The organism is Enterobacter sp. DNB-S2, from assembly GCF_019443845.1.
Taxonomy (GTDB): Bacteria; Pseudomonadota; Gammaproteobacteria; order Enterobacterales; family Enterobacteriaceae; genus Enterobacter; species Enterobacter asburiae_B.
In genome coordinates this window covers 511,649-973,021 of sequence record NZ_CP050520.1, presented here as the reverse complement: position 1 = coordinate 973,021, position 461,373 = coordinate 511,649, and the positions used below count along the sequence as shown (strand labels likewise).

The following is a 461,373-nucleotide window of genomic DNA, read 5'->3' as shown; positions in this document are numbered from 1 at the left end:
GTGGCTGGCGGTGCTGGCGGATACCGGGGCAACGGTGCTGGTGACGGCGAACGCGCTCCGGCTGCTGCGTCGCCGGTAAAAAAAGCCCGGTGGCGCTAACGCTTACCGGGCCTCCATGTCCTGTTAACTCATCGGTCGGGTAAGGCGAAGCCGCCACCCGACTTTTTTATAAGAAATAGCTCATCGCCAGGCCTAAAAACAGCACCAGACCGACGTAGTTGTTGTTCATAAACGCTTTAAAACAGGCGTCACGCTCACGCTTCGCAATCAGCTTTTGCTGGTACGCAAACAGCAGTCCCGCCACCAGCACGGACCAGTAAAACTCCCAGTTCAGCCCGTTCAGGCGACCGATCGCGACCATCAGCGCCAGTACCGCGACCTGCAGGATACCGATAATCAGCTTGTCCTGACGACCAAAGAGGATGGCGGTGGATTTGATGCCAATTTTCAGGTCATCGTCGCGGTCTACCATCGCGTATTGCGTGTCATACGCCACCGCCCAGAGAATGTTCGCCAGGAACATCAGCCAGCAGCTGAGCGGTAAGGACTCACTAACCGCCGCAAACGCCATCGGAATCGACCAGCCAAACGCCGCGCCCAGCACCACCTGAGGCAGGTGGGTATAGCGCTTCATAAAGGGATATACCCAGGCCAACGCCAGCGCCGCAACGGAAAGCAGAATGGTCATGGTGTTGAGGGTTAACACCAGCAGGAAAGAGAGCAGCACCAGAACAATGAACAGCACGCGGGCTTCTTTCCCGGTGACCTGCCCGCTGGGTAACGGACGTCCGGCAGTACGCTTAACATGACCGTCGAATTTACGATCGGCATAGTCATTCACCACGCAGCCCGCCGCGCGCATCAGCCAGACGCCGGCAACGAACACGGCCAGGATCCACAGCGGCGGCACGCCCGGCGTGGCGAGCCACAGCGCCCACAGGGTCGGCCACAGCAGCAGTAACGCGCCAATGGGTTTATCGGTACGCATTAAGCGGTGATACGCCAACAGCTTATTCTGCGTCAGGCTCCACTCCATTTTTTCTTCCTCTTAGTACAACGGTGATGCCGGTAAAAAAAGCTCCGTCAGAATTAACGGTTTACCGCTCAGGCGAAGGCGGGAACGACGCCCCCAGAGTTCGGCATCACGACCAATCTCAATAAAATCCCGGGTAAGCTCAGACGAGGTGAAAAGGTAGCGCCCCAGCGGCGTTTTCCCCAGACGTTGCAGCGCGAGCTCTGGCCCGGAAAGGGTGGACTCGGGGACCACCGTCCGCCCGGCAAGCCACGGCTCACCATCAGCGCAGAGTAAAATTTCGCGCAGCCAGTAGCGTGGCTCTTGCGGCAGCAGCGGCAGCTCGCTGGCGATCTCATCGCCCGAGACAAACCCTTCCTGAATCAGGGTCACCGTGACCGTTTTACCCTGTTGCTCAAAACGTTTCGTCATTGAATCTTCCAGCAACAGCCAGTCCAGTTGCTGCGGATCAAGCGCAGGTATTTGGTCGAAATAGCGCAGCGCACGCAGTTGCGTTAGCGCAGGGTGTGACATGCCAGACTCTCCGATACATAACGTAATGGCATTGTATCGCAGAAACACGGATTGAGGGGGGCCAAACGTTATTTAACGATCACGATCGCAACATGGGCGCAACAGTCTGGCGGATACGAAAAAAAGTGCGCCCACTCAGGCGCACCAAACTACTAACAAATCAGCACTGTGGGGAAACGGTTACCCCTTGCCTTTTACACTGCTGATAAAGGTGGAACGGGCAGTGGTTGAACCTAAACGTTCGGCTTCATCAAGCAGTTTCAGCGCTTTATCGACATCGCCGCGCTTCACCGCCTGCTTAATGGCGTTGTTGAAGTACTCTTCGGTGTCGTTCAGTACCGGCTCGGCTTTCTTCACCGGGGCAGGCGCTGCGGTCGCTACCGGTGCGGCTGCCGTGGCAGCTGGCGCGGTATAGGCAGGAGCAGCTGTGTTACCTACAGTGACAGGGCCGGAACCGGAAGAGCCAAACAGCGGGCCGACCAGCACGCTTGAACCGCTGTTCGTTTTCACCTTCAGCTTTAACGTTCCGTCGGTGACGTGACGAGCAATCGGGTCTGGAATATCAGGAATCGCGTTACCGGTACCTTTTGCGTAGGCTTTAGCCGGATCGAGCAACGTGGTGGTCTTCTGAAGATCTTGCTCAGTGGTAAAGACCAGGACGTAGAGTTTTTGCTGGCCCAGCGCTGGCGTAAGGCGCATGACGCCTTCCAGACGGTCGGCGCTCATCACGCCGGGCTCCTGATACGTAAAGTATTCACTTGGGAAAAAGGCAGATGGCGTCATGTTCTGATCGAGAATTAACACGTTTGGTGCAAATACACTCGTCTGCTTATTAACTTCACTGGTCAAGGTAATGGCCAGTTCACCAATATTGGCGGGTACGCTATACGCAGCGACAGGGCCGGTAATACCCGGAACATTAAGTGACTGACCAGCCGTTGAGAGCTGGGTGGTCTGGGTTTTAGACTGATCGACAGGGGTCCAGACAAGCTGTTGCAATGCCGCTGTCGGAATGGCTGGCGCGGATGTTGTGTTTTGCGGAACGAAATTGACGTTAGCGAGCGTTACAGCAGGCGCGCTTGCCAGCAGCCCTGCGGTTAAACAAAGGGCAAGGAGAGTTTTGTTCATTTTCATTGTTATCACCTCAAAATGCACAGGTCAGCGGTAGCCAGGCAATAGCGCGCCGTCCCAAGGATTGAGGGGCTTGCGCCCCTCAGTTTGGTCATTACGTCAGGTTAAGACGGGATTACCACCAGATTTCCATCTGGGCGCCGAAGGACCACTCATCGTTGTCGCCGCGGCTGAAGCTTTTCGCAGTGGTATCGCTATAGGCCATGCCTGGGGTGTAACCCGCAACGGAGTTTTTACCTGAAGGCGCATAACCCCATTTCTCATCCCACTTGGCATAGGTGGCGAAGACGCGGATTGCTGGACGTGACCAGATGCTGTCGCCAGCCTGCCACTGTTGTGCCAGGGTGATTTTATACTGGTTGTTGGTTTCGCCAGTTTCCTGAGATTTGACGTTGTCGTAGCCCACTTCAAGCAGAGTGCTCATGATAGGCGTCCATTTGTACATAGGACGAACGCCTACGGTCCACCATTTCGTACCGTTGTTGTTATCCCAGTTGATATCCTGGTACATACCGACGTACATCAGATCCCAGCTATCGCCCAGCGAGATAGCACCGTGGTCAAGTACGCGCCACAGGTGCCCGTTGTTGTTGATGCCGTAGTTGATATCGTCAGTGGTGCCAATGTTCGAACCTTGCGACAGACCTTTACCCTGAGAGGTCATAGAGTCAGTTGCATATTGCAGAACGAATTTGTTGTAGCCTTTCAGCATGCTCTGCGTGTGTTCAGCGGTGAACATCCAGCCATCTTTAGATGCGCCGTCGATCAGGTGATAATCATCACGTGGGTTTGCACGGCCGTAATCAGCCCCCAGCTCCAGGGTACCGCCCGGGTTAATTTCCATCTGGGCTAAACGCACGTCAAAGACATCGTTTGCCGTGCGAGTGGTGTAGTCATAAACGCTGTTGCTGGCGAAGGATGAAGAACCGCCGGCTTCAGAAGAACGGGTTGCAGCCAGAGAGAGCTTACCAAAACCTACGTCGATGTTTTCAAGACCTGCACCAGGACCTGAAATATCCCAGTAGTAGAAGTCGATCATGTGGACGTCATGACGCTGATAGAAGCGCTTACCGGCCCAGATAGTCGAACCTGGCAGCCACTCAATCAGGTTTTTACCCTGCACGTTGGCTTCACGGAACGCCGGGTCAGTGGCCTCCCAGTCGTTCTGTTGCGCCACGGAATACGCGACGTTGGTGTCGAAGTAGAAGCTCTTATCGCCTTCTTTCCACACTTCCTGGCCCAGTTTCAGTTCCGCATAGGTTTCACATTCGTTACCGAGACGGTATTTACTTTGAGCACCGGTTGCCTGGAAGCACTGTTGTTCGCCGCCACTACCCGTCCAGCCGATACCGGAACGAGCATAACCATGGAAATCCACGGCCATTGCCTGAGCAGACATTACGCCCGCTGCGACGGCAACTGCCAGAGGAAGTTTGCGCAGAGTAATCATCATTCTATCTCCTGAGATCATTGCTTTTCTTTGAACACTTCACCTGTCGGTTTCGTGTCTTCTTTTGGGATTGCTTAAACGCCTGGCTCTTTGTGCAACCGACGACATGCAGTGCCATCCTCACGGAACAGATGGCAACGCTCTGGCGGCAAGCCGATAGCGAATGTGGCACCCTCTTCTACCAACACCACGTCGTTCTGGCGGTAGACCAGGTTCTGACGGATGGCGGGGATCTGGATATGAATCTGTGTTTCGTGACCAAGCTGTTCGACGACCTGAACGTCACCTTCCAGGGTCACATCAGCGATGTGGCTCGGCAGCAGGTGCTCAGGACGAATACCGAGGGACATGTTTGCCCCGACCTGTACGTTGGCGCTGTCGACCGGCAGCCAGACCTGCTGGCGGTTTGGCAGCTCCACCTGTACCTGTTCAATGGCTGTCGCGGTCACTTTGACGGGCAGGAAGTTCATCTTTGGCGAGCCAATGAAGCCCGCAACAAAGCGGTCTGCCGGGTAGTGGTACAGCTCCAGCGGTTTACCCACCTGCGCCACGCGGCCGGCATCCAGCACCACGATTTTGTCGGCGAGGGTCATCGCTTCCACCTGATCGTGGGTGACGTAAATCATCGTGCGGCCAAGACGCTTGTGCAGACGGGAGATTTCAATACGCATCTGGACGCGCAGGGCGGCATCCAGGTTAGAAAGAGGTTCATCGAGCAGGAACACGCGCGGTTCGGCCACCAGCGTACGGCCAATCGCCACACGCTGACGCTGACCACCGGAAAGCGCTTTTGGTTTACGCTCCAGCAGGTGGGCCAGCTGTAACACTTCCGCCACCTGCGTCACGCGCTGGTTAATGACCTCTTTCTTCGCGCCGGCCAGCTTCAGGCCAAAGGACATATTTTCGGCAACGGAAAGGTGTGGATAGAGTGCATAAGACTGGAACACCATACCGACGCCACGTTCGGCAGGCGGGATGTCGTTCATTCGGGTATCACCAATCAGCAGGTCGCCGCTGGTAATCGTTTCAAGACCGGCAATCATACGCAGCAGAGTAGATTTACCACAGCCTGATGGGCCAACAAACACCACGAATTCGCCTTCGTTGATGTCCAGATTGATGTCTTTCGACACCACAACGTCACCCCAGGCTTTCGTTACATTACGCAGCTGTACGCTCGCCATGCCCTTCTCCCTTCGTTACAACCTGTCACCGACAGAAACATTCAAGATAAGTTCACTATGGGGTATCCATTACTTTCCCGAATCCTCCACCCCCCGCCTTTTTTATGGGGGAGGAGGCGGGAGGATGAGGGAGCAGGCTCTGCGACCGCCATGGGCGGGCTGAGGCAAAATTCGTGAAGCCGCCTGCAAAATTCGGTGGGTTTTTATGTGCGCCAGCACTCATAACTTAAATTTATGCAACGGAGATCACACAAACGGGGGGTGGGGCGTAGGGGTTGGGAGGATGGAAAGAGGATGTCAAATAAGGAGACTGAGACACGTTGAACCACTGAAGTCATACCATGAGACATCACCAAAAAGGATGGCAGCTATGAATATCAAGACTGGCGCACGCGTTTTCGCATTGTCCGCCCTCGCAGCAATGATGATTTCCGCACCGGCGCTCGCCAAAATTGAAGAAGGCAAACTGGTTATCTGGATTAACGGCGACAAGGGCTATAACGGCCTGGCCGAAGTGGGCAAAAAATTCGAAAAAGATACCGGCATCAAAGTTACCGTAGAACACCCTGACAAGCTGGAAGAGAAGTTCCCGCAGGTTGCAGCAACCGGCGACGGCCCGGACATCATCTTCTGGGCGCATGACCGTTTCGGGGGTTACGCGCAGTCTGGCCTGCTGGCAGAAGTGACGCCAGATAAAGCCTTCCAGGACAAACTGTTCCCGTTCACCTGGGATGCCGTTCGCTATAACGGCAAGCTGATCGCTTACCCTATCGCGGTTGAAGCCCTGTCTCTGATTTACAACAAAGACCTGGTACCAAACCCACCGAAAACCTGGGAAGAGATCCCGAAACTGGATAAAGAGCTGAAGGCGAAAGGTAAATCCGCGCTGATGTTCAACCTGCAAGAGCCGTACTTCACCTGGCCGCTGATTGCTGCCGACGGCGGTTACGCGTTCAAGTTTGAAAACGGCAAATATGACGTGAAAGACGTGGGCGTGGACAACGCGGGCGCGAAAGCGGGTCTGACCTTCCTGGTGGATCTGATCAAGAACAAACACATGAACGCGGATACTGACTACTCCATCGCGGAAGCGGCGTTCAACAAAGGCGAAACCGCGATGACCATCAACGGTCCGTGGGCCTGGACCAACATCGACAAGAGCAAAGTCAACTACGGCGTGACGCTGTTGCCAACCTTCAAAGGCAAGCCGTCTAAACCGTTCGTTGGCGTGCTGAGCGCGGGCATCAACGCCGCCAGCCCGAACAAAGAGCTGGCGAAAGAGTTCCTGGAAAACTACCTGCTGACCGATCAGGGTCTGGATGAAGTGAACAAGGACAAACCGCTGGGCGCCGTCGCGCTGAAATCCTTCCAGGATCAGCTGGCGAAAGATCCACGTATCGCGGCCACCATGGATAACGCCCAGAAAGGCGAAATCATGCCGAACATCCCACAGATGGCTGCGTTCTGGTACGCCACGCGTACCGCGGTCATCAACGCTGCAAGCGGTCGTCAGACTGTCGATGCCGCGCTGAAAGATGCTCAGGGTCGTATTACTAAGTAATGACGTAGTCCCCTCTCCCTTCGGGAGAGGGTTAGGGTAAGGGTTGGCGCTATCCGCACGCCCTCACCCCGGCCCTCTCCCCCAGGAGAGGGAGAAAAGATCAAACGTTGTAGAGGAAAAACCCCATGGATGTCATTAAAAAGAAACGCTGGTGGCAAAGCGACGCGCTGAAGTGGTCAGCGATCGGTCTGCTGTGTCTGCTGGTGGGTTACCTTGTTGTTTTAATGTACGTACAAGGGGAATATCTGTTTGCCATCATGACGCTGATTTTAAGCTCTGCTGGCCTGTATATTTTCGCTAATCGTAAAGCCTATGCCTGGCGCTATGTTTACCCGGGCGTGGCCGGGATGGGGCTGTTTGTCCTGTTCCCGCTGATTTGTACCATCGCCATTGCGTTTACCAACTACAGCAGCACCAACCAGCTTGCGCAGGAACGCGCGCAGCAGGTCCTGCTGGATCGCTCATATCAGGCAGGCAAGACCTTTAACTTCGGCCTGTATCCTGCCGGTAACGAGTGGAAGTTAGCGCTTACTGACGAAGCAAGCAGCAAATACTATGTCTCCGACGCGTTCAAATTTGGCGGCGAGCAGAAGCTGGCCTTAAAAGAGGCACAGGCCCTGCCGGAAGGTGAACGTGCCAACCTGCGCGTTATTACCCAGAATCGTCAGGCGCTGACACAGCTCACCGCCGTGCTGCCAGACGAAAGCAAGGTGACCATGAGCTCGCTGCGCCAGTTCTCCGGCACGCAGCCGCTGTATACCCTGGCGGACGACGGCACGCTGACCAACAACCAGAGCGGCGTGAAATATCGTCCGAATAACGACATTGGTTTCTATCAGTCCATTACTGCCGACGGCAAATGGGGTGATGACAAGCTCAGCCCGGGCTATACCGTCACCATCGGCTGGGACAACTTTACCCGCGTGTTTACCGATGAAGGCATTCAGAAACCGTTCTTCGCCATCTTCGTCTGGACGGTGGTCTTCTCGGTGCTGACGGTGATCCTGACCGTGGCTGTGGGCATGGTGCTGGCCTGTCTGGTCCAGTGGGAATCCCTGAAAGGCAAAGCGATTTACCGCGTGCTGCTGATCCTGCCGTATGCCGTACCGTCGTTTATCTCGATTCTGATTTTCAAAGGGCTTTTTAACCAGAGCTTCGGTGAAATCAACATGATGCTGAGCGCCCTGTTCGGCATCAAACCGGCCTGGTTCAGCGACCCGACCACCGCTCGCTCGATGATTATCATCGTGAACACCTGGCTCGGTTATCCGTACATGATGATCCTGTGCATGGGCCTGCTGAAGGCTATCCCGGACGATCTGTACGAAGCCTCGGCGATGGACGGCGCGGGCCCATTCCAGAACTTCTTTAAAATTACGCTGCCGCTGCTCATTAAGCCGCTGACGCCGCTGATGATTGCCAGCTTCGCCTTTAACTTTAACAACTTCGTGCTGATTCAGCTGTTGACCAACGGCGGCCCGGACCGCCTTGGCACCACGACGCCAGCAGGCTATACCGACCTGCTCGTGAGCTACACCTACCGTATCGCCTTCGAAGGCGGCGGCGGCCAGGACTTCGGTCTGGCGGCAGCGATTGCCACCCTGATCTTCCTGCTGGTAGGCGCTCTGGCGATTGTGAACCTGAAAGCCACACGTATGAAATTTGATTAAGGAGGGCATCAATCATGGCAATGGTACAACCCAAATCTCAGAAGTTGCGCCTCCTGGCGACGCACTTAGGCCTGCTGATTTTCATCGCGGCGATCATGTTCCCGCTGCTGATGGTTATCGCCATCTCCCTGCGTTCGGGTAACTTCGCGACGGGGAGCCTGATCCCGGACGAAATCTCCTGGGAGCACTGGAGGCTCGCGCTGGGCTTCAGCGTGGAACACGCGGATGGCCGCGTCACGCCGCCGCCGTTCCCGGTCCTGCTGTGGCTGTGGAACTCGGTGAAAATCGCAGGTATTACCGCCATTGGTATCGTGGCGCTTTCCACCACCTGTGCTTATGCCTTCGCCCGCATGCGTTTCCCGGGCAAAGCGACGCTGCTGAAAGGGATGCTGATTTTCCAGATGTTCCCGGCCGTACTGTCGCTGGTGGCGTTGTATGCCCTGTTTGACCGTCTGGGCCAGTACGTACCGTTTATCGGCCTGAACACCCACGGCGGCGTGATCTTCGCCTATCTTGGCGGTATCGCACTGCATGTGTGGACCATCAAAGGCTATTTCGAAACTATCGACGGCTCGCTGGAAGAAGCGGCCGCGCTGGATGGCGCAACCCCGTGGCAGGCGTTCCGCCTGGTGCTGCTGCCGCTGTCGGTGCCGATTCTGGCGGTAGTGTTTATCCTGTCGTTTATCGCTGCGATCACCGAAGTACCGGTTGCCTCACTGTTACTGCGTGATGTGAACAGCTACACCCTGGCCGTAGGTATGCAGCAATACCTCAACCCGCAAAACTACCTGTGGGGCGACTTTGCCGCGGCGGCCGTACTTTCCGCCATCCCGATTACCGTGGTGTTCCTGCTGGCGCAGCGCTGGCTGGTCAACGGCCTGACGGCGGGCGGTGTGAAAGGTTAAGTTTCATTTTGTTATGCCACTGCAACCCTCAACTTTAGACGTATTGTATTGACCCAACTTGTGACTGTTGTTAGGCGCTCTTCGGAGCGCCATTTTTTTATTCGCGTTTCAGCCGCTTCGAGTTGCACAGCCAGAGGGTGATCACCAGCAGCAGGATCGCCGCCGAGTAGATCAGCACGTCGAGCGGGGACTTATGATCGACGATGATCAGCCGCACTATCGCAGTGATCCCAATGTAGACAAAATAACGCAGCGGAAAGTGAAAGCCGGACTGAAAGTACTTCACAATCAGGGCGATAAATTCAAAGTAGAGAAAGTAGACCACCAGGCCTTCCACCAGCGCATATTTGCTGGTTTGTTCAGGGGCGAACAGTACATCCGCAAGATGCACCGTCTCTTTACCCAAAAAGACGACCAGTATCAGGCCAAGGCTCAACAGACCGAGGTTCAGCACGGTCTGGAGGATAGTTGAGATAAACTCAACGCGCGGGCGAGTCAGGGATGTCATACAGCACCTCATTCTCCAGGGCGAGGTTCCTGTATAACGCAAAAATGTGACGGGGATCTATATTTTTTGTTTATGTTTTGTCCGCATGAGCATTCTTGCCGGGCGGCACTGCGTTTGCCCGGCCTACAAAAACACTAACTTAGGCCGGTAAGCGCAGCGCCACCGGGCAAAGAAGCATCAGCGGAAGTTAATGTTCTTATCGCTCGTCATGTCATACAGCTGGAACTTACGTCCAAGCTGCTGACCCCCGTCACGCGTCAGCGGCGTCCAGCCCACTGCCGCACGGCTGCGGGTTGGGCCTGACGAGAACAGATCCAGCGGAATCGACACGTAGACCCCTTTGGTGAAGTCCCCTTCCCCGTACTCGTCCGGCGAAACGTTGGTGATAGTGGCGTAGCCACCCACCACGACGCCGCTGTCGAAGTGTTTAGAGATGTCCAGCGTACCGCCCTTATCGCCCGCCAGGTACTGGCCGACGCTGGCTTTCACCAGCACGTCAGGGGCGAACGACGGCGTCCAGTAGGCGGTCAGATGGCCCGTTTTGACGCTGTAGTCGGTGAATTTCATCATGTCCTGCGCGCTGCGCCAGTCACGCTGTTTGACGTAGTTGGCATCCACCCCGAACGCCCAGTTACTGTCGACAGGACGATAAAGCACTTCCGCCCCCGCGCCGCCGTACATGGTTTCCAGATACCCGCCGTACACCTGGCCGTAGAAGCCGTTGCCGAAGTACTGGAAGTAGTTGGCCTGCAGGTTATTCACGTAGGCATCGTTTTGTACGTACTCACGCACGCGGGTACGCACGCGCGGCAGCGCCGAGTCTTTTGGCGGGTTGGTGTAGTTGAACTTGTCGTAGTTATTGGCGATGTTGCCGAACAGGCTGCCGGTGGTCAGCAGGTGGTCGGTGAGCCACAGATCCGCCGTCGCCATGACCCCCAGCTGATACATGTAGAAGTTTTCAGGCCCGCCCACGGACTGGTTCAGCACCGGATCGATATGGAAATCGAAGCGCGATTTGTCGATATACCAGCCCTGCTCGGTGGTTTCCGGCACGATAGGCTCTACGCGTTTTTGCACCAGCTCGGTTTCATGCCCGAGCGGCTCGCCTTCCAGATGGCGCTTGAGGCTGGCAACGTCCGTTTCGGTTGTGACCTGCGGCAGGTTGAGACGGTTCTCCGTCACGCGGATCGTGCGGATCCCTTCCGGCAGATCGTTCATAACGATCCGGTTAGCGCGTTCGATCCCTTCGCGCGAGTCGCGGTATTTCACCTGCTCGCCGGTCACGTACAGCGTATCGCCTTTCACCTGAATTTTCGGATCCGCCAGGCCGGCATTGTATTTCAGCAGCGTCAGCTGGTTTGCCACCACGGAGTGCTGCAGAATCGCATCCTGCGGCTCCGGCTGGTATGCAGGGCGCGCGTTATCATTGTAGTGCGGCCGCATGTCGTTAAAGTTGGTGCGCAGCGTGAAGCCAAACATCACCGTATTGCCGCGCTCGTAGCTGAGGTTAACGTCGGCCCAGTCGGTGACGCGATAAATGGCGCCGACGTTAAACTTGCTCTTCTGCTCAATCTTTCCGGCGAAGTCCTGCGAGTAGTCATTCCCCTCATATTCCAGCTTCAGGCGTAATGGCTGCCAGGGCGTTTGATACTCCACGCCGCCAAACAGCGATGCCGGACCGTGGAACATCTGGTCTCCGTTGATGGAGCCCGCTTTCTTATAGCTGTTATCGCGGTAGCAGTATTTATCGCTGTAGGAGCAAAACGGGTTTTTCACGTTTCCGCTGGTGCCGAGATAGCCCCATCCCAGACCGAGCGAGAAGTCGAACGGCCCCCAGGCTTTACTGGCCACGATGTATTCCGCATCAAACAGACCGGTACCACCGATATCTTTGGCGCCCACGGACACCTGCGGCATCCAGTAGCTCTCTTCCCACAGGCGCAGCTTGACGTCGAAGGCTTTATCTTTGTAAGTCTGATCGCCGGAGAACGCCTCTACGCTGCTGTACTGTTTCGTACGCACGTCGGTATAGCGCAGCGTGGTTTCAAGCCACGGGAACAGCTGCACCGAGGCGGAGTAGTAGCGATACTGGTCGTTATCACGGTAGTTAAGGCTAATTTCCCCTTCGCGCGCCATACGCGCGGTGGGCGTTTGCAGTAAACCGACGCCGCCGAAGTCTGACTGAGACGGGCCAATGGGTGCCGGATACGTTTCTGCATGGCAGGCGGCACTCACGCAGAGCGCCAGCATGCTGTAAAGATAGGTTCTTTTCATTATTCCGGTATCCGCTGAATCAGGGAGTGAAGGATATCGGCGTTAAGCCCGTCATACGCCTTCGTCCAGAAATGGTCGGCAAAACCGACAAAAATGATGCTGCCCGGCATAGGTTCGATATGCCGTTTATTCCAGTAAGCGACGGGGGCTTTTTGTGTGTGCCCGTCAGGGTAAACCACCCAGGCGTAGCTGTTATCGGCACCGCTCAGCAGGCTCTGCTCGTCGAGGTAGCTCGCCACGTCACGACCGGGCGTGAAGGGCTTTTTACCCGGGCTGCTGATAAGCCCCATTACGGTCACCGTCGTCGGCTTCTCCGGCAGCCAGAGCGTATACTCCCCTTCAAGCGTGGGATTGCCCTTTTCCGTGACGCGCACTTCGTCGGGATCAAGGTTCACGTTCTGACGGCCCGTCACCTTCAGCGCCTGCAGCTGCTGGCGAACGCTGTTAATCGCCGCCGCGTCGTCGCCATCTTCCTGCTCCGCTAATCCCGTCAGCCTGGCAAGAAGCGCCTTGTGCTGTTGTTCCGCTTCAGCCGTCTTCTGCCGCTCAGCGATCACTGCCCCCGGCCACCAGCTGTTGGCGAGCCTTGGCTGTCCGACGAGATCGAGCAGATGCTCAGCGTGGGTTAAGGTTTTGGGTTTTTCACTGTCCGGCGTGTAGACCTTCACCGTCCCTGCGGACCATGCCAGCGGCGCGGCAAGGCTGGCGATAAGCGCAACGTGGATGAGCGTTTTCATGATTTCGCCGCCTTGATCAGGGTGGTTTTCACCGGGAAGAATCCGGCACCGAGATACTGCAGGGACTGGCGGATCTGCCCTTCCTCGTCGATCCAGAAGCGGTTGTGCCAGGTGGCCTGGTCGGTAGTGACTTCTTCATCCAGCACGCGAACCTGCGTTTCGTCACTGCCGACTTTCACGCTGTCCGTGCCGTCCCAGCGGAAGGTCGAGCGTGCCGTGGCGTAACGCACCTGCTTATGTTCGGTCCAGCCCATCGTGCGCGTCCAGCTTGCGCCTTCGGCGATCTGGTTCGGCTTGATCAGCGGATCGGCAGCGATGTTATTCACCTCCAGCAGGTTGTCGCCGCCCAACAGGGTTTTCACGATACGACCATGCTGCGTCACGATGGTGGCCTGATCCTGCGTCACCCATTTCTGCTGCCCGTTTTCATCGAAAGCGAGCACCACAAACAGCTGCGGGCCATCGTTAAGCTGCATGTACTGACTGGCATAGGGCATGTTTTGAAGTTCGTCATCGGTCAAATGCACGCCCGGTGTGCCGAACATGCTTTCCCACAGTGAGTTTCCCAGCCCTTTGGTGGTGGCCGAGCACGCCTGCAGCAGCAGGCAAATCAGAATGATTGCAGGTCGCTTCACGACTCTTCTCCGAAGGGGCGAAATAACCACACCGAAGTGTGGTTATGATTAAAACACCCGCTATTACTGGGTGCTGGTTGTCGTGGTGGTCGTGGTTCCGGTATTGGAGCCATCACCGCCACCGGTTGCCGCCAGCGCGACACCCACGGCTGAACTTACGGTGCTGGCGCTGGCTGCGGTAGAACTTCCCGCAGACGCAGACGTCGCAGCCGAACCTGCCGCTTCCCCGACCTGAACCGGAGCTGCATAGACAGATGTCGCCGCAAGCGCAGATATGGCAAAAATGCCATACAGTACTTTCTTCATAACAATTTCCCTTCAATGAATGAATGGAGATTTGCCCGAAAAGAATTTCAGGCGGAATCGAGTATACACAACTACTGCCGTGGGTTTGCCGTAAGGGGAAATAGGGATGGAGTTTTCGGACTAATGGTTAAAATGGAAATGAAAGACAAATAACATAAATATATAACTGCTATAAATCAATAACTTATAATATGAGCATATTAATGAACCACTACGTATTTTCTTAAAATAAACCGCAGCAATTAACGGGTTAAGCGTCTTTTTCGGATTAAACTCAGATTCAGAATTTGAGTTAACTAACAGACATCAGGAATTATCCGATAAAAAAATGCCGGCATTAAGCCGGCACGTTTTCATGACGTTTTAATTACGCACGCCAGGCTTTATAACGGTTGATCAAACCATTTGTCGAGCTGTCATGGCTGGCAATCGCTTTATCGTCACCCAGCTCTGGCAGAATACGGTTTGCCAGCTGTTTGCCCAGCTCAACGCCCCACTGGTCAAAGGTGAAGATGTTCAGGATGGCGCCCTGCGTGAAGATCTTGTGTTCGTACAGGGCAATCAGCGCGCCCAGGCTGAACGGCGTAATTTCGCGCAGCAGGATGGAGTTGGTTGGGCGGTTGCCTTCGAACACTTTGAACGGCACCACGTGATCCAGGGTTGCCGGATCTTTACCCTGGTCACGGTATTCTTGTTCAACCACTTCGCGGGATTTACCGAACGCCAGCGCTTCGGTCTGCGCAAAGAAGTTCGACAGCAGCTTCGGATGGTGGTCGGACAGCGGGTTATGGGTGATAGCCGGGGCGATGAAATCGCACGGTACCATTTTGGTGCCCTGGTGGATCAGCTGGTAGAAAGCATGCTGGCCGTTGGTGCCCGGCTCGCCCCAGATGATTGGGCCAGTCTGGTAATCCACCGCGTTGCCGTTACGGTCAACGTACTTACCGTTGGATTCCATGTTGCCCTGCTGGAAGTAAGCAGCAAAGCGGTGCATGTACTGGTCGTATGGCAGGATCGCTTCGGTTTCAGCGCCGAAGAAGTTGTTGTACCAGATACCGATCAGCGCCAGCAGCACCGGCAGGTTTTTCTCTGGTGCGGTGGTGGAGAAGTGTTTGTCCATCGCGTGCGCGCCGGAGAGCAGCTCGACGAAGTTGTCGAAGCCCACGGACAGGATGATGGACAGACCGATCGCAGACCACAGGGAGTAGCGGCCGCCGACCCAGTCCCAGAACTCGAACATGTTCGCGGTATCAATGCCGAACTCGCTGACCGCTTTGCCGTTGGTAGACAGCGCCGCGAAGTGTTTCGCCACGTGCTTGTTGTCGCCCGCGGTTTTCAGGAACCAGTCGCGCGCGCTGTGGGCGTTGGTCATGGTTTCCTGAGTGGTGAAGGTTTTGGACGCAACCAGGAACAGGGTGGTTTCCGGGTTCACGTTCTTCAGCACTTCGGCGATGTGGGTACCATCGACGTTAGACACAAAGTGCATATTGAGGTGGTTTTTATACGGGCGCAGCGCTTCGGTCACCATGAACGGACCGAGGTCAGAACCGCCGATACCGATGTTCACCACGTCGGTGATCGCTTTGCCGGTGTAGCCTTTCCAGCTACCGGAGATGATCGCTTCGGAGAAGGTTTTCATCTTTTCCAGCACCGCGTTCACTTCAGGCATGACGTCTTTGCCGTCAACGATGATTGGCGTATTGCTACGGTTACGCAGGGCCACGTGAAGCACGGCACGGTCTTCGGTACGGTTGATCTTCTCGCCGGAGAACATGGATTTGATGGCGTCGGCAAGCTCGGTTTCTTTCGCCAGATCCTGCAGTTTTGCCAGCGTCTCTTCGGTAATGCGGTTTTTGGAGAAATCCACCAGCATCAGGTCGTCGAAGGTCGCGGAGAACTTAGAGAAACGATCGGCATCCTTCGCGAACAGATCCGCGATGGTGACGTCTTTCATTTCATCAAAATGTTTCTGGAGTGCCTGCCAGGCAGCGGTCTGCGTTGGGTTGATGTTTTTCATTAGCAATACTCTTCTGATTTGAGAATTGTGACTGCGGTCGATTGTAGCGCCTGCAAATAAAAATTGTGATGGTTTTTATGCCATTGCCCTGGCCTGCATCAAACACAGGTGAAAAGACCCGAAAAGTATAGCTGCTGAAGCGCACTCCCGGGGCGGCGAAATGTCGGTCAAAAAGCCCTAAAACGGAGCATAAAATCTGGCGCTGTTATAAGTCCTGTTTCTCAGGGGTACCCCCCCATAAAAAATCCGCATAATCCCAGCATTGACAGGACCTCCCCCGCATTTTATTTATAGGGCCGTATTTTGCGCCTGCACCTGTTTTCATTTCATTCTTGTGCCATGGTCGCTTATTCATTCCCTGACACGAGGTTGTTATGACGAGTTTTGTGGTCGCCAAATTTGGCGGCACCAGTGTGGCCGATTACGATGCCATGAACCGCAGCGCCGATGTGGTGCTGGCCGATCCGAATACCCGCCTGGTGGTGCTGTCTGCCTCCGCCGGCGTGACGAACCTGCTGGTTTCTCTGTCTGAAGGACTGGAAGCGACAGAACGTTTCGTGAAGCTGGATGCACTGCGCAAAATTCAGTTCGACATCCTTGAACGTCTGCAGAACCCGAACGTCATCCGCGAGGAAGTGGAACGTCTGCTGGAAAATATCACCACTCTGGCAGAAGCGGCGTCTCTGGCTACCTCCACCGCCCTGACCGACGAACTGGTCAGCCACGGCGAGCTGATGTCCACCCTGCTGTTTGTTGAAATCATGCGCGAGCGTAACGTTCAGGCGCAGTGGTTTGACGTGCGTAAAGTGATGCGTACCAGCGATCGCTTTGGCCGCGCCGAGCCGGACGTTGAGGCGCTGGCGGAGCTGACCAATCAGCAGCTGGCACCACGCCTGGCGGACGGTATTGTGATCACCCAGGGCTTTATCGGCAGTGAAGCGAAAGGTCGCACCACCACGCTTGGCCGCGGCGGCAGCGACTACACCGCCGCGCTGCTGGGCGAAGCCCTGCATGCAACGCGCGTGGATATCTGGACGGACGTTCCGGGCATTTACACCACCGACCCGCGCGTCGTTTCTGCGGCTAAACGTATTGATGTGATCGCCTTTGAAGAAGCGGCGGAAATGGCCACCTTCGGCGCGAAAGTGCTGCACCCGGCAACGCTGCTGCCGGCCGTACGCAGCGATATTCCGGTCTTCGTCGGCTCCAGCAAAGATCCGAAAGCGGGCGGGACGCTGGTCTGCAAGAAAACGGAAAACCCACCGCTGTTCCGCGCCCTGGCCCTGCGCCGTCGCCAGACGCTGGTGACGCTCCACAGCCACAATATGCTGCATTCACGCGGTTTCCTGGCGGAAGTGTTTGGCATTCTGGCGCGCCATAATATCTCGGTGGATCTGATCACCACCTCTGAAGTGAGCATTGCGCTAACGCTGGACACCACCGGCTCGACCTCCACCGGCGACACGCTGCTGACGCAGTCGCTGCTGATTGAGCTGTCTGAGCTGTGCCGCGTGGAAGTAGAAGAAGACCTGGCGCTGGTTGCCATCATCGGCAACAAGCTGTCGCGCGCCTGCGGCGTGGGTAAAGAGGTATTCGGCGTGCTCGACCCGTTCAGCATCCGCATGATCTGCTACGGCGCATCCAGCTACAACCTCTGCTTCCTGGTGCCTGCCGATCAGGCCGAGCAGGTCGTGCAGAAACTTCATCAGAATTTGTTTGAATAAAATTCGTTAGCAGGATAAACAATACCTATAAGCCGGGCACAGACCCGGCTTTTTCATAACTAAACAACACGACAATACTGCAAGGAATCCACTATGTTATCCGCCGTTACGCGGCTGTTCCCGTTATGGGCGCTGCTGCTCTCCGTACTCGCGTATTACACCCCCGCCACGTTCACGGGCATTGGTCCGTGGGTCGCCACGCTGCTGATGCTGATCATGTTCGGTATGGGCGTGCATCTGAAAGTCGACGACTTTAAACGCGTGCTGTCTCGCCCTGCGCCCGTCGCGGCAGGGATCTTCCTGCACTACCTGGTGATGCCGCTTGCGGCGTGGCTGCTGGCGATGGCCTTTAAGATGCCGCCCAATCTCTCCGCCGGGATGGTGCTGGTAGGCAGCGTGGCCAGCGGCACGGCGTCCAACGTCATGATCTACCTGGCGAAAGGCGACGTGGCGCTCTCCGTCACGATCTCGTCCGTTTCGACGCTGGTTGGCGTCGTTGCCACGCCGCTGTTAACTCGCCTGTACGTGGACGCGCATATTCAGGTGGACGTGACGGGCATGCTGCTCAGTATTCTGCAGATTGTGGTGATCCCGATTGCGCTGGGGCTGGTCATTCACCATCTTTTCCCGCGCGTTGTGAAGGCCGTTGAGCCCTACCTGCCCGCGTTTTCGATGGTCTGCATTCTGGCGATCATCAGCGCCGTGGTGGCGGGTTCCGCATCGCACATTGCCTCCGTGGGCTTTATCGTGATTATCGCCGTGGTGCTGCATAACACTATTGGCCTGCTGGGCGGCTACTGGGGCGGGAAGCTGTTCGGTTTTGACGAATCGACCTGCCGCACGCTGGCAATCGAGGTAGGCATGCAGAACTCAGGCCTGGCGGCGGCGCTCGGTAAAATTTACTTCTCCCCGCTGGCGGCCCTGCCCGGCGCGCTGTTCTCCGTCTGGCATAACCTCTCCGGCTCGCTGCTGGCGGGCTACTGGTCCGGCAAACCGATTGATGAACAAACGAAAAAAGATGCGGTGAAGCAGGGTTAATTTGCGCGGCTTGCTTTACACTGAAGCCTCTCTATCAGGAGGCTTCAGCAATGGCTACACCACGTTTGACCCAGAAAGACATGACGGAAGCCGAGCAGCGCGAACTGAAAACGCTTCTCGACCGCGCCCGAATCGCACATGGCCGCACGCTGACGAACGCCGAAACCAATCAGGTGAAAAAAGAGTACATCGATAAGCTGATGGCGCAGCGTGACGCCGCGGCGAAAAAAGCCCGCAAGCTGAAAAAAGAGCAGGCTTATAAACCCGATGCAGAGGCGACCTTTTCCTGGTCCGCCACAACGTCTACCCGTGGAAGGCGCTAATCAGCGCCCTTTCTTTTTGCGCCCCGGCTGGGTAAAGCGTTTTCCATTACCCGGCTTGCCTCGCCCCTTATCTTCCGCCTGAGGCGCCTTCACCACCGGGCGCTTAATCGCCTGGGTTTTCGGTTTGGCTTTGGCCTTCGGCTTCGCTTCGGACGAGGAATTCTCGATAAGCTTGAAGAGTTCAATCAGCTCGTCATCCGTTAAATCGCGCCATTCGCCCAGCGGGATGCCGGACAGGCTGACGTTCATGATGCGCGTGCGTTCCAGCTTCGTCACTTCATAACCGAAGTGCTCGCACATACGGCGGATCTGGCGGTTTAAGCCCTGCACCAGCGTAATGCGGAACGCGAACGGCGCTTCTTTCTTCACCTTACACTTTTTCGTGACGGTACCGAGGATCGGCACGCCCGCGCCCATGCCACGAATAAATTCGTCCGTAACCGGCTTATTTACCGTCACAATGTACTCTTTCTCGTGATCGTTACCGGCACGCAGAATTTTGTTGACCAGATCGCCGTGGTTGGTGAGGAAAATCAGCCCCTGAGAGTCTTTATCCAGACGGCCAATCGGGAAGATACGGCTGCTGTGGTTCACGAAATCAACGATGTTGTCCCGCTCACCGTCTTCCGTGGTGCTGACAATACCAACCGGTTTGTTCAACGCGATAAACACCAGGTCTTCAGCATCACGCGGTTCGATGACCTGACCATTCACTTTAACCACATCGCCAGGGACCACCTGGTCGCCGATGGTGGCGCGTTTGCCGTTAAGAAACACGTTACCCTGTTCAATGTAACGGTCAGCCTCGCGACGTGAGCAGATCCCGCTCTCGCTAATGTATTTGTTTAATCGGGTTGATTGAGTTGGCAGCATAGTTTCTCCTGTGAAGGGCGAAATATACCTTAGGTATGGGCTGGAAAAAAAGATTAGCCGACGGTTACTGAGACGGGTTTTTTATTTTGCGAGACGCTTTCAGGATTTAGCGTCAGGCCATTTATCCTTGAGCTAACTCCTTTTAGCTTTACTCTCCAGAGACAATTATTTGTAGTTTATAAATCACATGGAGTAATATGAAGGAGATCGTTCAGACAGAATCCTTCCAACGCTGGGAGCAAAACTTAAAAGATCGGCGAGCGAAAACCATTATCGCTTCCCGCCTCTTTCGGTTGGCAAATGGTTTAGCGGGCGACATTAAACCCGTGGGCGAAGGTATAAGTGAGCTGAGGATCCACTATGGTCCGGGCTACAGAATCTATTTTAAAGACCAGGGCAATTGCATCATCGTGCTGTTGTGTGGTGGTGACAAAAGCAGCCAGGCCAGAGACATACTTATGGCAAAAATGCTGAGCAATCCCAATGGCAGGAGTGAATGAGCATGCATAAATTAACACCCTACGATCCAGCCAATGCGCTGGTGGATGACGAGGAAATCGCCGTGTTTATGGCTGATGCCTTAGAAACGGGCGATTCAGCGTATATTGCTAAAGCTCTGGGCGTCATCGCGCGAGCGAAAGGAATGTCGACCATTTCACAGCAAACTGGCCTATCACGAGAGCAACTGTATCGATCGTTCAGTGATAAAGGAAACCCAACGCTTAAAACCACTCTGGCGGTCATGAAAGCATTGGGTCTTGGGCTAACAATCAAACACGCTGGAGATTAATACTCACCCCGCTCGTCGTCTTCATCCGGCTGTTCCATCACGCTGTACGCCACCGCGCAGAACAACGAGTTGAGACGCTTCATATCCCCCAGCAGCCCCAGATGCAGGGAGCTGGTCTCGATACTCTGCACGTTCTGCTGGTGCAGACGCTCAACGTGGGCGTGCGAATAGCGGCGGTTCAGAATGCGGAAACGATGCTTGTTGCGGCGCAGGCGGCGCGCGCTCGGCACGTCGCTGGAGAAGAAGACCAGCATCGCCAGCTTGAGGTTGCTGACCAGCTGTTCGTGCAGCGCTTCCAGCTCCTTCAGGCCTTCACCTGAAAACGCACGACGCGCGGCAAGGGATTTGTCGGCGATCTCGCTGCCCATACGCTCAACGATATCCGAGGCCTGCTCAAGGTTAAGCGACATCTCGATGATTTCCGCCCAGCGGCGGGACTCCTCTTCCGCCAGCTCGTCCTGCGGCATACGCGCCAGGTAAAGCTTGATAGCGGTATAGAGCACGTTGATATCGTCCGCCAGTCTGCGCAGTTCTTTCTCTTCACGCGGCTCGCCGTGCATCACCTTTTGCAGGCCTTCGAGCATGGTTTCCATTGCGTCGCCCATGCGCAGCGTCTCGCGCGCGGCATTCGCCAGCGCCAGCGCCGGGGTATCCAGAGCGGACGTATCCAGGTGCTTCGGCTTCAGGCGCGCATCCAGCTCCGGTTCGTCCTGAATGAGACGCTCGCAGAAGCGGGCCATCGGCCCGGCAAAAGGCACCATCGCCAGGCAGCGCACCAGGTTGTAGAACACGTGGAAGTAGATCACCAGCTCCGCCTTCGGCAGCGGGAGATTGTCCATCAGGTTCGCCAGCGGGTGGATAAAGGGCAGGATAATCAGGCTGCCCACCAGCTTAAACAGCAGGCTGCCCAGCGCCACGCGGCGGGCGGCGGCATTGGCCGCGCTGTTGTTAAGCATCGCCAGCAGGCCGGAGCCGAGGTTGGCCCCGATCACCAGACACAGCGCTACCGGGAAAGAGATCGCCCCTGCGGCGGTAAGCGTGGCCGTCAGCAGGACCGCCGCCAGGCTGGAGTAGCTGACGATAGCAAACACCGCGCCAATGAGCGCGTCCAGCATGATGTCCCCGGTCAGGGAGGCGAAGATGACCTGAACGCCATTGGCCTCGGTGATTGGCGTGACCGCCTGCACAATCAGCTCCAGCGCCAGCAGGATCAGCCCGAGGCCAATTCCTACGCGCCCGAGCTGCCCGGCGCGCGTCTGTTTGCGGCCGAGGAAGAAGATGACGCCGAGAAAAATCAGCAGCGGCGACAGCCAGGAGAGATCGAAGGTCAGGATACGCGCCATCAGCGCGGTACCTACATCCGCACCCAGCACAATCACCAGCGCCGGGGCCAGCGCCACCAGATCCTGCGCCACAAAGGAGGTCACAAGCAGTGTCGTGGCGTTACTGCTCTGCACCAGTGCCGTTACGCCAATGCCCGCGCAGAAGGCGAGCGGCTTCTTCTCAACGCTGCTGCTGAGAACGGTACGTAAGCGCGCGCCAAATACGCGCATCACGCCGGTACGGACGATATGGGTGCCCCATACGAGCAGGGCGACTGCCGAGAGCAGGTGTAACAGGGTCAGCACGGAAGGTTTTCCTCCTTATCGTTATTCGTTTTCCATAGGTTCAGTATAAGGGTTTAAACGTAAGAAAGAGACAGGGCGCCCAATGAGCGCCCTGTTTGTTGTAAGGAAAAGTGATTTTAGTCGGCGTCGTAGCCGAGATTAGGCGCCAGCCAGCGCTCCACTTCAGACACGCTCATGCCTTTGCGCAGGGCGTAATCTTCAATCTGATCCCGCTGCAGCTGCGCCACGGCAAAGTACTTGCTGTCCGGATGGCTGAAGTACCAGCCGGAAACGGACGCGCCTGGCCACATGGCGAACGACTCGGTGAGCTTCATGCCGGTATGGGCTTCCACGTCCAGCAGCTTCCAGATGGTGCCTTTTTCGGTGTGCTCCGGACAGGCCGGATAGCCCGGCGCCGGGCGAATGCCCTGGTAATTTTCGCGGATCAGATCCTCATTGCTGAGGTTTTCATTCGCCGCGTAGCCCCAGTGCACCTTACGCACGCGCTCGTGGAGGTACTCGGCGAAGGCTTCCGCCAGGCGGTCGGCAATCGCTTTCACCATGATTTTATTGTAATCATCGTGCTGCGCTTCGAACGCGTCCGCCAGCGCGTCTTCCTCCAGACCGCCGGTTACCGCAAAGGCGCCGATATAGTCGGCTTTACCACTCAGCTTCGGCGCGACAAAATCGGCCAGGCAGTAGTTGGCAAAGCCCACTTTCTCGGTTTGCTGGCGCAGATGACGGCTGACCGCCAGCACGTGGGTGCGGGTTTCATCGCGATAGATTTCGATGTCGTCGCCCACGCGGTTCGCCGGGAACAGGCCCACCACGCCGCGCGGGTTGAGGCTTTTCTCTGCGCTCAGCGTGTCGAGCATATCGTTGGCATCTTTAAACAGGCGCTTCGCCTCCTCGCCAACCACCTCGTCTTCCAGGATGCGCGGATATTTGCCCGCCAGCGACCAGGTCATAAAGAACGGCGTCCAGTCGATGTAGTTGCGCAGCGTCTCGATGCTGGCCGTCACGTCCTGCACGCCCAGACGGTGTGCGACCGGCGGCGTGTAGCTGGACCAGTCGAAGGCCAGATCGTTGTCGCGCGCCGCCTGAAGCGAAACAGGCGGGGTGCGCGGCTTCTTACGGCCGTGCTGGATGCGAACGGTTTCGTACTCTTTGCGGGTGCGCGCCACAAAATCGTCGCGCTGGGTGTCGGAGAGCAGCGCGGAGACCACGCCCACGGTGCGCGAGGCGTTCTGCACGTAGACCGTCGGGCCGCTGTAGTTCTGCTCGATTTTCACCGCCGTATGCGCTTTTGAGGTGGTCGCCCCGCCAATCAATAGCGGAATGGTGAAGCCCTGTCGCTCCATCTCTTTTGCCACGTTGACCATTTCGTCCAGCGACGGCGTAATCAGCCCGGAGAGGCCAATCAGGTCGGCGTTCACTTCGCGCGCGGTCTTGAGGATTTTGTCCGCCGGGACCATCACGCCGAGGTCGATAATCTCGTAGTTATTACACTGCAGCACTACGCCAACGATGTTCTTGCCGATGTCGTGCACGTCGCCCTTCACGGTGGCGATAACCATCTTGCCGTTGCTGGAGCCTTTCTCTTTGCTGGCTTCGATGTAGGGCTCCAGATAGGCCACTGCCTGCTTCATCACGCGGGCGGATTTCACCACCTGCGGCAGGAACATTTTGCCCTCACCGAACAGATCGCCGACCACGTTCATGCCGTCCATCAGGGGACCTTCGATCACCTCAATCGGGCGGGCTGCCTGCTGGCGCGCCTCTTCGGTATCGAGCTCGATAAATTCGGTGATGCCTTTGACCAGCGAGTATTCCAGGCGCTTTTTCACGTCCCACGAACGCCACTCGGCCTGCTGAACGTTTGCCGCCTCATCCGATTTGCTGCCGCGGTATTTCTCCGCCAGGTCCAGCATGCGCTCGGTGGCGGCGTCGCGGCGGTTAAGGATCACGTCCTCGACGGCGTCGCGCAGCTCGGCGGGAAGGTCGTCGTAAATCGCCAGCTGGCCGGCGTTAACGATCCCCATGTCCATGCCGTTGCGGATGGCGTAGTAGAGGAACACGGCGTGGATCGCTTCGCGCACCGGGTCGTTGCCGCGGAACGAGAACGACACGTTCGACACGCCGCCGGAGATCAGCGCATGCGGCAGCTCGCGCTTGATGTCTTCACATGCGCCGATAAAGTCCTGGGCGTAGTTGTTGTGCTCTTCAATCCCGGTAGCGACGGCGAAGATATTTGGGTCAAAGATAATGTCTTCCGGCGGGAAGCCCACCTCTTCGGTCAAAATCTTGTACGCGCGGCGGCATATCTCAATTTTGCGCTCGCGGGTATCGGCCTGGCCCACTTCGTCAAAGGCCATCACCACCACGGCGGCACCGTAGCGGCGGACCATCTTCGCGTGGTGGATAAAGATATCGACACCCTCTTTCATCGAGATGGAGTTAACGATGCCTTTACCCTGGATGCACTTCAGCCCTTTTTCGATGACTTCCCACTTGGAGGAGTCGATCATGATCGGCACGCGGGCAATGTCCGGCTCACCGGCAATCAGGTTGAGGAAACGCACCATCGCCGCTTCGGCGTCGAGCATCCCCTCATCCATGTTGATATCGATAATCTGCGCGCCGCTTTCTACCTGCTGGCGGGCAACGTCCAGCGCTTCGCTGTACTTCTCTTCTTTAATCAGGCGTTTGAACTTTGCGGAACCGGTGACGTTAGTACGCTCACCCACGTTCACAAACAGGCTGTCGTCGCCGATGGTCAACGGCTCCAGGCCGGACAGACGACAGGCAACCGGAAGCTCGGGCAGCTTGCGCGGCGGCAGACCGGCTACGGCGTTGCTCATAGCCGCGATGTGCTCCGGCGTGGTGCCGCAGCAGCCGCCGACGATGTTCAGGAAGCCAGACTCGGCCCACTCGCGGATTTGCGCCGCCATGGTGTCGGCATCGAGATCGTATTCACCAAACGCGTTTGGCAGACCGGCGTTCGGGTGGGCGGTGACATAGCATTCCGCGATACGGGAAAGCTCCTGCACGTACTGGCGCAGTTCATCCGGCCCCAGCGCGCAGTTCAGGCCAAAGGAGAGCGCTTCGGCGTGGCGCAGGGAGTTATAAAACGCTTCGGTTGTCTGGCCGGACAGGGTGCGGCCGGAGGCGTCGGTGATGGTGCCGGAAATCATGATCGGCAGGTCAACGCCCAGCGCCTCAAACTCCTCTTTCACCGCGTAAATCGCGGCTTTGGCGTTGAGGGTGTCGAATACGGTTTCAATCAGAATCAGATCGGAACCGCCTTCCACCAGCGCTTTGGTCGATTCACGGTAGGCCGCGACCAGCTGATCGAAGGTGATATTACGAAACGCCGGGTCGTTGACGTCCGGTGAAATCGACGCGGTGCGGTTCGTCGGGCCAAGCACCCCGGCAACGTAGCGAGGCTTATCCGGCGTGCGGGCCGTCCACTCGTCGGCGCAGGCGCGCGCCAGCTTCGCGGCTTCCAGGTTGATTTCCGCCGACAGGGATTCCATCTGGTAATCCGCCATGGCGATGGTTGTCGAGTTGAATGTGTTGGTTTCAACGATATCCGCACCCGCTTCGAAGTAGGCGTTGTGGATATCCTTAATGACGGACGGCTTGCTGAGCACCAGCAGGTCGTTGTTCCCTTTCAGGTCGCAGGGCCAGTCGGCAAAGCGTTCGCCGCGGAAATCATCTTCACTCAGACGATACCCCTGGATCATGGTGCCCATGCCGCCGTCCAGCACCAGAATTCGTTCATTTAACTGCGCACGCAGTTGCTCTACTTTGCTGCTCACACTTGCTCCCGACAACGCTCAACAAGGCCAAAAGGCTGCGTTCCATACTGGCACAATCTCGCAGGGTGGAAAAGCCGCACAGCGGTAACATGAGACATGTTCACCATCACTCCTCCGATCAGTCAGGATAACGGTTGCAAATTCACCAAATAAAACGAAAATGATTTCCACGATACAGAAAAAGGAGATCGTCATGGTCGCGACCGTTCCCGCTAAACGCGGCAGAAAACCTGCTGCCACCACCGCCGCCGCACAACAGGGCGGACAGGTTCAATCGCTCACGCGCGGTTTGAAGCTGCTGGAGTGGATAGCCGAGTCGCACAGCAGCGTGGCCCTGACGGAGCTGGCCCAGCAGGCTGGCCTGCCGAACTCCACGACGCACCGCCTGCTGACCACCATGCAGCAGCTGGGCTTTGTCCGCCAGGTCGGCGAGCTGGGGCACTGGGCGGTGGGCGCGCATGCGTTTATCGTCGGCAGCAGCTTCCTGCAGAGCCGCAACCTGCTGGCGATTGTGCACCCGATTCTGCGCAAGCTGATGGAGGAGTCCGGCGAGACCGTAAACCTGGCGGTGCTGGACCAGAGCGATCATCAGGCGATTATCATCGACCAGGTGCAGTGCACGCAGCTGATGCGCATGTCCGCACCGATTGGCGGCAAGCTGCCGATGCATGCCTCCGGGGCGGGGAAAGCGTTTCTTTCGCAGCTGAGCGAAGAGCAGGTGACGGGACTGCTGCACCGTAAAGGGCTGCACGCCTATACCCACGCCACGCTGGTGTCGCCCGTGCATCTGAAAGAAGATCTGGCCCTGACCCGCAAGCGCGGCTATTCGTTTGATGATGAAGAACATGCTCTGGGCCTGCGCTGCCTTGCGGCCTGTATTTTTGACGAGCACCGCGAGCCGTTTGCCGCCATCTCCATCTCCGGGCCGATTTCGCGGATGACCGATGACCGCGTGACCGAGCTGGGCGCGCTGGTGATTAAGGCGGCGAAAGAGGTGACGCTGGCGTACGGTGGGATTCGTTGAGATTGAGTGCGGCCTGATGCCCTCACCCCGGCCCTCTCCCACAGGGAGAGGGAGAAAATCTGATGCCCTCACCCTGCTAGAGAGGGTGCAAACCTAATGCAAAACCTCTGCTTGCGGCGGTAAGCGTACACATCTTCGACATGCCCTTTTTTGATCCGCGTTTGCAGCCCGCGCCAGTAGCTGGCGCGGAACAGATCCTCATGCATCTCTTCAAATAACGGCCCGATGCGCGGGTCGGCACACAGCCAGTGGCGAAACTCCTCCGGAAACACATCGCCCGGTGAGACGCTGTACCACGGCTCACCGGAAAGCTCATCTTCCGGGTAGCGGGGCTGTGGTATATCGCGGAAATTCACTTCGGTCATGTAGCAAATTTCGTCGTAATCGTAGAACACCACGCGCCCGTGACGGGTGACGCCGAAGTTTTTAAACAGCATGTCGCCCGGGAAAATATTGGCGGCGGCAAGCTGGCGAATCGCGTTGCCGTATTCTTCAATGGCATCCCGCAGCGCCTGACCTTCGGACTGCTCCAGCCAGATATTCAGCGGCACCATACGGCGTTCGATGTAGAGATGGCTAATCACGATTTTATCACCCAGATCGGTGATTTTCGCGGGCGCTTCCTGCATTAACAGCGCCATGAGCGCCGGGTCGATCTGCTGTTTATCCAGCACAAAGTTTTCGAACTCCTGGGTATCCGCCATGCGCCCGACGCGGTCGTGCTCTTTAACCAGCTGATAGCAGGCGCGAACGTGCGCGGCGGTCATCTCTTTCTGCGGTGCGAATCTGTCTTTAATCACCTTAAAGACCCGGTCGAAACCCGGCAGCGTAAAGACCAGCATCACCATACCGCGAATGCCGGGCGCTTCGATAAACTGCTCATCGGCCGCGGTGACATAGCGCAGGTACTCCCGGTAGCTTTCCGTTTTGGCGTGCTTCTGGCAGCCAATCGCCATATACAGCTCGGCGGTGGTTTTGCCCGGCAGGATTTCGCGCAGCCACTCCACCAGCGCGGCAGGCAGCGGGGCGTACACCATGAAATAGGAGCGAGCGAAGCCAAACACGATGCTGGCCTCGGCGCTGGTAGTCAGGCAGGTATCGACAAACAGTTCCCCGTCGTCGGTACGGTGAATGGGCAGCAGAAACGGCACAATGGCGGTCGGCGTAACCAGTTTGCCCACCAGCCAGGCGGCTTTATTGCGGTAGAAAAGCTCGTTGGCAACCTGCAAATGGCTGTGGCTGAGCACCTCCGCGCCGAAGGTTTCGTTGAGATGGGCGTGGACATAGCCGATATCCCGGGTTTTATTCTCCCAGGGCAGGCGCAGCGGCAGATCCGTTAGCACGCGGTGCAGGAGCTTTTCCCATCCGCGATCGGGAAAGAAATCTTTCGCCAGCGGACGGGGAATGGTTCGAAAGCGTCGCTCGGGCTGGGAGCTGAAGATAAATAACCGCTCAGGAGATAGTGAGCGGTGGTCAAATAACCGACAATAGACGGAGTTGAAAAAGCTCTCCGCAATCTCGAAGCGCGGGTAATCGGGTAACAAATGGGTGTAGTGCTCTTTCACGCGCAGTAAAAATTCCGCGTCCGGGCTTTTACCGTCGGTAATACAGCGCAGCTGCTCCACCACCAGACCCACGTGGTGGTCATAGAGATGGATACGCTGCTTCATGGCCTGCTGAACCGCATGCCAGTCTGCATGTTCGAAGCGCTGCTGCGCGCCGGATGTCACTTCAAGAAAACGACCATACTGGGCATCGAAGCCCTGCAAAATAGTTTGGGCAATCAGCAATTCCAGGCCACGCGACATATATTCCCCCTCACCCCAGCCCTCTCCCCGAGAGGGGAGAGGGGGAAAAGATTAGAACTGTGCTTCTTCCGTTGAACCCGTTAAGGCGGTGACGGAGGAGGTGCCGCCCTGAATTATCGTGGTCACATTGTCAAAGTAGCCGGTCCCCACCTCCTGCTGGTGAGACACGAAGGTGTAACCGTCTTTGCCCGCCGCAAACTCCGGCTGCTGCACCTTCTCAACGTAGTGCTTCATGCCCTCACCCTGCGCATAGGCGTGCGCCAGGTCGAACATGTTGAACCACATGCTGTGGATACCGGCCAGGGTAATGAACTGGTATTTGTAGCCCATGTCGGACAGCTGCTGCTGGAAGCTGGCGATGGTTTTGTCATCCAGCTTTTTCTGCCAGTTGAAGGACGGCGAGCAATTATAGGCCAGCAGTTTGCCCGGATACTTCGCGTGGATGGCGTCAGCAAAGCGTTTTGCCAGCGCCAGATCCGGCGTGGAGGTTTCACACCAGACCAGGTCTGCATAAGGCGCGTACGCCAGGCCGCGGCTGATCGCCTGTTCAATGCCGGCATGGGTGCGGTAGAAGCCTTCGCTGGTACGCTCGCCGGTGATGAACTCGCTGTCGTACGGGTCACAGTCAGAGGTGATCAGGTCCGCCGCATCGGCATCAGTACGGGCAATCACCAGCGTCGGCACGCCGAGCACGTCAGCAGCCAGACGCGCGGCAACCAGCTTCTGTACGGCTTCCTGTGTAGGAACCAGCACCTTACCGCCCATGTGTCCGCATTTTTTCACTGACGCCAGCTGGTCTTCGAAGTGAACGGCCGCTGCACCGGCCTCAATCATCGATTTCATCAGCTCGAAGGCGTTCAGCACACCGCCGAAGCCCGCTTCCGCATCCGCGACGATCGGCAGGAAGTAGTCAATAAAGCGCGGATCGCCAGGTTCGATACCGGCAGCCCACTGGATCTGATCCGCACGGCGGAAGGTATTGTTGATCCGATCCACCACCGACGGCACGGAGTTAGCCGGATAGAGCGACTGATCCGGGTACATGCTGGACGCCAGGTTAGCGTCCGCCGCAACCTGCCAGCCGGAGAGATAGATAGCTTCAATACCGGCCTTCGCCTGCTGCAGCGCCTGACCGCCGGTCAGCGCGCCGAGGCTGTTGATGTAGCCCTTTTTAGAGCCACCGTGCAGCAGCTTCCACATTTTCGCCGCACCGTTCTGTGCCAGCGTGCATTCCGGATTGACCGAGCCGCGTAATTTCACCACTTCCTCCGCGCTGTAAGGACGGCGGATGCCTTCCCAGCGAGGCTGTGTCCACTCTTTCTTCAACTCTTCGATTTGTTGGGTACGGGTTTTCATGTGCAGATGCTCCATATTGTTATGTGGTGAGTTACGCCAGGAAGCGGTAGCCCGGCAGGGTCAGGAAGTCGATTAAGTCATCTGATGTGGTGATTTGCTCCATCAGGCGCGCGGCGTCGTCAAAACGTCCGCTGCTGAAGCGGTGCTCGCCCAGCTCGTCCTGGATCACCCGCATCTCTTCGGCCAGCATCTGGCGGAACAGGGTCTTGGTCACCGGTTTACCGTTGCTGAGCGTTTTTTGATGGTGGATCCACTGCCAGATGGAGGTACGTGAAATCTCCGCCGTCGCGGCATCTTCCATCAGGCCGTAGATAGGTACGCAGCCGTTGCCGGAGATCCACGCTTCGATGTACTGGACCGCGACGCGGATATTGGCACGCATGCCCTCTTCCGTACGCTCGCCCGCACACGGAGCCAGCAGCTGTTCTTCAGCCGTTGGGGCATCGTCTTCACGCGTGACAAACAGCTGGTTTTTGTTGTCGCCGAGAACGCGGTTAAAGACCTCCATCGCCGTATCGGCAAGGCCAGGATGGGCAATCCACGTGCCGTCGTGACCGTTACGGGCTTCAAGCTCTTTGTCGGCTTTAACCTTGTTGAGCACCTGATTGTTGCGCTCTGCGTCTTTGCTCGGGATAAATGCCGCCATGCCGCCCATCGCAAAGGCACCGCGCTTGTGGCAGGTTTTGATCAGCAGGCGCGAGTAAGCGCTCAGGAACGGTTTATCCATGGTCACGACCTGGCGATCCGGCAACACGCGGTCGGGATAGTTTTTCAGGGTTTTGATGTAGCTGAAAATATAGTCCCAGCGCCCGCAGTTCAGGCCGACAATGTGGTCGCGCAGGGCGTGCAGAATTTCATTCATCTGGAACACGGCAGGCAGCGTTTCAATCAGCAGCGTGGCTTTGATGGTGCCGCGCGGCAGGTTGAAACGATCTTCCGCATAGCTGAAGACCTCGCTCCACCAGGCCGCTTCTTGCCAGGCCTGCGTTTTTGGCAGATAGAAATAAGGGCCGCTGCCTTTTGCCAGCAGGTTCTTGTAGTTGTGGAAGAAATAGAGTGCGAAATCAAACAGGCTGCCCGGAATGGCTTCCCCACGCCAGGTGACATGTTTTTCAGGCAGGTGCAGGCCGCGTACGCGACAGATCAGCACCGCCGGGTTCGGTTTGAGCTGGTAAATTTTGCCGGCTTCGTTGGTATAGCTGATGGTACCGTTCACGGCGTCGCGCAGGTTGATCTGCCCCTCGATGACCTTACGCCAGTCCGGCGCCAGAGAGTCTTCAAAATCGGCCATGAAGACTTTAACGTTGGCGTTCATGGCGTTGATCACCATTTTACGCTCTACCGGGCCGGTGATCTCAACGCGACGATCCTGTAAATCTTCAGGGATGCCGCGGATTTTCCATTCGCCGCGACGAATGGAAGCGGTTTCCGAAATGAAGCCAGGCAACTTGCCATCGTCAATTTCCTGCTGCTGATGAATGCGTGCCGCCAGCAGCTTATTACGCTGCGGCGTAAAGCGGGTCACCAGTTCAGTGAGAAATTCTACCGCTTCCGCCGTCAAAACTTGCTGTTCTTGATCACCATACGGCTGGGTAAAGGCCAGTTCATCGACCGTCGTTGCCTGTTGAGTCATTACTCTGCTCCTCATCAAAGATCCAAAATCACGCCCCCGATGCGAACGAAAGATCGTTGGGTAGTTTTCGCTCAGCAGAATTAAGACTATCTATATTTTTTCTAAAATCAAAAACAATTTCCATTTTAATTTAATATTGAATTTAATTGTCTGATTTTATTGAAATTAAAGTTTAACTGGAGGGTGGGCGACATTTCGGAAATAAAAAAGGCACCCGAAGGTGCCTGATTTGAATAGCTGAAACGCTTTAGGATCGTTTAGTGCAGAAGATTACTCCAGCGTCGGATTCATGTGACGCAGATCGTATGGCGTTATCTGGTAGACGTAATAGTTGAGCCAGTTAGTGAAAAGCAAATTTCCGTGGCTGCGCCAGGTTGCTCTCGGTTTGTTTTGCGGATCGTCTTTCGGGAAATAGTTGTACGGTACATCCGGATTAAGACCCGCTTCGACATCACGGAAATACTCTGATGCGAGGGTATGCGGATCGTACTCAGGATGTCCGGTCACAAAAGCAATGCGTTTATCCTTGCTGGCAAACAGATAAGCATCTCCATCTTCCGTTTCGGCCAGGATCTCCAGATCGGTGTAATCACGAATCAGCTGGGCCGGGAAATCGGCGTAGCGAGAATGCGGGGCCAGGAAAGAGTCATCGAAACCGCGCGTCAGCAACGCATGTGGATGAAGAATGTGGTGTTCGTATACGCCAGAGAGCTTTTCAGTGCGGGTTTGCTTGGGGATGCCATAAAGAATATTCAGTGCGGCTTGTACCGCCCAACAGACAAACAATGTGGAGGTAACGTGATCTTTTGCCCACTCCAGAACCTGTTTGATCTGCGGCCAGTAGGCGACATCGTTAAATTCAACCAGACCGAGCGGCGCGCCGGTCACGATCAGTCCGTCAAAGTTTTCCCCCTGAATGTCATCGAAGTTACAGTAGAAGTTGTTCAGATGCTCAGATGGCGTGTTACGTGATTCACGGGCATCGATTCGCAGCAGCTGGATATCCACCTGCAGCGGAGAGTTCGACAGAAGACGCAGGAACTGGTTTTCTGTTTCGATCTTTTTTGGCATCAGATTGAGAATAAGCACCTTCAGCGGGCGAATTTCCTGACCTGTCGCACGCGAAGCCGTCATGACGAAGACGTTTTCTTCACGCAAGAAATTGACGGCTGGTAGCTCGTCCTGCACCCGAATCGGCATAACTTAATATCCTCACAGCATACGTATAAACGTTTAGACATCCAGATAGCTAACGATACCCAGAAACGGGCATAATGTCGAGTCTGCAAGAAGAAGGTGAGAAAGTTTCAAGAAGGGGGAGAGGGAAAAACAAAAGCAAAAAACCCCGCACCTTACGGTACGGGGTTCTTCTAATTGATGCCTGGCAGTTCCCTACTCTCACATGGGGAGACCCCACACTACCATCGGCGCTACGGCGTTTCACTTCTGAGTTCGGCATGGGGTCAGGTGGGACCACCGCGCTAAAGCCGCCAGGCAAATTCTGTTAATCTGTATCAGAGCTGAAAATCGTGTCTGTCTCATCCGCCGAAACAGCTTCGGCGTTGTAAGGTTAAGCCTCACGGTTCATTAGTATCGGTTAGCTCAACGCATCGCTGCGCTTACACACCCGACCTATCAACGTCGTAGTCTTCAACGTTCCTTCAGGACTCTCAGGGAGTCAGGGAGAACTCATCTCGGGGCAAGTTTCGTGCTTAGATGCTTTCAGCACTTATCTTTTCCGCATTTAGCTACCGGGCAGTGCCATTGGCATGACAACCCGAACACCAGTGATGCGTCCACTCCGGTCCTCTCGTACTAGGAGCAGCCCCCCTCAATTCTCCAGCGCCCACGGCAGATAGGGACCGAACTGTCTCACGACGTTCTAAACCCAGCTCGCGTACCACTTTAAATGGCGAACAGCCATACCCTTGGGACCTACTTCAGCCCCAGGATGTGATGAGCCGACATCGAGGTGCCAAACACCGCCGTCGATATGAACTCTTGGCGGTATCAGCCTGTTATCCCCGGAGTACCTTTTATCCGTTGAGCGATGGCCCTTCCATTCAGAACCACCGGATCACTATGACCTGCTTTCGCACCTGCTCGAGCCGTCACTCTCGCAGTCAAGCTAGCTTATGCCATTGCACTAACCTCCTGATGTCCGACCAGGATTAGCTAACCTTCGTGCTCCTCCGTTACTCTTTGGGAGGAGACCGCCCCAGTCAAACTACCCACCAGACACTGTCCGCAACCCGGATCACGGGTCTACGTTAGAACACCAGCCATTAAAGGGTGGTATTTCAAGGATGGCTCCACGCAGACTGGCGTCCACGCTTCAAAGCCTCCCACCTATCCTACACATCAAGGACCAGTGTTCAGTGTCAAGCTATAGTAAAGGTTCACGGGGTCTTTCCGTCTTGCCGCGGGTACACTGCATCTTCACAGCGAGTTCAATTTCACTGAGTCTCGGGTGGAGACAGCCTGGCCATCATTACGCCATTCGTGCAGGTCGGAACTTACCCGACAAGGAATTTCGCTACCTTAGGACCGTTATAGTTACGGCCGCCGTTTACCGGGGCTTCGATCAAGAGCTTCGCGTTGCCGCTAACCCCATCAATTAACCTTCCGGCACCGGGCAGGCGTCACACCGTATACGTCCACTTTCGTGTTTGCACAGTGCTGTGTTTTTAATAAACAGTTGCAGCCAGCTGGTATCTTCGACTGATTTCAGCTCCACCCGCAGGGGCTTCACCTACATATCAGCGTGCCTTCTCCCGAAGTTACGGCACCATTTTGCCTAGTTCCTTCACCCGAGTTCTCTCAAGCGCCTTGGTATTCTCTACCTGACCACCTGTGTCGGTTTGGGGTACGATTTGATGTTACCTGATGCTTAGAGGCTTTTCCTGGAAGCAGGGCATTTGTTACTTCAGCACCGTAGTGCCTCGTCATCACACCTCAGCGTTAAAAGGTACCGGATTTACCTGGAACCTCCGCCTACATGCTTAAACCGGGACAACCGTCGCCCGGCTAACATAGCCTTCTCCGTCCCCCTTCGCAGTAACACCAAGTACAGGAATATTAACCTGTTTCCCATCGACTACGCCTTTCGGCCTCGCCTTAGGGGTCGACTCACCCTGCCCCGATTAACGTTGGACAGGAACCCTTGGTCTTCCGGCGAGCGGGCTTTTCACCCGCTTTATCGTTACTTATGTCAGCATTCGCACTTCTGATACCTCCAGCATGCCTCACAGCACACCTTCAACGGCTTACAGAACGCTCCCCTACCCAACAACGCCTAAGCGTCGCTGCCGCAGCTTCGGTGCATGGTTTAGCCCCGTTACATCTTCCGCGCAGGCCGACTCGACCAGTGAGCTATTACGCTTTCTTTAAATGATGGCTGCTTCTAAGCCAACATCCTGGCTGTCTGTGCCTTCCCACATCGTTTCCCACTTAACCATGACTTTGGGACCTTAGCTGGCGGTCTGGGTTGTTTCCCTCTTCACGACGGACGTTAGCACCCGCCGTGTGTCTCCCGTGATAACATTCTTCGGTATTCGTAGTTTGCATCGGGTTGGTAAGCCGGGATGGCCCCTAGCCGAAACAGTGCTCTACCCCGAAGATGAGTTCACGAGGCGCTACCTAAATAGCTTTCGGGGAGAACCAGCTATCTCCCGGTTTGATTGGCCTTTCACCCCCAGCCACAAGTCATCCGCTAATTTTTCAACATTAGTCGGTTCGGTCCTCCAGTTAGTGTTACCCAACCTTCAACCTGCCCATGGCTAGATCACCGGGTTTCGGGTCTATACCCTGCAACTTAACGCCCAGTTAAGACTCGGTTTCCCTTCGGCTCCCCTATACGGTTAACCTTGCTACAGAATATAAGTCGCTGACCCATTATACAAAAGGTACGCAGTCACACCACAAGGGTGCTCCCACTGCTTGTACGTACACGGTTTCAGGTTCTTTTTCACTCCCCTCGCCGGGGTTCTTTTCGCCTTTCCCTCACGGTACTGGTTCACTATCGGTCAGTCAGGAGTATTTAGCCTTGGAGGATGGTCCCCCATATTCAGACAGGATACCACGTGTCCCGCCCTACTCTTCGAGTTCACAGCCTGTGTGCTTTCGTGTACGGGACTGTCACCCTGTACCGTGCGACTTTCCAGACGCTTCCACTAACACACAAGCTGATTCAGACTCTGGGCTGCTCCCCGTTCGCTCGCCGCTACTGGGGAATCTCGGTTGATTTCTTTTCCTCGGGGTACTTAGATGTTTCAGTTCCCCCGGTTCGCCTCGTTAACCTATGTATTCAGTTAACGATAGTGTGACGAATCACACTGGGTTTCCCCATTCGGACATCGCCGGGTCAAAGGTTCATATCACCTCGCCGGCGCTTTTCGCAGATTAGCACGTCCTTCATCGCCTCTGACTGCCAGGGCATCCACCGTGTACGCTTAGTCGCTTAACCTCACAACCCGAAGATGTTTCACTTCTGATTGCGAAAATTTGAGAGACTCGAACACACCATTAAAGATGTGTCGTTTCAATTTTCAGCTTGATCCAGATTTTTAAAGAGCAAAACTTCTTAATGCACTCAAAAGTACATTCAGAAGTTCATCATTCATCAGACAATCTGTGTGAGCACTACAAAGGCAGGTTCTTTAAGGTAAGGAGGTGATCCAACCGCAGGTTCCCCTACGGTTACCTTGTTACGACTTCACCCCAGTCATGAATCACAAAGTGGTAAGCGCCCTCCCGAAGGTTAAGCTACCTACTTCTTTTGCAACCCACTCCCATGGTGTGACGGGCGGTGTGTACAAGGCCCGGGAACGTATTCACCGTAGCATTCTGATCTACGATTACTAGCGATTCCGACTTCATGGAGTCGAGTTGCAGACTCCAATCCGGACTACGACGCACTTTATGAGGTCCGCTTGCTCTCGCGAGGTCGCTTCTCTTTGTATGCGCCATTGTAGCACGTGTGTAGCCCTACTCGTAAGGGCCATGATGACTTGACGTCATCCCCACCTTCCTCCAGTTTATCACTGGCAGTCTCCTTTGAGTTCCCGGCCGAACCGCTGGCAACAAAGGATAAGGGTTGCGCTCGTTGCGGGACTTAACCCAACATTTCACAACACGAGCTGACGACAGCCATGCAGCACCTGTCTCAGAGTTCCCGAAGGCACCAATCCATCTCTGGAAAGTTCTCTGGATGTCAAGAGTAGGTAAGGTTCTTCGCGTTGCATCGAATTAAACCACATGCTCCACCGCTTGTGCGGGCCCCCGTCAATTCATTTGAGTTTTAACCTTGCGGCCGTACTCCCCAGGCGGTCGACTTAACGCGTTAGCTCCGGAAGCCACGCCTCAAGGGCACAACCTCCAAGTCGACATCGTTTACGGCGTGGACTACCAGGGTATCTAATCCTGTTTGCTCCCCACGCTTTCGCACCTGAGCGTCAGTCTTTGTCCAGGGGCCGCCTTCGCCACCGGTATTCCTCCAGATCTCTACGCATTTCACCGCTACACCTGGAATTCTACCCCCCTCTACAAGACTCTAGCCTGCCAGTTTCGAATGCAGTTCCCAGGTTGAGCCCGGGGATTTCACATCCGACTTGACAGACCGCCTGCGTGCGCTTTACGCCCAGTAATTCCGATTAACGCTTGCACCCTCCGTATTACCGCGGCTGCTGGCACGGAGTTAGCCGGTGCTTCTTCTGCGGGTAACGTCAATCGACAAGGTTATTAACCTTATCGCCTTCCTCCCCGCTGAAAGTACTTTACAACCCGAAGGCCTTCTTCATACACGCGGCATGGCTGCATCAGGCTTGCGCCCATTGTGCAATATTCCCACTGCTGCCTCCCGTAGGAGTCTGGACCGTGTCTCAGTTCCAGTGTGGCTGGTCATCCTCTCAGACCAGCTAGGGATCGTCGCCTAGGTGAGCCATTACCCCACCTACTAGCTAATCCCATCTGGGCACATCTGATGGCAAGAGGCCCGAAGGTCCCCCTCTTTGGTCTTGCGACGTTATGCGGTATTAGCTACCGTTTCCAGTAGTTATCCCCCTCCATCAGGCAGTTTCCCAGACATTACTCACCCGTCCGCCGCTCGCCGGCAAAGTAGCAAGCTACTTTCCGCTGCCGCTCGACTTGCATGTGTTAGGCCTGCCGCCAGCGTTCAATCTGAGCCATGATCAAACTCTTCAATTTAAGTTTGATGCTCGTGAATTAAACTTCGTAATGAATTACGTATGTTCACTCAGAGACTTGGTATTCATTTTTCGTCTTGCGACGTTAAGAATCCATGTCACTTTGAGTGCCCACACAGATTGTCTGATAAATTGTTAAAGAGCAGTTGCAACGCGGCTTTCGCTCACCGTTGCGAGGTGGCGTATATTACGCTTTCCTCTTTCAGAGTCAACCCGTTATTTCAGAATTTTTCTCTTCAACCGACCGCGTTGTCTGTGAAGTGATTCACATCCGCCGTGTCGATGGAGGCGCATTATAGGGAGTTCTCAGCAGGCCGCAACCGCTAAATGACAGAAAAATGACTGACTGCTGCATTCCACAGCAAAACCCCGCCTTATACCTTTTTACACACAGACTTATCCACAATGATACGAAAAAGTGAAAATGTGCGAGCGTTGCGCAAACGTTTTCGTTAAAATGCTCGCGCTTAATAAGGATGCCCCGTCAGGTGTGTTAGATGAGTTTTTCGCAGGAAAATTCATCTAACGCTCTCTGTAATCGTGAAATCCAGGGGATTTACCATGCAACAACGTCGTCCAGTCCGCCGCGCTCTGCTCAGTGTTTCTGATAAAGCCGGTATCGTCGAATTCGCTCAGGCACTTTCCGCACGCGGTGTGGAGCTGCTTTCTACAGGCGGTACCGCTCGCCTGTTAGCAGATAAAGGTCTGCCGGTAACCGAAGTGTCCGATTACACCGGTTTCCCGGAAATGATGGATGGACGCGTCAAAACTCTGCACCCGAAAGTGCACGGCGGAATTCTTGGCCGTCGTGGTCAGGACGACGCTATTATGGAACAGCATGACATCGCCCCAATCGACATGGTTGTCGTTAACCTCTACCCGTTTGCCCAAACCGTAGCCCGCGAAGGCTGTTCTCTGGAAGATGCCGTAGAGAATATTGATATCGGCGGCCCAACCATGGTGCGCTCCGCGGCCAAGAACCATAAAGATGTGGCCATTGTCGTAAAGAGCAGCGATTACGAAACCATTATTAATGAGATGGATGCCAACGAAGGGTCACTGACTCTGGAAACGCGTTTCGACCTCGCCATCAAAGCCTTCGAGCACACCGCGGCGTACGACAGCATGATCGCCAACTACTTCGGTAGCCTGGTGCCTGCTTACCACGGTGAAAGCAAAGATCCTTCTGGCCGCTTCCCGCGCACCCTGAATCTGAATTTCATTAAGAAGCAGGATATGCGTTACGGTGAGAACAGCCACCAGCAGGCTGCCTTCTATATAGAAGAAGAGGTAAAAGAAGCCTCTGTTGCGACCGCTCAGCAGGTTCAGGGCAAAGCGCTCTCCTATAACAACATTGCCGACACCGATGCCGCGCTGGAATGCGTGAAAGAGTTCAGCGAGCCGGCCTGCGTTATCGTTAAGCACGCGAACCCATGCGGCGTTGCCGTGAGCACCTCTATTCTGGACGCCTACGATCGCGCCTACAAAACCGACCCGACCTCCGCGTTCGGCGGCATTATCGCCTTCAACCGCGAGCTTGATGCTGAAACCGCACAGGCCATCATCTCCCGCCAGTTCGTTGAAGTGATCATCGCGCCATCCGCATCCGAAGAGGCGCTGAAAATCACCGCGGCAAAACAGAACGTGCGCGTGCTGGTTTGCGGCCAGTGGGCAGAACGCGTGCCGGGCCTGGACTTCAAGCGCGTGAACGGCGGCCTGCTGGTTCAGGACCGCGATTTGGGTATGGTGACAGAAGCCGACCTGCGCGTGGTAACCAAACGCCAGCCTACCGAACAGGAACTGCGTGACGCGCTGTTCTGCTGGAAGGTCGCGAAGTTCGTCAAATCCAACGCCATCGTCTATGCCAAAGAGAACATGACTATCGGGATAGGCGCAGGCCAGATGAGCCGCGTTTACTCCGCGAAAATCGCGGGCATTAAAGCAGGCGATGAAGGTCTGGAAGTAAAAGGCTCCGCCATGGCTTCAGACGCCTTCTTCCCGTTCCGTGACGGTATCGACGCGGCTGCTGCAGTGGGCATCACCTGTGTGATCCAGCCTGGCGGCTCAATCCGCGACGACGAAGTGATTGCCGCTGCCGACGAACACGGCATTGCAATGATCTTCACCGACATGCGCCACTTCCGCCATTAATTCCCGGAGCAGAAAATGAAAGTATTAGTGATTGGTAACGGCGGACGCGAGCACGCTCTGGCGTGGAAAGCGGCGCAGTCTCCGCTGGTGAAAACAGTCTTCGTAGCACCGGGCAACGCCGGTACCGCGCTGGAACCCGCGCTGCAGAACGTGGCTATTGGCGTGACCGATATCCCGGCGCTGCTGAGCTTTGCCCAGAGCGAGAAAATCGATCTGACGATTGTGGGCCCGGAAGCACCGCTGGTGATTGGCGTCGTCGATGCGTTCCGCGCGGCGGGTCTGACAATCTTCGGGCCAACGGAAGGCGCCGCGCAGCTGGAAGGCTCCAAAGCCTTCACCAAAGATTTCCTCGCGCGACACAACATCCCGACGGCGGAATATCAGAACTTCACCGAAGTGGAGCCAGCCCTGGCCTACCTGCGTGAAAAAGGCGCGCCGATTGTCATCAAGGCCGACGGTCTGGCCGCCGGTAAAGGCGTGATCGTGGCGATGACGCTCGAAGAAGCGGAAGCCGCGGTTCAGGATATGCTGGCGGGTAACGCCTTTGGCGACGCGGGCCACCGCATCGTGATCGAAGAGTTCCTCGACGGTGAAGAGGCCAGCTTTATCGTGATGGTCGACGGCGAGCACGTGCTGCCGATGGCCACCAGCCAGGATCACAAACGCGTGGGCAATGGCGATTCCGGCCCGAATACTGGCGGAATGGGCGCTTACTCCCCTGCTCCGGTAGTGACTGATGAAGTACACCAGCGCACCATGGATCGCGTCATCTGGCCAACCGTGAAAGGGATGGCGGCGGAAGGCAACACCTACACCGGTTTCCTCTATGCAGGTCTGATGATCGACAAACAGGGTAACCCTAAGGTCATCGAATTCAACTGCCGCTTTGGCGATCCGGAAACGCAGCCCATCATGCTGCGCATGAAATCCGATCTGGTGGAACTGTGTCTGGCAGCCTGCGAAGGCAAGCTCGACGAGAAAACCTCAGAGTGGGACGAGCGTGCGTCTCTGGGCGTGGTGATTGCGGCGGGTGGTTATCCGGGCAACTACAACACCGGGGATGAAATCCACGGCCTGCCGCTGGAAGAGATTGAAGGTGCGAAGGTGTTCCATGCGGGTACGAAGCTGGCTGACGACGATCGCGTCCTCACCAACGGCGGACGCGTGCTGTGTGCAACCGCGCTGGGCCATACCGTGGCAGAAGCGCAGAAACGCGCCTATGCGCTGATGGCGGATATTCACTGGAACGGCAGCTTTAGCCGTCAGGATATCGGTTATCGTGCGATTGCGCGCGAGCAGGGCGAGTAATTTCACACCCTAACCCTCTCCCTCAAGGGAGAGGGGATTTAAATCAAAAACTCTTCTCTGTCGGCTGCCAGGTGCAGAAGTCTTCGTTCGCCACCAGCAACAGCTGAGAGCCTTCCGGCGCTTCCAGCCACGCCACACTCACCTCCATTGATGAATGACGCTGACGGCGCTGAATGTGTTCTGTTGCCCAGGATTCGAGCTCAGGCTTGACCGTCTGTCCTTCGCAGGTTGTCACCGTCCCATCGGCATGCCAGCGCCCCTGGCGCAGCACAACGCGTCCCAGACGAAGCGCATCGCTGGTCTGGCGGATTTGTTCGGCACGATAACGGTAGAGGGCGATTTGATCGCTGGAAAGCTGCTGTTTTTGGCCGCTGACTTCGCGCTGCATAAAGCTCAGCTCACCATGGTCGTCAAAACGCACTTTCACGTGTTCGGGGGTCTTGCTGTAGACGTTCAGTTCAATCAGCGACAGGTCATCTCCCTGCCAGCGATATTCCGCAGTTGACGTATTGCCGTTATGCCACGGGCTGAAGGCAGAAAGCAGATGCACTTCGCCGCCGGAATCTTTGCGCCAGATCCTGACCGCGCCCTGGTTGTCCGCGTAGCCGCTGGCGGTAAACGGCGGCAGGGAGGTGTCGTGGCTGCAGGCTGACAGCAGCAGCATGCCTGCCAGCGCGAGCGTTCCACGCCAGAAAGACAAAAGGGGCGTTGCCGCCCCTTCGCTAAAACTGTTCACTGCCACGCGTCTTACTTAACAGCGTCTTTCAGTGCTTTACCAGAAACAAATGCCGGCACGTTAGCTGCGGCGATTTTGATTTCTTTACCGGTCTGCGGGTTGCGGCCAGTACGCTCAGCGCGGTGGTTCACTTTGAAGGTACCGAAACCAACCAGTTGCACAGCATCGCCTTCTTTCAGAGACTCAGTAATAGCAGCCAGGGTAGATTCCAGAGCAGCTTTAGCCTGCACTTTAGACAGATCAGCCTTGTCCGCAATTACATCAATCAGTTGAGTCTTGTTCATAAGTTATCCTTTCAATGTGTTTATCGCTTGCTAAGCATCGAGTGCGACGAAAATGCCAAAAAAGCACTCTCCTGCATACACGCACCGATAGCCACTTTTTTTCGCCCCCCAAATGTAGACCAGACAAGGGGCGAAAGGGAAGAGTCGAGGAGCGACAAAACGGGCGTTATCTCAAGATTTATTGTCTCATTGGTTAAAAATTATACCAATATTGCTCTCAGCAGCCTCTCGTAAGTCCGCTCGCAGCCCTTTTATCAGCTCAATATCGCGTTCTTCACACTCTGCCAGCAGGCGGAAAATTTCCCACTGAATGTCCCATTCTTGCTCAACCGCCGGGTTCGCACGCAGCTCTTCGTCGGTCATCTCGCGGCCTTCCTGGGTCATTTCCAGCATCGCGACGGTCGTAATAGATGCCTTACTGACTTCAACTGCGTGCTCCAGCGTTTCACCGCTCAGACGGGAGTGAAGCAGTTCGCTTAACGCCACGCAGGCATCAATCGCCGGGTAGACACCGTACAGGTCAAAATCATCCGCAACCGGAATCGCCTCTTCCAGCTTTTCCAGCTGGGAGTCGAAGTTCACCTTCGCGTCTTTCACCGTCAGCGTTTCCCAGATCAGATCCAGAATGCGGCGGTAGATATGGCCATCACCAAAGCCCGTCTCCTTACAGAACGCGGCATAGTTGGGATACATGCGCTCGCACAGGCAAGCCATAAACGTCACGTGCTGCCAGCTTTCAAGTTTCTCAAGGCGCAGGTGAATCGGGTTTTGTAGCATGATGATCTCTCGAATCGAAAATTAGGCGCAGTTTACCTGAATCATCGCTGAATTTCCTGCCAACGAACAAAAGCCGGACGCGAAGATGCCACGGCGTCTGCCCAGCGCGTCGGCTCCGGCAAGCGGTAGCCCTTCATGCAGCGCTGCACCCACGCCAGGGCGCTGTCCATGCTCACCCGGTGCCCCGTGGCGATAAAGAGCGGATTACAGCGTGCCTTGCTGCGCCAGACCCACGCTAGCTGCTCACCTTTATGGATAAGCGGCGCCAGCGCGCCCGGCTCGGCTGAAAGAGGTTCAAACGCGCCGCACAGGCGTTTCTTGGCAACGCCAATGGTCGGCACATCCACCAGCAGACCAAAGTGGCTGGCAACGCCTAAACGGCGCGGGTGTGAGATACCGTGTCCATCGACAAACAGCAGGTCAGGTTTTTGCGAGAGTTGCTCCCACGCTGCCAGCAGCGCGGGATATTCGCGGAAGGAGAGAAAGCCCGGAATGTACGGCATGGTGGTCGCGATACGCGCAACCTTGAACTCCACCAGTTCAAGCGAAGGGTATTTCAGTACCACCATCGCCGCTCGCGTCACTTCCCCGCCCTGCTCGAATCCGACGTCTGCTCCGCCAATGTACTGCGGAGGATCCTTATCCAGACGATCCTCGCGGATCACCGATGAGGCCAGTTCGATTTGTTGAGCGCGTAGCGACGCGAGATCCATAACCACTCCTTACTTGTGATACTGGGCAGAAAGCCGATGCACCGCCTCCACAAATACGCCTGCGTGTTCTGGCGGCACATCCTGATGAATGCCGTGGCCGAGGTTAAAGACGTGGCCTTCACCCTGGCCGAAACCAGACAGTATAGTCGACACTTCTTCTTCAATGCGCGCTGGCGGCGCATAGAGCATGGACGGGTCCATATTGCCCTGCAGCGCCACTTTGTCGCCCACGCGACGACGCGCATCGGCGATATCGGTGGTCCAGTCGAGGCCCAGCGCGTCGCAGCCGGTTGCCGCCATCGCTTCCAGCCACTGGCCGCCACCTTTGGTGAACAGCGTCACCGGCACGCGGCGGCCTTCGTTTTCACGCAGCAGGCCGTCGACGATTTTGTGCATGTAGTACAGGGAGAACTGCTGATAATCGCGCCCGGTCAGCACGCCGCCCCAGGTATCGAAAATCATCACCGACTGCGCACCCGCCTTAATCTGCGCGTTCAGGTAGAGGGTGACGCTCTTCGCCAGCTTGTCGAGCAGCGCATGCAGGGCCAGCGGCTCGGCGTACATCATCTTTTTAATCATGGTGAAGGCTTTGCTGCTGCCCCCTTCGACCATATAGGTCGCCAGCGTCCACGGGCTGCCGGAGAAGCCAATCAGCGGCACTTCACCTTTCAGCTCGCGGCGAATGGTGCGCACGGCGTTCATCACGTAGCCCAGCTCGCCTTCCGGATCGGGGATCGGCAGCTTATCCACGTCGGCTTTGCTTTTGATTGGGGAGGTGAAACGCGGACCTTCACCGGTTTCGAAGTACAGGCCAAGGCCCATTGCATCCGGAATGGTCAGAATATCCGAGAAGAGGATCGCAGCATCCAGCGGGAAGCGGCGCAGCGGCTGGAGCGTCACTTCGCAGGCCAGCTCGGCATTTTTGCACAGCGACATAAAATCGCCCGCCTGCGCGCGCGTGGCTTTGTACTCCGGGAGATAGCGTCCCGCCTGGCGCATCATCCACACCGGGGTGACATCAACGGGCTGGCGCAGCAGCGCACGCAGATAACGATCGTTCTTCAGTTCGGTCATTTTTGCAGTTCCTTAAGCGTCATGGCCTCAGTGTAACACTACTCATACTCGGCCCGACACATCGCCACGGTATCTTCTATCAGCCGACGCGCCACGGTGCCCGGCGGAGGTAACAGCGGTAGATCGTCGTAGCGATACCAGTTTGCTTCCAGCAGCTCTTTCTGATCGATAACGATCTCGCCGCTATGATATTCGGCCATAAATGCCGTCATCAGCGACTGCGGGAACGGCCACGGCTGCGAGGTAACGTAGCGCAGGTTCTTCACTTTGATCCCACTCTCCTCCATCACCTCGCGCGCTACCGCCTGCTCCAGCGTTTCGCCCACCTCGACGAAGCCGGCCAGCACGGTGTGAATGCCGTTGCGATGGCGGGTATGCTGCGCCAGCAGGATGGAATCCTCCCGGCGGATAGCGACGATAATGCACGGCGCTATCTGCGGATAGTAGCGTTCGCGGCAGTGGCTGCAGAGCATCGCCCACTCGGTTTTGCTCGGACGCATGGTATGACCGCAGTAGCCGCAGTATTTATGCGAGCGGTAAAACTCAGAAAGCTGCACGCCGCGCCCCGCCAGCTGGAACAGCCCCACGTCCAGATCCAGCACCTGGCGCACCGATCCCATATCCTGGCGGCGGGGCTGTTGGATCAACCACACCGGCTCACCCTGCCACTCGCCGATCTTCAGCGCTGGCTGGCCAACGAGATCGAACGCCTCAGCTGCACCGTAGGGGATTTCCCCGGCAGGAAGCCATAATTTTTGTTCGTGACTGACGATCCACCAACCAAGATCTGATTTTTCAATAATACGATCCATATCTATTGCACTACCTTCGCTTCACTGACATGTTGTTAGCATTGTGGTTACATTCTGGATAAGCAGATTCAATCCTACATTTTGCGGAGTCGACCATGTTAAACCAGCTGGAAAGCCTGACTGAGCGCGTTAGAGGAAATAACAAACTGGTGGATCGCTGGCTACATGTACGCAAGCATCTACTCGTGGCTTATTACAATCTGGTCGGTATTAAGCCTGGCAAAGAATCGTTTATGCGACTGAATGAAAAAGCGCTGGATGATTTTTGTCAGGGCCTGGTCGACTATCTGTCCGACGGCCATTTCAATATTTATGAACGCATTATCCGCGAAATGGAAGGGACAACGCCGTATTTAGCGGCCAGCAAGCTCTATCCCCTTCTGGAAGCCAACACCCAGCAGATCATGGATTACTATGATTCCGCGCTCGAGAACGCTATCGATCACGATAACTATCTTGAGTTTCAGCAGGCGCTATCCGACCTCGGTGAAGCGCTGGAAGAGCGATTCACGCTGGAAGATAAGCTGATAGCCCTCGTGCTGGACAATGATTTGAACATCAGTAACGAAGAGAACGTCGCGCGCCCTGCTTGAGTTCTTCATCGTTAACGAGTAATTTACAACCATTCGCCCCTCTCACGAGGGGGATTTTTCTTGTCGGAGTGCCCAGCGCCTGAAAGCGCGGGCTGAGACCGTTAATTCGGGATCCGCGGAACCTGATCAGGCTAATACCTGCGAAGGGAACAAGAGTCACACTGCTGTTGTATCGCCTGAGGGCGATCCTCTCTTGCTTCATCCGTCGTCTGACAAGCCATGTCCTTCACTTTTGGAATGAGCTATGTCTACTGCAAAACTGACCCGCCGCGAACAGCGCGCACAGGCCCAACACTTCATCGACACGCTGGAAGGCACCGCTTTCCCGAACTCGAAACGCATCTATATTTCCGGCTCGCAGGCCGATATCCGCGTCCCAATGCGCGAAATTCAGCTTAGCCCGACGCTTATCGGCGGCAGCAAAGATAACCCGCAGTATGAAGACAACGAAGCCGTGCCGGTATATGACACCTCCGGTCCTTACGGCGATCCTGATGTTGCCATCAACGTCCAGCAGGGTCTGGCAAAGCTGCGCCAGCCGTGGATTGATGCGCGCAACGACTGTGAAGAACTGAGCGTACTCAGCTCTGCCTACACCAAAGAGCGCCTGGCCGACGACGGTCTGGACGAGCTGCGCTTTACCGGCCTGCTGACGCCAAAACGCGCTAAGGCGGGCAAATGCGTGACCCAGCTGCACTACGCGCGCCGGGGCATCGTCACGCCGGAGATGGAGTTCATCGCCATCCGCGAAAACATGGGTCGCGAGCGCATCCGTAGCGAAGTGCTGCGCTATCAGCATCCGGGTGAAGGCTTTGGCGCTCGCCTGCCGGAGAACATCACGCCGGAATTTGTGCGTGACGAAGTGGCCGCAGGCCGCGCGATTATCCCTGCCAATATCAACCACCCGGAATCCGAGCCGATGATTATTGGCCGCAACTTCCTGGTGAAGGTCAACGCTAACATCGGTAACTCGGCCGTCACCTCCTCCATCGAAGAAGAGGTGGAGAAGCTGGTCTGGTCCACGCGCTGGGGCGCGGACACGGTAATGGACCTCTCCACTGGACGCTATATTCACGAAACCCGCGAATGGATCCTGCGTAACAGCCCGGTACCGATTGGCACCGTCCCGATTTATCAGGCGCTGGAAAAGGTCAATGGCATTGCCGAAGACCTCACCTGGGAAGCGTTCCGCGACACGCTGCTGGAGCAGGCCGAACAGGGCGTGGACTACTTCACCATTCACGCGGGCGTGCTGCTGCGCTACGTGCCGATGACCGCAAAGCGTCTGACAGGCATCGTCTCGCGCGGCGGTTCCATCATGGCGAAGTGGTGCCTGTCCCATCATCAGGAAAACTTCCTCTACGAACACTTCCGCGAAATTTGCGAAATCTGCGCTGCCTACGATGTCTCTCTGTCGCTGGGCGACGGCCTGCGTCCGGGCTCTATTCGCGACGCGAACGACGAAGCGCAGTTTGCCGAGCTGCACACGCTGGGCGAGCTGACCAAAATCGCCTGGGAGTATGACGTGCAGGTGATGATTGAAGGCCCGGGACACGTGCCGATGCAGATGATCCGCCGCAACATGACCGAGGAGCTGGAGCACTGCCACGAAGCACCGTTCTATACCCTGGGGCCGTTGACCACAGATATTGCGCCGGGCTATGACCACTTCACGTCGGGCATTGGGGCGGCGATGATCGGCTGGTTCGGCTGCGCGATGCTCTGCTACGTGACGCCAAAAGAGCACCTCGGCCTGCCAAACAAAGAGGACGTGAAGCAGGGGCTGATTACCTACAAAATCGCCGCCCACGCCGCGGATCTGGCCAAAGGCCATCCGGGCGCGCAAATCCGCGATAACGCCATGTCGAAGGCACGCTTTGAATTCCGCTGGGAAGACCAGTTCAACCTGGCGCTGGACCCGTTCACCGCCCGCGCCTATCACGACGAGACCCTGCCGCAGGAGTCAGGCAAAGTCGCGCACTTCTGCTCTATGTGCGGGCCAAAATTCTGCTCGATGAAAATCAGCCAGGAGGTGCGCGACTACGCCGCCGCGCAAACTATTGAAGTGGGTATGGCGGACATGTCTGAAACCTTCCGCGCCAGAGGCGGCGAAATCTACCTCAAAAAAGAGGAGGCGTAATGTATAAGCCCGATTTCCCGCCCGTCCCCTACCGTTTAGGGCTCTATCCGGTGGTGGACAGCGTGGCGTGGATAGAGCGCCTGCTGGAGACAGGCGTTCGAACGATCCAGCTGCGCATCAAGGATAAACGCGATGACGAGGTGGAAGCCGATGTGGCTGCCGCCATCGCGCTTGGCCGTCGGCATAACGCCCGTCTGTTTATCAACGATTACTGGCGGCTGGCCGTTAAGCACCAGGCGTACGGCGTGCACCTGGGTCAGGAGGACCTGGAAACAACGGATCTGAGCGCTATCCGCGAAGCCGGGTTGCGTCTTGGCGTTTCAACGCACGATGACATGGAGATCGACGTGGCGCTGGCGGCCCGTCCCTCTTACATCGCGCTGGGTCACGTCTTCCCGACGCAAACCAAGCAGATGCCCTCCGCACCGCAGGGTCTGACGCAGCTGGCGAGTCACGTTAAACGCCTTGCCGATTACCCTACCGTCGCCATTGGCGGAATCAGCCTTGAACGCGCCCCGGCGGTGCTGGAGACCGGCGTCGGCAGTATCGCCGTCGTCAGCGCCATCACCCAGGCCGCAGACTGGCGGTTCGCCACCGAACAGCTGTTACAGCTGGCAGGAGCGGGTGATGAACGATCGTGATTTTATGCGCTACAGCCGTCAGATCCTGCTGGAAGATATCGCCATCGACGGACAGCAAAAGCTGCTCGCCAGCCGGGTGCTGATTGTCGGTCTGGGCGGGCTAGGCGCGCCCGCCGCGCTTTATCTGGCTGGTGCAGGTATCGGCACGCTGGTGCTGGCCGACGACGACGAGGTTCACCTCAGCAACCTGCAGCGACAAATCCTCTTTACCACCGAGGATATCAACCAGCCAAAAGCGCAAATTACCCGGCAGCGCCTGAACCAGCTCAACCCGGATATCGCGCTGATTGCCCTGCAGGATCGGCTCAGCGGTGAAAACCTGCGCCGTGAGGTCGCCCTTGCCGACGTGGTGCTGGACTGTACCGACAACATGGCGACGCGCCAGGCGATTAACGCCGCCTGCGTGGCAAATAATACGCCGCTTATCACCGCCAGCGCGGTGGGGTTCGGCGGGCAGATGATGGTCCTGACCCCGCCGTGGTCGCAGGGCTGCTATCGCTGCCTGTGGCCGGATGATGCAGAGCCGGCGCGCAACTGCCGTACGGCGGGCATTCTGGGTCCGGTGGTCGGCGTAATGGGCACAATGCAGGCGCTGGAGGCCATCAAGCTGCTCAGCGGCATGGAGACGGAACGCAATACGCTGCGGCTGTTTGATGCCCGCTCCAGCGGCTGGCGCCATCTGGCGTTACACCGCGCCAGCCGCTGCCCGGTATGCGGAGGCCGCGATGCGCATTCTGTTTAACGATGAGCCGATGAAATGCGACGACGGGCTCACCGTTGCGGTACTGCTCGACAAGCTGCGCCAGCTCAAGCCGGGAACGGCGCTGGCGCTCAATCAACAGATCCTGCCGCGCGAGCAGTGGGAACATCAGCAGGTCAATGACGGTGACCAGATCCTGCTGTTTCAGGTTATCGCAGGGGGCTGAGATGTTACGTATTGCCGATAAAGTCTTTGATTCACATCTGTTTACCGGAACCGGAAAATTCGCCTCGCCGCAGCTGATGGTGGATGCCATTCGCGAAAGCGGCAGCCAGCTGGTGACGCTGGCGCTCAAGCGCGTGGATCTGCGCCATCACAGCGATGCCATTCTGGCGCCTTTACTGGAGGCAGGCGTCACGCTGCTGCCCAACACCTCCGGTGCCAAAACGGCCGAAGAGGCGATTTTTGCCGCGCAGCTGGCCCGCGAGGCGCTCGGCACCCGCTGGCTGAAGCTGGAAATTCATCCTGACGCCCGCTGGCTGCTGCCCGACCCCATCGAAACGCTGAAAGCGGCTGAAAAGCTGGTGCAGCAAGGGTTTATCGTCCTGCCTTACTGCGGCGCCGACCCTGTTCTGTGCAAACGGCTGGAAGAGGTCGGGTGCGCCGCCGTCATGCCGCTGGGTGCCCCCATTGGCTCCAATCAGGGGCTTGAAACCCGCGCAATGCTGGAAATCATTATTGAGCAAGCTACCGTGCCGGTGGTGGTTGATGCGGGCATTGGCGTGCCCAGCCATGCCGCGCAGGCGCTGGAGATGGGCGCCGACGCGGTGCTGGTCAACACGGCCATCGCGGTTGCCGACGATCCGGTCATGATGGCGCGTGCGTTCCGCATGGCCGTAGAGGCTGGCCTGCTGGCAAGGGAATCCGGCCCCGGCTCGCGCAGTTTCCAGGCACAGGCCACCAGCCCGCTGACCGGTTTTCTGGAGGCGATCTCATGAGCACGTTTACCGAGCGCTGGCGGCAGCTTAGCTGGGACGACATTGCCCTGCGCATTAACAGCAAAACGGCGGCTGACGTGGAGCGCGCGCTGCATGCCCGCCATCTGACCCGCGAGGATCTGATGGCCCTGCTCTCCCCGGCGGCCAGCGCGTACCTCGAACCGATGGCCCAGCGAGCACAGCGGCTCACCCGCCAGCGTTTTGGCAACACGGTGAGCTTCTACGTGCCGCTCTACCTCTCAAACCTGTGCGCCAATGACTGCACCTACTGCGGTTTTTCCATGAGCAACCGCATCAAGCGTAAAACGCTCGATGAAGGTGAGATCGCCCGCGAGTGCGCGTCCATTCGTGAAATGGGCTTTGAACATCTTCTGCTGGTCACGGGCGAGCATCAGGGAAAAGTGGGAATGGACTATTTCCGTCAGCACCTTCCCGCCATTCGTCGTCAGTTTGCGTCGCTGCAGATGGAAGTGCAGCCCCTGGCGCAGAAGGAGTATGCGGAGCTCAAAACCCTTGGGCTGGACGGGGTCATGGTCTACCAGGAAACCTATCACGAGGCGACGTACGCCCGGCATCACCTGAAGGGCAAGAAACAGGATTTCTTTTTCCGCCTGGAAACGCCGGACAGGCTGGGTCGCGCGGGGATCGACAAAATCGGTCTGGGGGCGCTGATCGGGCTCTCTGACAGCTGGCGGGTGGATTGTTACATGGTGGCGGAACATTTGCTGTGGCTTCAGCAGCACTACTGGCAGAGCCGTTATTCCATCTCCTTCCCGCGCCTGAGACCTTGCGCGGGCGGGATTGAACCGGCTTCGCTGATGGATGAACGCCAGCTGGTGCAGACCATCTGTGCGTTTCGCCTGCTCGCCCCGGAAGTGGAATTATCGCTCTCAACGCGTGAATCCCCGGCGTTTCGCGATCGCGTTATCCCGCTTGCGATTAACAACGTCAGCGCGTTTTCCAAAACGCAGCCAGGCGGCTACGCCGACGATCGTCCGGAGCTCGAGCAGTTTGTGCCGCATGACGGACGACGTCCGGAAGCGGTCGCCGCAGCCCTGACGGCGCAGGGTCTTCAGCCTGTCTGGAAAGACTGGGACAGCTGGCTGGGAAGAGCCTCGCAATGACGATGAAACGCGCTGCAACACCATAAAAAATTGTCGAGGCGCGACGAAAAGGCAAAACCGGGTGGTTGTCAGCGATCGTCCGGTTTTTTATTGTCACACGGTCAGCAACGGATGCTGACCAGGGCGAAAAGCTTCTTCCTCGTTTCGCCCTGCCTCTGGTTCATTGCGCACACGGCCGCCAGCAGGTTGAATAAGTAATTTCTTAATGGTTCTTAAGATAAATCATCCCGCCAGAAATCGTGTGCCGTATAATTCACCGCTAACCGCAGGACAGCGACTATGCTGAGAGGATATCGGCAGACGAAAAGTATTCACCATCAGGAACGATGTACAGCTCATGGCACTTCACAGCAAAAAGCTCTCTTTTACCCGGCCAATCATGCTCAGCTTCGCGGGGATCCTATGCAGTTTTGCGGTGATCGCGATCGCGGTGACGCTTTCGCAACGAAAGGATTTTCTTGAGGATTATCATAAGATAAACAGCAATTTCACGCACAACCTGGCGGTGAACTACACCGAATCTATCCTGCGTGAAAACGACTATATCCTGGGCCGTTCCGCGATGTACTTTGCCCGCGACGACAGGCTAAACGAGACGCTCAACGTCAACCCGACGCAGGGGCTGCAGATGATGATGCATTTGCAAAACCTGATGCCGACCGTGTCCTCCATCTCGCTGGCGGACACGCAGGGGCATTATCTCCGCGCGCCGGAAGTGCTCCCCACGCAGAAGAGTAAAACCTTCGATCCCCGGACGCGGCCGTGGTTTATCGCTCAGGCCGAAGCCAGTATCTTCAGCCACTATACTCGCCCGTACATGGACTACTTCACCGGCCATCCGACGGTCACACTTTATAAGCCCTTGATTTCACCCGAAGGCAGACTGAAGGGAACGATCGCGTTTCATCTCGATTTGACGTCAATGGGCTTCACCCTGCGTCAGATGGTGGCGCCCGTCCAGGGAGAATTCTTCGTCGTTGAACGCGACGGCGCCGTTGTGCTTCACCCGGATACAGGCGCGCTCTTCAAACAATACGTGAGCGAAGCGCTGATGGACAAAATGACCAGCGGCGAAGGCCACCTTTACGATAAGAAAAGCAACGCCTGGTACTACTACTACTCGTTTACCAATCCGGACTGGTTTGTCATCTACCGGGTCTCTGGCGAGACGCTCACCGATATCACCCGCCACGAAACGACGATTGTTGGCTGGGGGTTTGCGCTGGCGGCAATCATCATCATCCTCTTCGGCTTATACCTCCGTCACGCCTCGCGTACCGTGCTGATGCACATTATCAATGCCATCAAAACCGGCGACGTCAGCGAAGCGCCGCGCCTGGAAGCGATGCTGAGCCACACTATCCAGTCCAATAAAGAGCGTGAGATGGCCTATGTGCGCCAGGCCACTCACGATGCGCTGACGGGCTGTAAAAACCGCCGCGCGTTCGATAGCGATATCGCGGAGCTGCTGAATGCCCAGCAGCCTTTCGCGCTGGCGCTGGTAGACATCGATAACTTCAAGTCGATTAACGACACGCTGGGCCACCTGACCGGTGATATCGTTCTGCGCAACGTGGCCCGCGAAGGGATCCAGATTATGCAGCCACATCACGTCTCGATTTACCGCTATGGTGGAGAAGAGTTCGCGGTAATCTTCCAGGCTGAGCAGATGACGTCTGCGCTCTCATTGCTGGAAGCCTGGCGTACCGCAGTTGAAAAACGCGTCTGGCGAGAAGAAAACCTGCGGGTTACGTTCAGCGGCGGTCTTGGGGAGTGGCATTTTGAACCGCTGGAGCAATTTGTCGGAAGCGTTGATAGCGCCCTCTACAGCGCCAAACAGCAGGGCAAAAACCGCATCAATCGAACGTCCATCAGCTAATCCTTCCTCTTTCACCCTGCCCGTTTCCACGGGCCGGGTACCCGACAATGTAAAATTGTAACCGGTTTCAGAAAATCGCCGGTTTCTTTGTGATGCCTGACACACAATCGCGGTAAACCGGTTGTTGAAGCGCTCTGCACGGGATAATTATCAATAAACACATGTAGATCGAGGCTGATTATGAAGAACATCGTTTTATGCTGTGCAGCGGGAATGTCAACCAGCATGCTGGTTCAACGTATGAAAGACGCCGCGCAGAAAAAAGGGGTTGAAGTCACCATTAAAGCCGTTCCGGTTGCGGAGTTTAAAGACAACATCGCGACGGCCGACATCGTATTGCTGGGGCCACAGGTTAAATACGAGCAGGCCAAGCTACAGGCGCAGGCCGAGCCGCTGGGTAAAAAGGTCGCGGTGATCGACATGATGGATTACGGCATGATGAAAGGCGATGCCGTCCTGGAAAAAGCGCTCAAACTTCTGGAGTCATAATGGAAGACTTAGAAACCACGATTATGGAACTGCTGGTCAACGCAGGCGCGGCGCGCAGTGCGGCCCTGACGGCGCTACAGATGGCGCGTAAAGGTGAGTTTGACGAAGCAGAAAAAGCGATGGAAGAGTCGCGCGAATATGTGAAGCATGCGCACACGATCCAGACGCAGCTTATCGGTTTTGACGAAGGGACCGGGAAGCTTCCGGTTAACCTGATCACCGTCCACTCTCAGGATCACCTGATGAACGCGATGGTCATTCAGGATCTGGCGGGCGATATGATTGAGCTTTATCGTCGGATCCCGTTGGTGAACTGATAACCTACAGATGTAAAAAAACCCGCCGAGGCGGGTTTTTTATTGTCGGGTGGCACTGAGCTTACCCGACCTACGAGGCACATGCCCGGTAATGCTCATCACCGGGCATCAACGATTACTCGTTGTCGGAACCGCCCAGACCTGCGTTCAGCAGTTCTGCCAGGCTCGCGGATGCATCTTCAGCAGTTACCTGCGGTGCAGCTGGCAGTTCGCCCGCAGCACGACGACGCATACGATCCTGGTGGTACGCATAACCGGTACCCGCCGGGATCAGACGACCCACGATGACGTTCTCTTTCAGACCGCGCAGTTCATCACGTTTACCTGCAACAGCGGCTTCGGTCAGGACACGAGTCGTTTCCTGGAACGATGCTGCAGAGATGAAGGACTCGGTTGCCAGAGACGCTTTGGTGATACCCAGCAGATCGCGCGAGAAGGTCGCACCGATTTTGCCGTTCGCTTCCAGTTCGCGGTTAGCGATCTTGACGCGTGAGTATTCAACCTGCTCGCCTTCCAGGAACTCGGAGCTGCCTGCGTTTTCGATGGTTGCTTTACGCAGCATCTGACGAACGATAACTTCGATGTGCTTATCGTTAATCTTAACGCCCTGCAGACGGTAAACGTCCTGTACTTCGTTGGTGATGTAACGCGTTACCGCGTGGACGCCACGAAGACGCAGAATGTCGTGCGGAGCTTCTGGACCATCGGAAACCACGTCACCACGTTCTACACGTTCACCTTCGAACACGTTGAGCTGACGCCACTTAGGAATCATCTCTTCGTACGGTTCGCTGCCATCTACTGGAGTGATAACCAGACGGCGTTTCCCTTTGGTCTCTTTACCGAAGGAGATGATACCGCTGATTTCAGCCAGGATTGCAGGCTCTTTCGGACGACGTGCTTCAAACAGGTCCGCAACGCGTGGCAGACCACCGGTGATGTCCTTGGTACCGCTGGATTCCTGTGGAATACGTGCCAGAGCATCACCCGCACCGATCTGAATGCCATCTTCCAGCTGAACGATCGCTTTACCCGGCAGGAAGTACTGCGCAGGCATGTCGGTACCCGGGATCAGAACGTCGTTACCCTGAGCATCAACGATTTTCAGTGCAGGACGCAGATCTTTACCACCGGTAGTACGTTCAGCAGAATCCAGAACCACCAGAGAAGACAGACCGGTCAGCTCGTCGGTCTGACGAGTAATGGTCTGGCCGTCGATCATGTCAGTGAAGCGGATGAAACCACTTACTTCGGTGATAACCGGCATGGTGTGTGGATCCCAGTTTGCAACGGTTTCACCGCCGGCAACCTGCTCGCCATCACCTTTCGCCATAACCGCACCGTAAGGCACTTTATAGCTCTCTTTGGTACGACCGAATTCGTCGATCAGCTTCAGCTCGGTGTTACGAGAGGTCACAACCAGCTTGCCTGCGGAGTTAACAACAGACTTCGCGTTGCTGAGCTTGATGCTACCTTTGTTTTTCACCTGGATGCTGGATTCAGCAGCCGCACGAGATGCCGCACCACCGATGTGGAACGTACGCATCGTCAGCTGTGTACCCGGCTCACCGATCGACTGTGCCGCGATAACGCCGATTGCTTCACCTTTGTTGATGATGTGGCCACGCGCCAGGTCACGACCGTAGCAGTGCGCACATACACCAAAGTCGGTGTCACAGGATACAACGGAACGTACTTTCACGGAGTCAACAGAGTTCGCTTCCAGCAGGTCACACCAGTGCTCGTGCAGCAGCGTGTTGCGTGGAACCAGAATGTCTGCAGTACCCGGCTTCAGAATGTCTTCCGCGGTTACACGACCCAGAACGCGATCGCGCAGTGGCTCTTTAACATCACCACCCTCGATAACCGGGGTCATGGTGATACCTTCGAGGGTGCCACAATCGTCTTCGGTCACAACCAGATCCTGCGCAACGTCAACCAGACGACGCGTCAGATAACCGGAGTTCGCAGTTTTCAGTGCGGTATCCGCCAGACCCTTACGAGCACCGTGGGTGGAGATGAAGTACTGGAGTACGTTCAGACCTTCACGGAAGTTCGCGGTGATTGGCGTTTCGATGATGGAGCCATCTGGCTTCGCCATCAGACCACGCATACCAGCCAGCTGACGAATCTGTGCTGCGGAACCACGCGCACCGGAGTCGGCCATCATGTAGATGCTGTTGAAGGAAACCTGCTGCTCTTCTACGCCGTCACGGTTAATCACGGTTTCGGTCTGCAGGTTATCCATCATCGCTTTGGATACACGATCGTTCGCCGCTGCCCAGATATCGATAACTTTGTTATAGCGTTCGCCCGCGGTAACCAGACCAGACTGGAACTGCTCCTGGATCTCAGCAACTTCGGCTTCCGCTTCAGAGATGATCTCGTGTTTCTTCTCTGGGATGACCATGTCATCAATACCAACAGATGCACCTGAACGCGCTGCATAAGCAAAGCCGGTATACATTGTCTGGTCAGCGAAGATAACGGTCGGCTTCAGACCCAGAATGCGGTAACAGGTGTTCAGCATTTTGGAGATCGCTTTCTTGCCCAGCGCCTGGTTGACGATGGAGAAAGGCAGACCTTTCGGTACGATCATCCACAGAATGGCACGGCCAACGGTCGTGTCTTTCAGGCTGGTTTTCGCAACGAATTCGCCGTTTTCATCTTTTTCGTATTCGGTGATACGCACTTTAACGCGCGCATGCAGAGAGGCCAGGCCAGCGCGATAAATACGCTCAGCTTCTTTCGGGCCAGTCAGCACCATGCCTTCGCCTTTGGCGTTAACACAGTCACGGGTCATGTAGTACAGACCCAATACAACGTCCTGAGAAGGAACGATGATAGGTTCACCGTTCGCTGGGGACAGGATGTTGTTGGTAGACATCATCAGCGCACGCGCTTCGAGCTGGGCTTCCAGCGTCAGCGGTACGTGAACAGCCATCTGGTCACCATCGAAGTCGGCGTTATATGCCGCACAAACCAGCGGGTGCAGCTGGATAGCTTTACCTTCGATCAGGACTGGCTCAAATGCCTGGATACCCAAACGGTGCAGAGTTGGTGCACGGTTCAGCAGTACCGGGTGTTCGCGGATAACTTCGTCCAGGATATCCCAAACGACAGCTTCTTCACGCTCAACCATTTTCTTAGCGGCTTTGATGGTGGTGGCCAGGCCACGCAGTTCCAGCTTGCCGTAGATGAACGGTTTGAACAGCTCCAGTGCCATTTTCTTCGGCAGACCGCACTGATGCAGACGCAGGTATGGACCTACGGTGATTACAGAACGACCGGAGTAGTCAACACGCTTACCGAGCAGGTTCTGACGGAAACGACCCTGTTTACCTTTGATCATGTCGGCCAAAGATTTCAGAGGACGTTTGTTAGAACCGGTGATCGCACGACCGCGACGGCCGTTATCCAGCAGGGCGTCAACCGCTTCCTGCAGCATACGTTTTTCGTTGCGTACGATGATATCCGGCGCAGCCAGATCCAGCAGACGTTTCAGACGGTTGTTACGGTTGATAACGCGACGATACAGATCGTTCAGATCGGACGTTGCGAAACGACCACCATCCAGCGGAACCAGTGGACGCAGATCTGGCGGCAGAACCGGCAGAACGGTCAGGATCATCCACTCTGGTTTGTTACCAGACTGAACGAACGCTTCCAGCAGTTTGATACGCTTGGTCAGCTTTTTACGTTTGGTTTCGGAGTTGGTTTCGTTCAGCTCTTCACGCAGCTGCTCGCACTCTTGCTCCAGATCCATGCTCTTCAGCAGGGCCTGAATAGCTTCCGCACCCATCTTCGCATCGAATTCGTCACCGAACTCTTCCAGCGCGTCCAGATACTGCTCTTCAGTCAGGATCTGATGACGTTCCAGGTTCGTCATCCCGCCTTCGATAACCACATAAGATTCGAAGTACAGAACGCGTTCGATATCGCGCAGCGGCATATCCAGCAGCAGACCGATACGGGACGGCAGAGATTTCAGGAACCAGATGTGAGCGGTCGGAGACGCCAGCTCGATGTGGCCCATGCGCTCACGACGCACTTTGGTCTGGGTCACTTCAACGCCGCACTTCTCACAGATCACACCACGGTGTTTCAGGCGCTTGTACTTACCGCACAGGCACTCGTAATCTTTTACTGGCCCGAAAATACGCGCACAGAAAAGGCCGTCACGCTCAGGTTTGAACGTACGGTAGTTGATGGTTTCCGGCTTTTTAACTTCACCGAAAGACCATGAACGGATCATGTCTGGCGAAGCCAGAGCAATTTTGATCGCATCAAACTCTTCGGTTTTAGTCTGCGCTTTCAGAAACTTTAATAAATCTTTCACGGATTTGCTCCCGTCGGAGTTAGCACAATCTGGTGCCGGGGGTTAACCCGGCACCAGTGACCTGTTTGAGCGAGAATTACTCGTCTTCCAGTTCGATGTTGATACCCAGCGAACGAATCTCTTTCAACAGTACGTTGAAGGATTCTGGCATGCCCGGCTCCATCTGATGGTTGCCGTCCACGATGTTTTTATACATCTTGGTACGACCGTTCACGTCATCAGACTTAACGGTGAGCATTTCCTGCAGGGTGTATGCCGCGCCGTATGCTTCCAGCGCCCACACTTCCATCTCCCCGAAGCGCTGACCACCGAACTGCGCCTTACCACCCAGCGGCTGCTGAGTAACCAGGCTGTAAGAACCGGTAGAACGAGCGTGCATCTTGTCGTCGACCAGGTGGTTCAGTTTCAGCATGTACATGTAACCTACGGTTACCGGACGCTCGAACTGTTCACCGGTACGGCCGTCAAACAGCGTAATCTGACCAGACGTTGGCAGACCACCCAGTTGCAGCAGCTCTTTAATTTCAGCTTCTTTCGCACCATCGAAGACCGGCGTTGCGATTGGCATACCTTTTTTCAGGTTCTCAGCCAGACGCAGCACTTCTTCATCGCTGAAGGTATTCAGGTCGACTTTCTGACGCACGTCGGTACCCAGATCGTAGGCACGCTGGATGAATTCGCGCAGTTTCGCGACATCTTCCTGCTGCTTCAGCATGGCGTTAATCTTGTCGCCAATACCTTTCGCAGCCATACCCAGGTGAGTTTCCAGGATCTGACCGATGTTCATACGAGACGGTACGCCCAGCGGGTTCAGTACGATATCTACCGGCGTACCGTTAGCATCGTGCGGCATATCTTCGATCGGGTTGATCTTAGAGATAACACCCTTGTTACCGTGACGACCTGCCATCTTATCACCAGGCTGGATCTGACGTTTAACGGCCAGATACACCTTAACAATCTTCAGCACGCCTGGTGCCAGATCGTCGCCCTGAGTGATTTTGCGGCGTTTCGCTTCGAGTTTTTTCTCGAACTCGTGTTTCAGTTCGTCATACTGCTCAGCCAGCTGTTCCAGCTGATTTTGTTTCTCTTCGTCGGTCAGGCCCAGTTCCAGCCAGCGATCGCGTGGCAGTTTGTCGAGCTTCTCAGCTTCAACGCCACCGGCAACCAGCACAGCATAGATACGGCTGAACAGACCCGCTTCGAGGATCTGCAGTTCTTCAGACAGGTCTTTCTTAGCCTGTTTGAGCTGCATCTCTTCGATTTCCAGCGCACGCTTATCTTTCTCAACGCCATCACGGGTGAAGACCTGAACGTCGATAACCGTACCGGAAACACCGTTTGGTACGCGCAGAGAAGAGTCTTTAACGTCAGACGCTTTCTCACCGAAGATTGCACGCAGCAGTTTCTCTTCTGGCGTCAGCTGGGTTTCACCTTTCGGTGTAACCTTACCAACCAGAATGTCGCCGCCGGTCACTTCCGCACCGATGTAAACGATACCGGATTCATCCAGTTTGGAGAGCGCAGCTTCACCCACGTTAGGGATGTCAGCGGTGATCTCTTCTGGCCCCAGCTTGGTGTCACGAGACACACATGCCAGTTCCTGAATGTGGATGGTGGTGAAACGATCTTCCTGAACCACACGCTCGGAGACGAGGATGGAGTCTTCGAAGTTGTAACCGTTCCACGGCATGAACGCTACGCGCATGTTCTGACCGAGCGCCAGTTCACCGAGGTCGGTGGACGGACCGTCTGCCAGCACGTCGCCGCGCTCAACTGGCTCACCCAGAGATACGCAAGGCATCTGGTTGATACAGGTGTTCTGGTTAGAACGGGTGTATTTGGTCAGGTTATAAATGTCGATACCAGCTTCGCCCGGATACATCTCGTCTTCGTTAACTTTGATAACGATACGGGATGCATCGACGTACTGAACAGTACCGCCACGTTTAGCAACTGCAGTAACACCGGAGTCAACGGCAACAGCACGTTCCATACCGGTACCAACCAGCGGCTTATCAGCGCGCAGAGTTGGAACGGCCTGACGTTGCATGTTCGCACCCATCAATGCACGGTTGGCGTCATCGTGTTCCAGGAACGGGATCAGGGACGCACCGACGGATACCACCTGCTGGGTGGATACGTCCATGTAGTCAACCTGGTCGCGGCTGAACAAGCTGGATTCGCCTTTGCTACGGCAGGTAACCAGATCTTCTACAAAGTGGCCTTCGTCATCCAGGTTGGAGTTCGCCTGAGCGATAACGTAGTTGCCTTCTTCGATAGCAGACAGGTAGTGAATTTCGTCGGTTACAACACCGTCTGTCACTTTACGGTACGGGGTCTCGAGGAAACCGTATTCGTTAGTCTGTGCGTACACGGACAGGGAGTTGATCAGACCGATGTTTGGACCTTCAGGCGTTTCGATTGGACATACGCGACCGTAGTGCGTCGGGTGTACGTCTCGAACTTCAAAGCCTGCGCGTTCACGGGTCAGACCGCCTGGGCCGAGTGCAGAGATACGACGTTTGTGCGTAATCTCAGACAGCGGGTTGTTCTGGTCCATGAACTGAGACAGCTGGCTTGAACCGAAGAACTCTTTCACTGCTGCAGAAATCGGTTTGGCGTTGATCATATCCTGAGGCATCAGGGTATCCAGATCGCCCAGAGACAGACGCTCTTTCACCGCACGCTCTACACGTACCAGGCCAACGCGGAATTGGTTTTCCGCCATTTCGCCTACGGAACGGATACGACGGTTGCCGAGGTGGTCGATATCGTCCACTTCGCCTTTACCGTTACGGATATCGATGAGCTTCTTCATCACTTCGATGATGTCGTCTTTGCTCAGGATACCGGAACCTTCGATTTCGTCGCGCAGCAGAGAACGGTTGAACTTCATACGACCAACCGCGGACAGATCGTAGCGGTCTTCGGAGAAGAACAGGTTCTCGAACAGGCTTTCCGCCGCTTCGCGAGTTGGTGGCTCACCAGGACGCATCATGCGGTAGATTTCTACCAGCGCGCTCAGACGATCGGTGGTTGGGTCGACGCGAATAGTCTCAGAGATATACGCGCCATGGTCCAGATCGTTGGTGAACAGCGTTTCGATACGTTTGTGGCCAGACTGGCTCAGCTTAGCCAGCAGATCCAGGCTCAGCTCCATGTTCGCTGGGCAGATCAGCTCACCCGTTGACTCGTCAACGTAATCTTTCGCGGCTACTTTTCCTGCAATGTACTCAACCGGAACTTCGATGAGTTTGATATCATCTTTTTCCAGCTGGCGGATGTGGCGCGCGGTGATACGGCGACCTTTTTCCACATACACTTTGCCGTCGGCTTCGATGTCGAACGACGCGGTCTCGCCACGCAGACGTTCCGGCACCAGCTCCATCTGCAGCTTGTTGTCGCGGATTTCAAAGATCACTTTCTCAAAGAACAGGTCCAGGATCTGTTCAGTGGTGTATTGCAGCGCACGCAGAATGATGGTTGCAGGCAGCTTACGACGACGGTCGATACGGACAAACAGGTTGTCTTTCGGATCGAACTCGAAGTCCAGCCATGAACCACGGTAAGGAATGATGCGTGCGTTATACAGTACTTTACCGGAAGAGTGTGTTTTACCTTTATCGCTGTCGAAGAAGACGCCCGGGCTACGGTGCAGCTGGGAAACGATAACACGCTCAGTACCGTTGATAACGAAAGTACCGTTGTCTGTCATGAGTGGAATTTCACCCATGTAGACTTCTTGTTCTTTAATGTCTTTTACGGTGCCTTCCGGCGCTTCGCGCTCGTAGATCACCAGACGCAGTTTTACGCGCAGCGGTGCGGAATAGGTCACGCCACGGATCTGACATTCCTGAACGTCAAACACCGGTTCGCCAAGGCGGTAGCTGACGTACTGCAGCTCGGAGTTACCGCTGTAGCTCTGAATCGGGAACACGGAGCGGAAGGCTGCTTCCAGACCGTACTGCCCTTCAGGATCTTGCTCGATAAACTTCTGGAACGAGTCAAGCTGGATAGAAAGGAGATATGGAATGTCCAGAACTTGTGGACGTTTACCAAAATCCTTACGAATACGTTTTTTCTCGGTATAGGAGTAAACCATAGGGTTCCTCAGCTCGCTGACAAGTCGACCCATCTGTCCGACGAAGGGACAGTTTGTGCAACACCATTTTGTGGACCGGAAAATTGAATACTTTCCGCAATACCTGTTGCTATCACGCTTAAATCATTTCGTCGCGATTTACACAGAGCGAGCACCCTGTCGCAATATATTAAGTCGTCGATAGAAACATGCATTGTCAGGACAATCAGCAGTCAAACAGTGTGAAATGCTACTGATGCCTTACAGCGCAAAAAGGCTGGTGACTAAAAAGTCACCAGCCATCAGCCTAATTACTCAGGCTGCAACCAGAAAAGTTGGCTTATTTAACTTCAACTTCAGCGCCAGCTTCTTCCAGAGATTTTTTCAGTGCTTCTGCGTCGTCTTTGCTCACGCCTTCTTTCAGCGCAGCTGGAGCAGATTCTACCAGGTCTTTAGCTTCTTTCAGACCCAGGCCAGTTGCGCCACGTACTGCTTTGATAACAGCAACTTTGTTAGCGCCAGCAGCTTTCAGAATTACGTCGAATTCAGTTTTTTCTTCAGCAGCTTCAGCCGGGCCCGCAGCTACAGCTACAGCAGCAGCAGCAGAAACACCGAATTTTTCTTCCATTGCAGAAATCAGTTCTACAACGTCCATTACGGACATAGCTGCAACTGCTTCAATGATTTGATCTTTAGTGATAGACATTTAAATTGTTCCTGAAAATCAGAATAAGTTTATACGTAAGCAAATGCTTTATAAAGATAACTGCGATTAAGCAGCTTCTTTCGCATCGCGAACAGCAGCCAGAGTGCGAACCAGTTTGCCAGCCGAAGCTTCTTTCATGGTTGCCATCAGGCGTGCAATTGCTTCTTCGTAGGTCGGCAGGGTTGCCAGGCGATCGATTTGCGATGCCGGGATCAACTCACCTTCAAAGGCTGCAGCTTTGACCTCAAATTTTGCATTCGCTTTCGCGAACTCTTTGAACAGACGAGCAGCAGCGCCCGGGTGTTCCATAGAGTATGCAATCAGGGTCGGACCAACAAACGTGTCTTTCAGGCACTCGAACTGAGTACCTTCAACTACGCGACGCAGCAGGGTGTTACGAACAACACGCATGTATACGCCAGCTTCACGACCTGCTTTACGCAGTTCAGTCATTTTGTCTACAGTAACGCCACGGGAATCCGCAACTACTGCAGACAGCGCGCCTTTGGCTACTTCGCTGACTTCAGCAACAATCGCTTGTTTGTCTTGAAGATTTAAAGCCATTAGCTTTGCTCCTGGATGTTTGCCGGAACTCATGTTCCGGAACTCACTTCACTCTCCCAAACGGAAAGAGCGTCTTAATACGGTGAGCAGAAACAAGCCAGAGTATCCAAAAATAATCTTAGCGTTCTGTCACCGTCTACGCAGGGGATTAAGTCTCTTGCGAAACACCTGCGGTCTTCGACGGAGGCCTGGATTAGGCCAGGCTCCAACGAACAAATCTTTTAGCCGCTAACTTTCGTTAGCAAACGTGGGGGTAAGATTGTAGACAAAATCACCGCCCACGTAAAGGCATTAGTTTGCAGCAGCGCTCAGGCCAGCCTGGTCAACTGCAACACCTGCACCCATGGTGGTGGAGATGCTAACTTTCTTGATGTACACGCCTTTCGCCTGAGTTGGTTTTGCTTTTTTCAGCGCAACCAGCAGAGCTTCCAGGTTTTCTTTCAGTTTGTCAGCGTCAAAGTCCACTTTACCGATGGTGGTGTGGATGATGCCGTTTTTGTCGTTACGATAACGAACCTGACCTGCTTTAGCGTTCTTAACCGCTTCAGCAACGTTAGGAGTTACAGTACCAACTTTCGGGTTTGGCATCAGGCCGCGTGGACCCAGAACCTGGCCCAGCTGGCCAACAACGCGCATTGCATCTGGAGAAGCAATAACAACGTCAAAGTTCATTTCGCCTTTCTTGATCTGATCAGCCAGATCTTCCATACCTACCAGTTCAGCGCCGGCAGCTTTAGCAGCTTCAGCGTTTGCACCCTGAGCAAATACAGCTACGCGAACGGAACGGCCAGTACCGTGTGGCAGTACAGTTGCGCCACGAACGTTCTGATCGGATTTACGCGCGTCGATGCCGAGGTTAACGGCAACGTCAACGCTTTCAACGAACTTAGCAGTTGCCAGTTCTTTCAGCAGAGCGATAGCTTCGTTGATGTCGTACTGTTTGGTCGCATCAACTTTGTCACGGATCACGGACATGCGCTTGGTCAGTTTAGCCATTTCTTAGTCCTCCACTACCAGGCCCATGGAACGTGCAGTACCTTCGATTGAGCGAGTCATCGCTTCAATGTCGGCACCAGTCATGTCGGCAGCTTTGGTCTGCGCGATTTCCTGCAGCTGAGCGCGGGAAATTTTACCCACTTTGTCTTTGTTCGGTTTACCGGAACCAGACTTGATACCAGCCGCTTTCTTCAGCAGAACAGCTGCTGGAGGGGTTTTGGTAACGAAAGTGAAAGAACGGTCAGCGTAAACAGTGATTACGACTGGGATTGGCAGACCTTTTTCCAGGGATTCGGTTTTGGCGTTGAACGCTTTACAGAATTCCATGATGTTCACACCCTGCTGACCCAGAGCTGGACCAACTGGTGGACTTGGGTTCGCCATACCAGCTGCAACCTGCAGCTTGACGTAGGCTTGTACTTTCTTAGCCATTGTAAAATCCTCTGATTGGGTGATAGCGCCTCAGGGAGGCTCCCCGTGAATAAAATTCGTTTTACGGGCCGGGCCCATAAAAACAAAAGGCGCGAAATTGTATTCCAATCTCGCGCCCTGTGCAACGATTAAATCGCCGCTTTTTTGATCGCTGCTTAGGCTTTTTCGACCTGCGCAAAGTCCAGTTCTACCGGGGTCGCACGACCGAAGATAGAAACAGAAACTTTCAGGCGGGACTTCTCGTAGTCCACTTCTTCAACCACACCGTTAAAGTCAGCAAACGGACCGTCGCTAACACGAACCATTTCACCCGGTTCAAACAGCGTTTTCGGACGCGGCTTATCACCCACCTGCTGCAGGCGGTTCATAATCGCATCAACTTCTTTGTCGCTGATTGGCGCCGGACGGTCAGACGTGCCGCCGATAAAGCCCATCACGCGCGGTACGCTGCGCACCAGGTGCCAGCTCGCGTCGTTCATCACCATCTGAACCAGCACGTAACCCGGGAAGAATTTACGCTCGCTTTTGCGACGTTGGCCGCCACGGATCTCAACCACTTCTTCGGTCGGAACCATAACTTCGCCAAATAACTCTTCCATGTTGTGTAATTTGATATGCTCACGCAGCGACGTTGCTACGCGGCCTTCAAAACCGGAAAACGCCTGAACGACGTACCAACGCTTTTTAGGGGCTTCAGACATCTTAGAACCTCAGGCCAGTAATAAAGGAAACCAGGCGAACCAGAATACCATCCAGTCCCCACAGGATCAGTGACATTACCGCAGTCACTGCAGCCACGATCAGCGTGGTGTGCAATGTTTCCTGGCGAGTCGGCCAAATGACCTTGCGGACTTCGGTACGTGCTTCGCGAGCGAAAGCAACGGTTGCTTTACCCTTAGTCGTCAACAGCGCGACACCGCCCGCTGCAGCAATCAGAATCACCACTGCCAGCGCGCGGAGCGGCAGCATCATGTCACGATAAAGATAGTTGCCAACGATTGCCACAATCAGCAGCACGGCAACAGCGACCCACTTCATCGCTTCCAGGCCGCGCCCGCTCCCTTGAGCTTCGGTATTCGCACTCATAAACCAACCTGTCAGAAGAATTCTACAAATAATTTCACCCCGCGATTGCGAGGCGAGCCAAATCGAAACGCTAATCCCTTTATGGATTATACGCTCTCTGCAGAGCCTGTCTCAGCAATGATTATGACAAAAATAATCACTGATGAGCCAGGTTCTGATGTGAAAGCGTGCAAAAAGGGCATCAAATGATGCCCTTTTCATGCGCATTGCGTCAAATGTTATCAGCGATTAGCCGAGAACTTTAGCAACCACGCCCGCGCCAACGGTACGGCCACCTTCACGGATTGCGAAACGCAGACCGTCGTCCATCGCGATTGGGTGGATCAGAGTCACAACCATCTTGATGTTGTCGCCTGGCATTACCATCTCAACGCCTTCTGGCAGTTCGATGGTACCGGTCACGTCAGTTGTACGGAAGTAGAACTGTGGACGGTAGCCTTTGAAGAACGGAGTATGACGGCCGCCTTCGTCTTTGGACAGGATGTACACTTCAGATTCGAACTTGGTGTGTGGCTTGATTGAGCCTGGCTTCGCCAGAACCTGACCACGTTCGATTTCTTCACGTTTGATACCACGCAGCAGAACACCAACGTTCTCACCAGCACGGCCTTCGTCCAGCAGTTTACGGAACATTTCAACGCCAGTACAGGTAGACTTCGCAGTCTCTTTGATACCAACGATTTCAACTTCTTCACCAACTTTGATGATACCGCGCTCTACACGACCGGTAACAACGGTACCACGACCGGAGATGGAGAATACGTCTTCGATTGGCAGCAGGAATGGCTTGTCAATCGCACGCTCTGGTTCTGGGATGTAAGAATCCAGGAAGCCAGCCAGTTCGATGATTTTCGCTTCCCACTCTGCGTCGCCTTCCAGCGCTTTCAGAGCAGAACCACGAACGATTGGGGTATCGTCGCCCGGGAAATCGTACTGAGACAGCAGTTCACGAACTTCCATCTCTACCAGTTCCAGCAGCTCTTCGTCATCAACCATGTCGCATTTGTTCAGGAACACGATGATGAAAGGAACGCCTACCTGACGACCCAGCAGGATGTGCTCACGAGTCTGAGGCATTGGGCCATCAGTCGCAGCAACAACCAGGATCGCGCCGTCCATCTGCGCAGCACCGGTGATCATGTTTTTAACATAGTCGGCGTGGCCTGGGCAGTCTACGTGTGCGTAGTGGCGAGTCGGGGTGTCGTACTCAACGTGAGAGGTGTTGATGGTGATACCACGAGCTTTTTCTTCTGGTGCGTTATCGATCTGGTCGAATGCACGAGCAGAACCACCGTAGGTTTTTGCCAGAACGGTAGTGATTGCAGCGGTCAGCGTTGTTTTACCATGGTCAACGTGGCCGATAGTACCGACGTTAACGTGCGGTTTTGTACGTTCAAACTTTTCTTTAGACATCGATTGTCCCTCTAAGACACGGATAAATCGGTGATATCACCACATCAACCAGGCGAAATGCCTGAATTGTTGAATACAGTAAAATTGAAACAGAGAGAAACGGGAAGGAGAAGTGAAGTGGTGCTGATACCCAGAGTCGAACTGGGGACCTCACCCTTACCAAGGGTGCGCTCTACCAACTGAGCCATATCAGCACGTATTGGAGCGGGCAGCGGGAATCGAACCCGCATCATCAGCTTGGAAGGCTGAGGTAATAGCCATTATACGATGCCCGCATCCTGAAACTCGGCTACCCAGTTCTTTCTGTAACAAAAAAAGAGATTTCTCTCTTTTTCAGTTTGAGCTGGCTAATTTTTCCAACCAGCTCCGGCGGCATTTACGCTGCCAGAAAGTGGTGGTGGGGGAAGGATTCGAACCTTCGAAGTCTGTGACGGCAGATTTACAGTCTGCTCCCTTTGGCCGCTCGGGAACCCCACCGGACTTGATGGTGCCGACTACCGGAATCGAACTGGTGACCTACTGATTACAAGTCAGTTGCTCTACCTACTGAGCTAAGTCGGCATCAAGTAGCGCGCATTCTATGGATACCTGCGCGGTCATGCAACTAAAAATTTGCATAAAACGTTCTTTCGCTCACATTTTATGCGAACAGCGTATCGGACGCTGTAAAAGTAGTCATTTGAGGTTAAATATTCAACATATCATCGTGATTTGCACCGTATTCACCGTAGCGTGACGGCTTCCGCGTTACGCAGCGCTTTCCATCTTTTTTCTTATTATTCCCGTCATCTGGTGTTAACCTCCTGCCCATTGTCCAAAATTAACTGTGTGATGAGCCATGATCCGGCAGTGTGATGCTGGCTCACTGAAGCATGCTTATGAGCAAAAAAGAGCAAACGTTAATGACGCCTTATCTTCACTTTAACCGCAGCCAGTGGGCTGCCCTGCGTGATTCCGTCCCTATGACGCTGACGGAAGGTGAAATCGCACGGTTAAAAGGGATAAACGAAGATCTGTCCCTGGAAGAGGTGGCAGAAATTTATCTCCCCCTCTCTCGCTTGCTTAACTTCTATATCAGCTCGAACCTGCGTCGTCAGGCCGTGCTGGAGCAGTTTCTCGGGACGAACGGTCAACGCATTCCTTATATCATTAGTATTGCAGGCAGCGTGGCCGTGGGTAAAAGTACCACCGCGCGCGTCCTGCAGGCGCTGTTAAGCCGCTGGCCGGAACACCGCAGCGTGGAGCTGATCACCACCGACGGCTTCCTGCACCCGAACGAGGTGTTAAAAGAACGTGGGCTAATGAAGAAGAAGGGCTTCCCGCTCTCTTATGATATGCACCGTCTGGTGAAATTTGTCTCTGACCTGAAATCCGGCGTGCCGCACGTGACTGCGCCAGTCTATTCGCACCTGATCTACGATCGCATCCCAGGCGGGGATAAAACCGTGGTCCAGCCGGACATCCTGATTCTGGAAGGTCTGAACGTGCTGCAAAGCGGGATGGACTATCCTCACGACCCGCATCACGTATTCGTCTCGGACTTCGTCGATTTCTCTATTTATGTCGATGCGCCGGAAGACCTGCTGCAAAACTGGTACATCAACCGCTTCCTGAAGTTCCGCGAAGGGGCGTTCACTGATCCGGATTCCTATTTCCACCACTATGCCCAGCTTTCTGAAGAGGAAGCGATCAATGTGGCTACGGGGCTGTGGAATGAAATCAACTACGTGAACCTCAAAGAGAATATCCTGCCGACGCGCGAGCGAGCGAGCCTGATCCTCACCAAGAGCGAGAAGCACGCCGTCGACCAGATTCGCCTGCGGAAATAATCAAGCAGACATAAAAAAAACCGGCTTAGCGCCGGTTTTTTTTATTATGCCTGTGGCTTCTCGCCATTTTCATCCTGATCGACCGCGAAGCAGGCAACCAGCTGGCCGCCATAATCCTTCAGCTGCGGCTGGAGTTGGGTGCACGGGCCAAAGCGGCGACTGCAGCGGGCGTTGAATGCACATCCCGGAGGCGGATTCAGCGGGCTTGGCAGTTCACCCGTCAGCTTAATACGCTCACGACGATCGTCCGGGTTCAGACGCGGCGTCGCAGACAGCAGCGCCTGGGTATACGGGTGACGAGGGTTATTAAAGATCTGGTCTTTAGTCCCCTTCTCCACGCAGCGCCCCAGGTACATCACCATCACTTCATCGGCAATATGCTCAACCACCGACAGGTCGTGGGAGATGAACACGTAAGAGAGCCCCAGCTCCTGCTGGAGATCCATCATCAGGTTCAGCACCTGCGCACGCACGGATACGTCGAGCGCGGAGACCGGCTCATCGGCAATCACCACGTCCGGATCGAGCATCAGCCCGCGGGCGATCGCAATACGCTGACGCTGGCCGCCGGAGAACATGTGCGGATAGCGATCGTAATGCTCGGTTTTGAGGCCGACCTTCGCCATCATCGCCAGCGCTTTTTCACGGCGCTGCTCTTTGCTCAGATTACTGTTGATGAGCAGCGGCTCTTCCAGAATCTGCCCGACTTTTTTACGCGGGTTTAAAGAACCGTACGGGTTCTGGAACACAATCTGGATTTTCTGGCGACGCAGCTTCTGCGCCTGCGGATCGTGCTTGAGCAGATCCTGCCCCTGATAATAGAGCTCCCCGCCGGTCGGCACTTCAATCATCGTCAGCAGACGGCCCAGCGTGGATTTGCCGCAGCCTGACTCCCCCACCACCGCCAGCGTTTTACCGCGTTCGAGGTTAAAGGAGACGCCGTCCAGCGCTTTCACCAGGCGTTCAGGGGCAAACAGCCCCTTCTTCACCGGGTAGTATTTTTTCAGATCGATGGCCTGCAACAGCGGTTGTTGCGTGGTGGCCTGTTGCGTACTCATAGTGTTGGCCTCCCGGCATCATCGAGTGGGTAGTGGCATTTCGACTGACGGCCGTCAGCAAGCTGGTTCAGCTCAGGCTCTTCTGCCCGGCATTTGTCCGTTGCATACGGACAACGCGGATTGAGCAGACAGCCCTGCGGACGGTCATATTTACCCGGTACCACACCCGGCAGCGATGCCAGACGCGCTTTGTCCTGAGCAAACTCCGGCAGCGCGCGTAAAAGCGCCTGGGTATACGGATGACGCGGCGCGCGGAAAATATCGTGTGAATTTCCGGTTTCGACCACCTGGCCGGCGTACATCACGATGATTTTGTGCGCGGCTTCGGCCACCAGCGCCAGATCGTGCGTAATCAGCACCAGCGCCATATTCTCTTTCTGCTGCAGCTCCAGCAGCAGTTCGATGATTTGCGCCTGAATGGTCACATCCAGCGCCGTCGTCGGTTCATCCGCAATCAGCAGTTTTGGTCGACAGGCAATCGCCATCGCGATCATCACGCGCTGGCTCATCCCACCGGAGAGCTGGTGCGGGTAAACGTCCAGACGTGATGCCGGGTCAGGAATCCCCACCTGGTTCAGCAGGTCGATCGCGCGCTGACGACGGGTTTTCTTATTCCCGCCCTGATGCACCTTAATCGCTTCCATAATCTGGAAACCAACGGTGTAGCAAGGGTTCAGGCTGGTCATTGGATCCTGGAAAATCATCGCCACTTCGGCGCCCACCAGCTGGCGGCGCTGTTTTTCAGAAATACGCTTCAGATCCTGACCGTTGAACTGCAGGTTTTCCGCCATCACGCGGCCCGGGTAATCAATCAGCCCCATGATCGCCAGTGAGCTCACCGACTTACCGGAACCGGACTCCCCGACAATGCCAACCACTTCGCCCTGATTTACGCTGTAGCTGATGCGGTCCACGGCGCGAAACGGGGTGCCTTCGTCGCCGAAGTGCACCGATAATTTATCTACATTTAATAACGCCATCTCGTGCCTCTTACTGCTTCAGTTTGGGATCAAGCGCATCACGCAGGCCATCACCCATCAGGTTAAATGCCAGCACCGTCAGCAGGATTGCCAGACCCGGGAAGGTGACAACCCACCAGGCGCTTTGTGCGAACTGCAACACGTCGGAGAGCATGGTGCCCCACTCCGGTGTTGGCGGCTGCGCACCCATGCCCAGGAAGCCAAGAGCGGCCATATCAAGAATGGCGTTAGAGAAACCGAGCGACGCCTGAACAATCAGCGGCGCCAGGCAGTTAGGGAAGATATTCACGAACATCTGGCGCATCGCACCGGCACCCGCCACGCGAGAGGCGGTGACGTAATCGCGGTTCACTTCCACCAGCACCGCCGCACGGGTTAAACGCACGTAGTGAGGGAGCGCCACGAAGGTCAACGCCAGCGCGGCATTGCCTATCGACGGGCCGAAGATTGCCACCAGCACCAGCGCCAGCAGCAGGCTTGGCAGCGCCAGCATGATGTCGACGATACGCATGATGATGTTATCAACGATGCCGCCGAAGTAACCGGCAACCAGGCCGAGGACGACGCCCATGATCAGCGACAGCACAACAACGAGACAGCCGACCAGCAGCGACAGGCGCGCGCCGTACATCAGACGCGACAGCACGTCGCGGCCCACGTCATCGGTACCCAGCAGGTGCGCCAGGCTGCCGCCGTCCTGCCACGCAGGCGGGGCGAGCAGCGCATCGCGGAACTGGTCCGCCGGGTTATACGGTGCGAGGAAGTTCGCAAACACCGCGATCAGGATCATGATTACGACATACACCAGCCCTACCACCGCGCCTTTATTGCGCTTGAAGTAGTGCCAGAATTCCTGCAGCGGCGTCATAGGAACCGGTGCAGCGACCACTTTATTTTGAGTGACTTGTGACATGATGGTCCCTTACTTCTTATGACGAATACGCGGGTTCACCACGCCGTACAGCAAATCGACCAGCAGGTTGACGAGGATAATCATCGTCGCGACCAGCAGTACACCGCCCTGCACAACCGGATAGTCACGGCGTTGCAGCGCGTCAATCAGCCAGCGTCCAAGACCCGGCCAGGAGAAGATGGTTTCGGTCAGGATCGCCCCCGCCAGCAACGTCCCCACCTGGAGACCGATAACGGTCACCACCGGCAGCATGGCATTACGCAGCGCGTGAACGATGATGACGCGCATACGCGTCAGGCCCTTGGCGCGCGCGGTGCGGATATAATCCTCACCCAGCACTTCCAGCATCGATGAACGGGTCATACGCACGATCACCGCCAGAGGAATGGTGCCCAGCACCATGGCAGGCAGGATCATGTGCGCCACGGCATCAATGAAGTTGCCCTCTTCGCCCCAGATAGCCGTATCAATCAGCATAAAGCCGGTGAGCGGGTTGCTATCATCCAGGAAGACCATATCGCTGACGCGCCCGGAGACCGGTGTCAGGTTAAGCTGCACCGATACCAGCATGATCAGCATCATGCCCCACCAGAAGATAGGCATGGAGTAGCCGGTCAGCGCCAGGCCCACGGCGGTGTGGTCAAAAATAGAGCCACGCTTGACGGCAGCCAGTACCCCAACAGGAATACCCACCGCAGTGGCGAAAATCATAGCGCAGACGCCAAGCTCCAGCGTCGCTTTAAAACGCGGCACGAACTCGTCCCACACCGGAAGACGGCTTTTCAGCGAAATCCCTAAATCACCGTGCAACACGCCCCAGATATAGTGGAGGTACTGCTGCCACATCGGCTTATCGAGACCGAGTTCCGCCAGCAGCTGTGCATGGCGCTCAGGGGAAATACCACGCTCGCCCGCCATAATCATTACCGGGTCGCCGGGGATCATATGGACGAAGGCAAAAGTGAGAAGGGTGATACCGATAAACGTGGGGATAACAAGTCCCAGACGTCGGAGGATGAACTGCAACATAACCCGGATTCTCTCTGATGACGCACGACCAGTGGCGTGACGTCTGTATTGCTCACAAATGTAAATTCCCTCTCCTGGCGGGAGAGGGTTAGGGTGAAGGGCGTGCATGCATCCCCTCACCCCTGCCCTCTCCCAGAGGGAGAGGGAGAACACCCTACTTATTATTCAACAGATACGTTTTCGAAGTGGTGTTTGCCCAGTGGATCAACCACGTAGCCCTTCACTTCTTTACGCACTGGCTCGTACACGGTGGAGTGAGCAACAATCAGCGCCGGAGCCTGATCGTGCATAACAACCTGAGCCTGCTTGTACAGTTCAATACGTTTGTTGTGATCGTCGGTCGCACGCGCCGGCTGGATCAGGTCTTCAAACGGCTTGTAGCACCAGCGAGAATAGTTAGAACCGTCTTTCGCCGCCGCGCAGCTGAACAGGGTGGCGAAGAAGTTGTCCGGATCTCCGTTATCACCGGTCCAGCCCATCATTACCGCCTGGTGCTCACCCGCTTTGGCGCGCTTCAGGTACTCGCCCCACTCGTAGGTCACAATCTTGGCCTGAACGCCAACTTTAGCCCAGTCAGCCTGAACCATTTCCGCCATACGGCGTGCGTTCGGGTTGTACGGACGCTGTACCGGCATCGCCCACAGCTCAACGGTAAAGCCTTTATCCTGGCCCGCTTCTTTCAGCAGCGCTTTCGCTTTCTCAGGATCGTAGGTGTAGTCTTTAACGTCGTCGTTATAACCCCACATAGTTGGTGGGATCAGGTTTTTGGCAGCAACGCCAGCGCCCTGGTAAACCGCCTTGATAATCGCTTCTTTGTTCACCGCGTAGGTCAGCGCCTGACGCACTTTCACGTCATCAAACGGTTTCTTCTCGGTGTTAAAGGAGAGATAGCCCACGTTCAGGCCAGCCTGCTCCAGCAGGTTGATGTTCTTGTCCTGCTTCATGCGGGCGATATCAGCCGGGTTCGGGTACGGCATTACCTGGCATTCGTTTTTCTGCAGTTTTGCATAACGCACTGACGCATCAGGCGTGATGGAGAAGACCAGACGGTCGATCTGCGGCTTGGTGCCCCAATAGCCTTCGAACGCTTTATACAGAATGCGGGAGTCTTTCTGGTACTGCAGCAGCTGGAATGGACCGGTACCGATTGGGTTCAGGTCGACTTTTTCCGGCGTACCGGCTTTCAGCATGTTGTCCGCGTACTCTTTGGACAGAATTGAAGCGAAGTCCATGGCCAGGTCAGCCAGGAATGGCGCTTCCGGACGCGTCAGCACGAACTGAACCGTTTTATCGTCCACTTTTTTCACTTCAGCAATCAGGTCAGGCAGACCCATCCCTTCGAAGTATTCATAGCTGCCGCCAGACACTTTGTGGTACGGGTTCTGAGCGTTTTTCTGACGGTCGAAGGAGAACACAACGTCGTCGGCGTTAAAGTCGCGCGTTGGTTTGAATTCTTTGCTGTCCTGCCACTTCACGCCCTGGCGCAGGTGGAAGGTATAGGTTTTACCGTCTTCGCTGACGTCCCACTTCTCGGCCAGACCCGGAATCACTTCCGTGGTACCGGTTTTGAATTCAACCAGACGGTTATAGATCGGTACAGAGCTTGCGTCGTAAGTCGTACCAGAGGTAAAGAGCTGTGGGTTAAAGCCTTCCGGCGAGCCTTCAGAACAGTAAACCAGGGTTTTTGCCTGTACGCTTGCTGCCACGGTCATAGCCACCAGGCTCAGACCAAGCTTCAGCATCCCTGACTTCTTCAAGGAAATACTCATTATTCTGCTCCAATGTGATGTTTTGCTTTGTTGTGTTACGCCGCCAGACCTTTATTTATTTTTTACCCGGTCCGGTCGGTGATGCCCGAAGGCTTTAAAGGGATGGAGAATCCTTTCAGAAGAGCGTTTGAGTTGCAGCGCAGATCGTCCCTGAAATGCCCCTCATGCCCTACAATCTGTCAACAGAATGTGAAAACGTCAATACAGGTGACGGGGATTTACGCTGAGTGTGAGAAACCGCAAACAAAGATTAAAAAAACTATGCATGCCAGTTTTCAGCAGGGAAATTTATGCTACTCGCTATCTTGCAGCACAAGTCTCTTCATATTTCGCAACAATCAGTGATTAACTTTTATTCAGAATGGGTAAATTTTCTTGCAGAATGGTGATTATCTGAGCACTAAATACCGCGAACGTTAAAACGCACAGCGAAAAATGCTGAGGTTATCCATAAGCAACGCGAAAAAAGATCAATCTATATATAAAAAAATACAATGGATTATGTCACAAAATCGTTAACAGGCAGGGAGAAGCAGGCCTAAGGGGCGTTTTGGATACTCTGACGGGATAAGATCATAATGCAAAAAGGGCTAACCTTGCGGTTAACCCTTTTCAGAATGTGGTCGGCGAGAGAGGATTCGAACCTCCGACCCACTGGTCCCAAACCAGTTGCGCTACCAAGCTGCGCTACTCGCCGAATGCGGAGCGCATCTTACTGCTGAGGTGCGCCCCCCTCAATCCCTTATTTTCAAAAAGCCATTCAACTGGCGATATTCTCGCCAGGGCAGCTACTGCGCGGCTTTTACGCTGTTATCAGGGAGTTTACACCAGTTGTTGTTTTCGTTAATCCCACCATTCGGTGAGGTATAGCCGAGACAACCCATAATGGTGTCGTACAGCTCAACGTGACGGCGCGGCACCTTCATCTCCGCCTCTTTTTTCAGCTGAGCAAACATCTTCGCCTTCTCCGGATTTTCAAGATACTTATCCGACATCCACATGATCATCGGCACGCGGAACTGCTCCGGCGGTGCCAGCTTGCGCGGCGTACCGTGCAGGTGCTCTTTCTCGTTGATGGATTCACCGTGGTCTGCCGCGTAAATCACAATCGCTTTTTTATCGCGCAGCTGGTCGATCACCCGGCTCAGGAAGGTATCCACGTACAGCACCGAGTTGTCGTAGGCGTTGATCAGCTCCTGCTTGCTGCAGTCTTTATTAATGCCCACGCACTCTGGCTGCCACTTCGCAAAATCACGGGTGTAGCGCTGGTAGTAGCTGTAATGGGACCCTTTGGTATGCAGAATAACCAGATGCTTGCCCTGCGGATGGTTCTTGAGGGACTGCGACATCTCTTCCAGCAGCAGCATGTCGTCGACGTTTTTACCGCGGTTACGCGGCTCGGCGCCAATCTGCTCGCGGTACGCGATGTTATCTGCAAGGGTGTTGGTGTAGAACCACATCTCACTTTGCATCGCAAACAGGTCAGAGCTAAACCCAAGCTGCTTCAGCACGGCAAACACGTTCTGCTCTTTCAGCGTGCGTTGCGGGTTATCGCTTGCACCGCCTTCACGCACAAACATACAGCGCAGCGAGAGCTTGGTTGCGGTATCGCAGGAGTAGCCACGGTAAGCCACCAGGTTTTTCTCCTGCGCCAGCTTTGGCGTGGTGTCCCGGTTATAGCCGAGAATACCCATATGATCCCAGCGCGTCGTTTCGCCGATGACGAAGACGACGTACGTATCATCAATCCCGTCGGCTGGCGGCTGGTAGGTGAATTTTTTCGTTGGATTGATCAGCGATTTCACATCACTGGATTCGTCCGCCTGCGCCCAGGCATACAAACCTAACGCTGACAGCCAGTTAGACGGCAAATAGGAGTTTGCCACCACGCCGCCATAGCTTGGCATATCCACGCCCGTCGCTTTTTCGACGCGTTTTTGCTGCGTTTCCATCAGGCGGATTGGCGCCCATACCAGCAGTCCGGCCAGCAGGACAACGACGATATTGCGGATCCGCTGTCCACGCGTGCGCAGCTGGCGTAACAGCGTATAGCGGCACGTATTGTTCCAGATAAAGAACAGCGGTATCAGACAGGTTAAAACTGTCCAGACGATAAAGCCTTTCCCTACCACCTCTTTCGAGAGATCGATATCCGTGGTCATCACCGAGGCAACGATACCGTACCCAATGACCACGTTCATAAAGGTCATGTAATAGCTTGCGGCGGCGGAAATAATCACCACCAGCGAGGCCAAAATTTGCCAGGTACGTCGGCCAAAAAGGGACAGCAGGCGTAAGAGGAAGAAGGTAGCGAGGACGGAGCCGAACACTTCAATGGCGGCAAAAATACCATTACTCACGGTAAGGTGTTCAAAATAACCTTCCACTCTTCTGAACAGTACCGCGCCATTCAGAAATAATCCGATATAGACAGCCAGCATCAGACACAATCTTTGCTGGGTAAGAGACCTAATGTATTTCATGCAAACAACCCTGGGGGAAGGGGTATAAAAACCCGACGAATCTCAAAGAGAAAGCGGACAGAGTACGTAAATGCGTAAGGAAGCGTTATTAGAAACGTCTACAAGCGCGATAAGTAGACCACAGCGGGAGAGAAAAGTGGCAGCAGAGAGTGTGATCGGTATAAATTTTTACAAAATATCGAGACGGGAAGCGTCTCGCATAAAGAAAAAAGAGGCCACAGAGGCCTCTTTCATACTGCTTACGCGTGCGCTTCTTTGAATACTTCACGCTGCGGCTGGCGAATCGTGGTCGAGAGCGCCAGCGAGATAATCAGCAGGGCAAATATGACGCAGAAGGTCACGTAGAACCCGCCGAACAGAGAGGCTATCAGCGAGCCGCAGATGCTGCCGATCCCGAAGCCAAGATAGATAACGCCGTAGTTTTTCGCCAGATTGTTCAGGCCAAAGAACTCGCTTACCAGTGACGGGAAGACGGTAATCGTGCCGCCGAAGTTAAAGGCCACGCAGGCAATCGCCGCAAAGAAGGTGGCTTCATTCAGCGGAGCGAACAGCAGCGCCGCCATGCCGACCAGCGAAACCACCTGCCCAATCGTAATCACACGGATGCGGGCAATTTTGTCAGACAGAATACCGAGCACCAGACGACCGGAGAGGTTGGCAATGGAGATGACCGTCACCGCATTCGCCGCCGTAGCCGCATCCAGCTTCACCATCCCCTGCGCGATATCCTTCGCCACACCGATGACATAAAGTCCGCTCATGCAGGCCGTCAGGAACATCACCGCCAGCATCCAGTACTGCGGTTTACGCATGGACTGCGCGAGGGTGAAGTCGTTCTCCACCACGCCGTTAACGGATTTGACCTCCTGCTGCGGCGCATCGGTCATCAGCGTGGCGCCGAACAGAATCATCACCAGCACGATTGCGCCCCAGATCATAAAGGTGTTTTCGAGGCCAACGGACGCCAGCAGATGGGAGTCGATAAATTTGAATCCGAGGCTGCCCAGGCCATAGGAGCCGATGGCGAATGCGGAGATGAGGCCTTTACGCTCCGGGAACCACTTCACGCAGTTCGACAGGGTCAGCAGGTAACCTGCGCCATCGGCCAGACCCACCAGCACGCCGGCGCTCAGCCACAGCATCATCAGGTTGCTGGAATGCGCCGTCAGGAAAAAGCCCAAACCCAGCAGAATGCCGGACGCCATGGTCACACGCTTCACGCCAAAACGCTCCTGCAGCTTGCCCGCGACGGAAGACGAAATCGCCAGCCCCAGGCTCAGCAGACCAAAGGAGAACGCAACCTGGCTGACCGGCGCGCCGAGTTTGTCGGAAAGCGCGCTGTTAAACAGGCTCCAGGTATAGACCGACCCCAGCGCAAACTGGGTGACGATGGTGCCAAAGAGCGTGAGCCAGCGCGTGCGGTTATAAGTTGATGTGTTCATGGCAGTTGTCCTGCAGGAGAAATTAAGGAAGTTCGCTGAGGACAACGATAAACAAAACCTTAATACGGCTGGGGTAAAACGGCATGAAATGCAGGCGGAACGGAATGAAATGCCTGGAATCGGGAATGAATGGCCTGGCCCGGGAATAAAGCGACAGCGTGTTAGTATCCGCTATCGCTGTAACGCCCGTGGTTGTTGTATTTGAGATGTTATCGTAACGTTTAAAAAAGTAACAACTCTAGAAATTTGCGCTAACGCCGAGGGTGTATAAAAACTCCTCACCGGTGGTGGCGTGCTCCCCCTGAGCCAGCGACGCATAGGCCGCCACGTGCGTATTAAAAGGAATATCCGTTCCCACGGTGACGTCCATCCAGCTACCGTTTTGGGCAGGGGCTGGCGTTTGCGGCATGCCAAACTGCGATTTCCACTGGTTTTCACCAAACTGCTGGTTATAGCTAATCTGCGCCCACGGACGAAGATCGCCGTACTGGGTATTCACGCGCCACCCCAGCGTGCTGACGCTGGCATGCCAGAGCGGGTCGGTGATTGCCTGCGTCGACGCGCTATCACCAAACTCGTTGATCATCATGGGAGCCGTGCCGTCGTATCGCCACGCCACCACCGGGCCGGTGGTGATACGCGCTGAAACCGGAAAATTCCAGCCCACGCTCATCGTCCCCTCCGGCGTGCTGCCAGACGGTATATTCAGGGCAAGACCCGGCGCGTTTTGCGAAGACTGAATACGCTCAGCCAGAATATCCTCATAACGCGGTTGGTGATCCGCGTCCCATGTATAGCGTTCCGCCGTATTATTTTGGGCGTCTGAAACGATATATTCCTGTTGCCAGGCAGACGCTGTATTACAAAAAAACAGGCAGGCTGAAATCCCCACCAGGCCAGAAGCAGCATGGCGACCACTGATTTTTTTTATCATCATCAACGCGACCCCAGAGAGAGCCGAATTCGGCGATATTTGTCGTTATTCAGGAAGAGCTTATAACCCTTGTATTAACTATTGTCTTTATAGTAAACACGTCAAGCCAGTCAGAATGAAAATTTTGCGAAATCAGTATCAATAAGGGAGATGACGGATGGAACGTTGCGGTTGGGTGAACCAGGATCAGCTTTATATCGACTATCACGATCGGGAATGGGGCGTGCCGGAAACGGATGGCAAAAAACTCTTTGAGATGATCTGTCTGGAGGGCCAGCAGGCGGGGTTGTCATGGATTACGGTACTGAAGAAACGTGAAAACTACCGCAACGCCTTCCACCAGTTCGATCCTGTCGCCGTCGCCGCGATGACCGATGAAGACGTGGAACGCCTGGTGCAGGACGCCGGTATCATCCGTCATCGCGGTAAGATCCAGGCCATCATCGGTAACGCACGCGCTTACCTGGCAATGGAGCAAAACGGCGAATCATTTTCAGATTTTGTCTGGACGTTTGTGAACAACGATCCGCAGGTCACCCAAGCCGCCACGCTCGCGGAAATCCCGGCCTCTACCCCGGCCTCGGATGCGCTCTCGAAGGCCCTGAAAAAACGCGGCTTTAAGTTTGTCGGTTCCACCATCTGCTACGCCTTTATGCAGGCCTGTGGCCTGGTCAACGACCACGTTACCGGCTGCTTCTGTCATCCGGGAGGCCATCATGATCCGCAAATGGCAAAGTGAGAATACCGCGCCGCTTTTGAGCCTGTGGCTTGAAAGCACCACGGAAGCGCATCCGTTTATCGAGCCGGGTTACTGGAAAGAGAACGAGGCCATGGTGCGGGACGTTTACCTGCCGTCGGCGGAAACCTGGGTCTGGGAACAGGATGGCGAGCCATACGGATTTATCAGCGTGATGCAGTCTCAGTTTGTCGGCGCGCTGTTTGTCGCACCGTCATGCATCGGGAAAGGCATCGGGCGCGCGCTGCTGAACCATGTTCAACAGCGCTTCCCGCATTTAACCCTGGAGGTATATCAGAAAAATGTGCGGGCGGTGAATTTCTACCATGCTCAGGGCTTTCGCATTGAGGACAGCGCCTGGCAGGATGATACCCAGCACCCGACGTGGATCATGAGCTGGCAGGCGGATCAAACGCCGTTAAGGTAAGCTCGGGTCCCTGATATTTTTCTACCCAGGCCAGCGCCGTGTTCCCTGCGCAGCCATTCCCCAGCTTCGAGCTGGGGAGATCTTTGGTCAGCACGTTAACCGCCCCGTTTTTACAGATCCCTCCCTCGGCGGGCTCAAGGTCGGGCCATGCGCCCTGATGAATGCAGATCACGCCCGGTTTAATTCCGTCGCTCACCACCGCCCCTGCCAGCACCTGCCCGCGCGAGTTCCAGACGCGCACCACGTCGCCGTCCGCAATCCCCCGGGCTTTCGCATCGAGGGTATTCAGCGTGATCGGCTCTCGCCCGGCGACCGCATACTGCTCGCGCAGAGACGTATAGTTAAGCTGGCTGTGCAGACGGTGCGCGGGATGCGCAGATAACACCTGCAGCTGTTCCGGCTGGGCGTTGCCGTGCCACTCGTCCGGCTCGAGCCACATAGGGTGTGGCGGGCAGTCGGCATAGCCAAAGCTGGCGATGCGCTCGCTGTGGATCACGATCTTTCCGCTCTCGGTTTTCAGCGGGTGGTTCTCGGGGTCGCGGCGGAAATCGGCAAAACGGACAAACTTCGCGTTCTGTTCGCTCTCCGGCATCTCGACGATCTGGTTCGCTTCCCAGAATTCGGCAAATGGCGGAAGCGTCACGCCCTGCGCTGCGCCGCGCTGGCCGGCAATCTGGTAGAAGGTTTCCAGCCATTGCAGATCGCTTTTCCCCTCGGTAAAACGCTCGCGACCGCCCGCTTCCCACAGCTCGCTCAGTTCAGCAAACACGTCAAAATCATCACGCGCTTCGTCTCGCGGGGCCACTACGCGCTTCATCGGGACCATATGCTGGTTGCTGTAGTCGCCGGTCATGGTGAGATCGTTACGCTCAAACGAGGTGGTCGCTGGCAGCACAATATCTGCATGCTTAGCCGAGCCGGTCCAGAAGCACTCGGAAATCACCACCAGCTCCGGCTTCTGCCAGGCGCGGATCAGGCGGTTGGTATCCTGATGGTGCGTGAAGTTCGACCCGCCCGCCCACCAGACAAATTTAATGTCCGGGAAGTGGCGGTCCAGACCGTTGTGCTGATAGAAACCGCCCGGGTTTTCCAGGGCTTCAACAATACGCGCCACCGGGATTTTATCCACGGCATCGACGCCGCCCTGCACCGAGCCTTGCAGAGACGCCAGCACCGCCGCTTTACGCGTCGGGTTACCGCCGTTTGCAAAGTGATAGGAGAGACCAAAACCCCCGCCCGGCGTGCCGATCTGCCCAAGCATTGCGGCAAGCGTTACCAGCATCCAGTGTTTTTGCTCGCCAAACTGCTGACGCTGCATTCCCCAGCCGGACATTAACATCGTGGTATTTTTATGGAACAACGCCGCCAGTTCGCGGATTTTCTCCGCAGGTACGCCGCAAATATCTGCCGCCCACGCTGCCGTTTTCGCCACCCCATCGGATTGGCCCGTCAGGTAGTCGGCGAATTTATCGAAGCCGGTGGTACAGCGCGTCAGGAATTCAACATCGTGCCAGCCGTTTTCTACCAGCGTATGGGCGATCCCCAGCATCATCGCCACGTCGGTGCCCATATGGGGGGCAATCCACTCGGCGCTGTCGCCGAAGAAATCCATAGTTTCAGAGCGCATTGGGTCAATGCAGATGATGCGCTTGCCGCTTTTGCGCAGCGCGTCGAAATACCCAATCCCCTGCTCATCGCTGGCATTCCAGGCAATTTTCAGCGTATTGAGCGGGTTGGCGCTCCAGAGCACTACCACGTCGGTATGCGCCAGCACCAGCGGCCAGCTGGTCTGCTGCTGGTACACTTCGTTCCCCCCTACGACGTACGGCATGATCGCCTGCGCCGCGCCGGTGGAGTAATCCCCGAGATGGCCGGTATAGCCTCCCGCCAGGCTCATGTAGCGCTGCAGCAGCGTCGAGGCCTTGTGCAGCACGCCGTTCGAACGCCAGCCGTAAGATCCGGCAAAAATGGACGACGGACCGTAAGTGTCGCGAATGCGCTTATGCTGGGCGTGGATCAGCGCCAGCGCGTCATCCCAGCTCACGCGAACAAACTCATCCTGACCGCGGATCCCCTGCGGTTTATCCGGCGAGGCCAGAAAACCTTTACGCACCATCGGCCAGCGCACGCGCGTGTTGCTGTGCACCTGATCGCGAACGACGGTCTGTAACGAGTTGGGATGTTGGGTTGGCAGTGCCCCCCGGGACGACAGAACATTTTCGCCATCGGTTTCGACCAGCATCGGCCCCCAGTGGGCGGCGGTCAGAATGGTTTTCGTTGAGGTGCTCAAGCGTGCGCTCCTGGTTGCGTGCAGGTTTACGGCCTTCTTTCTGAGGCAGTTTATGGTTTGTCACAAATTTCAGAGTTATACCCGGAATTTTCTCCGTATCTGGACGTCATAATCAACTGCCACGCTCGCCGTGGCAAAGAATAAAAAGGATTAAGGAAAGAAGATGAAAAAACGCGTACTCGTTATTGCCGCTCTGGTGAGCGGTGCACTGGCTGTTTCTGGCTGCACAACTAACCCTTACACCGGTGAGCGTGAAGCGGGTAAATCCGGCATTGGCGCGGGTATCGGCTCGCTGGTCGGCGCAGGCGTGGGGGCGCTCTCCTCCTCCAAGAAAGACCGCGGTAAAGGCGCGCTGATTGGCGCAGCGGCGGGCGCGGCACTGGGCGGCGGCGTTGGCTATTACATGGACGTGCAGGAAGCGAAGCTGCGCGACAAAATGAAGGGAACCGGCGTGAGCGTGACGCGCAGCGGCGATAACATCATCCTGAATATGCCGAACAACGTGACCTTCGACAGCAGCAGCGCAACGCTGAAACCCGCGGGCGCGAACACGCTCACCGGCGTGGCGATGGTGCTGAAAGAGTACAACAAGACCGCCGTGAACGTGATGGGCTACACCGACAGCACCGGCAGCCAGGATCTGAACATGCGTCTGTCCCAGCAGCGCGCCGATGCCGTAGCCAGCTCGCTGATTACCCAGGGCGTTGAAGCCAACCGCATCCGCACCAGCGGCATGGGCCCTGCCAACCCTATCGCCAGCAACAGCACGGCGGAAGGCAAAGCGCAGAACCGCCGCGTTGAGATTACGTTGAGCCCAATTCAGTAGGCAAAAGCAAAACGGCAACGCTCGTTGCCGTTTTTAGTGGTTGCACCCTCTCCCGTGGGAGAGGGTTGGGGTGAGGGCACCAGACCGCACCCTCCGGTAAGCGCAGCGCCACCGGGCAAATTACTTGATTCGTCTGATTTTCCCGTTAAGGTATTCTCACTAAATTCAGGGAAATCAGCGATGAGCAAACCAGCCCGGGCCACCATTAGCGACGTGGCGAAAGCCGCCAAAACCGGTAAAACCAGTATTTCACGCTACCTTAACGGCGAGAAACACCTGCTGTCCGACGCATTGCTGGCGCGTATTGAACAGGCCATTGCCGATCTCGACTACCGTCCCAGCCTCATGGCGCGCGGGCTCAAACGCGGCCGCACCCGCCTTATCGGGCTTATCATCGCCGATATCACCAACCCCTATTCCGTTAACGTCCTCAGCGGTATTGAAGCCGCCTGTCGCGAGAAGGGGTTCACGCCGCTGGTCTGTAATACCAACAACGAAGTCGACCAGGAGCTGCATTACCTCGATCTGCTGCGCAGCTATCAGGTCGAAGGGATTGTGGTGAACGCTGTCGGCATGCGGGAAGAGGGTTTAAATCGCCTGCAGCAATCCTCCCTGCCCATGGTCCTCATCGACCGTAAAATTCCGGAATTTGCCTGCGATGTGGTCGGGCTGGATAACACCCAGGCCGCCACGACCGCCACCGAACATCTGATCGAACAGGGCTTCGAGGCCATTCTGTTTCTGAGTGAACCGTTAGGGATGGTCAATACCCGTCGCGAGCGCCTGAGCGCATTTCGCGCCACGCTGGAGCGATATCCCGGCGTGATCGCCGAAAATGCCGAAACGCCGCTTCACGAAGCCGACCAGCTCGACAACACCCTGCGCCAGTTCCACACGCGCCATCGCGGGATGCGCAAAGCCGTTATCTCCGCAAACGGGGCGCTGACGCTTCAGGTCGCCCGCTCGCTCAAGCGCATTGGCCTGCACTGGGGCAGCGATATCGGTCTGCTGGGGTTTGATGAACTGGAGTGGGCGGAACTGGCGGGCGTCGGCATTACGACACTCAAACAGCCCACCTGGCAGATTGGCTATGCTGCTGTTGAACAAGTGGTTCGCCGCATTGAAGGCACCAGCGATGCCGTTCGCGAGCAGGTCTTCTCCGGCGAGCTGATCGTTCGCGGCTCCACGGCGCGTTAATTTTCCCTTGTGATACCGATCATAAATTCGACATCCTGACCTTTTCTTTGGAACCGGTTCCATCTAGCGTAATAGTATTGTTATGTTGCGATGGAGTCCGAAGATGGGCAGGAAAATTATGGTGGTCACCGCCGCGTACGGTGCGGAACAGGTGCGACAGGCAGGCGGTCAGCGGGCGATGCTTCCCGTTATTGCAGGCGCAGGGGCAGACGGCGTGGAGATCCGCCGGGAACTGTTCAGCAGCGAAGAGCTGCTGACGCTGCCTGCGCTGGGAGAATCCATTGAGCTGCTCGGCCTGCTGGCGTGCTACTCCGCCCCCGCCGCCCTGTTTATGCCCGACGGCACCCTCAACCCGGATCTGACCCGCTATCTCTCTGAGGCCAGCACCCTGAACGCCCTGTGGCTGAAGGTTTCCCTGGGCCATTTCCGCGACGCGCAGCCTCTCGACGCCCTGCGTAGCCTGCTGAACGCAAGCGGCATGGCGCTGGTCGTGGAGAACGATCAGACCGACTGTGGACAGCTCGCGCCGATGCAGCGCTTCCAGGCCGCCTGTCGGGAAATGGCATTGCCCGTCACGCTGACCTTCGACATGGGCAACTGGCTGTGGGTCGGTGATTCCCCCGAAGAGGCCGCGCGTCACCTTGCCCCTGCGGTGAGCTATATCCACGTGAAAGCCGCCGTGCCGCATAAAGATAACTTCCGCGCCGTGGCACCGGACCACGCTGATGCGCGCTGGCTGGATCTGCTCGGCCAGCTGCCTGCCGATGCCCCGCGCGGTATCGAGTTCCCGCTGGAAGGGACGGATTTAACCGCCGTTACCCGCCATTACGTCAACCTGCTGCGCGAGGAGTAAACCATGCACAAGACGCTGGATGTCATCACCATCGGCGAGGCCATGGCGATGTTTGTCGCCACTGAAACGGGCGAACTGAGCGCGGTGGAGCACTTTATCAAGCGCGTGGCGGGCGCAGAGCTGAACGTCGCGACCGGCCTGGCGCGTCTCGGCCTGAACGTGGGCTGGGTCAGCCGCGTGGGGGACGACAGCTTTGGCCATTTCGTTCTCGACTCGCTGAAAAAAGAGGGGATTGATGCCGCGGGCGTCACCCTTGATGCACGCTTCCCTACCGGCTTTCAGCTTAAATCCAAGGCCGAAAATGGAACCGATCCCATCGTGGAGTATTTCCGTAAGGGATCGGCCGCAAGCCACCTCTCAGTGGCGGATTACCACGCCGACTATTTCGCCTCCGCGCGCCACCTGCACCTGAGCGGCGTGGCGGCAGCGCTGTCCGCCAGCTCGTATGAACTGCTGGATCACGCGGCAGCCACTCTGAAAGCCCAGGGAAAAACGATCTCTTTCGATCCGAACCTGCGCCCGGTGCTGTGGAAAAGCGAAGAGGAAATGGTCGAGAAGCTCAACCGTCTGGCGTTCAGAGCGGACTGGGTTCTGCCGGGCCTGAAAGAAGGGATGATCCTGACCGGCGAAAGCACGCCGGAAGGCATTGCCGATTTCTACCTGAATAAAGGGGTAAAAGCGGTGGTGCTGAAGACAGGCGCCGATGGCGCATGGTTTAAGACGGCCAACGGCGAACAGGGCGCGGTCGCGGCGGTCAAGGTTGAGAACGTGGTCGACACCGTCGGCGCGGGCGACGGTTTTGCCGTGGGCGTGATTAGCGCCCTGCTGGAAGGCAAAACGCTGCTGCAGGCCGTGGCGCGAGGCAATAAGATTGGCTCGCTGGCCATTCAGGTGCAGGGCGACAGCGAAGGATTACCCACGCGAGCAGAGCTTAACGAATAAACATCCCCCTCACCCTAACCCTCTCCCCAGAGGGGCGAGGGAATGACTTGCTCCCTCTCCCCTCTGGGGAGAGGGCCGGGGTGAGGGGCATAAATCGCACTCAGCAAAACAAGCCACCGTGTACCCTACAGACAACGGCGGTAACAACCTCAACAACAGAGGCAAGCCTATGAACAGTTCGACCAATGCAGTAAAACGCTGGTGGTACATCATGCCAATCGTGTTTATCACGTACAGCCTGGCGTATCTTGACCGTGCCAACTTCAGCTTCGCGTCCGCGGCGGGGATCACAGAGGACCTTGGCATCACCAAAGGTATCTCCTCCCTGCTGGGAGCCCTTTTCTTCCTGGGCTACTTCTTCTTCCAGATCCCCGGCGCGATTTATGCGGAACGCCGCAGCGTGCGTAAGCTGATCTTCGTCTGCCTGATCCTGTGGGGCGCCTGCGCGTCACTGACCGGCGTGGTGAACAATATTCCTGCCCTGGCCGCCATTCGCTTTATCCTCGGCGTCGTTGAGGCGGCGGTCATGCCGGCGATGCTGATCTACATCAGCAACTGGTTTACCAAATCCGAACGCTCGCGCGCGAATACCTTCCTGATCCTCGGTAACCCGGTCACGGTACTGTGGATGTCGGTGGTGTCTGGCTACCTGATCCAGTCCTTCGGCTGGCGCGAAATGTTTATCATCGAAGGGGTCCCGGCAGTGATCTGGGCATTCTGCTGGTGGGTACTGGTAAAAGATAAACCTGCCCAGGCGAAATGGCTTTCCGAAGACGAAAAAGCGGCGCTGCAGGCGCAGCTGGATAAAGAACAGCAAGGTCTGAAGGCGGTACGTAACTACGGTGAAGCCTTCCGCTCGCGCAACGTGATCCTGCTCTGCGCACAGTACTTTACCTGGAGCATTGGCGTGTACGGCTTTGTGCTGTGGCTGCCGTCGATTATCCGCAGCGGCGGCGAAAACCTCGGCATGGTAGAAGTGGGCTGGCTCTCTTCCGTACCGTATCTGGCCGCGACCATCGCCATGATCGTCGTCTCCTGGGCGTCGGACAAGCTGCAGAACCGAAAATTGTTTGTCTGGCCGCTGCTGCTGATCGCTGCTTTTGCCTTTATCGGCTCGTGGGCCGTGGGTGCAAATCACTTCTGGGCCTCTTATACCCTGCTGGTGGTCGCCGGTGCCGCCATGTATGCCCCGTATGGTCCGTTCTTTGCCATCATCCCGGAAATGCTGCCGCGTAACGTCGCGGGTGGCGCGATGGCGCTGATTAACAGTATGGGTGCGCTGGGGTCGTTCTGCGGCTCCTGGTTCGTCGGCTACCTGAACGGTGCCACCGGCAGCCCGTCCGCATCGTACATCTTTATGGGGGTGGCGCTTTTCGCCTCCGTGTGGCTTACTCTGATTGTTAAGCCTGCTAATAATCAACAACACCCTGTCGGCGCACGCCACGCCTGAATCCTTAAAAATCAACGGAGATTAGCATGAAGCCGTCCGTCATTTTGTACAAAGCACTGCCGGAAGATCTGCAGAAACGCCTTGAAGAACACTTCACCGTCACGCAGGTGAAGAACCTGAGCCCGGAAACCGTGGCGCAGCACGCCGAAGCGTTCGCCAGCGCCGAAGGCCTGCTGGGTTCAAGCGAGAAAGTGGATGTCGCCCTGCTGGAGAAAATGCCGAAGCTTCGTGCTACCTCTACCGTTTCCGTGGGTTACGACAATTTCGATGTGGATGCCCTGAACGCCCGCAAGATCCTGCTGATGCACACCCCCCATGCCCTGACGGAAACCGTGGCCGATACGCTGATGGCGCTGGTACTCACCACGGCCCGTCGCGTGGTGGAAGTGGCCGAGCGCGTGAAAGCGGGCGAATGGACAAAAAGCATTGGACCGGACTGGTTCGGCGTGGACGTTAACGGCAAAACGCTGGGCATTGTTGGCATGGGGCGCATTGGGCTGGCACTGGCGCAGCGCGCGCATTTTGGTTTTAACATGCCGATTCTGTATAACGCGCGTCGCCATCACGGTGAAGCCGAAGAACGCTTCAACGCCCGTTACTGCGAGCTGGATACTCTGCTGCAGGAAGCCGATTTTGTTTGTCTGGTTCTGCCGCTGACGGACGAAACGCGTCATCTGATTGGCAAATCCGCATTTGAAAAAATGAAGAAATCCGCCATTTTCATCAACGCGGGTCGTGGCCCGGTGGTAGATGAGAAGGCGCTGATTGAAGCCCTGCAGAACGGTGAGATCCATGCCGCAGGTCTGGACGTGTTTGAACAGGAGCCGCTGCCGGTGGACTCCCCGCTGCTGACAATGCCAAACGTCGTCGCCCTGCCCCACATCGGCTCAGCCACCCATGAGACGCGCTACAACATGGCGGCCACTGCGGTCGATAACCTTATCGCCGCCCTAAGCGGAAAGGTGGAGATAAACTGCGTGAACCCGCAGGTGCAACAATAGAAATGAAAAAACCCGCCAGAAGGCGGGTTTTTGAATTTTGTGCTACTGGGTTGGAAGCTTACAGGCTTACAACGTTACCAGCTGCTGGGCCTTTAGCGCCGCTTTCGATGGTGAAGGAAACTTTCTGACCTTCATCCAGAGATTTGTAGCCATCGTTCTGGATAGCAGAGAAGTGTACGAACACGTCTTTAGAGCCATCGTCAGGAGTGATGAAGCCGAAACCTTTATCAGCGTTGAACCATTTTACCAGACCAGTCATTTTAGCAGACATAGAAATTACCTTATTAACAAATATATTGAGCCTTCCGGCTTGATGGATTGCGTTACAGATTTTTAAGCGATGAAGGAAGGGTCACAACGAAGGGTATCTATGGATAACAATCTGGACTGCTTTACTAAACTGCTTTAGGTCTGTGTAACAAACCGACGGGGATAGTTATACCGATGTGGTAGAAGAATGACAAGCGTTATTTTCGATAAGCATAAAAAAACCCCGCCAGGCGCGGGGTTTTTTCGGTTTATTCTGTGGCCGTGACTGCGGCACTCCAGGCCTGGCTAAAGGCCTGATGCTGGGAAGCCAGCGGCCCAATCAGCGTATTGTACTGGCTTGCCTGCTGCGAGGTCGGGAACTGAATGCCGTTGGCAACAAAGCTCACCTGAGTATCCTGCTGGGCAATAAAGTCGCCCACCTGAACCAGCTGCTGCGTGAAGATTTGCGCGGCCGGAATCAGCGGTTGCAGCGCTTCAGACGGTTTCGTCACCACTTTCTCATACACTTTGTCGAAGACAGGTTTGAGATCGTCACCCTGCTTCAGCGCAGAACGTGACGCGTCAGCCTGCATTTTCGCATTCTGCAACTGCTGGCTCAGTACGCCAAGCGCACCGTTGGACTGGCGAAGCGGTTCACGCTGCGTCATATAATCCTGCGGAACGCGAATGGCGTTCACGCTATCCACTACCGGACGGATACCGGAATCCATCGCCTGGCTCACCTGCTGTGAATAACCATAAAGAATGGCGTAATCGGACACGAAGGGGCCAAACTGTTTTTTCTGATCCGCAGTCAGCGTCGGCAACCGCTCGCCGCTGCGCATCACTGTATTCTGCAGAAAATCGATAAACGCTTTGCGCTGATCGCCTTCTTTATCAAAACACCCACTCAGGCTAACAACCATCAACAACGCCGCAATAGGCGCAAACCAGCGAGAGCAGGACTTTCCTGTCGCCATTTTATTACTCCTTTCACCCAAAAAAGCGCACACCGGCACACGCGTGCCCGACGCTGACAAGGATAGTCCAGGTCAGCCTTGCAAGATACTCTTTTCATGCAAAACGGCTATTGCCGATTTATTTCTTACCATTTACAAAAAAATACCTGCCGAAGCCGACATATGACTAATCAGGTAATTAGCATAACTATCCATATCGCTGAATCGGGTAAAGCGATAGTTACCGCACGATTAATCACACCCGTGACGATCCTGAGTTCGTATTAGGGACTATTCTTAACTGGCTCTCTGATGTTCTTGATCACGATGTGAGATTTAAGAGGAGTCCTCAATGGAATATAAAGATCCTGAGTTTGAACTGCTGAGCAGTCTGGAACAGATCATTTTTAAAGACGTACCGCAGGCGATTACCCTGCAACAAAAATCCAATCCCTTTACAGAATATGAGCAATTGCGCAAAGGGACAGGACTGAAAACAGAAGAATTCGCCAGAGCGATGGGTGTCAGCGTGGCTATGGTGCAGGAGTGGGAGTCAAAACGTGAGAAACCCACCCCAACCGAGTTAAGGCTGATGCGCCTGATTCAGGCCAACCCTGCACTCAGCAAACAGATAGCGTAGTGAAGATTGAATGCCCCCGCCTTTGCGGGGGCTTGTGTTTTAAAGGCTCTCGCAACGCCAGCCCGCCTCTTCCCACACCCATTCATGCGTTAACGTTAAGCCTCTTAGAAAAGCCTCATCGTGTGATACCACCAGCAAAGCCCCAGGGAAACCGGCCAGCGCCGCTTCAATGGCCTGGACCGAGGCCAAATCCAGATGGTTGGTCGGTTCATCCAGCAGCAGAAGCTGCGTAGCCTCCGCGCGCCACAGCACGCAGGCCAGGGCGGCCTTAAGACGCTCGCCGCCGCTGAGCTCCGCCAGCGGGAGCGTAACTTTGTCAGCACCCAGTTGAAGCTGCGCCAGACGGGTTCGCAATACCCCCTCTTCCAGAGGCGTATGACTCAGGTTGAGATGCGTCATGACCGACTGCGAAAGATCGAGCCGGGAGAGATGCTGGTCGAGATAAGCGCAGCTGACGGAAACCTTACAGGTACCCGAACGGGGGGCAATCTCGCCGAGGAGGATTTTTAACAGCGTCGATTTTCCGCAGCCGTTCGGTCCCTTTAACGCCACGCGCATCGGTCCGTCCATCCGCCAGTTGAGCGGAGGAATAGGCACATGCGGCAGCACCAGATCCTCCAGCACCAGCACCTGCTTCCCCTCCGGGATCTGACTCCCCGGCAGGGTGAACATTACCGGGTTATCTTCTTCAACGCGTTCACGCGCCTTTTTTACCGCGGCGTTGAGGGCTTCATTTTGCTCGCTGTGCTGTTTTTTCCAGGAGCCGATCCGCTCTTTTGCCGCGCCTTTATATTTGACCCGCTCGAACGACGCGATATTCAGGGTATCAACGGTGCGCAATGTCTTTGCCGAACGCCGCTGGCTGTCATCATGCTCTTTTTGCATGCGTGCCCGAGTGCGTTTGCGCTCGATTGCAGCATGTTCCAGCGCCGCGCGGGCCGCCTGCTGTTCGGCATCGCGCTGGGTTTGATAATCCGCATAATTCCCGCCGTAGCTGCGCAGACCCGAGGCGCTCAGTTCAAGGATACGCGGCACCTGAGCCAGCAGCTCGCGGTCATGGGAAGCCACCAGCACGCCGCCCTGAAAACGGCTGAGCTGGTCGTAGAACCACGCCCGGCCCTGTCGGTCCAGATGGTTAGTGGGCTCGTCCAGCAGCATGAAATCGGCTTCAGCCGTAAACGCCCCGCACAGCAGGGCGCGAATGCGCTCGCCGCCGCTGAGCTCACCGGCGGGTTTATCCGGGTCAAACGGCGGGAGATTCGCATTGATAAACGCTTCGCTCAGACGCTCGGCGACATCCCAGCGGCCGTCGAGCATGTCCAGATCGTCAGGCTGGTAATCGCCGCTGTCGATGCGCTTACGCGCCGCAAAAATAACGTCATACCCGAGCAGTTCAGCAAGCGTCGTCTGCGGCGAAATGACGTGCTGCTGCGCCACCCAGGCATGCGAGCCAAAGCGTTCAATATGACCGGAAGCCGGTTCGTCCAGCCCCGCCAGCAGACGCAGCAGACGCGTTTTCCCGCTGCCGTTGCGGCCAACCAGCGCGCACAGGGCGGGTTCCAGCGTGAGATTCAGCGGACCAAAAAGGGTATCGCCCGTCGGAAACTGACAGGTGACCTGATGCAAAATAAAAGAAGGGGACTGCGCAAAATGAGCCATAAGCACTCCTGAATGAAATCAAAACATCCCCTGCCGACGCGGTGGCGTTTAGCAAGGATCGAAATTCATCAGTCGTGTTTGTTCATTTTTGGGGGGCGCTCCAGCGCGAGAAAGTTAACGCGTTAAGGATAGCGGTAATGTGTTGAAGGTTTCAAGGTTAAATTTTGATCGACTTATACTCCCTCCCCCTTTGGGCTGAGGGATCCCCACCAAATATTGCCTGCACAGACGGCCCCCTCTCCCTTGAGGGAGAGGGCTGGGGTGAGGGGGAACATACGGCTGTGGGGGGTTGTTCCTTGCTACTCTGTAACGACATGGCCTGTGAACGTGCCAGGGCGGCTCAATCGCCACCGCCATGGCGTCGCTGTAAAACCTCTACCCGCAGTATGCTTCTCATTACGGTAATTTTGCGAGCCTCTTTCCAGAAATGGTAATACCCTCAGCGACATAGCTCAAAACTGTTGCCGCCTGTTTTGATGAGCAGTAAGTTCTCTTCGCACCTGCAAAATCAGGTGCCGGGATTGGAACCCTGAATCACTTCACTGGCGACACAGGCTATGTGTCGTACGGCCTGTTGCATCTCAATGGCGGGCCGGACAGGGGCGCTGCAAAGCGCGCTGGTGTCAGTGAGGCCAGTCGTTCCAACCTTGTTCGGTTCCGCCACCAGCGAGTCTGGAACCTCCCGTGGCGGAAGATATACCACTCACTGAGGTTATTTTATGTCATTGATTAACTCTTTAATCACCCTGCCCTTCAACCATGCCACCGACTTCACCGAACTGGCGGATAACTGCGAACGTTTTACCGACGCACTGGTAGATTGCGAAGAACCCGCCCCAAAAATGGCGCTTTACGGCAGACTTTATGCCTGTCTGAATCTTCTGCAACCCACGCTTCTGGAACCTGTTCCGGACGCTTTAAAAGCCAGCCTGACCGTGAAGGAACTCCCGTCACGCGTTCCGGCTTTCGAACCCGAATGCGATCAGCTGGGGCGCTACTGTCAGGAGCTTACGCAGATGCTGATGAACGGCTCACTGCCGCGACAATCTGAAATCGTGATGGAAGATTTGCTGTGCGAGCTGGTCAGCTACTTTGCCGATACGCTGAAGGCACCGCGCTGGCTGCAGACAGACGAAGGCACAATCGCGATCGGCTAAACCTGCCGGATGGCGCTGCGCTTATCCGGCCTACAAAAGACCCATAAAAAAACCCGCCGAAGCGGGTTTTTAGCATGTGTAACAGCGGCACATCACTGCAGCAGCGAAATATCCGCTACGCGCAGGAACAGCTCGCGCAGTTTCTCGAGCATAGAGAGACGGTTAATACGCAGTTCTTTATCTTCTACGTTCACCATCACTTTCTCGAAGAAGGCGTCTATCACGTCACGCAGCTCAGCCAGCTCCACCAGCGCTTCCTGGTAGCGACCTTCCGCGAAGTAAGGCTCGACCTTGTCGCGCAGCACCACAACCTGCATCGCCAGAGCGATCTCTTCCGGCTCTTTCAGGGTCGCGGCGTTCACGCGCTCGTTCAGCGTCTCGTCGGATTTCGCCAGAATGTTGGATACGCGCTTGTTGGCCGCGGCCAGGGCAGATGCCGCTTCCAGCGTACGGAAGTGGGAAACCGCCTTCATACGCGCATCGAAATCAGCCGGACGGGTTGGACGACGCGCCAGCACCGCCTGAATGGTGTCAACGGTGTAGCCTTCGTCCTGATACCACGCGCGGAAACGACCGAGCATAAAGTCGATCACATCATCCACAACGTTCGCGTTGGTCAGCTTGTCGCCGTACAGACGCACCGCTTCTTCGGTCAGGGTCTGCAGATCGAGGTTCAGGTTCTTCTCAACGATGATACGCAGCACGCCCAGCGCAGCACGACGCAGCGCAAACGGGTCTTTGTCGCCTTTCGGATGCTGACCGATACCAAAGATACCCGCCAGGGTGTCCATCTTATCGGCAATTGCGACGGCACATGCAACCGGGTTGGACGGCAGTTCGTCACCCGCAAAGCGCGGCTGATACTGCTCGTTCAGGGCGACGGCCACGTCTTCCGCTTCGCCATCGTGACGCGCGTAGTGCATGCCCATCACGCCCTGGGTGTCGGTAAATTCGAACACCATGTTAGTCATCAGGTCGCACTTGGACAGCAGGCCTGCACGCGTCGCGTGGTTGACGTCTGCACCGATTTCACGGGCAATCCAGCCGGACAGTTCCGCAATACGGTCGGTCTTGTCGCGCAGCGTACCCAGCTGCTGCTGGAACAGCACGGTCTGCAGGCGCGGGAGATGATCTTCCAGACGCTTTTTACGGTCGGTATTGAAGAAGAACTCCGCATCTGCCAGACGTGGACGCACCACCTTCTCGTTACCGGAGATAATCTGGATCGGATCTTTCGATTCGATGTTCGCCACGAAGATGAAGTTTGGCAGCAGCTTGCCGTCGTTGGCATAGACCGGGAAGTACTTCTGGTCACCCTTCATGGTGTATACCAGCGCTTCAGCCGGAACGGCCAGGAATTTCTCTTCGAACTTCGCCGTCAGCACAACTGGCCATTCAACCAGAGAGGTGACTTCTTCCAGCAGGCTGTCGCTCAGGTCTGCGTTACCGCCAATCTTGCGCGCCGCGTCTTCCGCGTCCGCTTTGATTTTGGCTTTACGCTGCTCGTAGTCGGCAATGACCTTACCGCGCTCCAGCAGGATCTGCGGATACTGGTCGGCATTGTCGATGGTGAACTCTGGCTCGCCCATAAAGCGATGGCCGCGGATCACGCGATTGGACGCCACGCCCAGAATGGTCGCCGGGATAACGGTATCGCCCAGCAGCAGGGTCACGGTGTGCACCGGACGCACGAAGTGCACGTCAGACGCGCCCCAGCGCATCAGCTTAGGAATCGGCAGCTTCGCCAGAGACGTGGCAATCATGTCCGGCAGCAGCGCTTCAGCACTTTCGCCTTTCACGTGCGCACGATACAGCAGCCACTCGCCTTTATCCGTGGTCAGACGCTCGGCCTGATCAACGGTGATGCCGCAACCGCGCGCCCAGCCTTCAGCCGCTTTGCTCGGCTTGCCTTCCGCGTCAAACGCCTGGGCAATCGCCGGGCCACGTTTTTCGACTTCGCGATCCGGCTGAGACGCCGCCAGATTTGCCACTTTCAGCGCCAGACGGCGCGGTGCAGCAAACCACTCAATTTTACCGTGTGCCAGGCCAGCGTTATCCAGCTCGGCGGTCACGTTCGCAGCGAAAGATTCAGCCAGGCTGCGCAGGGCTTTTGGTGGCAGCTCTTCGGTGCCGATTTCCACCAGGAAAGTTTTCTCAGACATGGCCGCCTCTTATTTGTTTCGGTTGCACATCGGGAAGCCAAGGGCTTCACGGGACGCATAGTAAGCTTCTGCAACGGCTTTGGTCAGGGTACGAATACGCAGAATGTAGCGCTGACGTTCAGTCACGGAGATGGCTTTGCGGGCGTCCAGCAGGTTGAAGCTGTGGGCGGCCTTCAGAATACGCTCGTAGGCAGGCAGCGGCAGCGGTGTTTCCAGCGCCAGCAGCTGCTGCGCTTCTTTCTCATACTGCTCGAAGCAGGTGAACAGGAAGTCCACGTCCGCGTATTCGAAGTTATAGGTGGATTGCTCCACTTCGTTCTGATGGAACACGTCGCCGTAGGTGGTTTTACCCAGCGGCCCGTCGCTCCAGACCAGGTCGTAAACGCTGTCTACGCCCTGAATGTACATCGCCAGACGTTCCAGACCGTAGGTGATTTCACCGGTGATCGGCTTACATTCCAGACCGCCAACCTGCTGGAAGTAAGTGAACTGGGTCACTTCCATGCCGTTCAGCCACACTTCCCAACCCAGACCCCAGGCACCCAGCGTTGGGTTTTCCCAGTTATCTTCCACGAAACGAATGTCGTGAATGGTTGGATCCATACCCAGCTCTTTCAGCGACCCGAGGTACAGTTCCTGAATGTTGTCTGGTGATGGCTTAATCACCACCTGGAACTGATAGTAATGCTGCAGACGGTTCGGGTTCTCACCGTAACGACCATCGGTCGGACGACGGGAAGGCTGCACATACGCGGTCGCCATTGGCTCTGGCCCCAACGCGCGCAGGCTGGTCATCGGGTGTGAAGTGCCGGCGCCGACTTCCATGTCCAAAGGTTGAACAATGGTACAGCCCTGACGAGCCCAGTAATCCTGTAAGGTCAGGATCAGGCCCTGGAAGGTCTTGGTATCAAACTTTTGCATAGTATTTCGTGCTGGATACGTGTGGTTTTAAATGGAAGGGACCAGTATACCCGCTGGCTGCAAGATATACAGTACGAAACGGGGTTGTTTAGGGAAAATTGGGGAAATAAGCCTTCCGGCCAGAACGCTGACGGCGTCTGGCTGTTGATTATACGAGCAGGCTAGCGCATGGAGAGGTGTAAAAACTGACCGTCCGCATCAAACGAGCAGACAAAGCCCTCTTTGCGCGACGTATGTCCCCGCAGCTCATAGCTTCCCTGAAAACGCTCAAACCCGGTGACATCAATTTTCTGTACGTCCGAGTTATAGCGGCGAGCGGCCCGATCTTTACAGAGCGCTTCCATATTCAGTGAACGTTCCGGGCTCATTTTACCCTGCTGCGCTTTCTGCACAGGTGCTTCTTGCGGCGCGCTGCATCCCGCCAGGCTCAACAGCAGAAAGAGTGACGCCACACGCTTCATCATCATTTTTATTACCGCCCTGGTCAGTGGCTGTTATTTTTAGTATCAAAGCTTTTATAGATTACGGTCCGGCATTCTGCGAATCTCGCGGCCTCCCTACAAGCCTGCTGAATAAAACTCAGACTTTTCCAAGCGAAGACTTTTGGACAATGGCAGTCACACTCAATTTACAGGGAATACGAGGAACTGATGCAGTCAAAAATTAACTGGATTGATAACCTGCGAGGAATAGCGTGTCTGATGGTGGTCATGATCCACACGACGACCTGGTACGTCACGAATGCCCACAGCATCAGCCCCGTTAACTGGGATATCGCCAATATTCTCAACTCTGCGTCACGCGTCAGCGTGCCGCTGTTCTTTATGATTTCCGGCTTTCTCTTTTTTGGCGAGCGTAGCGCGCAGCCGCGGCACTTCATCCGCATCGCGGCCTGCCTGGGGTTCTACAGCGCCGTTGCCCTGCTCTATATCACGCTGTTCACCTCCATTAACGCCGGGCTATCGCTGAAATACGTGCTGCAAAAACCGGTGTTCTATCACCTGTGGTTCTTCTTCGCCATTATCGTTATCTATCTGGTCTCCCCGCTCATCCAGGTAAAAAACGTCAGCGGTAAAATGCTGCTGGCCCTGATGGTGGTTATCGGCATTGTCGCCAACCCGAATACGCTCTCACAGAAAATCGACGGATTTGAGTGGCTGCCGGTCAATCTCTATATCAACGGCGATACTTTTTACTACGTGCTTTACGGCATGCTGGGGCGCGCCATCGGGATGATGGACACGCAAAAACGCGGGCTGAACTGGCTCTGCGGGGCGCTGTTTATCGCTGGCGTGGCAGTGATTTCACGCGGGACGCTGCACGAATTGCAGTGGCGCGGCAATTTTGCCGATACCTGGTATCTCTATTGCGGGCCGATGGTCTTTATCTGTGCCGTTTCGCTGCTCACGCTTGCCAAAAATACCCTGAACACGCGCGCCCTTCCCGTGCTGAGTATTATCTCGCGGCACTCTCTCGGGATTTACGGTTTTCACGCGCTGGTGATCCACGCGCTGCGCACGAGAGGCGTTGAGCTAAAAAGCTGGCCGGTGCTGGATATGGTCTGGATTTTTGCCGCCACGCTGGCGATCAGCCTGCTGCTGTCGATGCTGCTGCAAAAAATAGACGTTCGCCGCTTCGTCAGCTAATGCTTCGCTGCCGGGCGCGATGGTACTGGCGCGGGGAGGAAAACCCTGCCGCCAGTGAAGCCTGCTCAACGCCGCGCCCCTGTATCAGCCACTGCTCCGCCACCGCCAGACGCAGCTGTTCCAGATAATCGCGAACGCTAATCCCTAAATGTGACTGAAAAAGCCGGGTGAGATGACGCGGGCTGACGTGCGCCAGTGCGGCAATGTCAGGCAAGCTCCACGTTTTTTGCGGGTCGGCGGTGAGCGCATCCTGCGCCCGATGAATCGCCGGGTGAAGATGATTGCGATAGCGTAGCCACGGAGAGAGCTGGGGATCGTCACCGGAACGGCGGAACCAGACCACCATTTCACGCGCTACGGTCAGCGCCTTTTCGGGGCCGCACAGGCGGTTAATCATGTGCAGCGCCAGATCGATGCCTGACGTGATCCCCGCGCTGGTCCAGATATTCTCATCCTGCACAAAGATGCGGTTTTCTTTAATCGTCGCCGTGGGGGCCGCGGTGCGTAAACGGCTAATAACGTCATGATGGGTCGTGCACTGTCGGTTGTTCAACAGGCCCGATTTCGCCGCCAGTAAGGCCCCTGAACAGACGCACATCACGGTGATTTCCTGGCGTTGGATCTGCGGCTGCAGGCGCATCAGCCAGTGCTGGATCTGCTGCGCCTGTGGCGTTGAGAACTGACTGCGGGAGTCGCTCACACCCGGCAGCACCAGCAGACTACCTGCCGGCAGACGCTCCGGCAGCGGCTGAATGCCGCTCATCGTCAGGCCAATCGACGTCTGAACGTCAGGCTGCGGGCCAATGTAATGCAGGCGAAACGCGTCGCCTGCCAGCACAAAGGTTTCTGCCGGGCCGGTCATGTCTAATGACAGCACCCCGGGCAACATCACGAACCAGACGTCGATGCGCATTACAGTGACTCCAGCGTCTCCGCTACCGTTTTAATCTCGGCAAAACGCCCGGAAAGTACCGTCTCGGTACGATGGCGAATTTCCGCTGCGCTAAGGGTTATCCCCTTGTACGTCATGGGAAACGTCAGCGTTGCCTCACTAACAAAGGTCACAGCATAACCCAGATCGGATGCCACCCGGGCGGTGGTTTCACAACATTGTTCAGTGCGAATGCCGCAGATAATCAGCTGGTTGATATCACGCTCGCGCAGCCAGCGGTCAAGCCCGGTATCCGTGAAGGCATTATGGACGTGTTTCTGGAAAACCACATCCGGCTGATGACGTAAAAAGGCCATCGGTTTGACATAGCCGCTTTCGAGGGTGAAAGGACCGTCTTCATCCACGTGAAAAATATCAACGACCGGAATATTGTGCGCCTGACAGCCTTCAATCAGCCCCAGCATCGCCTGCTGAAAGGCAGGAATTTCGTCCTCCTGCCAGTAATTGCGGTGATGGAATGACTGCTGAGTATCGATGTTGATTAATGCAATGCGTGACATGATGGTTCTCCTCGCCAGTGGGTGTGACACCATACTGGCAAGGAAATGAAGGCACGCACAGACCAAAAAAGGACATCCTCGTGCCTCTCCCGGACAAGCGTATTTACGACATCAGCGGCAGCAGCTGTTGGTAGATTTTGCGGAACACGTCGCGCCTCTCCGCGTACCGCGCATGGCGCGCCGCGTCAGGCAAATGCGCCTGTTCAAGCGTAAGCTGCGGCAACAGTTGCGAAAGCGGTTGTTCCGGATGAATGGCTATCTGCGCCAGACGCGCGGCACCGAGCGCGGGCCCGACGTCCCCCCCGGTGCGGAAATCCAGCTGCAACCCGCTGATATCAGACAGCATCTGTCGCCAGTAAGGGCTTCGCGCACCGCCGCCAATCAGGGTGACGCTCGTCGGTTTCAGGCCGCAGTCGTGCACCACGTCCATCCCGTCGGCCAGCGCATAGCCCACGCCTTCCAGAACCGCACGCGCCAGTTCTGCCGGGCCATGTTGATGGGTTAAGCCAAAGAACACCCCTTTCGCTTCCGGGTTGTTGTGCGGCGTACGCTCGCCGGAAAGATACGGTAAAAACCAGACGGTACCCGCAGCGTCATCCGCCTGCTGGGCTGTGGAAATGAGCGCCGGAACGTCGGCCATGCCGGTGAGTTTTGCCGCCCAGTCCAGGCAGGATGCCGCGCTGAGCATCACCGACATCAAATGCCATTTCCCGGGAAGGGCATGACAGAAACTGTGCACAGCGCTTTCAGGATTACTGCGATACCCGTCGCTGACGGCAAAATAGACGCCGGACGTTCCCAGCGACAGCATTGCCTGGCCCGCCTCAACCATGCCGACACCGACAGCGCCCGCCGCGTTATCGCCGCCCCCGGCCACCACCGGTACGGCAGGCATATTCCAGCGCTCAGCAACGGCTGGCAGCAGCGCGCCTGTCGCCTCACAGCCTTCGTACAGCGCGGGCATATGTTCCCGGGTCAGATGGCAGGCATCCAGCATCGCCTCGCTCCAGTCGCGCTTCGCCACGTCGAGCCACATGGTGCCCGCGGCATCGGACATGTCGCTGGCGAAATCGCCCGTCATGCGAAAACGCAGATAGTCTTTCGGCAGCAGGACTTTCGCCACCTGAAGGAAAATCTCCGGTTCGTGGCGCTGCACCCACAGCAATTTGGGCGCAGTAAAGCCGGGCATCATCAGGTTGCCGGTAATCTCGCGGGAGGCAGGCACGCGCGCCTCAAGAAGCGCGCACTCTTCCGCACAGCGGCCATCGTTCCAGAGGATCGCTGGACGCAGCACGCGATGCTGGCTGTCGAGCAGCGTAGCGCCGTGCATTTGTCCGGCAATTCCCAGCGCTTTCACGTCACGAAGGCTGTGCTGCTCACCTAAGGCTTTGATTGCGCGGTCCGTCGCCTGCCACCACTGTTCCGGATCCTGTTCCGACCACAGCGGATGCGGACGTGAAACCTGCAGCGTTTCCGTCTGCGTTGCTAACACGTCGCCCTGCTCGCTCAACAGGATGGCTTTCACACCCGATGTGCCAAGATCGATCCCGATATACATTACGGTGACTCCTTTAACAGAAATGCCCGGTGGCGCTAACGCTTACCGGGCCTACGTGCATCTTCAGCTCAATTACTTATCAAACAGATAGTGGTTTACGAGATTTTCCAGCAGTTCCTGATGCCCGCTCTGGTGCTGCGGCGCCAGCTGATGTTGTTCAGCGTACTTCGCGATTTCCGCAAGTGATAACTGCCCTTTCAAAATTTGCTGGCCCAGCTCACTGTTCCAGCCGCTGTAACGCTTCGCTACGCGTTTATCCAGCTCGCCGTCTTCAATCATTCGAGCCGCCACTTTCAGCGCCAGCGCCATGGTGTCCATCGCGCCAATGTGGCCGTAGAACAGATCGTATTTGTCAGTGCTCTGACGACGCACCTTGGCGTCAAAGTTCAGGCCGCCGGTGGTGAAACCGCCCGCTTTGATGATTTCATACATCACCAGCGCATTCTCTTCCACGCTGTTCGGGAACTGGTCGGTGTCCCAGCCCAGCTGTGCATCGCCGCGGTTCGCATCGACAGAGCCGAAAATGCCCAGCGCAATCGCAGACGCGATCTCGTGATGGAAAGAGTGGCCCGCCAGCGTGGCGTGGTTGGCCTCAATGTTCACTTTAATCTCTTTTTCCAGACCGAACTGCTTCAGGAAGCCATACACCGTCGCCACGTCGTAGTCGTACTGGTGCTTGGTTGGTTCCTGCGGCTTCGGCTCGATCAGCAGCGTGCCGCGGAAGCCGATTTTGTGCTTATGGTCGACAACCATCTGCATAAAGCGGCCAATTTGTTCGCGCTCCTGGCGCAGGTCGGTGTTGAGCAGGGTTTCATAGCCTTCACGGCCCCCCCACAGAACATAGTTCTCGCCACCCAGTTGATGCGTAGCGTTCATTGCCGTCACCACCTGCGTGGCTGCCCAGCTAAACACTTCCGGATCCGGATTGGTTGCCGCGCCCGCGCCGTAGCGTGGGTTGGTGAAGCAGTTTGCCGTGCCCCAGAGCAGCTTCACGCCACTTTGCTGCTGTTTCGCCGCCAGTACATCCACCATCTGCGCAAAATTATTCAGATACTCTTTCAGCGACGCGCCTTCTGGCGACACGTCCACGTCATGGAAGCAGTAGTACGGCACGTTTAGCTTGTGGAAGAACTCAAACGCCACATCGGCTTTGCGCTTTGCCAGCTCAATGGCCTCACCCGGCTGCTGCCACGGGCGGTCAAAGGAACCCACGCCGAACATATCGGCGCCATTCCAGCAGAAGGTATGCCAGTAACAGGCGGCAAAGCGCAGATGATCTTCCATGCGCTTACCCAGCACCAGCTCATCCGGGTTGTAGTGACGAAATGCTAAAGGATTGGTCGTTTTTGGGCCTTCGTAACGAACACGATCGAGTTGGTCGAAATAAGCTTGCATATTGAGCTCCATAATCAGGGTATGCGGCGAGTCGTTGATACAGGAGTAATAGTGAATAGACATTTTGGGTTGCTCAATTACGTTATTTCACACTGCTATTGAGAGAATGCACAACTGTGCGCTGGCTCGCAAAATAATGCGCAGAAAAACTATTTTTCGGCGCGTATTCCAGAATCAAATGTAATTAAGACGTTACGTATTTTAAAATCCGATCGCGGTCATAAATTCAGAAATAAACCAAATATCATAATGAGAAGATAAAAATCTGTAATTGCCAGCCCGCCTTTCCGCGTTAAAAATTTGCTGCGTCTCAGTAGTGAATGTTTCTTTTATCTCAGCAACACATACCCCTACAAAAAGGCCTAATAATTATGAAGATAAAGAACCTGACTCTAACGCTCTGCACTACGCTTCTCCTTGCAAGCTTTGCAGGACATGCCAAAGAGGTCAAAATTGGCATGGCGATTGACGACCTGCGCCTGGAGCGCTGGCAAAAAGATCGCGATATTTTTGTGAAGAAAGCAGAATCCCTCGGCGCCAGCGTGTTTGTTCAGTCGGCTAACGGCAACGAAGAAACACAAATGTCGCAGATCGAGAATATGATCAACCGTGGCGTCGATGTTCTGGTCATTATCCCCTATAACGGCCAGGTATTAAGTAACGTGGTGAAAGAAGCCAAACAGGAAGGCATAAAAGTCCTGGCCTATGACCGCATGATTAATAATGCGGATATTGATTATTATATTTCGTTCGACAATGAAAAAGTTGGGGAATTACAGGCGCAAAGCCTGATCGACAAAGTGCCTCAGGGCAATTATTTCCTGATGGGCGGCTCTCCGGTAGATAACAACGCCAAACTGTTCCGCGAAGGGCAAATGAAAGTCCTTAAGCCGTATATCGACAACGGGAAAATTAAAGTGGTTGGCGATCAGTGGGCCGACGGCTGGCTGCCAGAAAACGCGCTGAAAATTATGGAAAACGCGCTGACGGCCAACAACAACAAAATTGATGCGGTTGTGGCCTCCAACGATGCCACTGCAGGCGGGGCTATCCAGGCCCTGAGCGCACAGGGGCTGGCCGGAAAAGTCGCCATTTCAGGACAGGATGCCGATCTCGCTGGCGTAAAACGCATTATCGCAGGCACCCAAACCATGACGGTCTACAAACCGATTACCCAGCTGGCCAATACGGCGGCGGAAATCGCCGTGGAGCTGGGCAATGGCAAACAACCTAAAGCAGACGCAACGCTGAATAACGGCCTGAAAGACGTTCCGGCTCGCCTGCTCACGCCGATTGAAGTCAATAAAGAGAACATTGACGCCACCGTGGTTAAAGACGGTTTCCACAAGAAGAGCGAACTGTAATCCGGCGCGGCCCCTGCTCTGCGGGGGCGCATCACGTTGTACTGTTCTTCCCTCGGGTTATGTGGAGCGGTTATGCCCTATTTACTTGAAATGAAAAGCATCACCAAGCGCTTCGGCACGGTGAAAGCCGTCGACAACGTTAGCCTCCGGTTGAACCCCGGCGAAGTGGTTTCACTGTGCGGCGAGAACGGCTCGGGCAAGTCGACGCTGATGAAAGTGCTGTGCGGGATCTACCCACACGGCAGCTACGAAGGCGAAATCGTCTTTGCCGGTGAAGTGATTCAGGCGACACACATCCGCGATACCGAACGCAAAGGCATCGCCATCATCCACCAGGAGCTGGCGCTGGTGAAGCATCTCACCGTGCTGGAGAACATCTTTCTCGGTGCCGAAATTTCCCACCGCGGCGTGCTGGATTACGACACCATGACGCTCCGCTGCGAAAAGCTGCTGGCGCAGGTGAGCCTCAACATTTCACCGGATACCCGCGTGGGGGATCTGGGCCTGGGTCAACAGCAGCTGGTCGAAATAGCGAAGGCGCTAAATAAACAGGTCAGGCTGCTGATCCTTGATGAGCCAACGGCCTCGCTCACCGAACAGGAAACCGCGGTTCTGCTCAACATCATCCACGATCTGCAAAACCACGGCATCGCCTGTATCTATATTTCGCACAAGCTGAACGAGGTCAAAGCCATTTCGGACACCATCTGCGTGATCCGCGACGGGCAGCACATCGGCACGCGTGAAGCCGCCGGCATGAGTGAAGATGACATCATCACCATGATGGTGGGCCGCGAGCTGACGGCGCTCTACCCGAATGAGCCTCACGCTAAGGGCGATGAAGTGCTGCGCGTGGAAAACTTGACCGCGTGGCACCCCGTTAACCGCCACATCAAGCGCGTCAATAACGTCTCGTTTTCTCTTCACAGCGGTGAAATTCTTGGGATTGCCGGCCTCGTCGGTGCCGGGCGCACCGAAGCCGTACAGTGCCTGTTTGGCGTGTGGCCGGGGCGCTGGGAGGGCACGGTTTATATCGACGGCCAGCCGGTGAAAATCGACAACTGCCAGCAGGCGATTGCCCACGGCATTGCCATGGTGCCGGAAGATCGTAAGAAAGACGGCATCGTACCGGTGATGGGGGTGGGTAAAAACATTACGCTTGCGGCACTCGATCGCTTCTCCGGCGCGCTGAGCAGCCTGGACGACGCCGCCGAGCAGCAGTGCATCCTCCAGTCGCTTGCCCGGCTGAAGGTCAAAACCTCCTCGCCGGAACTGGCGATTGGCCGTCTGAGCGGGGGAAACCAGCAGAAGGCAATTCTGGCGCGCTGCCTGCTTCTCAATCCACGCATATTAATCCTTGATGAGCCAACGCGCGGGATTGATATCGGTGCCAAATATGAAATCTACAAACTGATTAATCAGCTTGTACAGCAAGGGATTGCCGTCATTGTCATTTCGTCTGAGTTACCCGAAGTGCTCGGCCTGAGCGACCGTGTGCTGGTCATGCACGAGGGAAAACTGAAAGCCAACCTGATTAACCAGAACCTGACGCAGGAGCAGGTGATGGAAGCCGCTTTAAGGAGCGAACGTCATGTCGAAAAGCAATCCGTCTGATATCAAAGTCGCTGTTCCGACGCCCGGTGCGTTCGCGGGCTTAAAAGCGCTTAACCTGCAGGTTTTCGTGATGATCGCGGCCATTATCGTCATCATGCTCTTCTTTACCTGGATGACCGATGGCTCGTACTTAAGCGCACGTAACGTCTCTAACCTGCTCCGCCAGACCGCCATCACCGGCATTCTGGCCGTGGGCATGGTGTTCGTGATTATCTCCGCGGAGATCGATCTGTCGGTCGGGTCGATGATGGGCCTACTCGGCGGCGTGGCGGCGATTTTTGACGTCTGGCTCGGCTGGCCACTGCCGCTGACCGTGGCGGTCACGCTGGTGCTGGGTCTGGTACTGGGAGCCTGGAACGGCTGGTGGGTTGCCTACCGTAAGGTGCCATCGTTCATTGTCACCCTGGCGGGGATGCTGGCCTTTCGCGGGATCTTAATCGGCATCACTAACGGCACCACCGTCTCCCCGACCAGTGCAGCCATGTCGCAGATTGGCCAGAGTTACCTCTCGGATACCGTGGGCTTTACCCTCGGTGTGGTGGGGTTGCTGGGGTTTGTCGCGTGGCAGTGGCGTGGACGCATGCGCCGTCAGGCGCTGGGGCTGGCTTCTCCAGCGTCAACGTCGGTAGTGGGGCGTCAGGCGCTCACGGCGGTCATTGTGCTGGGCGCCATCTGGCTTTTAAACGACTATCGCGGCGTTCCGACCCCCGTCCTGCTGCTGGCGCTTTTACTGCTGGCCGGTATGTTTATGGCGACGCGCACCGCGTTTGGCCGCCGTATTTATGCCATAGGCGGCAACCTTGAAGCTGCCCGCCTCTCAGGTATCAATGTCGAACGTACCAAGCTGGCGGTTTTCGCCATTAACGGCCTGATGGTCGCTATCGCCGGGCTGATCCTCAGCTCGCGTCTGGGCGCCGGCTCGCCCTCCGCCGGTAACATCGCCGAGCTGGATGCTATCGCCGCCTGCGTCATTGGCGGCACCAGCCTCGCAGGGGGTATCGGGAGCGTGGCGGGCGCGGTCATGGGGGCATTTATCATGGCGTCGTTGGATAACGGGATGAGTATGATGGACGTCCCGACGTTTTGGCAGTATATCGTCAAGGGGGCCATTCTTTTACTGGCAGTCTGGATGGATTCGGCCACCAAGCGACGGGCCTGATAACCGTATTGTGACTTAATTGGGAAGTGAGCCATGTTTGAAAAGCGTCACCGCATTACGTTGTTATTCAATGCCAATAAGGCCTACGACCGTCAGGTGGTGGAAGGCGTTGGTGAATATTTGCAGGCGTCGCAATCCGAATGGGATATTTTTATTGAAGAAGATTTTCGCACCCGTCTGGAGAACATTAAAGACTGGCTGGGCGATGGCGTCATCGCCGATTATGACGATCCCGTCATCGAACAGCTGCTGACCGACGTCGACGTCCCGATAGTGGGCGTCGGCGGCTCCTACCATTCGCCCGAACACTATCCGCCGGTCCACTACATTGCCACCGATAACCATGCCCTGGTCGAGGCCGCCTTTCTTCATTTAAAAGAGAAAGGCGTCCATCGCTTCGCGTTTTATGGGTTACCAGCCACCAGCGGCAAGCGCTGGGCCGTCGAACGCGAGCACGCGTTTTGCCAGCTGGTCGCGCAGGAGAAATACCGTGGCGTGGTCTATCAGGGGCTGGAGACCGCGCCGGAAAACTGGCAGCACGCGCAAAACCGCCTGGCGGACTGGCTGCAAACGCTGCCGCCCCAAACCGGTATTATCGCCGTGACGGACGCTCGCGCGCGGCACGTGCTGCAGGTCTGCGAACATTTACACATTCCGGTGCCCGAAAAGCTGTGCGTGATTGGCATTGATAACGAAGAACTGACCCGCTATCTGTCTCGCGTGGCGCTCTCCTCCGTTGCTCAGGGCACGCGTCAGATGGGCTATCAGGCGGCGAAGCTGCTGCATCGTCTGCTCGATAAAGAATCTCTGCCGCTTCAGCGTTTGCTCGTGCCTCCTGTCCGCGTCGTGGAACGTCGCTCAACCGATTATCGCTCCTTAAGCGACCCGGCCGTCATTCAGGCCATGCACTACATTCGCAACCACGCCTGCAAAGGGATAAAGGTCGATCAGGTGCTGGATTCGGTGGGCATTTCGCGTTCGAATCTGGAGAAGCGTTTTAAAGAAGAGGTGGGCGAAACCATTCATGCCGTCATCCATGCTGAAAAGCTGGAGAAAGCACGCAGCCTGCTCATTTCCACGTCGCTGTCGATCAACGAAATCTCGCAGATGTGCGGTTACCCGTCTCTGCAATACTTCTATTCGGTGTTCCGCAAAGAGTATGACACCACGCCGAAGGAGTATCGGGATCGCCACAGCGAGGTGTTGATATAGAAAAGAAAACGCCTTCCAGTGGAAGGCGTTTTTTCGAGATTACATATGGGCGGCGATTAAGCGCTGGTTATCCTGGTACATTGCGAACAGATAGTTGTTATAGCTCTGTCCCTTTGTCGAATAACCTTTCAGCTTGTGGATCATCGTACTGGCCGTCACTTCCTGGTCCGCTTTACGCAGCTGAGCGCGTGATTTACGGAACGATGAGTAGGCCGGATGCGTGTTCAGATTCACCACATAGGCGCTGACGGAATCTTTCACAGATTCAAACTGCGAATAGCCTTTCACCTTGCCAGGGGCATTATTACAACGACCTTTCACACATTTCATGCCGAAAAGGTTGTTGTTGCTACGCGCAAGCTTAGAAGTCCCCCAGCCGCTTTCGGCAGCAGCCATGGTCGCAACCATGCTGCCCGGGATGATATCTACACGCTCAAGGAGAGCATTCCACGGCACACGACGGGTGTTACCGTTCCAGCTCAGCTTGTAGCGCTTCGTGATATCTTTCAGACGCGCGCGCTCTGACGGCGACCAGCGGCTATCGTACTGCTTGGAAATCAGCCAGTTACGATCCGCAGTAATCGCGGCATTTTGACTCGTGATGTAAGGCATTACCGTCCGGAGAAACGCTTTTTTCCTTGGTGTTCCGGAAGGGTATTTTCGCAAATCAGGAAGTGAACTACTCTTTGCACTATTGCGAGAATACTCTTGTTTACTGCTAACCTTACTACTTGTCGTCTTTATTACGTGGGCTTTCTTACTCGTTGTATCCGTGTGCGTCTTCGCAAGCACCTCACCCGAAAATGCCGTGGTGAGTAACATGAGTATCGCAGCCCCATATCGTCGAATGGGAGTCGATATCATTAGGTCTCCTGGTCGGATGTAATCATCCCAACACCTTATTTTTTTCACAAATTTGAGAGCGGAATCTCAAATCATATCAAAAATAGACTTCAAGAGCACGTATAGAAATAGTCCAATTCCGAAACTATGTCACCTGAAACTTGCTCATAAAAACATCATTCCACAAAAACTGTGTGCGCTATCGCAGATAACTACCTAATTTTGCGCGAGATCACTCATCCTCACGCTTCCTCCCGGCAGAAAGCGGCAGGGGATGAGTTTTTGCCCCTCGCCTGATGGCACACTGGTCAAAAATGCCGCGACAGGAAAAAGGAATGAAACGTACCGCATTAGCCTTTCTGATGTTACCCGCACTGGCGCATGCCGACTGGTCATCGCCGGGGTTTAGCGCATTTAGCGCCGAAGGCACCGGGGTCTTCACCAGCCAGGCAAAGCTTGCGAAGGGTACGCGTCCTCTGACGCTGAGTTTTGACAAGACGTGCTGGCAGCCTGCGGACGCGATAAAACTCAATGAGATGCTGTCGCTCAAGCCCTGTGACGGCACGCCGCCGCAGTGGCGTCTTTTCCGCGACGGTGACTACCAGATGCGGATTGATACCCGCTCCGGCACGCCCACCCTGCTGCTGACGATTCAGAGTGCCGCAGAACAGCCGGTTGCAAACGTCATCCGCCAGTGTCCGAAGTGGGACGGTAAACCGCTGTCGCTGGACGTCAGCAGTACCTTCCCGGAAGGCTCCGTGGTGCGCGACTACTACAGTAAACAGACGGCGACGGTGCAGAATGGAAAAATAACCCTGCAGCCAGCCGCCAGCAGTAACGGCCTGCTGCTGCTTGAGCGCGCCGAAACCGACAAGCCTGCGCCGTTTAGCTGGCAAAACGCCACCGTCTATTTTGTGCTAACCGACCGTTATGTGAATGGTGACCCTGGCAACGACAACAGCTACGGTCGTCATAAAGACGGTATGCAGGAGATTGGCACCTTCCACGGCGGGGATCTCAGAGGACTTGCCGGCAAGCTCGATTATTTAAAGCGGCTGGGAGTGAATGCGCTCTGGATAAGCTCCCCGCTTGAGCAGATCCACGGCTGGGTAGGCGGTGGCACAAAAGGGGATTTCCCGCATTACGCCTATCACGGCTACTACACCCAGGACTGGACGAAGCTCGACGCCAACATGGGAACCGAAGATGATTTACGCCATCTTGTCGACGAAGCGCACAAGCGCGGGATCCGCGTTCTGTTTGATATCGTCATGAACCACGTTGGCTATGCCACGCTGGCAGACATGCAGGAATTTCAGTTTGGTGCCCTGTACCTTCAGGGTGATGAGCTGAAAAAGACGCTGGGAGAACGCTGGACGGACTGGAAGCCGGGCGCGGGCCAAAGCTGGCACAGCTTTAACGACTACATCAACTTCAGCGACAAAGCCGCATGGGAGAAATGGTGGGGCAAAAAATGGATCCGCACGGACATCGGCGATTACGACAACCCCGGCTTCGACGATTTGACCATGTCGCTGGCATTTCTGCCGGATCTGAAAACGGAATCCACGACGCCTTCCGGATTGCCAAACTTTTACCAACACAAGCCCGACACCCACACGAAGGCCATCCCCGGATATACCCCGCGAGATTATCTGACCCACTGGCTCAGCCAGTGGGTACGTGACTACGGCATCGACGGTTTCCGGGTGGATACGGCGAAACACGTTGAGCTTGCGGCCTGGCAACAGCTTAAAGACCAGGCAAGCCAGGCGCTGGCCGCCTGGAAAGGGGCGAACCCGGACAAAAAGCTCGACAACGCACCGTTCTGGATGACCGGGGAATCCTGGGGCCACGGGGTGATGCAAAGCGATTATTACCGCCACGGTTTTGATGCGATGATCAACTTTGACTATCAGGAGCAGGCGGCAAAAGCGGTGGATTGCCTGGCCGATATGGATCTCACCTGGCAGCAGATGGCGGAAAAGCTGCAAAGCTTCAACGTGCTGAGCTATCTCTCATCACACGATACGCGTCTGTTCCGCGAAGGAGGCCAGCGCGCGGCGGAGCTGCTTCTGCTGGCTCCGGGCAGCGTACAAATCTATTACGGTGATGAATCCGAGCGTCCGTTCGGTCCGACGGGTTCTGATCCATTACAGGGCACCCGGTCAGATATGAACTGGCAGGACGTCACGGGCAAGCAGGCCCTAACCGTCGCCCACTGGCAAACGCTGGGCCAGTTCCGCGCCCGCCACCCGGCGATTGGTGAAGGCAAACAAACCACGCTGTCGCTGAACGAGGGGTATGGATTCGTGCGCGAGCATAATGGCGATAAGGTGATGGTGGTATGGGCAGGTAATCAATAACGGCACACTCCAGTTCCCTCTCCCTGTGGGAGAGGGTTAGGGTGAGGGGAAACCCACCAGAACTATTCACTACACAAATACACTTCCGCCCTATAAAACAACAAATCCGACCACATCACCCGATTTGCACCAGCACGGTGCTAGCGTTATGGTTACCCACTTTCAAAATAAGCTCGACAGATCACCTGCTATGACGTTTTCACTTTTCGGCGACAAATTTACCCGCCATTCAGGCATTACTCGCCTGATGGAGGATCTCAACGACGGGCTGCGCACACCGGGCGCAATCATGCTCGGCGGCGGAAACCCGGCTCAAATCCCGGAGATGAATACCTATTTCCAGACGCTGCTCGCTCAGATGCTGGAAAGCGGCAAAGCAACCGATGCGCTTTGCAATTACGACGGCCCGCAGGGTAAAACCGAACTGCTGGCACTCCTCGCCGAAATGCTGCGTGACGAGCTGGGTTGGGATATCGAACCACAGAATATTGCACTGACAAACGGCAGTCAGAGCGCGTTTTTCTACTTGTTTAACCTGTTCGCAGGGCGTCGCGCCGACGGCACTACCAAAAAAGTGCTGTTCCCGCTGGCACCGGAGTATATCGGCTACGCTGATTCCGGCCTGGAAGAGGATCTGTTCGTCTCTGCGCGCCCGAACATCGAGCTGCTGCCGGAAGGCCAGTTCAAATATCACGTCGATTTTGAACACCTGCATATTGGTGAAGAGACGGGCATGATCTGCGTATCGCGCCCGACTAACCCAACGGGCAACGTGATCACCGACGACGAACTGATGAAGCTGGATGCGCTGGCGAATCAGCACGGCATTCCGCTGGTGATCGATAACGCCTACGGCGTGCCGTTCCCGGGCATTATCTTCAGCGAAGCACGACCGCTGTGGAACCCGAACATTGTCCTATGCATGAGCCTCTCTAAGCTGGGTCTGCCGGGCAGCCGCTGCGGCATCATCATCGCCAACGAGAAAATCATCACCGCCATTACCAATATGAACGGCATTATCAGCCTTTCACCGGGCGGCATTGGCCCGGCGATGATGTGTGAAATGATTAAGCGCAACGACCTGCTGCGTCTGTCGAATGACGTGATCAAGCCATTCTATTACCAGCGCGTTCAGGAGACGATTGCGATACTTCGCCGCTATTTGCCGGAAGAACGCTGCCTGATCCACAAACCAGAAGGAGCAATTTTCCTGTGGCTGTGGTTTAAGGATTTGCCTGTCACCACCGAACTGCTCTACCAGCGCCTGAAAAAGCGCGGCGTTCTGATGGTACCGGGCGATTATTTCTTCCCGGGACTGGATAAGCCGTGGCCGCATACGCACCAGTGCATGCGCATGAACTACGTACCCGATCCGGAAAAAATCGAAGCGGGTGTTAAAATTCTCGCCGAAGAAATTGAAAAAGCCTGGCGCGAAGGCAATTGTTAAATATTAAGGCTCTTCGGATGAAGAGCCTTATTTTTATCGTGATCTATATATTTTATAAAGGATATATCCTTCAGCTTTATTGCCCTATTATTTAAAGGGATTATTTAGGATAATTCCTGTTGTTTTAATGGCACTATAGTAATTCAAAAATAATTAAGTAGACATTAAATAATAACTTAATTAACTCATTGTTATATAAGATTTAAAACAAACAACGCTGGTAAAAAAATATCCTCGAAGCGAGTCTGTGTGCATTTTTAAAATACTGCATATACTCACTAATACGCCGCTCGGCGTTCTATTGCGTGGAGTATTTTTATGCTACCTAATAATGCTAGTCGCATCAGCGTAATTGCTGCTGCGGTACTGCTCGCGTTCTCTCTTTCTGCCTGCAGTGGAAGCGGTGGCGGATCTCACTCAACAGCCAAAAATAACCCTGCAACCGGAAGTAATACCGGCTCGGGTGATGGAAGTGGCACAACGGCTAACAATGGTGGTTCAGGCAGTAACGGATCTGGCTCAGGTTCAGGGACAGGCTCGGGCTCAGGAACGGGAACCGGAGGTAACGGCAGCGGAGGAACCGGAACGGGCAGTGGCGGCACAACCACTGCAGGCGTGAATACTGTGCTGGGTGATGCCGGTAAAACGGTGACCAGCGTCGGCTCTACGGTGGACAGTCTGGGAAGCCAGATCCCGACAAATAATCCTGTCACATCAACCGTTTCAACCACCGTCAGCGGTGTTGGCAGCGCCGTCTCTACCGTGGGAACAGGCGTCACCTCCGGCATTGGCGATCCGGGCAACGCGAACGGTGTCGGTACGACGGTTCAGGGCGTGACCACGTCGGTCACCTCATTGGGCAATACCGTCTCTACGGTAGGCACGGGCTTGGCAAGTTCGACATCGGGAACACCGGTTAGCGGCGTAACAGGCCTGACGGGCAGCGTGGTAAACAGTACCGGGCAGTTAGTCAGTAACACCGGCACAGGTTTAACCAACACGGTCAGTAGCCCTGCGGTAGCTCAGGTAACAACCGATACGACGACTGTGGTGAACAAGACGCTGGGCGGAGTACAAGGCGTGACGCAAAGCGTGGGCACCACAACAGGTCTGGGTACTCCGGTCAACGGCCTGCTGACGCAGGTAGGAAACACCGTGAGCGGCGTAGGCACCAACGTTAGCAGCAGTAATAGCGGGCTTAGCGGCGTAGGTCAGGTCGTTCAAAACGTCGGCCAGACGGTGACGGATACCGGTACGCTAGTGAAACCCGCCACCTCGACGACCGGAGGAGGATCAGGCTCCCTCACAGCTAATGCAACTGTGGCGGCCACGAACAACAGCCTGGGTGCGACGGTCAATACAACCCTCAATACCCTGACGTCGGGCGTTACCGCCAGCACAACAACACGTTAACCACCGGTCTACTGACGCCAAAACAGTAAAACGGTTATTGCCTTTCTGCGCCCCTGCTTCAGGGGCGCTTCGTACAGCGACACTCCCCCTAACCGGGAATGATGAACAGGGATAGCGCGATGAAAAACCATTTCCTTTTTTCGCTGACGGGGCTGGTTGTGTTGAGCATGGCCCGCGCCGATACACTGCCCTCTATTATTAACCCTGATAACCCGGCGCAAGTTTCTCGTAACGTTGCCCCAGAACAGACTGAGACCGTCCCACAGCCGAAAGTCAAAATAGAAAAACCGCAGTCAACGCTGACGCCTGAAACGCCCATTACCATTCATCACATTCAGTTTATTGGCGGCACGCGTTATCCCTTGCAGGAATTACTTAAACCCTTCAGGCCTTACGCCGGAAAAACCGTGCCGCTAAAAACGCTTACGGGGCTGGTAAATGATATTACGGCGCGCTACAAGGCCGACGGTTTTCCGCTCTCCTATGCCTGGCTGCCCGATAATAATTTCCAGCAGGGAAATATTAAAATTGTCCTGGTCGAAGGGTACGTGGCGCACAGCGACATAACCAGTAACAACCCCAATATCGCCGCGCGCCTTAAACGCTTGTCAGAAAAAATCATGGCGGAAAAACCGCTGTCTCAGGATACGTTCGATCGATATAGCCAGCTGATGACCCGCACCCCGAACGTTCCGGTCACGGCCAACGCGCAGCTGCCAACCAATATCTATGGCGCGGCGGCGATGCAGATAACCGGTAATGAGGAGCGGAGCTGGAATATCGCCTCCACGATCGACACCCGTAAAGGGCAAGATGTAATGATGCTGAACGGAACGCTCAGCAACCTGACAAGCTATGGCGATCAGCTTGGCGTGGCTACGCTTATACCGTTAGATAGCAACACGCGAAAAAACTATGTGGGTCTGAACTGGCAGCAGTTTTTAAACGATGAAGGGCTGACGATGCAGATCAAAGGCAGCTATTACCGTGAAAATCCGCGGGATTTTTCCCCCCTGCTCACTTTGCCCAATAATATTCAGGTCGATTCGAAGCAAAAAACCACGCAATACAACGGCGGCGTGACGTTTGGCTATCCATTGCTGCTGACGCAAAAATCACAAATTAATCTGACCAGCGGTTTTGATTATACCGACCGCCAGGATGACTATGCCCTGCAGGCCAGACTGCAGGGCAAAACCTACAGTCTGGACTCCGTCAACCAACACGCACGTTATCCGGCGCTGGAAGTGGGTATCAATGGTGCACATCAATTCACAACCGCCAGCATCAGCGGCAGACTCAACGTACGACAGGGTATTGATGCGATGGGTGCCGATATCGTCTCAGCGCCTAAACCCGATATTAATTTTACGCTCACAAAAAGCTATTTAGACGCAGCCTGGCTGTTTGCCGACAAATGGCGGCTATCAACATCATGGGAGGGAGACTGGTCAAATAACACGTTGCCAGAGCCCGAACGCGTTAGCTTCGGTGCCCAGCGCTTTGGCCGTGGATATCAGGACAGTGAAGCAAGCGGTGATTACGGCTATGGCGGGCAGGTAGAACTGCGCTATATCAAGATGCGAAAAGAGAGTACCTGGCTTGCCACCATCCAGCCCTATATCCTGGCCGATACCGCGCAAACCTGGTTTAACACGTCCGGTTTGCCTCATCAGCGGCTCGGGTCAGTGGCTGCCGGGGTGATGATAGGCGATACGCGCCACTATAGCGTCACGGTTGAGGCGGCACGACCCGTCGGGGATGTTCCGACAGACAGTCGCAACAGAGACTGGCGCTACAGTCTGACGTTTACGTGGAATTTCAATAAAATGCAGTAAGCTTTTCAGCCCGAATCCTGGCAGGGTCAACGCAGCGTAACGCGTGGGTTGGACAGGCCTCCACGCAGGCCGGTCCGCCTTCGCGATGCAGGCATAAATCACATTTCAGCGCCTGCACCTTATTTCCCTCCAGGCGCACCTGCATCGCCCCAAACGGACATGCCACCACACAGCTTTTGCACCCAATGCAGCGCGTCTGCTCAACGAGCCAGGCTCCCGCCGTACGGCTGATGGCATGGGTTGGACAGACGTTAGCACACGGCGCGTCCTCGCACTGATGGCAACCCACTGCCGTAGTGTATGAACTTCCCTTAACCACCCGAAGGCGGGGCGAAAAGGCATTAGCGGAGACGGCGTCCTGATGCGACACCGCGCAGGCCACTTCGCAGGTGCGGCACCCAATGCATTTTTCCGCATCCGCCATGATAAATCGGTTCATGTGTTACGCCTCGCGTGCATTAAAAGCCGGTTCTTTTGAGATAGCCGCTGGCGCTACCGTCGAAGTCAGAACGAATGTAAGCCGGATAAAACATAACGACTCCTGATATCCGTGCTTAATTCACGCCTGTCGCCAAATACGGGCGAGAGTGCCCGGTTTGATTTTCTTTAAGCATGATACACATGATGCACACCTTTATTGATGGCGCAGATCGCATTAGCGTATCAGGAATATTAATGAGGAAGCCAGGACGGGAAGGGAAAACGGGAGATCGGTACTCTCAAATATGCCCGGCGGCGCTTCGCTTGCACGGGCCTACGTAAAACTGCGGTGGCAGTCCATGTAGGCCGGGTAGGCGAAGCCGCCACCCGGCTTTAGCGCATCAGAAACGCCAGGTCAGGCCGGTCATCAGTGCGAAGCTGTCGTCGCGGTCGATCATCGGGCTGTTCTTCACGTCGTCAGGCAATACGGTGTAGACCGCGCTGGCGTTAAGATACAGCTTCTGGGTTAACTGATATTTGGCCGCCAGGCCAACGTATGGCGTCCAGCTATCACCGGCGGTGTATTCATCCAGACCTGAGCGGCGAGACTCGCTGCCGGATACGCCATAGTAGTAGTCGTTATAGCTTTCGTCGCTATAGAAAATACCGACAGAGGGCGTCAGGGTCAGGCGTTCCATCCTGATTGGACGGAAGTATGAAACCTCGCCGATCATACCGCCGCTTTCATCCGTGGCATCGCCCGAGACCGCCACTTTCAGCGAACCCCAGCTTTCGTGGCGGTAGTACGCGCCGCCGAGGAAGGCAGAAGCTTTACGCTCATCAAGCTTTTTCATCTGATGGTCGTCGTTGTCATCAGGATCGAAATGCAGCGGCATCCACGATGCGGTCAGGCTGAGTTCATTTTTTGCGTCTTTCCACAGGATCCATCCGCCCGTGGTCTGGCGAACATAAAAGCTCTCGCCTTCGTAGCTAATTAACGGTACTGCGGTAGTATTTTCGTTATAGCCTTTGTAAGGAGACTCATTAAATACAGCCCCCGCTCCTAGTGAAAAGTCACCGGCCATTGCTGAGGATGTTGCAAATAACGTGGCAGCGATGAGTAAATTGTATTTAATAGTCATTACATGTAATCCATTAAAATGCCAAACAAGCGAGGCGCATAATAATGGTTACAAATTTGCCAATGCAACGCTGTGGTTTATATAATATTATATACAAAATCATATAGATGGGTGTGCATGATGAATAAATTACAGCTAAAGCCGCGCGAGTTAAAAATTATATCCGTCATCGCAGCCACCCACAGCATTGGTGATGCCGCCGCCCTGCTGGGCATGGCGCAGGCCAACGTCAGTAAATATCTGTCTGATTTTGAAACGCGGGTTGGGCTCAAGGTTTTTGAGCGCACCACGCGCCAGCTGGCCCTGACCCAGTTTGGGGAAGCGTTACTCCCGTACATTGATGCCACGCTGGATAAGAACAGTCAACTCGTTAATTTTATTGCTGATTATAAGCATGAAAAGCGCGGAAAGGTCACGATCTATGCCCCTACAGGTATCGTAACCTATCTCGCGCGCCACGTGATCCATCAGATAGAAGATATCGGTGACATCCGCATCTCCCTGAAAACCTATAACCTGGATCGGAATGAATTTTCAGAAGGCGTTTCTTTTCCGGATGACTGCGACATTTTAATTACCTATGCGCCGCCGAAAGACGAAAGTCTGGTTGCCAGCGTGTTAACAAAATATTCTGTTACGGCATTCGCTACCCTGGAATATTTAAATAAACACCCCTTAACGGGACCTGAAGGTTTAATTAATCATTCCTGTATTCTCATTGATTCCATGCTGATCGATGATGCAAACATCTGGCGTTTCCGCGTGCACGGCAGTGATAGCGTGCATGACTACCGGGTGACCGGTAATTATATTTGCGACAATACGCAGACGGCCCTGGAGCTGGCAAGAAATAATCTTGGGATTGTTTTTGCGCCAAAAGAGAGTCTGAAAAAAGAATTAACGAAAGGGATGCTGGTCCCCTGCTTCCCGCATCAGGAAGAGTGGTGGCTCGATCTGACGGCCATTTTCCGCAAACGCGAATACCAGCCCTGGCGCGTGCAATACGTTCTGGATGGCGTTCTGAACTGCCTGCGCCAGCAAATTGCTCAGGCCGCCCATGGACGGCCTGAGCTGGGCGATTAGAACAGCCCCAGCGGTTTATCGGAGTAGCTGACCAGCAAACATTTCGTCTGCTGATAATGTTCCAGCATCATCTTGTGGGTTTCACGCCCGATGCCCGATTGCTTATAACCGCCAAATGCCGCGTGCGCAGGATAGGCGTGGTAGCAGTTGGTCCAGACGCGCCCGGCCTGAATGCCTCTGCCCATTTTATAGGCCAGATTACCGTTGCGGCTCCAGACGCCGGCTCCCAGGCCATACGGCGTGTCGTTGGCAATCTCCAGCGCCTCCTCCATCGTTTTGAAGGTGGTCACGGCCAGCACCGGTCCGAAAATTTCCTCCTGGAAGACGCGCATGTTGTTCTGACCGAACAGGATCGTTGGCTCAAGGTAATACCCTTCCTGCAGATCCCCGCCGAGCACCTTACGGCGACCGCCGGTCAGAATATCCGCCCCCTCTTTCTTGCCGATATCGATGTAGTTGAGGATGGTTTCCAGCTGTCCGTGCGAGACCTGCGCCCCCATCTGCGTGACGTTATCGAGCGGGTTACCGCTGCGGATAGACTCGACGCGGCGAATGGCCCGCTCCATAAAGCGCTCATAGATGGACTCCTGCACCAGCGCGCGGCTTGGGCAGGTGCAGACTTCGCCCTGGTTAAACGCAAACAGCGCAAACCCTTCCAGGGCTTTATCGAAGAAGGCATCCTCTTCCTCCATCACGTCCGCGAAGAAGATGTTCGGGGATTTCCCGCCCAGCTCCAGGGTCACCGGAATGATGTTCTGCGTGGCGTACTGCATAATCTGCTGGCCCACTTCCGTCGACCCGGTAAACGCCACTTTAGCGATCCGTTTCGAGGTAGCCAGATATTCCCCTATCTCACCGCCCGCGCCGTTGACCACGTTAATCACGCCCGGCGGCAGAAGATCGCCAACGATTTCCATCAGCAGCAGCACCGAGAGCGGGGTCAGACGCGCCGGTTTAAGCACAATGCAGTTGCCGGCCGCCAGCGCGGGCGCCATTTTCCAGCTCGCCATCAGCAGCGGGAAGTTCCACGGAATGATTTGCCCGACGACGCCCAGCGGTTCGTGGAAGTGATACGCCACGGTGTCGCTGTCTACCTCGCTTATTCCGCCCTCCTGAGCGCGAATGCAGGAGGCAAAATAGCGGAAGTGGTCGATGGCCAGCGGCACGTCTGCAGCCATCGTTTCCCGGATCGGCTTGCCGTTATCCCAGGTTTCCGCCGTCGCCAGCAGCTCCAGATTCTGCTCCATCCGGTCGGCGATTTTGAACAAAATAGCCGCGCGGTCCTGAACGGAGGTGTGGCCCCATTTATCTTTCGCTTTGTGCGCCGCATCCAGCGCCAGATCGATATCGCGCCTGCCGGAGCTGGCTATTTCGCACAGCGGCTGGCCGGTTACGGGGGGCAGGTTGGAATAGTATTCGCCGTCGACGGGAGCTACCCAGTCGCCGCCAATAAAGTTGTCATAACGAGGCTTCAGCTTGAGGGGAAAACCATACTCGCCGGGCTGGATACGCGATGAGGGAGGATTGTTTGTCATGACCGTCTCCTTGCTGTTGGTGTACATCAAGGGTAGTTCCGGCTGGCGATTTTCTCGCCAACCGGTAACGGCTTTACGACGGGGGTCACGGAGTTTCAGGAAATAATAACGAATCGCGCAATAAATGATCGTTACCGCGACGGCGGGTGAAGCCGATGCGGTTGAAATACTCCAGGATCTGAATCGCCAGCTTGCGGCCCACGTTCAGCCGGTCGCGGAAATCGGCTGCGCAGGTAGAGCCCCGCTCCAGATCCAGCTCGCGGATCAGGTTCGCAAAGGCCACAATACGATCGTTACGGTAATAACGATCTTTCACGATCGCGACTATCAGCCCCTGCTGCGCCGCATGGCGCAATACCTGACGCATCACCTGCTCGTCGGTATTCGTTTCGCGGGCCAGATCGCGAACCCACCACGGCTCATCGCCAAACAGCGAGGCCACTTTTTGCCATACCGCTTCTTGCTCTGCGGTGAATCCGGCCTTGTGATCCGGCAGATGGAGCCAGCCGTGGTGGCTTTTGATCGCCCCGCTTTCGCGCATGTTTTCAATCAGCAGCAGCACCAGCGCATCGTCTTCCATCGGCAGCGCCATGCGCCGCAGACGCTCACGGCCCGGGCCAGGCTCATCCTGATGCTGTTCATGGTATGTTGCGAGCGTGTTCAGTATCTTACGCTGCCAGTTCGCAGCAACCGGGGCGTTTAGCAGACTGTTTCCAGCCTGAATAAAGCCCGGCTGCTGGGCCAGCAGGCGTAACCCTTCCTCGCTCAGCTGGCGTGCCCATGCAAAATCACGCAGGCTCACCGCACCGCGCTCAAGATGCACCCGCAGCGCGGCGTTATCATCGCTGGCCTGCGCCAGCGCTGCCAGCCACTGCAGATATTCAGGCTTACGCTTGCCGCGTCGCGGCGGATTCAGCGCGACCACCCGTGCCCCGGCCAGCGTTTCCCGCGCGGAAATATCACGCAGAACCAGACGATCGTTGTCTGCAAGCCAGAGCGGTGAATCGAATACCACTTCGGCAAGGTCGTTTTCCAGCAGCGACACGCGCCCGGTGATATGGCTGGCCGCGTGGTGAATATGCAGCGGCTGCCATTGGGTCAGGGGCACGTTTGTCTGCAGGGAGACAATGACGCGTTCAGACGGCTCAGGAGGGGCATCGGCCAGCAGCCAGTCGCCGCGGTTAAGCTGCTCTTTTTCCGCATCCCCGGCAATGTTCAGCGCGATCCGCTGCCCGGCATGAGCACGCTCCGCGGGCTGGTTTTGCGCATGCAGGCCGCGCACGCGCATCGGTTTGTTAACGCCCGTTAGCCAGAGCGTATCACCTACGTTCACTTCACCGCTCAGCGCCGTACCGGTCACCACCAGCCCCGCGCCTTTGACGGTAAACGCCCGGTCAATTGCCAGACGGAAGCGGTGATGGCTGGCGTGGTCACGCGACGAAAGCTGCTGTAAGTGGTGGCGAAGTTCATCGATACCGCGCCCTTCTGTCGCCACGGTGACAAAAAGCGGTGCATCGGCAAAACCATACTCCTGCAAGGTCGCCTGTACCGCTTCGCGCACTTCGCTGACGCGAGCGTCATCCACGCGATCGGCTTTGGTCAGCGCCACGGTCAGCTGCGGGTTACCGGTCAGCTGCAGAATCGCCAGATGCTCACGAGTTTGCGCCATGACGCCATCATCGCAGGCCACCACCAGCAGGGCATGATCGATACCCCCCACGCCCGCCAGCATGTTGGACAGAAACTTTTCATGCCCCGGAACATCAATAAAACCCAGCACGCGACCATCAGGCTGGGGCCAGTAGGCATAGCCCAGATCGATGGTCATGCCGCGCTTTTTCTCTTCCGGCAGGCGGTCGGCGTTTATGCCGGTAATCGCCTGCAGCAACGTGGTTTTTCCGTGGTCGACATGACCGGCGGTGGCAATAATCATTTCAACAACATCTCCAGAAATCGCTCTTCATCTTCAAGGCAGCGCAGATCCAGCCACATTCGGCCATCGTAAATCCGCCCGATAACCGGCGCGGGAAGGCCACGCCAGCGCGACGACAGGGCTTCAAGGTGGCTGCCGCGCCCGTCACGCGGGGTGAACGTGAGCGCTTCACTCGGCAGCCTGTCCACCGGCAGCGAACCGCTGCCAATCTGCGACTGGCAGGGTTCAATGCGAACGTCAAAATCGGGGTAGTGCGGGGCAATGCGCGGCAGCAGTAATTCGGCCTGGGCGCGAATCGAAGCGGCATCGCGGGTTAACAGACGCAGCGTGGGCAGGCGGTCGGCCAGTTTCTCCGGATAGAGATAGAGCCGCAGCGTCGCCTCCAGCGCGGCAAGCGTCATTTTATCGGCTCGCAGGGCGCGCTTGAGCGGATGCTGCTGCAGCTTCGCAATCAGCTCGCGCTTGCCGACGATAATCCCGGCCTGCGGCCCGCCCAGCAGCTTGTCGCCGGAAAAGCTGACCAGGCTAACGCCTGCGGCAATCATCTCTTGCGGCATCGGCTCTCTCGGCAGCCCGTAAAGGCTCAGATCCACCAGCGAGCCGCTGCCGAGATCGGCAATCACCGGTATATTCAGTTCGCGACCAATCGCCGCCAGCTCTGCCTCTTCAACCGTTTTGGTGAAGCCTTCAATATGATAATTGCTGGTGTGAACCTTCATCAGCAGGGCGGTATTTTCATTCACCGCCGCGCGATAATCTTTCGCATGGGTACGGTTAGTGGTACCCACCTCATGCAGCGTACAGCCCGCCTGGCGCATCACGTCCGGAATACGAAAAGCCCCGCCAATCTCCACCAGCTCGCCGCGGGAAACCACCACCTCTTTGCCGCTGGCAGTCGCCGCCAGCATCAGCAGCACCGCTGCGGCGTTGTTATTCACAATGCAGGCATCTTCCGCGCCGGTCAGCTGGCACAGCAGGTCCGCCAGCGCCCGGTCACGATGCCCGCGTCCGGCGCCGTCCAGATCGTACTCCAGCGTCACGGGCGCCCGCATGGCCTGCACAACCGCCGCAACCGCCTCTTCCGCCTGCTGCGCGCGGCCCAGGTTGGTATGCAGCACGGTACCGGTCAGGTTAATCACCGGGCGTAATGCGCTTTGCGCTTTCTCATCCAGCCGGTGCTCAACTTCCTGCTCCCACGCCGCGCACCAGTCGGGCAAGGCGTTTTCTGCCTGAATAGCGCATCGGGCTTCGTCCTGAAGCAGGCGTAACATCTCCACCGTCGCGGTATGGCCAAAACGCTCAACGGCAGCATGAATGCGGGGCTCGCGAAGGAGACGGTCGGTAGCGGGGATCTGGCTGTACAGCGAATGATGAGTAGTCATGAAAGCGCCTGGCGAGTAAATATCTCCCCCCCTCCCGACGGGAGAGGGAGTTAACATGTGGAGGGATTGTACCGCCTCCGACGCCGAAGTGTTATAACCCGCGTCAAGCCTTTGGCGGTTCTGTCCGGGCAAAGCTCTCGCGGCTAAAAAGCGTGTCTGCCAGTTTCACCAGCAGCGGACGGTCGACGCACCAGCCAGGGGAAACCCGGCGGAAGTTGAGATAGCCGATGGCGCAGGCGATAGCGATAGTTGCCAGGTTCAGGCTGTCGGTTTGAATCTTTCCCTCCCGGATAAGCTGTTCGCACCTGTCCAGGCTGCGGCTGATTTTTTCCCGCTGGCGTAACAGTTCCGTTTCCGACTGCTGGGCGGCGGGCCTGGCCTGCTCACGCACGGAGGTTAACGCCGCATCCATAATGCCATCGGCCAGGGCTTCAATTTGCTTCACCGCCAGCGCCGCTTTTGGGTCAGCCGGCAGCATTGCCGGAGCAACGCCCAGCAGCTCGATATACTCCGCAATAATCGGGGAATCGAACCAGTATTCGCCCTCGTCCGTCACCAGCGCCGGGACTTTCCCCAGCGGGTTGTACTGCGCGACGCCGTTTTCAGCGTTGTAGGGCTGTTCATTGATGAATTCAAATTCAATCCCTTTCTCCAGCAGGAGAATCGAGATTTTTCGCACGAAGGGACTGGTGTAGCTACCGATGAGTTTCATTGCCTGATCCTTGATGCCGGAAAAAAGTCAGTATGGATCAAGCGATGAAAAAAGGGCAGGTATGCGTGTCGCATTCCTGCCCTGGAAGGATTAGTGATCGAGATAGAGGTAGTGCATCCAGCTGGTCATACGCAGCAATACTTTACGCATCACCGAGACGTGGGCGAAATGGTCCGAGTAGACCGCCACCTGGGCATAGATACCGTCTGGCAGCGCATCGACTTCCGCATTCGGATCCAGCTCAATCGTACCCAACACGCCGTCCGTTCCCGGCACCACCGTCAGCGACTGCAGCGCGCCCTGCGCCTGATAGGAGCCTCCCGGCACCACCGGCAGAATACTGGTGAGTTTACCGGTAAACACCTGGCCCGGCAGCGCGTTAAACACCACCTCCGCTTCATCGCCCGGCTTCAGGCGCAGCAGCGAGTTCTGACGGAACTGGGCCACGATCTGACGCTTCTGTTCAGGAATAAAGACCATCACCGGACGCAGCGGCAGCGCGGCGGCGTACGTCCCCGGACGGATCAGCACCTGGGTGATGTAGCCATCGCTTGGCGCACGGACCACGGTCTGATCCAGGTTGTATTTCGCTTCAGCAAGCTGCGCGCGTAAGGAGGCAATCTGCGACTGCTCGCCGTTCACCATGCTGTCCAGCTGGCTTTGAATCTGCGTCTGTTCGGCAACGGAGCCTTTCACCATCGCATCCTGTGCGAGATAATTTTGCCGCGCGTTGTCGATATCGCTTTCAGAAAACGGATTCACCTTTGCCTGGCTGCCTTTCAGGTAGCGCTGATAATCTTTAAACAGACGATCGCGTTCAGCCGACACGCGGGTGGTATTGGCGACCGCTTCCGAAAGCTGCGCTTTCAGATTGTCGATATTGTGCGTTGCGGTCACCAGGTCGGCCTGGAGTCTGTCGACGCGCGCCTGGTAGCGGCCCGGATCCAGTTTAAATAACACTTCGCCTTTTTTAATAAGCTGGTTATTTTTATCGGTCACTTCACTGACCACCCCGGTAACCTGCGGCGTAATTGGAATAGAAATAACCGCCTTTTGCGCCGTAAAGGTGTACGGATGGTTATAGTTCATTAACAGAATAAGCCCGGCAACAATAAACACCCCGCCTAATGTCGCGGTGGCAAGCGTCCACTGATTTACCGGAATACGGAATATTTTAAAAATCACCCAGGCAAATGCCACATAGGTCAAAATAATTAACAGATCCATGATTAGCGCTCCAGCGTGTTTTTATCAGCGGCGGGCTGTACCGCGGCCAGCTTTTGTTCTAATTCGGCCACGCGTTTGGCCAGCGCATCCATGCCCGGAACCTCATCAGGCTTGGTGATGTGGTTTTGCATCCCCCAGCCGCGATCTTCACGGTACAGCGTGGCCCATATCCACAGGAACGGCCAGATGGCATGGAGCGTAAACAGGCTAATCCAGCCTGCCGTGTGAATCGCATCGGCATGCGGATGGTTTCGCTTTTTGGCCATATTATAAGGAATGTCATGGATGGCGATGATTCCATAAAAGAGAACCAGAAATACAAAAATCAATACGCCCAGCGCAAAATAGTTGAGAAACATATTCTCCTCACTTAAACAACGTCAACTCATTTAATTAATAAAACAGTACGCAACCTAATTAATTTATTTTGAAATACAGAAGGTATACTGGTTATTTCAGAGCCGGGGAGTATCGTTTTTTATAATATCTCCGTGCAAGTTTATAAGCGTGTCAAAATATATCCTGAATAATAATATACTTAACCTTACAATATGAGCGTAATCCACGTTTTAACTTTTCGCCATACCACACTTCAAAAGTGGTTTTTTAGCTTAACGTGTCGCGCTATGCCATCCTGACGCCGAATCGCTAAGCAGAGTTTGCCGCCGATCACAGCCGGAGAAATCTGCATAAAAATATTTTGTGAAATCAGTCACAATCCAGAAACAAACCCACAAAACCAAATCGTGACAACCATCACATAAAAGGGTGGTTTTTGCCGCATTTCTCGCCGTCGTATTTTTTTTGCCCATCTTTTTTGTGACTAAGATCACCTCATTGACATCCACACCCCCTACCTTTACGTGATGTGCGTCACACAAATTTTCGCTGTCTGGACAGTTGAACGATTCAGTGCCAGATTTCACAGCATCAGAACAGGGCCCGGCTACCTCTGCCGCCTCATTAACAATAAACCTCGGGCCGCAAGCCTAAGCGTAAACAGAAGAAGGGGTGTTTTATGTCATCCGATTTCAAGATCAAAGTTCAAAGCTTTGGTCGTTTCCTCAGCAACATGGTGATGCCAAATATCGGCGCGTTTATCGCGTGGGGTATCATCACTGCATTGTTCATTCCGACAGGGTGGTTGCCTAACGAAACGCTGGCGAAACTTGTTGGCCCAATGATTACCTATCTCCTGCCGCTGCTCATCGGTTTCACCGGTGGTCGTCTGGTGGGCGGTGACCGTGGTGGCGTAGTGGGTGCCATCACGACCATGGGTGTTATCGTCGGTGCGGATATGCCGATGTTCCTCGGTGCAATGATTGCCGGTCCTCTGGGCGGCTGGGCGATTAAGAAATTCGACGTCTGGGTTGATGGTAAGATCAAATCCGGCTTCGAAATGCTGGTGAACAACTTCTCTGCGGGCATCATCGGGATGATCCTCGCGATTCTGGCGTTCCTCGGCATTGGCCCTGCGGTTGAAGTGCTGTCCAAAATTCTGGCGGCAGGCGTTAACTTTATGGTGGCGCACGACATGCTGCCGCTGGCGTCTATCTTTGTTGAACCGGCGAAAATCCTGTTCCTGAACAACGCCATCAACCACGGTATCTTCTCGCCGCTGGGTATTCAGCAGTCTCACGATCTCGGCAAGTCTATCTTCTTCCTGATTGAAGCCAACCCAGGTCCGGGTATGGGCGTACTGCTGGCGTACATGTTCTTTGGTCGCGGCAGCGCTAAGCAGTCTGCTGGCGGCGCGGCAATCATTCACTTCCTGGGCGGTATCCACGAAATTTACTTCCCGTACGTGCTGATGAACCCACGTCTGATCCTGGCCGTTATCCTTGGCGGTATGACCGGCGTGTTCACCCTGAGCGTGCTGGGCGGCGGTCTGGTGTCTCCAGCTTCTCCGGGTTCTATCCTGGCGGTGCTGGCGATGACGCCAAAAGGGGCGTACTTCGCGAACATCGCGGCCATCTGTGCGGCCATGGCAGTCTCCTTCGTGGTCTCTTCTATCCTGCTGAAAACCAGCAAAGTGAAAGAAGACGACGATATTGAAGCGGCGACCCGTCGTATGCACGACATGAAAGCCGAATCCAAAGGCGCAACCCCGCTGGCGGCTGGCGATGTGTCTAACGACCTGAGCCACGTGCGTAAAATCATCGTTGCCTGTGACGCCGGTATGGGTTCCAGCGCAATGGGTGCAGGCGTGCTGCGTAAGAAAGTGCAGGATGCGGGCCTGACCAACATCTCCGTCACCAACAGCGCCATTAACAGCCTGCCGCCGGACGTTGACCTGGTCATCACGCACCGCGACCTGACCGAACGCGCCATGCGTCAGGTGCCGCAGGCACAGCACATCTCGCTGACCAACTTCCTCGACAGCGGCCTGTACACCAGCCTGACCGAACGTCTGGTTGCGGCGCAGCGTCACGAAGACAACGAAGTGAAAGTGCGCTCAAGCCTGCAGGACAGCTTTGACGAAAGCAACGCCCACCTGTTCAAACTGGGTGCGGAAAACATCTTCCTCGGTCGCACAGCAGCAACCAAAGAAGAAGCGATTCGCTTTGCCGGCGAGCAGCTGGTGAAAGGCGGCTACGTTCAGCCTGAATATGTCGACGCAATGCTGGAACGCGAAAAACTGACGCCAACCTACCTGGGCGAATCCATCGCGGTGCCGCACGGTACGGTTGAAGCGAAAGATCGCGTCCTGAAAACCGGCGTCGTATTTTGTCAGTATCCGCAGGGCGTGCGCTTCGGTGAAGAAGAAGACGACATCGCCCGTCTGGTGATCGGTATCGCCGCTCGCAACAACGAGCACATTCAGGTGATTACCAGCCTGACCAACGCGCTGGATGATGAATCTGTCATTGCGCGTCTGGCGAGCACCACCAGCGTGGAAGAAGTCCTGGCACTTCTTAACAAATAAGTTCTCTTCCCTCTCCCCTCTGGGGAGAGGGCTAGGGTGAGGGGAAAAAGTTCCTCACCCCAGCCCTCTCGGGTAAAAACATTGATGAAGGTTAACACTATGAAAGCATTACATTTTGGCGCAGGTAATATCGGTCGTGGTTTTATCGGTAAACTGCTGGCAGACGCGGGCATTACGCTGACATTCGCCGATGTGAATCAGGTGGTCCTGGATGCCCTGAATGCGCGTCATAGCTATCAGGTCCATGTAGTCGGTGAAAACGAGCAGGTTGAGACGGTATCCGGCGTCAACGCGGTCAGCAGCATCGGGGAAGACGTTATCGACCTGATCGCCAGCGTCGATCTGGTCACCACGGCCGTGGGTCCGGTCGTCCTTGAGCGCATCGCCCCTGCGGTTGCGAAAGGCCTGGCAAAACGTAAAGCGCAGGGCATCGACGCTCCGCTGAACATCATCGCCTGTGAAAACATGGTGCGCGGCACCACGCAGCTGAAAGGCCACGTGCTTAACGCTGTAGCAGACGAAGACAAAGCCTGGGTTGAAGCGCACGTTGGGTTTGTGGATTCCGCCGTGGATCGCATCGTTCCGCCGTCTGAATCCGCCACCAACGACCCGCTGGAAGTGACCGTGGAAACCTTCAGCGAGTGGATCGTTGATAAAACCCAGTTTAAAGGCGCCCTGCCGACCATTCCGGGAATGGAATTAACCGATAACCTGATGGCATTTGTCGAACGCAAACTCTTCACGCTGAACACCGGGCATGCTATAACCGCGTACCTCGGAAAATTGGCCGGTCATCAGACCATTCGTGACGCGATCCTCGATGAGAAGATCCGCGCGGTGGTGAAAGGGGCAATGGAAGAGAGCGGCGCGGTGCTGATCAAACGCTACGGTTTTGATGCTGATAAACACGCAGCATACATCCAGAAAATCCTCGGTCGCTTTGAAAATCCGTATCTGAAAGATGACGTTGAGCGCGTGGGCCGTCAGCCTCTGCGCAAACTGAGCGCGGGCGACCGTCTGATTAAGCCGCTGCTGGGCACGCTGGAATACGGCCTGCCGCACGCCAACCTGGTGAAAGGGATTGCCGCCGCGATGCACTACCGCAGCGAGCAGGACCCACAGGCGCAGGAACTGGCTCAGCTTATTGATGACAAAGGCGCGCAGGCTGCGCTGGCGCAGATTTCCGGTCTGGACGCCAACAGCGACGTGGTTGTGGAGGCGGTTAACGCATACAACGCAACCAAATGATGCACAGTGCGGCGCAGGTTAACCTGCGCCCAGATAATAGATTGTCAGATATGCAGGCAATAATGGAACAAACCCAGGCCTTTGAAAATCGTGTGCTTGAGCGTCTGAATGCTGGCAAAACCGTACGAAGCTTCCTGATCGCCGCCGTCGAGCTGTTAACCGAGGCGGTGAATATCCTGGTGCTTCAGGTGTTTCGCAAAGACGACTACGCGGTAAAGTATGCTGTAGAACCGTTACTGGACGGAGACGGACCGCTGGGCGATTTATCCGTGCGTCTGAAGCTGATTTATGGTCTTGGCGTGCTCAACCGACAAGAGTATGAAGATGCGGAGCTGTTAATGGCGCTGCGCGAAGAGCTCAATCATGACGGTAACGAGTACACCTTTACCGATGATGAGATCCTGGGGCCCTTCGGCGAGCTGCACTGCGTCAGCGCGCTCCCCCCTGCTCCGCATTTTGATAACAGCGACCCTGAGCTATACGCGATGCAAAAGCTGCGTTATCAACAGGTTGTCCGCTCCACGATGGTGCTCTCCCTGACTGAGCTGATTTCCCGAATCAGCTTAAAAAAAGCGTTTCAGAAGTAAGCCTGCTCACATTGGTGTATCCTTCCCTGTAAATTCCCCGTTTTCAGAGTTATTTGTCATGAAAGAAGTCGAAAAGAACGAAATTAAACGCCTGAGCGACCGTCTGGATCTGATCCGCCACCAGATGGCTGGCCTGTCACTGGTCGATTCCGCCGAGAAGTACGCCGAGCTGGAAAAAGAAGCCGCCACGCTGGAAACCGAAATCGAGCGCCTGCGCGAAGTGAAGGGCCAGAAGCTGAGCAAAGAAGCGCAGAAGCTGATGGACATGCCGCACCGCCGCGCGATCACCAAAAAAGAACAGGCCGACATGGGCAAGCTGAAAAAAAGCGTCCGTGGTCTGGTGGTGGTACACCCTATGACCGAGCTTGGCCGCGAAATGGGCCTGAAAGAGATGACGGGTTTTTGTAAGACCGCGTTCTGATACTTCCCTCTCTCCCTGTGGGAGAGGGCCGGGGTGAGGGCATCAGGCCCCACCCTGCTTCAAATTGGCCCAACCAATCCCCCTTTTCTTTCTTCCCCGGTTCACAATTCCATTATTTCCGCTCACAAACTCATTGCCTGACCATAACATTTGGTTAACCATTCATTGTCATTAACCCTACAACACAACATTGGCAGGACCACTTTTACACAACCTGTGACGCAGAGTTGAGCGGAGACTCACCCGCAGCGCAGGCTGTCTGGTCCCCAGGAGACCTGCATGAGCCTCTGGCAACAAAACTACGACCCGGCCGGAAATATCTGGCTGTCGAGCCTGATCGCATCGCTTCCGATCCTGTTCTTCTTCTTTGCGCTGATTAAGCTCAAGCTGAAGGGCTACCTCGCCGCGACGTATACCGTTGCCATCGCTCTGATGGTGGCGCTGTTCTTCTATAAAATGCCGGTCGATCGCGCGCTGGCCTCCGTCGTCTACGGTTTCTTCTACGGCCTGTGGCCAATTGCGTGGATCATCATCGCGGCGGTGTTTGTCTATAAAATCTCGGTGAAAACCGGGCAGTTCGACATAATCCGCTCGTCGATTCTTTCCATCACGCCGGACCAGCGCCTGCAGATGCTGATTGTCGGCTTCTCCTTCGGGGCATTTCTTGAAGGCGCGGCAGGCTTTGGCGCACCGGTGGCGATCACCGCCGCGCTGCTGGTCGGGCTGGGCTTTAACCCGCTCTATGCCGCGGGCCTGTGCCTGATTGTGAACACCGCGCCGGTTGCATTTGGCGCGATGGGTATTCCGATTCTGGTGGCCGGACAGGTCACCGGGCTGGACAGCTTCGAGATCGGCCAGATGGTTGGCCGCCAGCTGCCCTTCCTGACCATTATCGTCCTGTTCTGGATCATGGCGATTATGGACGGCTGGCGCGGCGTGAAGGAGACCTGGCCTGCGGTGATGGTGGCGGGCGGTTCGTTCGCTATCGCTCAATACCTCAGCTCGAACTTCCTCGGCCCGGAGCTGCCGGACATCATCTCTTCGCTGGTGTCGCTGGTCTGTCTGACGCTGTTCCTGAAGCGCTGGCAGCCGGTGCGTATTTTCCGCTTCGCCGACATGGGCGCCTCGCAGGTTGATCAAACCCTGGCCCGTACGGGCTATACGGCAGGACAGGTGATCCGCGCCTGGTCGCCGTTCCTGTTCCTGACCGCAACGGTGACCCTGTGGAGCATCCCGCCTTTTAAAGCCCTGTTCGCCCCGGGCGGCGCGCTGTACGACATGGTGATTAACATCTCCGTACCGTTCCTCGACAAGATGGTCGCCCGTATGCCGCCGGTGGTGCACGCCGCTACGCCGTATGCCGCGGTCTATAAATTCGACTGGTTCTCCGCCACCGGTACCGCCATCCTGTTTGCCGCGATCCTTTCCGTAGTGTGGCTGCGCATGAAGCCTGCGGCCGCGGTGCAGACCTTTGCCGCGACCATTAAAGAGCTGATGCTGCCGATTTACTCCATCGGCATGGTGCTGGCGTTCGCGTTTATCTCGAACTACTCCGGCCTGTCATCGACGCTGGCGCTGGCGCTGGCCCATACCAGCCACGCCTTCACCTTCTTCTCGCCGTTCCTCGGCTGGCTGGGGGTATTCCTGACCGGTTCCGATACCTCGTCTAACGCCCTGTTTGCCGCGCTGCAGGCAACGGCGGCCCAGCAGATTGGCGTGTCGGACGTCCTGCTGGTGGCCGCGAACACCACCGGCGGCGTGACCGGGAAAATGATCTCTCCACAATCCATCGCCATTGCCTGTGCGGCGGTGGGACTGGTCGGTAAAGAGTCGGATCTGTTCCGCTTTACCGTGAAACACAGCCTGATATTCACCTGTATGGTCGGGGTGATCACCACCCTGCAGGCCTATGTCTTAACCTGGATGATCCCATGATAGTGATGCCCAGGCGCCTGTCCGACGAGATTGCCTCTCGCGTGCGGGCGCTGATTGAAGAACAACAGCTTGAAGCGGGCATGAAGTTGCCCGCCGAACGCCAGCTTGCCGCCCAGCTTGGCGTGTCGCGCAATTCACTGCGCGAGGCGCTGGCGACGCTGGTCAGCGAAGGGGTGCTGGTGAGCCGTCGCGGCGGCGGCACCTTTGTGCGCTGGCAGCATGACGACTGGTCCGAGCAAAACATCGTGCAGCCCCTGAAAACGCTGATGGAGAACGACCCGGACTACAGCTTCGACATCCTTGAAGCGCGTCACGCCATCGAAACCAGTACCGCCTGGCACGCGGCCATGCGGGCAACCGACGCCGACAAAGAGAAACTCATCGCCTGCTTTGAGGCCACGCAAAGCAGCGACCCGGACATCGCCTCCCAGGCGGACGTCCGTTTTCACCTGGCGATTGCCGAGGCGTCGCACAACGTGGTGCTGCTTCAGACCATGCGCGGGTTCTTCGACCTGCTGCAATCCTCCGTGAAGCAGAGCCGCCAGCGCATGTATCTGGTTCCGCCGGTGTTTGCCCAGCTGACCGAACAACACGAGGCGGTGCTCAACGCCATTCTGGCCGGTGATGCCGAGGCCGCACGCAAAGCGATGATGGCGCATCTCGGTTTCGTGCACACCACCATTAAACGATTCGATGAAGACCAGGCCCGACAGGCGCGTATTACCCGTCTGCCTGGCGACAGTGATATTTCCAGGGAGAACAAAGCATGATTATTTCAGCAGCCAGTGACTATCGCGCCGCGGCGCAGCGCATTTTGCCCCCGTTCCTGTTCCACTATATCGACGGTGGGGCGTATGCCGAATACACCCTGCGCCGCAACGTGGAAGATCTGTCGGAGGTGGCTCTGCGCCAGCGCGTGCTGAAGAATATGTCTGACCTGAGCCTTGAGACGAAGCTGTTCAACGAAACGCTCTCCATGCCCGTGGCGCTCGCGCCTGTAGGCTTATGCGGCATGTATGCCCGCCGTGGCGAAGTGCAGGCCGCCGCTGCGGCGGATGCCAAAGGCATTCCGTTTACGCTTTCCACCGTGTCCGTCTGCCCGATTGAAGAGGTAGCACCGACCATCAAGCGCCCAATGTGGTTCCAGCTGTACGTCCTGCGCGATCGCGGGTTTATGCGCAACGCGCTCGAGCGAGCCAAAGCGGCGGGCTGCTCCACGCTGGTCTTTACCGTCGATATGCCAACGCCCGGCGCGCGCTATCGTGATGCCCACTCCGGCATGAGCGGCCCGAATGCTGCGCTCCGTCGTTACTGGCAGGCCGTGACCCACCCACAGTGGGCGTGGGATGTCGGCCTGAACGGTCGTCCGCACGATCTCGGGAATATCTCGGCATACCTCGGTAAACCGACCGGGCTGGAAGATTACATCGGCTGGCTGGCGAACAACTTCGATCCGTCGATCTCGTGGAAAGACCTGGAGTGGATCCGCGAGTTCTGGGACGGCCCGATGGTGATCAAAGGGATCCTCGATCCGGAAGATGCCCGCGACGCGGTACGCTTTGGCGCAGACGGGATTGTGGTATCTAACCACGGCGGACGCCAGCTTGACGGTGTGCTCTCTTCCGCACGCGCCCTGCCGGCCATCGCCGATGCGGTGAAAGGCGATATTGCGATCCTGGCCGACAGCGGCATCCGCAACGGGCTGGACGTGGTGCGAATGATTGCGTTGGGCGCCGACAGCGTGCTGCTGGGGCGCGCGTATCTGTATGCGCTGGCGACGGCGGGCCAGGCAGGGGTGGAGAATCTGCTCAACCTGATCGAAAAAGAGATGAAGGTGGCTATGACGCTGACAGGAGCGAAAACGATCGGTGAAATCAGCAGAGATTCTCTGGTGCGGGAGTTAAATAAATTACCGGCGGCGCTGGCGCCACTTGCTCAGGGAAACGCGGCCTGACCTTCTCCGGTTAATCCCCCTTTCTCACGCGCCCGATTTTCCCCTCGGGCGCTTTTTTACGCCAAAAATAACATCCAGATAACATATTGGATAAGAAAATTTGACATCCCCCTGCCGTCCGCAATTGTATAGACAAGCAAATACAAGAACACAAAAACAACATCAGATTGGAGTGGAGCGTATGGCGTATTCAGGTAAGGTGGATATTCAGCAGGTGATTGATGAGAGTTCCTTTTCAGGGTTTCACTGGCTGCTCATTGTGCTGGGCTTTCTGGTTCTGGCGATCGATGGTTTTGATACGGCGGCGATGGGTTACATCGCGCCTACGCTGTCGGCAGAATGGGGGATACACAAACAGGATCTGGGGCCGGTGCTGAGCGCGGCGCTGCTGGGGCTATCGCTGGGCGCGCTGATTGCTGGTCCGGTATCGGACCGGATGGGTCGCAAGCGCGTGCTGGTCTTTTCGTGCCTGTTCTTCGGCCTTGCGAGCCTGGGGACGGCCTGGGCGCAAAGTCTGAATACGCTCACGCTGTGGCGCTTTCTGACGGGCCTGGGCCTCGGTGCCGCAATGCCTAACGCCATCACGCTGATCTCGGAGTTTGCCCCCCAGCGCTGTCGCGCCATGGCGATTAATACCATGTACTGCGGCTTCCCTCTGGGTGCGGCGGGCGGCGGCGCGATCTCTTCCTGGCTTATCCCCCATCACGGCTGGCGAAGCGTGCTGCTGACCGGGGCGATTGCGCCGCTGATTTTAACGCTGCTGCTGGGGCTGTTTTTACCGGAGTCCGTGAAGTTTCTGGTGCAGCGCGGGAAAGACGTCATGCAGGTCCGCCGCATCGCCAGCCGGTTCGCCCGCAGCACGCTGGATAGCGTCACGGGCTTTTTCCTGGCGGAGGAGAAAGTCGCCTCTAAAAAAGGGAGCGTGTCGCAGCTGTTTTCTATGCCCTGGCTGCCCGGCACCCTGATGCTGTGGGTAACCTATTTTATGGGGCTGGTGATTTACTACGTCCTGCTTAGCTGGATGCCAACGCTGATGCAGGGGATGGGCTATGCTCTGGCGGAATCCGCCTGGCTCACCTCGCTGTTCACCTTCGGCGGCACCGCAGGCATTCTGCTCGCGGGCTGGATGATGGACCGCTGGGAAGCGCATAAAGTGGTCGCGTGTGGTTTCGTGCTGACAATGGGCCTTATTCTTTTACTGGGAATTGAGCATAACCATATCGCTCTGTTTGGCGGGCTGATTTTCCTGATGGGGATCGCGATGAACGGCGCGCAATCGGGCATGCAAACCCTGGCCGCCACCTTTTATCCTACCGAGTGCCGCGCGACGGGCATCGCCTGGATGCAGGGGATCGGCCGCTTTGGCGGCGTGGCGGGAACCATGACCAGCGCCCAGCTTCTCGCTATGCAGTGGCAGGCAGACAGTATTTTAATGATCCTCAGCGTGCCCGCTCTGGTGGCCGCTGCGGCAACCGTCTACAAAATGCTGTACAGCCGCTCGCAGGAACCCGGCGTCGCGTAGTTCCTCTCTTTTCTGCTATTCTGCCCCCGCAATTAAGGGGGCAGCATGCTTAACATCGTTTTATTCGAACCAGAAATTCCGCCAAATACCGGCAATATTATCCGCCTGTGTGCCAACACTGGTTTTCGTCTGCATATCATTGAGCCGATGGGCTTTACGTGGGACGACAAACGTCTGCGTCGCGCAGGGCTGGATTATCATGAATTTACCGCCGTCGTTCGCCATCACGATTACGCCGCGTTTCTGGAAGCCGAAAAGCCGCAGCGCATGTTCGCCCTGACCACCAAAGGCACGCCAGCGCATAGCGCCGTGAGCTATCAGGCAGGTGACTATCTGATGTTTGGCCCGGAAACCCGCGGCCTGCCGGCCACGATCCTGGATGCCCTGCCCGCCGAGCAGAAAATCCGTATTCCGATGATGCCGGACAGCCGCAGCATGAACCTGTCGAACGCGGTGTCGGTGGTGGTGTATGAAGCATGGCGCCAGCTGGGGTATCCGGGCGCCATATTAAGGTAGGCCCGGTAAGCGCAGCGCCACCGGGCAAAATCTCAGATGCCGTCACCATACTCGAACGTATGGTGAATGCCGTTGAAGTGCTGATCCATGTCCATGGAAGGCTTATCGCTGTCTGGTTTACCGACGATGCGCGCCGGTACGCCAGCGGCGGTGGTATGCGGCGGCACGGGCTGGAGCACCACGGAGCCTGCGCCGATCTTCGCGCCGCGCCCGACTTCAATATTGCCGAGGATTTTGGCACCCGCGCCAATCATCACCCCTTCACGGATTTTCGGATGGCGATCGCCGCTGGTTTTACCGGTACCGCCCAGGGTAACCGACTGCAGGATCGAGACGTCATCTTCAATGACCGCCGTTTCCCCGACGACAATCCCGGTGGCGTGGTCGAGCATGATCCCGCGGCCAATTTTCGCAGCCGGGTGAATATCGACCTGGAACGTCACGGAAACCTGGTTTTGCAGGAAGATCGCCAGCGCGCGGCGGCCTTCATTCCACAGCCAGTGGCCGATGCGGTAAGCCTGCAGGGCGTGGAAGCCTTTCAGGTACAGCAGCGGCGTAGAATATTTATCGACCGCGGGGTCACGCGTGCGCACGGCCTGGATATCGCAGGCGGCAGAGGCGATCATTTCCGGGTCTGCGGCGTACGCCTCTTCCACCACTTCACGAATGGCGATAGCTGGCATGATCGAGGAAGCCAGCTTGTTGGCGAGCATATAGCTCAGCGCGCTGCCGAGATTTTCGTGCTTGAGTAGCGTCGCGTGGTAGAAACTGGCCAGCATAGGCTCGCAGTCGGCCAGCGCCCGGGCTTCGGCTTTAATATTGTTCCAGACGATATCCAGTTCTTCACACGGCATTGCTTACTCCAGACGATAGTTAATGACCAGCCAGTTCTGCGCTGGCTGGGTCATTCAGGTGACAACGGTTCCGACTAGTTACTGCTGCGCTCGTCCTTGCGCGCACGACCTAATAAGGTCAATGCTGCCTCGCGCGCATTTTTTCCGCAATACAATACCTGATAAATTTCCTCGGTTATTGGCATTTCGACACCGAAACGGTGCGCCAACTCGCGGACTTCTTTGGTATTGCGGTAGCCTTCAACCACCTGACCAATCTTCTCCTGCGCGCCTTTAACATCGCTGCCCTGTCCGAGCATCATGCCAAAGCGGCGGTTACGAGACTGGTTGTCGGTACAGGTCAGCACCAGGTCGCCCAGGCCAGCCATTCCCATAAAGGTGGCCGGATCGGCACCCAGCGCTTCGCCCAGGCGGGACATTTCGGTCAGTCCTCGGGTGATCAGCGCCGTACGCGCATTGGCACCAAAACCAATGCCGTCTGACATCCCGGCACCAATCGCAATCACGTTCTTCACCGCACCGCCCAGCTGCACGCCGATAAAATCGGGGTTGCTGTAGACGCGGAAGCTCTTGCCGCAGTGCAGCAGCTGTTGAAGATCGTCGGAGAAGGCCTGATCGGTGGAGGCCAGCGAAATCGCCGTCGGCAGGCCAGCGGCCAGCTCTTTGGCAAAGGTCGGGCCGGAGATGACCGCCAGCGGGATCTCATCACCCAGCGCTTCACGGGCAACGTCCTGCAGCAGGCGTCCGGTTTCGGCTTCCAGTCCTTTTGTCGCCCAGACAATGCGCGCATCCGGGCGCATCAGCGGCTTAATCTGACGGAGCACGTCGCCAAATACATGGCTCGGGACCACAATCAGAATGTTGCGGCTTGCCGCCAGCGCGGTCGCAAGGTCGCTTTCAAGGTGCAGGGAGTCAGGGAACGGAACGTCCGGAAGAAACGCCACGTTACAACGGTCGCGTTGCAGCGTTGCGATATGTTTTGGATCGTGGCCCCAGAGAACCACTTCGTGACCATTTCTTGCCAGCGTGATGGCAAGAGCGGTGCCGTATGAGCCGGCACCGATCACAGTCATTGACGCATTAACAGTGCTCATCAGGCATCCTGATGTTGTTCAGCACCTTCGCCAGCTTGCTGCTGCAGATAGTTCATGAACAGCGCATCAAAGTTAACTGGCGCAAGGTTCAGTTGCGGGAATGTACCGCGAGAAACCAGGCTGGTGATGCATTCACGCGCATACGGGAACAGAATGTTCGGGCAGTACGCACCCAGGCAATGCGCCATCTGGTTGCCTTCGATACCGCCGATAGAGAAGATGCCGCCCTGCTGAACTTCACACAGGAATGCAGTTTCTTCACCCAGAGATGCGGTAACGGTCACACGCAGCACGACTTCATACACGTCATCTGCCAGTTGGGTAGATGCGGTATCCAGATCAAGTTTAACCTCTGGCTGCCAATCTTTCTGGAAAACATGTGGCGCATTTGGCGCTTCGAAAGAGACGTCCTTGGTGTAGATACGCTGGATCTGGAAAGTCATCTCGGTGTTATTTTGTTCTGACATGGAAATACCCTTTTTAATTGTCCTAAAGTCTCTTAGCTCAGCAGCGGATCGAGTCCACCACGGGCGTCGAGCGCATACAAGTCATCACAGCCGCCAATGTGCTGCGCATCAATAAAAATCTGCGGAACCGTCGTGCGACCACTACGTTTGATCATCTCTTCGCGTTTAATCGCGTCACCGTCGATCGGCAGTTCCTGGAACGTGACGCCTTTGCTGTTCAGCAGCGCTTTCGCACGATGACAGAACGGGCACGTCGCTTTGGTATAGATCTCAATATTGGCCATGACTGAACTCCTTATTTACCGCGTACCAAAGGAAGATTTTCCCCGCTCCAGCCGGAAATACCTTCTTTCAGCACCGTTACGTTTTCGAAGCCTGCTTTATGAAGCGCGCTGGCAGATTCCTGTGCCTGCATGCCGGTCGCATCGACAACGATAATCGGCTGGGCTTTGTGTTTCTCAAGCTCACCAACGTTGTTCGCTTTGATTTCAGCTGGCAGCAGGTTGATTGCGCCCGCAATGTGACCTTTGCGGAAATCGTCACGCTGACGCAGATCGACCACGACGGCATCTTCTTTGTTGATCAGACGCGTCGCTTCACCACGGGTGATAACCTTAATTTTAGACGTCAGGCTCTTAAATGTGGTGAACAGCACAGCAGCCAGCAGGCCAATCCACGCGATGCTCAGAACCGGATGGCGGCTAACGAATTGCATAATTTCTTGCATGGAGGGTAACTACTCCCGACTAATTGATAAAAAAAACCAGGACAGGAGTATACCTGTGCGTTCTGGCAAATACAGCCAGCGACCATAACCTAATCCATTTTCTGCGGCATGCCACCTAAAAAAATGCCTCAAAATGGTCTGGTGAACATCTTGCCCCTGCGCTTTCTTTGATCTTCTGCGGCTATTTGATCGATTCAGCTGTAGTAAAATTACGCAAATTTTGACTCTTGAGCATGAGGTTGTCGCAATGTCGGTTTCTAAAAAACCTATGGTACTGGTGATTCTGGATGGCTATGGCTACCGTGAAGATAGCCAGGATAACGCTATTTTCAACGCCAAAACTCCGGTCATGGATGCCCTGTGGGCGAAACGTCCGCATACGCTGATTGACGCGTCTGGCCTGGAAGTGGGTCTGCCGGACCGCCAGATGGGCAACTCCGAAGTCGGTCACGTAAACCTGGGCGCCGGGCGTATTGTGTATCAGGATCTGACGCGTCTGGACGTTGAAATTAAAGAACGCACCTTCTTCTCCAACCCAACGCTGTCTGGCGCGGTCGATAAAGCCGTTGCCGCTGGCAAGGCCGTACACATCATGGGCCTGCTCTCTGCTGGCGGCGTTCACAGCCACGAAGATCACATCATGGCGATGGTTGAACTGGCCGCCGAGCGCGGTGCGGAAAAAATCTATCTGCACGCCTTCCTGGACGGTCGCGATACGCCACCACGTAGCGCAAAAGGCTCTCTGCAAGCCTTCGAAGAGAAATTCGCCGCGCTGGGCAAAGGCCGCGTAGCGTCCATCATTGGCCGTTACTACGCTATGGACCGCGACAACCGCTGGGATCGCGTTGAACAGGCCTATGACCTGATGACCCTGGCAAAAGGCGAGTTCCAGTTCGCGACCGCCGTTGAAGCGCTGGAAGCGGCCTATGCGCGTGATGAAAACGACGAATTCGTGAAAGCGTCCGTGATTCGTGCTCAAGGCCAGGCCGACGCCGCCATGGAAGATGGCGACGCGCTGATCTTCATGAACTTCCGCGCTGACCGCGCGCGTGAAATCACCCGTGCGTTCGTCAACAGCGACTTCGACGGTTTTGCCCGTAAGAAAGTGGTAAACCTCGATTTCATCCAGCTGACCGAATACGCCGCAGACATCAAAGCGCCTTGCGCGTATCCGCCAGCATCTCTGGCAAATACCTTTGGCGAGTGGATGGCGAAGAACGACAAAACGCAGCTGCGTATTTCCGAAACTGAAAAATACGCGCACGTGACCTTCTTCTTTAACGGCGGCGTTGAAGAGCCGTTCAAAGGCGAAGACCGCATTCTGATCAACTCTCCGAAAGTCGCTACCTACGATCTGCAGCCAGAAATGAGCTCTGCCGAATTGACGGAAAAACTGGTTGCGGCCATCAAGAGCGGTAAGTACGACACCATCATCTGTAACTACCCGAACGGCGACATGGTTGGGCATACCGGGGTGATGGAAGCGGCAGTGAAAGCGGTTGAAGCGCTGGACCACTGCGTTGAGCAGGTAGCGAAAGCGGTTGAATCCGTTGGCGGCCAGCTGCTGATCACAGCTGACCACGGTAACGCTGAACAGATGCGCGACCCGGCGACCGGCCAGGCGCACACGGCCCATACCAACCTGCCTGTTCCGCTGATTTATGTGGGTGATAAATCACTGAAAGCAGTGGAAGGCGGCAAGCTTTCTGACATCGCGCCAACCATGCTGTCGCTGATGGGTATGCCGATCCCTGAAGAGATGACTGGTAAGCCGCTGTTCATCGTGGAATAATCGCTCCCCATGAGGGGAAAGGCGATTTTTTCAATCACATGGGTCGTGAAGCCGCTTAGGTTATCAGTCAGACCTCTGTTTTACGCCAGCGCACTCAGCGCTGGCGTATTGCTGTGCGCCGCATCCGCCCACGCGGATGACCGCGACCAGCTGAAATCCATTCAGGCCGATATCGCCGCCAAAGAGCGTGCGGTACGCCAGCAGCAGCAGCAACGCTCCGCCCTGCTCGCCCAACTCAAGCAGCAGGAAGAGGCGATCTCCGCCGCCACGCGTAAACTCCGTGAAACACAAAACACCCTCGCCCAGTTGAATAAACAGATCGACGAGATGAACGCGTCGATTGCCAAACTCGAGCGCCAGCGTGACGCGCAGGAGCGCAATCTTGCCGCACAGCTTGATGCCGCATTCCGCCAGGGTGAACATACCGGACTCCAGCTGATCCTCAGCGGCGAAGAGAGCCAGCGCGGCCAGCGCCTGCAGGCCTACTTTGGCTATCTCAACCAGGCGCGTCAGGAGACGATCGCGCAGCTGAAGCAGACGCGCGAAGAGGTCTCCACGCAAAAAGCCGAGCTGGAAGAGAAGCAGAGCCAGCAGCAGACGCTGCTTTACGATCAGCAGGCCCAGCAGGCGAAGCTTGAGCAGGCGCGCAACGAGCGTAAGAAAACCCTTTCCGGCCTTGAATCCTCCATTCAGGAAGGTCAGAGCCAGCTCAGCGAATTGCGCGCCAACGAATCAAAACTGCGTAACAGCATCGCCCGTGCGGAAGCGGCGGCGAAAGCGCGCGCCGAAAAAGAGGCTCGCGAGGCGCAGGCCGTTCGCGATAAGCAGCAGGAAGCGTCCCGCAAAGGCACTACCTACAAGCCAAGCGAGAGCGAACGTTCCCTGATGTCGCGTACCGGCGGTTTGGGCTCTCCTCGCGGTCAGGCTTTCTGGCCCGTTCGCGGTTCAATTCTGCATCGCTATGGCGAACAGCTGCAGGGTGAGCTACGTTGGAAAGGGATAGTTATCGGTGCGTCTGAAGGTAGCGAAGTAAAAGCCATTGCCGATGGCCGCGTGATTCTGGCCGACTGGCTGCAGGGTTACGGACTGGTGGTGGTGGTCGAACACGGTAAAGGTGACATGAGCCTTTACGGCTACAACCAGAGCGCGCTGGTCAGCGTCGGCACGCAGGTGCGCGCAGGCCAACCCATCGCCCTCGTGGGCAGCAGTGGCGGTCAGGGCCGCCCGTCACTCTATTTCGAAATTCGTCGCCAGGGTCAGGCGGTCAATCCACAGCCGTGGTTGGGAAGATAAGTTTTGCTTCAATTTCGTCGAATGGTTTTCTCCGTCGTCAGCGTGCTGGCGCTGGCTGCACCAGTATACGCAGGTAAACTCGCTATCGTGATTGATGACTTCGGTTATCGTCCACACTATGAAAATCAGGTGCTGGCGATGCCGTCGGCCATCTCTGTCGCCGTCCTTCCAAATGCGCCCCACGCGCGTGAGATGGCGACCAAAGCCCATAACAGCGGTCATCAGGTGCTGATCCACCTGCCGATGGCCCCGCTCAGCAAGCAGCCGCTGGAAAAAGACACCCTGCGCCCGGACATGAGCAGCGAGGAGATTGAGCGCATCATCCGTGACGCCTACAACAAAGTGCCGTATGCCGTAGGGCTGAACAACCATATGGGCAGCGCGATGACATCAAGCCTGTACGGGATGCTCAAAGTGATGCAGGCGCTGGAGCGTTACAATCTCTACTTCCTCGACAGCATGACCATCGGCAACAGCCAGGCGATGCGTGCCGCTCAGGGAACCGGCGTAAAGGTGATTAAGCGCAAGGTGTTCCTGGATGATACCCAGAACGAAGCCGATATCCGCATGCAGTTTAATCGCGCGGTACAGCTGGCCCGCCGCAATGGCTCAGCCATCGCCATCGGTCACCCGCACCCGTCTACCGTTCGCGTCCTGCAGCAGATGCTGCCGACCTTGCCTGCCGATATCACGCTGGTGCGTCCGAGCGATCTGCTGAACGAGCCGCAGGTAGATACCTCTACACCAAATTCTGCGCAGCCCGTCCCGACAGCGCCGCGTAATCCGTTCCGCGGCGTGAAGCGCTGTGTACCGAAGCAACCGCTTGAACCGGTCTATGCGACCCGCTTCTTCTCCGTCATCGGAGACAGCATCAGTAACAGTACCCTGGTGAAATACGTCCAGCAGCAGTGGCAGGGATGGGGTAAGAAAGCCTGACGCTTATTTCGCAATCTGAGAGTCCGTCTGCTCGTTAGCAACGGACTCTTTTTTTTCCTGATGCTGATACCAGGATTTGAAATACTTCAAAAAGCTATAGGCTGTGGCATACAGTCCCGTCGCCACCCCCACTTTGCCCTTACGCCAGGCGCCGCTAAACAGATACCATTTGAAAAAAGCCCCGATGGCGCTGATTACGCCGCGCCCTATAGAGGGCCGTATTTTTTGATGTTGAACCAGGCGGGTTGTATAACAATTTAATTTGTTAAAAAGCTCATGCAGCGTAGGAAACGTATCATGTTTTACATAGCCCGGAATACGTTCACAACGGAGAAAACCTTCGACCTGATCGTCTACCGGTCGGTTATTAAACCGGGACTGTTTACGATTAAAAAGACGCACAGGATAATCAGGGGATGAAACTGGATAAATCGTCCGGACTTCTTCACCCAGAACAAACCAGTGGCGACATATTCGCCATGCCATTCCGGGGTCTGGCTCATCGCCTGCTTTTAACGTTAAAACGGCATTAACCGTTTCCTGGTCAAGAATTTCGTCGCTGTCGATGCACAGGACCCAGTCATTGCTGGCTAAGGATATGGCATGGTTCATCTGCTCGCCATGCCAGCTAAATTTTTTATAGACAGGTAGCAGTCCAAAACTTTCACAAATATATCGTGTTTTGTCCGTACTGCCAGAATCGACCACGACAATTTCATCCGCTATTTTCAAAAGAGGCGGGATAACATCGTGCAATAATCTTTCAGAATTAAACGTTAATAAGCAGACCGTTATTTTAAACATTTTCCCACTCTCAATAGCAGCCTAAATTAATATTATTAATACTATATAAATGAGTAGAGACGATTAAAGTCCTGAATCACACTTTTCAAATAAGCACGCTTGAAATTTTGTCTAATTCTCAAGAGCAATAAAATAGAAAAATCTATTTTATTTCAACAGATTCTTTATAATGCAGTCAGATGAAGGGTAGCACACGGATTCAGACATGCCGCACAAAAGTAAAATTCTCCTCCTGGATACGGGTAAAGAATGGGGGGGAGGCACCAACAGTATGCTTGAGCTCCTGAAGCGAATCAATCGCGATAAATTCGATATTACCTGTTGTTTTTACAGTGATTATAGTCGTGCTGAAGGTGAGACAATTGGCCAGGTGCTCAACGGCATCGGCATCCCGCTCATCGTGATCCCTCAACGTCCGCAGCCGGTCTGGGCCAAATTGTTGAAGGAAGCGGGACGTAGCCTGCTGTTTTTCTCACGCAGCGCCCGCAAGGCATTGACGCGTCACGTGGATATCATGTGGCGCATCAGGCCTAACGTCAGCAAAATCGAAACACTTTTCACGCAGGGCGGTTTCGATACGCTCTATATGAATAACCAGCCGGGCTCAAACGAGGAAGGCTATCTGGCGGCGGCGAACCTGCAGGCGCGGTTGATCCAGCACTGCCGCATTGAGCCCGTTTTGACCCCGCCGCTGGTAAAGCTGGTTAATGCCCATGCCACAAAAATCATCGCCGTCTCGCACGGCGTTGAACGCGTGTTGCTTCAGCATGGCGTCCGGCCCGAACTGTGTACGACGGTCAATAATGCCATCGACATCCACCAGCCTTTACCTGACCGACGCGCAATGCGCCAGCGCCTGAATATTGATGACGACACGTTTGTGTTCGGCAGTATCGGGTCGTTAATCCCTCGCAAAGCCAACCACCACACGCTGGAGGCGCTGGCACAGTTCAGCCAGAAGCATCCCGAGGCGAAATGGAAAATGGTGCTGGTCGGCGAAGGTGCCGAACGCCGCGCTTTAGCGGAACAGGCCCGAACGCTGGGAATTGAAAACCACGTCATCTTCACCGGTTTTCAGAATACCCCATTTAATTACCTCGCTACGTTTGACGCCTTTATTCTGGCCTCAAAAAGCGAAGGGCTGCCGCGCGTGGTGCTGGAAGCGATGCTTCTCAATATCCCCGTTATTGGCTCTCAGGTGACCGGCACGGCGGAATTGATTGATCATGATTCGACAGGGCTGCTCTTCCCCTGGAGCGATGTTTCACAGCTTGCACAGCACCTGGACAATATCTGGGCAGATGCTGACCTGCGGGCTCGGCTGGCTGCGGCTGCATACCAGAACGTCTGTCATACCTATGCCATCGAAAACTATGTCAGCGGTGTCGAAGCCGTGCTTGGCGCGCACTAACCAAACGAGATAACTATGTTTAAATTTCTTAATGCTCGCTATCGTCATATCACCGGGCGACACAACATTCCTTACAGCTCTCTGCCCGTGACGGGCGCGCTTGCTGCGGTGGATTCTATTGTGATTCCGTGTACCGGTGCAGATTTCGTCGAAGAAGCATTACTCTCTGCCACCTTCGCGGAACGTTATGCCACCGGGGTAAGCGAAATCGTCATCGTCAGCGACCAGCCTGAATCCGCCTTTGGGGTACTGCCGCCTAAAACCCGCGTAGTGACGCTAAATCTTCCCGTTCGTGAGGAAAGCTACCGCTATAAGCAGATCTACCTCAGCCGTCTGGTGAAGCTTAACGCCCCGCTGCAGGCTCGCGGTGAAGGGGTATTGATGATCGATTCCGATCTCAACCTGCTCAAGATGCCCGAGATCAACATGGCCGATATGCACATTTACTCCAGCTTCCGTCAGGGCAAAATGATTGCAAAGCTGGACGGTGCGCCAGAGGAAAAAGTGCCGGCGTATTACAAGGAGACGGTGCGCCCGTATCTGGTCGATCACGTTAACGGCGCGTTTCTTGCGGCAACCAAAAAAACCTGGCGCCGTATCTGTCCGCTATGGCTGACGCTGTTCCAGGATACCTGGGAGCTGATGGACGACACGCAGCCGCCGACCGATCAGCTGCCGCTCGCCGCGCTGCTGGACATGCTGGATTTAAAAACGGTTAACCTGGGTGACTGGATGAACTGGCCGGTCTCGAAGAAAATCGGCGGTCAGGAAGCCGTTGTACCGAAAGAGGTGATTGGCGCGCACGGCGGCTTCCCTCTCTCTGAATGGCAGAAGTACCTTGAATCGCCGGATAACAAACTGCTGTTCAAAGGTCAGGACTACACCCGCAAGGTGCGTTACCTGACGGACGAAGAGAAAAAGAAGCAATAAAATAAGGGGCCTGAGGCCCCTTTTTGATTACTTATCCCAGCTCAGGATCACTTTTCCTGACTGGCCGGAACGCATCGCGTCGAAGCCCTGCTGGAACTCATCGATGGAGAAACGGTGAGTAATAATCGGGGACAGATCCAGACCGGACTGGATCAGCGCCGCCATCTTGTACCAGGTCTCGAACATCTCGCGGCCATAGATGCCCTTGATGAACAGCCCCTTGAAGATGACTTTGTTCCAGTCGATAGACATGTCTGACGGCGGAATACCCAGCATCGCGATACGGCCACCGTGGTTCATGGTATCGAGCATGGTGCGGAACGCCGGTGGCGCACCGGACATCTCCAGACCCACGTCAAAGCCTTCGGTCATGCCCAGCTCTTCCATCACGTCGGTCAGGCTCTCTTTCGAGACATCCACCGCACGGGTGACGCCCATTTTGCGGGCCAGCGACAGACGGTATTCGTTCACGTCGGTGATCACAACGTTGCGCGCGCCCACGTGCTTCGCCACCGCAGCGGCCATAATGCCGATTGGGCCCGCGCCGGAGACCAGCACGTCTTCACCGACCAGGTCGAAAGAGAGCGCCGTGTGCACCGCGTTGCCGAACGGGTCGAAGATGGAGGCCAGGTCGTCAGAGATATTGTCCGGGATTTTGAACGCGTTAAACGCCGGGATCACCAGGTATTCCGCGAAGCAGCCCGGGCGGTTTACGCCCACGCCAATGGTATTACGGCACAGGTGCGTACGCCCGCCGCGACAGTTATGGCAGTGGCCGCAGGTAATATGGCCTTCACCGGAGACGCGATCGCCAATTTGGAAGCCTTTCACTTCCTGGCCGATACCCACCACTTCACCGACATATTCGTGACCGACAACCATCGGTACCGGAATGGTTTTCTGCGACCACTGGTCCCAGTTGTAGATGTGAACGTCAGTACCGCAGATGGCGGTTTTACGAATTTTGATCAGCAGATCGTTATGACCGACTTCCGGCTCCGGCACGTCGGTCATCCAAATCCCTTCTTCCGCTTTCAGTTTGGATAACGCTTTCATCACACGTCCTCAGGCAATTACGCCCAGCTGTTTGCCGATGCGGGTAAAGGCTTCCACCGCACGTTCAATTTGTTCAGGCGTATGCGCCGCAGACATCTGGGTGCGGATACGCGCCTGACCTTTTGGCACCACCGGGAAGAAGAACCCGGTGACGTAAATCCCTTCTTTCTGCAGTTCGCGGGCAAATTGCTGCGCGACGACCGCATCGCCCAGCATCACCGGAATGATCGCGTGGTCAGCACCGGCCAGGGTAAACCCTGCGGCGCTCATTTTTTCACGGAACAGACGGGCGTTGGACCACAGGCGGTCGCGCAGCTCAGCGCCGGACTCCACCATCTCCAGCACCTTGATGGAGGCGGCAACAATGGCCGGCGCCAGGGAGTTGGAGAACAGGTACGGGCGAGAGCGCTGGCGCAGCCACTCGACCACCTCTTTACGCGCGGCGGTATAGCCGCCGGACGCGCCGCCGAGCGCTTTGCCCAGCGTACCGGTGATGATATCCACGCGGCCCATCACGTCACAGTATTCGTGGGAACCGCGGCCGTTTTCGCCGACAAAGCCGACCGCGTGAGAGTCATCAACCATCACCAGCGCGTCGTATTTATCCGCCAGGTCGCACACGCCCTTCAGGTTGGCGATCACGCCGTCCATGGAGAACACGCCGTCGGTGGCGATCAGCACGTGGCGAGCCCCCGCTTCACGCGCCTCTTTCAGGCGCGCTTCCAGCTCGACCATGTCGTTGTTGCCGTAGCGGAAACGCTTCGCTTTGCACAGGCGTACGCCGTCGATGATGGAGGCGTGGTTCAGGGCGTCGGAGATAATCGCATCTTCTGCGCCAAGCAGGGTCTCAAACAGACCGCCGTTGGCGTCGAAGCAGGAGGAGTACAGAATCGCGTCTTCCATTCCGAGGAAGCTCGCCAGCTTTTGCTCAAGCTGCTTGTGGCTGTCCTGCGTACCGCAGATAAAGCGTACGGAGGCCATGCCGAAACCGTGGGTGTCCATGCCGTTTTTTGCAGCGGCAATCAGCTCAGGGTGATTCGCAAGACCTAAGTAGTTGTTCGCACAAAAGTTGATCACATGGCTGCCGTCGGCAACGGTGATGTCCGCCTGCTGGGCAGACGTGATAATACGCTCTTCCTTGAACAACCCTTCCGCACGTGCGGTGTCGAGGTCGCTGTTTAACTGTTTGTAAAAATCACCACGCATTGCAATTCTCCAGACTCGGCAAATTTCGGGACATATTACCCAAACCTATAGTTCATGACGAGATGACACGTCATCTCTTGTCGTTTTTGCAGCATAAATCACGCGTACCCCTGCGCTGTGAAGGTGAATGGCTGAAGGGCAGCCATACTAATGATATGATAGAGACATTAGCGTCCGGGATTGTCCCCGGGCTCCACACTTCAAAGGTTACAGTTATGATCATCGTTACCGGCGGCGCGGGCTTTATCGGCAGCAATATTGTTAAGGCTCTCAATGACAAAGGCATCACCGACATCCTGGTGGTTGACAACCTGAAAGACGGCACCAAGTTCGTCAACCTGGTGGATCTGAACATCGCTGACTACATGGATAAAGAAGACTTCCTTATCCAGATTATGGCAGGCGAAGAGTTCGGCGAGATCGAAGCTATCTTCCACGAAGGTGCGTGTTCTTCCACCACCGAGTGGGACGGCAAGTACATGATGGACAATAACTATCAGTACTCCAAAGAGATCCTGCACTACTGCCTGGAGCGTGAAATTCCGTTCCTGTATGCCTCCTCCGCGGCAACCTACGGCGGCCGCACCTCGGACTTTATCGAATCCCGCGAGTATGAACAGCCGCTGAACGTCTACGGTTACTCCAAATTCCTGTTCGACGAGTACGTGCGTCAGGTGCTGCCAGAAGCGAACTCGCAGATCGTCGGCTTCCGTTACTTCAACGTCTACGGACCGCGCGAAGGTCACAAAGGCAGCATGGCGAGCGTGGCGTTCCACCTGAACACCCAGCTGAATAACGGTGAAAGCCCGAAACTGTTCGAAGGCAGCGACGGCTTTAAGCGCGACTTCGTTTACGTGGGCGACGTTGCCGCAGTGAACCTGTGGTTCTGGGAAAACGGCGTATCCGGCATCTTCAACCTGGGTACCGGCCGCGCGGAGTCCTTCCAGGCCGTGGCTGACGCAACGCTGGCGTATCACAAAAAAGGCAGCATCGAGTACATTCCGTTCCCTGACAAGCTGAAAGGCCGTTATCAGGCGTTCACCCAGGCCGATCTGACCAACCTGCGCGCCGCAGGCTACGACAAGCCGTTCAAGACCGTTGCCGAAGGCGTAACGGAATATATGGCCTGGCTGAACCGCGACGCATAAGTATGAAGATTCTGGTGATCGGCCCGTCATGGGTGGGCGACATGATGATGTCGCAAAGTCTCTATCGCACGCTCAAGGCGCGTTATCCCCAGGCGATAATCGACGTGATGGCACCCGCGTGGTGCCGTCCGCTGTTGTCGCGTATGCCGGAAGTGAACGAGGCGATCCCGATGCCGCTTGGCCACGGGGCGCTGGAAATTGGCGAACGCCGCAAGCTCGGCCATAGCCTGCGCGATAAGCGCTACGATCGGGCGTATGTCCTGCCAAACTCCTTTAAATCCGCCCTTGTGCCTTTCTTTGCGGGCATCCCACATCGCACCGGCTGGCGCGGCGAAATGCGCTACGGCCTGCTGAACGATGCGCGGGTGCTGGATAAAGAGGCCTGGCCGCTGATGGTGGAGCGCTATGTGGCGCTGGCCTACGACAAAGGCGTGATGCGCAGTGCGAAAGACCTGCCGCAGCCGCTGCTCTGGCCACAGCTTCAGGTTAACGACGGTGAAAAATCCCAGACCTGTAACGCGTTTGGTCTATCGTCTGAACGCCCGATGATTGGCTTCTGCCCCGGCGCCGAGTTCGGCCCGGCAAAACGCTGGCCGCACTATCACTATGCGGAGCTGGCGAAACAGCTGATTGACGAAGGCTACCAGATTGTCCTGTTCGGTTCGGCAAAGGACCACGAGGCAGGCAACGAAATTCTCGCGACGCTCAGTAATGAACAGCAGGCCTGGTGCCGCAACCTGGCGGGAGAAACGCAGCTTGAACAGGCGGTTATCCTGATTGCCGCCTGTGCGGCCGTGGTCAGCAACGATTCGGGCCTGATGCACGTCGCCGCCGCGCTCAACCGCCCGCTGGTGGCGCTGTATGGCCCAAGTAGCCCGGACTTCACGCCCCCGCTTTCTCATAAAGCGCGCGTCATCCGCCTGATCACCGGCTATCACAAAGTACGCAAGGGCGATGCCGCAGAAGGCTACCATCAGAGCCTGATCGACATTACGCCAGAGCGCGTTCTCGAAGAGCTTAACGAACTGCTGTTGAGCGAAGAAGGATAACGAATGCGGGTACTGATCGTTAAAACTTCTTCGATGGGCGATGTTCTGCATACGCTCCCGTCACTGACGGACGCCATGCGGGCCATTCCCGACATTCGTTTTGACTGGGTGGTGGAAGAAGGCTTCGCGCAGATCCCCACCTGGCATGAAGCGGTTGACCGCGTGATCCCGGTGGCGATCCGCCGCTGGCGCAAAGCGTGGTTCTCCGCGCCGATTAAAGCCGAACGCAAAGCCTTCCGTGAGGCGGTGCGGGCACAGCATTACGACGCCATCATCGACGCCCAGGGGCTGGTGAAAAGCGCCGCGCTGGTGACGCGTCTGGCACACGGCGTAAAGCACGGCATGGGCTGGCATACCGCCCGCGAACCGCTGGCGAGCCTGTTCTATAACCGTCGGCGCCACATCGTAAAGCAACAGCATGCCGTAGAACGTACCCGCGAGCTGTTTGCAAAAAGTCTGGGCTATGCGAAACCGGAAACCCAGGGCGACTACGCCATTGCGCAGCACTTTTTGCGCAATACAGATCCCTGTGCGCAGCCTTATCTTGTCTTCCTGCATGCCACAACGCGCGACGATAAACACTGGCCGGAAACGCACTGGCGAAGCCTGATTGAACTAATGCAACCTACCGGCATCCATATTAAACTGCCCTGGGGCGCTGAACATGAGCGGCAGCGTGCAGAGCGTCTGGCAGCAGGTTTTTCACACGTCGAGGTATTGCCGAAACTCACGCTGGCGCAGGTTGCCGCGCAGCTGGCGGGAGCGAATGCTGTTGTTTCCGTTGATACAGGTTTAAGCCATTTAACCGCGGCGCTGGATCGTCCGAATATTACGATTTTTGGTCCGACCGATCCCGGATTGATCGGGGGTTACGGTAAAAACCAGCATCAGATGGTCAGCCCGACCCAGCAAACGAAGGATATCAGCGCAGATGCTATTTTTTCATTTTTACAGGGCAGCCGTTGGCTTTCCAACAGGGATATCTAACGCATGAGTTACGTATTTCTGCTGATTTTACTCTTTCCGGTGAAGCTTATCCGGAAGCTGTTCCGCAAAGAGACAGGTAAAAACCTGGTCATTCAGACAGCAAAAATCGGCGATTTTGTTAATGCAACGCCCCTTCTGGCATACCTGCAAAAAAGCGACGTGCTCATCAGTCGTAGCGTAGGTGCGCTGGCGAAGCATGATGAGACGATCGATGAGATTTTTTTTATCGAGCAGCATAAGCGTAACCTGTGGCGAAAGCTGGTCTTTGCCTGCCGGATCATGAACCGCTATGACAATGTCTATCTCCTGCAACCCAACAGCGTGAACCTCTTTTTCGCCTCCGTGTGTAACGCTAAAAACAAACAGTTTTTAAGCACTTACACGCGCAGATGGTATCACGGTATTTTCTATGCAACGGCAGACGGTACTGTTGAACACGGTAAGAAGGCTCTTTCAGTCACGAACTATCTCAAACTGGCCGATCGCACCTTAACCTGGCAAGACTCGCCAAAGCACGCCACAAAGCCACTTTTCAAACCTGCGACCTATCCGGCAATCCTCGATAAACCCGGCGTGATCCGCATTGGCATCAGCGTAGCCGCCGGGAATAAAGCGAAAACCGTTCCGCCGGTCATCTGGAAGCAAATTGCCGATCGTCTCGCCGACCTGCCCTGCGAATTTTATGTGTTTGGCGCCCCGAATGAACAATCGTGGATGGATGATATCACCCGCGCTTACGGTGAACTGCCCAACTTTATTAATCTGATTGGCAAAATCTCGCTTGAAGAGCTGCCGTGGGCCATTTCTAAAATGGATTGCTATATCGCGTCTGACTCGGGGAATGTCTACATTGCCGATGCGGTAGGCGTGCCGGTAATCTTACTGTTCGGGCCTTGTTGCCACTATGAACAGCGTCCGCTGGGCAACGTATTGCTGATTGGTAATGATGACAACATTTGCTCATATGTTTTTGAAACACGATATTACTTCTCACAGAGCCGGGAAGAACTCTTCGCTGTAACAGACGAAGCGCTACGTGAACTCAAACACTTCATTTGCGAGTTACCCACAATTAATACAGACGCATACTCCTTTGATGCTCAGGGAAACTAATTATTATGGCTTTTCTAAGCATCATTATTGCCGCGCATAACGCCAAAGATACGCTTCACACTACGCTAGAAAGCCTGCAAAACGCGATTGAGGGGGCGGGGGATGATGTAGAGATCATTATCTTTAACGACAGTTCAAACGACTCAACGCAGGATATTATTGAAGCGTGGCTGCCAATGCTTCCGAATGCGCAATCCCGATACGTCGAGTACCGTAACGTAGGCCATGTTCGAAACAGTGCCCTCTCGCTGGCCACAGGTGAATACATTACCATGCTGGATAGCGATGACCGGATGAAACCGGGCAGCATCAGGGACGCGGTGGCGTTTCTCAAATCAGAGCGCCCTGATATGCTCCTGACGCGCCTGCTGGAAATTCGCGACACCAAAAAAATGACAGCCGACTGGCAGGGGTTCTCTCCTGTTGCTTTGTCACAACATGAGGCAATAAAGCGGTTCCTGCAGCACAAAGATTTTCAGGCACATCTCATCGGGCAATTCATTCATCGGGAATTGTATGTGAATAACCCGATTCCTTCGATGGTCTGCTATGAAGATTTTGCCGTGTTTCCCGGCATGCTGATGCAATCGAGTAAAATAGTCTATCAGCGTCAGGGACATTATTATTACATCAAACGTAACGACAGTTTGTCGAGCCGTCTCGACGCCAGTAAAATCGCTACGCTGGTTGATTGCACATTACAAATGGAAGAAACATTCCCTCGTTCTTTTAAGCATCTTGTTAATTGTCACTGGTTTGATATCTACAGAAACCACCGGCAGCATCTGACTGACCTGCAACTCAAACTGGTTAAACAGCGGGTCAATGCACTTTATTCTCTCTCTTTCTTCTTTACCAGAGATGTACGTTTCAGCTACAAAAAAAGGGTCATTGAGGCATTATGGAAAAAGTAAAACTGCGGCTTTATCAGCTGACGCTGATTTTGAGCCTTATTTCGCTTGCGCTGGCGCTGCTGAGTTCAGGTAAGCAGCGAGAGTTTTTCTATATTGCGATTTATGCCAGCATTATCGGCTTAGCGTGCGAATATAAAAAAATCACAGTGCGTCCTTTTTCTATCGCATTGCCGATTTTATTGATTGGCCTGCTTAATCTTGGCTGGTATCTGGTGTATGAATATCATAGCGAAGGTCTGAACGTTTATAGCGATTATCTCGGTGCAAGTAAAAAATTAATTCTGGCAAGTATTCTCATTTTTTATCTTGACCGGTTTAAGTCTTATATTGATAAAGCATCCTTCCAGAAATATTTTTTATACGCCTCTGGTGCAGGGTTTATACTCGCCACTGGCTATGGCTTATGGCAGGCTTCACAGGGTATGGGGCGTATCGAGATGGCCATAAACCGTGCGACCGTGTCGGCCTATGTTTATTCTGTATTGTCACTGGCGTTTGTATACAGTCTTTATCTAGAGAAAAATATCAAACTGTATGTAGCCGCAGGACTCATCATCTTAATATCTTATTTCGTCATTCTTCTAACGGGCACCCGTGCCGCAATGGGGTTATATCTACTCCTGGCGATTGTACTCACGCTTTATCACTTCAGAAGAATCCACCTTAAATCTACGCTGATTTTCTTATGTATTGTGGCGGGTATTGTTATCGTTAGCTACAAGCCATTAATCTTACCTAAGATACAACAAACACAAGCTGAAGTTGAAAGTTATCAGAAAGGCTATGATGCAACCTCACTCGGCGCACGTTTTTCTATGTGGAGTGTTGGCATTCAAAACGGGCTGGCCCATCCTTTAGGGCAGTCAGTTGAAGACCGAGAAATATGGACACAGCAATATGTGAAAAATGGGCACCCACACCTCGCGGCTGCACTAGAGTTTATCAGGGTGCATCTGCACAATGAGTTTATTGAAAAATATTCTCTGCAGGGGATCCCAGGGCTGGCGATATTAGTGTTTTTCTATATATCGATGATCGTTTACGCCCTTAAAAACAGAAATGGCCTGCTGCTGACGACCATGCTTCTTTTATTACTCTATGGCCTGACTGACGTCATACTGTTGAGTTCTGAGGCTTTAATCTTCTTTGTCACCGTGTTTGCGCTGAGTACCCCTTTTTCGCAAACCAGGCAACGCTAATGATAATGCCCGCCTGGCGGGCATTATTTTTTCTTGTATTGATAAAACTCCGCCAGCGTCATCCCTACCGTCTTATCGGATAACCAGCTAAAGAGCGTTTCTAAATCCTGATACAACCCTTCAATCGCCGCCTCATCTTTAAACGTTGGGCTTCCGCCAGGCATAAATTCCGACGAATGAAGCATAAACTCCACGTACTCACTTCCCTGCGACAGGCATTGCTGTGCGACCTGAATCATTTGCGCCGCATTCCCACCAGACGGTCTTAGCCAGCTCACAGAGGGAGAGCGATATTTACCGCGAAGCCTGTCGTAACCCTGTTTGATCGTGTTCAACCACGCCGGGTGTTTATACTGAATGCTCATCGGCACTTCGAGTAATGGGCTATTGCCTGCCCGGGAAATATTGTCTAAATCCATGAAATAGGCGTGGTCGGGGAAATGCTGATAATCCGTTCCGCCATTACCCTGCGGGGCGCCTTTCGCATTGCGCCAGTTCACGCGTGGCGTCACGGAGCAATCCACCTGGTAGCCCAGTTCAACGAGCAATTTTGCGTAGCGACTGTCAAATGCCCAACGTCCGGCACGGTGGCTTAACATTTTGGTCTGGAAGGTCTCTTCCAGCAGGCGGGTCATGAACAGCACTTTTTCGCGCATCACCTCATCCGAAAATTCAACCAGATAAGGCTGCCATCGCCAGTCATCGCCCGTGAGATCGTGCTCCGGCGGGCTATTCCATGCGTGAAGGTGCATTCCCACCTCCCCCTGACCGCGGGCGATTGCGTCCCTGGCGAATTCGATGAAAACGGGTTCGATCGCCATCTCGTAATTGGTCAGCCACACGGGCTTAAAGCCGAAACGCTCACAAAGCGCCTGGAAACGCGCCAGATAACGCGCATTTTCCGTTTTAATGACGCGGTGATTTTGCCAGAGATTATCGCCCTCAGTATCAATTGTGATGATAAACGCTGGTTTGTTCATAATGAGTCCGCAAGACAGGAAAGTTAGCGCTATGTTACGCACTCTCCAAAGCATGAGTAAACCCTTCCAGGGAAATTACTGAGATTATGGAGAAAGAGTGCAAGTCGCTATCAGGTCTATTAGAATTGCCATCAGTACAACGCCGATAAGATGATGATGAATAACTTACCTGACACACCTGATTTGCGCATTTTACTTATCAAACTCCGCCATCATGGCGACATGTTGCTGACCACTCCCGTCATTGATTCGCTACGTCAAAAATGGCCGCAGGCGCAGATTGATGTCCTGCTGTATGAAGAAACGCGCGATATGCTCGCCGCGCATCCGGCGATCGGTACAATTTATGGAATCGATCGTAAATGGAAACAGCTTGGCACGCTCAAGCATCTTCAAAAAGAGTGGCAGTTGCTGAGTGCGTTAAGAAATCAGCATTATCATCTGGTGATTAACCTTGCCGATCAATGGCGTAGCGCTATCGTCACCCGCTTCACCGGTGCACCCGTTCGCCTCGGATTCGCGTTTAACAAACGCAACAGTGCATTCTGGCGTTTTTGTCACACCGATCTGGTCTCTGTCGACGGTCACAAATCCCTGCATACGGTCGAACAGAATCTTTCCATTCTGGCGCCATTACAGGTCTCGCCGCAGCCTGCTGTCACCATGGCTTACACCGCAGAAGACTGGCATCATGCCCGCCAAAAGCTGACGCAGACGGCTGTGGGTGACAGCTATATCGTGATCCAGCCGACGTCCCGCTGGTTCTTTAAATGCTGGAGCGAAGACAAAATGGCGCAAACCATTACTGCACTGCAGCAGGATGGTCATACGGTTGTGCTCACCGCGGGGCCGGATAAAAAAGAGCTGGCGATGATCGATCGCATTCTCGCCGCCTCGCCAAAGACGGGGGTCGTCTCGCTGGCGGGCCAGCTAACGTTGCGCCAGCTGGCCTCACTTATCGATCATGCGCGTCTTTTTATCGGCGTTGACTCCGTTCCAATGCATATGGCCGCCGCGCTGCAAACGCCCTGCGTGGCGCTATTTGGCCCTTCTAAACTCACGTTTTGGTCTCCATGGCAAGTCAACGGTGAAGTCATCTGGGCCGGCGATTACGGCCCTCTACCCGATCCGGATGCCATTGATACCAAAACGAAAGAACGCTATCTCGACGCCATTCCCGTTGATGCTGTCGTCTCCGCCGCAAGGAGATATCTGTCATGAAAAACCATCGTCTGGCCATTGTTCGCCAAAAATATCGCCCTGATGGCGGAGCGGAACGCTTCGTTTCGCGCGCTCTCACCGCGCTGAGCAATCAGAACCTTGAGCTCAACGTCATCACGCGTGAGTGGCAGGGAGAGAAGCAAGACGACTGGCATATCCATATTTGCAACCCTCAAAAATGGGGCCGCATCAGTCGAGAGCGCGGATTTGCACAGGCCGCGCGCGCGCTGTGGCAGCAACAGCAGTTTGATATTGTTCAAAGCCATGAGCGCATCCCGGGTTGTGATATCTATCGCGCGGGTGATGGGGTGCATCGTCGCTGGCTGCTGCAGCGCGCGCGCATTTTACCTGCCTGGCGTGCGCAAATGCTGATGTATGACCGCTATCACCGCTACGTGATGCGTGCGGAACGGGAAATGTATCAGGCGCCCGAGCTGAAAGCCGTAATCTGTAATGCGGAGATGATCAAACGCGAAATCGTTGAAGACTTTGATATTGACGCAAATAAAATTCATGTGATTTATAATTCTATTGATTCCAGCCGCTTCGTTCCGGCCCAGGAGGCACAGCGTGCGATGCTGCGCCAGCAATTTGGTTTGCCAGCCGATGCCGTTGTGCTCTGTTTTGTTGGCTCAGGGTTTGAACGAAAAGGATTAGCCAGCGCCATACGCGCTATCGCTGGAACATCAGCCTGGCTGATTGTGGTTGGGCAAGATAAAGCAGAGCGTCGTTATCGCGACCTCGCCCGTTCGTTAGGCTGCGAGGGGCAAATCCGTTTCCTGGGGGTGCAAAAAGAAACTCTGCCTTTTTATCAGCTATCCGATGGTTTACTGTTGCCAACGCTGTATGATCCCTTTCCTAACGTCATTCTTGAAGCGATGGCCTGCGGCTTGCCCGTCATTACTTCAGAGAGTTGCGGTGGTGCAGAGTTTATTCAACAAGGCCAGAACGGATTTTATTGTGACGCACTTGATATCAGTACACTGAAGGAAGCGGTAGCCGCCATTCCTTCACTGGAAAAAAATAACAATATGGGACGAGCGGCACGTGAACGTGTAAAAGACGCCACTCCCGAAAAACTATCAAGTCAGCTTATTACGCTTTATCAAAAATTACTGGATTAAAAATGCGCATCCTAATGATTATTGATGGTTTACCCGGTGGAGGAGCTGAAAAAACGGTTCTTACGCTCTCCCGTGGATTAATAGAAATGGGACATCAGGTCTCTCTATTCTCTCTGCGGAAAGTGTGCGACTACGCCATCCCGGACGGCATCGATTATCAGGTTGTTCAGGACACATGTAAAAAACCGTGGCGAAAGCTGACGGAAATCCCACGCCGCGCCCAACTACTGGATCAGGCGATTGAGCAAGCTGAGCGCAGCGGCAAATTTGATGTGGTGTTCTCTCACCTGCACAAAACAGACCGCATTGTGTCGCACTGCCGCGCGCTGGAACGTGACAAAGTCTGGTTCTGCGTGCACGGCATGTTCTCGTTTTCCTATCTTCGCCATCGCAGCGGACTTTCGCGCTGGTTTAAACATCTTAAAATTCGTCATACCTACGAAAACCGCAACGTTGTCGCCGTCTCAGGCGCCGTGTTGACAGATCTTTCCGAGACGCTGGCGCTCAATCTTCGACGCAAAGCGGTTATCCATAATCCTTTCGATATTCCTGAAATTCAGCGTCTGGCGGATGCGCCCTTCGAGATGCAGGGAAAGGATTACATTATTCATGTTGGCCGCTTCCATGAACACAAACGCCACGACCGACTCTTACGTGCGTTCGCCCTGAGTAAAATTGACACCACGCTGGTCATGATGGGCAATGGGTCTGACGCTCAAATTCAAAAACTCAAGCAGCTTGCTGCCGAGCTGGGTATTGAAAACAAAACGGTTTTCCGCCCGTTCGAGTCCAATCCCTATCCCTGGATTAAAGGGGCACGCCTTTTAGTGTTAAGTTCTGACTGCGAAGGTTTTGGTAATGTGCTGGTCGAAGCCATTATCTGCCAGACGCCACCGGTCAGTACAAATTGCCCCGGAGGCCCTGCCGAAATCCTCACCGGCGCTTTAGCGCGCGGGCTGGCAGAGTTAAATGACGAGTCACTGGCAAAAACGCTGGCGGATATTTATACCGCCCCACCGGTCGTTGGCGATACAACCATCGCGTCGTTCGGTATCAATGCCATTTGCCAGCAATATATTGCTCTGGTCGACAATCAAAAATAATCAGGTTTCTTATGCAAAATTCAGCCCCATTGTTAAGCGTGGTGGTTGCCGTTTATAACGGTGAAGCTTTCCTGGATCAGTTCTTTACCTGCCTTGTCAATCAACGCATCGACAGCATGGAAGTCATCATTGTCAATGACGGCTCTACTGACCGCTCGATGGAGATCGTCGAAAACTGGCGAGAAAAACTGCCGCAGCTGCAGGTCATAGAACAGCAAAACCAGGGCGTATCCATCGCGCGTAACACCGGTCTGGCCGTTGCGACGGGTCAATATCTCTCTTTCCCGGATATTGATGATGTCTTTAAACCCGGCATGTACCAACACCTGCTGGATATGGCCGTCACGCAGGATCTGGATGTCGCCACCTGTAACGGGAACTACGTCTGGGAGAATAACAAGAAACCCTCGCGCCCGATCTTCCCTGAAGACAAACTGGCTTCGACAGGGGTCATGGCTGGCCCTGCGTGGTTAAAAATGGCGCTAGACTCTCGTAAATTCCTTCACGTCACCTGGCTGAACATCTATCGCCACGACTTTATCCGTAAACACAATTTCCATTTCGAACCCGGCCTGCGCCATCAGGATATCCCGTGGACCACCGAAGTGCTGCTCGCGGCAGAGCGGGTTCAGTACACCAGTGAACGTTATTACGACTACTACATTCACTCTGCATCGGTGTCCCATAGGCCGGACAATGACGACACGCTGATTCGCTCCGCGCGTCACTACATGAAAATCCTGCAGATGCTCGACGCCATCAATCAGCGCTACCCGGATAAAGTGAAAGGGATCCCTGCCTGCCACTGGCAAATTGCCAAAGAGGGCCTGGGCATTATTCACACCTTCGACAACATGAAGGATGAGAAGAAGAAATCAATGATTATTAAAGAGTTCTTCGAAACAGGCATCTGGAAACTCATCTGGAAAAGTGCAAAAAGTCCGCGTCTGCGCTGGCGGCTGGGTCGACGTTATTTCCGTTTGAAACGGTATCTGGCATAAGAGATAGCTTTACCTGGCCTAAATGCTTAGAATTTGCCCGCCGAAACTAAAAAAACGGATAATCGCTTGGAATTGTTGTATACCGCTCTGCTCTACATCATTCAGCCACTGGTGTGGCTGAGACTGTTGCTTCGTAGCCGGAAAGCGCCTGCGTATCGTAAACGCTGGGCTGAACGCTATGGCTTCTGCCGCAATAAAGTCGTACCGGACGGTATTTTGCTGCATTCCGTTTCTGTCGGTGAAACGCTGGCGGCGATCCCGCTGGTTCGCGCCCTGCGTCACCGCTACCCTTCGCTGCCAATCACCGTCACGACGATGACGCCGACCGGCTCGGAGCGCGCGTTATCCGCTTTCGGTAAAGACGTGCAGCACGTTTATCTGCCTTACGATCTGCCCTGCGCCATGAATCGTTTCCTGAATACCGTTCGCCCGAAGCTGGTGATCGTGATGGAAACCGAACTGTGGCCGAATATGATTTCCGCCCTGCATGCCCGTAAAATCCCGCTGGTCATTGCCAACGCCCGCCTTTCAGAGCGCTCGGCGAAAGGTTACGGCAAGCTGGGTAAGTTTATGCGCCGCCTGCTGAGCAAAATTACGCTGATTGCCGCGCAGAACGAAGAGGATGCGGCACGCTTTATCGCGCTGGGCCTGAAACGCAACCAGCTTGCGGTAACGGGCAGCCTGAAATTTGATATTTCCGTTACCCCTGAACTCGCCGCCCGTGCGATCACGCTGCGTCGCCAGTGGGCCCCGCGTCGTCAGGTCTGGATTGCCACCAGTACTCATGATGGCGAAGAAGAGATCATTCTGCAGGCTCACCGCAAGCTGCTGGAAAAATTCCCTGATTTACTGCTGATCCTCGTGCCGCGACATCCGGAGCGTTTTAAAGATGCCCGTGAAATGGTGCAGAAAGGCGGCTTCAGCTTCACGCTGCGCAGCAGCGGTGAAATCCCTTCCGGCAGCACCCAGGTGGTGATTGGCGATACGATGGGCGAGCTGATGCTGCTGTACGGAATCGCTGACCTCGCGTTTGTCGGTGGCAGCCTGGTCGAACGCGGCGGTCATAACCCGCTGGAGCCGGCAGCCCACGCTATTCCGGTGCTGATGGGGCCGCACACGTTTAACTTCAAAGATATCTGCGCGAAACTACAGCAGGCCGATGGTTTAATTACCGTGACCGATGCGGATTCGGTGGTCAAAGAGGTATCGACCCTTCTGACTGACGAAGATTATCGCCTGTGGTACGGGCGTCATGCCGTCGAAGTGCTGCACCAGAACCAGGGCGCGCTGACCCGACTGCTGCAGCTTCTGCAACCTTATCTGCCCCAGCGGAGCCACTGATGTCAACGCGCCTGTCGGTCGTCATGATCGCCAAAAACGCCGCCGACCTGCTTCCGGATTGCCTGGCGTCGGTTGCCTGGGCTGACGAGATAGTCATTCTCGACTCCGGAAGTACAGACAACACGGTGGACGTTGCCCGGGCAGCGGGCGCAAAAGTCTTTGTCGACGCTGACTGGCAGGGCTATGGCATCCAGCGCCAGCGCGCGCAGGGGTATGCCACAGGTGATTATGTCCTGATGCTCGACACCGACGAACGCATCACGCCTGAGCTTCAGCAGGCCATTCAGGCGGTGATTTCCTCGCCCCAGCCTGGCGCCGTATACAGCATTGCCCGCCGCAACTACTTCCTTGGCCGTTTTATGCGCCACAGCGGCTGGTATCCTGACCGCGTGATGCGCCTCTACGAGCGCGAGCGGTATCAATACAACGACAATCTGGTGCATGAATCCCTGAGCTGCGATAGCGCCCAGGTCATTCCCCTGACGGGCGATTTGCTGCACCTGACCTGTCGTGATTTCGCGAGCTTCCAGCGTAAACAGCTCAACTATGCCACCGCATGGGCTCAGGAGCGTCACCAGCGCGGCAAGAAGGCCTCGCTGACGGGTATCTTCACCCACACGCTGGGCGCGTTCCTGAAAACGCTGCTGCTGCGTGGTGGCGTCCTGGACGGCAAGCAGGGCTGGTTACTCGCGGTTGTGAATGCCCAGTATACTTTCAACAAATACACCGAGCTGTGGGCGCTCTGCCGCGGCTACTCAGAGAAAACGTGAGCCATGAGCACAAAAGCGATTTATCCGGGTACCTTCGATCCGATCACCAACGGTCATCTTGATATCATCACCCGTGCGGCATGCATGTTTGACAAGGTGATCCTGGCCATTGCCGCCAGCCCCAGCAAAAAGCCAATGTTTGACCTCAACGAGCGCGTACAGCTCGCCACCGATGCCATTTCGCATCTGCCGAATGTTGAGGTGGTCGGGTTTAGCGACCTGATGGCAAACTTCGCCCGCGCTCAGCAGGCCAATATTCTGATCCGTGGTTTACGCGCGGTGGCAGACTTCGAGTATGAGATGCAGCTGGCGCACATGAACCGCCACCTGATGCCGGAGCTGGAGAGCGTATTCCTGATGCCCTCCAAAGAGTGGTCGTTTATCTCTTCCACGCTGGTAAAAGAGGTGGCGCGTCATCACGGCGATGTCACCCATTTCCTGCCGACTAACGTCCACCAGGCACTGATGGAAAAGCTAAAGTAACCTTATTTCTGGCACTGACGGCAGTAAAACGTGGCGCGCTGTGCGTGCTTCGTGGCAATCACCGGCGTGCCGCAGACTCTGCACGGTTCGCCTTTACGGCCATACACCTGCAGCTCCTGGGCAAAATAGCCCGGCTTGCCGTCACTTTGCAGGAAGTCCTTCAACGTTGTCCCGCCCTGCTCAATCGAGCGAAGTAATACGGCTTTAATCACCCGGACCAGCAGCTCGCACTCCTGCGCCGACAGCGAAGAGGCCAGCCGATCGGGATGGATCCCGGCCGCAAACAGCGATTCGCTGGCGTAGATATTCCCCACGCCGACCACCAGCTTGTTATCCATCAGCCAGGGCTTAATCGGGCTTTTCTTCTTCGCACACTTCGCCTTGAGGTATTCCGCGTTAAACGCGTCTGAGAGCGGCTCCGGGCCCAGATGCGCCAGCACGTTATGCCCTTCCAGCTCCTTCGTCCACAGCCACGCGCCAAAGCGCCGTGGGTCGGTGTAACGGAGCACTTTGCCGTTGCTCATCACCAGATCGACGTGGTCGTGCTTTTCCGCAGGCAGTTCTTCGGTAAGAATGCGCAGGCTCCCGGACATTCCCAGGTGGATAATAATCCAGCCGTCGGGCAGTTCCAGCAGCAGGTATTTCGCGCGACGCTGTACGCTAAGCACGGGTTTATCGCTCAGGGCATGGATCTCATCGGACACCGGCCAGCGCAGACGTCCATTGCGGACCACCGCGTGAAGAATCGTCGCGCCGACCAGATGGGGCTCAATGCCGCGACGGCTGGTTTCTACCTCAGGTAATTCAGGCATGGTTCCTCCGTTGAGATGCAGAATGCAAAAAACCCCGCAGTTGCGGGGTTTTTCGATACAAGGAGACTAAAATTATTTGATTTTAGCTTCTTTGTACAGTACGTGCTGGCGTACAACTGGATCGAACTTTTTCAGTTCCAGTTTTTCCGGCTTAGTACGTTTGTTCTTCGTGGTGGTGTAGAAGTGACCTGTACCAGCAGAAGAAACCAGCTTGATTTTCTCGCGAATACCTTTAGCCATGATTTATTTCCTCTTTAAGTACTTAGTACTTTTCGCCACGGGCACGCAGTTCGGACAGAACTGTATCGATGCCTTTCTTATCGATTACACGCATACCTTTAGCAGATACGCGCAGGGTGACAAAACGCTTCTCGCTCTCAACCCAGAAACGGTGAGAGTGCAGGTTCGGCAGGAAACGGCGTTTAGTCGCGTTCAGTGCGTGGGAACGGTTGTTACCGGTCACCGGACGCTTGCCAGTAACTTGGCAGACTCGGGACATGTCTATTCTCCAAAAATCAAATTAGCTCGAGCTTCGTATGGGGTATCGGCGCCTCGTCAGGCTTTACAGCCCGGTCATCGCATAGTTCTAAGTGAACTCTCGATTGCCAGGCCCAAATGCCAAACCCGAGATTCTCAAAGGTGGCGTAGTATACGCTGACTCGGCGGTGTGCTCAAGTCCCGAACAGACAAAGATCCCGATGGATCGCGAGAAATAGCCTAAATCCAGCCATGTTCTGCGAAAGAAATGTACTCACCGCGGCCAATTATCAAATGGTCCAGCACACGAATGTCCATGAATTGACAGCATTTGATAATGCGTTCGGTGATTTCTTTGTCCGCTCTGCTCGGTTCTGCACAGCCAGAGGGGTGATTATGCGCGAGGATCACGCCCGCTGCATTCACTTTTATCGCTTCCCGCACAATTTCACGCGGATGCACCTCAACGTGACTCAACGTGCCCGCAAAGAGACAGCTATGTTTCAGCACCCGATTTCTGTTATCGACAAAGATCACCATAAAGATCTCGCGTTCGATATCGGTTAACTGGCTTTGCAGGAATTCGCGCGTCATTTCAGGCGTCAGGATCGGATCTTCCTTCTCCATGCGGACATTGTAAAAACGGCGGGCAAGTTCAGCAATGCCCCTCAGCTGGGCATATTTCGCCACGCCAATTCCCTCAACGTGCTTAAACTGCGCCATATCGGCGGTCAATAAACCGTACAGCGAACCGAAATGTGCGATCAGCTCTTTTGCCAGCGTAAATACCGTTTTTCCGGGCGTTCCGGTACGTAAAAAGAGCGCCAGCAGTTCATCGTCTTTTAACAGGCTAACGCCATAGCGCAGCAGTTTTTCGCGCGGCAGCAGCTCCTCATCCTCTTCTTCCATGCTCTTTCTCCCCTTTTTAACCCCATGCTGCCACAGGCCAATCCGTCGCTCGACGGCCACATTGCGTTCTTGCGTAGCGCCTCGCAAAGTGGACGAAGTACAAAATCACTCCGCTTTGGGGATTGTGATAAAATGCCCGCTCTCTGGTGAAACCCAACAGGAAAGAATCATGATGAGCCTGGCCGGTAAAAAAATCGTTCTTGGCGTGAGCGGCGGCATTGCTGCTTATAAAGCGCCGGAGCTGGTGCGTCGTCTGCGCGAGCGCGGAGCTGACGTGCGGGTCGCGATAACCGAAGGCGGTAAAGCCTTTATCACTCCCCTGAGCCTGCAGGCCGTTTCAGGATACCCGGTATCTGACAGCCTGCTCGATCCGGCCGCCGAAGCCGCGATGGGCCATATTGAGCTGGGTAAATGGGCAGACCTGGTTATCCTCGCCCCCGCCACGGCTGATTTAATCGCTCGGGTAGCGGCCGGTATGGCAAACGATCTGGTCTCCACTATTTGTCTGGCCACGCCTGCGCCTGTTGCCGTCGTTCCTGCCATGAACCAGCAGATGTACCGTAACGCGGCCACCCAGCATAATCTTGAGACGCTGGCCTCACGCGGCCTGCTTATCTGGGGTCCGGACAGCGGCAGCCAGGCCTGCGGCGACGTTGGCCCGGGTCGCATGCTTGATCCGCTGACGATTGTTGATATGGCCGCAGCCCATTTTTCGCCTGTCAACGATCTGCAACATCTCAACATCATGATTACCGCGGGCCCCACGCGCGAGCCGCTGGATCCGGTGCGCTACATCACCAACCACAGCTCCGGCAAAATGGGCTTTGCGATTGCCGCCGCCGCCGCAAGGCGTGGCGCGAACGTCACGCTGGTGAGCGGCCCGGTATCGCTGCCTACCCCTGCGTTTGTGAAGCGAATTGACGTCACCACCGCGCTGGAGATGGAAGCCGCCGTGCAGGCACATGCGCAAAGCCAGCAGATTTTTATCGGCTGTGCGGCCGTCGCAGACTATCGTGCCGAGACTATCGCCGAGGCTAAAATTAAAAAGCAAGGCGATGAATTAACACTAAAAATGGTGAAAAACCCGGACATTGTTGCCGGCGTCGCCGCACTAAAAAGCCATCGTCCATACGTTGTTGGGTTTGCCGCAGAAACGAATAATGTGGAAGAATATGCCCGGCAAAAACGTACCCGCAAAAACCTCGATTTGATTTGCGCGAACGACGTATCGCTGGCCACACAAGGATTTAACAGCGACAGCAACGCACTGCACCTTTTCTGGCAGGATGGAGATAAAGTCTTACCGCTTGAGCGCAAGGAACTCCTGGGCCAACAATTACTGGACGAGATCGTTACCCGTTATGATGAAAAAAATCGACGTTAAGATTCTGGACCCGCGTGTTGGCGAGCAATTCCCGCTGCCAACCTATGCCACCTCCGGCTCTGCCGGTCTTGACCTGCGCGCCTGTCTCGATGACGCCGTAGAACTGGCTCCGGGTGCCACTACCCTGGTTCCAACTGGCCTGGCGATTCACATTGCTGACCCGTCTCTGGCAGCAGTGATCCTGCCGCGTTCTGGTCTGGGCCATAAGCACGGCGTTGTGCTGGGTAACCTGGTCGGCCTGATCGACTCCGACTACCAGGGTCAGCTGATGGTCTCCGTCTGGAACCGCGGTCAGGACAGCTTCACCATTGAACCTGGCGAGCGTATCGCCCAGATGGTCTTTGTACCGGTGGTGCAGGCAGAATTTAACCTGGTGGCAGACTTTGACGCCACCGACCGTGGCGAAGGCGGCTTCGGCCATTCCGGGCGCAAATAACGGCCCGAAAGACACGTATCTCACAGCGTCATAATGCAATAACAAACCGCAAACGCCCGTTTGCGGTCGCTGTGTGGATGCCAGCCTGGCAAGTGCTTATTTTCAGGGGTATTTTGTAACATGGCAGAAAAACAAACCGCGAAAAGGAATCGTCGCGAAGAAATACTTCAATCTCTGGCTCTGATGCTTGAATCCAGCGATGGCAGTCAACGCATCACCACCGCTAAACTGGCCGCCTCTGTAGGCGTGTCTGAGGCGGCGCTGTACCGTCATTTCCCGAGCAAGACCCGGATGTTCGACAGTCTGATCGAGTTTATTGAAGACAGCCTGATCACGCGCATCAACCTGATTCTGAAAGACGAAAAAGACACGACCGCGCGTCTGCGTCTGATTGTGCTGTTAATCCTGGGCTTCGGTGAACGCAATCCGGGCTTAACCCGTATCCTCACCGGCCACGCGCTGATGTTTGAACAGGACAGACTGCAGGGCCGCATTAACCAGCTTTTCGAGCGTATTGAAGCGCAGCTGCGCCAGGTACTGCGCGAAAAGAAAATGCGTGAAGGCGAAGGTTACACCATTGATGAAACGCTGCTGGCGAGCCAGATTCTGGCGTTTTGTGAAGGGATGCTCTCCCGCTTTGTGCGCAGCGAGTTCAAATACCGTCCAACGGACGATTTTGACGCCCGCTGGCCGTTAGTGGCTGCTCAGTTGCAGTAATCCGTAAGCCCGGTAAGCGTAGCGCCACCGGGCAATTTAATTACACCCCGAACTCTTCCCGGTACGCACGTACCGCCGCCAGATGGTCCGCCATCTCGGGCTTCTCTTCCAGATACGCAATCAGGTCTTTCAGGGTAATAATCGACGTCACTTTGCAGCTGTAATCGCGTTCGACTTCCTGAATAGCGGAAATTTCACCGCGACCACGCTCCTGACGATCCAGAGAAATCAGCACGCCAGCAAGCGTCGCGCCGTTGGCCTGAATAATCTCCATCGATTCACGGATCGCCGTACCCGCGGTAATCACGTCATCGACCAGCATGACGCGGCCCTGCAGCGCGCTGCCGACCAGATTCCCGCCTTCACCATGGGTTTTGGCCTCTTTGCGGTTAAAGCAGTACGGCACGTCGCGGTCATGGTGTTCCGCCAGCGCCACCGCGGTGGTGGTCGCAATCGGAATGCCTTTATAGGCCGGGCCAAACAGCAGGTCAAAATCAATCCCGGAATCCACCAGCGCTTCGGCATAGAAACGGCCTAACAGTGCCAGATCGCGCCCGGTATTAAACAGCCCGGCGTTGAAGAAATAGGGACTTTTACGCCCGGATTTCAGCGTAAATTCGCCAAACTTAAGTACCTGCTTGTTAAGCGCAAACTCAATAAACTGGCGCTGATACGATTTCATGGATTTGCTCCTTTGGTTTTTCTGTCTTACAGGCAAAAAAAAGGCGACTCATTGGTCGCCTTTAAAATCAATTTTCTAACGCCGCTTTCTGCGTCGTTACAATGGATTCGATTCCCCCTCGGGCCAACGCCAGCAGGGAGAGAAGCTCTTCGTGGGTGAACGGCTCGCCTTCCGCCGTGCCCTGCACCTCAATGATGCGACCATCTTCGGTCATCACCACGTTCATGTCGGTTTCGGCTGCGGAATCTTCAACGTATTCCAGATCGCAAAGCGCTTCGCCGTTAACGATACCGACAGAAACCGCCGCAACCATGCCTTTCATTGGGTTGGTTTTCAGCTTACCGGCCGCAACCAGCTTGTTCAGGGCATCGGCCAGCGCCACGCAGGCGCCGGTAATGGACGCGGTACGCGTACCGCCATCAGCCTGAATCACGTCGCAATCGAGAGTGATGGTGAATTCGCCAAGGATTTTCAGGTCAACGGCGGCGCGCAGCGCACGCGCGATCAGACGCTGAATCTCCATGGTACGACCGCCCTGCTTACCCTTTGCCGCTTCACGGGCATTACGGGTATGGGTCGCACGCGGCAGCATGCCGTATTCTGCGGTGATCCACCCCTGGCCCTGACCTTTCAGGAAGCGCGGAACACCTTCTTCGATGGAGGCGGTGCACAGCACTTTAGTGTCACCAAACTCAACCAGCACGGAGCCTTCAGCGTGTTTTGTATAGTTACGGGTCAGGGTGACGGGACGCACCTGGTTGGCGCTACGACCTGATGGACGCATGATGGATTCTCCGGCTTGAAACGAATGTGGCTGCGCATTATACGGATAAAGGACGCTTATTCCTATCCTGAGAAGCCCCCGAAAGCTATAATCCCCCCATCTCTCCTTTAAAAACGGGAATGTCTATGATCCGCAGTATGACCGCCTACGCCCGGCGTGAAATCAAGGGTAGCTGGGGTAGCGCCACATGGGAAATGCGCTCGGTAAACCAGCGTTACCTGGAAACGTATTTCCGTATGCCGGAGCAGTTCCGCAGCCTTGAGCCTGTCGTACGTGAACGTATCCGTACGCGTCTGACGCGCGGAAAAGTTGAATGTAACCTTCGCTTTGAGCCTGATGCGAGCGCACAGGGCGAGCTCATCCTCAACGAAAAACTGGCAAAACAGCTCGTGAATGCGGCGAACTGGGTCAAAATGCAGAGCGATGAAGGCGAAATCAACCCGGTTGATATTCTGCGCTGGCCTGGCGTCATGGCCGCCGGTGAGCAGGATCTGAACGCCATTGCCGCTGAAATCCTGGCAGCTCTCGACGGCACGCTGGACGACTTTATCGTTGCCCGCGAAACCGAAGGCCAGGCGCTGAAAGCGATGATTGAGCAGCGTCTTGAAGGCGTGAGCACCGAAGTTGCCAAAGTCCGCACCCATATGCCAGAAGTGCTGCAATGGCAGCGCGAGCGCCTTGTCGCCAAACTGGAAGAAGCGGAAGTTCAGCTGGAAAACACCCGCCTGGAACAAGAGCTGGTGCTGATGGCGCAGCGTATCGATGTCGCTGAAGAGCTGGACCGTCTGGAAGCGCACGTTAAAGAAACCTACAACATTCTGAAGAAAAAAGAAGCTGTGGGCCGCCGTCTGGACTTTATGATGCAGGAGTTCAACCGCGAGTCGAACACCCTGGCGTCTAAGTCGATCAATGCAGAAGTGACGAATTCAGCGATTGAGCTGAAAGTGCTGATTGAACAGATGCGCGAGCAGATCCAGAACATCGAGTAATGCCTTTCGGGTGGTGTCGAATGCACCACCCATTACTATTTCTAATCCATCTCAACGCCCATTTTGTCGCTTTACCGCCTTTCATCAAGCTTTCTCTATAGAACTTGATAAAAATTTTTAGGGCAAACTGGCTCGCCTTAGAAAATCTCAATCGTGATCTTGCGCACAAATCGCTAACCTCCCCCGCGTTCACACCGGAGGGTATATGCTGCTTCACATCCTTTATCTCATTGGCATCACCGCAGAAGCCATGACCGGCGCACTTGCCGCCGGACGTCGCCGTATGGATACCTTCGGCGTGATCATTATTGCTACGGCGACCGCGCTGGGCGGCGGTTCCGTGCGCGATATCCTGCTTGGCCATTACCCGCTCGGCTGGATTAAACACCCTGAGTATGTGATTATTGTTGCGACGGCCGCCGTGTTAACCACCATCGTGGCGCCCGTTATGCCCCATCTTCGCCGCCTGTTCCTGGTGCTTGATGCGCTGGGGCTGATCGTCTTTTCGATCATCGGTGCGCAAATCGCGCTCGATATGGGGGAAGGACCGGTTATCGCCACCATTGCCGCCGTGATCACGGGCGTATTCGGCGGTGTGCTGCGCGATATGTTCTGCAAACGCATCCCCCTGGTCTTTCAAAAAGAGCTGTATGCCGGCATCTCCTTTGCGGCAGCGGTGCTCTATATCGCCCTGCAGCATTACGTTTCAAATCATGATGTGGTGGTCATCTCGACGCTGCTGTTTGGCTTTACGGCCCGCATGCTGGCGCTGCGTCTGAAGCTCGGGCTGCCCGTTTTTCATTACAAACACAGCGCCCACTAGCTTCAGAACCCGTTGATGTGCTGTTCAGCGAGCCATTTCGCCAGCACATCAATCTGAGGCGCGTGAATCCAGTTAACGATTTGTCGCGCTTTCTCCTCTCCCGTTCCCGGCAGGGTCTGCCAGTCCTTTGCGTTGCGCCCGCTCATCTTCTGCCACGATATGTCTCCCATCGCCTTCAGCGAAGCCTGGGTCAATGGCACACCCATTGCCATGAGCCAGCGGATAAACGGCTTCTCGCGCACCAGATTAAATCGGTGCCAGAGCGCCAGCCCGCGTGCTGAGGAAAACCCCGGTGTAGCCTGCAGCTGCGCCTGCGTTAATAACAGCCATGAAAAGAGATGTTCAAAGCGATGTGCCTGCCAGAGGGTCCGCCAGCCTGACTCACCTAATCCTTCAATATCAAGTACCTGCTTTGAACTGAGCCAGGTTAGCCGGGCAAAGAACTGCTCCATACACTCCGGCGAAGCATAGAAACAGCTAAGAGCATGATAGCGTGAGGCCGGAGGCTCTGGTTTATGTCTGTCCGTTCCGCGCCAGAGCACCTTATCAAACCGGGGGATACCCTGCCCGGCCAGGCTAATCTGTATCTGATCCCCCGGAGCAATATCCAGACTCTGCCAGCGCCCAACCGAGCCCAGACTCACCCGCTGCACCTGTTTATCATCCAGTTGTACGGGTTCCAGCGCTGCTACAACAGAAATTTTGCCCGTGCGCCCCACGGAAAAATGAATATCGCTCACCTCAGCAACCTGGGCTGCGGGAGGATATTTCCACGCGACAACCCAGCGGCCTTCTCCCGGTAACCACTCTTCGCCCGCAGGTTCATCTTCCGAACGCACCACAATGCCATCCGTGGCAAAGGGTAATGCGGTCACGTGCCAGTCCGCGCGCTGTTTCTCGACGGCATCGACAGATTCGGCGGGTAGCGTATACCGTGCCGACAGCGTAAAACCGGCCTGAGACAGTTCAGCTAAAGATGTACGCATATCTTTCGGTCCGTCCGGCCAGGCCCAGATGAATACGCCGATCTTGCTCAATAGCGAGTTATCCTTTTGCCGCATCATCGCCCCCGCCACCTTTGCGCGAGCGTTCATTCCGCCCAACTGGCTCTGAATGTGGTTGTCGCGTAGCCAGTAAAGCTCGCCCTGCAAGACGCTATTCGCCAGCGCGCCGGTGAGATTTTGCGGAACAGACGGGATTAAACGTACCTTCCCGGTCCAGTCTTCCCCTTTGAGGCCATCACCGCGACTGATGGCCTGGGTTAACTTTCCGTTGCGATAGACCAGCGTCACCGCCACACCGTCAACTTTGGGCTGCAGCCACAGATGTTGTCGGACACGCATCCACTGTCTCAACTCCTCTTTGCTGGTCACCTTATGCACACCCGTGTGGGCAACGGGATGTTTTACGCTTCCCGTCAGCGCCGGGAATTTCTCTTCTGAAGGCTCACTGCCAAAACAGCGCTGCCACTGCGTTAACCGCCCATGAAGCTGGTCGTAAACCTCGTCGCTGATCTCACTCACGCCCTGCTTCCAGTAGGCCTCATCCCAGCGTTTGATTTGCGCGCTTAACGACGCCATCTCTTTTTCTGCTTTTGCCTGCGACCACACCGGACACACCGCCGCGCCATAGCCACACCACAACAGCATTAACCCGCTTATCCATCGCCACATCGCTACCCCTCCTTTTCATTGCAGGAGGTATACCCGGATGCCTGAAACAACGCTAACAGCAACGTTTCACAATGCGAGACGCTATCCGGTGTTTCTTTTGGTTGCTGAAAACCACAGATAAAACCTGAAAACGGCACGCAAAATTCAATAATCCAGGGGAAAAAGTGTGACAAAGGCTACGTCACACGGCGGTGACGTGTATAATAAGCCCGTATGTAGGACTTCTTCGTTAACACATACAAAAGACTCTCATGGCTCAAGGCACGCTTTATATTGTTTCTGCCCCTAGTGGCGCGGGTAAATCCAGCCTTATTCAGGCACTGTTAAAAACCCAACCGTTGTACGACACACAGGTTTCTGTTTCTCACACCACGCGAGCGCCGCGTCCGGGTGAAGTGCACGGTGAACACTATTTCTTTGTGGATCACGACGAATTCAGAGCGATGATCGGCAGAGACGCGTTTCTTGAACACGCTGAAGTATTTGGTAATTACTACGGTACCTCGCGTGAAACCATTGAGCAGGTTCTGGCCACGGGCGTGAATGTGTTCCTGGATATCGACTGGCAGGGCGCACAGCAAATTCGTAAGAAAATGCCTGATTCGCGCAGTATCTTTATTTTACCGCCATCGAAAGATGAGCTGGATCGCCGCCTGCGTGGCCGCGGTCAGGACAGCGAAGAAGTGATCGCAAAGCGTATGGAACAGGCTGTTGCAGAAATGAGCCATTACGCGGAATATGATTACCTTATTGTGAATGATGATTTTGATGCCGCACTGAGCGATCTCAAAACCATTCTTCGTGCAGAACGTCTGCGTATGAGCCGCCAGAAGCAGCGACATGACGCATTAATCACCAAACTGTTGGCAGACTGAACCCACTTTCAGTATCATGCCCAGTCATTTCTTCACCTGTGGAGCATTTTAAGTATGGCACGCGTAACTGTTCAGGACGCTGTAGAGAAAATTGGTAACCGTTTTGACCTGGTGCTGGTCGCCGCGCGTCGCGCTCGTCAGATGCAGGTAGGCGGTAAAGATCCGCTGGTACCGGAAGAAAACGATAAAACCACCGTTATTGCACTTCGCGAAATCGAAGAAGGTCTGATCAACAACCAGATCCTCGACGTGCGTGAGCGCCAGGAGCAGCAAGAGCAGGAAGCCGCAGAACTGCAGGCCGTAACCGCTATTGCTGAAGGTCGTCGTTAATTAAACCTGCGGGTCGCCCTTGTATCTGTTTGAAAGCCTGAATCAACTGATTCAAACCTACCTGCCTGAAGACCAGATTAAGCGTCTTCAGCAGGCGTATCTCGTTGCACGTGACGCTCACGAGGGCCAGACACGTTCAAGCGGTGAACCCTATATCACGCACCCTGTAGCGGTGGCCTGTATTCTGGCCGAGATGAAACTCGACTACGAAACGCTGATGGCCGCTCTGCTGCATGACGTGATCGAAGATACCCCTGCCACTTATCAGGACATGGAACAGCTGTTTGGCAAAAGCGTTGCCGAACTGGTGGAAGGGGTCTCTAAGCTTGATAAGCTGAATTTCCGCGACAAGAAAGAGGCGCAAGCCGAAAACTTCCGCAAGATGATTATGGCGATGGTGCAGGATATCCGCGTCATTCTCATCAAACTCGCTGACCGTACCCACAACATGCGCACGCTGGGCTCACTTCGCCCGGATAAACGTCGCCGCATTGCCCGTGAAACCCTCGAAATCTACAGTCCGCTGGCGCACCGTTTAGGTATTCACCACATTAAAACCGAGCTGGAAGAGTTGGGTTTTGAAGCGTTGTACCCGAACCGCTATCGCGTGATTAAAGAGGTGGTGAAAGCCGCACGCGGTAACCGTAAAGAGATGATTCAAAAAATCCTCTCGGAAATTGAAGGGCGCTTACAGGAAGCGGGAATTCCGTGCCGCGTCAGCGGTCGCGAAAAACATTTGTACTCCATCTACTGCAAAATGGTGCTCAAAGAGCAGCGTTTTCACTCGATCATGGATATCTACGCCTTCCGCGTAATTGTCCACGACTCGGACACCTGCTATCGCGTGCTGGGGCAGATGCACAGCCTCTACAAACCGCGTCCGGGCCGCATGAAAGATTACATCGCCATTCCAAAAGCGAACGGCTATCAATCTTTGCACACCTCGATGATCGGGCCACATGGCGTACCTGTTGAGGTGCAAATTCGCACCGAAGACATGGACCAGATGGCAGAGATGGGTGTTGCCGCACACTGGGCGTATAAAGAGCACGGTGGCGAAAGCAGCACGACCGCACAAATCCGCGCCCAGCGCTGGATGCAAAGCCTGCTGGAGCTTCAGCAGAGTGCGGGTAGCTCGTTTGAATTTATCGAGAGCGTTAAATCCGATCTCTTCCCGGATGAGATTTACGTTTTCACCCCAGAAGGTCGCATTGTCGAACTGCCTGCGGGCGCAACGCCGGTCGACTTCGCCTACGCCGTGCACACCGATATCGGGCATGCCTGCGTCGGCGCGCGCGTCGACAGACAGCCTTATCCGCTGTCTCAGCCGCTCTCCAGCGGCCAGACGGTAGAAATTATTACCGCGCCGGGCGCACGTCCGAACGCGGCCTGGCTGAACTTTGTCGTGAGCTCCAAGGCACGCGCCAAAATTCGCCAGCTGCTGAAAAACCTCAAGCGCGATGATTCCGTCAGCCTGGGGCGTCGCCTGCTCAACCACGCGTTGGGCGGTAGCCGTAAGCTGGCTGAAATTCCGCAGGAGAACGTACAGCGTGAGCTGGAGCGCATGAAGCTTGCGTCGCTTGACGACCTGCTGGCAGAGATTGGCCTCGGCAACGCCATGAGCGTGGTGGTGGCGAAGAATCTGCAGCAAGGCGACACGACAGCGGTGCCTGCAACCACGCAAAGCCACGGACACCTGCCGATTAAAGGCGCAGACGGGGTGCTGATCACCTTCGCAAAATGCTGTCGTCCAATTCCTGGCGACCCGATTATTGCGCATGTCAGCCCGGGTAAAGGGCTGGTTATCCACCACGAGTCCTGTCGTAACATTCGCGGCTACCAGAAAGAAGCCGAGAAGTTTATGGCGGTCGAGTGGGATAAAGAGACCGCGCAGGAATTTATCACCGAAATTAAGGTGGATATGTTCAACCATCAGGGTGCCCTGGCGAACCTGACGGCAGCGATCAACACGGCTTCATCCAACATTCAGAGCCTGAATACGGAAGAAAAAGATGGCCGCGTGTACAGCGCCTTTATTCGTCTGACCGCCCGCGACCGCGTGCATCTGGCGAATATTATGCGCAAAATCCGCGTCATGCCGGACGTGATTAAAGTCACCCGAAACCGAAACTAGGTTTATGAATTCACAACGTTATGCACGTATCTGCGAAATGCTCGCCAGGCGTCAGCCTGACCTGACGGTCTGCATGGAGCAGGTGCATAAACCTCATAACGTCTCTGCTATCGTCCGTACCGCAGATGCCGTCGGTGTGCATGAAGTGCACGCCGTCTGGCCGGACGGCCGTATGCGCAATACGGTCTCGGCGGCGGCAGGCAGCAACAGCTGGGTGTCTGTCAAAAATCATCACACCATTGGCGAAGCCGTATCGCACCTGAAAGGGCGCGGGATGCAGATCCTCGCCACTAACCTGTCCGCTAAAGCCGTAGATTTCCGCGAGATCGACTACACCCGCCCGACCTGCATTTTGATGGGTCAGGAGAAAACCGGGATCTCCCGGGAAGCGCTGGATCTGGCGGATCGTGACATCATCATTCCGATGATCGGCATGGTGCAGTCTTTGAACGTCTCCGTGGCGTCCGCGCTCATTCTGTATGAAGCGCAGCGCCAGCGCCAGAACGCCGGGATGTACGAGCGCAGCAACAGCATGCTGCCGGAAGATGAGCAGCAGCGCCTGCTGTTTGAAGGTGGTTATCCGGTGCTGGCTCGCGTTGCGAAGCAGAAAAAATTGCCTTACCCCCACGTCAACGCGCAGGGCGAAATTGTAGCCGATGCCGAGTGGTGGGCCACCATGCAGTACGCCGGGTAAGCGATGAAAGGCCGCCTGCTGGATGCTATCCCGCTTAACAGCCTGACGGGCGTGGGCGCGGCGCAAAGTAATAAGCTGGCAAAAATTGGCCTGCACACCGTTCAGGATCTCCTGCTTCACCTCCCCCTGCGTTACGAAGACCGTACCCAGCTCTACAAGATTGGCGATCTTCTTCCCGCCATTTACGCCACCGTTGAAGGCGAAGTCCTGAACTGCAACATCACCTTCGGCGGACGCCGGATGATGACCTGCCAGATCAGCGACGGTACCGGCATTCTCACCATGCGTTTTTTCAACTTCAGCGCGGCGATGAAAAACAGCCTGGCGACGGGCCGCAGGGTGCTGGCCTATGGCGAAGCCAAACGCGGGAAATACGGCGCAGAGATGATCCACCCGGAGTACCGCGTGCAGGGCGATCTCAGCACGCCGGAAATGCAGGAGACGCTTACCCCGGTTTACCCGACAACCGAAGGCATCAAGCAGGCGACGCTGCGCAAGCTCACCGATCAGGCACTGGAGCTGCTGGATACCTGCGCCATTACCGAGCTGCTGCCGCCCGAGCTGGCGCAGGGCATGATGAGCCTGCCCGAGGCGCTGCGCACCCTGCACCGCCCGCCGCCAACGCTGCAGCTCAGCGATTTAGAAAGCGGCAAACACCCCGCACAACAGCGTCTTATCCTTGAGGAATTACTGGCCCATAACCTGAGCATGCTGGCGCTTCGCGCGGGCGCGCAGCGTTTCCACGCTCAGCCGTTAAGCCAGAATGATGCGCTCAAAGATAAGCTGCTGGCCTCTCTGCCGTTTAAGCCCACCGGCGCGCAGGCGCGCGTCACCGCCGAGATTGAACGCGATATGGCGCTCGACGTGCCGATGATGCGCCTGGTTCAGGGCGACGTGGGCTCCGGTAAAACGCTGGTTGCCGCCCTGGCGGCCCTGCGCGCGATTGCTAATGGTAAACAGGTGGCGCTGATGGCGCCGACCGAGCTGCTGGCTGAACAGCACGCCAACAATTTCCGCGCCTGGTTTGCGCCGCTCGGAATTGAAGTGGGCTGGCTTGCCGGGAAGCAAAAAGGCAAAGCGCGCCTTGCGCAACAGGAGGCTATTGCCAGCGGGCAGGTGCAGATGATTGTCGGCACGCACGCCATCTTCCAGGAGCAGGTGCAGTTTAACGGTCTTGCGCTGGTGATAATCGACGAGCAGCACCGCTTCGGCGTGCATCAGCGTCTGGCGCTCTGGGAAAAAGGCCTGCAGCAGGGCTTCCACCCGCACCAGCTGATCATGACCGCCACGCCGATCCCGCGCACCCTGGCGATGACCGCGTACGCCGATCTGGATACCTCCACCATCGACGAACTGCCGCCGGGCCGTACGCCGGTCACCACGGTCGCCATTCCCGACACGCGCCGCAGCGATATCATTGACCGCGTGCGCAACGCCTGCACCCAGGAAGGGCGTCAGGCCTACTGGGTCTGTACGCTGATTGAAGAGTCTGAACTGCTGGAAGCACAGGCTGCCGAAGCAACGTGGGAAGAGCTTAAGCTGGCGCTGCCCGAGCTGAACGTGGGTCTGGTTCACGGACGCATGAAGCCCACCGAAAAACAGGCGGTGATGCAGTCGTTCAAACAGGGTGATTTGCATCTGCTGATTGCCACCACGGTGATCGAAGTCGGCGTGGACGTCCCCAATTCCAGCCTGATGATCATCGAAAACCCGGAGCGTCTCGGCCTTGCCCAGCTCCACCAGCTGCGCGGGCGCGTCGGCCGCGGCGCGGTTGCGTCCCACTGCGTACTGCTCTACAAAGCCCCGCTTTCCAAAACCGCCCAGATGCGGTTGCAGGTGCTGCGCGACAGCAACGACGGTTTTGTGATTGCGCAAAAAGACCTGGAGATCCGCGGCCCGGGCGAACTGCTGGGCACGCGTCAGACGGGTAACGCGGAGTTCAAAGTAGCGGACTTGCTGCGCGATCAGGCCATGATCCCCGAGGTTCAGCGCCTCGCCCGCCATATTCATGAACGCTACCCCGAACAGGCGGCAGCGTTAATTGAGCGCTGGATGCCGGAAACCGAGCGGTATTCCAACGCCTGATCTCAGGCAAACATCGGCAGCATCAGGTACAGCTTGATCACTAGCGCGTTCACGATATCAATAAAGAACGCCCCAACCATCGGGACCACCAGAAACGCCATGTGCGATGGCCCGAACCGTTCGGTGATCGCCTGCATGTTGGCGATAGCCGTTGGAGTGGCCCCCAAACCAAACCCGCAGTGACCCGCCGCCAGCACCGCCGCATCGTAGTTTTTGCCCATCATACGCCAGGTCACGAACATGGCGTACAGCGCCATAAACAGCGCCTGTACCGCCAGAATCGCCACCATCGGCAGCGCCAGCGAGGCCAGCTCCCACAGCTTGAGGCTCATCAGCGCCATCGCCAGGAACAGCGACAGGCAGACGTTGCCCAGCACCGATACCGCCCGTTCAAACACGCGGTAGACGCCCATCAGCGCCAGACCGTTGCTCAGGATCACCCCGATAAACAGCACGCAGACAAACGTCGGCAGTTCAAACGCGGAACCCGCCAGCCATTGCGCAACCACTTTGCCCGCGGTCAGGCAGATGGCGATCGTCGCGATAGTTTCAATCAGCACCAGCGAGGTGATGCTGCGGCCAACGTCCGGCTTTTCGAAGGCGGTCGGCACCAGCTCATCGTCCGGCCTGCCGTTCGGCGTGGTGGAGTGCTTAACCAGATACCGCGCCACCGGGCCGCCAATCAGGCCACCCAGCACCAGGCCAAAGGTCGCACAGGCCATCGCCACTTCCGTCGCGTTTTCAAACCCATAGCGCTCGATGAACAGCTTGCTCCACGCGGCCCCGGTTCCGTGACCGCCCGAAAGTGTAATCGACCCCGCCAGCAGACCCATCAGCGGATCCAGCCCCAGCAGCGTTGCCATGCCGATGCCAATGGCGTTTTGCATCAGCAGCAGCCCCACCACCACAATCAGGAATACGCCGAGCACCTTACCGCCCGAGCGCAGGCTCGCCAGGTTGGCATTCAGGCCGATAGTGGCAAAGAAGGCCAGCATCAGCGGATCTTTCAGGGACATATCAAAATCGATTTCCCAGCCCATGCTTTTTTTCAGTAACAGCAGGGCCAGCGCCACCAGCAGGCCACCGGCGACAGGTTCAGGAATGGTGTATTTCTTCAGAAGGGAAACGCTATGTACCAGCTTGCGACCAAGCAGAAGAACCAGCGTTGCGGCAACAAGGGTCGACAACGTATCGAGATGAATCATAAAAGGCTCCTGTTATGCGCGTGTTCCATACACACGCGGCGTTATCCTGGGCCGGTTTGCGCTCTTCATGAGCCCCCGGCGCAAAAAGTGTAATTTTTTTTCCCCACGCGTTGTAAAAACCTGCTCACAGCGGCAGATTTTCTTCCCTTTTTTTGCTGGCAATCGTTTGCTTTTACCAGGTGGTCAGATAAAATGCCCGCTTTTCCACCGTGGGATTGCCGCCGATGTCCGTTAACACCATAGAGTCGCCTGATGCGCAACCGATTGCGCAGAAGCAAAATAGCGAACTGATTTACCGCCTTGAGGATCGCCCGCCGCTGCCGCAAACGCTTTTCGCCGCCTGCCAGCATCTTCTGGCGATGTTTGTTGCGGTGATCACCCCGGCGCTGCTGATTTGCCAGGCGCTCGGCTTACCGGCGCAGGACACGCAGCACATTATCAGCATGTCTCTCTTCGCCTCCGGCGTGGCCTCGATTATTCAAATTAAAGCGTGGGGGCCGGTAGGGTCGGGATTATTGTCGATTCAGGGCACCAGCTTTAACTTCGTGGCACCGCTGATCATGGGCGGTACGGCGCTGAAAACCGGCGGTGCGGATGTCCCAACCATGATGGCGGCGCTGTTCGGCACCCTGATGCTGGCCAGCTGTACGGAGATGGTCATCTCCCGCGTTCTGCATCTGGCTCGCCGCGTCATCACCCCGCTGGTTTCCGGCGTGGTGGTGATGATTATCGGGCTGTCGCTGATTCAGGTGGGCCTGACCTCCATCGGCGGCGGCTATGCCGCAATGAGCGACCACACCTTCGGCGCGCCGAAAAACCTGCTGCTGGCGGGGGTCGTGCTGGCGATCATTATTCTGCTTAACCGTCAGCGTAATCCTTACCTGCGCGTCGCCTCGCTGGTGATCGCCATGGCGGCGGGCTACCTGCTGGCGTGGGCGCTGGGCATGCTGCCGGAGAACACCGCGCCGACCAACAGCGCGCTGATCGTCGTTCCTACGCCGCTGTACTACGGACTGGGCATTGACTGGGGCCTGCTCCTGCCGCTGATGCTGGTCTTTATGATCACCTCTCTGGAGACCATCGGCGATATCACCGCTACCTCCGACGTCTCCGAGCAGCCGGTGTCCGGCCCGCTGTACATGAAGCGCCTGAAAGGCGGCGTGCTGGCGAACGGCCTGAACTCGTTTGTCTCTGCGGTATTCAACACCTTCCCGAACTCCTGCTTCGGTCAGAACAACGGCGTGATCCAGCTGACCGGTGTGGCCAGCCGCTACGTCGGTTTTGTGGTGGCGCTGATGCTGATCGTCCTCGGCCTGTTCCCGGCGGTAAGCGGCTTTGTGCAGCATATTCCTGAGCCGGTGCTGGGCGGCGCAACCCTGGTCATGTTCGGGACCATCGCGGCCTCCGGCGTGCGTATCGTCTCCCGCGAGCCGCTGAACCGCCGCGCGATCATGATTATCGCCCTGTCGCTGGCCGTCGGTCTGGGTGTTTCCCAGCAGCCGCTGATCCTGCAGTTTGCGCCTGACTGGGTGAAAAACCTGCTCTCTTCCGGCATTGCCGCGGGCGGTATCACCGCTATCGTTCTGAACCTCGTTTTCCCGCCTGAGAAAAATTGATTTCTCCCACGGCAGGCAGTCAATGCCTGCCGTGACATCTAATTACACCATTCCCGCCTTGAGGATTGCGCATAAATCGTGCATAACTCCCTTATGTGCGTTTTGCGGGATGGAAGACCATGAAATTTATTGGAAAGCTCCTCATCTATCTTCTGGTAGCCCTGCTCATTGTGCTGCTGGCGTTCTACATTCTGCTCCAGACCCGCTGGGGCGCGTCTCAGGTCAGCAGCTGGGTGACGGTGAATACCGACTACGAACTCAGTTTCGACAAGATGAATCACCGCTTTTCGTCGCCTTCCCACATCATTCTGGAAAACGTCACCTTCGGTCGGGACGGTAAACCCGCCACGCTGGTAGCCAAAAAAGTTGATATCGGCCTGAGCAGCCGCCAGATAACCGATCCGCTGCATATGGACACCATCACCCTGTTCGACGGCACGCTGAATCTCTCGCCTCAGACGGCACCGCTGCCGTTCCAGGCGGATCGCCTGCAGCTGAATAATATGGCGTTTAACAGCCCGAATACCGAATGGGACCTGAGCGCGCAGAAGGTTACTGGCGGCGTCAGCCCGTGGCAGCCGGAAGCGGGCAACGTGCTGGGGAACAATGCTCAGATCCAGATGAGCGCAGGCTCGTTGACCCTGAACGGCGTACCGGCGACCAACGTGCTAATCGAGGGCCAGCTCAACGGCAAGGAAGTGGTGCTGAAAACGATTGGTGCCGACATGGCCCGTGGCTCGCTTACCGGCTCCGCCCTGCGCAACGCCGACGGGAGCTGGATTATCGACACGATGCGCCTGAATGAGATCCGCCTGCAGAGCGATAAAACGCTGATGGCGTTCTTCGTGCCGCTGGCCTCCATCCCTTCTCTGCAGATTGGTCGTCTGGACGTAACCGACGCCCGGCTTCAGGGCCCGGACTGGGCGGTGACCGATCTCGATTTAAGCCTGCGCAACCTGACTCTTAGCAAAGGCGACTGGCAGAGCCAGGAAGGCCGGCTGTCCATGAACGCCAGCGAGTTTATCTACGGCTCGCTGCATCTTTTCGACCCGATCCTGAATGCGGAGTTTTCCCCGCAGGGCATGGCGCTGCGTCAGTTCACCTCCCGCTGGGAAGGCGGCATGGTGCGCACGTCTGGTAACTGGCTGCGCGACGGTAAAGCGCTGGTGCTGGACGATGTTGCCATCGCCGGGCTGGAGTACACCCTGCCGCAGAACTGGAAAACGCTGTGGATGGAGCCTCTGCCGGAATGGCTGAACAGCGTCACGCTGCAAAAATTCGGCCTGAGCCGCAACCTAGTGATCGACATCGATCCCGCCTTCCCGTGGCAGATCACCTCTCTGGACGGCTACGGCGCAAACCTGCAGCTGGTGAAAGATCGCCAATGGGGTATCTGGGGCGGCAGCGCAACCCTGAACGGCGCGGCGGCGACCTTTAACCGCGTGGACGTGCGCCGTCCGTCGCTGGCGCTGAATGCGAACGCCGCCACGGTGAACATTACCGACCTGAGCGCCTTTACCGAGAAAGGCATTCTGGAAGCCACGGCGACGGTTTCTCAGCTGCCGCAGCGGCAGACCACGGTGAGCCTGAACGGGCGCGGCGTGCCGCTCAACGTGCTGCAGCAGTGGGGCTGGCCTGCGCTGCCGATTACGGGCGACGGCAATATTCAGCTCACCGCCAGCGGCAGCGTGCAGGCCAGCGCACCGTTGAAGCCAACGGTGAACGGCAAGCTGAACGCGGTAAATATGGATAAACAGCAGGTGCAGCAGACGATGACGGGCGGTGTGGTATCGACCGCACCCTCACCCCAGCCCTCTCCCTGAAAGGGAGAGGGAGCAAACCCTTCCCTCGCCCCTTTGGGGAGAGGGTTAGGGTGAGGGGAATTAAATGTGAACCACCACCTCATTCCCCTCCGCTTTCACCACCACACCCCATTCGCTGCCCGCGTGTGAACCACCTTTTACGCCGCTCACCTTCTGTACGTTGCGCAAGCACACGGACCAGTTTTTCGCGTCTCCCGCGCCGGTAAAGGTCACGATATCGCCCCGACGTGACGCCTTCAGCGTAAACGCCACGGCCCCGTCCGCCGCAGGCACTTCGCTCACCGCCGTTGCGCCATCGTCCAGGTTAAACAGCTGGAAGGCCGTCCCCTCATTCCACGCGTAGTCCGGCTTCTGGTTATTGTTGCCCAGCGCCAGGAGGGTGTTGTCGCGCACGTAGACCGGCAGGCTCATGAAATCGTGCTGCTGCTTATGCCAGCGGCTGCCCTGAATTTCGTCGTTATGCCACAGATGCGTCCAGCGTCCTTCCGGCAGGTAGAACTGCACGTCGCCCGCCTCGGAGAACACCGGCGCGACCATCACCGCATCCCCCAGCATGTACTGGCGGTCGAGGTAATCGCATGCCGGATCGTCCGGGAACTCCAGCATCATCGCCCGCAGCATCGGCGTGCCGAACTCGCGGGCCAGCGCCGCCTGACGATACAGGTACGGCATCAGCTGACACTTCTGCTGGGTGAAGTGGCGCACCACGTCGCAGGACTCGTCATCGTACGCCCACGGCACGCGATAGGATTTGCTGCCGTGCAGGCGGCTGTGGCTGGAGAACAGCCCGAACGCGCACCAGCGTTTGTAGACATGCGCCGGAGCGGTGTTTTCGAACCCGCCGATATCGTGGCTCCAGAACCCGAAGCCGGACAGGCCAATCGACAGCCCGCCGCGCAGGCTTTCGGCCATCGACTCGTAGTTAGCGTAGCAGTCGCCGCCCCAGTGCACCGGAAACTGCTGCGCCCCGACGGACGCCGAGCGGGCAAACAGCACCGCCTCTTCCTCCCCCACCGTCTCCTTCAGCACGTTCCACACCAGCTCGTTATAGATGTAGGCGTAGTGGTTATGCATCTTCTGCGGATCGGACCCGTCGAACCACTGCACGTCCGTCGGGATACGCTCGCCGAAGTCGGTCTTGAAGCAGTCGACGCCGATTTCCACCAGGCCTTTCAGCCTGTCGGCATACCACCGGCACGCGTCCGGGTTGGTGAAGTCATAAATCGCCAGCCCCGGCTGCCATTTGTCCCACTGCCACAGGGAGCCGTCCGGGCGCCTGAGCAGGTAGCCCTTCTCTTTCAGCTCCCGGAAAATCGGGGATTTCTGGCCGATGTACGGGTTAATCCACACGCAGACCTTCAGCCCTTTCTCCTTCAGGCGGCGGATCATGCCTTCCGGATCCGGGAAGGTCACAGGGTCCCACTCGAAGTCGCACCACTGGAAGGCCTTCATCCAGAAGCAGTCGAAGTGGAAGACGTGCAGCGGCAGGTCGCGCTCGGCCATGCCGTCGATAAAGCTGTTTACCGTCGCTTCGTCGTAGTTGGTAGTGAACGAGGTGGTGAGCCACAGGCCGAACGACCACGCAGGCGGCAGCGCCGGACGCCCGGTAAACTGCGTATAGCGGTTCAGCACCTCTTTCGGCGTCGGGCCGTCGATCACGAAGTACTCGAGATATTCCCCTTCCACGCTGAACTGCACTTTGGAGACCTTCTCGGAGCCGACTTCAAACGAGACGTTCTCGGGATGATTCACCAGCACGCCGTAGCCGCGGTTGGTCAGGTAGAACGGGATATTTTTGTAGGACTGCTCGGTGCTGGTGCCGCCGTCGCGGTTCCAGGTTTCGACCGTCTGGCCGTTGCGCACCAGCGCGGTAAAGCGCTCTCCCAGACCGTAGACCGTTTCCCCCACGCCCAGATCCAGACGTTCGAACACGTAATTGCGGTCGGTATTGCTGTCCTGCACGTAGCCGTTGTTTTTCAGCTGGCTGCCGGTAATGCGCTGGCCGTTGCGCAGGAAATCCAGCGCCCAGAACTCGCCTTTGGTGACGCGCGCGCTGACGCTGCCGCTTTTCAGCTCGGCAAAGTCGGCGTTGTTTTCAATCTCTACCTTCACGTCTTTAAGAACGTTCAGCGGATAGTGCGGGCCGTTATTCAGCGCGCCCTGAAAATGCTCAATGCGCACCCCGACAATCCCTTCCTGCGGGGCAAACAGGCGCACCGTGAACATCAACGTGTCGAGCTGCCAGGTGCGTTCGCGCACGTCGCGCGGCGCCACATACACCACCAGGTCGTTGCCCTGCTGCTCCACGTCGAACACCTGAACCGGATACGTCACGTTCAGGCCCGGTTGAATAAGCCAGTTTCCATCACTGATTTTCATGCTCTCGTCCTCTTAGTTCTGCAATTCTTTGCTGACCGGCAGGGTTTCAAACTCCTGCTGATTGCGGCGCGCGCCCTGCGCCAGCTCACCCATGATTTTGGTCAGGAAGGGGGTTTTCAGCGTGTAGTAGCGCTTGGCGATAATGGCGCTCAGCACGTAGCAGACCGCCGGAGCCAGGGTAAACAGGCCGATAATGATGCTGATGGTCGCGCTGTTCTGGGTTTTGGCTGCCGCGTCGTAGCCGCCGCCTGCCAGCATCCAGCCGATCATCGCCCCACCCAGCGCCAGACCGAGCTTCAGCACGAACAGCGTGCCCGCGAAGCTGATGCCGGTCAGGCGTTTGCCGTTGGTCCATTCGCCGTAGTCGACGGTATCGGACATCATCACCCACTGAATCGGCGTAACCAGCTGGTGCAGCACGCCGATGACGAAGATAAAGGCGAACATCAGCACGGTGGCGTGCATCGGCACGAAGAACATCGCCACGCTGACCACCGCCAGCGCGGCGTTGGTCCACCAGAAGATGCTGACCTTGCACTTCCAGTCGGTGAGCGGTTTCGCCAGAGCGGAGCCAATCAGGTTGCCGACGCAGTAAGTGGTGAGGAAGGCGACGAACACCTCCGGCGAGCCCATGATCCAGGTGCAGTAGTACATCATCGCGCCGCCGCGCACGCAGACGGCGAGGATGTTGAGGATGGTGAGCACGCCGACGATGCGCCACTGATCGTTGTGCCAGATGTCGCGCAGGTCTTCCCGCATGGAGGTGGTGCTCGGCGGCACCTGGATGCGCTCTTTGGTGGTGAAGAAGCAAAACGCCAGCATCAGGAACGCGACCACCGACAGTACGGCGATCCCGCCCTGGAAGCCGAGCGCCTTATCGTCGCCGCCAATCAGGTTCACCAGCGGCATCATCAGCACCGTGGAGAGCATGCCGCCCGCCGTCGCCAGCACGAAGCGCCAGGACTGAAGGGAGATACGCTGCGTCGGGTCGTTGGTGATCACACCGCCCAGCGCGCAGTAGGGAATGTTGACCACGGTATAGAGCAGGGTCAGCAGGGTGTAGGTAACGGCGGCGTAAACCATTTTGCCGTTGAGGCTGAGGTCAGGCGTGGTGTAGGCCAGCACGCAGACGATGCCGAACGGGATCGCGCCGAACAAAATCCACGGACGGAATTTGCCCCAGCGGCTGCGGGTGCGGTCGGCAATCAGCCCCATGCACGGGTCGGAGATCGCATCCAGCGCGCGCGCCAGCAGGAACATGGTGCCGACAAACCCGGCGGGAATGCCGAAAATATCGGTGTAGAAAAACATCATGTACAACATGACGTTATCAAAAATGATGTGGCTGGCGGCGTCTCCCATGCCGTAGCCAATCTTCTCTTTTACTGACAATACTTCGCTCATTTTTTTATCCTTCACGCTGTAGGGGGCGCTGAGACCGGTTACAGAGTTTTAAACCATTGTTTCAGGAGCGGGTATTGCGTTTTCTGGTTAGCAGATTACGTTTCTTGTTTTTTGTGATCGCGGTAAATGTTGGAAGCACGAGGGGCTAACATGAGGATTTTCTTAGGAATTAACTGAAACAGGGGTGTACAGGTCAAAAGAGAGGTGAAAAAAGTGTGTCTGGGTATGTGGTAAATGCCTGAAAGTAGCTATAATGCGCCCCGCCTCCATGTAGCAATGCAGGCGCGGAAGATCGTCATCTCCGGTGAGGTGGCTGGACTTCAAATCCAGTTGGGGACGCCAGCGTTCCCGGGCAGGTTCGACTCCTGTGATCTTCCGCCAAAAATGCTACAATCTTTCATAGCTTAAACATAGTAACAAATTATCTATATTTTTGCCTTGAAGCGCTACGTCTTACGTTTTCTATTTCTCGGTCAAATTTAGTTCTTATTGATGGCATAAATCTTTCACGAAGCGTTAAACCATAAGACTCTGCCTCTTTTAATTCCTCCTTCTCTAAATAAGAAATAAATTCTGTAGCTTTTTGTATGCGTTTTTCGACACGCTCAATTCTTTTTGATTTAATCGTGTTATAGCTTTCCCAAATAGTATATTCGTCCAACGCTAGTCTCGTAAGTTCATTACATACATATGAGTCATACAAAGCAGTATCGGTGGATACTAAATCTAGGTAAGTGAATGCAGAAGATAAATTATGGAATATATGACTACCGTAATTTGTCACACGAACCGAATCAATTGTGTCTGTATATTCATCCAATCTGTTATTGGATTCTATAAGCCCGTAACGAAGCAATACATCTAGTGATTCTTTTTGATCATCTTCCATATGAAATTTGTTTGAAAGCTCAGTAATTAATTGTGGTAAAGCATAAAAAGAAGAACCATGCGTTTCATTATGGTTTGTCAATATTGATAAAAATCTTAGCATTGTAAAATGGGAAGATTTCTGCTTCGAACGAAGTTGGAAAACATTTGGCACATAGCTTTCCGACTCTTCATAAAAAAATCTATTCGGAATCATTACGGGTTTTAAAACTTGATGTATTTGCCATGTCCAATCAGTACGTGAAGTTATTTCATCTATATTTGTATATCTTGACTGCAATAATCCTCTAAATAGCTCAAGAGCAAGCCTTATATTACCGTGTGCACATGCAGTTAAAAAACCAGCCAAATGAGAGCGATTAGAACTGAATTCTGAACGCAAATTTCGCAATAATACTTGGATCGTTAAAACAATTTCAGGAGTAATTTCGCTTGGAAGGAAGTTATATGTTTTTGTAGGGCTATTTAAGAGTTTAAGAACATAATCGAGCCGTTTCAAAAAAACATTGTGAGGTGAAGGAGAACCTAAATGAAAACCTGAATTTTGAAAAGCATCGAGCACACCTTTTATTGTTGAAGCATAAAAACGCTCTTCTCTCATAGAAATCACGACTAAGCATCCGAGCATTTTAGCTATTTGTTGGGCATGTGTAAAACTATATTCTTGCAACGCTCTGTATTGATCTGTATTATCTATTACAACTATAACACCTTTCTTTTGCGCCTTAAGATAATTAAATAACCTTCGAACTACATATGGCTTATCATTTTTCCACGTATCAACCAATTCATTTAGGAATCTATTATAGTCAATTGAATTGGTAGGTAGTCCATATAAAGACTGTCTCTGTGCTATTTCATATTTATCTTTGAATAAATCGAGTAAAACGTCCCTATTTGAACTCAAAATATTGTCAATATCCATTTTGATGACTAGTTCGTTCCAAATAGTTTCTTCGATTGCATGCTTGTCTTCGGGAACAGTCAGAAGATCAATTAAAACTACTACTGCATTCTCCTTTACAATTTTCGGAGGTTTGACATAGAGTAATCGTCGTAAAAATGTTGATTTACCTATTCCCTTTCCTCCAAACAATACCACTACATCTGCTCGAGACTCTCTTTTTATACTTTCTTCTAATCTGACTCCGAAAATACCGCCATCATCACTTATCGTTGTATCTTTTACTCCGAAATTCTCTAAATATGGTGTTACTGAATCTACTAATATTGCAGAAGCTGATTTAAAAGCTGAATCGTAACTTGAATCTGATACATATACTTCATTCATTAATTCAACATCTGATGCATTTATTTGCCCGAAAAACCTTTCTGCGATCGGCCTCAGATATTGAACATATTTGTTTGCTTCAATAGTTCTTGTGTAGACTGGAATATCATGTCCAGCGCGATATGTCTCTCTGTTTTCATTTGGAGTTCTTGAAATTAAGGCATTTAGAGAGCCATCATATGAAATACACTTATAAGATAATGAATTATAGAATTTTATAAAGTCAGTATCAATCGACTCTAATGAGGGAATCACGAAAGCTCTTAAACTTTTCCAATCTGTACTAGTCTCGAATACTCTAAAAAAAATCCATTCATGACCATTAGTGACACAAGCAAAGTTTGAACCTATTTCCAAACAATAGTTACGAACTTGGATCATTGCATCTTTAGTATTTTGGCTGGTTAATAGTGTCCGAACCGAAACAAAACGTATCTGGTTATCAGATGTTAATCCGGCTTTCTTAGGAAGGTCAAATGAAACACCTTCCCTCTTTGCTTCAATTACCAATGCTATCTTACCCGCGGTATTGTAAAGCATGTAATCTGCATAGCCAGGGTGAATTGACACTTCTCTTTTAACTGAAGACTTAGGCCAGTCAAGCACCTCATGGATAATCGTATCAATCACATTTGCTCGTGTATCTGCTTCATTCAAGGCTCGCCCGTTATGTTTTTGTGACAACGCTCTCAAAATTAGATGCTGATTCAAGATTACCTCCAGAAAAGAGAAACCGCGCTTAATAAGATAGCAGAGGAACTTTATACATTGTAATAAAACATTTATAGATTTGCTTTTTAATAATTTCAGATATATTTGGTTATGCTTTCTAAATTAAAAGAGTTTAACCTAGTGGCTCTATACCCTTCTCTCTTAAAGCCTCTCTCGCCAGCCCCTTGAACCAGCTGGCGAGACTCACTCCTTCCTCAGCAGCCACAGCATCCAACTGCTCCTTCAATGCCGGATCAATACGCATCTTAAACTGCGGAGACTGCCCGCCGCCTTTTGGTTTTTTTTCGCGCGATATGATTGACATGAGGCCACCTATCCATCTACTCTGATACCTATAGGAGGCCACCTAACCTCCTGTATTTGCAACGCTCCGATGTGCGGGAACACAGCCGGAGCGTCTAACCTCACCAACTATCAAGGAGTTGATTATGGCTGATTCGCATTCTACCCCAGACACAGACCAATCCGGAACCGAGCGTTCGTTAATTGTGGGATACCGCCCGAATGTTTTCGACAAATCCACGCCGAAAATCATCCTTTCAGGCAAGTGGCTGCGCGCGGCGGGTTTTGATACCGGACAGCAGGTCACGATAAAAGTCATGAAAGGATGCATCGTTTTGGTGGCGTATAACGAGCAGGAGCAGCGGTTGCAGGATGATTATAAACGGACGAAGGCAAAGCTTATTGAGATAGAGGACGCGCTTGCGGCGATTCAAACTCAGCGTCCTGGAAAGCGCCTCGCAAAATCAAATACAAACCACCTGGCTTAGCCGCTATTTCTGGCATACTACGAGCTTACAGGCATCAACCTTATGACACGGAGGCAGCATGACATATGAGGAATTAATAAATTCACCAGTCGGTGAGTTTGTCATGTTTGCCAGCAAGGATGAAAAAGTTCGCATTGAATGCCGCTTCGAAAGCGATACTTTGTGGCCTCACAGGCCACAATCTGTGAGTTATACGGCAAAGTCAAAGCCACGATCAGTGGGCATATCAAGAGTATTTTTGATGAGAGTGAGCTGGTCGAAAATTCAGTTGTTCGGTTTTACCGAACAACTGCCAGCGATGGAGTAGGTATTTTTACGAGACTGGCAAACCAAACTCGATCAGTTCCTGCAATTTAACGACCGGGACGTTTTGGAAGGAGCAGGCAAAATCAGCAAGAAAGCGGCCGATGAAAAGGCGTGCTCAGAATACCTGGAGTTTGAAAAAAAGCAGCGCCTGCTGAAAGAAGCCGAAGGTGAGAAAGATATCATCGGCTTATTAAAATGGGATAAGCAGGCTAAGCGCTAATCCCGGTATTCCTGCTCAGCTTCATATGCAGCAACGGAAACGGATTCCCCTGCCCGTCCAGTTCCGAGCGCCCGACCTGCTCAAACCCCATATGGCGATAAAATCCCACGCCCTGCGGGTTCTGCTCATTCACGTCCACCTCGTTCGCGCCGAACTCTGTGATGGCGTGTTGCAGCAGCAATTTCCCGACGCCCTTCCCGCGGCTCGCGTCGTCAACAAACAGCATTTCAATGCGGTTTTCATCCACGCCTAAAAAGCCGTGAATAACGCCTGCGTCATCGCGAGCGATCACGACCTTGAGGTTTGGCAGATAGGCGTTAAGCAATAGCGGGCGCAGCGCCGTAATATCGCTTTCCTGTAAAAAGTGATGGGTGGCGCGGACGGAGGATTCCCAGATCGCAACCAGACGTTCGAAGTGTGTGGGAAGTGCGGTTTCAATTTTCATGGGGGGATCATTATAGAGCGCAGAGATTAAATCAAGTATCCAGAAGCATGGAGGCAATAAAACGAAGACCTTAAATGAAGTTATAAACTCTCGTACATCTGAAAGTAGAGAGCGTATCAAGGAAATGGCCCGAAAGTTGGTTCAGGAAACCAGGCAAATGATAGATCATGGCAAGCAAGAATCATCACCTGGGAATGAGAACAGGGAAACGAGTCAATCCTTCATGACAGTTGTTCGGTTTAACCGAACAACTGAGGAACGGTAAATATTGTTGCGCCCTGCTCCCCCTCACCCTAGCCCTCTCCCTCAAGGGAGAGGGAACCGATTGTGCGGTTTGTCATCCCACACCGTTCGAGCTAAACCCTCACCTCCATCACCGCATACACCCCGTCCTTCGGCACCACCACGGTGACGTTTTCCACCGGCACGCCCGCCGCGAGGTGGATATCCTGCAGCTGCTGTAACGACCTCGGGTGAATATCCTCCCAACCGATACCCCGCAGCACAAAGTCAATTTGCGGGCTGCTGGTCAGCATGTTCGACACAATCACCGCGCCGCCGGGCTTGACCAGCCGCAGCGCGCGCTGGAGAAAAATCACCGCATCGGTATCGTTGAAGTATTCGAAAATCCCCAGCGCATCGACCAGTTCGGCCTGATGCTCGCCGAGCTCCAGCAGCAGGTCTTCGTTACGCACCAGCGTATGGAGCAGGTTGCGCCTGAGCAGCGTCAGCTGTTCGCCCACCACAATCCCTTCCTGCGCCGCCATGGTTTCGGCCCAGCTGAGCGCAACCGGGTCTTTGTCCACCAGCGTGAGATACACCCGCTGGCCGTCGAGCTTTGCTTCGCGCAGCACCTCCAGCACCGGGATGGCGGCACCGCTTGCGAGGCTAACCCAGTTATTTTCACTTTCGTTGTGAATGTACTTATCCACCAGCGCGGCCAGCACCCGGGCGCGGGAGCGCACGCCAACCGCATCGTTAGCGTGGATAAACCACTGGCGGCTGTCGCTGTCCATTTTCGTGCCGTCGGGCAGGCGGTCTTCCAGCGGGTTTTGCACCACAAACAGCGCCAGCGCGGAGGGCACCAGCCGGGTGCGCCACGCGGTGAGCGCGGGGCGGTTGCGGAAGGCCTGTTCGGAATAGCGGTTCTGCGGGACGAGCACGGCCTGCCCCCCTTCGTCGTATTCCACCCTCGGGGGCCGGAGCGCTGGCTCGGCTTTCAGGGCGCGGTCAAGGGAGGCGATCTCACGGGCAGCGTCGTCTTTCATCGGCCACTGGTCGCTGACGTCGGGAAATGACGCGCTGAAAATCGTCATATTTTCCGGTGCATCGCCGCGAAAAGGCTGCCAGTTCATGTCGTCTTCCCTCCGTTAGGCTTTTAACGGAAGTCTATCCAGGCGAGCCAGTAATACCCTACGAAGAAAGCACGAAATAGGTGCATCAGTTCTGCGACGTGCGCCATACCCCCGGCGTGCAGCCGTACTCGGTCTGAAAATGACGAATAAAATGGGCGCAGTCGCTAAACCGCATCCGCCGCGCAATATCCGTCACGCTTTGCTGAGAGTTTTTCAGCAGCCAGCAGGCATAGCGCAGCCTGGCGCTGCGAATAAATTCCCGCGCCGTTTTGCCAAACTCGGCGTGAAACAGGCGGTTAAGCTGGCGTTCGCTCAGCTTAACGTCCTGCGCGAGCCTGGCGGCGTTCAGCGGGTGAGTCAGATACTGTTCGACGATCGTCACCGCCCTGCGCAGCCGTGAATCAGGGATCATGGCGATATTCGCGGGCCGCGGCGTGGCGGCGTCATGCGGAGGAAGGGACAGCCGCCGGGAGGTGGTGGCCGCAATGTCGTCTCCCCCGTGGGCGCGGATCAGCGCCGTTACCAGGGTGAGCGTTGAGATCCCGCCCGGGCAGGTCAGCACATCGCCTTCGTCGATAAAATCGAGGCCTTGCTCAGCATAAACCTGCGGAAACCGTTGCGTGAAAACGTCATGGTGATGAGGATGAATCGAGGCGCGGCGCTCGTTCAGTAAGCCTTCCTCCGCCAGAATAAAGCTGCCGGTACCAATACCAATCAGGGGAACGTTGTTGTGATAAGCCTCCGTGAGAAACGCTCTGTCGCCACGGTGTCCCTGGTGAAGATGCTCCAGACCTCCGCCGATCGCCGCAATATAGTCGAAGTCGCCGGGCGGCGCATGGGCGGCCTCGGGCCGCACGCTGAGCCCTGAGCTGCTGACTACCGGTAAGTCGGGATAGGTGCTTATCAGGCTGAGTTTAAAGCGTATTTTCTGGCTACGCTTCTGGACGCTGGATGCAATACGTAACGCCTCTATTAATCCTGAATATGCGAAAAGCGAGAAATTGGGCCACAGGAGTAAACCCATATGCAGGGATTTATTCCGTGCAGGCGTCATTCTGACGCTATCATCAATTATATTTTTCATTAACTTGCCGAAGAATAATTACATTATCGCAACATTATTGTCGCTGTTATATTTTCCTAAGATAGGTCCTGGCTGTTAAATCAAGCATAAATGATGCCCGCAAAAACTTAAAAACATTTCTCCCTGTCGCTATCCGTTTTTTGACGTGTGGCACACATAGGTCGGCAGCGTCCCCAGAATAAATAAATAATTCTCATTCTGCTGTTTCTTAATACGCATATAAATATTCTTATTCGGATAGATAAAAAATAAGGGCTCGTACTTCTCCAGCCAGCTGTCGCTGATGTTGTCGTCCGGAAATTTCATATTGCGTATGGACGTCAGATTATAGACGCTGTCTTTGCGCTCAATCTGAAAGAAAACTTTGCGATTCAGGGTCTTCGTAGGATCGCTTTTCAACCGGCCATTCATACTGAGTATTCCGCTGTTGCCCTCCACGGTGTAATTCAGCCACAGCGAGAGCGTTTCATCACGGTGATGCTGAATAAAGTTCGCCTGGCAGGAAAAGGGCTGGATGTAATGGCGATGCCAGAGGTAATACGCTGCCACGACAGCCCCCATCAACAGGCACAGGCAGAGCGCAACAAGCGTTTGACGGTAGCGAACCATACTAGCGATCCTCTATAAAATAATCGGACATACAGCGGTTGGGTTCCGTCATTGGCCTGTCACAGCGAATGACCGATGCGCGAGGCAGCAGGATGTAGCCGCTGACGTAAACCCAGGGATAGTTAGCGCACTGGTCCTTAAACGGGGCGGCATAGGCCAGGGCTTTATCCCGATCGCGCTGCGTTTCAATATCGCGAGAAAAATAGAGCTGACATTCGCCCATCTTCATCGCGAAGCGGTACCCGTCGACGAAATAGCTGTCATGCAGCAGGTTATGGCTGATAACGCTCACGCCAGCCAGCATCAGCAATAGCACCAGCGCGCCCGGCAGCCAGAAGCGCCGTGTCGGGGCCGTCGGGCCGACAGTCTCTTCGCAGACATCCGGAGCAGCACGTTCTTCCTCTTCAGCCTGCGGCTGCGTCTCTTTAACGGTGATTTGCGTATCGCTTGCGAGCGTCAGTCCAATGCGCGGGATAGTGACAATCGGATCGGTTTCAAACCCCACTTTCTTCAGCCCCTTACGCAGAATAGAAATATTCTGGTAGTAGGTATTAGGCGAAACCAGCATCCCCCGGCGCTGCCAGACAATATCCATGCACTCCTGTTGAGTTACAATACTTCCGACTCTTTCTATTAATAACAACAAACAGCGCCCCGCCGGAGAATTTAATACCACCACCCGGTCAGGATTGTTGAGATCGCGTAATGTGCTGGCCGCTGGATGAAACTCTACCAGGCCATTAATAATGTAATGCTTATGCATAGAATGGGCTAAATACCTCCGGTCAACGCCTGTTGCGCCAGTAGATTCCCTTCACGGTTAACCTGCGTATCCCTCGCCTGTGTAAGGATTAATGTGACGGATAAATGCGCAACTGTATATCCTGGCGCCTGGCGAAAAATCTTATTTTTCCTTTCTCTTTATCTGACCGGTCTGAAGTTTTCTTAACCGCGATTTTAAGCCGTCTTGACACTGACAAAACTCGACAAAGGCGCCCGTTGAACGCTTTAGCCATCATTGTCTGAATTATTCAGCGCGCTTAATTTGTTTTTTTAATAAAAAGCAGAGAGAACGCGCTCTGCCAGCGGGTTTCGAAATTACGACCAATTCGAAAGCTGTCGTCTTAATTAACAATTTCGGTGCGAAACTGTTAGCCACCGTCAGTAACAACCCGCGTCGCATGACGTCCCCAGACTATTTCCTTACAAAACATTTATTAAAGCCAACTTTTCAATAAAAACTACCGGTATGATTATTTACAGGCAGATAAGCAAAAGCCGGTTCAGCGAGGAGAAATTGACGCTACACCTAAACCGTACTTAAAACAAATTAAGATTAATTCAGGTTACCTCTTTTACGCCCTGAGTATAGTGGGCTCACACCGTGCAATGCTTAATTGCTTCGAAAATACAGGCATCGTTCTGCCAGACAGACGAGTCTCATTACAATTATAAATCGAGGGAATGACATGGCGAATAAGCTCAACAACACACGTCATTTAAATATCGCGCTATTGGGTGGAGATCACTTTGCGCGCCAGGGGATCGCCGCGTTATTAAAAAATATTGTCCCGGCTATGCAGATTACAGCATCGATCGATAATTACGCGGAGATCGAAACGATACTCGCAGCCGCACCGGTAGACGTGATTTTTTTATCCGGCATGGAGAAATATCACGCGGGATATGACTGCCTGAAATATATCAGGAAGATGAAAGTACTTTATCCCGACGTACTTATTTGCATGTATTCCGCACCGGCAAATTCCTGGCTGTGGATACGCGGTGAAATAGACGCCTATCTCTCGCTGCAGGACCCGCTTTATCACTGGCGAGCCAGCGTATTAAAAATGGTCGATAGCCGTTATCGCCCACTAAAAAAACCCACGGCGTTATCGCTGACGCCGGGTGAATGGAGGGTATTGAAGGAACTGCGAAAGGGTCTGGATATGCGTTACATCGCCGAAACAGAGCAGCTTTCTTACCGTCGTGTCAGCGCGTTAAAAAGCTCAGCGATAAGAAAACTCGGGCTCAGGAACAAGACAGATTTGCTGGTCTTTTTAACCAGTTAGACCTGCTGCTTTCAGAGCAAATCTCGACATAACACCATAATGGAATCAGGACAATGAAAGCTCAATTCAATAATAAAACGCTGCTCGCTATCGCTATTGCGGCCTTACTGCCAGCGGGCACGGCCCTGGCTGCCGGCACCAGCGGCGGCACGGTGAACTTTAGCGGCAAAGTGGTGACCTCCGCCTGCGCCATCAGCGCAGGAAGCGCCAACATTGACGTGGATATGGGTGAAGTGCGTACCGCAACGCTGAAGACGGCAGGCAGCGTTGCCAGCACGGCAAAAGCGTTTGCCATCACCCTGGAAGATTGCGAAATCGCCGATACCTCAGCCTCTACGGATGAGAACCCGATTGCCGCCACAACCGTGGCCGTCACCTTCACCGGCACGCCGGACACTTCCGATGTTAATAGCTTGTCCGTCGGGGCAAACGGCAGCGCCAACTCTGCGCAAAACGTGGCTATTCGCCTTTATGACGAGCAGGGCAACGTGGTGAACCTGGGTGAACCTGCTGCGGCCATCCCTCTGCGTAAGGGTGCCAACACCCTGAACTTCAGCGCGAAATATTACTCGCCGAAGGGCGGCGCCACCGCGGGTGATGCCAGCGCCGTCGCAACCTACACCGTGACCTATTCGTAATCCTCAGGCCCGGTCTGCGAGCCGGGCCTGTCTTAGCTTTCAGGAGAAACACTATGCGCGTAAACACATGGATTTGCCTGGCGGGTGCGTTATGTTCCTCCGCCGTCTATGCCGGCGGCGTGGGGCTGGGCGCAACGCGAATGGTCTACTCCAGCGCCACCAGCCAGGCCATGATGCAGGTGAGAAACACCCATCCCGACGCTACGTTCCTCATCCAGTCGTGGATGGAGAATGAGAAAGGCGAACGCACCAACGACTTCGCGATCACGCCGCCGCTGTACGTCATGAAGCCGGCCAGCGAAAGCGCGGTGAAAATCATGTTTAACGGCAAAGCCCTGCCAGCAGATCGGGAGACGCTCTACTGGATGACGGTCAAAGCCATCCCCCAGCAGGCGAAAAGCGGCGCCGGCAATACGCTGCAGTTTGCGTCGGCTAACCGCATCAAGGTCTTTTATCGCCCGGAGGGACTCAGCGAGAGCCCGGGAGAGGCGTGGAAAAAACTGGCCGGTGCCTATCGCGCCGGAAAAGTCACTCTCAGCAACCCCACGCCGTACTACCTCACCACCATCAACGTGAAAATTGACGGTATGCCGGTGCAGCCGGTGATGGTGCCCCCGAAAGGCAGCGTGACGCTGGCCGAAACCTTCAGCCATGCGGGCAGCATGAGCTATCAGACCATTAACGATTACGGGGCATGGACCCCCGCCGCGCGCGCGTCGTTATCCCAATAATAAAAACAGTAAGGCGTGACCACGTGAAAATAAAAATCCTGTGCGCCACGGTGATCTCCCTGGTGATTCGGCAAGCCGTGGCTGCTGAAAGCGAGCTGCAATTTAACCCCGCGTTCCTCAACGGCGAGAGCGCAAACAGCGCCGATCTCGCCTGGGTCAACGCCGGGAGCGCGTTGCCGCCGGGTGATTACAACCTCAACGTGTATATCAATACGAATTATGCGTTCACGGGTAACGTCACGTTCCGCCTTGCTGAAGACAGCACGGGTGAAGCGCTGCCCTGCCTCACGCCTGAACAATTCGCCGCGCTGGGCATCGATAGCCATCAGGCGAAGGGCGGCGACCTGCCGCTGGCGCAGCGCTGCATCTTCTTAACGAAGGCGTTTGCGGATACGCAGTTTGATCTGGACCAGAAGACGCTCACCCTGAGCTTCACCGTACCGCAAAGTGCGATGCGCAATTTGCCGCGCGGGTACGTCAGCCCGGAAAGCTGGGAGGCGGGCATTCCTGCCGCGTGGCTGAATTACGTGGTCAATGGCTCGAACAATGAGTATCGCGGCGAGACGCGCACGCGGGAACAGCAGCTGTTTGCAAGCCTCAATAGCGGCGTCAACCTGGGCGCGTGGCGGCTGCGTGATTTCACCACGTGGACCAAAGACAGCAATGAGCTCACCCACGTGCAGACCTGGCTGCAGCGCGATATTCACGCCCTGCGCGCGCAGGTGTATGCCGGGGAAACGTACACCTCGGCGCAGGTGTTCGACTCCGTGGGCCTGCGCGGTATCGCCCTGAAAACCGATGACAACATGCTGCCCGCCAGCCTCAGCGGCTATGCACCTGAAGTTCGCGGCATCGCGCGCAGCAACGCCACGGTCACGGTTCGTCAGAACGGCAACATCATCTATCAAACCTCCGTCCCGCCGGGGGCGTTTGTGCTGAAAGATCTCTACCCGACCTCCTCGGGAGGCGATCTGGCGGTCACCATTCAGGAGAACGACGGCAGCAAAACGCAATACACGCTCCCCTTTGCCAGCGTGCCGAACCTGGTGCGTAACGGACAGGTGAAATATGCCCTCGGCGCCGGGAAATACCGTCCGACGGGCAATCAGGACGCGCCCTCTTTCGCGCAGGGCGAGCTGTTCTACGGCTGGCGATACGGCCTGACGTTTTACGGCGGGGCGCAGTTTGCCGATCGCTATAACGGCCTGGCCCTCGGGTTTGGGCAAAACCTCGGCCGCTTTGGCGCCTACTCCATCGACCTGACCCACGCCCGCAGCCAGCTGGCGGACGATCGGCACTATACCGGTGATTCGGTGCGCCTGCGCTACAGCAAGCTGCTGAACGACATTGGCACGCGGGTGAATTTCTTCTCGCTGCGCTACTCCACGAAAGGGTTTTATACCCTCAGCGACACCACGTACAAAGGCATGTCGGGCGGATCGCCAAAGCAGACGGTGGAAGACGATGGCACCGTCACCACCCAATACGACACCGTGTACAACCTGCGCATGTCGCGTAAGGCAAAAAACCAGCTGCTGCTGTCGCAGCCGATGGGACAATACGGCTCGCTGTCGCTGTCGTGGGATCAGCAGACCTACTGGAACACGTCAAATACCACGCAAAGCCTGCAGTTTGCGTGGAACGCCACGTTTCGCAACGTGTCGCTTGGCGTCAGCGTCCAGCGAAGCTCGAGCCTGTATGACGACAAGAAAGATAACATCCTGTCGATGTCGATTTCGGTCCCGCTGGGCAACCCGACGCTGTCGACCCGCGCGCGCTTTACCACGACCCATGCGGATTCCACCGGCACAACCACCAGCACGGGCGTGAGCGGCTACCTGCCGGGTGAGGAGAATCTGTTCTATAGCGTCAACCAGCGCTACAGCTCCCGACAGCACTACGGCGGCGATGCCACCCTGCAGTACGAAGGCGCGTGGGGAGACTACAACCTGGGCTACAGCTACGCCAGCGACTCCCGCAACCTCAGCTACGGCATCAGCGGCGGCGCGGTAGTGCATGAAGATGGCCTGACGCTGAGCCAGCCGCTCGGAAATACCAACATTCTGGTGAAAGCGCCGGGGGCCAGCAATGTCGCCGTGCTTAACCATAAGGGCATCAAAACGGACGGCCGTGGCTACGCGGTGATCCCGTACGCCACGCCGTACCGCGTTAACCAGGTCGCGCTGGACGTGACGACCGCCGGCAACGACGTGGAGCTGGAAAACGCCATCGCCAACAAAACGCCTACCGATGGCGCCCTGGTTCGCGCCACCTTCACCACGCACCAGGGGGCAAAAGCGATGTTTATCGTACGTCACGGCAACGACGTGCTCCCCTTCGGCACGCTGGTCTCGCTCGATGATGACAAAACCAGCGGCATCGTTGGCGATGGAGGCAGCCTGTATCTCTCCGGTTTGTCAGAGAAGGGCACGCTGAACGCCGTGTGGGGCCGCGGCAGCCGCCAGCGCTGCGCCATTACCTACGCCTTAAACAAGCAGAACTATAACGCCCGCACCGGTCTTTATTCTCAGGAGGTGGTATGTCAGTAACGCTTCGGATCGGCTGCCTTGCGCTGCTGCTGGTTTTCACGCTCCCCGTTCGCGGCTACGACGTGCTGGTCTCCGTCACCGGCAATTTGATCGGCAACACCTGCGTGGTGGCGCAGGACTCCGGGGAGCAAAACGTGCCGCTGGGCACTATTGGTATTAAACAGTTCAGCCGTGCCGGGGCCGTCAGCAATATCAAAACGCCCTTCACGCTCAGGCTTGAAGCGTGCGGGCCAACCTTTGCTGGCGTAAAAATCCGCTTCAGCGGTACGCCGGATGATGCCAACCCGCAGCTGCTGAAAATTGCCGACGGTGGCGCTACCGGCGTGGCGGTGCAGATCCTCGATAAAGAGAGCGTACTCATTCCCCTGAATACAAAGACCACCGCATACGGAACGGCGGGGGATGACAGCGTACAGATGACCTTCTACGCGCAGCTGGTTGCCACCGCTACGCCGGTGAGCGCCGGTGATGTGTCAGCCCTCGCCACCTGGACAACGGAGTATCTATGATGCGTTTAGCGTTTCTTCTCAGCGGATTACTTTTCTGCGCCAGCGTGCAGGCTCTGGACTGGAAATCGGACATTACGCTCTCCCCTCAGCCGATGACCTACAGCGGGCCAGCGGACTCCGTGGTGCCGGGCAGCATTATCGGATCGACCTGGAGCGCCACCGCCAGCGTGCAGCAGGTGTTCTGGTGCGGGCTTATTTTTACCTGCAACAAAGGCACGCTGCAGCCCAGCAGCAGCGCCATCTCAAGCGGTGCGACGGTCACCGTCGACGGCGCGAATTACACCATTTTTGAGACCGGCGTACCGGGCGTGGGGTATATCATCGGGCTGAAGGATTTTAAGAGTACGCAATATATTCCCCTGCAAACCGGTATCACGCAAAGCTACCCGGCAGAGGGCACCAGTGGGTTTGCCCAGGATCTGGGATGGTCAGCAAAGGTCACCTTTATTAAAACCGGTGCCGCCCTGAAATCCGGCGTCTATAACATCCCGACCATCAACGCCGCGGTGCTCACCGCCTATAACAACGAAACGAAAACGGCGCAGGTCATCATCAGCCCGACCACCATCACGGTGACCGCCAGCGGGTGTACGGTCGGCAGCAAAAACGCCAGCGTGGCGCTGGGCACCATTGATATTCGCACCCTGCCCACGGTGGGAAGCACGTCACCGTCGGGGACGTTTACCGTCGGCCTGACCTGTGACGCGAACGTGGCGGTTCACGCGGTGATGACCGATCAGACCACGCCGTCGAACACCTCGTCGGTGGTGACCCTGACCGGAGACTCCACGGCGTCCGGCGTTGGGGTGCAGTTTTTCTACAACGGCAGCGGGCCGCTGACGATGGGGCCGGACAGCTCGGCCGCGGGTGCGACCGGCCAGTTCTTCATCCAGAGCACCACGGCGGCGCAGACGCTCACGTTACCGTTCCAGGCGCAGTACATCCGAACCGGCGAACTGGTCCCCGGCTCGGCCAACGCGCTGGCCAGCATTACGTTTTCCTACCAGTAGGGGCTACTGCTTCACCCACACCAGCTGATCGGTTCGGAAGCCCAGACCGCGCGCGGTGTTCAGGTAATCCTGCTTCACCGCATCCGGAATGGTTGGCGTGCGTGACAGGATCCACAGGTAGTCGCGGTTCGGGCCGCTGACCAGCGCGTACTGGTACTTATCGTCCAGCCTGATCACGTTATAGCCGCCGTAGAACGGGCCGAAGAAGGACACCTTCAGCGCGGCGGTGGTTGGCTCGCCGGTAAAGTACGCTTTGCCTTCGCTCTCGTTCCACTTGTTCTTCACCGGATCGTAGCCCCGGTTGAGCACGCTGATGCCGCCGTCGCTGCGCTTGCCGTAGGTGGCGGTTACCTGCTCCAGCCCGCGTTCAAAGCGGTTTTCCAGACGGGCGACCTCGTACCATTTGCCAAGATAGCGGCTGGCGTCAAAACCGGAAATCGGCTGCACGCCCTTCGGCGGCGTGGGGGATTTACAGGCGACCAGCGTCAGCGCAATGGCAACACCGGTCACTACAGGCCATAGCTTCATGAGAATTCCTTTCATTTGCACGGTTGGACGTTAAGTGTAGTGCACCGTTTCGGCGCTTCATCCCGTTCGGGAAAATTCGTAGTATATTGAGAGTATTCCTCCACTCTGGACACGGACATGGCTTACTCCATCGGCGAATTCGCCAGACTCAGCGGCATCACCGCCACCACCCTGCGGGCGTGGCAGCGTCGCTATGGTTTACTCAAGCCACAGCGCACGGAAGGCGGCCACCGCCAGTACAGCGACGAGGACGTCCAGCAGGCGCTAAAAATTCTCGACTGGGTCAAAAAAGGCGTCCCGATCGGCCAGGTCAAACCGCTGCTGGAACGCCCGATGCCGGGTCGGACCAACAACTGGCAAACCCTGCAGCAGAACATGCTGCAACGTCTGCAGGACGGCAAGGTCGAGTCCCTGCGCCAGATGATTTACGACGCCGGACGCGAATACCCAAGGCCGGAGCTGGTCGCGAACGTGCTGCGCCCGCTGCGCAGCCAGGTCTCGGCCAACGTCGCCGCCGCCATGACCCTGCGCGCGATCCTCGACGGCATCATCATCGCCTACACCTCGTTTTGCCTCGAAGGCGATAAAAAAGCGCCGGGCGATAACATTCTGCTCAGCGGCTGGCACCTGAACGACCCGTGCGAGATCTGGCTCGAAGCCTTAACGCGCACCGGGCAGGGCCACCGAATCGACATCCTGCCGGTTCCGCCTGACGCGCTGGCACCGGAAATTTTCCCGGAGCGCAAATGGCTTCTGGTCACCAGCGGCAAACTCACCGCCGGGCGGAAAAAACAGGTGGAGCAGTGGCAGCAGCAGGTATCGCTTGAAGTGATTATCCTCTGATAATTTTCTCCTGCGGGAATCTTCACGAAAAGTTGAATATTTTCCCGCGCCGCAGATGCTAACGTTTTCCTGTGACGAATAACTCAACAGGAAAACACCATGAAAAAAACTGCCCCTCTGCTGATTCTGGCCTCGATGGCCTTTGCCCCTGCTGCCTTTAGCGCCCCTGCCGGCACGCTGAGCGTTCACATTCTCGACCAGCAAACCGGGATGCCGCCATCAGACGTGACCGTTACGCTGGAGAAACAGCAGCAGGACAAATGGACCCCGATTGCTAGCGGTAAAACCGACCACGACGGCCGCATCAAATCGCTCTATCCGCAGGATCAGGACATGCAGCCTGGCGTGTATAAAGTGACCTTCAAAACCGCAGAGTACTTCCACGGCAAAAAGCTGGACTCCTTCTTCCCGGAGATCCCGGTGCTGTTTACCGTGACCCGCACCAACGAGAAGCTGCACATTCCGCTTCTGCTGAGCCAGTACGGTTACTCGACCTACAAGGGCAGTTAATACGCGTTGATTTTAAAGGAATAAAAAAAATAGTTCCGCTAATACTTGGACAAATTAGTCATGTTGTGTAAGTTTTAATTATATGAACGGGAGGACTACAACATGACAACGAAACCTGTGCTCGGTATTAGCGGATGTTTGACCGGATCCGCCGTTCGCTTTGACGGCGGACACAAGCGTATGGGCTTCGTCATGGATGAGTTGGCCCAGTGGGTGAATTTCAGGCCCGTCTGCCCGGAAATGGCTATCGGTCTCCCGACCCCTCGCCCGGCCATACGCCTGACGCTGACGGACAGCGGCGAAACGCAGCTCCGTTTCAGCAAGCCGCCTCATGATGACCTCACGCAGAAAATGGCCGACTTTACGGCGGACTATCTGCCAAAAATCGGCGATCTGTCGGGATTTATCGTCTGTGCAAAATCCCCAAGCTGCGGCCTGGAACGCGTGCGGCTGTACGATGAAAACGGCAACCGGGGCCGCAAGGAGGGCGTCGGGCTGTTCACCGCCGCCCTTCTTGAAACCTACCCGTGGCTGCCCGTCGAGGAAGACGGTCGGCTGCACGACCCGGTGCTGCGGGAAAACTTTATCGAGCGGGTATTTGCCCTGCACGAGCTAAACACGCTGCGCGCTAAAGGTCTGACGCGCCGTGGGCTGCTGGATTTTCACAGCCGCTATAAGCTTCAGCTACTGGCGCACCATCAGGCAGGCTACCGCGAAATAGGCCCGTTCGTTGCCTCGCTGCACGAGTGGGAAGACCTGGACGCCTTCTTCGTGGCGTACCGGGAAAAGCTGATGACCATCCTGAAAAAACCCGCCTCGCGGAAGAATCACACCAACGTGCTGATGCATATTCAGGGATATTTCCGTAACCAGCTGAACACCCGCCAGCGCGGCGAGCTGCGCGACGTGATCCTGCACTATCGCAACGGACAGTTGCCTATTCTCGCCCCGATCACGCTGCTGAAGCACTACCTGGCCGAATACCCCGACCGGTATCTGATGACGCAAAACTACTTTGATCCCTATCCTGATGATTTGGGTCTGCGTCTGGCAGTCAAGTGATCATAAAAATGCGAAGGCCCCATTGACCCGTAGAGGCCCAAAGCAGTACCCCGTTTAGACGACATCCTCACTGTCGTCTCTTTTTTGCATTTCATCTCAAAGACTGTGATTATATACAGGTTTATTCTGCAAAAGGGGCCTGCCAGTGATCAACACCCTGCACATTCAAAACTACCGATCCATCCGCGACATGTCGCTGGAGCTGGAGCAGCTCAACATCGTCTTCGGGCCGAACGGCACCGGGAAATCCAATATTTACAAGGCGATACACCTGATGCACAGCGCCGCTCAGGGACAGTTTTCCCAGGCGCTGGCAAACGAGGGCGGCATTCTGAAGGTGTTCTGGGCAGGCAAAACCCGCAGCGACCAGCTGCGGCGGATGAATCTGGCGGTGGAAACAGAGACCTACGAATATGAGCTGCAGGTCGGGTTTGTGGAGAAGCTGCCCTATCCCTCGCAGTTTCAGCTCGACCCGGTGATCAAAGAGGAGTCCATCTGGCTGAGCGGTCAGCACCGTCGGCCTTCGTCACAGCTGATGAAGCGTAAGAACCAGGCAGTATTTCTGAACAACGTGCATCACGAGAAAGTGACCCACAGCGGCACGCTGTACGAGAACGAATCGGTGTTCGGGCAGCTCGGCGAACCGCATCTTTACCCGGAAGTGTCGCAGATGCGCGAGTCCCTGCGTAACTGGCGCTTTTATCATGAGTTTTCTGTATCAATCGGCTCGGCGATGCGCGCCCCGCAGGTCGGCTTCCGCTCCCCGGTGCTGGCCAGCGACGGTGCCAACCTGGCGGCCGCGTTTCAGACTATCGTCGAGATCGGCGACGAGCTGCTGCTGATGCGCATCCTTGACCAGGCCTTCCCCGGCTGCGTGTTTTACAGCGACAACACCGGCGGACGTTTTCGCATGATGATGCAGCGCGAAGGTCTTAGCAGGCCGCTGGAACCGGCGGAGTTCTCCGACGGTACCCTGCGCTTTCTGTGCCTGACGGTGGCGCTGTTAAGCCCGCGCCCACCGGCGTTTATCGCGTTGAACGAACCGGAAAACAGCCTGCACCCGCAGATGCTGCCCGCGCTGGCGAGCTTAATCGCCGAGGCCAGCCGCTACTCGCAGATCTGGCTCACCAGCCACTCGCCGGAGCTGGCGAAGTTGATTGAGAAACAGCGATCGTTTTCGCTGTATCAGCTGTCAATGGTGGAGGGGGAGACGAAGGTGGAGAGGCTGGGGTAGGTCGCATTCTCTTTCTTTTAAGTAAATATGAAAAATCCTGCCAACAGATGGGCAGGATTATCGAAAATTATTCAGTATCAGAACGCGAAGATTTACGGGCTTTACGCTCATCTATTTTCGCGAAGATCCAAGACCCCAGCCCTCCAGCAGTCCCCGTAATAACGCTTACAACTATAATATCTATAATAACTTCTCGCGTTAAATTCACCTTACCATCGAAAATCAAGTCTATAACAACACTAGCTATCGAGAAAAAAATAAAACAACAAACGACAAGATAAACCACACTTAAAAATAAAATCTTCAAACTTATTTTTTGTTGTTTTTTAATTGCCAGCATTATTAGCATCCTTTTCTTTTAGTTTATCTTTAATTTTATTACCAATAAATTCGCCACCAACAGAACCAATAATGTCACTAACAAATCCGGTGCTTGGGCCGAAAACTGGATTCAATGCAGGCGGTGCAATAACACTAACCACACCACCAACTGCCCAGCTAAACCCAGAACCCGTCAGGGCATTTTTATCAAGACCATCTGTGAAAAATGTCCCTCCAGCTACGATACCTGCGTTTTGCCAGACATTACGACCCGGAGCCAGCGCCCCTGTAATACCCGCAGACATACTACTCCAGTAATCCCAGCTTTTGTTTTCGTGGCCTGGTCTGCTTAAGTCGTACCATTGATAACTGCCATTAGCAATTTCACCGATTACAGCACCACCAACAACTTTTACTATGGATGCCGCAGGCCCTAAATAGGCGGCTCCCGCTATCATTACACCATCCTTAGATCCATTAACTATCACCTTCGTGATATTGGTGCTGTCCGGCATATCACCTTTCGCGATCCTATTCAGCCCGGCCTGTGTTTCTTCCGGCGTCAGGTTGTTTTCCACAGCATACTGTTTCCATACAGCGTTAACCGCAATAGTATTTTCCATGCCCGTGCCAAAGTTCAGCGCGTTATTCTCAGCACTATTCTTCCCGGCACTGGCCCCGGCCGCCGCACCAGCCGTATTTCCCCCAGCAATCCCGCCGGCTATGCCCGCTGAAACAGATGCCAGCGTACTCACGGTCTGCTTCTGCTCTTCCGTCAGCTTCGACGGGTCTGTGTCCGGATAGAACTGTCTGGCGATTGCTGTCGCAATCAGTTCGCCGGATGCGGCCCCCACAGCGCCCGCTGCGGCACTGTTTCCCTGAAGGGCTGCAGTTACGCCGCCGAGGATGGCATGGGCAATCGCTTTTGCCGCCGTGTTGTCATCAATGCCTGCATGATGGCCGATGATGTTCGCCAGCTCCGGTGCCGACGCGCCCGCCAGCGCCCCTCCGATATTGCCGCCCGCCAGTCCCTGCAGCGCTGCCGTGGCCGCCTGGATGCCGCGCTGCATATCGCTGCCGGTTCCGTACGTCACCATCACGTTTTTGTATGCCTGGGTATCTCGCAGTTTCGCCAGATAATCCTGGCGCTGTTTCTCTGTCGCGTTTGCGGGGAGTGTTGCGCCGGTTTCTTTCTGGGCCGCCTTCAGCCCGTTCAGGTCACCCTGCGTCCTGGCAATATCCGCCACCTGGCTACCAATGTCGCTGATCATCCCAACCGCGTTCAGGCGGTTCTGCTCTTTCTCCTTGTCGAAGATCGGGCTGATGCTGTCGTTGGCATGTTCGGTGTCGCGGCTCAGTTCGGCCACGTCCTGCTTCTGGTTTGCCTTGTCGCGGATGGTGAGGGAGCCCTCTGCCACGGCGGCCTGCGTGGTGCCTTCCTTATGACCTTTGTTACCCGCAGCGGAGATCATGCCGCCCGGCAGGTTGCCCTGGAATTTATCCCCGAAGCTGCCGCCGCCGCTCAGGCTGATACCGGAGTGCGAGGTTTTAAAGTCCGCTTCGTTGTGGATATCGCTGAAGCCCAGCGTTCCGGTATCGAGGCTGTTTTTGTCCGGCGTGGCGGTGGACGCGATAACCGCGCCATCAAGCTGGGTGTGATGCCCCACGGTGATGTCGAAGCCCCCGTCCCCGGCATACAGCCCGGTCTGTTCGGCCACCGAATCAAAGCGGCTCTTCATCTTGTCCTGGCTGGCGTTGATATAGCCTGAACCGGACATGGTGCCGAAGGTGAAGCTGCCCCCGGCCGCAACGCTGGTCTGCTTGCTGTCGTAGTCGCTGTTGTTCTGCTGGCTGCGCATCAGCAGGTCGTGACCAACGTCTGCCACGATTTTATTGCCGTTAACCTGGGCGCCATCAAGCACGGTGTCGTGCCCGCTTTTTAGGGTGACGTTTTTGCCGCTGTCGATTGTGGTTTCGGTCCAGTCGGTACCGTTACCTTTATCCTTGCCGTGCGCGGCGTTAACGTTGGCAAACACGCTGATACCCGCGCCGTTGCCTCCGGCACCGATGCTCACCCCAATACCGCCACCGCTGCTGCTGTTCTTGCCGCTGGTTTTTTGGGTATTCGCCGCACCGGACAACAGAATATCGTTCTGTGCATCCAGCGTGGTATCGCCCCCGGCTTTCAGCTGGCTGCCCGCAATCACGATGTCGCCGCTGTTTGCACCTTTGTTTTTGCCGTTCGCGGTGATGGAGAGATTGTTGCCTGCGTTCAGCGTGCTGCCTGCCACCGCATCACTCTCAGCATGCTGCTGTGATTTCGACTTCTGGGTCGTCAGCGAGAGGCTCACACCCATTGCGTTCGGGTCGCCGGTGGTTGCCGCCATATCCGCAGCCTGCCCGGCCTGCACGCCGGACAGCACCGTTTTGGTGGCCTGAAGGGCTTTCAGACGGCCATCACTTTGCTCTTTGGTCTCCTGCGCCGCGCTCACGGCATTGTTAATAGCGCTACCGACGGTGCCGGAGAGCGCCACGGTGAGCCCGCTTTTCTTCTGCTCGAAGGTTTCATCCCGGGTGCGCCTGTCGTGCCCCGGCTCGATGATGACGCTGTCGCCGCTGAGGCTTAAATCCTTCCCGGCGATAAGATCCGCACCGCCGACGTGGGCCTGGTTTCCGGCAGAAATCGCGACGTTACCCCCCGTCGAGCCCACCGTACTGAAGCTCTGGCTCTGGGTGGTGCCCTTCTCACGGAGATCGTGCGTGCTTTTACTGCTGCCGATGGTGAAGCCAATCCCGCCCGAGCCCATCAGGCCGGATTTTTTCTCTTCCTTAAAGCGCCAGGAGGTGTCGCTGTTCGTGGCCGCCACGATATCGACATTGTTGCCCGCCTTAAGCTGCACGTCGCCATCGCCCGCCACGGCGGAGCCGAACACCCGCAGGTTATTGCCCGCCACCACCTGCACGTTATCGCCGCTCAGCAAGGAGCCGGATTCACGCGTCGCGCTGTCCTCCTCGATGGTGTGGGTGGTTTTCTTGCTGAGGAAACCTTTTTTGGTTTTGGTCTGCTCTTTGTAGTGATAATCGCTTTCGGTTGCGGTATTGAGGCTGACGTCGCGGCCTGCCGCCACGCCGATATCGCCCTTCGCCGTCACCTGCGCGGCTTCGGTGGTGACATCGCGTCCGGCGAGGATTTGAGTATTCGCCCCGCTGGCGATCTCGGTTCCCTGCTGACGCACCGATTCGTTAATAACGGTTTTCTTGCCTGACCTATAGCTGTCGCCCTGCGTGGTCTCTGCCGCAGCCAGATTCACGTCGCGACCCGCCTGCAGCCCGACGTTTTTCTCCGCCGCCAGCGCGGCGGCCCGGGCGTTGATATCCTGCCCGGCCTTCAGGACCAGGTTATCGCCTGCGGAAATCGTGGTGCGGTCGAGCCCGGTGCTGTGGGACTCGCTTTTCCCTTTCCGGCTGCTTTCGCTTGTCTGTGCCGCGTTCAGGTTCAGATCGTTGCCCGCGCTCAGCCCCGCGCTGCCGCCCGCCTTCAGGTCGCTGGCGGTCACGTCAAGGTTGTGCCCGGCATTCACCAGCAGGTTGCCGCCCGCACTGACGTTACTTCCCTGATACGTGACGGAGGAACGGCTGGTTTTCTCCCGGCTGGAGCTGAATGCGTCGTTGATCTGATTCGCGTTGACGGCAATATCGCCCCACGCGTTCAGCAGCATATCGCCGCCGGAGGCCAGGTTCGCCCCGGTGACGGTGATGTTTTTCCCTGCCTCAAGCGACAGGCCATCCTGCGCGGTAATCGACGCCGTGTTGCCCGGCAGGGTGTCCTTCAGGCCGATGTTGCCGTACTTCCCTCCGGCGTTGATATCAATCTGCTCAACCTGCGTCAGGTTGTTGATACTGCCGTCCAGGCTCTCCAGCGCGACCGTTTTGCCGCTGATGGTGGAGCTGATGTTATTGATATCGCCGATGGCGCTCAGGTTCAGGTCGCCGCCCGCTTTCATCAGGCCGTTGCTGAGGTTGCTGATGCTGTTCTGGCTGTCGAGCGTCAGGCTGTTTTTCGCCAGCAGCGAGCTGCCGCCGTTGGTGATGCTGCCGCCCTTCAGGGTGACGTTGTTGCCCGCGATCACGCTGCCGTTGTTGACGGTGACGTCCTTCGGCGACAGGTAGAGTTTCGGCACCATCACCGTTTCGCCGTTGACGGTGGCTTTCTCCCACCACAGAAGGCTGTGGTCGAGCGCGGCAATCTGATCGGCGGTCAGCGAGACGCCAAACTGCAGGCCCAGCGACTGCTGCGCCGCCGCGGCGTTGTCCATCAGGTAGCGCATCTGATCCAGATCGGAGCCGATGCCGTTCAGGTAGCGGTTACCGGTCTGGTTGAGTACCACGTTGGAAACATAGCGGGTATCGAACGCCGCATCGCCGAGGAAGCGGTAGTCGTAGTCCGGGTTCAGGTTGAGGCGGCCAAGCATATAGGACGAGCCGAGGAACTGCTTCTCGTCGGTAAACGCCAGCCGCGTCTCCTGCGGCGCCGTGGACGACGGTTTGATCCCGAGCATCGCGTTCAGGTCGGCAAACAGGGCGGGATCAAGCTGTCCGAGACCGTTCAGTTTCGGGTTGATGCCGATCAGGTACGGGCTTTTCGGGTTGTCGGAGAAGACAAAATAGCCGTTGTTGCCCGACGGCAGCGGGTAAGCGCTGGTATCGACGCGCTGGCCCTGATAATGCCCGACGGCGCCGCCCTGCGCGGTTCGGAGATCGGCGGTGGTGACCCCGGCGTTCGCCAGCGTGCCCAGCTGGCCGAGGTTCGCGTTGCCTTTCTGCGTGGTGGCAATGTTGCTGAGAGGCGTGCCGGACGCGCCGCCGTTTTCCAGCGCGCCGCCGCCGTTAAGCTGCTGCAGCGCCCCCTGGAGCCGATCGTTCCACTGCGGTGAGTTCACCGCCACGGTGCCGGTATTGCTCAGCCCCTGTTTTTGCACACCGCTGCCGACAGTCTGGTTGCTGAGGGTGTTCAGCGACGGGGTGGAGATAACGTTGCTGACGCCGCCCGCGTTAGCGGTGGTACTGGTGTTACTGATGTTGCTGGTGAAGTTTGCGGTGACGTTACCGCCCGCCTGGATGACGGCGCGGAATGTTTCACCATTTTCACTTTCTGTGACATGCCCATCTAATACATAGGTTACGTCATTGTCGTAGTAAGTATTGCGATGGGTTGGAGAGTAGGAGCCAGGAGAACCCCCGCCATATGAGGGGCTTACATATTTATATACAGCATATTCTGTATAAGTTCCGCTCTGATAGCTCTGATTATTCAGCGTGTTTCCTGCAAGCGTAATATTGCTATTCGCCAGGATTGTACTCGCCTGATTGTTCAACTCTGCGGCAGTGATAGTTAGATTACGCCCGGAAGAAATACGAGCGCTTCCACCCTCAGCATTTACAACCTGCGCTATCTGATTTAGTGCATATTTACGTGTTTCATAGCCTGTAATTGGTTTGTAATAGTAATGGGTATCCTCATACAAGAAACAGGGAACTCCCCCACATGTACCTGAACCGTCATGGGTATAAGTGCTGTATTTATCCCGAACAAGCGTATCGATTCCGAGAACCGACACAGGTATGTCAACAGTTGCCTGCCCAACCCAACCATACGCTGGCGACGCACTTGTTGTTGTGGTTGACGTTAATCCATCACGCTGATTTAACAGGCTGGCAGTCTTAACCGTAATATCCCCATTCTGCGTCTCAATATTCCCCGACGTGTTCACCACCTGGCTGTTCGCATTCCCCGCCGCATCCCGCTGCATCCACAGGTTGTTCCCCGCCATGATGTCGCCGCGCCGGTTAGTGATGCTGTCAGCAAACAGCGCCAGATTATTCGCCGCGTACAGCAGCGCGGTGTTGACGATGGCGCCCGGCGCGCTCAGGGTCAGCGAGCCGCGCGTGCCGGTGAAGCCGTCGACGGTAATGTTGCTCCGGCTGGCGACGGTGATGTCGCCCCCGCCCTGCACCGTGCCCGCGGCGTTCAGCGCCACGCTGCTGCCGGAGAGCGTGCTGGTGCCGCCGCCGGTGGTGATTTGTCCGTTGTTGCTGAGCTGCCCGCCCGCGCTGAGGTTAACCGCCTGCCCCTGCAGCACGCTGCGGTTATCGATGTCGCCGCCGCTGCTGATGGTCAGGGTCCGGCCTGCCGCCACGGCGGTCCGGCTGGTAAACGCGTTCGTCAGCTGCAGCGTTAAGTCCCCCAGGGAGACCAGCTGGCCGGTCAGGTCCAGCCCCCGGCTCTGCAGCCACAGGTTGCCGCCGCTCAGCAGCCTGCCGCCCGCGCTCTGGGTCACCTGGTCCGCGCCAATATTCAGCTGCGCGTTGCCGAGCAGCGTGCCGCTGTTGTTCAGCTGGCCGTAGTTAACCGTCAGCTGTCCCGCCTGGGTGGTGCCCTGGCTGGTAAAGGTGGTGCCGGTCAGCGTGGCCCGGTCGGCCACCCACGTGCCGCCGTTAGTGGCGTTTGCCGCATTGAGTATCAGGTCGGTGGCCTGCAGCCAGCCGGTGCCGGTGAACTGCGGCGTGCCGAGCGTCAGGCGCGCGCCGGAGAGCAGCCTGCCGTCGTTACGCGCCTGCGAGGAGGCGGTCACGCGCGTCTCGCCGCCGCCCTGAATCAGGCCGTAGTTAAACAGCGCGGGCGTGGTCAGCGTCAGGCCATCGCGGCTGACGATTTCGCCCCCGCTGCTGTTGGTCAGCGTGCCGCTGAGGGCCAGCGTCGCGCCGTTATCGCCCTGCAGACGTCCGCCGTTGGTGAGCGCCCCGGTGGTGATGCCGAGCGTGCTCCCCTGCATTTTGCCGTCGCTGGTGACGGAGGCCGCCGTGACGTTCAGCGCCCCGCCGGAGAGCAGGGTCCCGGTCGACTGCTGGCTGACCGCGCCGGTCTGGCTGAGGGTCAGGCCATTCACCCCGCTGATGGCGCCGCTGTTGCTGAGCGTGCCGCCGGTCAGCGTCAGGTTTTTCGCCGCCCACTGCCCCTGGTTCACCAGCGTCGCGGCCTGCAGCGTTGCCGCACCCAGCGCGGTAATCTTACTGCCCGTGGTTCCGGTGAGCGTGTCGGCCAGCGTCATCTGCAGCCCGTCGGCACTCTGCACCGTGCCGCTGTTGCTGAGCGACTGCGCGTTAAGCAGAATGTTCTGCGCCTGCCAGCTGCCGGCGTTGGTCACCGCCCCGGAGGCAATGGTCAGCGCGCCCTGAGTGAGCAGCCTGCCGCCTGCGCCGTTAATCAGCGCCTGCTGCGGCGCGGCCATCGCCATGCGCGCCATCAGCCGCTGCTGCCCCTGAACGGTCAGGCTCTGCAGGCCGGTCAGGGTGCCCTGGTTGTTAATGCTGTCCTGGCGCAGCGCGAGGGTGTTCCCCTGCACGGTGCCGCTGTTTTTAAGGGTGCTGCCGCCGAGCGTCACGTCCCCTTCGCTGAGGAGCTGCCCGCGGTTATCCAGCGTCTGTGCGGTGATATCCGCCCGCCCCTGGCTCATCAGCGAGCCGGACGAGGTCAGCGTGCCGCCGGTCGCGGCCGTCAGCGCCCCCTGGCTGAGCAGGGACCCGCCGTGCGTCCAGTCGCCGGTGGCGCGGATGTCCGCGCCGTTCCCCTGCAGCGTGCCCTGCGTAACCAGCTGGCCTGCGTCCAGCGTCAGCATGCCGCCGGAGAGGGTGCGCGAGGCCGCGCCCGTGGTCAGCGCGGTGCCGGTGAGCGCCAGGCCGTTCGTTCCCTGCATCAGCCCGTCGTTGTTCATCTCGCGGGCGGTGAGGGAGAGCGTGCCGCCGGTGATGCGCCCCGGGTTCGCCAGGGTGTCCGCGGTGAAGGTGGTTGCGCCGCCGCTCTGCAGCAGCCCGGTATTGGTTAACGCCCCACCGAGCGTGCCGCTGAGCCCCGTCAGCCCGTTCACCGTGCCGCTGCTGGTCAGGGTGGTGCCGGTCATGTCCAGCGTCGCGCCCTGCAGCGTGCCGGCGTTCGTCAGCTGCCCGCCCGTCAGCGTGAAGCCGCCGCCGGAGAGCCATTTGCCGTTCAGCGCGTTGATAAAGCGGTCAGCGGCGGCGTTAACCGCGCTGCTGCCCTGCATCAGGCCGCTGTTGCGCAGCTCCGTCGCGCCTGCGGTCAGCGTTCTGCCCGCCACCGTGCCGCTGCTGGTCAGCGTCGTCGCGTGAAGCGCGGCATCGCCGGTGGCCACGATGTTCCCGGCATTGCTCAGGGCGTTGCCCAGCCCCAAATCCAGGTCCTGCGCCTGAATATCGCCCTGGTTCGTCAGGTCGCTGCCCCGGAGGGTGAGCCCGCCGTTCACCAGCAGCAGACCGGCGTTATCGAGCGTGTCCAGGGACAGATTCAGGCCGCTTCCGCTCACCAGCTGCCCGGTGGCGCCGTTGCTCAGCGCGCGGGTGGTCAGCGCCAGCGTGTCGTTGCCCTGCAGCATGCCGGTGTTGGTCAGCTGCGCGGCGTTCACCGTCAGCGCTTTCCCCGCCAGCCGGCCGTCGTTAAACAGCTGCGCCGCCGTCAGCGTGAACAGGTTCTGGCTGAGCAGGGCGCCCGTGTTGTCCAGCCTGCCGGTTGCGGCAAGCGTCAGGGCGTCCAGCGCCTGAACGCTGCCCTGGTTATTCAGGCCTGCGGCGTCCAGCGTCGCGCTGCGCCCCTGCAGGCTGCCCGCGTTGCTGAGCGTGTGTCCGCTCAGGGTGAGGGTCTCACCGCCCGTCACCTGCCCCTGAGTCTGGTTCGCGAAGGTGTTGCCGGACCAGGCCAGCGTGCTGCTGCCCTGAAGCAGGCCGCTGTTCTGCAGGTCGCCCCGCAGGGTCAGCACTTTCGCCAGCAGCTGGCCCCGGTTATCGGTATTGCCGGCCTGAACGTCCAGCGCCTGCTGGCTGAGCACCTTACCGCTGTTGGTCAGCGCGCCGGTCACCGTCGCCGTCACGCCCGCTTCCCCCAGCGCGTTACCGGTGTTCATCCACTCGCCGGTGGCCAGGTTCAGGGTGTTGCCCTGCATGAGCCCGGCGTTGTTAAGGGTGGTGTGGTGCAGGCCGAGCGCGCCACCGGAGAGCAGCATGCCCGCCTGCAGGTTGCTGAGCTGTGCCCCGGTCGCCGTCAGGGAACGGGTTCCCTGCAGCGTGCCGCCGTTGGTCACCGACGCGCTGTTAAGCTGCGCGTCGGCACCGGCCATCAGCCCGCTGTTGGTCAGGCTGGCGGCGGTCAGCGTCAGGCCGTCCCGGGCAATCACCCGGCCGCCCGCCTCGTTGCTGACCTGACGGGTCAGGTTCAGCAGCAGCGCGGTGGCGCTGAGCTCGCCGCTGCTGGCAAGGGTGTCGCCGCTGAGCGTCAGCGTTCCGCCGCTGCGCAGCGCGCCGCGGTTAGTGAGGTCTGCCACGCCGAGCGTCAGGGCCGCGTCCCCCTCGACGGTACCCTGGTTCTCCAGGCTGTCCGCGGTGATGTGCAGGTCGCCGGCGGCAATACTGCCCGCGTTAACCAGAGTAGTGCCGTTCAGGGTGAGCCGGTCGTCCGCCAGCAGGCGTCCGCTGCTGGTCAGGCTGAGGTAGTCGCTGCTCAGGCTGACGCCGTTGATTTCACCCAGGTTGGTCAGCGTGTCGCCTTTAATGCGCAGCGTGCCGTCGGTGGTGATAAGCCCGCCGTTGGTCAGCACCGGAACGTTCAGCGTTAAATCCTGCGCGCTGTAGACCGACCCGCCCGCGAGGTTCGCGAGTGACCCGGTCTTCAGGCCGAGCAGGGTGGTCCCCTGCAGCAGCCCGCCGTTCTCCACCGAGGCTGCGTCCAGGGAGAGGATACCGGCAACCAGAGAGCCGCTGCTGGTGATGCGCCCGGGGGCCGTCAGGGTCATGCGGTCCGCTTTTGCGGCGCCGGACTGGAGGATGTTCTGTCCGCTGAGAGTAATGGCGCCGGCGGTGAGCTCCCCGCCGCTGGTCAGGTCGCCGGTCGCGTTAAAGCTCAGCGCGTCACCGGTGGATTTCCCGGCATGCGCAATCGTGCCCGCCGTCACCGACAGGGCGCCTTTCGCCGCCTGGGTGCCGTTCAGCGCGGCGTTCTGCGCCTGCAGGGTGAGCCCCTGCCCGCTCTGCAGGTGCGCGTCCCGGCCGGTGGTCAGGTCGCCGGCGCTGACGGTGACCGCCCCGCCGCGTCCGTCTGCCCGCTCAGGCTGGCGCTGCGGGTCGCGGTAATCTGTATATTGCCCTGGCTGGTCGTGCGGGACGCCTGACCGCTGGTCAGGGTGCCGGCCTGCGCCGTCAGCGCCGTCGCGCCGGACAGGGTGCCGTTCTGCTCAAGCACGCCTGCGGTCACGTTCATCGCGCCGTCAGCCAGCAGGCTGCCGTCGTTACGCAGGGTCTGCTGCGCCGTGACGTCCGCATTTCCCTTCGCGCTCAGCGTGCCCCGCTGCGCCAGGGTTCCGGCGCTTAACGCCAGGCTGCCGGCGCTCTGCAGGGTGCCGCTGTTGGTCACCGTCTGTCCCTTCAGGGTGACGTCGCTGCCCTGCGCCGTGCCGCCGTTCGTCAGGTCTCCGGCGTTCACGTCCAGACGGCCTTTCGCCGCCAGCAGGCCGCTGCTGGACACCCTGTCGCCGGAGAGCGCAATGTCGCGCCCCGCATTCACCTGCCCCTGGTTACTGACGGTGCTGCCCGTCAGGCGGATATCGGCCGCGGCATCGGCCCGGCTCTGGCCGTCCAGCACCAGCTGCCCGCCGCTCAGCGCCAGGCTCTCTCCTGCCGAGACCGCACTGCCCGTGGATGACAGCGTGCCGCCGCTGCTGAGCGTCGCGCGGGTATCGCTTCCGCTGCGGGTATTCGTCAGGGTGATATCCTTCCCGGCCGCCACGCTGAGCGCGCCCCTGCCGGTGACGCTGCCGCCGCGCTGCGTCAGGCTGCCGCCGGTGGACAGCGTGGTGTCGCCCTGGCCCGTCAGCGTGGCATCCGAAAGTGCCATCCCCTGCCCGCCCGCGACGGTCAGCGCCCCGCCCTGTGCCGACACGCCGCCACCGTTGACGGTAAGGGTGTCCTGACTGTTCAGCGTCGCCGCGCCGCGGGAGATAAGGGAGGTATTGCTGAGCGTCATCGCCTGCCCGCTGCTGACCGCCAGCGCGCCCGCGCTGTTTGTCCCGCCGCCCGTCATCTGCACTTTCCCCGCCGCGGAAAGGCGCATGTCGCCCTGGCTGGCGAGCGTGCTGTTACTGAGCTCCATATCCTGCGAGCTGGCCACGTTCAGTGCGCCCCTGCCTGATGGCTGCCGCTGAGGGCCACCCCGCGCCCTTCGCGCTAATCGAGCCGCTGGCGAGGCTGTTCCTGACCGTCAGTCTGCCGCCCGCATCCAGCTGAATGTCGCCCTGGCGCGCGGTGAGGTTGCCGAGGTTCACCCCGACGCCCGCCTCGCTGGAGACCAGGCGGATACGGCTGGCATACATCCCGCCGAGCGCGCCGGTATCCACCGCCACCACGGGCGCGGCGCCCTCGCCGGCAACCGGCCTGACGCTGCCGTCGGCGCCCACGCGGTTCGCCCCTGCGGTCACCGTCAGGTCGTTCGCGTGGATCGCGGCGTTCACCTCCGTTGCGCGCGCAATAATCGACAGCGCGTCGCTCTTGCTGGCGTCCAGCCCCTGGCCTTCAACCGTGATGGCCCCTTTCGTCACCTCCAGCGCCAGCAGGTTACCGCTGGCGTCGAACTGCGGTTTCCCCGTGGTCAGGGTGACGTTCGGGGTGTTGATAAATCCGCACCCGTTACAGGTAATGCCGTACGGGTTGGCCACCATGACGTTTGCTGCTTTACCGGCGACTTCCGTGTAGCCCTGCAGCTGCGAGCGGCTGGCGCCGGTGACTTCGTTGATGATGCCTGTCGCTTCCCGCCCGGCCTGCAGGTTGGGGTTGTTCTGGATAAGCCCGCCCAGCTGGGTCCGGGTTAAGCGGTCCGTGCCGTTGTTGAGGATAAGCCCCTCGCTGCCGACGTTATACTCGCCGAACTGGTTATGCGAGATACCCGCCCCGTTCGGGGTGGCGATGTTGACGACCGGCACCCCGTTCCCGGCCCGATCGACCGTGGTCTGCCCGGCCGGCGTGAGCGCCGCCGCGACGGCGGGTGCCACCGGCTGCCAGACCATCAGGCCGCAGACAATCCAGCTGATCAGACGCTGCGAGAAACGAACGGGTGGGTGACGGGTATCCATAGTCGTAGAGTCTCTTAAAGCATGAAGGCAATGCGCCAGTTAACGCTCACATGATCCGGGCCGAGCCAGTCGGGGTAGCGCAGCGGCGTACCGACCGAAATCTGGCTGCTGTACCCGCGCCCAGCGCTGCTCAGCCCCACCGAACCGCCCCACAGCGTGCCGGAGGCAAAGCGGTCCTGACGGTCTTTTTCCAGCCAGCCGCCGTCAACGGCGACCGTTGCGCTTACCGCGCCAATCACCGGGAGGGTGAAGAGGGAATACCCCAGCTCGTTACGCCAGTAGCCGCCGTTATCCCCGGACAGGTACTGTTCTTTAAAACCGCGCACGGAGCTTTCGCCGCCGAGCGTCAGGCGCTCGGCGCCGTACAGCCGGTCGGGCGACCACTGGCCGTAGGCGCTGGTCAGCCACCACGCGTTACGGGCGACAGGACGCTGGAAGCTGGCGTTCAGGCTCCATTTGCGGAATTCCGCCCGCGGCATATCCCGGATTTATTTTCGTCGGTTTCGGCATTGAACCACGGCATGCCGTGGCTCCAGGTCGGGTTAAAGGTCGCCACGCCGCCCAGCATTTTTTGCGTGTGGGTAATCCCCAGGACCAGGCTCGAGAGGTTGCGCGTGCTGCTCTTAAGCGGCGCGTCGTTCAGCCAGTTGCGGCTGGAGCGCTGAACCACGCCCGCCGCAATGCCGGTTTTAACATCCCCGTTGCGGAAAACCACCCAGGACGCGTTAAGGCGGTGGGTTTTCGTATCGCCCGTGGAGAGCCAGTTGAACCCCTGGTTACTGATGGTGGTCCGGTAGTTACTCCAGGCGTAGCTGTAGTCCAGCAGGCCGTAGCCAGACGGCACGCTGACGCCCGCCTGGAAATTCTGCGCATCGTACGCGCTGGCAAAATCGCTGCTGCGCCCGCCGCTGACAAACCATCTATCCGCCAGCCCCAGCATATTATTGGCGGTGAGCACGCCGTTAAGCTGGTTTTCACCGGTGCTCTTCTGCCCGCTATTATCCAGGCTCACGGATGCACTTAACGGAAATTCCGGCTTGCCCGTGAGATTAACGATGGAATATCCGGCCTGCGTTCCCGGCAGAATTTCAATCTGCACCGGCTCGGCGCGCAAACGGTTAATTTGCTCCATCCCCTGTTCGATATCGCGTAAATTAAGGATGCCGCCTGTCCGTCCCGGAAACGCCATTTTCAGCATGCGCGGCGTTTCGCCTTCCAGACGGATCGCTTCCAGCCGTCCTTCCAGCACCACAATATTCAGCTGGCCGCCGGAGAGATCCTGCTCGGTGAGAAAGGCGCGGCTGGTGATATATCCCGGCTGATATACCAGTCAGAAATACGGGCGAGAAGCTCCGTTATTTTCGCCATATCCAGACACCGGCCCTGCCACGGCGCGACAAGGGCCTGCTGCGTTTTCGGGGAAATGAGGGTCGTGCCGGAAAGGGTAATGGTATCAATGGTGAAGCAGGGCCCGGTGCCGGCTGCAGGCAGAGGCCTGTCAGGCGCCGGGCGAGGAATACTCCGCTCCAGCTCTTCACGCTGTTGCTGGTTCTGTAATAAAAGCTGCTGCTGTTGCTGCTGAATAGTATCGCGATCGGCTGGCGACAAGGGCGCAGCGTTAATGCTTGCTGAAAAAAGCGCACCCGATAAGATAAAAATAATATAATTTGCTAATGAAATTATTCTTCTTTCTATTTTATTGCTATTCATCCATGCCACAAAATTTATTCGCAATTAATATTTTCGAAATATAAGAGCATTCTTAATGCGAGTATATCTAATTTGCGTTAAGGCGAAGCAAATAAAATATTTTTTCAGAAAAATGAGAGGTGGATTAAGAAAAAATAAGAAGTGATTTAACTACCCCTTAAATCTTGAGTTAGCCGTAATACACTAGCTGTGAAGACGGAATGTTTTCCTCCATTCCGCAGGGCTCACCCCAAAACGCGCCTTAAACTGCTGTCGCCAGGTGACGGCGGAATTAAATCCCACCAGTTCGGCCACGCGCTCAATCGGCATATTTCCGGCTTCAAGCAGGAGCTGGCTGCGCCGCAGGCGTTCGGCGGTAAGCCAGTCGGCGACGCTCATCCCCGTGGCTTGAATAAAATGACGGGTCAGGGTGCGGCGGCTCATCGAAACCACCTCCGCCAGTGAGTCCAGGCTATGCGGTTCGGTGATGTGCCGCTGCAGGTAGTCGATCAGGCAGTTAATGCGTCCGTCGCGGGTATCTTTGGGTACCGGCTGGGCGATGAACTGCGCCTGACCGCCCTCGCGGTGGGGCGGAACAATCATCCGACGGGCAATCTGGTTGGCGACCACGCTGCCAAAGCGCTGACGAATGATATACAGGCAGCAGTCCAGCGCCGCCGCGGTTCCGGCGGAGGTGATGATATTGCCGTCATCCACGTAGAGCGCATTGATATCCAGCTGAACGTGCGGGAAAAGGGACTGGAACTGATGCTCGAACTCCCAGTGGGTGGCCGCACGTTTGCCGTCGAGGAGCCCCGCCCAGGCCAGCACAAACGACCCCAGACACAGCCCGACGATTTCCGCGCCGTTGTCTCTCGCCCGCACCAGGCTGTCGAGCAGCGTCTGGGGCGGGCGTTCAAGAACGTGCTGCCAGTAGGGAACGACGACAATATCGGCCTGACCAATGGCGGTAAAATCCTGCGTGGCGTTGAGGGCAAATCCGTCTTTTGAGGTGAGAAACCCCGGCGTTTCGGCGCAGATCGTCACGTTAAAGCGCTTTTCGCCGGAGACCGAATCGCCAAACAGAATGCAGGGAACGGAGTAGTGGAACGGGCTGAACCCGTCTACCGCGACAATCGCGACGTTGATTAGCGACATCAGTTCCTCCTTTCCCTTTAACGCACTCAGAATATAACGGTTTCGCCATCCTGGGGAATGCTCACTGCGTCACTCACCTGATTGGCTTCAACGTACTCACGCAGCGCGCTGCGGGTCAACAGGCAGTGGTTAATCGCCTCCATATGGATCGCCACAATGCTGGCCTGCGGCAGCAGGAAATGAACGTTGAGCACGTCCTCCTGCCCCATAATAATGGGCCCAAAACCAATAACGTGGGCATAGCCCGCGTTCAGCACCACCACGTCCGGCTGGTGCTTTTGCAGATCGGCCGCCACCTCGTCACGCCAGACGGTATCCCCGGCAAGATAGAGCGTCTTCTCATCGGGATGACGCAGCACCACGCCGCAGGCCTCACCCAGACGCTCCGCCAGCTCCGGCACGGCGTAAGCGCGATCGGTGCCGTGCTGCCCGCCGTGGGTTTTCGTAATCTGAATATCGCCGAAGAAGGTCGCGTCGGTCATGACCGTCAGGTTGCTGAATCCCTGGCTGCGCAGCAGCGCGGCGTCACGATCGTTTTGCACGTAGACAGGTTTATCTTTGGCGATCAGCTCCGCTGCAGTGCGATCCCAGTGATCGTCATGGGTATGGGTGACGATCACCGCGTCGGCGTCCAGCAGCGTGTTGACGTCAACGGGGAGTTCGACCGTCGGGTTACGGCGTTCGGCATACGCCGTGCCGGGAAAGCCCGGATAAGCCCCCTTCGGGGCCAGCATCGGGTCGATTAAAAGACGTTTTCCGGCGTAGGAAATCAGCTGGGTGGCGTTGCGAATGTGGGTAATGTTCATGGGCTATCCTCCGGTAGGTGTGATAAGGAGGATAGCCAGCCGTCGCAATTGCCGCAGTGGGTTAAAGGGCGATTACCGATGGAATCGGGCCAATTTAAGCAACCCGTTTTCCGTCAGATCGTTTACCAGCCCGGCACCGCCCCGCCGTTAAAGATCGTCTCCGCCGCTTTCGCTACCTCAGGCGACTGATACGACTGGATAAATTCCTTCACGTTCTCCGCGTCTTTGTTGTCTTCGCGCGTCACTACGATGTTCACGTACGGCGAGTTTTTGTCTTCAATAAAGACGCTGTCATGCACCGGCGACAGCCCGGTTTGCTGAATATAGGTGGTGCTGATAATGGCGACATCCACTTTCGGATCGTCCAGCACGCGCGGCAGCTGCGCCCCTTCCAGCTCCATAATTTTCAGCTGTTTAGGGTTGGCGGTAATATCCAGCGCCGTCGGCAGCAGCCCGGTGCCCGGCTTCAGGGTAATGAGCTTCTCCTTTTGCAGCAGCAACAGCGCGCGGCCAAGATTGGTCGGGTCGTTTGGAATGGCAATCGTCGCCCCATCCTTCAGGTCAGAGACGGATTTAATTTTGCGGGAATAGCCGGCCATCGGAAAAACAAAGGTGTTCGCCACGGCCACCAGCTTGTAGCCATGCGCCTTGTTATCCTCAGCGAGGAACGGGCGATGCTGGAAGACGTTGGCATCCAGTTCTCCCTGGTTGGTGGCATCGTTGGGCAACAGCGAGCCGCTGAAGCCGACCAGCTCCACGTCCAGGCCATATTTCTCTTTTGCCACCTTTTTGGCGATTTCCGCCACGTCCTGTTCAGCGCCGTTGATGACGCCCACTTTAATGTGTTTGGCATCGCTGCCACTTTGATCGCACCCTGCCAGCAGCAGGCCAGCAAGTACCAGAGCACCCAATCGACGTTTCACAAGACAGTTCCTTTTGCTAAATGTTGTAGTGACTATATCGACAACGAGGCGGTGAAATAAAAACCGAAAAAGAATCAATAAGAAGGATAAGTTATATGCGGGTTTTGCCGGGTGGCGCTGCGCTTACCCGGCCTACAGATCCGGGGCTTAAAGCGCTTTCGCCAGATAATGCCGCTGCATGCCCGGATAAGGATAATCCTGCAAAGACATCTGCAGCCGGTAGCCCTGTTTTTCATAGAACGGGCGCGCCTGGAAGCTGGCGGTATCGACCAGCGCGTGCTTGCAGCCTTTGCGTCTGGCTTCCTCTTCGGCCGTTTTGATGAGCTGGCTGCCCACGCCGGATCCGCGCACGGTCTCACTGACCCAGAGATAGTCGATATTCAGCCAGTCGCCTTTACGCACCCCAATTAGCCCGCCGAGCATGACGCCTTTATCGTCTCGTACGTAAACGCCAATGTCGCCGCTAAAGGTCGCCATATCCAAAAATTGCCCGTTATAGGCTCTTAACCCCACAAATAACTCTTCTTTTTCAGCGGGCGTTACATTATTTGTTATGCTCAGGTGCATTTTTCTCTCCTTATTTTCTATGCAATCTGAATATCTCACAGCTTAACCTCCACAAAAACTCCTCATTCCCTCCATTTTTTAAATACGGAAACATTCCCTCAATATCTAAATAAAAAATGCCTTTCCAATACGCACCCAAAACGTATACTGAGAACGATCATTCTCACTTTTACACGGTAGCCGACGATGAGTACGAAACTGGAAGAACGACAAAAACAACGTCAGGACGAAATCATCACCGCCGCGCGTCGCTGCTTTCGCGCCAGCGGATTTCACGCCGCCAGCATGTCGCAGATAGCCAGCGAAGCGAAGCTCAGCGTCGGGCAAATTTACCGTTATTTCAGCAACAAAGACGCGATTATCGAAGAGATGATCCGCCGCATCATCGACTCGCGCATTGAGGAGATGCAGGGTAAAACCCTGGTGGAAGGGATGCCGCAGGCGCTCGCCTGGCGACAGACCCTCAACGAAGATGACGATGCGCTGATGCTGGAAATGTCCGCTGAGGCCACGCGTAATCCGCAGGTGGCGACGATGCTGATCGAAGCCGAATCGCGCATGTTCGCCAACGCCTGTGCGCACCTGAAAAAGCAGTTTCCCCACCTGAGCGACGAGCATATTCGCTGCTGCGTGGAGATTACCGCCGTGATGATTGAGGGGACGATTTATCGTCGATTAACCCCCTTAAAAGTCCCGTCAGAACAATTAGAACCCCTTTATCAGGATATTTTAAATATGCTTTTCTCTGCGAAGTAATCGCATATGAATAATTAGCGGGAATAAGTAATTCCCCTTTTTTACATTTCTGGCTCAGCCGGAGATGCGGTATCGCTGTGCCTTTAAATAGCCCTCCTCCCTGTTAAGCCATTAACGGGGCAGGCGTCGTTCACCCTGGAAAAAGATTATGAAAAACATAACAACCTCCATCGCGGCATTATTTCTCCTGACCGGGTGCGATAATGCGCAAACATCTGCTCCCCAGCGTCCTCTTCCGGATGTGGGGATTGTCACCCTCTTGAGCCAGCCGGTGTCCGTCGTCAGCGAGCTGACCGGCCGCACCGCCGCCGCCATGAGCGCCGAAGTGCGCCCGCAGGTGGGCGGCATTATCCAGAAGCGGCTGTTCACCGAAGGCGATACCGTGAAAGCCGGGCAGGCGCTGTATCAAATTGACCCTTCCAGCTACCGCGCGGCGTTTGATGAAGCCGCCGCGGCGCTGAAGCAGGCTCAGGCGCTGGTAGCGGCCGACTGCCAGAAGGCCCAGCGCTATGCGCAGCTGGTGAAAGACGACGGCGTGTCGCGCCAGGACGCAGAGGACGCGAAGTCCACCTGCGCGCAGGACAAGGCCAGCGTCGAGTCAAAGAAGGCCGCGCAGGAGAGCGCGCGCATTAACCTCAACTGGACCACCGTTACCGCGCCGATTGCCGGACGCATCGGCATCTCCTCCGTCACGCCCGGCGCGCTGGTGACCGCCCAGCAGGATACCGCGCTCGCCACCGTTCGCGGGCTGGACAGTATGTACGTCGACTTAACCCGTTCCAGCGCCGATCTGCTGCGTTTACGCAGGCAAACCCTTGCCACAAATAGCGATACGCTAAGCGTGTCCTTAATCCTCGAAGACGGCAGCACCTACGGTGAGAAAGGCCGCCTGGCGTTAACCGAAGTGGCGGTGGATGAATCAACCGGCTCGGTCACGCTGCGCGCCGTCTTCCCGAATTCGCAGCACCAGCTCCTGCCGGGGATGTTCGTTCGCGCCAGGGTAGATGAAGGCATCATGAACGACGCGATCCTGGCACCGCAACAGGGCATCACCCGCGACGCCAAAGGCACCGCCACCGCGCTGGTGGTGAATGCCAGCAATAAGGTCGAGCAGCGTCAGCTGGAGACGGGCGACACCTACGGCGACAAATGGCTGGTGCTGAGCGGCCTGAAGGCGGGCGACAGGCTGATTGTGGAAGGTACCGACAAAGTGACTCCCGGGCAGGAAGTGAAGGCCGAAGAGATGAAAGCTGCGGGAGGAAAAGCCTGATGTTTTCCCGCTTCTTCGTGCGTCGCCCGGTCTTTGCCTGGGTTATCGCCATTCTTATCATGCTCGCCGGGATGCTGGCGATCCGCACGCTGCCGGTGGCGCAATACCCGGACGTCGCCCCGCCGTCGATCAAAATCTCCACCACCTACACCGGTGCCTCCGCGCAGACGCTGGAAAACAGCGTGACGCAGGTGATCGAGCAGCAGCTGACCGGGCTGGATAACCTGCTCTACTTCACCTCCACCAGCAGCTCGGACGGGTCGGTGAGCATTACCGTCACCTTCGAGCAGGGAACCGACCCGGACACCGCCCAGGTGCAGGTGCAGAACAAGGTTCAGCAGGCAGAATCGCGCCTGCCGACCGAGGTGCAGCAGTCCGGCATTACCGTCGAGAAATCGCAGAGCAACTTCCTGCTGATCATGGGCGTGTACGACAAAACCGACACCGCCAGCAGCTCGGATATCGCCGACTGGCTGGTGAGCAATATGCAGGACCCGCTGGCGCGCGTGGAGGGCGTCGGCAGCCTGCAGGTGTTTGGGGCGGAATACGCCATGCGCATCTGGCTTGACCCGGCGAAGCTGGCGTCCTACTCGCTGATGCCGTCCGACGTGCAGAGCGCGATTGAAGCGCAGAACGTACAGGTCTCCGCCGGTAAAATCGGCGCGCTGCCCTCGTCGAACGCCCAGCAGCTGACCGCCACCGTCCGCGCCCAGTCGCGTCTGCAGACGGTCGATCAGTTTAAAAACATCATTGTGAAGAGCCAGTCCAGCGGCGCGGTGGTGCGCATCAGCGACGTTGCCCGCGTGGAGATGGGCAGCGAAGACTATACCGCCACCGCGAAGCTCAACGGCCACCCGGCGGCGGGTATGGCGGTGATGCTCTCACCGGGTGCGAACGCGCTCAACACGGCGACGGCGGTAAAAGACAAAATTGCCGAGTTCAAAAAGTCGATGCCGGAAGGCTACGACGTGGCCTACCCGAAAGACAGTACCGAGTTCATCAAGATCTCCGTTGAGGACGTGATTCAGACCCTGTTCGAAGCCATTATCCTCGTGGTGGTGGTGATGTACCTGTTCCTGCAAAACATCCGCGCGACGCTGATCCCGGCGCTGGCGGTACCCGTCGTTCTGCTGGGCACGTTTGGCGTGCTGGCGCTGTTCGGCTACTCCATCAATACCCTGACGCTGTTTGCGATGGTGCTGGCGATTGGGCTCCTGGTGGATGACGCGATCGTGGTGGTGGAAAACGTCGAGCGTATTATGCGCGACGAAGGCCTGCCCGCGCGGGAAGCTACTGAGAAATCGATGGGCGAAATCTCCGGCGCGCTGGTTGCCATTGCGCTGGTGCTCTCTGCGGTATTCCTGCCGATGGCCTTCTTCGGCGGCTCCACCGGGGTGATTTACCGTCAGTTCTCGGTCACCATTATTTCGGCGATGTTCCTCTCCGTGGTGGTGGCGTTGACCCTGACGCCGGCGCTCTGCGGCTCGATCCTGAGCCACACGGCGCCGCACAAAAAGGGCTTCTTCGGCGCGTTTAACCGCTTCTACAGCAGGACCGAGCGCGGCTATCAGAACAAGGTGCTGCGCGCCCTGCGCCGTTCCGGCGGCATGCTGGTTATCTATGCCCTGCTCTGCGGCGCGATGGGCTTCGCCATGCTTAAGCTGCCGGGCAGCTTCCTGCCAACGGAAGATCAGGGCGAAATCATGGTGCAGTACACCCTGCCAGCGGGCGCAACGACGGTACGTACCGCCGAAGTCAGCCGCCAGGTGCGCGAGTGGTTCCTCACGAAAGAAAAAGCCAATACCAACGTGATCTTCACCATTGAGGGCTTCAGCTTCAGCGGCAGCGGCCAGAACGCCGGGATGGCGTTTGTCTCCCTGAAAAACTGGTCCGAACGTAAAGGCGATGAGAATACCGCTCAGGCCATCGCCCTGCGCGCCACGCAGGAGCTAAGCGCCATCCGCGATGCGACCATCTTTGCCATGACGCCGCCTGCGGTGGACGGCCTGGGCCAGAGCAACGGCTTTACCTTTGAGCTGATGGCCAGCGGCGGCACCGACCGCGACGCGCTGCTGAAGCTGCGTAACCAGCTGATTGGCGAAGCCAACCAGGACAGCTCGCTGCACGCCGTGCGCGCCAACGATCTGCCGCAGATGCCGCAGCTTCAGGTGGATATCGATAACAACAAGGCCGTGTCGCTGGGGCTGTCCCTGAGCGACGTTACCAACACCCTCTCCAGCGCCTGGGGCGGGACCTACGTGAACGATTTTATCGACCGCGGCCGCGTGAAAAAGGTCTACATCCAGGGCGACAGCGACACCCGCGCCGTACCGTCGGATCTCAACAAATGGTTTGTGCGCGGCAGTGACAGCACCATGACGCCGTTCTCAGCCTTCGCCACCACCCGCTGGGAGTACGGCCCGGAAAGCCTGGTGCGCTACAACGGCTCGGCGGCGTATGAGATACAGGGCGAAAACGCCAGCGGCGCCAGCTCCGGCACGGCGATGGGCAAAATGGAGCAGCTGGCAAACAGCCTGCCGTCCGGCAGCACCTGGGCGTGGAGCGGTTTGTCGTTGCAGGAAAAACTGGCGAGCGGTCAGGCGATGAGCCTGTATGCCCTCTCCATCCTCGTCGTGTTCCTGTGCCTGGCGGCGCTGTATGAGAGCTGGTCAGTGCCGATTTCGGTCATCCTGGTGATCCCGCTTGGCGTGCTGGGCGCGGCCATGGCCGCCTCCCTGCGCGGCCTGAACAACGACGTCTATTTCCAGGTGGCGCTGCTCACCACCATCGGCCTGTCGTCGAAGAACGCGATCCTGATTGTCGAATTTGCCGAAGCCAAAGTCGCTGAAGGGTACTCTCTGACGCGCGCCGCACTGCGGGCCGCCCAGACGCGCCTGCGCCCGATCATCATGACCTCGCTGGCTTTTATCGCAGGGGTTACGCCGCTGGCCGTGGCAACCGGTGCAGGCGCCAACAGCCGCGTGGCAATTGGTACCGGCATTATCGGCGGAACGCTGGCCGCGACGCTGCTGGCGATCTTCTTCGTCCCCTTATTCTTTGTACTGGTGAAACGACTGTTCTCCGGTAAACACGCGAACCGGAGGTCATAATGTTTCGTGTATCTGTTTTAGCGCTAGCCCTGCTGAGCGCGGGCTGTGTGTCGTTAGATCCAACGTATCAACGCCCGGACGCGCCCGTCCCGGCAACCTTGCCCGGCGCGCACGGCGAAGCCACCTCCGTGGTGAGCCAGTGGCAGCAGGTAATGAACGATGCGCGGCTGAAAAGCGTGGTGACGATGGCGCTGAACAGCAACCGCGACGTGCAAAAAGCGATTGCGGATATCGACGCCGCCCGCGCCCAGTACGGTGAAACGCGCTCGTCCCTGTTCCCGACGGTGGACGCAGAGCTGAGCCACACCCGCAGCCGCACGCTGGCAAGCGGCGTCGCGACAAGCGATGAAGCCAACGGCGCGGTCTCCAGCTTCGAGCTGGATCTGTTTGGCCGCAACCAGAGCCTCTCCCGCGCCGCGCGTGAAACCTGGCTTGCCAGCGAGTTCACCGCGCAGAACACGCGCCTGACTATGGTCAGCGAGCTGACCACGGCCTGGGTGACGCTGGCGGCGGATAACAGCAACCTGGCGCTGGCGAAATCCACGATGGAGAGCGCGGCAAATTCGCTGAAGATTGTGAAGCGCCAGCAGGACGTTGGCGTGGCGGCCGCCACGGACGTCAGCTCGGCAATGGCGGTGTATCAGCAGGCGCGCGCCAGCGTCGCGAGCTATCGGACTTTGGTGATGCAGGACAAAAATGCCCTCAATCTGCTGGCGGGCGATACGGTGCCGGACAACCTGCTGCCCGGCACGCTGGAGAGCCTGAGCGACAACGCCATCACGCTGATCCCGGCGGGCGTCAGCTCCAGCGCTCTGCTGCGCCGCCCGGACATTCAGGAGGCGGAACATAACCTGCTGAGCGCCAACGCCAACATCGGCGCGGCGCGGGCCAACTTCTTCCCGACCATTTCACTGACCGCCAGCGCGGGCATCGGCAGCGATTCGCTCTCCTCCCTGTTCAGCCATGGGATGAAGGTCTGGTCGTTCGCGCCGTCCATCACCCTGCCGCTGTTTAGCGGCGGGAACAACCTGGCGCAGCTGCGCTACGCGGAAGCGGAGAAGAAAGGGCTGATCGCCACCTATGAGAAAGCCATCCAGAGCGCGTTTAAGGACGTGGCCGACGCGCTGGCGCGACGAGAAACCCTGAGCGAACAGCTCGACGCCCAGCGCGAATACGTCGCGGCGGAGCAAAAAACGCTGGATGTGGCAACGCGAAGCTATAGGGCGGGCGCGGGGGATTATCTGACGGTACTGACCGCGCAGCGGTCGCTGTGGTCGGCGCAGGAATCGCTGATCGCGCTGCAGCAAACCGACCTGGAAAACCGCATCACGCTGTGGCAGTCGCTGGGGGGCGGTATTCAGTAGCGCTTGCCGGGAAGTTCATGACAGGCGGTGAAGAGAAAATTCATACTTTCGGCTGGCGTCGCTACACTGAATGTAACGATATATTTCATGGGAAGCATGTGACTTCTAAAGGGGGTTGTTGATGAAAGCTGCGCACCTGGTCTGCCTGCTGGTTTGTCTGCTCTTCGCCGCGTTTGTCCATGCTCAGGAAAAGGATGACCCCGCGAAAGAGGCGCAAATAAAGCAGCAGGTCCTTAAAGATATTAAGAAAACCTGTACGCCACAGAAAAAGCAGAGCGATAAAGCCTGGCAGGAGATGATTTTGTCGTCCGAGGCCAATCAGCTGCTGATTAAAAATGCCATCACCGCCGTGAAGCGCGACAACCTGGATGCCTACTGGGGGGCGATTGGTCAGGTGGATTGTATGGAAGATTATTGAATTCCCGCCGGGTGGCGCTGCGCTTACCCGGCCTGGAAAACATGTTTAACGCTTCCGCATATCCGGAATGATGAGATCCCCGCGCAGAACATAGGACCCGAGCATCTGCGTTTTCTCCGTCAGCCAGCTCACAATACGCGCCGCCATCGCGTCCATGGAATATTCAATTGCTGGGATCACCGGAATGCCCGGCAGGTGCAGCGATCCGGCAAGGCTGAAGACCATAATGTCGTCCGGCACCGATTTATTAAACGCCTGCAGCTGCGGGATCACCCGCTGGGCTTCCTGCTCGTCCGCCACCAGCAGCGCGTTGAAATTCAGGGTGCTGGCGTTGTTAAGCAGCTCCTGCAGCGCAACGGATGAAGAAGTCGCGTCCATAAAGACCAGGTTGCGATTAAAAGGCAGGAAATTTTTCTCCAGCGCGTGCTTGTAGCCGAGCAGCACCTGGTCGGCAAAACCGCTGCCGTGGGGGTGGATCAGCGCAATCTGGCGACGCCCCTGGCTGGTGAGGTAGTTACAGGCGGTTTCGGCGGCAAAGGCGTGATCGAACTGGATGCTGTTGGAATTATCAGATTCCATGCAGTCCACCAGAATGACGTTGTCCATCTCCACGTCCAGCGGGAAACGGGCGCCAATCACCAGGATATCATCGCAGAGTCCGCAGGAGAGTTCTTCAAGGGCGTGCATCACTTCCGCTTTGCTGTGCGCGAAGCGCAGCAGGAGGTGTTTTTGATGCTGGCTGAGCTGTTTTTCCAGCGCGTAGAGATATCCGGTGGTCTGGTTAATATTTTCCTGCGCGCAAATGACTCCAATGCAGCCCGTCGACTGGCTCAGCAGCGACTGGGCAATCACGTTGGGACGATAGTTCAGCTCATCCACGGCCTTCAGAACGGCCTGACGGCTGGCTTCCTTTACGCCACGCGACCCACTCAACACTCGCGATACCGTGGCTTTAGACACCCCGGCAAGACGTGATACATCATTGATTGTCGACATCTCTTTCCCCTGGCAGGCTTACCTCGCGCCTGCAAATTCCATCACCGCTTCGGCTCACATTATAGCCAGGACGGAGTATATCCGTTTCCGTTTTCCATGGAAACCGATTTTCCGTTTCCACTCAAAATGATGTCAAAACAGCCAAATTATGTGACCCACATCCGGTTAATTAGCCTCATAAGTAAGGGATCTTGATGGGTATCACACTTCTGTCTTTTATGAATGGAAACCGGTTTCCGTATAATGTCCAATCAACCTCGCAATAACTTTTTACATTTAGAGGATGGTTGTCGATGTTCAAGATTATGCTGTGCTGCTCTGCCGGGATGTCCACCAGCCTGTTGGTCAGCAAAATGGTCGATGTCGCGAAAGAACGTGGTTTGCCGGTGAAGATTGATGCGTACGGTGTTTCCGAATTTGATACGCAGTTTCCGCAATACCAGGTTGTCCTTCTCGGACCGCAAGTGAAATACATGTTAAAGACACTCTCAGACAAGGCGGCTACGAAAGGCATTCCGGTGCAGCCCATCGATATGATGGACTACGGCATGCAGCGTGGCGATAAAGTACTGGACTATGCTCTGTCGCTCATCGAAGCGGCACACTAAAAGGTGTTCACATGAGTTCGTTATATCAATCCATGGTCGCGGTGATTGAGCAGTCAATTACCCCGCTGGCCGCAAAGCTGGGCCAGCAAAAGTATGTGATTGCCATCCGCGACGGCTTTACCGCCGCGCTGCCGTTTATGATCATCGGCTCGTTTATGCTGGTGTTCATCTTCCCGCCTTTCTCGGCGGATACCACCAACAGCTTTGCCCGCGGCTGGCTGGATTTCTCCCAGACCTATCGCGAACAGCTGATGCTGCCGTTTAACCTCAGCATGGGCGTGATGACCTTCTTCATCTCGGTGGGAATTGGGGCGAGCCTGGGGCGTCAGTTCAACCTCGACCCGGTGATGTCCGGCCTGCTGGCCTTTATGGCCTTCCTGCTGGTCGCCGCGCCGTATGCCGACGGCAAAATTTCGACCCAGTATCTCTCCGGCCAGGGCATCTTCACCGCCCTGATCACCGCCATTTACGCCACCCGCGTTTACGCGTGGCTGAAGCAGAACAACGTGACCATTCGCCTGCCGAAGGAAGTACCAACCGGCGTGGCGCGCTCGTTTGAGATCCTGATCCCGGTGATGGTGGTGATCGGCACGTTGCACCCGCTGAACCTGTTCATTGAAGCACAAACCGGAATGATCATACCGCAGGCGATCATGCACCTGCTGGAGCCGCTGGTGTCCGCGTCTGACTCCCTGCCCGCCATTCTGCTCTCCGTGCTGCTGTGTCAGATCTTCTGGTTCGCCGGTATTCACGGCTCGCTGATCGTCACCGGCATCATGAACCCGTTCTGGATGGCGAACCTCTCGGCAAACCAGGCGGCGCTGGCGGCCGGCGCGGCGCTGCCGCACGTTTACCTCCAGGGCTTCTGGGATCACTACCTGCTGATTGGCGGCGTAGGCTCCACGCTGCCGCTGGCGTTCCTGCTGCTGCGCAGCCGCGTTACCCACCTGCGCACCATCGGCAAAATGGGCGTGGTGCCAAGCTTCTTCAACATCAACGAACCGATTCTGTTCGGCGCGCCGATCATCATGAACCCGATGCTGTTTATCCCGTTCGTGTTCGTTCCGCTGGTCAACGCCTGCCTGGCGTACGCGGCAACCAAACTCGGCTGGCTGGCGCAGGTCGTCTCGTTAACCCCGTGGACCACCCCTGCACCGATTGGCGCCTCGTGGGCGGCAAACTGGGCGCTGAGCCCGGTGGTGATGTGCCTGGTCTGTATGGTGATGTCCGCGCTGAAGTACCTGCCGTTCCTGCGCGCCTATGAGCGTACGCTCATCAAAAACGAAGAGCAGAAGGCCCAGGCAACCGTCGGCGCCGCCGAGACCGCCAGCAATTAAGTCAAAGAGGAAGAGTTATGAAATACGCATTTCCCGATAATTTCTGGTGGGGCAGCGCAAGCTCCGCTCTCCAGACGGAAGGGGCAAGAGAGGGGGAAACCACGTGGGATTACTGGTTTGCCCGCGAGCCAAACCGTTTTCACAACGGCGTGGGGCCGCAGCAGACCTCCACGTTTTATCAGCACTGGAAAACGGATATTCAGCTGTTAAAGCAGCTGAACCACAACAGCTTTCGCACCTCGATTAGCTGGGCGCGCCTGATCCCCGACGGTATCGGTGAAGTGAACCCGGAAGCGGTCGATTTTTACAATCAGGTCATTGATGAGCTGAATGAACAGGGCATCACGCCGTTTATGACCCTGTTCCATTTCGACATGCCGATGGCGATGCAGGAGATCGGCGGCTGGGAAAACCGCGACGTGGTGGACGCCTACGCCCGCTATGCGCAGATTTGCTTTGAGCTGTTCGGCGATCGCGTGCTGCACTGGTTTACCTTCAACGAGCCGATCGTGCCGGTGGAAGGCGGTTATCTCTACGATTTCCACTACCCGAACGTGGTGGATTTTCGTCGGGCAGCCACCGTGGCGTATCACACCGTGCTGGCCCATGCGAAGGCGGTTCAGGCCTACCGCGCCGGGCATTACGCGGGGGAGATTGGCATCGTGCTGAACCTGACGCCGTCGTACCCGCGTTCGCAGAACCCGGCAGACGTGAAGGCGGCGCACATCGCGGATCTGATGTTTAACCGCAGCTTCCTTGACCCGGTCCTGCGCGGCGAATACCCGGCAGATCTCGTAGCGCTGCTGAAATCCTGCGATCAATTACCCGCCTGTAAACCGGAAGACGGCTTCCTGATTGCGGAAGGGAAAATCGACCTGCTCGGCGTGAACTACTATCAGCCGCGTCGCGTGAAGTGTCGCGACAGCGCGGTGAACCCGCAGGCGCCGTTTATGCCGGAGTGGTTCTTCGATAATTACGAGATGCCGGGCCGCAAGATGAACCCGTACCGCGGCTGGGAAATCTACGAGCCGGGTATTTACGATATTCTGGTCAACCTGCGCGACAATTACGGCAACCCACGCTGCTTTATTTCTGAAAACGGCATGGGCGTCGAAAACGAGCAGCGTTTTATTGAAAATGGCCAGATTAACGATCAATACCGCATCGAGTTTATTTCCGAACATTTAGCCTGGCTGCATAAGGGTATTAGCGAAGGGTGCAATTGTCTCGGCTACCATATGTGGACGTTTATTGATAACTGGTCGTGGTGCAACGCGTATAAAAATCGCTACGGATTTATCCAGCTCGATTTAGAGACGCAGAAACGCACCATTAAGAAAAGCGGAGAGTGGTTTGCCGCTACCGCGTTAAATAATAGTTTTGAAAAAGAGTAATGATGATGATCGCATTAGAAGAAGCCGTAATGGAAATTATCGTCAATGCCGGACAGTCCCGCAGCCTGTGCTTTGAAGCGCTGCACGCGGCGCGTCAGGGCAACATTGACGAAGCCAAAAGCCTGCTGCGCGAAGCCGACGGCTACGCGCGCCAGGCGCACAAGATGCAGACCAAACTGATCGAGCAGGATGCGGGCGAAGGCCGCCAGCCGATGACGTTAATTATGGTGCACGCGCAGGATCATTTAATGAACTCCTTATTAGCGCGTGAACTGTCCGAAGAAATTATTCATTTATATCAGAGATAGTCTATGGCGAAATAATTATTGTAATACCTCTGTACCCTAAATAGAGATCCACTTGTTCTGATGATAGCGACATACTCTGTCAGATCGGAGCGGGATGGTTATTGTCTGAATAAAATTAAACTATATTGAGATAACCATGAATACGATTAAAAAACTTCCATTAACCATGGCGGTTATCGCCGCGCTTTGCCCAATTTCCGTGCTCGCACAGGAATTCACCCAGGAGCAAATCGACGCCATTGTGGCGAAAGCGGTGGATAAAGCCCTGGCCGAACGTCAGGCTAAAATGGATGCGGCGGTCGCGAAAAAAGCGGACGTGGTGACCGAGCCGCAAAGCGCGGCGCAATCTCCGGATATGGCGATCCCGTTCGGAATTAAATTTACCGGCTACGCCCGCTACGGCGCGCACTTCCAGGCCGCCGATCAGAAATACGTCGCGGTGGACGGCTCGTACAACGGCGCGTCCGCCATTGGTCGTCTGGGCAACGAAGGCAACGGCGGGGAATTCCAGCTCTCCAAGGCCTTCAAGGGTGAAAACGGCGCCATCTGGGACGTTAACGTGATGATCGATCACTGGGGCGACGAAGTTAACCTGAAAAAAGCCTACGCGGGGGTGACCAACATTATGGCCTCCAACCCGAACGCCTATTTCTGGGCAGGCCGTGACTTCCACCAGCGTCCGCAGCAGGGCATCAACGATTACTTCTGGATGAACCACGACGGCCAGGGCGCCGGGGTGAAGAACTTCGACATCGGCGGCGTGCAGTTCGACGTGGCCGCCGTGGCGGCGGTGGAATCCTGTAGCCCGGAAGTGATGGAAGATGAAGCCAACCCGTCGCGCATCACCTGTACCGGCGGTTCCGGCACGGGCGACAAAGGCAACTATGCCGCGACCTCAAAAATCCACGGCATGAAGCTTGGCCCGATCGACATGGAGCTGTACGCCAACTACGGCTTTGACTCCAAGGCGGTGGAGAGCGACGAGCGTCTGAACGCGTGGCAGGGCGGCGTGGTGTTGAGCCACACCAACGACAGCGGCGTGAACAAGGTGATCGCCCGCTACTCCGATAACGCGGACAACAGCGTGTTCAACAAAACCGAGGATCTGACCACGGTCTACGCCAGCTTCGAAGGGCTGTACAAATTCACCCAGGCCACGCAGGTGGAGTACATCCTCGCCTTCCACGACTACGACAACAGCCGCGATAAGACCGACAACCGCAAGAACTACAACGCCATCGTGCGACCGATGCACTGGTGGAACGACGTTCACTCCACCTGGCTGGAAGCGGGCTGGCAGCACGTGGATTACGACAACGGCGGCGACAACAAGGGCTGGAAGCTGACCCTGTCCCAGAACATGTCTATCGCCATGGGGCCGGAGTTCCGCCCGATGCTGCGCTTCTACGTGACCGGCGGCAAGGTGGATAACGAACGCACCGCGCGCGTGAACAACACCAAAGACGAAACGCTCGACGACTTCAACGTCGGCGCGATGTGGGAGGCGTGGTTCTAGGCAAGATAGAAGCAAAACGGCAACGCAAGTTGCCGTTTTTAGTGTTTGCTCCCTCTCCCCGTGGGTGTACGGTCCGGGGTGAGGGCATCAGGCCGCACGCAACCATGCTATGCTGTTGACCGAATTAACGACAACATCGCAGGGGAGAAAATGGGTTCCACACGTAAAGGGATGCTAAACGTCCTGATCGCCGCCGTTTTATGGGGCAGTTCCGGCGTTTGCGCGCAGTACATCATGGAGAAAAGCCACATTTCTTCGCCTTACCTGACCATGGTTCGCCTGCTGTTTACCGGCGTGATCCTGCTGACGCTTTCTTTCGTGCACGGCGATAAGATTTTCTCGGTCATCAAACATCGCAAAGACGCCCTCAGCCTGCTGATTTTCTCGCTGGTCGGCGCGCTCACCGTGCAGCTCACCTTCCTGCTGACGATTGAAAAATCCAACGCTGCGACCGCTACCGTGCTGCAGTTTCTCTCGCCGACCATTATCGTGGCCTGGTTCGCCCTGGCGCGGAAAAAGCGTCCCGGCGTGTTTGTGCTGTCGGCCATCATGACGTCGCTTGTCGGCACCTTCCTGCTGGTCACTCACGGCGACCCGACCTCGCTCTCCATCTCGCCTGCCGCGCTGTTCTTCGGCATCGCCTCGGCGTTTGCCGCCGCGTTTTACACCACCTATCCGTCAACGCTGATCGCCCGCTACGGCACGCTGCCGATTGTCGGCTGGAGCATGCTGATCGCCGGGCTAATGCTGACGCCGTTCTACGCCGGGCGCGGGACCACCTTTGTGATTGACGGCAGCCTGCTGCTGGCGTTTTTCTACCTGGTGGTGATTGGCACGGCGCTGACGTTCAGCCTGTATCTGAAAGGCGCGCAGATGATTGGCGGGCCGAAGGCGAGCATTCTGAGCTGCGCCGAGCCGCTGAGCAGCGCGCTGCTGTCGGTGATTTTGCTGGGCGTGGCGTTCACCCTGCCGGACTGGCTGGGGACGCTATTGATCGTGTCGTCGGTAGTGTTGATTTCAATGGATTCGAGAAGACGGGTTCAGACATCGGCGTAGCCTGATGTCCCCTCACCCTAACCCTCTCCCACGGGAGAGGGAGAAAAACACTACTTCGCCTTCACCTTCCCCGCCACCAGCAGCGCGGTCAGCAGCATCAGCGTGCCGGAGATCACCAGCGGTGACGTCAGCCCCAAATGGTCGAGCGCCACGCCGCCAATGGCCGCGCCGCAGGTGTTCGCCAGCTGGATCACCGCCACCTGAATCGACCCGGCTTTTTCCGCCTGATCGGCAAGCGAGCGGGTGATCCACGTCGACCAGCCCACCGGCACCAGGGCAAAGGCCAACCCCCAGATAATCGCGATGGCAGACGCCACCCACTTATCGCTGCCCCACAGCACCAGCACCGCCGCGCTCGCTGCCAGCACCAGCGGCGCACCCGCCAGCGCCACCTTCAGGGAGCGTTTCAGGAACTGGGACGACAGCGAGGTGCCGACAAAGCTGGCAATACCAAAGCTCAGCAGCACCAGCGTCAGGCCGTCCACGTCAAAGCCCGCCATGGTCATAAACACCGGGCGGATGTAGGTGAAGAAGGCAAACTGCCCGGCAAAGGACATAAAGATGGCGGTCATCCCCGCCAGCACGCCGGGGCGCTTCAGCAGCGCGAACATGTTCTGTTTGTGGTGCGCCGCTTCGCCCGGCAGGGACGGCAGTGCTTTCCACACCCAAATGATGCAGAGCAGGCCCATCACCGCCGCCGCGTTAAAGACGTTACGCCAGCCGATAATCCCGCCGAGGAAGCTGCCGAGCGGCGCGGCAATCACCAGCGCGATAGAGACCGCACCGAAGATAACGGAAAGCGCTTTTGGCACCGTCCGCGCGGGCACCAGTCGCATCGTGAGCGAGGCCGACATCGCCCAGAAACCGCCTAATCCCAGCCCCAGGCAGGCGCGCCCCAGCAGCAGCAGGGTGAAGCTTTCCGCGAAGGAGACCAGCAGGCAGGAGAGCGTCAGCAGCACGCTGAACAGAATGACCACCTTGCGGCGGTCGATGGTGCCAATCACCTGGGTGATAAACAGGCTGGCGAACATCGCCACGAAGGCGGTAACGGTGACGGACTGCCCCGCCACGCCCTCAGAAATGCCCAAATCCTGCGCCATCGGCGTCAGCAGGCTCACCGGCAGAAACTCAACGGTAATCAGGCAGGCGACGCAGAACGCCACGGCGAAAACGGCCGACCAGTTGGGGCGAGAAACCTCTTTGGTCTGCGGTCTGGTCGTGGGCTGGATATGTTCTGTCATGGCGTCACCTGAAGATAAAAACGTGCGGAAAAGTCGCGCAGTTTATCATCAAAAGTGTGACGGATTTAACGATTTGACAACTTTTGTCGTTTTTACAGGGGATCAGTGCAGGTAAAACACGCCCTCTTCCGGCAGGAAGAGCTGGTTATAGCGAAGCTGGAAAGCGTTTAGCTCCTGCGGATCGGGCTCCATCTCGCGCATGAAGCCAAGCGCCAGACGAATTTGCGCATCGGTAATGGGTGCGGCAAGGCGGGCTTTACGCAGCATGCGGTGCCAGGCGTGCAGGTTCTCCTCGCTGCCGTCGACGATGCAAACCTGCCAGATCAGCAGCACCTGCGCAGCGTTTTGCAGATGCGCCTCGTCGGGTCGCTCAAGGTAGCGGATAAACTCATTGCCGGGCGTTTTACCGAACTGGTCGATCATCGACTCGACCGGCATCGGGGTGATCCCCAGACGCTCGCTCAAACGTTTGATGGCGCGGCGGGAATCTGAGGTCAGGACGCGAAATCCCACCACAAACACCACGGCAAGCGTTGCCAGCATTATCCAGACCATGCGTTCTCCTATGAATTGCCGCTCATCATAGCGGGAAACGCAGGGCGTCGACAGCGACAGGCATAAAAAAGCCCGGCATCACACACCGGGCAAAGAAGTCACCTGCACACTCAGGCTGCTTTCAATTTCTGCTTCTGCGCACGATTCTCACGGCGAATTTTACGTTCTTCCAGCACCGCTACCATCGCCATCAGGACGATACAGCCGATGGCTGCCGCATCCAGCGCCGCGAAGGTGCCCGCCCAGCCGGTGAGGCCGAAAATTGGCGTGCCGTCGGCGATCATCCCCAGACCCAGCTTGGCGAAGCTGTCGCCGATCAGGTAGGCGAAGGTGCCTTTAATCCCATCGGCGGCGCCGATCGCTTTTTTCGGTACGAAGCCGACTGCCGCCACGCCGATCAGCAGCTGTGGACCAAACACCAGGAAGCCGAGCGCGAACAGGGACGCCAGGTAAACGTACTGGTTGCTGGCATGCTGGTAGACGCCGAGCGTGGCGATAATCAGCGCCAGCGCGACGCAGGCCACCAGCGCACGACGGCCGTTGGCGAGATCCGAGAGCCAGCCCCACAGCAGCGTGCCGACCAGGGCGCCCACTTCGAACAGGGTGAAGCCCTGAATCGCCACTTCTTTAGAGAGCTTCAGCTCCTGGAAGGCATACACGGTCGACCACTGGTCAATACCAATACGCACCACGTAGAGGAAGATGTTTGAGAAGCACAGCAGCCAGATCACTTTGTTTTTCAGCACGTACTCAACAAAGATCTGCCATTTGGACATCTCGTTTTCTTCGGTCTCTTTGTCCTCTTCGCTGATCTCCTCGCCGAACAGCTCTTCGGCTTTGCCGAGGCCGTAAGATTCCGGGGAGTCGCTGCCGTAGCGCAGGCCGATAAAGCCGACAATCAGGGCAATAATCGACGGGAAGATAAACATGCCGATCACGTGGCCGTCGAACAGGTAGTTTGCGCCAAACAGCGCTACGCCAGCCGCCCCCGCCCCGCCGAGGTTGTGGGAGATGTTCCACATGCCGAGGTACGAACCACGCTTGCGGCGCGGGGTCCATTTGGTGATGGTGGAATAGCTGCACGACCCGCCGGTACTCTGGAAGAAGCCACTCAGGGCGTAGAAGGCGATCATCATGAACAGGCTGACGGAGCCCGCACCCATGCTGGCGCTGAAGCCGAGCATACAGATGGCGGAGAGGATCAGCATAAACGGCAGGAACTGCTTGGTGTTTTTGCCGTCCGCATAGTAGGAAACGACGGTTTTACCCACGCCGTAGGTGATGGAGAAGCCCAGGCCAATCATCCCCAGCTGCGTCATGCTCAGCCCGTAGGTTGAGATCATGTCGTTCTGCGCGATGTTAAAGTTTTTGCGGATCAGGTACATGGTCAGGTAGCCGATGAAGACCACCAGATAGGACTGCATGAACGGTTTGAACCACATCTTGCGCCGCACGTCGAGCGGCAAATCCAGGGTCGGCTTGCGCACCTGGTTGAGGAAGGCCAGCATGGTTTGCTCCTGAGCTGATTTTTACCTGCGAATGGCAGGCATTGTAAAAATCAGCCGGGAGAGATACCTGAGACAGCGTCCAGGTAAAACCGAGAAAATTTCCTGGTTTTGCGCCATTCGGGGTGAAAAGGTGAGACGCATCACGCTTCGCTCACCTCGCGCGGCGCCTGCGCATGCAGGAAGGGCAGCAGCAGCAGCGCGGAAATCCCCGCCGCGATGGCGATCACCGCAAAGAATCCGCTCCAGTGCCAGACGTCGATCACCCGCGCCAGCGGCCAGCCGGAGAGCGATGCGCCGAGGTAGGCAAACAGCCCGACAAAACCCGTCGCCGCGCCTGCCGCCTCTTTGTGGGAACACTCTGCCGCCGCCATGCCGATCAGCATCTGCGGGCCAAACACGAAGAAGCCGGTGGTGAAGAAGCACGCCGCCTGCATCACGTAGCTGGCGAACGGCATCAGCCACAGCGAGCCGACGGAGAGCAAAATCCCGGCGGCGAAAATCAGGTTCATCGGACCACGGTTGCCGTTGAACAGCTTGTCCGAACCCCAGCCCGCCACCAGCGCGCCGATAAACCCGCCCAGTTCGAACATCGTCACCGCCGAGTTGGCGGTCACCAGATCCACGCCGAGCGTCTCGGACATGTACAGGTTGCCCCAGTCGTTGATCGCCGCGCGCACCACGTAGACCAGCACGTAGCAGAGCGACAGCAGCCAGATGTACGGGTTTTTCAGTACGTATTTGGTGAGGATCTCCCTGCGGGTCAGCCCCGCACCCTCCTGCTGCTGGGCAATCTCCATTTCGTCGTGCCGCCAGTCGCCCACCGCAGGCAGGCCGACGGTTTGCGGCCGGTCGCGCAGGCGCCAGCAGAGAAACAGCCCGGCAATTATCGCCAGGCCACCGGCAATCATCATCCCCGCGCGCCAGCCGTAGTGCAGCGCCGCCGCCCCCACCACCATCGGAATCAGCGCCCCGCCGACGTTATGCGCGGTGTTCCAGATTGCCCACCAGCCGCCGCGCTCGTTGCGCGAATACCAGGCGGTGAGCAGGCGGGCGCAGACCGGCGCGCCCCAGCCCTGGAAAAAGGCGTTCAGCGCCCACAGCAGGGCAAAGGCCCAAAGCGACGTCGAGAAGCCAAACAGGATATTCACCACCCCGGTGGCGATCAGCCCAACGCCCATGAAATAGCGCGCGTTGGAGCGGTCGCTGACGATGCCGGAGAAGAACTTCGACAGGCCATAGGTGATGTAAAACAGCGTCGCCAGCAGGCCGATATCGGTGCGCGTCATCACGCCGCTGGCGAGGATTTCCGGCGCGGCGGCGTTGAAGCTTTTGCGGGTGAAGTAGAACAGCGCGTAGCCGAGCCAGATGGTCATCAGGATATGGCGACGCCAGTAGCGGTAGCGGGCGTCGATTTCCGCTTTATCGCCAATCGGCGCGGCGCTGGCAGGGGTTTTAAACATGGTAACTCCGTAGCGGCAGGCTGACGCTGACGCGCGTCCCGTGGGTGCAGGAGAGGTTCAGCGTGCCGCCCAGCGCCTTCACGCGCTCGCGCATGCCCGCCAGGCCAAAGCCCTGCTGGCCGGAACCCGGCGGCAGGCCGCAGCCGTCGTCTTCAATTATCAGCTTCAGGCTGTCGTCCTGCTGCCAGCCCTGGATCGTGACCGCGCTGGCGCTGGCGTGCTTGACGATGTTGTTCAACCCTTCCTGACAGACGCGGAACAGCGTCACGCGCTGGCCTTCGCTGAGCGTAAATTCGTTAATGCGCCAGTCGAGATGGCTGACTATTCCGCGGCTTTCCAGCTCCATCTCGCGCATCAGGGAACGCACCGCCTGCTCCAGCGACAGGTCGTCAAGCTGGCGCGGGCGCAGCCGTCCTAACAGGCGACGAACGGAATCATAGACGCCCAGCGAAAGCTGTTCGATATGCGCCCCGCCCTGCTTCACGCCTGCGTTTTCTGCCGCCAGGCGCTGGACAATGCCCGCCTGGGTGCGGATGGCGGTGATGGTCTGGCCGATATCGTCGTGCAGCTCGCGGGCGACCTCCTGCCGCACGCTCTCTTCGGTTTCCAGCAGACGCTCCGCCAGACGGCGGTTGCGCGCCAGCTCGGTTTGCAGGGACTGGTTCAGCTCGCGCAGGCGCTGAATGCCCGCGCCGAGCAGCAGCCCGGTCAGGCTTTGGGCCAGCAGGGAAAGCAGTAAATCCACAGGGTGATCGTGCCAAGTCTGGCTGGCGATCAGCGCGATGGCGTTCATCAGCGTGGCGATCAGCGCCCCCTGCCAGCCGTAGTGCCAGGCCAGGGCGATAATCGGCAGCGCCAGACAAAACGGCGTGAAGCGAGAAAGCTCGGCGGGCAGGCCAAGCTGGAGCCACAGGCTCACCACAAACAGCAGCAGATACCAGATGAGGTGCCGGGCGCGCCAGTTCACCGGCTGGGAAACCAGCGCCGGGCCGAGAGGCTGCCAGACGGTGCTGGTGAGGTAGTGCCAGATCACCAGACAGGTTGGCGCGAGCGTCAGGCCGCCGGTGAGGGTCAGCAGCAGGGCGTTGAGCATCTCCTTCTCGCCGATCCACGGAAGCGACTGCAGCAGCGCGGCGGCCATCAGCGCCGCCCCCTGCCGCAGCAGCGTGCGCCAGTCGCGCTGGTGGCGGTAGCGGGAAATGAGGGCAACCGGGAGAAGCGTGAGCAGGCTTCCGGTCATCAATAAGGGCAGGTGCGCGAGGGCAACCTCCTGCGCCAGCCAGACCAGCATCAGCCATTCAGCACCGAGCAAAACGGGCCAGTAGGCGCGCGGACACTGGAGCATTAACCCCAGACGCAGGCCGAAGGGAAACAGCAGCACCGCCAGCTCCGGGCGTTCCACCAGGTGCAGGCTGATGCTCCACAGGCAAAACCAGGCGGCGGAGAAGATAAAAAAGCTGGCGACAACGGCGATCAGCCGTGAAAAAGCGGAACTCATTGCCAGCTGTCAAACATGCGGCGCGCCAGCTCGACGTCGTTGCTGACGTTGAGTTTTTCCATCAGGTTGGCGCGGTGGACGTGCACGGTTTTCGGGGACAGATCCAGCTCGGCGGCAATCTCTTTTACCGACATCCCCTGCGCGAGCTTCTCAGCCACCTGGCGCTCGCGCCGGGTGAGCGGATCCTGACGTCCGGCCGCCAGCTTGATGGCGATATCCGGCGTTAAATAGCAGCCGCCGGTGGAGACGGTGCGCACGGCGGCGATCAGTTCGTCGGGGCTACAGCGCTTGGAGAGAAAGCCGCGCGCGCCCGCGTTGAGGGCCTGCTCGACCAGCGCCGGGCTGTCGTGGACCGACAGCATGATCGTCGCCATCCCTTTCGGCAGCTGGCTTAGCAGCTCCAGCCCGGAGAGATCCGGCATCGAGATGTCGCAGATACAGACCTGCACCCCGCGCCCCGGCAGGCCCGCCAGCGCCTCGCGACCGGAGCCAAACTCGGCCACGACCTGAAAATCCGGTTCGAGGTTTAAAAGCTGGGCAAAGCCGGAGCGGACGATAAGGTGGTCGTCGATGAGAGCGATGGTGGTCATGTGTGTTCCTGCGGTCTGAAAACGCCGGATGGCGCTGCGCTTATCCGGCCTGCAAGCGCGACGCCTGCAGGCCGACCAGGGCCCTTACCTTAAGCGATTTATTCGAAAAACACCGCAATTTTGTTAAACATGGTGGGATCGGACTGGTTGCGCGCCACTCTGGTGACGTCTTCCAGCTTGTCGATCTGCGCCATCATCTGCTCCAGACGCTGGTCGTCGTTGACCAGCAGCCAGATGCGGCTGTGCTCGCTGCCCTGAATCGGCAGACAGAGAATGCCTTCCACGTTAAACGCCCGGCGGGCAAAGAGCCCGCAGACGTGGGTCATGACGCCAGGGTGGTTGCGGACGGTGAGTTCCAGAATGACGTTATCATGTTGTTTCTGCATGGCTTATTCTCCCACCATCTCAGTATTTGCCGCTCCCGGCGGCACCATCGGATACACTTTTTGTTCAGGGTCGATACGCACGTGGATCAGCGCCGGGCCGGGGCGAGAAATCGCGTCCTGCAGCGCCGCGTGGGCATCCTCTTCGGCGTTCAGATCGCAGGTGTGCAGGCCAAAACCGGCGGCAATCTGCATAAAGTTAATCATCCCCGGGTAGGTCGCGGCAAACACGCCCTGCTTGTAGAACAGGCTCTGCTGCTGGTGCACCAGCCCCAGCGCCTCGTTGTTCATCAGGATGATTTTCACGTCTAACTGGTTTTCGGCCGCGGTCGCCATTTCCTGAATGTTCATCATCAGGCTGCCGTCGCCGGAGAAGCAGATAACCTTGCGGTCCGGGTTGGCGAGCGCCGCACCCACGGCTGCGGGCAGACCAAAGCCCATGGTTCCCAGACCGCCGGAGGTCAGCCACTGGCGCGGACGGTTCAGCGGGTAGGCCTGGGCGGTCCACATCTGATGCTGGCCGACGTCGGTGGTGATAATTGCGCTGTCGTCCACGCAGGCGGCCACGGCGTTGATCAGTCCGTAGTGGCTCAGCGGGTCGCCTTCGGTTGGGATGGCGCCCGGGAACTCGCGCTGCAGATCGGCCACCAGCTGGCGCCAGTCGGCGCGGTCGGCTGCGTCCGTCTGCGGGATCAGCTGCGCCAGCACCTCGGCCACGTCACCCTGAATCGCCACGTGCGGCTGCTTGATTTTACCCAGCTCGGCGCGGTCGATATCCACGTGAATGATTTTGGCGTTCGGGCAGAACTGCTCGGTTTTGCCGATCGCCCGGTCATCAAAACGCGCGCCCATAACAATCAGCAAATCAGCCTCTTGCAGGATGTAGTTGGTGCTGCGCGCGCCGTGCATGCCCAGCATGCCGAGAGAGAGCGGGTGCGCTTTAGGCAGCATGCCCAGCGCCATCAGAGTCATGGTGGTCGGCAGGTTGGCTTTCTCTGCAAACTGGCGGATTTCATCCGCAGCGTTAATCGCTCCGCCGCCCAGATAGAGCACCGGGCGTTTGGCGGCGTTAATCATGGCGGCGGCATCGCGCACGCTCTCAGCGCTGAATTCCGGCGCGGGGGCACGCTCGCCCGGCTCCGGCAGGACGTCGATTTCGATCTCAGCGGTCTGGACATCCTTAGGAATGTCTATCCACACCGGGCCCGGGCGGCCAGACTGCGCAATGTGGAACGCATCGCTGATAACCTGAGGAAGCTCGCTGATATCGCGAACTAAATAGTTATGTTTGGTGATGGGGATAGAGATGCCGTAGGTGTCCACTTCCTGGAACGCATCGGTGCCGATCATTGAGGACGGTACCTGGCCGGTAATGCAGATCAGCGGAATGGAGTCGAGGCGCGCGTCGGCGATGGCGGTCACCAGGTTGGTTGCGCCCGGGCCGCTGCAGGCCATACAGACCGCCGGTTTGCCCTGCGTACGCGCCATGCCCTGAGCAATAAAGCCAGCCCCCTGCTCGTGGCGCGCCAGCACGTGGCGGATCTGCGTGCTTTGGCTTAACGCATCGTACAGCGGCAGTACCGTGCCGCCAGGGATACCCGCAACCGTGGTGATGCCCTGCCGTTCCAGCAGATGAACGATCAGCTGCGCGCCAGTAAAACGCGTCGTGGTGGATGTTGTGCCCGAACTTGCCATGCTCCAGTCCTTTTCTTCTGGGCCGACGTTCCGGGGAGGGTCCTAAACGAAAAACCCCGCCCGGTTTGCGCCGGCGGGGTTTTGGATTCGTGTGTTGATCCAGTCCCTACGGCGCATTGCCGACGACCACCACCACACGCACGACGACCACTGCGGCTGGTTGCGCAGTTTTTAGTAGGGTCGAAGTGAAGATGGATGAAGTCATTGGGGACCTGTGTTTGGAATCATTGATGGAATTTATACAAACACAGGTTTTCGGGCGTGACAATGGAAATATTTTCATCTGCGCAAAAATGCGCCAGGGATCACGTTTCGTTTGTTGAGGGATGAAAACAAAAAACCCCGCCGGAGCGAGGTTTTTATCAGGGTTTTGCGGTTGGTCGCCGCAGAACACACTGTGTTACGTCAACGCAAAAAGTATACGCGATCGAAGACGAACGCGCAATTCAGGCACGGATTTTGACGTTTTTGAGTATGGATCGCCTTCCGGATTTTGTCCAAAAAATACTGTTCATACATACAGTATTTATCTATACTGAGGGTGTTCGCAGTGAGCGAGGGGGCCGCAGTTTTACCGGCGCAACGAAGTCCTGGCTGAAACGGGTGGTGCCGTCAGTGCCTTAACCCCTGAAGTGAGCACACTGTGTTACGTCAATCCAGGTGCTGGCAACAGGCGGCGGAAAGGTACGCCAGCATCGTGCTCCTTTTAACCAAAAGGAGACGCGTATGAGCGTAGTGGATATGGTGATACTTATCCTCAAACTCATTGTTGCAGTACTGCAACTGCTTGATGCTGTCCTGAAATTCCTTCGGTAATTCAGGTTCAAGTCGCACCTGAGAGGGGCGGGAAACCGCCCCTCTTTAATAACGAGGGAATGCTATGTCGCGTCTGTTAATTGAGCCCGTCACACCGGATGAACCGGGGTATATCGCCCTGAAGGCTGAAAGTATCGCACTGAATTTCAACATGCTGCGCAGGCTGGAAGAGAACTGGCAGCGCGGCGAGAACCGCTTTAACGCACCGGGAGAAAAGCTGCTGGGCGCGTTTCTTAACGGCAAGCTGGTCGGCGTATGCGGCCTCAACCGCGATCCGTTCAGCCAGCAGCCGCGCGCCGGACGTATTCGCCATCTCTACGTCAGCGAGAAGTGCCGCGGGCTGGGCATTGGCAAACAGCTTTTAACCGTGGTGATGGCCGATGCCAGCATCTGGTTTGATTTTCTGAATACCCACGCGCCGGACAGTGCCTACGGGTTTTATAATCGGGCGGGTTTTACGCTGGTCTCGGACGAACCGCGGGTGACGCACCGCCTTTTTTGTGCCGTGTAACCGGCTGGCAGCATCAGGGTGTGAATGTTACAGTTGAGTGACAATTCATCACCCGATACGCCATGACCACCACCGTTTTCTGCATTTTGCTCTTCGCCGCGCTGCTGCATGCCAGCTGGAACGCCATCGTTAAGGCCGGAACGGACAAGCTCTATTCCGCGATAAGCGTCAGCGGATCCGCCACGCTTATCGCTCTGGTCTTACTGCCGTTTTCCCCACAGCCATCTGCTGCAAGCTGGCCGTTTTTGATCGTCTCCTGCGCCTTACAGGTTGTGTACACCGTGCTGGTAGCGAAAACCTATCAGGTCTCCGATATGAGCCAGACCTATCCCCTGATGCGCGGCACCGCCCCGCTGCTGGTGGCGCTGATCGGCGTGCTGGCGCTCGGCGATCGTCTCTCCTGGCTCGCCTGGTCCGGCATCGGAGTAATTTGCCTTTCGATTCTGGCGATGGCGATGCATAGCCGCATGCAGTCACGCAAAGGGATCTGGCTGGCGCTGCTGAACGCCTGCTTCATTGCCGGGTATACGCTGGTGGACGGCACCGGCGTGCGGCTGTCGGACACCGCGCTGGGCTACACGCTGTGGACCTTCTTTATGAACGGCTTCTGCCTGCTGAGCTGGGCGATGGTGGCGCGTCGGCGCGAGGCGTCCGGCTACCTGCGCCTGCACTGGAAAAAGGGGTTACTCGGCGGGGTGGGCACCATGGGCTCTTACGGTCTGGCGCTTTGGGCCATGACGCAGGCACCGCTGGCGGTGGTCGCGGCGCTGCGTGAAACCTCGATTCTTTTCGGGGCGCTGATCGCGTTTGTCCTTTTAAAAGAGAAGGTTGCGGGCCTGCGCATCGCGGCGGCGCTGGGTATTGCCGGCGGCGCCATTCTGCTGCGCCTGGCGTAAATCACTGGCAACATTAGTTGCCGTTCTTGTTTACAAATCCTGCCTTTCCCGGTTTTTTCATTCACCACGACAATGCTTAAATTGTCATCTCTCTGTGGTAGATTCCTCGCGCATTTATGGGAATGCGCAGTCACTTATTCTTCATTTTTCTCTTTTGGCAAAAGTATTCAGCGACATGAAAAAACAAAGGAACGTTAACTTATTGTTGATGCTGGTGTTACTGGTGGCCGTCGGTCAGATGGCGCAAACCATCTACATTCCGGCGATTGCCGACATGGCAAAGGAATTGAACGTCCGCGAGGGCGCGGTGCAGAGCGTGATGGCAGCCTACCTGCTGACCTATGGCGTTTCGCAGCTCTTCTACGGCCCGCTGTCTGACCGCGTCGGGCGTCGCCCGGTGATCCTGGTGGGCATGAGCATTTTCATGGTGGCGACGGTGATTGCCATTACCACGCACAGCCTGACCGTACTGATTGCCGCCAGCGCCCTGCAGGGCGTCGGGACCGGCGTCGGTGGGGTGATGGCGCGAACCTTACCGCGCGATATGTATCAGGGCACCCAGCTCCGTCATGCCAACAGCTTGTTGAATATGGGGATTCTGGTCAGCCCGCTTCTCGCCCCGCTGATTGGCGGCCTGCTGGACACGATGTGGTCCTGGCGCGCCTGCTACGCCTTCCTGCTGGTGCTGTGCGTCATTGTCACCTTCAGCATGGCGCGCTGGATGCCGGAAACGCGCCCGCAGGACGCGCCGCGCACGAAGCTTATCACCAGCTATAAAACGCTGTTCGGCAACGGGTCGTTTACCTGCTACCTGCTGATGCTGATCGGCGGCCTGGCGGGCATTGCGGTGTTTGAAGCCTGTTCCGGCGTGCTGCTGGGCGCGGGTCTGGGCCTGAGCAGCATGGTCGTGAGTATTCTGTTTATTCTGCCGATCCCGGCGGCGTTCTTCGGCGCGTGGTTTGCCGGACGCCCAAATAAACGCTTCTCCACCCTGATGTGGCAGTCGGTGATCAGCTGTCTGCTGGCGGGTCTGATGATGTGGATACCGGGGCTGTTTGGCGTGATGACGGTCTGGACGCTGCTCATCCCGGCAGCGCTGTTCTTCTTCGGCGCGGGGATGCTGTTCCCGCTAGCGACCAGCGGCGCGATGGAGCCGTTCCCGTTTCTCGCAGGCACGGCTGGCGCGCTGGTAGGCGGTTTGCAGAATATCGGCTCCGGCGCGCTGGCCTGGCTCTCGGCGATGATGCCGCAGACCGGGCAGGCTAGTTTGGGCCTGCTGATGACGCTGATGGGGCTGCTGATTTTACTGTGCTGGCTGCCGCTGGCGTCGCGTGTTCCGCATCACGAGCAGCCGGTTTAACCGCATGATGGCCCGGCTTCTCGCCGGGCTTTTCACAAACGGGCGCAATCATCGCCTGCAACAACGGCTCCGGCGCGGGCCGCCAGGCCCCCTCTTCCCCGTCGTAAAACTGGAAATCCGCGTTCAGCGCATACGGGATTTTCGCCTTTTGCAGCTCGCAGGCCATAAAGGTGGAGAACGCCATTTGCGAAGCGGTTGGCGTAAGGTGGTTTGACTCTCCCACGCCCCAGCCCCCGACCCAGCTCACGTGCCCGGTTTTTTGCTGCCAGCGCAGCGCGGTAGTGATGCGATTATGGATAGCCGCTTTCTCCGCCGCCGTGCCGGACGTCCACGGGTATTTACCGCTATTTTTCAGCGGCCCCCACGGGAAAATATGCCACTCTGCCAGCAGGTAGTTTTGGCTGTGCGCGGGCAGCTTCAGGCTGGATAAATCCTCCGGCGCGGCGCGCAGGCGTGGCGCAATAAAGATCATGCGCTGCGGGTCCATGTCGTGGATAGCTTTAATGGTTTTTTCATACACGCGGTTTAGCGACGCGAGGTTGTGGTTAAGCTTGTCGGCGGGCTCATAAATGAGATCAAAACCCAGCAGCGGATAGCTCTGACCGAAATAGTGCGCCACGGCAATCCACCAGTTAATCGTCTCTTTCTCGTTATCGGCTTTCGGGTCGTTTTTATACTCATCAGCCTGATAGGCGATAATCGGGATCACGCCATACTGTTCGCAGGCTTCCACCAGCTTGCGCAGGTGAATTAGCCGCGCTTCCGTCGGCTCATCGGCGACGCGAATGCGCACGTGGGTAATGCCTTTTGCACGAAAATCGCGCACCACCAGCGGGTCGAATTCGCGTATGCCGCGCTCGGTGCGTGCCCAGTCCACATCCATCCCGACGCCCAGCTGCTGCGCATAACGGGCAGCCGTCAGCGGCGGCTCAGCGGCAATCGCCCAGCCGGAAGAGATCAGTAATGCACAGGCAATAAAAGGCTTTAACACGGTTTACCCTGGATAAATCGAAAGCATTACCTGTATTTAGCACGCTTTTTCACATTTCGTGTAGAGCGAAAGCGTAATAATTCTTCAACCTGCCAGTTCTCTCAGCCAGCCGATAAAGGCGTCTATTTTCGGCCACTGCCGGCCAGAAAGCGTCGAGATATAGTAGTGCTGATGGCATTTCAGGGTCTTTTCACCAAACGGGACGATAAGCTCGCCCCTTTCGAGCCGTTTCTGCACCAGCCGCTTTCTGCCCATCGCGACGCCGACGTGGTTGATGGCCGCAATAATCGCTAAATCGGAACGATCGAAACCAATACCCGACGATGGCGGCATATTCACCGCAAAATGTTGCGCCCAGCTCAGCCACTCATCCGTACCGGAATCGTTGCTCCAGGCCTGACGGTCGTGCAGCAGCGTGCAGTGGCTGAGGTTATCGGGGTTTTTCAGCAGCTCATGCTCGCGGGCATACTGCGGCGAGCAGACGGGCAAAATCTCCTCGTCCATCAGGAAGTGATGAGAGAGGTGGTTTGGCGGCGTATCGTCGAAATAGAGCGCCAGATCGACGCCCGTTCGCTGCATATTGACGTAATCATTGCCGGTCAGGATGGTGAGTGAAATCGACGGATAGCGGCGGGTAAAGTCCCCCAGCATGGGCACCAGCCAGCACTGAGCGATCGACGGCCGGGAGTAGACCGTCAGCGTGCCGGACAGCGCCTGGTTTTTGATGTCCAGGATCTCCTGATTCAGGGTGTCGAGGGACGACTTAAGCGTCCAGTAAACGCGCTTTCCCTCCTGCGTCAGCTCAACTTTACGGTGCGAGCGGACGAACAGCTGAATGCCCAGCTCCTCTTCCAGCAGGTTGATGCGGTGGCTCACCGCGCTTGGGCTGAGCGACAGCTCCTCCGCCGCCAGGGCGAAAGACTCATGCCGGGCGGCCACTTCAAAGGTGTACATTTTCGACAGCTGCCAGCCGTTTAACAGCCGGTTTCTGGCTTCATTCGCATCGGTCATCACAATTCTCACGCGGGGTTTCTGCGCTCAGCATACCGCCCAAGGGTGAATTTATGTGAACCTAATACGAATTAAGTGCGCTTTTTAGACCGCAGTCACTCAGTTGATCCAATCTGTCTCACCTGAACGCCAATTTATATCGTTTGTCAGCCCACGCCGTTTTTTCGTCCAATACCCACAGATGACATAAGGGTGAGGTGAGATATGGGATCTCAGGTCTGGGTTGTGGCAACGCTGCTGGTCAGCATTGTGTTAATTGTTTTAACCATCGTTAAGCTGAAGTTTCACCCGTTCCTCGCGCTGCTGCTGGCGAGCTTTTTCGTCGGCGCGATGATGGGGATGAGCCCGCTGGATATGGTGAACGCCATTGAGAGCGGAATTGGCGGTACGCTGGGCTTCCTGGCGGCGGTGATTGGTCTGGGCACCATTCTCGGCAAGATGATGGAAGTCTCCGGCGCGGCAGAGCGCATCGGGATCGCGTTGCAGCGCTGCCGCTGGCTGTCGGCGGACGTGATTATGGTGCTGGTGGGTCTTATCTGCGGGATCACGCTGTTCGTGGAAGTGGGTGTGGTACTGCTGATCCCGCTGGCGTTTTCCATCGCCAAAAAGACCAACACGTCGCTGCTCAAGCTGGCCATTCCGCTCTGTACCGCGCTGATGGCGGTGCACTGCGTGGTGCCGCCGCATCCGGCCGCGCTGTTTGTGACCAATAAATTAGGCGCGGACGTCGGAACGGTCATTGTCTACGGTTTGATGGTAGGCCTGATGGCCTCGCTGGTCGGCGGCCCGCTGTTCCTGAAACTGCTCGGCAACCGTCTGCCCTTTAAACCGGTTCCGGCGGAATTTTCAGACCTGAAGGTGCGGGAAGAGCACACCCTGCCGTCGCTGGGCGCCACGCTGTTCACGGTGCTGCTGCCGATTGCCCTGATGCTGGTGAAAACCATTGCCGAGCTGAATATGGCAAAAGAAGGCACGCTGTATACGCTGCTGGAGTTTATCGGCAACCCGATCACCGCGATGTTTATCGCCGTGTTTGTCGCCTACTACCTGCTGGGGATACGCCAGCATATGGGCATGGGCACGATGCTGACGCACACCGAGCACGGCTTCGGCTCTATCGCTAACATTTTGCTGATTATCGGCGCGGGCGGCGCGTTTAACGCCATCCTGAAAACCAGCGGGCTGGCGGACTCGCTGGCGCATATTCTCTCGAACCTGCACATGCACCCTATCCTGCTCGCCTGGCTGGTGGCGCTGGTGCTGCACGCCGCCGTAGGCTCCGCGACGGTGGCGATGATGGGTGCCACGGCGATCGTCGCGCCGATGCTGCCGCTCTATCCGGACGTGAGCCCGGAGATCATCACCATTGCCATCGGTTCCGGCACTATTGGCTGCACGATCGTGACCGATTCCCTCTTCTGGCTGGTGAAGCAATACTGCGGCGCGACCCTGAATGAGACCTTTAAATACTATACGACGGCGACGTTTATCGCCTCGGTGCTTGCACTTGGCGGCACATTCCTGCTTTCCTTCATTATCTGAGCGCGAAGAGACGTATTATGGAAAACGCAACTATCACCACATTAACCGCACAGTTTCCTCTGGTTGAGGATCTGATCGCCCTGAAAGAAACCACCTGGCTTAACCCGCGCACCACGACGCTTGCGGAAGGGTTGCCGTACGTCGGGCTGACCAAAGCCGACGTGGACGACGCGCACGCGCGCCTGAAACGCTTCGCGCCATATCTGGCGAAAGCCTTCCCGGAAACGGCGGCAACGGGCGGGATTATCGAATCCGAACTGATCGCCATTCCGGCGATGCAGGCGCGGCTGGAGAAAGAGTCCGGCAAGGCCATTCCCGGCAAGCTGCTGCTGAAAAAAGACAGCCATCTGCCGATTTCCGGCTCGATCAAAGCGCGCGGCGGCATCTATGAGGTGCTGACCCATGCGGAAAAACTGGCGCTGGAAGCCGGGTTGCTGAGCGTTGAAGACGACTACAGCATTCTGCTGGAGCCGCGCTTTAAGGACTTCTTCAGCCAGTACAGCATTGCGGTAGGCTCAACCGGCAACCTTGGGATGTCCATCGGCATTATGAGCGCCCGCATCGGCTTTAAGGTGACGGTGCATATGTCCGCCGACGCCCGCGAGTGGAAGAAAGCCAAACTGCGCAGCCACGGCGTCATCGTCGTGGAATATGAGCAGGATTACGGCGTGGCGGTGGAGCAGGGACGAAAAGCGGCGGAAAGCGATCCGAACTGTTTCTTCATTGACGATGAAAATTCCCGCACCTTGTTCCTGGGCTATGCCGTTGCAGGCGAGCGGCTGAAGGCGCAGTTTGCCGAACAGGGCCGCGTGGTGGATGCGGACCATCCTCTGTACGTCTACCTGCCGTGCGGCGTTGGCGGCGGCCCTGGCGGCGTGGCGTTTGGCCTGAAACTGGCCTTTGGCGATAACGTCCACTGCTTCTTCGCGGAGCCAACGCACTCCCCGTGCATGCTGCTCGGCGTCTACACCGGCCTGCACGATGAGATCGCGGTGCAGGATCTGGGCATTGATAACGTCACGGCGGCAGACGGTCTGGCGGTAGGACGCGCCTCCGGCTTCGTGGGCCGCGCGATGGAGCGCCTGCTCGACGGGTTCTACACCCTTTCCGACCAGAGCATGTACGACATGCTCGGCTGGCTGGCGCAGGAGGAAGGCATTCGCCTGGAACCGTCGGCGCTGGCGGGCATGGCCGGTCCGGTGCGCGTTCATTCGCATACCAACGTAACCCACCTGGTGTGGGCAACCGGCGGCGGAATGGTGCCGGAAGACGAGATGGCGAAGTATTTAGCAAAAGGCCGTTAATCGTAGGCCCGGTAAGGCGTAGCCGCCACCGGGCTTACAGGCTCAAAATTTGCTGAATATGGGTTACCGCAAACAGCAGCGACAGCGAGAGAACAGCGAGCGCGATCAGGAACTTATCCCGCACCGCTTTCGGCTGTACAAAATCGTTCTGCGCCACGTCCATCAGGTTACGGCTGCGGGTATAGCGCCATAAAATGATGGCCACCAGCGCCAGCACAACAATAGAAATCCAGAATGGCACCCCCGCGCGGTGCCAGTTGTGCTTAATCGCCAGGGCAATCAGCGCACCATACCCCAGCAGCGTACGCAGCCAGGCCAGCGACGTCCGCTCCGGCTGCAGGCCGGGGTCCGCTTCGCGCCGCGCTTTGCGGCTATCCGCCATAGAACACCAGCACCATCACCACGCCCGCCACCGTCAGCAGAATCGTGCTGACGATCAGCAGCCCGCGCGTATAGGGCAAATCCTGCTTCAGGCGCATCGCCTTCTCATTGCGCAGCCAGCGCAGGTAGCCGTAAATCGCCAGCACGCCCGCGCACAGGCACAGCAGCAGCGCCAGCACTTCGCGAATCAGCGGCGTGGCGAAATCTGGCGCGAGCTGGTCGAGGCCGACGCCGGCGGCAAGAAAGCCCAGCGCGGTACGGATCCACGCTAAAAAAGTGCGTTCATTAGCCAGAGAGAAGCGGTAGTCCGGCGCTTCGCCGAGGCGGGAAATTTTCATGAGGGTTCCTTGTCGTGCTCCAGGCAGGCTTCAGCATAGCGTAAATCGACAAGGACAAGGAGACCGGCATCGGGCGATGCCGGTCAGGACGATTAGTGCAGCGCTGGCCAGAAGTCCTTATTGGCCTCGATCAGGTCATCCAGAATCGCTTTCGCGACGGACGCGCTCGGCACAGTTTTCGACAGGGTGATCGCCTGCCAGAGTTTCTGGTACGAGCGCTGCTCCCAGGCATCCACCACCAGTTTTTCCACCGCCACCTGCTGGCTCATCAGCCCTTTCTGGAAGTGTGGAATATCGCCCACCGTAAGCGGCTCCGGCCCGTTATGGCCTACCAGGCACGGGATCTCCACCATCGCGTCGGCATCAAAGTTATGGATGGCCCCGTTGTTTGGCACAATCAGCAGCATCCGCTCCTGGGTGTTAAAGGCAATCGCCGTCGCCAGATCGACGATGTACGACGCATGTTCGTCGATTTCCAGCTCACCGGCAGCGGAGTGACCGGCTTCAATAATTGCCCGGCAGGCGCTGAACACGTGCTTCTCACGGTGATCCATGACCTCATTGGCGCGAGTGCGTTCCGGGTTGGAGTGCGCGACCACGTAGTCCGGGAACAGGTAATACTTCAGGTAGGTGTTTGGCATGGTATCCGGATCCAGCGCCTGTACGTCTCTGGCTTTGGCAAAAGTATCGTTCCAGCTCGCTTCGGTATGCGCATCTTCCGAAGGCGGCACATAGCCGTTTTTCGCCACGTATTCGCGCAGTTTCGGCATCAGATCGTTGCCGTTGAGATCTTCAATCGACGTCCACCAGCCGAAGTGGTTCAGGCCGTAGTAGCGCACGCGCATCTCTTTGCGGTTTTTCAGGCCGACAATCTGCGCCATGCGCCCTTCAATGCCGATCGGCATATCGCAGATGTTGAGGATTTTGGCGTTCGGACGCAGGCGACGCGTGGCTTCCGCGACAATCGCCGCCGGGTTGGAATAGTTCAGCATCCACGCGTTCGGGGAGTACTGCTGCATATAATCCACCAGCTCCAGCACGCCGCCGATAGAGCGCATGCCGTAGGAGATGCCGCCCGGTCCGCAGGTTTCCTGGCCCAGCACGCCGTGGCGCAGCGGGATTTTTTCATCTTTTTCACGCATCGGGTATTTGCCCACGCGGATATGCGCCATCACAAAATCCACATCGGTAAACGCCGCTTTAGGATCGGTGGTGTAGCTGAATTCAATCTCCGGCGCCTGCTCCCTGAGGATGATTTTGCACGCTTCGGCGATGGTCTCCTGACGTGCGCCGTCGTTGTCATAGAACTTCAGCGCGCGCAGCGGGAAACGGTCACGGTTGGCTAACAGCATCAGGACGATACCAGGCGTAAAGGTGCTGCCGCCGCCTGCAATAACAACTGAGAATTTTTTCATGATATAGCCTCTGTCAGGGTGGTTTGTTCATTTGTTAAGGGGGTTTTCATCAGCGATTCCAGCTGGTCGCGCACCTGAGGAACGTGCAGGCCGACAATCACCTGAATGCCGTTGCCGCGTCGCACCACGCCGTGGGCGCCGAGGGCTTTGAAGACGTCATCGCTTTGGGTTTTCGCCATATCCACCAGCGCAATGCGCAAGCGGGTGGCGCAGTTGTTGATGCTTTCGATGTTGGCCGCGCCGCCGAGAGCCTGCAGGAATCCGGCGGCCTGCCCTACCTGCTGGCTGGCCGCCGCCGGGGCGGTGGTTTGCCCGCGCGCCGCCTTATAGTCGGCCTTGCTGTAGAGTTTGATTTCGCTCTCTTCCCGGCCCGGCGTTTTCAGGTTCAGACGTTCGATCAGCGTTTTGAAGACCACGAAGTAAATCCCGGTGAAGCAGACGCCAATGCCGATCTGGGTGAATACCGTCGAGGCGTGGTTGTGGAACATTGGGATCCAGTTTTGCGGCAGGAACTGGTCCAGCAGGCCGCCGCCCATGTTCCCCACGACGCCAAAGGCGTACATCACCGTTGCCATGGTGGCCGCCAGCACGGCGTGCACGGCAAACAGCAGCGGCGAGATAAACAGGAAGGTGAACTCAAGCGGTTCAGTGATGCCCACCAGCACGGCGGTGAGCGTGGCCGGGACCAGCAGCCCCGCCACCTTGACGCGGTTTTCCGGCGACGCGGTATACCAGATCGCCAGCGCAATCCCGACCGAGCCAAACACTTTTGAGTTGCCGTGCAGCGCGAATCCGCCTTCCGGGAAGAGGGTTTTCAGCGGCAGGGTGCTCTGGCTGAATTCCTGCAGATGCTGTGCCCAGTAGACCTGAATGCCGCCTTCCACCGCTGCCGGGCCGAAGATGAACGGACCGTAGACGAAGTGGTGCAATCCGGTTGGGATCAGAATGCGTTCCAGGAAGGTATACACCCACACGCCCAGCGCACCGGCGGAGCGCAGGAACGCCTGCAGGGACTCAATGCCCATCTGCACTTTCGGCCAGCCCAGCAGCGTCAGCCAGGCGCAGGGGATCATGACGAAGAACGCGAGGATAACGACAAACGAGCTGCCCTGGAAAATCCCCAGAAACACCGGCAGCGGCTTGTCGAAGTAGCGGTTGTGGATGGCGGTGACGATGCCTGAGATCACAATGGCACCGATGATGCTGGTATCGAGCGTTTTGATACCGGCAATCATTGCCAGCCCGCTTCCGGCCGTCGGTTCGGCGGAGAAGTCGACGCCGAAGAAGTGGCCCCAGGTCATCCCCATCGCGTTGATGAAGTAGTTCCAGGTCAGGAAGCTAATCAGCACCGCAAGACAGGCGCGGCCCTGCGCCTGCTTCGCCAGGCCAATCGGCAGGCCGACGGCAAAAATCAGCGGCATATTGCGAAACACCGCCCAGCCGCCCTCTTCAATGATGTGAACGATCTGCGCGAAAAGATGATCGGGGGCCGTTAGCGCTTCGCCGACAAACAGCGGGTTGCGAAGCATGATGGCGATTCCCACCACGATCCCGGCGAACGGAAACAGCAACACCGGGGTAAACATGGCACCGCCAAAACGTTGTATTTGACTGAGCATTTTTAAATCCTCATGAAACAACCTGTAGGGGTAGAGGCCTTTATGGTTTTTTGCTGGCCTGAGGTGAGCATAAGAAGTTACTGATGCGCGAACATGGCGTGCCGCTGCGATTCGTGATCGCATTCATGGTTTTATTTTGACCAATCAGGTCTACTTTTTTCGGTAAATATGGACATGTCAGAACGCAATCCACGCCCTGATAACGGCAGAGAGGTCTACTGGTGATCTACAAATCTATTGCTGACAGATTGCGGCTGCGGCTGAATTCGTCGGACTACAACGTCGGCAGCCCGCTGCCCGGCGAAAAAGCGCTGGCGCAGGAGTTCGGCGTGGCGCGAATGACCATCCGCAAGGCGCTGGATCTGCTGGTGAGCTGGGGGCTGGTTGAGCGGCGGCACGGCAGCGGAACCTTTGTCTCACGCAAAGACGTTCACCACGAAACCACCAACCTGACCGGGCTGGTGGAGGTGCTGCGTCAGCAGGGAAAAGAGGTGCAGAGTAAGGTCTTACAGTTTGAAGTGATGCCCGCCCCGCCCGCCATCGCCAGCCAGCTGCGGATTCAGGTGGATGAGCGGATCTACTTTTCCCGACGGGTGCGCTACGTGGACGGGAAGCCGCTGATGCTGGAGGACAGCTTTATGCCGGTGAAGCTGTTCCGCAATCTGTCGCTGGCGCATCTTGAGGGGTCTAAGTTTGATTACATCGAGAAGGAGTGCGGGATCACCATCAGCGGCAACTACGAGAGCCTGACGCCGGTGCTGGCAGATAAAACGCTGGCCGGTTATATGAACCTGCCGGAACAGACACCGCTGCTGCGCATTACGTCTCTTTCCTACAGCGACAGCGGCGAGTTCCTCAATTATTCCGTGATGTTCCGAAATACCAGCGATTACCAGGTGGACTACCATCTGCGGCGCATCCACCCGGACGACCTGCTAGCTCATCCCCCAGAACAGCACCGCCAGTAGCTGCGGGGTGATGATGCGCAGGAACATCACCAGCGGATAGACGGTGGCATAGGAGAGCGCGGCCGCACCGCTGGTGGCGTGCAGGTTGTTGGCAAAAGCCAGCGCGGGCGGATCGGTCATGGAGCCCGCCAGCATCCCGCACAGCGTCAGGTAGTTCATTTTGGCGAACATACGCGCCAGTATTCCCACCGTCAGCAGCGGGATCGCCGTGATAAAGATGCCGTATCCAACCCAGCTCATCCCTTCGCCCTTGACCAGGGTATCGACAAAATCTCCGCCGGATTTCAGGCCGACCACCGCCAGGAACAGCACGATGCCCAGCTCGCGCAGCGCCAGGTTGGCGCTCGGCGGCATAAACCAGTAGAGCTTGCCGATACAGCCGATACGCCCGAGGATCAGCGCCATAATCAGCGGCCCGCCCGCCAGGCCCAGCTTGAGCGCCACCGGGAAGCCCGGCACGTACACAGGAATAGAACCGAGCAGCACGCCAAGCCCGATACCGATAAAAACCGGCAGCATCTGCACCTGCTGCAGCTTTTGCTGGGCGTTACCCACCATATCCGCCACGGCGTCGATGGACGACGGGCGCCCGACCAGGTTGAGGATATCCCCGAACTGCAGGCTGGCCTCCGGGCTGGCGACCAGTTCAACACCCGCACGGTTAAGGCGAGAGATCACCACGTCATAGCGCTCTTTTACCTGCAGATCGCGTATTTTCTTGCCAAGAACGTGTTCGTTAGTCACCACAACGCGTTCCACGCGCATATCGGTGCCGCGGGTTGAGAGCGAGGTATCCACTTCCTGGCCAATCACCAGCCGCGCGTTGTTTAAATCTCCGGGCTGGCCGACCAGGTGCAGCAGATCGCCCTGCCGAATGACGGTGCCGGGCGCGGGCACCATCAGCATATCGTCACGCTTGAGGCGGGAGCAGATGATATTGGCGCTGTTGAGGATCGGCACGTCCTGAATCGCCATATTGTTCAGGTTGGGGTTATCGACCCGAATGTTGATGGTTTTAATTGGCATATGGCCGTTGGTGAGCGTGGTTTCGTGGTCCTTCGCCTCTTTGTCAACGTTAATGCGAAACAGGACGCGTACCAGCCACATGGAAAGCAGAATGCCGCAAATCCCAAACGGGTAGGCCATGGCGTAGCTCATCCCCATCTGGTCGACGATGCCGGGTTCGATACCCAAATCGCGCAGGATTTGCTGCCCGGCGCCGAGCGCAGGCGTGTTGGTAACCGCCCCGGAGAAAATGCCCAGCACCACGGGAAGCGGGATATCGAAGATTTTGTGCAGAATTGCGGTGACCAGCCCGCCCATCACCACTATGCCGAGGGCAAACAGGTTGAGCCGTAATCCGGAGACCCGAAGTGAGGCGAAAAAGCCCGGTCCCACCTGAATACCGATGGTATAAACGAAGAGGATCAGGCCGAACTCCTGAGTGAAGTGGAGCATTTCGGCGCTGAGGAGCAGCCCGAGCTTGTCGGCGAAGTGCCCGACAAAAATGCCGCCAAACAGCACCCCGCCTATCCCAAACCCGACGCCACGGATTTTGATATTCCCTATCCACAGGCCAACAACAGCGACCAGGGCCAACACGCTTACGGTTAACGCGATATCACTCATGATCCACTTCCTGTGCATAACCTTAGTTATGCTAAGGATTCTCTCAGAGCCGGATGCGATTGTATGGGCGATGGCGCACAAAAAAGCCCTGCCGGGGCAGGGCTTCGTGCAGTCTATGAGTATTGTCGGGTGGCGGCTGCGCCTTACCCGACCTACAGGTTCGGCGGGCTTGTTAACTGTTTAACGCTGGCCGCTCGCTAATGGCGATACGCTGCGGCGCGATGGCTTCCGGCACGTTGCGTATCAGGTCGATATGCAGCAGACCGTTGGTAAACGTTGCGCCGGACACTTCCATATGGTCTGCCAGGGTAAAGCTCAGGCTGAACGGCTGATTAACCAGCCCCTGATGCAGCCATTTGGTCTCGGTCTCTTGTTTTTCCGGCGTGCCTTTCACGGTCAGGCGAGTGCCTTCAAGCTGGATGTCCAGATCGTCCTGGCGGAAACCAGCCAGCGCAAGGGTAATGCGATAGTGGTTATCGTCGCTCTTTTCGATGTTGTACGGCGGAAACGTCTGTTGCTCGGTGGTGCTTTGCAGGGCGTTAGCCAGTTTGTCAAAACCAATCCACTGACGCAGCAGAGGGGATAAATCATAGTTACGCATACTAAATCTCCTTCTGAGAAGCGAGTTCGGCACAGTCTAATTTTGTGCACAGTTGTTCCTGCAAATCCTGATGGATTCGCATATGCTCCCGTTACGGCAAGCAAGTCTGGGTGGGCCGCTTACGCGACCCGCGTAATTAGTTAATTTCGATACGACGCGGTTTTTTCTCTTCCGGAATCACACGTTCCAGTTCGATAAACAGCAGGCCGTTAACCAGGTTCGCGCCTTTAACATGAATGTTCTCGGCTAACTGGAACTTGCGTTCAAAGTTGCGCTCGGCGATGCCCTGATAAAGATAGGTACGTTCTTTCTGCTCGGCCGTATGGGAACCTTTCACCACCAGCAGGTTGTCCTGCGCGGTGATCTCCAGTTCGTTTTCTGCAAAACCGGCGACGGCAATAGCGATGCGGTAGTGATTTTCGTCAACCAGCTCAACATTGTATGGAGGGTAGCCGTTGCTCTGGCTTTGGTTATTTTCTAAATGGTTAAACAGGCGGTCAAAACCAATTGCAGAACGGTATAGCGGAGAAAGATCGAAGTTACGCATAAATAAAACTCCTGAAATCAGCGAGAAATTGTAGCCTTCCACCATGGACAGGCCTTTGCGCCCCCGAACACCCATCAGGCGAGTTCGTTATCGGGCCACATTCTTAAAATGGGTCTGCAATCGGGCTTTTCAAGAACGACAGCTGCACTTTTTTTTGCACTTTCCTGCATCTCGCTTAGACTGGGACAACAGCACAAAGGGTTAAATTGCGATGGCTGCCACAGTGCGGGGTTATCGGGCTATCCATTTTGGATAAGGCTCGCTATAACCCTGAGTTGCAGGTCTATGCAGTGCCATTAACGATGACTGAGTGATGATGAAAAATGTTCTGATAAAGCTGACGACGTTCAGCGGGGTAGTTTTACTTTGCGGGTGTTCGAGCGTGATGTCTCACACCGGCGGTAAAGAAGGAACATATCCGGGGACGCGCGCCAGCGCGGCGATGCTCTCCGATGACGATACAAACTGGGGCACCAAATCCCTGGTTATCCTCGATATGCCGTTTACGGCCGTGGCGGATACGCTTCTGCTGCCGTGGGATATGTTTCGTAAGGACAACTCCGTACGCTCGCGTGTAGAGAAAAGCGAGCAGGAAAATCTGGCGACAAACGCCGTCATCCCGCCCGCTGACATGCCTCCACGCTAGTACTGTGCGGTTTCCGTCACCCAAAGCTGACGGAAACCGGCTGTCTCCTCCATCCACGCAATAACGCGCCCGTCAGGGGAAAACACGACCGCATCAGCAGACGGCGGGTTGCCGTGATCGGACGTCAAAAACGTCACCTCTCCGGTCCGTGCGTCGCAGCAGGCGATCCGATTTTCGAGCACAAACCCCAGACTGCCGCCCGCAGGATGCCAGTTAAATGCTGACTGAATATCGCTCCCGGTACGCGTCAACTGGCGCGGCTCGCCGCCCGCAGGAGAGATCAGCCACAGCTGCACAATGCCGTTATCATCCCGCATCAGAAACGCAATCTGCGTCCCCTGCGGGTTGCTGCGAACCCAGTGACGCGGCACGCTCACCAGGCCCGGGTACGCCCTCTGATGCGTAAAGGTCAAACGACGCTGGTTCACACCCGCAGGCGGCGCAGGCAGGGTCTCCGTCGTGCCCTGTAGCGGCGCATCGCCCGCACGCTTCCAGCCCTGCTCGTCTTCCGGCAGGTCGACGATAAACAGTTCGGGTACTTTTTCGCCCTGCGCGGAGAGGGTATCGCCGATAAACGCCAGCCTGTCGTTGCCCACCCAGCCCTCTTCGTAAGCGCGGTTGATTTCATCGCTGCCCGGCCGTGGGTTGGGCGTGGTGCGGCTAACCAGCACGCTCCAGAAGGTTCCCGAATATTCACGGGGGTGGTTCCCCTGCGGGTTCACCGGGCCATAAGGCGCAGCCACGCCGACGTTGCGTAAATCGAGTTTAGGATCGCGCTCGTGCAGGACATGGTCGTTATAGGTAAAGCTGACGAGCTGCCCGTTCGGGCTGAAGACATGGACGTGGCTACCGCCGCGCAGCGCGCCTGCGGTGTAAGGCGCGGTGATATCCATCGCGTCCAGGTTGCTCACCTGACCGTTTTGCGCAATCACTCCCTGGCGATGATGAAAATCGTAGCGCCAGTCGGCATCCGGGTTTTTCGGGCCGTGGATAAAGACATATTTCTCTTCTGCAGGATGAACGGTCACCACGCCGACATGCGCGCCGTCAGTCGCGCGATAAACCACCTCTACCTCACCCGTCGCGACATTGACCCGCTCGATGGTTTCACCGGTGAACGACGCACCGGACGGGCGCACGTCGTAGACCAGCCACTGGCTGTCCGGCGTCCAGGTATTGATGTTGGTCAGCTGGTGGTTGCGGGAAGCGAAGGTGATTTGTTTCATGAGGATACCCTGATGCGCAGTTATCGCATCAGGGTATCGCAAGCGGGTTTTTAGTTCAGCACAAACTTCTCGATGGCATAAGCCACGCCGTCTTCGAGGTTGGATTTAGTCACGAAGTTGGCCACCTCTTTCACCGACGGGATCGCGTTATCCATCGCCACGCCCATGCCCGCGAACTCAATCATCGCGATGTCATTTTCCTGGTCGCCCAGCGCCATGATCTCGTCCTGTTTAATGCCCAGCGCATCGGCCAGCGATTTGACACCGGTGCCTTTATTGACGCGTTTATCGAGGATTTCGAGGAAGTACGGCGCACTTTTCAGCACGGTGTACTTCTCTTTTACCTCCGCCGGTATGCGCGCAATCGCTTTATCCAGGATCTCCGGCTCGTCGATCATCATCACTTTCAGGAACTGCGTCGCCGGGTCCATTTTCTCCGCTTCACAGAACACCAGCGGAATGGTCGCAACGTAGGATTCATGTACCGTGTAGTAGCTGATATCGCGGTTGGCGGTATAGAGCGTATTGCGATCGAGCGCGTGGAAGTGGGAACCCACTTCACGGGACAGTTTTTCCAGGAACAGATAGTCTTCGTAGCTCAGCGCGGTTTGCGCAACCGTACTGCCATCTGCGGCTTTCTGCACCAGTGCGCCGTTATAGGTGATGCAGTAGTCGCCCGGCTGATTCATGTGCAGCTCTTTCAGATAGCTATGTACGCCAGCATACGGGCGCCCCGTGGTCAGGACCACATTCACGCCCTTTGCGCGCGCCGCGGCGATCGCGTTTTTAACGGCTGGAGAGATGGTGTGGTCTGGCAGCAGCAGCGTGCCGTCCATGTCGATTGCAATGAGTTTGATAGCCATGAGTTCCCCGGAATAAATGAGTGCTGCCTCATGCTAACGCGATTAAGCACACAAAAATAGAGCTATATTGCGCAACAGGAATGCCCCTTTTACGCTTATTCCGGGGAACGAAGGCTTACTCGCGGGTGAGCACAATTTTACCGAACGCGCCGCGATCCAGATGTTCAAACGCCTGTTCAAGCTCGTTAAAACGGTAGCGATGCTCAATCACCGGCTTCAGCCCCGTGACGTCAACAGCGCGGACAAAATCTTCCAGCGCCCGGCGGTGCCCCACGCCAATCCCCTGAATGACGGGGGATTTCAGCAGCAGTTCGCCAGCAGAGAGGGTAATCTCCGTCCCGGCGAGCACGCCAATGACGGAGATACGTCCGTGAACGGCAACGGCGCGCAGGGAATGCTTCAGGTTCTCTCCACCGACGGTTTCGATAATATGGTCGATACCGCGATCCTGCGTGAGCGCCAGCGTATTTTCAGCCCAGTCGCCTTTCAGCCGGTTGATGCCGTGGCTGGCCCCCAGCGTTTTGGCCAGCGCCAGTTTCTCATCGCTCCCCGAGGTGACAAACACCTCCGCGCCGTGCGCTTTTGCAATCTGAAGGGCGAATATCGCCACGCCGCCCGTGCCCTGCACCAGCACCGATTGCCCGGCGCGGAGCTGGCCGCGCTCCACTAGCGCAAACCAGGCGGTAAGCCCTGCGCAAGGTAAGGTGCTGGCCTCGGCGTCATCCAGGGTCTCCGGAGAGGCCACCAGCGCGTCTTCCTTCACAATCACATACTCGGACAGCATGCCCTGGAAGTATCCGCCGGACGTTTTATAGGGCAGATTGCGCGCGTCCGCCTGCGGCTTACCGTCGATCCACTCCGGGAAGAAGGTTGAGATGACGCGCGCGCCGGGCTGGAAGCGCGTAACGCCTTCACCAATGCTGTCCACCACGCCCGCCATGTCAGACGCCGGGGTAAACGGGAAGGAAAGCGGGATCGGCATTGTGCCTTCAACAACCATTTTATCGCGATAGTTAAGCGCAACGGCATTTACCCTTACGCGCACTTCACCCGGGCCCGGCTGTGGAACGGGCGCCTGAGTCAGCTTGAGGTTCTCGCGCCCGAGGGCATCCATGGACCAGCGTTGCATTGTCTCTGTCATTTTATTTCTCCAGCCATCAGATGAGCTTTAGTCCTGACAGTCTACCGTTGACTAAAGGTCGCCAGTGGCGATAAGTTTTCTCTTTATTGACGCCAGAATAGATACAATCCATGACCGATACGCTGAAGGATATTCCTGTTTTCGTGGCCGCCGTTGAGGCGGGAAGTTTCGCGCAGGCCGCGATTCGCCTGCATTTGTCACGTTCGGCGGTCGGAAAAAGCATCGCTCGCCTCGAACAGCGGCTGGGGGTACGTCTTTTTCAGCGCACCACCCGCAGCCAGAGTCTGACCGATAACGGCGCCCTTTTTTATGAACGCTGCCTGCGCGCGCTGGAGGAGATTCGGGGTGCGGAATCGCTGCTTGAAACGGGGAAACAGCAGGTCAGTGGTCGCCTGCGCGTTGCCATGCCGGTGCTGTTTGGTCGCCAGTGCGTCGCCCCCTTGCTGATAGCGCTGGCGCAGGAACACCCCGGGCTTGAGCTGGAAATGTCATTCAGCGACCGCGTGGTGGATCTGGTCGAGGAAGGGTTTGATATGGCGGTGCGTAACGGCACGCTTCAGGACAGCAGCGTGCTGGTCGCCAGAAAGCTGGGAGAACACCGCATGGTGCTGTGCGCCGCGCCGGAGTATCTGCTGAAGAAAGGCCAGCCACAAAGCGTTAATGATTTATCCCAGCATACGGCCATCAACTATTTGAGCGCAGGCAGAGTGTTGTCCTGGCAGCTGATGGATAACGAAGGAACGTCGCACACCTTTACACCCCGATCGTCGCTCAATATGGATGATTTGCAGGCGATCTGCGACGCTGCGCTGGCCGGACACGGCATTGCATGGCTGCCCTGCTGGATGGTCGTCAAAGATATTCACCAGGGTAAACTCGTCCCGCTCCTGAAGCAGGCACCGGATGTGCATTTCAACGTTCATGCGGTGTGGCAGCAGACGCCGCATCTGCCGCTGAGGGTAAGAATAGCGATAGATACGCTGGCGAGCCGTTTACCGGCAGCGATGTCACTGGACCTTCCAGCGCCCATAAAAAAGCCGCGCTAAAAGCGCGGCCAGTTATCGTGCGGTATAACGACGATTAAATATCGATATTTGCCGCTTTCAGGGCGTTCTCTTCGATGAAGGCACGACGTGGTTCAACCGCATCGCCCATCAGGGTCGTGAACAGCTGGTCCGCGGCAATCGCGTCCTTAACGGTCACGCGCAGCATGCGGCGGCTTTCCGGATCCATGGTGGTTTCCCACAGCTGGTCCGGGTTCATTTCGCCCAGACCTTTATAGCGCTGGATCGCAAGACCACGACGAGACTCTTTCACCAGCCAGTCCAGCGCCTGCTCGAAGCTGGCTACCGGCTGACGACGTTCGCCACGCTCGATGAACGCATCGTCTTCGATCAGGCCGCGCAGCGTCTCGCCGAGCGTGCAGATACGACGGTATTCCGGACCGGTCACAAACTCGTGCTCCAGCGGATAGTCGGTGTCAACGCCGTGGGTACGCACGCGAATAATAGGCTCGAACTGCTTATCGGCGTTCTGCTGGATATCGCATTTCCACATGCTGCCGTGCTGCTCTTTTTCGTTCAGATCGGTCACCAGGGCATTCACCCAGCGGGTCACGGTCTGCTCGTCGCTCAGATCGGCTTCGGTCAGGGTTGGCTGATAAACCAGCTCCTTCAGCAGCGTTTTCGGATAACGGCGTTCCATACGCGTAATCATTTTCTGCGTGGCGTTGAACTCGGAAACCAGACGCTCCAGCGGCTCACCGGCCAGTGCAGGGGCGTGCGAGTTCGCGTGCAGGGTCGCGCCATCAAGGGCGATTGCGATTTGGTACTGATCCATCGCTTCGTCGTCTTTAATGTACTGTTCCTGCTTGCCTTTCTTCACCTTGTACAGCGGTGGCTGTGCAATGTAGACGTGGCCACGCTCAACGATTTCAGGCATCTGACGATAGAAGAAGGTCAACAGCAGCGTACGAATGTGTGAGCCGTCGACGTCCGCATCGGTCATGATGATGATGCTGTGGTAGCGCAGTTTGTCCGGGTTGTACTCATCGCGGCCGATGCCGCAGCCCAGCGCGGTAATGAGCGTCGCCACTTCCTGAGAAGAGAGCATCTTGTCGAAACGGGCTTTCTCAACGTTGAGGATTTTACCCTTCAGCGGCAGGATAGCCTGGTTCTTACGGTTACGGCCCTGCTTCGCAGAACCGCCCGCGGAGTCCCCTTCCACGAGGTACAGTTCGGACAGCGCCGGGTCACGTTCCTGGCAGTCAGCCAGTTTGCCCGGCAGGCCTGCTAAGTCCAGCGCGCCTTTACGACGGGTCATTTCACGGGCCTTACGCGCCGCTTCACGGGCACGCGCCGCATCGATAATTTTACCCACAACGATTTTCGCGTCGGACGGGTTTTCCAGCAGGTATTCGCTCAGCAGTTCGTTCATCTGCTGTTCAACCGCCGATTTCACCTCGGAAGAGACCAGCTTGTCTTTGGTCTGTGAGGAGAACTTCGGATCCGGCACCTTCACGGAGACAACGGCAATCAGGCCTTCACGGGCGTCATCACCGGTGGCGCTGACTTTCGCTTTCTTGCTGTAGCCTTCTTTGTCCATGTAGGCGTTCAGGGTACGGGTCATCGCCGCACGGAAGCCTGCAAGGTGCGTACCGCCGTCACGCTGTGGAATATTATTGGTGAAGCAGTAGATGTTTTCCTGGAAACCGTCGTTCCACTGCAGCGCCACTTCCACACCGATACCGTCTTTTTCGGTGGAGAAGTAGAAGATATTCGGGTGAATAGGCGTTTTGTTCTTGTTCAGATACTCAACGAACGCTTTGATACCACCTTCGTAATGGAAGTGGTCTTCTTTGCCGTCACGCTTGTCGCGCAGGCGAATAGAGACGCCGGAGTTCAGGAACGACAGTTCACGCAGGCGTTTCGCCAGGATGTCGTACTCGAATTCGGTGACGTTGGTGAAGGTTTCATGGCTCGGCCAGAAACGCACCATGGTACCGGTTTTGTCGGTATCGCCGGTAACGGCCAGCGGTGCCTGCGGCACGCCGTGCGTATAGAGCTGACGGTGAATTTTGCCTTCTCGCTGGATAACCAGCTCCAGCTTCTGCGACAGGGCGTTAACCACGGAGACGCCTACGCCGTGCAGGCCGCCGGAAACTTTATAGGAGTTATCGTCAAACTTACCGCCTGCGTGCAGCACGGTCATGATCACTTCCGCGGCAGAGACGCCCTCTTCCGGGTGAATACCGGTTGGGATGCCACGACCATCATCGGTGACGGAGACGGAGTTGTCCGCATGGATGGTGACCACGATGTCTTTACAGTGACCCGCGAGCGCTTCGTCGATAGCGTTATCTACCACCTCGAATACCATGTGGTGCAGACCGGTGCCGTCATCCGTGTCGCCGATATACATACCCGGGCGCTTACGCACCGCATCCAGCCCTTTCAGGACTTTGATACTGGAGGAGTCATAAGAATTCGACATCAACGTTTCTCGCTCATTTCAACTTGGGTTAATCCGTTATTTTACCCTTTTCCACGGTAAACATCTTCGAATTTTCGTCCGACATGTCTATAACGTGTTCAGCGCTAATGGCGCTGACGAAAACCTGCGACTGAGTGGCTTTTAAGCGGCTGGCAAGCAGCCCGCGCCGCGCGTCGTCAAGTTCCGAGGCAAAATCATCTATCAGGTACAGGCAGCGTCTTCCGCTCTCGCGTGTGAGAAACTCTCCCTGTGCCAGGCGCAGCGCACACATCAGGAGCTTGAGCTGCCCGCGCGACAGCGTGTCTTCCACCGGTGCACCGTCGGCACGAATGCGGAAATCCGCCTTGTGCGGGCCGTGCGCGGTATAGGTCAACATGCGGTCGCGCTCGAAGCTTCTCTCTAACACCTCAGCATAATCCGTCTCTTTCTCCCAGCCGCGCTGGAAAGAGAAGGTGAGAGAGAACTCGGGTAAAAACTGTTTGCAGGTGTCGGCCATGTCTTCGGCGATACCTGCGCTGTATTCGGCACGCCAGTTGCTGATTTGTTCCGCGAGAGGGATTAACTCCATGTCCCACGGACGCAGCTGGGCGTAACGGGTAACCTGGCGCAGGGCAGCGTTACGCTGCTTGAGCAGACGCTTCAGGTTGCTCCAGGCGTTAAAGAAACCGGCTTCGTTGTGAAAGCATCCCCAGTCGAGGAATGCTCTTCTGTATTTGGGGCCGCCGTTGAGTAAAGTAAACCCCTCCGGCGTAATCAGCTGCATTGGCATCAGCAGCGCCAGCTCCGCCACTTTATGGCCGTCGGTGCCGTCGATGCGCACCTTGCTGTCGCCCTGCTTGTCTTTGGTCAGGCCGATCGCGGTTTCCCGCTCCGCCCCCTGCAAACGCCCGTGCAGAACAAAGGATTCCTGCTCGTGGCGAATGACGCGACCAATCTGCAAACTGCGAAACGCCCGACCGTGGCCGAGCGTATAGATGGCCTCAAGCACGCTGGTTTTGCCGCTGCCGTTTGCGCCAACCAGGAAGTTAAAGCCAGGGGATAAAGCGAGATCCGCGCTTTCAATATTGCGAAAGTCGCGGATCAACAGACGGGTGAGCGACATTACAGTCTCATTGGCATAACAACATAGGCAGCCGACTGTGATGCGGCATCTTCAATCTGTACGCTTGAAACGGAGTCGGTCAGCAGAATGCGCACGTTTTCGCATTTCAGCGCATTCAGCACATCCAGTACGTAGCTGACGTTAAAGCCGATTTCCATCTCGGTTCCGGCGTAGGTGACGTCCAGAATCTCTTCTGCCTCTTCCTGCTCCGGGTTGTTAGCGGTGATTTTGATCTGGTTTTCACTCACGTACAGGCGCACGCCGCGGAATTTCTCGTTGGAGAGAATGGCCGCACGGGCAAAGGCCTGCTTGAGGCTATCGCAGCCCGCTTCCAGCGTTTTGTCCGGATTCTTCGGCAATACGCGGCGATAATCCGGGAAACGACCGTCAACCAGCTTCGAAGTGAAAACAAAATCGCCCACGTGTGCGCGGATGTTGTTGCTGCCGATCTGCACGCGCAGCGGCGTGTCGCCGCCGTCGAGCATACGCATCAGCTCAATCACCCCTTTACGCGGCACGATCACCGAATGGTTTGGCAGCGCGTCGCCAATCGGCATAGAACAGACCGCCAGACGGTGGCCGTCGGTGGCTACGGTACGCAGCTCTTCACCTTCGGTTTCGAACAGCATGCCGTTTAAGTAGTAACGGACGTCCTGATGCGCCATGGAGAACTGCGTGGCTTCAATCAGACGCTTCATCGTCGCCTGCGGCAGGGTGAATTCAACTTCGCTCTGCCAGTCGTCCAGGTTCGGGAAGTCCGCAGCAGGCAGCGTGGAGAGCGAGAAACGGCTGCGGCCAGAGCGCACCAGCATACGGTCGCCTTCCAGCTGCACGGCGATTTCAGCGCCTTCCGGCAGCCCGCGGCAGATATCAAAGAATTTACGTGCCGGAACCGTGGTCGCGCCCGCGTCGTGCGGCTGCGTCAGCGTAACGCGCGCGATCATTTCCATTTCCAGATCTGTACCGGTCAGCGACAGCGTACCGTCCGCGACCTGAAGCAGCAGGTTTCCGAGAATAGGCAGCGTTGGGCGGCCACCTAATGGGCCACTCACCTGTTGCAGCGGTTTTAATAAATGTTCACGTTCAACGGTAAATTTCATAGCGTCACGATGATAATGTTCTGATTAAATTGGAAAAATCTTCTTTTATGTCGTGGCTTTCTTCGCGTAACTGCTCAATCTTGCGACAAGCGTGCAGCACGGTCGTATGGTCACGGCCACCAAACGCATCCCCGATTTCCGGCAGACTGTGGTTGGTTAACTCCTTTGCCAGCGCCATCGCCATCTGACGCGGACGCGCCACCGAGCGGGAACGACGTTTAGACAGTAAATCTGCCACTTTGATCTTGTAGTACTCAGCCACCGTCTTTTGAATATTGTCGATAGTGACCAGTTTTTCCTGCAATGCCAGCAAATCGCGCAGCGCTTCACGCACAAAATCGATGGTGATCGCACGACCGGTGAAGTTGGCATTGGCGATAACGCGGTTCAGTGCCCCTTCCAGCTCACGCACGTTGGAGCGCAGACGCTTGGCAATGAAGAACGCCACTTCGCCCGGCAGGCGAATGTCGTTTTCATCGGCTTTCTTCATCAGGATCGCGACGCGGGTTTCCAGCTCCGGTGGCTCGATCGCCACGGTCAGGCCCCAGCCGAAGCGGGATTTCAGACGATCTTCAACGCCGTTGATCTCTTTTGGATAACGATCCGAGGTCAAAATGATCTGCTGATTGCCTTCCAGCAGGGCATTGAAGGTGTGGAAAAACTCTTCCTGCGATCGTTCTTTATTCGCAAAGAACTGGATGTCATCGATGAGCAGCGCGTCAACGGAACGATAGTAGCGTTTAAACTCTTCGATCGCATTGTTTTGCAGGGCTTTTACCATGTCCTGAACGAAGCGTTCGGAGTGCATATACACCACTTTGGCATTGGGCTTGCGCGCCATAATGCCGTTACCCACCGCATGCAGCAGGTGCGTTTTACCCAGACCCGTGCCGCCATAAAGGAACAGCGGGTTGTAGGCCCCACCGGGGTTATCAGCAACCTGACGAGCCGCCGCGCGCGCCAGCTGGTTCGACTTACCTTCAACGAAGTTATCGAACGTGTGTTTCACGTTAACGTTAGAGCGGTAGGTTGGCTCAGCCGGTGCGGGGACATTATCCCAGCCCTGACGAGCGGGTGCGACGCGAGGGGCCGGAGCAGGCGCGGCCTGAGCAGGCGCTGCTACGTTCACGGTTTCACGAACGGTTTGGGTGACCGGCTTTGTGCCCACTTCAAAGCGCAGCTGCGGGGCATCTGACCCGCAGAAATCGTTCAGCAGTCCATTGATGTTATTAAGGTACTTATCCCTTACCCAATCGAGCACAAAACGGTTTGGCGCATACAAAGCCAGCGTGTTATCGCTCAGTTCCGCCTGCAACGGGCGGATCCACATACTGAATTCTGTGGCTGGTAACTCATCCTGCAATCGGGCAAGACACTGCTGCCAAAGCGAAAGTGACACGGCGGACTCCACTCGAACAATAAAAGAAAACTATTGAATATTCATGATTGTTGGCGCACATCGACATGACCCAATGAGGGTGATGTGCGAACCGCTATCTGCGGTTATACCCGGCCAGGATCGCTGGATCCCGATCGGGACCGCGGATCATAGCCTAAACTGAGCCAGAGATCTTCTGTTTCTCACAGATTCTTCCTGATTTATCCACAGGAAGATCCGGAACCGGATAAGTGTAAACGATCCTGGCGCCAGTGCCCCACGATTTAGTCCGCATATTGGAAAAATTAATGAGCACAGACAATTTATTGCTTAAATGATCTAACGAAGATCCGGGACGATCCTTGCGCTTTGTTGGCGAGGCCGTATAATCCTCGACCCGGCGCGTGATGCTCATCTTCCTGCGTCGTCCGTTGCTCATTTTCCACGCGAAAACGTGCGGAAATACGCGGGAAATAAGGAAAGAGAATTGACTCCGGAGTGTACAATTATTACAATCCGGCCTCTTTAATCACCCACGCTGAGGCGTTAGTCGTTCGAAACTCGTTCGGGTATACGCAAAAGTCAGTGAATTTATTCAAGTTTAGGTAGAAATCGCCATGAAACGCACTTTTCAACCGTCTGTACTGAAGCGCAACCGTTCTCACGGCTTCCGTGCTCGTATGGCTACTAAAAATGGTCGTCAGGTTCTGGCACGTCGTCGTGCTAAAGGCCGCGCTCGTCTGACCGTTTCCAAGTAATAAAGCTAACCCCTGAGTGGTTAAGCTAGCATTTCCCAGGGAGTTACGTTTGTTAACTCCCGCTCATTTCACTTTCGTCTTCCAGCAGCCACTACGGGCTGGCACGCCGCAAATCACCATCCTCGGCCGCCAAAATTCGCTGGGGCATCCCCGCATCGGTCTCACAGTCGCCAAGAAAAATGTTAAGCGTGCGCATGAACGCAATCGGATTAAACGTCTGACGCGTGAAAGCTTCCGTTTACGTCAGCACGAACTGCCTTCAATGGATTTCGTGGTGGTGGCGAAGAAAGGGGTTGCCGACCTCGATAACCGTGCTCTCTCGGAAGCGTTGGAAAAATTATGGCGCCGCCACTGTCGCCTGGCTCACGGGTCCTGATAGCCCTCATTCGGGTCTATCAACGCCTGATTAGTCCGCTACTCGGGCCGCACTGCCGTTTCACACCAACATGCTCAAGCTACGGAATTGAGGCATTGCGCAGGTTTGGAGTGATAAAAGGCAGTTGGTTGACGGTGAAACGCGTATTAAAATGCCACCCTTTACACCCCGGTGGAGACGACCCCGTCCCCCCAGGACCCTTTGATACCAGAGAACACTAACGATGGATTCGCAACGCAATCTTCTTATCATCGCTTTGTTGTTCGTGTCTTTCATGATCTGGCAGGCATGGGAGCAGGATAAAAATCCTCAACCCCAGCAGCAGACCACGCAGACTACGACCACCGCAGCGGGTAGCGCCGCCGACCAGGGCGTACCGGCCAGTGGCCAGGGGAAACAGATTACGGTTAAGACCGATGTGCTTGAGCTGACAATCAACACCCGTGGTGGTGATGTTGAGCAGGCGCTGCTGTTGACCTACCCGAAAGAGCTGAAGTCTAACGAACCGTTCCAGTTACTGGAAACCACGCCTGAGTTTATCTACCAGGCGCAGAGCGGCCTGACCGGTCGTGATGGCCCGGATAACCCGGCTAACGGTGCGCGTCCACTGTATAACGTCGAGAGCGACACCTTTGTACTGGCTGATGGTCAGAACGAACTCGCGATCCCGATGACGTACACCGACGCCGCAGGCAACACCTTCACTAAAACCTTCACCCTGAAACGCGGTGAATATGCGGTGAACGTGGGCTACAGCGTACAGAACGCCAGTGCGAAGCCGCTGGAACTGTCGACCTTTGGCCAGCTGAAGCAGTCCATCAATCTGCCGTCTCACCGTGACACCGGAAGCAGCAACTTTGCGCTGCATACCTTCCGTGGCGCGGCGTACTCCACGCCAGACGCGAAGTATGAGAAATACAAATTCGACACCATTGCCGATAACGAAAACCTGAACGTTAGTTCCAAAGGCGGTTGGGTTGCGATGCTGCAACAGTATTTCGCAACGGCCTGGATCCCAAACAACGACGGTACGAATAACTTCTATACCGCGAACCTGGGTAACGGTCTTGCAGCCATCGGCTACAAATCTCAGCCGGTTCTGGTTCAGCCGGGTCAAACCGGTAAGATGGCAAGCACCCTGTGGGTCGGCCCGGAAATTCAGGACAAAATGGCCGCTGTTGCGCCGCACCTGGATCTGACCGTTGATTACGGTTGGTTGTGGTTCATCTCTCAGCCGCTGTTTAAGCTGCTGAAGTTCATCCACAGCTTCCTGGGTAACTGGGGCTTCTCCATCATCGTTATTACCTTCATCGTTCGTGGCATCATGTACCCGCTGACTAAAGCGCAGTACACCTCCATGGCGAAGATGCGTATGCTGCAGCCGAAAATTGCGGCGATGCGTGAGCGTCTGGGCGATGACAAACAGCGTCAGAGCCAGGAAATGATGGCCCTGTATAAAGCAGAGAAAGTAAACCCACTGGGTGGTTGCTTCCCGCTGCTGATTCAGATGCCAATCTTCCTTGCGCTGTACTACATGCTGATGGGTTCCGTTGAGCTGCGCCACGCGCCGTTCGCACTGTGGATCCATGACCTGTCCGCACAGGACCCGTACTACATCCTGCCGATCCTGATGGGCGTGACGATGTTCTTCATCCAGAAGATGTCGCCGACCACCGTGACCGACCCGATGCAGCAGAAGATCATGACCTTTATGCCGGTCATCTTCACCGTGTTCTTCCTGTGGTTCCCGTCAGGTCTGGTGCTGTACTATATCGTCAGCAACCTGGTGACCATCATCCAGCAGCAACTGATTTACCGTGGTCTGGAAAAACGTGGCCTGCATAGCCGCGAAAAGAAAAAGTCCTGATTCGGTAAGTTAACGCTAAAATAAGGGCGGTCGATTGACCGCCTTTTTTATTTGTATTGAACGAGACCAACCATGAGCCATAACGACACTATCGTCGCCCAGGCAACCCCACCGGGACGCGGTGGTGTAGGCATTCTGCGTATCTCCGGCCTGAAGGCGCGCGAGGTGGCCGAAGCGGTGCTGGGTAAACTGCCAAAGCCGCGCTACGCTGATTACCTGCCGTTCAAAGATACCGACGGCACGCCGCTGGACCAGGGCATTGCGCTGTGGTTCCCCGGCCCGAACTCCTTCACCGGCGAAGACGTGCTGGAGCTGCAGGGCCACGGCGGCCCGGTTATCCTCGACCTGCTGTTAAAACGTATCCTGACCCTGCCGGGCCTGCGCATTGCGAAGCCGGGCGAGTTCTCCGAGCGTGCCTTCCTCAACGACAAGCTCGACCTGGCGCAGGCAGAAGCGATTGCAGACCTGATCGACGCCAGTTCTGAACAGGCGGCCCGCTCCGCCCTGAACTCGCTGCAGGGGGCATTCTCCGCCCGCGTAAATCAACTTGTGGAAGCACTTACTCACCTGCGGATCTACGTGGAAGCGGCTATCGACTTCCCGGACGAGGAGATCGACTTCCTCTCTGACGGCAAAATCGAAGCGCAGCTCAACCAGGTGATGGCCGATCTCGACGCCGTTCGTGCCGAAGCGCGCCAGGGCAGCCTGCTGCGTGAAGGGATGAAGGTCGTTATCGCCGGACGTCCTAACGCCGGGAAATCGAGCCTGCTGAACGCCCTGGCGGGCCGTGAAGCGGCGATCGTCACCGACATTGCCGGCACCACCCGCGACGTGCTCCGCGAGCATATCCACATCGACGGGATGCCGCTGCACATTATTGATACCGCCGGCCTGCGCGATGCCAGCGACGAGGTTGAACGCATCGGTATCGAACGTGCCTGGCAGGAGATCGAGCAGGCAGACCGCGTGCTGTTTATGGTGGACGGCACCACGACCGACGCCGTTGACCCGGCAGAAATCTGGCCAGACTTTATCGCCCGTCTGCCGGCGAAACTGCCCATCACCGTGGTACGCAACAAAGCGGACGTCACCGGCGAAACGCTGGGCATCAGCGATGTGAATGGTCACTCACTGATTCGCCTGTCGGCGCGTACCGGTGAAGGCGTTGACGACCTGCGCAACCATCTCAAGCAGAGCATGGGCTTTGATACCAGCATGGAAGGCGGCTTCCTCGCGCGTCGTCGTCACCTGCAGGCGCTGGAAGAGGCGGCAAACCACCTTGTTCAGGGTAAAGCGCAGCTGATCGGCGCGTGGGCGGGCGAACTGCTGGCGGAAGAGCTGCGTCTGGCGCAGCAGAATCTGAGTGAGATCACCGGGGAGTTTACGTCGGACGATCTGCTGGGACGAATTTTCTCGAGCTTCTGTATCGGTAAGTAAGGCCCGATCACTGATGGTGATTTCCTCCCGGGAAATCACCATTGTCCAAATGGCAACTCGCCTAATCCCTTTTCACCCCCTATCCTGCATGCCTGCATCTATGGGGGGTTTATGGCGCGTTTTCTGTTTTGTAGTTTCGCATTAGTTCTGCTTTATCCGTCCGGCATTGATATGTATCTGGTGGGATTGCCACACATCGCCCGCGATCTGGGCGCCAGCGAAGCGCAGCTGCACATCGCGTTTTCGGCCTACCTCGCGGGGATGGCGTCGTCGATGGTCTTTGCCGGGAAGATCGCGGATAAGGCAGGCCGTCAGCCCGTCGCGATAACCGGCGCCATCATTTTTGCCCTGGCCTCTCTTCTCTGCTCACAGGCGCAAAACAGCACCTTGTTCCTGGCCGGACGGTTTATTCAGGGCATTGGAGCCGGTGGCTGCTACGTCGTCGCGTTTGCCATTTTGCGCGACACCTTAAGCGCCCAGCGTCGCGCCAAAGTGCTTTCGATGCTGAACGGTATTACCTGCATCATCCCGGTGCTGGCCCCGGTCGTGGGATATCTGATCATGCTGAAATTCCCGTGGCAGAGCCTGTTCTGGACCATGGCGGCGATGGGCGCGCTGGTGTTTGTCCTGTCCATCGCCGTGCTGAAAGAGACCCACCCGGGCTCGCAGAATACCAGTCATACCGCAGCCATTCACCCAGCCGAGAAGCTGCTTAACCGATTTTTTCTCAGTCGTCTGGCCGTGACCACGTTAAGCGTGGCGGTGATCCTGACCTATGTAAACGTTTCCCCGGTTTTACTGATGGAAACCATGGGCTTCGATCGGGGTGAGTATTCAACGGTGATGGCATTAACCGCCATGGTCAGTATGGCAGTGTCGTTTTCTACCCCGTTTGCGCTAAATGTTTTTAGCCAGCGTACGTTGATGCTGACCTCACAGGTTTTATTCCTCACGGCAGGCGCGATCCTGGCAACCGCCAGCTCGCATGCGGTAATGCTGGCCGGCATTACCCTCATTTGCGCCGGGTTCTCGGTTGGCTTTGGCGTGGCGATGAGTCAGGCGCTTGGTCCCTTCTCGCTGCGGGCAGGCGTAGCAAGCTCGGTGCTGGGAATTGCGCAGGTCTGCGGCTCGTCGCTGTGGATTTGGCTGGCGTCGGTCATCGGGCTTAACGCGCTGAATATGCTGATCGGGGTTCTGATTGGCTGTAGCATACTGTGCATCACCTTACTTATGGTCATCCAGCCCGCGGCGCATTATGAAGAAGCCCATCAGCAGTCTCGATCTTAACCTGTTGCTGTGCCTGCAGCTTTTGCTGCAGGAGCGCAGCGTCACCAAAGCGGCGAAACGGATGAACGTGACGCCGTCTGCGGTGAGTAAATCGCTGGCCAAGCTGCGTGACTGGTTTGACGACCCGCTGTTTGTCAAAACGCCGTTGGGGCTGCTGCCGACCCCGCTGACGGTAAGCCTGGAGCAGGATCTGGCTGACTGGATGCAAATCGGCAACCAGATCCTCGATAAATTCCACCATGATTCCCCGGGCGGGCTAACGTTCGTGCTGGCCGCCGAAACGCCGTTGATGCTGATCCGCTTTAACGCCCTGCTGGAGCAGGTGAACCAGCGCTATCCGCAGGCTACGGTGAAGATGCGTCACTGGGATTACGACTCGCTGGACGCCATTACGCGTGGAGAGGTGGATCTGGGATTCACCGGACGCGAAACGCACCCGCGCTCGCGTGAATTGCTGAAGCTAATGCCGTGGTTCATCGACTATGAGATCCTGTTCAGCGACCGTCCGTGCGTGTATCTGCGTGAGGATCACCCCGCGCTACAGGACGAATGGAACCTAGAGACCTTCCTGCGCTACCCGCACATCAGCATCTTCTGGGAACGCAGCGACACCTGGGCACTGGACGAAGTGCTAAAGGAGATGGGTCGGGAGAGAAACATTGCCATGAGCGTGCCGGGCTTTGAGCAGTCGATGTTTATGGCGGCCCAGCCCGGCCATAACTATATCGCCACCGCTCCGCACTACTGCCATCACTACAATCAACTCCACCAGCGGAAGCTGATCGCGCTGCCCATTCCCATTGACGAAGCACACGCTGAAAAGCTTACCGTTCCCTTCACGCTGATCTGGCATAAACGAAACAGCCATAATCCGAAAATCCTCTGGCTGCGGGAGACCATCAAGGCGCTGTACGGTGCCAGCGATCCAATTTTTGCCTAAGAAAATGTAAAGTTCGGTCCTGAGGCTTCTCTTACTCCCATTTACTGATTAAAACAGGAGTCAAGTTAAGCGATAATCATGTAACCGTTTAACCGATTACGACCATTATCAAGGAGCGAAAAATGGCTACGCACTTTGCAAGAGGGATACTTACGGAAGGACGTCTCGTATCGGCAAGAATTTCTTCAGCCTGTCACAGTGAAGCACTCACTCTCCCGGAACACCGCAGAACGCGGTTTTTAGCTTCCCGGGCGCTTCTCGCAGAACTGCTGTTTATGCTGTACGGCACCAGCGAGCTGCCGGACATCATTACCCAACCCGAAGGTCGCCCGGTCTTTGCCGACCCGGATCTCCCTCGTTTTTCGATTGCCTACGCGGGCAATATCATTGGCGTCGCGCTGGCCACCGAAGGGGATTGTGGGCTGGATATGGAACTTCAGCGCGCGACACGTAGCTTCCATGGCGGTAATGCGCATGAAGACTATCCGCTCTCCAGCAATGAGAAGCTGTGGGTACGCAACCAGAACGATCCTGTCGAAGCCCGAGCCCAGCTCATTACCCTGCGCCAGAGCATCCGAAAGCTCTGTGGATGCGCCTCAGACGACGCCAGCCTGCTGCAGCTGCTGCCAGGCTCCGGACGTCTGCGTGCCGCCCAGGCCACGCTGGTAGAGGCGCTCAGTGACGCAGAGGATGTGCTCATTTGGTCCATTGCGGTTACCCCCGCCATCGAACGCATGAAAATCTGGGAATTTGACAGCCAACAGGGATGGCGTAGCCTTCCTGATGTGCCCGAGCGTGCCAACGAGCCCGCCGCACGCCTGATGCGTTTAACCAGTTTACCGGCAGAAAAAGCATTCACCCTTAGCTGATCCAATCAGGGTCATCATGATGAAACAGGAGTAATCATGTCTGATACGTTGAAAGTAGTTACGTTACTGGGAAGCCTGCGCAAAGGTTCATTTAACGGGATGGTTGCCCGCACGCTGCCACAGCTGGCACCGGCAGGAATGGACATTAGCGCCCTGCCGTCTATTGGCGATATTCCGCTCTATGACGCTGACGTACAGCAGGAAGAGGGTTTCCCGCAAAGCGTTGAGGCGCTGGCAGAGCAGATCCGCCAGGCCGACGGCGTGGTCATCGTGACGCCAGAGTACAACTATTCGGTTCCGGGTGGTCTGAAGAATGCCATCGACTGGCTGTCCCGCTTACCTGAGCAGCCGCTGGCAGGCAAGCCGGTGCTGATCCAGACCAGCTCAATGGGCGCGATTGGCGGCGCGCGCTGCCAGTATCATCTGCGCCAGATCCTGGTGTTCCTGGATGCGATGGTCATGAACAAGCCGGAATTTATGGGTGGTGTGATTCAGAACAAGGTCGACCCACAAACGGGTGAAGTGGTGGATCAGAGCACGCGCGATCATCTGTCTGGCCAGCTGACGGCGTTTGGGGATTATATTAAGCGGGTGAAGGCGTAAGCTTATTGCAGCCTGATGCCCTCACCCTGGCCCTCTCCCACGGGGAGAGGGAACTTTGCCCGTAGGTCAGGTAAGCGAAGCGCCACCTGACACCACCAGCATCTTAGTGTGCATCAATAAACACAATCTTCAGCACAAACAGCAGCGCCACAACGATGACGCACGGGCTGAGGTCGCGGAAGCGGCCGGTACCGATCTTCATTACGCAGTAAGAGATAAAGCCCAGCGCGATACCTTCGGTAATCGAGAAGCTGAACGGCATCATCACGGCGGTAATAAACGCCGGCACCGCTTCGGTTAAATCATCCCACTTCACGCGTGACAGGCTGGAGGTCATCAGCACCCCCACATAGATCAGCGCGCCGGCTGCCGCATACGGTGGAACCATACCCGCCAGCGGAGAGAGGAAGATTACCAGCAGGAACAGAATACCCACAACCACCGCCGTCAGGCCGGTACGGCCGCCCACGGACACGCCGGAAGACGATTCAATGTACGCGGTAACGGACGAGGTTCCGATAAAAGCACCGGTCACAGAGGAGACGCTGTCCACAAACAGCGCCTGCTTCATGCGCGGGAATTTCCCTTTCTCATCCGCCAGGCCCGCTTTGTCGGTCACGCCAATCAGCGTGCCGGAGGAGTCAAACAGGTTGACCAGCATGAAGGAGAAAATCACGCCCGCCAGGCCCAGGTTCAGGGAACCCGCCAGATCGACGTGACCAATCACGGTAGAAACGCTCGGTGGCGCGGAGACGATACCGTTATAGTGAACGTCGCCCAGCATCCAGCCCAGCAGGGTGGTGACAACGATGGACACCAGCACCGCCGCGTGAATATTACGGGAAGCCAGGATCGCGATGATAAAGAAGCCCAGCACGCCCAGCAGCACGTTATGAGAGGTCAGGTGACCGATGCTCACCAGCGTATCCGGGTTAGCCACGATAACGCCGGCGTTTTTCAGCCCCATCATACCGATGAACAGACCGATACCGCTGGTGATGCCCACGCGCAGGCTCACGGGAATGTTTGCAATCATCCAGTAACGCACGCGGAAAATGGTCAGCAGCAGCAGGCCAACCGCGCCCCAGAAGATGGCGCCCATGCCAACCTGCCACGGCAGCCCCATAGCCTGAACGACCACGAACGCGAAGAACGCATTCAGGCCCATCGCCGGTGCCAGCGCAACCGGCAGGTTAGCGAACACACCCATCAGAATGCTGCCAAGGGCCGCGATCAGACAGGTTGTAACGAAGACGGCGCTGGTATCCATGCCAGCAACGCCCAGAATTTGAGGGTTCACAAAAACGATATAGACCATCGTCAGGAAGGTGGTGAAACCAGCGATCACTTCGGTGCGTGCCGTTGTGCCGTGCTCGCGCAGTTTAAAAACGCGCTCAAGCAGACCCTGACCAGATGTCTGGGTAGTGTGTTGTTGACTCATCATCAATTCCGAACAAGGAGGGAAAATTCGTCGCTATCCTATACCAAAATGCGACAATAGTGGCGGTTACGTGATACTTTTTTCATTGATTTTGCTTATACGGCAACGATTGCGTGCCGGCGAACTGCCGTACGTAAACGTTAAACTTGTTAAAAGGGAAAGGCATGTCCGGAATTGAAGCGGTATTTTTCGACTGCGACGGTACGCTGGTCGACAGTGAGGTCATTTGTTCCCGCGCGTATGTCACCATGTTCCAGGAATTTGGCATTACGCTGGAACTCGAAGAGGTGTTTAAACGCTTTAAGGGCGTAAAGCTCTACGAGATCATCGACATCATTAACGAAGAACACGGTGTGGATCTGGCGAAAGCCGATCTGGAACCGGTGTACCGCGCCGAGGTCGCACGCCTGTTCGACTCCGAGCTGGAGGTTATCTCCGGGGCTAACGCGTTGCTGGATGCGATGACGGTGCCAGTCTGCGTCGTTTCTAATGGCCCGGTCAGCAAAATGCAGCACTCGCTGGGCAAGCTTGATATGTTGCACCATTTCCCGGAAAAACTGTTCAGCGGCTACGATATCCAGCGCTGGAAGCCAGACCCGGCGCTGATGTTCCATGCGGCAAAAGCGATGAACGTCAACGTAGAGAACTGTATTCTGGTGGATGACTCGTCTGCGGGCGCGCAGTCGGGGATTGATGCGGGGATGGAGGTGTTTTACTTCTGCGCCGACCCGCACAACAAGCCGATCGATCATCCCAACGTGACGACCTTTACCGATCTGGCGCAGCTGCCAGCGCTGTGGAAGGCGCGCGGGTGGGATATTACTCGCTGAGTTTTCCCCTCACCCCGACCCTCTCCCCTGGGGAGAGGGAGAAAACCGAATTGTCCCCTCTCCCTGTGGGAGAGGGTTAGGGTGAGGGTAAAATCACTCTTTCGGATCTTTACCCGCCAGCAGCTTGTCCAGCTCGTCGCCGCCCACGTGACGGAAGTCCTGACCTTTCACGAAGTAGAAGATGTATTCGCAAATGTTCTGGCAGCGGTCGCCGATACGCTCAATAGAGCGCGCGCAGAACAGGGCGGTCAGTACGCTTGGGATCGTACGTGAATCTTCCATCATGTAGGTCATCAGCTGACGCACGATGCCTTCATACTCCTGGTCGACCTTCTTGTCTTCACGGTAGATACGCACCGCTTCGTCCAGGTCCATACGCGCAAAGGCATCCAGCACATCGTGCAGCATCTGCACGGTGTGGCGGCCCAGCGACTCCAGGCTCACCAGCAGCGGCTGGTGCTGTTGAGAGAACTTCTCCAGCGCGGTGCGGCAGATTTTATCCGCAACGTCACCAATACGCTCCAGCTCGGCGATGGTTTTGATGATCGCCATTACCAGACGCAGATCGCTCGCCGTCGGCTGGCGTTTCGCGATAATGCGCACGCAGGCCTCGTCGATAGCGACTTCCATCATGTTGACGTTTTTGTCGCCTTCAATAACGCGCTTCGCCAGCTCGCTGTCCTGGTTGTGCATTGCCGTAATCGCATCAGAAAGCTGCTGCTCGACCATGCCGCCCATGGTCATTACCTGGGTGCGAATGCTTTCCAGCTCTGCGTTGAACTGGCCGGAAATGTGTTTATTAAGATTGAGGTTGTCCATGGTTTCTCCACATGCACTAAGGCAAATCAACCGTAGCGGCCAGTAATATAATCTTCGGTTTGTTTCTTCGCGGGCCTGGTGAACAGCGCGTCCGTATCGCTGAACTCAATCAACTCGCCCAGGTACATAAACGCCGTGTGATCGGAACAACGTGCAGCCTGCTGCATGTTATGGGTCACGATAACCACGGTGTAATCCTGCTTCAGCTCGGTGATCAGCTCTTCAATACGGCCGGTTGAGATCGGGTCCAGCGCTGAACACGGCTCATCCAGCAGCAACACTTCCGGGCGAATAGCAATACCGCGCGCAATGCACAGACGCTGCTGCTGACCACCGGAGAGAGAGTAACCGCTCTGGTGCAACTTATCTTTGGTTTCGTTCCATAATGCGGCCTTGGTCAAAGCCCACTGCACGCGCTCGTCCATATCGGCACGGGAGAGTTTTTCAAACAGACGCACGCCAAACGCGATGTTGTCATAAATCGACATCGGGAAAGGCGTTGGTTTCTGGAACACCATCCCCACTTTGGCGCGCAGCAGGGCGATATCCTGCGCCTGAGTCAGAATGTTTTCACCGTCCAGGATGATTTCACCCTCAGCGCGCTGCTCCGGATAGAGCGAATACATTTTGTTAAAGGTGCGCAGCAGCGTGGATTTCCCACAGCCGGACGGACCGATAAATGCCGTGACCTGGTTCTTCGCGATATCCAGGTTGATGTTCTTCAGGGCATGGAATTTGCCGTAGTAGAAGTTCAAATCACGAACCTGAATCTTACCCGGGGCAGTATCAACCATACTCATTGACTCATTTCCTCATTCGGCGCCGCGAGCTGCCGCGCCGTAAAAAATTAACCGTGTTTCTTCTTCGCGAAAATGACGCGCGCCAGAATGTTCAGCAACAGTACGCAAAGGGTAATGATCAGCACCCCGGCCCAGGCCAGCTGCTGCCATTCCGCGAATGGGCTCATCGCAAATTTAAAGATCGTCACCGGCAGGTTGGCGATCGGCTGCATCATGTCCGTGCTCCAGAACTGATTGGAGAGAGACGTAAACAGCAGCGGCGCCGTTTCACCCGCGATACGCGCAACCGCCAGCAGGATACCGGTCATGATCCCGGAGACGGACGCCTTCAGCGTAATTGCAGAGATCATCTTCCATTTCGGCGTACCCAGCGCATAAGCCGCTTCACGCAGGCTGTCCGGCACCAGTTTCAGCATGTTCTCGGTGGTACGAATAACAATCGGCACCTGTAGCAGCGCCAGGGCAATCACGCCCGCCCAGCCGGAGAAGTGTTCCATCTGCGCCACCACCACGGTGTAAACAAACAGACCCACGACGATAGAAGGTGCAGACAGCAGAATGTCGTTGATGAAGCGAATGACTTCGGCCAGCCAGGATTTACGACCGTATTCAGCCAGGTAGATACCCGCCATGATGCCCAGCGGCGTGCCGAAGACCGTCGCCCAGAGGATCAGCAAGCCGCTGCCCGCCAGGGCATTAGCCAGGCCACCACCCGCCGTGTTCGGCGGTGGCGTCATTTCGGTGAAAAGCGACAGTGACATCCCGTCAATCCCGCGAACGACCGTCGAGAAGAGGATCCAGACCAGCCAGAACAGGCCGAACGCCATTGTCGCCATAGAGAGCGACAGGGCAATACGGTTTTTCATGCGGCGTCTGGCCTGCATTTTGCGGCGGGATTCCGCCAGTTCAGCGGTAGCTTGCATTTCGAGAGTGGCCATTAGCGTGCCCCCTCATTTTTAGCGAGGCGCATAATCATCAGCTTGGAAATCGCCAGAACAATGAAGGTGATAACGAACAGAATCAGACCCAGCTCCATCAGCGCCGCCACGTGCAGCCCGGATTCCGCTTCCGCAAATTCATTCGCCAGCGCCGAGGTAATACTGTTACCCGGCATGTAGAGCGACGCGCTGTCGAGCTGGTAGGTGTTACCGATGATAAAGGTGACCGCCATGGTTTCACCCAGCGCACGACCTAAGCCCAGCATCACGCCCCCGATCACCCCATTTTTGGTGAACGGAAGGACAATGCGCCAGATAACTTCCCAGGTGGTGCAGCCGATGCCGTAGGCCGACTCTTTCATCATCACCGGCGTTTGTTCGAAGACATCGCGCATAACCGCCGCAATGTACGGAATAATCATGATGGCGAGGATCACACCTGCCGCCAGAATGCCGATACCGAAAGCCGGGCCAGAGAACAGGGCACCCACAAACGGAATGGCGGAAAGCACGTTACCGACTGGTTCCTGGAAATACGTGGCGAACAGCGGAGCAAAGATGAACAGGCCCCACATGCCGTAAACGATACTTGGAATGGCCGCCAGCAGTTCGATGGCAATACCCAGCGGGCGTCGCAGCCAGCCCGGCGCCAGCTCCGTCAGGAACAGGGCAATACCAAAGCTCACCGGAACCGCAATCAGCAGGGCGATGAACGAGGTCACCAGCGTGCCGTAAATCGGCACCAGGGCACCGTAGATGTCGTTCGGCGCGTCCCACTCTTTGGTCCACAGGAAGGAAAAACCGAATTTCTGGATGCTCGGCCATGAGGAGAAAATCAGAGACACGATAATGCCGCCCAGCAGCAATAGCACAATCAGCGCAGCCAGTTTCACCAGCGCGCTGAAAATCATGTCACCTTTTTTACCCGGAGGGTTAAATGCAGGCTTGGTTGCAGCCATAAATTACTCTTCTGTTTGAGACGTTTTTACGAATATGCCCGGTGGCGCTGACGCTTACCGGGCCTACAGCTTAAACCGTAGGGCGGGTGAGCGCAGCGCCACCCGCCATCTTCGTTAAATATATCCTGTTAGTACAGCGCTTTACCGCTGCTGTCTTTCACGTTGGTTTTCCATGCAGCGCGAATCTGCTCAACTACGTTGTCCGGCAGGGTAGCGTAATCCAGGGCGTTAGCCTGTTTGCCGCCGTTTTTGTACGCCCAGTCGAAGAACTTCAGCACTTCGGCGCCCTGCTCAGGTTTCTTCTGCTCTTTGTGAACCAGGATGAAGGTGGTAGAGGTGATTGGCCATGCACCTTCGCCTTTCTGGTTAGTCAGATCCTGCGCGAAGGATTTGCTCCAGTCAGCGCCTTTCGCAGCGTTAGCAAAGTTCTCTTCGGTCGGGCTAACCGGTTTGCCGTCGGCTGAAACCAGTTTGGTGTAGGACAGGTTGTTCTGCTTGGCGTACGCATACTCTACGTAACCAATTGAGCCAGGCAGACGCTGTACGAACGCGGCGATACCGTCGTTACCTTTACCGCCCAGACCGGTTGGCCAGTTAACGGTAGAGCCGGAGCCGACTTTAGATTTCCACTCTTCGTTCACTTTTGCCAGGTAGCTGGTGAACACGAAAGAGGTACCGGAACCATCCGCGCGGCGAACCACGGCGATGTTCTGAGAAGGCAGCTTCAGGCCTGGGTTGAGTTTAGCGATCGCTTCGTCATCCCATTTTTTGATTTTGCCCAGGTAGATGTCACCCAGCGTTTTGCCGTCCAGCACCAGCTCACCCGACTTCACGCCCGGCAGGTTGATGGCCAGAACCACACCGCCGATCACGGTAGGGAACTGGAACAGGCCTTCCTGAGCCAGCTTGTCATCAGACAGCGGAGCGTCTGATGCGCCGAAATCAACAGTGTTCGCGGTAATTTGTTTAACGCCACCGGAGGAGCCGATACCCTGATAGTTAACCTTGTTACCGGTTTCTTTCTGGTAGGTATCCGCCCATTTGGCATACACCGGCGCAGGGAAGGTTGCACCAGCGCCAGTCAGGCTTGCTTCTGCAAATACAGAGAACGCGCTCAGAGATAAGGTCGCGGCGACAACAGTTGCGACAGTGGTACGCATAACTTTCATAATGTCTCCTGCAAGATTTTCGTAAATCGTTGTTTAGTGGCTACGATGAGCAAAATAGGACAAACAGGTGACAGATAAATGTACGAATTATGACAGTTTTATGACAGCGTAAATTTCACTTAAAAATCAGCAAAAGAAAGCATATTTTTCATCGCGTTAGCCGCTTTTATGACAAGACGTTTTCTGAAATATTTTCTTTATGTGACACTGAAAAAAGTAGCTGAAGATGACAAATTGTCATTATTAAAAACGAGAAAGGATTGATTAAAAACAAGCCGGGCAGGATAAAAAAAGCTCCACCCGAAGGTGGAGCCTGAAGGGATTATTCTACGGTAACCGATTTCGCCAGGTTACGCGGCTGGTCAACGTCGGTGCCTTTGATCAGCGCAACGTGATAGGCCAGAAGCTGCAGCGGAACGGTGTAGAAGATTGGTGCAATCACCTCTTCCACATGCGGCATCTCGATGATATGCATGTTGTCGTTGCTGACAAAACCGGCATCTTTGTCGGCGAAGACGTACAGAACACCGCCGCGGGCGCGCACTTCTTCGATATTAGACTTCAGTTTTTCCAGCAGTTCGTTGTTTGGTGCCACAACGATGACCGGCATATCCGCGTCAATCAGCGCCAGCGGGCCGTGCTTCAGCTCGCCAGCCGCATAGGCTTCAGCGTGAATGTAGGAGATCTCTTTCAGCTTCAGCGCGCCTTCCAGCGCAATCGGATACTGATCGCCACGACCCAGGAACAGGGCGTGATGTTTGTCAGAGAAATCTTCCGCCAGCGCTTCAATGCGTTTGTCCTGAGACAGCATCTGCTCAATACGGCTCGGCAGCGCCTGCAGGCCGTGAACGATGTCGTGCTCAACGGACGCATCTTCACCTTTCAGACGCGCAAGCTTCGCCACCAGCATCAGCAGAACGGTCAGCTGAGTGGTAAACGCTTTGGTGGAGGCCACACCGATTTCTGTGCCCGCTTTGGTCATCAGCGCCAGATCGGACTCACGCACCAGCGATGAGCCAGGGACGTTACAGATAGCCAGCGAGCCCAGGTAACCCAGCTCTTTAGACAGACGCAGCGCTGCCAGCGTATCCGCCGTTTCGCCGGACTGGGAAAGGGTGATCATCAGGCTGTTGCGACGCACCGCGGATTTGCGATAGCGGAATTCAGACGCGATTTCCACATCGCACGGCACGCCCGCCAGGGATTCAAACCAGTAGCGAGAAACCATACCGGAGTTGTAGGAGGTGCCGCAGGCCACGATCTGAATATGCTCGACCTTGCCGAGCAGTTCGTTCGCGTTTGCGCCCAGCTCGCTCAGATCCACTTCACCGTGGCTGATACGCCCGGTCAGCGTGTTTTTGATGGCGTTTGGCTGCTCGTAAATCTCTTTCTGCATGTAGTGACGGTAAGCGCCTTTGTCGCCCGCGTCGTACTGCAGATTCGATTCAATCTCCTGACGTTTCACCTGCTCGCCTTTGGTATCAAAGACGGTCACGCTGCGACGGGTCACTTCCGCGATATCACCCTCTTCGAGGAAGATAAAGCGACGGGTAACCGGCAGGAGCGCCAGCTGGTCAGAAGCGATGAAGTTTTCTCCCATGCCCAGACCGATAACCATCGGGCTACCGGAACGCGCGGCCAGCAATGTGGACGGATCGCGGGAATCCATGATCACCGTACCGTACGCACCGCGCAGCTGAGGGATAGCACGCAGCACCGCATCACGCAGCGTGCCGCCCTGCTCCAGCTCCCAGTGCACCAGGTGAGCAATCACTTCGGTGTCAGTTTCAGAGACGAAGGTGTAGCCGCGCGCTTTCAGTTCTTCGCGCAGCGGTTCGTGGTTTTCGATAATGCCGTTGTGCACGACCACGATGTGTTCAGACACATGCGGGTGCGCGTTACCTTCAGACGGTTCGCCGTGCGTCGCCCAGCGGGTGTGCGCAATACCGGTACCACCGTGCAGCGGATGTTCTTCCGCGGCCTGGGCCAGCATCTGCACTTTACCGAGACGACGCAGACGGGTCATATGACCTTCTGCATCGACGACAGCCAGACCGGCAGAGTCGTAACCACGGTATTCCAGACGACGTAAACCTTCGAGAAGGATTTCAGCAATATCACGCTGCGCAACTGCGCCAACAATTCCACACATAATTTTAGATTCCGAATTTAGGCATTATGCCTGCGTTGTCGCTGACCTGTATTTTCCCTGCGTCTTTCACGCTGCGGCTGCGTTGGCTTCTCGTACTCGCCACGGTCACTTACTTAAGTAAGCTCCCATGGACTCATACGCTTGCCGCCTTGCCACAACGCGAAATCCTTTGGGTAACGCCCTTTCCGGGCACCCCGAGCCTTGTAGAGAGTGGGGTTATTTTTATGGGTACTGCTTGTGGGGGGGAGGATTATATTATCCCCTCACCCCGGCCCTCTCCCCAAAGGGGCGAGGGAGAAAAACACCGCACCGAACGATCCCCTCTCCCCTATGGGGAGAGGGTTAGGGTGAGGGGTAAATCCGTTACTTTTTCTTAACCGGGCGTTTCCAGCCCTGCTTGCTGACCTGCGGCACGCGGCTTAACACCAGCTCGTTCTCGGCCACATCGCGCGTAACGGTTGTTCCGGCGGCGATAGTCACCCCGTTACCCACGGTAACAGGCGCCACCAGCTGCGTATCGGAGCCAACGAACACGTCGTCACCGATGATGGTTTTATACTTATTCGCGCCGTCATAGTTACAGGTAATAGTCCCTGCACCAATATTCACGTTATTGCCAATTTCCGCATCGCCCAGATAGGTCAGATGACCGGCTTTCGAGCCTTTACCCAGACGCGCTTTTTTCATTTCCACGAAGTTACCCACGTGAGCGCCTTCCAGCAGCTCAGCGCCCGGGCGCAGACGCGCAAACGGGCCGATGGTACAGGCCGCATCCAGACGAGCATCTTCTACCACGCTGTACGGGCTGATTTCGCAGTCGTCGCCGATGACGCTGTTTTTAATCACGCAGCCGGCGCCAATTTTGACGCGATTGCCCAGCGTGACGTGACCTTCGAGGATAACGTTCGTATCAATTTCAACGTCACGACCGTGAGATAACGAACCACGCAGATCGAAACGCGCCGGATCGCGCAGCATCACGCCCGCCAGCAGCAGTTTTTCGGCCTGCTCGGACTGATAAACGCGCTCCAGGCGGGAAAGCTGAAGACGGTTATTCACCCCTTCGGTTTCACTGATGCGCGCCGGATGAACCGCCGCAATCTCACGTCCTTCCTGGTACGCCATCGCAATGATGTCGGTGATGTAGAATTCACCCTGTGCGTTGTTGTTGTTGAGCTGAGACAGCCAGCGCTTCATGTCCGCGCCACTGGCAATCAGAATACCGGTGTTGATCTCCTGAATCTGGCGCTGTTCGTCGCTGGCATCTTTATGCTCAACAATACCCGTGACGTTGCCGTTTTCACGGGTGATGCGGCCATAACCGCTTGGATCGTCCAGCACGACGGTCAACAAACCGATACCGCCCTGCGGTTTGGCTTCACGCAGGCGAGTCAGGGTTTCAACGGAGATCAGCGGGACATCGCCGTAGAGCATCAAAATGTCTTCGTCATCCGCAAAGAAAGGCGCAGCCTGCTGCATCGCATGGCCTGTGCCCAGCTGTTCGGCCTGAAGCACCCAGTTGAGCTTGTCATCGCTCAGCGTCTTTTTAAGCAGATCGCCGCCGTGGCCGTAGACCAGGTGGACCTGACCGGCACCCAGTTCGTTCGCTGCATCAATGACATGCTGCACCATTGGCTTTCCTGCAAGCGTGTGGAGCACCTTAGGCAGATCGGAATACATGCGGGTCCCTTTGCCAGCGGCAAGGATCACCACGCTCATCGCACTGTTTGACATACGCATCCTGACGGTAGTTTGAGTGTGAAGTAAAAACGTTTGATGCTTAAAATTCTACATCTTTTTCATCATGAATTAAGGCCGAAAAAAAAAGCCAGCCTGGTATCCAGACTGGCTTTTGTGCTTTTCAAGCCGGTGTTACATCGCTTTTTTGGTCAACTCGATAACGCGCAGTTTCGCGATCGCTTTGGCCAGCTCCGCAGACGCCTGAGCGTAATCCACGTCACCATGAGAGCTGCTAATGTGCTCTTCAGCCTTACGCTTCGATTCCAGGGCTCGCGCTTCGTCGAGATCCTGTCCACGGATAGCGGTATCGGCCAGAACGGTCACACTGCCAGGCTGCACTTCAAGAATGCCGCCGGAGAGATAGATAAACTCTTCGTGACCGAACTGTTTAACGATGCGGATCATACCAGGCTTAATGGCGGTGAGCAGCGGTGCGTGACCCGGGAAAATACCCAGTTCACCTTCACTACCCGTTACCTGGATTTTCTCGACCAGACCAGAGAACATTTGTTGCTCTGCGCTGACGACGTCCAGGTGGTAAGTCATTGCCATATCACCCTCCGATTAAGGCGTTAAAGTTTTTTGGCTTTTTCCACGGCTTCGTCGATGGAACCAACCATGTAGAACGCCTGCTCCGGCAGGTGATCGTATTCGCCTTCCATTATGCCTTTAAAGCCACGGATGGTGTCTTTCAGGGAAACGTATTTACCCGGAGAACCGGTGAATACTTCCGCAACGAAGAACGGCTGGGACAGGAAGCGCTGGATCTTACGCGCACGTGCTACCACCAGTTTGTCTTCTTCAGACAGTTCATCCATACCCAGGATGGCGATGATGTCTTTCAGTTCCTGGTAACGCTGCAGCAGGGACTGTACGCCACGCGCGGTGTCGTAGTGTTCCTGACCAACAACCAGTGGATCCAGCTGACGGCTGGTGGAGTCCAGCGGGTCAACGGCCGGGTAGATACCCAGAGACGCGATCTGACGGCTCAGTACCACGGTTGCATCTAAGTGCGCAAAGGTGGTTGCTGGAGATGGGTCAGTCAAGTCATCCGCAGGTACGTATACCGCCTGAACGGAGGTGATAGAACCGGTTTTGGTAGAGGTGATACGTTCCTGAAGAACACCCATCTCTTCCGCCAGCGTAGGCTGATAACCTACCGCTGAAGGCATACGACCCAGCAGTGCAGATACTTCCGTACCGGCCAGGGTGTAACGATAGATGTTATCAACGAACAGCAGAACGTCACGGCCTTCGTCACGGAATTTCTCAGCCATCGTCAGACCGGTCAGCGCAACGCGCAGACGGTTTCCAGGTGGCTCGTTCATCTGGCCGTAAACCAGGGATACTTTGTCCAGAACGTTGGAGTCGGTCATTTCGTGGTAGAAGTCGTTACCCTCACGAGTACGTTCACCTACGCCCGCAAACACGGAGTAACCGGAGTGCTCGATCGCGATGTTACGGATCAGCTCCATCATGTTTACGGTTTTACCTACACCCGCACCACCGAACAGACCGACTTTACCGCCCTTCGCGAACGGACACATCAGGTCGATAACTTTGATACCGGTTTCCAGCAGTTCCTGAGAGCTTGACAGCTCTTCGTAGGAAGGTGCCGCGCGGTGGATAGCCCAACGCTCTTCTTCACCGATGTCGCCTTTCATGTCGATTGGCTGACCCAATACGTTCATGATACGACCCAGTGTTGCTTTACCTACCGGGACTTCGATCGGGTGCTCAAGGTCTTTTACTTCCAGACCACGACGCAGACCGTCGGAAGAACCCATAGCGATGGTACGCACGATACCGCCGCCGAGCTGCTGCTGAACTTCCAGCACCAGGCTCTCGTTACCATTCTGTACCTCAAGCGCGTCGTACACGCGTGGTACGGCGTCCTGAGGGAACTCGACGTCCACCACGGCGCCGATTACCTGGACAATCTTTCCAGTAGCCATCTTGAATCCTCTACGTAATTCGTAAACCTGGTTAAACCGCGGCGGCCCCCGAGACGATCTCGGTGAGTTCCTGAGTAATGCTGGCCTGACGAGCTTTGTTGTAAACCAACTGCAGCTCTTTAATCAGGCTGCCGCCATTATCGGTCGCGGCTTTCATCGCCACCATTCGTGCGGCCTGCTCGCTGGCCAGGTTTTCTACAACGCCCTGATAAACCTGAGATTCAACGTAACGACGCAGCAGGGTATCCAGCAGCGGTTTCGGATCGGGTTCATACAGGTAATCCCAGGCTTTTTGCTTCAGCTCGTCATCTTCTGATGCCGGTAATGGCAGCATCTGAGTGAGCGTTGGAACCTGAGACATGGTGTTAATGAATTTGTTGCTGACAACGTACAGTCTGTCCAGACGGCCTTCATCATAGGCCTGCAACATCACTTTAACCGGGCCGATCAGTTCGGACAGGGACGGGTTATCACCCATACCTGTCACCTGAGCGACAATATTGCCACCAACGGAGTTAAAGAAAGAGACGCCTTTAGAGCCGATCATTGCGATATCGCACTGAACGCCTTTTTCAGACCATGCTTTCATATCCGCCAGCAGTTTTTTGAACAGGTTAATGTTCAAGCCGCCACACAGACCACGGTCGGTCGACACCACCAGGTAGCCCACGCGCTTAACGTCGCGTTCTTCCAGGTAAGGGTGCTTATATTCCAGATTACCGTTCGCAAGGTGACCAATCACTTTGCGCATGGTTTCTGCATAAGGACGGCTGGCCGCCATGCGATCCTGCGATTTACGCATTTTGGAAGCGGCGACCATCTCCATCGCTTTAGTGATCTTTTGCGTGTTCTGGACGCTTGCGATCTTACTACGTATCTCTTTTGCGCCGGCCATGAGCTTCTCCTCAATGCCAGGCGGCTTGTCCTGAGACAAGCCGCCGGACGATTACCAGGATTGGGTTGCTTTGAAGGAATCGAGGATAGCTTTCAGCTTGCCTTCGATTTCGTCGTTATAGCCACCGGTCTGGTTGATCTCTTGCATCAGCGGAGCGTGATCACGGTCAACGTAAGCCAGCAGAGCGGCTTCGAAGCTACCGATTTTCGCCAGTTCCACATCTTCGAGGTAACCGCGTTCAGCCGCGAACAGTACCAGGCCCTGCTGAGCAACAGACATTGGTGCGTACTGTTTCTGCTTCAGCAGCTCGGTCACTTTCTGACCGTGGCTCAGCTGTTTACGGGTTGCTTCGTCCAGATCGGATGCGAACTGAGAGAACGCAGCCAGTTCACGATACTGTGCCAGCGCGGTACGGATACCACCGGACAGTTTCTTGATGATCTTGGTCTGAGCAGCACCACCAACACGGGATACGGAGATACCCGGGTTAACCGCCGGACGGATACCGGAGTTAAACAGGTTGGTTTCCAGGAAGATCTGACCATCGGTAATGGAGATTACGTTAGTCGGAACGAACGCAGAAACGTCACCCGCCTGGGTTTCAATGATCGGCAGAGCGGTCAGAGAGCCCGTTTTACCCTTCACTTCACCTTTGGTGAAGTTCTCGACGTATTCCGCGTTAACGCGGGAAGCACGCTCCAGCAGACGAGAGTGGAGGTAAAATACGTCGCCAGGGAACGCTTCACGTCCAGGTGGACGACGGAGCAGCAGGGAAACCTGACGATAAGCAACAGCCTGTTTAGACAGGTCATCGTATACGATCAGTGCATCTTCACCGCGGTCACGGAAGTATTCGCCCATTGCGCAACCGGCATATGGCGCCAGGTATTGCAGTGCAGCAGATTCAGAAGCAGTTGCTACCACAACGATGGTGTTAGACAGTGCGCCGTGCTCTTCCAGTTTACGAACCACGTTAGAAATGGTGGACGCTTTCTGGCCGATAGCCACGTACACACATTTGATGCCGGAGTCACGCTGGTTGATGATGGCGTCGATAGCCATCGCGGTTTTACCGGTCTGACGGTCACCGATGATCAGTTCACGCTGACCACGACCGATTGGGATCATGGCATCAACGGACTTATAACCTGTCTGAACAGGCTGATCTACGGACTGACGGTCGATAACGCCTGGTGCGATAACTTCGATTGGGGAGAAGCCATCGTGCTCAACCGGACCTTTACCGTCGATTGGCGCACCCAGGGTGTTAACAACGCGACCCAGCAGGCCACGGCCAACCGGCACTTCCAGAATACGGCCAGTACACTTAACCTTCATGCCTTCGGCGAGGTCAGCGTATGGACCCATCACAACTGCACCTACGGAGTCGCGCTCCAGGTTCAGTGCGATAGCGTAACGGTTACCCGGCAGGGAAATCATCTCACCCTGCATACAATCGGCCAGGCCGTGGATGCGGATAACACCGTCACTTACAGAAACAATAGTACCTTCGTTGTGAGCTTCACTCACAACACTGAACTGAGCAATGCGCTGCTTGATCAGTTCGCTGATTTCGGTGGAATTCAGTTGCATGCTCCAGTCCCCTTAAGACTGCAAGACGTCTGCAAGGCGTTCAAGACGGCCGCGTACGCTGCCATCAATGACCATATCACCCGAACGGATGATTACGCCTGCCATTACAGACTTATCGATTTTGCAATTCAGCTTAACTTTGCGTGACAGACGTTTTTCCATCGCGGCGGTGATTTTCGCAAGCTGTTCATTACTCAGTTCAGTCGCAGAAGTCACTTCGACTTCAGCGGTTGCTTCACTAAGGGCACGTAAGTGCTCAAACTGCTCGAGAACATCCGGGAGCACACGGAGACGACCATTTTCTGCCATCACCTTAATCAGGTTCTGGCCGTTGGCATCCAGTTGCTCTCCGCACACGGCGATAAACGACGCGGCGAGAGTTTCAGGTGCTAACGCACCGGAAAGCAACTCAGCCATTTGTTCGTTTTTCGTCACCTCAGCGGCAAACGCCAGCATATCCTGCCAGCGATCGACATTTTGGTGTTCGACAGCAAAGTCAAAAGCTGCTTTGGCGTAGGGGCGAGCTACCGTAACAAATTCAGACATCAGCCCCTCCCTCCTTACAGTTCAGCGACAAGTTTGTCCACGATGTCGCTGTTAGCAGCTTCATCCACGGAACGTTCGATGATCTTCTCGGCGCCAGCAACAGCCAGAATCGCAACCTGCTTACGCAGTTCTTCACGAGCACGTTTACGCTCAGCATCAATTTCTGCCTGAGCCTGTGTCACGATCTTAGTACGTTCCTGTTCTGCTTCAGCTTTGGCTTCGTCCAGGATCTGAGAACGGCGTTTGTTAGCCTGTTCAATGATTACCTGAGCTTCAGCTTTCGCTTTTTTCAGCTGGTCTGTCGCGTTGGCCTGTGCAAGGTCCAAATCTTTCTTAGCGCGTTCTGCGGAAGCCAGACCGTCAGCAATTTCTTTCTGACGTTTTTCGATGGCTGCCATTAAAGGCGGCCATACATACTTCATGCAGAACCAGACAAAGAGAATAAACGCGATGGCCTGGCCGAGGATTGTTGCGTTCATGTTCACAGCACAATACCTCTTTAATTTCTGTGGCTTAGGGTTTTAAAACTACTACTACGCGACAGCAAACATCACGTACAGACCCAGACCTACAGCGATCATTGGGATAGCATCCACCAGACCCATAACGATAAAGAACTGAGTACGCAGCAGAGGAATCAGATCAGGTTGACGCGCTGCGCCTTCCAGGAATTTGCCCCCGAGGATGCCGATACCGATCGCAGCACCGATAGCCGCCAGACCCATCATCACAGCGGCAGCCATGTACAGCAGATCCATATTCAGGTTTTCCATGACAGTCTCCAGTTTGTTTCAATTAAAACGTAGTAGTGTTGGTAAAAAATCAGTGCTCTTCAGACGCCATCGACAGATAGACGATCGTCAGAACCATGAAGATAAAGGCTTGCAGCGTAATGATCAGGATGTGGAAAATGGCCCATGGCACATTCAGAATCCACTGTGACCACCACGGCAGAAGACCCGCGATCAGAATGAAAATCAGCTCACCCGCATACATGTTGCCGAACAGTCGCAGACCCAGTGAAACAGGTTTGGACAGCAGGCTAACGCCTTCCAGGATCAGGTTGACCGGAATAAACGCCCAGTGGTTGAACGGCTGCAAGGTAAGCTCTTTCACAAAGCCGCTTACGCCTTTCATTTTGATGCTGTAGAAAAGAATCAGGATAAATACGCCCAGCGCCATCGACAGGGTGATGTTCACGTCCGCAGACGGTACAACACGCAGCGCAGGCAGGCCGAAGATGTGCTCGCCGATAAATGGCAGCAGATCGATTGGCAGCAGGTCCATCAGGTTCATCAGGAAGACCCAAACGAACACGGTCAGGGCCAGCGGAGCAATCAGCTTGCTCTTACCATGGTACATGTCTTTGACGCTGCCATGGACGAAGCCGATGATCATTTCGATGAAAGTCTGGAATTTCCCTGGTACACCGCTGGTCGCTCGTTTAGCAACACCGCGGAACATGGCCAGGAACAGAAGACCCAAAACCACCGAGAAGAACATGGAGTCGATGTTGATCGTCCAGAAGGTGGCGGGGGGGTTATGTGGATCCACCAGCGAGAATGTACGCAGGTCCAGCTGAAGGTTATTCAGATGGTGACCTATGTAATCCTGCGGCGTCATATTTTCTGAAGCCATGATGCCTTTTACCCTTTGTTATTGATTACAGCTGGAGCCAGAACTTGTACCACCAGCACCAAAACCCACGTTGCTATCAGCGGCATGAAGACCACTTTCAAAACCGCCAGCGCCATCACCAGTAGAGCAAAGGTCAGCAACACCTTACACACTTCGCCGAGGGGGAAGGACCAGGCCACGCGGCCTTTGGCAGGTGTATGCGCCTGATGACGCCAGGCAAAAATCATAAACAACACGTTTGGCAGCACAACCGCCAAACCCCCGCACACGGCGGAGATGCCCCAGAAGGGGTCTTTGAGGCTAAACAGCAGTCCACTTGCTATCACAGCCAGAAACTGAATGAACAGAAGCTTACGAGCAACGTTTCTACTCAAGAGCGACACAGACATCACGTTTTTACTCCTGCTCCCTTCGAGGTATGCCGCGTGTCGTATAAAACGTCCTTTAAGGCTCAGAGTCAAGCATCAAAAAGCGGTCAAATTATACGGTGCGCACCCGTGATTTCAAACATTAAGTAGCGAAAAGGTGAATAAATGTTTAAATATTTTTCCCCACCGCTATTTTTTAACTTTCGCTGAAAGCGTCAACCTTCGACCAAAACTGCAAACAGCGCGAAAACGTTGGCGATAAAGCGTGCACGAGATCACAAAACACACATTTGCGATAAGGTTGTATTTATCAAAGGCGCAAATCGCGCAAATTTATCTTTATGAAATTAAATGCAAAATGCCGTAACTATTTTCAAAACAGCCCAGTACACAATAAAAACGTTTTATTGACATTCTTAATAAATAATTAACATTGCGTTCTGGTTACTGCCTTCCACTTTTAGCAGACTTATATTTTCACAGATGACTATCTTTGCGGTGAATAAAAGTCGCCAGGTTAACCATAAGAAAAACCTTAGTGAAAAAGAGGTTAAAAGCCCGACGGTAAATCCTCTGTCTTTGTGCTGTTTTTTAACATGCGAAGAACAGCACAAATTCCACATTTTTTATTAATTTTTTAAAAATTGTTTGGCTTAATTATCACCAGATGACGCTCCCCATCGAGCTGAGGAATGTGTAATTTCTCGATGGATTCAACAGCAAAACCGTCCGGGAGCTGTTCAATCTCATCGCCTGGCAACTGCCCTTTCAGCGCATAAAAGCGGCCGTTCTCCGCAGGTAAGTGTTTGCACCAGCTCACCATATCGTTGAGCGAAGCAAATGCACGGCTGATAACCCCGTCAAACAGCGGCTCTGCCGGGAACTCCTCTACCCTGCTCTGCACGGGCGTGATGTTTTCAAGCTTCAGCTCATGCTGTACCTGACGTAAAAAGCGCACGCGCTTGCCGAGGCTGTCCAGTAGCGTGAAGTGGCTTTCAGGGCGAACAATCGACAGCGGAACGCCCGGTAAACCTGGTCCCGTCCCCACGTCGATAAAACGCTCACCTTTCAGCCAGGGGGCGACCACGATGCTATCGAGAATATGGCGTACCAGCATCTCGTTGGGGTCACGTACTGAGGTCAGGTTGTACGCTTTGTTCCATTTGTTCAGCATATCGACATAGGCCACCAGCTGATTTTTCTGGTGATCGGTGAGCGAAATACCTGCCTGATCCAGCAGACGAGAGAGTTTGTTGAGCACGGTGAATACCTGTTGGAATACTTAGATGGCGGGTGGCGCTTCGCTTACCCGCCCTACGGGTTCATCTGGCCCGGTAAGCGCAGCGCCACCGGGCAATGTTCTGGGCATTACGCGCTGCGGCGCAGCATGCCCTGCTTTTTCAGCCAGACCAGCAGAATCGAAATCGCCGCAGGCGTGACGCCGGAGATACGGGATGCCTGGCCGATCGATACCGGTTTGTGATCGTTCAGCTTGGCGATCACTTCGTTGGAAAGGCCCGTCACCTGGCGGTAGTCCAGCATTTCCGGCAGCAGCGTGTTTTCGTTACGCTGCTGTTTTTCGATCTCATCCTGCTGACGCGCGATGTAACCTTCGTACTTCACCTGGATCTCAACCTGCTCTGCCGCTTCAGCGTCTTCCAGGCCAGGCGCGAACGCGGTCAGTTTGACCAGGTTCTCGTAGGTGACTTCAGGACGGCGCAGCAGATCTTCCCCGCTGGCTTCGCGCGACAGCGGCGCTGTTAAGTGAGCGTTTACTTCGGCAGCGGTTTCCGCCTGCGGATTCACCCAGGTGGTTTTCAGGCGCTGACGTTCCTGTTCAATGCGCTCCAGCTTTTCGTTGAAGCGCGCCCAGCGCTCGTCATCGACCAGACCCAGCTCGCGGCCCATTTCGGTCAGACGCAGGTCGGCGTTATCTTCGCGCAGCATCAGGCGATATTCCGCGCGAGAGGTAAACATACGGTACGGCTCTTTGGTACCCAGCGTGCAGAGATCGTCAACCAGCACGCCCAGATAAGCCTGAGAACGGCCTGGTGCCCAGCCCTCTTTCTCAGCGGAGAAGCGTGCGGCGTTCAGACCGGCAAGCAGGCCCTGTGCAGCCGCTTCTTCGTAGCCGGTAGTGCCGTTGATCTGCCCCGCGAAGAACAGACCGTGGATGAATTTGCTTTCCAGGGTTGGCTTCAGGTCGCGTGGATCGAAGAAATCGTACTCAATAGCGTAGCCGGGACGAACGATTTTCGCATTCTCCATACCCTGCATTGAATGGACAATTTGCATCTGCACATCGAACGGCAGGCTGGTGGAGATGCCGTTCGGGTAAATTTCGTTTGAGGTCAACCCTTCCGGCTCCAGGAAGATCTGGTGCTGGTTACGATCGGCAAAGCGCATCACTTTGTCTTCGATCGACGGGCAGTAGCGTGGGCCGATCCCTTCGATCACGCCGGCATACATGGGGCTGCGATCGAGGTTATTGCGGATCACGTCATGGGTTTTCTCGTTGGTATGCGTGATATAGCACGGTACCTGCTGAGGATGCTGTGCCGCATTGCCCATGAACGAGAAAACCGGCATGGGGTTATCACCGTGCTGTTGCGCCAGCACGCTGAAATCAATGGTCCGCGCATCAATACGCGGCGGCGTGCCGGTTTTCAGGCGGCTGACGCGCAGCGGCAGTTCACGCAGACGGCGAGACAGTGGAATAGACGGCGGATCGCCAGCACGGCCACCGCTGTAGTTATCCAGACCGATATGAATTTTACCGTCCAGGAAGGTGCCCACGGTCAGCACCACGGCTTTCGCGCGGAATTTGAGGCCCATCTGAGTCACCGCACCCACGACGCGATCGTTCTCAACGATAAGATCTTCAACCGCCTGCTGGAAGATCATCAGGTTCGGCTGGTTCTCTAGGGCGGTACGCACAGCCTGACGGTAAAGCACGCGGTCTGCCTGGGCACGGGTCGCACGCACAGCGGGACCTTTACTCGCGTTTAGTATCCTAAACTGGATACCAGCATGATCGATCGCTTTCGCCATCAGGCCGCCAAGTGCATCCACTTCTTTTACCAGGTGTCCTTTCCCAATGCCGCCAATCGCCGGATTACAGGACATTTGTCCCAGCGTGTCGATATTGTGTGTCAAAAGCAGGGTCTGCTGACCCATACGCGCTGCGGCCATTGCGGCCTCAGTGCCTGCATGACCCCCGCCAATGATGATGACGTCAAAAGGATCCTGATAAAACATGGTGGTCTGCCTCGCGTAAAGCGGTATGAAAATGGATTGAAGCCCGGGCCGTGGATTCTACTCAACTTTAGTCTTTCGAGAAAGCATTGGGATCCTGGGCTATTAAAAAGAAGATCTTTTTATTTAGAGATCTGTTCTATTGTGATCTCTTATTAGGATCGCGAACCTGTGTGGATAAGTCCGATCTCACAAAGAAGATCATGCAGTTAGAAAGGATCGTTTGCTGTGAATGATCGGTGATCCTGGACAGTATAAGCTGGGATCAGATCGCGACTTTATGCACAGGGCAAAAACAACACAACAGTTGTTCTTTGGATAACTACGGGTTAATACGAGCTTTTAACCAGAGTTATCCACATCTGTTCGCGCGATCTTTAATCGTTTTTGAGTAAATTTTTCCATTCCGCGAGCCAGATCTCAGCTGGATCCTCCGGAATGTCATGATCGAGGATGTTGATCTTGAGCGTTTCACCCAGCTGTTTTGCTCCACAAGAGGTAACAGCGGCTTCAACTTTCTCTATTGCCCCGCAAAAGGTGTCATATTCACGACTGCCGATCCCCACCGCGCCAAAACGGACGTTTGACAGGTCGGGCTGCTGTTCCAGCAGTTCGTCATATAAAGGTTGCAGGTTATCCGGCAGATCGCCCGCGCCGTGCGTGGAGGTGATCAGCAGCCAGACCCCGTCAGTCGGGAGATCTTCAAGCAACGGACCGTGCAGGGTTTCTGTAGAAAAGCCCGCATCTTCCAGCTTTTCAGCCAGGTGTTCCGCTACGTATTCCGCACCACCAAGGGTGCTGCCGCTTATAAGGGTAATGTCCGCCATTGATCGCTCGCCCAGATAAAGAGACGGCCATTGTACGCTGTGAACGAGCTGGGATCTACCTGTGGAAAATGTGGGAATGAATTTGCCCGATCACGGGCGGATGGTACGCATGATCGGGTTTTGCAGGGAGATCAGCGTCTCGGTGGACTGAATTTCATCGATTGTTTGGATCTTGTTGATAAGTACCTGCTGGAGGGCGTCGATGGATCGGCACATGACTTTAATAAAGATGCTGTAATGCCCGGTGGTGTAATACGCCTCGGTGACTTCATCCAGCGCGTTCAGCTTCGCCAGGGCGGAAGGGTAGTCTTTGGCGCTTTTAAGAATGATGCCGATGAAGCAGCAGACGTCGTAACCCAGATGTTTAGGACTGACGTCGATGCGTGCGCCGGTAATGATCCCCGCCTGTTTCATTTTCTCTACGCGAACGTGAATGGTCCCCGGGCTGACGCCAAACTGTTTCGCCAGCTCGGCGTAGGCGGTACGGGCATTGGCCATTAACGCCTCCAGGATGCCGCGGTCGAGATTGTCGATCTGATAATTTTCCATAGCTTTTTCTTATGAAGATTAATGAATCATTCTATTCTAGCGTTTAATTTTATCGAATCAAAAGTGAAGGTGGCTTTTTGTTGATGAGTTATTGAATATGGTGCCGTTTCTGTTGCTTAATCAATATCAACAGGACGCAGGAGTATAAATAATGAAAACCGCTTACATCGCCAAACAACGCCAGATCAGTTTCGTAAAATCCCATTTTTCCCGCCAGCTGGAAGAGAAGCTTGGCCTTATTGAAGTTCAGGCGCCGATTCTGAGCCGCGTGGGTGACGGGACGCAGGATAACCTCTCTGGATGCGAAAAAGCGGTACAGGTGAAAGTGAAAACACTGCCAGACGCTCAGTTTGAAGTGGTTCATTCCCTGGCGAAGTGGAAGCGTCAAACCCTGGGACAACACGACTTCAGCGCGGGGGAAGGGCTTTACACGCACATGAAAGCCCTTCGTCCCGATGAAGATCGCCTTTCACCGATTCATTCCGTTTACGTTGACCAGTGGGACTGGGAGCGCGTAATGGGTGATGGTGAACGTCACGTCGGCACGCTGAAATCCACCGTTGAGGCGATCTACGCCGGGATCAAAGCGACCGAAGCGGCCGTAAGCAAAGAGTTTGGTCTGGCACCGTTCCTGCCGGATACGATCCACTTTGTTCACAGTCAGGAATTGCTGAGCCGCTTCCCGAATCTCGATGCTAAAGGCCGGGAGCGTGCGATCGCCAAAGAATTAGGTGCAGTATTCCTGATCGGTATCGGCGGCAAGCTGTCTGATGGCAAACGCCACGACGTTCGCGCGCCGGATTATGATGACTGGAGCACTGCGGGTGAGGGCGAATTTGCTGGGCTGAACGGCGATATTCTGGTGTGGAACCCGGTACTGGAAGACGCATTCGAGCTCTCTTCTATGGGGATCCGTGTGGATGCTGACGCGCTGAAGCGCCAGCTGGCGGTCACCGGCGATGAAGATCGTCTCAAACTCGAGTGGCACCAGGCGCTGCTGCGCGGTGAAATGCCTCAGACTATCGGCGGTGGTATCGGCCAGTCCCGTCTGACCATGCTGCTGCTGCAATTACCCCATATCGGTCAGGTTCAGTGTGGCGTCTGGCCGCAGCAGGTACGTGAAAGCGTCGGTTCTCTTCTGTAATTAACGCTGCCAGCGTCTGAGCAGGCGGCTACGCAGCCCGGTATCAAAGCGCCAGATATGATCGAAGATGCGCATGATGCCGGGTTTTCCATGGGCTGACATCGCCACCGCATGAAATCGGTGCTGGTGCACCCGCTGTAACTCCTTCACCTTATTCACTACGTCATCCGGCAGCCGCTGGGCAATAAAATCGGAAATCACCACCGCGTCAGCGTCATACCAGTCGCCTCCCTGCATACGCTCCACAATGCTGCGAAAGCAGCTGGCCAGATCCGTGCCGCCGCGAAAGCGCTGGCTCAGGAAGCGGATTGCCTGCTCGATACCCTGCTGGTTCGTCAGCTCATAGCCCACCACCTCGCTGGAGAAGAGCATGATGAAGCAGCGACGGCGATCGGCCAGCGCCACGCGCATCAGTGCCAGACAGAACGCCTTAGCGCACTGCTCGTTAAACCCGCCCATCGAACCGGACGTATCCACGCAAACAATGAATGGCCCGCGCGGCTGTTCATCAAAATCCTGATGGACGACCGGCCGTTGGCTGACTTTCTCGCGCCAGGCTTCGCCGTGCAGTCGGTAGGTGAGAAGCTGTTTTTCCACCAGTCGACGATAGAACTCATACTCCAGCTCGGTCATCCCCAGCGTGCTTAGCTCAGTCGGCAGCAGGCGTAAAATGTCATCGCTCTGCTGGAGCCCGTCGACCTGCTCCGGCACGGTAGCCGGTTCGCGCACCAGGGTGCGGAAGGTTTCCATCGGGGCATCTTTCTTTGGGACCGACTTTGCCTCCCTTGAGCGACCCAGCTGTTCTGCAAGCTTCATCAGCTCGGGCTGCTGCGCCAGAAAATCGCCGTATTTGACGATCAGCTGATAATCCCCGCGCCGGAGCTGGCCGGCGCTCATATCCCACAGACGCCCTGCGGCGTTTTCATTCTCCACCAGCACCTGTTCTAGCTGGCCGCTCAGCGTCATCCGTTCCTGAACTTCACTGAGCAGCTGTTCACGCTCTTCGTCCAGCAGCTGCTGGTTCAGCGTTGTGGCCTGAACCACCAGGCTGAGGCGCCAGCGCTGTAAGAAAAGGGTATGTAGTGCGGGGGTAAAGGTGGCGTTATCCGTGACCAGCGCCCGGGCCTGGCTGGCAAACGGAGAGTGGACGTTATCGAGCAACGTCAGGGTTTGCGGGAGCTGGACGATAAACTGCGACGTGGAGAGCCGCTGGCACTGCTGATAGCAGGCCACCTCTTCCGTTAACTCAGGGGGAACTTCGGTCTCCCTGAACCGCTGACGCAAATTTTCCCGCCAGCGCGGAAGATCGTCCGTCATCGCCTTTTTAAGCTTTGGAAATTTTTCAAAAAACGCCGCCAGCTGCGGCGACGCCAGAAGGGTAATGACCACTTCTTCGATCAACCCCTCCTCGCTGACGGCCAGCATGACGTTAAGCGTATCCAGCGTTAGCATTGACGCGCCTGTTTGATCTGCGCGCTGACGTCCTGCAGGCTGGCTTCGATGCGGCCTAACCAGTCGCTATGAATAAAGAGGCATTTTTGCTGCTCGCTAAAGCGGGTGTGCTGCTGATGCCATTCGGTATCCAGCGCTTCCAGCTGCTGCTTAATCTCTTCGGGGACGCTGTCAGAGGCGGTGCCCGGCAGCGCAAGACGCGAGCCCTGGAGGCTGACGTCGCGGATCACCAGGTGCTGGCTGCTGTCCACTTCCATATTCAGCGGCTGCGCGAAACCAATGCCGTTGAGTTTTCCTCGGATCTCTCCGCCCTTATCCAGCCACTGCGCCAGCGCCTCGCGCTCAATCGTAATGTGCACCACCTGCATATCATGCAGTTTAAGCGGCTGCTGGAGCAGCAGCGTTAGCGTTGCGCCGGTCAGATCCGCGGGAAGCTCGTAGTGCGGTTTGCGGGCGAACATGCCCCCAAGGCGATTCACTTTCAGCGCGGTTTTATCACTTTGCTGCTGCTGGAGCTGGATGCGCCGCTGGGCAATCGCCCCCAGCTGGTTGAGCATTGCCTGCTGCCCCCAGGCGTGCCCGGTCATCAAAACGTCAAGCTGCTGCTGCATCAGGTTCATGCCTTCTGCATCGTGCCAGAGGCAGTCTTTAAGCAGGATCAGGTCAATTGGCGCAACGGCGTCACGCCCGCTGAACAGGGCGCTGGCCTGCAGCAGGCGGATCGCTTTTTTCCAGCGGCGATCGGAGACATAGGGCGCTGAAGGGATGAGATCAAGCTGCTGGCGCAGGAGATAGATCAGCTCGAAGACGGCGTCTGGCAGTTTGATTTTGCCGATATCCTGCTGCCACTGGTGATACTCCTCATCCGTTACCTGCAGCGAAGCGGATACCGGGTTTTCACTTTCATCCTGCTGGCTGACCAGCATGGAGCGGAAGTTGGATTTATCCTGCACTTTGTCCAGCCACAGGCGGATAAGCATACGGTCATACAGCGCTTCCAGACTGCTGTCGGCTTCAGGCAGTTCGTTAGAGGCGGCCACCAGCAGGCGCATCGGGATTTTCTCTTCACTGGCGCCGTTACGGAACCGACGTTCGTTTATCGCCGTGAGCAGGGTGTTCAGAATAGCCGGCCCCGCTTTCCAGATCTCATCGAGAAAAACAATCTCAGCCTCCGGAAGATACCCTTCTGTCAGACGCTGATAGCGCCCCTCATCTTTCAATGCCTGAATGGAGAGCGGACCAAAAACTTCTTCTGGGGTGGAAAACCGGGTCATGAGATATTCGAAGGCGCGGGCGTTCTGAAAAGCAAATTTCAGCCTGCGGGCAATCAGGCTTTTGGCAATGCCCGGCGGTCCCAGCAAAAACACGCTCTCACCGCTCAACGCCGCCAGTAAGCAGAGGCGGATGGCGTGGCTACGCTCGAAAAGGCCTTTCTCCAGCGCGCTGCTGAGGCGGGAAATTCTTTCTGCTAATAAATGTGAGTGAGCCATAATAGTTTTGCATCCTTTCGCCGTCGTGGCGGCCAATTGAAGCGAGTATAGACGTTTCAGTCAGGGCTGGTAATAGACTGAAGTGCGGCGCAATTTTCTTTGCGCTACATTAATGCGGTTGCATTTAGGGGTACGATTTTGCAATGAATCGTGCATACTGTGCGCTTTTTGTGGGCCAAGGGACCGGGAACACATTTGTTATTTAAACGAAAAGACTAGTCTATGAGCACTGATAATAAGCAATCATTACCCGCAATAACGCTTGCGGCGATCGGGGTTGTCTACGGTGATATCGGCACCAGCCCGCTTTATACGCTTCGTGAATGTCTGTCCGGCCAGTTTGGTTTTGGTGTTGAACGCGATGCCGTGTTTGGCTTCCTGTCCCTCATTTTCTGGCTGCTGATTCTGGTGGTTTCCGTTAAATACCTCTCCTTCGTTATGCGTGCAGATAACGCAGGTGAAGGTGGGATCCTGACCCTGATGTCTCTTGCCGGGCGTAATACCTCGGCCAGGATGACCTCTGTGCTGGTCATTATCGGCCTGATTGGCGGCAGTTTCTTCTACGGGGAAGTGGTGATAACGCCGGCTATCTCGGTGCTGTCGGCGATTGAGGGGCTGGAGATTATCGCTCCGCAGCTCGATTCATGGGTGGTTCCGCTGGCCATTATTGTCCTGACGCTGCTATTCATGATCCAGAAGCACGGTACAGGGCTGGTGGGCAAACTGTTCGCGCCGATTATGCTGGCCTGGTTCCTGATCCTGGCGGCGCTTGGTTTACGCAGCATTATCGCGAACCCGGAAGTGCTGCATGCGCTGAACCCTTACTGGGCGGTGCATTTCTTCCTCGAATACAAAGTGGTTTCCTTCGTGGCGCTGGGGGCCGTCGTGCTCTCCATCACCGGTGTGGAAGCGCTGTATGCTGACATGGGCCACTTCGGGAAACTGCCTATCCGCGTGGCATGGTTTATTGTGGTGCTGCCGTCGCTGGTGCTGAACTATTTTGGTCAGGGCGCGCTGTTGCTTAAAAACCCGGAAGCGATCAAGAACCCGTTCTTCCTGCTGGCGCCCGACTGGGCGCTGGTGCCGATGCTGATCCTGGCGACGCTGGCGACCGTCATTGCCTCCCAGGCGGTGATTTCCGGCGTGTTTTCTCTGACGCGCCAGGCCGTGCGTCTGGGGTATCTGTCACCGATGCGCATCATCCATACCTCAGAGATGGAGTCGGGTCAGATCTACATCCCGTTCGTTAACTGGCTCCTCTATTTCGCTGTTGTTATTGTTATCGTCAGCTTCGAGCACTCCAGTAACCTGGCTGCAGCGTACGGTATTGCGGTAACCGGTACGATGGTGCTGACATCGCTTCTCTCCACCACGGTGGCGTACCGAAACTGGCACTGGAATAAATTCCTCGTGGCGATGATTCTGGTGGGCTTCCTGTGTATCGACGTGCCGCTGTTCTCAGCGAACCTCGATAAAATTGTCTCCGGTGGCTGGCTGCCGCTGACGCTGGGTCTGGTGATGTTCATCGTCATGACCACCTGGAAAAGCGAGCGTTTCCGCCTGCTGCGCCGCATGCACGAGCACGGCAATTCTCTGGAGGCGATGATCGCTTCTCTGGAGAAATCCCCGCCTGTCCGCGTGCCGGGTACTGCGGTATATATGTCACGCGCGCTGAACGTCATTCCGTTCGCGCTGATGCATAACCTCAAGCACAACAAGGTACTGCACGAGCGGGTGATCCTGCTGACGCTGCGCACGGAAGATGCGCCGTATGTTCACAACGTGCGTCGCGTGCAGATTGAGCAGCTGTCGCCGACCTTCTGGCGCGTGGTGGCAAGCTACGGCTGGCGCGAAACGCCAAACGTGGAAGAGGTGTTCCACCGCTGCGGCCTGGAAGGGCTGAGCTGCCGGATGATGGAGACGTCGTTCTTTATGTCGCACGAGTCGCTGATCATCGGCAAGCGCCCGTGGTATCTGCGCCTGCGCGGCAAGCTGTACCTCATCCTGCAGCGTAACGCCCTGCGCGCGCCTGACCAGTTTGAGATCCCGCCTAACCGCGTGATTGAGCTGGGGACGCAGGTCGAGATCTAATCCCTTCTGAAAATGCCGGGTGGCGCTTCGCTTACCCGGCCTACCAAACCCCTCGCCAACCCACAATAATTGTCTCTGCATTTCACTTAGCGAAACGTTTCGACGTCGATCACAAATCTGTTACGTCATGATGGTTTTCTGAACATTCTTGAGATTAAACTGATGTCAGCGAAACGTTTCGCTAGTGGAGCAAGAAAATGAAGAAAGGCACGGTACTCAACTCAGAAATCTCATCGGTTATTTCCCGTCTTGGGCATACCGATACGCTGGTGGTTTGCGATGCAGGCTTACCGGTTCCGCGCAGCACAACCCGTATCGATATGGCGTTAACGCAGGGTGTACCCTCGTTTATGCAGGTACTGGATGTGGTGACCGCGGAGATGCAGGTTGAGGCGGCCATTCTCGCGGCGGAAATCAAACAACATAATCCGCAACTCCACGAAACGTTGCTCAGCCATATTGAGCAACTGCAACAACACCAGGGAAACACCATAGAAATTCGTTACACGACGCACGAACAGTTCAAACAACAAACCGCAGACAGTCAGGCGGTGATTCGCAGCGGGGAGTGTTCCCCGTATGCGAATATCATTCTCTGTGCTGGCGTCACATTCTGAGGCCATCATGGACGCATTACTGCAACTCAAAGGGATCGATAAGTCGTTCCCGGGCGTAAAAGCCCTCTCCGGCGCGGCGCTGAACGTCTACCCCGGGCGCGTGATGGCGCTGGTGGGCGAAAACGGTGCCGGCAAATCCACCATGATGAAAGTGCTGACCGGTATCTATCAACGCGATGCCGGTTCACTCGTCTGGCTGGGGAAAGAGACCACCTTCAACGGTCCGAAATCCTCTCAGGAAGCCGGGATCGGTATTATTCACCAGGAGCTGAACCTGATACCGCAGCTCACCATTGCGGAAAACATCTTCCTCGGCCGCGAGTTTGTTAACCGGTTCGGCAAAATCGACTGGAAAACGATGTACGCCGAAGCGGACAAGCTGCTGGCGAAGCTGAACATGCGCTTTAAGAGCGACCGCCTGGTCGGCGATCTGTCCATTGGCGATCAGCAGATGGTGGAAATCGCGAAGGTGCTGAGCTTTGAGTCGAAGGTCATCATTATGGATGAACCTACCGACGCCCTGACCGATACCGAAACCGAATCCCTGTTCCGCGTGATCCGCGAGCTGAAATCGCAGGGGCGCGGGATTGTCTATATCTCTCACCGCATGAAAGAGATCTTCGAAATCTGCGATGACGTTACCGTCTTCCGCGACGGGCAGTTTATTGCCGAGCGCGAAGTCGCCACGCTGACCGAAGATACGCTCATCGAAATGATGGTGGGACGCAAGCTCGAAGATCAGTATCCGCATCTGGAGAAAGCGCCGGGTGAGATCCGCCTGAAGGTGGACAACCTCTGCGGTCCGGGTGTGAACGACGTGACCTTTACCCTGCGCCAGGGCGAGATCCTGGGCGTGGCGGGACTGATGGGTGCTGGACGTACCGAGCTGATGAAAGTGTTGTACGGCGCACTGCCGCGCACCAGCGGTTATGTCACCCTCGACGGTCATGAAGTGGTCACCCGTTCTCCGCAGGATGGTCTGGCGAACGGCATCGTTTATATATCCGAAGACCGCAAACGCGACGGCCTGGTGCTGGGGATGTCGGTTAAAGAGAACATGTCCCTGACTGCGCTGCGCTATTTCAGCCATAGCGGCGGTAGCCTGAAGCATAAAGATGAGCAGCAGGCGGTCAGCGATTTTATCCGTCTCTTTAACGTCAAAACCCCGTCGATGGAGCAGGCGATTGGCCTGTTGTCCGGCGGTAATCAGCAGAAAGTGGCGATTGCGCGCGGGCTGATGACGCGCCCGAAAGTGCTGATCCTCGACGAGCCAACCCGCGGCGTGGACGTGGGCGCGAAGAAAGAGATCTATCAGCTGATTAACCAGTTCAAGGCCGACGGTCTGAGCATCATTCTGGTCTCTTCCGAGATGCCAGAAGTATTAGGCATGAGCGATCGCATTATCGTCATGCATGAAGGGCATCTCGGCGGTGAATTCACTCGCGAGCAGGCCACCCAGGAAGTTCTGATGGCTGCCGCTGTGGGCAAGCTTAATCGCGTGAATCAGGAGTAAGAAGATGACTACCCAGGCTGTTTCTGGTCGCCGCTATTTCACAAAGGCATGGCTGATGGAACAAAAATCGCTGATTGCCCTGCTGGTGCTGATCGCGATTGTATCGACCATGAGCCCGAACTTTTTCACCGTTAATAACCTGTTCAACATTCTGCAGCAAACATCGGTGAACGCCATTATGGCGGTCGGCATGACGCTGGTGATTTTGACCTCAGGTATCGATCTGTCCGTCGGTTCCCTACTGGCGCTCACCGGCGCGATCGCCGCTTCGATTGTCGGCATTGAAGTCAACGCGCTGGTGGCCGTGGCCGCTGCCCTGGCGGCAGGCGCGGCGATTGGCGCCGTAACAGGCGTGATTGTGGCAAAAGGCCGCGTTCAGGCGTTCATCGCCACGCTGGTGATGATGCTGCTGCTGCGCGGTGTCACCATGGTGTACACCAACGGTAGCCCGGTTAACACCGGCTTTACCGATAACGCGGATCTGTTTGGCTGGTTCGGTATCGGTCGCCCGCTGGGTGTTCCGACTCCGGTCTGGATCATGGCTATCGTCTTCCTGGCGGCGTGGTACATGCTGCACCACACCCGTCTGGGCCGTTATATTTACGCGCTGGGCGGTAACGAAGCGGCAACGCGCCTGTCCGGGATCAGCGTTAATAAAGTCAAAATTATCGTTTACTCCCTGTGCGGTCTGCTGGCATCGCTGGCAGGTATCATCGAAGTGGCGCGCCTCTCTTCTGCGCAGCCGACGGCGGGTACGGGGTATGAGCTGGATGCTATCGCAGCAGTGGTTCTGGGCGGTACGAGTCTTGCGGGCGGTAAAGGTCGCATTGTTGGGACATTGATCGGCGCACTGATTCTCGGTTTCCTGAATAATGGTTTGAATTTGTTAGGTGTTTCCTCCTATTACCAGATGATCGTTAAGGCAGTGGTAATTTTGCTGGCGGTACTGGTAGACAACAAAAAACAGTAACTGACGACACTACAGGACATCTTAGATATGAACATGAAAAAACTGGCTACCCTGGTTTCTGCTGTCGCGCTGAGCGCAACCGTAAGTGCTAACGCCATGGCGAAAGATACCATCGCGCTGGTTGTCTCTACTCTGAACAACCCGTTCTTCGTCTCCCTGAAGGACGGTGCGCAGAAAGAAGCGGACAAACTGGGCTACAACCTGGTGGTGCTGGATTCACAGAACAACCCGGCGAAAGAGCTGGCTAACGTTCAGGACTTAACCGTTCGCGGCACCAAAATTCTGCTGATCAACCCAACCGATTCTGACGCCGTCGGTAACGCCGTTAAAATGGCAAACCAGGCGAAAATTCCGGTGATTACTCTGGACCGCCAGGCAACGAAAGGCGAAGTTGTTAGCCACATTGCGTCTGATAACGTGCTGGGCGGCAAAATCGCGGGTGATTACATCGCGAAGAAAGCCGGCGAAGGCGCGAAAGTTATCGAACTGCAGGGGATTGCCGGTACGTCCGCAGCCCGCGAGCGTGGTGAAGGCTTCCAGCAGGCTGTGGCTGCGCACAAATTCAACGTGCTGGCCAGCCAGCCGGCAGACTTCGATCGTACTAAAGGTCTGAACGTTATGCAGAACCTGCTGACCGCACACCCTGACGTGCAGGCGGTATTCGCGCAGAACGACGAAATGGCGCTGGGCGCGCTGCGTGCCCTGCAGACCGCAGGTAAATCTGATGTGATGGTTGTCGGATTTGACGGCACGCCGGATGGTGAAAAAGCGGTAAACGATGGCAAACTGGCTGCGACCATCGCTCAGCTGCCTGAGCAGATTGGCGCCACTGGCGTTGAAACTGCCGACAAAGTGCTGAAGGGCGAAAAAGTTCAGGCTAAATACCCAGTTGACCTGAAGCTGGTCATCAAGCAGTAAAAGGCGAATCAGGCAGTCGCTGGCTGCCTGAGGGACACCAATAAAGAAAAGTGTGGCATACGCCACCGGGTAACACCGGTGGCGCTCTCAGATGGACAACCCAACCATGAAAACCGCAGGCAACCTCGTCGTCCTTGGCAGTATCAATGCCGATCACATTCTTAACCTTGAATCGTTCCCTGCACCGGGCGAAACCGTCACGGGTAACCAGTATCAGGTGGCATTTGGCGGTAAAGGTGCCAACCAGGCCGTCGCCGCCGGTCGCAGCGGGGCGAATATTGCGTTTATCGCCTGCACGGGTGATGACGATACCGGTGAGCGCGTACGCAAACAGCTGGCGAGCGACAACATTGATGTCGCACCGGTCAGCGTGGTTGCAGGGGAATCGACCGGCGTGGCGCTGATTTTCGTCAACGCTGAAGGTGAGAATGTCATCGGTATTCATGCGGGTGCTAACGCTGCGCTGACGACGGAGCGCGTAGAAGCGCAACGTGCCATCATCGCCGGAGCGGAAGCCCTGCTCATGCAACTGGAGTCACCGGTTGAAAGCGTGCTGGCCGCCGCGAAAATTGCGCATGAAAATCATACCACTGTCGTACTTAACCCGGCCCCGGCCCGTGTATTATCAGACGAGCTGCTGGCGCTGGTGGACATCATTACGCCGAACGAAACCGAAGCCGAAAAACTGACGGGCATTCGCGTAGAAAATGATGACGATGCCGCGCGAGCCGCGCGTGCGCTGCATGATAAGGGCATCGGTACCGTGATTATCACCCTTGGTAGCCGTGGGGTGTGGGCAAGCGTCAATGGCGAAGGCCGTCGCGTGCCGGGCTTTAAGGTCAAAGCGATTGATACCATCGCAGCGGGAGATACCTTCAACGGTGCACTGGTCACCGCGCTGCTGGAAGGCAAGAGAATGGATGACGCTATTCGCTTCGCACACGCTGCTGCCGCGATTGCGGTGACGCGCAAAGGCGCCCAGCCTTCCGTTCCGTGGCGTAAAGAGATCGATGAATTCTTAAGTCAGCAGGGGTAACGCTTGGCCACAATGAAAGATGTCGCCCGCATGGCGGGCGTTTCTACCTCGACGGTCTCCCACGTTATAAACAACGATCGCTTCGTCAGCGAGGCGATTCGGGAGAAAGTCGAAGCTGCGGTAAAAGAACTCAACTATGCGCCGTCTGCGCTGGCGCGCAGTCTTAAGCTCAACCAGACGCGCACCATCGGTATGCTGATCACCGCCAGTACCAACCCCTTTTATTCAGAACTGGTTCGCGGCGTGGAGCGCAGCTGCTTCGAGCGTGGCTACAGCCTGGTGCTGTGCAATACCGAGGGGGACGAGCAGCGCATGAATCGTAACCTGGAAACGCTGATGCAAAAACGCGTCGACGGGCTATTGCTGCTCTGCACCGAAACGCACCAGCCCTCGAAAGAGATCATCCAGCGTTATCCTTCTATCCCAACGGTGATGATGGACTGGGCGCCGTTCGACGGAACCAGCGATCTCATTCAGGATAACTCCCTGCTGGGCGGCGATATGGCGACTCAGTACCTGATTGATAAAGGACACACTCGCATTGCCTGTATTACGGGGCCGCTGGATAAAACTCCGGCGCGTTTGCGTCTGGAAGGGTATCTCTCCGCCATGGAACGAGCGGGCCTTGCCATTCCTGATGGCTACCGGATCACCGGCGACTTTGAGTTTAACGGTGGCTTCGAGGCAATGCAGAAACTGCTGGCGCAAAAGCCGCGTCCGCAGGCGGTCTTTATTGGTAACGACGCGATGGCGTTTGGTGCCTATCAGGCGTTGTATCAGGCGGGGCTACGCGTGCCGGATGATATGGCGGTGATTGGCTATGACGATATCGAACTGGCCAGCTACATGACGCCGCCGCTGACCACGATCCATCAGCCAAAAGATGAACTGGGCGAGCTGGCCATCGATGTGTTGATCCACCGTATGGCGCAGCCCACGCTGCAACAGCAACGGCTGCAGCTTACTCCTGTTCTGATGGAACGCGGTTCGGTTTAGCTTTCTCTTTGTGACGCTCTTTAATCAGGTTTCGGCCGTCTTTTGGTTTTAACAGCATAAAGACCAGCGCCGATACCACGGTAAGTGCGCCCATGGTGATAAAGGTATAGTGGAACTGCTCAACGGTATTCGCGCTGTCAAAACCCTCATAAAACCTCAGCACCGCTGCACTCACGGCAACCCCTAAACTGATCGACAGCTGTTGCGTTACCGCCAGCACGCTGTTGCCGCTGCTGGCGTTCTCGTCAGTCAGGTCGGCGAGGGTGATGGTGTTCATCGACGTGAACTGCGTCGACATCGCCATGCCCAACACAAACAGCGGCAGGATCAGCATCCAGACGGGTAACGCGGCGGATTGCAGCGAGAACTGCGCAATCATCAGACCGATAAAGACCGTCACGCCGACCAGCGTCTTACGATAGCCAAACCAGCGCAGCACCTGTGTCACGGTTGATTTTGCCAGAATCGAGCCCATTGCCGTGGGCGCCATCATGCAGCCAGCAATCAGGGCCGGGTAGCCAAAACCCACCTGCAGCATCAATGGCATCAGGAACGGCACACAGCCCGTCCCCAAACGAGACGCAATGTTCCCTGCAATCCCAACGGAAAACGTTCGGGTATTAAAGAGCCCCAGGGAGATTAACGGCGTCGGGTGACGACGCGCGTGACGTATATAAAGAAGGAATAACAGAATACCGCCGAGGATAACGGAGAGCGCTAACCACGTCGCGACGATCTTCTCGCCAAACAGCTCCATCCCGCTGGAGAATAACACCAGGCTCAGGCCAAACAGGAAAAAGCCGCCCATATCGAAGCTGCGCCTTGGCGTGGTGAAGTTCGGCATATATTTGCGGGCATACAGCAGCCCCGCAACGCCAATTGGAATATTAATCAGGAAGATCCAGTGCCAGCTTGCCCAGGTGACAAACACGCCACCGAGTACCGGGCCAAGAATCGGGCCAACCAGGCCCGGCATGGTGACGAAGTTGAGTACGGGAAGCAGTTCGCTCCTGGGGTAGGCCCGCAGCAAAGCAAGGCGCGCCACCGGCATCATCATCGCGCCGCCAATGCCCTGTAATATGCGGAAGATAACCAGCTCCGTTAAGGATGATGAGAGCGCACAGGCCAGCGAACCGAGCGTAAAGAGCGTTACGGCCAGCATGAAAACTCTGCGGGTGCCAAAGCGGTCGGCCAGCCAGCCGCTGACCGGAATTAACATTGCGACCGTCAGGGTGTAGCTGATGATGGCGGACTGCATCGCCAGCGGGGAGCGGTTAAGGCTTTGCGCTATAGCGGGAAGCGCTGTGTTGAGGATGGTGGCGTCCAGTGCCTGCATAAAAAACGCCATGGCTGCAATCCACGGCAATCCGGCCATGCTGCGCGCTTTTTTCGTTGTCATTTATTTACCTGCTGGTGGGTTGGTGCGACCAGCAATGCCTGGCACGCACTCAGGGCTCGCTGCCCGTCGCTTTCCTGGATGGCATCAACTATCGCCTGGTGCAAATCCAGTTTTACCACTTCGTTTTGTGTAATAGAGGTAAAGTAGGTGTGATACACCGAATGAAATAAAGAGGCAAAAGAGGTGAGGAACGGATTGGCGCTCATCATATAGATGTGTTCATGCCAGGCCATATCGACCTCAACCCAGCGTTCGCGGTTGAAGTGTTTTTTCAGAAACACCATCTCTTCCATTAACGCGTTAAGCTGCGCTTTCTGCTCTGCCGTTCCTAGCGTGGCGGCAAGCAGGCATGCCTGAGGTTCAAGGCTGCTGCGCATCACCAGAAAGTGATCGACGACCTGATGAAAGTTATCTTCCGTCATCCACCAGGAGAGCAGCTCCTGATCGAGAAAATTCCAGTTACTCTGTGGCATCACGCGTGTGCCAATGCGAGGGCGTGGAAGCACCATACCTTTTGCCGTCAGGGTTTTCACCGCTTCGCGCACGGCGGTACGGCTCACCCCAAACTGCTCACCCAGCTCCATCTCACCCGGCAGGATGCTACCTGGGGCATATTTACCCGCTAAAATCCGCTGAGCCAGCTTTTCTGCCAGCACGTACGACAGGTTTTTTTGGGCGGCTAGCTGTTGTGCGCTTAATGGCATCGCTTTTATTCCTTAAAGATTCATGCTGATAATTATGCCACCTCGAATGTGATTGTGGTTGCAGATACATCAAATAGAACAATTTGTAGCTTGATTTCACCTCTATTGGTGAAAAAAAACGCGGATGGAAACTTTTTTTAAATTTCCTCTTGTCACGTCGGAATAACTCCCTATAATGCGCCTCCACTGACACGGAACAACGGCACACACGCCGCCGGGTCAGCAGAGAAAAGCGAAATTAATCACTTGACTCTGAAGCGGGAAAGCGTAATATGCACACCCCGCGCCGCTGCGAAAAGCGAAGCGGCACTGCTCTTTAACAATTTATCAGACAATCTGTGTGGGCACTCAAAGTGACATGGATTCTTAACGTCGCAAGACGAAAAATGAATACCAAGTCTCTGAGTGAACATACGTAATTCATTACGAAGTTTAATTCACGAGCATCAAACTTAAATTGAAGAGTTTGATCATGGCTCAGATTGAACGCTGGCGGCAGGCCTAACACATGCAAGTCGAGCGGCAGCGGAAAGTAGCTTGCTACTTTGCCGGCGAGCGGCGGACGGGTGAGTAATGTCTGGGAAACTGCCTGATGGAGGGGGATAACTACTGGAAACGGTAGCTAATACCGCATAACGTCGCAAGACCAAAGAGGGGGACCTTCGGGCCTCTTGCCATCAGATGTGCCCAGATGGGATTAGCTAGTAGGTGGGGTAACGGCTCACCTAGGCGACGATCCCTAGCTGGTCTGAGAGGATGACCAGCCACACTGGAACTGAGACACGGTCCAGACTCCTACGGGAGGCAGCAGTGGGGAATATTGCACAATGGGCGCAAGCCTGATGCAGCCATGCCGCGTGTATGAAGAAGGCCTTCGGGTTGTAAAGTACTTTCAGCGGGGAGGAAGGCGATAAGGTTAATAACCTTGTCGATTGACGTTACCCGCAGAAGAAGCACCGGCTAACTCCGTGCCAGCAGCCGCGGTAATACGGAGGGTGCAAGCGTTAATCGGAATTACTGGGCGTAAAGCGCACGCAGGCGGTCTGTCAAGTCGGATGTGAAATCCCCGGGCTCAACCTGGGAACTGCATTCGAAACTGGCAGGCTAGAGTCTTGTAGAGGGGGTAGAATTCCAGGTGTAGCGGTGAAATGCGTAGAGATCTGGAGGAATACCGGTGGCGAAGGCGGCCCCTGGACAAAGACTGACGCTCAGGTGCGAAAGCGTGGGGAGCAAACAGGATTAGATACCCTGGTAGTCCACGCCGTAAACGATGTCGACTTGGAGGTTGTTCCCTTGAGGAGTGGCTTCCGGAGCTAACGCGTTAAGTCGACCGCCTGGGGAGTACGGCCGCAAGGTTAAAACTCAAATGAATTGACGGGGCCCGCACAAGCGGTGGAGCATGTGGTTTAATTCGATGCAACGCGAAGAACCTTACCTACTCTTGACATCCAGAGAACTTTCCAGAGATGGATTGGTGCCTTCGGGAACTCTGAGACAGGTGCTGCATGGCTGTCGTCAGCTCGTGTTGTGAAATGTTGGGTTAAGTCCCGCAACGAGCGCAACCCTTATCCTTTGTTGCCAGCGGTTAGGCCGGGAACTCAAAGGAGACTGCCAGTGATAAACTGGAGGAAGGTGGGGATGACGTCAAGTCATCATGGCCCTTACGAGTAGGGCTACACACGTGCTACAATGGCGCATACAAAGAGAAGCGACCTCGCGAGAGCAAGCGGACCTCATAAAGTGCGTCGTAGTCCGGATTGGAGTCTGCAACTCGACTCCATGAAGTCGGAATCGCTAGTAATCGTAGATCAGAATGCTACGGTGAATACGTTCCCGGGCCTTGTACACACCGCCCGTCACACCATGGGAGTGGGTTGCAAAAGAAGTAGGTAGCTTAACCTTCGGGAGGGCGCTTACCACTTTGTGATTCATGACTGGGGTGAAGTCGTAACAAGGTAACCGTAGGGGAACCTGCGGTTGGATCACCTCCTTACCTTAAAGAACCTGCCTTTGTAGTGCTCACACAGATTGTCTGATGAAAAGTAAATAGCAAGGCGTCTTGCGATTGAGACTTACACGTCCCCTTCGTCTAGAGGCCCAGGACACCGCCCTTTCACGGCGGTAACAGGGGTTCGAATCCCCTAGGGGACGCCACTTGCTGGTTCGTGAGTGAAAGTCACCTGCCGTCATATCTCAAAACTCATCTTCGGGTGACGTTTGAGATATTTGCTCTTTAAAAATCTGGATCAAGCTGAAAATTGAAACGACACATCTTTAATGGTGTGTTCGAGTCTCTCAAATTTTCGCAAGTCGGTGATGAATCGAAAGAAACATCTTCGGGTTGTGAGGTTAAGCGACTAAGCGTACACGGTGGATGCCCTGGCAGTCAGAGGCGATGAAGGACGTGCTAATCTGCGAAAAGCGCCGGCGAGGTGATATGAACCTTTGACCCGGCGATGTCCGAATGGGGAAACCCAGTGCAATTCGTTGCACTATCGTTAACTGAATACATAGGTTAACGAGGCGAACCGGGGGAACTGAAACATCTAAGTACCCCGAGGAAAAGAAATCAACCGAGATTCCCCCAGTAGCGGCGAGCGAACGGGGAGCAGCCCAGAGTCTGAATCAGCTTGTGTGTTAGTGGAAGCGTCTGGAAAGTCGCACGGTACAGGGTGACAGTCCCGTACACGAAAGCACACAGGCTGTGAACTCGAAGAGTAGGGCGGGACACGTGGTATCCTGTCTGAATATGGGGGACCATCCTCCAAGGCTAAATACTCCTGACTGACCGATAGTGAACCAGTACCGTGAGGGAAAGGCGAAAAGAACCCCGGCGAGGGGAGTGAAAAAGAACCTGAAACCGTGTACGTACAAGCAGTGGGAGCACCCTTGTGGTGTGACTGCGTACCTTTTGTATAATGGGTCAGCGACTTATATTCTGTAGCAAGGTTAACCGTATAGGGGAGCCGAAGGGAAACCGAGTCTTAACTGGGCGTTAAGTTGCAGGGTATAGACCCGAAACCCGGTGATCTAGCCATGGGCAGGTTGAAGGTTGGGTAACACTAACTGGAGGACCGAACCGACTAATGTTGAAAAATTAGCGGATGACTTGTGGCTGGGGGTGAAAGGCCAATCAAACCGGGAGATAGCTGGTTCTCCCCGAAAGCTATTTAGGTAGCGCCTCGTGAACTCATCTTCGGGGTAGAGCACTGTTTCGGCTAGGGGGCCATCCCGGCTTACCAACCCGATGCAAACTACGAATACCGAAGAATGTTATCACGGGAGACACACGGCGGGTGCTAACGTCCGTCGTGAAGAGGGAAACAACCCAGACCGCCAGCTAAGGTCCCAAAGTCATGGTTAAGTGGGAAACGATGTGGGAAGGCACAGACAGCCAGGATGTTGGCTTAGAAGCAGCCATCATTTAAAGAAAGCGTAATAGCTCACTGGTCGAGTCGGCCTGCGCGGAAGATGTAACGGGGCTAAACCATGCACCGAAGCTGCGGCAGCGACGCTTATGCGTTGTTGGGTAGGGGAGCGTTCTGTAAGCCGTTGAAGGTGTGCTGTGAGGCATGCTGGAGGTATCAGAAGTGCGAATGCTGACATAAGTAACGATAAAGCGGGTGAAAAGCCCGCTCGCCGGAAGACCAAGGGTTCCTGTCCAACGTTAATCGGGGCAGGGTGAGTCGACCCCTAAGGCGAGGCCGAAAGGCGTAGTCGATGGGAAACAGGTTAATATTCCTGTACTTGGTGTTACTGCGAAGGGGGGACGGAGAAGGCTATGTTAGCCGGGCGACGGTTGTCCCGGTTTAAGCATGTAGGCGGAGGTTCCAGGTAAATCCGGTACCTTATTAACGCTGAGGTGTGATGACGAGGCACTACGGTGCTGAAGTAACAAATGCCCTGCTTCCAGGAAAAGCCTCTAAGCATCAGGTAACACGAAATCGTACCCCAAACCGACACAGGTGGTCAGGTAGAGAATACCAAGGCGCTTGAGAGAACTCGGGTGAAGGAACTAGGCAAAATGGTGCCGTAACTTCGGGAGAAGGCACGCTGATATGTAGGTGAAGCCCCTGCGGGTGGAGCTGAAATCAGTCGAAGATACCAGCTGGCTGCAACTGTTTATTAAAAACACAGCACTGTGCAAACACGAAAGTGGACGTATACGGTGTGACGCCTGCCCGGTGCCGGAAGGTTAATTGATGGGGTTAGCGGCAACGCGAAGCTCTTGATCGAAGCCCCGGTAAACGGCGGCCGTAACTATAACGGTCCTAAGGTAGCGAAATTCCTTGTCGGGTAAGTTCCGACCTGCACGAATGGCGTAATGATGGCCAGGCTGTCTCCACCCGAGACTCAGTGAAATTGAACTCGCTGTGAAGATGCAGTGTACCCGCGGCAAGACGGAAAGACCCGTGAACCTTTACTATAGCTTGACACTGAACACTGGTCCTTGATGTGTAGGATAGGTGGGAGGCTTTGAAGCGTGGACGCCAGTCTGCGTGGAGCCGACCTTGAAATACCACCCTTTAATGGCTGGTGTTCTAACGTAGACCCGTAATCCGGGTTGCGGACAGTGTCTGGTGGGTAGTTTGACTGGGGCGGTCTCCTCCCAAAGAGTAACGGAGGAGCACGAAGGTTAGCTAATCCTGGTCGGACATCAGGAGGTTAGTGCAATGGCATAAGCTAGCTTGACTGCGAGAGTGACGGCTCGAGCAGGTGCGAAAGCAGGTCATAGTGATCCGGTGGTTCTGAATGGAAGGGCCATCGCTCAACGGATAAAAGGTACTCCGGGATAACAGGCTGATACCGCCCAAGAGTTCATATCGACGGCGGTGTTTGGCACCTCGATGTCGGCTCATCACATCCTGGGGCTGAAGTAGGTCCCAAGGGTATGGCTGTTCGCCATTTAAAGTGGTACGCGAGCTGGGTTTAGAACGTCGTGAGACAGTTCGGTCCCTATCTGCCGTGGGCGCTGGAGAATTGAGGGGGGCTGCTCCTAGTACGAGAGGACCGGAGTGGACGCATCACTGGTGTTCGGGTTGTCATGCCAATGGCACTGCCCGGTAGCTAAATGCGGAAAAGATAAGTGCTGAAAGCATCTAAGCACGAAACTTGCCCCGAGATGAGTTCTCCCTGACCCTTTAAGGGTCCTGAAGGAACGTTGAAGACTACGACGTTGATAGGTCGGGTGTGTAAGCGCAGCGATGCGTTGAGCTAACCGATACTAATGAACCGTGAGGCTTAACCTTACAACGCCGAAGCTGTTTCGGCGAAGAGAGAGACAGGATTTTCAGCCTGATACAGATTAACAGAATTTGCCTGGCGGCTTTAGCGCGGTGGTCCCACCTGACCCCATGCCGAACTCAGAAGTGAAACGCCGTAGCGCCGATGGTAGTGTGGGGTCTCCCCATGTGAGAGTAGGGAACTGCCAGGCATCAAATAAGTGAAGAGGCCATCCGAAAGGATGGCCTTTTTGCGTTTAAGCACCATAGAAATTTGTAGGCCGGGTAGGGCGAAGCCGCCACCCGGTAAGTCAGTTCGCACTCCACTCCACTATAAACTCCGCAATCCCTTCCACATCATTTAAATCCAGCATCGGAACTCCAAGCGGCAATACAACATCACTGGCCACCGCAATCACATGCTCATCCAGCGTTAATTCGCTGAAATCATGCCCGGCATCGCTTCTGAACAGTAGGATCTTAGGCACGGCCTCATGCTTAAATCCCTCAACCAGCACCAGATCCAGCGTGGCGTGATCCATCCGGTTGACCAGATAAGCGAGATCCTGCGGTGCCTCATCCGGCGTTTCTGTCATCAGCGCCCAGCGTTGAGTACTTGCCACCATCGTTTGCGCTGCACCCGCTTTACGCAATGCATAGCTATCTTTGCCCGGTGTATCGACATCCATATTATGATGGGTGTGCTTAATCAATCCTGGACGGATACCTCTGGCACAAAGCGCAGGAATGAGCTTTTTAAGCAGCGTGGTTTTTCCGGTCCAACTCCAGGCGGAAATGGCGACAACAGGTATCATCTTTTCTCCTGCATCATCTGCAAATCTTCAGGCGTATTCACATTCACAAAAGCTGATTTTAAATCGCTAAAATCAACGGAATGGCCGCCAGACTCGCGCATAAAAGCCATCACCCTGCGCTCTCCCGCAGTCAGATAGGCCTGCAGAGCTGGCGCTAGCGATCGGTGCAGCAATGCGATAGCAGGATGATCACGCTCGCCGTCATGTACCCAAACCACAGGAGCCGTACCCCGAAGCAGCAACAAACGTTCGACAAGACAGGACGGAATAAACGGGGTATCGCAGGGACAGAAGATAAACCACTCTCCGTGAGACTGTTGCATGACCGAAAGCATCCCGGCCAGCGGTCCCGGGTAATCCTCAAGGATATCCTGGTAAACGGCATACCCGCTGAGCTGGTAAGTGTCGATATGCCGGTTAGCACTGATGACCATTGTCGACACCTGGCCTGCGAGCGTATCAGCGACACATTGCCATAAGGGTTTGCCGTTCAGGCGTTGAAGCCCCTTATCTTTTCCCCCCATTCGCGTCGCCCTGCCACCTGCCAGAACGACCCCAATGATTTCCTGGCTAAGATTCACGAATATCGCCTCTTTTATTGTGGGATTGACCCTGCTAACGTGTCACTCTAAATGAAAGGAGCACCACCATGAAATGTAAACGTCTGAATGAAGTTATTGAACTCCTCCAGCCCGCCTGGCAAAAAGAGCCAGAGCTAAATCTGATGCAATTTTTACAGAAACTGGCGAAAGAGTCAGGTTTTGACGGCGATCTGGCAGACCTTTCTGACGACATCCTGATCTATCACCTTAAAATGCGTGACTCTGCTAAAGATGCTGTTATTCCTGGTATTCAGAAAGATTATGAGGAAGATTTTAAGACCGCATTACTGCGCGCCCGAGGCGTAATTAAAGAGTAAAAGCTTGTAAGCGGCGGCACCGAAATCGCCACAAGATGATATCCTGAATCATTCGTATAATTTCCGGATGATCGGATGAACGACCAGGCTTTTACTTTCCAGACATTACACCCGGACACCATTATGGATGCCCTGTTTGAACTGGGTATTCGGGTGGATTCCGGGCTAACACCGTTAAACAGCTACGAAAACCGCGTCTATCAGTTTCAGGACGAGGATCGTCAGCGCTTCGTCGTAAAATTCTATCGTCCTGAACGCTGGTCCGCAGAACAAATTCAGGAAGAGCATCAGTTTGCTCACGATCTGCTGGATGACGATGTTCCCGTTGCCGCGCCGCTAAAATTCAATAACCAAACGCTCCTCACGCACGAAGGGTTTTACTACGCTGTATTCCCGAGCCTGGGTGGCCGCCAGTTTGAAGCGGATAATATCGATCAGATGGAGTGGGTTGCCCGCTATCTTGGGCGCATACACCAGACGGGACGCAAAAAAGCCTTTATTGCCCGCCCGACTATCGGAATTCAGGAATACCTTCTTGAGCCACGCGGAATATTCGAAACGTCTGCCATGATCCCCACTGCGTTAAAGGATGATTTCCTCAACGCCACTGATAAGCTCATTGCTGCTGTTAAAACCTGCTGGCGCGACGATATTTCTGTCCTGCGCCTGCATGGCGATTGTCATGCCGGAAATATCCTCTGGCGTGATGGCCCGCTTTTTGTCGATCTCGATGATGCGCGTATGGGGCCAGCGGTTCAGGACCTGTGGATGTTGCTCAATGGCGACAAAGCCGAGCAACGCATGCAGCTTGAAACCATTATTGAAGCTTATGAAGAATTTAGCCCGTTTAATTCAGACGAAATTGCCCTGATTGAGCCTTTACGTGCGATGCGTTTTGTTTATTATCTCGCATGGTTAATCAGGCGTTGGGACGATCCCGCATTTCCCCGGAATTTCCCGTGGCTTACCGGAGAGGATTACTGGCGTAGCCAGATATCTACATTTACTGAGCAGGTCAAGGTTCTTCAGGAACCCCCTCTGCAATTAACGCCGATGTATTAATTGGACACACCCAGGAGAGAGTTAATCATGAAAAAAATTTGGCTGGCGCTGGCAGGTATGATTCTGGCATTTAGCGCTTCTGCTGCGCAGTTTACCGACGGCAAACAGTTCATCACGCTGGACAAACCGGTCGCTGGCGAGCCACAGGTTCTGGAGTTCTTCTCGTTCTATTGCCCACACTGCTATCAGTTCGAGCAGGTTCTGCATGTTTCTGACAACGTGAAGAAAAAGCTGCCAGAAGGCACCAAAATGACCAAGTACCACGTCGAGTTCCTGGGCCCATTGGGTAAAGACCTGACCCAGGCGTGGGCGGTTGCGATGGCACTGGGCGTGGAAGATAAGATTACTGCGCCAATGTTTGAAGCCGTACAGAAAACCCAGACCGTTCAGACCACTGCGGATATCCGTAAAGTGTTCGTTGATGCCGGCGTGAAAGGGGAAGAGTATGACGCAGCATGGAACAGCTTTGTGGTGAAATCTCTGGTTGCTCAGCAGGAAAAAGCGGCTGCTGACCTCCAGCTTCAGGGCGTTCCGGCGATGTTTGTTAACGGCAAATACCAGCTGAACATGCAGGGCATGGACACCAGCAGCATGGATATCTTCGTACAGCAGTATGCAGATACCGTGAAATACCTGGTTGAGAAGAAGTAATTTCGCGGATGTAAAAACGCCGGTCACTGACCGGCGTTTTTGTATGAAGATTTGATATTGTCTATCTGTTCGTCTTTCTCTTTCCAGAGCGTATTAAGCCACTGCTGGAAACGACGCTTGAAATTCTTATCGTTAACGTAATCACCGTGCAGCCCGGCATCTATCGGAACCAGATCGACACGCACAACAATGCGCGTCAGTTTGCCGCTGAGCATATCGTAGAACGGCGTCTTATCGTTTTCCGGATAGCAGAGCGTGACGTTCAGGAGTTTATCGAACTGTGATCCCAGCACGTTAAGCGCCATCGCAATACCCGCAGCCTTTGGCGGCAGCAAGTGCTGGTAAGGGGAGCGAGTTTGTTGATGCTTCTCTTCCGTAAACCGGGAGCCTTCAACAAAGTTCACGATGGTCGTAGGATGCGCGCGAAACTTTTCGCAGGAACGGCGCGTGGTATCCACATCTTTGCCGCGACGCTCGGGATGACGAATCAAATAGCTGCGCGAATAGCGTTTCATAAACGGCATATCAAGTGCCCAGCAGGCCAGCCCGATAAAAGGCACCCAGGCGAGCTGCTGTTTCAGAAAATATTTGTTCATCGGGATGTGTTTGCGAAAAAGTACGCATAACACCACGATGTCCGCCCAGCTGTGGTGATTGCAGATCAGCAGATACCAGTTCTTCTTGTTAAGACTATCCAGCCCTTTGATATCCCACTTCAGATACGGGTTCAGGCACAGCAGGATCGCCAGTCCTTCGCACCAGCAGTACATCATGAAATTACAAAATGCGGACACGGCTCGCCACACCATGGGAACAGGCAGCAGCAGTTTAACGATCCCGGCGATGATGATCGGCACAGAGCAGGCGACAGTCACCAGGATAGTTAAAATGATGCTTAACAGTAATGTTATTGCTGCGAGCAATCTCGGCATGATGAGCTTTTTCAGGTAGTTAGCTGTAAGTGAGCGGTCGGCTATGCAACGCCGGGCGCTGATTTTACCAGAAAACAGACAAATTAATGGCGCTTTGACGTGATGATTTGGCCGCTTTTACCCTGTCGCAGACGATTTCTCTGTGATTGCGCGCTTAACAAGGCTTATATCCACATAGACTAAATTGCCATCAGTTGACCATATAGATAAGATCTAATGCTATAACAGCATGATAATTAAGATCTAAAAATTAACGCATATGTATTTTTTACGTCTGTTATTCATATGAAGTGAAAATATACACAAACTTATCCACAGTTTGATTTTTGCGAGCGATCCTCACGATCGCAAAATCTTTTCCTGTATCTGGCGCTAATACCTGATGTTTTCATCCTTCTGTGGCATCCTTTACCCATAAATTGATTAAAGGCACGGACATTATGGTTCAGATCCCAGAAAACCCTCTTATTCTCGTCGATGGCTCTTCTTACCTGTATCGGGCATATCATGCGTTTCCTCCTCTGACCAATAACGCAGGGGAACCCACCGGCGCAATGTACGGCGTGCTGAACATGCTGCGCAGCCTGATCCTTCAGTATCAGCCAACCCATGCGGCTGTGGTCTTTGATGCGAAAGGTAAAACTTTCCGCGACGAACTGTTTGAGCATTACAAATCTCACCGTCCGCCAATGCCTGACGATCTGCGCGCGCAGATTGAGCCGCTGCACACCATGGTAAAAGCGATGGGGCTGCCGCTGCTGGCCGTCTCTGGCGTTGAAGCCGATGACGTCATCGGCACGCTGGCGCGTGAAGCAGAAAAGATGGGGCGTCCTGTGCTGATCAGCACCGGTGATAAAGATATGGCGCAGCTGGTGACGCCAGGCATCACCCTGATTAACACCATGACCAACACCATTCTGGGGCCAGAAGAAGTGGTCACAAAGTACGGCGTGCCGCCTGAGCTGATTATCGACTTCCTCGCGTTGATGGGCGACTCCTCGGATAACATCCCGGGTGTCCCTGGCGTCGGTGAAAAAACCGCGCAGGCGCTGCTCCAGGGGCTGGGTGGTCTGGATACGCTCTACGCGGAGCCAGACAAAATCGCCGGGCTCTCCTTCCGTGGCGCAAAAACCATGGCCGGAAAACTGGAAGAGAACAAAGAGGTGGCTTATCTCTCCTATAAGCTGGCCACAATCAAAACCGATGTCGAACTGGAGCTGGGCTGTGAGCAGCTTGAAGTGCAACAGCCTTCCGCTGACGATCTGCTGAGCCTGTTTAAGAAATACGAATTCAAGCGCTGGACGGCTGACGTGGAAGCCGGTAAATGGCTGCAGGCGAAAGGGGCCAAACCTGCTGCAAAGCCGAAGGAGACGATCGTCGTTGACGCAGAAGAGCAGGCGGAAGAAGAAGCCGTGGCGCTTTCCTTCGACAACTACGAAACCATTCTTGAAGAGTCACAGCTAATCGCCTGGATCGAGAAACTGAAAAAGGCGCCCGTCTTTGCCTTTGATACCGAAACCGACAGCCTCGATAACATCTCTGCCAATATGATTGGTCTGTCATTTGCGACAGAGCCTGGTATTGCCGCCTACGTCCCTGTGGCGCACGATTACCTGGATGCGCCGGAGCAGATCTCCCGTGAACGCGTGCTTGAGCTGCTGAAGCCGATCCTGGAAGACGAAAAGGCGCTCAAGGTTGGACAAAACCTCAAGTACGACCGCGGCATTCTGCAAAACTACGGCATTGAACTGCGCGGGATTGCCTTCGACACCATGCTTGAATCCTACATTCTGGACAGCGTCGCGGGCCGCCATGATATGGATTCCTTGTCTGACCGCTGGCTCAAGCACAAAACGATCACCTTTGAAGAGATTGCCGGTAAAGGGAAAAATCAGCTCACCTTTAACCAGATTGCTCTGGAAGAAGCGGGGCGCTACGCGGCGGAAGACGCAGATGTCACGCTACAGCTGCACCTGAAGATGTGGCCAAAACTGCAGAAGCATGAAGGTCCGCTGAACGTGTTCCAGCATATCGAGATGCCGCTGGTACCCGTTCTGTCCCGCATTGAACGCAACGGCGTGAAGATTGACCCAACGGTGCTGCATAACCACTCCGGGGAGCTGGCGCAGCGTCTGACCGAGCTCGAGCAAAAAGCGCATGAGCTTGCAGGCGAGCCGTTTAACCTCTCTTCGCCGAAGCAGCTGCAAACCATTCTGTTTGAAAAGCAGGGCATCAAGCCGCTGAAGAAAACTCCTGGCGGCGCGCCGTCAACCTCTGAAGAGGTGCTGGAAGAGCTGGCGCTGGATTACCCGCTGCCAAAAGTGATTCTTCAGTACCGTGGCCTCGCGAAGCTGAAGTCTACCTACACCGACAAGCTCCCGCTGATGATCAACCCGAAAACGGGTCGTGTGCACACGTCGTACCATCAGGCTGTCGCGGCGACCGGTCGTCTCTCATCAACCGATCCCAACCTGCAGAACATCCCGGTACGTAACGAAGAAGGCCGCCGTATTCGACAGGCTTTCATCGCACCAGAGGATTATCTGATTGTCTCTGCTGACTACTCGCAAATTGAGCTGCGCATTATGGCGCATCTGTCCCGCGACAAAGGCCTGCTGACCGCGTTTGCTGAAGGGAAGGATATCCACCGGGCAACTGCGGCGGAAGTCTTCGGCTTGCCGCTGGACAGCGTGACCAACGAGCAGCGCCGCAGTGCTAAGGCGATCAACTTCGGTCTGATTTACGGCATGAGTGCATTTGGTCTTTCGCGCCAGCTCAATATTCCGCGCAAAGAGTCGCAGAAGTATATGGATCTCTACTTCGAGCGCTATCCGGGCGTGCTGGAATATATGGAACGCACCCGCGCGCAGGCGAAGGAAAAAGGTTACGTCGAAACCCTGGATGGCCGCCGTCTCTACTTACCGGACATCAAATCCAGCAACGCGGCGCGTCGCGCTGGCGCTGAGCGTGCGGCGATCAACGCCCCGATGCAGGGTACCGCGGCGGACATTATTAAGCGTGCAATGATCGCCGTTGATGCCTGGCTTGAAAAAGAGAAGCCTCGCGTGAAAATGATCATGCAGGTACACGATGAACTGGTATTTGAAGTGCACAAAGACGACCTCGACGCCGTGTCGAAGAAGATCCACGAACTAATGGAAAGCAGCATGACGCTTGACGTACCGTTGCTGGTGGAAGTGGGAAGTGGCGAAAACTGGGATCAGGCTCACTAACGGTTCTTCGCATAACGCGCTTTTTATGTAAGTTTGCAACATAACAACGCGCGTTTTGTGACAATCATTAGAATTCCCTATGTAAAGAATGAAAAAAAACTACAAAAAGTGCTTTTTCTGCAGCACAAAAAGGGGTAGAGTTGTCGGCGTAGGGTACAGAGGTAAGATGTTCTATCTTTCAGACCTTTTACTTCACGTAATCGGATTTGGCTGAATATTTTAGCCGCCCCAGTCAGTAATGACTGGGGCGTTTTTTATTGCGGCAAAGAAAAATTCAGGCAAAAAAAACGCGGCTATCGCCGCGCTCGGTATTACTCTTCTTCCGCTTCCGTCGCGGGTTCCAGCTCGCTAAACCAGGTATCGAGCTTCTGACGCAGCTTGTCCACGCCCAGCTTTTTCAGCGAGGAGAACGGCTCAACCTGCACATCACCGTTGAACGCCAGCACCGCTTCGCGAACCATATTCACCTGCGCTTTACGCGCGCCGCTCGCCAGCTTATCGGCTTTCGTCAGCAGCACCAGCACGGCGATATCGCTTGCTACAGCCCAGTCGATCATCTGCTGATCCAGATCTTTCAGGGGATGGCGAATATCCATCAGCACCACCAGACCTTTCAGGCACAGGCGTTTTTCCAGGTATTCACCCAGCGCACGCTGCCACTTGATTTTCATCTCTTCCGGTACCTGCGCGTAACCGTAGCCCGGTAAGTCGACCAGGCGTTTGCCCTCTGCGACTTCAAACAGGTTGATCAGCTGGGTACGGCCAGGTGTTTTTGAGGTACGCGCCAGGCTCTTCTGATTGGTCAGCGTATTCAGGGCGCTGGATTTCCCCGCATTGGAGCGGCCAGCAAATGCCACTTCAATACCGGTATCAGAAGGAAGGTGGCGAATATCGGGCGCACTGGTGACAAAATGCGTCTGTTGGTAGTTCCAGGTAGTCACGTGGTCGTCTCCAAAATCGTAATCTGAAGGGGATTATACCCGAATGCAGCCAAAAGGCTTTTCTGATTGCTATGAGCTGTAGGCGAATGCCCCAATCGGTGTGAGAGATCGGCCAGTGATGCTATGGGAGATTTCAGAGAATTCGCAGGCGTCAAAAAAGCCAAACTGTTTTAAATCATAAGCTTATTTCCGGGTAATTGTCTGAAAAATCCTTTTTGTACCGTTTCGTTGCTTGTTAGTTTAACGGAACAAGGTAAAGTGTGCGTCAGGGCGAGGAAGCCAACAGGAAATCGACTTAAGGATTAGGGTCAGGAGCGCCAGGAGGCGAAGACGCAGGATTGTCAGGATGACCAGCGCCTGGAGGCGTTTTAAAAGGAAATGGAACCGTATCACGGACGGTATTAGCCAAGGGATAAACAGGGTTTGTTGTTGGCAAACACGGAATGTCTGACCCGCTAAGGGTTGTGAGTCAGGAAAAAAGGCGACAGATTGCTCTGTCGCCTTTTTTCTTTGCTTGCTTTCTGCTAGATTTCGCCGCAATTCTATACTGAAGAAAACGACTTAAAGATAAAACATCATGAAAAAACCAACCTCCGCTGCGGGCGCGAAACGCCCTGCAAAAGCACGCCGCAAAACGCGCGAAGAACTGAACCAGGAAGCGCGCGATCGCAAACGCGACAAAAAACATCGCGGTCACGCTGCGGGTAGCCGTGCCAACGGTGGTGGTGCAGCGGGTGCATCTGCAAAAGGCAAACAGCAGAAAGACCCTCGTATCGGCAGTAAAACTCCCATTCCACTGGGCGTGACAGACACCCCGGTCACTAAGCAGCACAAACCAAAGAGCGAGAAACCTATGCTTTCACCGCAGGCTGAGCTGGATTTGCTGGAGAACGATGAGCGCCTGGACGCGCTGTTGGAACGTCTTGAAGAGGGTGAAACCCTGACCGCTGAAGAGCAGTCATGGGTGGATGCCAAACTGGATCGTATCGATGAACTGATGCAGAAGCTGGGCCTGTCATACGACGATGACGAAGATGAAGAAGAAGACGAAAAGCAGGAAGATATGATGCGTCTTCTGAAGGGTGGAAACTAACATTTGCACCCGGCAGGCACGATAGTCCTGCTTATAACCCTTCCGGTTATATGTTATCTGGTGTGGTTATTCGTTAAACTACGGCGGTTGTCGCGGCGACAGAAGTGGCTGCGCACCCGAATGATGGCCCGCGATGGGGCCAGAACGGGCCGCCGTATACGAACGCGACACCAACGGAAGGAGTGAGCATGTCAGCACCAACTATCGACTGGGATTTGTCCCTAATCCAGAAATATAACTATTCCGGGCCGCGTTATACGTCATACCCCACCGCGCTGGAGTTCTCCGATGCTTTCGGCGAGGCTGATTTCCAGCAGGCTGTCGCGCGCTATCCTGAGCGTCCGCTGTCGCTCTACGTCCATATTCCGTTCTGCCACAAGCTCTGCTACTTCTGCGGCTGCAATAAAATCGTTACCCGTCAGCAGCACAAAGCCGACCAATATCTTGATGCGCTCGAACAAGAAATTGTGCATCGCGCGCCGCTGTTTGCTGGCCGTCACGTCAGCCAGCTGCACTGGGGCGGCGGGACGCCAACCTATCTGAATAAAGCGCAAATAAGCCGCCTGATGACCCTGCTGCGCGGCAATTTCAGTTTTAACGCCGACGCTGAAATCTCGATCGAAGTCGATCCGCGTGAAATTGAGCTGGATGTACTGGATCACTTACGCGCCGAAGGCTTCAATCGTCTGAGCATGGGCGTGCAGGATTTCAATAAAGAGGTTCAGCGTCTGGTGAACCGCGAGCAGGACGAAGAATTTATCTTTGCCTTACTCAATCACGCGCGCGAGATTGGTTTCACCTCGACCAATATTGACCTGATTTACGGCCTGCCAAAGCAAACGCCGGAAAGCTTCGCCTTCACCCTGAAGCGCGTGGCCGAACTCAACCCGGACCGCCTGAGCGTCTTTAACTATGCGCATCTGCCGACGCTCTTTGCCGCTCAGCGCAAAATCAAAGATGCCGATCTTCCTTCTGCCCAGCAGAAGCTGGATATCCTGCAGGAAACCATTACCTCGCTGACCGAAACCGGCTATCAGTTTATCGGGATGGATCACTTTGCCCGTCCGGATGACGAGCTGGCGATTGCGCAGCGTGAAGGCGTTCTGCACCGCAACTTCCAGGGCTACACAACCCAGGGCGATACCGATTTGCTGGGGATGGGCGTCTCCGCTATCAGCATGATTGGCGACTGTTACGCGCAGAACCAGAAAGAGCTGAAGCTTTACTACCAGCAGGTTGATGAAACGGGCAACGCGCTGTGGCGCGGCATCGCGTTAACGCGCGACGACTGCATCCGGCGCGATGTGATTAAGGCGCTAATCTGCAACTTCCGTCTCGATTTCAGCGACGTTGAGTCGCAGTGGGATCTGCACTTCAGCGATTATTTTGCGGAAGACCTGAAGCTGATTGCACCGCTGGCGAAAGACGGGCTGGTGGATGTGTCGGAGAGCGCGATTGAGGTCACGCCGAAAGGGCGTCTGTTGATCCGTAATATCTGCATGTGCTTTGACGCGTATCTACGTCAGAAAGCGCGACTGCAGCAGTTCTCGCGGGTGATTTAAGGCGCATTGCAAAATGCACAAAACGTAGGCCGGGTAAGGCGAAGCCGCCACCCGGCTTTTACGTTCAACTCGCTAGCTAAACAGCCCCACCAACGCCGCACACAACATAGCCGCAACGGCTGTCTGTGGCGTGTGGCTTTCAGCGGCTCCGCTAGAGAGTATATTTACGATTGTTTCCAGCATGATGTTCACCCCCAATTTCCGGGCACGATCATACAAAACTCATCGGAACAGTAAAGCGCAAAATAACGGCAATTTGCGCTCAATGAATAACCTTTACACAGCGGCGTACGATCACTCCATTCCCAGCTCTTTAAGCTTGCGCGTCAGGGTATTACGTCCCCATCCCAGCAGGCGAGCGGCTTCCTGCTTATGGCCCTGCGTATGACGAAGCGCGGTAGTTAACAGCGTACGCTCCATCTCCGGCTGAGCTTCAGACAGCAGGTTTTGATGACCGGAACGCAGCGCGCGGTCGGCCCACTGCGCCAGCAGCGTCGCCCAGCTGTCCGGCAGCGCGTGCCCGGTACTGCTTTCAGGCGCGGTCGCTTCAAACAGCTCGGCCGGTAAATCCTGAATCAGCACTTCCTGCCCGGCGGCCATCACGGTTAACCAGCGGCAGGTGTTTTCCAGCTGACGCACGTTGCCCGGCCACGCCAGACGCGTCAGAGCGGCATCGGTTTCCGGGTGAAGCTGCTTGGCTTCCACGCCCAGCTCGCGGGCGGCTACCTGCAGGAAATGACGCGCCAGGCGGGGAATATCTTCCCGGCGTTCGCGCAGCGGCGGCAGATGAACGCGAATAACGTTCAGACGGTGGAATAAATCCTCACGGAATTTTCCTTCCTGCACGCGTTGCTCCAGGTTCTGGTGGGTCGCGGCGATAATACGCACGTCCACCTTTACCGGCGCATAGCCGCCCACGCGATAAAACTGCCCGTCGGCCAGCACGCGCAGCAGGCGGGTCTGGACATCCAGCGGCATATCGCCGATCTCATCCAGGAACAGCGTGCCGCCGTCAGCCTGTTCAAACCGCCCCTGGCGAATGGTATTGGCACCGGTAAATGCCCCTTTTTCATGGCCGAACAGTTCGGACTCAATCAAATCCTTCGGGATCGCCGCCATATTCAGGGCGATGAACGGCGCTTTTGCCCGCGGGCTGTGGCGGTGCAATGCATGCGCCACAAGCTCTTTACCGGTTCCCGACTCACCGTTAATCAATACGCTGATGGACGAGCGGGACAAACGACCGATAATGCGAAACACGTCCTGCATCGCCGGCGCTTCACCGATGATGTCTGTCGTTGGCCCAAAATCGGGCGCGTGGCGCGGCTGTTGCTGCTCCTGATAGTGGCTAATCGCGCGCTCAACCAGCGCCACCGCTTCGTCGATATCAAAGGGTTTGGGCAGGTAATCAAACGCCCCTTGCTGATAGGCGCTCACTGCGGCATCCAGATCGGAGTGCGCGGTCATTATGATGACCGGAAGCATAGGGTGGCGTTGTTTGATCTGCTTTAACAGCGCCAGCCCGTCCATGCCCGGCATACGGATATCCGAAAGCAAAACATCTGGCGTTTTGGTGGTGAGTGCGTCGAGCACTTCGCTGCCGCTCTCAAACGTCGTGCAGCTTAATCCTGCCCCTGTGAGCGCGCGTTCAAGCACCCAACGGATGGAGCTATCGTCATCGACTACCCAGACTATCCCTCGTTGCATAAACGTCACCTTTATTTTTTAATCGGCAGGAAAACCGAAAACTCGGTATGTCCCGGCCAACTGGTAAATTCAATTTTCCCGGAGTGTTGATCGATCAAACTGCGGGCAATGGATAAGCCCAGGCCGGTTCCGCCTTCGCGACCGCTTACCATCGGGTAGAACAGGGTGTCCTGCAAATGCGATGGAATGCCGGGCCCGTTATCCTCAACGTCGATTCGGGCGGCCAGCCGGTAGCGCACGCCGTGTAACGTGAGCTGGAAGGCGGTGCGGGTGCGTAAAATAATCTCGCCGCCTTCAGGCCCCAGCGCCTGCAGGGCATTACGCACAATATTCAACAGGACCTGCTCAATCTGGTCCGGGTCATGGGCCAGTTCCGGCAGGCTTGGATCGTAATCACGTACCAGCGTGACGTTCTCCGGCAGCTCCATTGAGACGAGCTTCACCACCCGCTCTGCCACTTTATGGATGCTTTCAGTAACGTGCATTCCCGGCTGCTGCGGACCGAGAAGACGGTCTACCAGATTCCGCAGACGATCCGCCTGCTCAATGATGACGTTGGTATATTCCGCCAGCGCGGGATCGGGCAGCGCCTTGGTCAGAAGCTGCGCCGCGCCGCGTAATCCACCCAGCGGGTTTTTGATTTCATGCGCCAGGCCGCGCACCAGGTCACGGGCGGCAATCTGCTGCGCGTGCTGAAGCTGCTCCTGGCTCAGTCGACGCTGATTATCCATCGGCGCCATTTCCAGCAGGATCAGGCCTTCGGGAAGACGTTGCGCGGTTAGCGACAGAATGTGCGAGCGCCCGTCGATCACCAGCGTCACTTCGTTATCGGTAAACCCCTGGCCGGCCTGCAAACTTTCCTGCATCAGGCCAATATTCAGTGAAAAATAGCTCAGGAGTTCAGGAAGCGGGGTGCCGAACAGTTTACGTGCGCTTTGGGCGAGCAGCTGCTGCGCCGCCGGGTTGGCGTAATGAACGGCCAGCTCGTCATCGACCAGCAATATACTGTTAATCAAAGAATTGAGGATCTGCCCAGCATCGGGCAGCGTGCCAGTTGCCATTCAGCAGTCTCCTGGAGTCGTTTGCACTAATTTAGTGCAGTATAGCGTTTTCGGCGTAAAAAGCGCGTGAGATCAGGTTGTTGGTGGAGAAAAAAGCCCATCCGGAGATGGGCTAAAAGTTTCCACGGCAACTACCCCCGGCGCTTATCACGCCGGGTAAAACAACTTTAATTAAACGCTGTAGTACAGCTCGAACTCTACCGGGTGTGGCGTCATACGCACGCGGTCGTTCTCTTCCATACGCAGGGCGATGTAAGCATCGATAGCGTCGTCGGTGAATACGCCACCTGCAGTCAGGAACTCGCGGTCTGCGTCCAGCGCCTGCAGGGCTTCTTCCAGAGAGCCAGCCACCTGTGGGATCTCTTTCGCTTCTTCTGGCGGCAGGTCGTACAGGTTTTTGTCCATCGCTTCGCCCGGGTGGATCTTGTTCTTGATACCGTCCAGACCGGCCATCAGCAGTGCTGCGAAGCACAGGTATGGGTTAGCCGCTGGGTCCGGGAAGCGAACTTCGATACGACGTGCTTTAGGAGAAGCCACCACCGGAATACGGATAGAAGCAGAACGGTTACGTGCAGAGTAGGCCAGCATCACTGGCGCTTCGTAGCCCGGGACCAGACGCTTGTAGGAGTTCGTGGTTGGGTTCGCCAGGGCGTTGATCGCTTTAGCGTGTTTGATAACACCACCGATGTAATACAGCGCCTGCTCGGACAGACCGGCATATTTGTCGCCAGAGAACAGGTTGGTACCGTTCTTGGACAGAGACATGTGGCAGTGCATACCGGAACCGTTATCGCCAAACATTGGTTTTGGCATGAAGGTCGCGGTTTTACCGAAACGGTGCGCAACGTTGTGCACAACGTATTTGTAGATCTGAATTTCGTCCGCTTTTTTGGTCATGGTGTTGAAGCGGGTAGCCACTTCGTTCTGACCAGCAGTCGCCACTTCGTGGTGGTGAGCTTCAACAACCAGGCCCATCTCTTCCATCACCAGACACATGGTGGAACGGATGTCCTGTGCAGAGTCGACCGGAGGAACCGGGAAGTAACCGCCTTTCACGCCAGGACGGTGACCTTTGTTACCGCCTTCGTATTTAGTGGAGGAGTTCCATGCACCTTCGATGTCGTCGATAGCCACGTGGGAGCCAGAAATAGAGGCACCGAAGCGGATGTCATCGAACAGGAAGAATTCTGGCTCTGGCCCGAACAGAACGGTGTCTGCGATGCCGGTAGAACGCAGGTACTCTTCAGCGCGTTTCGCGATAGAACGTGGGTCGCGGTCGTAGCCCTGCAGCGTGCCTGGCTCGAGGATGTCGCAACGGATGATCAGGGTTGGTTCTTCGAAGAACGGATCAATGACCGCAGTGGTCGCGTCTGGCATCAGAACCATGTCGGATTCGTTAATGCCTTTCCAGCCACCAATGGAGGAGCCGTCAAACATTTTGCCTTCTTCAAAGAATTCGGCGTTCACCTGATGAGCAGGGATTGTGACGTGCTGTTCTTTACCTTTGGTATCGGTGAAGCGCAGATCAACAAACTTCACTTCATGTTCGTTCAGCATCGTCAAAACGTGTTCAGCGGACATACTTAACTCTCCAGATTGGTCATTGTCGTCGTGGTAACGAGGTCTTCAATTTCTGTTTGTACTGGCTGGTGCCATGTATTTTTTATAAAGCGAAATCTGTGCCAACTTTTAAATCACCCCAAAAAGGCGTTATCATGCGCACCATAGTGCAAAAGGGCTGCACCACAATGGATTTGTTGCACCAGTATAGTGCTTCAATGTGAACATTGAGCACCATATTGGTGCAATTTACGTTAAAGTGCCCTTTTACCGCTCCGTGAAAGCGATCACAAAGCATCTCTGCAATACTTGTTTGCGGGGGATGTTTGTGATCCTGTTTTGTAGTGCGATTAATCCGTGTACAATAACGCGCTATTTCTAAATGCCTGAGGCAAAGTTGTGATCGAAAATTTGCGTAACATCGCCATCATCGCGCACGTTGACCATGGTAAAACTACCCTGGTCGACAAGCTGCTGCAGCAATCCGGTACGTTTGATGCGCGTGCCGAAACCCAAGAACGCGTGATGGACTCCAACGATTTGGAGAAAGAGCGTGGGATTACCATCCTCGCGAAAAACACCGCGATTAAATGGAATGACTACCGTATCAACATCGTTGATACCCCAGGGCACGCCGACTTCGGTGGTGAAGTTGAACGTGTAATGTCCATGGTAGACTCCGTTCTGCTGGTCGTTGACGCAATGGATGGCCCAATGCCACAGACGCGCTTCGTGACCAAAAAAGCTTTTGCCCATGGTCTGAAGCCAATCGTTGTTATCAACAAAGTTGACCGCCCTGGCGCGCGTCCTGACTGGGTTGTTGACCAGGTCTTCGACCTGTTCGTTAACCTCGACGCGACCGACGAGCAGCTGGACTTCCCTATCGTTTACGCCTCTGCGCTGAACGGTATCGCAGGTCTGGACCACGAAGACATGGCTGAAGACATGACCCCGCTGTATCAGGCGATTGTTGACCGTGTTCCTGCACCAAACGTCGATCTCGACGGCACCCTGCAGATGCAGATCTCTCAGCTCGACTACAACAACTACGTTGGCGTAATCGGCATTGGTCGTATCAAGCGCGGTAAAGTGAAGCCTAACCAGCAGGTTACTATCATCGATAGCGAAGGCAAAACCCGTAACGGTAAAGTCGGTAAAGTACTGACTCACCTGGGTCTTGAGCGTATCGAGAGTGACGTTGCGGAAGCGGGCGACATCATCGCTATCACCGGTCTGGGTGAACTGAACATCTCCGACACCATCTGCGATCCGCAGAACGTCGAAGCGCTGCCAGCCCTGTCCGTTGATGAACCAACCGTATCCATGTTCTTCAACGTCAACACCTCTCCGTTCTGTGGTAAAGAAGGTAAATTCGTTACCTCTCGTCAGATCCTTGACCGCCTGAACAAAGAGCTGGTGCACAACGTTGCGCTGCGCGTTGAAGAAACCCAGGATGCCGATGCATTCCGCGTTTCTGGTCGTGGTGAGCTGCACCTGTCTGTACTGATCGAAAACATGCGTCGTGAAGGTTTCGAAATGGCGGTTTCCCGTCCGAAAGTAATCTTCCGCGAAATCGACGGCCGTAAACAAGAGCCGTTCGAAAACGTAACGCTGGACGTTGAAGAGCAGCACCAGGGTTCTGTGATGCAGGCTCTGGGTGAGCGTAAAGGCGACCTGAAAAACATGAATCCAGATGGCAAAGGCCGCGTACGTCTCGACTACGTGATCCCAAGCCGTGGTCTGATCGGCTTCCGTTCAGAGTTCATGACCATGACTTCCGGTACCGGTCTGCTGTACTCCACCTTCAGCCACTACGACGACGTGCGTCCGGGCGAAGTGGGCCAGCGTAACAACGGCGTGCTGATCTCCAACGGTCAGGGTAAAGCGGTTGCGTTTGCGCTGTTCGGTCTGCAGGATCGCGGCAAGCTGTTCCTGGGTCACGGTGCTGAAGTTTACGAAGGCCAGATCATCGGTATTCACAGTCGTTCTAACGACCTGACCGTAAACTGCCTGACCGGTAAGAAACTGACCAACATGCGTGCGTCCGGTACTGACGAAGCAACGGTTCTGGTTCCACCGATCAAGATGACTCTGGAGCAGGCTCTGGAATTCATCGATGATGACGAACTGGTAGAAGTGACTCCACAGTCAATTCGTATCCGTAAACGTCACCTGACCGAGAACGATCGTAAACGTGCTATGCGCGGTGCGAAAGAAGAGTAATACGGTCAATCCGTAGGCCGGGTAAGCGTGAGCGCCACCCGGCAACTAAAAAGCCGCTGATCTCTCAGCGGCTTTTTTATTATTATTTGAAGCTGTATTTCACCCCCAGCATCCCCTGGGTATCGCTGTAGCCTTTGTCGCCTATCTGCTGAGCCACATTGCCCCAAACGCTAAGCTGAGGTGTAATCTGCCCCTCTACGCCCGTCTTTAACTCGCCGATATTGCGAGCACCGCGCATTTCATTGCTGACGTCATCCATGCGGATGCGCGTGGTCTGGGTATTGTGGATCCAGTTCGCCTCGATAAACGGCTGGAAGGTACGGGATTTACCGTCGTCAATCGCGTTATGTCCGCTGATATAGGCCTTCACGCCGAGACGTGTCATCAGATTCCCCTGAGTCTCGTCTTTCACCCGCGTGCCGTTGCGTTCGCGATGGTCGTCAGCCTGCACGTCCATCCAAACGGCCTGCGCTTTCGGCTGGATCCAGTAGCTGTTGCGGCCGCTTTCGCCCACCTTAACGCTATAGCCAGCTTCTACAGAGGCGGTTACGCCGCTGGAGCGATAATTCTCAGTCGCCTGATCCTGCCCCATCACCTTATTGTCGAACCGGTTATACAGCATCCAGCTATCAACGTAGGTTCCACTTTTATCCGCGTCGTTTGCGTACCAGGTACTGTACAGACCGACGCTATAGCCATTCACTTCGCCACGCGAGTGGTATCCGGTCAGGCTGGAAGCACTCCGGCTCTGGCTGTTGCCGTAGCCCGCCATCAGGCCAAGATGCCAGAGATCCAGGCCGTCGGTGCTCCACTGGGCGACATCACCACCCAGCTGCAGCACGTAGCGATTGGCGGTCGTTTTTAACTGGCCGCTGCCGTCTCTGAAACGCGTATGGCCACCGACGTTACGCATCCACAGGCTCGTCACTTTTTGCTCGCCGGTGAGCAGGTCGGTGTACTGCGTTTCACCCAGACGGTCGTGCAGGCGGGTCATAAACAGCGTATTTGCCGCATAGCTGTTCGCCTGATAGCTACCAAATTCAGGGCGATACTGATGCTCGCTTTTCGGTGGTGCAGCAGGGGGGACCGGTTCCTGCGGCGGAATCACCGGGTCGATGGGCGGGTCCACAGGGTCAACAGGTGGGTCTACCGGGTCGACCGGCGGGTCAACGGGCTCAACCAGGCTGGTCAGAAACCAGTTTTTACCTTTTTGCACAACGTTATAGTCATAACCCCCCGCCACGATACGGCTGGCCTTCTCAAACGTCCCGTCAGAGTTGCCGCCAACGCTGACGATTTCAATCCCTTCAATGGTTTGTGCGCCAGTACCGCCAATGTTGTTCACTTCCACCCCGGTATGGCCGGAGGTGTTGCCTTGAACGATCAGTTTGTCCGTTTCCGATGTGTCGTCAAACAGCACGGTATTGAAAACCAGCTTGCCGCCGTTGCCGATAAAATCGTCACTGATGGTCAGGGTTTGCCACGCCGCATCCTCAGCATGCTGGAAATTAATCGTACCGCCCGCATTCAGCGTCAGGCTGGTCAGCGTGGAGCTGTCGCGCATATTCCACACGGCATCATTCATCGTAAGCGCGATAGTCCCGGTACCGTTGGCGTTGCTCTCAATGTAAGACGCCCCGTTCCAGAGAGAGTCGTCCTGCAGTGTGAGCGCGATCGCGCTGTTTTGCGCTGCGGCAGTGCTGGTGGCCGCGACGCCGCCGGCGGAGAGGATGTCACCGTTGAGGGTGAATTTTCCGCCCGCGGAGGCATCAATCACGCCACCGTTGCTGGCGTTCAGGGCGTAGCTACCGCTGTCGCGCTGGCCTGCTGTGGTAATGGTTGCGCCACCCCCGAGCGTTATCACGCCGCGTGACCAGGCATACATCCCGTGCGGCGCTTGCGCGGAGCTGCTGGTTTTCTCGCTGCTGTTGACCGCAATGGTGACGTTATCACCAAGATTCACCGCGCCTGTGTACGCATAGACGCCATGCGCGCTGGCACCGTTGGTGGTGATGGTCGCGCCTTCATCAAGGGTGATGGTTGACGAGCCGGTAGAATACAACCCGGAGGCGCTGGCCGCGTCGGTGGTAATCGTCGCGTTTTTTCCCAGCTCAATTTTGGATGCAGAGCCCGCATACAGGCCGTAGGCCGATGTGCCGTACGTTTCGATGGTGGCCTCACTCCCCAGACGAACATAAGAGCCGCTCTGGTTGGTACGAATCCCCTCTGCGTAGGTACCACGCGTCACAATATGTGCACGATCGCCGACGATAATGTTATTTTTGGCTTTTGAAGCATCATTCAATGCATAGGCGCTAATGCCGCGACCGGTACTGCCGGTGGTTTCGATATAGAGATCGTCACCCACATAAATATTGGCGGAGCCAAGAGAGCCCTGGCTGAAGGAGCTGTACCCGGCATTGATGCCGTCACCGCTTTGGCCATTAACGTAAATGTGGGTGCGGTCTCCGGTAATAATAAACACCGGGTTGTCCGGCGTGTTCATACCATGGGTACGAATGCCGTCGACGTCTTTACCATTATTGGCAGCCACTTTTGACTGGGTGCGAATAGTCAGATCGTCACCAAATATTACCCCCCGGCTGCCGGACGTGGAGTTCTGAATAACGGTGACTGAATGCTCAAAGGCTTCCGCCCCCGGTCCTTCGAGGGTGATCCCATCTCCGTAGATCGGGATATTACCCGGGCTGTACTGGTAGACATAGTTAGGATCGCTGGTATTTTTGCTAAAGTTCGCGTTTGCCGTTGCAGGAATCAGCGCCTGTATTTCTGCAGGCAAATCCGTTACTGCTCCGGAGGCGGGTAAATTAGCAAAATCTATTACCGCTGCATGGGCGGTAAATAACGCTGACGATAACGCCAGTGAAATCGCAACTGCGACAGGTGAGTGTTTCATTAAATATGGCATGTCTGCCCCCTTTCTTTCAGGCGTAGAACATCCTCCACGCGATTAATTGTGGGTATGCTAAGAGGTTGAAATTACAAAATAGAAACGAGAATTTTATGAATGCTGGTACCTAACTTCCTCTCAAGTCGTATTTTATGAACATAAATTTTTTTAACATCAATGCTGTCTGTTTTTATAATCTCCTGGAGGCATGCTCCTGATAAAAACCTGTTAAGCAAAGTAAATTCGACAGCATTCAACTTACTTCCACGTCTGCTATTTACCCGTCTTCCGGAGAAAAGGTGGTTGATTTTATCCTGCAATATAACGTCATTATCGTCTGAATAAATAACTCCCTTTATTTCACTGTGGTGAGTGAGTAAGTAATTCGCCAATGCCTCTAGTTTACGGTCCGAGATTATAACGATGTTCATGTTAGTTATCGCCAGGCGTTCAATCCATTGCGGATCGGCCAGTACGCGCAGGTTGTACATCGAAAAGTCTACAAAAATAAACCCTCGTGACAGGTGATTCTTGTTCCTGCGTAATATTTTATTTACAACTGCAATCTGCAGGAAATGATTACCAACCGGCCAAACTGCGAACGAGGCATTACCACAATATTGTGATCGTACTGCGTTATCTGGAAATAACTGACAGGACAATTCACAGCTTATACAGCGGGCAACTGTTTTCGACGATGTTATCATCCAGTCCACTCCTGTCTTTTTTCATTGTCAATATTTCATTGCCGTTCAAATGTGTCAATCTTGAAACATATCCAGTTATCCTGTCTTGTTTATGAAAAAGAGTATCAGGGAAATAAATTCCTGGGCTTATCTATTCAGTCAGTCCGTCGTCATAGCGAAAAAATATCACCTGGCAGAAGAGTTCCAGGAATATTTGTCACTCCTTTAAGATTATTCGGCAAAAAAAATCCAGGAAGGAGGTACACGAAATAGCACTAATAGCTAAAGATTCGTTTCCTCAGTCTGCCGCAACGTCAGTCTTTTCTCTGGTTGCGGCTCAATATAATTATTTGGGCTGGCGAAGTGTAATGAAATCTCATTATGTCGTTTTAGATGAGGTAAACCTAAGAAAAGTGCCTTGTAACTAATTGAAAAATAATATGTTGTTTTTAATCTTAGATGGGGCGGTATCGCGTCCTAATCCATCTGACCTATACTGTTGTTAAATATACGTATATGTTTTTGGTGTATAGAGTTATGTATTGTTATTTCTGAGGAAAGGAAAATTGTATCTCATTAACAAGTTGGTCGAGTATGACCCAGAAAACAAAACCCTGGTAAATCATATTACCGGGCGAACGATACAATTGCAGCTTCCTGCCAATCTCTGTTTTCTTTATCTCATCACCCATCCTGGAAAAATAATTTCGCAAAATAAGTTAATGGTGGTGGGATGGGGGGAGCGCAATGACGTCACAACACCGAATACCTTTTACCAGGCCATTTTGACATTACGCAATGCGCTTGCTGAGGTGGGGTTGCCGCGCGATACGGTAAAAACGATTTCTCGCCGCGGGCTTACGCTTTCCGAAGCCACCCAGGTTGAAGTATTTACCCCAACCGCTGAGCCCGTGATGGTTAATAACGAGGCGGAAATAGCTGATGATACCGCGATGCAGATGCCGGTCTGGTTGATAATAACCACCGCTGTGCTTTTGCTGATCGCGCTTATCAACGGGGGGATATTATATAAGCATTACCAGAACATGCCGTTTAGCCACTACATGCCACTTTCAACGGGCAGTACGAACCACGCCTGCCAGCTTTTTTATGCACCTAATGAACCTGTTCAGGATCATTACTTGCGCCTGTTAAAAAATCATCCCGGTCTGTGCGCCGAAAAAAGATACGTTTTTCTGATCGGCTATAGTAAAACGGAGCGAATCGCGGCGTTTGTCTGTAATAACGATGCGCGACGGGATGCGGCAGCATTATGTACCACGCATTATTTTTGGGCGCATGAGCAATGAAGACATTCCGGAACCGTATTATTTTTCTGGCGGCGTTTCTGGGGGCCGCTATCACCAGCGGCTGGTTAGCGTATTCGCATTTCTCGAGTTCGCCGATACGCTGTACGGGGGATGTGGAATGGACGATTGGTAAAAACCGATTTGTGGGTACGGTCTCCTGGCGGATGCAGCATCGGGAGGGATCCACCGTCATTAACGGTAAATTATTTGGTCAGACGGTTTCTGAAGTTAACCGGACCATCTATTTTCACTACAGCTATCATCAGAACGCGCGCGTATTAAATAACGATCGTATTGTTAAAACCTTCGCCGATAATGCGGGTGAGGCTGATATCAACGCCACGCTGCCGGGTTTTTATCGCACGCCGGGAAGAGAGCTGAGCCTGATGATCGATGAGTATCGCGGGGCCTGGATTTTTGCCGCGTCAAACGTCCCTTCACTTTACTGTCGTAAAAGCGCGCCGTAGAAATCGATCCCACACCTTAGACAGCACGCATAGTCAAATCTCTTTATTCCCGCTACAGTTACCTCTCCACGGCGAGCAGGAGATAACCATGCTTTATATCTTTGATTTAGGAAACGTAATCGTCGATATCGATTTTAATCGCGTGCTGGGTGCATGGAGCGACTTTAGCCGCGTTCCGCTGGCGACACTGAAGCAGAATTTCGCGATGGGCGAGACCTTCCATCAGCATGAACGCGGAGAGATCGACGATGAAGAATTCGCTGAACGTTTCTGCCAGGAGATGGATCTACCCTTAAGCTACGAGCAGTTTTCTCACGGCTGGCAGGCGGTATTTGTCGCCATCCGGCCTGAAGTGATCGACATCATGCATAAGCTTCGCGAGCAGGGCCATCGGGTCGTTGTGCTGTCAAATACCAACCGTCTGCACACGACGTTCTGGCCTGAGGAATACCCTGAAGTTAAGGCGGCGGCCGATAAGATCTATCTCTCGCAGGAGATGGGCATGCGTAAACCTGAAGCACGCATTTATCAGGCTGTTCTCCAGTCGGAAGGATTCACCGCGGCCGATGCGGTCTTTTTTGACGACAACGCCGATAATATAGAGGGAGCTAACCAGTTGGGTATAACGTCAATTCTGGTGACCGGAAAAGAGACGATACCAAACTACTTTGCGAAGCAGCTATGCTAAAAACCGTTCATCAAAAAGCCACGCATCATACTCGCCCCCTCAGGGCCTGGCTGAAACTGCTCTGGCACCGTATTGACGAGGACAACATGACCACGCTGGCGGGTAACCTCGCCTACGTGTCGTTGCTTTCATTAGTGCCTCTGGTGGCGGTCATCTTTGCCCTGTTTTCCGCCTTTCCGATGTTTGCGGACGTCAGCCTGCAGCTTCGTCATTTTGTCTTCGCGAATTTCATTCCTGCAACCGGGGATGTCATTCAGAACTACATTGAGCAGTTTGTTGCCAATTCCAGCAAGATGACGGCAGTGGGGGCGTGCGGTCTTATCGTTACCGCGCTGCTGTTGATGTACGCCATTGATAATGCGCTGAATACAATCTGGCGGAGTAAAAAAGCGCGGCCAAAGGTCTATTCCTTTGCCGTGTACTGGATGATTCTTACGCTGGGGCCGCTGCTGGCCGGGGCGAGCCTGGCGATCAGTTCGTATCTTCTCTCCTTGCGCTGGGCGAGTGATTTAAACGGCGTAATTGATAATGCGCTTCGCATCTTCCCGCTGATCCTGTCGTGGCTCTCGTTCTGGCTGCTCTATAGCGTCGTGCCGACCACGCGCGTACCTAACCGCGATGCGGTTGTGGGAGCGCTGGTGGCGGCGTTGCTTTTTGAGCTCGGTAAAAAAGGGTTTGCCCTCTACATCACCATGTTTCCGTCCTATCAGCTGATTTACGGCGTGCTGGCGGTGATCCCCATTTTGTTTGTATGGGTCTACTGGACCTGGTGTATCGTCTTGCTTGGTGCCGAAATAACTGTCACTCTCGGTGTGTACCGCGAACTTAAAAAAGCAGCAGAAGCTGAAAAACAATTAGAAGCAGACCAACCATGATTGCATTGATACAGCGCGTAACCCGTGCCAGCGTCACCGTGGAGGGAGAGGTGACGGGTGAAATTGGCCAAGGACTTTTGGTGTTGTTAGGTGTCGAAAAGGATGACGACGAACAAAAAGCCAACCGCTTGTGTGAGCGCGTGCTGGGCTACCGTATTTTCAGCGATGCGGAAGGCAAGATGAACCTGAACGTCCAGCAGGCGGGCGGCAGCGTGCTGGTGGTTTCCCAGTTTACGCTGGCTGCGGATACCGAGCGCGGCATGCGCCCGAGCTTCTCCAAAGGTGCCGCGCCGGATCGTGCAGAAGCACTTTACGAGTACTTTGTTGAGCGTTGTCGCCAGCAGGAAATGAATACGCAAACCGGACGATTCGCTGCAGATATGCAGGTTTCGCTGGTGAACGATGGCCCCGTCACATTCTGGCTCCAGGTATGAGCCAACTGGCGGCGTGGCCGCGGGTAACAAGAGAGAGTACAGCTATGTATCACCTTCGAGTACCGCAAACGGAAGAAGAGTTAGACGCTTATTACCAGTTCCGCTGGGAAATGCTGCGCAAGCCACTGCATCAGCCAAAAGGATCTGAACGCGACGCCTGGGATGCGATGGCCCACCATCAGATGGTGATGGACGAAGAGGGTAACCTCGTCGCCGTCGGGCGCTTGTATATCAACGCCGATAACGAAGCGTCGATTCGCTTTATGGCGGTTCATCCCTCCGTTCAGGACAAAGGTCTGGGAACGCTAATGGCGATGACCCTTGAGTCCGTCGCCCGTCAGGAAGGCGTTAAGCGCGTTACCTGTAGTGCCCGAGAAGATGCCGTAGATTTTTTCGCCAAGCTCGGCTTTGTGAATCAGGGGGAAATCACGACCCCACAAACCACGCCGATTCGTCATTTTTTGATGATCAAACCCATCGCCACGCTGGATGATATTCTTCATCGCGCCGACTGGTGTGGACAGCTGCAGCAGGCCTGGTATCAGCACATTCCGCTCAGCGAAAAAATGGGCGTGCGCATTCAGCAGTACACCGGACAAAAATTTATTACCACCATGCCGGAAACCGGCAATCAAAACCCGCACCACACTCTGTTTGCCGGAAGTCTGTTTTCCCTCGCGACGCTCACCGGCTGGGGGCTCATCTGGCTGATGCTTCGCGAGCGCCATCTGGGCGGCACCATTATTCTTGCTGATGCTCACATCCGCTATAGCGCACCGATAAGCGGCAAGCCGAGCGCCGTGGCCGATCTGGGGTCACTGGGCGGCGATCTGGACCGCCTGGCGCGCGGCCGCAAAGCCCGCGTACAAATGCAGGTTGAACTGTTTGGCGATAAAACACCGGGTGCGGTGTTTGAAGGCACCTACATTGTTCTTCCAGCGAAGCCCTTCGGCGCGTATGAAGAGGGTGGGAACGAGGAGGAGTAATCTTCTGTTCACTCTCCTCGGGCGTGGCTAATCCGCCCGGCGATATCCCGCATAACGTCTCGCGCTGACTGGCTGACGCCGCCAAGCTGAAAGAAGCCATGGATGACGCCCAGCCAGCGCTGAGCGGTACACTTCACACCCTGCTCAGTCAGATGCTGATACAACATTTCTCCCTCATCGCACAGGGGATCGTACTCTGCGGTAATGATATGCACTGGCGGAAGCCCGTAAAAATCATCGCGCCACAGCGGGCTGGCTTCCGGATGCTGGCGGTCAGTCTCTGCGAGATACATTTCATACCCGCTGAGCAGGGTATCGCGGGTGATAATATAATCCGTGCCATTGAGGGCATAGCTTTCAAAACTGGCGGTGGCGTCGAGCATAGGATAGATAAGAATGAGCTGTGCGGGTTGCCACAGCCCTTTAACCTTAAGCCTCAGCGCCGTTACCAGCGCCAGATGCCCTCCTGCGCTGTCTCCACAGAGGGTGAGCCGGTTCTTATCCACGCCTAATTTGTCCGCATACTTCCAGACCAGATCTGCACCTCTTTCAGCATCGTCATGTGCGGCGGGGAAGGTATGCTCCGGCGCCAACCTGTACTGAACCGCGATCACCCGGCAATTGCCGTAGCAGGCTAACTGACGGAGTTGGTTGTCATGGGTATTAAAGCCGCCGCTGATAAAGCATCCGCCGTGATAGTAGATGGCAGCAGGCAATATTTCTGGGGCATTAAGAGGTGAAAATACCCGAATGGTAAGGCCCTCAAGCACTAGCGTCTCCACCTGAACGCGCGTTTCTGTCTTCCCGGCAAGACCCGTGCTGGCAATGTACCCTGCTCGTCGTACCTCAATGGTCTGTCGACGTGACGAAGGCCGGCCTGCAGTGATAAATCCCTGAACCAGCTGCGCAATACCCTGTTCCAGTGCCATGAAAATTCCCTTTAACTGTATGGATATACAGTTTTATAACCTGGTTTGATTCAAAAGAAAATAAGAAAATTGTCGGGACTAAAAATCTGGAAAGCGCTTCGCAAATAGCAGGAAAACTATAGCTACGGGCTTTAACCCTTCAAAATGAAAGCGTATGTTGCCTTGAAAATAGACAATAGTGATATACTAAGGTGATATATGAGTCTTTCCGCGGATCTTGATATGGGCAGAATTCTGATCGATTTGTCTGATGACGTAATTCAACGACTGGATAATCTGAAGCAGCTGCGTAACCGGCCTCGTGCCGAATTGCTTCGGGAAGCCATTGAGCAATATCTCGACCAGCAGAGTTCATCGGTTATCCGCGATGCGCTTGGTTTGTGGGGAAACCAGCAGGAAGATGGGCTTGAGTATGAACGCAAGCTGCGTGAGGAGTGGTAATCATGGAGCGCATGGCGGTGTTCGATACCAATATACTCATCGATCTTTTTAATAATCGCGTTGAGGCTGCGGATGCAATTGATCGCACAGCTTCGCATCGAGCCATTAGTCTGATCACATGGATGGAAGTCATGGGGGGGGCCCGCAAACATGGTCACGAAGCGAAAACTGCGACAGTGATGGGCGTATTTGAGATTATTGATATCACCCGAGATATCGCTGAAAGAAGCGTAATTCTGCGCGAGAAGCATGGAATGAAACTGCCTGATGCTATCATTCTGGCCACAGCTCAGAGCAGAAATTGTCCGTTGATTTCTCGAAACACGAAAGACTTTTCGGGCATTACTGGAGTCGTTTCACCTTACCAACTGTAGGCCGGGCAAGCTTACGCCGCCCGGCACTGTCAGAGGGAATTACTCCCCTTCACCCGGGAACAGGAACGGGTTAATCGAGCTGCGGGCAAAGCCCTCCTGCTCCATCTTCGCATCCAGAATCAGCGAGGCGAGATCGTCGGCCACCGCTTCTACTTTCGGGTCTTTTTCCTGATACAGAATCTTCAGGTAAGTGCCGCAGTCGCCGCAGCTTTCGGCTTTCACCGCCGCTTCTTCATTTTCCAGCGACCAGTAGTTCAGATCGCGGGTCTGCTCGCAGTTGCTGCACTTGATGCGCACCACGTGCCACTCGGTTTCGCACAGGTTGCAGTGCAGGTAGCGCAGCCCCTGAGTGGTGCCGATTTGCACCATGCTCGATACCGGCATGGAGCCGCAGACCGGGCAGAACTGGCGAGCCTCGCCGTATTCGGCGCGGGCTTTACCGGGGATCAGGCTTGCCATTTGCGCCCAGTAGAGCGACAGCGCAGCCCAGATAAATGGCGCTTTATCGCTGCTCACCAGAGCGAAGTCGGAGGCAAACAGCGCGCTCGCCATCTCTTCCAGCTCCAGGTCAGAGGCTTTTTCCAGATTCTCAATGACCGCCAGCGCGGTGCCGCTCATCTCCGGCTTCAGCTCGGCAATCAGCGAATGCAGCAGCTTTTGCCAGTGCTTGTCGCGCGGCAGGACGTGAATGTCCAGCGGCGGCTTGCCCTGCGCGTTGGCTTCTTTGATGCGCGCGGTTAGATCCATTTGCAGCGGGTGGTCGTACAGCACCACTTCCTGCGCGTGGGCAACCAGCGCGGCAAAGCGCAGAAAATCACCCAGCGGGTTGTTCTCTGCCAGCTCGCGCAGACGCTCTGCGCGGCGGTTGTAGAGGTTCTTGAGTCTGGGGAATAACAACGGCGGAATATAATCCGCCGTGCGTTTTTCGCTCGACCCCAGCTCATCTTGCGGGATTATGCGAATACTCATTCAGATGACTTTTCCTGTTTCTGGCGGACTTCACGGTACCAGCGCGGGTGATGTTTCTTCGCCCACGTACTGGTTACCCATCCTTCCACCATCGCGGTAATGGTGCCTTTCACCCAAAGGGCGGCGTAGATATGCACCATGATAACCACAATTAACGCCACTGCGGCAAATGAATGCAGCATCAGCGCAAATCGGATCACCGGGATTGAGAAAGCAGGCGCAAAGTACGGACGCCAGATGATCACGCCGCTCACCAGCAACAGGACCAGGAAGATAATCGCCGCCCAGAATACGCATTTCTGGCCGAAGTTATAACGCCCGGTATCACCCACTTCCTCGTTGACGACGATCTTACGAATATTCTTCGCCCAAAAGATATCATCCCGATTGATTAGGTTATGGTGCCAGTAGCGGAAAAACATGATGATAAACGACGCGAACATGATGACGCCCACAAACGGGTGCAGAATACGCGCCAGCTGTGGTGTCCCCATGATCTGCATCAGCCAGTTGAAGGACGGGAAGAAGAACCCCAGCCCGCTTATCGCCGCCAGCATGAAGCAGAAGGCGGTGACCCAGTGGTTGATGCGTTCCGGCGCGGTGTAGCGCACGATGGTGTCACGTTTTCTCATTTGCGCACCTCGTCTTTCTCTTCATGCAGGTTGTCGTCTTCCTCTTCCGCGCGGTTCGGACCAACGCCGACGTAGTGGAAGATGCTCGCTGCGAAGGTGGCAGCAAAACCGACCGCTGCCAGCGGTTTCCAGATGCCTTTCCAGAACTTCACGGTGGCGCTAATTTCCGGGTTCTCCGGCAGGCCGTGATACAGGTTCGGCTTGTCGGCGTGGTGCAACACGTACATCACGTGCGTACCGCCAACTCCTGCCGGATCGTACAGGCCCGCGTTGTCGTAACCACGGGTTTTCAGCTCGCCCACGCGCTCTGCCGCCAGCGTTTTCATATCCTCTTTGGAGCCAAAGTGGATTGCGCCGGTTGGGCAGGTCTTCACGCACGCTGGCTCCTGGCCGACGGTGACGCGGTCAACGCACAGCGTGCATTTGTAGACGCGGTTGTCTTCCGGGTTCAGGCGCGGTACGTCGAACGGGCAGCCCGCGATGCAGTAGCCGCAGCCGATGCACTGTTCGGACTGGAAGTCGACGATGCCGTTGGCATACTGAATGATAGCCCCTTCTGACGGACATGCCTTCAGGCAGCCCGGATCCGCACAGTGCATACAGCCGTCTTTGCGGATAAGCCATTCCAGTTTGTCGTTCTGCTCAACTTCCGAGAAACGCATCACCGTCCAGGACTTGGCGGTCAGGTCCGCCGGGTTGTCGTACACCCCGACGTTGTGACCCACTTCGTCACGCAGGTCGTTCCACTCAGAACACGCCACCTGACAGGCTTTACAGCCGATACAGGTGGTCACGTCGATAAGCTTCGCCACTTCCTGCTGGTGGTCCCGCGCCTGAGGCGCGGGCGTGAAACTGTTTGTCGCGGAACGACGGATAATGTCTTGAGATTGATAAGCCATAAGTCGTCTCCGTTACACCTTTTCCACGTTCACGAGGAAGGCCTTAAACTCCGGCGTCTGCGTGTTCGCATCGCCGACGAACGGCGTCAGGGTATTCGCAATGAACCCTTTCTTCGCCACGCCCTCATAGCCCCAGTGGATCGGAATACCGATGGTATCCACCTGCTGACCGTGAACGTTCAGCGTGCGAATACGCTTGGTCACCACCGCCTTGGCCTTGATATAGCCGCGATTAGAGGAGACCTTCACGGTATCGCCATGGGCAATGCCGAGCTTGCCCGCCAGCTTCTCGCCGATCTCCACGAACTGTTCCGGCTGCGCGATGGCGTTAAGCAGCGCGTGCTTGGTCCAGTAGTGGAAGTGCTCGGTCAGACGGTAGGTGGTACCCACGTACGGGAACTTGTCCTTTTTACCCAGCGCTTCGAAATCGCCCTTAAAGATACGGGCTGCCGGGTTAGAGACCACGTTCGGGTGCAGCGGGTTGGTACCCAGCGGCGTCTCAAACGGCTCGTAGTGTTCCGGGAACGGACCTTCCGCCATCTTATCGATAGCAAACAGACGCCCCATCCCTTCAGGCTGCATGATAAACGGCCCAACGTCGCTGCCCGGTGCGGCAGTGCTGTAGTCCGGAATATCCACGCCGCCCCATTTCGCGCCGTCCCACTTCAGAAGCTGACGCTTCGGATCCCACGGGTTGCCCTGCGGGTCAGCGGATGCGCGGTTATAGAGGATACGGCGGTTGAGCGGCCACGCCCATGCCCAGCCCAGCGTATTGCCCAGGCCTGACGGGTCGGCGTTATCGCGGTTGGCCATCTGGTTGCCCTTCGGCGTCCAGCTACCGGCGAAGATCCAGCAGCCGCTTGACGTGGTACCGTCATCGCGCAGGTGTGCGAAGGTGCTGAGCTGATCGCCTTTCTTCGCCAGCACGGTACCGGTGGCCGGGTCGATAACGTCCGCCAGCGCCTTACCGTTGCTCTCCATCGCCACTTCTTCCGGCGCAGGGTTTTCCGGCGTCGAGTAGTTCCAGGTCATGTTCAGCACCGGTTCCGGGTTCGCGCCGCCTTCTTCCGCATACATCTTACGCAGGCGTAAGAAGATGCCGGCCAGGATCTCGCCGTCGTTCATGGCGATGCCCGGGGCGTCCGCGCCTTTCCAGTGCCACTGCAGCCAGCGTCCGGAGTTGACGATAGAACCGTTCTCTTCCGCGAAGCAGGTCGACGGCAGACGGAACACTTCGGTCTGGATCTTCGACGGATCGACGTCGTTCGATTCACCGTGGTTCTGCCAGAAGGTTGAGGTCTCGGTATTGAGCGGGTCAATCGTCACCAGGAACTTCAGTTTCGACAGAGACTCAACAACCTTGTTCTTGTTCGGGAACGAGGCAACCGGGTTAAAGCCCTGGCACAGATAGCCGTTCACTTTGCCCTGATGCATCATCTCGAAATACTGCAGAACGTCGTAACCCTTGTCCCACTTCGGCAGCCAGTCAAAGCCCCAGCTGTTTTCAGCCGTCGCTTTATCGCCGAAGAAGGCTTTCATCATCGAGACGAAGAACTTCGGATAGTTGCCCCAGTAGTTTACCTGGCCTTCGAGCAGCGGTTTAGGCGTGCTGGCAGTCAGGTAGGTTTGCAGATCGGTCTGTTTCTCGCTTGGCAGGTTCATGTAACCCGGCAGGCTTTGAGACAGCAGGCCGAGGTCGGTCAGACCCTGAATGTTGGAGTGACCGCGCAGGGCGTTGACGCCGCCGCCTGCCATTCCCATGTTGCCTAGCAGGAGCTGAACCATTGCCATGGTACGGATGTTCTGCGCGCCGATGGAGTGCTGCGTCCAGCCGAGGGCGTACAGGAACGACGCGGTTTTATCTTTCGCGCTGGTTTCGGCGATCAGCTCGCACACCTTAAGGAAGTCTGCCTTCGGCGTACCGCAGATATTCTCAACCACCTCCGGCGTATAGCGGGAAACGTGCTCTTTCAGCAGGTTCCACACGCAGCGCGGGTGTTGCAGGGTGGTATCGCGCTTCGCAAAGCCTTTCTCATCCAGCTCGTAGTTCCAGCTGGTTTTGTCGTATTTGCGTTTTTCGGCGTCGTAACCGCTGAACAGGCCATCTTCGAAGTGGTAATCCTCACGCACGATCAGGCTGGCGTTGGTATAGGCTTCGGTGTATTCGCGGTTATATTTTTCGTTGGTCATCAGGTACAGCAATACGCCTGACAGGAAAGTGATGTCAGTACCTGAACGAATTGGGGTGTAGAAATCCGCCACTGACGCAGTACGCGTAAAGCGGGGATCGATCACAATCAGTTTCGCACCGTTGTGGATTTTGGCTTCCATCGCCCAGCGGAACCCGACAGGGTGCGCTTCAGCGGCGTTACCGCCCATCACCACAATGAGGTTGGCGTTCTTGATGTCGACCCAGTGGTTGGTCATCGCACCGCGACCAAATGTTGGAGCAAGACTTGCTACCGTTGGTCCGTGTCAGACACGCGCTTGGTTGTCGACCGCGAGCATACCGAGTGCGCGCGTAAATTTCTGGGTTAAATAACCGGTTTCGTTGCTGGAAGCAGAGGCACACAGCATCCCGGTGGAGAGCCAGCGGTTGACCGTGACGCCGTCGGCGTTCTTCTCAACAAAGTTGGCATCGCGGTCTTCTTTAATGTGTTTTGCGATGCGGTCAAACGCCTCTTCCCAGCTGATTTGCTGCCATTTATCGGAGCCAGGCGCGCGATATTCAGGGAACTTGAGGCGGCTTTCGGAGTGGATAAAGTCCACCAGACCGGCCCCTTTCGGGCACAATGCGCCGCGGTTGACCGGATGATCCGGGTCGCCTTCGATATGGAAAATAGACGCTTTGGCGTTTTTAGCACCGTCGCCGAGGCTATACATCAACAGCCCGCAACCGACAGAGCAGTACGTACAGGTATTACGGGTTTCACGGGTGCGCAGCAGTTTATACTGCCGCGTTTCCGCCAGCGCTACGCCGGGCGCAAAGCCCAGTGCCGCTGCCGTGGTGCCTGCCATACCGCCAGCGCAGATCTTAAAGAACTGCCTTCTGCTGACCTGCATGGGTCACTCCTTGTTTCGACATTGCTTACATATGTAGTTTTAACTTCGCGGTTGAGAATTGACCGCAAAGGAGAAAAATTTGCGTTAATCCCTCAATTCCACGAGGGATATCATCAGAATACCACAATGTCGGTACAGCTGTTCTAATGGCGTTAATACAAAGTGAACGTATTATCACCTTGTTGACTATAAAGTGTGATATTAATCACATTATTAACCCCGCATGTTAAAGGGGTGTAGCATGCGTTTTGTTGTACCTCTCACAAGTGAGTAGGTAAACTTGATGCTGAAAAGTTGATCCATACTATGCGTAAGCCCTGTTGTTTGTGATGCAATAGCAGGCTCACCTCCGTGGTTGTTCAGGAATACCGCTGTGTCTAAACAAAACCGTGCTCCCCACTCGTCCCCCCTGCCTGCGGGCATTGTGGAACTGTCGGTACACAGACCGCCCCACATTACCCATGCCACGCCGGATTTTCTGGCGGAAGAGGTGCCCGTTGCGCTCGTTTACAACGGTATCTCCCATGTGGTGATGATGGCTTCGCCGAAAGATCTCGAGCTGTTCGCCATCGGTTTTTCCCTCTCGGAAGGCATCATTGACCATCCGCAGGAGATCTACGGCATGGATGTGGTGCAGGCTTGCAACGGCCTTGAAGTGCAAATCGAACTCTCCAGCCGCCGCTTTATGGGGCTGAAAGAGCGCCGCCGCGCGCTGGCCGGGCGTACCGGCTGCGGCGTGTGTGGCGTTGAGCAGCTCAATGATATTGGCAAACCCGTTGCGCCACTGCCGTTTACTCAGACCTTTAATCTGGCTCACCTCGACCATGCGCTCGAGCACCTGAACGATGTACAGCCCATCGGCCAGCTGAGCGGCTGCACGCACGCGGCGGCATGGGTGTTGCCGTCGGGCGATATTGCCGGGGGCCACGAGGACGTGGGCCGCCACGTGGCGCTGGACAAGCTGCTCGGTCGCCGTGCGCGTGAAAGTGATGTCTGGATGCAGGGGGCGGCACTCGTTTCCAGTCGCGCCAGCTATGAGATGGTGCAAAAATCGGCGATGTGCGGTGTGGAAATTCTGTTCGCGGTGTCGGCGGCGACCACGCTGGCGGTGGAGGTGGCGGAACGCTGCAACCTGACGCTGGTGGGCTTCTGCAAGCCGGGAAGGGCGACGATTTATACCCATCCGCAGCGATTAATTGTTAATCAATAATTTTGAATGATAATAGCAAATCCTTCCGCTTTTAGTTGTTCGAGATGAGGCCTAGTATTTATCTCATCAAGGCACGGTGCCTTACCTAAACAACTTAATGAAAGGGTTTATATCATGAAAAGCATCAAAACTTTTGTCGCTGTAATCGCTCTGGCTACTTCTTTCGGTTCTTTCGCTGCACAGACCGTGACCGCTACCGCCTCTACCATTGATGGCGCAGAAGCTAAAATCGCGGCTCAGGCTCAGGATGCTGGCGCATCATCTTACAAAATTACCCAGGCGTTCTCAGGTAACCGCGTACACATGACTGCTGAACTGACTAAATAAGCTGTCACACCGTCGAGAGAGCGCCCCCGGGGCGCTTTTTTAGTTTATGCCCGCCACGCGCAGCAGCGCGGTTACCACTGCCGCCGCCACGATCACCACAATTAACGGCATCTTTCGCCAGGCCAGAAATACCGCAAACGCCACGCCCAGCACGCGCGCCATGCCGGCAAAGTGGTCACCTTCATAAAAGGTGGTCGCCAGCGCCACGGAAAACAGCAATACCGTTGCCGCATCTGACAGCAGCGCCTGTGAACGCTCTGACAATGCCAGCCTGCTGCCCAGTTTCGCCCCGCCAAGACGCATCAGATACGTTCCCGCAGACAAAATGGCGATGCCGAGAATAAAAAACGTCATATTTCCCATTATTTTTTCCTCGCAGCGAGACCCAGTAAGGAGAGCAGCACCGGTAATCCCACCGGGGCAAACGGCACGGCGGCCAGTGACAGCGCGGCGCCGCTGCAGGCGCGGATCAGCGTGGTACGGTTTTTAAACGCGGGAACCACCAGCGCCAGCAATATGGCCGGGAATACCGCATCCAGTCCGATGGTTTCCGGATCCGGCAGCAGCTTGCCGACCATAGCGCCCAGCAGGGCCCCCAGCGGCCAGACAATCGCCACGCCTAAACCACATAGCCAGTACGCCGCTTTGCGCTGTTCGGGCGTTTTTTGCGACAGACCAAACACCACGCTTTCGTCGTTCATGATGTGGCAGCCCAACAGGCTCAGGCCACGTTTGCCGACCAGCTCACGCACCGTCACGCCAAACGGCACGTGCCGCGCGTTGACCAGTAACCCCGCGGCTGCGGCCGCCAGCGGGTTACCGCCGCTTGCCACGATGCCAATAAACATAAACTCTGACGCGCCCGCGAGTACGGTGATGGAGAGTACAAACGGTACCCAGACCGGAAAACCGTAGGCCATCGCCAGGGAGCCGTATGACATCCCGACCACGCCGACCGCGAGGCAGACCAGGATGATTGCTTTTATGGTGTCGCCTTTCAGGCAAGAGAGATGATGCTTCATACATTTTTAGCCATATCGAACGGGTATCCATTATAATGAACGCAACAGAAGTGTTTTTCAAGATGAACGATTCGTTCGATTTAAAGAACAAAGAGGCCGTTTTATGACGCAGCCAATCAGCGTAATCGCCAAAAGCCTGGTGCGAGAACGCCTGCGAACCGGGCTTTCACTGGCGGAAATCGCTCGCCGTGCCGGGATCGCAAAATCCACGCTTTCTCAGCTAGAGTCAGGCAACGGTAACCCTAGCCTCGAAACGCTGTGGTCGCTTTGCGTGGCGCTGGATATTCCTTTTGCCCGCCTGCTTGAACCACAGCAGCCTACCACTCAGGTGATCCGTCGTGGTGAAGGTACGAAGGTCGTTGCCGGACAGGCCAACTACGAGGCGATACTGCTGGCGGCATGTCCGCCTGGCGCGCGACGCGACGTATACCTCCTGCTTACCCAGCCGGGCGCAGACCGCATTTCCCAGCCGCATCCGCCGGGGTCCGTTGAACACATTATTGTGACGCAGGGGCGCGCGTTAGTCGGCCTGATCGACGCGGCGGAAGAACTCGGCCCGGGAGATTACATCTGTTATCCCGCCGATCTGCCGCATATCTTTAAGGCGCTGGAGCCGGATACGCACGCGCTGCTGGTGGCGGAACAAAACTAACAGAGATACGGAAACTCATGTCGCTTAAAGCCATTGCTAAAGAACTGGGGCTGTCAGTCACCACCGTCAGCCGCGCCCTCAACGGATATGACGACGTCTCCGCCGAGACGCGCGCACGCGTGGAAGCTGAGGCTCAGCGCCGTGGTTACCGACCAAACACCTTTGCCCGCCGCCTGAAGATGGGCAAAATTGACGCCGTCGGGCTGGTGTTTCCCGTACATCCTGTTCCGCTCAATAACAGCGTATTTATGGACATGGTCGGCGAAATTAGCCATGAACTGGCGCGACATGAGATCGACTTATTGCTCATCGCCGACGACGATCTGGCGGATAAGCACAGCTATATGCGCATGGTGCAAAGCCGACGCGTCGACGCGCTGATCGTGGCGCACACGCTGGATCACGATCCGCGTCTTGTGCAGCTTCAGGCCGCCGGTTTTCCTTTCCTGGCGCTTGGGCGCAGCCACCTCCCGCAGCCGTATGCGTGGTTTGACTTCGACAACTATGCCGGTACCTGGCAGGCGACCCGCTGGCTGATCGAGAAAGGCCATCAGCGTATCGCGCTACTTGGCGAAAGCAACAATCAGGCATTTATCACCCAGCGCCGTCAGGGTTATCTCGACGCCCTGCGGGAAGCCGGGCTTTCCAGCGAATGGCTGCGCGCCATGCCGCCTTCGCGCCGCGTCGGGTATGCCACCACGAAAGAACTGCTTGCCCTGCCGCAGCCGCCAACGGCCATCATCACCGACTGTAACACCCACGGCGACGGCGCGGCGATGGCGCTGGCGCAGCTGGGGCGTTTATCCGGCGACAACGCCGTCTCGCTGGTGGTCTATGATGGCCTGCCGCAGGACAGCATCGTTGATATTGAGGTGGCGTCGGTGATCCAGTCCACCCGCCAGGGCGTCGGGAAACAGATTGCCGATATGGTGCGCCAGCTGATTAGCGGCGACGATATTGAACAGCTTCAGGTGCTCTGGCAGCCTGAATTCTCTCCGGGCCAGACGGCCTAAACCACTAAAATTCCAAACCCGATCACAGAACCGAAACGTTTTGGTTTGTATCCGAAACGTTTCGGATCAACACTCAGATCATCCCGATGACAGGAGATGTCTGATGCAAGATCCCGTTTTACGACTCGAAACCACGACGGTAGACGTGGTGATCAAAACCCATCCGTTCGCCGAAATTCTCTACTGGGGGCCTCACCTTCAGCACTTTTCGCCGCAGGATGTTGCTACGCTCGCACGTCCCGTTGCCAACGGCAGGCTTGACGTCGACTCCCCGGTCACGCTGATGGCCGAGCTGGGGCATGGTCTGTTTGGTTCGCCTGGCATTGAGGGTCATCGCCAGGGGCTGGACGGTTCCCCGGTGTTCAAAACCACGCAGGTGCAGCAGGACGTAAACACCCTGACGATTACCGCCGAAGATGAGCATGCGGGCTTGCGCCTGACCAGCGAGCTGGTGCTGGATGCCAGCGGCGTGCTGGTGGTTCGTCACGGTTTAACGAACCTGAAAGCGATCCCCTGGCAGGTTGACCGTTTCGCCGTCACGCTGCCGGTGGCCGAGCGCGCGCAGGAGGTGATGGCCTTCCACGGACGCTGGATCAGAGAGTTTCAGCCGCACCGCGTAAAGCTTGAACACGACAGCTTCGTGATTGAAAACCGTCGGGGTAAAACCTCCCACGAGCACTTCCCGGCGCTGATTGCCGGTACGCCGTCGTTCAGCGAAATGCAGGGCGACGTCTGGGGCGTGCATCTGGGCTGGAGCGGTAATCACCGCCTGCGCGCGGAAGCGAAAACCGACGGTCGTCGCTATCTTCAGGCCGAAGCGCTCTACCTGCCGGGTGAAATGGCGGTTGAGGAGGGCGATACGCTCTGGACGCCGCGCCTGTACGCCAGCTACTCCACGCAGGGCCTGAACGGCATGAGCCAGCCGTTTCATCGCTACCTGCGCAACAACGACATCCGCTTCCCGGAAAACAAACCGCGCCCGGTGCACCTCAATACCTGGGAAGGGATCTACTTCAACCACGATCCGGACTACATTAAGCGAATGGCCGACGAGGCTGCCGCGCTGGGCGTGGAGCGTTTCATCATTGATGACGGCTGGTTCAAAGGCCGTAACGACGACCATGCCGCGCTGGGCGACTGGTATCTGGACGAGAAAAAATACCCGAACGGCCTGACGCCGGTGATCGACCACGTCAAACGGCTCGGCATGGAGTTTGGCATCTGGGTTGAGCCGGAGATGATCAACCCGGATTCAGATTTGTACCGTGCGCATCCTGACTGGGTACTGGCGCTGCCGGGCTATCCCCGGGCGACCGGACGACACCAGCTGGTGCTCAATCTCAACATCCCGGAGGCCTTTGATTACCTGGTGGAGCGCATGAGCTGGCTGCTGGGCGAGCATGCGGTCGACTACGTGAAGTGGGACATGAACCGCGAGCTGGTGCAGCCTGGACACAACGGTAAAGCCGCCGCCGACGCCCAGACCCGTCAGTTTTACCGCCTGCTGGACGTGCTGGGCGAACGCTTCCCGCATATTGAGTTTGAATCCTGCTCCTCCGGCGGCGGTCGCATTGATTATGAGGTACTGACCCGCAGCCACCGCTTCTGGGCGTCCGACAACAACGACGCGCTGGAGCGCAGCACCATCCAGCGCGGCATGAGCTACTTCTTCCCGCCGGAGGTGATGGGCGCGCATATCGGTCATCATCAATGCCACGCCACCTTCCGCCAGCATAGCATCCAGTTTCGCGGGCTGACGGCTCTGTTTGGCCATATGGGGCTGGAGCTGGATCCGCTCACCGTGGACGCACGGGAGCGCGAAGGCTATCGCCATTACGCCGCGCTGCACAAGCAGTGGCGGGATGTCATTCATCACGGCACCCAGTGGCGAATTGATATGCCGGACGCCACCACGCTGGCGCAGGGTATTGTAAGCGAAGATAAGGCGCAGGGGCTGTTTATGGTCAGCCAGCTCGCGATGCCGGACTACAGCCTGATGATGCCGCTGCGCATGGCGGGGCTGGAGGCCAGCGCGCGGTACCGCGTCACGCTGCTCGATCACCCGAATATTCAGATTACGGGTGAGGGAGGGCACACCATGCGCAAGCTGCCGGCGTGGATGGAAACGCCGCAAACGGTGAGCGGCGAGTGGCTGATGCAGGCGGGCATTGCGCTGCCGATTCTGGATCCGGAAACCGCCATTCTAATTGGCGTTGAACGCGTGTAAGGGTGACGGGCCGGGCAGCCGGCCCTCCGTTGAGGATAAAAATAATGAACACAACAACCTGTACCCACAAAGACAACCCTAACTTCTGGATCTTTGGGCTGTTCTTCTTTCTCTACTTCTTCATTATGGCCACCTGCTTTCCGTTCCTGCCGATTTGGCTGTCGGACATCATCGGCCTGAATAAAACCCACACCGGGATTGTCTTCTCCTGCATCTCGCTGTCGGCTATCGCCTTCCAGCCAGTGCTGGGCGTGATTTCGGACAAGCTGGGGCTGAAAAAACACCTTCTGTGGATCATCGCGGTGCTGCTGTTTCTGTTCGCGCCGTTCTTCCTGTACGTCTTCGCGCCGCTGCTGAAAGTCAATATCTGGCTGGGCGCGCTGAGCGGCGGGCTGTATATCGGTTTTGTATTTTCGGCCGGATCGGGGGCGATTGAGGCCTACATTGAGCGCGTGAGCCGCAACAGCTTCTTTGAGTACGGCAAGGCGCGGATGTTTGGCTGCCTCGGCTGGGGCTTGTGCGCCTCAACGGGCGGCATCCTGTTCGGCATCGATCCGTCGTACGTTTTCTGGATGGGATCGGGAGCGGCATTGCTGCTGATGCTGCTGCTGGTGGTGGCGAAGCCAAAGCCCAACCAGACGGCGCAGGTCATGGATGCCCTGGGCGCGAACCAGCCGCAAATCACCGCCAAAACCGTGTTCAACCTGTTCCGCCAGCGCAGAATGTGGATGTTTATCCTCTACGTAATTGGCGTGGCCTGCGTGTATGACGTTTTCGACCAGCAGTTTGCCACCTTCTTTAAAACCTTCTTCGCCACGTCGCAGGAAGGAACCCGCGCCTTTGGTTTCGCAACGACTGCGGGGGAAATCTGTAACGCCATCATTATGTTCTGCTCGCCGTGGATCATTAACCGCATCGGCGCGAAGAACACGCTGCTGATCGCCGGGGTGATTATGGCGACGCGCATTATCGGCTCCTCGTTCGCCACCACCGCCGTGGAGGTGATTGCCCTCAAGATGCTGCACGCGCTGGAAGTCCCGTTCCTGCTGGTGGGCGCATTTAAGTACATCACCGGGGTGTTTGATACCCGACTGTCAGCGACTATCTATCTGATCGGCTTCCAGTTCGCCAAGCAGTCGGCGGCCATTTTCCTCTCCGCTTTTGCCGGGAATATGTATGACCGGATCGGCTTCCAGGAGACGTATCTGATGCTGGGCTGTTTCGTGCTGGCGATTACGGTGGTGTCGGCGTTTACGCTGAGCAGCAGGCAGGAGATCGCCGCCGCCGCGGGGGCAGCAGCGTTAACACATCAGTCCAGGTAAAAGACCTCTTTCAGCTCGGTACTCACCGGGCTGTTATCCGGGTTCGACGGCATGACGTCGCCCATATGTTTCCACCAGCGCTGGCAGACGTCGGTATTCGCTACCGCGCTCCAGCGCTCCTCCGATTCAATCTCTACGGACGCAAACAGCAGGCTGCGGGCCCTATCGAGATAAATGGCGTAGTGGTGTGCGCCGTGGTCTTTCAACACCTTTTCCAGCTCCGGCCAAATTGGATTGTGGCGGCGCGCGTACTCCTCGTGCGCGTCCGGGTTGACCTGCATCACAAAGGCTTTGCGGATCATAGTGCCTCCAGGTAAAGCTCGCGGACCTCATCACGGCTGGCGGCGCGCGGATTGCATGGCGCACACGGATCGGCGAGCGCTTTATCCAGCCAGCCTTCAATATCGGCTTTGGTCACGCCGAGCTGGCTAAAGCCCGCAGGGATGCCGACGCGAGCGCTCAGGTTGCGAATCGCCTGAATGGCGGACATGCTGGCGGCTTCATCGCTCATGCCGCGGGTATCGACGCCCATCGCCTGCGCCACGCGGGCAAAACGCGCAATTGCGTTCGGGCGGTTAAAGCTTTCAACGATCGGCAGCAGGATGGCGTTGCACACGCCGTGCGGCAGGTTGTGCGTCGCGCCCGGCTGGTGCGCCAGGGCATGCACAAGGCCGAGACCCGCACTGTTAAACGCCATGCCCGCCAGATACTGGCCAAACGCCATCTGCTCGCGCGCCTCAAGGTTATGACCGTCTTCGACCGCTTCCGGCAGCCACAGGTTGATCAGGCGAATTGCTTCCAGCGCGTTGGCGTCGGTCAGCGGGTGCGCGCCAACGGACACGTAGGCTTCAATGGCGTGGGTTAGCGCATCCATACCGGTTGCGGCAGTCACGGAGGCGGGAATATCGAGCATCACGCTGGCATCGTCCACGGCGATGTCCGGGATGATGTTTGGGTCAATAATCACCTCTTTCACCTGACGCGCGGAGTCGATGATCACCGCATTGCTGGTCATCTCCGCCGCCGTGCCTGCGGTGGTGTTAATTGCCACCAGCGGCACGCCCGCATTTTTCACCTTGCCGACGCCGGAATAATCGGTTGACGGGCCGGGGTTGGCGGTGAGGATTTTAATCGCCTTGGCGGTGTCAATCGGGCTGCCGCCGCCGAAGGCAATCACGTAATCACACTCCGCGTCCCGGTAAGCCGAAATTCCTTTTTGCACAAGCGCTTCCGTCGGATTCGGGAACACCTCATCGAACAGGTGATACGACATCTGATGGGCGTCCAGCGCGGTAAACAGGCTGTCGAGCAGGCCCAGCTTTACCAGCTGGCCGTCGGTGACAATCAGCGCTTTTCCCCACTGCTTGTTCGCAACCAGGTTAACCATATCGCCGATTGCGCCCGCGCCGTGAAGGCTGATTTTTGGAAGTGCCAACATAAAGCTCATGATAATTCTCCTTAACGATCAACGTTTGTCCTGCGAAGGCGTTATGCGTACAAATCCAGCGCGGATTGCAGCGGGCTCACGCCAAAGCGCTTGCCGAGGGCGATGAGTTCTTCCCGGGAAATGGTCTGCTTCATGCCGCCCATGGAGTACACCTTCACCAGCACTTCCGCTGATTTCTCAGCGGTGTCGATCAGGCCAAAGGTTTCATCCAGCGTTGGGCCGCTGCCGAACACGCCGTGGAACGGCCACAGCACCAGAGTATGTTTTTGCATATCAACGGCGGTTGCCTGGCCGATTTCGTCGGTACCCGGCACCATCCACGGCAGAATGCCCACGCCGTCCGGAAACACCACCAGACACTCGGTACTGCCTTCCCACAGCTTGCGGGTGATGAAGTCGGCGCTGTTTTCCAGCACGTAGGTCAGGGCGATCAGGTTGGTGGCGTGGCAGTGCATGATCACGCGGTCTTTGCCGTTCGTCGCCCTGATGCGCTCGCAGTGGGAGAGGAAGTGCGCCGGCAGTTCGGAGGTGGGCACCGCCTCGTCGGTCAGACCCCACAGAATGTGGTAGCCCGCGCCGTCGCTGTCCACTTTCACCACGCCGAGGTTGGCCTCCGGGTCGAGCTGGACGTTACGGAAGAACTTGCCGGAACCGGTGACGATAAACGGCGTGTTGGCGAGCAGCGGCATCGGCTGGCTCAGCGCGATATAGCGCGGCTTCTGGTGGAAATCGGCCGCGAACGGTTCGATATCCGCGTCGTCCAGGCGCAGCGTCAGGTTGCCGCCGTTGCGCTCGTCCCAGCCTTTCAGCCAGGCGTCGGAGGTGGCTTTGATCATGCCCTGGACGAACCAGGAAGTGGTGATGGTCTGCATACTGTGGTTCCTTTGAAAATGCCGGGTGGCGCTGCGCTTACCCGGCCTACGCTTACCTGTAGGCCCGGCAAGCAACGCGCCGCCGGGCGATGTTTTTACTGACGAGCGGCGAGAACGTCTTTCTCATACGCTCGCACGTTGTCCAGCCACTGGCTGCCCGCCGGGGCGTCGTTACGCTGACAGTACATCTCCCACACCGCCTGCCACGGCAGGGATTTCTGCTCTTCCAGCAGCGCCAGACGGGCGGTGTAGTCGCCGTTAGCCTCCAGCTGTTTCAGCGCGGCGACAGGCTCCAGCAGCGCGCGCAGCAGGGCTTTCTTCATGTTGCGGGTGCCGATAACCCACGCTGCGATGCGGTTGATGGAAGCATCGAAGAAGTCGAGGCCGATGTGTACGCGGTCAAAGAGGTCGTGACGGATGATTTCGCTGGCAATCGCCTGGGTTTCGTCATCCAGCAGCACCACGTGATCGCTGTCCCAGCGTACCGGACGGCTGACGTGCAGCAGCAGGCGCGGCACGTAGAGCATGGCGGCGGAGATTTTGTCGGAGATCACCTCGGTCGGGTGGAAGTGGCCGGCATCCAGACACAGCGCGGTCTGGCGGCTGGTGGCGTAACCCATGTAGAACTCGTTCGAGCCCACGGTGTAGCTCTCGGCGCCAATGCCGAACAGCTTGCTCTCTACGGCGTCGATGTGGTGCGCCGGGTCCAGCTTCTCGCTGATGGCCTCATCCAGCGCGGCCAGCAGGCGCTGGCGCGGGGCCAGACGGTCGACGGTGATATCCTTCATGCCGTCCGGGATCCAGATGTTCATCACCGACGGCGTGCCGAGCTGCTCGCCGAAATAGGCCGAAACGCGGCGGCTGGCCTTCACGTGGTCGATCCAGAACTGGCGGATGTCGTCGTCCGCGTGGGCGAGGGTAAAACCGTCCGCGCTCAGCGGATGTGAGAAGCAGGACGGATTAAAGTCCAGGCCCAGCCGGTTGGCTTTGGCCCACTCCACCCAGTTCTTAAAGTGTTCCGGTTTGATTTCATTGCGCGCCACCGGCTCGTCGGATTCGAGATAAATCGCATGCAGGTTCAGGCGTTTTGGCCCCGGGATCAGGCTCAGCGCCAGCTCCAGGTCGGCGCGCAGTTCGGTCGCGTTACGCGCTTTGCCCGGGTAGTTACCGGTGGCCTGAATACCACCCGTCAGGGAACCGCCTGGGTTCTCGAAACCGGCGACGTCATCGCCCTGCCAGCAGTGCATGGAGACGGGCAGACGGTCGAGCTGGCGCAGCGCCTCTTCGACATCCACGCCGACGGCGGCGAAACGCTGTTTAGCCAGGCCCCAGGCTTGTTCTAATTGAGTTGTCATGCGCAAAGCTCCTTAGTCAGTCGGTTTTGCTGAAACTGCGCCCGAAAGCGAGCAATTTCACGGCAGGGATTGGGGGTGAAGGTGGTCAGGCTGGCGTTAGCCGCCACCACCGAACGGAAGTCGTCAACGCTGGAAAGTTCGTCCAGGGTCATCAGCTGAATGCCGATATTCCCGAGCGTGGAGGCCTCCACGGGACCCGCCACCACGGTGATGCCGCAGGCATCGGCGCAGAGCTGGTTCAGCAGCTGGTTCTGGCAGCCGCCGCCCACGATATGCAGCTGGCTAAACGGTTTTCCGCGAAGGCTCGCCAGCTCGCTGAGGATGTCGGCATACAGCAGGGCGAGGCTGTCAAAAATGCAGCGCGCCAGTTCTGAAGGGCTCGACGGCACCGGCTGCCCGCCCTCGACGCAGGCGGCCTGAATTTCGGCGCTCATGTGCGCCGGGTTGATAAAGCGGTCATCGTTCGGGTTGATCAGGAACGTACAGGCCTTCAGCTTCTCGGTTTCGGCGATAAGCGCGGGCAGGTCGGTAATGTTTTGCTCTTTCAGCACCCGCTGGAGCAGCCACAGCCCCATGATGTTTTTCAGTACGCGGTAGCGGCCTTCGGCACCGCCTTCGTTGGTAATGTTTGCGGCCATCGCGGCATCGCTGGCGTACGGGGTTTTGCTCTCAAAGCCCATCAGCGACCAGGTGCCGGACGAGAGGTAAGCCGCGTCTTTGCTTGCAAGTGGGGACGCTATTACCGCGCTGGCGGTATCGTGGCTGGCGACGGCAACGACAGGGATTGCGTTCCCCTGGGGGCAAATCCAGTGACCGATCACGTTACCCGGGTGGGTGGGTGTGCCGAACCAGGAAGGCGACGCCCCCGTCCAGGCCAGCAGATGTTCATCCCAGCTATCCGAGTTGATATTGACCAGTTGCGTGGTGGTGGCGTTGGTATATTCCCAGTTCATGTTGCCGGTCAGGCGATAGCTCAGGTAGTCCGGGATCAGCAGCGCATGAGCCACGTCCGCGACCAGCTCCGGCTGTTGCTCGACCAGGGCACGCAGCTGATAAAGCGTGTTAAACGGCAGAAACTGAATGCCGCTGCGCCCGTAGATGTTGTCCTTGCCAAGCTGGGCGATAGCGTTCGCCATCAGGCCGTCGGTACGGCTGTCGCGATAAGAAACCGGCAAGCCGACGCGCTCGCCATGGCTATCAAGCAGAACGTAGTCCACGCCCCAGGTATCAATGCCGATGCTGTCGATGCGAATGCCACCGTTGCAGACGTTGTTCAGTCCGGTACGGATCTCTGCCTCCAGGGCATCGATATCCCAGGTATCAAAACCGTCCTGCTTTTGCAGGCAGTTGGCGAAACGGTGCATTTCGCGAAGCGAAAGCGCGTGCTGCTCACGGTCCCAGCTCGCGAGCATTACGCGGCCGCTGGATGCGCCTAAATCGACAGCCACACAATGGCGAAAAGTCATGGTCGGGTCCTTTCTTAAGTCATTAGCGGTGAGTGTAAAAAAGGGAAGAAAAAGTCACCTTCTCACCACTGACAGGCCAAATCTCGCGCTGGCAAGAAAGCAAAGGTGAATGTGAGGGCGTTCACAGTTTCCAGCAGTGACGGGATGCTCAGGCAGTGTGACGCTGAGCGCATTTCCCGATCTTTCCCCCTGTATCTTGAAAAATGGACAGCTTTTGCGAGGTTTACTGCCAAAAATTGAAGGTGAGTGTGGGAGGCCTTAATTACTATTTTGAGAACATTTTTCATTGGTGGGGGCCGTCATGACCGTACTGCACTGCGTGGATTTTTTTCCTTCAGGAGGTTCGCCTGTCGCGATTGAGCCACGGCTTCCTCAGGCTGCGTTCCCGGAGCATCATCATGATTTTCACGAAATTGTGATTGTTGAGCGCGGGACGGGTATTCATGTTTTCAATGGCCAGCCTTATACCATCAGCGGCGGTACGGTGTGCTTCGTGCGCGACCACGACCGGCACCTGTATGAACATACCGACAACCTGTATCTGACGAATGTGCTTTACCGTTCCCCGGACGCGTTCCAGTTTCTTTCGGGGCTGAGCCAGCTGTTGCCCCAGGAGCAAGACGGACACTATCCGTCGCACTGGCGGGTGAATCAGTCCATCCTGCAGCAGGTGCGTCAGCTGGTGAGCCAGATGGAGAAGAGCGAGGACGGGCAGGAGACGCACGCCATTGCCACGCGCGAACTGCTGTTTATGCAGCTTCTGGTGCTGCTGCGCCGCAGCAGCCTGGTGGAAGGGCTGGAAGATAACAACGCGCGCCTGAACCATCTGCTGGCCTGGCTGGAAGATCATTTTGCCGAGGATGTCTGCTGGGAAACCCTTGCGGATGATTTTTCCCTGTCGTTGCGTACCCTGCATCGCCAGCTTAAACAGCACACCGGACTGACGCCGCAACGCTACCTTAACCGTCTGCGCCTGATCAAAGCGCGTCATCTTTTACGTCATACCGACGATAGCGTCACGGATATTGCCTATTGCTGCGGTTTTGGCGACAGCAATCACTTTTCAACGCTGTTTCGCCGGGAATTTAACTGGTCTCCGCGCGATATTCGCCAGGGAAAAGACGCGATGCTTCAGTAACGCGAGGGCAGTCACCGTTTTATTTCCGCAAAAAAGCTAATAGTGTCAGGTTATTCGGCGTAGAGGTCGTGGTGTGGCTGCTCAGTTAATTCTTCGCAAAGATGATTTTTTTGCCTCCGCGAGTCAGGCCGTCACGGTGGCCGATCGCTACCCGCAGGACGTCTTTGCCGAACATACCCACGAGTTTTGCGAGCTGGTGCTGGTTTGGCGCGGTAACGGCCTGCACATCCTCAACGACCGTCCCTACCGCATCACGCGCGGAGACCTGTTCTACATTCGCGCGGATGATAAACACTCCTACGCCTCGGTTAACGACCTGGTGCTGCAAAACGTTATTTACTGTCCGGACAGGCTCAAGCTTAACGTGGACTGGGCCGCGAGCATTCCGGGCTTTCTTGATGCTAAGGGTTCTCCGCACTGGCGCTTAAGCAGTAGCGGTATGGCTCAGGTACGGCAGGTTATTTCTCAACTGGAGCAGGAGAGCCAGAAGAACGACCCCGTTGCTAACCAGCTGGCGGAGTTGCTTTTCGCCCAGCTGGTGATGACGTTGAAGCGCCATCGTTACGCCACTGATAACCCCTCCGCCACAACGCAGGAAGCGCTGCTGGATAAGCTCATCACCCGGCTTGCGGGCAGCCTGAATAAAAACTTTGTACTGGAGAAATTCTGCGAGCAGGAACAGTGCAGCGAGCGCGCGTTGCGCCAGCATTTCCGCACCCTGACCGGGATGACGGTGAACCACTACCTGCGCCAGCTGCGCATCTGCCATGCACAATATCTCCTCCAGCATACGGAGTGGATGGTCAGTGATGTGGCGATGCGCTGCGGCTTTGAGGACAGTAACTACTTTTCGGTGGTGTTTAACCGCGAGGTGGGGATGACGCCGGTACAGTGGCGTCATCGCAGTCGAAAGGGGGCGTAATCAGTTTGCCATGCCGAGGCCGACGATATTGGCAGCGATAATAATCACCACGCAGCCGAGGCTCAGTACGCCAACCGGACGACGTCCGGCGTTCGTCCACTCTTTCAGCACCAGCCCAACCAGCCCGCCGCAAAGTACGTAGAAACTCATGTGCAGCATCCAGCTTATATAGTCGTATTGCGCCGGAATACTGGCGTGGCCCCAGGCGTAGAAGAAGAACTGCAAATACCACATCAGGCCGCCCAGAGCGGAGAGCAGCACGTTGGTGATGATGAGCGATGTTGCCAGCGAGAAATCGGTTTTTACCGACAGGTTTTTTACTTTTGCCAGACGAATGAAGCAGAAGCCCAGGTTAACCATCGCGCCGCCACCCATAATCACGACATAGCTTGGCAGCGCAACGTACAGCGGGTCGACGCCCAGCGCGGCAGCCGCTTCGTGCATCGGTTTGGCGGCGTTCATCGCGAACGACATGCCGGCCGAGAAAATGCCGCACATCACCGCCAGCAGCAGACCTTTCTTCAGGTTAAAATCTTCAGCTTTAATGCCCATCTTGCGCTCTTTCAACTGCCCCGCACGCGTCACAATTCCTACGCCAATGACCGCCACCAGCACGCCCAGGAGCGTCATCCGCCCACCCTGAGTATTAATAAGCACGTCGAAGTTGCCGTTGAGAATTGGCGTCATCAGGGTACCGACGATCAGCGTGATGCCAATCGCGATACCAATCCCCATCGACATGCCGAGATAACGCATGGTGAGGCCATAGTTGATGTTGCCGACGCCCCACATCGCGCCGAACAGGAACACCGGCAGCAGGGTGGCGGCGCTGAAGGAGGAGAAGTAGCCCCAGAAATCGGGCAGCAGCATGGCGCTAATGGTCCAGGGCAAAATCAGCCAGGACACGATACCGCCAACGGACCACATGGTTTCCCATGACCAGCCTCTCACTTTTTTAAAAGGAGCATAGAAACAGGCTGCACTGGCAGCGCCTATCAAATGCCAGAAGATACCCATCGTAATCGCATGATTCATTTTTACACCCTCATCGTTTTTATCGTCAGTGGCTTCCCACCGACTTGAGGAGTGTAAAAATTAGGCGGTTTGGGGACCTTCAGAAGGTTGCCGCAGATGTGTTCTGGATGGCAATCAGCACGTTAACCGCGTGAGCAGACTCACAATTTCGCGATTAATCGAAAAACGAATAACCTTATAAAAACTACGGCATTGATAATCATTTTCAATATCATTTAATTAACTATAATGAACCAACTGCTTACGCGGCATTAACAGCTGTGCCGCCCGACAATAATGGAGAGGATTATGAGTTATACACTGCCATCCCTGCCGTATGCCTACGACGCACTGGAACCGCATTTCGACAAGCAGACGATGGAAATCCATCACACTAAACACCACCAGACCTATGTGAACAACGCGAACGCCGCGCTGGAAAGCCTGCCAGAGTTCGCTAACCTGTCTGCTGAAGAGCTGATCACCAAGCTGGACCAGCTGCCAGCGGACAAGAAAACCGTTCTGCGTAACAACGCTGGCGGCCACGCTAACCACAGCCTGTTCTGGAAAGGCCTGAAAACCGGTACCACCCTGCAGGGCGACCTGAAAGCGGCTATCGAGCGCGACTTCGGTTCCGTTGACAACTTCAAAGCGGAATTCGAAAAAGCCGCTGCAACCCGTTTCGGCTCTGGCTGGGCGTGGCTGGTTCTGAAAGGCGACAAGCTGGCGGTGGTTTCTACTGCTAACCAGGACTCCCCGCTGATGGGTGAAGCGATTTCTGGCGCATCCGGCTTCCCAATCCTGGGTCTGGACGTGTGGGAACACGCTTACTACCTGAAATTCCAGAACCGTCGTCCGGACTACATCAAAGCCTTCTGGGACGTGGTGAACTGGGACGAAGCAGCAGCGCGTTTCGCCGCTAAAAAATAAGGTTGCATTGACGCCTGTGAGAAGCGAGTCTTATGACTCGCTTTTTTTGTATCTGTATACCCGTCATACTTCAAGTTGCAGGTGCGTTGGCTGCGTTCGCTCACCCCAGTCACTTACTTGAGTAAGCTCCTGGGGATTCACTCTCTTGCCGCCTTCCTGCAACTCGAATTATTTAGGGCATATAAAGGAGCAGCAATGCATTACCCGGTGAACGTGTTTACAGGCAAGGTAAGGGAGTACGACGGCAGCCGCCCGAGTGCCATCGCCAAAATTCAGGTCGACGGTGAGTTGACGTTAACCGACCTCGGGCTTGCGGGTGACGAGCAGGCCGAAAAGAAAATCCACGGCGGGCCCGATCGCGCGCTGTGCCACTACCCGCGCGAACACTATCAGCACTGGAAAACCGAGTTTCCCGAGCAGGCGGACCTCTTCGTCGCCCCCGCGTTTGGGGAGAATCTCTCCACCGAAGGGCTCACCGAAAAGAACGTGTTTATCGGTGATATCTACCGCTGGGGCGATGCCCTGATTCAGGTGACGCAGCCACGCTCGCCGTGCTTCAAGCTCAACTACCACTTCGGTATTCAGGATATGTCGGCCCAGCTGCAAAAAGCGGGTAAAACCGGCTGGCTGTATCGCGTGGTGCTGGCTGGGCAGGTTTCAGCGGACGCGCCGCTTGAGCTGGCGTCGCGCCTGAGCGATGTGTCTGTTTATGACGCCTGCGCCATTGCCTGGCATATGCCGTTTGACGACGAACAGTATCACCGCCTGCTGTCGGCCGCGGGGTTATCCATCAGCTGGACAAGAACGATGCAGAAGCGGCGTTTAAGCAGCAAGATCGAGGATAATTCGCGGAGATTGTGGGGGAAATAGTCCTCCGCAGAAAGTAGGCCGGGTAAGGCGAAGCCGCCACCCGGCACTAACAGCTACGAACGCTTATACAGCGGTAGCCACAGCGTTAAACGTAGTCCACCCAGCGGGCTGTCGTCGGCTTTCACCCAGCCACGGTGCTGCTGCATGGCGGTTTCAACAATCGCCAGACCCAGTCCCGTGCCGCCCGATTCCCGGTCGCGCGCCTCATCGGTACGATAGAACGGACGGAAAATCTGCTCGCGGTCTTCCGGGCTCACGCCTGGGCCGTCATCATCGACAATGACGGTGATCCCGTCTTTATCCACCGAGAACGCCACCTCAATCTTCGTATGCGAGTAGCGAAGAGCGTTACGCACGATGTTCTCCAGTGCGCTTTCCAGCGTGTTGGGGTTACCGTACAGCGGCCACGGGCCCGGCGGGAAGTTGACGGTAAAGGATTTACCCATCTGTTCCGCTTCGAACGCCGCGTTGTCCAGCACCTCGTGCCAGAGGTGATTCGCTTTCACCGTTTCGCTGACCAGCGCGTTTTTCTGCTGATTGCGCGACATGACCAGCAGGTCGTTGATCATGCTGTCCAGGCGGTGCGCTTCCGTTTCAATACGCTCCAGCTCTTTGCTCTCACCGCTGCGGCGGCGCAGCAGCGCGGTGCCAAGCTGCAAGCGCGTAAGCGGGGTACGCAGCTCGTGCGAGATATCCGACAGCAGACGTTGCTGCGCGGTCATCATGCGGTCGAGCGCGCTCACCATCTGGTTAAAACTGGTTCCGGCGGCAAGGAACTCCTGCGGACCTGCTTCCAGTTCAGGGTGTTGTCGCAGGTTACCCTGCGCCACCTCATCGGCGGCATTCTTCAGTTTACGCGCCGGTTTTGCCAGGCTCCACGCCAGCCATAACAGCAGCGGTGAGCTGACCAGCATGGTGACAATCAGCAGCAGGAGAGGGCGGTCAAACAGCAGGTTGATAAAATCAGACTGGGAGTTGCTCGCCGGACGGATCAGATAGAGCTGATAATTATCCTCTCCGTCCCTGACGGAGAAAGGCCCTACCATCTCTACGCGGCCATATTTCTTCTTCTGGGGATGATCGGCATTATCCGCCTGGCCAATGAAGTTGCGGATAATCTGCATTTCATTGCGATCGGCCCCAATGACGCGGCCTTCGCTGGTCACCAGCAGCAGGCGTTGTCCGGGCGGCGCCCACTTGTCGATAGCGCGAAACAGCCTGCGCCACCACATTAAATCGTTTGGCGGATCGTTTGCCAGCTCGGCTTCCACGTGCTGCTCGATCATCACGCCCTGACGTTGCTCGCTGTCGAGAAGCTCCGTCATCTGGCGTGAGTCGAGTTTTGGCAACATCAAAACGAGCATTAAAACCAGTGCCAGCGTCAGCCAGAAGATGGCGAAGATGCGGGCGGTTAAGCTTCCTATCATGAAGCGGAAACCATCAGATAACCGCGACCACGCAGGGTTTTAAACCATGGGTGACCGTCTTTACGCTCCGGCAGCTTACGGCGCAGGTTAGAGATGTGCATGTCGATGGCGCGGTCAAACGGGGTGAGGCGTTTGCCCAGCACTTCCTGGCTTAGATGTTCACGCGAAACCACCTGGCCGAGGTGCTGCGCCAGCAGATACAGCAGGGTGAACTCCGTGCCGGTCAGTTCCAGCGTCTGGCCATCAAAGCTTGCTTCCTGACGGCCCGGGTTCAGGCTCAGAGAGTCGACTTCAAGAGTAGGCGAGCTGTTGTCGGTATTTTGCTGCTGCTCGCTCCAGTGGGAACGACGCAGGATAGCGCGAATACGGGCAACCAGTTCACGGTCATTAAACGGCTTGGGTAAATAGTCATCCGCGCCCAGCTCAAGGCCGAGTACGCGGTCAAGTTCGCTGCCGCGCGCGGTCAGCATAATAACGGGAGTCTGGTGTGTCTGGCGAAGCTCTTTCAACGTATCAATACCGTTTTTCTTCGGCATCATCACGTCGAGCAAAAGTAAATCGATGCTGTCGTCAAGGAGACTCAGCGCCTGCTCGCCATCATGGGCAACCAGGACGTTGAAACCTTCCATGTCGAGCAACTCCTTTAAAAGGGATGTGAGCTCTCGGTCATCATCAACTAACAGGATTTTATTCATTGTTTAAATACCTCCGAGGCAGAAATTACGACATCAAGGCTGTCTAATCCATGACTTTACGTTGTTTTACACCCCCTGACGCATGTTTGCAGCCTGAATCGTAGACTGTCTCTCGTTGAATCGCGACACGAAAGATTTTGGGAGCAAGTGATGCGCAAAGTTACCGCTGCCGTCATGGCCTCAACGCTGGCGTTCAGTGCGTTTAGCCAGGCTGCTGAAGCTATCATCAGCGATAACAGTCCCTTACAAGAGGGCGCAACGCAGAACAGCAGCCAAAGCCATATGTTTGACGGCATAAGTTTAACCGAACATCAGCGTCAACAGATGCGAGATCTGATGCAGAGGGCACGACACGACCAGCCCCCTGTTAATGTTAGCGAAATGGAGACAATGCATCGCCTTGTCACCGCAGAAAATTTTGACGAAAGCGCTGTTCGCGCTCAGGCCGAAAAAATGGCACAGGAACAGGTTGCCCGCCAGGTAGAGATGGCGAAGGTCCGCAACCAGATGTTCCATCTGCTAACGCCCGAGCAGCAAGCGGTTTTGAATGCCAGACATCAGCAGCGAATGGACCAGCTGCGCGAGGTTGCACGGATGCAGCGAAGCTCAGAAACGACGTTTTTCAGTAGCAATAGCAGTACCCGTAGTAACCAGTAAACCCTGTTTTCCTTGCCATAGACACCATCCCTGTCTTCCCCCACATGATGTGGGGGGTTTTTTTGCCCCGCATCCGCGCTGTTAACCGTTTATTCATCCTTAGACTCCCCATGCTTCCGTTATACTAGCGGCATGACATGACAGGAGCGTTTATGAATCAATCCTATGGAAGACTGGTAAGCCGGGCCGCCATTGCGGCGACCGTCATGGCCTCCAGCCTGTTACTGATTAAAATCTTTGCCTGGTGGTATACCGGCTCGGTCAGTATTCTGGCGGCGCTGGTGGACTCGCTGATGGACATTGCCGCCTCGTTGACCAACCTGCTGGTGGTGCGTTACTCGCTGCAGCCAGCGGATGAAGAGCACACATTTGGGCACGGCAAAGCGGAGTCGCTGGCCGCGCTGGCGCAAAGTATGTTCATTTCCGGCTCTGCGCTGTTCCTGTTTTTAACCGGCATTCAGCATCTCGTTTCGCCGACACCGATGAACGATCCCGGCGTGGGCGTAGTTGTGACGATCGTTGCGCTTATATGCACACTTGTTCTGGTAACGTTCCAGCGCTGGGTTGTTCGCAAAACGCAAAGTCAGGCTGTACGGGCGGATATGCTTCATTATCAATCTGATGTTATGATGAATGGGGCTATTCTTATTGCGCTCGGTCTGGCCTGGTATGGCTGGCATCGCGCCGATGCGTTATTTGCGTTAGGGATTGGTATCTATATTTTATATAGCGCCCTGCGGATGGGGTATGAAGCGGTGCAATCACTGCTTGACCGCGCCCTCCCGGACTCAGAACGTAATGAAATTTTTTCTATCGTGACCTCCTGGCCCGGCGTCAGCGGTGCACACGATCTTCGAACGCGGCAGTCAGGGCCGACCCGCTTTATTCAGATTCATATTGAAATGGAAGACAACCTGCCACTGGTTCAGGCTCACGTTATTGCTGAGCAGGTCGAGCAGGCGATTTTGCAGCGTTTTCCTGGTTCAGACGTCATCATTCACCAGGATCCCTGCTCGGTTGTACCCGGTCATGTTGGGCTTTCGTAATTCGTTGTAAAAAAGTGAGCCAGGCCAGCATTTTGTGTATAAATTACCGCCGTTTGGTCTGACCTGAATCAATTCAGCTGGAAGGGATTGATATACTATTTGCAGTATTCGTTGGTCGATAAGTTTCTTCCGGCAACAGATTTCAATTTTGCATTCCTAAGTTCAGAGGTAGTCATGATTAAGAAAATCGGTGTGTTGACAAGCGGCGGTGATGCGCCGGGCATGAACGCGGCAATTCGTGGTGTTGTCCGTGCAGCGCTGACGGAAGGCCTGGAAGTTTTTGGCGTTTATGACGGTTATCTGGGCCTGTATGAAGATCGTATGGTTCAGCTCGACCGTTACAGCGTGTCTGACATGATCAACCGTGGCGGTACTTTCCTCGGTTCCGCGCGCTTCCCGGAATTCCGTGATGAACACGTTCGTGAAGTGGCTATCGAAAACATGAAGAAACGCGGCCTGGACGCCCTGGTGGTTATCGGTGGTGACGGCTCCTACATGGGTGCAAAACGTCTGACCGAAATGGGCTTCCCGTGCATCGGTCTGCCGGGCACCATCGACAACGACATCAAAGGTACTGACTACACTATCGGCTTCTTTACTGCACTGGGTACCGTTGTTGAAGCGATTGACCGTCTGCGTGACACCTCTTCTTCTCACCAGCGTATCTCTATCGTTGAAGTGATGGGCCGTTACTGTGGCGACCTGACGCTGGCGGCAGCCATTGCGGGCGGTTGTGAATTTATCGTCGTGCCGGAAGTCGAATTTAGCCGTGAAGATCTGGTGGCTGAAATCAAAGCGGGCATCGCGAAAGGTAAAAAACACGCGATCGTGGCTATCACCGAGCACATCTGTGACGTTGACGAGCTGGCGAAGTACATCGAAGCCGAAACCAAACGCGAAACCCGCGCGACCGTACTGGGTCACATCCAGCGCGGCGGTTCCCCAGGCCCTTACGACCGTATTCTGGCGTCCCGTATGGGCGCGTACGCTATCGATCTGCTGCTGCAGGGTCACGGCGGCCGCTGCGTCGGTATTCAGAACGAAAAACTGGTTCACCACGACATCATCGACGCGATTGAAAACATGAAGCGTCCGTTCAAAGGTGACTGGCTGGACTGCGCGAAAAAACTGTACTGATCGGTTCTGTTGCCCGGTGGCGCTGCGCTTACCGGGCCTACAAAAGCACGACTCGTAGGCCGGGTAAGGCGTAGCCGCCACCCGGCTTTTTTATGCGCGCACGCTTTTTTTATTCCACTACGTTATAGCCAATCTTTTTTTATTCTTTAATCCTCGATTCGCTTTCTGGCACGCTGCATTCATCAAAACACTACACAAGAGAGCTGGGCGATGAATAAATGGGGCGTGGGTTTAACATTATTGCTGGCATCGACCAGCGTTCTGGCTAAGGATATCCAGTTACTGAACGTGTCATACGACCCGACGCGTGAACTGTACGAGCAATACAACAAAGCGTTTGCGGCACACTGGAAACAGGAAACCGGCGATAACGTGGTGGTTCGCCAGTCGCATGGCGGCTCCGGCAAGCAGGCGACGTCCGTGATAAACGGTATTGAAGCCGACGTGGTGACCCTGGCGCTGGCCTACGATGTCGACGCGATCGCCGAGCGCGGCCGCATCGACAAAAACTGGATCAAACGCCTGCCGGATAACTCCGCACCCTACACCTCGACCATCGTCTTCCTGGTGCGTAAAGGAAACCCGAAACAAATTAAAGACTGGAACGACCTGATCAAACCGGGCGTTTCTGTGATTACCCCGAACCCGAAAAGCTCCGGCGGCGCTCGCTGGAACTACCTGGGCGCATGGGGCTATGCACTGCATCACAACAATGGCGACCAGGCCAAAGCGCAGGAATTCGTGAAGGCGCTGTATAAAAACGTTGAGGTGCTGGACTCCGGCGCGCGTGGCGCCACCAACACCTTCGTCGAGCGCGGGATTGGCGACGTGCTGATTGCCTGGGAAAATGAAGCTCTGCTGGCGACCCACGAGCTGGGCAAAGACAAATTTGAGATCGTGACCCCGAGCGAATCGATTCTGGCTGAACCTACCGTCTCTGTAGTCGATAAAGTGGTTGAGAAAAAAGATACCAAAGCGGTGGCGGAAGCCTACCTGAAGTATCTGTACTCGCCAGAAGGCCAGGAAATTGCGGCGAAAAACTTCTATCGTCCACGCGATGCGGCGGTCGCCAAGAAATACGAAGGGGAGTTCCCAAAACTGAAGCTATTCACTATTGACGATGTGTTCGGCGGCTGGACCAAAGCGCAGAAAGAGCACTTCTCCAATGGCGGTACCTTCGACCAAATTAGCCAGCGCTAACCATTAGCCTGTGAAACGGTGACCCGGCGTGAGAAATCCGCCGGGTTTTTTATTTGGTCATCATTTTGCGTTACTCTTTTGCCTCTACTGAAAACAGGGAACGCGTTGTGAAAAAAATTATCTTATTGCTCCTCATTGTCATCGCCCTTGCCGCTGGCGGCGTGTACTGGATGAAGGCGGGTAATCCGAATGCGTTGCGCCATATCGTTCTCGACCAGTGCGTGCCGAATCAGATCCAGAACCGTAACCCGGCACCCTGCGCGCAGGTGAAAACGGATGCAGGCTATGTGGTATTTAAAGATCGCAACGGGCCGCTGCAATACCTGCTGATGCCGACATATCGCATCAACGGCACCGAGAGCCCGCTGCTGACCGACGCTCATACGCCGAACTTTTTCTGGCTGGCGTGGCAGTCGCGCAGCTTTATGACCCTGAAGCGTGGATCCGAGGTGCCTGACAGCGCCATTTCGCTGACGATTAACTCGCCGACTGGCCGCACGCAGAACCATTTTCATATTCATATATCCTGCCTGCGCCCGGACGTGCGCGAGAAGCTCAACGCGGCACAGGGAGAAATCAGCACCCAGTGGCTGCCTCTTTCGGGGGGGCTGGAAGGACATGAGTATCTTGCTCGCCGCGTGACGGAGAATGAACTGGTCAAGCGCAGCCCGTTTATGATGCTGGCGGAAGAGCTGCCGGAAGCGCGCGACCATATGGGGCGTTTCGCGCTGGCAATGGCGCAGCAGTCGGATGGCTCTTTTGTTTTGCTGGCGACCGAGCGTAACCTGCTCACGCTTAACCGCGCGTCAGCGGAGGAACTGCAGGATCATCAATGCACTATCCTGAAGTAACCCCACCATAAATCGCGTTTACTCGGGCTGCCTGTCACCGTAGACTTGCTGAAAAATTCTACAGGAGACAGGTATGTCGCTCTGGTTAACGTATCCTCTGCTGCTGCCCTCACTGATCGTTGGCGTCACCATCGTGCTGTGGGCGACGTCGCTATTGCCGGAATTTATCACCGCGCTGCTGTTCTTCACGGCGGCGATGACCGCCAGAATCGCCCCGCCGGAGGTCATCTTCGGCGGTTTTGCCTCGTCGGCTTTCTGGCTGGTATTCAGCGGCTTTGTGCTCGGCGTGGCGATCCGTAAAACCGGACTGGCTGACAGGGCCGCCCGGGCGCTGTCGGCAAAGCTCACCGACTCCTGGGTGTTGATGGTGGCGAGCGTGGTGCTGCTGAGCTACGCGCTGGCGTTTGTGATGCCGTCGAACATGGGACGTATTGCGCTGCTGATGCCGATTGTCGCGGCGATGGCAAAACGCGCCGGTATCGCCGACGGCTCCCGCGCCTGGTTCGGGCTGGCGCTGGCGGTGGGGTTCGGGACTTTCCAGCTTTCGGCGACGATCTTGCCTGCTAACGTCCCTAACCTGGTGATGAGCGGTGCGGCGGAAGGTTCGTACGGTATCCATCTGAACTATGTCCCGTATCTGCTGCTGCACACGCCGGTGCTCGGTATTCTCAAAGGCCTGATCCTGATTGGCCTCATCTGCTGGCTATTTCCCGGCAGCCCAAAACCGCCGAAGGAACAGGCGCCGTCTGAGCCTATGGGGCGGGATGAAAAGCGTCTCGCCTGGCTGCTGGCGGTGGTGCTGGGGATGTGGGTGACGGAGAGCTGGCACGGCGTGGGGCCGGCGTGGACGGGGCTGGCGGCGTCGATCGTCGTCATGCTGCCGCGCGTTGGCTTTATCACCGGGGAAGAATTTTCAGCGGGCGTGAACATGCGCACCTGTATTTACGTCGCGGGCATTCTTGGGCTGGCGATCGTGGTGACGCAAACCGGTATCGGAACGGCCGTGGGCGAGGCGTTGCTTCGCATTATGCCGCTGGATGCAGACAGGCCGTTCACCAGTTTCCTGGCGCTGACCGGTATTACCTCGGCGCTCAACTTCATTATGACCGCCAACGGCGTTCCGGCGCTGTACACCACTCTGGCGCAGAGTTTTTCGGACGCGACCGGTTTTCCGCTGCTGTCGGTAATCATGATTCAGGTGCTGGGCTATTCCACGCCGCTGCTGCCGTATCAGGCGTCGCCGATTGTGGTGGCTATGGGGCTCGGGAAGGTGCCTGCAAGGGCGGGGATGGTGCTCTGTCTGGCGCTGGCTATCGCAACGTATCTGGTACTGCTGCCGCTGGATTATCTGTGGTTTAGTTTGCTGGGGAAAGTGTAGTTCGGTGCGAGCGGTTTCCCCTCACCCCAACCCTCTCCCTAAGGGAGAGGGAGGAGAAGAGCGGCGGGTAAGCGCAAGCGCCACCCGCCACAAAGGCAATTACGCCTGTTTAGCCGCTTCTGCTGCCTTAACGATCACCGCGAAAGCGTCAGCTTTCAGGGATGCACCGCCAACCAGCGCGCCATCGATGTCTGGCTGGGTGAACAGCTCAGCAGCGTTGGAGGCGTTTACGGAACCGCCGTACTGGATAATCACTTGCTCAGCGACCTTCGCGTCGGCTTTAGCAATGTGGTCACGAATGAATTTGTGAACCGCCTGAGCCTGCGCAGGGGTTGCAGATTTGCCGGTACCGATCGCCCAGACTGGCTCGTATGCGATTACTGCGCCTTCGAACGCTGCCGCGCCCTGGGTTTTCAGCACTGCGTCGATCTGACGTGCGCACACTTCTTCGGTTTTGCCCGCTTCGTTTTCCGCTTCGGTTTCACCGATGCACAGAACCGGAATCAGACCCTGCTCTTTCAGCACGGCAAATTTCTTCGCGATGAACTCGTCGGATTCTTTGTGATAGGTGCGACGCTCGGAGTGGCCGATGATGATGTATTTCGCGCCGATATCTTTCAGCATTTCAGCGGAGGTTTCACCGGTGAACGCGCCAGACAGGTTAACGTCAACGTTCTGCGCGCCCAGAATGATGTGGCTGCCGTCAGCGGCGTGTTTAGCCAGATCCAGGTACATATCCGGCGGAGCGATAGCAACCGCGCAGCCCGTCACGCCAGCCAGCTCTTTACGCAGGTTCGCAACCAGTTCGTTTACCATGTGGCGGCTGCCGTTCAGTTTCCAGTTACCCATCACTAAAGGATGTCGCATTTCAATTCTCCACGCTAAATAAGCGAATTAAGGAATATGGCCACCCTGTCGGGCAGCATGGTCTGTGAATCAGTATAGAGATTTTCCCTCGAAAGGCTTTGCTTTTTGTCATTAATTCGCCCCGCCGAGGGTGTCAGATAGTGCCAGCTTAATCGGTTCAACAGCGAAGGTCAGTCCTTTTTCGCCGTTGTCCGCCACAACATAGCGGATCGCGCCTTCGGTATCAGCGTAGTAACGCTTGTTTTTCCCGGCGGTAAGGAGTTTTTGCAGCTTTTGTTGACTTTGCTTTTTCGTCAGCGCAGGGGTAAAGGCCTGCAATACCGCGCTCATGTACTCCAGCGCTTTCGCCTTAGCGGCTTTCTGCTCTGGCCCCTGTATCGGCAGCCAGGTGATTTGCATGCTTTTGATTTTTAACGTACCGCGCTCCAGCGCCGTGGAAGCATACAAATTCTCATTAATCTTGCTTGCCGCACGGGTCAGTGTGGGGGTATCGCGTGAGCCATCAATGGCGCGAAACTCATCCAGCGGCAGTGTGGGGTTGGTCTGATTGAAGGTTTCACGAAACTGGCTGATGGACTGATCGAACGACGGCGCGCCCGCCAGCAGATACGGTGCTGTGGTCGGGGCTGTGGTTTCGGCGGCGTGCAGGGGATAACCCGCGCTGAGCAGCGCTAAACACAGGAAAAGAGAACGTGCCGAACTTTTCATCAACATTGCCCCTGGCCGTAAGTGCTCATGATTAAAACGATATCTGCTCGGCTTGTCAAAAGGTCACAACTCCAGGGTAAAATGCGCGCTATACGATAATAAGGAACCTTACATGACCATACAGCAGTGGCTGTTTTCATTCAAAGGGCGTATTGGACGCCGTGATTTCTGGATCTGGATGGTGACGTGGGTTGTCGCCATGCTGCTTCTGTTTTTCGTTGCTTACAACGCCTGGCTGAGCACGCAAACGGCGGCCTTCGCGCTGGTCTGTTTACTATGGCCAACGGCGGCGGTTGTCGTAAAACGTCTGCACGATCGCGGACGTTCCGGCGCGTGGGCATTTCTGATTATTCTGGCGTGGATGCTGGTGGCGGGAAACTGGGCGATGCTTCCGTCCATCCTGCCGTGGGTCGTGGGCAGGATGGTACCGAGCATTATCTTCGTGATGATGATTGTCGATCTGGGCGCGTTTATTGGCACCCAGAGCGAAAACAAATACGGTAAAGACACCCTTGAGGTGAAATACCGCTGATCACCAGTAGTGTTCGGCGGTCATATGGCCCGGTCGGCGGCGAAGATGTTTCGTCATCTGCCGGGTATCCTTCAGAAGCTGCTGCGTGTCACGCACCATCTGCGGGTTGCCGCACAGCATGACGTGGCTGGTTTCAGCGTTCAGCGGCAAACCCACCGCGTCTTCCAGGGCTCCACTCTCAATTAACGCCGGCACGCGGCCGTTAAGCGCTCCTGCTACGGTTTCGCGGCTGACCACCGTCTGAATCTTTAACTTTCCGCCGTACTGCTGTTCAAGCGCCTGCATCTGCGGCAAATAGCTCAGGTCTGCAGCGTAGCGTGCAGCGTGCACCAGCACGATGTTTTTAAAGCGCTCCAGGTCTTTGCCGTACTGCAAAATAGAGAGATAAGGGCCGATGGCCGTACCGGTTGCCAGCATCCAGAGCGTGTCACAGTCAGGGATCTCTTCGAGCACAAAGAAGCCTGCCGCTTCACTTACAATTTGCACCTCGTCGCCGGGCTTAAGGGCGGCAAGGCGCGGGCTGAGCTTACCGTCAGGAACGGTGACCAGATAGAACTCGAGGTCCGGGTTATCAGGCGCGTTAACGTAAGAGTAGGCGCGCTGCACGCGCTCGCCGTCGACATCCAGCCCCAGCTTCGCAAATTGCCCGGCTTTAAACGGGTGAACGGGAGCATGTACGGTGAGACTAAATAGCGCATCGGTCCAGAACTGTACCTTTGTGACTTTACCTGTTACCCAGTCCGCCATGATCTTCTCCTGTGCTGTTTCTCTGTTCTATCTTCCGTACTTGTGGTGACAATTTCCAGCCCGTCAGGGCCGGAAAGCTCTATCGATCAAACGGTTTTACAGAATGTGCGTCTGCACATCCGGGTCTTTGCGGTCGAGATAGTGGATAGACTGGATGCGGCGAATGGTGCGTGATTTACCGCGAATCAGCAGCGTTTCAGTGGTGGCCATATTACCCTTGCGGGTGATGCCGTCCAGCAGATCGCCTTTGGTGATGCCGGTCGCCGAGAAGACAACGTTATCGCTACGCGCCATTTCGTCCAGAGCCAGCACTTTATTGGCCTCGATGCCCATCGCTTCGCAGCGCGCCAGCTCGTTTTCCCCGATGCGGCGGTTCTCTTCGCTGTCGCCTTTTACCTCATGGCGGGGCAGCAGACGGGCCTGCATATCGCCATCCAGCGCGCGGATCACTGCCGCGGAGACCACACCTTCCGGCGCGCCGCCGATGCCGTACAGCACGTCGACTTCGCTATCCGGCATGCAGGTCAGGATCGAGGCGGCAACGTCACCGTCAGGGATAGCAAACACGCGCACGCCGAGCTTTTGCATCTGCGCGATGGTGGCGTCGTGGCGCGGTTTCGCCAGAATCGTCACGGTAAGTTCGCTAAGGGGTTTGTCCAGGGCTTTGGCGATGTTGTGCAGGTTCTCTTCCAGCGGCAGGCTAAGGTCGATTGCGCCTTTTGCGCCTGGACCGACAATCAGCTTTTCCATGTACATGTCAGGCGCGTTGAGGAAGCAGCCCTTATCGCCCACGGCCAGCACCGCTAACGCATTGGCCTGACCCATTGCCGTCATGCGGGTGCCTTCGATCGGGTCGACCGCGATATCCACGGCATCGCCTTTGCCGGTACCGACTTTTTCACCGATATAGAGCATCGGCGCTTCGTCGATCTCGCCTTCGCCGATCACGATGGTGCCGTCGATGTTGACCTGGTTAAGCACAATGCGCATGGCATGGACGGCTGCGCCGTCTGCGGTATTTTTGTCGCCACGGCCCAGCCATTTATAGCCTGCAAGGGCGGCTGCTTCGGTGACGCGGGAAAACTCGATAGCAAGTTCACGTTTCATGAGGTACTCGTGCAATCAAAAGGAATTGCACGAAGTTTATCACAGAGTGGGGAGGGGGGGGGGGACCGGTGCGGTTGGAGCCCCTCACCCCGGCCCTCTCCCCAAAGGGAAGAGGGTGTTTTAAGTTCCCTCTCCCCTTTGGGGAGAGGGTTGGGTGAGGGGTGAGTCTGTCTTACTCGTCGTGCTCTTCCCACGCCAGGGCGCGTTTCACCGCTTTTTTCCAGCCGCTGTAGCGGAAGTTACGCTCGGTGGTTTCGATGCCCGGACGGAATTCGCGTTCGATAACCGCTTTTTCCTGCAGCTCGTCCAGGTTCTGCCAGAAGCCGACCGCCAGGCCGGCAAGGTACGCCGCGCCCAGCGCCGTCACTTCACGCACTTCAGGGCGCTCAACGCGGGTGCCGAGAATGTCGGACTGGAACTGCATCAGGAAGTTATTCGCTACCGCACCGCCGTCCACGCGCAGGGCGTGCAGACGAATGCCGGAGTCCGCCTGCATCGCTTCCAGCACGTCGCGCGTCTGGTAGGCGATGGATTCGAGAGTAGCGCGAATAATGTGGTTAGAGTTCACGCCGCGCGTCAGGCCGAAAATCGCCCCGCGTGCATACGGATCCCAGTACGGCGCGCCCAGACCGGTGAACGCAGGCACCACGTAAACGCCGTTGGTGTCTTTCACTTTGGTCGCGAAGTACTCGGAGTCGAACGCATCGCTGATCAGCTTCATCTCGTCGCGCAGCCACTGAATGGATGCACCCGCCATGAACACCGCACCTTCCAGCGCATAGTTCACTTCGCCGCGCGGGCCGCAGGCGATGGTGGTCAGCAGGCCGTTTTCTGATTTCACCGCTTTCTCGCCGGTGTTCATCAGCATAAAGCAGCCGGTGCCGTAGGTGTTCTTCGCCATCCCTTCCTTGACGCACAGCTGGCCGAACAGCGCCGCCTGCTGGTCACCGGCGATACCGGCGATAGGAATACGGGTGCCGCCTTTACCGCCGATGTTGGTCTGACCGTACACTTCTGAAGACTTACGCACTTCAGGCAGCATCGCGCGCGGAATGTCCAGCGCGTCCAGCATCTTGTCATCCCACTCCAGGGTGTTGATATTGAACAGCATGGTACGCGAGGCGTTGGTGTAGTCGGTGACGTGAACGCGTCCCTGGGTCATCTTCCAGATAAGCCAGGTATCGACGGTACCGAACAGCAGCTCGCCGCGTTTTGCACGCTCACGTGAACCTTCCACGTGGTCGAGGATCCATTTCACTTTGGTGCCGGAGAAATACGGGTCAACCACCAGACCGGTGGCGCTGCGCACGTACTCTTCCATACCGTCGCGCTTCAGCTGTTCGCAGATCTCGGATGTACGGCGGCACTGCCAGACGATAGCGTTGTAAATGGGCTTACCGGTTTCGCGTTCCCAGACCACGGTAGTTTCACGCTGGTTGGTGATACCAATCGCGGCAATCTCGTCGGAACTGATATCGGCTTTCGCCAGCACTTCGACCAGCGTGGAGCTTTGTGATGCCCAAATCTCCATCGGGTCGTGTTCTACCCAGCCTGGACGAGGATAAATTTGCTCAAATTCGCGCTGTGACACGCTGACGATGTTCGCGTCATGATCCATTACGACAGCGCGGGAGCTGGTAGTGCCCTGGTCGAGCGCAACGATATATTTTTTTTCGGTCATGGTATGTGTCCCGTAGTCAGATTACAGCGAAGCTTTTTGTTGTGCGGTAGAAGTCGTTTCCTTCTCCTCTTCCACACAGGTGTCGCACGGTAAGTGGCGACCAATTAATTTGCGGTAGCTAAACGCACCCAGCGCAGCCCCGACAACCGGCGCAAACAGCGGTACCAGGAAGTAAGGAATGTCTTTACCGCCGGTGAAGGCCACGTCGCCCCAGCCTGCGATAAAGGCGAACGCTTTTGGTCCGATATCACGTGCCGGGTTCATCGCGAAGCCGGTGAGCGGGCCCATGGATGCGCCAATCACCGCAATCAGCAAACCAATCAGCAGGGGTGCCAGCGGGCCGCGCGGAATGCCGTTTCCGTCGTCGGTCAGCGCCAGGATAACGCCCATCAGAATAGCGGTAATCACCATTTCAACTGCGAACGCCTGCACAAAATTGATATGCGGGTTAGGGTAGGTTGAGAAGATGCCTGCCAGATCCAGACTTTCGACGCTGCCGCGTACCATATGATGCGTCTGTTCGAAGTCGATGAAAAGATTGTAATAAAGCCCGTAAACTAACGCCGCTGCGCAAAACGCGCCGGCAAACTGAGAAAGAATGAAAGGAACAACTTTGCGTCCGTCGAAGCACGCGAACAGCCAAAGTGCGATTGTCACCGCCGGGTTAAGATGTGCACCAGAAACCCCTGCGGTCAGGTAGATGGCCATCGCCACGCCCAGACCCCAGATGATACTGATTTCCCACTGACCAAAACTGGCACCCGCCACTTTCAGTGCAGCGACACAGCCCACTCCGAAGAATATCAACAACCCGGTACCAAGGAACTCGGCAATGCACTGGCCTTTTAAGGTTGATGTCTGACTCATAATCGGAATCCTGAAGAAATTGATGTTTATTGTTAGCATGGCCGCCCGTGACAGCCACGATGCCCTGTAGACATAGTGTTAATTTATCGTTAACGAGCAAAAACGAGAAATATCGAAATCAAAATGTGTGGTCTGCGTCAATAAAATGAGCGTTTTCGCGCCATAAAGCACATTTTTGCAGCAGTACAGGATCCGTGCAGGAATGTGAGCTGAATCATTTCATTAACGAATCAGTTAACAATTTAGGGGTATATGACGCGAACGCACCAGGACCAGACCTAAAAGTGTTGCAAACCGCGATCTGCGCGGTGTGTCGCTGGACACAGAGCGCCGCGCTCCATACAATCGACGGTATATGTCGTGCGCGTTTATGTTAAAGCGTCGCCTTGCAATTCAGGAGAGGTAGCATCATGTCTTTAGAAGTGTTTGAGAAACTGGAATCGAAAGTACAGCAGGCGATTGACACCATCACCCTGCTGCAGATGGAAATTGAAGAGCTGAAAGAGAAGAACAACAGCCTGGCGCAGGAAGTTCAGAACGCTCAGCACGGCCGCGAAGAACTGGAGCGCGAAAACAACCAGCTGCGCGAACAGCAGAACGGCTGGCAGGATCGCCTGCAGGCGCTGCTGGGACGTATGGAAGAGGTCTAATTCCCATTGGGAAGAACTGAACAGGCCGGGTAAGGCGAAGCCGCCACCCGGCTTTTTTTATGGTTTGATGTCAGTCGGCGATCACCATAAAAAAGGCCGCCAAAGGCGGCCTTAACGCTACTTGTCCTGCGCTGTCATAGCAAAAGCAACGAACACATTGGGTTCATCACTCTTTACAACGAGTACGCTGGCGACAATGAACGCGATACATAAATAGCGTTTCATTATGCGGTCCCTGCAGCTAACCGCTCCACCGTTCACCACCGGTGATAAGCCGGTGGACACAAGCCCTGGTATTAGCCTGCTTTACGGTAGTGAATACACCTTTCCCTGGACCGATGCCCATTTGCGAGATGGCGGAAAGGGACGCTTCATCATAATGAGCATCAACCGTGGAGTTAAGGTATTCATAGACAATTAGGATTTTATAAAGGTTCTGAGGGGTTGCCCAAGGTTTGGACGAGAGTATGATGAAACTCCCTGGTGTTAGTCTGCAAAACTTCCCAACGGACCGCGAATCCTGAGGGGACAAAAAAACCGCCACATTGCTGTTGGCGGTTTTTTTATGGTTCTCGCTGACTTTTTACTACTCGATATCCAGCGGGTCTTCGGACAGGATAATGCCGGTATTATCGGCGTAGAGATGGTCCCCGGAGAAGAAGGTCACGCCGCCGAAATTGACGCGCACGTCGCTTTCGCCGATGCCGTCACCCGCCGCTCCTACCGGTATGGCCGCGATGGCCTGAATCCCGATATCCAGGTCTTCCAGATCGTCCACCTGACGTACGGAACCGTACACCACAAGGCCTTCCCACTCATTCTGAACGGCAATGCCGGCCAGTTCAGCATCTATTAATGCACGGCGCACGGAACCGCCGCCGTCGACCACAAGAACGCGGCCGCGGCCATTCTGTTCGAGCAGATCGTACAGCAACCCGTTGTCCTCGAAACATTTCACCGTGACGATTTGACCGCCAAACGACGACCTCCCACCAAAGTTGGAGAACAGCGGTTCAACGACGTTGACATCTTCCTGGTAGATGTCACAAAGCTCGGAGGTATCGTATTTCATAGGTTTAACGCTCAGTTGCTGCGAATGTGTTCAGTATATCGTGCGAAATGCGTTGTTGGCAAAATCATCAATTGTTAATTGATATTTGTCAGCTAACGCAGCGTCTGGCTTAACACAATCCCGATGACGAACAAAAGGTTAGTCAGCAACGCGCCTTTTACCGTACGTTCCAGCATCGGCGGCATGGCGGACGGGCTGAGTTCACGCATCACAAAGCGGGCCTGCTTAATCAGCAGCGGCGCGGCAAGCACAAACAGCCAGCCCCACAAGCTCTGCAAGGAAATCAGGTTAAACAGCGCCAGGCAAACCAGCGCGCCAATGAGCAGGCAGGCGTGATAGCGGCGCGCATTGACCGGCCCCAGACGAACCGCCAGGGTATTTTTGCCGTTCTCGCGATCGCTGTCGATGTCGCGCAGGTTGTTGATGTTGAGCACCGCCGTCGCCAGCAGGCCGCAGGCGGTCGCGGGCAGGAACAGGGCAGGGATCACCGTATGCGCCTGCAGGTACCAGCTTCCCATCACGCTCAGCCAGCCGAAGAACACCAGTACGGAGATATCCCCTAGCCCAATATAACCGTAAGGACGCGTGCCGACGGTGTAGGTGATGGCCGCGATAATGGCCAGTAAACCCAGTACCAGGAAGCCAATGAAATCGCTGGTGGTCTTAGACGCCACCGTCACCAGCGCCAGGCCGGATACGCAGATCAGCACTACGGTGATAATCAGCGCGCGTTTCATCTGCGCCTGGGTAATCACCCCTTTCTGCATTCCGCGCAGTGGCCCTATGCGGTCCGGCTTGTCGCTGCCCTTTACCGCGTCGCCGTAGTCGTTGGCGAGATTAGAGAGAATTTGCAGCAGGCCGGCGGTAATCAGTGCCAGCGCGGCGACCAGCGGATCAAAATAACCCTGCCACCAGGCAAGGGCGGTGCCGACGATAATCGCGGCAAAGGCCAGAGGAAGCGTTTTAGGGCGCAGACTTTCGAGCCACGCCTGAGTACGGCTGATGTCAGTCATAAGTATTTAGCCAATAAAAATGGGGGCATTAGCCCCCATTAAACGTGATGAGAATCCAGTAACCGCGATTATAGGATAAAACGGCTCAGATCTTCATCTGCCACTAACGCATCCAGATGTTTACTCACATATTCTGCGTCAATGGTAACGGTTTGACCGTTAAGGTCGCTCGCGTCGTAAGAGATATCTTCCACCAGGCGTTCCAGCACGGTATGCAGGCGACGCGCACCGATGTTCTCGGTGGTTTCGTTGACCTGCCATGCGGCCTGGGCAATACGCTTGATACCGTCTTCAGTGAACTCGAGGTTCACGCCTTCGGTCGCCATCAGCGCTTTGTACTGTACGGTAGCAGAGGCGTTCGGCTCGGTCAGGATACGTTCGAAATCTTCGGTGGTCAGCGCCTGCAGCTCAACGCGAATTGGCAGACGCCCCTGCAGTTCGGGGATCAGATCCGACGGGCTGGCAACCTGGAACGCCCCTGAAGCGATAAACAGGATGTGGTCCGTTTTCACCATGCCGTGCTTGGTGGAGACGGTGCAGCCTTCAACCAGCGGCAGCAGGTCGCGCTGAACGCCTTCGCGGGATACGTCCGGGCCGGAGCTGTTGCCGCCGCGCTTACAAATTTTGTCGATTTCGTCGATAAACACGATACCGTGCTGCTCAACCGCGTCGATAGCGTCCTGCTTCAGCTCTTCCGGGTTTACCAGCTTCGCCGCTTCTTCTTCAATCAGCAGCTTCATCGCGTCTTTGATTTTCAGCTTACGCGCTTTCTGCTTCTGGCCGCCCAGGTTCTGGAACATGGACTGCAGCTGGCTAGTCATCTCTTCCATGCCCGGAGGCGCCATGATTTCCACACCCATTGGCGCGGCAGCGAGATCGATCTCAATCTCTTTGTCGTCCAGCTGGCCTTCACGCAGTTTTTTGCGGAATGCCTGGCGCGCCGCGGATGGTTCCGCCTGCTGCTCTGCCTGGCCCCAGTTGTTTTTTGCCGGTGGGATCAGCACGTCGAGGATGCGCTCTTCAGCCATCTCTTCCGCGCGATAGCGGTTTTTCTCGATCGCCTGGACGCGCACCATCTTGATCGCCGAGTCGGTCAGATCGCGGATGATGGAGTCCACTTCTTTACCCACATAGCCCACTTCGGTGAACTTGGTGGCTTCAACCTTGATGAACGGCGCGTTAGCCAGCTTCGCCAGACGACGGGCGATTTCGGTTTTACCGACGCCGGTCGGGCCGATCATCAGAATGTTTTTCGGCGTCACTTCGTGGCGCAGCTCTTCATCAAGCTGCATACGACGCCAGCGGTTACGCAGGGCGATAGCCACCGAACGCTTGGCGTTATCCTGGCCGATAATGTGTTTGTTCAGTTCGCTGACAATTTCGCGTGGGGTCATTTCAGACATGGGAGATCCTTACGCTTTAGAGGTCAATTCTTCGATGGTGTGGTTGTGGTTGGTATAAATGCAGATATCACCTGCAATATCCAACGCCTTCACCGCGATATCACGCGCGTTCATGTCGGTATTTTCCAACAGCGCGCGGGCTGCAGCCTGGGCATAAGGGCCGCCAGAGCCGATGGCAATAAGATCATTTTCCGGCTGAATGACGTCACCGTTACCGGTGATGATCAGCGAGGCGGTTTCATCGGCCACTGCCAGCAGCGCTTCGAGCTTGCGCAGCATGCGGTCGGTACGCCAGTCTTTCGCCAGCTCAACGGCAGCTTTCACCAGATGACCCTGGTGCATTTCCAGTTTGCGTTCAAACAGTTCAAACAGCGTAAAGGCGTCCGCCGTGCCGCCAGCAAAACCGGCGATCACTTTGTCGTTGTAGAGGCGGCGCACTTTCTTCACGTTGCCTTTCATGACGGTATTACCCAGCGTGGCCTGGCCATCACCGGCGATTACCACATGGCCGTTACGGCGTACACTTACTATTGTTGTCACGAGCAGACCCCCTGGTTACAGAATCGGGAAACAGAAGCCCTGAGCCTGTGCTCAGGGCTGAATTAAATGATAGATGGGGGGGATTTCGGGGGTTTCAACCCCCGGAGGCGAGTCGAATGCAGTTTGTGTGGCCGGCGATTTTCAAACGAGAAATGGTGCCATCGGCATTTTCTTTGCCTTTGACCGGACCAATCACCACGCGATTCCAGCCGTTATTGGTGGTAATACGCGAATCAAACCCTTCAAAGGCCAGCTGAGCACGTACCGTTTCCGCCTGCTCTGCGCCTTTGAACGAACCGCACTGTACCATCCAGCGGCGCTCGTCTTTTTTCTCAGCCGTCTGCTTCGGCGCTTCGGTCTCTTTGGTCACCGGCGCGGCCTGCTGCGTTTTCGGCTGCTGCGCGGTGGTATGCGCTGGCGTCTGGAGCAGATCCTGATACGGCTGAGCCGCCTGTTTCTGCGGCTGCGTTTTCGGCTGCTGCTGGACAGGCTGAGACTGCGCCGTACGCGTCTGCTGCTGGTATGGCTGTTCCGTTACCCGCGGCTGTGCTTTCGGCTGCTGCACCGGCTGGGTTTGCGCCCACTGCTGCTGTTGTTGCTGCTGCTGGATCTGCTGTTGCGCCTGACGTCGCTGCAGCGTTTGCTGGCGCTGTGCCGGCGTCTGCTCATTCCACGGTACTTCGTTCAGCTGCGTAGGCTGCTGGCGCATATCGGCCTGCATTTGGGCCAGCAGCTGACGCTGTTCATCCGTCAGCTGATTCGCATTCTGCACTTCACCACCCGCAGAAGGTTCGGTTGGCGCACGCACCCCAGGCTGACGGCTTTCCAGCTCTTTGATATACCGCCAGCGCTCTTCAGGCTTCGGAGGAAGGCCATTTCCGGCAACTTTACTGGCCTGAAGCGCCTCAGACTCTTCTTTTTTATGGTGCGTGATGAAGTACAGGCCACCAATAAAGGCGACGACTACAGCCGCAGCAATAGCGACCATTGCTGGCGAGACAGCAGGCAGGTTACGTTGCTTTTTCCTTGAGCTACTCTTTTTGCGTCGCGAAGGTGCCGGCTGGCCGCGACGTACATAATCTCGTTGTGCCACTATCGTTTCGCTGTATTTATTCGTTCGTCAGTCCGCCATGTTACTTAAGCGGCGGGGCTTTGACCAGATAAGGGTATCCGAAAGACGTTTACTTTAAGTCAATGCCTGGGTAGTGCCGCGGACAATCAGTTCACAGTCCAGCAACCGCGAGCCGCTGCTAACTGTTTGACCGTGAAGCTGATCAAGCAGAAGGAGCATCGCTTCGCGGCCGATTTGGTAGCGCGGCTGAGCGACCGTTGAGAGCGGCGGATCGCAAAATTCTGAAAGCGAAATATTGTCGAATCCGATGATCGATAAATCTTTCGGTATGCGAAGGCCGCGGCGTTTGGCGTACGACAATGCGCCCAGCGCCATCACGTCGCTGTGACAAAATACGGCGGTTGGCGGTTCAGGCAGGTCCAGAAGTTTCTCAAGCGCTTGTCCACCCGCGGCGAAGGTAAAGTCACCGCGCGCAATGTAGTGCGGATCGACGGTGACGCCGGTACGGCGCAGCGCCTGAACGTAGCCCTGCAAGCGATAATGACACAGCGGCATCTCTTCCGGCCCGGCAATACAGCCAATGCGCTTATGCCCCAGCTCCTGGAGATAGTTTACGGCGTTGAACGCGGCGGTGAGGTTATCAATGTGGACCGTCGGCAGCTCCAGCTCCGGCGCAAACTCGTTGGCCATCACCATCGGCGGTAAATTACGCTGCTCTTCAATGCTGGCATCAAACGGCAGGCGGGAACCAAGCAGCAGCATGCCGTCGATCTGCTTGGTGATAATGAGATCGATGAAGGTTTTTTCCTGCTGGTTCTGGTGAGCGCAGTCGCCAATCAGCACCAGGTAACCCTGTTCCGCTGCCGTAACTTCAATACCGCGGATAATCTCGCTGAAGAAGGGGTCGCAGATATCCGGCACAATCACCAGAATGGTGCGCGACTCATTGCGTTTGACGTTACGCCCCATCGCCTGTGGGAAATAGCCCACTTCAAGCGCAGCCTGCTCTACCCGGTTACGGGTCGCCTGGGAGACTTTATCCGGGTTCATTAATGCGCGGGATACCGTTGCCGTAGAGACTTGTGCTTTCTGGGCAACGTCTTTCATGGTCGCCGGTGCAACCTCTTTCCTGGACTTCAACGTCTTCTCCTCGCCTGAACACCGAACTTCTGACATCACCATTTTTACAGATAGTTAATGGAATCGGTTACAGAATTTTCATAAAAAGTGTGAGGAGCGTTAAATTTTTCGATCCGTCTTCAGCCTTCGATGGGATCGACGTCCAGTACCCACTTCACTTTTCGCGCTTCCGGCAGCGTGTTGATGAGCGCCAGCGTGCCGCTGACGATATGCTGCAGGCGAACACGTGAGGGGTGCTGAAGTAAGATTTGCCAGCGGAAACGTCCGCCGCGCTTTGGCGCGAGCGCTGGCACCGGGCCCAGGATCCACAGCTGATTATCCACCAGCGGGCTGGCCTGCAGGAGGTTTCTCAGCTGCTGCAGGAAAAGCGGCGCCTGCTGGTTATTGTGATCTTCCGCGCGGATGATGACGTGGCTGGTCCACGGCGGCAGCTGCATGGTCTGGCGTTCGGCCAGCGCCTGCTCGGCAAAAGCGTCATAGCCTTTATGCAGCAGGGTTTGCAGCAGCGGATGCTCAGGGTGGTGCGTTTGCAACACCACTTCGCCCTGTTTACCGGCGCGACCGGCACGCCCTGCCACCTGGGTATAAAGCTGGGCGAAGCGCTCGGCTGAGCGGAAATCTGCCGAGAACAGCGCGCCGTCCACGTCCAGCAGGGCGACAAGCGTCACGTCCGGGAAGTGGTGGCCTTTCGCCAGCATCTGGGTGCCAATCAGGATGCGCGCGCCGCCGCGATGCACTTCCGCCAGCTGCTGTTCCAGCGCGCCCTTGCGGCTGGTGGTGTCCCGGTCGATACGCGAAATAGGCACGTCCGGGAAGAAGGGGCCAAGCGCCTGTTCCAGCTGTTCCGTCCCCAGACCGACCGGTACGATATGGGTTGAACCACACGACGGGCACTGGCGCGGCACCGGGCGCTGGCTGTCGCAGTGGTGGCAGCGCAAATGCCGCTGGGCCTGGTGGAAGGTATAGTAGTGGTCGCAGCGCGGGCACTCGGCAATCCAGCCGCAGTCGTGGCAAAGCAGGGCGGGGGCGAATCCGCGGCGGTTCAGAAACAGAATGACCTGGTTCCCCGCCTGCAGGTGCTGGCGCATGCGGGTAATCAATGCAGGCGCTAGCCCGGCCTGAACCTGCTGACCTTTCAGATCCAGCACGTGCTGAATGGCCGGACGGGCATTCCCCGCCCGACGCGTCAGGCGCAGCATGTGGTACTTACGCTGGCGCACGTTGTGCAGCGTTTCGAGCGCCGGCGTGGCGGAGCCGAGAATAATGGGAATTTGCTCGCTGTGCGCGCGATAGACCGCCAGATCGCGGGCGTGATAGCGCCAGCCCTCCTGCTGTTTATAGGAGCTGTCGTGTTCTTCGTCGATCACGATAACGCCAAGATTTTTAAATGGCGTAAACAGCGACGAGCGGGTGCCGATCACAATCGCCGCTTCGCCGTTTTTCGCTTTCAGCCAGGCGCTGAGGCGTTCGCTGTCGTTCAGGCCGGAGTGCAGCACCTCAACCGGCGCGTTAAAGCGCTCGCGGAATCGGGCGATGGTTTGCGGCGTCAGGCCAATTTCCGGCACCATCACCAGCGCCTGTCTGCCCTGAGCCAGCACGTTTTCCAGCACGCTCAGGTAGACCTCGGTCTTGCCGGAACCGGTGACTCCCGCCAGCAGCCAGGCAGAGAAATGATCGGAGGCGCTATGAATAGCGCCCACGGCAGTGGCCTGCTCGGTATTCAGACGCAGGCGATCCCCTGAAACGGAGAAACTCTCCCGCCAGTCGTAAAGAGCGGGGGCTTCGCTGGCCAGTTCGCTCAGCCCTTTCTTTCTTAAGGCCTGTAGCGCCGTTTCGCTGACCTCAAGCTCGTCGACCTGATGTCGCCAGATTTTTCCCTGACGCAGCGCCGCCAGCGCCTGCTGCTGTTTCTGCGATCGCTTCAGGCTGTTGATGTCCACCGCCTGGCCCTGCTCGGTGGCAAACCAGTACCACATCGGCGCATGGCTGGCGCTTTTGCCCTGGCGCAGCATGATGGGCAGGGCGTGGAACAGGACGTCGCCAATCGGGTGATGATAATAATCCGCCGCCCACAGCAGCAGTCGCCAGGTGCTGGTGGAGTAAACCGGCTCGCTGTCCAGCACCTCAACGACCGACTTCAGCTCGTTAAGCGGTAATTCGCTTTTATCGCTGACGGAGACGACGATCCCCACGCGCTGCTGTTTGCCAAACGGCACGGTCACGCGGCAGCCCGCTTTGGCGCTCATGCTGTCGGGCAGCAGGTAGTCAAAGGTGCGGGGAAGCGGAACGGGCAGGGCAACGTGAGCGACGGGCATCGAATCTTCCTGACTTGAAAAGTGGCGCGTTAGTATACACATTAGTAAAAGCGGCGTGCGGATCAGTTTGCATACGTTGGTCAAATTCTGTATGATTCGCCGCCTTTGGTGTACTTTACGCCAAAGAACTTACAATCAACATCGCGTGGTGTCTGGCGTTAGGGCTGGAAGAGCGACGCGGCCTTAACTGAGGTTCTCCCATGAAAAAAGATATTCACCCGAAATACGAAATGATTACTGCAAACTGTTCTTGCGGTAACTCTATCCAGATCCGCTCTACCGTGGGTCACGATCTGAACCTGGACGTGTGCGGCAAATGCCACCCGTTCTACACTGGTAAGCAGCGTGACGTTGCAACCGGTGGCCGTGTTGACCGCTTCAACAAGCGTTTCAGCATCCCGGGCGCTAAATAAGTTTCCCGAAAAAAAGGCACCGCAAGGTGCCTTTTTTGTATCCGCTTCTCAGTATTCCCACGTATCCGGGTCAATACCCAGTTCACGCATGATCACCTTCGCCTCTTCCGGGATTTCATCACTGCGCTCTTTGCGCAGATCTTCATCGTTCGGCAACGGTTGACCGGTAAACGCATGCAGAAACGCTTCGCACAGCAGTTCGCTGTTGGTCGCGTGGCGCAGGTTGTTCACCTGACGACGCGTACGTTCATCGGTGAGGATCTTCAACACCTTCAGAGGAATGGAAACCGTAATTTTCTTTACTTGCTCACTCTTCTTACCGTGCTCAGCGTATGGGCTGATATATTCGCCGCTCCATTCAGCCATGAGATACCTTTAATCCTCTCAGTCATTTATTTAAAGGTGCAAAACCTGTAACCACCCGTTTTGAACCGCAATCTTGTCTAGTTTACCGTAGAGACGATACCGTGGCACGGATATTGCCGCTGCAGCGTGCACTAAAGCATATAATTTTAACGGCTATTTGCGCATTGCTCAATCTATACGCAAAGAAGTTTAGATGTCCAGATGTATTGACGTCCATACTTTCAGTGTTTACTCTGGTGCCTGACTTTTCACCTCATTCGCCAGGAAGCCCTCACCATGACGCGTAAACAGGCCACTATTGCAGTGCGTAGCGGATTAAATGATGACGAGCAGTACGGCTGCGTTGTCCCGCCGATTCATCTTTCCAGTACCTATAATTTCACCGGATTTAATGAACCCCGCGCGCATGATTATTCGCGTCGTGGCAACCCTACGCGTGACGTGACCCAGCGCGCGCTGGCCGAGCTGGAAGGTGGCGCAGGTGCAGTATTAACCAATACGGGGATGTCCGCTATTCACCTGGTGACCACGGTGTTCCTGAAACCCGGCGATCTGCTGGTTGCGCCGCACGACTGCTACGGCGGCAGCTATCGCCTGTTTGACAGCCTGGCGAAACGCGGATGCTATCGCGTCCTGTTTGTCGATCAAAACGACGAACAGGCGCTGAAACAGGCCCTGGCAGAGAAACCGAAGCTGGTTCTGGTGGAAAGTCCAAGCAATCCATTGTTGCGCGTTGTCGATATTGCGAAAATTTGTCAGCTCGCAAGGGATGCGGGAGCGATAAGTGTAGTGGATAATACGTTCCTCAGTCCGGCCCTTCAGAACCCACTCGCACTGGGTGCCGATCTGGTATTGCATTCATGCACTAAATATCTGAACGGCCATTCTGATGTGGTGGCGGGCGTGGTGATTGCCAAAGATCCCGACGTTGTCACCGAACTGGCATGGTGGGCCAATAATATTGGCGTCACCGCGGGGGCCTTCGACAGCTATCTGCTGTTGCGCGGCATCCGCACGCTGTCGCCGCGCATGGACGTGGCGCAGCGCAATGCCCAGGCGATTGTCGATTTCCTGAAAACCCAGCCGCTGGTGAAAAAGCTTTATCACCCGTCGCTGCCGGAAAATCAGGGGCATGAGATTGCCGCGCGTCAGCAGAAAGGGTTTGGCGCGATGTTAAGTTTTGAACTGGACGGTGACGAGCAAACGCTGCGTCGCTTCCTGAGCGGGCTGTCATTGTTTACGCTGGCGGAATCCTTAGGTGGGGTTGAAAGCTTGATCTCCCACGCTGCGACCATGACGCACGCAGGTATGGCACCGGAAGCTCGTGCCGCCGCCGGAATTTCTGAGACGCTGCTGCGTATCTCAACCGGCATTGAAGATTCTGAAGATTTAATTGCCGATCTGGAAAATGCCTTCCGGATCGCAGCCAGGGGGTAATCATGAGTGTGATAGCGCAGGCAGGGGCGAAGGGTCGTCAACTGCACAAGTTTGGTGGTAGTAGTCTTGCTGATGTGAAATGTTACCTGCGCGTTGCAGGGATCATGACGGAATATTCACAGCCGGGTGACATGATGGTTGTCTCGGCGGCGGGCAGCACCACCAACCAGTTGATTAGCTGGCTGAAACTGAGCCAGACCGATCGCCTTTCTGCGCATCAGGTGCAACAGTCCTTACGCCGTTACCAGAGCGAGCTGATTGCCGGCCTGCTGCCTGCGGACGTGGCGGACGGGCTGATCAGCGCCTTTACGCATGACCTTGAGCGTCTGGCTGCCCTGCTGGACAGCGGAATTACCGACGCGGTGTATGCCGAAGTGGTGGGCCACGGTGAAGTGTGGTCCGCGCGCCTGATGGCCGCCGTGCTGCAACACCTGGGTGTGGAAGCGGCCTGGCTCGACGCACGTGATTTCCTGCGTGCCGAACGCGCCGCGCAGCCGCAGGTGGATGAAGGGTTGTCCTACCCGCTGCTGCAACAGCTGCTGGTGCAGCACCCGGGCAAACGTATTGTCGTCACCGGCTTTATCAGCCGCAGCAACGCGGGCGAAACCGTGCTGCTGGGCCGTAACGGTTCGGACTACTCGGCAACGCAGATTGGTGCCCTGGCGGGCGTGTCCCGCGTCACCATCTGGAGCGACGTGGCCGGTGTGTACAGCGCGGACCCGCGTAAAGTAAAAGATGCCTGCCTGCTGCCGCTGCTGCGTCTCGACGAAGCCAGCGAGCTGGCGCGTCTGGCCGCGCCGGTACTGCACGCGCGCACGCTGCAGCCGGTTTCCGGCAGCGATATCGACCTCCAGCTGCGCTGCAGTTACACCCCGGATCAAGGCTCCACGCGCATTGAGCGCGTACTGGCGTCCGGTACCGGGGCGCGTATTGTCACCAGCCACGACGACATCTGCCTGATTGAGTTCCAGGTGCCTGCAGGCCAGGACTTCAAGCTGGCGCATAAAGATATCGACACGATCCTGAAACGCGCCCAGGTGCGTCCGCTGGCCGTTGGCGTGCATAACGATCGCCAGCTGCTGCAGTTCTGCTATACCGCGGAAGTGGCGGACAGCGCGCTGAAAATTCTGGATGAAGCGGGCCTGCCGGGCGAGCTTCGCCTGCGTCAGGGGCTGGCGCTGGTGGCGATGGTGGGCGCGGGCGTCACCCGTAACCCGCTGCATTGCCACCGCTTCTGGCAGCAGCTGAAAGGCCAGCCGGTGGAGTTCACCTGGCAGTCGGAAGAGGGCATCAGCCTGGTCGCCGTCCTGCGCAAAGGGCCAACCGAGAGCCTGATTCAGGGTCTGCACACCTCCCTGTTCCGCGCGGAAAAGCGCATCGGCCTGGTGCTGTTCGGGAAAGGCAACATCGGTTCCCGCTGGCTGGAACTGTTTGCCCGCGAACAGGTGACGCTCTCGGCGCGTACCGGATTCGAATTCATTCTCGCGGGCGTGGTGGACAGCCGCCGCAGCCTCCTGAACTACGAAGGGCTGGACGCCAGCCGCGCGCTTGCGTTCTTTAATGATGAAGCGGTAGAGCAGGATGAAGAGTCGCTGTTCCTCTGGATGCGCGCACACCCGTATGACGATCTGGTGGTGCTGGACGTTACCGCCAGCGAACAGCTTGCGGATCAGTATCTGGATTTCGCCAGCCACGGTTTCCACGTCATCAGTGCGAACAAGCTGGCGGGGGCAAGCAGCACCGATAAATACCGCCAGATCCACGATGCGTTTGAAAAAACAGGGCGCCACTGGCTCTATAACGCCACCGTTGGGGCTGGCCTGCCGGTTAACCACACCGTGCGTGACCTGATTGAAAGCGGCGACAGCATTCTGGCGCTGAGCGGTATCTTCTCCGGCACGCTCTCCTGGCTGTTCCTGCAGTTTGACGGCACCGTACCGTTCACTGACCTGGTGGATCAGGCGTGGCAGCAGGGCTTAACCGAGCCCGATCCGCGCGTTGACCTTTCCGGCAAAGACGTGATGCGTAAGCTGGTGATCCTGGCGCGTGAAGCCGGTTATGACATCGAACCGGACGCCGTACGCGTCGAATCGCTGGTGCCTGCCGGCTGTGAAGAAGGTTCTGTGGATCATTTCTTTGAAAATGGTGAAGAGCTTAACGAGCAGATGGTACAGCGTCTGGAAGCGGCGAACGAGATGGGGCTGGTACTGCGCTATGTGGCGCGTTTCGAGGCCAACGGAAAAGCGCGAGTCGGCGTCGAGGCGGTGCGTCCTGAACATCCGCTGGCGGCGCTGCTGCCGTGCGATAACGTCTTCGCCATCGAAAGCCGCTGGTATCGCGATAACCCGCTGGTGATCCGCGGCCCTGGCGCGGGACGCGATGTCACCGCTGGAGCCATTCAGTCCGACATCAACCGTCTGGCTAAGCTGCTGTAAAGCCTGATTTTCCCTCTTCCTGTGGGAGAGGGTTAGGGTGAGGGCCTCAGACCGCACTCACCCTCATCCTGAATTTCCCTCATATTCCCTGAGCAAACCTCACCGTTATTGTTGATTATTTATGTTGACGTCCCTCCGCTTTTCCGTCATTTTTACATCTGGACGTCTAAACGTATAGAAGTTCACAACACAACAAATAACGACATGCGATTGATAGAGGTAAGGTATGAGCTTTTTTCACGCCAACCAGCGGGAAGCACTGAATCAGAGCCTGGCCGAAGTAAACGGCCAGATTAACGTCTCTTTTGAATTTTTCCCGCCGCGCACCAGTGAAATGGAGCAAACTCTGTGGAGCTCTATCGATCGTCTCAGCAGCCTGAAGCCGAAGTTCGTCTCCGTGACTTACGGTGCTAACTCCGGCGAGCGTGACCGTACGCACAGCATCATTAAAGGCATCAAAGATCGTACCGGTCTGGAAGCGGCGCCGCATCTCACCTGTATCGACGCCACCCGCGACGAGCTGCGGGCCATCGCTCAGGATTACTGGAATAACGGCATTCGTCATATCGTCGCTCTGCGCGGTGACCTGCCGCCGGGCAGCGGTAAGCCGGACATGTATGCCGCCGATCTGGTCGCGCTGCTGAAAGAGGTGGCTGATTTTGATATCTCCGTTGCCGCTTATCCTGAGGTGCATCCGGAAGCGAAAAGCGCCCAGGCCGATCTGCTGAACCTCAGGCGTAAAGTGGACGCCGGCGCGAACCGCGCCATTACCCAGTTCTTCTTTGATGTGGAAAGCTACCTGCGTTTCCGTGACCGCTGCGTCTCCGCGGGCATCGACGTTGAAATTATCCCGGGTATTCTGCCGGTCTCTAACTTCAAACAGGCGAAGAAGTTCGCCGATATGACCAATGTCCGCATTCCGCTGTGGATGTCCAAAATGTACGAAGGGCTGGACGACGACCCGGAAACCCGCAAGCTGGTGGGGGCCAATATCGCGATGGACATGGTGAAAATTTTAAGCCGTGAAGGGGTGAAAGATTTCCACTTCTATACGCTGAACCGCGCGGAGATGAGCTACGCCATTTGCCATACGCTGGGTGTTCGTCCGGCGTAATAAGCACAAAGCCCTCGTATTACGAGGGCTTTTTAGTTACGCGAATAGTTAAAAGGTATTAGCTATCGAATCTGTGGATTAATTCAACTATAACTTATTGCTAGTGGTGTATATCGTAACGGTAACACTGTAAAAGGGAGCATAGCGATGAGCACGTCAGACGAGACCAATAAAGCGGCATCGGTCGGCAAATGCCCGTTCCACCAGGGCGGCGTCGATCACAGCGCGGGGGCAGGTACAGGCAGCCGCGACTGGTGGCCAAAACAACTCCGCATCGATCTTCTTAACCAACATTCCAATCGTTCTAACCCGCTGGGTGAAGACTTCGACTACCGCAAAGAATTCAGCAAACTTGATTACTCCGCCCTTAAAGGCGACCTCAAAGCCCTTTTAACCGACTCTCAACCGTGGTGGCCTGCCGACTGGGGCAGCTATGCGGGCCTGTTTATCCGTATGGCCTGGCACGGCGCGGGGACCTATCGCTCCGTTGACGGGCGCGGTGGCGCAGGCCGCGGTCAACAGCGCTTTGCGCCGCTGAACTCCTGGCCGGATAACGTGAGCCTGGATAAGGCGCGCCGTCTGCTGTGGCCAATCAAGCAAAAATACGGACAAAAAATTTCCTGGGCCGACCTGTTTATCCTTGCGGGTAACGTGGCGCTGGAGAACTCCGGCTTTCGTACGTTTGGTTTCGGTGCCGGGCGTGAAGACGTCTGGGAACCAGACCTGGACGTGAACTGGGGTGATGAAAAAGCCTGGCTAACCCACCGTGACCCGGAGGCGCTGGCGAAGCGACCGCTGGCCGCCACCGAAATGGGCCTGATTTATGTGAACCCTGAAGGGCCAAACGCCAGCGGTGAACCTCTGTCTGCTGCGGCGGCCATTCGTGCCACCTTCGGCAACATGGGGATGAACGACGAAGAGACCGTTGCGCTGATCGCGGGCGGCCACACCCTTGGCAAAACCCACGGCGCGGGTGAAGCCACGCACGTCGGCACCGACCCGGAAGCCTCGCCGATTGAAGCGCAGGGCCTGGGCTGGGCCAGCACGCACGGCACGGGAATTGGCGCAGATGCCATTACCTCCGGTCTGGAAGTCATCTGGTCGCAAACCCCGACCCAGTGGAGCAACTACTTCTTCGAGAACCTGTTCAAATACGAATGGGTGCAGACCCGCAGCCCGGCGGGGGCGATTCAGTTTGAAGCCGTGGATGCTCCGGAAATCATGCCTGACCCGTTCGACCCGTCGAAAAAACGCAAACCTACTATGCTGGTCACCGACCTGACGCTGCGTTTTGATCCGGAATTCGAGAAAATTTCCCGCCGCTTCCTGAACGATCCGCAGGCCTTCAACGAAGCCTTCGCGCGCGCGTGGTACAAGCTGACCCACCGCGATATGGGGCCAAAATCGCGTTACCTTGGCCCGGAAGTGCCGAAAGAAGATCTGATTTGGCAGGACCCGCTGCCGCAGGCGGTGTTCAATCCGTCGAAAGAAGACATTGAAAGCCTGAAGGCGGAAATCGCTGCCTCTGGCCTCTCGGTGAGCGAACTGGTTTCCGTTGCGTGGGCGTCAGCGTCGACCTTCCGCGGCGGCGACAAGCGCGGCGGCGCCAACGGCGCGCGTCTGGCGCTGGCTCCTCAGCGCGACTGGGATGTGAACGCCGCAGCGGTTCGCGCGTTGCCGGCTCTGGAAGCTATCCAGCGCACCACCAACAAAGCTTCACTGGCCGATATCATCGTGCTGGCGGGCGTCGTGGGCGTTGAGCAGGCGGCGAAAGCGGCAGGCGTTTACGTCAACGTTCCGTTTACGCCAGGGCGCGTGGATGCGCGTCAGGATCAGACGGATATCGAGATGTTTAACCTGCTCGAACCCATTGCCGACGGCTTCCGCAACTACCGTGCGCAGGTGGATGTGTCCACCACTGAGTCACTGCTGATCGACAAAGCCCAGCAGCTGACGCTGACCGCGCCTGAGCTGACGGTGCTGATCGGTGGCCTGCGCGTGCTGGGTGCAAACTTTGATGGCGGCAAGAATGGCGTGTTTACCGACCGCGAGGGCGTGCTGAGCAACGATTTCTTCGTGAATCTGCTGGACATGAACACCCAGTGGAAGGCAACCGACGAATCTAATGAACTGTTTGCCGGAAGCGATCGCGCCAGCGGTGAAGTGAAATACACCGCCACCCGCGCCGATCTGGTCTTCGGTTCTAACGCCGTCCTGCGCGCGCTGGCAGAGGTTTATGCCAGCAGCGATGCCAGCGAGAAGTTCGTCCGCGACTTCGTTGCCGCATGGGCGAAGGTGATGGATCTGGACCGGTTTGACCTGCAGTAACCGTTGTGCCGGGTGGCGTTAACGCTTACCCGGCCTACGGGCAAAAAAATCCCCGCTGTTGCGGGGGTTTTTATTCACGCTATTTACTCCCACTCCTGCAGGAACCGCTGCCCATACTGGTCGGCCACCAGCAGCGCCGCATATACCTGATCCGGCGTTACGCCGCCGGGCATGTTGTGGATAGTTTCCCCTTCGGCACAGGAGGCTTCCGCGATCAAACGCATTTTGGCCGGAATATCCTCTTTGATATTTAGCTGTGCCAGCGTGATCGGCAGCCCAACGCTGTGACAAAGCGCGGCGACGGTCTCTATTTCTTCTACCGGCGCGTTTTCCAGCACCAGCTGTGTGAGCGTGCCAAACGCCACTTTTTCACCGTGATAGAAGTGGTGCGCGTCCGGTACCGCCGTCATTCCGTTATGAATAGCGTGTGCCGCCGCCAGCCCGCCGCTTTCAAAGCCTACGCCGCTGAGATAGGTGTTGGCTTCGATAATGCGTTCCAGCGCCGGTGTAACCACATGCTGTTCCGCGGCCAGCATGGCTTTTTCACCCTCTTCAACCAGCGTGTTGTAGCACAGCTCGGCCAGCGCGAGTGCAGCCTGCGTACATTTGCCGCCCGCCATGGTGCTCGCGCCGCTGCGCGAGCAGGCGCGTGCTTCAAACCAGGTTGCCAGCGCATCGCCAATCCCGGCGGCCAGCAGGCGTGCCGGCGCGCCCGCGACCACTTTGGTATCGACGATTACCATGTTCGGGTTGTGCGGCAGCATCAGGTAGCGATCGAACTCACCGCTGTCGGTGTAAATGACGGAAAGGGCGCTGCACGGCGCATCGGTGGAGGCGATGGTTGGCGCAATGGCGACGGGTACGTCCATAAAATGGGCCAGCGCTTTGGCGGTATCCAGCGTTTTACCGCCGCCGATACCCAGCACTGCCAGGCAGTCGGCGCTGTCGGCCAGTTTTTTCAGGCGATCGATTTCATTTTGTGAACATTCGCCGCCAAACGGCGCTATTTCGGCGTGCAGTTCGGCTTTTTTAAAACTCTGGCGCAGGGTCTCTTCGGCAAAACCCAGCACAAATTTATCGCCGACAACCAGCCAGCGATTGGCCAGGGGTTTCAGATAGTCGCCGAGACGGGTAAGCACATCAGCGCCCTGGATATATTTTCCCGGCGATTGAATGATACGGTCCATAACAGTTCTCCCTTAGAGGTTGAGGTTACCAAACGCGTTTTTCCAGTCCTGCTCGAACTTCTCTATGGCTGACTCTACCGCTGGCGTGCCGAGCATTTGTTGCGCTACGTCTAAGGGAAGCGTGATTGCCTCGCATCCCGCCAGCAGGCAGTCCAGCGCCTGCCGCGGCGTTTTGAAGCTGGCGGCCAGCACTCTGCTTTCCGGCGCGTGCATTTCCAGCAGGGATTGCAGCTCCTGGACCATGCGAATGCCGTCACCGCCCTGCGCGTCAACGCGGTTTACGTACGGCGCGACATATTTCGCGCCTGCCAGCGCGGCGAGCAGGCCCTGTGCCGCGCCGTAAACGGCGGTCCCCAGCGTGGCTATCCCTTCTTTTTTCAACGCCTTAATCGCGATGAGCCCCTGAGCCGTCACCGGGATTTTCACCACGATGCCCGGGACGGCGTTTCTCAGACGTTTGGCCTCCGCCACCATCCCTTCGGCATCGCGGCTCATGGTTTGAGCAAACAGCGTGCCTTCCGGTCCGATGGCTTTTTGCAGACGCGGCAGCACGTCCCAGATGGATTCACGGCTGGCGGCAACGATGCTCGGGTTGGTGGTGACGCCCGCAATGGGGAAAACGCGCGCCAGGCGTTCAACTTCCGCCACGTTGGCGGTATCCAGGTACAGTTCCATTATTTTTCCTTAAGTCAGAAAGGTTGAACAAAGGATAAGGCGCGGGCAGGCAGGGCGGATACAGGCCAATTTTGCCAAATACTGGACAAATGTAATGTCCTTAGCGAAGTGCGAGAGCGATCACAATGCTATTTTTTGGCGGTCAGCTCGCTGTGATACTGGCGACGATATTCGGAAGGAGAGCGTTCGGTGTGCTTGCGAAAGAGACGGCAGAAGTAATTGCTGTCTGTAAACCCACAGCGTGCGGCGATATCTTTGATTTTAAGATCGTAGCCTTTCAGCAGCTGGCGCGCGTGTTCGAGTCGCGTTTGGGTCAGGTATTCGTTGAAACCCACGTTGCCAATCTTCTGAAAGAGGTGGGAAAGGTAGTTCGGCGAGACGTAGAACGCCTGCGCGACGGATTCACGGGTTAACGCCGAAGCATGATGTTCTTCGATGAAGCGGCGAATGGCCTCAAACAGGGCGCGGCTGCGGCTGGCGGTGTGGATATTGCTGCCAAGCAGATCCCGGCAGTGGCTGAGCAAGCTTAATACCACCAGTATCGCGGTCTCTTGCTCATCCGGCTGCATCTGTAATTCGGCTAGCGTCTGCAGAAGAAAAGCACCCGTTCGCGGACCGCGGCGGGCAACCTGGAGCTGCTGCACAAGCGTATTGTCATGCTGTAACTCGATAGTCAGCAGCTGCTTACCGAAATGTATGCTCAGGGCGTTAGACGATGGATGCGTTAAGTGTCCAAAGGATGAAAATATCGCCTCACAGGGGGCATCAAGGGTAATGACGAGGCAGGGAGATGTTCGGGAATGCTGTTCAGACAGCGCTGAGAAATGAATCTGGCCCAGCGGTAGCGTACGGTTTACCAGGTCTGCCAGGATTCGGGTGATATCGGAATGCATGAGAAGACTACCGAAATGTGCCGGGTGGCGCTAACGCTTACCCGGCCTACCAGTCACAGGTCCGGGCAAGCGCGGCGCCGCCGGGCATAGAGTATTAGCCGGTGTTACGCATTCCCGCAGCAACGCCCGCAATCGTCACCATCAGCGCCTGTTCAACGCGCGGATCCGGCTCTTTACCTTCTTCTTCCGCCAGACGCGAACGGTGCAGCAGCTCTGCCTGCAGGACGTTCAGCGGGTCGGTGTAGATGTTACGCAGCTGAATAGACTCGGCAATCCACGGCAGGTCCGCCATCAGATGTGAGTCGTTGGCGATGTCCAGTACCACTTTGATGTCGCCTTCCAGCAGTTCGCGCAGCTCTTTACCCAGCGCCCACAGCTCTGGTTTCACCAGACGCTGGTCGTAGTATTCCGCCAGCCACAGGTCAGCTTTCGAGAAGACCATCTCCAGCATGCCCAGACGGGTAGAGAAGAACGGCCAGTCGCGGCACATGGTTTCCAGTTCGTTCTGTTTACCGTCTTCCACCACTTTTTGCAGCGCGGCACCGGCACCCAGCCAGGCGGGCAGCATCAAACGGTTCTGCGTCCAGGCGAAGATCCACGGGATCGCGCGCAGAGACTCTACGCCACCGGTCGGGCGACGCTTCGCAGGACGTGAGCCCAGCGGCAGTTTACCCAGCTCCTGCTCAGGCGTGGCCGAGCGGAAGTAAGGAACGAAATCTTTGTTTTCACGCACGTAGCCGCGGTACAGATCGCAGGAGATATCAGACAGCTCGTCCATGATATGGCACCAGGATGCTTTCGGCTCCGGCGGTGGCAGCAGGTTTGCTTCCAGGATAGCGCTGGTGTAGAGCGACAGGCTGCTGATGGTCACTTCCGGCAGACCGTACTTGAAGCGGATCATCTCGCCCTGCTCGGTGACTCGCAGGCCGCCTTTCAGGCTTCCCGGCGGCTGTGAAAGCAGCGCTGCGTGTGCTGGTGCGCCGCCACGGCCAATCGAGCCACCGCGTCCGTGGAACAGGGTCAGCTCAATTCCGGCTTTCTCGCAGGTTTTGATCAGTGCGTCCTGCGCCTGATACTGCGCCCAGGATGCCGCCATCACGCCCGCATCTTTCGCGGAGTCGGAATAGCCAATCATCACCATCTGTTTACCCTGAATAAAGCCGCGGTACCAGTCGATATTCAGCAGCTGGGTCATGACGTCGTTGGCGTTGTTCAGGTCGTCGAGGGTCTCAAACAGCGGGGCGACCGGCAGGGCGTAGTCGATTCCCGCTTCTTTCAGCAGAAGGTGAACGCCCAGCACGTCGGACGGGGTCTTCGCCATGGAGATCACATAGGCGGCCACCGATCCTTTCGGTGCGTCCACGATCGCTTTACAGGTGTTGAGCACTTCGCGGGTTTCGTTGCTTGGCTCCCAGTTGCGCGGCAGCAGAGGGCGCTTCGAGTTCAGCTCGCGGATCAGGAAGGCCTGTTTGTCGGCTTCGGACCAGCTTTCATAGTCGCCGATGCCGAGATAGCGGGTCAGTTCGCCCAGCGCTTCGGTATGACGGGTACTTTCCTGACGTACGTCGATACGCACCAGCGGCACGCCGAAACACTTCACGCGGCGCAGGGTGTCGAGCAGTTCGCCGTTAGCGATGATGCCCATCCCGCAGGCCTGCAGTGATTTATAACAGGCATACAGCGGCTCCCAGAGCTGTTCGTTCTGGCTGAGCAGACCTTCTGGTTTTGGCAGGCGCTGACCTTTCAGACGCGCTTCCAGCCAGGCCTGAGTGGCCATCAGCTGACCACGCAGTTTCTTCATCAGGAAACGGTACGGCTCGCTGGCGCCTTCTTCTCCGGCCAGCGCGCGCAGTTCCGGCGTCGCTTCAACCATCGACAGCTCGGAGATCAGCACCTGAATGTCTTTCAGGAACAGGTCGGTCGCTTTCCAGCGGCTCAGCAGCAGGACGTGACGGGTAATTTCCGCGGTCACGTTCGGGTTGCCGTCGCGGTCGCCGCCCATCCAGGAGGTGAAGCGCACCGGAACAAAGTCGACCGGCAGGCGGTAGCCGAGGTTCTCTTCCAGCTGTTCGTTCAGCTCGCGTAGATAGTTAGGCACCCCTTCCCACAGGCTGTTTTCCACCACCGCAAAGCCCCATTTGGCTTCGTCGACCGGGCTTGGACGATGCTTACGAATTTCATCGGTGTGCCAGGACTGGGCAATCAGCTGGCGCAGACGGCGCATCAGCTGGTTACGTTCGTAGTCGGCAATATCTTTATTATCCAACTGCTTCAGACAGTTGTTCACTTCCACCATTTTGTGGATCAGGGTGCGACGGGTAATTTCAGTGGGGTGTGCGGTCAGCACCAGCTCCAGCGAAAGCGATTCCACCGCTTTTTTGATGGTGGCTTCGTTGAGGTCTGGCTGGTCTTTCAGTTTACGCAGGGTGCGGGCAATGACTTCCGGGTTGCTTGCCGCTTCGCCGTTTGGCGAAATGCTGTGGTATTGCTCAGCGGTGTTAGCCAGGTTCAGGAACTGGCTGAATGCGCGTGCAACGGGCAGCAGCTCATCGTTAGAGAGGTTCTGCAAGGTGGTGAGCAGCTCCTGACGACTGGCCTCGTTACCGGCACGGGAAGATTTAGACAGCTTGCGGATGGTTTCAACGCGGTCGAGGATGTTCTCCCCCAACGCGTCTTTGATGGTATCTCCAAGCACTTTGCCGAGCATACTGACATTACTACGCAACGCGGAATATTGTTCGTTCATAAAAACCCAGTCACCCCATCATTTTTGTTTATGCCCAGGCGAAAATCATCTGGACATTATTTTGTCATCTCCCTTTATAAAGCCACGTAAAACCCCCGTCGTCAATTGCTGCGAAAACGGTTCAGCAAACGAATAAATGCGGGCAATTTACGAAATTTAATTCGCATTGCGTCAGATAAGAGATGCTTATGGGAATGTGACGGAGATCGCGGGATTTTCCCCTCTCTTCCGAGAGGGGAAAGGTCATTAATGCCAGCAGAAGTGATGCACGACCTGGGTAATCAGTTCGCGGGTGGGCTTGATAAAGCGGGTCTCCAGATATTCATCCGGCTGGTGCGCCTGGTTGATGGAGCCAGGGCCAAGAACCAGCGTCGGGCACAGCGTCTGAATAAACGGCGCTTCGGTGCAGTAATTCACCACGTCAGTTTTTTCACCGAGCAGCTTTTCCACCACTTCGACCAGCTGATGGTCCGGCGGGCATTCATAACCCGGGATCGGCGGGTGCAGTTCCGAGACCGTCAGGCGGCCCGGCCAGCGCTCGCTCACCGGAGCCAGCGCTTCATTCAGTAGGCCGTCGAGATCGCTCAGCGTCATGCCCGGCAGCGGGCGGATGTCCATATGCAGTTCGCAGCAGGCGCAGATGCGGTTGGAGGCATCACCGCCGTGCAGGCTACCGAGGTTCAGCGTCGGATACGGCACGGTGAACGCCTCATAGTGATAGCGCTCTTTCAGATCGTCGCGCAGGGTCATGATGCGGCCGATGGCGTCATGCATCAGCTCGATGGCGTTCACGCCGCGCGCCGGGTCGCTGGAGTGGCCGGACTGACCCAGCACGCGCACGGCCGTAGAGATATGGCCTTTGTGCGCGCGAATCGGCTGCAGAGACGTCGGCTCGCCGATGATCGCGCAATCCGGGCGAATCGACGTGTTTTCAGAGAAGTAGCGCGCGCCCGCCATGCTGGTTTCTTCGTCGGCGGTCGCCAGAATGTAGAGCGGTTTTTTCAGCTTCGTCACGTCCACGTCACGCAGCGCGTCGAGGATAAAGGCGAAGAAGCCTTTCATGTCGGCGGTGCCCAGGCCATAGAGCTTGTTGTCGTGCTCGGTCAGGGTGAACGGATCGCGCGTCCAGCGGCCATCGTCAAACGGCACGGTGTCGGTATGACCGGCCAGCAGCAGGCCGCCCGCACCGGTTCCGGTGCTGGCGAGCAGGTTAAATTTGTGGCGTGTTCCGGGAACGGGCTGAACCTCAACGTTAAACCCAAGATCGCTAAACCAACCCGCCAGCAGATTGATTAAAGACTCATTGCTCTGATCCAGCGCTTCTTCCGTTGCGCTGATGGACGGAGTGGCAATCAGGGCGCGGTAGATCTCGATAAATGGCGGTAAGTTCATTTTCATTGTTGACACACCTTAGGTCGTGATAGTATCAATATTCATGCAATAAATGTGAATAAAAATACATTAACGTTGAGCATAAAGGAACCCGATGTTGAATACGCTGATTGTAGGCGCTAGCGGTTATGCGGGCGCAGAGCTTGTAAGCTACGTGAATCGCCATCCACATATGACCATAACCGCTTTGACCGTGTCAGCGCAAAGCAATGATGCAGGAAAGTTAATTTCCGATTTGCATCCGCAGCTTAAGGGTCTTGTCGATCTGCCGCTGCAGCCCATGTCTGACATCAGCGAGTTTACCGACGGCGTCGACGTGGTGTTTTTAGCCACCGCGCACGAGGTCAGCCACGACCTGGCGCCGCAGTTCCTGGCGGCTGACTGCGTGGTCTTCGACCTTTCCGGCGCGTTCCGCGTGAACGACGGTGCGTTTTACGAAAAATATTACGGTTTCACCCATCAGCATCCGGATCTGCTGGAAAAAGCGGTGTACGGCCTGGCGGAGTGGAGCGCAGATAAACTGAAAGAAGCGGACCTGATTGCCGTTCCGGGCTGCTACCCGACGGCGGCGCAGCTTTCCCTGAAGCCGCTGATCGACGCAGGCCTGCTGGATCTGAGCCAGTGGCCGGTGATCAACGCCACTAGCGGCGTGAGCGGTGCAGGACGCAAGGCCGCTATCTCCAACAGCTTCTGCGAAGTGAGCCTTCAGCCGTATGGCGTGTTTAATCACCGTCATCACCCTGAAATCACGACGCATCTGGGCGCGGACGTCATTTTCACGCCGCATCTGGGCAGCTTCCCGCGCGGTATCCTCGAAACCATTACCTGCCGCCTGAAGCCGGGCGTGACCAAAGAGCAGGTGAACGAGGCCTTCACGCAGGCGTATGCGGATAAACCGCTGGTGCGCCTGTACGATAAAGGCGTGCCGGCGCTGAAAAACGTGGTCGGCCTGCCGTTCTGCGACATCGGCTTTGCCGTGCAGGGCGAGCATCTCATCGTTGTCGCCGCAGAAGATAACTTACTCAAAGGCGCTGCCGCACAGGCAATGCAGTGTGCAAATATTCGTTTCGGTTTCCCGGAAACGCAGGCTCTTATTTAAGGTGTGATGATGAACCCATTAATTATCAAACTCGGTGGTGTACTGCTGGACAGCGAAGAAGCGCTGGAGCGTCTGTTTACCGCGCTGGTGAACTATCGCGAATCACACCAGCGTCCGCTGGTGATTGTGCACGGCGGCGGCTGCGTGGTGGATGAGCTGATGAAAGGGCTCAACCTGCCGGTGAAAAAGAAGAACGGCCTGCGCGTCACGCCTGCTGACCAGATTGACATCATTACCGGTGCGCTGGCGGGTACGGCGAACAAAACGCTGCTGGCGTGGGCGAAGAAACACCACATCGCATCCGTTGGCCTCTATCTGGGCGATGGCGACAGCGTAAAAGTGACCCAGCTCGACGAAGAGCTCGGCCACGTTGGACTGGCGCAGCCGGGTTCGCCTAAGCTGATTAACACGCTGCTGGAAGGGGGGTTCCTGCCGGTGGTGAGCTCTATCGGCGTGACCGAAGAGGGCGAGCTGATGAACGTCAACGCTGACCAGGCGGCGACGGCACTGGCGGCAACGCTGGGTGCGGATCTGATCCTGCTCTCCGACGTGAGCGGCATTCTGGACGGCAAAGGCCAGCGCATTGCGGAAATGACGGCTGAGAAAGCCGAGCAGCTGATTGCCCAGGGCATTATTACCGACGGCATGATTGTTAAAGTGAACGCCGCGCTGGATGCCGCACGCACGCTGGGCCGCCCGGTGGATATCGCCTCCTGGCGTCACGCGGAACAACTGCCGGCGCTGTTTAACGGCACGCCGATTGGCACGCGTATTCTGGCGTAATCGATTTAATGCCCGGCGGCGCTCTGCTTGCCGGGCCTACAAGACCGTAGGCCGGGTAAGCGAAGCGCCACCCGGCAGAACTAACGAATAAAGGAAGCATGTTATGGCACTTTGGGGTGGGCGTTTTACACAGGCAGCGGATCAGCGGTTCAAACAGTTCAACGACTCTTTGCGCTTCGACTACCGCCTGGCCGAACAGGATATTGTCGGCTCTGTGGCCTGGTCCAGGGCGCTGGTAACGGTAGGCGTACTGACCGCAGATGAACAATTACAGCTGGAAGAAGCGCTGAACAATCTGCTGGAAGAGGTGCGTCTTAACCCGCAGCAGATCCTCGAAAGCGATGCTGAAGATATTCACAGCTGGGTGGAAGGTAAACTTATCGACAAAGTCGGCCAGCTGGGTAAAAAGCTGCATACCGGCCGCAGCCGTAACGACCAGGTTGCCACCGATCTGAAGCTGTGGTGTAAAGATACCGTTGGCGAACTGCTGGCGGCTAACCGCCAGCTGCAGAGTGCGCTGGTGGAGACCGCGCAGAACAACCAGGACGCGGTGATGCCGGGTTATACCCACCTGCAGCGCGCCCAGCCGGTGACCTTCGCTCACTGGTGTCTGGCCTACGTCGAGATGCTGGCGCGTGACGAAAGCCGTCTGCAGGATACCCTGAAGCGTCTGGACGTCAGCCCGCTGGGCAGCGGCGCGCTGGCCGGTACGGCGTATGAAATCGACCGTGAACAGCTGGCAGGCTGGCTGGGCTTTGCTTCCGCCACCCGTAACAGCCTGGACAGCGTGTCCGACCGCGACCACGTGCTGGAGCTGCTCTCCAATGCGTCTATCGGAATGGTGCATCTGTCGCGCTTTGCCGAAGACCTGATCTTCTTTAACTCTGGCGAAGCGGGCTTCGTCGAGCTCTCCGACCGCGTGACCTCAGGCTCCTCCCTGATGCCGCAGAAGAAAAACCCGGACGCGCTGGAGCTGATCCGCGGCAAATGTGGCCGCGTGCAGGGCGCGCTGACCGGCATGATGATGACCCTGAAAGGGTTGCCGCTGGCGTATAACAAAGACATGCAGGAAGACAAAGAAGGGCTGTTCGACGCGCTCGACACCTGGCTGGACTGTCTGCATATGGGCGCCCTGGTGCTGGACGGCATTCAGGTGAAACGTCCGCGCTGCCAGGAAGCGGCGCAGCAGGGCTATGCGAACTCTACCGAACTGGCGGATTATCTGGTGGCGAAAGGCGTACCTTTCCGTGAAGCGCACCACATTGTGGGTGAAGCGGTGGTGGAAGCCATTCGTCAGGGTAAACCACTGGAAGATCTGGCGCTGGCCGACCTGCAGAAGTTCAGCGCGGTTATCGGGGATGATGTGTATCCGATCCTTGCGCTGCAGTCTTGCCTGGATAAACGTGCCGCGAAAGGCGGCGTGTCGCCTAAGCAGGTGGCGCAGGCGATAGCGGATGCGAAAAACCGGTTGGTTTGATTTGGTTTGAACAGTGCGGGCTGGTGCCCTCTCCCACGGGGAGAGGGAGCAAACACTAAAAATGGCAACTTCGGTTGCCATTTTGCTTTTATCCCCGGGCTTTTTTACGCAAAAAAAAAGCGGACCACGGGGTCCGCAAAAGTTCACGTTGGCTTTAGTTGTTCGAGTTTTGAGAGAAACTCGCTGACGGTGCGGGGACGTCAAGGGTCAAACACGTGCCGCCTCGTCTATGTGGTGTATTATTCAACAGAATGCTTGATAGGGATAATCGTTCGTTGCTATGCTATCTATCGCCATGAACTATCGTGGCGACGGAGGATGAATAATGAATATTCGTGATCTTGAATACCTGGTAGCGTTAGCCGAGCATCGTCACTTTCGCCGCGCGGCAGATTCCTGCCACGTCAGCCAGCCCACGCTGAGCGGTCAGATCCGCAAGCTGGAAGACGAGCTGGGCGTGATGCTGCTGGAGCGCACCAGTCGTAAGGTTCTGTTCACACAGGCAGGTCTTCTGCTGGTGGATCAGGCGCGCACCGTGCTGCGCGAGGTCAAAGTGCTCAAGGAAATGGCAAGCCAGCAGGGGGAGGCGATGTCCGGCCCGCTGCATATCGGCCTGATCCCAACCGTTGGCCCGTACCTGTTGCCGCACATCATTCCGATGCTGCACCAGACGTTCCCGAAACTCGAAATGTACCTGCATGAAGCGCAAACCCATCAGCTGCTGGCGCAGTTAGACAGCGGCAAGCTCGACTGCGCCATTCTGGCGCTGGTGAAAGAGAGTGAAGCCTTTATTGAAGTGCCGCTGTTCGATGAGCCGATGATGCTGGCGATCTATGAAGATCACCCGTGGGCGAACCGCGATCGCGTACCGATGGCCGATCTGGCCGGTGAAAAGCTGCTGATGCTGGAAGATGGCCACTGCCTGCGCGATCAGGCGATGGGCTTCTGCTTCGAAGCGGGTGCGGATGAGGATACCCATTTCCGCGCAACCAGCCTGGAAACGCTGCGTAATATGGTCGCGGCGGGAAGCGGTATTACGCTGCTGCCTGCGCTGGCCGTGCCGCGCGAGCGTAAGCGTGATGGCGTGGTTTATCTGCCGTGCATTAAGCCGGAGCCGCGTCGCACTATCGGCCTGGTGTATCGTCCGGGTTCACCGCTGCGCAGCCGCTATGAGCAGCTGGCAGAGGCCATCCGTGGTTCGATGGATGGCCATTTTGACAGCGCGTTAAAACAGGCGGTTTAAGCCGTTCAGCGCAGCTACCCGATAGGCTTCCGCCATGGTCGGGTAGTTAAAGGTGGTGTTAACGAAGTACTCAATGGTGTTACCACCGCCTTTCTGCTCCATTATCGCCTGGCCGATATGAATGATTTCCGCCGCGCGTTCACCAAAGCAGTGAATGCCGAGGATCTCTTTCGTTTCGCGATGGAACAGGATCTTCAGCGTTCCCACGCTCATCCCCACGATTTGCGCCCGCGCCAGATGTTTAAACTGGGCACGTCCCACCTCGTAAGGCACCTTCATTGACGTCAGCTGCTGCTCGGTTTTCCCGACTGAACTGATTTCCGGGATGGTATAGATCCCCGTCGGAATATCTTCGATCAGGTGCGCCGTCGCTTCGCCTTTTACCAGCGCCTGTGCGGCGATGCGTCCCTGGTCGTAAGCGGCTGAGGCCAGGCTTGGGTAGCCAATCACGTCGCCGACCGCGTAAACGTGCGGCAGGGCGGTCTGATACATGCTGTTGACCTTCAGCTGACCGCGGCTGTCGGTTTCAAGCCCGATATTTTCCAGCTGCAGTGAATCGGTGTTGCCGGTACGACCGTTGGCGTACAGCAGACAGTCTGCTTTCAGCTTCTTACCGGACTTCAGGTGCATGATCACCCCGTCGTCGCAGCCTTCGATCTTCTCGTACTCTTCGTTGTGGCGAATCACCACGCCGCTGTTCCAGAAGTGGTAGGAGAGAGAGTCCGACATCTCCTGATCGAGGAACGCCAGCAGGCGGTCACGGGTGTTGATCAGGTCAACTTTGACGTCCATTCCTCGGAAGATCGACGCATATTCGCAACCAATGACCCCTGCGCCATAGATAATGACGTGGCGAGGCTCATGGTGCAGGCTCAGAATCGAGTCGCTGTCGTAGACGCGCGGATGCGAGAAGTCCACGTCGGCCGGATGGTAAGGGCGTGAGCCGCAGGCGATCACAAATTTTTCAGCCGTGATGGTTTCAACCGAACCGTCGTGGCATTCGAGTGCCAGGGTGTGTTCATCCACAAAATGCGCGTTGCCCTGCAAAATTTCACAGTGGTTACGCTCATAAAATCCCTGACGCATGCGTGTCTGCTGGTTAATAACGGTATCCGCGTGATTCAGGATGTCAGCAAAGGATGAACGAAGAAGTCGGGAGTGGTCGCTGTAAAGAGGGTTCTGGTTAAATTCGATAATGCGGCTAACGGCGTGGCGGAGGGCTTTCGAAGGGATGGTGCCCCAGTGGGTGCAACCGCCGCCGACATTATGGTAGCGCTCGATGACCGCTACTCTTGCTCCCTGTTTCACCAGACCCATAGCAGCACCTTCGCCGCCGGGGCCGGAACCAATAACTATTGCGTCGTAATCGTAGGAATGTGGCATGGTAAGGCTTACCTGTTCTTATACATAAAAGCAACAGAATCATAACATCATTGCCAGAGTAACCCAATTATCGTTGTGCTTTTTTCGGGCAGTGGAGCACAAACCGCACGTAAACAATCATTCACAAAGCCAGGCAAACAGATTAATTTTATTCTCTGGTATAGTGCCATCAGGCCTTTGGAAGGATTCAACTATCGTGATGGGCGTAAGAGCACAACAAAAAGAGAAAACCCGGCGTTCGCTGGTGGAAGCCGCATTCAGTCAACTGAGTGCTGAGCGGAGTTTTGCCAGTTTGAGCCTGCGCGAAGTCGCACGCGAGGCCGGGATTGCGCCAACGTCCTTCTATCGTCATTTCCGTGATGTGGATGAACTGGGCCTGACTATGGTCGACGAGAGCGGTCTGATGCTGCGCCAGCTGATGCGGCAGGCGCGTCAGCGTATCGCCAAAGGGGGTAGCGTGATCCGCACCTCCGTATCGACCTTTATGGAATTTATCGGCAATAACCCCAACGCGTTTCGTCTGCTTCTGCGCGAGCGTTCGGGCACATCGGCGGCGTTTCGTGCCGCCGTCGCGCGTGAAATTCAGCACTTCATCGCGGAACTTGCCGACTATCTTGAACTCGAAAACCATATGCCGCGTGCGTTTACTGAAGCACAGGCCGAGGCGATGGTGACGATTGTTTTCAGCGCGGGTGCCGAAGCGCTGGATGTCAGCATTGAACAACGCAAACAGCTCGAAGAGCGGCTGGTATTGCAGCTCAGGATGATCTCCAAAGGCGCGTACTACTGGTATCGCCGTGAACAAGAGAAACTGGCACATCAAACCGAAGAGTGAAGGTGAGTAATGAAACAGTCAGGTCAGGATAAAGGGACGCTGTTGCTGGCATTGATCGCTGGCTTATCCATTAATGGTACGTTTGCCGCTATTTTTAGCTCAATTGTTCCATTTTCGATTTTCCCGCTTATAGCGCTGGTGCTGACGGTTTACTGCCTGCATCAACGTTACCTGAACCGCACCATGCCGGTGGGGTTACCGGGGCTGGCCGCTGCCTGCTTTATTCTGGGCGTATTGCTGTATAGCACGGTGGTTCGCGCGGAGTATCCGGATATCGGCTCTAACTTCTTCCCTGCGGTACTGTCTGTGGCGCTGGTGTTCTGGATTGGCTCGCGCATGCGTAGCCGCAAGAGCCAGTTACCGGAGTAATGAATTTATTTGTAGGGCAGGTAAGCGAAGCGCCACCTGCCAAAAACGCCGGATGGCGCTACGCTTATCCGGCCTACAGATCACCGTGCGGTAAGTAAAACGCCGCACTCCATATGGTGCGTATACGGGAACTGATCGAACAGCGCCAGACGTTCAACCTTGTGCGTCTGGCTTAATGTTTCGAGGTTCTTGCACAGCGTCTCCGGGTTACAGGAGATGTACAAAATACGCGGGTACGCCTGCACCATCTTCTCGGTTTCGCTGTCCAGGCCACTGCGCGGCGGGTCGACAAAAATCGTCTCACACTGGTAGCTTTTCAAATCGATCCCTTCCAGGCGGTTAAACTGGCGAACGCCGTTCATGGCCTGCGTGAACTCTTCCGCGGCCATACGAATGATCTGCACGTTATCGATATGGTTAGCGGCGATGTTGTACTGCGCGGCAGCCACCGACGGCTTGGCGATTTCCGTTGCCAGAACGCGATCGAAATTACGCGCCAGCGCCAGCGAGAAGTTGCCGTTACCGCAGTAGAGCTCAAGCAGATCGCCCGTTGACCCTTCCGTCGCCTTCAGCGCCCACTCCAGCATCTGCACGTTCATCGCAGCGTTTGGCTGGGTAAAGCTGTTCTCGACCTGACGATACACCATCTCTTTACCTGCCACCGGCAGGCGCTCGTCGATGTAGTCCTGATCCAGCATGATTTTGGTTTTTGTCGCGCGGCCAATCAGGTGAACGTTGATGTTCTGCGCGCGCAGGGCATTGCGCAGCGCTTCTGCCTGCTCGCGCCACTCGTCATTGAGCGCTTTGTGGTACAGCAGGGAGACAATCGCCTGATTGCTTTGCGTGGTCAGGTAGTCAATCTGGAACAGCTTGTTACGCAGTACCGGATTGTTGCGCACGCCGTCCATTATCAGCGTCATCAACTGGTTAATGAGCTCGCTCGCCGCCGGAAAGCTGTCCACGCGGATACGGGACTTCGTCTGCTGATCGAAAATGATGTGGTACAGGTCGTCACCGTCGTGCCAGATGCGGAACTCGGCGCGCATGCGGTAATGGCTGACGGGAGAGCGGAACACCTCGGGAACGGGCGCGTTGAAAGGCGTCATCATACTTTGCAGGCGGACGACTTTCTCTGCCAGCTGCGCGTCGTACTGTTCTGTCGGGAGGTGTTCTGGGGTCATGATGCGTCCTGAATGATAAAGAATTACGCGGGGATTGTAGGCATTGTTCAGGGGATGTCCAGATTTAATGGGCAATAGCTGTCTGGACATCCATACGTGTCTAATTGTAGCATTCTGTTTCCGGTCTCCTGAGAGTGAAAAGGGAATCCAGTGTAAATCTGGAGCTGACGCGCAGCGGTAAAGTCTGGCGGGATGAGCGTTGTAGACACTGTGAAAATGGGAAGTCTTCATCCTTATATAGCCACCTAGCCCGAAGACCTGCCGGGATCACGTCGCATTTGGTTTCATCATCGCGTGCTATCGATGAGGCCTGCGGCATCCTTCTTATATTGTGGATGCTTTAACAATGATTAAAAAAGTATCGCTGTTGACGGCGTTGTCCGTCACGGCATTTTCGGGCTGGGCGCAGGATAGCGCCGACTCGTTGGTGGTGACGGCAAATCGTTTTGAACAACCTGAAAAAACTATTCTGGCTGCAACCTCCGTTGTTACGCGTGCCGATATTGACCGTTGGCAATCAACCTCAGTCCTGGATGTTATGCGTCGCCTGCCCGGCGTGGATACGGCGCAAAGTGGCGGGATGGGGCAACTCTCTTCTCTCTTTATACGTGGCACCAACTCCAGCCACGTCCTGATCCTTGTTGATGGGATCCGCCTTAACCAGGCGGGCGTTACGGGGTCGTCCGATCTCAGCCAGTTCCCGATCTCCCTGGTGCAGCGTATCGAATATGTTCGTGGACCGCGTTCGGCGGTATACGGCTCGGACGCGATCGGCGGAGTCGTAAACATTATTACCACTCGCGCGAAGGACGGTACCACGCTGAATGCAGGTGTAGGGTCGCATGGTTACCAGAATTATGGCGGCAGTACTCAGCAAACATTGGGCGACAGCACGCGCGTCACGCTTGCGGGTGATTACACCTATACCAAAGGGTTTGATGTGGTTGCGGACGGCAACAATGGTGGCCTTGCCCAGACCGATCGCGACGGCTTTATGAATAAAACGCTCTATGGTGCAGTGGATCACGCATTCTCGGAGCAGTGGAGCGGATTTGTTCGCGGCTTTGGCTATAGCAACCGTACTGCCTACGACGGTTACTACAGCTCATTTACCCCCGATGTACTGGTCGATACCCGCCAGCTCTATAGTCAGACCTGGGATGCTGGATTGCGCTTCAACGATGACATCTTCCATTCACAGCTGCTCACCAGCTATAGCCACAGCAAGGACTATAACTACGACCCAAATCTGGGCCGCTACGATTCGACAGCCACCCTGGATGAAATCAAACAGTACAACGTCCAGTGGCTGAACTCCGTTGATGTTGGCCATGGAAACATTGGCGCGGGCGTTGACTGGCAGAAGCAGAGCACTGAGCCGGGTACAAACTACGTGACCAACGGCTACGACCTGCGTAACACCGGCGTTTACCTGACCGGGCTGCAGCAGTTTGGTGACTTCACTCTGGAAGGAGCGGTTCGCAGCGATGACAACTCTCAGTTCGGTCGCCATGGCACCTGGCAAAGTAGTGCGGCCTGGGAGTTCGTGGAGGGTTACCGCTTCGTTGCTTCTTATGGTACGGCCTATAAGGCTCCGAATCTGGGACAACTCTATGGTTTCTATGGCAATGACCATCTTGATCCAGAAGAGAGCAAGCAGTGGGAAGGTGCGTTTGAAGGCCTGACGGCGGGCGTGAGCTGGCGCGTCTCCGGCTACCGTAATGACGTCGATAATCTCATCGACTTCGATAATAACCTTCAGCAATATTACAACGTCGGTAAAGCGCGCATTAAAGGTGTGGAAGCGACAGCATCGTTTGATACGGGTCCGTTGACGCATACTGTAGGCTACGACTATGTGGATGCCCGCAATGCCGCAACCAACGAACTTCTGGACCGTCGTGCTAAGCAGCAGGTGAAATATCAGCTCGACACGCAGATCTATGATTTCGACTGGAGCCTGACTTATCACTATCTCGGTACGCGTTACGACACTGACTTTGGTGCTTATCCGTCTGAGAAAGTAAAAATGGGCGGTGTCAGCCTGTGGGATGTCGCAGTTTCGTATCCTGTCACCTCACATCTCACAGTTCGTGGTAAAATAGCCAACCTGTTCGATAAAGATTACGAGACAGTTTATGGCTACCAAACTGCAGGACGGGAATACACCTTGTCTGGCAGCTACACCTTCTAATCCGCGTCCCACCGTGCTGGTGTTTGATTCCGGCGTCGGTGGGCTTTCGGTCTATGATGAGATTCGGCATCTCCTGCCGGATCTCCATTACATATACGCCTTCGATAACGTCGCTTTCCCGTATGGGGAAAAGAGCGAAGATTTTATTGTTGAGCGTGTGGTTGAAATTGTCACCGCGGTACAAAAGCGCTATCCCCTTGCGCTGGCCGTCATCGCCTGTAATACGGCGAGCACCGTTTCTCTTCCCGCCCTGCGTGAAAAATTCCAGTTCCCGGTTGTGGGCGTTGTTCCTGCGATAAAGCCTGCCGCGCGCCTGACGGCGAACGGCATTGTGGGTTTGCTGGCAACGCGAGGCACGGTAAAGCGTCCTTATACCCGCGAGCTGATCGACCGTTTTGCCAACGAATGCCAGATTGCGATGCTGGGTTCGGCTGAGCTGGTGGAGATGGCTGAAGCGAAGCTGCATGGAAAGGCGGTATCACTCGACGAGCTGCGTCGTATTCTTCGTCCGTGGCTGCGGATGCCCGAACCTCCGGATACCGTTGTGCTGGGCTGCACCCACTTCCCGCTTTTACAGGAAGAGCTATTAGAGGTGTTGCCGGAGGGGACGCGCCTGGTGGATTCCGGCGCGGCTATCGCCCGTCGTACGGCCTGGCTGCTGGAGCATGAAGCGCCGGATGCGAAATCTACCGATGCGAATATCGCGTTTTGTATGGACCTCACGAAAGAGACTGAGCAACTTTTACCCGTTTTACGCCGTTATGGCTTTGAAACGCTCGAAAAACTGGCGCTGTAGCACGGTTTTGAGCAAAAAAGAGACGGTTGAAAGTTTTTTTTAAAAGAGGGGTTGTCAACGTCTGAGAACTCCCTATAATGCGCCTCCACTGACACGGAACAACGGCTTACAGGCCGCCGGGTTAGCGGGGTTCAGAGATGAACGCCGGCAGAGAAAAGCAAAAATAATCGCTTGACTCTGAATGAGGAAAACGTAATATACGGGACCTCGCAACGGTGAGCTTAACGCCGCGTTGCAACTGCTCTTTAACAATTTATCAGACAATCTGTGTGGGCACTCAAAGTGACATGGATTCTTAATGTCTTCGGACAATAAATGAATACCAAGTCTCTGAGTGAACATACGTAATTCATTACGAAGTTTAATTCACGAGCATCAAACTTAAATTGAAGAGTTTGATCATGGCTCAGATTGAACGCTGGCGGCAGGCCTAACACATGCAAGTCGAGCGGCAGCGGAAAGTAGCTTGCTACTTTGCCGGCGAGCGGCGGACGGGTGAGTAATGTCTGGGAAACTGCCTGATGGAGGGGGATAACTACTGGAAACGGTAGCTAATACCGCATAACGTCGCAAGACCAAAGAGGGGGACCTTCGGGCCTCTTGCCATCAGATGTGCCCAGATGGGATTAGCTAGTAGGTGGGGTAATGGCTCACCTAGGCGACGATCCCTAGCTGGTCTGAGAGGATGACCAGCCACACTGGAACTGAGACACGGTCCAGACTCCTACGGGAGGCAGCAGTGGGGAATATTGCACAATGGGCGCAAGCCTGATGCAGCCATGCCGCGTGTATGAAGAAGGCCTTCGGGTTGTAAAGTACTTTCAGCGGGGAGGAAGGCGATAAGGTTAATAACCTTGTCGATTGACGTTACCCGCAGAAGAAGCACCGGCTAACTCCGTGCCAGCAGCCGCGGTAATACGGAGGGTGCAAGCGTTAATCGGAATTACTGGGCGTAAAGCGCACGCAGGCGGTCTGTCAAGTCGGATGTGAAATCCCCGGGCTCAACCTGGGAACTGCATTCGAAACTGGCAGGCTAGAGTCTTGTAGAGGGGGGTAGAATTCCAGGTGTAGCGGTGAAATGCGTAGAGATCTGGAGGAATACCGGTGGCGAAGGCGGCCCCTGGACAAAGACTGACGCTCAGGTGCGAAAGCGTGGGGAGCAAACAGGATTAGATACCCTGGTAGTCCACGCCGTAAACGATGTCGACTTGGAGGTTGTTCCCTTGAGGAGTGGCTTCCGGAGCTAACGCGTTAAGTCGACCGCCTGGGGAGTACGGCCGCAAGGTTAAAACTCAAATGAATTGACGGGGGCCCGCACAAGCGGTGGAGCATGTGGTTTAATTCGATGCAACGCGAAGAACCTTACCTACTCTTGACATCCAGAGAACTTAGCAGAGATGCTTTGGTGCCTTCGGGAACTCTGAGACAGGTGCTGCATGGCTGTCGTCAGCTCGTGTTGTGAAATGTTGGGTTAAGTCCCGCAACGAGCGCAACCCTTATCCTTTGTTGCCAGCGGTTAGGCCGGGAACTCAAAGGAGACTGCCAGTGATAAACTGGAGGAAGGTGGGGATGACGTCAAGTCATCATGGCCCTTACGAGTAGGGCTACACACGTGCTACAATGGCGCATACAAAGAGAAGCGACCTCGCGAGAGCAAGCGGACCTCATAAAGTGCGTCGTAGTCCGGATTGGAGTCTGCAACTCGACTCCATGAAGTCGGAATCGCTAGTAATCGTAGATCAGAATGCTACGGTGAATACGTTCCCGGGCCTTGTACACACCGCCCGTCACACCATGGGAGTGGGTTGCAAAAGAAGTAGGTAGCTTAACCTTCGGGAGGGCGCTTACCACTTTGTGATTCATGACTGGGGTGAAGTCGTAACAAGGTAACCGTAGGGGAACCTGCGGTTGGATCACCTCCTTACCTTAAAGAACCTGCCTTTGTAGTGCTCACACAGATTGTCTGATGAAAAACAGCAGTAAAAAATCTCTGCAGGCTTGTAGCTCAGGTGGTTAGAGCGCACCCCTGATAAGGGTGAGGTCGGTGGTTCAAGTCCACTCAGGCCTACCAAACTCCTTTTAAAGGATGAGCGGTACAGAGATTGCAAACGATGGGGCTATAGCTCAGCTGGGAGAGCGCCTGCTTTGCACGCAGGAGGTCTGCGGTTCGATCCCGCATAGCTCCACCATCTTTTACTGCGAACACAAGAAAACTTCAGAGTGAACCTGAAAAGGTGCACTGCGAAGTTTTGCTCTTTAAAAATCTGGATCAAGCTGAAAATTGAAACGACACATCTTTAATGGTGTGTTCGAGTCTCTCAAATTTTCGCAATCAGAAGTGAAACATCTTCGGGTTGTGAGGTTAAGCGACTAAGCGTACACGGTGGATGCCCTGGCAGTCAGAGGCGATGAAGGACGTGCTAATCTGCGAAAAGCGCCGGCGAGGTGATATGAACCTTTGACCCGGCGATGTCCGAATGGGGAAACCCAGTGTGATTCGTCACACTATCGTTAACTGAATACATAGGTTAACGAGGCGAACCGGGGGAACTGAAACATCTAAGTACCCCGAGGAAAAGAAATCAACCGAGATTCCCCCAGTAGCGGCGAGCGAACGGGGAGCAGCCCAGAGTCTGAATCAGCTTGTGTGTTAGTGGAAGCGTCTGGAAAGTCGCACGGTACAGGGTGACAGTCCCGTACACGAAAGCACACAGGCTGTGAACTCGAAGAGTAGGGCGGGACACGTGGTATCCTGTCTGAATATGGGGGACCATCCTCCAAGGCTAAATACTCCTGACTGACCGATAGTGAACCAGTACCGTGAGGGAAAGGCGAAAAGAACCCCGGCGAGGGGAGTGAAAAAGAACCTGAAACCGTGTACGTACAAGCAGTGGGAGCACCCTTGTGGTGTGACTGCGTACCTTTTGTATAATGGGTCAGCGACTTATATTCTGTAGCAAGGTTAACCGTATAGGGGAGCCGAAGGGAAACCGAGTCTTAACTGGGCGTTAAGTTGCAGGGTATAGACCCGAAACCCGGTGATCTAGCCATGGGCAGGTTGAAGGTTGGGTAACACTAACTGGAGGACCGAACCGACTAATGTTGAAAAATTAGCGGATGACTTGTGGCTGGGGGTGAAAGGCCAATCAAACCGGGAGATAGCTGGTTCTCCCCGAAAGCTATTTAGGTAGCGCCTCGTGAACTCATCTTCGGGGTAGAGCACTGTTTCGGCTAGGGGGCCATCCCGGCTTACCAACCCGATGCAAACTACGAATACCGAAGAATGTTATCACGGGAGACACACGGCGGGTGCTAACGTCCGTCGTGAAGAGGGAAACAACCCAGACCGCCAGCTAAGGTCCCAAAGTCATGGTTAAGTGGGAAACGATGTGGGAAGGCACAGACAGCCAGGATGTTGGCTTAGAAGCAGCCATCATTTAAAGAAAGCGTAATAGCTCACTGGTCGAGTCGGCCTGCGCGGAAGATGTAACGGGGCTAAACCATGCACCGAAGCTGCGGCAGCGACGCTTAGGCGTTGTTGGGTAGGGGAGCGTTCTGTAAGCCGTTGAAGGTGTGCTGTGAGGCATGCTGGAGGTATCAGAAGTGCGAATGCTGACATAAGTAACGATAAAGCGGGTGAAAAGCCCGCTCGCCGGAAGACCAAGGGTTCCTGTCCAACGTTAATCGGGGCAGGGTGAGTCGACCCCTAAGGCGAGGCCGAAAGGCGTAGTCGATGGGAAACAGGTTAATATTCCTGTACTTGGTGTTACTGCGAAGGGGGGACGGAGAAGGCTATGTTAGCCGGGCGACGGTTGTCCCGGTTTAAGCATGTAGGCGGAACGATTAGGTAAATCCGGTCGTTTATTAACGCTGAGGTGTGATGACGAGGCACTACGGTGCTGAAGTAACAAATGCCCTGCTTCCAGGAAAAGCCTCTAAGCATCAGGTAACATCAAATCGTACCCCAAACCGACACAGGTGGTCAGGTAGAGAATACCAAGGCGCTTGAGAGAACTCGGGTGAAGGAACTAGGCAAAATGGTGCCGTAACTTCGGGAGAAGGCACGCTGATATGTAGGTGAAGCCCCTGCGGGTGGAGCTGAAATCAGTCGAAGATACCAGCTGGCTGCAACTGTTTATTAAAAACACAGCACTGTGCAAACACGAAAGTGGACGTATACGGTGTGACGCCTGCCCGGTGCCGGAAGGTTAATTGATGGGGTTAGCGGCAACGCGAAGCTCTTGATCGAAGCCCCGGTAAACGGCGGCCGTAACTATAACGGTCCTAAGGTAGCGAAATTCCTTGTCGGGTAAGTTCCGACCTGCACGAATGGCGTAATGATGGCCAGGCTGTCTCCACCCGAGACTCAGTGAAATTGAACTCGCTGTGAAGATGCAGTGTACCCGCGGCAAGACGGAAAGACCCCGTGAACCTTTACTATAGCTTGACACTGAACACTGGTCCTTGATGTGTAGGATAGGTGGGAGGCTTTGAAGCGTGGACGCCAGTCTGCGTGGAGCCATCCTTGAAATACCACCCTTTAATGGCTGGTGTTCTAACGTAGACCCGTAATCCGGGTTGCGGACAGTGTCTGGTGGGTAGTTTGACTGGGGCGGTCTCCTCCCAAAGAGTAACGGAGGAGCACGAAGGTTAGCTAATCCTGGTCGGACATCAGGAGGTTAGTGCAATGGCATAAGCTAGCTTGACTGCGAGAGTGACGGCTCGAGCAGGTGCGAAAGCAGGTCATAGTGATCCGGTGGTTCTGAATGGAAGGGCCATCGCTCAACGGATAAAAGGTACTCCGGGGATAACAGGCTGATACCGCCCAAGAGTTCATATCGACGGCGGTGTTTGGCACCTCGATGTCGGCTCATCACATCCTGGGGCTGAAGTAGGTCCCAAGGGTATGGCTGTTCGCCATTTAAAGTGGTACGCGAGCTGGGTTTAGAACGTCGTGAGACAGTTCGGTCCCTATCTGCCGTGGGCGCTGGAGAATTGAGGGGGCTGCTCCTAGTACGAGAGGACCGGAGTGGACGCATCACTGGTGTTCGGGTTGTCATGCCAATGGCACTGCCCGGTAGCTAAATGCGGAAAAGATAAGTGCTGAAAGCATCTAAGCACGAAACTTGCCCCGAGATGAGTTCTCCCTGACTCCCTGAGAGTCCTGAAGGAACGTTGAAGACTACGACGTTGATAGGTCGGGTGTGTAAGCGCAGCGATGCGTTGAGCTAACCGATACTAATGAACCGTGAGGCTTAACCTTACAACGCCGAAGCTGTTTCGGCGGATGAGACAGACACGATTTTCAGCTCTGATACAGATTAAACAGAATTTGCCTGGCGGCTTTAGCGCGGTGGTCCCACCTGACCCCATGCCGAACTCAGAAGTGAAACGCCGTAGCGCCGATGGTAGTGTGGGGTCTCCCCATGTGAGAGTAGGGAACTGCCAGGCATCAAATTAAGTAGTAAGCCGGTGCATAAATCCGGTGGTTACAGCAGTCTTCGGTGGAGCGGTAGTTCAGTCGGTTAGAATACCTGCCTGTCACGCAGGGGGTCGCGGGTTCGAGTCCCGTCCGTTCCGCCACTTATTAAGACATTAAGCCTGCCTTGTTGGCAGGCTTAATGGCAAAAAACTTTAGGGGCGTAGCTCAGTTGGTAGAGCACCGGTCTCCAAAACCGGGTGTCGCGAGTTCGAGTCTCTCCGCCCCTGCCATATATAATCCTTTGCTTCGGCAAAGGATTTTTTTTGCCTGAAACACTGCAGAAAATTCTCTTCTTAATTTTCAGCCAGCATCCCTGCTGGCTGTGCATCAATCCATTACATTGATTTTTAACAGATCTTTTATCTGTGATTGCTTGTCACTGTTTTGCAGCCAAATTGCATACAGCGGCCTGGTAAGCGTGGTGGAATCCAGCACGGTGTGCAGCCCTGCTTTAGCGTCTGCCCAGCGAACAGGTAACCAGGTACAACCTTTCAGCAGGGACAGCTGCTGACAGGCGATCTCTGCCGAGCTGGTCGTTAACTGCGGAACATCATCAGGTGCAATCAGTCCCGTTTCGTGCTGCTGAAAATCTGGTCCCCATTCCAGGCGTAAATAGGTCAGGTCTGCCTTCATCATCGAAGGTTCGGACGCATAAAGTGCCAGGCCAAACTGGCCCACAATCTGGCTGCTAAATTCGTCCATCTTGGGGGCTTCGGTTGTGATCAGAAGATCAAGCTGGCGCTCATGAAGTTGCTTAACAAGCGACTGCCGTTGCGCAATTCTGGCCTCAAATTGCAGGTGGCCATGTGAATGATACAGTCGGGTAAGCCACTGACTTAGCATGCATTCCCACAGAGAAGCGCTGGCTCCTATCGAGAACTCATTATGCCTCGAAGTATGTGCCACCTCTTTACGTGCCGCCTGCCAGGTATTCATGAGCGTTTCTGCATACGGCAGCAGTTTCTCACCGGCAGGCGTTAAGCGAATATTGTTGCGATGGCGGGTAAAAAGATTCACACCCAGTTGATTTTCCAGCTGTCGAATACGAAAACTGACTGCTGACTGCGTCAGGTAAAGGGCTTCAGCTGCTCGCCCAAAGTGGCGTGTTCTGCTCACTTCAAGGAAAGTTTTAAGCAATTCCGTATCCACATCTTTCTCCGCAAAATTATTTGTCGTTATGATTTAAATGTTTTGTTTTACACTCTGTCAAGCGTAACTAATACTCCGCGCCATAAATAGCTCGGCCAAAGAATTAGGAGCGTGTAGGATGGCGGAAAGCTTTACGACGACTAATCGTTTTTTCGACAATAAACATTATCCGCGCGGGTTCTCTCGTCACGGCGATTTCACCATCAAAGAAGCTCAACTGCTTGAGCGCCATGGTTATGCCTTTAACGAGCTGGATCTGGGTAAGCGTGAACCTGCAACCGAAGACGAGAAACAGTTTGTTTCTGTTTGCCGTGGTGAGCGTGAGCCGGAGTCTGAAGCGGAACGCGTATGGATCAAGTACATGGCGCGCATTAAGCGTCCTAAGCGCTTCCATACGCTGTCTGGCGGCAAGCCGCAGATGGAAGGTGCAGAAGACTACACCGAGTCTGATGACTAAAGAGAAGGGGCTACGGCCCCTTTTTTTATGCCAGCAATTTCTGCAAATGCAGCAGCAAACGATCGATAGCGCGGTAGCTCAGCGCCTCCTGCAAATGTTTCCTCTCAATGTCAGTGCACCCCTCTACGTCAGCAATAGTTCTGGCCACCTTCAGCAAACGCTGCCACGCACGTATGGAAAGCCCGAACCGCGTTAACGTCTCCTCCAGCCATCCCGCATCCTCAACGTTAAGTGAACAAAACTGCCGGATCCCGGCATTATCCAGCCGTGCATTCAGCCTGTTCTGACGAGCGTACTGCCGTGTCTGGGCTGCAATCACCCGTTCGCGTACCTCCGCTGAGCTTTCACCCGTTATGCCCGTTTGCCTGAGCAGACCCGGCGGGGGAAGGGGAATTTCGAGGGATAAATCGAAACGGTCGAGGAACGGGCCGGATAACTTACCCAGATAGCGCAACGTTTGCTCTGGTGTACAGCGGTTATGGTTGCCTTGGTAGTGACCCGTCGGGCTGGGATTCATCGCCGCGACCAGCTGAAACTGTGCGGGATAGCTTATTTTGGCTCTCGTGCGTGAGATATGTATCTCACCGGATTCAATGGGCTCTCTCAGTGCATCCAGCACGCGGCGCTCAAACTCAGGCAGCTCATCGAGAAACAGAATGCCATTGTGTGCCAGCGAGATCTCTCCCGGCCCGGGGATAGATCCGCCGCCAACCATTGCCGTCAGTGAAGCGCTATGATGCGGGGAACGAAAAGGACGGCGGCGCCACTGTTTTTGCAACGATGTCGAACTGATAAGGCTATATATGGCGGCGCTTTCCAGCGCTTCATGATTATTGAGCGGTGGAAGTAACCCACTCAACCTGCTTGCCAGCATGGTTTTACCCGTACCTGGCGGCCCAATTAACAGAAGATTGTGTCCACCTGCAGCCGTAATCTCCAGCGCCCGTTTCCCTTGTTCCTGTCCCATAATCTCGCTGAGATCCTCTGGTGCATCCGCTATAACATCATCACACTCCTCCGGCTCGGACAGTTCATGTCGCCCTTCCAGCCAGGCACAAACTTCCTGTAAATGCCCGGCGATGAGACACCCCTTCTCGGCGATAAGACTCACTTCTGATGCGTTTTCATTGGCGACAATGATTTGCCGCCCTGCTCGTATGGCTTCCAGCGCCCCCGATATCGCACCGGGAACGCCTCTTAACGCGCCTGTGAGCGCGAGTTCGCCAACGAACTCATACGAGCCTAGCCGTGTCGTATTAAGCTGCTCAGAAGCCGCGAGAAGGGCAATTGCGATAGGTAAATCGTATCGTCCCCCCTCTTTAGGCAGATCGGCGGGGGCAAGGTTGATGGTGATCTTCTTCGCGGGGAAGGTATAACCGCTATTTATTATTGCGCTGCGAACGCGATCCCTGGCCTCTTTAACCGTCGTTTCAGGTAACCCGACAAGCGTGAGTCCGGGTAGCCCATTGCTCAAATGAACCTCGACGGAAATAAGCGGTGCCTTTACCCCGAGAGCCGCACGCGTATAAACAACTGACAGTGACATTTGCACTACCTCCTGGTGTGACTATGCCTGCGCCTGTTTTTTCTTTTTAGCGTCATTTTGCGAATTTACGCCGCCTGTTCAGAGATTTTAAACACACAATGAAACCCTTGCATAACCGTGGAAGCCTCCTCGCAGAATATAAAAAGCCCCGTTTTGACGCTTAAAACCGCAGTAAAAAAATGAAAAATATTCATTTTCTAATTTCCGTATATAAAACAACGGTTTTAAGAAATATGATTCGCGGCCTAATCAAATCCGTCATAAATAAATCTTGTGTTTGATTTAAAAACTGTGATAACTCTTTAGGTATTCCTTCGAACAAGATGCAAAAAGAACTGAAAATGACAGCCCTTCTACGAGTGATTAGCCTGGTCGTGATTAGCGTGGTGGTGATTATTATCCCACCGTGCGGGGCTGCACTTGGACGAGGAAAGGCTTAGAAATCAAGCCTTAACGAACTAAGCCCCCCGCACCGAAAGGTCCGGGGGTTTTTTTATGACTAAAAAATGTAAATGAGGAGCAGAGAATGACGACTAGCACAAAATTCTGTTTCTCCCGATTTATGACGGGGAACTAACTATGAATGGGGCACAGTGGGTAGTACATGCGTTGCGCGCGCAGGGAGTCGAAACCGTATTCGGTTATCCGGGTGGCGCAATTATGCCGATTTACGATGCACTGTATGACGGCGGCGTGGAACATCTCTTGTGCCGACACGAGCAGGGCGCAGCGATGGCAGCCATTGGCTACGCCCGCGCGACCGGTAAAACCGGCGTGTGTATGGCGACTTCAGGCCCGGGCGCAACGAACCTGATCACCGGCCTGGCTGACGCGCTGCTGGATTCCGTTCCCGTTGTCGCCATCACCGGGCAGGTGGCGTCGCCGTTCATCGGTACCGATGCTTTCCAGGAAGTTGACGTCCTCGGTTTATCGCTGGCCTGCACCAAACACAGCTTCCTCGTCCAGTCTCTGGAAGAGCTGCCGCGCGTAATGGCAGAAGCGTTCGATGTGGCAAACTCCGGTCGTCCCGGTCCGGTTCTGGTTGATATCCCGAAAGATATCCAGGTGGCACTCGGCGATCTGGAACCGCACTTCTCTACCGTTGAAAGCGACGATGCCTTTCCGGAAGCGGAAGTTGAAGAGGCCCGTCAGATGCTGGCCCAGGCGAAACAGCCGATGCTGTACGTCGGCGGTGGCGTAGGCATGGCGCAGGCCGTTCCTGCCCTGCGCGAATTTATCGCAACAACGCAGATGCCAGCGACCTGCACGCTGAAAGGTCTCGGTGCAGTCGACGCGGATTACCCCTACTATCTGGGCATGCTGGGGATGCACGGCACCAAAGCGGCAAACCTGGCGGTGCAGGAGTGCGATCTGCTCATCGCTGTAGGGGCCCGTTTTGACGACCGCGTTACCGGCAAGCTGAATACCTTTGCGCCGAACGCCAAAGTCATCCATATGGATATCGACCCGGCGGAGATGAACAAGCTGCGTCAGGCGCATGTCGCCTTGCAGGGCGATCTCAACGCGCTCTTACCGGCATTGCAGCAGCCGCTGGATATCAACGCATGGCGTCAGCACACCGCTGATATGCGCGCCGAGCACGCCTGGCGTTACGACCACCCCGGCGAGGCCATCTACGCGCCGCTGCTGTTGAAGCAGTTGTCCGACCGTAAACCGGCTGACAGCGTCGTCACCACCGACGTAGGCCAGCACCAGATGTGGTCCGCGCAGCACATGACCTACACCCGTCCGGAAAACTTCATCACCTCCAGCGGGTTAGGGACGATGGGCTTCGGTCTGCCGGCAGCCGTTGGCGCGCAGGTTGCCCGCCCGAACGACACCGTTATCTGTATCTCCGGTGACGGCTCCTTCATGATGAACGTTCAGGAGCTCGGCACCGTTAAGCGCAAGCAGTTGCCGCTGAAGATCGTGTTGCTCGACAACCAGCGTTTAGGAATGGTTCGCCAGTGGCAACAGCTGTTCTTCCAGGAGCGCTACAGCGAAACGACTCTCACCGATAACCCCGATTTCCTCACCCTGGCCAGCGCCTTCGGCATCCCTGGTCAGCACATCACCCGTAAAGATCAGGTTGAAGCGGCGCTCGACACCATGCTGAACAGCGATGGGCCTTACCTGCTTCATGTCTCAATCGACGAACTCGAGAACGTCTGGCCGTTGGTACCGCCTGGTGCCAGCAACTCACAAATGATGGAGAAATTATCATGATGCAGCATCAGGTCGCCGTACAGGCTCGCTTCAACCCGGAAACCTTAGAACGCGTTTTGCGTGTGGTGCGTCATCGTGGTTTTCAGATTTGCTCTATGAATATGGAGACGGCCACTGACGCCCGGAATGTCAGTATCGAATTAACCGTTGCCAGCCCGCGGTCGGTCGACTTACTGTTTAGTCAGTTATCAAAGCTGGTAGACGTTGCCCATGTTGCCATCTGCCAGAGCACAACCACATCACAACAAATCCGCGCTTAAGCGTGACAGGACGAAAAAATGACGACAAAAAAAGCTGATTACATTTGGTTCAACGGTGAGATGGTTCGCTGGGAGGACGCGAAGGTCCACGTGATGTCCCACGCGCTGCACTACGGTACCTCCGTATTTGAAGGCATCCGCTGCTACGATTCTCACAAAGGGCCAGTGGTGTTCCGCCATCGCGAACACATGCAGCGTCTGCATGACTCAGCCAAAATTTATCGTTTCCCGGTTTCTCAAAGCGTCGATGAGCTGATGGAAGCCTGTCGCGACGTGATTCGCAAGAACAACCTGACCAGCGCCTATATTCGTCCGCTGGTGTTTGTGGGCGATGTCGGTATGGGCGTGAACCCGCCAGCCGGCTATACCACAGATGTGATCATTGCCGCGTTCCCGTGGGGTGCTTACCTGGGTGCAGAAGCCCTGGAGCAGGGGATCGACGCAATGGTCTCTTCCTGGAACCGCGTGGCGCCAAACACCATCCCGACCGCCGCGAAAGCAGGCGGTAACTATCTCTCCTCATTGCTGGTCGGTAGCGAAGCGCGCCGCCACGGCTATCAGGAAGGTATCGCCCTCGACGTAAATGGCTACATCTCAGAAGGTGCGGGTGAAAACCTGTTTGAAGTGAAAGACGGCATTCTGTTCACGCCGCCATTCACCTCGTCCGCGCTGCCGGGCATCACCCGTGACGCCATCATCAAGCTGGCGAAAGATCTGGGTATCGAAGTGCGCGAGCAGGTGCTGTCCCGCGAATCCCTGTATCTGGCGGATGAAGTGTTCATGTCCGGTACGGCGGCTGAAATCACGCCGGTACGCAGCGTGGACGGTATCCAGGTGGGCGAAGGCCGCTGTGGCCCGGTCACCAAACGTATTCAGCAAGCGTTCTTCGGCCTCTTCACCGGCGAGACAGAAGATAAATACGGCTGGTTGGATCAGGTTAATCACTAAGCATAAATTTGGGACGGCACGCACCGTCCCATTAAATAGTCAGACGGGAGTCAATAAAGCATGCCTAAGTATCGTTCAGCCACCACCACCCACGGCCGTAATATGGCGGGAGCCCGTGCCCTGTGGCGCGCCACCGGAATGACCGACGCCGATTTCGGCAAGCCGATTATCGCCGTGGTGAACTCCTTCACCCAGTTTGTACCGGGCCACGTGCACCTGCGCGATCTCGGTAAGCTGGTTGCCGAGCAAATCGAAGCCTCCGGCGGCGTGGCGAAAGAGTTCAACACCATTGCGGTGGATGACGGTATCGCGATGGGGCACGGGGGCATGCTCTATTCACTGCCGTCGCGCGAGCTGATCGCCGACTCCGTAGAATATATGGTGAACGCCCACTGCGCCGATGCGATGGTCTGCATCTCCAACTGCGACAAAATCACCCCTGGGATGCTGATGGCCTCCCTGCGCCTGAACATTCCGGTGATCTTCGTCTCCGGCGGCCCAATGGAAGCGGGGAAAACCAAGCTCTCCGACAAAATCATCAAGCTCGACCTGGTCGATGCGATGATCCAGGGCGCGGACCCGAAAGTCTCTGACGCGCAGAGCGACCAGGTGGAACGCTCTGCGTGTCCGACCTGCGGCTCCTGTTCCGGTATGTTCACCGCCAACTCCATGAACTGCCTGACCGAAGCGCTGGGCCTTTCTCAGCCGGGTAACGGTTCGCTGCTGGCGACCCACGCCGACCGTAAGCAGCTGTTCCTCAACGCCGGTAAGCGCATCGTTGAGCTGACCAAACGCTACTACGAGCAGGACGACGCCAGCGCGCTGCCGCGCAACATTGCCAGTAAAGCCGCGTTCGAAAACGCCATGACGCTGGATATCGCCATGGGCGGCTCTACCAACACCGTTCTGCACCTGCTGGCTGCCGCGCAGGAAGCCGAAATCGACTTCACCATGAGCGACATCGATAAGCTCTCCCGCAAAGTCCCGCAGCTGTGTAAAGTCGCGCCGAGTACCCAGAAGTACCATATGGAAGACGTACACCGCGCGGGCGGCGTGCTGGGCATTCTGGGCGAGCTGGATCGCGCCGGTCTGCTGAACCGTGACGTGAAAAACGTGCTCGGCCTGACGCTGCCTGAGTCGCTGGACCAGTACGACGTGATGTTGACCAAAGACGACGCGGTGAAAAAGATGTTCCGCGCGGGTCCAGCGGGTATTCGTACCACCCAGGCGTTCTCGCAGGATTGCCGCTGGGACACTCTGGACGATGACCGCGCCGAAGGCTGCATCCGCTCGCTGGAACACGCCTACAGCAAAGACGGCGGTCTGGCCGTGCTGTACGGTAACTTTGCGGAAAACGGCTGCATCGTGAAAACCGCAGGCGTGGACGACAGCATCCTGAAATTCACCGGTCCGGCGAAGGTATACGAAAGCCAGGATGAAGCGGTAGACGCGATTCTTGGCGGCAAAGTGGTGGAAGGCGACGTGGTTGTTATTCGCTACGAAGGACCGAAAGGCGGTCCCGGCATGCAGGAGATGCTCTACCCAACCACCTTCCTGAAATCTATGGGACTCGGTAAAGCGTGTGCGCTGATCACCGACGGGCGTTTCTCTGGCGGCACCTCCGGCCTCTCTATCGGCCACGTTTCGCCGGAAGCGGCAAGCGGCGGCAACATCGCCATCATCGAAGACGGCGACCTGATCGAAATCGACATTCCGAATCGCGGCATTCAGCTGAAGCTGAGCGACCAGGAAATTGCGGCCCGTCGTGAAGCGCAGGAAGCCCGCGGCGACAAAGCCTGGACGCCGAAAGACCGCCAGCGTGAAGTCTCCTTCGCTCTGCGCGCCTACGCGAGTCTTGCCACCAGTGCAGATAAAGGCGCGGTGCGCGATAAATCTAAACTTGGGGGCTAATGATGGCCGAGTCACAACCCTTATCCGCCGCCCCTGAGGGGGCGGAATACCTGAGAGCGGTGCTACGCGCGCCGGTCTATGAAGCCGTGCAGGTTACGCCCCTGCAGAAAATGGAAAAACTCTCTTCGCGCCTCGACAACGTCATTCTGGTGAAGCGCGAAGATCGTCAGCCGGTGCACAGCTTTAAGCTGCGCGGCGCCTACGCGATGATGGCCGGGCTGACCGACGAGCAGAAAGCGCGCGGCGTGATTACCGCGTCTGCGGGCAACCACGCCCAGGGCGTGGCGTTCTCGTCTGCTCGCCTGGGGTTGAAAGCGCTGATCGTGATGCCGGTTGCTACCGCAGATATCAAAGTTGACGCGGTGCGCGGTTTCGGCGGCGAAGTGCTGCTCCACGGCGCCAACTTTGACGAAGCCAAAGCCAAAGCGATCGAGCTGGCGCAGCAGCAGGGCTTTACCTGGGTGCCGCCGTTCGATCATCCGATGGTGATTGCCGGGCAGGGCACGCTGGCGCTGGAACTGCTGCAGCAGGATGCCCATCTCGACCGCGTCTTCGTCCCGGTAGGCGGCGGTGGCCTGGCCGCAGGCGTGGCGGTGCTGATCAAACAGCTGATGCCGCAGATCAAAGTCATTGCCGTTGAAGCGGAAGACTCTGCCTGCCTGAAAGCGGCGCTGGATGCGGGTCATCCGGTAGATCTGCCGCGCGTCGGGCTGTTTGCCGAGGGCGTGGCGGTGAAGCGCATTGGGGATGAAACCTTCCGCCTGTGCCAGGAGTATCTCGACGATATCGTCACGGTTGATAGCGACGCCATCTGCGCGGCGATGAAGGATCTGTTCGAGGATGTGCGCGCGGTGGCGGAACCGTCAGGCGCGCTGGCGCTGGCGGGGATGAAAAAATACATCGCGCAGCACAACATTCGCGGCGAGCGCCTGGCGCACGTGCTGTCTGGAGCGAACGTGAACTTCCACGGTCTGCGCTACGTTTCCGAGCGCTGCGAGCTGGGTGAACAGCGGGAAGCGCTGCTGGCGGTGACGATTCCGGAAGAGAAGGGCAGCTTCCTGAAGTTCTGCCAGCTGCTGGGTGGCCGTTCGGTGACGGAGTTCAACTACCGTTTTGCCGATGCCAAAGACGCCTGCATTTTTGTCGGCGTGCGTCTGAGCCGCGGCGTGGAGGAGCGCAAAGAGATCCTCAACCTGCTGCATGAGGGCGGCTACAGCGTGGTCGATCTCTCTGACGATGAGATGGCGAAGCTGCACGTGCGCTACATGGTCGGCGGGCGTCCATCGAAGCCGCTCAAGGAACGTCTGTTTAGCTTCGAGTTCCCGGAATCACCGGGCGCGCTGCTCAAGTTCCTGCACACGCTGGGCACGCACTGGAACATCTCTCTGTTCCACTACCGCAGCCACGGCACCGACTATGGCCGCGTGCTGGCGGCGTTCGAACTGGGCGAGCACGAGCCGGATTTCGAAACGCGGCTGAACGAGCTGGGCTATGAGTGCCACGACGAAACCCATAACCCGGCCTTCCGCTTCTTCCTGGCAGGCTAGTGGTTCGGCAATATCGTCCAGAACGCATCAATAAGCGGCTCATGCAGCCGCTTTTTTTGTGCGCACACGCCAAGCTCAAACGGCGTCTTCTCGTCGCTGCGCTCCAGAATCATCACGCGGTTACGCACCGGTTCGGGGCTGTTTTCCAGCACCACTTCCGGCAGCAGCGCCACGCCGCAGCCCAGCGCCACCATCGACACCATCGCCTCATGGCCGCTGACCGTGGCGTAAATCGACGGATTACTGATTTTCTGACGACGGAACCACAGCTCGATACGGCGGCGCACCGGCCCCTGATCGGCCATGATAAACGGCACCGTCGACCAGTCCGGTTTTTCCACCGACACCTGGTTACGCACCGGGCAGGGCAGCGCCGGGGCAATCAGCACCACCGCCAGATTCTCCAGCATTGAGAATGCCACCGCGCCCGGCAGGGTTTCAGGTTTCCCGGCAATGGCGAGATCTGCTTCGCCCGTCACCACTTTTTCCATTGCGTCGGAGGCGTCGCCGGTGGTGAGCTTAATTTCAACCGACGGATGCGCCGCGCGGAAGCGGTCAAGGATGGGCGGCAGATGGCTGTAGGCGGCGGTCACGGAGCAGAAAATATGCAGCTCGCCGGAAAGCGACGGCCCCTGCTGGTCAATTGAGTGTCGCAGCTGCTGGTACTGTAGCAGCGTCTGCTGGGCAAAAATGCGCAGTTCTTCACCCGCTTCCGTGAGGGTGACGGTGCGGTTATCGCGCACGAACAGCGGCTGGCCGAGGTCCTCCTCAAGGCGCTGGATCTGGCGTGAAAGCGTGGAGGGGCTAACGTGCATCGCCCGGGCGCTGCGGCCAAAATGGCGGCTTTCCGCCAGGTGCAGGAACATTTTCAGATCGCGTAAATCCACCGATTCCACTCCCTCTTTTTATATTGCAAAAATTGCAACGTGACGTTGTGAATATATCAATTTCCGCAATAAATTTCCTGTTGTAATGTGGGTACATTCTCGCTGAAACGCGAACCGAACAATAAGACACACAACATCACGAGGTATCACCCATGGCTAACTACTTTAATACACTGAACTTGCGCCAGCAGCTGGCGCAGCTGGGCAAATGCCGCTTCATGGCGCGCGATGAATTTGCCGATGGCGCGAGCTACCTTCAGGGTAAAAAAGTGGTCATCGTCGGCTGTGGCGCACAGGGTCTGAACCAGGGCCTGAACATGCGTGACTCCGGTCTGGATATCTCCTACGCTCTGCGCAAAGAAGCGATTGCCGAGAAGCGTGCTTCCTGGCGCAAAGCGACCGAAAACGGCTTCAAAGTGGGCACCTACGAAGAGCTGATTCCGCAGGCGGATCTGGTGGTTAACCTGACCCCGGACAAGCAGCACTCTGACGTAGTACGTTCCGTACAGCCGCTGATGAAAGACGGCGCCGCGCTGGGTTACTCCCACGGCTTCAACATCGTTGAAGTGGGCGAGCAGATCCGTAAAGACATCACCGTGGTGATGGTGGCACCGAAATGTCCGGGTACGGAAGTACGCGAAGAGTACAAACGTGGCTTCGGCGTGCCGACGCTTATCGCAGTTCACCCGGAAAACGATCCGAAAGGCGAAGGCATGGCGATTGCCAAAGCGTGGGCAGCGGCGACCGGCGGCCACCGTGCGGGCGTGCTGGAATCTTCCTTCGTTGCCGAAGTGAAATCTGACCTGATGGGTGAGCAGACCAATCTGTGCGGCATGCTGCAGGCCGGTTCTCTGCTGTGCTTTGACAAGCTGGTGGAAGAAGGTACCGACCCGGCCTACGCGGAAAAACTGATTCAGTTCGGCTGGGAAACCATCACCGAAGCGCTGAAGCAGGGCGGTATTACGCTGATGATGGACCGTCTGTCCAACCCGGCAAAACTGCGTGCTTACGCGCTGTCTGAACAGCTGAAAACCATCATGGCGCCGCTGTTCCAGAAACACATGGACGACATCATCTCCGGTGAATTCTCTTCCGGCATGATGGCAGACTGGGCGAACGACGATAAAAACCTGCTGACCTGGCGTGAAGAGACCGGTAAAACCGCGTTCGAAACCGCGCCACAGTACGAAGGTAAAATCGGCGAGCAGGAGTACTTCGATAAAGGCGTACTGATGATCGCGATGGTGAAAGCAGGCGTTGAGCTGGCGTTCGAAACCATGGTGGATTCCGGCATCATCGAAGAGTCAGCGTACTACGAATCTCTGCACGAGCTGCCGCTGATCGCGAATACCATCGCCCGTAAGCGTCTGTACGAAATGAACGTGGTTATTTCTGATACCGCAGAATACGGTAACTACCTGTTCTCTTACGCCTGCGTACCGCTGCTGAAAGAGTTTATGACCACTCTGCAGACGGGCGATCTGGGTAAAGCGATTGCGGAAGGTGCCGTGGATAACGCGCAGCTGCGTGATGTGAACGAAGCGATTCGCAGCCACCAGATCGAGAAAGTGGGTCACAAACTGCGTGGCTACATGACCGATATGAAGCGTATCGCGGTAGCGGGTTAACACCTGGTGCGGGCTGATGCCCTCACCCCGCCCCTCTCCCACTGGGAGAGGGTGAAACATTCAAGGCCTTCTCTTAGAGAAGGCCTTGCTGTTTATTTCCGATACAGTACTTTAATAATGTGGTAGCCGAACTGCGTGTGCAGCGGGCCGGTTGGCTCCAGCACCGGGCAGGAGAACACCACTTTATCGAACGCCGGAACCATCTGGCCCTGGCGGAACTCACCCAGATCGCCGCCGCGTTTGCCTGACGGGCAGATGGAGTGCTTCTTCGCCAGCTTGCCGAAGTCGGCACCGTTTTTAATCTGCTCCAGAAGATCTAAAGCCAGTTTCTCTTCTTTAACAAGGATGTGCACTGCTGCTGCTGTTTTTGCCATGATCGTGCCTTGAATAGGTTGAAATAAATCGGGGCGCAATATACCACGCGTCAGCGGCGATAAAGCACCTTAATGATATGGTAGCCAAATTTGGTTTTTACCGGGCCGTAGGGCTTCAGAAGCGGGCAGCTAAAGACCGCCCGATCGAACGGGCCGACCATCGCACCTTGTTGAAACTCGCCGAGATCCCCGCCATTGCGCCCGGATGGGCATTTAGAGTAACGCTTCGCCAGATGATCAAAGCTGATGCCGCGCTCCAGCTTGGCCAGGATCTCCTGGGCCAGTTTCTCTTCTTTTACCAGAATATGCAGGGCTGCTGCGGTCTTTTTCATGGTTCTGCTCTACGGGTTAAACGCGATTTCTCCACTTTATCATTAGCCGGTAAATCTGCGCCCGGCTTTCTGCTACAATCCACACCCCGTTCGAAGATTGAGCAACACTCCCATGCGTTTAAACCCTGGACAACAACAAGCGGTCGAATTCGTTACTGGACCATGCCTGGTGCTGGCAGGGGCCGGTTCGGGTAAAACCCGCGTGATCACCAACAAAATCGCCCATCTGATCCACAACTGCGGGTATCAGGCGCGACACATTGCGGCGGTCACCTTTACCAATAAAGCGGCGCGCGAGATGAAAGAGCGCGTCGGTCAGACGCTGGGTCGTAAAGAGGCGCGCGGCCTGATGATCTCCACCTTCCACACGCTGGGGCTGGATATCATCAAACGCGAGTATGCGGCGCTGGGAATGAAGTCCAACTTCTCGCTTTTTGACGATACCGATCAGGTGGCGCTGCTCAAAGAGCTCACCGAGGGGCTGATCGAAGATGATAAAGTGCTGTTGCAGCAGCTGATCTCGACGATCTCGAACTGGAAAAACGATCTGATGACGCCGGCCCAGGCCGCGGCGATCGCCAAAGGCGAACGGGATCGGATTTTCGCCCACTGCTACGGTCTGTACGATGCGCATATGAAAGCGTGTAACGTGCTGGACTTTGACGATCTGATCCTGCTGCCCACGCTGCTGCTGCAGCGCAATGAAGAGGTGTGCGAGCGCTGGCAGAATAAAATCCGCTACCTGCTGGTGGATGAATATCAGGACACCAACACCAGCCAGTACGAGCTGGTGAAGCTGCTGGTGGGGCAGCGCGCGCGTTTCACCGTGGTAGGCGACGACGACCAGTCGATTTACTCCTGGCGCGGCGCGCGCCCGCAAAACCTGGTGCTGCTGAGCAAAGATTTCCCCGCGCTGCAGGTGATTAAGCTGGAGCAGAACTACCGCTCCTCCGGGCGTATCCTGAAGGCGGCAAACATCCTGATTGCCAATAACCCGCACGTGTTTGAGAAGCGTCTCTTCTCCGAACTGGGCTACGGCACGGAGCTGAAAGTGCTCAGCGCCAACAATGAGGACCATGAAGCGGAGCGCGTGACGGGCGAACTCATCGCTCACCACTTCGTCAACAAAACCGAATATAAGGATTACGCGATCCTCTATCGCGGCAATCACCAGTCGCGCGTCTTTGAAAAGATGCTGATGCAGAACCGCATTCCGTACAAAATCTCGGGCGGCACGTCGTTCTTCTCGCGGCCAGAAATCAAAGACCTGCTGGCCTATCTTCGCGTGCTCACTAACCCGGATGATGACAGCGCGTTTTTGCGCATCGTGAATACGCCTAAACGCGAGATTGGCCCGGCGACGCTGCAAAAGCTCGGCGAGTGGGCGATGACCCGCAACAAAAGTATGTTTACCGCCAGCTTCGACATGGGGCTGAGCCAGACGTTAACCGGACGCGGGTATGACTCGTTAACCCGCTTCACCCACTGGCTCGGCGAAGTGCAGCGTCTCGCGGAGCGCGAGCCGGTGGCGGCAGTGCGCGATCTCATTCACGGCATCGACTATGAGTCCTGGCTGTATGAAACCTCAGCCAGCCCGAAGGCGGCTGAGATGCGCATGAAAAACGTTAACCAGCTCTTCAGCTGGATGACCGAAATGCTGGAGGGCTCTGAAATCGACGAGCCGATGACCCTGACGCAGGTGGTCACCCGCTTTACCCTGCGCGACATGATGGAGCGCGGCGAGAGCGAAGAAGAGGCCGATCAGGTTCAGCTGATGACGCTGCACGCGTCAAAAGGGCTGGAGTTCCCGTATGTGTATCTGGTCGGCATGGAAGAGGGATTGTTGCCGCACCAGAGCAGCATTGATGAAGACAACGTCGACGAGGAGCGCCGTCTGGCCTACGTGGGGATCACCCGCGCGCAGAAAGAGCTGACGTTTACGCTGTGTAAAGAGCGCCGCCAGTACGGTGAACTGGTTCGCCCGGAGCCGAGTCGTTTCCTGCTGGAACTGCCGCAGGATGACGTGATCTGGGAACAGGAACGCAAAGTGATTACCGCAGAAGAGCGGATGCACAAGGGTCAGGCTAACGTGGCGAACATCCGCGCCATGCTGGCAAAAGCCAAAGAGAAAGGATGAGCTCGAAGGGGTTGTAGGCCGGGTAAGGCGAAGCCGCCACCCGGCACTGTTCAGCGTATTACTTTACTTCCAGCACCCAGTGCACATAGCTCTGCCACTGGCACTCCTGCTCGATCATCTCTGCCCCTAATGGGTGACGATCAATCCAGTTCTCCGGCAGCGTCAGCGAAAGCTTCTCGTCATCGGCCACCAGATTAATGGCCGGCAGCAAATCATCGCGGCGGCGGCTGGCAAACAGGATCGCCAGACGCAGCAGGCGGCACAGATGCTCGGCCACGCGCGGCGGTACGGCGTTTTGCTGATGCAAAGAGGAGAGATCGACGGCGTTGGTCTGGTTCAGCAGCAGCGTGGCCAGCAATTTTTTCTGCGCAGGCGTATAGCCCGGTAAATCCAGGTTTCGCACCAGATACGCTGCATGAGCCGGTGCCTGCTTAAAATCAATGCTCAGCCCCACTTCATGTAGCGCACAGGCGCTCAGCAGTAAATCCCGGCTCAGATGGTCAAGATCCCAGACGTTAGCAACCCGATCGGCGAAGCGTGACGCCAGCTGCGATACGCGTCCTGCCTGATCGATATCAACCAGAAAACGACGCTGAACGTTGCGCAGGGTACGGCTGCGGATATCCTGATCGACCGACAGATGTAACATCCCGTAGACCAGACCTTCGCGCAGCGCGCCGCCGGCCAGGGTCATACACTGGATGTTCAGCTCGGTGAAAATGGCGATAAGAATAGCCAGTCCGCTCGGGAAGACCAGCGCGCGTTCCAGCGTCAGGCCTTCAATTTCCAGCTCTTCCAGGCGTCCGCACTGAATGGCGCGCTGTTTCAGCTGCTGAAGTTTGGCAAGCGTAATCCGCTCGTCCATTCCCTGCGCCATCATGATTTCCTGCAGAGCCTGCACGGTACCCGAGGCACCCACGCAGACTTTCCAGCCGTGATAGCGCAGCTCGTCCATCACCGGGCGTAATACCTCGCGCGCGGCGTTTTCTGCCTCGTCGAAGTTCTCTTTCGCCAGGTTCCGATCGGTAAAGTAGCGCTCAAGCCAGGTCACGCAGCCCATCGACAGGCTGAACAGCGACGTTGCCTGCGCGCCGGTGCCGGTCACAAGCTCGGTACTGGCACCGCCAATATCCACCACCAGACGACGATCGTCACCTCCCGTGGTGTGCGCAACGCCCTGGTAAATCAGGCGAGCCTCTTCTTCACCGCTGATAACCTGTACCGGACAACCCAGAATTTCCTGCGCTCTGGCAATGAAATCCACGGCGTTGACCGCCAGGCGGAGTGTCGCAGTGGCGACCACGGTGATTTGGGCGTGCGGGATATCCTGCAGACGTTCGGCAAAGAGTCGCAGACACTGCCAGCCACGTTCCATGGCTTCAGGGGAGAGGTGATTATCGCTGCTCAGGCCCGCCGCGAGGCGGACCTTGCGCTTGATGCGCGTCAGCGTTTGTATGCTTCCCGCCACCTCGCGCACAACCAGCATATGAAAACTATTCGAACCGAGATCAATTGCCGCATAAAGCGAGGTGGAGCTGAGCATATTTTCTTAACCTGAACGACGACGATTACGCGGCGCGCCACCTGAACGACGCGGACCATTGCCGGAGCGTGGGCGGGTTAGACGCTTAGGCGGCGGCAGTTCGCTTAACAGCGCTTCCGGATTGTATTTGCTCTGCGGAATAGAGTGACCGATATACGTCTCAATGGCTGGAAGATTCAGCGCATACTCTTCACACGCAAGGCTAATCGAGTGACCGCTTGCGCCCGCACGACCGGTACGACCGATACGGTGTACGTAGTCTTCGCAGTCGTCTGGCAGATCGTAGTTAAAGACGTGCGTCACGGCCGGAATGTGCAGACCACGAGCAGCAACGTCGGTTGCGACCAGAATATCGAGATCGCCACGGGTAAACTCTTCAAGAATACGCAGGCGTTTTTTCTGCGCCACGTCGCCGGTCAGCAGACCAACACGGTGACCGTCTGCAGCCAGATGGCCCCAGATGTCTTCACAACGGTGTTTGGTGTTCGCGAAGATAATGGCGCGATCTGGCCACTCTTCTTCGATCAGCGTTTGCAGCAGACGCATTTTCTCTTCATTGGAAGGGTAGAAGAGCTCTTCTTTAATGCGGTGACCCGTTTTCTGCTCCGGTTCCACTTCGACATATTCGGCGTTGTTCATCTGTTCGAACGCCAGCTCGCGTACGCGATAAGAAAGGGTAGCGGAGAACAGCATGTTCAGACGCTGATTGGCCGGCGGCATGCGGCGGAACAGCCAGCGAATGTCTTTAATGAAGCCCAGATCGTACATGCGGTCAGCTTCATCGAGCACCACAACCTGGATTGCGCCGAGGTTGATGTGATTCTGTTTGGCGTAGTCGATAAGACGACCGGTGGTACCGATCAGGATATCCACACCGCTTTCCAGCACTTTCAGCTGTTTATCGTAGCCGTCGCCGCCATAGGCCAGGCCAAGCTTCAGTCCGGTAGACTGCGCCAGGGGTTCAGCGTCTGCGTGGATCTGTACCGCCAGTTCTCGCGTCGGTGCCATAATTAGCGCGCGCGGCTGGTTAACTTTGCGGTCTGCAATCGCTGGGTGAGAAAGTAAATAATGAAACGTTGACGTTAAAAACGCCATCGTTTTGCCGGTACCGGTTTGCGCCTGCCCGGCAACATCGCGACCGGCCAGCGTCAGCGGCAGCGCGAGGGCCTGAATGGGCGTGCAGTTATGAAACCCTTTATTTTCAAGGGCTTCAATCACCTTCGGGTGCAGCGCGAAGTCGGAAAACTTCTGTTCTGTTAAATGTGTTTTGCTCATAGTGTGGTAGAATATCAGCTTACTATTGCTTTACGAAAGCGTATCCGGTGAAATAAAGTCAACCTTTAGTTGGTTAATGCGACATCAACACGTCGTTGGTGGAGACAAAACCAACGTACCAGGCTTATTCCTGTGGAGTTATATATGAGCGATAAAATTATTCACCTGACTGACGACAGTTTTGACACGGACGTACTTAAGGCTGACGGGCTGATCCTCGTCGATTTCTGGGCTGAATGGTGTGGTCCTTGCAAAATGATCGCCCCGATTCTGGATGAGATCGCTGACGAATATCAGGGCAAACTGACCGTTGCCAAGCTGAACATCGACCAGAACCCGGGCACCGCACCAAAATACGGTATCCGTGGCATCCCAACCCTTCTGCTGTTCAAAAACGGCGAAGTGGCAGCGACCAAAGTGGGCGCACTGTCCAAAGGTCAACTGAAAGAGTTCCTGGACGCTAACCTGGCGTAAGGTTTCTCCGCTGTGCGTTCAGGGCTCCCGGCTAAATGATGTGGAACTCTGGACGCCCGGCTGAAGTCGTGCTAAGTTAGCTATGACTTCGTTTTAAACATATCTTGTTGTTTGAATCTTGTTTTACCCGATACTTCCCGTTGTTAACATGAACAGTGCGTGAAGTGGCTAAATTCCGGGCTTGTCACTCAATCCGTCTTGTCGTTTCAGTTCTGCGTTCTTTCCCTGTGACCAGACAGCGAACAGACATGAGTTGATGGCCGCTAAACAGGCATGGATGACCCTGCCATACCATTCACAACATTAAGTTCGAGAATCACCCCGAGTTTAAGAACCCACACCATTATGAATCTTACCGAATTAAAGAATACGCCGGTTTCTGAGCTGATCACTCTCGGCGAAAATATGGGACTGGAAAACCAGGCCCGTATGCGCAAGCAGGACATCATTTTCGCCATCCTGAAGCAGCACGCTAAGAGTGGCGAAGATATCTTTGGCGACGGTGTGCTGGAGATATTGCAAGACGGATTTGGTTTCCTCCGCTCTGCAGACAGCTCCTACCTCGCCGGCCCTGACGACATCTACGTATCCCCCAGCCAAATCCGCCGTTTCAACCTCCGCACTGGTGACACCATTTCAGGTAAGATTCGTCCTCCTAAAGAGGGTGAACGCTACTTTGCGCTGTTGAAAGTCAATGAAGTTAACTTCGACAAACCGGAAAACTCGCGTAATAAGATCCTCTTTGAGAACTTAACGCCGCTGCACGCGAACTCTCGCCTGCGCATGGAGCGTGGTAACGGTTCAACTGAAGACTTAACCGCGCGTGTTCTGGATCTGGCATCACCAATTGGTCGCGGCCAGCGTGGTCTGATTGTGGCACCGCCGAAGGCGGGTAAAACCATGCTGCTGCAGAACATCGCGCAGAGCATCGCTTATAACCACCCAGACTGCGTGCTGATGGTGCTGCTGATCGACGAACGTCCGGAAGAAGTGACCGAGATGCAGCGTCTGGTTAAAGGTGAAGTGGTTGCTTCTACCTTCGACGAACCGGCATCTCGCCACGTTCAGGTTGCGGAAATGGTTATCGAGAAGGCGAAACGCCTGGTTGAGCACAAGAAAGACGTGATCATCCTGCTTGACTCCATCACCCGTCTGGCGCGTGCCTACAACACCGTCGTTCCTGCGTCAGGTAAAGTGCTGACCGGTGGTGTGGATGCTAACGCCCTGCATCGCCCGAAACGCTTCTTCGGTGCCGCACGTAACGTGGAAGAGGGCGGCAGCCTGACCATCATCGCGACGGCGCTGATCGATACCGGTTCTAAAATGGACGAAGTAATTTACGAAGAATTTAAAGGTACAGGTAACATGGAACTGCACCTTTCTCGTAAAATCGCTGAGAAACGCGTCTTCCCGGCTATCGACTACAACCGTTCCGGTACCCGTAAAGAAGAGCTGCTCACCACGCAGGAAGAGCTGCAGAAAATGTGGATCCTGCGCAAAATCATCCATCCAATGGGTGAAATTGACGCGATGGAGTTCCTCATTAACAAACTGGCGATGACCAAAACCAACGACGATTTCTTCGACATGATGAAACGCTCGTAACGCAAATAAAGCCAGCGAACGCCACGTTTTTACGTGGCGTTTTTCTTTTATGGACTATACGCTAGTACCATCTACTCCCAATTTTGACCGGTCGGTGCGACAATAGGGTCGTTTGTGCAGCTAAAGAAATAATTGATTGAAAAATATACAAAGGGAGTAGTCAGAAGCCATCTTTATTACTTCTGAGGCTGTGGCTTCATGGTTATACTTCCGGGACTAACATTTGTTGAGAGCAATCCATTGTGAATCTATTCACCGCCGTTACTGAACTGATCAGTATTTTTTTATTCACAACCTGTTTTTTGTTCATTGCGCGCAAGGTGGCAAAACGAATAGGGTTGGTGGATAAGCCAAATTTTCGTAAACGCCATCAGGGACTTATTCCTTTAGTCGGCGGGATTTCTGTTTACGCAGGGATTTGCTTCACGTTTGGTATTGCCGATTATTATATCCCGCATGCCGCCCTCTACATCGCCTGCGCCGGTGTTCTGGTGTTAGTCGGGGCCCTTGATGACCGGTTCGATATTGCGGTGAAAATACGCGCTACCGTTCAGGCGGCGATTGGCGTGGTGATGATGGTAGTGGGCGGACTGTATCTGCGAAGCCTAGGCTATGTATTTGGCCCCTGGGAGTTAGTCCTGGGTCCATTTGGCTTCTTCCTGACACTCTTTGCCGTCTGGGCGGCAATCAATGCTTTCAACATGGTGGATGGCATTGACGGCCTGCTCGGTGGGTTGTCGTCCGTCTCGTTCGCCGCAATCGGCATTATTTTATGGTTTGATGGTCAGTACAGTCTGGCAATGTGGTGTTTTGCCATGATTGCCGCCATTCTGCCTTATATCCTCCTAAACCTCGGTGTGCTGGGCCGTCGTTATAAAGTCTTTATGGGTGACGCGGGCAGTACGCTGATTGGTTTTACGGTTATCTGGATCCTGCTTGAAACCACACAGGGTCAAACCCATCCGATAAGTCCCGTAACCGCGCTGTGGATTATTGCCATTCCATTAATGGATATGGTTGCGATTATGTATCGCCGCCTGCGCAAAGGGATGAGTCCTTTCTCTCCTGACCGCCAACATATTCATCATCTCATCATGCGTGCGGGTTTTACTTCTCGTCAGGCGTTTGTGCTGATTACTCTGGCCGCCGCTATTTTGGCCGCGATTGGTGTAGCTGCAGAATATTCTCATATTATTCCTGAGTGGGTTATGTTGGCATTATTTTTGCTGGCATTTTTCCTGTACGGCTACTGCATTAAACGCGCATGGAAAGTGGCGCGATTTATTAAACGTCTTAAACGCAGGATGCGTCGTAAGAGTGGCAAAAACACAACATTAACTAAGTAAAACCGGGACTATGATGACTCAACCGTTGGCGGGAGCGAAATCAGTGGTAACTGAGAATGAACTGGATATTCGGGGTTTGTTTCGCGTGTTATGGGCAGGCAAACTTTGGATTGCGGGGATCGCGCTGGGGTTTGCACTGTTAGCGCTGGCCTATACGTTCTTTGCAAAACAAGAGTGGAGCGCCACGGCAATCACAGACAAGCCAACGGTTAACATGCTCGGGGGATACTATTCCCAGCAGCAATTCCTGCGTAACCTGGACATCAAAGCCAGTCTTGCTACGCCAGACCAGGCTTCCGTTATGGATGAAGCCTATAAAGAGTTTGTGATGCAGCTGGCTTCGTGGGATACCCGACGCGATTTCTGGTCCCAGACGGATTACTACAAACAGCGCCGGGTTGATAATACAAAAGCCGACGCCGCCCTGCTGGACGATCTGATTAACAATATTCAGTTTATGCCGGGCGACGCGCTGCGTAACGTGAATGACAGCGTCAAGCTGATTGCAGAAACCGCGCCGGATGCCAACAACCTGTTGCGTCAGTACGTCGCGTTTGCCAGCCAGCGTGCCGCAAGCCATCTTAACGAAGAGCTTAAAGGTGCCTGGGCGGCTCGTACCATCCAGATGAAAGCCCAGGTGAAACGTCAGGAAGAGGTGGCGAATACCATTTTCGGTCGCCGTGTGCATAACATTGAGCAGGCGCTGAAAATTGCGGAACAGCGCAATATTTCCCGTACTGAGACTGACGTGCCGGCCGATGAGCTGCCTGATTCAGAGATGTTCCTCCTTGGTCGCCCTATGTTGCAGGCGCGTCTGGAAAACCTCCAGGCCGTCGGTCCTGATTTTGACCTCGATTACGATCAAAATCGCGCGATGCTCAATACGCTTAATGTCGGTCCATCTCTGGACCCGCGTTTTCAGACCTATCGTTATTTGCGAACGCCTGAAGAACCTGTAAAACGCGATAGTCCGCGTCGTGCATTCCTGATGATTATGTGGGGGATTGTAGGCGCACTGACGGGCGCTGGCGTGGCGTTAACGCGTCGTCGCAAAAACTAAGAACGCCGTCTACGATGAAGGCTGCGGCCTTCATCGCCTAATCGAAGAGAATCGATGTGAAAGTACTAACCGTATTTGGCACCAGGCCGGAGGCCATTAAGATGGCACCTCTGGTTCATGCGCTGGCCTGCGATCCTGATATTGAAGCGAAAGTGTGCGTCACTGCCCAACACCGTGAGATGCTCGATCAGGTTTTAACGCTCTTCTCCATCGTCCCGGATTACGACCTTAATATTATGAAACCGGGGCAAGGATTAACGGAAATAACCTGTCGCATTCTGCAAGAGCTAAAGCCGATCCTGGAGTCATTCAAGCCTGACGTGGTGCTGGTTCACGGTGACACCACCACAACCGTGGCGACAAGCCTGGCCGCGTTTTACCAGCGAATTCCCGTGGGGCATGTTGAGGCGGGTCTGCGTACCGGAAATCTTTATTCGCCGTGGCCGGAGGAGGCCAACCGCACGTTAACGGGTCATCTGGCGATGTACCACTTTGCGCCAACGGAAAACTCCCGTCAGAACCTGCTGCGTGAAAATATCGCCGATAACAAAATCTTTTTGACCGGCAATACGGTCATTGACGCGTTAATTTGGGTACGTGACCGCGTCCTGGCAAATAGCGAGCTTCAGAAAGAGCTCGCTGCCCGCTATCCGTTCCTTCACAACGGTAAAAAAACCATTCTGGTTACTGGCCACCGTCGCGAAAGCTTTGGCCGGGGTTTCGAGCAAATCTGTCACGCGCTGGCTGAAATCGCCGCGCAGAACGACGATGTGCAAATTGTCTATCCAGTACACCTTAACCCTAACGTCAGCGAGCCGGTTAACCGGATCCTGGGCCATGTCGACAATGTCCTTCTGATTGAACCTCAGGACTACATGCCGTTTGTCTGGCTGATGAACCACGCCTGGCTGATCCTCACCGATTCCGGCGGCATTCAGGAAGAAGCGCCATCCCTCGGCAAACCGGTGCTGGTGATGCGTGAAACGACCGAACGTCCTGAAGCCGTCAAAGCCGGTACGGTGCGGCTGGTCGGCACCAACGCGCAGCTCATCGTCGAAGAGGTCACGCGCCTGCTGCATGACGATGAAGCGTATCAGGCGATGAGCCGGGCTCATAATCCGTATGGAGACGGGCAGGCTTGTGGCCGTATTTTGCATGCACTTAAACACAATCGGGTATCGCTATGAGTTTTACTACCATCTCGGTCATTGGTCTTGGCTACATTGGCTTGCCTACTGCGGCCGCGTTTGCCTCTCGTCAGAAACAGGTTGTTGGTGTGGATATCAACGCACGGGCGGTAGAAACCATTAACCGTGGCGAGATTCATATTGTGGAGCCCGATCTTGACCGCGTGGTGAAAGAGGCGGTGGAGGGGGGCTTCCTGCGTGCCAGCACGACGCCAGTTGAAGCGGATGCCTACCTGATTGCCGTCCCCACTCCATTTAAAGGCGACCACGAGCCCGACATGGCGTTCGTCGAGGCGGCGGCAAAATCCATCGCGCCTGTGCTGAAGAAAGGGGCGCTGGTGATCCTGGAATCGACCTCTCCGGTCGGCGCTACCGAGCAGATGGCACAGTGGCTGGCCGACGCGCGCCCTGATTTAAGCTTCCCGCAGCAGGCGGGTGAGCAGGCGGGTGAGCAGGCGGATATCAACATCGCCTACTGTCCGGAGCGCGTGTTGCCGGGCCAGGTGATGGTCGAACTGATTAAAAACGACCGCGTCATTGGCGGTATGACGCCCATCTGTTCCGAACGTGCCAGCGCGCTGTACAAGATTTTCCTGGAAGGTGAGTGCGTGGTGACCAACTCCCGCACTGCCGAGATGTGCAAGCTGACGGAAAACAGCTTCCGCGACGTCAATATCGCCTTTGCGAACGAACTGTCGCTGATCTGTGCTGATCAGGGGATTAACGTCTGGGAGCTGATTAGTCTGGCGAATCGCCATCCGCGCGTGAACATTCTCCAGCCAGGTCCGGGTGTGGGCGGACACTGTATCGCCGTCGACCCGTGGTTTATCGTGGCGCAAAATCCGGCGCAGGCGCGTCTGATTCGCACCGCGCGTGAAGTGAACGACAGCAAGCCTCACTGGGTGCTCAATCAGGTTAAAGCGACGGTAGCGGATTGTCTGGCAGAGAGCGGCAAGCGCGCCAGCGAGCTGAAAATTGCCTGCTTTGGTCTGGCATTCAAACCCAATATTGACGATCTGCGTGAAAGCCCGGCGATGGAAATTGCCGAGATGATTGCCGAATGGCACAAGGGTGAAACGCTGGTGGTTGAGCCGAATATCCATGAATTACCGGCAAAACTGGCGGGGCACTGCACGCTGACGGCGCTGGACGACGCGCTGGCGACGGCGGACGTGCTGGTGCTGCTGGTAGATCATAAAGAGTTTAAAGCGACGTCCGGCGATGCCGTTCGTCAGCAGTATATTGTGGATACCAAAGGTGTCTGGCGTTGAACAGCCTGAATGGGGTGCTCGAGTCCCTGCAGTGGGAGAGTGCCTTTTTCGGCCTGCCGTCGGCCATCGTGCGTCTGCGTGATGATGCGCAGGTGCTGGCTGAACCGGATTTTATCGCCTGGCAACGGGTGCAGGCTAAGATCCCGGCCGAGCGTGCCGATCTGCTTGATGCGCTGCAGCAACACGGCTTTCAGCTGGTTGAAGGTGAGGTAGACCTTTCCATTAACCTTACCCGGCACGATGCGTCCGGCGCGGAAATTGCAACAGAGCAGGACATCCCCGCGCTGCGTCAGATGGCGGCCCAGGCATTTGCTCAGAGCCGCTTTCGTGCTCCCTGGTATGCACCTGACGATAGCGGACGTTTCTATGCCCAGTGGATAGAAAATGCGGTCAAAGGCACCTTTGACCACGTCTGCCTGGTTTTTCGTGCAGTGGACGGTCAAATCCAGGGGTTCGTCTCGCTGCGTAAGCTCAACGAGCGCGAGGCGCGTATCGGCTTATTAGCCGGGCGCGGCATGGGTGAAAAACTCATGCAGGCGGCGCTGCACTGGGCGCAGCAGCAACAGCTTGCGACGCTGCGGGTCGCGACCCAACTGGGCAACACCGCCGCGCTTAAACGTTACATTGCGAGTGGTGCCAACATCGACGCCACCGCCTACTGGTTATACAGGTGACAAGATGATTCCATTTAACGCACCACCCGTTGTCGGAACTGAACTCGACTATATGCAGTCTGCTATGGGCAGCGGCAAACTCTGTGGTGACGGCGGTTTTACCCGTCGCTGTCAGCAGTGGATGGAACAGCGTTTTCGCAGCGCCAAAGTGCTGCTGACCCCGTCCTGTACGGCATCGCTGGAAATGGCGGCACTGCTGCTGGATATCCAGCCCGGTGATGAAGTGATTATGCCGAGCTATACCTTCGTTTCCACCGCAAACGCCTTTGTCCTGCGCGGAGCGAAAATCGTCTTTGTGGATATCCGCCCGGACACCATGAACATTGATGAGACGCTGATTGAAGCGGCGATCACTGACAAAACACGCGCGATCGTGCCGGTTCACTACGCGGGCGTGGCCTGTGAAATGGACACCATCATGGCCATCGCCAAAAAACATAATCTGTTCGTGGTGGAAGATGCCGCGCAGGGCGTGATGTCCACCTACAAGGGACGCGCGCTGGGCACGATCGGCCACATTGGCTGCTTTAGCTTCCACGAAACCAAAAACTACACGGCGGGTGGAGAAGGTGGCGCGACGCTGATTAACGACCGGGCTCTCGTGGAGCGTGCGGAAGTGATCCGCGAAAAAGGCACCAACCGCAGCCAGTTCTTCCGGGGACAGGTAGATAAATACACCTGGCGCGATATCGGCTCCAGCTATCTGATGGCGGATCTGCAGGCGGCGTACCTGTGGGCGCAGCTGGAAGCGGCGGAACGTATCAACCTTCAGCGTCTTTCCCTGTGGCAAACGTATTACGATGCGCTTGAGCCTCTGGCCAAAGCCGGGCGTATTGAGCTGCCGACCATCCCGTCAGATTGCGTCCACAACGCGCATATGTTCTACATCAAGCTGCGCGATAACGACGACCGCAGCGAGCTCATCGCCTGGCTGAAAGAGGCCGAAATTATGGCGGTGTTCCACTACATCCCGCTGCACTCCAGCCCGGCCGGCGAAGCGTTTGGCTCGTTCGCGGGTGAAGATCGTTACACCACCAAAGAAAGTGAGCGTTTGCTTCGCCTGCCACTGTTCTACAACCTCGCGCCTGTTAACCAGCGTACGGTGATTAATACCCTTCTGAGTTATTTCGGCTGATATGTCTCTGGCAAAAGCATCGGTGTGGACCGCCGCGTCCACGCTTGTAAAAATTGGCGCCGGGCTGCTGGTCGTCAAGCTGTTGGCCGTCTCATTTGGCCCCTCTGGTGTCGGGCTGGCAGGTAATTTCCGCCAGCTCGTTACCGTCCTTGGCGTGCTGGCCGGTGCCGGTATCTTCAACGGCGTCACCAAATACGTTGCGCAGTATCACGATGATGCGGCTCAGCTGCGCAGAGTGGTGGGTACCTCTTCGGCGATGGTCACGGGTTTTTCGACCCTGATGGCGATTGTCTTTCTGCTGGCGGCGGCGCCCATTAGCCAGGGATTGTTCGGGCACACCCATTATCAGGGGCTGGTGCGTCTGGTCGCGTTGGTTCAGATGGGCATTGCCTGGGCTAACCTGCTGCTGGCGCTGATGAAAGGTTTTCGTGATGCCGCCGGGAACGCGCTTGCCTTAATCCTGGGCAGCGTCATCGGCGTGATTGCCTATTACTTCTGCTATCGCCTGGGCGGCTATGAAGGCGCACTGCTGGGGCTGGCGCTGGTCCCGGCACTGGTTGTTGTGCCTGCGGCATTTATGCTGATGCGTCGGGGGGTCATCCCTCTGAGCTACCTGAAACCGCGCTGGGACACGATGCTTGCCAGCCAGC

The 461,373-nt window shown here is 56.1% G+C and carries 395 protein-coding genes, 11 tRNA genes, 9 rRNA genes, 3 pseudogenes, 2 riboswitches and 1 other annotated feature (2 of these 421 only partly in view); of the genes and pseudogenes, 209 read left to right on the top strand and 209 right to left on the bottom strand.

All coding sequences use genetic code 11. From position 1 onward, the window contains the following. A protein-coding gene (gene zntA, locus HB664_RS04625) for a Zn(II)/Cd(II)/Pb(II) translocating P-type ATPase ZntA (RefSeq protein WP_219940411.1) crosses the window boundary here: on the top strand, window positions 1-79 show its final stretch. 2,093 nt of this gene lie to the left of the window's left edge; 79 of the gene's 2,172 nt are visible here — the last part of the coding sequence; the start codon falls outside the window, past its left edge; its stop codon occupies window positions 77-79. An 87-nt stretch (window positions 80-166) separates the two neighbouring features. Here the strand turns inward: zntA and ubiA are convergent, their stop codons facing one another. From ubiA to malK, 5 genes are all read right to left on the bottom strand, one after another. Continuing rightward, a complete protein-coding gene (gene ubiA, locus HB664_RS04620) occupies window positions 167-1,036 on the bottom strand; it encodes a 4-hydroxybenzoate octaprenyltransferase (RefSeq protein WP_032662636.1) in 870 nt (289 codons plus the stop codon). Between the two features lie 12 nt (window positions 1,037-1,048). Beyond that, window positions 1,049-1,546, bottom strand: a complete 498-nt coding sequence (gene ubiC / locus HB664_RS04615) for a chorismate lyase (protein ID WP_023334136.1) — start codon at window positions 1,544-1,546, stop codon at window positions 1,049-1,051. 180 nt (window positions 1,547-1,726) lie between these two features. Next, a complete protein-coding gene (gene malM, locus HB664_RS04610; RefSeq protein ID WP_033144386.1) occupies window positions 1,727-2,680 on the bottom strand; it encodes a maltose operon protein MalM in 954 nt (317 codons plus the stop codon). Between the two features lie 112 nt (window positions 2,681-2,792). After that, window positions 2,793-4,130, bottom strand: coding sequence for a maltoporin (locus tag HB664_RS04605; protein WP_072210885.1), 1,338 nt, complete (start codon window positions 4,128-4,130; stop codon window positions 2,793-2,795). Between the two features lie 71 nt (window positions 4,131-4,201). Beyond that, a complete protein-coding gene (gene malK / locus HB664_RS04600) occupies window positions 4,202-5,311 on the bottom strand; it encodes a maltose/maltodextrin ABC transporter ATP-binding protein MalK (protein WP_023310005.1) in 1,110 nt (369 codons plus the stop codon). A 370-nt stretch (window positions 5,312-5,681) separates the two neighbouring features. On the opposite strand from malK, the gene malE reads away from it, so the two are divergent. From malE to malG, 3 genes are all read left to right on the top strand, one after another. Further along, window positions 5,682-6,872, top strand: a complete 1,191-nt coding sequence (gene malE, locus HB664_RS04595; RefSeq protein ID WP_039264157.1) for a maltose/maltodextrin ABC transporter substrate-binding protein MalE — start codon at window positions 5,682-5,684, stop codon at window positions 6,870-6,872. 125 nt (window positions 6,873-6,997) lie between these two features. After that, the gene (gene malF / locus HB664_RS04590; RefSeq protein WP_029740622.1) at window positions 6,998-8,542 is read left to right on the top strand and encodes a maltose ABC transporter permease MalF; all 1,545 of its coding nucleotides are present in this window, start codon (window positions 6,998-7,000) and stop codon (window positions 8,540-8,542) included. Window positions 8,543-8,556: 14 nt separating this feature from the next. Continuing rightward, complete coding sequence (malG, locus tag HB664_RS04585; protein WP_033144383.1) at window positions 8,557-9,447, top strand: maltose ABC transporter permease MalG; 891 nt, start codon at window positions 8,557-8,559, stop codon at window positions 9,445-9,447. A gap of 97 nt (window positions 9,448-9,544) precedes the next feature. On the opposite strand, the gene psiE is transcribed toward malG, so the two are convergent. From psiE to pgi, 6 genes are all read right to left on the bottom strand, one after another. Further along, complete coding sequence (gene psiE, locus HB664_RS04580; protein WP_000202963.1) at window positions 9,545-9,955, bottom strand: phosphate-starvation-inducible protein PsiE; 411 nt, start codon at window positions 9,953-9,955, stop codon at window positions 9,545-9,547. 177 nt (window positions 9,956-10,132) lie between these two features. Next, window positions 10,133-12,229 carry a YjbH domain-containing protein gene (locus HB664_RS04575; RefSeq protein ID WP_039264160.1) on the bottom strand — a complete coding sequence of 699 codons (2,097 nt, stop codon included), beginning with the start codon at window positions 12,227-12,229 and terminating at the stop codon, window positions 10,133-10,135. After that, complete coding sequence (locus tag HB664_RS04570; RefSeq protein ID WP_023309999.1) at window positions 12,229-12,966, bottom strand: capsule biosynthesis GfcC D2 domain-containing protein; 738 nt, start codon at window positions 12,964-12,966, stop codon at window positions 12,229-12,231. Before HB664_RS04570 ends, HB664_RS04575 begins: the two co-directional genes overlap by 1 nt. Continuing rightward, on the bottom strand, window positions 12,963-13,601 hold the full coding sequence (locus HB664_RS04565; protein WP_219940410.1) for a YjbF family lipoprotein: 639 nt from the start codon (window positions 13,599-13,601) through the stop codon (window positions 12,963-12,965). The genes HB664_RS04570 and HB664_RS04565 overlap by 4 nt, the downstream gene beginning before the upstream one ends. 63 nt (window positions 13,602-13,664) lie before the next feature. Beyond that, window positions 13,665-13,907: an exopolysaccharide production protein YjbE gene (gene yjbE / locus HB664_RS04560; protein ID WP_008503423.1), complete on the bottom strand. Its 243-nt coding sequence runs from the start codon at window positions 13,905-13,907 to the stop codon at window positions 13,665-13,667. 367 nt (window positions 13,908-14,274) lie between these two features. Further along, window positions 14,275-15,924, bottom strand: coding sequence for a glucose-6-phosphate isomerase (pgi, locus tag HB664_RS04555; RefSeq protein WP_048977787.1), 1,650 nt, complete (start codon window positions 15,922-15,924; stop codon window positions 14,275-14,277). A gap of 374 nt (window positions 15,925-16,298) precedes the next feature. Between pgi and lysC the strand changes: the two genes are divergently transcribed. The 3 genes from lysC (at window position 16,299) to HB664_RS04540 (ending at window position 19,009) form a co-directional block, all read left to right on the top strand. Further along, window positions 16,299-17,648, top strand: a complete 1,350-nt coding sequence (gene lysC / locus HB664_RS04550) for a lysine-sensitive aspartokinase 3 (protein ID WP_023309996.1) — start codon at window positions 16,299-16,301, stop codon at window positions 17,646-17,648. A gap of 93 nt (window positions 17,649-17,741) precedes the next feature. Next, window positions 17,742-18,686 (top strand): ketopantoate/pantoate/pantothenate transporter PanS, encoded by a 945-nt coding sequence (gene panS / locus HB664_RS04545; protein WP_219940409.1) that lies wholly within the window; start codon window positions 17,742-17,744, stop codon window positions 18,684-18,686. Between the two features lie 50 nt (window positions 18,687-18,736). Beyond that, complete coding sequence (locus HB664_RS04540; RefSeq protein WP_023309994.1) at window positions 18,737-19,009, top strand: DUF3811 domain-containing protein; 273 nt, start codon at window positions 18,737-18,739, stop codon at window positions 19,007-19,009. Here HB664_RS04540 and rluF read toward each other — a convergent pair whose 3' ends face one another. Continuing rightward, a complete protein-coding gene (gene rluF, locus HB664_RS04535) occupies window positions 19,010-19,882 on the bottom strand; it encodes a 23S rRNA pseudouridine(2604) synthase RluF (RefSeq protein ID WP_023309993.1) in 873 nt (290 codons plus the stop codon). Between the two features lie 197 nt (window positions 19,883-20,079). Here rluF and HB664_RS04530 point away from each other — a divergent pair, with 197 nt between their 5' ends. Next, entirely contained in the window at window positions 20,080-20,382 is a 303-nt protein-coding gene (locus HB664_RS04530; RefSeq protein WP_033144376.1) for a type II toxin-antitoxin system RelE/ParE family toxin, read from the top strand. Between the two features lie 2 nt (window positions 20,383-20,384). Beyond that, window positions 20,385-20,672: an addiction module antidote protein gene (locus HB664_RS04525; RefSeq protein WP_033144375.1), complete on the top strand. Its 288-nt coding sequence runs from the start codon at window positions 20,385-20,387 to the stop codon at window positions 20,670-20,672. Here the strand turns inward: HB664_RS04525 and HB664_RS04520 are convergent. Continuing rightward, entirely contained in the window at window positions 20,669-22,300 is a 1,632-nt protein-coding gene (locus tag HB664_RS04520; protein ID WP_219940408.1) for a Na/Pi cotransporter family protein, read from the bottom strand. The two genes, HB664_RS04525 and HB664_RS04520, sit on opposite strands and share 4 nt — an antisense overlap. A 116-nt stretch (window positions 22,301-22,416) precedes the next feature. Next, complete coding sequence (gene metH / locus HB664_RS04515) at window positions 22,417-26,100, bottom strand: methionine synthase (RefSeq protein WP_219940407.1); 3,684 nt, start codon at window positions 26,098-26,100, stop codon at window positions 22,417-22,419. A 193-nt stretch (window positions 26,101-26,293) separates the two neighbouring features. Between metH and iclR the strand changes: the two genes are divergently transcribed. Continuing rightward, window positions 26,294-27,124: a glyoxylate bypass operon transcriptional repressor IclR gene (iclR, locus tag HB664_RS04510; protein ID WP_045888359.1), complete on the top strand. Its 831-nt coding sequence runs from the start codon at window positions 26,294-26,296 to the stop codon at window positions 27,122-27,124. A 68-nt stretch (window positions 27,125-27,192) separates the two neighbouring features. Here iclR and aceK read toward each other — a convergent pair whose 3' ends face one another. The 7 genes from aceK to HB664_RS04475 form a co-directional block, all read right to left on the bottom strand. Next, window positions 27,193-28,932: a bifunctional isocitrate dehydrogenase kinase/phosphatase gene (gene aceK / locus HB664_RS04505; RefSeq protein ID WP_219940406.1), complete on the bottom strand. Its 1,740-nt coding sequence runs from the start codon at window positions 28,930-28,932 to the stop codon at window positions 27,193-27,195. A 51-nt stretch (window positions 28,933-28,983) separates the two neighbouring features. Then, complete coding sequence (gene aceA, locus HB664_RS04500; RefSeq protein WP_024906665.1) at window positions 28,984-30,288, bottom strand: isocitrate lyase; 1,305 nt, start codon at window positions 30,286-30,288, stop codon at window positions 28,984-28,986. A 31-nt stretch (window positions 30,289-30,319) separates the two neighbouring features. Continuing rightward, complete coding sequence (gene aceB, locus HB664_RS04495; RefSeq protein ID WP_219940405.1) at window positions 30,320-31,921, bottom strand: malate synthase A; 1,602 nt, start codon at window positions 31,919-31,921, stop codon at window positions 30,320-30,322. Window positions 31,922-32,191: 270 nt separating this feature from the next. Beyond that, on the bottom strand, window positions 32,192-33,121 hold the full coding sequence (metA, locus tag HB664_RS04490) for a homoserine O-succinyltransferase (protein WP_024906663.1): 930 nt from the start codon (window positions 33,119-33,121) through the stop codon (window positions 32,192-32,194). 179 nt (window positions 33,122-33,300) lie between these two features. Beyond that, window positions 33,301-33,416, bottom strand: a 5S ribosomal RNA gene (gene rrf / locus HB664_RS04485). A gap of 71 nt (window positions 33,417-33,487) precedes the next feature. Next, window positions 33,488-36,386: ribosomal RNA gene (locus HB664_RS04480) — 23S ribosomal RNA — on the bottom strand. A 199-nt stretch (window positions 36,387-36,585) separates the two neighbouring features. Further along, window positions 36,586-38,125, bottom strand: a 16S ribosomal RNA gene (locus tag HB664_RS04475). Window positions 38,126-38,685: 560 nt separating this feature from the next. Here HB664_RS04475 and purH point away from each other — a divergent pair. Next, on the top strand, window positions 38,686-40,275 hold the full coding sequence (purH, locus tag HB664_RS04470) for a bifunctional phosphoribosylaminoimidazolecarboxamide formyltransferase/IMP cyclohydrolase (RefSeq protein WP_061716167.1): 1,590 nt from the start codon (window positions 38,686-38,688) through the stop codon (window positions 40,273-40,275). 15 nt (window positions 40,276-40,290) lie between these two features. Next, window positions 40,291-41,583: a phosphoribosylamine--glycine ligase gene (purD, locus tag HB664_RS04465; RefSeq protein ID WP_048976110.1), complete on the top strand. Its 1,293-nt coding sequence runs from the start codon at window positions 40,291-40,293 to the stop codon at window positions 41,581-41,583. A gap of 43 nt (window positions 41,584-41,626) precedes the next feature. On the opposite strand, the gene HB664_RS04460 is transcribed toward purD, so the two are convergent. From HB664_RS04460 to nudC, 6 genes are all read right to left on the bottom strand, one after another. After that, entirely contained in the window at window positions 41,627-42,319 is a 693-nt protein-coding gene (locus HB664_RS04460; protein WP_033146981.1) for a DUF1481 domain-containing protein, read from the bottom strand. 11 nt (window positions 42,320-42,330) lie between these two features. Further along, window positions 42,331-42,603: a nucleoid-associated protein HU-alpha gene (hupA, locus tag HB664_RS04455; RefSeq protein WP_002445246.1), complete on the bottom strand. Its 273-nt coding sequence runs from the start codon at window positions 42,601-42,603 to the stop codon at window positions 42,331-42,333. Window positions 42,604-42,789: 186 nt separating this feature from the next. Next, on the bottom strand, window positions 42,790-43,380 hold the full coding sequence (locus tag HB664_RS04450; RefSeq protein WP_219940404.1) for a YjaG family protein: 591 nt from the start codon (window positions 43,378-43,380) through the stop codon (window positions 42,790-42,792). A 41-nt stretch (window positions 43,381-43,421) separates the two neighbouring features. After that, window positions 43,422-44,093 carry a deoxyribonuclease V gene (gene nfi, locus HB664_RS04445; RefSeq protein WP_033146984.1) on the bottom strand — a complete coding sequence of 224 codons (672 nt, stop codon included), beginning with the start codon at window positions 44,091-44,093 and terminating at the stop codon, window positions 43,422-43,424. Between the two features lie 9 nt (window positions 44,094-44,102). After that, the gene (gene hemE, locus HB664_RS04440) at window positions 44,103-45,167 is read right to left on the bottom strand and encodes a uroporphyrinogen decarboxylase (RefSeq protein WP_029742041.1); all 1,065 of its coding nucleotides are present in this window, start codon (window positions 45,165-45,167) and stop codon (window positions 44,103-44,105) included. A 38-nt stretch (window positions 45,168-45,205) separates the two neighbouring features. Then, on the bottom strand, window positions 45,206-45,979 hold the full coding sequence (nudC, locus tag HB664_RS04435) for an NAD(+) diphosphatase (RefSeq protein WP_219940403.1): 774 nt from the start codon (window positions 45,977-45,979) through the stop codon (window positions 45,206-45,208). A 95-nt stretch (window positions 45,980-46,074) separates the two neighbouring features. Here nudC and HB664_RS04430 point away from each other — a divergent pair, with 95 nt between their 5' ends. The 10 genes from HB664_RS04430 (at window position 46,075) to HB664_RS04385 (ending at window position 54,860) form a co-directional block, all read left to right on the top strand. After that, entirely contained in the window at window positions 46,075-46,572 is a 498-nt protein-coding gene (locus HB664_RS04430; protein ID WP_048979202.1) for an Rsd/AlgQ family anti-sigma factor, read from the top strand. Window positions 46,573-46,626: 54 nt separating this feature from the next. Continuing rightward, window positions 46,627-46,738, top strand: a riboswitch (TPP riboswitch). A gap of 78 nt (window positions 46,739-46,816) precedes the next feature. Beyond that, entirely contained in the window at window positions 46,817-48,712 is a 1,896-nt protein-coding gene (gene thiC, locus HB664_RS04425) for a phosphomethylpyrimidine synthase ThiC (protein ID WP_033146986.1), read from the top strand. Next, window positions 48,712-49,353, top strand: coding sequence for a thiamine phosphate synthase (thiE, locus tag HB664_RS04420; RefSeq protein ID WP_219940402.1), 642 nt, complete (start codon window positions 48,712-48,714; stop codon window positions 49,351-49,353). The genes thiC and thiE overlap by 1 nt, the downstream gene beginning before the upstream one ends. Then, the gene (gene thiF / locus HB664_RS04415) at window positions 49,340-50,095 is read left to right on the top strand and encodes a thiazole biosynthesis adenylyltransferase ThiF (RefSeq protein WP_054830118.1); all 756 of its coding nucleotides are present in this window, start codon (window positions 49,340-49,342) and stop codon (window positions 50,093-50,095) included. Before thiE ends, thiF begins: the two co-directional genes overlap by 14 nt. Then, window positions 50,079-50,279 (top strand): sulfur carrier protein ThiS, encoded by a 201-nt coding sequence (gene thiS / locus HB664_RS04410; protein ID WP_039262358.1) that lies wholly within the window; start codon window positions 50,079-50,081, stop codon window positions 50,277-50,279. The genes thiF and thiS overlap by 17 nt, the downstream gene beginning before the upstream one ends. Window position 50,280: 1 nt before the next feature. Next, window positions 50,281-51,051, top strand: coding sequence for a thiazole synthase (thiG, locus tag HB664_RS04405; RefSeq protein WP_047059535.1), 771 nt, complete (start codon window positions 50,281-50,283; stop codon window positions 51,049-51,051). Further along, entirely contained in the window at window positions 51,048-52,175 is a 1,128-nt protein-coding gene (gene thiH, locus HB664_RS04400) for a 2-iminoacetate synthase ThiH (RefSeq protein WP_219940401.1), read from the top strand. Before thiG ends, thiH begins: the two co-directional genes overlap by 4 nt. A gap of 337 nt (window positions 52,176-52,512) precedes the next feature. After that, window positions 52,513-54,054: a sensor domain-containing diguanylate cyclase gene (locus HB664_RS04395; RefSeq protein WP_033146991.1), complete on the top strand. Its 1,542-nt coding sequence runs from the start codon at window positions 52,513-52,515 to the stop codon at window positions 54,052-54,054. Window positions 54,055-54,234: 180 nt separating this feature from the next. Further along, window positions 54,235-54,543, top strand: coding sequence for a PTS sugar transporter subunit IIB (locus HB664_RS04390; protein ID WP_023334100.1), 309 nt, complete (start codon window positions 54,235-54,237; stop codon window positions 54,541-54,543). Then, on the top strand, window positions 54,543-54,860 hold the full coding sequence (locus HB664_RS04385) for a PTS lactose/cellobiose transporter subunit IIA (protein WP_033146992.1): 318 nt from the start codon (window positions 54,543-54,545) through the stop codon (window positions 54,858-54,860). Before HB664_RS04390 ends, HB664_RS04385 begins: the two co-directional genes overlap by 1 nt. Window positions 54,861-54,975: 115 nt before the next feature. On the opposite strand, the gene rpoC is transcribed toward HB664_RS04385, so the two are convergent. The 13 genes from rpoC to HB664_RS04320 all read right to left on the bottom strand — a co-directional run bounded on the left by rpoC (window position 54,976) and on the right by HB664_RS04320 (window position 69,041). Next, window positions 54,976-59,199, bottom strand: coding sequence for a DNA-directed RNA polymerase subunit beta' (rpoC, locus tag HB664_RS04380; RefSeq protein ID WP_023309968.1), 4,224 nt, complete (start codon window positions 59,197-59,199; stop codon window positions 54,976-54,978). A gap of 76 nt (window positions 59,200-59,275) precedes the next feature. Continuing rightward, on the bottom strand, window positions 59,276-63,304 hold the full coding sequence (rpoB, locus tag HB664_RS04375) for a DNA-directed RNA polymerase subunit beta (RefSeq protein ID WP_219940400.1): 4,029 nt from the start codon (window positions 63,302-63,304) through the stop codon (window positions 59,276-59,278). Between the two features lie 319 nt (window positions 63,305-63,623). Next, a complete protein-coding gene (gene rplL / locus HB664_RS04370; RefSeq protein WP_006176746.1) occupies window positions 63,624-63,989 on the bottom strand; it encodes a 50S ribosomal protein L7/L12 in 366 nt (121 codons plus the stop codon). Between the two features lie 66 nt (window positions 63,990-64,055). Next, the gene (rplJ, locus tag HB664_RS04365; RefSeq protein ID WP_001207203.1) at window positions 64,056-64,553 is read right to left on the bottom strand and encodes a 50S ribosomal protein L10; all 498 of its coding nucleotides are present in this window, start codon (window positions 64,551-64,553) and stop codon (window positions 64,056-64,058) included. A gap of 291 nt (window positions 64,554-64,844) precedes the next feature. Next, window positions 64,845-65,549: a 50S ribosomal protein L1 gene (rplA, locus tag HB664_RS04360; RefSeq protein ID WP_006810530.1), complete on the bottom strand. Its 705-nt coding sequence runs from the start codon at window positions 65,547-65,549 to the stop codon at window positions 64,845-64,847. A 3-nt stretch (window positions 65,550-65,552) separates the two neighbouring features. After that, window positions 65,553-65,981, bottom strand: a complete 429-nt coding sequence (rplK, locus tag HB664_RS04355; RefSeq protein ID WP_008503452.1) for a 50S ribosomal protein L11 — start codon at window positions 65,979-65,981, stop codon at window positions 65,553-65,555. A 155-nt stretch (window positions 65,982-66,136) separates the two neighbouring features. Further along, window positions 66,137-66,682 carry a transcription termination/antitermination protein NusG gene (gene nusG / locus HB664_RS04350; protein WP_002438628.1) on the bottom strand — a complete coding sequence of 182 codons (546 nt, stop codon included), beginning with the start codon at window positions 66,680-66,682 and terminating at the stop codon, window positions 66,137-66,139. A gap of 1 nt (window position 66,683) precedes the next feature. Continuing rightward, a complete protein-coding gene (gene secE, locus HB664_RS04345) occupies window positions 66,684-67,067 on the bottom strand; it encodes a preprotein translocase subunit SecE (protein WP_014068449.1) in 384 nt (127 codons plus the stop codon). 228 nt (window positions 67,068-67,295) lie between these two features. Further along, a complete protein-coding gene (tuf, locus tag HB664_RS04340) occupies window positions 67,296-68,480 on the bottom strand; it encodes an elongation factor Tu (protein ID WP_023309456.1) in 1,185 nt (394 codons plus the stop codon). 118 nt (window positions 68,481-68,598) lie between these two features. Then, a tRNA-Thr gene (locus tag HB664_RS04335) sits at window positions 68,599-68,674 on the bottom strand. 6 nt (window positions 68,675-68,680) lie between these two features. Then, a tRNA-Gly gene (locus tag HB664_RS04330) sits at window positions 68,681-68,755 on the bottom strand. A 117-nt stretch (window positions 68,756-68,872) separates the two neighbouring features. Further along, window positions 68,873-68,957: transfer RNA gene (locus tag HB664_RS04325), tRNA-Tyr, on the bottom strand. Between the two features lie 8 nt (window positions 68,958-68,965). Next, window positions 68,966-69,041: transfer RNA gene (locus tag HB664_RS04320), tRNA-Thr, on the bottom strand. Window positions 69,042-69,358: 317 nt separating this feature from the next. Here HB664_RS04320 and coaA point away from each other — a divergent pair. Further along, the gene (gene coaA, locus HB664_RS04315) at window positions 69,359-70,309 is read left to right on the top strand and encodes a type I pantothenate kinase (protein ID WP_021242480.1); all 951 of its coding nucleotides are present in this window, start codon (window positions 69,359-69,361) and stop codon (window positions 70,307-70,309) included. A 44-nt stretch (window positions 70,310-70,353) separates the two neighbouring features. On the opposite strand, the gene dppF is transcribed toward coaA, so the two are convergent. The 9 genes from dppF to HB664_RS04270 all read right to left on the bottom strand — a co-directional run bounded on the left by dppF (window position 70,354) and on the right by HB664_RS04270 (window position 80,920). Then, entirely contained in the window at window positions 70,354-71,367 is a 1,014-nt protein-coding gene (gene dppF / locus HB664_RS04310; RefSeq protein ID WP_023309965.1) for a dipeptide ABC transporter ATP-binding subunit DppF, read from the bottom strand. Next, a complete protein-coding gene (dppD, locus tag HB664_RS04305; protein ID WP_008502772.1) occupies window positions 71,364-72,347 on the bottom strand; it encodes a dipeptide ABC transporter ATP-binding protein in 984 nt (327 codons plus the stop codon). Before dppD ends, dppF begins: the two co-directional genes overlap by 4 nt. A gap of 10 nt (window positions 72,348-72,357) precedes the next feature. Continuing rightward, window positions 72,358-73,260 carry a dipeptide ABC transporter permease DppC gene (dppC, locus tag HB664_RS04300; protein ID WP_023309963.1) on the bottom strand — a complete coding sequence of 301 codons (903 nt, stop codon included), beginning with the start codon at window positions 73,258-73,260 and terminating at the stop codon, window positions 72,358-72,360. A 9-nt stretch (window positions 73,261-73,269) separates the two neighbouring features. After that, the gene (dppB, locus tag HB664_RS04295; RefSeq protein ID WP_023334097.1) at window positions 73,270-74,289 is read right to left on the bottom strand and encodes a dipeptide ABC transporter permease DppB; all 1,020 of its coding nucleotides are present in this window, start codon (window positions 74,287-74,289) and stop codon (window positions 73,270-73,272) included. A 161-nt stretch (window positions 74,290-74,450) separates the two neighbouring features. Then, window positions 74,451-76,058 carry a dipeptide ABC transporter periplasmic-binding protein DppA gene (gene dppA, locus HB664_RS04290; protein ID WP_033146993.1) on the bottom strand — a complete coding sequence of 536 codons (1,608 nt, stop codon included), beginning with the start codon at window positions 76,056-76,058 and terminating at the stop codon, window positions 74,451-74,453. A gap of 620 nt (window positions 76,059-76,678) precedes the next feature. Beyond that, window positions 76,679-76,755: transfer RNA gene (locus HB664_RS04285), tRNA-Pro, on the bottom strand. A gap of 91 nt (window positions 76,756-76,846) precedes the next feature. After that, a complete protein-coding gene (gene eptB / locus HB664_RS04280; protein WP_039261186.1) occupies window positions 76,847-78,541 on the bottom strand; it encodes a kdo(2)-lipid A phosphoethanolamine 7''-transferase in 1,695 nt (564 codons plus the stop codon). A gap of 239 nt (window positions 78,542-78,780) precedes the next feature. Further along, a complete protein-coding gene (locus HB664_RS04275) occupies window positions 78,781-79,983 on the bottom strand; it encodes an MFS transporter (RefSeq protein ID WP_033146995.1) in 1,203 nt (400 codons plus the stop codon). Between the two features lie 238 nt (window positions 79,984-80,221). Beyond that, window positions 80,222-80,920 carry an autotransporter domain-containing protein gene (locus HB664_RS04270; protein WP_196355161.1) on the bottom strand — a complete coding sequence of 233 codons (699 nt, stop codon included), beginning with the start codon at window positions 80,918-80,920 and terminating at the stop codon, window positions 80,222-80,224. 154 nt (window positions 80,921-81,074) lie between these two features. Here HB664_RS04270 and tag point away from each other — a divergent pair, with 154 nt between their 5' ends. Together tag and HB664_RS04260 are read left to right on the top strand one after the other, a co-directional pair. Continuing rightward, window positions 81,075-81,656 (top strand): DNA-3-methyladenine glycosylase I, encoded by a 582-nt coding sequence (gene tag / locus HB664_RS04265; protein ID WP_143346378.1) that lies wholly within the window; start codon window positions 81,075-81,077, stop codon window positions 81,654-81,656. Next, on the top strand, window positions 81,634-82,080 hold the full coding sequence (locus tag HB664_RS04260) for an N-acetyltransferase (RefSeq protein WP_032661790.1): 447 nt from the start codon (window positions 81,634-81,636) through the stop codon (window positions 82,078-82,080). Before tag ends, HB664_RS04260 begins: the two co-directional genes overlap by 23 nt. On the opposite strand, the gene HB664_RS04255 is transcribed toward HB664_RS04260, so the two are convergent. After that, complete coding sequence (locus HB664_RS04255) at window positions 82,043-84,322, bottom strand: molybdopterin guanine dinucleotide-containing S/N-oxide reductase (RefSeq protein ID WP_258235890.1); 2,280 nt, start codon at window positions 84,320-84,322, stop codon at window positions 82,043-82,045. The two genes, HB664_RS04260 and HB664_RS04255, sit on opposite strands and share 38 nt — an antisense overlap. Before the next feature lie 211 nt (window positions 84,323-84,533). On the opposite strand from HB664_RS04255, the gene HB664_RS04250 reads away from it, so the two are divergent. From HB664_RS04250 to ghrB, 6 genes are all read left to right on the top strand, one after another. After that, the gene (locus HB664_RS04250; RefSeq protein WP_024909080.1) at window positions 84,534-85,196 is read left to right on the top strand and encodes an OmpA family lipoprotein; all 663 of its coding nucleotides are present in this window, start codon (window positions 84,534-84,536) and stop codon (window positions 85,194-85,196) included. A gap of 180 nt (window positions 85,197-85,376) precedes the next feature. After that, complete coding sequence (locus HB664_RS04245; protein ID WP_039261180.1) at window positions 85,377-86,393, top strand: LacI family DNA-binding transcriptional regulator; 1,017 nt, start codon at window positions 85,377-85,379, stop codon at window positions 86,391-86,393. A 103-nt stretch (window positions 86,394-86,496) separates the two neighbouring features. Continuing rightward, window positions 86,497-87,246 (top strand): sugar phosphate isomerase/epimerase, encoded by a 750-nt coding sequence (locus HB664_RS04240; protein WP_039261178.1) that lies wholly within the window; start codon window positions 86,497-86,499, stop codon window positions 87,244-87,246. 3 nt (window positions 87,247-87,249) lie between these two features. Beyond that, window positions 87,250-88,188 carry a sugar kinase gene (locus tag HB664_RS04235; protein ID WP_219940398.1) on the top strand — a complete coding sequence of 313 codons (939 nt, stop codon included), beginning with the start codon at window positions 87,250-87,252 and terminating at the stop codon, window positions 88,186-88,188. A gap of 169 nt (window positions 88,189-88,357) precedes the next feature. Beyond that, window positions 88,358-89,638 carry an MFS transporter gene (locus HB664_RS04230; RefSeq protein ID WP_023309951.1) on the top strand — a complete coding sequence of 427 codons (1,281 nt, stop codon included), beginning with the start codon at window positions 88,358-88,360 and terminating at the stop codon, window positions 89,636-89,638. Window positions 89,639-89,664: 26 nt separating this feature from the next. Further along, window positions 89,665-90,639, top strand: a complete 975-nt coding sequence (ghrB, locus tag HB664_RS04225; RefSeq protein ID WP_219940397.1) for a glyoxylate/hydroxypyruvate reductase GhrB — start codon at window positions 89,665-89,667, stop codon at window positions 90,637-90,639. A gap of 58 nt (window positions 90,640-90,697) precedes the next feature. On the opposite strand, the gene cspA is transcribed toward ghrB, so the two are convergent. Together cspA and HB664_RS04215 are read right to left on the bottom strand one after the other, a co-directional pair. Continuing rightward, window positions 90,698-90,910 (bottom strand): RNA chaperone/antiterminator CspA, encoded by a 213-nt coding sequence (cspA, locus tag HB664_RS04220; protein WP_003860775.1) that lies wholly within the window; start codon window positions 90,908-90,910, stop codon window positions 90,698-90,700. A 247-nt stretch (window positions 90,911-91,157) separates the two neighbouring features. Continuing rightward, entirely contained in the window at window positions 91,158-91,868 is a 711-nt protein-coding gene (locus tag HB664_RS04215; RefSeq protein ID WP_023309949.1) for a DUF3053 domain-containing protein, read from the bottom strand. A gap of 331 nt (window positions 91,869-92,199) precedes the next feature. Here HB664_RS04215 and HB664_RS04210 point away from each other — a divergent pair, with 331 nt between their 5' ends. After that, window positions 92,200-92,487 (top strand): HTH-type transcriptional regulator, encoded by a 288-nt coding sequence (locus tag HB664_RS04210; protein WP_029740975.1) that lies wholly within the window; start codon window positions 92,200-92,202, stop codon window positions 92,485-92,487. 39 nt (window positions 92,488-92,526) lie between these two features. Here HB664_RS04210 and HB664_RS04205 read toward each other — a convergent pair whose 3' ends face one another. Beyond that, the gene (locus HB664_RS04205; RefSeq protein ID WP_219940396.1) at window positions 92,527-94,146 is read right to left on the bottom strand and encodes an ABC-F family ATP-binding cassette domain-containing protein; all 1,620 of its coding nucleotides are present in this window, start codon (window positions 94,144-94,146) and stop codon (window positions 92,527-92,529) included. A 719-nt stretch (window positions 94,147-94,865) separates the two neighbouring features. On the opposite strand from HB664_RS04205, the gene HB664_RS04200 reads away from it, so the two are divergent. Next, a complete protein-coding gene (locus HB664_RS04200) occupies window positions 94,866-95,303 on the top strand; it encodes a hypothetical protein (protein ID WP_064673788.1) in 438 nt (145 codons plus the stop codon). A gap of 92 nt (window positions 95,304-95,395) precedes the next feature. Here the strand turns inward: HB664_RS04200 and glyS are convergent, their stop codons facing one another. From glyS to HB664_RS04185, 3 genes are all read right to left on the bottom strand, one after another. Continuing rightward, window positions 95,396-97,465 (bottom strand): glycine--tRNA ligase subunit beta, encoded by a 2,070-nt coding sequence (gene glyS / locus HB664_RS04195; RefSeq protein WP_219940395.1) that lies wholly within the window; start codon window positions 97,463-97,465, stop codon window positions 95,396-95,398. 9 nt (window positions 97,466-97,474) lie between these two features. Beyond that, window positions 97,475-98,386: a glycine--tRNA ligase subunit alpha gene (gene glyQ / locus HB664_RS04190; protein ID WP_003860141.1), complete on the bottom strand. Its 912-nt coding sequence runs from the start codon at window positions 98,384-98,386 to the stop codon at window positions 97,475-97,477. A gap of 161 nt (window positions 98,387-98,547) precedes the next feature. After that, a complete protein-coding gene (locus tag HB664_RS04185; RefSeq protein ID WP_033147005.1) occupies window positions 98,548-98,853 on the bottom strand; it encodes a YsaB family lipoprotein in 306 nt (101 codons plus the stop codon). A 183-nt stretch (window positions 98,854-99,036) separates the two neighbouring features. On the opposite strand from HB664_RS04185, the gene HB664_RS04180 reads away from it, so the two are divergent. After that, entirely contained in the window at window positions 99,037-100,032 is a 996-nt protein-coding gene (locus HB664_RS04180) for an acyltransferase (protein ID WP_033147006.1), read from the top strand. Here the strand turns inward: HB664_RS04180 and HB664_RS04175 are convergent. The 4 genes from HB664_RS04175 to xylA form a co-directional block, all read right to left on the bottom strand. Then, window positions 100,025-100,945 carry a GlxA family transcriptional regulator gene (locus tag HB664_RS04175; RefSeq protein ID WP_219940394.1) on the bottom strand — a complete coding sequence of 307 codons (921 nt, stop codon included), beginning with the start codon at window positions 100,943-100,945 and terminating at the stop codon, window positions 100,025-100,027. The two genes, HB664_RS04180 and HB664_RS04175, sit on opposite strands and share 8 nt — an antisense overlap. Continuing rightward, window positions 100,945-101,484 carry an isochorismatase family protein gene (locus HB664_RS04170; protein ID WP_094935101.1) on the bottom strand — a complete coding sequence of 180 codons (540 nt, stop codon included), beginning with the start codon at window positions 101,482-101,484 and terminating at the stop codon, window positions 100,945-100,947. Before HB664_RS04170 ends, HB664_RS04175 begins: the two co-directional genes overlap by 1 nt. 103 nt (window positions 101,485-101,587) lie before the next feature. Continuing rightward, on the bottom strand, window positions 101,588-103,042 hold the full coding sequence (xylB, locus tag HB664_RS04165; RefSeq protein ID WP_219940393.1) for a xylulokinase: 1,455 nt from the start codon (window positions 103,040-103,042) through the stop codon (window positions 101,588-101,590). A 72-nt stretch (window positions 103,043-103,114) separates the two neighbouring features. Beyond that, entirely contained in the window at window positions 103,115-104,437 is a 1,323-nt protein-coding gene (xylA, locus tag HB664_RS04160) for a xylose isomerase (protein WP_123138914.1), read from the bottom strand. Window positions 104,438-104,808: 371 nt separating this feature from the next. Here xylA and xylF point away from each other — a divergent pair, with 371 nt between their 5' ends. From xylF to xylR, 4 genes are all read left to right on the top strand, one after another. Beyond that, complete coding sequence (xylF, locus tag HB664_RS04155; protein WP_032650791.1) at window positions 104,809-105,801, top strand: D-xylose ABC transporter substrate-binding protein; 993 nt, start codon at window positions 104,809-104,811, stop codon at window positions 105,799-105,801. Between the two features lie 72 nt (window positions 105,802-105,873). Beyond that, window positions 105,874-107,415 (top strand): xylose ABC transporter ATP-binding protein, encoded by a 1,542-nt coding sequence (locus tag HB664_RS04150; RefSeq protein ID WP_033147010.1) that lies wholly within the window; start codon window positions 105,874-105,876, stop codon window positions 107,413-107,415. Next, window positions 107,393-108,574 (top strand): xylose ABC transporter permease XylH, encoded by a 1,182-nt coding sequence (gene xylH, locus HB664_RS04145; protein WP_033147011.1) that lies wholly within the window; start codon window positions 107,393-107,395, stop codon window positions 108,572-108,574. The genes HB664_RS04150 and xylH overlap by 23 nt, the downstream gene beginning before the upstream one ends. Window positions 108,575-108,607: 33 nt before the next feature. Beyond that, on the top strand, window positions 108,608-109,786 hold the full coding sequence (xylR, locus tag HB664_RS04140) for a D-xylose utilization transcriptional activator XylR (RefSeq protein ID WP_021242460.1): 1,179 nt from the start codon (window positions 108,608-108,610) through the stop codon (window positions 109,784-109,786). Between the two features lie 39 nt (window positions 109,787-109,825). Here the strand turns inward: xylR and HB664_RS04135 are convergent, their stop codons facing one another. Further along, entirely contained in the window at window positions 109,826-110,650 is an 825-nt protein-coding gene (locus tag HB664_RS04135; RefSeq protein WP_032661838.1) for a protein bax, read from the bottom strand. 314 nt (window positions 110,651-110,964) lie between these two features. Here HB664_RS04135 and HB664_RS04130 point away from each other — a divergent pair, with 314 nt between their 5' ends. The 4 genes from HB664_RS04130 to HB664_RS04115 all read left to right on the top strand — a co-directional run bounded on the left by HB664_RS04130 (window position 110,965) and on the right by HB664_RS04115 (window position 117,693). Further along, window positions 110,965-112,995 carry an alpha-amylase gene (locus HB664_RS04130; protein ID WP_219940392.1) on the top strand — a complete coding sequence of 677 codons (2,031 nt, stop codon included), beginning with the start codon at window positions 110,965-110,967 and terminating at the stop codon, window positions 112,993-112,995. Between the two features lie 190 nt (window positions 112,996-113,185). After that, window positions 113,186-114,442, top strand: coding sequence for a valine--pyruvate transaminase (gene avtA / locus HB664_RS04125; RefSeq protein ID WP_033147014.1), 1,257 nt, complete (start codon window positions 113,186-113,188; stop codon window positions 114,440-114,442). A gap of 615 nt (window positions 114,443-115,057) precedes the next feature. Further along, window positions 115,058-115,855, top strand: a complete 798-nt coding sequence (locus HB664_RS04120; protein ID WP_224435038.1) for a collagen-like triple helix repeat-containing protein — start codon at window positions 115,058-115,060, stop codon at window positions 115,853-115,855. A gap of 119 nt (window positions 115,856-115,974) precedes the next feature. After that, on the top strand, window positions 115,975-117,693 hold the full coding sequence (locus HB664_RS04115; RefSeq protein ID WP_058841875.1) for a ShlB/FhaC/HecB family hemolysin secretion/activation protein: 1,719 nt from the start codon (window positions 115,975-115,977) through the stop codon (window positions 117,691-117,693). On the opposite strand, the gene HB664_RS04110 is transcribed toward HB664_RS04115, so the two are convergent. Both HB664_RS04110 and HB664_RS04105 read right to left on the bottom strand, forming a co-directional pair. Next, window positions 117,677-118,132: a 4Fe-4S dicluster domain-containing protein gene (locus tag HB664_RS04110; protein WP_182931397.1), complete on the bottom strand. Its 456-nt coding sequence runs from the start codon at window positions 118,130-118,132 to the stop codon at window positions 117,677-117,679. The two genes, HB664_RS04115 and HB664_RS04110, sit on opposite strands and share 17 nt — an antisense overlap. A gap of 382 nt (window positions 118,133-118,514) precedes the next feature. Beyond that, complete coding sequence (locus HB664_RS04105; RefSeq protein ID WP_048980292.1) at window positions 118,515-119,255, bottom strand: MipA/OmpV family protein; 741 nt, start codon at window positions 119,253-119,255, stop codon at window positions 118,515-118,517. Between the two features lie 117 nt (window positions 119,256-119,372). Here HB664_RS04105 and HB664_RS04100 point away from each other — a divergent pair, with 117 nt between their 5' ends. Beyond that, window positions 119,373-120,338 (top strand): LysR family transcriptional regulator, encoded by a 966-nt coding sequence (locus HB664_RS04100; protein ID WP_213730094.1) that lies wholly within the window; start codon window positions 119,373-119,375, stop codon window positions 120,336-120,338. On the opposite strand, the gene aldB is transcribed toward HB664_RS04100, so the two are convergent. The 6 genes from aldB to HB664_RS04070 form a co-directional block, all read right to left on the bottom strand. After that, on the bottom strand, window positions 120,335-121,873 hold the full coding sequence (gene aldB, locus HB664_RS04095; RefSeq protein ID WP_219940391.1) for an aldehyde dehydrogenase AldB: 1,539 nt from the start codon (window positions 121,871-121,873) through the stop codon (window positions 120,335-120,337). The two genes, HB664_RS04100 and aldB, sit on opposite strands and share 4 nt — an antisense overlap. A gap of 85 nt (window positions 121,874-121,958) precedes the next feature. After that, window positions 121,959-123,806 carry a selenocysteine-specific translation elongation factor gene (selB, locus tag HB664_RS04090; RefSeq protein WP_219940390.1) on the bottom strand — a complete coding sequence of 616 codons (1,848 nt, stop codon included), beginning with the start codon at window positions 123,804-123,806 and terminating at the stop codon, window positions 121,959-121,961. Continuing rightward, window positions 123,803-125,188 carry an L-seryl-tRNA(Sec) selenium transferase gene (gene selA, locus HB664_RS04085; protein WP_219940389.1) on the bottom strand — a complete coding sequence of 462 codons (1,386 nt, stop codon included), beginning with the start codon at window positions 125,186-125,188 and terminating at the stop codon, window positions 123,803-123,805. Before selA ends, selB begins: the two co-directional genes overlap by 4 nt. 103 nt (window positions 125,189-125,291) lie before the next feature. Beyond that, window positions 125,292-125,900: a glutathione S-transferase gene (locus HB664_RS04080; RefSeq protein ID WP_033147022.1), complete on the bottom strand. Its 609-nt coding sequence runs from the start codon at window positions 125,898-125,900 to the stop codon at window positions 125,292-125,294. 90 nt (window positions 125,901-125,990) lie between these two features. Continuing rightward, window positions 125,991-127,127, bottom strand: a complete 1,137-nt coding sequence (locus HB664_RS04075; protein ID WP_033147023.1) for an HlyD family secretion protein — start codon at window positions 127,125-127,127, stop codon at window positions 125,991-125,993. Window positions 127,128-127,129: 2 nt separating this feature from the next. Continuing rightward, the gene (locus tag HB664_RS04070; protein WP_023334046.1) at window positions 127,130-127,486 is read right to left on the bottom strand and encodes a DUF3302 domain-containing protein; all 357 of its coding nucleotides are present in this window, start codon (window positions 127,484-127,486) and stop codon (window positions 127,130-127,132) included. Between the two features lie 659 nt (window positions 127,487-128,145). Here HB664_RS04070 and HB664_RS04065 point away from each other — a divergent pair. The 9 genes from HB664_RS04065 to trmL all read left to right on the top strand — a co-directional run bounded on the left by HB664_RS04065 (window position 128,146) and on the right by trmL (window position 138,236). Further along, a complete protein-coding gene (locus tag HB664_RS04065) occupies window positions 128,146-130,053 on the top strand; it encodes a PTS mannitol transporter subunit IICBA (RefSeq protein ID WP_023309922.1) in 1,908 nt (635 codons plus the stop codon). Window positions 130,054-130,152: 99 nt separating this feature from the next. After that, window positions 130,153-131,301 (top strand): mannitol-1-phosphate 5-dehydrogenase, encoded by a 1,149-nt coding sequence (gene mtlD / locus HB664_RS04060; RefSeq protein WP_032665121.1) that lies wholly within the window; start codon window positions 130,153-130,155, stop codon window positions 131,299-131,301. Then, entirely contained in the window at window positions 131,298-131,888 is a 591-nt protein-coding gene (gene mtlR, locus HB664_RS04055) for a mannitol operon repressor MtlR (RefSeq protein WP_033147025.1), read from the top strand. Before mtlD ends, mtlR begins: the two co-directional genes overlap by 4 nt. Window positions 131,889-131,946: 58 nt before the next feature. Then, on the top strand, window positions 131,947-132,309 hold the full coding sequence (locus HB664_RS04050) for a YibL family ribosome-associated protein (RefSeq protein WP_063145475.1): 363 nt from the start codon (window positions 131,947-131,949) through the stop codon (window positions 132,307-132,309). Window positions 132,310-132,588: 279 nt separating this feature from the next. Further along, complete coding sequence (gene lldP / locus HB664_RS04045) at window positions 132,589-134,244, top strand: L-lactate permease (RefSeq protein WP_032650757.1); 1,656 nt, start codon at window positions 132,589-132,591, stop codon at window positions 134,242-134,244. Beyond that, window positions 134,241-135,014 carry a transcriptional regulator LldR gene (lldR, locus tag HB664_RS04040; RefSeq protein ID WP_023294814.1) on the top strand — a complete coding sequence of 258 codons (774 nt, stop codon included), beginning with the start codon at window positions 134,241-134,243 and terminating at the stop codon, window positions 135,012-135,014. The genes lldP and lldR overlap by 4 nt, the downstream gene beginning before the upstream one ends. Next, complete coding sequence (lldD, locus tag HB664_RS04035) at window positions 135,011-136,198, top strand: FMN-dependent L-lactate dehydrogenase LldD (protein WP_210867572.1); 1,188 nt, start codon at window positions 135,011-135,013, stop codon at window positions 136,196-136,198. The genes lldR and lldD overlap by 4 nt, the downstream gene beginning before the upstream one ends. A 181-nt stretch (window positions 136,199-136,379) precedes the next feature. Then, a complete protein-coding gene (locus tag HB664_RS04030; RefSeq protein ID WP_143346362.1) occupies window positions 136,380-137,720 on the top strand; it encodes an aromatic acid/H+ symport family MFS transporter in 1,341 nt (446 codons plus the stop codon). Window positions 137,721-137,765: 45 nt separating this feature from the next. Continuing rightward, entirely contained in the window at window positions 137,766-138,236 is a 471-nt protein-coding gene (gene trmL, locus HB664_RS04025) for a tRNA (uridine(34)/cytosine(34)/5-carboxymethylaminomethyluridine(34)-2'-O)-methyltransferase TrmL (protein ID WP_032643735.1), read from the top strand. 32 nt (window positions 138,237-138,268) lie between these two features. Here the strand turns inward: trmL and cysE are convergent, their stop codons facing one another. From cysE to HB664_RS04000, 5 genes are all read right to left on the bottom strand, one after another. Continuing rightward, a complete protein-coding gene (gene cysE / locus HB664_RS04020; RefSeq protein WP_008502718.1) occupies window positions 138,269-139,090 on the bottom strand; it encodes a serine O-acetyltransferase in 822 nt (273 codons plus the stop codon). Between the two features lie 74 nt (window positions 139,091-139,164). Further along, the gene (gene gpsA / locus HB664_RS04015; RefSeq protein ID WP_023309915.1) at window positions 139,165-140,184 is read right to left on the bottom strand and encodes an NAD(P)H-dependent glycerol-3-phosphate dehydrogenase; all 1,020 of its coding nucleotides are present in this window, start codon (window positions 140,182-140,184) and stop codon (window positions 139,165-139,167) included. Beyond that, window positions 140,184-140,651: a protein-export chaperone SecB gene (gene secB, locus HB664_RS04010; RefSeq protein ID WP_003860835.1), complete on the bottom strand. Its 468-nt coding sequence runs from the start codon at window positions 140,649-140,651 to the stop codon at window positions 140,184-140,186. Before secB ends, gpsA begins: the two co-directional genes overlap by 1 nt. 32 nt (window positions 140,652-140,683) lie before the next feature. Next, a complete protein-coding gene (gene grxC / locus HB664_RS04005) occupies window positions 140,684-140,935 on the bottom strand; it encodes a glutaredoxin 3 (RefSeq protein WP_023309914.1) in 252 nt (83 codons plus the stop codon). An 11-nt stretch (window positions 140,936-140,946) separates the two neighbouring features. Then, a complete protein-coding gene (locus HB664_RS04000; RefSeq protein ID WP_023309913.1) occupies window positions 140,947-141,378 on the bottom strand; it encodes a rhodanese-like domain-containing protein in 432 nt (143 codons plus the stop codon). Between the two features lie 247 nt (window positions 141,379-141,625). Between HB664_RS04000 and gpmM the strand changes: the two genes are divergently transcribed. The 3 genes from gpmM to HB664_RS03985 are packed head-to-tail and all read left to right on the top strand — an operon-like array spanning window position 141,626 to window position 145,399. Next, window positions 141,626-143,170: a 2,3-bisphosphoglycerate-independent phosphoglycerate mutase gene (gene gpmM / locus HB664_RS03995; RefSeq protein WP_219940388.1), complete on the top strand. Its 1,545-nt coding sequence runs from the start codon at window positions 141,626-141,628 to the stop codon at window positions 143,168-143,170. Between the two features lie 33 nt (window positions 143,171-143,203). After that, window positions 143,204-144,463 carry a murein hydrolase activator EnvC gene (envC, locus tag HB664_RS03990; RefSeq protein WP_258235889.1) on the top strand — a complete coding sequence of 420 codons (1,260 nt, stop codon included), beginning with the start codon at window positions 143,204-143,206 and terminating at the stop codon, window positions 144,461-144,463. 3 nt (window positions 144,464-144,466) lie between these two features. Continuing rightward, the gene (locus tag HB664_RS03985) at window positions 144,467-145,399 is read left to right on the top strand and encodes a divergent polysaccharide deacetylase family protein (RefSeq protein ID WP_094935086.1); all 933 of its coding nucleotides are present in this window, start codon (window positions 144,467-144,469) and stop codon (window positions 145,397-145,399) included. Between the two features lie 3 nt (window positions 145,400-145,402). Here HB664_RS03985 and HB664_RS03980 read toward each other — a convergent pair whose 3' ends face one another. Beyond that, window positions 145,403-146,203, bottom strand: a complete 801-nt coding sequence (locus HB664_RS03980; RefSeq protein ID WP_039261118.1) for a glycosyltransferase family 2 protein — start codon at window positions 146,201-146,203, stop codon at window positions 145,403-145,405. A gap of 205 nt (window positions 146,204-146,408) precedes the next feature. On the opposite strand from HB664_RS03980, the gene HB664_RS03975 reads away from it, so the two are divergent. Together HB664_RS03975 and HB664_RS03970 are read left to right on the top strand one after the other, a co-directional pair. Continuing rightward, complete coding sequence (locus tag HB664_RS03975; protein WP_094935085.1) at window positions 146,409-147,614, top strand: glycosyltransferase; 1,206 nt, start codon at window positions 146,409-146,411, stop codon at window positions 147,612-147,614. 15 nt (window positions 147,615-147,629) lie between these two features. Then, a complete protein-coding gene (locus HB664_RS03970) occupies window positions 147,630-148,544 on the top strand; it encodes a hypothetical protein (protein WP_069303478.1) in 915 nt (304 codons plus the stop codon). Window positions 148,545-148,571: 27 nt separating this feature from the next. Here the strand turns inward: HB664_RS03970 and tdh are convergent, their stop codons facing one another. Both tdh and kbl read right to left on the bottom strand, forming a co-directional pair. Then, window positions 148,572-149,600: an L-threonine 3-dehydrogenase gene (gene tdh / locus HB664_RS03965; RefSeq protein ID WP_219940386.1), complete on the bottom strand. Its 1,029-nt coding sequence runs from the start codon at window positions 149,598-149,600 to the stop codon at window positions 148,572-148,574. Between the two features lie 9 nt (window positions 149,601-149,609). Continuing rightward, window positions 149,610-150,806, bottom strand: coding sequence for a glycine C-acetyltransferase (gene kbl, locus HB664_RS03960; protein ID WP_219940385.1), 1,197 nt, complete (start codon window positions 150,804-150,806; stop codon window positions 149,610-149,612). A gap of 215 nt (window positions 150,807-151,021) precedes the next feature. On the opposite strand from kbl, the gene rfaD reads away from it, so the two are divergent. Genes rfaD through HB664_RS03930 form a run of 6 tightly spaced genes read left to right on the top strand, consistent with a single transcriptional unit; the run spans window position 151,022 to window position 157,216 of the window. Further along, window positions 151,022-151,954 carry an ADP-glyceromanno-heptose 6-epimerase gene (gene rfaD, locus HB664_RS03955; protein WP_008502707.1) on the top strand — a complete coding sequence of 311 codons (933 nt, stop codon included), beginning with the start codon at window positions 151,022-151,024 and terminating at the stop codon, window positions 151,952-151,954. Between the two features lie 2 nt (window positions 151,955-151,956). After that, window positions 151,957-153,003, top strand: coding sequence for an ADP-heptose--LPS heptosyltransferase RfaF (rfaF, locus tag HB664_RS03950; RefSeq protein WP_219940384.1), 1,047 nt, complete (start codon window positions 151,957-151,959; stop codon window positions 153,001-153,003). Between the two features lie 3 nt (window positions 153,004-153,006). Then, the gene (gene rfaC, locus HB664_RS03945) at window positions 153,007-153,990 is read left to right on the top strand and encodes a lipopolysaccharide heptosyltransferase RfaC (protein WP_219940383.1); all 984 of its coding nucleotides are present in this window, start codon (window positions 153,007-153,009) and stop codon (window positions 153,988-153,990) included. A 3-nt stretch (window positions 153,991-153,993) separates the two neighbouring features. Then, window positions 153,994-155,103, top strand: coding sequence for a glycosyltransferase family 9 protein (locus HB664_RS03940; RefSeq protein ID WP_219940382.1), 1,110 nt, complete (start codon window positions 153,994-153,996; stop codon window positions 155,101-155,103). A 5-nt stretch (window positions 155,104-155,108) separates the two neighbouring features. Beyond that, complete coding sequence (locus HB664_RS03935; protein ID WP_143346354.1) at window positions 155,109-156,017, top strand: glycosyltransferase family 2 protein; 909 nt, start codon at window positions 155,109-155,111, stop codon at window positions 156,015-156,017. Continuing rightward, a complete protein-coding gene (locus HB664_RS03930) occupies window positions 156,005-157,216 on the top strand; it encodes an O-antigen ligase (protein WP_219940381.1) in 1,212 nt (403 codons plus the stop codon). The genes HB664_RS03935 and HB664_RS03930 overlap by 13 nt, the downstream gene beginning before the upstream one ends. A 23-nt stretch (window positions 157,217-157,239) precedes the next feature. Here the strand turns inward: HB664_RS03930 and HB664_RS03925 are convergent, their stop codons facing one another. After that, complete coding sequence (locus HB664_RS03925) at window positions 157,240-158,196, bottom strand: polysaccharide deacetylase family protein (RefSeq protein WP_048980263.1); 957 nt, start codon at window positions 158,194-158,196, stop codon at window positions 157,240-157,242. A gap of 150 nt (window positions 158,197-158,346) precedes the next feature. Between HB664_RS03925 and rfaQ the strand changes: the two genes are divergently transcribed. The 7 genes from rfaQ (at window position 158,347) to coaD (ending at window position 165,239) form a co-directional block, all read left to right on the top strand. Then, window positions 158,347-159,417 carry a putative lipopolysaccharide heptosyltransferase III gene (gene rfaQ / locus HB664_RS03920; RefSeq protein ID WP_219940380.1) on the top strand — a complete coding sequence of 357 codons (1,071 nt, stop codon included), beginning with the start codon at window positions 158,347-158,349 and terminating at the stop codon, window positions 159,415-159,417. Then, window positions 159,414-160,541: a glycosyltransferase family 4 protein gene (locus tag HB664_RS03915; RefSeq protein ID WP_045143053.1), complete on the top strand. Its 1,128-nt coding sequence runs from the start codon at window positions 159,414-159,416 to the stop codon at window positions 160,539-160,541. The genes rfaQ and HB664_RS03915 overlap by 4 nt, the downstream gene beginning before the upstream one ends. 2 nt (window positions 160,542-160,543) lie before the next feature. Next, entirely contained in the window at window positions 160,544-161,644 is a 1,101-nt protein-coding gene (locus HB664_RS03910) for a glycosyltransferase (RefSeq protein ID WP_069303472.1), read from the top strand. A gap of 11 nt (window positions 161,645-161,655) precedes the next feature. Further along, entirely contained in the window at window positions 161,656-162,645 is a 990-nt protein-coding gene (locus tag HB664_RS03905) for a glycosyltransferase (protein ID WP_219940379.1), read from the top strand. Between the two features lie 66 nt (window positions 162,646-162,711). Further along, entirely contained in the window at window positions 162,712-163,986 is a 1,275-nt protein-coding gene (gene waaA / locus HB664_RS03900) for a lipid IV(A) 3-deoxy-D-manno-octulosonic acid transferase (RefSeq protein ID WP_032661923.1), read from the top strand. After that, on the top strand, window positions 163,986-164,756 hold the full coding sequence (locus HB664_RS03895; RefSeq protein WP_045887674.1) for a glycosyltransferase family 2 protein: 771 nt from the start codon (window positions 163,986-163,988) through the stop codon (window positions 164,754-164,756). Before waaA ends, HB664_RS03895 begins: the two co-directional genes overlap by 1 nt. Window positions 164,757-164,759: 3 nt before the next feature. Then, window positions 164,760-165,239 (top strand): pantetheine-phosphate adenylyltransferase, encoded by a 480-nt coding sequence (gene coaD, locus HB664_RS03890; RefSeq protein WP_023334018.1) that lies wholly within the window; start codon window positions 164,760-164,762, stop codon window positions 165,237-165,239. A 2-nt stretch (window positions 165,240-165,241) separates the two neighbouring features. Here coaD and mutM read toward each other — a convergent pair whose 3' ends face one another. The 4 genes from mutM to radC form a co-directional block, all read right to left on the bottom strand. After that, on the bottom strand, window positions 165,242-166,051 hold the full coding sequence (gene mutM / locus HB664_RS03885) for a bifunctional DNA-formamidopyrimidine glycosylase/DNA-(apurinic or apyrimidinic site) lyase (RefSeq protein WP_023309890.1): 810 nt from the start codon (window positions 166,049-166,051) through the stop codon (window positions 165,242-165,244). A gap of 72 nt (window positions 166,052-166,123) precedes the next feature. Further along, window positions 166,124-166,291: a 50S ribosomal protein L33 gene (gene rpmG / locus HB664_RS03880; protein ID WP_003024094.1), complete on the bottom strand. Its 168-nt coding sequence runs from the start codon at window positions 166,289-166,291 to the stop codon at window positions 166,124-166,126. Between the two features lie 22 nt (window positions 166,292-166,313). Further along, entirely contained in the window at window positions 166,314-166,550 is a 237-nt protein-coding gene (gene rpmB / locus HB664_RS03875) for a 50S ribosomal protein L28 (RefSeq protein ID WP_002436699.1), read from the bottom strand. 218 nt (window positions 166,551-166,768) lie between these two features. Beyond that, the gene (radC, locus tag HB664_RS03870; RefSeq protein WP_047059700.1) at window positions 166,769-167,437 is read right to left on the bottom strand and encodes a DNA repair protein RadC; all 669 of its coding nucleotides are present in this window, start codon (window positions 167,435-167,437) and stop codon (window positions 166,769-166,771) included. A 172-nt stretch (window positions 167,438-167,609) separates the two neighbouring features. Here radC and coaBC point away from each other — a divergent pair, with 172 nt between their 5' ends. The 3 genes from coaBC (at window position 167,610) to slmA (ending at window position 169,974) form a co-directional block, all read left to right on the top strand. Further along, a complete protein-coding gene (gene coaBC / locus HB664_RS03865; RefSeq protein WP_087823747.1) occupies window positions 167,610-168,821 on the top strand; it encodes a bifunctional phosphopantothenoylcysteine decarboxylase/phosphopantothenate--cysteine ligase CoaBC in 1,212 nt (403 codons plus the stop codon). Then, a complete protein-coding gene (dut, locus tag HB664_RS03860; protein WP_008502691.1) occupies window positions 168,799-169,257 on the top strand; it encodes a dUTP diphosphatase in 459 nt (152 codons plus the stop codon). Before coaBC ends, dut begins: the two co-directional genes overlap by 23 nt. 120 nt (window positions 169,258-169,377) lie before the next feature. Beyond that, window positions 169,378-169,974 (top strand): nucleoid occlusion factor SlmA, encoded by a 597-nt coding sequence (gene slmA, locus HB664_RS03855; RefSeq protein ID WP_010426428.1) that lies wholly within the window; start codon window positions 169,378-169,380, stop codon window positions 169,972-169,974. A 40-nt stretch (window positions 169,975-170,014) separates the two neighbouring features. On the opposite strand, the gene pyrE is transcribed toward slmA, so the two are convergent. Together pyrE and rph are read right to left on the bottom strand one after the other, a co-directional pair. Further along, window positions 170,015-170,656, bottom strand: coding sequence for an orotate phosphoribosyltransferase (gene pyrE / locus HB664_RS03850; protein ID WP_010426430.1), 642 nt, complete (start codon window positions 170,654-170,656; stop codon window positions 170,015-170,017). A 67-nt stretch (window positions 170,657-170,723) separates the two neighbouring features. Beyond that, on the bottom strand, window positions 170,724-171,440 hold the full coding sequence (gene rph / locus HB664_RS03845; protein WP_010426431.1) for a ribonuclease PH: 717 nt from the start codon (window positions 171,438-171,440) through the stop codon (window positions 170,724-170,726). A gap of 125 nt (window positions 171,441-171,565) precedes the next feature. Between rph and HB664_RS03840 the strand changes: the two genes are divergently transcribed. Continuing rightward, window positions 171,566-172,429 (top strand): YicC/YloC family endoribonuclease, encoded by an 864-nt coding sequence (locus tag HB664_RS03840; protein ID WP_219940378.1) that lies wholly within the window; start codon window positions 171,566-171,568, stop codon window positions 172,427-172,429. A gap of 205 nt (window positions 172,430-172,634) precedes the next feature. After that, entirely contained in the window at window positions 172,635-173,252 is a 618-nt protein-coding gene (locus tag HB664_RS03835) for a trimeric intracellular cation channel family protein (protein WP_219940377.1), read from the top strand. A gap of 2 nt (window positions 173,253-173,254) precedes the next feature. Here HB664_RS03835 and ligB read toward each other — a convergent pair whose 3' ends face one another. After that, window positions 173,255-174,925 (bottom strand): NAD-dependent DNA ligase LigB, encoded by a 1,671-nt coding sequence (gene ligB / locus HB664_RS03830; RefSeq protein ID WP_219940376.1) that lies wholly within the window; start codon window positions 174,923-174,925, stop codon window positions 173,255-173,257. A 251-nt stretch (window positions 174,926-175,176) separates the two neighbouring features. On the opposite strand from ligB, the gene gmk reads away from it, so the two are divergent. From gmk to recG, 5 genes are read left to right on the top strand one after another with little or no spacing between them, the layout of a single operon-like run. Further along, the gene (gene gmk / locus HB664_RS03825; RefSeq protein WP_010426438.1) at window positions 175,177-175,800 is read left to right on the top strand and encodes a guanylate kinase; all 624 of its coding nucleotides are present in this window, start codon (window positions 175,177-175,179) and stop codon (window positions 175,798-175,800) included. Window positions 175,801-175,854: 54 nt separating this feature from the next. After that, window positions 175,855-176,130 (top strand): DNA-directed RNA polymerase subunit omega, encoded by a 276-nt coding sequence (rpoZ, locus tag HB664_RS03820; RefSeq protein ID WP_000135058.1) that lies wholly within the window; start codon window positions 175,855-175,857, stop codon window positions 176,128-176,130. A gap of 19 nt (window positions 176,131-176,149) precedes the next feature. Then, window positions 176,150-178,264, top strand: coding sequence for a bifunctional GTP diphosphokinase/guanosine-3',5'-bis pyrophosphate 3'-pyrophosphohydrolase (gene spoT / locus HB664_RS03815; protein WP_023309883.1), 2,115 nt, complete (start codon window positions 176,150-176,152; stop codon window positions 178,262-178,264). A 4-nt stretch (window positions 178,265-178,268) separates the two neighbouring features. Further along, the gene (trmH, locus tag HB664_RS03810; RefSeq protein WP_193138764.1) at window positions 178,269-178,958 is read left to right on the top strand and encodes a tRNA (guanosine(18)-2'-O)-methyltransferase TrmH; all 690 of its coding nucleotides are present in this window, start codon (window positions 178,269-178,271) and stop codon (window positions 178,956-178,958) included. Window positions 178,959-178,961: 3 nt separating this feature from the next. After that, complete coding sequence (gene recG / locus HB664_RS03805) at window positions 178,962-181,043, top strand: ATP-dependent DNA helicase RecG (RefSeq protein ID WP_039263520.1); 2,082 nt, start codon at window positions 178,962-178,964, stop codon at window positions 181,041-181,043. Window positions 181,044-181,045: 2 nt separating this feature from the next. Here recG and gltS read toward each other — a convergent pair whose 3' ends face one another. Continuing rightward, window positions 181,046-182,248: a sodium/glutamate symporter gene (gene gltS / locus HB664_RS03800; RefSeq protein WP_219940375.1), complete on the bottom strand. Its 1,203-nt coding sequence runs from the start codon at window positions 182,246-182,248 to the stop codon at window positions 181,046-181,048. Window positions 182,249-182,472: 224 nt separating this feature from the next. Here gltS and xanP point away from each other — a divergent pair, with 224 nt between their 5' ends. Next, complete coding sequence (xanP, locus tag HB664_RS03795; RefSeq protein ID WP_023309879.1) at window positions 182,473-183,864, top strand: xanthine/proton symporter XanP; 1,392 nt, start codon at window positions 182,473-182,475, stop codon at window positions 183,862-183,864. 119 nt (window positions 183,865-183,983) lie between these two features. Next, window positions 183,984-185,687, top strand: coding sequence for an AsmA family protein (locus tag HB664_RS03790; RefSeq protein WP_143346346.1), 1,704 nt, complete (start codon window positions 183,984-183,986; stop codon window positions 185,685-185,687). Window positions 185,688-185,747: 60 nt separating this feature from the next. Here HB664_RS03790 and yicI read toward each other — a convergent pair whose 3' ends face one another. Beyond that, on the bottom strand, window positions 185,748-188,066 hold the full coding sequence (gene yicI / locus HB664_RS03785) for an alpha-xylosidase (protein ID WP_143346345.1): 2,319 nt from the start codon (window positions 188,064-188,066) through the stop codon (window positions 185,748-185,750). Between the two features lie 12 nt (window positions 188,067-188,078). Then, complete coding sequence (locus tag HB664_RS03780; RefSeq protein WP_219940374.1) at window positions 188,079-189,470, bottom strand: glycoside-pentoside-hexuronide family transporter; 1,392 nt, start codon at window positions 189,468-189,470, stop codon at window positions 188,079-188,081. Window positions 189,471-189,756: 286 nt separating this feature from the next. Here HB664_RS03780 and HB664_RS03775 point away from each other — a divergent pair. After that, window positions 189,757-189,851: transfer RNA gene (locus tag HB664_RS03775), tRNA-Sec, on the top strand. Between the two features lie 40 nt (window positions 189,852-189,891). On the opposite strand, the gene HB664_RS03770 is transcribed toward HB664_RS03775, so the two are convergent. Both HB664_RS03770 and HB664_RS03765 read right to left on the bottom strand, forming a co-directional pair. Continuing rightward, a complete protein-coding gene (locus tag HB664_RS03770; RefSeq protein ID WP_219940373.1) occupies window positions 189,892-192,360 on the bottom strand; it encodes a type I restriction enzyme HsdR N-terminal domain-containing protein in 2,469 nt (822 codons plus the stop codon). Between the two features lie 133 nt (window positions 192,361-192,493). Continuing rightward, window positions 192,494-192,685: a toxin-antitoxin system HicB family antitoxin gene (locus HB664_RS03765; RefSeq protein WP_219940372.1), complete on the bottom strand. Its 192-nt coding sequence runs from the start codon at window positions 192,683-192,685 to the stop codon at window positions 192,494-192,496. A gap of 124 nt (window positions 192,686-192,809) precedes the next feature. Between HB664_RS03765 and HB664_RS03760 the strand changes: the two genes are divergently transcribed. Then, window positions 192,810-193,151, top strand: coding sequence for a SymE family type I addiction module toxin (locus HB664_RS03760; RefSeq protein WP_219940371.1), 342 nt, complete (start codon window positions 192,810-192,812; stop codon window positions 193,149-193,151). A 307-nt stretch (window positions 193,152-193,458) separates the two neighbouring features. Further along, window positions 193,459-193,677 (top strand): annotated as a pseudogene (rhuM, locus tag HB664_RS22945) (RhuM family protein); the annotation flags it as partial. Here rhuM and HB664_RS03750 read toward each other — a convergent pair. From HB664_RS03750 to HB664_RS03730, 5 genes are all read right to left on the bottom strand, one after another. Then, the gene (locus HB664_RS03750) at window positions 193,667-194,122 is read right to left on the bottom strand and encodes an acetyltransferase (protein ID WP_219940370.1); all 456 of its coding nucleotides are present in this window, start codon (window positions 194,120-194,122) and stop codon (window positions 193,667-193,669) included. The pseudogene rhuM and the gene HB664_RS03750 sit on opposite strands and share 11 nt — an antisense overlap. Before the next feature lie 356 nt (window positions 194,123-194,478). Next, a complete protein-coding gene (locus tag HB664_RS03745; RefSeq protein ID WP_219940369.1) occupies window positions 194,479-195,477 on the bottom strand; it encodes a class I SAM-dependent methyltransferase in 999 nt (332 codons plus the stop codon). An 85-nt stretch (window positions 195,478-195,562) separates the two neighbouring features. Next, on the bottom strand, window positions 195,563-196,501 hold the full coding sequence (locus HB664_RS03740) for a GlxA family transcriptional regulator (protein ID WP_219940808.1): 939 nt from the start codon (window positions 196,499-196,501) through the stop codon (window positions 195,563-195,565). Window positions 196,502-196,690: 189 nt separating this feature from the next. After that, a complete protein-coding gene (locus HB664_RS03735) occupies window positions 196,691-197,170 on the bottom strand; it encodes a hypothetical protein (protein WP_023309865.1) in 480 nt (159 codons plus the stop codon). A 1-nt stretch (window position 197,171) separates the two neighbouring features. Beyond that, window positions 197,172-197,933: a winged helix-turn-helix domain-containing protein gene (locus HB664_RS03730; RefSeq protein ID WP_069303461.1), complete on the bottom strand. Its 762-nt coding sequence runs from the start codon at window positions 197,931-197,933 to the stop codon at window positions 197,172-197,174. Between the two features lie 706 nt (window positions 197,934-198,639). Between HB664_RS03730 and HB664_RS03725 the strand changes: the two genes are divergently transcribed. The 6 genes from HB664_RS03725 to HB664_RS03700 are packed head-to-tail and all read left to right on the top strand — an operon-like array spanning window position 198,640 to window position 204,679. Further along, window positions 198,640-199,242, top strand: coding sequence for a LuxR C-terminal-related transcriptional regulator (locus tag HB664_RS03725; RefSeq protein ID WP_087823667.1), 603 nt, complete (start codon window positions 198,640-198,642; stop codon window positions 199,240-199,242). A 53-nt stretch (window positions 199,243-199,295) separates the two neighbouring features. Continuing rightward, a complete protein-coding gene (locus HB664_RS03720) occupies window positions 199,296-199,880 on the top strand; it encodes a fimbrial protein (protein ID WP_032661969.1) in 585 nt (194 codons plus the stop codon). 53 nt (window positions 199,881-199,933) lie between these two features. After that, the gene (locus HB664_RS03715) at window positions 199,934-200,611 is read left to right on the top strand and encodes a molecular chaperone (RefSeq protein ID WP_196355126.1); all 678 of its coding nucleotides are present in this window, start codon (window positions 199,934-199,936) and stop codon (window positions 200,609-200,611) included. Window positions 200,612-200,634: 23 nt separating this feature from the next. Continuing rightward, window positions 200,635-203,160 carry a fimbria/pilus outer membrane usher protein gene (locus tag HB664_RS03710; RefSeq protein ID WP_048975183.1) on the top strand — a complete coding sequence of 842 codons (2,526 nt, stop codon included), beginning with the start codon at window positions 200,635-200,637 and terminating at the stop codon, window positions 203,158-203,160. After that, on the top strand, window positions 203,151-203,669 hold the full coding sequence (locus HB664_RS03705; protein ID WP_039263502.1) for a fimbrial protein: 519 nt from the start codon (window positions 203,151-203,153) through the stop codon (window positions 203,667-203,669). Before HB664_RS03710 ends, HB664_RS03705 begins: the two co-directional genes overlap by 10 nt. Continuing rightward, window positions 203,669-204,679: a fimbrial protein gene (locus HB664_RS03700; RefSeq protein WP_045889361.1), complete on the top strand. Its 1,011-nt coding sequence runs from the start codon at window positions 203,669-203,671 to the stop codon at window positions 204,677-204,679. Before HB664_RS03705 ends, HB664_RS03700 begins: the two co-directional genes overlap by 1 nt. 3 nt (window positions 204,680-204,682) lie before the next feature. On the opposite strand, the gene HB664_RS03695 is transcribed toward HB664_RS03700, so the two are convergent. After that, the gene (locus tag HB664_RS03695; RefSeq protein ID WP_047059663.1) at window positions 204,683-205,207 is read right to left on the bottom strand and encodes a lipocalin family protein; all 525 of its coding nucleotides are present in this window, start codon (window positions 205,205-205,207) and stop codon (window positions 204,683-204,685) included. A 117-nt stretch (window positions 205,208-205,324) separates the two neighbouring features. Here HB664_RS03695 and HB664_RS03690 point away from each other — a divergent pair, with 117 nt between their 5' ends. From HB664_RS03690 to HB664_RS03675, 4 genes are all read left to right on the top strand, one after another. Further along, entirely contained in the window at window positions 205,325-206,050 is a 726-nt protein-coding gene (locus HB664_RS03690) for a MerR family transcriptional regulator (RefSeq protein WP_032661978.1), read from the top strand. Between the two features lie 99 nt (window positions 206,051-206,149). Beyond that, window positions 206,150-206,560, top strand: a complete 411-nt coding sequence (gene uraH / locus HB664_RS03685; RefSeq protein WP_033147068.1) for a hydroxyisourate hydrolase — start codon at window positions 206,150-206,152, stop codon at window positions 206,558-206,560. Between the two features lie 102 nt (window positions 206,561-206,662). Then, complete coding sequence (locus HB664_RS03680; RefSeq protein WP_023333995.1) at window positions 206,663-207,622, top strand: DUF523 and DUF1722 domain-containing protein; 960 nt, start codon at window positions 206,663-206,665, stop codon at window positions 207,620-207,622. A 145-nt stretch (window positions 207,623-207,767) separates the two neighbouring features. Beyond that, on the top strand, window positions 207,768-208,856 hold the full coding sequence (locus HB664_RS03675; protein WP_039263497.1) for an AAA family ATPase: 1,089 nt from the start codon (window positions 207,768-207,770) through the stop codon (window positions 208,854-208,856). 67 nt (window positions 208,857-208,923) lie between these two features. Here the strand turns inward: HB664_RS03675 and HB664_RS03670 are convergent, their stop codons facing one another. The 9 genes and pseudogenes from HB664_RS03670 to HB664_RS03640 all read right to left on the bottom strand — a co-directional run bounded on the left by HB664_RS03670 (window position 208,924) and on the right by HB664_RS03640 (window position 226,505). Next, a complete protein-coding gene (locus tag HB664_RS03670) occupies window positions 208,924-209,196 on the bottom strand; it encodes a hypothetical protein (protein WP_039263496.1) in 273 nt (90 codons plus the stop codon). Beyond that, window positions 209,183-219,193: a hemagglutinin repeat-containing protein gene (locus tag HB664_RS03665; RefSeq protein ID WP_258235874.1), complete on the bottom strand. Its 10,011-nt coding sequence runs from the start codon at window positions 219,191-219,193 to the stop codon at window positions 209,183-209,185. Before HB664_RS03665 ends, HB664_RS03670 begins: the two co-directional genes overlap by 14 nt. A gap of 101 nt (window positions 219,194-219,294) precedes the next feature. Then, a complete protein-coding gene (locus HB664_RS22780) occupies window positions 219,295-220,404 on the bottom strand; it encodes a hypothetical protein (protein ID WP_258235873.1) in 1,110 nt (369 codons plus the stop codon). A 14-nt stretch (window positions 220,405-220,418) separates the two neighbouring features. Then, window positions 220,419-221,362, bottom strand: a pseudogene (locus HB664_RS22775) (filamentous hemagglutinin N-terminal domain-containing protein); the annotation flags it as partial. Window positions 221,363-221,376: 14 nt separating this feature from the next. Continuing rightward, window positions 221,377-223,072: pseudogene (locus HB664_RS03660) on the bottom strand (ShlB/FhaC/HecB family hemolysin secretion/activation protein). Between the two features lie 183 nt (window positions 223,073-223,255). Then, window positions 223,256-224,209, bottom strand: coding sequence for a GlxA family transcriptional regulator (locus HB664_RS03655; protein WP_219940368.1), 954 nt, complete (start codon window positions 224,207-224,209; stop codon window positions 223,256-223,258). Between the two features lie 26 nt (window positions 224,210-224,235). Further along, window positions 224,236-225,015 (bottom strand): MBL fold metallo-hydrolase, encoded by a 780-nt coding sequence (locus HB664_RS03650; RefSeq protein ID WP_219940367.1) that lies wholly within the window; start codon window positions 225,013-225,015, stop codon window positions 224,236-224,238. Between the two features lie 122 nt (window positions 225,016-225,137). After that, the gene (gene nlpA / locus HB664_RS03645) at window positions 225,138-225,938 is read right to left on the bottom strand and encodes a lipoprotein NlpA (RefSeq protein WP_219940366.1); all 801 of its coding nucleotides are present in this window, start codon (window positions 225,936-225,938) and stop codon (window positions 225,138-225,140) included. 147 nt (window positions 225,939-226,085) lie between these two features. Beyond that, a complete protein-coding gene (locus HB664_RS03640) occupies window positions 226,086-226,505 on the bottom strand; it encodes a GNAT family N-acetyltransferase (RefSeq protein WP_033144321.1) in 420 nt (139 codons plus the stop codon). 186 nt (window positions 226,506-226,691) lie between these two features. Between HB664_RS03640 and HB664_RS03635 the strand changes: the two genes are divergently transcribed. From HB664_RS03635 to HB664_RS03615, 5 genes are all read left to right on the top strand, one after another. After that, entirely contained in the window at window positions 226,692-227,261 is a 570-nt protein-coding gene (locus HB664_RS03635) for a TetR/AcrR family transcriptional regulator (RefSeq protein WP_033144322.1), read from the top strand. A 148-nt stretch (window positions 227,262-227,409) separates the two neighbouring features. Then, window positions 227,410-228,531, top strand: coding sequence for an efflux RND transporter periplasmic adaptor subunit (locus tag HB664_RS03630; protein WP_219940365.1), 1,122 nt, complete (start codon window positions 227,410-227,412; stop codon window positions 228,529-228,531). Further along, entirely contained in the window at window positions 228,531-231,641 is a 3,111-nt protein-coding gene (locus HB664_RS03625; RefSeq protein ID WP_219940364.1) for an efflux RND transporter permease subunit, read from the top strand. The genes HB664_RS03630 and HB664_RS03625 overlap by 1 nt, the downstream gene beginning before the upstream one ends. Continuing rightward, window positions 231,641-233,005 carry an efflux transporter outer membrane subunit gene (locus HB664_RS03620; RefSeq protein ID WP_219940363.1) on the top strand — a complete coding sequence of 455 codons (1,365 nt, stop codon included), beginning with the start codon at window positions 231,641-231,643 and terminating at the stop codon, window positions 233,003-233,005. The genes HB664_RS03625 and HB664_RS03620 overlap by 1 nt, the downstream gene beginning before the upstream one ends. Window positions 233,006-233,126: 121 nt before the next feature. Next, complete coding sequence (locus HB664_RS03615; RefSeq protein WP_023309843.1) at window positions 233,127-233,423, top strand: YicS family protein; 297 nt, start codon at window positions 233,127-233,129, stop codon at window positions 233,421-233,423. Between the two features lie 45 nt (window positions 233,424-233,468). Here the strand turns inward: HB664_RS03615 and HB664_RS03610 are convergent, their stop codons facing one another. After that, window positions 233,469-234,419, bottom strand: a complete 951-nt coding sequence (locus tag HB664_RS03610; protein ID WP_039260377.1) for a LacI family DNA-binding transcriptional regulator — start codon at window positions 234,417-234,419, stop codon at window positions 233,469-233,471. A gap of 293 nt (window positions 234,420-234,712) precedes the next feature. Between HB664_RS03610 and HB664_RS03605 the strand changes: the two genes are divergently transcribed. From HB664_RS03605 to HB664_RS03580, 6 genes are all read left to right on the top strand, one after another. After that, window positions 234,713-235,027: a PTS sugar transporter subunit IIB gene (locus tag HB664_RS03605; protein WP_039260376.1), complete on the top strand. Its 315-nt coding sequence runs from the start codon at window positions 234,713-234,715 to the stop codon at window positions 235,025-235,027. Window positions 235,028-235,038: 11 nt separating this feature from the next. After that, window positions 235,039-236,364 carry a PTS sugar transporter subunit IIC gene (locus HB664_RS03600; RefSeq protein ID WP_219940362.1) on the top strand — a complete coding sequence of 442 codons (1,326 nt, stop codon included), beginning with the start codon at window positions 235,039-235,041 and terminating at the stop codon, window positions 236,362-236,364. 17 nt (window positions 236,365-236,381) lie between these two features. Next, entirely contained in the window at window positions 236,382-237,758 is a 1,377-nt protein-coding gene (locus tag HB664_RS03595; RefSeq protein ID WP_033144327.1) for a glycoside hydrolase family 1 protein, read from the top strand. A gap of 5 nt (window positions 237,759-237,763) precedes the next feature. Then, entirely contained in the window at window positions 237,764-238,066 is a 303-nt protein-coding gene (locus HB664_RS03590) for a PTS lactose/cellobiose transporter subunit IIA (RefSeq protein WP_029741865.1), read from the top strand. Between the two features lie 136 nt (window positions 238,067-238,202). Continuing rightward, complete coding sequence (locus tag HB664_RS03585) at window positions 238,203-239,582, top strand: carbohydrate porin (RefSeq protein WP_033144328.1); 1,380 nt, start codon at window positions 238,203-238,205, stop codon at window positions 239,580-239,582. Between the two features lie 150 nt (window positions 239,583-239,732). Further along, entirely contained in the window at window positions 239,733-240,638 is a 906-nt protein-coding gene (locus tag HB664_RS03580; RefSeq protein ID WP_029741863.1) for a DMT family transporter, read from the top strand. A 50-nt stretch (window positions 240,639-240,688) separates the two neighbouring features. Here the strand turns inward: HB664_RS03580 and nepI are convergent, their stop codons facing one another. The 9 genes from nepI to ivbL all read right to left on the bottom strand — a co-directional run bounded on the left by nepI (window position 240,689) and on the right by ivbL (window position 249,773). Continuing rightward, window positions 240,689-241,879: a purine ribonucleoside efflux pump NepI gene (nepI, locus tag HB664_RS03575; protein ID WP_039260374.1), complete on the bottom strand. Its 1,191-nt coding sequence runs from the start codon at window positions 241,877-241,879 to the stop codon at window positions 240,689-240,691. Window positions 241,880-241,981: 102 nt separating this feature from the next. Continuing rightward, on the bottom strand, window positions 241,982-242,434 hold the full coding sequence (locus HB664_RS03570) for a DUF1198 domain-containing protein (protein ID WP_021242696.1): 453 nt from the start codon (window positions 242,432-242,434) through the stop codon (window positions 241,982-241,984). Window positions 242,435-242,544: 110 nt separating this feature from the next. Further along, the gene (gene uhpT, locus HB664_RS03565; protein WP_069303449.1) at window positions 242,545-243,942 is read right to left on the bottom strand and encodes a hexose-6-phosphate:phosphate antiporter; all 1,398 of its coding nucleotides are present in this window, start codon (window positions 243,940-243,942) and stop codon (window positions 242,545-242,547) included. 140 nt (window positions 243,943-244,082) lie between these two features. Beyond that, the gene (locus tag HB664_RS03560) at window positions 244,083-245,402 is read right to left on the bottom strand and encodes an MFS transporter (RefSeq protein WP_033144332.1); all 1,320 of its coding nucleotides are present in this window, start codon (window positions 245,400-245,402) and stop codon (window positions 244,083-244,085) included. Beyond that, complete coding sequence (uhpB, locus tag HB664_RS03555; RefSeq protein WP_210867606.1) at window positions 245,395-246,900, bottom strand: signal transduction histidine-protein kinase/phosphatase UhpB; 1,506 nt, start codon at window positions 246,898-246,900, stop codon at window positions 245,395-245,397. The genes HB664_RS03560 and uhpB overlap by 8 nt, the downstream gene beginning before the upstream one ends. Continuing rightward, window positions 246,897-247,490: a transcriptional regulator UhpA gene (gene uhpA / locus HB664_RS03550; protein ID WP_022646555.1), complete on the bottom strand. Its 594-nt coding sequence runs from the start codon at window positions 247,488-247,490 to the stop codon at window positions 246,897-246,899. Before uhpA ends, uhpB begins: the two co-directional genes overlap by 4 nt. A gap of 98 nt (window positions 247,491-247,588) precedes the next feature. After that, on the bottom strand, window positions 247,589-247,876 hold the full coding sequence (gene ilvN / locus HB664_RS03545) for an acetolactate synthase small subunit (protein WP_033144334.1): 288 nt from the start codon (window positions 247,874-247,876) through the stop codon (window positions 247,589-247,591). Window positions 247,877-247,879: 3 nt separating this feature from the next. Continuing rightward, window positions 247,880-249,568 (bottom strand): acetolactate synthase large subunit, encoded by a 1,689-nt coding sequence (ilvB, locus tag HB664_RS03540; RefSeq protein WP_143346323.1) that lies wholly within the window; start codon window positions 249,566-249,568, stop codon window positions 247,880-247,882. 106 nt (window positions 249,569-249,674) lie between these two features. Continuing rightward, complete coding sequence (gene ivbL, locus HB664_RS03535; protein WP_057979964.1) at window positions 249,675-249,773, bottom strand: ilvB operon leader peptide IvbL; 99 nt, start codon at window positions 249,771-249,773, stop codon at window positions 249,675-249,677. Window positions 249,774-250,294: 521 nt separating this feature from the next. Here ivbL and tisB point away from each other — a divergent pair. The 4 genes from tisB (at window position 250,295) to emrD (ending at window position 253,151) form a co-directional block, all read left to right on the top strand. Next, window positions 250,295-250,384, top strand: a complete 90-nt coding sequence (gene tisB / locus HB664_RS03530) for a type I toxin-antitoxin system toxin TisB (protein ID WP_023309830.1) — start codon at window positions 250,295-250,297, stop codon at window positions 250,382-250,384. Window positions 250,385-250,448: 64 nt separating this feature from the next. Continuing rightward, window positions 250,449-250,895 carry a GNAT family N-acetyltransferase gene (locus tag HB664_RS03525; protein ID WP_033144339.1) on the top strand — a complete coding sequence of 149 codons (447 nt, stop codon included), beginning with the start codon at window positions 250,449-250,451 and terminating at the stop codon, window positions 250,893-250,895. 62 nt (window positions 250,896-250,957) lie between these two features. Continuing rightward, window positions 250,958-251,791: an EamA family transporter gene (locus tag HB664_RS03520; protein WP_047059214.1), complete on the top strand. Its 834-nt coding sequence runs from the start codon at window positions 250,958-250,960 to the stop codon at window positions 251,789-251,791. Between the two features lie 175 nt (window positions 251,792-251,966). After that, on the top strand, window positions 251,967-253,151 hold the full coding sequence (gene emrD, locus HB664_RS03515) for a multidrug efflux MFS transporter EmrD (protein WP_029741426.1): 1,185 nt from the start codon (window positions 251,967-251,969) through the stop codon (window positions 253,149-253,151). Here the strand turns inward: emrD and HB664_RS03510 are convergent. Both HB664_RS03510 and dsdC read right to left on the bottom strand, forming a co-directional pair. After that, window positions 253,054-254,142, bottom strand: a complete 1,089-nt coding sequence (locus tag HB664_RS03510) for a cellulase family glycosylhydrolase (RefSeq protein ID WP_126797239.1) — start codon at window positions 254,140-254,142, stop codon at window positions 253,054-253,056. The two genes, emrD and HB664_RS03510, sit on opposite strands and share 98 nt — an antisense overlap. A gap of 84 nt (window positions 254,143-254,226) precedes the next feature. Next, window positions 254,227-255,153, bottom strand: coding sequence for a DNA-binding transcriptional regulator DsdC (dsdC, locus tag HB664_RS03505; protein WP_219940361.1), 927 nt, complete (start codon window positions 255,151-255,153; stop codon window positions 254,227-254,229). Between the two features lie 204 nt (window positions 255,154-255,357). On the opposite strand from dsdC, the gene dsdX reads away from it, so the two are divergent. Both dsdX and dsdA read left to right on the top strand, forming a co-directional pair. After that, window positions 255,358-256,695 carry a D-serine transporter DsdX gene (gene dsdX / locus HB664_RS03500; protein ID WP_219940360.1) on the top strand — a complete coding sequence of 446 codons (1,338 nt, stop codon included), beginning with the start codon at window positions 255,358-255,360 and terminating at the stop codon, window positions 256,693-256,695. 17 nt (window positions 256,696-256,712) lie between these two features. Further along, complete coding sequence (gene dsdA, locus HB664_RS03495; RefSeq protein ID WP_219940359.1) at window positions 256,713-257,999, top strand: D-serine ammonia-lyase; 1,287 nt, start codon at window positions 256,713-256,715, stop codon at window positions 257,997-257,999. Window positions 258,000-258,033: 34 nt separating this feature from the next. On the opposite strand, the gene HB664_RS03490 is transcribed toward dsdA, so the two are convergent. The 4 genes from HB664_RS03490 to HB664_RS03475 form a co-directional block, all read right to left on the bottom strand. Continuing rightward, on the bottom strand, window positions 258,034-258,381 hold the full coding sequence (locus tag HB664_RS03490; RefSeq protein ID WP_087822890.1) for a DUF202 domain-containing protein: 348 nt from the start codon (window positions 258,379-258,381) through the stop codon (window positions 258,034-258,036). Then, complete coding sequence (locus HB664_RS03485; protein ID WP_039260367.1) at window positions 258,371-258,718, bottom strand: YidH family protein; 348 nt, start codon at window positions 258,716-258,718, stop codon at window positions 258,371-258,373. The genes HB664_RS03490 and HB664_RS03485 overlap by 11 nt, the downstream gene beginning before the upstream one ends. Before the next feature lie 92 nt (window positions 258,719-258,810). Then, complete coding sequence (locus HB664_RS03480) at window positions 258,811-260,133, bottom strand: 6-phospho-alpha-glucosidase (protein WP_033144346.1); 1,323 nt, start codon at window positions 260,131-260,133, stop codon at window positions 258,811-258,813. Then, entirely contained in the window at window positions 260,130-261,752 is a 1,623-nt protein-coding gene (locus HB664_RS03475; protein WP_033144347.1) for an alpha-glucoside-specific PTS transporter subunit IIBC, read from the bottom strand. The genes HB664_RS03480 and HB664_RS03475 overlap by 4 nt, the downstream gene beginning before the upstream one ends. 221 nt (window positions 261,753-261,973) lie before the next feature. Between HB664_RS03475 and HB664_RS03470 the strand changes: the two genes are divergently transcribed. Continuing rightward, window positions 261,974-262,720: a GntR family transcriptional regulator gene (locus tag HB664_RS03470; RefSeq protein ID WP_033144348.1), complete on the top strand. Its 747-nt coding sequence runs from the start codon at window positions 261,974-261,976 to the stop codon at window positions 262,718-262,720. On the opposite strand, the gene HB664_RS03465 is transcribed toward HB664_RS03470, so the two are convergent. The 3 genes from HB664_RS03465 to ibpA all read right to left on the bottom strand — a co-directional run bounded on the left by HB664_RS03465 (window position 262,688) and on the right by ibpA (window position 265,497). Next, a complete protein-coding gene (locus tag HB664_RS03465; protein ID WP_143346316.1) occupies window positions 262,688-264,349 on the bottom strand; it encodes a putative transporter in 1,662 nt (553 codons plus the stop codon). The two genes, HB664_RS03470 and HB664_RS03465, sit on opposite strands and share 33 nt — an antisense overlap. Before the next feature lie 172 nt (window positions 264,350-264,521). Further along, window positions 264,522-264,950, bottom strand: coding sequence for a small heat shock chaperone IbpB (gene ibpB, locus HB664_RS03460; protein ID WP_032662053.1), 429 nt, complete (start codon window positions 264,948-264,950; stop codon window positions 264,522-264,524). A 136-nt stretch (window positions 264,951-265,086) separates the two neighbouring features. Next, window positions 265,087-265,497 (bottom strand): small heat shock chaperone IbpA, encoded by a 411-nt coding sequence (gene ibpA, locus HB664_RS03455; RefSeq protein ID WP_008500162.1) that lies wholly within the window; start codon window positions 265,495-265,497, stop codon window positions 265,087-265,089. Continuing rightward, window positions 265,491-265,562: a sequence feature (ROSE (Repression Of Heat Shock gene Expression) occurs in the 5'-region of heat shock genes and acts as an RNA thermometer to modulate expression.), on the bottom strand. It overlaps the preceding gene by 7 nt. 248 nt (window positions 265,563-265,810) lie before the next feature. Here ibpA and HB664_RS03450 point away from each other — a divergent pair. Beyond that, window positions 265,811-266,143, top strand: coding sequence for a YceK/YidQ family lipoprotein (locus tag HB664_RS03450; protein ID WP_039260364.1), 333 nt, complete (start codon window positions 265,811-265,813; stop codon window positions 266,141-266,143). Here the strand turns inward: HB664_RS03450 and HB664_RS03445 are convergent. The 3 genes from HB664_RS03445 to HB664_RS03435 all read right to left on the bottom strand — a co-directional run bounded on the left by HB664_RS03445 (window position 266,140) and on the right by HB664_RS03435 (window position 269,373). After that, on the bottom strand, window positions 266,140-267,369 hold the full coding sequence (locus tag HB664_RS03445; protein WP_219940358.1) for a DUF3748 domain-containing protein: 1,230 nt from the start codon (window positions 267,367-267,369) through the stop codon (window positions 266,140-266,142). The two genes, HB664_RS03450 and HB664_RS03445, sit on opposite strands and share 4 nt — an antisense overlap. Before the next feature lie 50 nt (window positions 267,370-267,419). After that, window positions 267,420-268,232, bottom strand: coding sequence for a sugar-phosphatase (gene yidA, locus HB664_RS03440; RefSeq protein WP_094935443.1), 813 nt, complete (start codon window positions 268,230-268,232; stop codon window positions 267,420-267,422). A gap of 115 nt (window positions 268,233-268,347) precedes the next feature. Next, on the bottom strand, window positions 268,348-269,373 hold the full coding sequence (locus HB664_RS03435; RefSeq protein ID WP_058842023.1) for an NAD(P)-dependent alcohol dehydrogenase: 1,026 nt from the start codon (window positions 269,371-269,373) through the stop codon (window positions 268,348-268,350). 110 nt (window positions 269,374-269,483) lie between these two features. On the opposite strand from HB664_RS03435, the gene HB664_RS03430 reads away from it, so the two are divergent. Next, entirely contained in the window at window positions 269,484-270,419 is a 936-nt protein-coding gene (locus HB664_RS03430) for a LysR family transcriptional regulator (RefSeq protein ID WP_048976507.1), read from the top strand. A 34-nt stretch (window positions 270,420-270,453) separates the two neighbouring features. Here HB664_RS03430 and gyrB read toward each other — a convergent pair whose 3' ends face one another. From gyrB to dnaA, 4 genes are read right to left on the bottom strand one after another with little or no spacing between them, the layout of a single operon-like run. Continuing rightward, window positions 270,454-272,865, bottom strand: coding sequence for a DNA topoisomerase (ATP-hydrolyzing) subunit B (gene gyrB / locus HB664_RS03425; RefSeq protein WP_023333933.1), 2,412 nt, complete (start codon window positions 272,863-272,865; stop codon window positions 270,454-270,456). Window positions 272,866-272,893: 28 nt separating this feature from the next. Beyond that, window positions 272,894-273,967: a DNA replication/repair protein RecF gene (gene recF / locus HB664_RS03420; protein ID WP_023309805.1), complete on the bottom strand. Its 1,074-nt coding sequence runs from the start codon at window positions 273,965-273,967 to the stop codon at window positions 272,894-272,896. Continuing rightward, window positions 273,967-275,067 carry a DNA polymerase III subunit beta gene (gene dnaN / locus HB664_RS03415; RefSeq protein WP_023309804.1) on the bottom strand — a complete coding sequence of 367 codons (1,101 nt, stop codon included), beginning with the start codon at window positions 275,065-275,067 and terminating at the stop codon, window positions 273,967-273,969. The genes recF and dnaN overlap by 1 nt, the downstream gene beginning before the upstream one ends. A 4-nt stretch (window positions 275,068-275,071) precedes the next feature. Then, window positions 275,072-276,466: a chromosomal replication initiator protein DnaA gene (dnaA, locus tag HB664_RS03410; RefSeq protein WP_010426558.1), complete on the bottom strand. Its 1,395-nt coding sequence runs from the start codon at window positions 276,464-276,466 to the stop codon at window positions 275,072-275,074. A gap of 596 nt (window positions 276,467-277,062) precedes the next feature. On the opposite strand from dnaA, the gene rpmH reads away from it, so the two are divergent. The 9 genes from rpmH to HB664_RS03365 all read left to right on the top strand — a co-directional run bounded on the left by rpmH (window position 277,063) and on the right by HB664_RS03365 (window position 284,582). Then, a complete protein-coding gene (gene rpmH, locus HB664_RS03405) occupies window positions 277,063-277,203 on the top strand; it encodes a 50S ribosomal protein L34 (RefSeq protein ID WP_000831330.1) in 141 nt (46 codons plus the stop codon). A gap of 16 nt (window positions 277,204-277,219) precedes the next feature. Beyond that, complete coding sequence (rnpA, locus tag HB664_RS03400) at window positions 277,220-277,579, top strand: ribonuclease P protein component (protein WP_032640303.1); 360 nt, start codon at window positions 277,220-277,222, stop codon at window positions 277,577-277,579. Then, complete coding sequence (gene yidD / locus HB664_RS03395) at window positions 277,543-277,800, top strand: membrane protein insertion efficiency factor YidD (RefSeq protein WP_001307474.1); 258 nt, start codon at window positions 277,543-277,545, stop codon at window positions 277,798-277,800. Before rnpA ends, yidD begins: the two co-directional genes overlap by 37 nt. A gap of 2 nt (window positions 277,801-277,802) precedes the next feature. Then, the gene (yidC, locus tag HB664_RS03390; RefSeq protein ID WP_033144356.1) at window positions 277,803-279,446 is read left to right on the top strand and encodes a membrane protein insertase YidC; all 1,644 of its coding nucleotides are present in this window, start codon (window positions 277,803-277,805) and stop codon (window positions 279,444-279,446) included. A gap of 72 nt (window positions 279,447-279,518) precedes the next feature. Then, complete coding sequence (gene mnmE / locus HB664_RS03385) at window positions 279,519-280,883, top strand: tRNA uridine-5-carboxymethylaminomethyl(34) synthesis GTPase MnmE (protein ID WP_219940357.1); 1,365 nt, start codon at window positions 279,519-279,521, stop codon at window positions 280,881-280,883. A 111-nt stretch (window positions 280,884-280,994) separates the two neighbouring features. Then, window positions 280,995-282,170, top strand: a complete 1,176-nt coding sequence (locus tag HB664_RS03380; protein ID WP_219940356.1) for an MFS transporter — start codon at window positions 280,995-280,997, stop codon at window positions 282,168-282,170. After that, window positions 282,139-283,110 carry an HTH-type transcriptional regulator YidZ gene (gene yidZ, locus HB664_RS03375; protein ID WP_217071969.1) on the top strand — a complete coding sequence of 324 codons (972 nt, stop codon included), beginning with the start codon at window positions 282,139-282,141 and terminating at the stop codon, window positions 283,108-283,110. Before HB664_RS03380 ends, yidZ begins: the two co-directional genes overlap by 32 nt. A 122-nt stretch (window positions 283,111-283,232) precedes the next feature. Further along, on the top strand, window positions 283,233-283,979 hold the full coding sequence (locus HB664_RS03370) for a 4'-phosphopantetheinyl transferase superfamily protein (protein WP_219940355.1): 747 nt from the start codon (window positions 283,233-283,235) through the stop codon (window positions 283,977-283,979). A gap of 36 nt (window positions 283,980-284,015) precedes the next feature. Beyond that, a complete protein-coding gene (locus HB664_RS03365) occupies window positions 284,016-284,582 on the top strand; it encodes an NADPH-dependent FMN reductase (RefSeq protein ID WP_049015527.1) in 567 nt (188 codons plus the stop codon). Between the two features lie 103 nt (window positions 284,583-284,685). Here the strand turns inward: HB664_RS03365 and adeP are convergent, their stop codons facing one another. Continuing rightward, window positions 284,686-286,023, bottom strand: coding sequence for an adenine permease AdeP (adeP, locus tag HB664_RS03360; RefSeq protein ID WP_147429993.1), 1,338 nt, complete (start codon window positions 286,021-286,023; stop codon window positions 284,686-284,688). A gap of 164 nt (window positions 286,024-286,187) precedes the next feature. Between adeP and yieH the strand changes: the two genes are divergently transcribed. Then, window positions 286,188-286,853 carry a 6-phosphogluconate phosphatase gene (gene yieH, locus HB664_RS03355; protein ID WP_047059242.1) on the top strand — a complete coding sequence of 222 codons (666 nt, stop codon included), beginning with the start codon at window positions 286,188-286,190 and terminating at the stop codon, window positions 286,851-286,853. A gap of 93 nt (window positions 286,854-286,946) precedes the next feature. On the opposite strand, the gene phoU is transcribed toward yieH, so the two are convergent. From phoU to asnC, 20 genes are all read right to left on the bottom strand, one after another. Further along, window positions 286,947-287,672: a phosphate signaling complex protein PhoU gene (gene phoU, locus HB664_RS03350; protein ID WP_008500182.1), complete on the bottom strand. Its 726-nt coding sequence runs from the start codon at window positions 287,670-287,672 to the stop codon at window positions 286,947-286,949. A gap of 26 nt (window positions 287,673-287,698) precedes the next feature. Beyond that, entirely contained in the window at window positions 287,699-288,472 is a 774-nt protein-coding gene (pstB, locus tag HB664_RS03345) for a phosphate ABC transporter ATP-binding protein PstB (RefSeq protein WP_010426574.1), read from the bottom strand. A 47-nt stretch (window positions 288,473-288,519) separates the two neighbouring features. Further along, complete coding sequence (gene pstA, locus HB664_RS03340; protein ID WP_023309794.1) at window positions 288,520-289,410, bottom strand: phosphate ABC transporter permease PstA; 891 nt, start codon at window positions 289,408-289,410, stop codon at window positions 288,520-288,522. Further along, entirely contained in the window at window positions 289,410-290,369 is a 960-nt protein-coding gene (gene pstC, locus HB664_RS03335; RefSeq protein ID WP_023309793.1) for a phosphate ABC transporter permease PstC, read from the bottom strand. The genes pstA and pstC overlap by 1 nt, the downstream gene beginning before the upstream one ends. Window positions 290,370-290,497: 128 nt before the next feature. After that, window positions 290,498-291,538, bottom strand: a complete 1,041-nt coding sequence (gene pstS, locus HB664_RS03330; protein ID WP_008500186.1) for a phosphate ABC transporter substrate-binding protein PstS — start codon at window positions 291,536-291,538, stop codon at window positions 290,498-290,500. A gap of 322 nt (window positions 291,539-291,860) precedes the next feature. Next, window positions 291,861-293,690, bottom strand: a complete 1,830-nt coding sequence (glmS, locus tag HB664_RS03325) for a glutamine--fructose-6-phosphate transaminase (isomerizing) (protein ID WP_023309792.1) — start codon at window positions 293,688-293,690, stop codon at window positions 291,861-291,863. Window positions 293,691-294,053: 363 nt separating this feature from the next. After that, complete coding sequence (gene glmU, locus HB664_RS03320) at window positions 294,054-295,424, bottom strand: bifunctional UDP-N-acetylglucosamine diphosphorylase/glucosamine-1-phosphate N-acetyltransferase GlmU (RefSeq protein WP_219940354.1); 1,371 nt, start codon at window positions 295,422-295,424, stop codon at window positions 294,054-294,056. Between the two features lie 138 nt (window positions 295,425-295,562). Continuing rightward, window positions 295,563-295,982: a F0F1 ATP synthase subunit epsilon gene (locus HB664_RS03315; RefSeq protein ID WP_006177560.1), complete on the bottom strand. Its 420-nt coding sequence runs from the start codon at window positions 295,980-295,982 to the stop codon at window positions 295,563-295,565. Window positions 295,983-296,002: 20 nt separating this feature from the next. Next, window positions 296,003-297,385: a F0F1 ATP synthase subunit beta gene (atpD, locus tag HB664_RS03310; protein WP_006177559.1), complete on the bottom strand. Its 1,383-nt coding sequence runs from the start codon at window positions 297,383-297,385 to the stop codon at window positions 296,003-296,005. A 31-nt stretch (window positions 297,386-297,416) separates the two neighbouring features. After that, window positions 297,417-298,280, bottom strand: coding sequence for a F0F1 ATP synthase subunit gamma (gene atpG, locus HB664_RS03305; RefSeq protein WP_008500191.1), 864 nt, complete (start codon window positions 298,278-298,280; stop codon window positions 297,417-297,419). A 51-nt stretch (window positions 298,281-298,331) separates the two neighbouring features. Then, on the bottom strand, window positions 298,332-299,873 hold the full coding sequence (gene atpA, locus HB664_RS03300) for a F0F1 ATP synthase subunit alpha (RefSeq protein ID WP_006808751.1): 1,542 nt from the start codon (window positions 299,871-299,873) through the stop codon (window positions 298,332-298,334). A 12-nt stretch (window positions 299,874-299,885) separates the two neighbouring features. Beyond that, window positions 299,886-300,419 (bottom strand): F0F1 ATP synthase subunit delta, encoded by a 534-nt coding sequence (atpH, locus tag HB664_RS03295; protein ID WP_023309790.1) that lies wholly within the window; start codon window positions 300,417-300,419, stop codon window positions 299,886-299,888. Between the two features lie 14 nt (window positions 300,420-300,433). Beyond that, the gene (gene atpF / locus HB664_RS03290; protein WP_014072436.1) at window positions 300,434-300,904 is read right to left on the bottom strand and encodes a F0F1 ATP synthase subunit B; all 471 of its coding nucleotides are present in this window, start codon (window positions 300,902-300,904) and stop codon (window positions 300,434-300,436) included. A 48-nt stretch (window positions 300,905-300,952) separates the two neighbouring features. Continuing rightward, the gene (gene atpE / locus HB664_RS03285) at window positions 300,953-301,192 is read right to left on the bottom strand and encodes a F0F1 ATP synthase subunit C (RefSeq protein WP_000429386.1); all 240 of its coding nucleotides are present in this window, start codon (window positions 301,190-301,192) and stop codon (window positions 300,953-300,955) included. 49 nt (window positions 301,193-301,241) lie between these two features. Beyond that, complete coding sequence (gene atpB, locus HB664_RS03280) at window positions 301,242-302,057, bottom strand: F0F1 ATP synthase subunit A (RefSeq protein ID WP_023309789.1); 816 nt, start codon at window positions 302,055-302,057, stop codon at window positions 301,242-301,244. Window positions 302,058-302,065: 8 nt separating this feature from the next. Further along, the gene (atpI, locus tag HB664_RS03275) at window positions 302,066-302,446 is read right to left on the bottom strand and encodes a F0F1 ATP synthase subunit I (protein ID WP_219940353.1); all 381 of its coding nucleotides are present in this window, start codon (window positions 302,444-302,446) and stop codon (window positions 302,066-302,068) included. A 616-nt stretch (window positions 302,447-303,062) separates the two neighbouring features. After that, window positions 303,063-303,686: a 16S rRNA (guanine(527)-N(7))-methyltransferase RsmG gene (rsmG, locus tag HB664_RS03270; RefSeq protein WP_219940352.1), complete on the bottom strand. Its 624-nt coding sequence runs from the start codon at window positions 303,684-303,686 to the stop codon at window positions 303,063-303,065. 107 nt (window positions 303,687-303,793) lie between these two features. Continuing rightward, window positions 303,794-305,683 (bottom strand): tRNA uridine-5-carboxymethylaminomethyl(34) synthesis enzyme MnmG, encoded by a 1,890-nt coding sequence (gene mnmG, locus HB664_RS03265; protein ID WP_219940351.1) that lies wholly within the window; start codon window positions 305,681-305,683, stop codon window positions 303,794-303,796. Window positions 305,684-306,057: 374 nt separating this feature from the next. Beyond that, window positions 306,058-306,507: an FMN-binding protein MioC gene (mioC, locus tag HB664_RS03260; protein WP_023309786.1), complete on the bottom strand. Its 450-nt coding sequence runs from the start codon at window positions 306,505-306,507 to the stop codon at window positions 306,058-306,060. 90 nt (window positions 306,508-306,597) lie between these two features. After that, window positions 306,598-307,056, bottom strand: coding sequence for a transcriptional regulator AsnC (gene asnC, locus HB664_RS03255; protein WP_023333916.1), 459 nt, complete (start codon window positions 307,054-307,056; stop codon window positions 306,598-306,600). Window positions 307,057-307,207: 151 nt separating this feature from the next. On the opposite strand from asnC, the gene asnA reads away from it, so the two are divergent. Beyond that, entirely contained in the window at window positions 307,208-308,200 is a 993-nt protein-coding gene (gene asnA / locus HB664_RS03250) for an aspartate--ammonia ligase (protein ID WP_219940350.1), read from the top strand. Here the strand turns inward: asnA and viaA are convergent, their stop codons facing one another. Both viaA and ravA read right to left on the bottom strand, forming a co-directional pair. Continuing rightward, window positions 308,201-309,652, bottom strand: coding sequence for an ATPase RavA stimulator ViaA (viaA, locus tag HB664_RS03245; RefSeq protein WP_033144366.1), 1,452 nt, complete (start codon window positions 309,650-309,652; stop codon window positions 308,201-308,203). Then, the gene (gene ravA / locus HB664_RS03240; protein ID WP_023309782.1) at window positions 309,646-311,142 is read right to left on the bottom strand and encodes an ATPase RavA; all 1,497 of its coding nucleotides are present in this window, start codon (window positions 311,140-311,142) and stop codon (window positions 309,646-309,648) included. Before ravA ends, viaA begins: the two co-directional genes overlap by 7 nt. A 222-nt stretch (window positions 311,143-311,364) precedes the next feature. On the opposite strand from ravA, the gene kup reads away from it, so the two are divergent. The 7 genes from kup to rbsR all read left to right on the top strand — a co-directional run bounded on the left by kup (window position 311,365) and on the right by rbsR (window position 319,283). Next, complete coding sequence (gene kup / locus HB664_RS03235; RefSeq protein WP_023309781.1) at window positions 311,365-313,233, top strand: low affinity potassium transporter Kup; 1,869 nt, start codon at window positions 311,365-311,367, stop codon at window positions 313,231-313,233. Window positions 313,234-313,430: 197 nt separating this feature from the next. Then, on the top strand, window positions 313,431-313,850 hold the full coding sequence (rbsD, locus tag HB664_RS03230; RefSeq protein ID WP_032662094.1) for a D-ribose pyranase: 420 nt from the start codon (window positions 313,431-313,433) through the stop codon (window positions 313,848-313,850). 7 nt (window positions 313,851-313,857) lie between these two features. Beyond that, entirely contained in the window at window positions 313,858-315,363 is a 1,506-nt protein-coding gene (gene rbsA / locus HB664_RS03225; protein ID WP_219940349.1) for a ribose ABC transporter ATP-binding protein RbsA, read from the top strand. Between the two features lie 4 nt (window positions 315,364-315,367). Further along, on the top strand, window positions 315,368-316,333 hold the full coding sequence (gene rbsC / locus HB664_RS03220) for a ribose ABC transporter permease (protein ID WP_006808742.1): 966 nt from the start codon (window positions 315,368-315,370) through the stop codon (window positions 316,331-316,333). A 27-nt stretch (window positions 316,334-316,360) separates the two neighbouring features. Continuing rightward, on the top strand, window positions 316,361-317,251 hold the full coding sequence (gene rbsB / locus HB664_RS03215; RefSeq protein WP_010426610.1) for a ribose ABC transporter substrate-binding protein RbsB: 891 nt from the start codon (window positions 316,361-316,363) through the stop codon (window positions 317,249-317,251). Between the two features lie 106 nt (window positions 317,252-317,357). Continuing rightward, complete coding sequence (gene rbsK / locus HB664_RS03210; protein ID WP_033146468.1) at window positions 317,358-318,287, top strand: ribokinase; 930 nt, start codon at window positions 317,358-317,360, stop codon at window positions 318,285-318,287. A 3-nt stretch (window positions 318,288-318,290) separates the two neighbouring features. Further along, complete coding sequence (rbsR, locus tag HB664_RS03205) at window positions 318,291-319,283, top strand: ribose operon transcriptional repressor RbsR (protein WP_072210880.1); 993 nt, start codon at window positions 318,291-318,293, stop codon at window positions 319,281-319,283. Here the strand turns inward: rbsR and mdtD are convergent. Both mdtD and HB664_RS03195 read right to left on the bottom strand, forming a co-directional pair. Further along, entirely contained in the window at window positions 319,249-320,682 is a 1,434-nt protein-coding gene (gene mdtD / locus HB664_RS03200) for a multidrug transporter subunit MdtD (protein ID WP_143347730.1), read from the bottom strand. The two genes, rbsR and mdtD, sit on opposite strands and share 35 nt — an antisense overlap. Beyond that, a complete protein-coding gene (locus tag HB664_RS03195) occupies window positions 320,679-321,386 on the bottom strand; it encodes a FadR/GntR family transcriptional regulator (RefSeq protein WP_219940348.1) in 708 nt (235 codons plus the stop codon). Before HB664_RS03195 ends, mdtD begins: the two co-directional genes overlap by 4 nt. A 454-nt stretch (window positions 321,387-321,840) precedes the next feature. On the opposite strand from HB664_RS03195, the gene HB664_RS03190 reads away from it, so the two are divergent. From HB664_RS03190 to rrf (HB664_RS03175), 4 genes are all read left to right on the top strand, one after another. Then, window positions 321,841-323,379, top strand: a 16S ribosomal RNA gene (locus HB664_RS03190). Window positions 323,380-323,464: 85 nt separating this feature from the next. Then, window positions 323,465-323,540 (top strand) — tRNA-Glu (locus HB664_RS03185). Window positions 323,541-323,733: 193 nt separating this feature from the next. Continuing rightward, a 23S ribosomal RNA gene (locus HB664_RS03180) occupies window positions 323,734-326,635 on the top strand. A 69-nt stretch (window positions 326,636-326,704) separates the two neighbouring features. Beyond that, window positions 326,705-326,820, top strand: a 5S ribosomal RNA gene (rrf, locus tag HB664_RS03175). 99 nt (window positions 326,821-326,919) lie between these two features. On the opposite strand, the gene mobB is transcribed toward rrf (HB664_RS03175), so the two are convergent. Beyond that, a complete protein-coding gene (gene mobB, locus HB664_RS03170) occupies window positions 326,920-327,423 on the bottom strand; it encodes a molybdopterin-guanine dinucleotide biosynthesis protein MobB (protein ID WP_219940347.1) in 504 nt (167 codons plus the stop codon). Further along, window positions 327,420-328,004, bottom strand: a complete 585-nt coding sequence (mobA, locus tag HB664_RS03165; protein ID WP_219940346.1) for a molybdenum cofactor guanylyltransferase MobA — start codon at window positions 328,002-328,004, stop codon at window positions 327,420-327,422. Before mobA ends, mobB begins: the two co-directional genes overlap by 4 nt. Window positions 328,005-328,072: 68 nt before the next feature. On the opposite strand from mobA, the gene HB664_RS03160 reads away from it, so the two are divergent. From HB664_RS03160 to dsbA, 3 genes are all read left to right on the top strand, one after another. Further along, a complete protein-coding gene (locus tag HB664_RS03160; protein ID WP_008501866.1) occupies window positions 328,073-328,342 on the top strand; it encodes a YihD family protein in 270 nt (89 codons plus the stop codon). Between the two features lie 75 nt (window positions 328,343-328,417). Beyond that, the gene (locus HB664_RS03155) at window positions 328,418-329,404 is read left to right on the top strand and encodes a serine/threonine protein kinase (protein WP_047059140.1); all 987 of its coding nucleotides are present in this window, start codon (window positions 328,418-328,420) and stop codon (window positions 329,402-329,404) included. A gap of 27 nt (window positions 329,405-329,431) precedes the next feature. After that, the gene (gene dsbA, locus HB664_RS03150; protein WP_033146975.1) at window positions 329,432-330,055 is read left to right on the top strand and encodes a thiol:disulfide interchange protein DsbA; all 624 of its coding nucleotides are present in this window, start codon (window positions 329,432-329,434) and stop codon (window positions 330,053-330,055) included. Between the two features lie 23 nt (window positions 330,056-330,078). On the opposite strand, the gene HB664_RS03145 is transcribed toward dsbA, so the two are convergent. Continuing rightward, a complete protein-coding gene (locus HB664_RS03145; protein WP_219940345.1) occupies window positions 330,079-330,987 on the bottom strand; it encodes an acyltransferase in 909 nt (302 codons plus the stop codon). Between the two features lie 440 nt (window positions 330,988-331,427). Here HB664_RS03145 and polA point away from each other — a divergent pair, with 440 nt between their 5' ends. Continuing rightward, window positions 331,428-334,220 carry a DNA polymerase I gene (gene polA, locus HB664_RS03140; protein WP_219940344.1) on the top strand — a complete coding sequence of 931 codons (2,793 nt, stop codon included), beginning with the start codon at window positions 331,428-331,430 and terminating at the stop codon, window positions 334,218-334,220. 311 nt (window positions 334,221-334,531) lie between these two features. On the opposite strand, the gene yihA is transcribed toward polA, so the two are convergent. After that, a complete protein-coding gene (gene yihA, locus HB664_RS03135; protein WP_029741470.1) occupies window positions 334,532-335,161 on the bottom strand; it encodes a ribosome biogenesis GTP-binding protein YihA/YsxC in 630 nt (209 codons plus the stop codon). Window positions 335,162-335,738: 577 nt separating this feature from the next. Here yihA and yihI point away from each other — a divergent pair. Together yihI and hemN are read left to right on the top strand one after the other, a co-directional pair. Beyond that, a complete protein-coding gene (gene yihI / locus HB664_RS03130) occupies window positions 335,739-336,254 on the top strand; it encodes a Der GTPase-activating protein YihI (protein WP_032644299.1) in 516 nt (171 codons plus the stop codon). A 188-nt stretch (window positions 336,255-336,442) separates the two neighbouring features. Continuing rightward, on the top strand, window positions 336,443-337,816 hold the full coding sequence (gene hemN, locus HB664_RS03125; RefSeq protein ID WP_219940343.1) for an oxygen-independent coproporphyrinogen III oxidase: 1,374 nt from the start codon (window positions 336,443-336,445) through the stop codon (window positions 337,814-337,816). Window positions 337,817-337,888: 72 nt separating this feature from the next. Here hemN and HB664_RS03120 read toward each other — a convergent pair whose 3' ends face one another. The 4 genes from HB664_RS03120 to glnA form a co-directional block, all read right to left on the bottom strand. Further along, the gene (locus HB664_RS03120) at window positions 337,889-337,999 is read right to left on the bottom strand and encodes a YshB family small membrane protein (protein ID WP_219940342.1); all 111 of its coding nucleotides are present in this window, start codon (window positions 337,997-337,999) and stop codon (window positions 337,889-337,891) included. 111 nt (window positions 338,000-338,110) lie between these two features. Next, window positions 338,111-339,523 carry a nitrogen regulation protein NR(I) gene (gene glnG, locus HB664_RS03115; protein WP_023309765.1) on the bottom strand — a complete coding sequence of 471 codons (1,413 nt, stop codon included), beginning with the start codon at window positions 339,521-339,523 and terminating at the stop codon, window positions 338,111-338,113. An 11-nt stretch (window positions 339,524-339,534) separates the two neighbouring features. After that, the gene (gene glnL / locus HB664_RS03110) at window positions 339,535-340,584 is read right to left on the bottom strand and encodes a nitrogen regulation protein NR(II) (protein WP_008501857.1); all 1,050 of its coding nucleotides are present in this window, start codon (window positions 340,582-340,584) and stop codon (window positions 339,535-339,537) included. Window positions 340,585-340,755: 171 nt separating this feature from the next. Next, entirely contained in the window at window positions 340,756-342,165 is a 1,410-nt protein-coding gene (gene glnA, locus HB664_RS03105) for a glutamate--ammonia ligase (protein WP_023309763.1), read from the bottom strand. 378 nt (window positions 342,166-342,543) lie between these two features. Here glnA and typA point away from each other — a divergent pair, with 378 nt between their 5' ends. Next, window positions 342,544-344,367, top strand: a complete 1,824-nt coding sequence (gene typA / locus HB664_RS03100) for a ribosome-dependent GTPase TypA (RefSeq protein WP_023333895.1) — start codon at window positions 342,544-342,546, stop codon at window positions 344,365-344,367. Window positions 344,368-344,449: 82 nt separating this feature from the next. Here the strand turns inward: typA and HB664_RS03095 are convergent, their stop codons facing one another. Further along, window positions 344,450-347,296, bottom strand: a complete 2,847-nt coding sequence (locus HB664_RS03095) for an autotransporter outer membrane beta-barrel domain-containing protein (RefSeq protein WP_219940341.1) — start codon at window positions 347,294-347,296, stop codon at window positions 344,450-344,452. A gap of 71 nt (window positions 347,297-347,367) precedes the next feature. Beyond that, the gene (locus tag HB664_RS03090) at window positions 347,368-347,985 is read right to left on the bottom strand and encodes a transcriptional regulator (protein ID WP_033146969.1); all 618 of its coding nucleotides are present in this window, start codon (window positions 347,983-347,985) and stop codon (window positions 347,368-347,370) included. A gap of 545 nt (window positions 347,986-348,530) precedes the next feature. Here HB664_RS03090 and HB664_RS03085 point away from each other — a divergent pair. The 6 genes from HB664_RS03085 (at window position 348,531) to fabY (ending at window position 352,724) form a co-directional block, all read left to right on the top strand. Next, the gene (locus tag HB664_RS03085) at window positions 348,531-349,274 is read left to right on the top strand and encodes a transcriptional regulator (protein ID WP_219940340.1); all 744 of its coding nucleotides are present in this window, start codon (window positions 348,531-348,533) and stop codon (window positions 349,272-349,274) included. Continuing rightward, window positions 349,271-349,741 carry a hypothetical protein gene (locus tag HB664_RS03080; RefSeq protein ID WP_069303437.1) on the top strand — a complete coding sequence of 157 codons (471 nt, stop codon included), beginning with the start codon at window positions 349,271-349,273 and terminating at the stop codon, window positions 349,739-349,741. The genes HB664_RS03085 and HB664_RS03080 overlap by 4 nt, the downstream gene beginning before the upstream one ends. An 88-nt stretch (window positions 349,742-349,829) precedes the next feature. Then, the gene (yihX, locus tag HB664_RS03075) at window positions 349,830-350,429 is read left to right on the top strand and encodes a glucose-1-phosphatase (protein ID WP_143347721.1); all 600 of its coding nucleotides are present in this window, start codon (window positions 349,830-349,832) and stop codon (window positions 350,427-350,429) included. Next, complete coding sequence (locus HB664_RS03070; RefSeq protein ID WP_033146965.1) at window positions 350,423-351,304, top strand: virulence factor BrkB family protein; 882 nt, start codon at window positions 350,423-350,425, stop codon at window positions 351,302-351,304. The genes yihX and HB664_RS03070 overlap by 7 nt, the downstream gene beginning before the upstream one ends. Continuing rightward, window positions 351,301-351,738 (top strand): D-aminoacyl-tRNA deacylase, encoded by a 438-nt coding sequence (dtd, locus tag HB664_RS03065; protein ID WP_039264190.1) that lies wholly within the window; start codon window positions 351,301-351,303, stop codon window positions 351,736-351,738. Before HB664_RS03070 ends, dtd begins: the two co-directional genes overlap by 4 nt. Before the next feature lie 44 nt (window positions 351,739-351,782). Then, the gene (gene fabY / locus HB664_RS03060) at window positions 351,783-352,724 is read left to right on the top strand and encodes a fatty acid biosynthesis protein FabY (RefSeq protein WP_039264191.1); all 942 of its coding nucleotides are present in this window, start codon (window positions 351,783-351,785) and stop codon (window positions 352,722-352,724) included. 8 nt (window positions 352,725-352,732) lie between these two features. Here the strand turns inward: fabY and HB664_RS03055 are convergent, their stop codons facing one another. Continuing rightward, window positions 352,733-353,653: an alpha/beta hydrolase gene (locus HB664_RS03055; RefSeq protein WP_219940339.1), complete on the bottom strand. Its 921-nt coding sequence runs from the start codon at window positions 353,651-353,653 to the stop codon at window positions 352,733-352,735. 198 nt (window positions 353,654-353,851) lie between these two features. On the opposite strand from HB664_RS03055, the gene HB664_RS03050 reads away from it, so the two are divergent. Continuing rightward, complete coding sequence (locus HB664_RS03050) at window positions 353,852-354,094, top strand: ribbon-helix-helix protein, CopG family (RefSeq protein WP_023309753.1); 243 nt, start codon at window positions 353,852-353,854, stop codon at window positions 354,092-354,094. 2 nt (window positions 354,095-354,096) lie between these two features. Further along, window positions 354,097-354,468 (top strand): type II toxin-antitoxin system VapC family toxin, encoded by a 372-nt coding sequence (locus HB664_RS03045; protein ID WP_219940338.1) that lies wholly within the window; start codon window positions 354,097-354,099, stop codon window positions 354,466-354,468. A gap of 39 nt (window positions 354,469-354,507) precedes the next feature. Here the strand turns inward: HB664_RS03045 and fdhE are convergent, their stop codons facing one another. Genes fdhE through fdnG form a run of 4 tightly spaced genes read right to left on the bottom strand, consistent with a single transcriptional unit; the run spans window position 354,508 to window position 360,031 of the window. After that, on the bottom strand, window positions 354,508-355,437 hold the full coding sequence (fdhE, locus tag HB664_RS03040; protein ID WP_023309751.1) for a formate dehydrogenase accessory protein FdhE: 930 nt from the start codon (window positions 355,435-355,437) through the stop codon (window positions 354,508-354,510). Further along, complete coding sequence (fdoI, locus tag HB664_RS03035) at window positions 355,434-356,069, bottom strand: formate dehydrogenase cytochrome b556 subunit (protein ID WP_008501832.1); 636 nt, start codon at window positions 356,067-356,069, stop codon at window positions 355,434-355,436. Before fdoI ends, fdhE begins: the two co-directional genes overlap by 4 nt. Next, on the bottom strand, window positions 356,066-356,968 hold the full coding sequence (gene fdxH, locus HB664_RS03030) for a formate dehydrogenase subunit beta (protein ID WP_010436855.1): 903 nt from the start codon (window positions 356,966-356,968) through the stop codon (window positions 356,066-356,068). Before fdxH ends, fdoI begins: the two co-directional genes overlap by 4 nt. A gap of 12 nt (window positions 356,969-356,980) precedes the next feature. Next, window positions 356,981-360,031 (bottom strand): formate dehydrogenase-N subunit alpha, encoded by a 3,051-nt coding sequence (fdnG, locus tag HB664_RS03025; RefSeq protein WP_094935278.1) that lies wholly within the window; start codon window positions 360,029-360,031, stop codon window positions 356,981-356,983. A 373-nt stretch (window positions 360,032-360,404) separates the two neighbouring features. Between fdnG and fdhD the strand changes: the two genes are divergently transcribed. Next, the gene (gene fdhD / locus HB664_RS03020; protein WP_039264196.1) at window positions 360,405-361,241 is read left to right on the top strand and encodes a formate dehydrogenase accessory sulfurtransferase FdhD; all 837 of its coding nucleotides are present in this window, start codon (window positions 360,405-360,407) and stop codon (window positions 361,239-361,241) included. 114 nt (window positions 361,242-361,355) lie between these two features. Then, window positions 361,356-361,568 carry a DUF1471 domain-containing protein gene (locus tag HB664_RS03015; protein WP_033146958.1) on the top strand — a complete coding sequence of 71 codons (213 nt, stop codon included), beginning with the start codon at window positions 361,356-361,358 and terminating at the stop codon, window positions 361,566-361,568. A gap of 39 nt (window positions 361,569-361,607) precedes the next feature. Here HB664_RS03015 and HB664_RS03010 read toward each other — a convergent pair whose 3' ends face one another. Then, a complete protein-coding gene (locus tag HB664_RS03010; RefSeq protein WP_033146957.1) occupies window positions 361,608-361,931 on the bottom strand; it encodes an AzlD domain-containing protein in 324 nt (107 codons plus the stop codon). Then, complete coding sequence (locus tag HB664_RS03005) at window positions 361,931-362,590, bottom strand: AzlC family ABC transporter permease (protein WP_023309745.1); 660 nt, start codon at window positions 362,588-362,590, stop codon at window positions 361,931-361,933. Before HB664_RS03005 ends, HB664_RS03010 begins: the two co-directional genes overlap by 1 nt. Before the next feature lie 103 nt (window positions 362,591-362,693). Here HB664_RS03005 and HB664_RS03000 point away from each other — a divergent pair, with 103 nt between their 5' ends. The 4 genes from HB664_RS03000 (at window position 362,694) to HB664_RS02985 (ending at window position 367,804) form a co-directional block, all read left to right on the top strand. Further along, window positions 362,694-363,242 (top strand): helix-turn-helix domain-containing protein, encoded by a 549-nt coding sequence (locus HB664_RS03000; protein WP_033146956.1) that lies wholly within the window; start codon window positions 362,694-362,696, stop codon window positions 363,240-363,242. A gap of 17 nt (window positions 363,243-363,259) precedes the next feature. After that, window positions 363,260-364,255, top strand: a complete 996-nt coding sequence (locus HB664_RS02995) for a LacI family DNA-binding transcriptional regulator (RefSeq protein ID WP_045888505.1) — start codon at window positions 363,260-363,262, stop codon at window positions 364,253-364,255. 103 nt (window positions 364,256-364,358) lie between these two features. Further along, window positions 364,359-366,482, top strand: coding sequence for an alpha-galactosidase (locus HB664_RS02990; RefSeq protein ID WP_219940337.1), 2,124 nt, complete (start codon window positions 364,359-364,361; stop codon window positions 366,480-366,482). Window positions 366,483-366,526: 44 nt separating this feature from the next. Beyond that, on the top strand, window positions 366,527-367,804 hold the full coding sequence (locus HB664_RS02985; protein WP_219940336.1) for an MFS transporter: 1,278 nt from the start codon (window positions 366,527-366,529) through the stop codon (window positions 367,802-367,804). Here HB664_RS02985 and rhaM read toward each other — a convergent pair. From rhaM to rhaB, 5 genes are all read right to left on the bottom strand, one after another. Continuing rightward, window positions 367,792-368,106 (bottom strand): L-rhamnose mutarotase, encoded by a 315-nt coding sequence (gene rhaM, locus HB664_RS02980; protein WP_219940335.1) that lies wholly within the window; start codon window positions 368,104-368,106, stop codon window positions 367,792-367,794. The genes HB664_RS02985 and rhaM overlap by 13 nt on opposite strands. Next, window positions 368,103-369,251, bottom strand: a complete 1,149-nt coding sequence (fucO, locus tag HB664_RS02975; RefSeq protein WP_219940334.1) for a lactaldehyde reductase — start codon at window positions 369,249-369,251, stop codon at window positions 368,103-368,105. The genes rhaM and fucO overlap by 4 nt, the downstream gene beginning before the upstream one ends. A gap of 41 nt (window positions 369,252-369,292) precedes the next feature. Further along, a complete protein-coding gene (rhaD, locus tag HB664_RS02970) occupies window positions 369,293-370,123 on the bottom strand; it encodes a rhamnulose-1-phosphate aldolase (protein WP_182932127.1) in 831 nt (276 codons plus the stop codon). A 95-nt stretch (window positions 370,124-370,218) separates the two neighbouring features. Continuing rightward, on the bottom strand, window positions 370,219-371,478 hold the full coding sequence (gene rhaA, locus HB664_RS02965) for an L-rhamnose isomerase (protein ID WP_213329800.1): 1,260 nt from the start codon (window positions 371,476-371,478) through the stop codon (window positions 370,219-370,221). After that, a complete protein-coding gene (gene rhaB, locus HB664_RS02960) occupies window positions 371,475-372,944 on the bottom strand; it encodes a rhamnulokinase (RefSeq protein WP_196355208.1) in 1,470 nt (489 codons plus the stop codon). Before rhaB ends, rhaA begins: the two co-directional genes overlap by 4 nt. A gap of 301 nt (window positions 372,945-373,245) precedes the next feature. Between rhaB and rhaS the strand changes: the two genes are divergently transcribed. Both rhaS and rhaR read left to right on the top strand, forming a co-directional pair. Further along, on the top strand, window positions 373,246-374,082 hold the full coding sequence (gene rhaS / locus HB664_RS02955; protein WP_058841952.1) for an HTH-type transcriptional activator RhaS: 837 nt from the start codon (window positions 373,246-373,248) through the stop codon (window positions 374,080-374,082). A gap of 73 nt (window positions 374,083-374,155) precedes the next feature. Continuing rightward, window positions 374,156-375,004 carry an HTH-type transcriptional activator RhaR gene (gene rhaR, locus HB664_RS02950; protein ID WP_033146946.1) on the top strand — a complete coding sequence of 283 codons (849 nt, stop codon included), beginning with the start codon at window positions 374,156-374,158 and terminating at the stop codon, window positions 375,002-375,004. Here rhaR and rhaT read toward each other — a convergent pair whose 3' ends face one another. Then, window positions 375,005-376,039 (bottom strand): L-rhamnose/proton symporter RhaT, encoded by a 1,035-nt coding sequence (gene rhaT / locus HB664_RS02945; RefSeq protein ID WP_039264206.1) that lies wholly within the window; start codon window positions 376,037-376,039, stop codon window positions 375,005-375,007. A gap of 288 nt (window positions 376,040-376,327) precedes the next feature. On the opposite strand from rhaT, the gene sodA reads away from it, so the two are divergent. Both sodA and yiiM read left to right on the top strand, forming a co-directional pair. Continuing rightward, window positions 376,328-376,948 (top strand): superoxide dismutase [Mn], encoded by a 621-nt coding sequence (gene sodA / locus HB664_RS02940; RefSeq protein WP_004203668.1) that lies wholly within the window; start codon window positions 376,328-376,330, stop codon window positions 376,946-376,948. A 195-nt stretch (window positions 376,949-377,143) separates the two neighbouring features. Further along, window positions 377,144-377,818 carry a 6-hydroxyaminopurine reductase gene (gene yiiM / locus HB664_RS02935; protein ID WP_047059165.1) on the top strand — a complete coding sequence of 225 codons (675 nt, stop codon included), beginning with the start codon at window positions 377,144-377,146 and terminating at the stop codon, window positions 377,816-377,818. 53 nt (window positions 377,819-377,871) lie between these two features. Here yiiM and cpxA read toward each other — a convergent pair whose 3' ends face one another. Further along, the gene (gene cpxA / locus HB664_RS02930; RefSeq protein WP_023309731.1) at window positions 377,872-379,245 is read right to left on the bottom strand and encodes an envelope stress sensor histidine kinase CpxA; all 1,374 of its coding nucleotides are present in this window, start codon (window positions 379,243-379,245) and stop codon (window positions 377,872-377,874) included. Then, window positions 379,242-379,940, bottom strand: coding sequence for an envelope stress response regulator transcription factor CpxR (gene cpxR, locus HB664_RS02925; protein ID WP_006179159.1), 699 nt, complete (start codon window positions 379,938-379,940; stop codon window positions 379,242-379,244). The genes cpxA and cpxR overlap by 4 nt, the downstream gene beginning before the upstream one ends. A 150-nt stretch (window positions 379,941-380,090) precedes the next feature. On the opposite strand from cpxR, the gene cpxP reads away from it, so the two are divergent. The 6 genes from cpxP to HB664_RS02895 all read left to right on the top strand — a co-directional run bounded on the left by cpxP (window position 380,091) and on the right by HB664_RS02895 (window position 386,209). Further along, window positions 380,091-380,597, top strand: a complete 507-nt coding sequence (cpxP, locus tag HB664_RS02920; RefSeq protein WP_032662714.1) for a cell-envelope stress modulator CpxP — start codon at window positions 380,091-380,093, stop codon at window positions 380,595-380,597. Window positions 380,598-380,749: 152 nt separating this feature from the next. Next, on the top strand, window positions 380,750-381,643 hold the full coding sequence (gene fieF, locus HB664_RS02915) for a CDF family cation-efflux transporter FieF (RefSeq protein ID WP_023309697.1): 894 nt from the start codon (window positions 380,750-380,752) through the stop codon (window positions 381,641-381,643). A gap of 174 nt (window positions 381,644-381,817) precedes the next feature. Then, window positions 381,818-382,780, top strand: a complete 963-nt coding sequence (gene pfkA / locus HB664_RS02910) for a 6-phosphofructokinase (protein WP_023309696.1) — start codon at window positions 381,818-381,820, stop codon at window positions 382,778-382,780. Window positions 382,781-382,990: 210 nt separating this feature from the next. Further along, window positions 382,991-383,980 carry a sulfate ABC transporter substrate-binding protein gene (locus tag HB664_RS02905; RefSeq protein WP_023309695.1) on the top strand — a complete coding sequence of 330 codons (990 nt, stop codon included), beginning with the start codon at window positions 382,991-382,993 and terminating at the stop codon, window positions 383,978-383,980. A gap of 107 nt (window positions 383,981-384,087) precedes the next feature. Then, on the top strand, window positions 384,088-384,831 hold the full coding sequence (locus tag HB664_RS02900; protein WP_033146943.1) for a CDP-diacylglycerol diphosphatase: 744 nt from the start codon (window positions 384,088-384,090) through the stop codon (window positions 384,829-384,831). A 73-nt stretch (window positions 384,832-384,904) separates the two neighbouring features. After that, window positions 384,905-386,209, top strand: a complete 1,305-nt coding sequence (locus HB664_RS02895; RefSeq protein ID WP_219940333.1) for an SLC13 family permease — start codon at window positions 384,905-384,907, stop codon at window positions 386,207-386,209. Between the two features lie 99 nt (window positions 386,210-386,308). Here HB664_RS02895 and tpiA read toward each other — a convergent pair whose 3' ends face one another. Next, complete coding sequence (gene tpiA / locus HB664_RS02890; protein ID WP_014172206.1) at window positions 386,309-387,076, bottom strand: triose-phosphate isomerase; 768 nt, start codon at window positions 387,074-387,076, stop codon at window positions 386,309-386,311. Window positions 387,077-387,187: 111 nt separating this feature from the next. After that, window positions 387,188-387,784: a DUF1454 family protein gene (locus tag HB664_RS02885; protein WP_023309692.1), complete on the bottom strand. Its 597-nt coding sequence runs from the start codon at window positions 387,782-387,784 to the stop codon at window positions 387,188-387,190. Between the two features lie 112 nt (window positions 387,785-387,896). Between HB664_RS02885 and HB664_RS02880 the strand changes: the two genes are divergently transcribed. Further along, window positions 387,897-388,316 (top strand): DUF805 domain-containing protein, encoded by a 420-nt coding sequence (locus tag HB664_RS02880; RefSeq protein ID WP_198886934.1) that lies wholly within the window; start codon window positions 387,897-387,899, stop codon window positions 388,314-388,316. On the opposite strand, the gene fpr is transcribed toward HB664_RS02880, so the two are convergent. The 4 genes from fpr to HB664_RS02860 all read right to left on the bottom strand — a co-directional run bounded on the left by fpr (window position 388,317) and on the right by HB664_RS02860 (window position 392,718). Further along, a complete protein-coding gene (gene fpr / locus HB664_RS02875) occupies window positions 388,317-389,063 on the bottom strand; it encodes a ferredoxin--NADP(+) reductase (protein ID WP_202774824.1) in 747 nt (248 codons plus the stop codon). A 96-nt stretch (window positions 389,064-389,159) separates the two neighbouring features. After that, on the bottom strand, window positions 389,160-390,170 hold the full coding sequence (gene glpX / locus HB664_RS02870; RefSeq protein WP_219940332.1) for a class II fructose-bisphosphatase: 1,011 nt from the start codon (window positions 390,168-390,170) through the stop codon (window positions 389,160-389,162). Window positions 390,171-390,342: 172 nt separating this feature from the next. Then, window positions 390,343-391,851, bottom strand: a complete 1,509-nt coding sequence (gene glpK / locus HB664_RS02865) for a glycerol kinase GlpK (protein WP_023333857.1) — start codon at window positions 391,849-391,851, stop codon at window positions 390,343-390,345. Between the two features lie 21 nt (window positions 391,852-391,872). Continuing rightward, complete coding sequence (locus HB664_RS02860) at window positions 391,873-392,718, bottom strand: MIP/aquaporin family protein (protein WP_014885705.1); 846 nt, start codon at window positions 392,716-392,718, stop codon at window positions 391,873-391,875. A gap of 410 nt (window positions 392,719-393,128) precedes the next feature. On the opposite strand from HB664_RS02860, the gene zapB reads away from it, so the two are divergent. After that, the gene (gene zapB, locus HB664_RS02855) at window positions 393,129-393,368 is read left to right on the top strand and encodes a septal ring assembly protein ZapB (RefSeq protein WP_010436935.1); all 240 of its coding nucleotides are present in this window, start codon (window positions 393,129-393,131) and stop codon (window positions 393,366-393,368) included. 586 nt (window positions 393,369-393,954) lie between these two features. Here zapB and rraA read toward each other — a convergent pair. The 7 genes from rraA to priA all read right to left on the bottom strand — a co-directional run bounded on the left by rraA (window position 393,955) and on the right by priA (window position 401,923). After that, the gene (rraA, locus tag HB664_RS02850; protein WP_023309687.1) at window positions 393,955-394,440 is read right to left on the bottom strand and encodes a ribonuclease E activity regulator RraA; all 486 of its coding nucleotides are present in this window, start codon (window positions 394,438-394,440) and stop codon (window positions 393,955-393,957) included. 92 nt (window positions 394,441-394,532) lie between these two features. After that, complete coding sequence (gene menA, locus HB664_RS02845; RefSeq protein ID WP_033146936.1) at window positions 394,533-395,453, bottom strand: 1,4-dihydroxy-2-naphthoate polyprenyltransferase; 921 nt, start codon at window positions 395,451-395,453, stop codon at window positions 394,533-394,535. Between the two features lie 68 nt (window positions 395,454-395,521). Further along, window positions 395,522-396,856: an HslU--HslV peptidase ATPase subunit gene (gene hslU / locus HB664_RS02840; protein ID WP_023309685.1), complete on the bottom strand. Its 1,335-nt coding sequence runs from the start codon at window positions 396,854-396,856 to the stop codon at window positions 395,522-395,524. Window positions 396,857-396,865: 9 nt separating this feature from the next. Continuing rightward, window positions 396,866-397,396 carry an ATP-dependent protease subunit HslV gene (gene hslV, locus HB664_RS02835; RefSeq protein ID WP_008501802.1) on the bottom strand — a complete coding sequence of 177 codons (531 nt, stop codon included), beginning with the start codon at window positions 397,394-397,396 and terminating at the stop codon, window positions 396,866-396,868. A 94-nt stretch (window positions 397,397-397,490) separates the two neighbouring features. After that, the gene (ftsN, locus tag HB664_RS02830) at window positions 397,491-398,489 is read right to left on the bottom strand and encodes a cell division protein FtsN (protein ID WP_047646961.1); all 999 of its coding nucleotides are present in this window, start codon (window positions 398,487-398,489) and stop codon (window positions 397,491-397,493) included. 93 nt (window positions 398,490-398,582) lie between these two features. Beyond that, window positions 398,583-399,608: a DNA-binding transcriptional regulator CytR gene (gene cytR / locus HB664_RS02825; protein ID WP_023309683.1), complete on the bottom strand. Its 1,026-nt coding sequence runs from the start codon at window positions 399,606-399,608 to the stop codon at window positions 398,583-398,585. Between the two features lie 119 nt (window positions 399,609-399,727). After that, window positions 399,728-401,923 (bottom strand): primosomal protein N', encoded by a 2,196-nt coding sequence (gene priA, locus HB664_RS02820; RefSeq protein ID WP_219940331.1) that lies wholly within the window; start codon window positions 401,921-401,923, stop codon window positions 399,728-399,730. A gap of 200 nt (window positions 401,924-402,123) precedes the next feature. Here priA and rpmE point away from each other — a divergent pair, with 200 nt between their 5' ends. Next, window positions 402,124-402,336 carry a 50S ribosomal protein L31 gene (gene rpmE, locus HB664_RS02815; protein WP_003862040.1) on the top strand — a complete coding sequence of 71 codons (213 nt, stop codon included), beginning with the start codon at window positions 402,124-402,126 and terminating at the stop codon, window positions 402,334-402,336. Window positions 402,337-402,384: 48 nt separating this feature from the next. Here the strand turns inward: rpmE and metJ are convergent, their stop codons facing one another. Further along, window positions 402,385-402,702 carry a met regulon transcriptional regulator MetJ gene (gene metJ, locus HB664_RS02810; protein ID WP_007369220.1) on the bottom strand — a complete coding sequence of 106 codons (318 nt, stop codon included), beginning with the start codon at window positions 402,700-402,702 and terminating at the stop codon, window positions 402,385-402,387. A gap of 276 nt (window positions 402,703-402,978) precedes the next feature. Here metJ and metB point away from each other — a divergent pair, with 276 nt between their 5' ends. The 4 genes from metB (at window position 402,979) to katG (ending at window position 410,016) form a co-directional block, all read left to right on the top strand. Beyond that, window positions 402,979-404,139 (top strand): cystathionine gamma-synthase, encoded by a 1,161-nt coding sequence (metB, locus tag HB664_RS02805; protein ID WP_219940330.1) that lies wholly within the window; start codon window positions 402,979-402,981, stop codon window positions 404,137-404,139. A gap of 2 nt (window positions 404,140-404,141) precedes the next feature. Next, window positions 404,142-406,574 (top strand): bifunctional aspartate kinase/homoserine dehydrogenase II, encoded by a 2,433-nt coding sequence (locus HB664_RS02800; RefSeq protein ID WP_032662744.1) that lies wholly within the window; start codon window positions 404,142-404,144, stop codon window positions 406,572-406,574. Between the two features lie 226 nt (window positions 406,575-406,800). Next, window positions 406,801-407,688, top strand: a complete 888-nt coding sequence (gene metF, locus HB664_RS02795) for a methylenetetrahydrofolate reductase (protein ID WP_033146931.1) — start codon at window positions 406,801-406,803, stop codon at window positions 407,686-407,688. A 147-nt stretch (window positions 407,689-407,835) separates the two neighbouring features. Next, complete coding sequence (katG, locus tag HB664_RS02790) at window positions 407,836-410,016, top strand: catalase/peroxidase HPI (RefSeq protein ID WP_094935292.1); 2,181 nt, start codon at window positions 407,836-407,838, stop codon at window positions 410,014-410,016. Between the two features lie 83 nt (window positions 410,017-410,099). On the opposite strand, the gene HB664_RS02785 is transcribed toward katG, so the two are convergent. The 5 genes from HB664_RS02785 to argE all read right to left on the bottom strand — a co-directional run bounded on the left by HB664_RS02785 (window position 410,100) and on the right by argE (window position 416,915). After that, window positions 410,100-411,203: a glycerol dehydrogenase gene (locus tag HB664_RS02785; protein WP_039264224.1), complete on the bottom strand. Its 1,104-nt coding sequence runs from the start codon at window positions 411,201-411,203 to the stop codon at window positions 410,100-410,102. Window positions 411,204-411,215: 12 nt separating this feature from the next. Further along, complete coding sequence (fsa, locus tag HB664_RS02780; protein WP_196355204.1) at window positions 411,216-411,878, bottom strand: fructose-6-phosphate aldolase; 663 nt, start codon at window positions 411,876-411,878, stop codon at window positions 411,216-411,218. A 128-nt stretch (window positions 411,879-412,006) separates the two neighbouring features. Then, complete coding sequence (locus HB664_RS02775) at window positions 412,007-412,771, bottom strand: AraC family transcriptional regulator (RefSeq protein WP_219940329.1); 765 nt, start codon at window positions 412,769-412,771, stop codon at window positions 412,007-412,009. Window positions 412,772-412,865: 94 nt separating this feature from the next. Further along, the gene (ppc, locus tag HB664_RS02770; RefSeq protein WP_023309665.1) at window positions 412,866-415,517 is read right to left on the bottom strand and encodes a phosphoenolpyruvate carboxylase; all 2,652 of its coding nucleotides are present in this window, start codon (window positions 415,515-415,517) and stop codon (window positions 412,866-412,868) included. Window positions 415,518-415,763: 246 nt separating this feature from the next. Beyond that, on the bottom strand, window positions 415,764-416,915 hold the full coding sequence (gene argE, locus HB664_RS02765) for an acetylornithine deacetylase (protein ID WP_008501790.1): 1,152 nt from the start codon (window positions 416,913-416,915) through the stop codon (window positions 415,764-415,766). Window positions 416,916-417,003: 88 nt separating this feature from the next. Between argE and argC the strand changes: the two genes are divergently transcribed. The 4 genes from argC (at window position 417,004) to oxyR (ending at window position 421,511) form a co-directional block, all read left to right on the top strand. Further along, window positions 417,004-418,008 (top strand): N-acetyl-gamma-glutamyl-phosphate reductase, encoded by a 1,005-nt coding sequence (gene argC / locus HB664_RS02760; RefSeq protein ID WP_219940328.1) that lies wholly within the window; start codon window positions 417,004-417,006, stop codon window positions 418,006-418,008. Between the two features lie 6 nt (window positions 418,009-418,014). Continuing rightward, window positions 418,015-418,791: an acetylglutamate kinase gene (gene argB, locus HB664_RS02755; RefSeq protein WP_090420882.1), complete on the top strand. Its 777-nt coding sequence runs from the start codon at window positions 418,015-418,017 to the stop codon at window positions 418,789-418,791. Window positions 418,792-418,894: 103 nt separating this feature from the next. Beyond that, window positions 418,895-420,268 (top strand): argininosuccinate lyase, encoded by a 1,374-nt coding sequence (gene argH / locus HB664_RS02750; protein WP_033146923.1) that lies wholly within the window; start codon window positions 418,895-418,897, stop codon window positions 420,266-420,268. A 325-nt stretch (window positions 420,269-420,593) separates the two neighbouring features. Then, on the top strand, window positions 420,594-421,511 hold the full coding sequence (gene oxyR, locus HB664_RS02745) for a DNA-binding transcriptional regulator OxyR (RefSeq protein ID WP_023309664.1): 918 nt from the start codon (window positions 420,594-420,596) through the stop codon (window positions 421,509-421,511). Here the strand turns inward: oxyR and sthA are convergent. After that, window positions 421,494-422,894 (bottom strand): Si-specific NAD(P)(+) transhydrogenase, encoded by a 1,401-nt coding sequence (sthA, locus tag HB664_RS02740; protein ID WP_008501785.1) that lies wholly within the window; start codon window positions 422,892-422,894, stop codon window positions 421,494-421,496. The genes oxyR and sthA overlap by 18 nt on opposite strands. 196 nt (window positions 422,895-423,090) lie before the next feature. Here sthA and fabR point away from each other — a divergent pair, with 196 nt between their 5' ends. Beyond that, window positions 423,091-423,729, top strand: a complete 639-nt coding sequence (fabR, locus tag HB664_RS02735; protein WP_008501784.1) for an HTH-type transcriptional repressor FabR — start codon at window positions 423,091-423,093, stop codon at window positions 423,727-423,729. A 9-nt stretch (window positions 423,730-423,738) separates the two neighbouring features. Continuing rightward, window positions 423,739-424,098, top strand: a complete 360-nt coding sequence (locus tag HB664_RS02730; RefSeq protein WP_008501783.1) for a YijD family membrane protein — start codon at window positions 423,739-423,741, stop codon at window positions 424,096-424,098. Window positions 424,099-424,178: 80 nt separating this feature from the next. On the opposite strand, the gene trmA is transcribed toward HB664_RS02730, so the two are convergent. Further along, complete coding sequence (gene trmA, locus HB664_RS02725) at window positions 424,179-425,279, bottom strand: tRNA (uridine(54)-C5)-methyltransferase TrmA (protein ID WP_219940327.1); 1,101 nt, start codon at window positions 425,277-425,279, stop codon at window positions 424,179-424,181. Window positions 425,280-425,383: 104 nt separating this feature from the next. Beyond that, a riboswitch (cobalamin riboswitch) is annotated at window positions 425,384-425,560 on the top strand. Window positions 425,561-425,625: 65 nt separating this feature from the next. Between trmA and btuB the strand changes: the two genes are divergently transcribed. From btuB to HB664_RS02680, 9 genes are all read left to right on the top strand, one after another. Further along, window positions 425,626-427,473, top strand: coding sequence for a TonB-dependent vitamin B12 receptor BtuB (btuB, locus tag HB664_RS02720; RefSeq protein WP_063439145.1), 1,848 nt, complete (start codon window positions 425,626-425,628; stop codon window positions 427,471-427,473). Further along, window positions 427,418-428,269, top strand: a complete 852-nt coding sequence (murI, locus tag HB664_RS02715) for a glutamate racemase (RefSeq protein WP_063439146.1) — start codon at window positions 427,418-427,420, stop codon at window positions 428,267-428,269. Before btuB ends, murI begins: the two co-directional genes overlap by 56 nt. A 383-nt stretch (window positions 428,270-428,652) precedes the next feature. Continuing rightward, window positions 428,653-430,193: ribosomal RNA gene (locus tag HB664_RS02710) — 16S ribosomal RNA — on the top strand. Between the two features lie 70 nt (window positions 430,194-430,263). Further along, window positions 430,264-430,340, top strand: a tRNA-Ile gene (locus HB664_RS02705). A gap of 42 nt (window positions 430,341-430,382) precedes the next feature. Then, a tRNA-Ala gene (locus tag HB664_RS02700) sits at window positions 430,383-430,458 on the top strand. Between the two features lie 171 nt (window positions 430,459-430,629). After that, a 23S ribosomal RNA gene (locus tag HB664_RS02695) occupies window positions 430,630-433,532 on the top strand. 72 nt (window positions 433,533-433,604) lie between these two features. After that, window positions 433,605-433,720 (top strand): 5S ribosomal RNA (gene rrf / locus HB664_RS02690). Between the two features lie 55 nt (window positions 433,721-433,775). Beyond that, window positions 433,776-433,852: transfer RNA gene (locus HB664_RS02685), tRNA-Asp, on the top strand. Window positions 433,853-433,905: 53 nt separating this feature from the next. Continuing rightward, window positions 433,906-433,981, top strand: a tRNA-Trp gene (locus HB664_RS02680). Between the two features lie 97 nt (window positions 433,982-434,078). Here HB664_RS02680 and hdfR read toward each other — a convergent pair. Beyond that, window positions 434,079-434,900, bottom strand: coding sequence for an HTH-type transcriptional regulator HdfR (gene hdfR / locus HB664_RS02675; protein ID WP_047646979.1), 822 nt, complete (start codon window positions 434,898-434,900; stop codon window positions 434,079-434,081). Window positions 434,901-435,018: 118 nt separating this feature from the next. On the opposite strand from hdfR, the gene HB664_RS02670 reads away from it, so the two are divergent. After that, window positions 435,019-435,357 (top strand): DUF413 domain-containing protein, encoded by a 339-nt coding sequence (locus HB664_RS02670; protein WP_023309658.1) that lies wholly within the window; start codon window positions 435,019-435,021, stop codon window positions 435,355-435,357. Between the two features lie 25 nt (window positions 435,358-435,382). Here HB664_RS02670 and HB664_RS02665 read toward each other — a convergent pair whose 3' ends face one another. Next, entirely contained in the window at window positions 435,383-436,903 is a 1,521-nt protein-coding gene (locus tag HB664_RS02665) for a YifB family Mg chelatase-like AAA ATPase (protein ID WP_219940326.1), read from the bottom strand. Window positions 436,904-437,244: 341 nt separating this feature from the next. Here HB664_RS02665 and ilvL point away from each other — a divergent pair, with 341 nt between their 5' ends. From ilvL to ilvA, 7 genes are all read left to right on the top strand, one after another. Continuing rightward, entirely contained in the window at window positions 437,245-437,343 is a 99-nt protein-coding gene (ilvL, locus tag HB664_RS02660; RefSeq protein WP_001311244.1) for an ilv operon leader peptide, read from the top strand. 86 nt (window positions 437,344-437,429) lie between these two features. After that, window positions 437,430-437,480, top strand: coding sequence for a peptide IlvX (gene ilvX, locus HB664_RS02655; protein ID WP_166792073.1), 51 nt, complete (start codon window positions 437,430-437,432; stop codon window positions 437,478-437,480). Between the two features lie 2 nt (window positions 437,481-437,482). Further along, on the top strand, window positions 437,483-439,129 hold the full coding sequence (gene ilvG / locus HB664_RS02650) for an acetolactate synthase 2 catalytic subunit (RefSeq protein WP_045889364.1): 1,647 nt from the start codon (window positions 437,483-437,485) through the stop codon (window positions 439,127-439,129). After that, window positions 439,126-439,389 (top strand): acetolactate synthase 2 small subunit, encoded by a 264-nt coding sequence (gene ilvM / locus HB664_RS02645; protein WP_219940325.1) that lies wholly within the window; start codon window positions 439,126-439,128, stop codon window positions 439,387-439,389. Before ilvG ends, ilvM begins: the two co-directional genes overlap by 4 nt. 18 nt (window positions 439,390-439,407) lie before the next feature. Then, window positions 439,408-440,337 (top strand): branched-chain-amino-acid transaminase, encoded by a 930-nt coding sequence (ilvE, locus tag HB664_RS02640; protein WP_023309654.1) that lies wholly within the window; start codon window positions 439,408-439,410, stop codon window positions 440,335-440,337. A 60-nt stretch (window positions 440,338-440,397) separates the two neighbouring features. After that, complete coding sequence (ilvD, locus tag HB664_RS02635; RefSeq protein WP_143347704.1) at window positions 440,398-442,248, top strand: dihydroxy-acid dehydratase; 1,851 nt, start codon at window positions 440,398-440,400, stop codon at window positions 442,246-442,248. A gap of 2 nt (window positions 442,249-442,250) precedes the next feature. After that, window positions 442,251-443,795, top strand: a complete 1,545-nt coding sequence (ilvA, locus tag HB664_RS02630; protein ID WP_096150382.1) for a threonine ammonia-lyase, biosynthetic — start codon at window positions 442,251-442,253, stop codon at window positions 443,793-443,795. Here the strand turns inward: ilvA and ilvY are convergent. Beyond that, window positions 443,792-444,682 carry an HTH-type transcriptional activator IlvY gene (gene ilvY / locus HB664_RS02625; RefSeq protein ID WP_023333829.1) on the bottom strand — a complete coding sequence of 297 codons (891 nt, stop codon included), beginning with the start codon at window positions 444,680-444,682 and terminating at the stop codon, window positions 443,792-443,794. The two genes, ilvA and ilvY, sit on opposite strands and share 4 nt — an antisense overlap. Before the next feature lie 152 nt (window positions 444,683-444,834). On the opposite strand from ilvY, the gene ilvC reads away from it, so the two are divergent. Continuing rightward, window positions 444,835-446,310, top strand: coding sequence for a ketol-acid reductoisomerase (ilvC, locus tag HB664_RS02620; RefSeq protein ID WP_219940324.1), 1,476 nt, complete (start codon window positions 444,835-444,837; stop codon window positions 446,308-446,310). Window positions 446,311-446,402: 92 nt separating this feature from the next. On the opposite strand, the gene ppiC (HB664_RS02615) is transcribed toward ilvC, so the two are convergent. Both ppiC (HB664_RS02615) and ppiC (HB664_RS02610) read right to left on the bottom strand, forming a co-directional pair. Next, a complete protein-coding gene (gene ppiC / locus HB664_RS02615) occupies window positions 446,403-446,684 on the bottom strand; it encodes a peptidylprolyl isomerase PpiC (protein ID WP_023309650.1) in 282 nt (93 codons plus the stop codon). A 50-nt stretch (window positions 446,685-446,734) separates the two neighbouring features. Then, complete coding sequence (gene ppiC, locus HB664_RS02610) at window positions 446,735-447,016, bottom strand: peptidylprolyl isomerase PpiC (RefSeq protein WP_023309649.1); 282 nt, start codon at window positions 447,014-447,016, stop codon at window positions 446,735-446,737. A 112-nt stretch (window positions 447,017-447,128) separates the two neighbouring features. Between ppiC (HB664_RS02610) and rep the strand changes: the two genes are divergently transcribed. Further along, window positions 447,129-449,153, top strand: a complete 2,025-nt coding sequence (rep, locus tag HB664_RS02605) for a DNA helicase Rep (protein WP_219940323.1) — start codon at window positions 447,129-447,131, stop codon at window positions 449,151-449,153. A gap of 58 nt (window positions 449,154-449,211) precedes the next feature. On the opposite strand, the gene gppA is transcribed toward rep, so the two are convergent. Next, window positions 449,212-450,696, bottom strand: a complete 1,485-nt coding sequence (gene gppA, locus HB664_RS02600) for a guanosine-5'-triphosphate,3'-diphosphate diphosphatase (protein WP_039264265.1) — start codon at window positions 450,694-450,696, stop codon at window positions 449,212-449,214. 6 nt (window positions 450,697-450,702) lie between these two features. After that, entirely contained in the window at window positions 450,703-451,971 is a 1,269-nt protein-coding gene (rhlB, locus tag HB664_RS02595; protein ID WP_023309646.1) for an ATP-dependent RNA helicase RhlB, read from the bottom strand. 144 nt (window positions 451,972-452,115) lie between these two features. Here rhlB and trxA point away from each other — a divergent pair, with 144 nt between their 5' ends. The 9 genes from trxA to wzxE all read left to right on the top strand — a co-directional run. Next, window positions 452,116-452,445 (top strand): thioredoxin TrxA, encoded by a 330-nt coding sequence (trxA, locus tag HB664_RS02590; protein ID WP_006179218.1) that lies wholly within the window; start codon window positions 452,116-452,118, stop codon window positions 452,443-452,445. A 345-nt stretch (window positions 452,446-452,790) separates the two neighbouring features. After that, the gene (gene rho, locus HB664_RS02585) at window positions 452,791-454,050 is read left to right on the top strand and encodes a transcription termination factor Rho (RefSeq protein WP_008501566.1); all 1,260 of its coding nucleotides are present in this window, start codon (window positions 452,791-452,793) and stop codon (window positions 454,048-454,050) included. Between the two features lie 242 nt (window positions 454,051-454,292). Further along, on the top strand, window positions 454,293-455,396 hold the full coding sequence (wecA, locus tag HB664_RS02580) for a UDP-N-acetylglucosamine--undecaprenyl-phosphate N-acetylglucosaminephosphotransferase (protein ID WP_167819341.1): 1,104 nt from the start codon (window positions 454,293-454,295) through the stop codon (window positions 455,394-455,396). Between the two features lie 13 nt (window positions 455,397-455,409). Beyond that, window positions 455,410-456,456: an ECA polysaccharide chain length modulation protein gene (wzzE, locus tag HB664_RS02575; RefSeq protein ID WP_033146914.1), complete on the top strand. Its 1,047-nt coding sequence runs from the start codon at window positions 455,410-455,412 to the stop codon at window positions 456,454-456,456. 56 nt (window positions 456,457-456,512) lie between these two features. After that, window positions 456,513-457,643 (top strand): non-hydrolyzing UDP-N-acetylglucosamine 2-epimerase, encoded by a 1,131-nt coding sequence (wecB, locus tag HB664_RS02570; protein ID WP_219940322.1) that lies wholly within the window; start codon window positions 456,513-456,515, stop codon window positions 457,641-457,643. Next, the gene (gene wecC / locus HB664_RS02565) at window positions 457,640-458,914 is read left to right on the top strand and encodes a UDP-N-acetyl-D-mannosamine dehydrogenase (RefSeq protein WP_219940321.1); all 1,275 of its coding nucleotides are present in this window, start codon (window positions 457,640-457,642) and stop codon (window positions 458,912-458,914) included. The genes wecB and wecC overlap by 4 nt, the downstream gene beginning before the upstream one ends. Continuing rightward, window positions 458,911-459,588 carry a dTDP-4-amino-4,6-dideoxy-D-galactose acyltransferase gene (rffC, locus tag HB664_RS02560; RefSeq protein ID WP_219940320.1) on the top strand — a complete coding sequence of 226 codons (678 nt, stop codon included), beginning with the start codon at window positions 458,911-458,913 and terminating at the stop codon, window positions 459,586-459,588. The genes wecC and rffC overlap by 4 nt, the downstream gene beginning before the upstream one ends. 4 nt (window positions 459,589-459,592) lie before the next feature. Then, window positions 459,593-460,723, top strand: coding sequence for a dTDP-4-amino-4,6-dideoxygalactose transaminase (gene rffA, locus HB664_RS02555; protein WP_219940319.1), 1,131 nt, complete (start codon window positions 459,593-459,595; stop codon window positions 460,721-460,723). 1 nt (window position 460,724) lies between these two features. After that, window positions 460,725-461,373: the 5' portion of a lipid III flippase WzxE gene (gene wzxE / locus HB664_RS02550; protein ID WP_219940318.1), read on the top strand. It continues 602 nt past the right edge of the window; only the first 649 of its 1,251 coding nucleotides appear in the window; its start codon is at window positions 460,725-460,727; its stop codon lies beyond the right edge, outside the window.

Coding starts and splice junctions, on each gene's coding strand:
- ubiA (WP_032662636.1), bottom strand. CDS start 1,036: ATGGAGTGGAGCCTGACGCAGAATAAGCTGTTGGCGTATCACCGCTTA.
- ubiC (WP_023334136.1), bottom strand. CDS start 1,546: ATGTCACACCCTGCGCTAACGCAACTGCGTGCGCTGCGCTATTTCGAC.
- malM (WP_033144386.1), bottom strand. CDS start 2,680: ATGAAAATGAACAAAACTCTCCTTGCCCTTTGTTTAACCGCAGGGCTG.
- HB664_RS04605 (WP_072210885.1), bottom strand. CDS start 4,130: ATGATGATTACTCTGCGCAAACTTCCTCTGGCAGTTGCCGTCGCAGCG.
- malK (WP_023310005.1), bottom strand. CDS start 5,311: ATGGCGAGCGTACAGCTGCGTAATGTAACGAAAGCCTGGGGTGACGTT.
- malE (WP_039264157.1), top strand. CDS start 5,682: ATGAATATCAAGACTGGCGCACGCGTTTTCGCATTGTCCGCCCTCGCA.
- malF (WP_029740622.1), top strand. CDS start 6,998: ATGGATGTCATTAAAAAGAAACGCTGGTGGCAAAGCGACGCGCTGAAG.
- malG (WP_033144383.1), top strand. CDS start 8,557: ATGGCAATGGTACAACCCAAATCTCAGAAGTTGCGCCTCCTGGCGACG.
- psiE (WP_000202963.1), bottom strand. CDS start 9,955: ATGACATCCCTGACTCGCCCGCGCGTTGAGTTTATCTCAACTATCCTC.
- HB664_RS04575 (WP_039264160.1), bottom strand. CDS start 12,229: ATGAAAAGAACCTATCTTTACAGCATGCTGGCGCTCTGCGTGAGTGCC.
- HB664_RS04570 (WP_023309999.1), bottom strand. CDS start 12,966: ATGAAAACGCTCATCCACGTTGCGCTTATCGCCAGCCTTGCCGCGCCG.
- yjbE (WP_008503423.1), bottom strand. CDS start 13,907: ATGAAGAAAGTACTGTATGGCATTTTTGCCATATCTGCGCTTGCGGCG.
- pgi (WP_048977787.1), bottom strand. CDS start 15,924: ATGAAAAACATCAACCCAACGCAGACCGCTGCCTGGCAGGCACTCCAG.
- lysC (WP_023309996.1), top strand. CDS start 16,299: ATGACGAGTTTTGTGGTCGCCAAATTTGGCGGCACCAGTGTGGCCGAT.
- panS (WP_219940409.1), top strand. CDS start 17,742: ATGTTATCCGCCGTTACGCGGCTGTTCCCGTTATGGGCGCTGCTGCTC.
- HB664_RS04540 (WP_023309994.1), top strand. CDS start 18,737: ATGGCTACACCACGTTTGACCCAGAAAGACATGACGGAAGCCGAGCAG.
- rluF (WP_023309993.1), bottom strand. CDS start 19,882: ATGCTGCCAACTCAATCAACCCGATTAAACAAATACATTAGCGAGAGC.
- HB664_RS04530 (WP_033144376.1), top strand. CDS start 20,080: ATGAAGGAGATCGTTCAGACAGAATCCTTCCAACGCTGGGAGCAAAAC.
- HB664_RS04525 (WP_033144375.1), top strand. CDS start 20,385: ATGCATAAATTAACACCCTACGATCCAGCCAATGCGCTGGTGGATGAC.
- iclR (WP_045888359.1), top strand. CDS start 26,294: ATGGTCGCGACCGTTCCCGCTAAACGCGGCAGAAAACCTGCTGCCACC.
- aceK (WP_219940406.1), bottom strand. CDS start 28,932: ATGTCGCGTGGCCTGGAATTGCTGATTGCCCAAACTATTTTGCAGGGC.
- aceA (WP_024906665.1), bottom strand. CDS start 30,288: ATGAAAACCCGTACCCAACAAATCGAAGAGTTGAAGAAAGAGTGGACA.
- aceB (WP_219940405.1), bottom strand. CDS start 31,921: ATGACTCAACAGGCAACGACGGTCGATGAACTGGCCTTTACCCAGCCG.
- metA (WP_024906663.1), bottom strand. CDS start 33,121: ATGCCGATTCGGGTGCAGGACGAGCTACCAGCCGTCAATTTCTTGCGT.
- purH (WP_061716167.1), top strand. CDS start 38,686: ATGCAACAACGTCGTCCAGTCCGCCGCGCTCTGCTCAGTGTTTCTGAT.
- purD (WP_048976110.1), top strand. CDS start 40,291: ATGAAAGTATTAGTGATTGGTAACGGCGGACGCGAGCACGCTCTGGCG.
- hupA (WP_002445246.1), bottom strand. CDS start 42,603: ATGAACAAGACTCAACTGATTGATGTAATTGCGGACAAGGCTGATCTG.
- HB664_RS04450 (WP_219940404.1), bottom strand. CDS start 43,380: ATGCTACAAAACCCGATTCACCTGCGCCTTGAGAAACTTGAAAGCTGG.
- nfi (WP_033146984.1), bottom strand. CDS start 44,093: ATGGATCTCGCGTCGCTACGCGCTCAACAAATCGAACTGGCCTCATCG.
- hemE (WP_029742041.1), bottom strand. CDS start 45,167: ATGACCGAACTGAAGAACGATCGTTATCTGCGTGCGCTGCTGCGCCAG.
- nudC (WP_219940403.1), bottom strand. CDS start 45,979: ATGGATCGTATTATTGAAAAATCAGATCTTGGTTGGTGGATCGTCAGT.
- HB664_RS04430 (WP_048979202.1), top strand. CDS start 46,075: ATGTTAAACCAGCTGGAAAGCCTGACTGAGCGCGTTAGAGGAAATAAC.
- thiC (WP_033146986.1), top strand. CDS start 46,817: ATGTCTACTGCAAAACTGACCCGCCGCGAACAGCGCGCACAGGCCCAA.
- thiE (WP_219940402.1), top strand. CDS start 48,712: ATGTATAAGCCCGATTTCCCGCCCGTCCCCTACCGTTTAGGGCTCTAT.
- thiF (WP_054830118.1), top strand. CDS start 49,340: ATGAACGATCGTGATTTTATGCGCTACAGCCGTCAGATCCTGCTGGAA.
- thiS (WP_039262358.1), top strand. CDS start 50,079: ATGCGCATTCTGTTTAACGATGAGCCGATGAAATGCGACGACGGGCTC.
- thiG (WP_047059535.1), top strand. CDS start 50,281: ATGTTACGTATTGCCGATAAAGTCTTTGATTCACATCTGTTTACCGGA.
- thiH (WP_219940401.1), top strand. CDS start 51,048: ATGAGCACGTTTACCGAGCGCTGGCGGCAGCTTAGCTGGGACGACATT.
- HB664_RS04395 (WP_033146991.1), top strand. CDS start 52,513: ATGGCACTTCACAGCAAAAAGCTCTCTTTTACCCGGCCAATCATGCTC.
- HB664_RS04390 (WP_023334100.1), top strand. CDS start 54,235: ATGAAGAACATCGTTTTATGCTGTGCAGCGGGAATGTCAACCAGCATG.
- HB664_RS04385 (WP_033146992.1), top strand. CDS start 54,543: ATGGAAGACTTAGAAACCACGATTATGGAACTGCTGGTCAACGCAGGC.
- rpoB (WP_219940400.1), bottom strand. CDS start 63,304: ATGGTTTACTCCTATACCGAGAAAAAACGTATTCGTAAGGATTTTGGT.
- rplL (WP_006176746.1), bottom strand. CDS start 63,989: ATGTCTATCACTAAAGATCAAATCATTGAAGCAGTTGCAGCTATGTCC.
- rplJ (WP_001207203.1), bottom strand. CDS start 64,553: ATGGCTTTAAATCTTCAAGACAAACAAGCGATTGTTGCTGAAGTCAGC.
- rplA (WP_006810530.1), bottom strand. CDS start 65,549: ATGGCTAAACTGACCAAGCGCATGTCCGTGATCCGTGACAAAGTTGAT.
- rplK (WP_008503452.1), bottom strand. CDS start 65,981: ATGGCTAAGAAAGTACAAGCCTACGTCAAGCTGCAGGTTGCAGCTGGT.
- nusG (WP_002438628.1), bottom strand. CDS start 66,682: ATGTCTGAAGCCCCTAAAAAGCGTTGGTACGTCGTTCAGGCGTTTTCC.
- secE (WP_014068449.1), bottom strand. CDS start 67,067: ATGAGTGCGAATACCGAAGCTCAAGGGAGCGGGCGCGGCCTGGAAGCG.
- tuf (WP_023309456.1), bottom strand. CDS start 68,480: ATGTCTAAAGAAAAGTTTGAACGTACAAAACCGCACGTTAACGTCGGT.
- coaA (WP_021242480.1), top strand. CDS start 69,359: ATGAGCAAAAAAGAGCAAACGTTAATGACGCCTTATCTTCACTTTAAC.
- dppF (WP_023309965.1), bottom strand. CDS start 71,367: ATGAGTACGCAACAGGCCACCACGCAACAACCGCTGTTGCAGGCCATC.
- dppD (WP_008502772.1), bottom strand. CDS start 72,347: ATGGCGTTATTAAATGTAGATAAATTATCGGTGCACTTCGGCGACGAA.
- dppC (WP_023309963.1), bottom strand. CDS start 73,260: ATGTCACAAGTCACTCAAAATAAAGTGGTCGCTGCACCGGTTCCTATG.
- dppB (WP_023334097.1), bottom strand. CDS start 74,289: ATGTTGCAGTTCATCCTCCGACGTCTGGGACTTGTTATCCCCACGTTT.
- dppA (WP_033146993.1), bottom strand. CDS start 76,058: ATGAGTATTTCCTTGAAGAAGTCAGGGATGCTGAAGCTTGGTCTGAGC.
- eptB (WP_039261186.1), bottom strand. CDS start 78,541: ATGAAATACATTAGGTCTCTTACCCAGCAAAGATTGTGTCTGATGCTG.
- HB664_RS04275 (WP_033146995.1), bottom strand. CDS start 79,983: ATGAACACATCAACTTATAACCGCACGCGCTGGCTCACGCTCTTTGGC.
- HB664_RS04270 (WP_196355161.1), bottom strand. CDS start 80,920: ATGATGATAAAAAAAATCAGTGGTCGCCATGCTGCTTCTGGCCTGGTG.
- tag (WP_143346378.1), top strand. CDS start 81,075: ATGGAACGTTGCGGTTGGGTGAACCAGGATCAGCTTTATATCGACTAT.
- HB664_RS04260 (WP_032661790.1), top strand. CDS start 81,634: ATGATCCGCAAATGGCAAAGTGAGAATACCGCGCCGCTTTTGAGCCTG.
- HB664_RS04255 (WP_258235890.1), bottom strand. CDS start 84,322: ATGCTGGTCGAAACCGATGGCGAAAATGTTCTGTCGTCCCGGGGGGCA.
- HB664_RS04250 (WP_024909080.1), top strand. CDS start 84,534: ATGAAAAAACGCGTACTCGTTATTGCCGCTCTGGTGAGCGGTGCACTG.
- HB664_RS04245 (WP_039261180.1), top strand. CDS start 85,377: ATGAGCAAACCAGCCCGGGCCACCATTAGCGACGTGGCGAAAGCCGCC.
- HB664_RS04240 (WP_039261178.1), top strand. CDS start 86,497: ATGGGCAGGAAAATTATGGTGGTCACCGCCGCGTACGGTGCGGAACAG.
- HB664_RS04235 (WP_219940398.1), top strand. CDS start 87,250: ATGCACAAGACGCTGGATGTCATCACCATCGGCGAGGCCATGGCGATG.
- HB664_RS04230 (WP_023309951.1), top strand. CDS start 88,358: ATGAACAGTTCGACCAATGCAGTAAAACGCTGGTGGTACATCATGCCA.
- ghrB (WP_219940397.1), top strand. CDS start 89,665: ATGAAGCCGTCCGTCATTTTGTACAAAGCACTGCCGGAAGATCTGCAG.
- cspA (WP_003860775.1), bottom strand. CDS start 90,910: ATGTCTGCTAAAATGACTGGTCTGGTAAAATGGTTCAACGCTGATAAA.
- HB664_RS04215 (WP_023309949.1), bottom strand. CDS start 91,868: ATGGCGACAGGAAAGTCCTGCTCTCGCTGGTTTGCGCCTATTGCGGCG.
- HB664_RS04210 (WP_029740975.1), top strand. CDS start 92,200: ATGGAATATAAAGATCCTGAGTTTGAACTGCTGAGCAGTCTGGAACAG.
- HB664_RS04205 (WP_219940396.1), bottom strand. CDS start 94,146: ATGGCTCATTTTGCGCAGTCCCCTTCTTTTATTTTGCATCAGGTCACC.
- HB664_RS04200 (WP_064673788.1), top strand. CDS start 94,866: ATGTCATTGATTAACTCTTTAATCACCCTGCCCTTCAACCATGCCACC.
- glyS (WP_219940395.1), bottom strand. CDS start 97,465: ATGTCTGAGAAAACTTTCCTGGTGGAAATCGGCACCGAAGAGCTGCCA.
- glyQ (WP_003860141.1), bottom strand. CDS start 98,386: ATGCAAAAGTTTGATACCAAGACCTTCCAGGGCCTGATCCTGACCTTA.
- HB664_RS04185 (WP_033147005.1), bottom strand. CDS start 98,853: ATGATGATGAAGCGTGTGGCGTCACTCTTTCTGCTGTTGAGCCTGGCG.
- HB664_RS04180 (WP_033147006.1), top strand. CDS start 99,037: ATGCAGTCAAAAATTAACTGGATTGATAACCTGCGAGGAATAGCGTGT.
- HB664_RS04175 (WP_219940394.1), bottom strand. CDS start 100,945: ATGCGCATCGACGTCTGGTTCGTGATGTTGCCCGGGGTGCTGTCATTA.
- HB664_RS04170 (WP_094935101.1), bottom strand. CDS start 101,484: ATGTCACGCATTGCATTAATCAACATCGATACTCAGCAGTCATTCCAT.
- xylB (WP_219940393.1), bottom strand. CDS start 103,042: ATGTATATCGGGATCGATCTTGGCACATCGGGTGTGAAAGCCATCCTG.
- xylA (WP_123138914.1), bottom strand. CDS start 104,437: ATGCAAGCTTATTTCGACCAACTCGATCGTGTTCGTTACGAAGGCCCA.
- xylF (WP_032650791.1), top strand. CDS start 104,809: ATGAAGATAAAGAACCTGACTCTAACGCTCTGCACTACGCTTCTCCTT.
- HB664_RS04150 (WP_033147010.1), top strand. CDS start 105,874: ATGCCCTATTTACTTGAAATGAAAAGCATCACCAAGCGCTTCGGCACG.
- xylH (WP_033147011.1), top strand. CDS start 107,393: ATGTCGAAAAGCAATCCGTCTGATATCAAAGTCGCTGTTCCGACGCCC.
- xylR (WP_021242460.1), top strand. CDS start 108,608: ATGTTTGAAAAGCGTCACCGCATTACGTTGTTATTCAATGCCAATAAG.
- HB664_RS04135 (WP_032661838.1), bottom strand. CDS start 110,650: ATGATATCGACTCCCATTCGACGATATGGGGCTGCGATACTCATGTTA.
- HB664_RS04130 (WP_219940392.1), top strand. CDS start 110,965: ATGAAACGTACCGCATTAGCCTTTCTGATGTTACCCGCACTGGCGCAT.
- avtA (WP_033147014.1), top strand. CDS start 113,186: ATGACGTTTTCACTTTTCGGCGACAAATTTACCCGCCATTCAGGCATT.
- HB664_RS04115 (WP_058841875.1), top strand. CDS start 115,975: ATGAAAAACCATTTCCTTTTTTCGCTGACGGGGCTGGTTGTGTTGAGC.
- HB664_RS04110 (WP_182931397.1), bottom strand. CDS start 118,132: ATGAACCGATTTATCATGGCGGATGCGGAAAAATGCATTGGGTGCCGC.
- HB664_RS04105 (WP_048980292.1), bottom strand. CDS start 119,255: ATGACTATTAAATACAATTTACTCATCGCTGCCACGTTATTTGCAACA.
- HB664_RS04100 (WP_213730094.1), top strand. CDS start 119,373: ATGATGAATAAATTACAGCTAAAGCCGCGCGAGTTAAAAATTATATCC.
- aldB (WP_219940391.1), bottom strand. CDS start 121,873: ATGACAAACAATCCTCCCTCATCGCGTATCCAGCCCGGCGAGTATGGT.
- selB (WP_219940390.1), bottom strand. CDS start 123,806: ATGATTATTGCCACCGCCGGTCATGTCGACCACGGAAAAACCACGTTG.
- selA (WP_219940389.1), bottom strand. CDS start 125,188: ATGACTACTCATCATTCGCTGTACAGCCAGATCCCCGCTACCGACCGT.
- HB664_RS04080 (WP_033147022.1), bottom strand. CDS start 125,900: ATGAAACTCATCGGTAGCTACACCAGTCCCTTCGTGCGAAAAATCTCG.
- HB664_RS04075 (WP_033147023.1), bottom strand. CDS start 127,127: ATGGATCTGTTAATTATTTTGACCTATGTGGCATTTGCCTGGGTGATT.
- HB664_RS04070 (WP_023334046.1), bottom strand. CDS start 127,486: ATGTTTCTCAACTATTTTGCGCTGGGCGTATTGATTTTTGTATTTCTG.
- HB664_RS04065 (WP_023309922.1), top strand. CDS start 128,146: ATGTCATCCGATTTCAAGATCAAAGTTCAAAGCTTTGGTCGTTTCCTC.
- mtlD (WP_032665121.1), top strand. CDS start 130,153: ATGAAAGCATTACATTTTGGCGCAGGTAATATCGGTCGTGGTTTTATC.
- mtlR (WP_033147025.1), top strand. CDS start 131,298: ATGATGCACAGTGCGGCGCAGGTTAACCTGCGCCCAGATAATAGATTG.
- HB664_RS04050 (WP_063145475.1), top strand. CDS start 131,947: ATGAAAGAAGTCGAAAAGAACGAAATTAAACGCCTGAGCGACCGTCTG.
- lldP (WP_032650757.1), top strand. CDS start 132,589: ATGAGCCTCTGGCAACAAAACTACGACCCGGCCGGAAATATCTGGCTG.
- lldR (WP_023294814.1), top strand. CDS start 134,241: ATGATAGTGATGCCCAGGCGCCTGTCCGACGAGATTGCCTCTCGCGTG.
- lldD (WP_210867572.1), top strand. CDS start 135,011: ATGATTATTTCAGCAGCCAGTGACTATCGCGCCGCGGCGCAGCGCATT.
- HB664_RS04030 (WP_143346362.1), top strand. CDS start 136,380: ATGGCGTATTCAGGTAAGGTGGATATTCAGCAGGTGATTGATGAGAGT.
- trmL (WP_032643735.1), top strand. CDS start 137,766: ATGCTTAACATCGTTTTATTCGAACCAGAAATTCCGCCAAATACCGGC.
- cysE (WP_008502718.1), bottom strand. CDS start 139,090: ATGCCGTGTGAAGAACTGGATATCGTCTGGAACAATATTAAAGCCGAA.
- gpsA (WP_023309915.1), bottom strand. CDS start 140,184: ATGAGCACTGTTAATGCGTCAATGACTGTGATCGGTGCCGGCTCATAC.
- secB (WP_003860835.1), bottom strand. CDS start 140,651: ATGTCAGAACAAAATAACACCGAGATGACTTTCCAGATCCAGCGTATC.
- grxC (WP_023309914.1), bottom strand. CDS start 140,935: ATGGCCAATATTGAGATCTATACCAAAGCGACGTGCCCGTTCTGTCAT.
- HB664_RS04000 (WP_023309913.1), bottom strand. CDS start 141,378: ATGCAAGAAATTATGCAATTCGTTAGCCGCCATCCGGTTCTGAGCATC.
- gpmM (WP_219940388.1), top strand. CDS start 141,626: ATGTCGGTTTCTAAAAAACCTATGGTACTGGTGATTCTGGATGGCTAT.
- HB664_RS03980 (WP_039261118.1), bottom strand. CDS start 146,203: ATGTTTAAAATAACGGTCTGCTTATTAACGTTTAATTCTGAAAGATTA.
- HB664_RS03975 (WP_094935085.1), top strand. CDS start 146,409: ATGCCGCACAAAAGTAAAATTCTCCTCCTGGATACGGGTAAAGAATGG.
- HB664_RS03970 (WP_069303478.1), top strand. CDS start 147,630: ATGTTTAAATTTCTTAATGCTCGCTATCGTCATATCACCGGGCGACAC.
- tdh (WP_219940386.1), bottom strand. CDS start 149,600: ATGAAAGCGTTATCCAAACTGAAAGCGGAAGAAGGGATTTGGATGACC.
- kbl (WP_219940385.1), bottom strand. CDS start 150,806: ATGCGTGGTGATTTTTACAAACAGTTAAACAGCGACCTCGACACCGCA.
- rfaD (WP_008502707.1), top strand. CDS start 151,022: ATGATCATCGTTACCGGCGGCGCGGGCTTTATCGGCAGCAATATTGTT.
- rfaF (WP_219940384.1), top strand. CDS start 151,957: ATGAAGATTCTGGTGATCGGCCCGTCATGGGTGGGCGACATGATGATG.
- rfaC (WP_219940383.1), top strand. CDS start 153,007: ATGCGGGTACTGATCGTTAAAACTTCTTCGATGGGCGATGTTCTGCAT.
- HB664_RS03940 (WP_219940382.1), top strand. CDS start 153,994: ATGAGTTACGTATTTCTGCTGATTTTACTCTTTCCGGTGAAGCTTATC.
- HB664_RS03935 (WP_143346354.1), top strand. CDS start 155,109: ATGGCTTTTCTAAGCATCATTATTGCCGCGCATAACGCCAAAGATACG.
- HB664_RS03930 (WP_219940381.1), top strand. CDS start 156,005: ATGGAAAAAGTAAAACTGCGGCTTTATCAGCTGACGCTGATTTTGAGC.
- HB664_RS03925 (WP_048980263.1), bottom strand. CDS start 158,196: ATGAACAAACCAGCGTTTATCATCACAATTGATACTGAGGGCGATAAT.
- rfaQ (WP_219940380.1), top strand. CDS start 158,347: ATGATGATGAATAACTTACCTGACACACCTGATTTGCGCATTTTACTT.
- HB664_RS03915 (WP_045143053.1), top strand. CDS start 159,414: ATGAAAAACCATCGTCTGGCCATTGTTCGCCAAAAATATCGCCCTGAT.
- HB664_RS03910 (WP_069303472.1), top strand. CDS start 160,544: ATGCGCATCCTAATGATTATTGATGGTTTACCCGGTGGAGGAGCTGAA.
- HB664_RS03905 (WP_219940379.1), top strand. CDS start 161,656: ATGCAAAATTCAGCCCCATTGTTAAGCGTGGTGGTTGCCGTTTATAAC.
- HB664_RS03895 (WP_045887674.1), top strand. CDS start 163,986: ATGTCAACGCGCCTGTCGGTCGTCATGATCGCCAAAAACGCCGCCGAC.
- coaD (WP_023334018.1), top strand. CDS start 164,760: ATGAGCACAAAAGCGATTTATCCGGGTACCTTCGATCCGATCACCAAC.
- mutM (WP_023309890.1), bottom strand. CDS start 166,051: ATGCCTGAATTACCTGAGGTAGAAACCAGCCGTCGCGGCATTGAGCCC.
- rpmG (WP_003024094.1), bottom strand. CDS start 166,291: ATGGCTAAAGGTATTCGCGAGAAAATCAAGCTGGTTTCTTCTGCTGGT.
- rpmB (WP_002436699.1), bottom strand. CDS start 166,550: ATGTCCCGAGTCTGCCAAGTTACTGGCAAGCGTCCGGTGACCGGTAAC.
- radC (WP_047059700.1), bottom strand. CDS start 167,437: ATGGAAGAAGAGGATGAGGAGCTGCTGCCGCGCGAAAAACTGCTGCGC.
- coaBC (WP_087823747.1), top strand. CDS start 167,610: ATGAGCCTGGCCGGTAAAAAAATCGTTCTTGGCGTGAGCGGCGGCATT.
- dut (WP_008502691.1), top strand. CDS start 168,799: ATGATGAAAAAAATCGACGTTAAGATTCTGGACCCGCGTGTTGGCGAG.
- slmA (WP_010426428.1), top strand. CDS start 169,378: ATGGCAGAAAAACAAACCGCGAAAAGGAATCGTCGCGAAGAAATACTT.
- pyrE (WP_010426430.1), bottom strand. CDS start 170,656: ATGAAATCGTATCAGCGCCAGTTTATTGAGTTTGCGCTTAACAAGCAG.
- rph (WP_010426431.1), bottom strand. CDS start 171,440: ATGCGTCCATCAGGTCGTAGCGCCAACCAGGTGCGTCCCGTCACCCTG.
- HB664_RS03840 (WP_219940378.1), top strand. CDS start 171,566: ATGATCCGCAGTATGACCGCCTACGCCCGGCGTGAAATCAAGGGTAGC.
- HB664_RS03835 (WP_219940377.1), top strand. CDS start 172,635: ATGCTGCTTCACATCCTTTATCTCATTGGCATCACCGCAGAAGCCATG.
- ligB (WP_219940376.1), bottom strand. CDS start 174,925: ATGTGGCGATGGATAAGCGGGTTAATGCTGTTGTGGTGTGGCTATGGC.
- gmk (WP_010426438.1), top strand. CDS start 175,177: ATGGCTCAAGGCACGCTTTATATTGTTTCTGCCCCTAGTGGCGCGGGT.
- rpoZ (WP_000135058.1), top strand. CDS start 175,855: ATGGCACGCGTAACTGTTCAGGACGCTGTAGAGAAAATTGGTAACCGT.
- trmH (WP_193138764.1), top strand. CDS start 178,269: ATGAATTCACAACGTTATGCACGTATCTGCGAAATGCTCGCCAGGCGT.
- recG (WP_039263520.1), top strand. CDS start 178,962: ATGAAAGGCCGCCTGCTGGATGCTATCCCGCTTAACAGCCTGACGGGC.
- gltS (WP_219940375.1), bottom strand. CDS start 182,248: ATGATTCATCTCGATACGTTGTCGACCCTTGTTGCCGCAACGCTGGTT.
- xanP (WP_023309879.1), top strand. CDS start 182,473: ATGTCCGTTAACACCATAGAGTCGCCTGATGCGCAACCGATTGCGCAG.
- HB664_RS03790 (WP_143346346.1), top strand. CDS start 183,984: ATGAAATTTATTGGAAAGCTCCTCATCTATCTTCTGGTAGCCCTGCTC.
- yicI (WP_143346345.1), bottom strand. CDS start 188,066: ATGAAAATCAGTGATGGAAACTGGCTTATTCAACCGGGCCTGAACGTG.
- HB664_RS03780 (WP_219940374.1), bottom strand. CDS start 189,470: ATGAGCGAAGTATTGTCAGTAAAAGAGAAGATTGGCTACGGCATGGGA.
- HB664_RS03765 (WP_219940372.1), bottom strand. CDS start 192,685: ATGTCAATCATATCGCGCGAAAAAAAACCAAAAGGCGGCGGGCAGTCT.
- HB664_RS03760 (WP_219940371.1), top strand. CDS start 192,810: ATGGCTGATTCGCATTCTACCCCAGACACAGACCAATCCGGAACCGAG.
- HB664_RS03750 (WP_219940370.1), bottom strand. CDS start 194,122: ATGAAAATTGAAACCGCACTTCCCACACACTTCGAACGTCTGGTTGCG.
- HB664_RS03745 (WP_219940369.1), bottom strand. CDS start 195,477: ATGAACTGGCAGCCTTTTCGCGGCGATGCACCGGAAAATATGACGATT.
- HB664_RS03740 (WP_219940808.1), bottom strand. CDS start 196,501: ATGGGTTTACTCCTGTGGCCCAATTTCTCGCTTTTCGCATATTCAGGA.
- HB664_RS03735 (WP_023309865.1), bottom strand. CDS start 197,170: ATGGTTCGCTACCGTCAAACGCTTGTTGCGCTCTGCCTGTGCCTGTTG.
- HB664_RS03730 (WP_069303461.1), bottom strand. CDS start 197,933: ATGCATAAGCATTACATTATTAATGGCCTGGTAGAGTTTCATCCAGCG.
- HB664_RS03725 (WP_087823667.1), top strand. CDS start 198,640: ATGGCGAATAAGCTCAACAACACACGTCATTTAAATATCGCGCTATTG.
- HB664_RS03720 (WP_032661969.1), top strand. CDS start 199,296: ATGAAAGCTCAATTCAATAATAAAACGCTGCTCGCTATCGCTATTGCG.
- HB664_RS03715 (WP_196355126.1), top strand. CDS start 199,934: ATGCGCGTAAACACATGGATTTGCCTGGCGGGTGCGTTATGTTCCTCC.
- HB664_RS03705 (WP_039263502.1), top strand. CDS start 203,151: ATGTCAGTAACGCTTCGGATCGGCTGCCTTGCGCTGCTGCTGGTTTTC.
- HB664_RS03700 (WP_045889361.1), top strand. CDS start 203,669: ATGCGTTTAGCGTTTCTTCTCAGCGGATTACTTTTCTGCGCCAGCGTG.
- HB664_RS03695 (WP_047059663.1), bottom strand. CDS start 205,207: ATGAAGCTATGGCCTGTAGTGACCGGTGTTGCCATTGCGCTGACGCTG.
- HB664_RS03690 (WP_032661978.1), top strand. CDS start 205,325: ATGGCTTACTCCATCGGCGAATTCGCCAGACTCAGCGGCATCACCGCC.
- uraH (WP_033147068.1), top strand. CDS start 206,150: ATGAAAAAAACTGCCCCTCTGCTGATTCTGGCCTCGATGGCCTTTGCC.
- HB664_RS03680 (WP_023333995.1), top strand. CDS start 206,663: ATGACAACGAAACCTGTGCTCGGTATTAGCGGATGTTTGACCGGATCC.
- HB664_RS03670 (WP_039263496.1), bottom strand. CDS start 209,196: ATGCTGGCAATTAAAAAACAACAAAAAATAAGTTTGAAGATTTTATTT.
- HB664_RS03655 (WP_219940368.1), bottom strand. CDS start 224,209: ATGTCGCTAATCAACGTCGCGATTGTCGCGGTAGACGGGTTCAGCCCG.
- HB664_RS03650 (WP_219940367.1), bottom strand. CDS start 225,015: ATGAACATTACCCACATTCGCAACGCCACCCAGCTGATTTCCTACGCC.
- HB664_RS03640 (WP_033144321.1), bottom strand. CDS start 226,505: ATGCACCTGAGCATAACAAATAATGTAACGCCCGCTGAAAAAGAAGAG.
- HB664_RS03635 (WP_033144322.1), top strand. CDS start 226,692: ATGAGTACGAAACTGGAAGAACGACAAAAACAACGTCAGGACGAAATC.
- HB664_RS03630 (WP_219940365.1), top strand. CDS start 227,410: ATGAAAAACATAACAACCTCCATCGCGGCATTATTTCTCCTGACCGGG.
- HB664_RS03625 (WP_219940364.1), top strand. CDS start 228,531: ATGTTTTCCCGCTTCTTCGTGCGTCGCCCGGTCTTTGCCTGGGTTATC.
- HB664_RS03620 (WP_219940363.1), top strand. CDS start 231,641: ATGTTTCGTGTATCTGTTTTAGCGCTAGCCCTGCTGAGCGCGGGCTGT.
- HB664_RS03615 (WP_023309843.1), top strand. CDS start 233,127: ATGAAAGCTGCGCACCTGGTCTGCCTGCTGGTTTGTCTGCTCTTCGCC.
- HB664_RS03610 (WP_039260377.1), bottom strand. CDS start 234,419: ATGTCGACAATCAATGATGTATCACGTCTTGCCGGGGTGTCTAAAGCC.
- HB664_RS03605 (WP_039260376.1), top strand. CDS start 234,713: ATGTTCAAGATTATGCTGTGCTGCTCTGCCGGGATGTCCACCAGCCTG.
- HB664_RS03600 (WP_219940362.1), top strand. CDS start 235,039: ATGAGTTCGTTATATCAATCCATGGTCGCGGTGATTGAGCAGTCAATT.
- HB664_RS03595 (WP_033144327.1), top strand. CDS start 236,382: ATGAAATACGCATTTCCCGATAATTTCTGGTGGGGCAGCGCAAGCTCC.
- HB664_RS03590 (WP_029741865.1), top strand. CDS start 237,764: ATGATCGCATTAGAAGAAGCCGTAATGGAAATTATCGTCAATGCCGGA.
- HB664_RS03585 (WP_033144328.1), top strand. CDS start 238,203: ATGAATACGATTAAAAAACTTCCATTAACCATGGCGGTTATCGCCGCG.
- HB664_RS03580 (WP_029741863.1), top strand. CDS start 239,733: ATGGGTTCCACACGTAAAGGGATGCTAAACGTCCTGATCGCCGCCGTT.
- nepI (WP_039260374.1), bottom strand. CDS start 241,879: ATGACAGAACATATCCAGCCCACGACCAGACCGCAGACCAAAGAGGTT.
- HB664_RS03570 (WP_021242696.1), bottom strand. CDS start 242,434: ATGGTCTGGATAATGCTGGCAACGCTTGCCGTGGTGTTTGTGGTGGGA.
- uhpT (WP_069303449.1), bottom strand. CDS start 243,942: ATGCTGGCCTTCCTCAACCAGGTGCGCAAGCCGACCCTGGATTTGCCG.
- HB664_RS03560 (WP_033144332.1), bottom strand. CDS start 245,402: ATGTTTAAAACCCCTGCCAGCGCCGCGCCGATTGGCGATAAAGCGGAA.
- uhpB (WP_210867606.1), bottom strand. CDS start 246,900: ATGAGTTCCGCTTTTTCACGGCTGATCGCCGTTGTCGCCAGCTTTTTT.
- uhpA (WP_022646555.1), bottom strand. CDS start 247,490: ATGACCACCATCGCTCTCATCGACGACCACCTTATCGTCCGCTCCGGC.
- ilvN (WP_033144334.1), bottom strand. CDS start 247,876: ATGCAGAAACAACATGATAACGTCATTCTGGAACTCACCGTCCGCAAC.
- ilvB (WP_143346323.1), bottom strand. CDS start 249,568: ATGGCAAGTTCGGGCACAACATCCACCACGACGCGTTTTACTGGCGCG.
- ivbL (WP_057979964.1), bottom strand. CDS start 249,773: ATGACTTCATCCATCTTCACTTCGACCCTACTAAAAACTGCGCAACCA.
- tisB (WP_023309830.1), top strand. CDS start 250,295: ATGAGCGTAGTGGATATGGTGATACTTATCCTCAAACTCATTGTTGCA.
- HB664_RS03525 (WP_033144339.1), top strand. CDS start 250,449: ATGTCGCGTCTGTTAATTGAGCCCGTCACACCGGATGAACCGGGGTAT.
- HB664_RS03520 (WP_047059214.1), top strand. CDS start 250,958: ATGACCACCACCGTTTTCTGCATTTTGCTCTTCGCCGCGCTGCTGCAT.
- emrD (WP_029741426.1), top strand. CDS start 251,967: ATGAAAAAACAAAGGAACGTTAACTTATTGTTGATGCTGGTGTTACTG.
- dsdC (WP_219940361.1), bottom strand. CDS start 255,153: ATGACCGATGCGAATGAAGCCAGAAACCGGCTGTTAAACGGCTGGCAG.
- dsdX (WP_219940360.1), top strand. CDS start 255,358: ATGGGATCTCAGGTCTGGGTTGTGGCAACGCTGCTGGTCAGCATTGTG.
- dsdA (WP_219940359.1), top strand. CDS start 256,713: ATGGAAAACGCAACTATCACCACATTAACCGCACAGTTTCCTCTGGTT.
- HB664_RS03490 (WP_087822890.1), bottom strand. CDS start 258,381: ATGGCGGATAGCCGCAAAGCGCGGCGCGAAGCGGACCCCGGCCTGCAG.
- HB664_RS03485 (WP_039260367.1), bottom strand. CDS start 258,718: ATGAAAATTTCCCGCCTCGGCGAAGCGCCGGACTACCGCTTCTCTCTG.
- HB664_RS03480 (WP_033144346.1), bottom strand. CDS start 260,133: ATGAAAAAATTCTCAGTTGTTATTGCAGGCGGCGGCAGCACCTTTACG.
- HB664_RS03475 (WP_033144347.1), bottom strand. CDS start 261,752: ATGCTCAGTCAAATACAACGTTTTGGCGGTGCCATGTTTACCCCGGTG.
- HB664_RS03465 (WP_143346316.1), bottom strand. CDS start 264,349: ATGAGTGATATCGCGTTAACCGTAAGCGTGTTGGCCCTGGTCGCTGTT.
- ibpB (WP_032662053.1), bottom strand. CDS start 264,950: ATGCGTAACTATGATTTATCCCCTCTGCTGCGTCAGTGGATTGGTTTT.
- ibpA (WP_008500162.1), bottom strand. CDS start 265,497: ATGCGTAACTTCGATCTTTCTCCGCTATACCGTTCTGCAATTGGTTTT.
- HB664_RS03450 (WP_039260364.1), top strand. CDS start 265,811: ATGATGAAAAATGTTCTGATAAAGCTGACGACGTTCAGCGGGGTAGTT.
- HB664_RS03445 (WP_219940358.1), bottom strand. CDS start 267,369: ATGAAACAAATCACCTTCGCTTCCCGCAACCACCAGCTGACCAACATC.
- yidA (WP_094935443.1), bottom strand. CDS start 268,232: ATGGCTATCAAACTCATTGCAATCGACATGGACGGCACGCTGCTGCTG.
- HB664_RS03435 (WP_058842023.1), bottom strand. CDS start 269,373: ATGACAGAGACAATGCAACGCTGGTCCATGGATGCCCTCGGGCGCGAG.
- HB664_RS03430 (WP_048976507.1), top strand. CDS start 269,484: ATGACCGATACGCTGAAGGATATTCCTGTTTTCGTGGCCGCCGTTGAG.
- gyrB (WP_023333933.1), bottom strand. CDS start 272,865: ATGTCGAATTCTTATGACTCCTCCAGTATCAAAGTCCTGAAAGGGCTG.
- recF (WP_023309805.1), bottom strand. CDS start 273,967: ATGTCGCTCACCCGTCTGTTGATCCGCGACTTTCGCAATATTGAAAGC.
- dnaN (WP_023309804.1), bottom strand. CDS start 275,067: ATGAAATTTACCGTTGAACGTGAACATTTATTAAAACCGCTGCAACAG.
- rpmH (WP_000831330.1), top strand. CDS start 277,063: ATGAAACGCACTTTTCAACCGTCTGTACTGAAGCGCAACCGTTCTCAC.
- yidD (WP_001307474.1), top strand. CDS start 277,543: ATGGCGCCGCCACTGTCGCCTGGCTCACGGGTCCTGATAGCCCTCATT.
- yidC (WP_033144356.1), top strand. CDS start 277,803: ATGGATTCGCAACGCAATCTTCTTATCATCGCTTTGTTGTTCGTGTCT.
- mnmE (WP_219940357.1), top strand. CDS start 279,519: ATGAGCCATAACGACACTATCGTCGCCCAGGCAACCCCACCGGGACGC.
- HB664_RS03380 (WP_219940356.1), top strand. CDS start 280,995: ATGGCGCGTTTTCTGTTTTGTAGTTTCGCATTAGTTCTGCTTTATCCG.
- yidZ (WP_217071969.1), top strand. CDS start 282,139: ATGAAGAAGCCCATCAGCAGTCTCGATCTTAACCTGTTGCTGTGCCTG.
- HB664_RS03370 (WP_219940355.1), top strand. CDS start 283,233: ATGGCTACGCACTTTGCAAGAGGGATACTTACGGAAGGACGTCTCGTA.
- HB664_RS03365 (WP_049015527.1), top strand. CDS start 284,016: ATGTCTGATACGTTGAAAGTAGTTACGTTACTGGGAAGCCTGCGCAAA.
- adeP (WP_147429993.1), bottom strand. CDS start 286,023: ATGAGTCAACAACACACTACCCAGACATCTGGTCAGGGTCTGCTTGAG.
- yieH (WP_047059242.1), top strand. CDS start 286,188: ATGTCCGGAATTGAAGCGGTATTTTTCGACTGCGACGGTACGCTGGTC.
- phoU (WP_008500182.1), bottom strand. CDS start 287,672: ATGGACAACCTCAATCTTAATAAACACATTTCCGGCCAGTTCAACGCA.
- pstB (WP_010426574.1), bottom strand. CDS start 288,472: ATGAGTATGGTTGATACTGCCCCGGGTAAGATTCAGGTTCGTGATTTG.
- pstA (WP_023309794.1), bottom strand. CDS start 289,410: ATGGCCACTCTCGAAATGCAAGCTACCGCTGAACTGGCGGAATCCCGC.
- pstC (WP_023309793.1), bottom strand. CDS start 290,369: ATGGCTGCAACCAAGCCTGCATTTAACCCTCCGGGTAAAAAAGGTGAC.
- pstS (WP_008500186.1), bottom strand. CDS start 291,538: ATGAAAGTTATGCGTACCACTGTCGCAACTGTTGTCGCCGCGACCTTA.
- glmS (WP_023309792.1), bottom strand. CDS start 293,690: ATGTGTGGAATTGTTGGCGCAGTTGCGCAGCGTGATATTGCTGAAATC.
- glmU (WP_219940354.1), bottom strand. CDS start 295,424: ATGTCAAACAGTGCGATGAGCGTGGTGATCCTTGCCGCTGGCAAAGGG.
- HB664_RS03315 (WP_006177560.1), bottom strand. CDS start 295,982: ATGGCAATGACTTACCACCTGGACGTCGTCAGCGCAGAGCAACAAATG.
- atpD (WP_006177559.1), bottom strand. CDS start 297,385: ATGGCTACTGGAAAGATTGTCCAGGTAATCGGCGCCGTGGTGGACGTC.
- atpG (WP_008500191.1), bottom strand. CDS start 298,280: ATGGCCGGCGCAAAAGAGATACGTAGTAAGATCGCAAGCGTCCAGAAC.
- atpA (WP_006808751.1), bottom strand. CDS start 299,873: ATGCAACTGAATTCCACCGAAATCAGCGAACTGATCAAGCAGCGCATT.
- atpH (WP_023309790.1), bottom strand. CDS start 300,419: ATGTCTGAATTTGTTACGGTAGCTCGCCCCTACGCCAAAGCAGCTTTT.
- atpE (WP_000429386.1), bottom strand. CDS start 301,192: ATGGAAAACCTGAATATGGATCTGCTGTACATGGCTGCCGCTGTGATG.
- atpB (WP_023309789.1), bottom strand. CDS start 302,057: ATGGCTTCAGAAAATATGACGCCGCAGGATTACATAGGTCACCATCTG.
- atpI (WP_219940353.1), bottom strand. CDS start 302,446: ATGTCTGTGTCGCTCTTGAGTAGAAACGTTGCTCGTAAGCTTCTGTTC.
- mnmG (WP_219940351.1), bottom strand. CDS start 305,683: ATGTTTTATCAGGATCCTTTTGACGTCATCATCATTGGCGGGGGTCAT.
- mioC (WP_023309786.1), bottom strand. CDS start 306,507: ATGGCGGACATTACCCTTATAAGCGGCAGCACCCTTGGTGGTGCGGAA.
- asnC (WP_023333916.1), bottom strand. CDS start 307,056: ATGGAAAATTATCAGATCGACAATCTCGACCGCGGCATCCTGGAGGCG.
- asnA (WP_219940350.1), top strand. CDS start 307,208: ATGAAAACCGCTTACATCGCCAAACAACGCCAGATCAGTTTCGTAAAA.
- viaA (WP_033144366.1), bottom strand. CDS start 309,652: ATGCTAACGCTGGATACGCTTAACGTCATGCTGGCCGTCAGCGAGGAG.
- ravA (WP_023309782.1), bottom strand. CDS start 311,142: ATGGCTCACTCACATTTATTAGCAGAAAGAATTTCCCGCCTCAGCAGC.
- kup (WP_023309781.1), top strand. CDS start 311,365: ATGAGCACTGATAATAAGCAATCATTACCCGCAATAACGCTTGCGGCG.
- rbsD (WP_032662094.1), top strand. CDS start 313,431: ATGAAGAAAGGCACGGTACTCAACTCAGAAATCTCATCGGTTATTTCC.
- rbsA (WP_219940349.1), top strand. CDS start 313,858: ATGGACGCATTACTGCAACTCAAAGGGATCGATAAGTCGTTCCCGGGC.
- rbsC (WP_006808742.1), top strand. CDS start 315,368: ATGACTACCCAGGCTGTTTCTGGTCGCCGCTATTTCACAAAGGCATGG.
- rbsB (WP_010426610.1), top strand. CDS start 316,361: ATGAACATGAAAAAACTGGCTACCCTGGTTTCTGCTGTCGCGCTGAGC.
- rbsK (WP_033146468.1), top strand. CDS start 317,358: ATGAAAACCGCAGGCAACCTCGTCGTCCTTGGCAGTATCAATGCCGAT.
- mdtD (WP_143347730.1), bottom strand. CDS start 320,682: ATGACAACGAAAAAAGCGCGCAGCATGGCCGGATTGCCGTGGATTGCA.
- HB664_RS03195 (WP_219940348.1), bottom strand. CDS start 321,386: ATGCCATTAAGCGCACAACAGCTAGCCGCCCAAAAAAACCTGTCGTAC.
- mobB (WP_219940347.1), bottom strand. CDS start 327,423: ATGATACCTGTTGTCGCCATTTCCGCCTGGAGTTGGACCGGAAAAACC.
- HB664_RS03160 (WP_008501866.1), top strand. CDS start 328,073: ATGAAATGTAAACGTCTGAATGAAGTTATTGAACTCCTCCAGCCCGCC.
- HB664_RS03155 (WP_047059140.1), top strand. CDS start 328,418: ATGAACGACCAGGCTTTTACTTTCCAGACATTACACCCGGACACCATT.
- dsbA (WP_033146975.1), top strand. CDS start 329,432: ATGAAAAAAATTTGGCTGGCGCTGGCAGGTATGATTCTGGCATTTAGC.
- HB664_RS03145 (WP_219940345.1), bottom strand. CDS start 330,987: ATGCCGAGATTGCTCGCAGCAATAACATTACTGTTAAGCATCATTTTA.
- polA (WP_219940344.1), top strand. CDS start 331,428: ATGGTTCAGATCCCAGAAAACCCTCTTATTCTCGTCGATGGCTCTTCT.
- yihI (WP_032644299.1), top strand. CDS start 335,739: ATGAAAAAACCAACCTCCGCTGCGGGCGCGAAACGCCCTGCAAAAGCA.
- hemN (WP_219940343.1), top strand. CDS start 336,443: ATGTCAGCACCAACTATCGACTGGGATTTGTCCCTAATCCAGAAATAT.
- HB664_RS03120 (WP_219940342.1), bottom strand. CDS start 337,999: ATGCTGGAAACAATCGTAAATATACTCTCTAGCGGAGCCGCTGAAAGC.
- glnG (WP_023309765.1), bottom strand. CDS start 339,523: ATGCAACGAGGGATAGTCTGGGTAGTCGATGACGATAGCTCCATCCGT.
- glnL (WP_008501857.1), bottom strand. CDS start 340,584: ATGGCAACTGGCACGCTGCCCGATGCTGGGCAGATCCTCAATTCTTTG.
- glnA (WP_023309763.1), bottom strand. CDS start 342,165: ATGTCCGCTGAACACGTTTTGACGATGCTGAACGAACATGAAGTGAAG.
- HB664_RS03095 (WP_219940341.1), bottom strand. CDS start 347,296: ATGCCATATTTAATGAAACACTCACCTGTCGCAGTTGCGATTTCACTG.
- HB664_RS03090 (WP_033146969.1), bottom strand. CDS start 347,985: ATGATAACATCGTCGAAAACAGTTGCCCGCTGTATAAGCTGTGAATTG.
- HB664_RS03080 (WP_069303437.1), top strand. CDS start 349,271: ATGAAGACATTCCGGAACCGTATTATTTTTCTGGCGGCGTTTCTGGGG.
- yihX (WP_143347721.1), top strand. CDS start 349,830: ATGCTTTATATCTTTGATTTAGGAAACGTAATCGTCGATATCGATTTT.
- HB664_RS03070 (WP_033146965.1), top strand. CDS start 350,423: ATGCTAAAAACCGTTCATCAAAAAGCCACGCATCATACTCGCCCCCTC.
- dtd (WP_039264190.1), top strand. CDS start 351,301: ATGATTGCATTGATACAGCGCGTAACCCGTGCCAGCGTCACCGTGGAG.
- fabY (WP_039264191.1), top strand. CDS start 351,783: ATGTATCACCTTCGAGTACCGCAAACGGAAGAAGAGTTAGACGCTTAT.
- HB664_RS03055 (WP_219940339.1), bottom strand. CDS start 353,653: ATGGCACTGGAACAGGGTATTGCGCAGCTGGTTCAGGGATTTATCACT.
- HB664_RS03050 (WP_023309753.1), top strand. CDS start 353,852: ATGAGTCTTTCCGCGGATCTTGATATGGGCAGAATTCTGATCGATTTG.
- HB664_RS03045 (WP_219940338.1), top strand. CDS start 354,097: ATGGAGCGCATGGCGGTGTTCGATACCAATATACTCATCGATCTTTTT.
- fdhE (WP_023309751.1), bottom strand. CDS start 355,437: ATGAGTATTCGCATAATCCCGCAAGATGAGCTGGGGTCGAGCGAAAAA.
- fdoI (WP_008501832.1), bottom strand. CDS start 356,069: ATGAGAAAACGTGACACCATCGTGCGCTACACCGCGCCGGAACGCATC.
- fdxH (WP_010436855.1), bottom strand. CDS start 356,968: ATGGCTTATCAATCTCAAGACATTATCCGTCGTTCCGCGACAAACAGT.
- HB664_RS03015 (WP_033146958.1), top strand. CDS start 361,356: ATGAAAAGCATCAAAACTTTTGTCGCTGTAATCGCTCTGGCTACTTCT.
- HB664_RS03010 (WP_033146957.1), bottom strand. CDS start 361,931: ATGGGAAATATGACGTTTTTTATTCTCGGCATCGCCATTTTGTCTGCG.
- HB664_RS03005 (WP_023309745.1), bottom strand. CDS start 362,590: ATGAAGCATCATCTCTCTTGCCTGAAAGGCGACACCATAAAAGCAATC.
- HB664_RS03000 (WP_033146956.1), top strand. CDS start 362,694: ATGACGCAGCCAATCAGCGTAATCGCCAAAAGCCTGGTGCGAGAACGC.
- HB664_RS02995 (WP_045888505.1), top strand. CDS start 363,260: ATGTCGCTTAAAGCCATTGCTAAAGAACTGGGGCTGTCAGTCACCACC.
- HB664_RS02990 (WP_219940337.1), top strand. CDS start 364,359: ATGCAAGATCCCGTTTTACGACTCGAAACCACGACGGTAGACGTGGTG.
- HB664_RS02985 (WP_219940336.1), top strand. CDS start 366,527: ATGAACACAACAACCTGTACCCACAAAGACAACCCTAACTTCTGGATC.
- rhaM (WP_219940335.1), bottom strand. CDS start 368,106: ATGATCCGCAAAGCCTTTGTGATGCAGGTCAACCCGGACGCGCACGAG.
- fucO (WP_219940334.1), bottom strand. CDS start 369,251: ATGAGCTTTATGTTGGCACTTCCAAAAATCAGCCTTCACGGCGCGGGC.
- rhaD (WP_182932127.1), bottom strand. CDS start 370,123: ATGCAGACCATCACCACTTCCTGGTTCGTCCAGGGCATGATCAAAGCC.
- rhaA (WP_213329800.1), bottom strand. CDS start 371,478: ATGACAACTCAATTAGAACAAGCCTGGGGCCTGGCTAAACAGCGTTTC.
- rhaB (WP_196355208.1), bottom strand. CDS start 372,944: ATGACTTTTCGCCATTGTGTGGCTGTCGATTTAGGCGCATCCAGCGGC.
- rhaS (WP_058841952.1), top strand. CDS start 373,246: ATGACCGTACTGCACTGCGTGGATTTTTTTCCTTCAGGAGGTTCGCCT.
- rhaT (WP_039264206.1), bottom strand. CDS start 376,039: ATGAATCATGCGATTACGATGGGTATCTTCTGGCATTTGATAGGCGCT.
- sodA (WP_004203668.1), top strand. CDS start 376,328: ATGAGTTATACACTGCCATCCCTGCCGTATGCCTACGACGCACTGGAA.
- yiiM (WP_047059165.1), top strand. CDS start 377,144: ATGCATTACCCGGTGAACGTGTTTACAGGCAAGGTAAGGGAGTACGAC.
- cpxA (WP_023309731.1), bottom strand. CDS start 379,245: ATGATAGGAAGCTTAACCGCCCGCATCTTCGCCATCTTCTGGCTGACG.
- cpxR (WP_006179159.1), bottom strand. CDS start 379,940: ATGAATAAAATCCTGTTAGTTGATGATGACCGAGAGCTCACATCCCTT.
- cpxP (WP_032662714.1), top strand. CDS start 380,091: ATGCGCAAAGTTACCGCTGCCGTCATGGCCTCAACGCTGGCGTTCAGT.
- fieF (WP_023309697.1), top strand. CDS start 380,750: ATGAATCAATCCTATGGAAGACTGGTAAGCCGGGCCGCCATTGCGGCG.
- pfkA (WP_023309696.1), top strand. CDS start 381,818: ATGATTAAGAAAATCGGTGTGTTGACAAGCGGCGGTGATGCGCCGGGC.
- HB664_RS02905 (WP_023309695.1), top strand. CDS start 382,991: ATGAATAAATGGGGCGTGGGTTTAACATTATTGCTGGCATCGACCAGC.
- HB664_RS02895 (WP_219940333.1), top strand. CDS start 384,905: ATGTCGCTCTGGTTAACGTATCCTCTGCTGCTGCCCTCACTGATCGTT.
- tpiA (WP_014172206.1), bottom strand. CDS start 387,076: ATGCGACATCCTTTAGTGATGGGTAACTGGAAACTGAACGGCAGCCGC.
- HB664_RS02885 (WP_023309692.1), bottom strand. CDS start 387,784: ATGAAAAGTTCGGCACGTTCTCTTTTCCTGTGTTTAGCGCTGCTCAGC.
- HB664_RS02880 (WP_198886934.1), top strand. CDS start 387,897: ATGACCATACAGCAGTGGCTGTTTTCATTCAAAGGGCGTATTGGACGC.
- fpr (WP_202774824.1), bottom strand. CDS start 389,063: ATGGCGGACTGGGTAACAGGTAAAGTCACAAAGGTACAGTTCTGGACC.
- glpX (WP_219940332.1), bottom strand. CDS start 390,170: ATGAAACGTGAACTTGCTATCGAGTTTTCCCGCGTCACCGAAGCAGCC.
- glpK (WP_023333857.1), bottom strand. CDS start 391,851: ATGACCGAAAAAAAATATATCGTTGCGCTCGACCAGGGCACTACCAGC.
- HB664_RS02860 (WP_014885705.1), bottom strand. CDS start 392,718: ATGAGTCAGACATCAACCTTAAAAGGCCAGTGCATTGCCGAGTTCCTT.
- zapB (WP_010436935.1), top strand. CDS start 393,129: ATGTCTTTAGAAGTGTTTGAGAAACTGGAATCGAAAGTACAGCAGGCG.
- rraA (WP_023309687.1), bottom strand. CDS start 394,440: ATGAAATACGATACCTCCGAGCTTTGTGACATCTACCAGGAAGATGTC.
- menA (WP_033146936.1), bottom strand. CDS start 395,453: ATGACTGACATCAGCCGTACTCAGGCGTGGCTCGAAAGTCTGCGCCCT.
- hslU (WP_023309685.1), bottom strand. CDS start 396,856: ATGTCTGAAATGACCCCACGCGAAATTGTCAGCGAACTGAACAAACAC.
- priA (WP_219940331.1), bottom strand. CDS start 401,923: ATGCCCGTCGCTCACGTTGCCCTGCCCGTTCCGCTTCCCCGCACCTTT.
- rpmE (WP_003862040.1), top strand. CDS start 402,124: ATGAAAAAAGATATTCACCCGAAATACGAAATGATTACTGCAAACTGT.
- metJ (WP_007369220.1), bottom strand. CDS start 402,702: ATGGCTGAATGGAGCGGCGAATATATCAGCCCATACGCTGAGCACGGT.
- metB (WP_219940330.1), top strand. CDS start 402,979: ATGACGCGTAAACAGGCCACTATTGCAGTGCGTAGCGGATTAAATGAT.
- HB664_RS02800 (WP_032662744.1), top strand. CDS start 404,142: ATGAGTGTGATAGCGCAGGCAGGGGCGAAGGGTCGTCAACTGCACAAG.
- metF (WP_033146931.1), top strand. CDS start 406,801: ATGAGCTTTTTTCACGCCAACCAGCGGGAAGCACTGAATCAGAGCCTG.
- katG (WP_094935292.1), top strand. CDS start 407,836: ATGAGCACGTCAGACGAGACCAATAAAGCGGCATCGGTCGGCAAATGC.
- HB664_RS02785 (WP_039264224.1), bottom strand. CDS start 411,203: ATGGACCGTATCATTCAATCGCCGGGAAAATATATCCAGGGCGCTGAT.
- fsa (WP_196355204.1), bottom strand. CDS start 411,878: ATGGAACTGTACCTGGATACCGCCAACGTGGCGGAAGTTGAACGCCTG.
- HB664_RS02775 (WP_219940329.1), bottom strand. CDS start 412,771: ATGCATTCCGATATCACCCGAATCCTGGCAGACCTGGTAAACCGTACG.
- ppc (WP_023309665.1), bottom strand. CDS start 415,517: ATGAACGAACAATATTCCGCGTTGCGTAGTAATGTCAGTATGCTCGGC.
- argE (WP_008501790.1), bottom strand. CDS start 416,915: ATGAAAATGAACTTACCGCCATTTATCGAGATCTACCGCGCCCTGATT.
- argC (WP_219940328.1), top strand. CDS start 417,004: ATGTTGAATACGCTGATTGTAGGCGCTAGCGGTTATGCGGGCGCAGAG.
- argB (WP_090420882.1), top strand. CDS start 418,015: ATGATGAACCCATTAATTATCAAACTCGGTGGTGTACTGCTGGACAGC.
- argH (WP_033146923.1), top strand. CDS start 418,895: ATGGCACTTTGGGGTGGGCGTTTTACACAGGCAGCGGATCAGCGGTTC.
- oxyR (WP_023309664.1), top strand. CDS start 420,594: ATGAATATTCGTGATCTTGAATACCTGGTAGCGTTAGCCGAGCATCGT.
- sthA (WP_008501785.1), bottom strand. CDS start 422,894: ATGCCACATTCCTACGATTACGACGCAATAGTTATTGGTTCCGGCCCC.
- HB664_RS02730 (WP_008501783.1), top strand. CDS start 423,739: ATGAAACAGTCAGGTCAGGATAAAGGGACGCTGTTGCTGGCATTGATC.
- trmA (WP_219940327.1), bottom strand. CDS start 425,279: ATGACCCCAGAACACCTCCCGACAGAACAGTACGACGCGCAGCTGGCA.
- btuB (WP_063439145.1), top strand. CDS start 425,626: ATGATTAAAAAAGTATCGCTGTTGACGGCGTTGTCCGTCACGGCATTT.
- murI (WP_063439146.1), top strand. CDS start 427,418: ATGGCTACCAAACTGCAGGACGGGAATACACCTTGTCTGGCAGCTACA.
- HB664_RS02670 (WP_023309658.1), top strand. CDS start 435,019: ATGGCGGAAAGCTTTACGACGACTAATCGTTTTTTCGACAATAAACAT.
- HB664_RS02665 (WP_219940326.1), bottom strand. CDS start 436,903: ATGTCACTGTCAGTTGTTTATACGCGTGCGGCTCTCGGGGTAAAGGCA.
- ilvL (WP_001311244.1), top strand. CDS start 437,245: ATGACAGCCCTTCTACGAGTGATTAGCCTGGTCGTGATTAGCGTGGTG.
- ilvG (WP_045889364.1), top strand. CDS start 437,483: ATGAATGGGGCACAGTGGGTAGTACATGCGTTGCGCGCGCAGGGAGTC.
- ilvM (WP_219940325.1), top strand. CDS start 439,126: ATGATGCAGCATCAGGTCGCCGTACAGGCTCGCTTCAACCCGGAAACC.
- ilvE (WP_023309654.1), top strand. CDS start 439,408: ATGACGACAAAAAAAGCTGATTACATTTGGTTCAACGGTGAGATGGTT.
- ilvD (WP_143347704.1), top strand. CDS start 440,398: ATGCCTAAGTATCGTTCAGCCACCACCACCCACGGCCGTAATATGGCG.
- ilvA (WP_096150382.1), top strand. CDS start 442,251: ATGGCCGAGTCACAACCCTTATCCGCCGCCCCTGAGGGGGCGGAATAC.
- ilvC (WP_219940324.1), top strand. CDS start 444,835: ATGGCTAACTACTTTAATACACTGAACTTGCGCCAGCAGCTGGCGCAG.
- ppiC (WP_023309650.1), bottom strand. CDS start 446,684: ATGGCAAAAACAGCAGCAGCAGTGCACATCCTTGTTAAAGAAGAGAAA.
- ppiC (WP_023309649.1), bottom strand. CDS start 447,016: ATGAAAAAGACCGCAGCAGCCCTGCATATTCTGGTAAAAGAAGAGAAA.
- rep (WP_219940323.1), top strand. CDS start 447,129: ATGCGTTTAAACCCTGGACAACAACAAGCGGTCGAATTCGTTACTGGA.
- gppA (WP_039264265.1), bottom strand. CDS start 450,696: ATGCTCAGCTCCACCTCGCTTTATGCGGCAATTGATCTCGGTTCGAAT.
- rhlB (WP_023309646.1), bottom strand. CDS start 451,971: ATGAGCAAAACACATTTAACAGAACAGAAGTTTTCCGACTTCGCGCTG.
- trxA (WP_006179218.1), top strand. CDS start 452,116: ATGAGCGATAAAATTATTCACCTGACTGACGACAGTTTTGACACGGAC.
- rho (WP_008501566.1), top strand. CDS start 452,791: ATGAATCTTACCGAATTAAAGAATACGCCGGTTTCTGAGCTGATCACT.
- wzzE (WP_033146914.1), top strand. CDS start 455,410: ATGACTCAACCGTTGGCGGGAGCGAAATCAGTGGTAACTGAGAATGAA.
- wecC (WP_219940321.1), top strand. CDS start 457,640: ATGAGTTTTACTACCATCTCGGTCATTGGTCTTGGCTACATTGGCTTG.
- rffA (WP_219940319.1), top strand. CDS start 459,593: ATGATTCCATTTAACGCACCACCCGTTGTCGGAACTGAACTCGACTAT.